395 protein-coding genes, 9 tRNA genes and 2 pseudogenes (2 of these 406 cut by a window edge) are annotated in these 461,373 nt (G+C 53.3%); 139 read left to right on the top strand and 267 right to left on the bottom strand.

Annotated features, from left to right (window positions below; genetic code table 11):
• Together clpA and clpS are read right to left on the bottom strand one after the other, a co-directional pair.
• Positions 1 to 369, bottom strand: partial view of an ATP-dependent Clp protease ATP-binding subunit ClpA gene (gene clpA, locus DS878_RS05790; protein WP_113815029.1) — the beginning only. It extends 1,902 nt beyond the left edge of the window; only the first 369 of its 2,271 coding nucleotides appear in the window; its start codon is at positions 367 to 369; its stop codon lies beyond the left edge, outside the window.
• 18 nt (positions 370 to 387) lie between these two features.
• Positions 388 to 747: an ATP-dependent Clp protease adapter ClpS gene (gene clpS / locus DS878_RS05795; protein WP_113815030.1), complete on the bottom strand. Its 360-nt coding sequence runs from the start codon at positions 745 to 747 to the stop codon at positions 388 to 390.
• 313 nt (positions 748 to 1,060) lie between these two features.
• On the opposite strand from clpS, the gene DS878_RS15685 reads away from it, so the two are divergent.
• From DS878_RS15685 to DS878_RS05835, 8 genes are all read left to right on the top strand, one after another.
• A complete protein-coding gene (locus tag DS878_RS15685; protein ID WP_113815031.1) occupies positions 1,061 to 1,372 on the top strand; it encodes a cold shock domain-containing protein in 312 nt (103 codons plus the stop codon).
• Positions 1,373 to 1,542: 170 nt separating this feature from the next.
• The gene (locus tag DS878_RS05805; RefSeq protein WP_113815032.1) at positions 1,543 to 2,184 is read left to right on the top strand and encodes a pseudouridine synthase; all 642 of its coding nucleotides are present in this window, start codon (positions 1,543 to 1,545) and stop codon (positions 2,182 to 2,184) included.
• Positions 2,181 to 2,630: an NUDIX hydrolase gene (locus tag DS878_RS05810; RefSeq protein ID WP_113815033.1), complete on the top strand. Its 450-nt coding sequence runs from the start codon at positions 2,181 to 2,183 to the stop codon at positions 2,628 to 2,630. Before DS878_RS05805 ends, DS878_RS05810 begins: the two co-directional genes overlap by 4 nt.
• Before the next feature lie 51 nt (positions 2,631 to 2,681).
• A complete protein-coding gene (gene mnmA, locus DS878_RS05815; protein ID WP_113815034.1) occupies positions 2,682 to 3,875 on the top strand; it encodes a tRNA 2-thiouridine(34) synthase MnmA in 1,194 nt (397 codons plus the stop codon).
• Positions 3,872 to 4,516: a high frequency lysogenization protein HflD gene (gene hflD / locus DS878_RS05820; protein WP_113815035.1), complete on the top strand. Its 645-nt coding sequence runs from the start codon at positions 3,872 to 3,874 to the stop codon at positions 4,514 to 4,516. Before mnmA ends, hflD begins: the two co-directional genes overlap by 4 nt.
• A 91-nt stretch (positions 4,517 to 4,607) precedes the next feature.
• Positions 4,608 to 5,975, top strand: coding sequence for an adenylosuccinate lyase (purB, locus tag DS878_RS05825; protein WP_113815036.1), 1,368 nt, complete (start codon positions 4,608 to 4,610; stop codon positions 5,973 to 5,975).
• A 16-nt stretch (positions 5,976 to 5,991) separates the two neighbouring features.
• Complete coding sequence (locus tag DS878_RS05830) at positions 5,992 to 7,143, top strand: cupin domain-containing protein (protein ID WP_113815037.1); 1,152 nt, start codon at positions 5,992 to 5,994, stop codon at positions 7,141 to 7,143.
• Between the two features lie 4 nt (positions 7,144 to 7,147).
• Positions 7,148 to 8,122 carry a GNAT family N-acetyltransferase gene (locus DS878_RS05835; RefSeq protein WP_113815038.1) on the top strand — a complete coding sequence of 325 codons (975 nt, stop codon included), beginning with the start codon at positions 7,148 to 7,150 and terminating at the stop codon, positions 8,120 to 8,122.
• Here DS878_RS05835 and DS878_RS05840 read toward each other — a convergent pair.
• Positions 8,111 to 9,121, bottom strand: coding sequence for a LysR family transcriptional regulator (locus DS878_RS05840; RefSeq protein ID WP_113815039.1), 1,011 nt, complete (start codon positions 9,119 to 9,121; stop codon positions 8,111 to 8,113). The genes DS878_RS05835 and DS878_RS05840 overlap by 12 nt on opposite strands.
• Positions 9,122 to 9,366: 245 nt before the next feature.
• On the opposite strand from DS878_RS05840, the gene DS878_RS05845 reads away from it, so the two are divergent.
• Together DS878_RS05845 and DS878_RS05850 are read left to right on the top strand one after the other, a co-directional pair.
• Complete coding sequence (locus DS878_RS05845) at positions 9,367 to 10,140, top strand: hypothetical protein (RefSeq protein ID WP_113815040.1); 774 nt, start codon at positions 9,367 to 9,369, stop codon at positions 10,138 to 10,140.
• 50 nt (positions 10,141 to 10,190) lie between these two features.
• Positions 10,191 to 12,266, top strand: coding sequence for an ATP-binding protein (locus tag DS878_RS05850; protein WP_113815041.1), 2,076 nt, complete (start codon positions 10,191 to 10,193; stop codon positions 12,264 to 12,266).
• On the opposite strand, the gene DS878_RS05855 is transcribed toward DS878_RS05850, so the two are convergent.
• Together DS878_RS05855 and DS878_RS05860 are read right to left on the bottom strand one after the other, a co-directional pair.
• A complete protein-coding gene (locus DS878_RS05855; RefSeq protein WP_113815042.1) occupies positions 12,232 to 12,693 on the bottom strand; it encodes a MarR family winged helix-turn-helix transcriptional regulator in 462 nt (153 codons plus the stop codon). The genes DS878_RS05850 and DS878_RS05855 overlap by 35 nt on opposite strands.
• A 3-nt stretch (positions 12,694 to 12,696) precedes the next feature.
• A complete protein-coding gene (locus DS878_RS05860; protein ID WP_113815043.1) occupies positions 12,697 to 13,188 on the bottom strand; it encodes a glutathione peroxidase in 492 nt (163 codons plus the stop codon).
• Between the two features lie 274 nt (positions 13,189 to 13,462).
• Between DS878_RS05860 and DS878_RS05865 the strand changes: the two genes are divergently transcribed.
• The 3 genes from DS878_RS05865 to htpX all read left to right on the top strand — a co-directional run bounded on the left by DS878_RS05865 (position 13,463) and on the right by htpX (position 16,158).
• Positions 13,463 to 14,677: a pyridoxal phosphate-dependent aminotransferase gene (locus DS878_RS05865; RefSeq protein ID WP_113815044.1), complete on the top strand. Its 1,215-nt coding sequence runs from the start codon at positions 13,463 to 13,465 to the stop codon at positions 14,675 to 14,677.
• A gap of 30 nt (positions 14,678 to 14,707) precedes the next feature.
• Positions 14,708 to 15,178: a hypothetical protein gene (locus DS878_RS05870; RefSeq protein WP_113815045.1), complete on the top strand. Its 471-nt coding sequence runs from the start codon at positions 14,708 to 14,710 to the stop codon at positions 15,176 to 15,178.
• An 89-nt stretch (positions 15,179 to 15,267) separates the two neighbouring features.
• Positions 15,268 to 16,158, top strand: a complete 891-nt coding sequence (gene htpX / locus DS878_RS05875) for a protease HtpX (protein WP_113815046.1) — start codon at positions 15,268 to 15,270, stop codon at positions 16,156 to 16,158.
• Positions 16,159 to 16,176: 18 nt separating this feature from the next.
• On the opposite strand, the gene pdxB is transcribed toward htpX, so the two are convergent.
• From pdxB to DS878_RS05890, 3 genes are read right to left on the bottom strand one after another with little or no spacing between them, the layout of a single operon-like run.
• Positions 16,177 to 17,331 (bottom strand): 4-phosphoerythronate dehydrogenase PdxB, encoded by a 1,155-nt coding sequence (gene pdxB / locus DS878_RS05880; RefSeq protein WP_113815047.1) that lies wholly within the window; start codon positions 17,329 to 17,331, stop codon positions 16,177 to 16,179.
• 17 nt (positions 17,332 to 17,348) lie between these two features.
• Complete coding sequence (locus tag DS878_RS05885) at positions 17,349 to 18,635, bottom strand: DEAD/DEAH box helicase (protein WP_113815048.1); 1,287 nt, start codon at positions 18,633 to 18,635, stop codon at positions 17,349 to 17,351.
• Between the two features lie 16 nt (positions 18,636 to 18,651).
• Positions 18,652 to 19,197 (bottom strand): elongation factor P hydroxylase, encoded by a 546-nt coding sequence (locus tag DS878_RS05890; RefSeq protein ID WP_261977622.1) that lies wholly within the window; start codon positions 19,195 to 19,197, stop codon positions 18,652 to 18,654.
• A gap of 187 nt (positions 19,198 to 19,384) precedes the next feature.
• Here DS878_RS05890 and dsbD point away from each other — a divergent pair, with 187 nt between their 5' ends.
• Positions 19,385 to 21,268: a protein-disulfide reductase DsbD gene (gene dsbD, locus DS878_RS05895; protein WP_113815050.1), complete on the top strand. Its 1,884-nt coding sequence runs from the start codon at positions 19,385 to 19,387 to the stop codon at positions 21,266 to 21,268.
• Positions 21,269 to 21,303: 35 nt separating this feature from the next.
• Here dsbD and tusA read toward each other — a convergent pair whose 3' ends face one another.
• Positions 21,304 to 21,543, bottom strand: a complete 240-nt coding sequence (gene tusA / locus DS878_RS05900; RefSeq protein ID WP_113815051.1) for a sulfurtransferase TusA — start codon at positions 21,541 to 21,543, stop codon at positions 21,304 to 21,306.
• A gap of 84 nt (positions 21,544 to 21,627) precedes the next feature.
• Here tusA and DS878_RS05905 point away from each other — a divergent pair, with 84 nt between their 5' ends.
• From DS878_RS05905 to ccoP, 5 genes are all read left to right on the top strand, one after another.
• A complete protein-coding gene (locus DS878_RS05905; protein ID WP_113815052.1) occupies positions 21,628 to 21,918 on the top strand; it encodes an antibiotic biosynthesis monooxygenase family protein in 291 nt (96 codons plus the stop codon).
• A gap of 343 nt (positions 21,919 to 22,261) precedes the next feature.
• The gene (ccoN, locus tag DS878_RS05910) at positions 22,262 to 23,692 is read left to right on the top strand and encodes a cytochrome-c oxidase, cbb3-type subunit I (protein ID WP_113815053.1); all 1,431 of its coding nucleotides are present in this window, start codon (positions 22,262 to 22,264) and stop codon (positions 23,690 to 23,692) included.
• A 14-nt stretch (positions 23,693 to 23,706) separates the two neighbouring features.
• On the top strand, positions 23,707 to 24,315 hold the full coding sequence (ccoO, locus tag DS878_RS05915) for a cytochrome-c oxidase, cbb3-type subunit II (protein ID WP_113815054.1): 609 nt from the start codon (positions 23,707 to 23,709) through the stop codon (positions 24,313 to 24,315).
• A 4-nt stretch (positions 24,316 to 24,319) separates the two neighbouring features.
• On the top strand, positions 24,320 to 24,505 hold the full coding sequence (locus DS878_RS05920) for a cbb3-type cytochrome oxidase subunit 3 (protein WP_113815055.1): 186 nt from the start codon (positions 24,320 to 24,322) through the stop codon (positions 24,503 to 24,505).
• Positions 24,502 to 25,392: a cytochrome-c oxidase, cbb3-type subunit III gene (gene ccoP, locus DS878_RS05925; RefSeq protein WP_113815056.1), complete on the top strand. Its 891-nt coding sequence runs from the start codon at positions 24,502 to 24,504 to the stop codon at positions 25,390 to 25,392. Before DS878_RS05920 ends, ccoP begins: the two co-directional genes overlap by 4 nt.
• Here the strand turns inward: ccoP and DS878_RS15460 are convergent.
• A complete protein-coding gene (locus DS878_RS15460; RefSeq protein WP_187298745.1) occupies positions 25,374 to 25,529 on the bottom strand; it encodes a hypothetical protein in 156 nt (51 codons plus the stop codon). The two genes, ccoP and DS878_RS15460, sit on opposite strands and share 19 nt — an antisense overlap.
• Between DS878_RS15460 and ccoG the strand changes: the two genes are divergently transcribed.
• Genes ccoG through DS878_RS05950 form a run of 5 tightly spaced genes read left to right on the top strand, consistent with a single transcriptional unit; the run spans position 25,528 to position 30,903 of the window.
• On the top strand, positions 25,528 to 26,958 hold the full coding sequence (gene ccoG / locus DS878_RS05930; protein ID WP_113815057.1) for a cytochrome c oxidase accessory protein CcoG: 1,431 nt from the start codon (positions 25,528 to 25,530) through the stop codon (positions 26,956 to 26,958). The genes DS878_RS15460 and ccoG overlap by 2 nt on opposite strands.
• Positions 26,959 to 27,007: 49 nt before the next feature.
• Positions 27,008 to 27,523, top strand: a complete 516-nt coding sequence (locus DS878_RS05935; RefSeq protein WP_113815058.1) for a FixH family protein — start codon at positions 27,008 to 27,010, stop codon at positions 27,521 to 27,523.
• Entirely contained in the window at positions 27,520 to 29,940 is a 2,421-nt protein-coding gene (locus tag DS878_RS05940; protein ID WP_113815059.1) for a heavy metal translocating P-type ATPase, read from the top strand. The genes DS878_RS05935 and DS878_RS05940 overlap by 4 nt, the downstream gene beginning before the upstream one ends.
• A gap of 28 nt (positions 29,941 to 29,968) precedes the next feature.
• A complete protein-coding gene (gene ccoS / locus DS878_RS05945; protein ID WP_410003457.1) occupies positions 29,969 to 30,211 on the top strand; it encodes a cbb3-type cytochrome oxidase assembly protein CcoS in 243 nt (80 codons plus the stop codon).
• A complete protein-coding gene (locus DS878_RS05950) occupies positions 30,208 to 30,903 on the top strand; it encodes a sulfite exporter TauE/SafE family protein (RefSeq protein ID WP_113815061.1) in 696 nt (231 codons plus the stop codon). Before ccoS ends, DS878_RS05950 begins: the two co-directional genes overlap by 4 nt.
• 48 nt (positions 30,904 to 30,951) lie before the next feature.
• On the opposite strand, the gene ttcA is transcribed toward DS878_RS05950, so the two are convergent.
• A complete protein-coding gene (ttcA, locus tag DS878_RS05955) occupies positions 30,952 to 31,872 on the bottom strand; it encodes a tRNA 2-thiocytidine(32) synthetase TtcA (RefSeq protein WP_113815062.1) in 921 nt (306 codons plus the stop codon).
• A gap of 78 nt (positions 31,873 to 31,950) precedes the next feature.
• Here ttcA and DS878_RS05960 point away from each other — a divergent pair, with 78 nt between their 5' ends.
• From DS878_RS05960 to DS878_RS05970, 3 genes are all read left to right on the top strand, one after another.
• Positions 31,951 to 32,595 carry a TetR/AcrR family transcriptional regulator gene (locus DS878_RS05960; RefSeq protein ID WP_187298746.1) on the top strand — a complete coding sequence of 215 codons (645 nt, stop codon included), beginning with the start codon at positions 31,951 to 31,953 and terminating at the stop codon, positions 32,593 to 32,595.
• 79 nt (positions 32,596 to 32,674) lie between these two features.
• Complete coding sequence (locus tag DS878_RS05965) at positions 32,675 to 33,331, top strand: DNA-J related domain-containing protein (protein ID WP_261977626.1); 657 nt, start codon at positions 32,675 to 32,677, stop codon at positions 33,329 to 33,331.
• Positions 33,328 to 34,359, top strand: a complete 1,032-nt coding sequence (locus DS878_RS05970; protein ID WP_113815065.1) for a polysaccharide deacetylase family protein — start codon at positions 33,328 to 33,330, stop codon at positions 34,357 to 34,359. Before DS878_RS05965 ends, DS878_RS05970 begins: the two co-directional genes overlap by 4 nt.
• Before the next feature lie 65 nt (positions 34,360 to 34,424).
• On the opposite strand, the gene DS878_RS05975 is transcribed toward DS878_RS05970, so the two are convergent.
• Both DS878_RS05975 and DS878_RS05980 read right to left on the bottom strand, forming a co-directional pair.
• Entirely contained in the window at positions 34,425 to 35,888 is a 1,464-nt protein-coding gene (locus tag DS878_RS05975) for an SLC13 family permease (protein ID WP_113815066.1), read from the bottom strand.
• Between the two features lie 47 nt (positions 35,889 to 35,935).
• A complete protein-coding gene (locus tag DS878_RS05980; protein ID WP_113815067.1) occupies positions 35,936 to 36,256 on the bottom strand; it encodes a TraR/DksA family transcriptional regulator in 321 nt (106 codons plus the stop codon).
• A 152-nt stretch (positions 36,257 to 36,408) separates the two neighbouring features.
• Between DS878_RS05980 and DS878_RS05985 the strand changes: the two genes are divergently transcribed.
• The gene (locus tag DS878_RS05985; RefSeq protein WP_113815068.1) at positions 36,409 to 38,208 is read left to right on the top strand and encodes a PHA/PHB synthase family protein; all 1,800 of its coding nucleotides are present in this window, start codon (positions 36,409 to 36,411) and stop codon (positions 38,206 to 38,208) included.
• A gap of 54 nt (positions 38,209 to 38,262) precedes the next feature.
• Here the strand turns inward: DS878_RS05985 and DS878_RS05990 are convergent, their stop codons facing one another.
• The 15 genes from DS878_RS05990 to DS878_RS06060 all read right to left on the bottom strand — a co-directional run bounded on the left by DS878_RS05990 (position 38,263) and on the right by DS878_RS06060 (position 53,604).
• Entirely contained in the window at positions 38,263 to 39,252 is a 990-nt protein-coding gene (locus DS878_RS05990; RefSeq protein WP_113815069.1) for an AgmX/PglI C-terminal domain-containing protein, read from the bottom strand.
• Positions 39,249 to 39,755: an ExbD/TolR family protein gene (locus DS878_RS05995; protein ID WP_113815070.1), complete on the bottom strand. Its 507-nt coding sequence runs from the start codon at positions 39,753 to 39,755 to the stop codon at positions 39,249 to 39,251. The genes DS878_RS05990 and DS878_RS05995 overlap by 4 nt, the downstream gene beginning before the upstream one ends.
• The gene (locus DS878_RS06000; protein WP_113815071.1) at positions 39,752 to 40,273 is read right to left on the bottom strand and encodes an ExbD/TolR family protein; all 522 of its coding nucleotides are present in this window, start codon (positions 40,271 to 40,273) and stop codon (positions 39,752 to 39,754) included. Before DS878_RS06000 ends, DS878_RS05995 begins: the two co-directional genes overlap by 4 nt.
• A gap of 24 nt (positions 40,274 to 40,297) precedes the next feature.
• Positions 40,298 to 41,023: a MotA/TolQ/ExbB proton channel family protein gene (locus DS878_RS06005; RefSeq protein WP_113815072.1), complete on the bottom strand. Its 726-nt coding sequence runs from the start codon at positions 41,021 to 41,023 to the stop codon at positions 40,298 to 40,300.
• 138 nt (positions 41,024 to 41,161) lie between these two features.
• Complete coding sequence (locus tag DS878_RS06010; protein ID WP_113815073.1) at positions 41,162 to 41,479, bottom strand: hypothetical protein; 318 nt, start codon at positions 41,477 to 41,479, stop codon at positions 41,162 to 41,164.
• 15 nt (positions 41,480 to 41,494) lie between these two features.
• Positions 41,495 to 42,100: a tetratricopeptide repeat protein gene (locus tag DS878_RS06015; RefSeq protein ID WP_113815074.1), complete on the bottom strand. Its 606-nt coding sequence runs from the start codon at positions 42,098 to 42,100 to the stop codon at positions 41,495 to 41,497.
• Positions 42,087 to 44,957, bottom strand: coding sequence for a tetratricopeptide repeat protein (locus tag DS878_RS06020; protein WP_261977628.1), 2,871 nt, complete (start codon positions 44,955 to 44,957; stop codon positions 42,087 to 42,089). The genes DS878_RS06015 and DS878_RS06020 overlap by 14 nt, the downstream gene beginning before the upstream one ends.
• 103 nt (positions 44,958 to 45,060) lie before the next feature.
• Complete coding sequence (locus tag DS878_RS06025) at positions 45,061 to 47,061, bottom strand: tetratricopeptide repeat protein (RefSeq protein ID WP_261977630.1); 2,001 nt, start codon at positions 47,059 to 47,061, stop codon at positions 45,061 to 45,063.
• A gap of 8 nt (positions 47,062 to 47,069) precedes the next feature.
• Complete coding sequence (locus DS878_RS06030; protein WP_222837443.1) at positions 47,070 to 47,615, bottom strand: AraC family transcriptional regulator; 546 nt, start codon at positions 47,613 to 47,615, stop codon at positions 47,070 to 47,072.
• 19 nt (positions 47,616 to 47,634) lie between these two features.
• Complete coding sequence (locus tag DS878_RS06035) at positions 47,635 to 48,795, bottom strand: DUF3570 domain-containing protein (protein ID WP_261977631.1); 1,161 nt, start codon at positions 48,793 to 48,795, stop codon at positions 47,635 to 47,637.
• Entirely contained in the window at positions 48,782 to 49,018 is a 237-nt protein-coding gene (locus DS878_RS06040; protein ID WP_113815075.1) for a DUF4266 domain-containing protein, read from the bottom strand. Before DS878_RS06040 ends, DS878_RS06035 begins: the two co-directional genes overlap by 14 nt.
• Positions 49,019 to 49,038: 20 nt before the next feature.
• Positions 49,039 to 49,536, bottom strand: a complete 498-nt coding sequence (locus tag DS878_RS06045) for a TlpA family protein disulfide reductase (protein WP_113815076.1) — start codon at positions 49,534 to 49,536, stop codon at positions 49,039 to 49,041.
• A 17-nt stretch (positions 49,537 to 49,553) separates the two neighbouring features.
• Positions 49,554 to 50,213, bottom strand: a complete 660-nt coding sequence (locus tag DS878_RS06050; protein ID WP_113815077.1) for an outer membrane beta-barrel domain-containing protein — start codon at positions 50,211 to 50,213, stop codon at positions 49,554 to 49,556.
• Positions 50,183 to 50,932, bottom strand: a complete 750-nt coding sequence (locus DS878_RS06055; protein ID WP_113815078.1) for an SH3 domain-containing protein — start codon at positions 50,930 to 50,932, stop codon at positions 50,183 to 50,185. The genes DS878_RS06050 and DS878_RS06055 overlap by 31 nt, the downstream gene beginning before the upstream one ends.
• A 20-nt stretch (positions 50,933 to 50,952) precedes the next feature.
• Positions 50,953 to 53,604, bottom strand: a complete 2,652-nt coding sequence (locus DS878_RS06060; RefSeq protein WP_315971918.1) for a hypothetical protein — start codon at positions 53,602 to 53,604, stop codon at positions 50,953 to 50,955.
• Between the two features lie 225 nt (positions 53,605 to 53,829).
• Here DS878_RS06060 and DS878_RS06065 point away from each other — a divergent pair, with 225 nt between their 5' ends.
• Genes DS878_RS06065 through DS878_RS06075 form a run of 3 tightly spaced genes read left to right on the top strand, consistent with a single transcriptional unit; the run spans position 53,830 to position 59,152 of the window.
• The gene (locus tag DS878_RS06065) at positions 53,830 to 55,065 is read left to right on the top strand and encodes a hypothetical protein (RefSeq protein ID WP_261977632.1); all 1,236 of its coding nucleotides are present in this window, start codon (positions 53,830 to 53,832) and stop codon (positions 55,063 to 55,065) included.
• 7 nt (positions 55,066 to 55,072) lie between these two features.
• Complete coding sequence (locus tag DS878_RS06070; protein WP_113815080.1) at positions 55,073 to 57,574, top strand: LamG domain-containing protein; 2,502 nt, start codon at positions 55,073 to 55,075, stop codon at positions 57,572 to 57,574.
• A 12-nt stretch (positions 57,575 to 57,586) separates the two neighbouring features.
• Positions 57,587 to 59,152 (top strand): general secretion pathway protein GspF, encoded by a 1,566-nt coding sequence (locus DS878_RS06075; protein ID WP_113815081.1) that lies wholly within the window; start codon positions 57,587 to 57,589, stop codon positions 59,150 to 59,152.
• Between the two features lie 11 nt (positions 59,153 to 59,163).
• Here the strand turns inward: DS878_RS06075 and DS878_RS06080 are convergent, their stop codons facing one another.
• Positions 59,164 to 60,054, bottom strand: coding sequence for an FAD:protein FMN transferase (locus tag DS878_RS06080; protein WP_113815440.1), 891 nt, complete (start codon positions 60,052 to 60,054; stop codon positions 59,164 to 59,166).
• A 133-nt stretch (positions 60,055 to 60,187) separates the two neighbouring features.
• Positions 60,188 to 60,718, bottom strand: a complete 531-nt coding sequence (locus tag DS878_RS06085) for a methylated-DNA--[protein]-cysteine S-methyltransferase (protein ID WP_113815082.1) — start codon at positions 60,716 to 60,718, stop codon at positions 60,188 to 60,190.
• 250 nt (positions 60,719 to 60,968) lie between these two features.
• Between DS878_RS06085 and DS878_RS06090 the strand changes: the two genes are divergently transcribed.
• Together DS878_RS06090 and glpD are read left to right on the top strand one after the other, a co-directional pair.
• Positions 60,969 to 62,219 carry a substrate-binding protein gene (locus tag DS878_RS06090; protein WP_113815083.1) on the top strand — a complete coding sequence of 417 codons (1,251 nt, stop codon included), beginning with the start codon at positions 60,969 to 60,971 and terminating at the stop codon, positions 62,217 to 62,219.
• 62 nt (positions 62,220 to 62,281) lie between these two features.
• Positions 62,282 to 63,787, top strand: coding sequence for a glycerol-3-phosphate dehydrogenase (gene glpD, locus DS878_RS06095; protein ID WP_113815084.1), 1,506 nt, complete (start codon positions 62,282 to 62,284; stop codon positions 63,785 to 63,787).
• Here the strand turns inward: glpD and DS878_RS06100 are convergent.
• The 3 genes from DS878_RS06100 to edd are packed head-to-tail and all read right to left on the bottom strand — an operon-like array spanning position 63,742 to position 67,183.
• A complete protein-coding gene (locus tag DS878_RS06100) occupies positions 63,742 to 64,353 on the bottom strand; it encodes a uracil-DNA glycosylase family protein (protein WP_113815085.1) in 612 nt (203 codons plus the stop codon). The genes glpD and DS878_RS06100 overlap by 46 nt on opposite strands.
• Before the next feature lie 47 nt (positions 64,354 to 64,400).
• Positions 64,401 to 65,366, bottom strand: coding sequence for a glucokinase (gene glk, locus DS878_RS06105; RefSeq protein ID WP_113815086.1), 966 nt, complete (start codon positions 65,364 to 65,366; stop codon positions 64,401 to 64,403).
• Complete coding sequence (gene edd / locus DS878_RS06110) at positions 65,363 to 67,183, bottom strand: phosphogluconate dehydratase (protein WP_113815087.1); 1,821 nt, start codon at positions 67,181 to 67,183, stop codon at positions 65,363 to 65,365. The genes glk and edd overlap by 4 nt, the downstream gene beginning before the upstream one ends.
• 144 nt (positions 67,184 to 67,327) lie before the next feature.
• On the opposite strand from edd, the gene pyk reads away from it, so the two are divergent.
• Positions 67,328 to 68,776 (top strand): pyruvate kinase, encoded by a 1,449-nt coding sequence (gene pyk, locus DS878_RS06115; protein ID WP_113815088.1) that lies wholly within the window; start codon positions 67,328 to 67,330, stop codon positions 68,774 to 68,776.
• On the opposite strand, the gene DS878_RS06120 is transcribed toward pyk, so the two are convergent.
• From DS878_RS06120 to zwf, 3 genes are read right to left on the bottom strand one after another with little or no spacing between them, the layout of a single operon-like run.
• Entirely contained in the window at positions 68,769 to 69,419 is a 651-nt protein-coding gene (locus DS878_RS06120; RefSeq protein WP_113815089.1) for a bifunctional 4-hydroxy-2-oxoglutarate aldolase/2-dehydro-3-deoxy-phosphogluconate aldolase, read from the bottom strand. The genes pyk and DS878_RS06120 overlap by 8 nt on opposite strands.
• A 28-nt stretch (positions 69,420 to 69,447) precedes the next feature.
• Complete coding sequence (pgl, locus tag DS878_RS06125) at positions 69,448 to 70,167, bottom strand: 6-phosphogluconolactonase (RefSeq protein ID WP_113815090.1); 720 nt, start codon at positions 70,165 to 70,167, stop codon at positions 69,448 to 69,450.
• Positions 70,154 to 71,641, bottom strand: a complete 1,488-nt coding sequence (gene zwf / locus DS878_RS06130) for a glucose-6-phosphate dehydrogenase (protein WP_113815091.1) — start codon at positions 71,639 to 71,641, stop codon at positions 70,154 to 70,156. The genes pgl and zwf overlap by 14 nt, the downstream gene beginning before the upstream one ends.
• 215 nt (positions 71,642 to 71,856) lie before the next feature.
• On the opposite strand from zwf, the gene hexR reads away from it, so the two are divergent.
• Positions 71,857 to 72,735, top strand: coding sequence for a transcriptional regulator HexR (hexR, locus tag DS878_RS06135; RefSeq protein WP_113815092.1), 879 nt, complete (start codon positions 71,857 to 71,859; stop codon positions 72,733 to 72,735).
• 79 nt (positions 72,736 to 72,814) lie between these two features.
• On the opposite strand, the gene DS878_RS06140 is transcribed toward hexR, so the two are convergent.
• From DS878_RS06140 to DS878_RS06185, 10 genes are all read right to left on the bottom strand, one after another.
• A complete protein-coding gene (locus DS878_RS06140; RefSeq protein WP_113815093.1) occupies positions 72,815 to 74,668 on the bottom strand; it encodes a SurA N-terminal domain-containing protein in 1,854 nt (617 codons plus the stop codon).
• Between the two features lie 116 nt (positions 74,669 to 74,784).
• Positions 74,785 to 75,057 (bottom strand): HU family DNA-binding protein, encoded by a 273-nt coding sequence (locus DS878_RS06145; protein ID WP_044386154.1) that lies wholly within the window; start codon positions 75,055 to 75,057, stop codon positions 74,785 to 74,787.
• Positions 75,058 to 75,295: 238 nt separating this feature from the next.
• Complete coding sequence (gene lon / locus DS878_RS06150; protein ID WP_113815094.1) at positions 75,296 to 77,713, bottom strand: endopeptidase La; 2,418 nt, start codon at positions 77,711 to 77,713, stop codon at positions 75,296 to 75,298.
• A 170-nt stretch (positions 77,714 to 77,883) separates the two neighbouring features.
• Positions 77,884 to 79,167, bottom strand: a complete 1,284-nt coding sequence (gene clpX / locus DS878_RS06155; protein ID WP_113815095.1) for an ATP-dependent Clp protease ATP-binding subunit ClpX — start codon at positions 79,165 to 79,167, stop codon at positions 77,884 to 77,886.
• Between the two features lie 78 nt (positions 79,168 to 79,245).
• Complete coding sequence (clpP, locus tag DS878_RS06160; protein ID WP_113815096.1) at positions 79,246 to 79,881, bottom strand: ATP-dependent Clp endopeptidase proteolytic subunit ClpP; 636 nt, start codon at positions 79,879 to 79,881, stop codon at positions 79,246 to 79,248.
• A 186-nt stretch (positions 79,882 to 80,067) separates the two neighbouring features.
• A complete protein-coding gene (gene tig, locus DS878_RS06165) occupies positions 80,068 to 81,372 on the bottom strand; it encodes a trigger factor (protein ID WP_113815097.1) in 1,305 nt (434 codons plus the stop codon).
• 278 nt (positions 81,373 to 81,650) lie between these two features.
• Positions 81,651 to 81,735, bottom strand: a tRNA-Leu gene (locus tag DS878_RS06170).
• A 75-nt stretch (positions 81,736 to 81,810) separates the two neighbouring features.
• Positions 81,811 to 81,886: transfer RNA gene (locus DS878_RS06175), tRNA-His, on the bottom strand.
• 94 nt (positions 81,887 to 81,980) lie between these two features.
• Positions 81,981 to 82,057: transfer RNA gene (locus DS878_RS06180), tRNA-Arg, on the bottom strand.
• Positions 82,058 to 82,089: 32 nt separating this feature from the next.
• Positions 82,090 to 82,166, bottom strand: a tRNA-Pro gene (locus tag DS878_RS06185).
• Positions 82,167 to 82,392: 226 nt separating this feature from the next.
• On the opposite strand from DS878_RS06185, the gene folD reads away from it, so the two are divergent.
• Entirely contained in the window at positions 82,393 to 83,250 is an 858-nt protein-coding gene (gene folD, locus DS878_RS06190; protein WP_113815098.1) for a bifunctional methylenetetrahydrofolate dehydrogenase/methenyltetrahydrofolate cyclohydrolase FolD, read from the top strand.
• Between the two features lie 80 nt (positions 83,251 to 83,330).
• Here the strand turns inward: folD and DS878_RS06195 are convergent, their stop codons facing one another.
• From DS878_RS06195 to DS878_RS06205, 3 genes are all read right to left on the bottom strand, one after another.
• Positions 83,331 to 85,511, bottom strand: coding sequence for a malate synthase G (locus DS878_RS06195; RefSeq protein WP_113815099.1), 2,181 nt, complete (start codon positions 85,509 to 85,511; stop codon positions 83,331 to 83,333).
• Between the two features lie 136 nt (positions 85,512 to 85,647).
• Positions 85,648 to 87,036 (bottom strand): cysteine--tRNA ligase, encoded by a 1,389-nt coding sequence (cysS, locus tag DS878_RS06200; protein ID WP_113815100.1) that lies wholly within the window; start codon positions 87,034 to 87,036, stop codon positions 85,648 to 85,650.
• 16 nt (positions 87,037 to 87,052) lie between these two features.
• The gene (locus DS878_RS06205) at positions 87,053 to 88,723 is read right to left on the bottom strand and encodes a glutamine--tRNA ligase/YqeY domain fusion protein (RefSeq protein WP_113815101.1); all 1,671 of its coding nucleotides are present in this window, start codon (positions 88,721 to 88,723) and stop codon (positions 87,053 to 87,055) included.
• 135 nt (positions 88,724 to 88,858) lie between these two features.
• Between DS878_RS06205 and DS878_RS06210 the strand changes: the two genes are divergently transcribed.
• Both DS878_RS06210 and DS878_RS06215 read left to right on the top strand, forming a co-directional pair.
• On the top strand, positions 88,859 to 89,368 hold the full coding sequence (locus DS878_RS06210; RefSeq protein WP_113815102.1) for a peptidylprolyl isomerase: 510 nt from the start codon (positions 88,859 to 88,861) through the stop codon (positions 89,366 to 89,368).
• The gene (locus tag DS878_RS06215) at positions 89,365 to 90,090 is read left to right on the top strand and encodes a UDP-2,3-diacylglucosamine diphosphatase (RefSeq protein WP_113815103.1); all 726 of its coding nucleotides are present in this window, start codon (positions 89,365 to 89,367) and stop codon (positions 90,088 to 90,090) included. The genes DS878_RS06210 and DS878_RS06215 overlap by 4 nt, the downstream gene beginning before the upstream one ends.
• A 56-nt stretch (positions 90,091 to 90,146) precedes the next feature.
• Here DS878_RS06215 and DS878_RS06220 read toward each other — a convergent pair whose 3' ends face one another.
• From DS878_RS06220 to DS878_RS06265, 10 genes are all read right to left on the bottom strand, one after another.
• Positions 90,147 to 90,926 carry an amino acid ABC transporter ATP-binding protein gene (locus DS878_RS06220; RefSeq protein WP_187298748.1) on the bottom strand — a complete coding sequence of 260 codons (780 nt, stop codon included), beginning with the start codon at positions 90,924 to 90,926 and terminating at the stop codon, positions 90,147 to 90,149.
• Positions 90,927 to 90,936: 10 nt separating this feature from the next.
• The gene (locus DS878_RS06225; RefSeq protein WP_410003458.1) at positions 90,937 to 92,025 is read right to left on the bottom strand and encodes an amino acid ABC transporter permease; all 1,089 of its coding nucleotides are present in this window, start codon (positions 92,023 to 92,025) and stop codon (positions 90,937 to 90,939) included.
• A complete protein-coding gene (locus DS878_RS06230; RefSeq protein ID WP_113815442.1) occupies positions 92,022 to 93,209 on the bottom strand; it encodes an amino acid ABC transporter permease in 1,188 nt (395 codons plus the stop codon). The genes DS878_RS06225 and DS878_RS06230 overlap by 4 nt, the downstream gene beginning before the upstream one ends.
• Before the next feature lie 90 nt (positions 93,210 to 93,299).
• The gene (locus tag DS878_RS06235) at positions 93,300 to 94,325 is read right to left on the bottom strand and encodes an amino acid ABC transporter substrate-binding protein (RefSeq protein WP_113815105.1); all 1,026 of its coding nucleotides are present in this window, start codon (positions 94,323 to 94,325) and stop codon (positions 93,300 to 93,302) included.
• Positions 94,326 to 94,594: 269 nt separating this feature from the next.
• Entirely contained in the window at positions 94,595 to 95,500 is a 906-nt protein-coding gene (locus DS878_RS06240; RefSeq protein WP_113815106.1) for a hypothetical protein, read from the bottom strand.
• A gap of 31 nt (positions 95,501 to 95,531) precedes the next feature.
• Positions 95,532 to 96,740, bottom strand: coding sequence for an ABC transporter permease (locus DS878_RS06245; RefSeq protein ID WP_113815107.1), 1,209 nt, complete (start codon positions 96,738 to 96,740; stop codon positions 95,532 to 95,534).
• Positions 96,737 to 97,489: an ABC transporter ATP-binding protein gene (locus DS878_RS06250; protein ID WP_261977636.1), complete on the bottom strand. Its 753-nt coding sequence runs from the start codon at positions 97,487 to 97,489 to the stop codon at positions 96,737 to 96,739. Before DS878_RS06250 ends, DS878_RS06245 begins: the two co-directional genes overlap by 4 nt.
• On the bottom strand, positions 97,482 to 98,732 hold the full coding sequence (locus tag DS878_RS06255) for an efflux RND transporter periplasmic adaptor subunit (RefSeq protein WP_113815108.1): 1,251 nt from the start codon (positions 98,730 to 98,732) through the stop codon (positions 97,482 to 97,484). Before DS878_RS06255 ends, DS878_RS06250 begins: the two co-directional genes overlap by 8 nt.
• Before the next feature lie 3 nt (positions 98,733 to 98,735).
• On the bottom strand, positions 98,736 to 99,128 hold the full coding sequence (locus tag DS878_RS06260; RefSeq protein WP_113815109.1) for an acyl-CoA thioesterase: 393 nt from the start codon (positions 99,126 to 99,128) through the stop codon (positions 98,736 to 98,738).
• A gap of 113 nt (positions 99,129 to 99,241) precedes the next feature.
• A complete protein-coding gene (locus DS878_RS06265; RefSeq protein WP_113815110.1) occupies positions 99,242 to 100,012 on the bottom strand; it encodes a ferredoxin--NADP reductase in 771 nt (256 codons plus the stop codon).
• Positions 100,013 to 100,156: 144 nt separating this feature from the next.
• On the opposite strand from DS878_RS06265, the gene DS878_RS06270 reads away from it, so the two are divergent.
• A complete protein-coding gene (locus DS878_RS06270) occupies positions 100,157 to 101,041 on the top strand; it encodes a LysR substrate-binding domain-containing protein (RefSeq protein ID WP_113815444.1) in 885 nt (294 codons plus the stop codon).
• Between the two features lie 3 nt (positions 101,042 to 101,044).
• Here DS878_RS06270 and DS878_RS06275 read toward each other — a convergent pair whose 3' ends face one another.
• Entirely contained in the window at positions 101,045 to 101,671 is a 627-nt protein-coding gene (locus DS878_RS06275; protein ID WP_187298749.1) for a tRNA-(ms[2]io[6]A)-hydroxylase, read from the bottom strand.
• Positions 101,672 to 101,864: 193 nt separating this feature from the next.
• On the opposite strand from DS878_RS06275, the gene DS878_RS06280 reads away from it, so the two are divergent.
• A complete protein-coding gene (locus DS878_RS06280) occupies positions 101,865 to 104,459 on the top strand; it encodes a bifunctional aconitate hydratase 2/2-methylisocitrate dehydratase (RefSeq protein WP_113815446.1) in 2,595 nt (864 codons plus the stop codon).
• A gap of 95 nt (positions 104,460 to 104,554) precedes the next feature.
• On the opposite strand, the gene DS878_RS06285 is transcribed toward DS878_RS06280, so the two are convergent.
• The 15 genes from DS878_RS06285 to DS878_RS06355 form a co-directional block, all read right to left on the bottom strand.
• The gene (locus tag DS878_RS06285; RefSeq protein WP_113815111.1) at positions 104,555 to 105,301 is read right to left on the bottom strand and encodes a sulfite exporter TauE/SafE family protein; all 747 of its coding nucleotides are present in this window, start codon (positions 105,299 to 105,301) and stop codon (positions 104,555 to 104,557) included.
• On the bottom strand, positions 105,298 to 107,475 hold the full coding sequence (locus DS878_RS06290; protein ID WP_113815112.1) for a TRAP transporter permease: 2,178 nt from the start codon (positions 107,473 to 107,475) through the stop codon (positions 105,298 to 105,300). The genes DS878_RS06285 and DS878_RS06290 overlap by 4 nt, the downstream gene beginning before the upstream one ends.
• Positions 107,475 to 108,482 carry a TAXI family TRAP transporter solute-binding subunit gene (locus tag DS878_RS06295; protein WP_113815113.1) on the bottom strand — a complete coding sequence of 336 codons (1,008 nt, stop codon included), beginning with the start codon at positions 108,480 to 108,482 and terminating at the stop codon, positions 107,475 to 107,477. Before DS878_RS06295 ends, DS878_RS06290 begins: the two co-directional genes overlap by 1 nt.
• A 164-nt stretch (positions 108,483 to 108,646) precedes the next feature.
• Positions 108,647 to 110,140, bottom strand: a complete 1,494-nt coding sequence (gene putP, locus DS878_RS06300) for a sodium/proline symporter PutP (protein ID WP_113815114.1) — start codon at positions 110,138 to 110,140, stop codon at positions 108,647 to 108,649.
• Positions 110,141 to 110,443: 303 nt separating this feature from the next.
• Positions 110,444 to 111,223, bottom strand: coding sequence for an AraC family transcriptional regulator (locus DS878_RS06305; RefSeq protein WP_113815115.1), 780 nt, complete (start codon positions 111,221 to 111,223; stop codon positions 110,444 to 110,446).
• A 38-nt stretch (positions 111,224 to 111,261) separates the two neighbouring features.
• On the bottom strand, positions 111,262 to 111,897 hold the full coding sequence (tmk, locus tag DS878_RS06310; RefSeq protein WP_113815116.1) for a dTMP kinase: 636 nt from the start codon (positions 111,895 to 111,897) through the stop codon (positions 111,262 to 111,264).
• Positions 111,894 to 112,943 (bottom strand): endolytic transglycosylase MltG, encoded by a 1,050-nt coding sequence (mltG, locus tag DS878_RS06315; RefSeq protein ID WP_187298750.1) that lies wholly within the window; start codon positions 112,941 to 112,943, stop codon positions 111,894 to 111,896. Before mltG ends, tmk begins: the two co-directional genes overlap by 4 nt.
• 5 nt (positions 112,944 to 112,948) lie before the next feature.
• Entirely contained in the window at positions 112,949 to 113,779 is an 831-nt protein-coding gene (locus DS878_RS06320; RefSeq protein ID WP_113815118.1) for an aminotransferase class IV, read from the bottom strand.
• 6 nt (positions 113,780 to 113,785) lie between these two features.
• Positions 113,786 to 115,033, bottom strand: a complete 1,248-nt coding sequence (gene fabF / locus DS878_RS06325) for a beta-ketoacyl-ACP synthase II (RefSeq protein ID WP_113815119.1) — start codon at positions 115,031 to 115,033, stop codon at positions 113,786 to 113,788.
• Between the two features lie 138 nt (positions 115,034 to 115,171).
• Positions 115,172 to 115,405, bottom strand: coding sequence for an acyl carrier protein (acpP, locus tag DS878_RS06330; protein ID WP_012136033.1), 234 nt, complete (start codon positions 115,403 to 115,405; stop codon positions 115,172 to 115,174).
• Positions 115,406 to 115,539: 134 nt separating this feature from the next.
• The gene (gene fabG / locus DS878_RS06335; protein ID WP_113815120.1) at positions 115,540 to 116,283 is read right to left on the bottom strand and encodes a 3-oxoacyl-ACP reductase FabG; all 744 of its coding nucleotides are present in this window, start codon (positions 116,281 to 116,283) and stop codon (positions 115,540 to 115,542) included.
• A 16-nt stretch (positions 116,284 to 116,299) separates the two neighbouring features.
• Positions 116,300 to 117,238: an ACP S-malonyltransferase gene (gene fabD, locus DS878_RS06340; protein WP_113815121.1), complete on the bottom strand. Its 939-nt coding sequence runs from the start codon at positions 117,236 to 117,238 to the stop codon at positions 116,300 to 116,302.
• A 114-nt stretch (positions 117,239 to 117,352) separates the two neighbouring features.
• Complete coding sequence (gene plsX, locus DS878_RS06345) at positions 117,353 to 118,354, bottom strand: phosphate acyltransferase PlsX (RefSeq protein ID WP_113815122.1); 1,002 nt, start codon at positions 118,352 to 118,354, stop codon at positions 117,353 to 117,355.
• Positions 118,355 to 118,397: 43 nt separating this feature from the next.
• Positions 118,398 to 118,577, bottom strand: a complete 180-nt coding sequence (gene rpmF / locus DS878_RS06350) for a 50S ribosomal protein L32 (RefSeq protein WP_113815123.1) — start codon at positions 118,575 to 118,577, stop codon at positions 118,398 to 118,400.
• Positions 118,578 to 118,684: 107 nt separating this feature from the next.
• Entirely contained in the window at positions 118,685 to 119,239 is a 555-nt protein-coding gene (locus DS878_RS06355; RefSeq protein WP_113815124.1) for a YceD family protein, read from the bottom strand.
• Between the two features lie 139 nt (positions 119,240 to 119,378).
• Here DS878_RS06355 and DS878_RS06360 point away from each other — a divergent pair, with 139 nt between their 5' ends.
• Complete coding sequence (locus DS878_RS06360; RefSeq protein ID WP_113815125.1) at positions 119,379 to 119,975, top strand: Maf family protein; 597 nt, start codon at positions 119,379 to 119,381, stop codon at positions 119,973 to 119,975.
• 19 nt (positions 119,976 to 119,994) lie between these two features.
• On the opposite strand, the gene DS878_RS06365 is transcribed toward DS878_RS06360, so the two are convergent.
• The 3 genes from DS878_RS06365 to rluC are packed head-to-tail and all read right to left on the bottom strand — an operon-like array spanning position 119,995 to position 122,782.
• A complete protein-coding gene (locus DS878_RS06365) occupies positions 119,995 to 121,020 on the bottom strand; it encodes a S49 family peptidase (protein WP_113815126.1) in 1,026 nt (341 codons plus the stop codon).
• 38 nt (positions 121,021 to 121,058) lie between these two features.
• Complete coding sequence (locus tag DS878_RS06370; RefSeq protein ID WP_113815127.1) at positions 121,059 to 121,706, bottom strand: HAD family hydrolase; 648 nt, start codon at positions 121,704 to 121,706, stop codon at positions 121,059 to 121,061.
• Positions 121,706 to 122,782 carry a 23S rRNA pseudouridine(955/2504/2580) synthase RluC gene (gene rluC / locus DS878_RS06375; RefSeq protein ID WP_187298751.1) on the bottom strand — a complete coding sequence of 359 codons (1,077 nt, stop codon included), beginning with the start codon at positions 122,780 to 122,782 and terminating at the stop codon, positions 121,706 to 121,708. The genes DS878_RS06370 and rluC overlap by 1 nt, the downstream gene beginning before the upstream one ends.
• A 608-nt stretch (positions 122,783 to 123,390) precedes the next feature.
• On the opposite strand from rluC, the gene rne reads away from it, so the two are divergent.
• Together rne and DS878_RS06385 are read left to right on the top strand one after the other, a co-directional pair.
• Entirely contained in the window at positions 123,391 to 126,621 is a 3,231-nt protein-coding gene (rne, locus tag DS878_RS06380) for a ribonuclease E (protein WP_113815128.1), read from the top strand.
• Between the two features lie 3 nt (positions 126,622 to 126,624).
• Positions 126,625 to 127,167, top strand: coding sequence for a YecA family protein (locus DS878_RS06385; RefSeq protein ID WP_113815129.1), 543 nt, complete (start codon positions 126,625 to 126,627; stop codon positions 127,165 to 127,167).
• Here the strand turns inward: DS878_RS06385 and DS878_RS06390 are convergent.
• Positions 127,164 to 128,042 (bottom strand): PHP domain-containing protein, encoded by an 879-nt coding sequence (locus DS878_RS06390; RefSeq protein WP_113815448.1) that lies wholly within the window; start codon positions 128,040 to 128,042, stop codon positions 127,164 to 127,166. The two genes, DS878_RS06385 and DS878_RS06390, sit on opposite strands and share 4 nt — an antisense overlap.
• Positions 128,043 to 128,166: 124 nt before the next feature.
• On the opposite strand from DS878_RS06390, the gene DS878_RS06395 reads away from it, so the two are divergent.
• From DS878_RS06395 to DS878_RS06405, 3 genes are all read left to right on the top strand, one after another.
• Positions 128,167 to 128,466 carry a YciI family protein gene (locus tag DS878_RS06395; RefSeq protein WP_113815130.1) on the top strand — a complete coding sequence of 100 codons (300 nt, stop codon included), beginning with the start codon at positions 128,167 to 128,169 and terminating at the stop codon, positions 128,464 to 128,466.
• A 127-nt stretch (positions 128,467 to 128,593) separates the two neighbouring features.
• Positions 128,594 to 129,265 carry a TIGR04211 family SH3 domain-containing protein gene (locus tag DS878_RS06400; protein WP_113815449.1) on the top strand — a complete coding sequence of 224 codons (672 nt, stop codon included), beginning with the start codon at positions 128,594 to 128,596 and terminating at the stop codon, positions 129,263 to 129,265.
• Positions 129,266 to 129,270: 5 nt separating this feature from the next.
• Positions 129,271 to 129,561, top strand: a complete 291-nt coding sequence (locus tag DS878_RS06405) for a PilZ domain-containing protein (protein WP_113815131.1) — start codon at positions 129,271 to 129,273, stop codon at positions 129,559 to 129,561.
• Between the two features lie 16 nt (positions 129,562 to 129,577).
• On the opposite strand, the gene rraA is transcribed toward DS878_RS06405, so the two are convergent.
• Entirely contained in the window at positions 129,578 to 130,057 is a 480-nt protein-coding gene (gene rraA, locus DS878_RS06410) for a ribonuclease E activity regulator RraA (protein WP_113815132.1), read from the bottom strand.
• A gap of 31 nt (positions 130,058 to 130,088) precedes the next feature.
• Positions 130,089 to 132,461 carry a phosphoenolpyruvate synthase gene (gene ppsA / locus DS878_RS06415; protein WP_113815133.1) on the bottom strand — a complete coding sequence of 791 codons (2,373 nt, stop codon included), beginning with the start codon at positions 132,459 to 132,461 and terminating at the stop codon, positions 130,089 to 130,091.
• Between the two features lie 152 nt (positions 132,462 to 132,613).
• Between ppsA and DS878_RS06420 the strand changes: the two genes are divergently transcribed.
• Positions 132,614 to 133,429 (top strand): pyruvate, water dikinase regulatory protein, encoded by an 816-nt coding sequence (locus DS878_RS06420; protein WP_113815134.1) that lies wholly within the window; start codon positions 132,614 to 132,616, stop codon positions 133,427 to 133,429.
• 65 nt (positions 133,430 to 133,494) lie between these two features.
• On the opposite strand, the gene DS878_RS06425 is transcribed toward DS878_RS06420, so the two are convergent.
• Entirely contained in the window at positions 133,495 to 136,419 is a 2,925-nt protein-coding gene (locus tag DS878_RS06425; RefSeq protein WP_113815135.1) for an insulinase family protein, read from the bottom strand.
• A 99-nt stretch (positions 136,420 to 136,518) separates the two neighbouring features.
• Here DS878_RS06425 and DS878_RS06430 point away from each other — a divergent pair, with 99 nt between their 5' ends.
• Together DS878_RS06430 and DS878_RS06435 are read left to right on the top strand one after the other, a co-directional pair.
• Positions 136,519 to 136,995, top strand: a complete 477-nt coding sequence (locus tag DS878_RS06430; protein ID WP_113815136.1) for a hypothetical protein — start codon at positions 136,519 to 136,521, stop codon at positions 136,993 to 136,995.
• A 165-nt stretch (positions 136,996 to 137,160) separates the two neighbouring features.
• Entirely contained in the window at positions 137,161 to 138,255 is a 1,095-nt protein-coding gene (locus tag DS878_RS06435) for a response regulator (protein ID WP_113815137.1), read from the top strand.
• Here DS878_RS06435 and DS878_RS06440 read toward each other — a convergent pair.
• Positions 138,218 to 138,823 carry an NTP transferase domain-containing protein gene (locus DS878_RS06440; RefSeq protein WP_261977642.1) on the bottom strand — a complete coding sequence of 202 codons (606 nt, stop codon included), beginning with the start codon at positions 138,821 to 138,823 and terminating at the stop codon, positions 138,218 to 138,220. The two genes, DS878_RS06435 and DS878_RS06440, sit on opposite strands and share 38 nt — an antisense overlap.
• Positions 138,824 to 139,003: 180 nt before the next feature.
• Between DS878_RS06440 and DS878_RS06445 the strand changes: the two genes are divergently transcribed.
• Complete coding sequence (locus DS878_RS06445) at positions 139,004 to 139,855, top strand: 6-carboxytetrahydropterin synthase (protein WP_113815139.1); 852 nt, start codon at positions 139,004 to 139,006, stop codon at positions 139,853 to 139,855.
• Between the two features lie 151 nt (positions 139,856 to 140,006).
• Here the strand turns inward: DS878_RS06445 and DS878_RS06450 are convergent.
• The 3 genes from DS878_RS06450 to gltX all read right to left on the bottom strand — a co-directional run bounded on the left by DS878_RS06450 (position 140,007) and on the right by gltX (position 141,763).
• Positions 140,007 to 140,082 (bottom strand) — tRNA-Glu (locus tag DS878_RS06450).
• A 7-nt stretch (positions 140,083 to 140,089) separates the two neighbouring features.
• A tRNA-Ala gene (locus DS878_RS06455) sits at positions 140,090 to 140,165 on the bottom strand.
• A gap of 116 nt (positions 140,166 to 140,281) precedes the next feature.
• Positions 140,282 to 141,763 carry a glutamate--tRNA ligase gene (gene gltX, locus DS878_RS06460; RefSeq protein ID WP_113815140.1) on the bottom strand — a complete coding sequence of 494 codons (1,482 nt, stop codon included), beginning with the start codon at positions 141,761 to 141,763 and terminating at the stop codon, positions 140,282 to 140,284.
• A 184-nt stretch (positions 141,764 to 141,947) separates the two neighbouring features.
• Between gltX and DS878_RS06465 the strand changes: the two genes are divergently transcribed.
• Entirely contained in the window at positions 141,948 to 142,892 is a 945-nt protein-coding gene (locus DS878_RS06465) for a zinc ABC transporter substrate-binding protein (RefSeq protein ID WP_113815141.1), read from the top strand.
• Here DS878_RS06465 and DS878_RS06470 read toward each other — a convergent pair.
• Positions 142,869 to 143,783 (bottom strand): AEC family transporter, encoded by a 915-nt coding sequence (locus DS878_RS06470; RefSeq protein WP_113815142.1) that lies wholly within the window; start codon positions 143,781 to 143,783, stop codon positions 142,869 to 142,871. The genes DS878_RS06465 and DS878_RS06470 overlap by 24 nt on opposite strands.
• Before the next feature lie 239 nt (positions 143,784 to 144,022).
• Here DS878_RS06470 and DS878_RS06475 point away from each other — a divergent pair, with 239 nt between their 5' ends.
• Positions 144,023 to 145,213: a trans-sulfuration enzyme family protein gene (locus tag DS878_RS06475; RefSeq protein ID WP_113815143.1), complete on the top strand. Its 1,191-nt coding sequence runs from the start codon at positions 144,023 to 144,025 to the stop codon at positions 145,211 to 145,213.
• Between the two features lie 71 nt (positions 145,214 to 145,284).
• Here DS878_RS06475 and DS878_RS06480 read toward each other — a convergent pair whose 3' ends face one another.
• The 4 genes from DS878_RS06480 to DS878_RS06495 form a co-directional block, all read right to left on the bottom strand.
• Positions 145,285 to 146,427, bottom strand: a complete 1,143-nt coding sequence (locus tag DS878_RS06480) for an L-lactate dehydrogenase (RefSeq protein WP_113815144.1) — start codon at positions 146,425 to 146,427, stop codon at positions 145,285 to 145,287.
• 137 nt (positions 146,428 to 146,564) lie between these two features.
• A complete protein-coding gene (locus tag DS878_RS06485; RefSeq protein WP_113815145.1) occupies positions 146,565 to 146,909 on the bottom strand; it encodes a YdbL family protein in 345 nt (114 codons plus the stop codon).
• Positions 146,910 to 146,953: 44 nt separating this feature from the next.
• Positions 146,954 to 147,112, bottom strand: coding sequence for a YnbE family lipoprotein (locus tag DS878_RS06490; RefSeq protein ID WP_410003466.1), 159 nt, complete (start codon positions 147,110 to 147,112; stop codon positions 146,954 to 146,956).
• A 99-nt stretch (positions 147,113 to 147,211) separates the two neighbouring features.
• On the bottom strand, positions 147,212 to 149,509 hold the full coding sequence (locus DS878_RS06495) for a YdbH domain-containing protein (RefSeq protein ID WP_113815147.1): 2,298 nt from the start codon (positions 149,507 to 149,509) through the stop codon (positions 147,212 to 147,214).
• A 382-nt stretch (positions 149,510 to 149,891) separates the two neighbouring features.
• Between DS878_RS06495 and DS878_RS06505 the strand changes: the two genes are divergently transcribed.
• From DS878_RS06505 to DS878_RS06530, 6 genes are read left to right on the top strand one after another with little or no spacing between them, the layout of a single operon-like run.
• A complete protein-coding gene (locus tag DS878_RS06505) occupies positions 149,892 to 150,929 on the top strand; it encodes an isopenicillin N synthase family dioxygenase (protein ID WP_113815149.1) in 1,038 nt (345 codons plus the stop codon).
• An 18-nt stretch (positions 150,930 to 150,947) separates the two neighbouring features.
• Positions 150,948 to 152,048: a BMP family ABC transporter substrate-binding protein gene (locus DS878_RS06510; RefSeq protein ID WP_113815150.1), complete on the top strand. Its 1,101-nt coding sequence runs from the start codon at positions 150,948 to 150,950 to the stop codon at positions 152,046 to 152,048.
• A complete protein-coding gene (locus tag DS878_RS06515; protein WP_113815151.1) occupies positions 152,048 to 153,562 on the top strand; it encodes an ABC transporter ATP-binding protein in 1,515 nt (504 codons plus the stop codon). The genes DS878_RS06510 and DS878_RS06515 overlap by 1 nt, the downstream gene beginning before the upstream one ends.
• The gene (locus DS878_RS06520) at positions 153,563 to 154,630 is read left to right on the top strand and encodes an ABC transporter permease (protein ID WP_113815152.1); all 1,068 of its coding nucleotides are present in this window, start codon (positions 153,563 to 153,565) and stop codon (positions 154,628 to 154,630) included.
• On the top strand, positions 154,627 to 155,544 hold the full coding sequence (locus DS878_RS06525; protein WP_113815153.1) for an ABC transporter permease: 918 nt from the start codon (positions 154,627 to 154,629) through the stop codon (positions 155,542 to 155,544). The genes DS878_RS06520 and DS878_RS06525 overlap by 4 nt, the downstream gene beginning before the upstream one ends.
• Positions 155,545 to 155,555: 11 nt before the next feature.
• Positions 155,556 to 156,794: a PucR family transcriptional regulator gene (locus DS878_RS06530; RefSeq protein ID WP_113815154.1), complete on the top strand. Its 1,239-nt coding sequence runs from the start codon at positions 155,556 to 155,558 to the stop codon at positions 156,792 to 156,794.
• A 78-nt stretch (positions 156,795 to 156,872) separates the two neighbouring features.
• On the opposite strand, the gene DS878_RS06535 is transcribed toward DS878_RS06530, so the two are convergent.
• Positions 156,873 to 160,412 (bottom strand): indolepyruvate ferredoxin oxidoreductase family protein, encoded by a 3,540-nt coding sequence (locus tag DS878_RS06535; RefSeq protein WP_113815155.1) that lies wholly within the window; start codon positions 160,410 to 160,412, stop codon positions 156,873 to 156,875.
• 160 nt (positions 160,413 to 160,572) lie between these two features.
• Between DS878_RS06535 and DS878_RS06540 the strand changes: the two genes are divergently transcribed.
• Positions 160,573 to 161,052 (top strand): Lrp/AsnC family transcriptional regulator, encoded by a 480-nt coding sequence (locus tag DS878_RS06540; protein WP_113815156.1) that lies wholly within the window; start codon positions 160,573 to 160,575, stop codon positions 161,050 to 161,052.
• Between the two features lie 8 nt (positions 161,053 to 161,060).
• Here the strand turns inward: DS878_RS06540 and DS878_RS06545 are convergent, their stop codons facing one another.
• Positions 161,061 to 162,230, bottom strand: a complete 1,170-nt coding sequence (locus DS878_RS06545; protein ID WP_113815157.1) for an MFS transporter — start codon at positions 162,228 to 162,230, stop codon at positions 161,061 to 161,063.
• 268 nt (positions 162,231 to 162,498) lie between these two features.
• Between DS878_RS06545 and DS878_RS06550 the strand changes: the two genes are divergently transcribed.
• Together DS878_RS06550 and DS878_RS06555 are read left to right on the top strand one after the other, a co-directional pair.
• Positions 162,499 to 163,869, top strand: coding sequence for a hypothetical protein (locus DS878_RS06550; protein ID WP_113815158.1), 1,371 nt, complete (start codon positions 162,499 to 162,501; stop codon positions 163,867 to 163,869).
• A gap of 26 nt (positions 163,870 to 163,895) precedes the next feature.
• Positions 163,896 to 164,282, top strand: coding sequence for a hypothetical protein (locus DS878_RS06555; protein WP_113815159.1), 387 nt, complete (start codon positions 163,896 to 163,898; stop codon positions 164,280 to 164,282).
• Between the two features lie 41 nt (positions 164,283 to 164,323).
• Here the strand turns inward: DS878_RS06555 and DS878_RS06560 are convergent, their stop codons facing one another.
• The 3 genes from DS878_RS06560 to DS878_RS06565 form a co-directional block, all read right to left on the bottom strand.
• Positions 164,324 to 164,875: a hemerythrin domain-containing protein gene (locus DS878_RS06560; RefSeq protein ID WP_113815160.1), complete on the bottom strand. Its 552-nt coding sequence runs from the start codon at positions 164,873 to 164,875 to the stop codon at positions 164,324 to 164,326.
• A gap of 128 nt (positions 164,876 to 165,003) precedes the next feature.
• A complete protein-coding gene (locus DS878_RS15465) occupies positions 165,004 to 165,147 on the bottom strand; it encodes a hypothetical protein (RefSeq protein ID WP_187298764.1) in 144 nt (47 codons plus the stop codon).
• On the bottom strand, positions 165,144 to 168,275 hold the full coding sequence (locus DS878_RS06565) for a DEAD/DEAH box helicase (protein ID WP_113815161.1): 3,132 nt from the start codon (positions 168,273 to 168,275) through the stop codon (positions 165,144 to 165,146). Before DS878_RS06565 ends, DS878_RS15465 begins: the two co-directional genes overlap by 4 nt.
• Before the next feature lie 280 nt (positions 168,276 to 168,555).
• On the opposite strand from DS878_RS06565, the gene DS878_RS06570 reads away from it, so the two are divergent.
• The 7 genes from DS878_RS06570 (at position 168,556) to DS878_RS06595 (ending at position 174,790) form a co-directional block, all read left to right on the top strand.
• Complete coding sequence (locus DS878_RS06570) at positions 168,556 to 169,479, top strand: 5'-nucleotidase (RefSeq protein ID WP_113815162.1); 924 nt, start codon at positions 168,556 to 168,558, stop codon at positions 169,477 to 169,479.
• 146 nt (positions 169,480 to 169,625) lie between these two features.
• On the top strand, positions 169,626 to 169,784 hold the full coding sequence (locus DS878_RS15470; RefSeq protein WP_179397152.1) for a hypothetical protein: 159 nt from the start codon (positions 169,626 to 169,628) through the stop codon (positions 169,782 to 169,784).
• A gap of 365 nt (positions 169,785 to 170,149) precedes the next feature.
• The gene (gene dusA / locus DS878_RS06575) at positions 170,150 to 171,223 is read left to right on the top strand and encodes a tRNA dihydrouridine(20/20a) synthase DusA (protein WP_113815163.1); all 1,074 of its coding nucleotides are present in this window, start codon (positions 170,150 to 170,152) and stop codon (positions 171,221 to 171,223) included.
• Between the two features lie 139 nt (positions 171,224 to 171,362).
• Positions 171,363 to 172,331 (top strand): transaldolase, encoded by a 969-nt coding sequence (gene tal, locus DS878_RS06580; protein WP_113815164.1) that lies wholly within the window; start codon positions 171,363 to 171,365, stop codon positions 172,329 to 172,331.
• 65 nt (positions 172,332 to 172,396) lie between these two features.
• Complete coding sequence (locus DS878_RS06585; RefSeq protein ID WP_113815165.1) at positions 172,397 to 172,858, top strand: TerB family tellurite resistance protein; 462 nt, start codon at positions 172,397 to 172,399, stop codon at positions 172,856 to 172,858.
• Positions 172,859 to 172,871: 13 nt separating this feature from the next.
• Positions 172,872 to 173,999, top strand: coding sequence for a 3-deoxy-7-phosphoheptulonate synthase (locus DS878_RS06590; RefSeq protein ID WP_113815166.1), 1,128 nt, complete (start codon positions 172,872 to 172,874; stop codon positions 173,997 to 173,999).
• Entirely contained in the window at positions 173,996 to 174,790 is a 795-nt protein-coding gene (locus DS878_RS06595; RefSeq protein WP_113815167.1) for a glycerophosphodiester phosphodiesterase, read from the top strand. Before DS878_RS06590 ends, DS878_RS06595 begins: the two co-directional genes overlap by 4 nt.
• Before the next feature lie 11 nt (positions 174,791 to 174,801).
• Here the strand turns inward: DS878_RS06595 and sthA are convergent, their stop codons facing one another.
• The 10 genes from sthA to DS878_RS06645 all read right to left on the bottom strand — a co-directional run bounded on the left by sthA (position 174,802) and on the right by DS878_RS06645 (position 185,200).
• A complete protein-coding gene (gene sthA / locus DS878_RS06600) occupies positions 174,802 to 176,193 on the bottom strand; it encodes a Si-specific NAD(P)(+) transhydrogenase (protein WP_113815168.1) in 1,392 nt (463 codons plus the stop codon).
• A gap of 65 nt (positions 176,194 to 176,258) precedes the next feature.
• Positions 176,259 to 176,510, bottom strand: a complete 252-nt coding sequence (gene nqrM, locus DS878_RS06605) for a (Na+)-NQR maturation NqrM (protein WP_113815169.1) — start codon at positions 176,508 to 176,510, stop codon at positions 176,259 to 176,261.
• A 12-nt stretch (positions 176,511 to 176,522) separates the two neighbouring features.
• Entirely contained in the window at positions 176,523 to 177,563 is a 1,041-nt protein-coding gene (locus DS878_RS06610) for an FAD:protein FMN transferase (RefSeq protein WP_410003459.1), read from the bottom strand.
• A 21-nt stretch (positions 177,564 to 177,584) separates the two neighbouring features.
• Entirely contained in the window at positions 177,585 to 178,811 is a 1,227-nt protein-coding gene (nqrF, locus tag DS878_RS06615; RefSeq protein WP_113815171.1) for an NADH:ubiquinone reductase (Na(+)-transporting) subunit F, read from the bottom strand.
• 37 nt (positions 178,812 to 178,848) lie between these two features.
• Positions 178,849 to 179,457 carry an NADH:ubiquinone reductase (Na(+)-transporting) subunit E gene (gene nqrE, locus DS878_RS06620; RefSeq protein ID WP_113815172.1) on the bottom strand — a complete coding sequence of 203 codons (609 nt, stop codon included), beginning with the start codon at positions 179,455 to 179,457 and terminating at the stop codon, positions 178,849 to 178,851.
• Positions 179,457 to 180,122 (bottom strand): NADH:ubiquinone reductase (Na(+)-transporting) subunit D, encoded by a 666-nt coding sequence (locus DS878_RS06625; protein ID WP_113815173.1) that lies wholly within the window; start codon positions 180,120 to 180,122, stop codon positions 179,457 to 179,459. Before DS878_RS06625 ends, nqrE begins: the two co-directional genes overlap by 1 nt.
• A 2-nt stretch (positions 180,123 to 180,124) precedes the next feature.
• Entirely contained in the window at positions 180,125 to 180,928 is an 804-nt protein-coding gene (locus DS878_RS06630; RefSeq protein ID WP_113815174.1) for a Na(+)-translocating NADH-quinone reductase subunit C, read from the bottom strand.
• Positions 180,921 to 182,129, bottom strand: coding sequence for an NADH:ubiquinone reductase (Na(+)-transporting) subunit B (locus tag DS878_RS06635; protein WP_113815175.1), 1,209 nt, complete (start codon positions 182,127 to 182,129; stop codon positions 180,921 to 180,923). The genes DS878_RS06630 and DS878_RS06635 overlap by 8 nt, the downstream gene beginning before the upstream one ends.
• A gap of 4 nt (positions 182,130 to 182,133) precedes the next feature.
• Positions 182,134 to 183,480, bottom strand: a complete 1,347-nt coding sequence (locus DS878_RS06640; protein ID WP_113815176.1) for a Na(+)-translocating NADH-quinone reductase subunit A — start codon at positions 183,478 to 183,480, stop codon at positions 182,134 to 182,136.
• Positions 183,481 to 183,745: 265 nt separating this feature from the next.
• Positions 183,746 to 185,200, bottom strand: coding sequence for a glyceraldehyde-3-phosphate dehydrogenase (locus DS878_RS06645; RefSeq protein WP_261977685.1), 1,455 nt, complete (start codon positions 185,198 to 185,200; stop codon positions 183,746 to 183,748).
• 205 nt (positions 185,201 to 185,405) lie between these two features.
• Here DS878_RS06645 and mfd point away from each other — a divergent pair, with 205 nt between their 5' ends.
• Positions 185,406 to 188,936 carry a transcription-repair coupling factor gene (gene mfd, locus DS878_RS06650; RefSeq protein ID WP_113815178.1) on the top strand — a complete coding sequence of 1,177 codons (3,531 nt, stop codon included), beginning with the start codon at positions 185,406 to 185,408 and terminating at the stop codon, positions 188,934 to 188,936.
• Between the two features lie 29 nt (positions 188,937 to 188,965).
• Positions 188,966 to 189,682, top strand: coding sequence for a peptidoglycan binding protein CsiV (locus DS878_RS06655; RefSeq protein ID WP_261977647.1), 717 nt, complete (start codon positions 188,966 to 188,968; stop codon positions 189,680 to 189,682).
• Here DS878_RS06655 and DS878_RS06660 read toward each other — a convergent pair.
• Genes DS878_RS06660 through DS878_RS06680 form a run of 5 tightly spaced genes read right to left on the bottom strand, consistent with a single transcriptional unit; the run spans position 189,660 to position 193,862 of the window.
• A complete protein-coding gene (locus tag DS878_RS06660) occupies positions 189,660 to 190,442 on the bottom strand; it encodes an S-methyl-5'-thioinosine phosphorylase (protein ID WP_113815179.1) in 783 nt (260 codons plus the stop codon). The genes DS878_RS06655 and DS878_RS06660 overlap by 23 nt on opposite strands.
• Positions 190,442 to 191,689 (bottom strand): mechanosensitive ion channel family protein, encoded by a 1,248-nt coding sequence (locus DS878_RS06665; RefSeq protein ID WP_113815180.1) that lies wholly within the window; start codon positions 191,687 to 191,689, stop codon positions 190,442 to 190,444. The genes DS878_RS06660 and DS878_RS06665 overlap by 1 nt, the downstream gene beginning before the upstream one ends.
• A 33-nt stretch (positions 191,690 to 191,722) precedes the next feature.
• On the bottom strand, positions 191,723 to 192,223 hold the full coding sequence (locus DS878_RS06670) for a L,D-transpeptidase (protein WP_113815181.1): 501 nt from the start codon (positions 192,221 to 192,223) through the stop codon (positions 191,723 to 191,725).
• A gap of 55 nt (positions 192,224 to 192,278) precedes the next feature.
• Complete coding sequence (locus DS878_RS06675; protein ID WP_113815182.1) at positions 192,279 to 192,956, bottom strand: TetR/AcrR family transcriptional regulator; 678 nt, start codon at positions 192,954 to 192,956, stop codon at positions 192,279 to 192,281.
• A gap of 60 nt (positions 192,957 to 193,016) precedes the next feature.
• Positions 193,017 to 193,862, bottom strand: coding sequence for a hypothetical protein (locus DS878_RS06680; protein WP_113815183.1), 846 nt, complete (start codon positions 193,860 to 193,862; stop codon positions 193,017 to 193,019).
• A gap of 211 nt (positions 193,863 to 194,073) precedes the next feature.
• Between DS878_RS06680 and DS878_RS06685 the strand changes: the two genes are divergently transcribed.
• Positions 194,074 to 194,694, top strand: a complete 621-nt coding sequence (locus tag DS878_RS06685; RefSeq protein WP_113815184.1) for a riboflavin synthase subunit alpha — start codon at positions 194,074 to 194,076, stop codon at positions 194,692 to 194,694.
• 20 nt (positions 194,695 to 194,714) lie between these two features.
• Here DS878_RS06685 and DS878_RS06690 read toward each other — a convergent pair whose 3' ends face one another.
• The 4 genes from DS878_RS06690 to DS878_RS06705 form a co-directional block, all read right to left on the bottom strand.
• The gene (locus DS878_RS06690) at positions 194,715 to 195,908 is read right to left on the bottom strand and encodes a class I SAM-dependent methyltransferase (protein WP_187298752.1); all 1,194 of its coding nucleotides are present in this window, start codon (positions 195,906 to 195,908) and stop codon (positions 194,715 to 194,717) included.
• Between the two features lie 4 nt (positions 195,909 to 195,912).
• Complete coding sequence (locus DS878_RS06695; RefSeq protein ID WP_113815185.1) at positions 195,913 to 196,989, bottom strand: class I SAM-dependent methyltransferase; 1,077 nt, start codon at positions 196,987 to 196,989, stop codon at positions 195,913 to 195,915.
• 30 nt (positions 196,990 to 197,019) lie between these two features.
• Positions 197,020 to 197,700 carry a carbonate dehydratase gene (gene can, locus DS878_RS06700; protein WP_113815186.1) on the bottom strand — a complete coding sequence of 227 codons (681 nt, stop codon included), beginning with the start codon at positions 197,698 to 197,700 and terminating at the stop codon, positions 197,020 to 197,022.
• Positions 197,701 to 197,764: 64 nt separating this feature from the next.
• A complete protein-coding gene (locus tag DS878_RS06705; RefSeq protein WP_113815187.1) occupies positions 197,765 to 202,672 on the bottom strand; it encodes an NAD-glutamate dehydrogenase in 4,908 nt (1,635 codons plus the stop codon).
• Between the two features lie 141 nt (positions 202,673 to 202,813).
• Between DS878_RS06705 and DS878_RS06710 the strand changes: the two genes are divergently transcribed.
• The 6 genes from DS878_RS06710 to DS878_RS06735 are packed head-to-tail and all read left to right on the top strand — an operon-like array spanning position 202,814 to position 209,803.
• A complete protein-coding gene (locus DS878_RS06710; RefSeq protein ID WP_113815188.1) occupies positions 202,814 to 203,776 on the top strand; it encodes an AAA family ATPase in 963 nt (320 codons plus the stop codon).
• Between the two features lie 8 nt (positions 203,777 to 203,784).
• Positions 203,785 to 204,717 carry a DUF58 domain-containing protein gene (locus DS878_RS06715; protein ID WP_113815189.1) on the top strand — a complete coding sequence of 311 codons (933 nt, stop codon included), beginning with the start codon at positions 203,785 to 203,787 and terminating at the stop codon, positions 204,715 to 204,717.
• On the top strand, positions 204,714 to 205,184 hold the full coding sequence (locus DS878_RS06720; RefSeq protein WP_113815190.1) for a DUF4381 domain-containing protein: 471 nt from the start codon (positions 204,714 to 204,716) through the stop codon (positions 205,182 to 205,184). The genes DS878_RS06715 and DS878_RS06720 overlap by 4 nt, the downstream gene beginning before the upstream one ends.
• Positions 205,178 to 206,206 (top strand): vWA domain-containing protein, encoded by a 1,029-nt coding sequence (locus tag DS878_RS06725; protein ID WP_113815191.1) that lies wholly within the window; start codon positions 205,178 to 205,180, stop codon positions 206,204 to 206,206. The genes DS878_RS06720 and DS878_RS06725 overlap by 7 nt, the downstream gene beginning before the upstream one ends.
• Positions 206,199 to 208,025 (top strand): VWA domain-containing protein, encoded by a 1,827-nt coding sequence (locus DS878_RS06730; protein WP_113815192.1) that lies wholly within the window; start codon positions 206,199 to 206,201, stop codon positions 208,023 to 208,025. The genes DS878_RS06725 and DS878_RS06730 overlap by 8 nt, the downstream gene beginning before the upstream one ends.
• On the top strand, positions 208,019 to 209,803 hold the full coding sequence (locus tag DS878_RS06735; RefSeq protein WP_113815193.1) for a BatD family protein: 1,785 nt from the start codon (positions 208,019 to 208,021) through the stop codon (positions 209,801 to 209,803). The genes DS878_RS06730 and DS878_RS06735 overlap by 7 nt, the downstream gene beginning before the upstream one ends.
• A gap of 3 nt (positions 209,804 to 209,806) precedes the next feature.
• Here DS878_RS06735 and ccmI read toward each other — a convergent pair whose 3' ends face one another.
• The 9 genes from ccmI to ccmA are packed head-to-tail and all read right to left on the bottom strand — an operon-like array spanning position 209,807 to position 217,026.
• Positions 209,807 to 211,081: a c-type cytochrome biogenesis protein CcmI gene (gene ccmI / locus DS878_RS06740; RefSeq protein ID WP_113815194.1), complete on the bottom strand. Its 1,275-nt coding sequence runs from the start codon at positions 211,079 to 211,081 to the stop codon at positions 209,807 to 209,809.
• A gap of 40 nt (positions 211,082 to 211,121) precedes the next feature.
• Entirely contained in the window at positions 211,122 to 211,586 is a 465-nt protein-coding gene (locus DS878_RS06745; protein WP_113815195.1) for a cytochrome c-type biogenesis protein CcmH, read from the bottom strand.
• A complete protein-coding gene (locus DS878_RS06750) occupies positions 211,586 to 212,122 on the bottom strand; it encodes a DsbE family thiol:disulfide interchange protein (RefSeq protein WP_113815196.1) in 537 nt (178 codons plus the stop codon). The genes DS878_RS06745 and DS878_RS06750 overlap by 1 nt, the downstream gene beginning before the upstream one ends.
• Positions 212,119 to 214,122 carry a heme lyase CcmF/NrfE family subunit gene (locus DS878_RS06755; RefSeq protein ID WP_113815197.1) on the bottom strand — a complete coding sequence of 668 codons (2,004 nt, stop codon included), beginning with the start codon at positions 214,120 to 214,122 and terminating at the stop codon, positions 212,119 to 212,121. Before DS878_RS06755 ends, DS878_RS06750 begins: the two co-directional genes overlap by 4 nt.
• 39 nt (positions 214,123 to 214,161) lie before the next feature.
• The gene (ccmE, locus tag DS878_RS06760) at positions 214,162 to 214,635 is read right to left on the bottom strand and encodes a cytochrome c maturation protein CcmE (RefSeq protein ID WP_113815198.1); all 474 of its coding nucleotides are present in this window, start codon (positions 214,633 to 214,635) and stop codon (positions 214,162 to 214,164) included.
• A gap of 15 nt (positions 214,636 to 214,650) precedes the next feature.
• A complete protein-coding gene (ccmD, locus tag DS878_RS06765) occupies positions 214,651 to 214,890 on the bottom strand; it encodes a heme exporter protein CcmD (protein ID WP_113815199.1) in 240 nt (79 codons plus the stop codon).
• 3 nt (positions 214,891 to 214,893) lie between these two features.
• Entirely contained in the window at positions 214,894 to 215,637 is a 744-nt protein-coding gene (gene ccmC / locus DS878_RS06770) for a heme ABC transporter permease CcmC (RefSeq protein ID WP_113815200.1), read from the bottom strand.
• Positions 215,638 to 215,669: 32 nt separating this feature from the next.
• Positions 215,670 to 216,395, bottom strand: coding sequence for a heme exporter protein CcmB (gene ccmB / locus DS878_RS06775; RefSeq protein WP_113815201.1), 726 nt, complete (start codon positions 216,393 to 216,395; stop codon positions 215,670 to 215,672).
• On the bottom strand, positions 216,385 to 217,026 hold the full coding sequence (ccmA, locus tag DS878_RS06780; RefSeq protein WP_113815202.1) for a cytochrome c biogenesis heme-transporting ATPase CcmA: 642 nt from the start codon (positions 217,024 to 217,026) through the stop codon (positions 216,385 to 216,387). The genes ccmB and ccmA overlap by 11 nt, the downstream gene beginning before the upstream one ends.
• 125 nt (positions 217,027 to 217,151) lie before the next feature.
• Here ccmA and DS878_RS06785 point away from each other — a divergent pair, with 125 nt between their 5' ends.
• Positions 217,152 to 218,504, top strand: a complete 1,353-nt coding sequence (locus DS878_RS06785) for a flagellar hook-length control protein FliK (RefSeq protein ID WP_113815203.1) — start codon at positions 217,152 to 217,154, stop codon at positions 218,502 to 218,504.
• A complete protein-coding gene (locus DS878_RS06790; RefSeq protein ID WP_113815204.1) occupies positions 218,501 to 218,854 on the top strand; it encodes an EscU/YscU/HrcU family type III secretion system export apparatus switch protein in 354 nt (117 codons plus the stop codon). The genes DS878_RS06785 and DS878_RS06790 overlap by 4 nt, the downstream gene beginning before the upstream one ends.
• On the opposite strand, the gene DS878_RS06795 is transcribed toward DS878_RS06790, so the two are convergent.
• The 16 genes from DS878_RS06795 to flhA all read right to left on the bottom strand — a co-directional run bounded on the left by DS878_RS06795 (position 218,840) and on the right by flhA (position 236,409).
• On the bottom strand, positions 218,840 to 219,943 hold the full coding sequence (locus DS878_RS06795) for an ATP-binding protein (protein WP_113815205.1): 1,104 nt from the start codon (positions 219,941 to 219,943) through the stop codon (positions 218,840 to 218,842). The two genes, DS878_RS06790 and DS878_RS06795, sit on opposite strands and share 15 nt — an antisense overlap.
• On the bottom strand, positions 219,940 to 222,222 hold the full coding sequence (locus tag DS878_RS06800) for an ATPase, T2SS/T4P/T4SS family (RefSeq protein ID WP_113815206.1): 2,283 nt from the start codon (positions 222,220 to 222,222) through the stop codon (positions 219,940 to 219,942). Before DS878_RS06800 ends, DS878_RS06795 begins: the two co-directional genes overlap by 4 nt.
• A gap of 25 nt (positions 222,223 to 222,247) precedes the next feature.
• Positions 222,248 to 222,640: a DUF2802 domain-containing protein gene (locus tag DS878_RS06805; RefSeq protein WP_113815207.1), complete on the bottom strand. Its 393-nt coding sequence runs from the start codon at positions 222,638 to 222,640 to the stop codon at positions 222,248 to 222,250.
• 68 nt (positions 222,641 to 222,708) lie between these two features.
• Positions 222,709 to 223,197, bottom strand: coding sequence for a chemotaxis protein CheW (locus DS878_RS06810; RefSeq protein WP_113815208.1), 489 nt, complete (start codon positions 223,195 to 223,197; stop codon positions 222,709 to 222,711).
• Between the two features lie 133 nt (positions 223,198 to 223,330).
• Positions 223,331 to 224,059, bottom strand: coding sequence for a chemotaxis protein CheW (locus DS878_RS06815; RefSeq protein WP_113815209.1), 729 nt, complete (start codon positions 224,057 to 224,059; stop codon positions 223,331 to 223,333).
• Positions 224,052 to 224,849 (bottom strand): ParA family protein, encoded by a 798-nt coding sequence (locus DS878_RS06820; protein ID WP_113815210.1) that lies wholly within the window; start codon positions 224,847 to 224,849, stop codon positions 224,052 to 224,054. The genes DS878_RS06815 and DS878_RS06820 overlap by 8 nt, the downstream gene beginning before the upstream one ends.
• A gap of 97 nt (positions 224,850 to 224,946) precedes the next feature.
• Positions 224,947 to 225,729, bottom strand: a complete 783-nt coding sequence (gene motD, locus DS878_RS06825; RefSeq protein ID WP_113815211.1) for a flagellar motor protein MotD — start codon at positions 225,727 to 225,729, stop codon at positions 224,947 to 224,949.
• Between the two features lie 18 nt (positions 225,730 to 225,747).
• On the bottom strand, positions 225,748 to 226,488 hold the full coding sequence (locus tag DS878_RS06830) for a flagellar motor protein (protein ID WP_113815212.1): 741 nt from the start codon (positions 226,486 to 226,488) through the stop codon (positions 225,748 to 225,750).
• Positions 226,488 to 227,657 (bottom strand): chemotaxis response regulator protein-glutamate methylesterase, encoded by a 1,170-nt coding sequence (locus DS878_RS06835; RefSeq protein WP_113815213.1) that lies wholly within the window; start codon positions 227,655 to 227,657, stop codon positions 226,488 to 226,490. The genes DS878_RS06830 and DS878_RS06835 overlap by 1 nt, the downstream gene beginning before the upstream one ends.
• 38 nt (positions 227,658 to 227,695) lie before the next feature.
• Positions 227,696 to 229,825: a chemotaxis protein CheA gene (locus tag DS878_RS06840; RefSeq protein WP_113815214.1), complete on the bottom strand. Its 2,130-nt coding sequence runs from the start codon at positions 229,823 to 229,825 to the stop codon at positions 227,696 to 227,698.
• A 17-nt stretch (positions 229,826 to 229,842) separates the two neighbouring features.
• On the bottom strand, positions 229,843 to 230,628 hold the full coding sequence (locus DS878_RS06845; protein ID WP_113815452.1) for a protein phosphatase CheZ: 786 nt from the start codon (positions 230,626 to 230,628) through the stop codon (positions 229,843 to 229,845).
• A 20-nt stretch (positions 230,629 to 230,648) separates the two neighbouring features.
• Positions 230,649 to 231,032 (bottom strand): chemotaxis response regulator CheY, encoded by a 384-nt coding sequence (gene cheY / locus DS878_RS06850; protein ID WP_072796801.1) that lies wholly within the window; start codon positions 231,030 to 231,032, stop codon positions 230,649 to 230,651.
• A 161-nt stretch (positions 231,033 to 231,193) separates the two neighbouring features.
• The gene (locus tag DS878_RS06855) at positions 231,194 to 231,937 is read right to left on the bottom strand and encodes an RNA polymerase sigma factor FliA (RefSeq protein ID WP_113815215.1); all 744 of its coding nucleotides are present in this window, start codon (positions 231,935 to 231,937) and stop codon (positions 231,194 to 231,196) included.
• 29 nt (positions 231,938 to 231,966) lie between these two features.
• On the bottom strand, positions 231,967 to 232,779 hold the full coding sequence (locus DS878_RS06860; RefSeq protein ID WP_113815216.1) for a MinD/ParA family protein: 813 nt from the start codon (positions 232,777 to 232,779) through the stop codon (positions 231,967 to 231,969).
• A 72-nt stretch (positions 232,780 to 232,851) separates the two neighbouring features.
• Positions 232,852 to 234,171 (bottom strand): flagellar biosynthesis protein FlhF, encoded by a 1,320-nt coding sequence (flhF, locus tag DS878_RS06865; protein WP_113815217.1) that lies wholly within the window; start codon positions 234,169 to 234,171, stop codon positions 232,852 to 232,854.
• A gap of 60 nt (positions 234,172 to 234,231) precedes the next feature.
• Positions 234,232 to 236,409: a flagellar biosynthesis protein FlhA gene (flhA, locus tag DS878_RS06870; RefSeq protein ID WP_113815218.1), complete on the bottom strand. Its 2,178-nt coding sequence runs from the start codon at positions 236,407 to 236,409 to the stop codon at positions 234,232 to 234,234.
• A gap of 234 nt (positions 236,410 to 236,643) precedes the next feature.
• Between flhA and upp the strand changes: the two genes are divergently transcribed.
• Positions 236,644 to 237,282, top strand: a complete 639-nt coding sequence (gene upp / locus DS878_RS06875) for a uracil phosphoribosyltransferase (RefSeq protein WP_113815219.1) — start codon at positions 236,644 to 236,646, stop codon at positions 237,280 to 237,282.
• A gap of 2 nt (positions 237,283 to 237,284) precedes the next feature.
• Entirely contained in the window at positions 237,285 to 238,541 is a 1,257-nt protein-coding gene (locus tag DS878_RS06880; RefSeq protein ID WP_113815220.1) for a uracil-xanthine permease family protein, read from the top strand.
• A 394-nt stretch (positions 238,542 to 238,935) separates the two neighbouring features.
• Here DS878_RS06880 and flhB read toward each other — a convergent pair whose 3' ends face one another.
• The 23 genes from flhB to DS878_RS06995 all read right to left on the bottom strand — a co-directional run bounded on the left by flhB (position 238,936) and on the right by DS878_RS06995 (position 261,071).
• Entirely contained in the window at positions 238,936 to 240,072 is a 1,137-nt protein-coding gene (gene flhB / locus DS878_RS06885) for a flagellar biosynthesis protein FlhB (protein ID WP_113815221.1), read from the bottom strand.
• A 32-nt stretch (positions 240,073 to 240,104) separates the two neighbouring features.
• Positions 240,105 to 240,890, bottom strand: coding sequence for a flagellar biosynthetic protein FliR (gene fliR / locus DS878_RS06890; RefSeq protein WP_113815222.1), 786 nt, complete (start codon positions 240,888 to 240,890; stop codon positions 240,105 to 240,107).
• Between the two features lie 3 nt (positions 240,891 to 240,893).
• Positions 240,894 to 241,163, bottom strand: coding sequence for a flagellar biosynthesis protein FliQ (fliQ, locus tag DS878_RS06895; protein WP_096781298.1), 270 nt, complete (start codon positions 241,161 to 241,163; stop codon positions 240,894 to 240,896).
• 9 nt (positions 241,164 to 241,172) lie between these two features.
• Positions 241,173 to 241,937, bottom strand: coding sequence for a flagellar type III secretion system pore protein FliP (gene fliP / locus DS878_RS06900; RefSeq protein ID WP_113815453.1), 765 nt, complete (start codon positions 241,935 to 241,937; stop codon positions 241,173 to 241,175).
• Positions 241,938 to 241,945: 8 nt separating this feature from the next.
• Positions 241,946 to 242,389 carry a flagellar biosynthetic protein FliO gene (gene fliO, locus DS878_RS06905; protein ID WP_113815223.1) on the bottom strand — a complete coding sequence of 148 codons (444 nt, stop codon included), beginning with the start codon at positions 242,387 to 242,389 and terminating at the stop codon, positions 241,946 to 241,948.
• 1 nt (position 242,390) lies between these two features.
• The gene (gene fliN / locus DS878_RS06910; protein ID WP_113815224.1) at positions 242,391 to 242,894 is read right to left on the bottom strand and encodes a flagellar motor switch protein FliN; all 504 of its coding nucleotides are present in this window, start codon (positions 242,892 to 242,894) and stop codon (positions 242,391 to 242,393) included.
• Complete coding sequence (fliM, locus tag DS878_RS06915) at positions 242,887 to 243,885, bottom strand: flagellar motor switch protein FliM (RefSeq protein WP_113815225.1); 999 nt, start codon at positions 243,883 to 243,885, stop codon at positions 242,887 to 242,889. The genes fliN and fliM overlap by 8 nt, the downstream gene beginning before the upstream one ends.
• Positions 243,886 to 243,956: 71 nt before the next feature.
• Positions 243,957 to 244,466 carry a flagellar basal body-associated protein FliL gene (fliL, locus tag DS878_RS06920; protein WP_113815226.1) on the bottom strand — a complete coding sequence of 170 codons (510 nt, stop codon included), beginning with the start codon at positions 244,464 to 244,466 and terminating at the stop codon, positions 243,957 to 243,959.
• Between the two features lie 175 nt (positions 244,467 to 244,641).
• Entirely contained in the window at positions 244,642 to 245,766 is a 1,125-nt protein-coding gene (locus DS878_RS06925) for a flagellar hook-length control protein FliK (RefSeq protein WP_113815227.1), read from the bottom strand.
• A 141-nt stretch (positions 245,767 to 245,907) separates the two neighbouring features.
• On the bottom strand, positions 245,908 to 246,264 hold the full coding sequence (locus tag DS878_RS06930; RefSeq protein ID WP_113815228.1) for an Hpt domain-containing protein: 357 nt from the start codon (positions 246,262 to 246,264) through the stop codon (positions 245,908 to 245,910).
• Positions 246,265 to 246,296: 32 nt separating this feature from the next.
• Positions 246,297 to 248,048, bottom strand: a complete 1,752-nt coding sequence (locus DS878_RS06935) for a fused response regulator/phosphatase (RefSeq protein WP_113815229.1) — start codon at positions 248,046 to 248,048, stop codon at positions 246,297 to 246,299.
• A 24-nt stretch (positions 248,049 to 248,072) separates the two neighbouring features.
• Positions 248,073 to 248,378 (bottom strand): STAS domain-containing protein, encoded by a 306-nt coding sequence (locus DS878_RS06940; protein ID WP_113815230.1) that lies wholly within the window; start codon positions 248,376 to 248,378, stop codon positions 248,073 to 248,075.
• 122 nt (positions 248,379 to 248,500) lie between these two features.
• On the bottom strand, positions 248,501 to 248,944 hold the full coding sequence (gene fliJ / locus DS878_RS06945) for a flagellar export protein FliJ (RefSeq protein WP_113815231.1): 444 nt from the start codon (positions 248,942 to 248,944) through the stop codon (positions 248,501 to 248,503).
• Positions 248,944 to 250,344 carry a flagellar protein export ATPase FliI gene (gene fliI / locus DS878_RS06950; protein WP_113815232.1) on the bottom strand — a complete coding sequence of 467 codons (1,401 nt, stop codon included), beginning with the start codon at positions 250,342 to 250,344 and terminating at the stop codon, positions 248,944 to 248,946. The genes fliJ and fliI overlap by 1 nt, the downstream gene beginning before the upstream one ends.
• On the bottom strand, positions 250,325 to 251,287 hold the full coding sequence (locus DS878_RS06955) for a flagellar assembly protein FliH (protein ID WP_113815233.1): 963 nt from the start codon (positions 251,285 to 251,287) through the stop codon (positions 250,325 to 250,327). Before DS878_RS06955 ends, fliI begins: the two co-directional genes overlap by 20 nt.
• Positions 251,287 to 252,330 carry a flagellar motor switch protein FliG gene (gene fliG, locus DS878_RS06960; RefSeq protein ID WP_113815454.1) on the bottom strand — a complete coding sequence of 348 codons (1,044 nt, stop codon included), beginning with the start codon at positions 252,328 to 252,330 and terminating at the stop codon, positions 251,287 to 251,289. Before fliG ends, DS878_RS06955 begins: the two co-directional genes overlap by 1 nt.
• Positions 252,323 to 254,029 (bottom strand): flagellar basal-body MS-ring/collar protein FliF, encoded by a 1,707-nt coding sequence (gene fliF, locus DS878_RS06965; RefSeq protein WP_113815234.1) that lies wholly within the window; start codon positions 254,027 to 254,029, stop codon positions 252,323 to 252,325. The genes fliG and fliF overlap by 8 nt, the downstream gene beginning before the upstream one ends.
• Positions 254,030 to 254,044: 15 nt before the next feature.
• A complete protein-coding gene (gene fliE, locus DS878_RS06970; RefSeq protein WP_113815235.1) occupies positions 254,045 to 254,413 on the bottom strand; it encodes a flagellar hook-basal body complex protein FliE in 369 nt (122 codons plus the stop codon).
• 283 nt (positions 254,414 to 254,696) lie between these two features.
• On the bottom strand, positions 254,697 to 256,181 hold the full coding sequence (locus DS878_RS06975) for a sigma-54-dependent transcriptional regulator (protein WP_113815236.1): 1,485 nt from the start codon (positions 256,179 to 256,181) through the stop codon (positions 254,697 to 254,699).
• A 12-nt stretch (positions 256,182 to 256,193) separates the two neighbouring features.
• Positions 256,194 to 257,432, bottom strand: coding sequence for a sensor histidine kinase (locus DS878_RS06980; protein WP_113815237.1), 1,239 nt, complete (start codon positions 257,430 to 257,432; stop codon positions 256,194 to 256,196).
• 317 nt (positions 257,433 to 257,749) lie between these two features.
• Positions 257,750 to 259,201: a sigma-54 dependent transcriptional regulator gene (locus DS878_RS06985; protein ID WP_113815238.1), complete on the bottom strand. Its 1,452-nt coding sequence runs from the start codon at positions 259,199 to 259,201 to the stop codon at positions 257,750 to 257,752.
• 70 nt (positions 259,202 to 259,271) lie between these two features.
• The gene (locus tag DS878_RS06990) at positions 259,272 to 259,625 is read right to left on the bottom strand and encodes an SOS cell division inhibitor (RefSeq protein WP_113815239.1); all 354 of its coding nucleotides are present in this window, start codon (positions 259,623 to 259,625) and stop codon (positions 259,272 to 259,274) included.
• An 87-nt stretch (positions 259,626 to 259,712) separates the two neighbouring features.
• Positions 259,713 to 261,071: a DUF1329 domain-containing protein gene (locus DS878_RS06995; RefSeq protein ID WP_113815240.1), complete on the bottom strand. Its 1,359-nt coding sequence runs from the start codon at positions 261,069 to 261,071 to the stop codon at positions 259,713 to 259,715.
• A gap of 262 nt (positions 261,072 to 261,333) precedes the next feature.
• Here DS878_RS06995 and DS878_RS07000 point away from each other — a divergent pair, with 262 nt between their 5' ends.
• A complete protein-coding gene (locus tag DS878_RS07000) occupies positions 261,334 to 261,840 on the top strand; it encodes a DUF6586 family protein (RefSeq protein WP_113815241.1) in 507 nt (168 codons plus the stop codon).
• 49 nt (positions 261,841 to 261,889) lie between these two features.
• Positions 261,890 to 262,150 carry a hypothetical protein gene (locus DS878_RS07005; protein ID WP_113815242.1) on the top strand — a complete coding sequence of 87 codons (261 nt, stop codon included), beginning with the start codon at positions 261,890 to 261,892 and terminating at the stop codon, positions 262,148 to 262,150.
• Between the two features lie 9 nt (positions 262,151 to 262,159).
• Here DS878_RS07005 and DS878_RS07010 read toward each other — a convergent pair whose 3' ends face one another.
• Entirely contained in the window at positions 262,160 to 262,669 is a 510-nt protein-coding gene (locus tag DS878_RS07010; RefSeq protein ID WP_113815243.1) for a cell division inhibitor SulA, read from the bottom strand.
• 43 nt (positions 262,670 to 262,712) lie between these two features.
• Entirely contained in the window at positions 262,713 to 263,324 is a 612-nt protein-coding gene (lexA, locus tag DS878_RS07015) for a transcriptional repressor LexA (RefSeq protein WP_187298763.1), read from the bottom strand.
• Between the two features lie 242 nt (positions 263,325 to 263,566).
• On the opposite strand from lexA, the gene DS878_RS07020 reads away from it, so the two are divergent.
• Together DS878_RS07020 and DS878_RS07025 are read left to right on the top strand one after the other, a co-directional pair.
• Positions 263,567 to 264,568, top strand: a complete 1,002-nt coding sequence (locus DS878_RS07020; RefSeq protein ID WP_113815245.1) for an amidoligase family protein — start codon at positions 263,567 to 263,569, stop codon at positions 264,566 to 264,568.
• Positions 264,561 to 265,292 carry a gamma-glutamyl-gamma-aminobutyrate hydrolase family protein gene (locus tag DS878_RS07025; RefSeq protein ID WP_113815246.1) on the top strand — a complete coding sequence of 244 codons (732 nt, stop codon included), beginning with the start codon at positions 264,561 to 264,563 and terminating at the stop codon, positions 265,290 to 265,292. Before DS878_RS07020 ends, DS878_RS07025 begins: the two co-directional genes overlap by 8 nt.
• A gap of 82 nt (positions 265,293 to 265,374) precedes the next feature.
• Here DS878_RS07025 and DS878_RS07030 read toward each other — a convergent pair whose 3' ends face one another.
• Positions 265,375 to 269,160: a translocation/assembly module TamB domain-containing protein gene (locus DS878_RS07030; RefSeq protein ID WP_261977656.1), complete on the bottom strand. Its 3,786-nt coding sequence runs from the start codon at positions 269,158 to 269,160 to the stop codon at positions 265,375 to 265,377.
• A complete protein-coding gene (locus DS878_RS07035; RefSeq protein WP_113815247.1) occupies positions 269,157 to 270,893 on the bottom strand; it encodes an autotransporter assembly complex protein TamA in 1,737 nt (578 codons plus the stop codon). Before DS878_RS07035 ends, DS878_RS07030 begins: the two co-directional genes overlap by 4 nt.
• A gap of 200 nt (positions 270,894 to 271,093) precedes the next feature.
• Here DS878_RS07035 and DS878_RS07040 point away from each other — a divergent pair, with 200 nt between their 5' ends.
• The 3 genes from DS878_RS07040 to DS878_RS07055 all read left to right on the top strand — a co-directional run bounded on the left by DS878_RS07040 (position 271,094) and on the right by DS878_RS07055 (position 274,316).
• Positions 271,094 to 272,101, top strand: coding sequence for a hypothetical protein (locus DS878_RS07040; RefSeq protein ID WP_113815248.1), 1,008 nt, complete (start codon positions 271,094 to 271,096; stop codon positions 272,099 to 272,101).
• 593 nt (positions 272,102 to 272,694) lie between these two features.
• Positions 272,695 to 273,042: a helix-turn-helix domain-containing protein gene (locus DS878_RS07050; protein WP_113815250.1), complete on the top strand. Its 348-nt coding sequence runs from the start codon at positions 272,695 to 272,697 to the stop codon at positions 273,040 to 273,042.
• Positions 273,039 to 274,316: a type II toxin-antitoxin system HipA family toxin gene (locus tag DS878_RS07055; RefSeq protein ID WP_113815251.1), complete on the top strand. Its 1,278-nt coding sequence runs from the start codon at positions 273,039 to 273,041 to the stop codon at positions 274,314 to 274,316. The genes DS878_RS07050 and DS878_RS07055 overlap by 4 nt, the downstream gene beginning before the upstream one ends.
• A gap of 183 nt (positions 274,317 to 274,499) precedes the next feature.
• On the opposite strand, the gene DS878_RS07060 is transcribed toward DS878_RS07055, so the two are convergent.
• The 16 genes from DS878_RS07060 to rpsB form a co-directional block, all read right to left on the bottom strand.
• Positions 274,500 to 274,576, bottom strand: a tRNA-Met gene (locus DS878_RS07060).
• 67 nt (positions 274,577 to 274,643) lie between these two features.
• Positions 274,644 to 275,333, bottom strand: a complete 690-nt coding sequence (rnhB, locus tag DS878_RS07065) for a ribonuclease HII (protein WP_113815252.1) — start codon at positions 275,331 to 275,333, stop codon at positions 274,644 to 274,646.
• Entirely contained in the window at positions 275,334 to 276,515 is a 1,182-nt protein-coding gene (lpxB, locus tag DS878_RS07070) for a lipid-A-disaccharide synthase (RefSeq protein WP_113815253.1), read from the bottom strand. It lies immediately after the preceding gene.
• A gap of 20 nt (positions 276,516 to 276,535) precedes the next feature.
• Entirely contained in the window at positions 276,536 to 277,327 is a 792-nt protein-coding gene (gene lpxA / locus DS878_RS07075; protein ID WP_113815254.1) for an acyl-ACP--UDP-N-acetylglucosamine O-acyltransferase, read from the bottom strand.
• Entirely contained in the window at positions 277,327 to 277,764 is a 438-nt protein-coding gene (gene fabZ, locus DS878_RS07080) for a 3-hydroxyacyl-ACP dehydratase FabZ (protein ID WP_113815456.1), read from the bottom strand. Before fabZ ends, lpxA begins: the two co-directional genes overlap by 1 nt.
• 13 nt (positions 277,765 to 277,777) lie before the next feature.
• Positions 277,778 to 278,803, bottom strand: coding sequence for a UDP-3-O-(3-hydroxymyristoyl)glucosamine N-acyltransferase (lpxD, locus tag DS878_RS07085; RefSeq protein WP_113815255.1), 1,026 nt, complete (start codon positions 278,801 to 278,803; stop codon positions 277,778 to 277,780).
• 49 nt (positions 278,804 to 278,852) lie between these two features.
• Positions 278,853 to 279,347, bottom strand: coding sequence for an OmpH family outer membrane protein (locus DS878_RS07090; protein ID WP_113815256.1), 495 nt, complete (start codon positions 279,345 to 279,347; stop codon positions 278,853 to 278,855).
• 47 nt (positions 279,348 to 279,394) lie between these two features.
• Complete coding sequence (bamA, locus tag DS878_RS07095; protein ID WP_113815257.1) at positions 279,395 to 281,713, bottom strand: outer membrane protein assembly factor BamA; 2,319 nt, start codon at positions 281,711 to 281,713, stop codon at positions 279,395 to 279,397.
• A 44-nt stretch (positions 281,714 to 281,757) separates the two neighbouring features.
• A complete protein-coding gene (gene rseP, locus DS878_RS07100; protein ID WP_113815258.1) occupies positions 281,758 to 283,107 on the bottom strand; it encodes an RIP metalloprotease RseP in 1,350 nt (449 codons plus the stop codon).
• Between the two features lie 47 nt (positions 283,108 to 283,154).
• The gene (gene ispC, locus DS878_RS07105; protein ID WP_113815259.1) at positions 283,155 to 284,339 is read right to left on the bottom strand and encodes a 1-deoxy-D-xylulose-5-phosphate reductoisomerase; all 1,185 of its coding nucleotides are present in this window, start codon (positions 284,337 to 284,339) and stop codon (positions 283,155 to 283,157) included.
• Positions 284,340 to 284,341: 2 nt separating this feature from the next.
• Positions 284,342 to 285,184 carry a phosphatidate cytidylyltransferase gene (locus DS878_RS07110; RefSeq protein WP_113815260.1) on the bottom strand — a complete coding sequence of 281 codons (843 nt, stop codon included), beginning with the start codon at positions 285,182 to 285,184 and terminating at the stop codon, positions 284,342 to 284,344.
• A gap of 30 nt (positions 285,185 to 285,214) precedes the next feature.
• Positions 285,215 to 285,976 (bottom strand): polyprenyl diphosphate synthase, encoded by a 762-nt coding sequence (uppS, locus tag DS878_RS07115; protein WP_113815261.1) that lies wholly within the window; start codon positions 285,974 to 285,976, stop codon positions 285,215 to 285,217.
• A gap of 70 nt (positions 285,977 to 286,046) precedes the next feature.
• On the bottom strand, positions 286,047 to 286,604 hold the full coding sequence (frr, locus tag DS878_RS07120) for a ribosome recycling factor (protein ID WP_113815262.1): 558 nt from the start codon (positions 286,602 to 286,604) through the stop codon (positions 286,047 to 286,049).
• Between the two features lie 42 nt (positions 286,605 to 286,646).
• Positions 286,647 to 287,375: a UMP kinase gene (gene pyrH, locus DS878_RS07125; protein WP_113815263.1), complete on the bottom strand. Its 729-nt coding sequence runs from the start codon at positions 287,373 to 287,375 to the stop codon at positions 286,647 to 286,649.
• 181 nt (positions 287,376 to 287,556) lie between these two features.
• A complete protein-coding gene (gene tsf, locus DS878_RS07130) occupies positions 287,557 to 288,426 on the bottom strand; it encodes a translation elongation factor Ts (protein ID WP_113815264.1) in 870 nt (289 codons plus the stop codon).
• A 91-nt stretch (positions 288,427 to 288,517) separates the two neighbouring features.
• Positions 288,518 to 289,270 carry a 30S ribosomal protein S2 gene (gene rpsB / locus DS878_RS07135; RefSeq protein WP_113815265.1) on the bottom strand — a complete coding sequence of 251 codons (753 nt, stop codon included), beginning with the start codon at positions 289,268 to 289,270 and terminating at the stop codon, positions 288,518 to 288,520.
• 257 nt (positions 289,271 to 289,527) lie between these two features.
• Here rpsB and map point away from each other — a divergent pair, with 257 nt between their 5' ends.
• Genes map through dapE form a run of 6 tightly spaced genes read left to right on the top strand, consistent with a single transcriptional unit; the run spans position 289,528 to position 296,655 of the window.
• On the top strand, positions 289,528 to 290,298 hold the full coding sequence (gene map / locus DS878_RS07140; protein ID WP_113815266.1) for a type I methionyl aminopeptidase: 771 nt from the start codon (positions 289,528 to 289,530) through the stop codon (positions 290,296 to 290,298).
• 1 nt (position 290,299) lies between these two features.
• Positions 290,300 to 292,945: a [protein-PII] uridylyltransferase gene (locus DS878_RS07145; RefSeq protein WP_113815267.1), complete on the top strand. Its 2,646-nt coding sequence runs from the start codon at positions 290,300 to 290,302 to the stop codon at positions 292,943 to 292,945.
• The gene (dapC, locus tag DS878_RS07150; protein WP_113815268.1) at positions 292,942 to 294,138 is read left to right on the top strand and encodes a succinyldiaminopimelate transaminase; all 1,197 of its coding nucleotides are present in this window, start codon (positions 292,942 to 292,944) and stop codon (positions 294,136 to 294,138) included. The genes DS878_RS07145 and dapC overlap by 4 nt, the downstream gene beginning before the upstream one ends.
• Before the next feature lie 3 nt (positions 294,139 to 294,141).
• Positions 294,142 to 294,483 carry an ArsC family reductase gene (locus DS878_RS07155; protein ID WP_113815269.1) on the top strand — a complete coding sequence of 114 codons (342 nt, stop codon included), beginning with the start codon at positions 294,142 to 294,144 and terminating at the stop codon, positions 294,481 to 294,483.
• A gap of 20 nt (positions 294,484 to 294,503) precedes the next feature.
• Positions 294,504 to 295,532, top strand: coding sequence for a 2,3,4,5-tetrahydropyridine-2,6-dicarboxylate N-succinyltransferase (gene dapD, locus DS878_RS07160; protein WP_113815270.1), 1,029 nt, complete (start codon positions 294,504 to 294,506; stop codon positions 295,530 to 295,532).
• Positions 295,519 to 296,655, top strand: a complete 1,137-nt coding sequence (gene dapE / locus DS878_RS07165; protein WP_113815271.1) for a succinyl-diaminopimelate desuccinylase — start codon at positions 295,519 to 295,521, stop codon at positions 296,653 to 296,655. The genes dapD and dapE overlap by 14 nt, the downstream gene beginning before the upstream one ends.
• A 72-nt stretch (positions 296,656 to 296,727) precedes the next feature.
• Here the strand turns inward: dapE and DS878_RS07170 are convergent, their stop codons facing one another.
• Positions 296,728 to 296,946, bottom strand: a complete 219-nt coding sequence (locus DS878_RS07170) for a SlyX family protein (RefSeq protein WP_113815272.1) — start codon at positions 296,944 to 296,946, stop codon at positions 296,728 to 296,730.
• 256 nt (positions 296,947 to 297,202) lie between these two features.
• Here DS878_RS07170 and DS878_RS15690 point away from each other — a divergent pair, with 256 nt between their 5' ends.
• On the top strand, positions 297,203 to 297,745 hold the full coding sequence (locus DS878_RS15690) for a cold-shock protein (protein WP_113815273.1): 543 nt from the start codon (positions 297,203 to 297,205) through the stop codon (positions 297,743 to 297,745).
• Between the two features lie 66 nt (positions 297,746 to 297,811).
• Here DS878_RS15690 and DS878_RS07180 read toward each other — a convergent pair whose 3' ends face one another.
• From DS878_RS07180 to DS878_RS07190, 3 genes are all read right to left on the bottom strand, one after another.
• Entirely contained in the window at positions 297,812 to 298,186 is a 375-nt protein-coding gene (locus DS878_RS07180; protein WP_113815274.1) for a hypothetical protein, read from the bottom strand.
• Positions 298,158 to 299,579: a hypothetical protein gene (locus DS878_RS07185; RefSeq protein ID WP_113815275.1), complete on the bottom strand. Its 1,422-nt coding sequence runs from the start codon at positions 299,577 to 299,579 to the stop codon at positions 298,158 to 298,160. The genes DS878_RS07180 and DS878_RS07185 overlap by 29 nt, the downstream gene beginning before the upstream one ends.
• Positions 299,580 to 299,709: 130 nt before the next feature.
• Complete coding sequence (locus DS878_RS07190) at positions 299,710 to 300,150, bottom strand: VOC family protein (RefSeq protein WP_113815276.1); 441 nt, start codon at positions 300,148 to 300,150, stop codon at positions 299,710 to 299,712.
• A gap of 112 nt (positions 300,151 to 300,262) precedes the next feature.
• On the opposite strand from DS878_RS07190, the gene DS878_RS07195 reads away from it, so the two are divergent.
• Together DS878_RS07195 and DS878_RS07200 are read left to right on the top strand one after the other, a co-directional pair.
• Positions 300,263 to 301,180 carry a DUF1853 family protein gene (locus DS878_RS07195; protein ID WP_113815277.1) on the top strand — a complete coding sequence of 306 codons (918 nt, stop codon included), beginning with the start codon at positions 300,263 to 300,265 and terminating at the stop codon, positions 301,178 to 301,180.
• Between the two features lie 149 nt (positions 301,181 to 301,329).
• Positions 301,330 to 303,207, top strand: a complete 1,878-nt coding sequence (locus tag DS878_RS07200; RefSeq protein ID WP_113815278.1) for an MFS transporter — start codon at positions 301,330 to 301,332, stop codon at positions 303,205 to 303,207.
• Positions 303,208 to 303,574: 367 nt separating this feature from the next.
• Here the strand turns inward: DS878_RS07200 and DS878_RS07205 are convergent, their stop codons facing one another.
• From DS878_RS07205 to DS878_RS07230, 5 genes and pseudogenes are all read right to left on the bottom strand, one after another.
• Positions 303,575 to 303,784 (bottom strand): hypothetical protein, encoded by a 210-nt coding sequence (locus DS878_RS07205; protein ID WP_113815279.1) that lies wholly within the window; start codon positions 303,782 to 303,784, stop codon positions 303,575 to 303,577.
• A gap of 273 nt (positions 303,785 to 304,057) precedes the next feature.
• Positions 304,058 to 304,384: pseudogene (locus tag DS878_RS07215) on the bottom strand (RHS domain-containing protein); the annotation flags it as partial.
• Between the two features lie 382 nt (positions 304,385 to 304,766).
• Positions 304,767 to 309,659: an RHS repeat-associated core domain-containing protein gene (locus DS878_RS07220; RefSeq protein ID WP_261977662.1), complete on the bottom strand. Its 4,893-nt coding sequence runs from the start codon at positions 309,657 to 309,659 to the stop codon at positions 304,767 to 304,769.
• 15 nt (positions 309,660 to 309,674) lie between these two features.
• On the bottom strand, positions 309,675 to 310,460 hold the full coding sequence (locus DS878_RS07225) for a DUF4123 domain-containing protein (protein WP_113815281.1): 786 nt from the start codon (positions 310,458 to 310,460) through the stop codon (positions 309,675 to 309,677).
• Positions 310,453 to 312,531, bottom strand: a complete 2,079-nt coding sequence (locus DS878_RS07230; RefSeq protein WP_113815282.1) for a type VI secretion system Vgr family protein — start codon at positions 312,529 to 312,531, stop codon at positions 310,453 to 310,455. Before DS878_RS07230 ends, DS878_RS07225 begins: the two co-directional genes overlap by 8 nt.
• Positions 312,532 to 312,752: 221 nt before the next feature.
• Between DS878_RS07230 and DS878_RS07235 the strand changes: the two genes are divergently transcribed.
• Positions 312,753 to 313,778 carry an NADP-dependent oxidoreductase gene (locus tag DS878_RS07235; protein ID WP_113815283.1) on the top strand — a complete coding sequence of 342 codons (1,026 nt, stop codon included), beginning with the start codon at positions 312,753 to 312,755 and terminating at the stop codon, positions 313,776 to 313,778.
• 31 nt (positions 313,779 to 313,809) lie between these two features.
• Here the strand turns inward: DS878_RS07235 and DS878_RS07240 are convergent, their stop codons facing one another.
• From DS878_RS07240 to DS878_RS07265, 6 genes are all read right to left on the bottom strand, one after another.
• Complete coding sequence (locus tag DS878_RS07240; RefSeq protein ID WP_410003467.1) at positions 313,810 to 314,775, bottom strand: NAD(P)H-quinone oxidoreductase; 966 nt, start codon at positions 314,773 to 314,775, stop codon at positions 313,810 to 313,812.
• Positions 314,776 to 314,841: 66 nt separating this feature from the next.
• Positions 314,842 to 316,026: a DUF3524 domain-containing protein gene (locus DS878_RS07245; protein ID WP_113815285.1), complete on the bottom strand. Its 1,185-nt coding sequence runs from the start codon at positions 316,024 to 316,026 to the stop codon at positions 314,842 to 314,844.
• Between the two features lie 14 nt (positions 316,027 to 316,040).
• Positions 316,041 to 317,771, bottom strand: a complete 1,731-nt coding sequence (locus DS878_RS07250; RefSeq protein WP_113815286.1) for a sugar phosphorylase — start codon at positions 317,769 to 317,771, stop codon at positions 316,041 to 316,043.
• Positions 317,768 to 318,991, bottom strand: a complete 1,224-nt coding sequence (locus DS878_RS07255; RefSeq protein ID WP_113815287.1) for a glycosyl transferase — start codon at positions 318,989 to 318,991, stop codon at positions 317,768 to 317,770. Before DS878_RS07255 ends, DS878_RS07250 begins: the two co-directional genes overlap by 4 nt.
• A gap of 20 nt (positions 318,992 to 319,011) precedes the next feature.
• The gene (locus DS878_RS07260) at positions 319,012 to 319,827 is read right to left on the bottom strand and encodes an HAD-IIB family hydrolase (protein ID WP_113815288.1); all 816 of its coding nucleotides are present in this window, start codon (positions 319,825 to 319,827) and stop codon (positions 319,012 to 319,014) included.
• A gap of 11 nt (positions 319,828 to 319,838) precedes the next feature.
• Complete coding sequence (locus tag DS878_RS07265) at positions 319,839 to 320,780, bottom strand: hypothetical protein (RefSeq protein WP_113815457.1); 942 nt, start codon at positions 320,778 to 320,780, stop codon at positions 319,839 to 319,841.
• Positions 320,781 to 320,857: 77 nt separating this feature from the next.
• Here DS878_RS07265 and DS878_RS07270 point away from each other — a divergent pair, with 77 nt between their 5' ends.
• Positions 320,858 to 322,312, top strand: coding sequence for a protein adenylyltransferase SelO (locus tag DS878_RS07270; protein WP_113815289.1), 1,455 nt, complete (start codon positions 320,858 to 320,860; stop codon positions 322,310 to 322,312).
• A gap of 75 nt (positions 322,313 to 322,387) precedes the next feature.
• On the opposite strand, the gene DS878_RS07275 is transcribed toward DS878_RS07270, so the two are convergent.
• Complete coding sequence (locus DS878_RS07275) at positions 322,388 to 323,902, bottom strand: fumarate hydratase (RefSeq protein ID WP_113815290.1); 1,515 nt, start codon at positions 323,900 to 323,902, stop codon at positions 322,388 to 322,390.
• Between the two features lie 481 nt (positions 323,903 to 324,383).
• On the opposite strand from DS878_RS07275, the gene DS878_RS07280 reads away from it, so the two are divergent.
• Positions 324,384 to 327,200, top strand: coding sequence for a hypothetical protein (locus DS878_RS07280; RefSeq protein ID WP_113815291.1), 2,817 nt, complete (start codon positions 324,384 to 324,386; stop codon positions 327,198 to 327,200).
• Positions 327,201 to 327,424: 224 nt separating this feature from the next.
• On the opposite strand, the gene DS878_RS07285 is transcribed toward DS878_RS07280, so the two are convergent.
• Together DS878_RS07285 and DS878_RS07290 are read right to left on the bottom strand one after the other, a co-directional pair.
• The gene (locus DS878_RS07285) at positions 327,425 to 330,091 is read right to left on the bottom strand and encodes a penicillin acylase family protein (protein ID WP_113815292.1); all 2,667 of its coding nucleotides are present in this window, start codon (positions 330,089 to 330,091) and stop codon (positions 327,425 to 327,427) included.
• A gap of 120 nt (positions 330,092 to 330,211) precedes the next feature.
• The gene (locus DS878_RS07290; protein WP_113815293.1) at positions 330,212 to 331,321 is read right to left on the bottom strand and encodes a CaiB/BaiF CoA transferase family protein; all 1,110 of its coding nucleotides are present in this window, start codon (positions 331,319 to 331,321) and stop codon (positions 330,212 to 330,214) included.
• Between the two features lie 187 nt (positions 331,322 to 331,508).
• Here DS878_RS07290 and DS878_RS07295 point away from each other — a divergent pair, with 187 nt between their 5' ends.
• Positions 331,509 to 332,534, top strand: coding sequence for an AraC family transcriptional regulator (locus DS878_RS07295; protein WP_113815294.1), 1,026 nt, complete (start codon positions 331,509 to 331,511; stop codon positions 332,532 to 332,534).
• Here the strand turns inward: DS878_RS07295 and DS878_RS07300 are convergent.
• Together DS878_RS07300 and DS878_RS07305 are read right to left on the bottom strand one after the other, a co-directional pair.
• Positions 332,531 to 333,409: a hypothetical protein gene (locus DS878_RS07300; RefSeq protein ID WP_261977664.1), complete on the bottom strand. Its 879-nt coding sequence runs from the start codon at positions 333,407 to 333,409 to the stop codon at positions 332,531 to 332,533. The genes DS878_RS07295 and DS878_RS07300 overlap by 4 nt on opposite strands.
• Positions 333,410 to 333,414: 5 nt before the next feature.
• Positions 333,415 to 334,800, bottom strand: a complete 1,386-nt coding sequence (locus DS878_RS07305; RefSeq protein ID WP_410003460.1) for a DNA recombination protein RmuC — start codon at positions 334,798 to 334,800, stop codon at positions 333,415 to 333,417.
• A 546-nt stretch (positions 334,801 to 335,346) separates the two neighbouring features.
• Between DS878_RS07305 and DS878_RS07310 the strand changes: the two genes are divergently transcribed.
• Genes DS878_RS07310 through DS878_RS07320 form a run of 3 tightly spaced genes read left to right on the top strand, consistent with a single transcriptional unit; the run spans position 335,347 to position 338,514 of the window.
• A complete protein-coding gene (locus DS878_RS07310; RefSeq protein ID WP_261977665.1) occupies positions 335,347 to 336,048 on the top strand; it encodes an ATP-dependent zinc protease in 702 nt (233 codons plus the stop codon).
• Complete coding sequence (locus DS878_RS07315; protein WP_113815296.1) at positions 336,048 to 337,565, top strand: inactive transglutaminase family protein; 1,518 nt, start codon at positions 336,048 to 336,050, stop codon at positions 337,563 to 337,565. Before DS878_RS07310 ends, DS878_RS07315 begins: the two co-directional genes overlap by 1 nt.
• A 1-nt stretch (position 337,566) precedes the next feature.
• Entirely contained in the window at positions 337,567 to 338,514 is a 948-nt protein-coding gene (locus DS878_RS07320; protein WP_113815297.1) for an alpha-L-glutamate ligase-like protein, read from the top strand.
• 107 nt (positions 338,515 to 338,621) lie between these two features.
• Here DS878_RS07320 and DS878_RS07325 read toward each other — a convergent pair whose 3' ends face one another.
• Positions 338,622 to 340,211, bottom strand: coding sequence for a BCCT family transporter (locus DS878_RS07325; protein ID WP_113815298.1), 1,590 nt, complete (start codon positions 340,209 to 340,211; stop codon positions 338,622 to 338,624).
• A 154-nt stretch (positions 340,212 to 340,365) separates the two neighbouring features.
• Between DS878_RS07325 and DS878_RS07330 the strand changes: the two genes are divergently transcribed.
• Positions 340,366 to 342,009, top strand: coding sequence for an FMN-binding glutamate synthase family protein (locus DS878_RS07330; protein WP_113815299.1), 1,644 nt, complete (start codon positions 340,366 to 340,368; stop codon positions 342,007 to 342,009).
• 148 nt (positions 342,010 to 342,157) lie between these two features.
• Positions 342,158 to 342,234 (top strand) — tRNA-Pro (locus DS878_RS07335).
• 185 nt (positions 342,235 to 342,419) lie between these two features.
• On the opposite strand, the gene DS878_RS07340 is transcribed toward DS878_RS07335, so the two are convergent.
• From DS878_RS07340 to DS878_RS07355, 5 genes and pseudogenes are all read right to left on the bottom strand, one after another.
• The gene (locus tag DS878_RS07340; RefSeq protein WP_148707069.1) at positions 342,420 to 343,892 is read right to left on the bottom strand and encodes a diguanylate cyclase; all 1,473 of its coding nucleotides are present in this window, start codon (positions 343,890 to 343,892) and stop codon (positions 342,420 to 342,422) included.
• A 53-nt stretch (positions 343,893 to 343,945) separates the two neighbouring features.
• Positions 343,946 to 344,151: pseudogene (locus tag DS878_RS15730) on the bottom strand (hypothetical protein); the annotation flags it as partial.
• Positions 344,085 to 344,321, bottom strand: a complete 237-nt coding sequence (locus DS878_RS15735; protein ID WP_410003461.1) for a transposase — start codon at positions 344,319 to 344,321, stop codon at positions 344,085 to 344,087. The gene DS878_RS15735 and the pseudogene DS878_RS15730, both read right to left, overlap by 67 nt.
• A gap of 93 nt (positions 344,322 to 344,414) precedes the next feature.
• A complete protein-coding gene (locus DS878_RS07350) occupies positions 344,415 to 344,771 on the bottom strand; it encodes a hypothetical protein (RefSeq protein WP_113815301.1) in 357 nt (118 codons plus the stop codon).
• Between the two features lie 73 nt (positions 344,772 to 344,844).
• The gene (locus DS878_RS07355; protein WP_148707070.1) at positions 344,845 to 345,681 is read right to left on the bottom strand and encodes a hypothetical protein; all 837 of its coding nucleotides are present in this window, start codon (positions 345,679 to 345,681) and stop codon (positions 344,845 to 344,847) included.
• 1,446 nt (positions 345,682 to 347,127) lie between these two features.
• On the opposite strand from DS878_RS07355, the gene DS878_RS07375 reads away from it, so the two are divergent.
• Positions 347,128 to 348,213: an alpha/beta hydrolase gene (locus DS878_RS07375; protein ID WP_113815305.1), complete on the top strand. Its 1,086-nt coding sequence runs from the start codon at positions 347,128 to 347,130 to the stop codon at positions 348,211 to 348,213.
• Here DS878_RS07375 and DS878_RS07380 read toward each other — a convergent pair.
• From DS878_RS07380 to DS878_RS07390, 3 genes are read right to left on the bottom strand one after another with little or no spacing between them, the layout of a single operon-like run.
• The gene (locus tag DS878_RS07380) at positions 348,210 to 348,938 is read right to left on the bottom strand and encodes a molecular chaperone DnaJ (protein ID WP_113815306.1); all 729 of its coding nucleotides are present in this window, start codon (positions 348,936 to 348,938) and stop codon (positions 348,210 to 348,212) included. The genes DS878_RS07375 and DS878_RS07380 overlap by 4 nt on opposite strands.
• Positions 348,939 to 348,984: 46 nt before the next feature.
• On the bottom strand, positions 348,985 to 349,680 hold the full coding sequence (locus tag DS878_RS07385) for a VWA domain-containing protein (RefSeq protein WP_113815307.1): 696 nt from the start codon (positions 349,678 to 349,680) through the stop codon (positions 348,985 to 348,987).
• A gap of 31 nt (positions 349,681 to 349,711) precedes the next feature.
• Positions 349,712 to 350,350, bottom strand: coding sequence for an SDR family oxidoreductase (locus DS878_RS07390; RefSeq protein WP_113815308.1), 639 nt, complete (start codon positions 350,348 to 350,350; stop codon positions 349,712 to 349,714).
• Positions 350,351 to 350,547: 197 nt separating this feature from the next.
• Here DS878_RS07390 and cysP point away from each other — a divergent pair, with 197 nt between their 5' ends.
• Genes cysP through DS878_RS07415 form a run of 5 tightly spaced genes read left to right on the top strand, consistent with a single transcriptional unit; the run spans position 350,548 to position 355,953 of the window.
• Positions 350,548 to 351,561, top strand: a complete 1,014-nt coding sequence (cysP, locus tag DS878_RS07395; RefSeq protein ID WP_113815309.1) for a thiosulfate ABC transporter substrate-binding protein CysP — start codon at positions 350,548 to 350,550, stop codon at positions 351,559 to 351,561.
• Between the two features lie 3 nt (positions 351,562 to 351,564).
• The gene (gene cysT / locus DS878_RS07400; protein ID WP_113815310.1) at positions 351,565 to 352,446 is read left to right on the top strand and encodes a sulfate/thiosulfate ABC transporter permease CysT; all 882 of its coding nucleotides are present in this window, start codon (positions 351,565 to 351,567) and stop codon (positions 352,444 to 352,446) included.
• Positions 352,447 to 352,450: 4 nt separating this feature from the next.
• Positions 352,451 to 353,320 (top strand): sulfate ABC transporter permease subunit CysW, encoded by an 870-nt coding sequence (gene cysW / locus DS878_RS07405; protein WP_113815311.1) that lies wholly within the window; start codon positions 352,451 to 352,453, stop codon positions 353,318 to 353,320.
• The gene (locus tag DS878_RS07410) at positions 353,320 to 354,459 is read left to right on the top strand and encodes a sulfate/molybdate ABC transporter ATP-binding protein (RefSeq protein WP_113815312.1); all 1,140 of its coding nucleotides are present in this window, start codon (positions 353,320 to 353,322) and stop codon (positions 354,457 to 354,459) included. Before cysW ends, DS878_RS07410 begins: the two co-directional genes overlap by 1 nt.
• Positions 354,460 to 354,519: 60 nt before the next feature.
• Positions 354,520 to 355,953, top strand: a complete 1,434-nt coding sequence (locus DS878_RS07415; protein ID WP_113815313.1) for an aldehyde dehydrogenase family protein — start codon at positions 354,520 to 354,522, stop codon at positions 355,951 to 355,953.
• 55 nt (positions 355,954 to 356,008) lie between these two features.
• Here DS878_RS07415 and DS878_RS07420 read toward each other — a convergent pair whose 3' ends face one another.
• Positions 356,009 to 356,614: a Crp/Fnr family transcriptional regulator gene (locus DS878_RS07420; RefSeq protein WP_113815314.1), complete on the bottom strand. Its 606-nt coding sequence runs from the start codon at positions 356,612 to 356,614 to the stop codon at positions 356,009 to 356,011.
• 113 nt (positions 356,615 to 356,727) lie between these two features.
• On the opposite strand from DS878_RS07420, the gene DS878_RS07425 reads away from it, so the two are divergent.
• On the top strand, positions 356,728 to 356,916 hold the full coding sequence (locus DS878_RS07425) for a DUF2892 domain-containing protein (RefSeq protein WP_113815315.1): 189 nt from the start codon (positions 356,728 to 356,730) through the stop codon (positions 356,914 to 356,916).
• A gap of 67 nt (positions 356,917 to 356,983) precedes the next feature.
• On the opposite strand, the gene DS878_RS07430 is transcribed toward DS878_RS07425, so the two are convergent.
• From DS878_RS07430 to DS878_RS07530, 21 genes are all read right to left on the bottom strand, one after another.
• Positions 356,984 to 357,349, bottom strand: a complete 366-nt coding sequence (locus DS878_RS07430; protein WP_113815316.1) for a MerR family transcriptional regulator — start codon at positions 357,347 to 357,349, stop codon at positions 356,984 to 356,986.
• A complete protein-coding gene (gene ihfA / locus DS878_RS07435; RefSeq protein WP_071264800.1) occupies positions 357,330 to 357,632 on the bottom strand; it encodes an integration host factor subunit alpha in 303 nt (100 codons plus the stop codon). Before ihfA ends, DS878_RS07430 begins: the two co-directional genes overlap by 20 nt.
• A 3-nt stretch (positions 357,633 to 357,635) precedes the next feature.
• Positions 357,636 to 360,008 (bottom strand): phenylalanine--tRNA ligase subunit beta, encoded by a 2,373-nt coding sequence (pheT, locus tag DS878_RS07440; RefSeq protein WP_113815317.1) that lies wholly within the window; start codon positions 360,006 to 360,008, stop codon positions 357,636 to 357,638.
• Between the two features lie 60 nt (positions 360,009 to 360,068).
• Positions 360,069 to 361,067 carry a phenylalanine--tRNA ligase subunit alpha gene (pheS, locus tag DS878_RS07445; RefSeq protein WP_113815318.1) on the bottom strand — a complete coding sequence of 333 codons (999 nt, stop codon included), beginning with the start codon at positions 361,065 to 361,067 and terminating at the stop codon, positions 360,069 to 360,071.
• 158 nt (positions 361,068 to 361,225) lie between these two features.
• Complete coding sequence (rplT, locus tag DS878_RS07450; RefSeq protein ID WP_113815319.1) at positions 361,226 to 361,579, bottom strand: 50S ribosomal protein L20; 354 nt, start codon at positions 361,577 to 361,579, stop codon at positions 361,226 to 361,228.
• Between the two features lie 50 nt (positions 361,580 to 361,629).
• Positions 361,630 to 361,818: a 50S ribosomal protein L35 gene (rpmI, locus tag DS878_RS07455; RefSeq protein ID WP_113815320.1), complete on the bottom strand. Its 189-nt coding sequence runs from the start codon at positions 361,816 to 361,818 to the stop codon at positions 361,630 to 361,632.
• A gap of 97 nt (positions 361,819 to 361,915) precedes the next feature.
• The gene (infC, locus tag DS878_RS07460) at positions 361,916 to 362,461 is read right to left on the bottom strand and encodes a translation initiation factor IF-3 (protein WP_261977670.1); all 546 of its coding nucleotides are present in this window, start codon (positions 362,459 to 362,461) and stop codon (positions 361,916 to 361,918) included.
• Positions 362,458 to 364,383 (bottom strand): threonine--tRNA ligase, encoded by a 1,926-nt coding sequence (gene thrS, locus DS878_RS07465; protein WP_113815321.1) that lies wholly within the window; start codon positions 364,381 to 364,383, stop codon positions 362,458 to 362,460. Before thrS ends, infC begins: the two co-directional genes overlap by 4 nt.
• A gap of 172 nt (positions 364,384 to 364,555) precedes the next feature.
• The gene (locus DS878_RS07470; RefSeq protein ID WP_113815461.1) at positions 364,556 to 367,165 is read right to left on the bottom strand and encodes a TRAP transporter permease; all 2,610 of its coding nucleotides are present in this window, start codon (positions 367,163 to 367,165) and stop codon (positions 364,556 to 364,558) included.
• Between the two features lie 85 nt (positions 367,166 to 367,250).
• Positions 367,251 to 368,234 (bottom strand): TAXI family TRAP transporter solute-binding subunit, encoded by a 984-nt coding sequence (locus DS878_RS07475; protein WP_113815322.1) that lies wholly within the window; start codon positions 368,232 to 368,234, stop codon positions 367,251 to 367,253.
• 188 nt (positions 368,235 to 368,422) lie between these two features.
• Positions 368,423 to 370,807, bottom strand: a complete 2,385-nt coding sequence (locus DS878_RS07480; RefSeq protein ID WP_113815323.1) for an efflux RND transporter permease subunit — start codon at positions 370,805 to 370,807, stop codon at positions 368,423 to 368,425.
• A gap of 46 nt (positions 370,808 to 370,853) precedes the next feature.
• A complete protein-coding gene (locus DS878_RS07485; protein WP_113815324.1) occupies positions 370,854 to 372,002 on the bottom strand; it encodes a WD40/YVTN/BNR-like repeat-containing protein in 1,149 nt (382 codons plus the stop codon).
• 99 nt (positions 372,003 to 372,101) lie between these two features.
• Positions 372,102 to 373,490 (bottom strand): DUF1329 domain-containing protein, encoded by a 1,389-nt coding sequence (locus tag DS878_RS07490; protein ID WP_113815325.1) that lies wholly within the window; start codon positions 373,488 to 373,490, stop codon positions 372,102 to 372,104.
• Between the two features lie 176 nt (positions 373,491 to 373,666).
• Positions 373,667 to 376,315, bottom strand: a complete 2,649-nt coding sequence (pepN, locus tag DS878_RS07495; RefSeq protein WP_113815326.1) for an aminopeptidase N — start codon at positions 376,313 to 376,315, stop codon at positions 373,667 to 373,669.
• Positions 376,316 to 376,397: 82 nt separating this feature from the next.
• Positions 376,398 to 377,198: a DUF2797 domain-containing protein gene (locus tag DS878_RS07500; protein WP_410003462.1), complete on the bottom strand. Its 801-nt coding sequence runs from the start codon at positions 377,196 to 377,198 to the stop codon at positions 376,398 to 376,400.
• A 35-nt stretch (positions 377,199 to 377,233) separates the two neighbouring features.
• The gene (locus DS878_RS07505) at positions 377,234 to 377,530 is read right to left on the bottom strand and encodes a YeaC family protein (protein WP_113815328.1); all 297 of its coding nucleotides are present in this window, start codon (positions 377,528 to 377,530) and stop codon (positions 377,234 to 377,236) included.
• 166 nt (positions 377,531 to 377,696) lie between these two features.
• On the bottom strand, positions 377,697 to 378,560 hold the full coding sequence (locus tag DS878_RS07510; protein ID WP_261977673.1) for a rhomboid family intramembrane serine protease: 864 nt from the start codon (positions 378,558 to 378,560) through the stop codon (positions 377,697 to 377,699).
• A gap of 49 nt (positions 378,561 to 378,609) precedes the next feature.
• The gene (locus DS878_RS07515) at positions 378,610 to 379,629 is read right to left on the bottom strand and encodes a metallophosphoesterase (protein WP_113815329.1); all 1,020 of its coding nucleotides are present in this window, start codon (positions 379,627 to 379,629) and stop codon (positions 378,610 to 378,612) included.
• 2 nt (positions 379,630 to 379,631) lie between these two features.
• Entirely contained in the window at positions 379,632 to 380,516 is an 885-nt protein-coding gene (locus tag DS878_RS07520; protein WP_113815330.1) for an NAD(+) kinase, read from the bottom strand.
• A gap of 138 nt (positions 380,517 to 380,654) precedes the next feature.
• On the bottom strand, positions 380,655 to 381,893 hold the full coding sequence (locus DS878_RS07525) for a DNA repair protein (protein ID WP_113815331.1): 1,239 nt from the start codon (positions 381,891 to 381,893) through the stop codon (positions 380,655 to 380,657).
• A 98-nt stretch (positions 381,894 to 381,991) separates the two neighbouring features.
• On the bottom strand, positions 381,992 to 384,061 hold the full coding sequence (locus tag DS878_RS07530) for an NADPH-dependent 2,4-dienoyl-CoA reductase (RefSeq protein ID WP_113815332.1): 2,070 nt from the start codon (positions 384,059 to 384,061) through the stop codon (positions 381,992 to 381,994).
• A gap of 146 nt (positions 384,062 to 384,207) precedes the next feature.
• Here DS878_RS07530 and DS878_RS07535 point away from each other — a divergent pair, with 146 nt between their 5' ends.
• Entirely contained in the window at positions 384,208 to 385,290 is a 1,083-nt protein-coding gene (locus DS878_RS07535) for an AraC family transcriptional regulator (RefSeq protein WP_113815333.1), read from the top strand.
• A gap of 30 nt (positions 385,291 to 385,320) precedes the next feature.
• Here the strand turns inward: DS878_RS07535 and fghA are convergent, their stop codons facing one another.
• Together fghA and DS878_RS07545 are read right to left on the bottom strand one after the other, a co-directional pair.
• Entirely contained in the window at positions 385,321 to 386,160 is an 840-nt protein-coding gene (fghA, locus tag DS878_RS07540; RefSeq protein WP_113815334.1) for an S-formylglutathione hydrolase, read from the bottom strand.
• 53 nt (positions 386,161 to 386,213) lie between these two features.
• Positions 386,214 to 387,332 carry an S-(hydroxymethyl)glutathione dehydrogenase/class III alcohol dehydrogenase gene (locus DS878_RS07545; RefSeq protein WP_261977689.1) on the bottom strand — a complete coding sequence of 373 codons (1,119 nt, stop codon included), beginning with the start codon at positions 387,330 to 387,332 and terminating at the stop codon, positions 386,214 to 386,216.
• 204 nt (positions 387,333 to 387,536) lie between these two features.
• Between DS878_RS07545 and DS878_RS07550 the strand changes: the two genes are divergently transcribed.
• Positions 387,537 to 388,427 (top strand): LysR substrate-binding domain-containing protein, encoded by an 891-nt coding sequence (locus DS878_RS07550; protein WP_113815336.1) that lies wholly within the window; start codon positions 387,537 to 387,539, stop codon positions 388,425 to 388,427.
• 77 nt (positions 388,428 to 388,504) lie between these two features.
• Here the strand turns inward: DS878_RS07550 and DS878_RS07555 are convergent.
• The 7 genes from DS878_RS07555 to DS878_RS07585 all read right to left on the bottom strand — a co-directional run bounded on the left by DS878_RS07555 (position 388,505) and on the right by DS878_RS07585 (position 395,780).
• Positions 388,505 to 388,581: transfer RNA gene (locus DS878_RS07555), tRNA-Asp, on the bottom strand.
• 190 nt (positions 388,582 to 388,771) lie between these two features.
• A complete protein-coding gene (locus DS878_RS07560; RefSeq protein WP_113815337.1) occupies positions 388,772 to 390,364 on the bottom strand; it encodes a response regulator in 1,593 nt (530 codons plus the stop codon).
• 46 nt (positions 390,365 to 390,410) lie between these two features.
• The gene (gene fixJ, locus DS878_RS07565) at positions 390,411 to 391,037 is read right to left on the bottom strand and encodes a response regulator FixJ (protein WP_113815338.1); all 627 of its coding nucleotides are present in this window, start codon (positions 391,035 to 391,037) and stop codon (positions 390,411 to 390,413) included.
• A gap of 39 nt (positions 391,038 to 391,076) precedes the next feature.
• Positions 391,077 to 393,485, bottom strand: coding sequence for a Lon protease family protein (locus DS878_RS07570; protein ID WP_113815339.1), 2,409 nt, complete (start codon positions 393,483 to 393,485; stop codon positions 391,077 to 391,079).
• Between the two features lie 92 nt (positions 393,486 to 393,577).
• Positions 393,578 to 393,808, bottom strand: coding sequence for a thioredoxin family protein (locus tag DS878_RS07575; protein ID WP_113815340.1), 231 nt, complete (start codon positions 393,806 to 393,808; stop codon positions 393,578 to 393,580).
• Between the two features lie 39 nt (positions 393,809 to 393,847).
• The gene (locus DS878_RS07580; protein ID WP_113815341.1) at positions 393,848 to 395,167 is read right to left on the bottom strand and encodes a permease; all 1,320 of its coding nucleotides are present in this window, start codon (positions 395,165 to 395,167) and stop codon (positions 393,848 to 393,850) included.
• A gap of 85 nt (positions 395,168 to 395,252) precedes the next feature.
• Positions 395,253 to 395,780, bottom strand: a complete 528-nt coding sequence (locus DS878_RS07585) for a sigma-70 family RNA polymerase sigma factor (protein ID WP_113815342.1) — start codon at positions 395,778 to 395,780, stop codon at positions 395,253 to 395,255.
• A gap of 238 nt (positions 395,781 to 396,018) precedes the next feature.
• Here DS878_RS07585 and DS878_RS07590 point away from each other — a divergent pair, with 238 nt between their 5' ends.
• From DS878_RS07590 to DS878_RS07615, 6 genes are all read left to right on the top strand, one after another.
• Positions 396,019 to 397,308: an ABC transporter substrate-binding protein gene (locus DS878_RS07590; protein ID WP_222837444.1), complete on the top strand. Its 1,290-nt coding sequence runs from the start codon at positions 396,019 to 396,021 to the stop codon at positions 397,306 to 397,308.
• The gene (locus tag DS878_RS07595; RefSeq protein WP_187298753.1) at positions 397,292 to 399,679 is read left to right on the top strand and encodes an ATP-binding protein; all 2,388 of its coding nucleotides are present in this window, start codon (positions 397,292 to 397,294) and stop codon (positions 399,677 to 399,679) included. Before DS878_RS07590 ends, DS878_RS07595 begins: the two co-directional genes overlap by 17 nt.
• Positions 399,680 to 399,706: 27 nt before the next feature.
• The gene (locus DS878_RS07600) at positions 399,707 to 400,648 is read left to right on the top strand and encodes a diguanylate cyclase (RefSeq protein WP_113815344.1); all 942 of its coding nucleotides are present in this window, start codon (positions 399,707 to 399,709) and stop codon (positions 400,646 to 400,648) included.
• A 343-nt stretch (positions 400,649 to 400,991) separates the two neighbouring features.
• Complete coding sequence (locus DS878_RS07605) at positions 400,992 to 402,047, top strand: hypothetical protein (RefSeq protein ID WP_148707071.1); 1,056 nt, start codon at positions 400,992 to 400,994, stop codon at positions 402,045 to 402,047.
• Between the two features lie 140 nt (positions 402,048 to 402,187).
• Positions 402,188 to 402,595: a hypothetical protein gene (locus DS878_RS07610; RefSeq protein ID WP_113815346.1), complete on the top strand. Its 408-nt coding sequence runs from the start codon at positions 402,188 to 402,190 to the stop codon at positions 402,593 to 402,595.
• Positions 402,596 to 402,637: 42 nt separating this feature from the next.
• A complete protein-coding gene (locus tag DS878_RS07615; RefSeq protein ID WP_113815347.1) occupies positions 402,638 to 404,383 on the top strand; it encodes a hypothetical protein in 1,746 nt (581 codons plus the stop codon).
• Between the two features lie 330 nt (positions 404,384 to 404,713).
• Here the strand turns inward: DS878_RS07615 and DS878_RS07620 are convergent, their stop codons facing one another.
• The 3 genes from DS878_RS07620 to DS878_RS07630 all read right to left on the bottom strand — a co-directional run bounded on the left by DS878_RS07620 (position 404,714) and on the right by DS878_RS07630 (position 406,932).
• Positions 404,714 to 405,184 carry a flavodoxin family protein gene (locus DS878_RS07620; protein WP_113815348.1) on the bottom strand — a complete coding sequence of 157 codons (471 nt, stop codon included), beginning with the start codon at positions 405,182 to 405,184 and terminating at the stop codon, positions 404,714 to 404,716.
• 20 nt (positions 405,185 to 405,204) lie between these two features.
• The gene (gene recA, locus DS878_RS07625; RefSeq protein ID WP_113815464.1) at positions 405,205 to 406,254 is read right to left on the bottom strand and encodes a recombinase RecA; all 1,050 of its coding nucleotides are present in this window, start codon (positions 406,252 to 406,254) and stop codon (positions 405,205 to 405,207) included.
• Between the two features lie 177 nt (positions 406,255 to 406,431).
• Entirely contained in the window at positions 406,432 to 406,932 is a 501-nt protein-coding gene (locus DS878_RS07630) for a nicotinamide-nucleotide amidohydrolase family protein (protein WP_113815349.1), read from the bottom strand.
• Between the two features lie 82 nt (positions 406,933 to 407,014).
• Here DS878_RS07630 and mutS point away from each other — a divergent pair, with 82 nt between their 5' ends.
• Positions 407,015 to 409,639 (top strand): DNA mismatch repair protein MutS, encoded by a 2,625-nt coding sequence (mutS, locus tag DS878_RS07635; RefSeq protein WP_113815350.1) that lies wholly within the window; start codon positions 407,015 to 407,017, stop codon positions 409,637 to 409,639.
• Between the two features lie 147 nt (positions 409,640 to 409,786).
• Entirely contained in the window at positions 409,787 to 410,110 is a 324-nt protein-coding gene (gene fdxA, locus DS878_RS07640; RefSeq protein ID WP_012138502.1) for a ferredoxin FdxA, read from the top strand.
• A gap of 91 nt (positions 410,111 to 410,201) precedes the next feature.
• Here fdxA and DS878_RS07645 read toward each other — a convergent pair whose 3' ends face one another.
• The 4 genes from DS878_RS07645 to DS878_RS07655 all read right to left on the bottom strand — a co-directional run bounded on the left by DS878_RS07645 (position 410,202) and on the right by DS878_RS07655 (position 414,143).
• Positions 410,202 to 410,834 carry a LysE family translocator gene (locus DS878_RS07645; RefSeq protein WP_261977676.1) on the bottom strand — a complete coding sequence of 211 codons (633 nt, stop codon included), beginning with the start codon at positions 410,832 to 410,834 and terminating at the stop codon, positions 410,202 to 410,204.
• Positions 410,835 to 410,851: 17 nt separating this feature from the next.
• A complete protein-coding gene (locus DS878_RS15630) occupies positions 410,852 to 410,980 on the bottom strand; it encodes a hypothetical protein (RefSeq protein ID WP_261977677.1) in 129 nt (42 codons plus the stop codon).
• A 62-nt stretch (positions 410,981 to 411,042) separates the two neighbouring features.
• Complete coding sequence (locus DS878_RS07650; RefSeq protein WP_113815351.1) at positions 411,043 to 412,419, bottom strand: solute carrier family 23 protein; 1,377 nt, start codon at positions 412,417 to 412,419, stop codon at positions 411,043 to 411,045.
• Positions 412,420 to 412,514: 95 nt separating this feature from the next.
• A complete protein-coding gene (locus DS878_RS07655) occupies positions 412,515 to 414,143 on the bottom strand; it encodes an acyl-CoA synthetase (RefSeq protein ID WP_113815352.1) in 1,629 nt (542 codons plus the stop codon).
• 178 nt (positions 414,144 to 414,321) lie between these two features.
• Here DS878_RS07655 and DS878_RS07660 point away from each other — a divergent pair, with 178 nt between their 5' ends.
• Entirely contained in the window at positions 414,322 to 415,800 is a 1,479-nt protein-coding gene (locus DS878_RS07660) for an ATP-binding protein (protein WP_113815353.1), read from the top strand.
• The gene (locus tag DS878_RS07665) at positions 415,793 to 416,446 is read left to right on the top strand and encodes a response regulator transcription factor (RefSeq protein WP_113815354.1); all 654 of its coding nucleotides are present in this window, start codon (positions 415,793 to 415,795) and stop codon (positions 416,444 to 416,446) included. Before DS878_RS07660 ends, DS878_RS07665 begins: the two co-directional genes overlap by 8 nt.
• A gap of 20 nt (positions 416,447 to 416,466) precedes the next feature.
• Here DS878_RS07665 and DS878_RS07670 read toward each other — a convergent pair whose 3' ends face one another.
• Positions 416,467 to 417,882 carry a PLP-dependent aminotransferase family protein gene (locus DS878_RS07670; protein WP_113815355.1) on the bottom strand — a complete coding sequence of 472 codons (1,416 nt, stop codon included), beginning with the start codon at positions 417,880 to 417,882 and terminating at the stop codon, positions 416,467 to 416,469.
• Positions 417,883 to 418,120: 238 nt separating this feature from the next.
• On the opposite strand from DS878_RS07670, the gene DS878_RS07675 reads away from it, so the two are divergent.
• Positions 418,121 to 418,927 carry a PhzF family phenazine biosynthesis protein gene (locus DS878_RS07675; protein ID WP_113815356.1) on the top strand — a complete coding sequence of 269 codons (807 nt, stop codon included), beginning with the start codon at positions 418,121 to 418,123 and terminating at the stop codon, positions 418,925 to 418,927.
• A 43-nt stretch (positions 418,928 to 418,970) separates the two neighbouring features.
• Positions 418,971 to 420,164: an NAD(P)/FAD-dependent oxidoreductase gene (locus tag DS878_RS07680; RefSeq protein WP_113815357.1), complete on the top strand. Its 1,194-nt coding sequence runs from the start codon at positions 418,971 to 418,973 to the stop codon at positions 420,162 to 420,164.
• A gap of 67 nt (positions 420,165 to 420,231) precedes the next feature.
• Here DS878_RS07680 and DS878_RS07685 read toward each other — a convergent pair whose 3' ends face one another.
• From DS878_RS07685 to DS878_RS07700, 4 genes are all read right to left on the bottom strand, one after another.
• Positions 420,232 to 421,995, bottom strand: a complete 1,764-nt coding sequence (locus DS878_RS07685; protein WP_113815358.1) for an EAL domain-containing response regulator — start codon at positions 421,993 to 421,995, stop codon at positions 420,232 to 420,234.
• Positions 421,996 to 422,002: 7 nt separating this feature from the next.
• A complete protein-coding gene (locus DS878_RS07690) occupies positions 422,003 to 424,867 on the bottom strand; it encodes a response regulator (protein ID WP_113815359.1) in 2,865 nt (954 codons plus the stop codon).
• 38 nt (positions 424,868 to 424,905) lie between these two features.
• Positions 424,906 to 430,077: a VCBS domain-containing protein gene (locus DS878_RS07695; RefSeq protein WP_113815360.1), complete on the bottom strand. Its 5,172-nt coding sequence runs from the start codon at positions 430,075 to 430,077 to the stop codon at positions 424,906 to 424,908.
• Between the two features lie 111 nt (positions 430,078 to 430,188).
• Positions 430,189 to 431,205 carry an efflux RND transporter periplasmic adaptor subunit gene (locus DS878_RS07700; RefSeq protein ID WP_187298754.1) on the bottom strand — a complete coding sequence of 339 codons (1,017 nt, stop codon included), beginning with the start codon at positions 431,203 to 431,205 and terminating at the stop codon, positions 430,189 to 430,191.
• Positions 431,206 to 431,278: 73 nt separating this feature from the next.
• On the opposite strand from DS878_RS07700, the gene DS878_RS15525 reads away from it, so the two are divergent.
• Positions 431,279 to 431,431: a hypothetical protein gene (locus DS878_RS15525; RefSeq protein WP_222837445.1), complete on the top strand. Its 153-nt coding sequence runs from the start codon at positions 431,279 to 431,281 to the stop codon at positions 431,429 to 431,431.
• Here the strand turns inward: DS878_RS15525 and DS878_RS07705 are convergent.
• Both DS878_RS07705 and DS878_RS07710 read right to left on the bottom strand, forming a co-directional pair.
• On the bottom strand, positions 431,428 to 433,581 hold the full coding sequence (locus DS878_RS07705) for a hypothetical protein (protein ID WP_148707072.1): 2,154 nt from the start codon (positions 433,579 to 433,581) through the stop codon (positions 431,428 to 431,430). The genes DS878_RS15525 and DS878_RS07705 overlap by 4 nt on opposite strands.
• Complete coding sequence (locus tag DS878_RS07710) at positions 433,569 to 434,819, bottom strand: efflux RND transporter periplasmic adaptor subunit (RefSeq protein ID WP_113815363.1); 1,251 nt, start codon at positions 434,817 to 434,819, stop codon at positions 433,569 to 433,571. Before DS878_RS07710 ends, DS878_RS07705 begins: the two co-directional genes overlap by 13 nt.
• A gap of 393 nt (positions 434,820 to 435,212) precedes the next feature.
• Between DS878_RS07710 and trpB the strand changes: the two genes are divergently transcribed.
• Positions 435,213 to 436,418, top strand: a complete 1,206-nt coding sequence (gene trpB, locus DS878_RS07715) for a tryptophan synthase subunit beta (protein ID WP_113815364.1) — start codon at positions 435,213 to 435,215, stop codon at positions 436,416 to 436,418.
• 77 nt (positions 436,419 to 436,495) lie between these two features.
• Here trpB and DS878_RS07720 read toward each other — a convergent pair whose 3' ends face one another.
• Entirely contained in the window at positions 436,496 to 437,392 is an 897-nt protein-coding gene (locus DS878_RS07720; protein ID WP_113815365.1) for a universal stress protein, read from the bottom strand.
• A gap of 1 nt (position 437,393) precedes the next feature.
• A complete protein-coding gene (locus DS878_RS07725) occupies positions 437,394 to 438,881 on the bottom strand; it encodes a SulP family inorganic anion transporter (protein ID WP_113815466.1) in 1,488 nt (495 codons plus the stop codon).
• Positions 438,882 to 439,078: 197 nt separating this feature from the next.
• Between DS878_RS07725 and DS878_RS07730 the strand changes: the two genes are divergently transcribed.
• Complete coding sequence (locus tag DS878_RS07730) at positions 439,079 to 440,359, top strand: MgtC/SapB family protein (RefSeq protein ID WP_113815366.1); 1,281 nt, start codon at positions 439,079 to 439,081, stop codon at positions 440,357 to 440,359.
• An 11-nt stretch (positions 440,360 to 440,370) separates the two neighbouring features.
• Here DS878_RS07730 and alkB read toward each other — a convergent pair whose 3' ends face one another.
• Positions 440,371 to 441,021 carry a DNA oxidative demethylase AlkB gene (gene alkB, locus DS878_RS07735; protein ID WP_113815367.1) on the bottom strand — a complete coding sequence of 217 codons (651 nt, stop codon included), beginning with the start codon at positions 441,019 to 441,021 and terminating at the stop codon, positions 440,371 to 440,373.
• 167 nt (positions 441,022 to 441,188) lie between these two features.
• On the opposite strand from alkB, the gene djlA reads away from it, so the two are divergent.
• Entirely contained in the window at positions 441,189 to 441,965 is a 777-nt protein-coding gene (gene djlA, locus DS878_RS07740) for a co-chaperone DjlA (protein ID WP_113815368.1), read from the top strand.
• Between the two features lie 61 nt (positions 441,966 to 442,026).
• On the opposite strand, the gene DS878_RS07745 is transcribed toward djlA, so the two are convergent.
• Positions 442,027 to 445,110: an efflux RND transporter permease subunit gene (locus DS878_RS07745; RefSeq protein ID WP_113815369.1), complete on the bottom strand. Its 3,084-nt coding sequence runs from the start codon at positions 445,108 to 445,110 to the stop codon at positions 442,027 to 442,029.
• A gap of 6 nt (positions 445,111 to 445,116) precedes the next feature.
• Positions 445,117 to 446,199: an efflux RND transporter periplasmic adaptor subunit gene (locus DS878_RS07750; protein ID WP_113815467.1), complete on the bottom strand. Its 1,083-nt coding sequence runs from the start codon at positions 446,197 to 446,199 to the stop codon at positions 445,117 to 445,119.
• A 332-nt stretch (positions 446,200 to 446,531) separates the two neighbouring features.
• Between DS878_RS07750 and ilvG the strand changes: the two genes are divergently transcribed.
• The 7 genes from ilvG to DS878_RS07785 all read left to right on the top strand — a co-directional run bounded on the left by ilvG (position 446,532) and on the right by DS878_RS07785 (position 455,230).
• Entirely contained in the window at positions 446,532 to 448,232 is a 1,701-nt protein-coding gene (gene ilvG / locus DS878_RS07755; RefSeq protein WP_113815370.1) for an acetolactate synthase 2 catalytic subunit, read from the top strand.
• Positions 448,229 to 448,513 carry an ACT domain-containing protein gene (locus tag DS878_RS07760; protein ID WP_113815371.1) on the top strand — a complete coding sequence of 95 codons (285 nt, stop codon included), beginning with the start codon at positions 448,229 to 448,231 and terminating at the stop codon, positions 448,511 to 448,513. The genes ilvG and DS878_RS07760 overlap by 4 nt, the downstream gene beginning before the upstream one ends.
• Before the next feature lie 30 nt (positions 448,514 to 448,543).
• Positions 448,544 to 449,743, top strand: a complete 1,200-nt coding sequence (locus DS878_RS07765) for an MFS transporter (protein ID WP_261977678.1) — start codon at positions 448,544 to 448,546, stop codon at positions 449,741 to 449,743.
• Positions 449,744 to 449,990: 247 nt separating this feature from the next.
• Positions 449,991 to 451,610: an ABC transporter substrate-binding protein gene (locus tag DS878_RS07770; RefSeq protein ID WP_113815372.1), complete on the top strand. Its 1,620-nt coding sequence runs from the start codon at positions 449,991 to 449,993 to the stop codon at positions 451,608 to 451,610.
• 22 nt (positions 451,611 to 451,632) lie between these two features.
• On the top strand, positions 451,633 to 452,661 hold the full coding sequence (locus DS878_RS07775; RefSeq protein ID WP_113815373.1) for an ABC transporter permease: 1,029 nt from the start codon (positions 451,633 to 451,635) through the stop codon (positions 452,659 to 452,661).
• Position 452,662: 1 nt separating this feature from the next.
• Positions 452,663 to 453,556, top strand: coding sequence for an ABC transporter permease (locus DS878_RS07780; RefSeq protein ID WP_113815374.1), 894 nt, complete (start codon positions 452,663 to 452,665; stop codon positions 453,554 to 453,556).
• Between the two features lie 9 nt (positions 453,557 to 453,565).
• On the top strand, positions 453,566 to 455,230 hold the full coding sequence (locus DS878_RS07785) for a dipeptide ABC transporter ATP-binding protein (RefSeq protein ID WP_113815375.1): 1,665 nt from the start codon (positions 453,566 to 453,568) through the stop codon (positions 455,228 to 455,230).
• Positions 455,231 to 455,333: 103 nt separating this feature from the next.
• Here DS878_RS07785 and cynS read toward each other — a convergent pair whose 3' ends face one another.
• From cynS to DS878_RS07805, 4 genes are read right to left on the bottom strand one after another with little or no spacing between them, the layout of a single operon-like run.
• Positions 455,334 to 455,777 (bottom strand): cyanase, encoded by a 444-nt coding sequence (cynS, locus tag DS878_RS07790; RefSeq protein WP_113815376.1) that lies wholly within the window; start codon positions 455,775 to 455,777, stop codon positions 455,334 to 455,336.
• A 27-nt stretch (positions 455,778 to 455,804) separates the two neighbouring features.
• Positions 455,805 to 456,707 (bottom strand): ABC transporter ATP-binding protein, encoded by a 903-nt coding sequence (locus tag DS878_RS07795; protein ID WP_113815377.1) that lies wholly within the window; start codon positions 456,705 to 456,707, stop codon positions 455,805 to 455,807.
• 42 nt (positions 456,708 to 456,749) lie between these two features.
• Complete coding sequence (ntrB, locus tag DS878_RS07800; RefSeq protein WP_113815378.1) at positions 456,750 to 457,577, bottom strand: nitrate ABC transporter permease; 828 nt, start codon at positions 457,575 to 457,577, stop codon at positions 456,750 to 456,752.
• A gap of 2 nt (positions 457,578 to 457,579) precedes the next feature.
• Positions 457,580 to 459,004, bottom strand: a complete 1,425-nt coding sequence (locus DS878_RS07805; protein ID WP_113815379.1) for an ABC transporter substrate-binding protein — start codon at positions 459,002 to 459,004, stop codon at positions 457,580 to 457,582.
• Positions 459,005 to 459,308: 304 nt separating this feature from the next.
• Here DS878_RS07805 and DS878_RS07810 point away from each other — a divergent pair, with 304 nt between their 5' ends.
• Positions 459,309 to 461,234 (top strand): sigma 54-interacting transcriptional regulator, encoded by a 1,926-nt coding sequence (locus DS878_RS07810; RefSeq protein ID WP_113815380.1) that lies wholly within the window; start codon positions 459,309 to 459,311, stop codon positions 461,232 to 461,234.
• A 34-nt stretch (positions 461,235 to 461,268) separates the two neighbouring features.
• Here DS878_RS07810 and DS878_RS07815 read toward each other — a convergent pair whose 3' ends face one another.
• Positions 461,269 to 461,373 carry the final stretch of an acetyl-CoA C-acyltransferase gene (locus DS878_RS07815; protein WP_113815381.1) on the bottom strand. The gene runs 1,077 nt beyond the window's last position, so the window shows 105 of its 1,182 coding nt (coding positions 1,078-1,182); the start codon falls outside the window, past its right edge; it ends in the stop codon at positions 461,269 to 461,271.

A 461,373-nucleotide genomic window follows, 5' to 3' on the forward strand; every position in this document is an offset into this window, starting at 1 on the left:
CACGTACACCGCCTGACTTTCCTGCTCGCTGAAGATGGCGACCAGTACATTGGCTCCGGTAACTTCTTTTTTGCCTGAGGATTGCACATGAAATACAGCGCGCTGCAGCACTCGCTGGAAACCGAGCGTTGGCTGGGTCTCACGTTCATCATCAGTGCTTGGAATTAAAGGTGTTGTGGAGTCTACAAACTCCATCAGCTCATCATGGAGTTGCTTGAGATCTGCACCACAGGCTTTGAGAACGCCCACCGCCGATTCGTTGTCCAGCAAGGCCAGCAATAAATGCTCCACTGTCATGAATTCATGACGCTTGTCGCGGGCACTTTTGAAGGCCGTATTCAGCGTAATTTCAAGATCTTTGCTCAGCATGGGCCACCCCGCCGTCTGTCAGTCCGCACATTCAATCTCGCAAAGGAGCGGATGCTCGCATTCCGAGGAATACTGGTTCACTTGTGCCGCCTTTGTTTCCGCGATGTCCCGGGTATATACCCCGCATACGGCTTTTCCCTGCGTATGGACGAGCAGCATCACCTGCGTCGCCTTTTCCTCATTCATTCCGAAGAATGTCATCAACACATCCACAACAAAGTCCATGGGTGTGTAATCATCGTTAAGAAGCATCACCTTGTACTGCGATGGACGCTTCAGCGCAGGTTTTTCGGGAGCAACGCTGAGGTCATCATGACGCCCAGGCTGTTCATCTCCCCCCTGGTTTAATACTAGTAGAGAATTTTCGATAGTCCGCATCATTCTTTACCGGTTATCGGTGCCTTTCATAAATGTGGTTGCCAGGCCCCGGAATTTCAAGTGAGTTGCCAGCCCGGGGGTGAGTTATTTACCTGTACAGCCATGATACCGCTTCCGGACTGCCTTCAACTACACATTAACGTAATAGAAGCTATTGACTCGACACCGGGTTTCGCCGACAGTTAGCTCACAGTGTTAAATAATGTAAAAATGTAAGTAGTTCATGTAACGGGAATGGGCAGAAGTACGATTTCAAGCCCGATCAACCCACGGAACAACAACAAGTGACAGCAAAAGTACAGGGGAGTTCATTATGCCAAGGGGCAAAGTTAAGTGGTTCAACAATGCCAAAGGGTATGGTTTCATCATAGAAGATGGCTGCAGTGACGACCTGTTTGCCCACTTTTCATCAGTCCAGATTGACGGTTACAAGACGCTGAAGGCGGGTCAGACTGTCAGCTTTGACAAAAAGCCCAGCGACAAGGGAGTGCACGCGGTTAACATCGTGCCCGAGGAGTCAGCCAGTGAGCAGCCCCGGGAGGGCGCTGCAGACAGTCAGGTACAGGCACCTGAATCTGGTGACACCGCCCACGGAGACGTGCCCCCACGCGCAGCGAACGCCTGACGCATTCATCAGGCAGGCCGTATCCACGCCAAACCAACCTGTCGGGCCAGCCCGGCAGGGGTAGTCTTGCCTGAATTTAATACAGAACCGGGCCAGCTCCCGGCTTTCAAACACTGCCTTTTCTAAGTACCCTCTACCCTGATTCCAATTCCAGGCCCCGGGGAGCCGCCATGGCCGATCTCATCCTTTTTAACAAGCCCTTTCAGGTGCTCTGCCAGTTTACAGATGAGCAACCCGCCGGACAGAAACCCCGGGCCACACTGGCTGACTGGATTCGTATTCCCGGCATTTACCCGGCCGGGCGACTGGATTACGATTCAGAAGGTCTTCTGCTGTTAACCAGTGACGGCGCCCTGCAGCACCGCATTGCATCACCATCCCTGAAAATGCCGAAAACTTACTGGGTTCAGGTTGAAGGTGATATTTCCGCAAGCGCTATAAGAGAGCTTTCTGCGGGCGTTACGCTTAAAGACGGCCGCACCCGACCGGCACAGGCACGGAAAATAGCAGAGCCAGAGCTTTGGCCCAGAGTGCCGCCTGTGCGTCGGCGCGATACGGTGCCTACCAGCTGGCTTGAACTGGTCATAACCGAAGGGCGCAACAGACAGGTAAGACGAATGACCGCTGCCGTCGGCTTTCCGACATTACGGTTGGTTCGCTATCGCATCGGCGACTGGAGTCTGGAGGGCCTTGGGCCGGGAAAACACCGGAAAATTTCGATTAACCTGCCAGCAACCATGCAAACTGACAAGCGCCCTTCACGCGCCAGACATGCCAAGGCAAAAGTACCACGGAGAACCCGAAGATCATGACCTGGACACCCCATGCCACGGTAGCTGTGGTCGTAGAAGATGAACTTGGTCGTTTTCTGATCGTTGAAGAGCGCAGCAACGGGCGAATTGTATTCAACCAGCCTGCCGGGCACATTGAAGAAGACGAGGCAATTCTGGACGCAGTACGCCGGGAAGCTCTGGAGGAAACCGGCTGGGAAATCGAGCCTGAACACTTTCTGGGCCTATATACATACAAAGCACCTGCAAACGGTGTGACCTACTATCGGTTCTGCTTTTCGGGAAAAGCCCGCAAACGGATAACCGAAGAACTGGACACCGGCATAATCGCAGCCCACTGGCTATCGCTGGAAGATATCCGTGAACTTGGCGACAGGCTTCGCAGCCCATTGATTGTCAAATGTATCGAAGATTACCGACAGGGGCGCTGCTATCCGCTGGATGTGATCGCACACTCGCAGACGTGACCGGCACAAGATGGTAAACTCCCGCGTTTTGAACTGGTGCCCTGAATTACCATGACGAATCCATCACCCGAAGCCTCTCTCCCGGAAAATACTCGTGTAATCGTCGGCATGTCCGGCGGTGTCGATTCCTCGGTTGCGGCCTGGTTACTCAAAGATCAGGGATACCAGGTCGAAGGCCTGTTCATGAAGAACTGGGATGAGGATGATGGTACCGAATACTGTACTGCGATGACTGATCTCGCAGATGCCCAGGCAGTTGCGGATGCGATAGGCATCAAGCTCCATACTGCAAGCTTTGCTGCGGAATACTGGGATCGCGTTTTCGAGCACTTCCTTTCGGAATATAAGGCCGGGCGCACGCCCAATCCGGACATACTGTGCAACAAAGAGGTCAAGTTCCGGGCTTTCCTGGACTACGCTCTCACACTTGGCGCGGACTATATCGCCACAGGGCACTACACCCGGCAACGCCCGCTTGGAGATGGCTCAGGCAGAGCGCTCTTGCTGAAGGGCCTGGATGGCAACAAGGACCAGAGTTATTTCCTTCATGCCGTTTCCGGTGAACGCATCGCCCGTACCCTGTTCCCGGTGGGCGAACTGGAGAAGCCGGAAGTGCGCCGCATCGCTGAAAAGCAGGGTTTCGTCACCCACGACAAAAAAGATTCCACTGGAATCTGCTTTATCGGTGAGCGCAAGTTCAGTGATTTTCTGAAACAGTACCTGCCGGCACAACCTGGCGATATCGAAACTCCTGAAGGACACAGAATCGGTCAGCATCAGGGGTTGATGTACCACACTATTGGCCAACGCCAGGGCCTTGGCATTGGCGGGCTCAGCAACTTTGGAGATGACCCCTGGTACGTCGCCGGAAAAGACCTTGATCGCAACGTTCTGACCGCTGTCCAGGGCAAGAACCACCCGTTGCTGTTCTCCCGGGGACTCTTATCCGATCCTGTTGACTGGGTTTCCGGAGCGCCGCCAGCGCCCGCTTTCCGTTGCAAGGCGAAAACCCGTTATCGCCAGCCTGACCAGGACTGCGAAGTTACGGTTATCGAGGGCGGAGTTAAAGTTGTGTTTGATGAAGCTCAACGGGCCGTTACACCAGGACAATCTGTGGTTTTCTATGATGGCGAGATATGCCTCGGAGGTGCTGTGATTACCGAGACCTGGCGTGATAACGAAGCTCTTCCGGAGCGGCTCGCCTTCTCTTCACTGACCCCTTCTGATCAGGAATCAAGCCAATGAGCCGATCGTTACACGATCAGACACTGGCATTAGCGGGCGTATTCCAGGCCGCCAATCTGGTTCAGCAAATTGCCAATAACGGACACTGTAATGAAACCAGCCTGGAAACCTGCCTGCGATCGCTGTTTGCAACAAATCCGGCTACCACGCTGGACGTCTACGGGGGTGAGCTGGCCGATGTGCGCGAGGGACTGGTTACGCTCTCAACAGTCATGAGTGAACAGAGTAAACAACAGGATATTGAAGTACTGCGGTACGTACTGAACCTGATTCACCTCGAATCAAAGCTCAACCGGAACAACGACATGATGGAAGTGATCGGCAACCGTATCGAGCAGGCCCGGCATACCGCCAGCCACTTCGGCTACGTTCATACGAACCTGATCAGCAACCTGGCATCTGTATACACAGATACTATCAGCACCTTCCGCCAGCGCATTCAGGTAAGCGGCAATCCATCTTTCCTGCAAAGAGACGAAAATGCCGCCAAAGTCCGGGCGCTGTTGCTTGCGGGTATCCGCTCGGCCGTACTCTGGAGGCAAACAGGAGGGCGGCGCTGGCAACTGATTTTATCACGCCGCAAGATAATCCAGCATGCACGGGAACTTGCAGAACAAGCGAACCGCTCATTTGATAAGTAGCCCTTAACCACTGATTCACCGGCGGTGCTGGTGTATCATATCCAATCCCTTTTTTTCTGAACCGATTCTTTGATTATTTGAGAGGTTTTCGATGGAACTCAACGCCCTGACCGCCATTTCCCCGGTCGATGGACGCTACGGCAGCAAAGTCAGCGTTTTCCGTGACATTTTCAGTGAGTATGGCCTGATCAGGAACCGCGTGACCGTCGAAATCCGATGGTTGCAGCAATTGGCTGCGCACCCCGAAATTATTGAAGTTCCGGAATTCACAACGGATGCCAACGCGTTTCTCGATAATATTGTAAGTAAGTTCTGCCTCGAGGATGCGGAGCGCATCAAAGACATTGAGCGCACGACAAACCACGACGTAAAAGCGGTCGAGTACTTCATCAAGGAAAAAATCGCCAGCGTTCCCGAGTTGCATGCGGTGACCGAGTTTGTTCACTTTGCCTGCACGTCTGAGGACATTAACAATCTATCTCATGCCCTTATGCTTCGCGAAGGTCTGGACAAAGGCCTGCTGCCCGCAATGAACCGGGTTGTCGAGCAGTTGAGCGAGCTGGCCCGGGAGCACGCTGAACAACCAATGCTTTCCCGCACACACGGCCAGACAGCCTCTCCAACCACGGTTGGAAAAGAGCTTGCCAACGTTGTTTACCGGCTTCGGCGGCAGATCAGACAGATCGGTGATATCGAAATACTTGGCAAAATTAACGGCGCAGTGGGCAACTACAATGCCCATATCTCTGCCTATCCGGCAGTAGACTGGGCCGCCAACGCCAAAACATTCATCGAACGCCTGGGGCTCAACTTCAACCCATACACAACCCAGATCGAGCCTCACGACTACATAGCTGAACTCTTCGACGCAGTCGCCCGCTTCAATACAATCGTGATTGATCTTGACCGGGACGTCTGGGGCTATATTTCACTGGGCTATTTCAAGCAGAAAACCGTTGAAGGCGAAGTGGGTTCTTCCACAATGCCCCATAAAGTCAATCCGATTGATTTTGAAAACTCGGAAGGCAACCTGGGTATCGCCAACGCACTGCTTGGCCATCTGTCTGCCAAGCTGCCTGTCTCACGCTGGCAGCGAGACCTGACAGATTCTACCGTGCTGCGCAATCTGGGTGTTGGCTTTGCCCACAGCCTTATTGCCTATGAAGCTACGCTCAAAGGCCTGGGCAAACTGGAGCTGAACCCTGCTCGCCTCAATGAAGACCTTAACAAGGCCTGGGAGGTTCTTGCAGAGCCGATCCAGACAGTGATGCGCAGGTACAACATCGAGAAGCCCTACGAAAAACTCAAAGCACTGACCCGCGGCAAGGCCATGACGCCGGAAGTAATCAGAAGCTTCGTTGAAACCCTTGAAATTCCCGATAGTGCCAAGGCCGAACTGATGGCTCTGACACCGGGCAATTATATTGGCAACGCCGTCGATCAAACACGCAACATCTGAATCGGAGAAGCTGACAATGGATATGCTTGGCGGGCTTTCGCCCTCTGAATTCCTTAGGGACTACTGGCAAAAAAAACCGCTGGTTATCCGCCAGGCATTCCCCGGTTTCCAGTGCCCTGTCAATGCAGACGAGCTTGCCGGCCTTGCATGTGAAGAAGCTGTAGAATCACGCATCGTAATAGAAAACGACGAGGGCAAACCCTGGCAACTGCACAATGGCCCCTTCACCGAAGAACGCTTCCGCAAACTCCCTGAGCACGACTGGACCTTGCTCGTACAGGGCCTTGATCACTGGGTTCCGGAGGTGGCAGACCTGCTCGAACACTTCCGCTTTGTCCCCAACTGGCGCCTTGACGACATCATGGCCAGCTATGCGCCCAAAGGTGGCAGCGTTGGCCCCCATTACGATCAATATGACGTATTTCTGCTGCAGGCCCAGGGACACAGACGCTGGACGTTTGGTGGCCGTTGCGATCACACGTCGCCTCGGGTAGAAGGTACACCACTGCGCATACTCAGTAGCTGGGAAGGCGAAGAAACTGTCACTCTTGAGCCTGGCGACATGCTGTACCTGCCGCCCGGACTTGGCCACCACGGCGTAGCTGAAGACGACTGCATTACGCTTTCGGTAGGCTTCAGGGCCCCGACTGTCGAAGATCTGCTCACCGGATTTACCGACTTCCTGTGCAACCAGCCTGGTGCTGACGACCACATGAATGATCCCGACCTTCAGGTTCAGGACAATCCGGGCACCATCGCACCGGCCGTCATAGACCGGCTGCAGAGCCTTCTGGCAGAAAAACTCAATGACAAACGCAAGCTGGCCTTATGGTTTGGCCAGTACGCAACCGCACCAAAGAGCATGGATGTTGTTGTACCAGCAGAAGAACCAGCCTCTGATGAAGACTTTGCCGAGGCCATCCGGGCTGGCGAGCAGTTGCGCTGGAACGAAGGCTCCCGCTTTGCTTATCATGAAGTGAATGGCGAGACTGCCCTGTTTGCAGACGGCGAACAGTTCCTGCTCAAGGGTGACGCCCGACCTCTGGCCCCCTTATTGTGTGCCGGAGCGCATATTGATATGGGCGCCCTTACGCCATTTGCCGAAGACCCCGCTCTGCTTGGACTGCTGACCAACCTATATAATCAGGGCTCGTTGTATTTCGAGTAATGCCATGACCGTCAGAATCCGAAAATACAGCTGGCAACTTGCTCCGGCGCATATCCGGAACATCCGCCAGAAAGTATTTGTTGAAGAGCAAAAGGTTCCACCAGAGCTGGAATGGGACGATACAGATGAAATAGCCGATCACTTTCTCGCCGTCTCGCGGGACAACAGGCCAGCCGGTGTAGCACGCCTGTTCTCAACGCTTGGAGAAACAGGACACATCGGGCGCATGGCCGTCCTGCCCGAATTCAGGGGCCAGGGTATTGGTGAAGCCCTGCTCCGGCATCTGATCAGCGAATCTGCAGGCCAGTATCAGGAGCTAAGACTCTCCGCCCAGCAACATGCCATACCCTTCTACCAGCGCGCCGGGTTCCATGTTTGCTCAGAGCCCTACGATGACGCAGGCATACCTCATCTGGATATGCGATGCCTTGCTCCGACTCTTCTTGTTAACCATGCCGACAGTAACAGTAAACGATCCTGCCCCATGCTGCTCGGCACGGATACACAACCCTGGCTCTTCGACACTGAAAGCAGCATGACCGACCTGATGGACTCTATAGCTGGCCAGGCAGGCCAACGGTTGTGGCTGTATGACCGGTTGCTGGACCACGACCGCTACGATCGCCTCAGGTTCAGAGAACTGGTATCAAGCCTTGCCCGCCGCCACCGGCTCAGCGAGGTTCGCCTTCTTATTCATGATGACCAGCCCCTGGTCAAACGCCGGCACCAACTGGTGGAATTAATGCGGCGATTACCTAGCCGTATTGAACTGAGACTGGTCAACCCTGATTATCCCCATGAAGACCAGCCATTCATTATCGCCGACAGGGAAGGTGTGTTGTACAGGCATGATTTTACCGGGCCATCAGGGTTTGCCGCCTTCGCCGATAGTGGCCGTGTCAGGTTACTGGCAGAAAACTTCCAGCGCATGTGGGATTCCGGGCGCCAGTCGCTTGAGTTGCGTGAGCTACCGCTCTGAGGATTGTCGCAACGGGGCGTCCGCTGGTTCAAAGCGAGCACCAAAAGGTGCGAATTCTTCATCCACCTCCTCGGCGACTTCAGTAATCAGTCTGCGAAGCCACTGATGGTCAGCGTTATGCTGCAACAGTGGACTCCATGCCATTTTGAGCTCAAAAGGCGGGATATCGAAGGGCGGAATCTTTACTACAAGATTCGCATTGTCTTTTTGCAGCCAGGCGGCACGGGATGGAAGCGTGGCAATAAGATCGTGCTGCTCCGCCAGCAGCATGGCCGACTGATAATGACGGGTAAACACCGAAATCTGGCGTTTGCTTCCCAGCCTCGACAATGCCTCATCGACCCAGCCAAGGCGTTGCACGTCTTTCGGGTTTACACCCACACCCACACCAAACCCTGTTTTGCTGACCCAGATATGGCTGGCAGCCAGATAGGACTCTAATGTGAAAGACTCATTCAGTATCGGGTTGCGGGCATTCATCAGGCAGGCAAAATATTCAGTCCAGAGAGTCTTCTGGTGAAATGACTGGGGGATTTTGTCGAAACGGTTTATCGCCATATCCAGGCGACCCTGCTCCACATCGAGAAAACTCACATCGCTGGGAGTCAGTACATCCAGAGTTACATGTGGCGCTTCTTGCCTGATACGCCGCAAAACCCGGGGCATCAAACACGACTCGGCATAATCACTGGCCATGATGCGAAATACCCGCTGACTCTCCAGTGCCGCAAAGGGGGTTTTCTCCTGCACCGCCTGTTCAATGTCCGAGAGTATACCTCTGACCAGGGGCTGCAGCTCCCGCGCCCTCTCCGTCGCGGTCATACCCTCGCTGGTCCGTACCAGCAAAGGATCACAAAACAGGTCACGCAAACGGCGTAAGCTGTTACTCATGGCCGGCTGAGTAATGCCAAGATGGTTTGCAGCTTTGGTAACATTCCGCTCCCTGAGCAGTACATCGAGGTAAACAAGAAGATTGAGGTCAATGCGGGAAATATCCATGATCAGCTCCGGGACGGGGTAAGACTATTTGCCGGGCGCAACCCAAACGCCTGTTCACCATGGCAATATACAGAATACCGACAATTCATAAAATCAATAAGAAACCCCGCCATTGGTATTTGATTCCGGATTCAAGGCTGCATTTCTGCTAATCTTTCTAACAGGGTTGCCAGAGGAATCGGCATAAGAGCTCATAATTCTGAATCGGGCATGACTTACCCAAACGCCGGAGTGATTACTCAAACATGAATACAATAAACATTGTCCTTGCTTTGGCAGCTATCGTTGTAATTTCGATTATTGTTATAGTCGTCAGCCAGATGCGCGAAAAGGCCCGGATTGAGCGTGTTCGCAAGATTACGGCACTGGAGGACAGCTACAAAAGATGCAATCGCCTGCTATCTGAACTTCCCGGGCAATATCTGACACCGGACCTGAAGCTTTTAATGCTCAAGCGCATAGAAGATGTTTGTAATGAGCTTGCCGGACTCAAGTCAGAACTGCCGGTTGAAGAATGGCGCAAGTCTGCATTACAGCAAAAAACCCGGATTCAGGAAAACCGTGATGACGTAAAGGTCACGAAGATCGACTCGCCCGAAAAATCCAACTATGTAAAAGAGCTTCTGCAAAACCTGTTTAAAATGATTGAAGCCATGCACAAAAGTGGCCGAGTAGATGGCGCAACAGCCAAGAAAAACCTCAAGCATGTTCTGTTTCTGGTCCATAAAACCCATGCAGACCTTCACGTTTTCCAGGCCCGTGAACATATCCGCCAGAGACAGATACGGAAAGCAATCCACTCCTATCACCTGGCCAGCACAGAAATGGGCAAGTCCCGGGACAATCCCCTTGCCATGAAAGCAGTCAAGAGTTTCCGCACCCGGATAAAAGAACTGGAAGCTCAGAGTGCAGGTGGCGACAGCGGCAAATCCATAGAGTCCCAGTCCTGCATGGATAAACAGTGGGACAACTTTCTTCACGAAGATGAATGGAAGAAAAAATCCGACTACGACGACTGAACACGTAAACCGGGCAGGCCGACTGCCAGCATACAGGGACTGTGACTTCCGTGACCCGTGGCCTTAAACACCGCCTGTCCTTCAGGCTCACCCGCGATACCGTTCTGATCGCGATGGTGCTCGGTCTGGCGCTCAACGCTGTACAGATCACTCTGGACTATTTCAGTGCCCAGGAATTCATGGACGCGGATGTGAGGGCGCTTTTAGAAATAAGTGTCAACCCTGCCTCTCAAATCGCCTATAACATTGATGTGCGCCTGGCTGAGGAGCTTCTTGATGGCCTGCTCAGGCACCCGGCTACCGTAGACGCGAGAATTATAGATAACAGAAACAACACAATGGCAGCTGCCAGCACAAGCAGCCCGGTTTCACCCTATCGCTGGATCAGTGATGAACTGTTTGGCTCCAGCCGGGTGTTCAGTCAGGAGCTGCACGTATCACAGTTTGAAAACCTTTCTCTCGGCCAACTCGTTGTTACCATTGATACTTATCACTACGGCCTGAAATTTCTTGAACGTGCCAGTTACACACTGATCAGCGGGCTTTTAAAAAGCCTGATCCTCTCTGCATCGCTGCTGGGCATTTTTTACCTGATTCTCACACGGCCGATGCTCAGCGTTATCGGTGCACTTAGCGAGGTCAAAGCAAGTTCACCGGAAAAAATCCGTTTACCTGTCCCGCCCGGCCATCAACACGATGAAATTGGCACAATGGTAGGCATCATCAACCAGCATCTGGAAACCATAGACTCCAGCCTGGCAGAGCTCCGTACGGCGAAAAGCGCCATGAAGAACTATTCCAGTGAACTGGAACATGACGTCGAAAGCCGGACCCGGGAAATATCGGATAAAAACGAGGCATTGCAAAGGGGCAACAGGGCACTGGTAAAGGCCAAGGAAGATGCCATGCGCAGAGCAAGAGCCAGAGCCAACTTTCTCGCCAGCATGAGCCATGAAATACGCACGCCATTGAACGGAGTGCTGGGCATGCTGGGCCTGGTCCTTGAAAGCGAACAGGACGCCGCAAAGCGTCACCGGCTTCAGATCGCATTATCGGCTGGCGAAAGCCTGCTCGGAATACTAAATGACATACTGGATATTTCCAAAGTTGAAGCCGGAAAGCTTAATCTGGAAAATATCCCTGTCGATATTCAGGCCCTTATAGAAGAGTGCGCGACACTGCATACTCAGCAGGCCCGGAAGAAAGGCATCGACCTGATTGCAGAAACAGACCCGGATTTCCCTGGCCGGTTTCTGGGTGACCCTACCCGCCTTCGCCAGATTGTTAATAACCTGCTGAGTAACGCCATCAAATTCACGAACTCAGGAAGCGTACGGATCAGCGCTCGTTATTCGGCAGACACCCTCATCATCAATGTGAGCGATACCGGCATTGGAATGAGCAAAGAGGGCCTGCGCCGGATATTCTCACCCTTTTCTCAGGCCGATACCCAAACCACACGCCTGTACGGTGGTACAGGGCTGGGATTGACGCTATGCCGCCAACTTGTTGAGCGGATGCATGGTGAAATAACCGTTGAATCAAAAGAGCAGCAGGGCACCCGGTTCAACGTATCCCTCCCCTTACCCGTTTATGACAGCCAGAGTAACGAGGGGTCCCGACAGGCCCCGGAACACTTATCTGAACTGCCTGCTGCCAGCATTTCCCTGCCCCCCCCGGAAATTGATACAGGTGCGGAAAGTAGCGAGACTTCTGCCAACGATGAGGCTGATTCGCCAGGGCAACGCAGGCTTCGCATTCTTCTGGTTGAGGACAATGAAGTGAACCTGATGGTGGCGAGCACGCTACTGAAAAAGATGGGGCACCACGCGGATGTGGCGAAAAATGGTGAACTGGCCATAGAAGCACTCCAGTCACAAGATTACGATCTTGTGCTAATGGACTGCCAGATGCCGGTGATGGACGGCTTTGAAACCACCCGAAGGATCCGCAGCAACCCCATGTGGAGCAATCTGCCGATAATAGCCGTTACTGCCAATGTGATGCAGGGCGACCGGGACGATTGTCTGGCCTGTGGTATGAACGATTACATCACAAAACCATACAGCAGCAGCCAGTTGAGCGCTGCAATTATGCGCTGGGCTCCTCCGCTTGCGCCTCAATAGCCTTTAACACTTCATTAAGCTCATCCCTCAATGCCAGCAACCGTTCAGGCGCTAGCTCAAGACCGCACAACAGCTTCTGCGGTATCTGGGCAGCCTGAGCCCGCAGATCAGTTCCCTTTTCGGTCAGCGACAAGGTCACAACACGCTCATCATCAGTGCAGCGTTCCCTGCGGATGAGCTCCCTTGATGCCAGACGCTTCAGCAGAGGGGTTAGCGTACCTGAATCCAGTCGCAGGCGTGCCCCGAGGTCAGAAACCCGGGTTGTCTGGCCCGTTTTGGCGCGCTCCCAAAGTACAAGCATCACCAGATACTGAGGGTATGTCAGATCCAGCTCTGTCAGCAGTGGGCGGTACCGGGCTGTAATCGCCCGGTTGGCCGCATAAAGACTGAAACAAATCTGGTTATCCAGGGCAAGTATGTCGTTCATCAGTCAACTCTGGAGAAGCTTTTCAATATCTGCCCTGATATCTTCCGGTTTGGTCGTGGGAGGATAACGACGTACTACCTTCCCATCCCGGCCTATCAGGAATTTGGTGAAGTTCCATTTTATCTTTTCCGAACCCAGAAGCCCCTTTGCCTCGGATTTGAGGAACTGAAACAACGGGTGGGCACCCTCTCCGTTTACATCAATCTTTGAGAACACAGGAAACTCCACTCCATAATTCAGGCTGCAGAACTGACTGATGGAAGCGTCATCGCCAGGATCCTGATTCATGAACTGGTTGCAGGGAAACCCCAGAACCACCAGCCCTTGCTCCCTGAGTTCCTCATACAACGACTGCAACCCCTCAAACTGGGGTGTAAAGCCGCACTTGCTGGCAGTGTTCACAATCAGCAATACCTTCCCCCGATAGTCCGACATGCTCTTTTCATTGCCTTCAATATCCCGAACAGTGAAGTCATAAATCGAATGACCGGCCATCGGTTTCTCCCCCCAAAAATGGCGAATACCTGAAAACTACAGGCAATTATTGTATTTTGCACCGTTCAATTGTGCACAATTTATTAACAAACTATACTGGTACGTCTGTTCAAGCAATTGTTTTGCGGGGATTGAAAAAGCGGGATATCAGGCCAGACCGCCATAATTGATCACAATTCCCCTGTTGCCGTTGGGGCCGCCTCCGCTAGAATAGCGGTTTATCCGAACGGCAAGTGCCTGTTTTACGTTTACCGACTGAGGAAGCCCGGGTCTTATGCAGAACTACTACAAATCCGCCAAGCTGGATAATGTGTGTTATGAAATCCGTGGCGTAGTGATGCGGGAGGCACGTCGTCTGGAGGAGGAAGGTCATCGTGTACTGAAACTCAACATCGGCAACCCCGCCGCTTTTGAGCTGGATGTTCCTGAAGAAATCCAGCAGGACGTGATCTACAACATGCACCAGGCTCAGGGCTATGTAGAATCAAAGGGCCTGTTTTCTGCCCGCAAGGCGGTAATGCATTACTGCCAGCAAAGAGGCATCGACAAAGTCGATATTGATGATATTTTTCTTGGTAATGGCGTCAGCGAACTGATCGTCATGTCCATGCAAGCCATGCTCAACACTGGCGACGAAGTACTTATTCCTGCACCTGACTACCCGCTCTGGACTGCCGCAGTAACCCTATCCAGCGGAAAACCGGTGCACTACCACTGCGATGAGGAACAGAACTGGTTCCCGGACATTGACGACATTCGTAAGAAGATAACCCGCCGTACCCGGGCCATTGTTCTGATCAACCCCAACAATCCCACCGGAGCGGTTTACAGCCAGGAACTGCTTGAGCAGGTAATCGAGTTGGCCCGGAAGCACAACCTGATCGTACTTTCCGACGAAATTTACGACAAGATCCTTTACGACGGTACCCAGCACGTATCCACGGCATCTCTGGCCGATGACGTTCTCTTCTTTACATACAACGGGCTTTCCAAGAATTACCGGGCTGCCGGCTACCGTTCGGGCTGGATGATCATCAGCGGCGCCAAGCATCGTGCCAAGGATCTCATCGAAGGCATAGACATGCTTTCCAACATGCGCCTGTGTGCCAATGTCCCGGCCCAGCTTGCGATACAGACAGCGCTGGGCGGTTATCAGTCAATCGACGATCTGGTGGCTCCCGGTGGCAGGCTATACGAACAATGCAACACTGCCTGGAGAATGCTGAACGATATCCCCGGCGTAAGCTGTGTGAAACCTCAGGGTGCCCTATATCTTTTCCCGCGACTGGATCCAAAAAAATTCCCTGTCGCTGATGATGAGAAGCTGGTTCTTGATCTGTTGCTTCAGGAAAAAATTCTTCTGGTCCAGGGCTCAGCTTTCAATGTTGATGACAAACAGCACCTGCGCGTTGTATTCCTTCCACGCAAAGACACACTGGAAGACGCCATAGGCCGCCTGGGCAACTTCCTGTCCACTTACGGCCAATAATAAAAGCATCAGCAGCAAAGGAAGCAACACATGGCTGATATCCACGTTGAAGAATTCTATAAAGATGCAGCCGTAGCCCTTGTTCAGCTATATAACGCCTTCCCCAGACGCGTGAACCTGTTTGTAGAAGATATCGCAGGCCCAGATGAACCGGATGAATTCGGCCTGCACAGCAAACGACACATGGCCTGCTTTGGCGCATTGCTCTGGCTGGCTGAGGAAGGATTTCTACGTTATGTCGATACCATCCGGCAAGAAGCTCTAGACCAGGCCGTACTCACGCAGGAAGCCTTTATTCGTTTAAGCTCACCGGCACCGGACATGCTTGTGGAAGAGCTCAAGGGACCAGAAGATGCCTTGGATACGCACCTCCCTCCGTCATTAAAAGAGGACATGTCCACCCATATCCACCTGGTACGCACCGCTCTGAAAAGCCGTCATTCTGTGCGCATTTGCCACGCCGTCCGTTCCACACTCTTCACACACAAAGCCGGTCATTAAATCCCGGTAATATTATTGAAGCATCGAACTCAGTCCCTATTTACCTGTCTGAAGCCCGGTTTTTATATTGAACAGATCAGGAAGTCACCATGCGTATTTTGCTATTTCTGGCTACTAACCTCGCGGTTATTTTTGTCGCCAGTATCACACTGAAACTCCTGGGAGTTGACAGCTACCTTGCCCAGAACGGTATTGCGTACGGCTCTCTACTGGCTTTTGCCACTGTGTTTGGTTTTGCAGGCGCAATTATTTCCCTGCTCATATCCAAACCCCTTGCCAAGTGGAGCACTAAAGCCCGTGTGATTGATTCCCCACGTACACCTGCTGAACGCTGGCTTGTGCAGACCGTGGCTGAACTGGCCCAGAACGCGGGTATCGGAATGCCGGAAGTGGCGATATTCCCGGCGAGCCAGTCCAATGCGTTTGCCACAGGCTGGAACAAAAACAAGGCCCTGGTCGCCGTCAGTGAAGGCCTCCTGCACCGGTTTAGCAAAGAGGAGATACGGGCAGTTCTAGGTCACGAAATCGGCCACGTTGCCAACGGTGACATGGTGACACTTGCGCTGATCCAGGGCGTTGTGAATACCTTTGTGATCTTCGCGTCACGAGTGATAGGCTCTGTGGTGGACCGCGTGGTATTCAAGAATGAAAACGGCCACGGTATCGCATTTTTTGTGGTGAGCATTGCCGCAGAGTTGGTTCTGGGAATTCTCGCCAGCACCATCGTATTCTGGTTCTCCCGCAGACGTGAATTCAGAGCAGATATTGCCGGCGCCCAGCTGGCTGGCCGGGCTGCAATGATTGGCGCTCTTGAGCGCTTGAAACAGGAGAGTGGCGTGCCCGATCAGATGCCCGACAATCTCCAGGCCTTCGGCATCAACCGTGGCGCACGAGCTGGTCTGAGCGCATTGTTCATGACCCACCCTCCCCTTGATGACAGGATCGCAGCACTACAGCATGCGAATTTACAGCAGGGTTGAGGCAACAAAAAGCAGGCTTCAGATTTTCAGCTTAAAGCCGATAGCACGAAAACTGTCCTGCAAGGATTTACTGGTACCTTTGAGCTGCACTTTAAGGCTGGAACACTCCCTCCGTATGGGGTAATCCCGTCGCAGCTGGTCAAAAGCACTTCCACGTTCGTCCGCCGGAACTTTCATGGCTTTGCGCAGACGCGCATCATCCTGTCGCGGATCGTAGCATGCCCGCAACGCTATACGGATAGCGGCATGCTCATCCGCTGCACTGGTAAACAAGACCTTGCTAAGAGCAGGCTCCGGCAAAAACTGACCCGCCTGCTTACGGACAGGAAACCCAAGATACTTGCTTATTGCCTGATAAATCATCTCTGTGCCCTGGACCTTACCCTCAAGGCTATAGCCTGCGATATGGGGCGTTGCCAGCCAGACCTTATCAACCAGTTCCGGGTCGATTCGGGGCTCATGCTCCCAGACATCCAGAGCGACCAGCGGCGCGTTCTCCTGGTCCAGTCTCTTACTCAATGCAGTGCCGTCGATTACCTCGCCTCGCCCGGCATTGATCAAAAGCTGTTCTGACGTTAATGCAGCGAGTTCACGCTCACCGATCATGTGAAATGTAGGATGCTCAGTGTCACGGGTCAGAGGTGTATGCAGTGAGACTATATCGCAGGTTAAAACCTCATCCAGACCCACAAAGGTATCGCCACCATCCGGCTCACGCTCGGCCCTGGGCGGATCACAAAGTTTAACGCTGAAGCCGAGGCGAAGAAGCTTTTCTGCCAGCTCTGAACCTACATTCCCGACACCAACAATACCGACAGTAAAGCGCGACCAGTCACTAACGACACACCGCTCGGCATAAAGGGAGAGAACAGCCAGAACATACTCGACAACACTATTGGCATTACAACCCGGCGCAGCAGAAAAACCGATACCGCTTTTCTCAAGCCAGTCCAGATCAATATGATCCGTACCGATCGTAGTGGTTCCGACGAAACGCACCTTGCTACCTTCAAGCAAGGCACGGTTTACCCGGGTAACCGACCGAACCAGCAACACATCAGCATCCCGGACATCTTCAGGGCACATAGTGCGGCCGGAAACACGCCGGATCTCACCCATGTCACCGAAAAAAGCGTCCAGCAGCGGGATATTCTCATCTGCGACGATCAACATATCAAGTTCCCGGTAGGTCAGTTCCTGCGAGGGCGCGGGCTACGACCACCGGACCCCCGTCCGCCCTGCCCCTGCGGCGGGCGGCGGCCACGCTTGCGGGTGATAGGCGGATTATCCATTTCGGCCATCAACTCTTCTTCCGGAACGGTAGTTTTGAGCTTCTGGCCAATGTACTTCTCAATAGCCGGAAGGCCAAATGAATCGTCCTCCCCCGCAAAACTTACAGACACGCCGGTTTTTCCTGCCCGACCCGTACGCCCTATGCGATGCACATAGTCTTCCGCGCTATCTGGCAGATTGTAATTGAAAACATGGGTAACACCATCCACATGGATACCACGCCCGGCAACATCAGTGGCCACAAGAACCTGAATGCTGCCAGCCTTGAACTGATCCAGAGTCTTCAGGCGTTTGGCCTGGGCAATCTCGCCGGACATAAGAGCCACTTTCACACCCTGGTTGCGCAGGTCCTCTTCAAGGTCCCGACACTGATCCCGTCGATTGGCAAATACAATCGCCTTCTCCACTTCCGGTCGTTTCAGGTAATTGACCAGTACTCTAAGCTTCTCGTCATCGCCTACCATATAAACCGTTTGCTCAACCCGTTCAGCGGTTTTCTGCTCAGGCTCGATTTCCACAAACTCAGCGTTACTCGTCCACATTGAGGCAAGATTGAGAACGTCCTGGTTGAACGTCGCGCTGAAAAGCAGGGTCTGGCGCTCATCTTTAGGCGTACATTTACGGATGATGCGTTTCACATCAGGAATAAAGCCCATATCGAGCATTCGATCCGCTTCGTCCAGGATGAGAATATCGACCTGATCAAGGAACACATCCTGCGACCCAAGAAAATCGATCAGACGCCCCGGGGTAGCCACCAGGATGTCAACAATGCCATTGTGTAGCTGCTCACGCTGCTTGTCATAGTGCATGCCACCAACGACGGTCACCACCTTGTGGCCCGTATGCTTGCAAAGTGCCTCCGCATCCTTGGCGATCTGCATGGCCAGCTCACGGGTTGGCGCAAGAGCAAGAACGCGAGGCTCAGAAGCAAAGCGGTCACTATCCGGTATGGGCGTCTCCAGCAGAGTCTGGATTGCGGTAATAAGAAAAGCCGCGGTTTTCCCGGTTCCTGTCTGGGCCTGACCAATCAGGTCTTCACAGGCCAGTGTCCAGGGCAGAGTTTCTGCCTGTATCGGGGTGCAGTATTCAAAACCAATGGCAGCAATGGCGTCCAGCAGGCGCTTGTCCAGATTCAGGTCACTGAATCTCAGATCGCCGGTGTGCGTTGGGTCAGATGTCATGGAGTCTCAGTTTGCCTCATAAGTGTTCTTTTGCAGAATATAACGGAACCACACGCCCGACATCATCCTGCCAGGCAGCTCTGAAGGTATCACCGGTTCCGTAAAACAATTTTAGCGTATCAAAAAAGGTCTGCGCTCGCTCAGGAAGGCCACTCGCCAGATAATTCTCTGCCTGATCCAGCACCCTGGACCGGAAGCGACGCTCATCAGACGCACCGCCTCCTGACAGGTTATCCACGCTGATATGAAAACGCGAGCCGGCAGCTACTGAAAACAGCCATTCAATAGCCTGCGGCTTGACCTCAACCACCTCAAAATCTCTCTGTTGCGCGGGTGTCCGACCGTCCGGACAATACCAGTAGCCATAGTCACGAAGTGTGCGCCGGTACTCACCTGCAATACACCAATGCGCAATTTCATGCAGAGCACTGGCATAATAGCCGTGGGCGAACAGGATCCGGGCCAGATCTCCGGCCTCGCCTGCTGGTATGTATTCTGGTTCTTCGCCGCCGCTGACCAATATCGTCCGGTAAGCTTCCCGGAACTGGTCATTAAACAGCATAACAAGATCGTTTGGACTGTGATTCATTAGGGGGCTATTGTGCGACTTTAACGCTTCCAATGCCAGAGGGAACTTTAGCTGGACCGGCGTGTCCACCAACTCCCCTGAACGTTATCAGATTGGTGGCCAGTTCGACATTGCCACCTGACTTATTTGACATGAAACAAACCGGGAAATTGCTCATTCCATGATAGCTCTAATCAACAAATCCGGCAGCATCCGCCCGCACAATCTTTTCCTCGTATTTTTACTGCTACTCACGGCAGCGAGTTCGTCCTGGGCACTGGGCAGCAACAATTCCCTTTTTGGAAATCAGGGCAATCAGTTTCTTCCAGTTGATGAAGCACTCCCATTCAGCCATACCACCGATGGCGATGCCGTTGTTCTGTTCTGGAACATAACACCCGGGCACTACCTGTACCTCGATCGTATCAGCGTGAAAGCTCTGGATGCCGGGACCAGCGCAGGCTCTCCTGAATTCTCTTACACCGGAACCGAAATAGAGGACGAGTATTTTGGCAAAACCACCGTCTTCTTCGATCCGGTGGAAGCCCGGATTCCGGTAGCGCTGCCAGACAACACCCGGGAAGCCCGGCTTGAAGTCACCTACCAGGGTTGCGCGAAAGCCGGTCTTTGCTACCCGCCCCAGACCCGCGAAGTACTCTTTTACCAGAGCCAGGACCCCGGATCCGGCGTAGAGCAAAAAAGCAGCCAGAGCGCCCCAACTTCCCAGGTCGACACCAGGTCCGCAACCGGGCTTGCCGGCTTTCTTTCAGAGCAGTCAACCCTTGTGATTGCAGGGGTTTTTCTCCTGCTCGGCCTTGGACTGACCTTTACACCTTGCGTGCTCCCGATGATCCCGATCATTTCATCACTGGTTTCCGGACAGAATACGCGCACAACATGGCACGCACTGTTACTTTCCGGGAGCTATGTGCTAGGCATGGCACTTACCTATGCGGGGGCGGGCGTGCTCACCGGGCTACTGGGCGCGAGCTTTAACCTGCAGGCTCAACTCCAGTCGCCCTGGGTTCTCAGCATTTTCGCACTTATGTTTACCCTGTTTGCGCTGTCCATGTTTGATCTGTTCGAGATTCAGCTCCCCCGTTTTATCAGCGACCCACTGAACAATGCCAGCCAACGACTCACAGGCGGGCGGGTAATCAGCATTTTCGGTATCGGCGCCCTTTCCGCGCTGATTGTCTCGCCCTGCGTATCTGCTCCGCTTGCGGGCAGCTTGTTATACATTTCCACAACCCAGGATGCCGTGATCGGCGGAATTGCACTTTTCGCCCTTGGTCTGGGGATGGGCATTCCTCTTATTCTCGTAGCCGTGGGTGGGCGTACGCTTCTGCCTTCAACCGGGCACTGGATGACCACTGTCAAACATTTTTATGGCGTTATGCTGATAGCTGTCGCTATCTGGCTGGTGGAGCGCCTGGTTCCGGTCTGGCTTGGCCTGACGCTCTGGGGGGCACTGGTTGCCATAACCGGCGTACAACTGGGTGCATTTGACGCAGCCAAGGCAGGCTGGGAACGTACCCGAAAAGGCCTGGGACTGATCTTTTTTGCCTACGGGCTAGCCCTGCTTGCCGGTGCAGTTGCCGGCGCCGACGACCCACTTGCGCCACTGGACCCATTCATTGCCAAAGCCGCCTCCACCGGGGCGCCTGGCACTACTGCAGTTACTGACACAGGCCATGCGGATTTTGCGCGTGTGCAGGCTCCGTCCGAAATTGAAGCCCTTTTATCGAAAGCAAGCCAGCAGGGCCGCCCCGTGGTACTGGACTTCTATGCAGACTGGTGCATCTCCTGCAAAGTCATGGAGCGCAACGTATTCAGTGACACTCAGGTGGTTAATGCCCTCAGCCCTTTCACACTGCTGCAGATTGATTTAACAGACAATACGCCAGATCAGCAGGCAATGCTGGACAACCTCGGGCTGTTTGGCCCACCAGCCATCCTGTTCTACGACACAAATGGTGAAGAGATGAAACAACAGAGAGTTCTGGGTGAAATGAACAAGGAAGAGTTCATGAACCACATAAGTAATATAACGAGCGCGATTTAAAAGCCTGTAAACAAAATATTCCGCGGAAGGCCGGTTCAGGCCCCGCGGCGTATAAGATAGATATAGCGGCCACCCTGCTCTGCATGAGTGACAAGTTCATGTCCCAGGAACTGGCAGAACCTGGGAATATCGCGTGTTGTTGACGGATCTGTAGCAATAACCCTGAGAATTTTTCCAGGTGCCACATCCTTGATGCGATTATGCAACATCATCACAGGCTCCGGGCAAAACAGTCCGCACGCATCCAACTCCGCATCAAACTCAACTGCAGTCACAAGACTTCTCCTTCCATTCAAACTGTTTTTTCAAAAATACGTGCTAAATTACTGTTTATACCACTAAAACATCTGGAGGTTTCCATGATCCGGGTTCTGATCGAACGCCACATAGCTGAATCACTTGAAACTGCGTATGAAGAACGTTCCCGCAGGGTACTTCAACGGGCAGTGGCAGCTCCTGGGTTTATTTCCGGAGAGACACTGGTTGACAGTCATGACACCAATCACCGGATAACACTTGCCAACTGGCGCTCAGAAGCAGACTGGGAGCGCTGGTACCGATCCCAGGATCGCCGCAACCTGATGGCCGAACTGATACCGATGATGGACAAGGATGAAACCATAACAGTACTTGAACAGAGCGGCATTTAACCAATACGGGCTCGATCCGGGCCCTGGGTACAATTTCATTCTGCTTTTACCAGTGATCGTGATCCTGCTGCAGAATCAGGCGTTTATTGACAATTGATAAAGCGATTACATTCATTTCGACGCTCCATTTATTGCCCTTAATCAATTTTGCCAAGTTCAACTTATGCGGCTCCAAGGCTATCATAGAGCTTCAGCTTGCAAAAACGTCGCAAAAGGACGCCATGCGGTTGATTCGGGCACATTTGACGGATATCAGGAGTTGATCCGCGTCATTGCAAACAGCTAATGGTTTCTCCATACTTGCGCCCGCATATTTCCCCACTTTGAACCCATTGGTAAGGCTATGAGCACACAAAATCCGAACCTGACATATAACTATAAGGTGGTGAGACAGTTCGCCATCATGACAGTGGTATGGGGTATTGTTGGCATGGCGCTAGGGGTGTTGATCGCAGCACAACTGGTTTGGCCATCCCTCAACCTCGACCTGCCGTTTACTCATTTCGGTCGCCTGCGACCGCTGCATACCAACGCAGTTATTTTTGGCTTTGGTGGTAGTGCCCTGTTCGCGACCTCATATTATGTGGTTCAGCGCACCTGTCAGACACGCCTGATTTCTGACAAGCTTGCGGCCTTCACCTTCTGGGGATGGACCGCAATTATCATTTCTGCAGCAATTACGCTGCCAATGGGTCTCACCAGCACCAAAGAATATGCAGAGCTGGAATGGCCGATTGATATTGCCATTGCCGTGGTCTGGGTTGTTTACGCGCTGGTATTTTTCGGAACCATCACGAAACGAAGCACATCCCATATCTACGTGGCCAACTGGTTCTATGGCGCGTTCATTATTACCATTGCAGTACTGCACATTGGTAATAACCTGGCCCTGCCGGTCAGCGCTTTCAAATCCTACTCGGCCTACGCCGGTGTAACAGACGCGATGATGCAGTGGTGGTACGGCCACAACGCCGTAGGCTTCTTCCTGACTGCTGGCTTCCTGGGCATGATGTACTACTTCGTTCCGAAGCAAGCCGGCCGGCCGGTATACTCCTACCGTCTGTCCATAGTGCATTTCTGGGCATTGATTGCGACCTACGTATGGGCCGGTGGCCACCACCTGCACTACTCTGCACTGCCAGACTGGGCCCAGACTGCCAGTATGGTTATGTCCCTGATCCTGCTTGCTCCATCCTGGGGCGGTATGATCAACGGCATGATGACTCTGTCCGGCGCATGGCACAAACTCCGCACCGACCCCATCCTGCGCTTCCTGGTGGTTTCCCTGTCGTTCTACGGCATGTCCACTTTTGAAGGCCCGATGATGTCCATCAAAACTGTAAACGCACTGTCTCACAACACTGACTGGACCGTCGGCCACGTACACTCCGGTGCTCTGGGCTGGGTTGCCATGATCAGTATCGGTGCGATCTATCACCTGATTCCCAAGGTCTGGGGACTCAAAGAAATGTACAGCGTAAGCCTGATCAACGTGCACTTCTGGCTCGCGACTGTCGGAACCGTGCTGTACATCGTTGCTATGTGGGTTAACGGCATCATGCAGGGTTTGATGTGGCGTGCGGTTAATGAAGACGGCACCCTGACCTACAGCTTTGTGGAAGCTCTTGAAGCATCCTATCCGGGTTATTTCGTTCGCTTCCTCGGCGGCGTTATCTTCCTGTCCGGCATGCTGTTCATGGCCTACAACGTTTACATGACCGTACGCCAGAAAGAAGCGGTTGCGCAGGACAACGCAGCAATTCAGGCGGCGTAACGGAGAGAGACCAGATGAAACACGAAATTGTAGAAAAAAATATTGGCTTGATGATTGTCTTGATCATCCTGACCATCAGTGGTGGTTTCCTCGCAGAAGTAGTGCCGCTGTTCTTCCTGAAACAAGTCAACGAGCCAATTGAAGGTCTTGAACCTCTGTCTGCTCTGGAACTGGAAGGCCGCGACATCTACATACGTGAAGGTTGTCACGTCTGCCATACCCAGCAGATCCGCCCCTTCCGTGCTGAAACCGAGCGTTACGGCCACTACTCCGTTGCGGGTGAGTTTGTTTACGAACGCCCGTTCCTGTGGGGTTCCAAGCGCACAGGGCCTGACCTGGCCCGTGTTGGCGGCCGTTATTCAGATGCATGGCAACGTCAGCATCTGTATAACCCGCGCAGCGTGGTTCCTGAATCCAATATGCCTGCTTTCCCGTGGCTGTTCGAAGATGTAGTAAACCACAAAGCCACTGCAGCCAAGATGACTGGCTTGCAGACGCTGGGTGTGCCGTACACAGACGAACAGATTGCTGCTGCAGCCGGCGAAGTGGAAGGCAAGTTTGAAATCGAGGCTCTGGTTGCATATCTGCAGCAGCTGGGCACGGTTATTTCAGACAAACGGTGATTTGATGGATATTAACGAGTTACGCGGCATTCATACCCTTCTGGTGATGGCTGTTTTTATAGGCATCATCTGGTGGGCGTTCAGTGCCCACCGTAAAAAGGCAAACGAAGAAGCAGCCCACCTCCCCTTCGATGATGACGAGGTGGCAAAGCGTACTCTTGAACAGGAAAAAACGGAGAAAAAACAATGAGTACCTTCTGGAGCATCTGGGTCACTGTGATCGTGCTCGGTACCGTTTTCGGTTGTGCCTGGCTACTCTTCGCAACACGTAAGAGCCAGACAACTGAAGTGGAAACTGACCGCACCATGGGCCATTCCTTCGATGGCATCGAAGAGTACGACAACCCGCTGCCAAAATGGTGGTTCTACTTGTTTGTCGCTACTTGTATTTTCGCTCTGGGTTATCTCGCGCTGTATCCCGGCCTTGGTAACTACAAAGGGCTTCTTGGCTGGACTTCCGCCAATCAGTGGGAGAAAGAAGTCGCCGCAGCTGACGAGCAGTACGGTCCAATCTATGCGCAGTATGGTCAGACCCCTGTACCAGAACTGGCAAAAGATGAAGACGCCCTGAAGATTGGTCAGCGCCTTTTCGCCAACAACTGTTCTGTGTGTCACGGTTCTGCAGCTCGCGGCCAGGTAGGCTTCCCCAACCTCACAGACGGTGATTGGCTGTGGGGTGGAACACCTGAGGCGATACTGCAAACCCTGCACAACGGTCGTATGGGCAACATGCCTGCAAAAGGTGTAATGCCTAATATGACCAATGAACAGGTTGACCAGGTGGTGAATTACGTTCTGAGCTTCAGTGGTCGTGAAATCGATGCTGCTGCAGCCACTGCTGGCCAGGCCGTATTTGCTCAGGCCTGCGTAGCCTGCCACGGCCCTGAAGGCAAAGGCATGACCGCTCTCGGCGCTCCCAACCTTACAGACAACGTATGGTTGTATGGTTCCAACTACGAGTGGATCAGGGAGACTGTACTGCACGGTCGCCAGAACGAGATGCCAGCTCAAGGTGGTCGTCTCTCAGACGATCAGATCCAGATCCTGGCAGCATACGTTTACAGCCTGTCCAACTGACTTTCCAGCCGGGTTTCTACGAAGCCCGGCATGGTCTGTTCAACCCTGTGTCTGCGTGCGGGCACAGGCTTGAGAAGATCAGCTCCAGCCTGAAAAGGCACAGCATCAGCTTTACTACTCCATCTGGAGATATCCATGAGTAATGAAATTCCAGTCCAACAGATTGACCCCTCCTCGGAACCCTCAGATAAAAACAAGAAAAGCGAAACCGTCGAGTTATACGCAAGCCGTAAGAAGATATACGTCAAAGAAGTAAAAGGTCTTTTCCAGCGCATCCGAACGATCAGCTTGCTGGTACTTATGAGCATGTATTTTCTGTTCGTATGGCTCACGCTGGATGGAAGCCCGCTAATCCACTTTGACCTGCCAGCACGGGAATTCCATCTCTACGGTGTCACCTTTTATCCGAAGGACTTTTTCCTGCTTTCAGGCATGCTGATCATCTGTGCCTTCGGCCTCTTTTTCATCACTACATTATTTGGTCGGGTCTGGTGTGGTTATACCTGCCCTCAGACCGTCTGGACCTTCATCTTCATGTGGGTTGAGGAGCGGATTGAAGGGAGCCGTAACAAGCGGATGAAGCTGGACAAAGCTCCCAACTCTAAGGAAAAAATAGTCAAGAAATCGCTGAAACATGCAATCTGGCTATTTATTGCCCTGATGACCGGACTTACGTTTGTCGGCTATTTCTATCCGATTCGTGAATTGATTGTCGATATTTTCACCTTCCAGGCCAATGGCTGGGCTTACTTCTGGGTTGCATTTTTTACCATAGCCACCTATCTCAACGCGGGCTGGATGCGGGAACAAGTGTGCTTGTATATGTGCCCGTACGCCCGCTTTCAGTCGGTCATGTTTGACCCGAATACCCGGGTTGTTTCCTACGATCCTAATCGCGGCGAGCCTCGCGGCGGTCGTAAGAAAGGTGTAAAACCTGAAGAAGTCGGCCTTGGCGACTGCATTGATTGTGGGCAGTGTGTGCATGTATGCCCTACAGGAATTGATATTCGTGATGGCCTTCAATATGAGTGCATCGGCTGCGCATTGTGCATCGACGCCTGCGATGAAATCATGGATAAAATGGAGTATCCCCGCGGGCTGATCCGTTACACCACAGAAAATGAGCTGGAAGGCAAACCGTCGAAATTGCTGCGGCCTCGTACATTCGGCTATGGCGCAGTTCTGACGGCGATGATGGCTACGATTGTTTTCGTGATTGCAACACGGGTCCCCGCCCAGATGGATGCCCTGAGAGATCGCGGCACCCTGTTCAGCTTTAATGGCGAGGGACGCATTGAGAACTCTTACACCCTGAAAATAGCCAACATGTCGGAAGTTCCGCAAACCTTTACGCTATCCGTAACAGGACTGGAAGGCTTACGCATTCTGACTCAGACCCAGGTAACTGTAGACAGCGGCGAAAACCGTTCCCTGCCTACTGTTGTGGATGTTCCACCTGAATCCATACCACAATCAAACAACGAAATAATATTCCATGCACAGTCTGAAACGGACGCTTCACTGAAGCTGGAAACCGAAAGCCGATTTGTCGGTCCAACACAGTGAGGCCTTCGTGGCCACTGTGAGCAACCTGTATTAGACGAGACTGAGCAATATGAATAACGAAGTACCCGTAGCACCCTGGTACCGGCAGCCCTGGTTCTGGTTTCTGACCATCGCCCCACTGTCCGCAATTACCTTCAGTATGTGCATGCTGGTCGTAGCTTCCAACATGAAAGATACGATGGTTACTGATGACTATTCAAAAGAAGGCCGAGGTATCAATCTTGAGATAGCTCGCGATCAGGCGGCTAAAGAGATGGGGCTGACTGCCGACATGGCATTCGAGGACCGGAGCCTTATATTGAAAGTTAACGCCGAACAGGGTCCATTGGATGCGCCCTACCTGATACTCACCCTCTTTCACCCGACGCTGGCCCAGAACGACCGCACCATTCAGTTCCGGAATGACGGCAACGGCCTTTATTCAGGAACCATGCTGCAGGACATCGACGGCCGCTGGTATTATGAGCTCCGCGGCCCTGAGAACCATTGGCGCCTCAAAGGCGAAGCCTGGCTACCCGCTGAAGGCAATATCCACATGACCTCAAAAGGCGCCGCAAAAGGGTGACCCCCCTGGATTGCTACCATTGTGGCGAACCGGCTGATGGTGAGCCGCCTATTACGCTTGAGCTCGATGGGCAAACCCGTTTTTTCTGTTGTCAGGGCTGCAAGGCTGTTTGTGAGACCATTCATAATGAAGGTCTGACCGGTTTTTATCAGCTTCGTACAGAAACCGCTGTCACCCCCCGCCAGCTAACCGATTCCGAGTTTGAGCGGCTCAGGGAGCTGGATCACCCGCTCGTCCAGCAGGCCTTCGTTTCACCGGTTAAAGGTGGGCAGGAGGCTCAGCTTTTGATTGGTGGTATCACCTGCGCCGCCTGTATCTGGTTGCTGGAAAACCACATGAAAAAGCAACCGGGCGTACTATCCTTCTCTGTAAACCATACAACCCAACGAGCCCGACTCGTCTGGGCTCAGGATAAGGCGTCACTGAGCGATTTGCTGATCGCTATTCATGAACTTGGCTACACTGCCCGCCCCTATCAGTCAGATGCTGTCGAGGAGCAGCTGAAAGCCGAACACCGCTCCATGTTGATCCGTCTGGCCGTAGCTGGCATCGGTACGTTCCAGAGCATGATGCTGGCGTTTCCGCTCTATTTCGAGCTGGTCAGCAACCTGTCACAAGAGTTTGTGACCTTTTTCCGCTGGTTCAGCTTACTGGTTGCAACGCCCGTTGTGCTTTACAGCGCAGCGCCTTTTTTCCGCAATGCACTCCGCGATGTAAGAACCCGGCACCTTACAATGGATGTGCCAGTTGCCATCGCCATTGGCCTTGCGTACCTGGCCAGCGCCTGGGTAACCGTTATGGGCGGCGAAGAGGTGTATTTCGAATCCGTCTGCATGTTCACATTCTTTCTGTTACTGGGGCGCTACATTGAAGTGCAGGCCAGATACCGAGCAGGACTTACAGGCAACGCACTGGCGGGGTTCCACCCCACGGTAGCAACCCGGGTGGATGGAGAAAACACAGAAATTGTTCCAGCCCACCAGGTTAAACCCAGCGATGTGGTTCGGGTCAGGCCTGGAGAGACTCTGCCCGTTGATGGCGTAATCCTCCGTGGCCAGTCCACTCTCAACGAATCTGCACTTACCGGCGAGTACCTGCCGGAAACCCGCGTACCCGGAGATACTGTCCATGCCGGCAGCATCAATGGCGAGAATCCGCTGGACATACAGGTGGAGAAATCCGGTGCTCAGACCCGGCTTTCCGGGATTCTTCGGATACTGGATCGGGTACAGTCAGAAAAACCACCCGTTGCCCGTATGGCAGACCGCATTGCCGGCAAGTTTGTCGGGCGCGTACTCATTCTCGCACCTGTAGTCTGGATCGGCTGGTGGCTGGCAGGTGCAGACAATGCATTCGATATCACACTCTCGGTTCTTGTCGTAACCTGCCCCTGTGCCCTGTCACTTGCCACACCTACAGCTATCACTTCAGCCACTGTCAAATTAAGACGTCTCGGCTTTCTCCCGACCCGTGGCCATGCGCTGGAGTCGATGAATTCCATTGATACAGTGGTCTTCGATAAAACCGGCACCCTGACACGAGGGGAACTGAGTCTGATCGGTACCCGAATTGTCGGCAGCAAAGACAAGGATACCTGCTTGCGCCTGGCTGCCGGTCTGGAGCGACATTCGGAGCATCCTATCGCCCGCGTATTCCATAATCGCCCAGCGGCCGCTATTGACCATGTAACCAACCATATGGGCGGAGGGCTTTCCGGAAAATTTGGCGACCAGACACTTTTTATTGGCCACAAAGACTTTGTTGCCGGGCACAATAATGCGCCTCAACCTGAATCGGAATCCCATTCAGGTATGGAAATCTGGCTGGCATCTGAAAACGAATGGCTGGCCTGCTTCCAGCTTGATGACCAGCCCAGGGAAGATGCCGCAGAAGCGGTAAAAGCCTTGCAGGCCGCAGGTATTCGTACACTACTGTTAAGCGGCGACCGGTCCGGCCACGTCCGTCAGATTGCAGACGTTCTGGGCATTGATGAGGCCATTGGACAAGCCTCGCCAGAGGATAAACTGGACGTACTGAACAGGCTCAGAGCGGAGGGACACCAGGTAATGATGGTCGGTGACGGCCTGAACGACCTGCCGTCTATGGCCGGAGCCGGTATTTCTGTGGCTATGGGCTCAGCAGCTGATCTTACTCAGCTCAAAGCAGATGCTGTTCTGCTCAATGGTCAGCTGATGCAATTAGTTGAAGCTCTCAACACCAGTCGCCGAACCCGGAAAATCATTCGCCAGAATATGGCATGGGCCCTTGTCTACAACCTGTGTGCCCTGCCCCTGGCAGCTGCCGGCCTGGTTCCACCCTGGCTCGCGGCAATCGGCATGTCGCTCAGTTCGTTGATCGTTGTGCTTAACGCCTTGCGTCTTGGAACAGAAACCCGCACCGTAAATACCAAGCTCTGACTATGAGGTTTAATCCGTGGAAATCGTAATGATCCTGGTGCCAGTGATGCTGATCCTGGTGGTGATGGGTATTTTTCTGTTCTCCTGGGCCGTTAAAAATGGCCAGTACGATGACCTTGAAGGCCCTGCACACCGTATTTTGTATGACGATGACAAAGACATGATCCCGGAGGAGGCTCGCATGGACACACCTCAAGATGCAAAAAAGCAGGTCCCTGAGCCTGAAGCCAGTCCGGATCCCAGCCAGGAAGACCAGCCCGGCCGCCCATGAATCCGGAACTTTATCTGAGTTACCCCAGTGCATTCCTTATAGGCCTGCTTGGCAGCACCCACTGCCTTGGCATGTGCGGTGGTATAAGTGCGTCGCTCTCCATGGCATTGCGTGTCGGTAAGGGTTTTCGCCTGCGCCAGTCACTGCTTCTGATTGCCTTCAATTCAGGACGAATCGCAAGTTATGCATTGATAGCGACCCTGGTTGCGATACTGAGCACATCCGCTGCCAATCAATGGGCCGGGCTCGGCATTGTGCTGCGCTCTATAGCAGGCTTGTTACTTATTTTCATGGGGTTATCCATGGGGCAGTGGTGGCAGGGTATCCGCTACATTGAGCGCATCGGTGCCCCGCTCTGGAAAAGACTGGCTCCGGTCACCAAACGCTTCCTGCCCGTTAATCACCCCGGCCAGGCTCTTGCTCTCGGGGCTTTGTGGGGCTGGCTACCCTGTGGACTTGTATACAGCACCCTTGGTTGGGCAGCACTGCAGCCAACGGTTGGCTCAGCCGCGCTTACCATGGTGTTTTTCGGGCTTGGTACCCTGCCATCCATGCTTGCGACCGGTTTCGCAGCAAGCTGGATCAGCGGTTTAAAGAGTAATCAGATATTCCGAAAGTTCACGGGAATCCTGTTGATTCTTTTCGGGCTATGGACCCTGCCGGTCGCAACCTTCATCAGCAGCAGCCATTGAGGCGCAGGCGCCTTCGCACCTGCATCTCAATAAACCTCAAGCAAACCGTCAGATGTTAAGAACATCCAGACGACCAAAACTCGGCTCTGGTTCCAGCCCTGGTGCGACCGTCTGAACTGCCCCTTGCTTTTCGTCCAGGCGCTTGCCCTCGCGAAAATCATACAGGCTGGTGTCAGCAAGATGGGAGGGCTCAACGTTGCACAGGGCCTTGAACATGGTTTCAAGCCGGCCAGGGTGCTGTTTATCCCACTGCTGGAACATGTCCTTGATAACCTGTCGCTGCAGGTTCTCCTGAGAGCCGCAAAGATTGCAGGGGATGATAGGAAACTGTCTGAGAGCTGCGTACCGTGCAATATCCTTCTCACGGCTGTATGCCAAAGGCCGGATAACCGTATTCCGCCCATCATCACTGTGGAGTACCGGTGGCATTGTTTTAAGTTTGCCGCCATAAAACATATTCAGAAACAGGGTTTCCAGAAGGTCATCTCGATGGTGCCCCAGTGCAATCTTGGTTACGCCATGCTCTTCGGCAAAATTATAGAGAATCCCGCGACGCAGTCTCGAACATAGCCCACAGGTAGTTTTACCCTCCGGAACCTTGTCCTTGACGATGCTGTACGTATCCTTCTCGATAATGTGATACTCGATGCCCAGACCGGAAAGATAGCCCGGAAGAATCTCTTCCGGGAAACCTGGTTGTTTCTGATCCAGATTAACCGCAATCAACTCAAACGAAACGGGTGCGTTTTTCTGCAGATTAAGCAAAATATCCAGCATGGCGTATGAATCTTTGCCACCGGACAAACAACACATAACCTTGTCACCGGCTTCGATCATCGAGAAATCTGCAATGGCCCGACCGGCTTCCCGGCGCAGGCGTTTCTGCAATTTATTCTGCTCTACCTTGCAGGAACGTTCGTACTCGTTACTCGAGAGTTGTTTTGGGCTGTCGGTTATCGCTTTGGGCATATAAACTATATTCGTTTGGAAAATGGTAGAAAGATTATACGCATCACATCATTTCAGTGACAGGACGCCGACATAGAGATGTTGAGCTCAAGCAAAGCCCCACTTGGTAAACGGAAGCAGAATGCCATACGAAACCGGCACTCTATTCTTGTAGCAGCAAGGGCGTGCTTCCAGAAAAACGGGTATGAAAACACCACCATCCGGGACATCATCAACGAAACAGACCTGGCTTCCGGTACGTTTTACAATTACTTCCGTAACAAACAGGATATCTTTGCTGCACTACTGACGGACTTTCTCAGTGGCCTGAATGAGAACCTCACCCAGCATCGCCGGTCTGCCAGTACCGCAGAAGAGTTCATTTACCGCTCCTACCAGGCTCTGTATCAGGTAACCGCAAGAGATCCGCTGGTTTTTGAACTGGCTCACCGCAACGAGCGTGCACTGAAAGAGCTGTTTGGCTCAGGAATACTCAGGCTGATCATGATGTCTCTGGAAGACGATGTGCGGGATGCCATTGACAGGAAAATCCTGCCGGACGTCGACCAGGACTACCTTTGCGCAGCTTTCTTTGGTGTTGGTTATGAAACCAGTCTCGTGCTTGCAGAGCGGATGCACAAGCACCCGGAACTTGACGCCGGTGAAATTGAAACAACAACCCGTTTTTCGACGGATTTGTTTATCGGTGGGCTATCCAGGCTGACACCTCTTCCTTGTCCATGAGCACTGGCCTAACATTACAGCTATGATCAACACTAGCGCAGTGACCAATATTGGTGCTACCAGGAGCACACAGACCTCAGTGGACCAGCCCCGGTCCACAATGCCCATTGAGTCTGCAGAAATTCTTGAACAGCAAATCCAGCATTTGTTGGTGGCCGTAGAGCATGAACTTCGCAGCTTGCCGGACGGCATAGACGAACTAACCCTGATCAGAAAACTGCAAAGCCCCCCCTGGCAACTGATCGGGGACCTGGAGTTTCACGACCCGGGCAAGCTCTACCCTGTGCACTTCCTGCTATTTCACACGTTGTATCGTTTGAGAGACAGCCTGGCTGAGGCGGGTGAAAACCTGATTATTTCGCCCCTGAGAATCCACATCGAAAATCAGAATACTGTCGGAGGCAACGGCATGCCCGGCACTCTGGACAACCTCCGGAATTTCTATCTGGACCTTTCCCAGTACGAACTTCCGGAGGATGCCATTGAGCAGATGATGGAGAGATTCTGGGCAGGCCACCAGGGTGCCGGGCCTACCGCCCCCGAAACATTGGCAGCTGCAAACATACTTGGCTTTGAAGAAGTTCCATACAGTTTCTCAAAGGCAAAGCAGGCGTTTCGACGTGCTGTAATGCAAGCACACCCGGACCGGGGCGGGGACAAAGAGACGATCCAGAGTCTGAATGAAGCATTCGCTGTTCTGAAGGCCCATTTCAACTGTTTGCCGGAGCAGACATGAGGGTACACAAACTCTGTTTATCCGCCGTGCTCTTCTCTCTTTCACTGGCAAGTTTCTGGGCAAGAGCCGACCTTGTGGTTCTCCAGTATCACCACATCAGCGATGCCACACCGCCTTCAACCAGTACGTCTGTGTCTCTCTTTCAGGCGCAGCTGGATATGATCAGGGAGCTGGACATTAATGTGGTTGATCTCACAACGGCCACAGAAAGAATTTTTTCGGGCAAACAACCCACTGGCCAGTATGTTGCTATCACTTTCGATGACGCCTACGAGTCTGTCTATAAGCAGGCCGCCAACATTCTCCGCGAACGCTCCCTGCCCTATACCATTTTTGTGGATACGGCTGCTGTCGGCAGCCCGGGCTACATGACCTGGGAACAACTACGGGAACTGGAAGAACGCGACGGTGCCGGTATAGCCAACCACTCTGCCGGGCATGGACATCTTGTTAAAAAACCAGATGAAACAGAAACTGACTGGAAACATCGTATAACCCAAAGCCTGGATACAGCGCAGGCAACACTCGAAAAACAAATTGAGACCAGCCTGCCTTTGTTTGCTTACCCTTACGGTGAGTTTGATGAGGCTCTGGAAGCAGAGATAAGCAAACGCGGCTGGTTAGGATTTGGACAGCAGTCAGGAGCGATAGGACCACTCTCAGGCAAGACCCGCCTGCCCAGATTCCCCATGTCCAACGCCTACGGGCAACTCAACGGGCTCAAGGACAAGCTATACAGCAAGGCGTATCCCATTGATGCCAGCAAGCTGCCGGATGGCATTATCTCAACAAATCCTCCGACACTGACATTGCCAGCCTCGGACGCCATTCAACCGGCAAGGCTGACCTGTTTCGCATCCGGCATGGGGCGGATAGACTTCAAGGTCAGCGATGAGGAAATCATCGTCAAAGCACCAAAACCCTTCAACAGCCGCAGGTTCCGCTACAACTGCACTCACCCGGCTCTAGACGGTAGCTATTACTGGCTCTCTCAGCAATGGCTGGACCTTAGCCAGCCAGAGGACTGAACCAAAGCACTCCGGCAGGAATATGCGGGCGCCAGGACTCACAACAGGCCCCGCCCGCACAGGTATCATTCACTAAATACCGCGTCCATAAGCAAATAGCTCAGCATAGTAACCACCAGGATACCAACGATATTCAAGGTAAACCCTGCCCGGATCATCTCGCCTATTTTCATGTGTCCACTGGAGAAAACAATCGCATTTGGTGGCGTAGCCACCGGCATCATAAACGCACAACTGGCGGCAATAGCGGCGGGAACCGTCAGCAGCAGTGGCGACGCGCCCTGGGAAACTGCCAATGCTCCCAGCAACGGTAAAAAAGCAGCGGCAGTTGCTGTGTTACTGCTAACTTCCGTCAGGAAAATAATCACTGCGACAACCAGCATGATCATGACAATGACAGGCAAGGCACCTGCAACATGCATGCTTGTGGCTATCCAGTCCGCCAGCCCGGAGCTGCTTATAACTCCTGCCATCGCAAGACCACCGCCAAACAGCAGCAGAACCCCCCAGGGAATACCTTTGGCTGTTTCCCAATCAAGTACAAAACTCTGCTCGCGGGTATTAACCGGGATAATAAACATGGCTATAGCTGCTGATATGGCGATCCCTGTGTCCGTCAGCCACGGTGCAATATTCGCCGCCAGGAAAGGCCGGAAAATCCAGGCGCTGGCTGTCAGGATAAAAACCACGGCTACAATTTTCTCTCCAGGGTTCATGGAACCCAGAGCCTCAAGCTCGTCGTGTATGACCTGAGCCGCATTGTCCTGTGTCACCAGGCCGAAATCCCTGCGGGTGAGCCACCACCAGGCCATCACGAGCATAACCGCTGCCACAGGGACACCAAGGGCCATCCATTGGGAAAACCCGACAGATATCCCCTGAGTCTCACTCAGGTAAGCAGCCAGTAAAGCGTTGGGGGGCGTTCCTATCAAAGTCGCAATACCACCAATACTGGCTGAATATGCTATAGCCAGTAAAAGCGCAGTGGCATAACGCTGAACATTTTCTGACTGGCCATCGCCGGCCATTCCGATGACTGACAAACCTATTGGCAGCATCATGATAGCGGTTGCAGTATTGCTCACCCACATGCTCAAAAAGGCTGTTGCCAGCATAAAACCGGCAATCTGCCATTTAGGCTCAGGGCCAACCGCCCTGAGCGTCATCAGAGCAATACGCCGGTGGAGATTCCAGCGCTGCATAGCCAGGCCCAATGTAAATCCACCAAGAAAGAGAAAGATGATCGGATTTGCATAAGGCGATGTGGCCTCGGAGATGCTGCCCAGACCAAGTCCGGGCACAAGGATGATGGGCAATAGTGCAGTAGCGGGAATAGGGATGGCTTCTGTTGACCACCAGGTTGCCATGAGCAGCATAAGCCCCATTGCCGACCATGCCTCAGTCGTCATGGACTCCGGCGGGGGTAAAACAACTGTCAGTAAAAGAAACCCGGCACCAAGAAACAGGCCAATCAACCGGCTCCTGGGGTATCCTTCCGGACTGCCCGAAATTTGCCGCTGTTCAGGCATTCACCAACTCCTCTTCACGTCTGAACACACGGGTTGTCCGAAACGATTCAGTCCTCAGCGCAATTAACGCAGACGGTAGTATAAGGCAATACCTGAAGTCTCCGGGGATCAATGGGCTTGCCACAAACCTCACACTCTTCACCTATGCCCTGATCAATACGTTCAAGTGCCACTTTTATCTGCGCCAACTCAGCCCGGGTCTCTTCTTCAAGCGAATCCACGACCTCATCGTTCTGAATCTGCGATGCCTGCTCTTCAGAGTCTTTGTCCAGAGCCCCACCTTTACGCTGCTGGTGTGCTTCATAACGTTCCAGTCGTGCAATAAGGTCAGCTTTTAATGTCTCAAGTTCGGCTTTGCGATTGCTCATATGACACCTCTTGTTTCTTTCAGACAGATTACGGTCCCTCTGTAGACTAGACTAACGCTATAGCCCTAAACAGGATTGATGTCAGTCACAATTGTGTCAATGTGCTTGAGAGAGAATATCACTCTACCCACCATCCTGATTGAGGACAGCACATGCTGGGTCTGGATAAGCTTGGAAAAACCGCAAATCGGCTAGCCAATACATTTGAAACGAAAGTACGTGACGGCCAGCAATATCTGGAAAAGTTGCTGGGAGATACTGGCGTAATGGACTACGCCAAAAGTTCAACGCTGTCTGAAATGTCGGACGCCTACCGAACCATGGCAAAAGATCTGCTGCTGCACCCCTGGCGCCTTGCGGAAGCAGAACTGGAGCTGGCCCGGAAACATACAGACCTCGGCACTTATACAGTTGCCCGGCTATACGGGGTCGACAAGAAGCCGGTTGCGCCTGCAGATACTGATGACCGGCGGTTCAACGCTGAAGAGTGGCATAAGTACCTGCCCTTTGATGTATTGCACCAGGCCTATCTCATCAACTCCAGGGCCTTTCTGGATTGGGTAGAAAACATGGAAGGCATCCCTCCGGCAGGCCGTGAGCAGATGCTGTTTTATGCTCGCCAACTCACCAGCGCGCTAGCCCCCTCCAATTTTCTTGTGACGAACCCGGAGGCACTGAAAATCACCTGGGAACGCAAGGGCATGAACCTGGTCGACGGAGGGAAGCAGTTTATTGATGATTTCCGCCAGAACCCGAAGCTGTTCAACGTCGGTATGACCGACCGCTCTGCGTTCGAGGTCGGACGCAACCTGGCCACAACACCAGGAAAAGTAGTATTTCAGAATGACTTGATACAACTCATTCAGTACACGCCGACTACGGATACTGTCTGCAAGCGACCACTACTGATTGTGCCTCCCTGGATCAATAAATATTACATTCTCGACCTCAGTCCAAAAAATTCATTTACCAAATGGTTGGTTGATCAGGGTCAGACTGTATTCATCATATCCTGGCGGAATCCGGGGCCCGACCTGAGGGACAAAAGCTGGGACGACTACATGCTGGAAGGCCCTTTGGCGGCCATGGAGGCAGTAACAGCAGCCACAGGTGAAGAGCAGATGAATCTCATCGGCTACTGTATCGGGGGAACACTGCTGGGCTCAACTCTGGCCTGGCTGAAGAAAAAAGGCAAAGAACCCGTTGTCAGCGCTACCTACCTTGCCAGTCTGCTGGATTTCTCTGATCCCGGCGGCATTGGCGTATTTATCAATGAGCATTCAATCCGTGGCATTGAGCGCACGATGAACAAAAAGGGTTACCTGGATGGCCGCGCCATGGCATTCACTTTCAACCTTTTACGGGAGAATGAGCTGTTCTGGTCGTTCTGGACCAACAGTTACCTCAAGGGAGAGAAGCCAACGGCATTTGATCTGTTGTACTGGAATACTGACGGGACCAACCTGCCCGCGAAAATGCACAGCTTCTACCTGCGAGAGATGTATCTCAATAACCGCCTGGTAGAGCCTGACGCGCTGACCCTGGCCGGAGAAACGATTAATCTGAGAGAAATCGAGGTGCCGTCATTCTTTCTATCAGCCCGGCAGGACCACATCGCCAAATGGAAAACCACCTATAAAGGTGCTTTGGTCCATGGCGGCAATGTTCATTTTGTACTATCCGGGTCCGGCCATATTGCAGGAGTCATTAACCCTCCCTACAAGGAAAAGTACAGTTACTGGACCAATGACCCCATGAAACCGGATGCAGATAAGTGGTTTGCGGGTGCAGAGGAGCATCCCGGTTCCTGGTGGCCACACTGGCTTGACTGGATCCAGCAATTTGCTGGTGAGCAGGTTAGCGCACGAATACCCGGTGACGGCAAGCTTGCCGTACTTGAAGACGCACCGGGCAGTTACGTGCGGGTGAAGGCCAAAGACGCTGCGGGTTAACACGCCTGATGCAAACTGCTGTCCGAAACCGCAGGCTCCGTGCGGAGCCTCTTGTCAGCCGGACAGCAGTTCAATCGGATAGCGAATCGTCGTCTGGTCTACTCCCGGCTGAGGACCAAAGTCCACAAGCAACAGCCGATTACAGATCTTGTTCTCCAGGCTTGGTTCACCAAGCGTGGACTCGACCACAGAGCATCGGGATACTGCACCGCTGGGCTCAATCACCAACTCTGGTGTAATGCTACCCTGCAGAGACGGCTTCCGACGAAGTTCGCGATTATAGATACTGTAAATCGCCGACTTATTCGCATCCATAGTACGCCGTAACTCTTCTTTGCTGCGGGTTCTGGAAGCGGTTTCCTGCTTTTCACGCCGGACAGTTTCTCTTACCTCAGCAACACGCTCGGCTTCTGCCACTTCTGCCCTTTCACGACCAGCCAGAGCAACTTCCCGGCTTTCACGCTCAAGTGACGCATCATTCACACCGGAACTGCGCACAGTAGCCGTGGCGCGGGCAGCTAGTGTGTCTTCTGCCTTACGGGCTATAGGCTTGGCTGTGCGGGTAACAGGCGCATCAAGCTTTACGGAACTGGCCAGTGCACTGAGCTTCGACAGTTCGTTCCCCATGGCCAGAATTCCCGTGTTCTTCGCTTTCTCACGAGCCTTGGCCACAGCCTCAGGCTTGGGAGGATCTTTTACCACGGGCTTGGGTTTTGGAGGTTCCGGCTTGGGTGGTTCAGGTTTTGGCTCAGGCTGAGGTTCAGGCTTGGCCTGTTCAACCGGTTTTTCTTCCGGTTCAGGCTCTGGCTCGGGCTGAGGTTCAGGCATAACCGGTTTCGGCAACTCCTTCTTCTCAATAACCAGTTTGGCCAGTTGTGGCGGCAAGGCCTCACGTTCCTGCCGGTCCCGTTCAGGCAACTCGACCCAGCTGACATAACCGGCAAAGATCACAAACAATGGCACTACAACCAGCGCCGTGAACAACAAACGCCTGCGCTCGCCCCGCTCCTCATTCCAGGGCAGCCCATACCGGTAATCCATCATGCTCCCGCTCCCTCTTTCGCACGCTGGTTAACCGCCAGAGATATGCTGGCGTATCCCGCATCCACGCAGGTAGACATGATTTTCTTGAGCAAATCGTAAGGTAACTCACGGTCTGCCAGAATAGTAATCGCCCGCCCGGCTTCCGGAGCCGGTTGCGAGGACCGGCTGGCCTGATAGTCCAGCTCCTGCTTCAGGCCTGGCTCAATTTGTCCGTCCAGGGCCTGTAAAACCTCACGTTTGATTACAACCTGCCCGTTTACCAGAATATCCTGGTCGGTAACCGTCAATGCGAGCACATCTCCGGGCGTCTGTTCTGCTGAAGAGTCCGGCAGTTTGATGGTGCTGTTCTGGTTGAGAACCTGCACATCAGACGAAGAGTTGACCATCAGGAAGAACACAAGAATCGTGAAGATATCCATCAACGACACCAGGTTCATCTTGCTTTGGCCTTTATTACGCCTGTGGTGACGCTTCAGACGACGGGCTTTGGCAGATTCTTTCATGATTGCCCCCCTTCTTTCCGGGTTTCTGACGCATCCGCCTGAGGCGCATCACCCAACGAAATCTCGGGAAAAAGTTCCGCCTCCACAAGATTCCCCGCAACAACTGCATCATAGGACCGGACCGTGTCCATGACTGTTACGAGCGTCTGATAAGAGGTCTCCCGCGAGGGCATGATAATCACATCTTTCTTATCAGGAACGCGGCTTTTGATCTCTTTCATGACCTCCTTGAGTACAGCGAAATCGTACTCGCCTTCACTCTGGGCAATGGCCTTGATAACCCCACCCTGGTTATCCGAGACCACCAGGCGATCCGTATGAATAACCACCTGAACCTGCAACTCCTCAACCTGTTCCGGGGTAATACTTTCACCGGTCGGGAAGTTGAGTTCCAGAACGCTGGTGTGAGCAAACACCATATTCAAAAGCAACACCGGCACCAGCACGATCATGAGATTCATGAAAGGTGTGATATCGAGATCCGGTTCGCTTTGTAATCGACGATGTTTCCGCCTCATAGCCTGAAATCCTTTAGCTGATTATCAGGCCGGGGTACGGGCGGTTGCACCTGCAAGAGCACCGGCCGGAGCTGCCGACGGGGCAGACGACGACACAGCCTGGGCCTGAGCACCCGTACGGGAGCCAGAACCGTCGCTGAGCAGGTTGAGCACTTTGATACCAGCCATTTCGAAGCTATCGACGATCTCATTGGTTTTGGTTTGCAGAACAGAATGAATCAACAGGATGGGGATAGCCGACATGAGACCAAATGCCGTCGTGTTCATCGCCACAGAAATGCTCTGGGAAAGCAGACTGGCTTTTTGCGCCGGATCCGCAGCCGCAACAGCGGTAAAGGCAGCAATCAGGCCGATAATGGTACCCAGAAGGCCCAGAAGTGTTGCAATATTCGCCAGTGTTGCGAGGTACTGGGTGCGTTTTTCAATACGCGGCATAACATCCAGCAGCCCTTCTTCCATAGCGTACTCAATATCTTCACGGCCCTGGCGGCGTGCAAGCCGCTGCAGACCAAAACCAATCATTGTAGACATTGCACTACCAGAGTCCTGGGCATAATTGAGCGCACCTTTAAAATCACGCTTTGCAATCATCTGATGCAAACGGTTGAAGTCTCTGCGATTGATGATTTTCTGAGCAGACAGGTAAACATAACGCTCAATGGCCACAATGAGTCCGATAATCAGCACAACGGCGATCGGAAACATAAAAAAGCCACCTTCCTGAAAGAAGCGAACGGCGGTATCGATCATTTTCTGGGCACTCCATGGTCCGGGTTTTGAGCCAGTCTAAGCGTTGCTCTATCCCAAAGGGGTTAAATTAGCGGGAGTCTTTGTTGCGGTTTGTTGCACTTTGCACTCGGGCACATAGACTCTGTGATGCACTTCTCATTAATCGCTCGATTCTACTGGCGCAGATTCGTCGCGAAATGCGTCATGGTAGCGGACAAGTCGTTGAAATTCGTAGCGCTCCAGAGGAGCAAATGCCTGCTCAACCATCAACTGCTCATCCAGCGCCTGAAGTTCGTCTACTTCTGGTGGCTGCCAGGGCACGAGGTACATAACCGTAGGCACCTCCTGATCTCCCTGAATGCGAGTACCCTCAATTGTGAGCACTTCCGAATTCAGCCCCGGATCCTGGGCGTGGACAGCTTGAAAGCCGAGCAACAACATGGCAATCAGCAAAAGCTGTTTCTCCGGTCGCCTCATAGCCTGCCCCTCAAATCAGATTCTGTTTTTCGCATCGTATATCCAGTCTTCCAGCTTTGGATCGGGCTCAACGGCTAGTGTTTTATACCGTTCATATAGCGGCAATGCCTGTGCAGGCTCTCCCAGATAGATATCCAGCAAAAATGCCAGATTAAGCAATGCAGGCAAGTATTCCGGGTCGGCAGAAAGGGCAGCCCGGTAGTGTTGCTCAGCAGCCTTAAAATCGCCGGCATTACGCGCAATTACGCCAAGATGGTTATGCGCGACCCGGTGCTCCGGATTCAGAACAAGCACTTCGTTGAACCGCGCCTGGGCTAGTTCACTATCGCCGGCCTGAAACGCAATGACACCCAGGTTTACCAGGGGGCCGGTACGTTCCGGATGCTGCGCGGCCATCTGTTCAAAGCGGCGAGCCGCCTCTTCAACATCACCGTTTTCCATTAACACTACGGCTTCAGCAAAAGCTTCCTGCAAAGCCGTTTCCGATTTGTCTGTTGCAGCAGACTGACCTGACGCACTGCCGCCAGGGGACCCTTCCGGGCGATCAGGTCCCAGCGCGCAACCAGACAACAGCAAAAGGCCAAGAACCATGCCCGCACTCAGTTTTTTATCCCAGATCATGGACTGCTCCGGCTGTGACTTCGGGTTTGTTGTAGCGTCCCGGTAGCAGACTTCGCAACGACTCATAACTACGTTGTACCCACTCATCGAAGATGCCTTCACGGGCACGACGAATATTCTGTTCATGGATATCAATGGCGTTGTCTTCGAATGGATAAGCCTGCTCTTCGAGCAGCAATTCATATTGAGAAAGCTCCAGATCACTGAGCCCTTCAGGCCGCTCTGAATCCATCAGGTCTGCACCGAGGCGGTTGTAGATCTGAGCAATCTGATAACCTGCTTCTGTGGAGAACGACGATATACCGTAACCCGCAGTTGTCTGATAGGCCTGAACTGCCTGTTCAAGCGCGCGTGTTTTTTCTGCCATGCTTTCATTCAGAGGCAATGTCAGGCGGATACTGTCGTAATATGCCAGAGCGTCCCGGGCCAGTGTGGCAGAGGCCGAGGCGGCCAGATAACGCATACGGTCATCCGCTGCTTCAGGGTTCTGGTCCACTTTCTGCATCTGCCTGGTCAGCCAGACATCACGGCCTTCAAGATCGCCACGGGATTCGTAAAGCTCTGCCAGCCGGTTAGCAGCCTCCATATATACTGCTGCAGGTTCCGGGTGGCTGTTGGCGTATTGGCTCCAGGTATCTATCGCCTTGTCCTCATTTCCTGCCTGGTCGTATAGCTCAGCTGCAATCTGGAGATTCTCCCGACGCTCCTCTGGCGTGTCGGCCATAGCAACCATGCGGCTAAGTTCATCCCCGGCTTTCTCCCACTGGCCGGTTTCCCGATAGGCAAAAGCCAGCTTTGCAGGCACGGTATCAGCCAGTTCATGGTCCGGGAAACGCGTACGGAAGCCATTAAGTACATCAATGGCCTCGCCCCATCGCGCCGAGCTTACCAGCAGGGATGCCGCATCATATTGCGCATTGGCATTCAGGGAAGATGCTGATGCTACAGAGCCCACGCGCAGATACTCACTAACGGCTGCATCTACATTGCCCGCGTCTGCCAACTGCTCTGCCTGGCGGAATACAGACGCCGCCATATTTTCCTGAATACCCGCTCGCCTTTCGTCTTCAACAGGCATCATAGCCAGGGCATCCCGGTAGGATTGTTCAGCTTCCCCATAGCGTGCGAGCTCAAACAGGCTATGCCCTGCCATCAGCAGAGCCTCTGTAACCAGAGCAGGCTCCGCTGCCGGTTGCCAGGCAGCCAGTCGGGCTGCCATGGGAATCACCTCGTCAAGGTTTTGCTGATCGAACTCTCGCTGCAGAGCGATGTAATAAACACCGGGAGCTCGTGAATCCTGCGGAAAGGCATTCACAAATCTCAGGCGGTTGAGTTGTTGCATTTCCTGCAAGGCAAACAGATCATCATTCGTTTCATTCGACCAGGTTCGCGAGTACTCGCGAAATGCCAGAACAGAGGCATAGCCTGCTTCGGCGGCACGCTCATTCTGTTCCCCATCCACAGAGAAATCGTAAGCTACCCGTTCAAATGCCTGAATGGCGTCTGGCCACTCCTGTAGCTCAATATAGGTTTCCGCCAGCAGGAACAGCCGCTCAGGTGTGCGGGGGTGGTCCGGGAAGGTAGCAGCAAATTCAGCGTAATAGGCGGCAGCCTGACGAAAGTTATCCTCTGCTTCGGAACTCAGGTTACTGCGGTTTTCAGACTGAGGTTCCGGAGTCCCCTCAGGGAGCTGTGCCTGTTTCCGGGCTTCGCCGGCAAGCAGATAATGACGGTCAGCCAGCTCTGGCAGCAGAATCTCCAGCTGGTTTTCAATATAGGCCAAGGCTTCGGGATCAGCCTCAGGCCAGTAGTCACTGTAGATGCCGTAACGTTTGATGAACTCGGCTTTGCGATCCGGTATGGCTTTGTCGAAACCGGCCAGTTCCAGAGTATCGATTATCCGCATGTGATAACGCGGAGCCCAGGGACTGTCCGGATGCTCGTGAATATATACCTCAAACACATCAACAGCATCACTGTAGCGCTCACGTTCAACCAGCAGTTTACTGTACCGGTCGTACACGAGAACTTCATAGGGCCGGCTCCCGGTCTGCCGAAACAGGGCCTGCAAGGTTTCAGCACCATCGAGGTAGGAAAGCGAAAGGCCGACAACCCGGAACAGATCTTCAGTGAGCGTCTGATATCGCTGATCCGACGCTTCTGCAGCCTCCTCTCCAGGCATGATCAGATCCAGCACCTCAACGTAACTGAGCAGAGCCTGCTCATAATCACCTTGTTTGAACTGGCTCCAGCCCTTCATATAGTGGGCATTCATCAGGAAGGAGGGATCGGCGTTTTGTTCTCCGCTGGCACGGGTAACTTCATCAAATGCCACTTCCGCTTCGGAGTAGCGCCCATTGACGAACAGGATATCCGCACGCCGGAACTGTGCCTCTACCCAGTAATCTGAATCCGGATAGGATGTCACCAGCGTATCGAGGGACTGCAGCTGCTCTTCGGTTCTGCCACGCAACTCCCAGGCTCGGGCCAGCTGATAGTAAATCTGATCATTACCTTTACGATCCGGATATTCCGCCAGCAGATTTGTATACGCCGCAATAGCGCCAGACAGATCATCTTCCGCGGTATCCGTCATAATCCGTTCAGCCCGGGCAAACTCAAGATCCGCAAGCCTGTGCCGGATGGTGACCTGCTTGGCGGGGTCATCCACGAGCGGCAGCAAATCCCTGTAACTGCGCATCACCGATTCAAGTGATACAGCAACCTCTGCACTTTCATCTGGTTTGCCCTCTACAACAGCGAGATCTGGCGTGTTTGACGAATTTGCAGAGCTTAACGATGCCAGGGTTCCGGGTCGTGCTTCTGACGCTCCCCCATCACCCGATCCCCACCACATAGACTGGCACCCGGTCGCCAGCATTGCATAAAAAACCGGTATCAATACCCGCATACAAAGCGAAAAAGAACCGCGGCCTGATAGTCGCGTGCAAAACGGCGCTTTAATCATTGGCAGCCTCCGCATTGCTGTCTTCCCGGAACAGTTGATCTGCCAGCCGCGCCTGGGCATGGCGAGATGCAACCAGATAACGCCGAAGTTCATTGTTCTGCTGTTCAAGGGCCTCATCCAGACGCCCCATAAGCATGCTCCTTGCCATCGTTAATGCATCCTGCACCTGGGCTTTCAGCGACTGAATCTCCTCGGCGTTGCGGGCCAGACGTCCAGCCAGCTCGCTATGCTCACTGTCTACGGCCATCAGGGCTTCGATAGCAGCTCTCTGGTTGAGGAACTGCTCCATTTCCCGGTCCAGTTCACGCAGCTGTTTCTGGGCAGCCCAACGATTTACACCGTAATCGTCAGCGATACTCCAGTCGAAGTAAGCTTTCATTCGCCGGTAGGTTTCCCGTTGTCTGGCCGTGCTCTGATCATCGGGGAGTTGTGCGAGAGTGGCCGCAACCTTATCCAGTCTCTTCTTCAGGGCTTTCTGTTCCGTTGTCATAAAAAATACGACATCTTCTGCGGCAACGGCTGCCTGAATATCTTCACGAAAAAATCTGTGTGCTTCTGCCCAGTCGTCTGCATGCTGTTGCTCAAGTTCAGAACGGGCCTCACTGCTCCGACGTTCGCGCTGGATCCGTCGTGTTTCAAGCATGGTTTCGAACGTGCTCAGCTGCTCTTGCCGCTGCGTAAGCAACGCCCGCATCCGGTAGAGCTCATGCAGTTCCCCAAGCGCCTGCTGGAAAGGTTCTGTTGCCAGTACTTCTGACAGCCCGAAATCATCAGGCATCACCCGTAAGCGGCCATATGCGTCGGTAACAATCTCATTGTTGTCGTAGAGAAAGTTCAACCGTGCCATCAGATTTTCTTCGGTTAGTGCAAGCCGGGCGGCAATCAGCTCCTCACCCCGTGTTTCGTAATGCTCAGCTGCCTGCATAAACGCGGTTAATGCCTTGCGGGGCTGGTTCATTTGCTCAAGCACGTAACCCCGCGCATAGGGGACCTGCTCTCTCCAGGCCAGAAACAATGACCGCTGCGACAAAGCATCAAGTGCATCAAGTGCCCGCTGCATCTCGCCCTGGCCCGCTGCGGCCACCGCATAATCAAATAAAGCTCTGTCGGAAAACACACCATCCAGCGGCATGGCACCCAGAAGCGTTAATGCGTCATCAAACCGGGAGTCTCTCAGGTACAAACGGGCAAGGGACAATCTGCTTTTATCCAGGAGTGCACGATGCTCGGAGATCAGATCTTTCTCCGGCATTTCGTCTTCCATATCGGCAATAAGTTTACGCAGACTTTCCTGGGCTTTCGTATACTCTTCGGCGGCTATCTGTGCCATGGCTATGTTGTAGCTGAGATAGTATGCCCATGGCTCAGTCCGCTCCATTTGGTCAAGCAGGCTTTCAACCAGCGCTGCACTACCCGATTCGCCAGCAAACTCCTCGGATATCATGGCCAGCCGGGCTCTCAGATAAAGCCATTCTTCAAAAAGCCCTGGCTCACTATCTTCCAGGATCTCTGGGTCAACCCGCAGGAGATTCTCATAGGCCGGTCCATAGTCACCTTCGAGATAGAACACCTTCCCCAGATAAAACCATGCCTGGGTACGCACCTCTGGCTCCAGAGTTATATGCGAAGCTGCATCTTCTGAGTCATCACCTGCACCGTCGCTCGTCTCTACAAGCAATCGGGTGAATAATTCACGGGCTTCGCGGGTCATGCCATACGAAAGCATAAGCCCGCCCTCAACAAGTTCCGGGTAGGCTCCATGCCCACTGATGCCGCCACGCTCACGGGCCACATCCAGCAGCGTCAGGGCATCAAAGGAAGCACCCTGATGGTAGTTGTACAGTACCCAGCCATACATGGGGTCCTGAGCACGCTCAGGTGCATCGTCGGCAACCAACACCGGCGCACCAAGTGCGAACGGCAATAAACTGACGGCTGTAGCCACCCAACGTGCCGTCGTGCCGGAATATAATGCCCTTGTATTGAATGCCACCGTCCGTGTCACTCCCACTCCACAATGGAGACCATGGGCTGATAATCCGAGGAACGATCCTGAATGCGGATTTCCAGCGCAGCTGTCTCAGTACCCTTGTCAAAAGCCAGGGTTGCTGCCTGTTTGTATGCACGATTGTCCGGACCAATACCCTCTACGAAAGCCGTTATCTCGTGAGTGCCGGTTTTCAGGTTGCCAATAAACAAGCGCTGCATGCCTCCGCGCTCAAGAGCAGTGACCTGGCGGTCTGTATAAAGGTGCGAAGCCACAATATCGTCATCCACCTTCAGCTTCACCGTATCCACTTTAAGGAATTCGCCCGTATCAATGCTGAGGAAAACCGCAAACTGCGTGCTGGCAGGAAACAGCAGGTCTTCTTCCAGAATGAAGAGATCCCGGTTCAGGCCGATGACCTTCTTCTTCAGCTCTTCAACGCGCTCTGCTACAGCCTTGCTGTCTGGCGAGGCCTCCGTTTCCGCGTGCACCGCTGTAGTTATAAACAAGACCATTGTCACAAGTACGCCGGCCAACAGGGTTTTGAATGAATCCTTCATAATCAGGTTTCCTGCAAACTCAGTATTCGAGAATCACGGATGCTCTGGTAACCAGCGCATCGAAAGAATAAAGCGGCTCTTCGCCCGGCAGATAGGTGCCCGAAGCGGTAACATCCCGAAAGTTGTCATAATCAAAATTTAACCAGTCCAGCAGCAGACTGAACTGAACCCGCTTGATGCCTGGCAAGGATGTCTGTTTCCACTCATAGACGGCCCCCGTTCCGACGGTGGTACCTGAAAGCGAACTCATTTCCTTGTCTCTGGCCAGATGCGTCTGCGAGTTTTCATAGGGGAAAAGATCGCTGTAGAAATCGGCTTCACCCTGGCTGTAATAGCGAACCGAGCCTTCGAGCGTCCAGCGCTCATTCAATGCATGCACATAACCCAATTCCACGGTGTGCGCATCAATACCCCAGGTGTCACTGAAATACCGGTATTCCCCTCTGATGGAGGCCCGATAAGGCAAATGATAGATGGCCCGCGCCGCTACCGACGTACTGGTCCGGGTTTCGGGATAACGCTCAGGCTGATAAAGAAAAGAGGTTGCATCATCAGGATCCAGGTAGCGGTTCTGACGGTAAGGGTTCTGCAAATAACCCTCATCCGTGACCACCTCGAGATCAAGCCCGACCAGCGTATTACGGGTAAGAACCTGACTGATACCAATCTGGTAATTACGACGATCAGCATCTTCGCTGAAGCTGTCATTACCTATCCTGCCTACATCATCCCAGCCTTCTGCATAACCCAGCGTGATCGTAGACATTCCACCAAAGAACTCCTGGCTTACGGTGAAGTAAACCGTATTGGCTTCAAAGTCGTTTTCGGAACTGTTCGTATACCCGAGGCTCATAATTGAACGATCATAGAGATAATCGACACCAACCGTATATTCGGTGCGTTCTTCAGTGTAAGCACTTGCAGTTGCCAGCACGTCTACAGAGGCTGCCGATACCGCATCCACGTAATATTGCCCGGTCACAGATACTTGAGATCCGACACTCTTACGTGCAAGTACCACTGGACCGTCGATTACCATGCCGCCGCCGTCGTAACGGTGATAAAGCACATCCACACTATCCACAGGCAGCGTTGCGGCCTGAACGAACGAGTGCGGCACCATCCCAACAACAAAAAGCAGCAACAGCCGTGCGAAGCGACTGCGATCAGTTACACCCACAACCACCTCCCGAGCCGCCTTCAGCCCCACGGGCAGATTCCCGGGCCTGGTAAACGTGGTGCATGTATGAATCTGCCTTGCCATGCCGGCTCAGGCTCATGACCGGATCAGCCAGACGATCCCTTTCATAGGGCTTCACCCATGGCTTGACAGAACTGCAACCGGCCGTTGCCGAAAGCAACAGCACCAACAACAGCGGCATGATCATGGTTAATCTGCGCATAACGCTTACCCACCCCGGAATCACTCTCGAACCAGCTCTCTGATCTGGGCTTCGTAGTCATCTTCGTAGCCAGGTTTGTAGCCATAATGGATGTACCGGGCCTTGCCATCGCGATCAATCATCACCGTGGTCGGCATAGCCGGTACTTCATACAACTCACTCACAGAACTTTCCGGGTCATACAGAACCGGATAGCTAACCGGCACCTTGTCCAGAAAACGCAGTGCCTCGTCACGATTTTCGTCAACATTCACTGCGAGGATCGTAAAGCCCAGGTCCTGATAACGGCTGTAGATATCGTCCATCAAGGGCATTTCCTGGCGGCAGGGGCCACACCAGGATGCCCAGAAGTTCAGCATGACCACTTCGCCGCGATGATCTTCAAGGCGGACGTTATCTCCGGAGCGGCTTTCCAGCGTAAAATCCGGCGCTGGAACATTGATAGCGTCTGCCTGAACCGTTGATACTGCTCCCGTCAGAGCAAGTGCCAGAACAATACTTGTAACCGGGGTATTCATATAAAAGGCTCCTGTATTCAGAAAAAGACCGACAGTCCGGAACTGATTTCGGTATTCATGGACGTCTTCTCCGCACCCACTACATCAATGCGATAGTAGTGCTGGCGCACACCCAGATGGATCGAAAGGCTGTCTGTAAGAAGAATCTGATAGCCTGCACCGGCGTTAAGGGTAAAGCGCGTATCACCGCCAAAATCCGTAGCACCTGCGCCGGCAATTAAATAAAAGTTGGTATTGAAGGCGTAGTTCTCAGTGAGAAAAGCCTCACCGGGCAGGATGTTGTAACCCAGATTGATGTTGTAATACTGGTAATCACGCTCGCCGTCTGCCAGCACCTGTACGTTACCCGCCAGGTTCTCAAAACTGGTTTCGCCACCTTCAGCAAAACCGATACCTGCCTCGAAAAAGAAGGATTCGCTCAGGTGATAGGTGAGCTTGCCGCCGTACACCATCGACGACTCAAAGTCTTCAATATTGAGCACGCCTACAAAGGCTCCGATCTCGAAGTTCTCGGTATCGATCAGCGCTTCGTCAACCGGCACGGGTTTTACATCCGGTTCAATTAAAGGCCGGTCGTCGCGATCAGACTCTTCCGCCGCAAACACATTGGGCGTAAACGCCATGACTTGTGCCAGGCAGAACCCGGTCAGAAAAAGATACTTAGTCCGATTTTCCATTCTGTCGCTTCTTCGTTGGTTGATCGGCTGGTAAAGACTTTATAGTCCTTGAACTCGGCCCGGATAAAATAGCGGTCAGTTATATAAACACGCAGCCCTAAGCCCGCGTGGGCAATGGGATTGTCACGTTCCTCAGGCACCGCAAGTGTTGCTTTCGGGTCCACCCAGATATGGCCTGCACCAAGTGTAAAATAGGGGGAAACCCGCCAGTGCGGAAATGGCTGATGCACAATATTGGCATTCACCATGAGTATTTCCGAAGCACTGCCCAGCACCTGGGATCCCCAGAGTTCTGCAGCCAGATTGGGAGTAAACCACCAACCGCCATAACCCGAGATTACGGACGCGCCTTCAAACTCTCCCATCATGAGCCCGGATTCCAGGGTCCTGTTACTGAACGCTTCCAGATCCGGAACACTGAGATTGACCATTTCGCCCGTTGCGTCCCGGGTTTGAGCAATTGCCGCCACCGCTACCCAGCCTTCGCGGCCTTTATCATCCCGGACTTTCATCCAGCCGGTCTTGCGTTGCAAAAGGCTCAGCCATTCTCCCTTTTCACTGCTGTGAAAAACCGGATACCCAACAGCTGGCCCTGTTCGCCAGACCACGAAAGGCTCTACAACCTGAGCTCTGGGTGCCGGCTCATCATCCCCCCACAGCCAACCCGCCCAGGCAGTAACAGGTAAGCAGAGCATCAGTATCAAAATAGCAATGGGCATGGTTCTGGTGTTGGTCCTGATCAGTCTTCCGGAGCGGCGAAGGGGTTGTTGTAATACTGGGCACCTATATCCAGCCATTCTGATATGAGGCGCAATTCAGCAGGGGACAGAAAATCTTCATGGGTTCCGCCCGGATTGAACACACTCAGGAACCGTGAACTTGCCGAGGCGCCATTGACAGACATACTTGGATTTACCACTACTGGTTCAAGTATGGGTGTTGGCAGGCCTGTTACTTCATCCAGTATCGGATTGCCCTCTTCGTCCCTCAGCACCTCGCCTGTATCAACCATCCTGTCCACCACAACTCCAGCGGCGTTGACCTCCCGCTCATTGTCGGGAAACAACAGCTCGCGATAGGATTTGAAGTGCAATGGCTCGGCGTCTGACGGGCCGTCTGTGAGATCCAGCTGACCCGCAGCAACAGTGTCGACTCCATCAGCATCACTTTCGGTGTGACAACCTGTGCAGGTGTAATCGTCAATCACCAGATCATTCTCGTCCAGAACTTCACGATTCAAGCCCCACAACGGGTGGATATGGGTTTCGTAGTTGATGACCACCCGGCAATTGGCTGCCCATTCGTTCTCACACACCCCAGAAATCGGCTTGGGCGTTTCAAGGTTTTCATAGGCCATGGACAGATCTGCAACACTGCCGTCAAAATCGACCCACTCATCAGCCTGGTACACCGGATCAGGCGAAGGCTCCCGAATGCCCTTCACCCGGGCATAGACCTCAGCCATGGTTTCGCCCATATCTGCAAACAGCGTTGAATCCGTGTTTGGAAAAGGTGCTCCGTTTGTACTCGCACCAGCCCAGACGGATTCCGGGCTGGCATCCGGCCGGCCATGGGATACGGGTGAGCCGGGGTTGTGGCACCCCTTGCACTCAAGGGTTTCGCCGGGTTTGACCGACAGCCAGTTCTGGTGACGAGAGCTTGTTCTGCGCCCCTGGGCGTCCACGACGCTCACCGCAAAGGCCACGTTCGCTGGTACGGCTACCTTCACTGATCCATCGGGCTCAATAGGAGCATATCCCAAAATTTCCCGCATTAGCTGCCCACGGCTACGGCCAAAGGCACTGTTGTCAAAATCACGCACATTCTCATCAGGCATGGACACCGGTTTTTCCAGGCGCAGAAATCTCGCCGGGCGCTCAGCTGCAGATGTCAACAGGGGGTCAGCGGTAGCTGCTATACCATTTGGCGCGGTATCGACGCCGTCCACATCATACACACTACGAATATGCAGAACACCGAAACCTCTGTCAGCTAATTCGGCCTCCTTTCCAGTAACCTGAGCATCAGAGATATATCCCTCAAGCGAGCGCTCACGCATCAGCATGGCTCCGTCAAACTGCTCGCCCTCAGAAGGCTCAACCACTGGCCTTTGAGTACCGTTTGCCACGTCCAGCAGCCAAAGGCCGTAAACGGGCGGCGCGGGAACATAGTCGGCAGATTCCAGACGCTCATCGGTACAATTCACGATCGTGCTGGACGCGACTTCCGTCAGCCGGCAGGGTGTCCAGCTCACAAGGTACCTTCCGCTACCATCCATCAAAGGTGAGATCGAGCCATAGCGCCCTTGCAGCGTCAGTTCTCCATCAAGGGTAATACCGGAGATCAGCGGAACCTGCCCCGTTCCTGCACTGCCATCAATCTTCAGGTCTGCTTCTACATATCCATTTATATCAACCTCGGCGGGAGCAGAGGAGTAATCGTCACTCTCAAAAGGCCGCAACTGGACCAAAAGACCATCGGAATCTGTCTTTCGCGGTTTCAGATACTGCACATTGTTCGCCCCATCGACAGAATCGTGGGAATGACGACCATAAAGATAGGTCAGCCCGGTTCCATCAGGGTTTACACGATATAGGTTGACGCCATTATTGCTGGTCTGGCCGGCGTTATCCCAACGACTGAATACAATGAACCCGTCGTCGGTAACCAGAGGGTCAAGATCATGGCTCTGGTTAAATGTAATCTGCTGAATGTTATCGCCATCGTCATCCATCGTATGCAGCACAAACGCATGAACGTCGAGATTTTCATCAAGGCCGGAAAACTGTCCTTTACCTTCATCCAGCAACACGGCTTTGGACGCGCGCTGCCGGGTTGAGGAAAATACAATCCGACCGTCCGGAAGGTAAGCCGGGGCAATGTCCTGACCGGCTTTAGCGGTTACATCCGAAGTAATTATCCTGCGTAACACATCTGTTGTGCGATCGTACTCCCAGATATTCCACGTAGGCTGATCCTCCTCATCCGCATCTTCTATTTCAGGTGCCCGCATGGCAAACAGAACACGGTTGCCATCATGGGATACGTGAAGGTCTTTGACGTCGTAGCGAAGAAGGCCGTCTTCATCCAGAAACCCAGGGTCAGAAAACGCACGGGAGGACACATCAACCGCGCTTGCATCAATTGATGCACTGGACTTTATAAACAGGCGGGCACCTGGCCGGAATCCGGAAGGATCGGCCAGGTTGTCTTCAATCAGGGCTCCGGTATCTTCATCGAACAGCAATGGCCGTTTCACATAGACAACCGGGTTCTCGACAACAACAGGATCCGCTTGCTGACTGTCCGAACTGGACAAACAGCCGGAAAGCATAACGCTCAGGGCAATCCCTAACCCCGCCGTAATAATGTCATTTGGCTTTTGAGACACGCGTCCTGGCTCCAATTTAAAAAACCTGCATAAATGCCCAGCGGCATCGAAATTCATGACATAAATTAAGTGTGAGCCTTTTAAAGCACTACGGATTTTACGTAAGTAAATGTAATTACGTGCCGCAAGCCACAATTTCGATGCTAATTGCAAGTATAAACTTTTAACAATTGTCAAACTAACCTATTGTGCCCTAGCCAAAATAAAGCCATCGAGGACAGCGACATGAAAGCCCCAGAAAGAATGCGGCCTAACGCATTCAAGGCATGCAGTATGTCACTCCTGATTCTGTTGACCGTCACCTACGCCTGCGCCGCCGGTGCCGGACCAAGAGAACAGGCCAAACGGATTCACGACAGGATTGCAGGCGTACCACCCTCCGAGTCGGTTCTTGATTTAATGGAAGGCTATATTACTGACGGGAACGCGCTCGAAGCAGCAGACCTCGCAATGGACGACCCGGCCTTCTATGACGCGACTCTCAAGAATTTTGCTGCTCCCTGGACAAACGAGGCCATGACCCCCTTCGTCCCGCTTAACGATTACACCGCAACCGTAATCGGCCTGGTCCGGGATGAAGCAGATTTTCGTGAAGTGTTGTATGGCGACGTACTTTATGTAGGGGACTCAGACCTCGGCCTGACCTCATACTCGCCCTCTAACAACACCCATTACGAAGAACTCGAGGAAAGCGGTGAACCCCTGAAAGACGCCCTCCAACGGGTAAACCAGTCGACCTTCAGCGGACTTCCGGCCAGTGCCACCGCCGGCGTTATCACCTCTCGCGCGGCAGCCAGGGCATTCTTCAGCGCCGGCACCAACCGGGCCATGTTCCGGTTCACCCTGATCAACCATATGTGCAGAGATCTGGAACAGGTTGCCGACGTGTCACTGCCTCCGGACAGGATTCGTCAGGATGTGTCCAGAAGCCCTGGCGGTGACAGCAGAGTATTTCTGAACAACTGCGTGGGTTGTCACACAGGCATGGATCCGATGACACAAGCCTTTGCATACTACGACTATGACTATGACCCTGACAGCGATCCCGATGGGGAACTCGGCAGACTTGTTTATAACACCGTTAACGACATTGACCCCGACACCCAGTCGCGGGTGGTGGGTAAATATCACATTAACTCCGCCACGTTTGAACAAGGCTATGTGACGCCTGATGACCAATGGGACAACTACTGGCGACAAGGCACCAACCGCCGTCTGGGCTGGGATCCTGATCTGCCCGGCTCGGGTAATGGTGCAAAAAGTCTGGGCCAGGAGTGGGCTAACTCAGAAGCCTTTGCCGAGTGCCAGGTGGAAAAAGTCTTCAACAACGTGTGTCTTCGACCACCTTCGGACAGTGATGATCGCAACCAGGTCGATGCAATGGTAGCCAGCTTCAAGACTACAGGTTACAACCTGAAGCAAGTATTCGCTGAGTCTGCCGTCTACTGTGCCGGGGAGTAAGAGAGCCATGATAAAAAAAATCCGTCGTCAAAAGAATTCTCTGCGCTCAGCGGCCTCTATCGCAACACTGGTCCTGAGCACGTTACTCCTCAGCGCCTGTGGAGGAGAGTCTACCGAGGCCTTGCCAAATACAGCCGCTAGTTCCGGGTCTACAAGCTACAACGGGCCCAGTCCGGCCAGCGATGATGTACAGAACTTCAAACTCAGCGTCTGGGACAATCTTGTACAAGACAACCGATGCGGCTCCTGTCACGGTACTGGCGGGCAGTCCCCCACATTCGTTGACAGCCAGAACATCAACACGGCTTACGCCCAGGCCAATACAATTGTAGATCTGTCATCCCCTTCCCAGTCGCTGATGGTGACCAAGGTAGCCGGTGGCCACAATTGCTGGGCAACCAGCGACTCCGTCTGCGCCGACATTTTGACTACCTATATTACAAATTGGGCCGGAGGCTCATCAAACTCGGCCAAGACCATAGAACTCAGTGCACCGGCCATAAAAGATCCGGGAAATACGGTGAGCCTGCCCGATGACCCTACCGATTTCAGCAACACTGTCTACCCGGTTCTGGAAGACTTCTGCAGCGAATGCCACGGAGACAACGGTCAGACTCCTTACATTGCCAGTAGCAATATAGAAACCGCCTATGAGCAGTCCAAGAGCCGGATTGACCTGAACACACCAGCCAATTCACGCCTGGTAGTAAGGTTGGCGTTTGATGCTCACAACTGCTGGACGGAAGACTGCGAGAGTGATGCAGCCATCATGGAATCGAAAATTCTGGAACTGTCCGGACTGCAGGAACTTCAGCCGGTGGATCCTGAACTGCTCACCAGTAAAGCTCTGGTTCTTGACAGTGACGGCCTTCTGGCCAACGCAGGCGGGCGCTTTGAAGATAACATCATTGCCCTTTATGAGTTCAAGGCCGGCGAAGGCCAGACAGCCTTCGATACCAGCGGTGTATCTCCTGCCCTCAACCTGACCCTCATCGGAAATGTGGACTGGGTTGGAGGATGGGGCATAGACATAGGCCCGGAAGTGCAAACTGAACAAGGCGGCACTGTGCCGGCAGGTAAAGCCCAGGGCTCTACCGCAGACAGCAGCAAGCTGCACACATTGCTGACCGGAACCGGTGAATACGCTATCGAGGCCTGGGTAGCCCCTGGCAACATTACTCAGGAAGATGCCAGGATTGTCACCTATTCCGGATCTGCCACTACGCGCAACATGACACTGAGCCAGTCGCTGCAACGGTATGAAGTATTGCACCGCAGTACGACCAGCGATGAAAACACTCCGTTTGCTACACAAGATGGCGATAAGCTTCTGCAGGCCACCCTGCAACATGTTGTCGTAAACTATTCCCCTGGAACAGGCCGGCAGATCTTCGTAAACGGCCAACCTTCCGGGGACATTGACCCTGACGATGCCGGACTGCTCTCCGAGTGGGACGATAGCTTTGCACTGGTACTGGGCAACGAAACCGATGGGAATTCGCCCTGGCAGGGTGCCATTCGTATGGTAGCCATCCATGAGCGCGCCCTTACTCCGGAACAGGTTCTCGCCAACTTCGAAGTAGGTGTTGGCCAGAAGTTCTTCCTGCTGTTTAACGTATCTGATCTTGTTGATCTGGCTGAAAGCTATATTGTTTTCGAGGTAAGTCAGTTCGACAGCTTCAGCTATAGGTTCACCAGTCCCTTCTTTATAAGCCTTGATGAAACGGTCGAGCCTTCCAACATCCCGCTTCAGGGCATGCGCCTTGGCATAAACGGTAAAGAAGCCGCTGTAGGCCAGGCCTGGGCAAATCTGGACCTGGTTCTGGATAGCGAATTCTACGAGCCCGGGACAGGTCAGCCACTATCTCGTCTGGGTACGATCATAGCCCTGGAAAACGGGCCCGAAACCGATGAGTTCTTCCTGACGTTTGACCGACTGGGCAGTAACACCTATGCGCGCACGGAGTCTGCTCTGCCCAGCGAAGCAGAACCAGCAGATCTGGAACCCTCATCAGACATTGGTTTGAAGACCTTTGACGAGATCAACGAGTCTATGGCCCGCATGACCGGCGTTTCAAAAACTCAACCGGCCGTCCTGAACACCTTCACTACCGTCAAGCAACAACTGCCGACCATCGAAAATATCGACGGCTTTTTGTCGTCTCATCAGATGGCTGTTACCCAGATGGCGATTCAGTATTGCGATGCCCTCATCTCCGATGGGGTGGCAAGGGCAGACTTTTTCCCTGGGTTTGACTTCTCTGCACCTGCAGAAACGGCATTTGATCACGGCGGGAAAAGCCTGGTTACCGGCCCGCTGTTAGCCCGATTCGTTGGAGAAAACCTGTCGACGCAGCCTACAGTACTGGAAGTTGAAACAGAACTGGGCTCCCTGATTGACAGGCTGTCTGATTGTGGTACCGGCGGCTGCTCGGATGACCGTACCGAAACAATTGTTAAAGCAAGTTGTGCTGCTGTTCTTGGCAGCGCCACTACACTGGTTCAGTAGAGGATAACGCTCATGTTTATACGCAAATCCCGTAAACGGCCACTGGCCAATGGCGAGCCCCTCTTTCACAGCGACCACGCGCGGCCACGTACCCGCAGGGAATTCATTGCCCAAGGCATGATGGCAGGTACAGCAACAGTGTTTGGTGCCTCGATATTCAGCCTGTTCGGAAACCCTCGAATGGCGTCGGCTGCGCTTTCCTCAGACCTGGAAAGCCTGAAAAGTGGCTGTGGCATTGCCGTTCAGGGGGCCGGCAAAATTCCGTTTATCTGTTTCGACCTGGCTGGCGGCGCAAATATAGCCGGCTCCAATGTACTGATGGGCAAATCCGGCGGTCAGATGGATTTTCTGAGTACAGCGGGCTACAGCAAACTCGGACTGCCAGGTGATATGCTGCCGAACGATCCAGCGTTTGTGAATGAAGAACTGGGGCTGGCGTTTCACTCCGACAGTGCCTTCCTGCGCGGTATACAGCAAAGCACCAGTGCTGGCACCCGCGCCGCCACCAATGGCGCAATCATCGCTGCCCGCTCGGAAAATGATACTGGTAACAACCCCCACAACCCGATGTACGGCATCAACAAGGCCGGTGCGGACGGCTCCCTGCTATCACTGGTTGGCTCGCAAAGCACTGATTCAGGCGGTAACTCATTGTCACCGATGGACCTGATCAATCCCCAAGTGAGACCTACCAAGATTGACAGACCGTCCGATGTAACCGGACTGGTAGATGTGGGTGACCTGATCGGTATTCTTGACCAGGGCGACGCCGTGGCCGTTATGGAATCCATTCAGCGCATCAGCGATAAAAAAATGGACAAGGTAAACACCGGCATCTCAACAGATGAAGTTGTTAAGGACCTGGTTCGCTGTGGCTATATCAAGAGTGCAGACCTGGCAGACCGCTTTGGTAACCCGGCAGACCTTGATCCGATGGCGGATCCGGACATCGTCGGCCCCGGCGGAATATTCTCAAGTACTGAGTTCAACAGTAGTCGTGATTTCCAGAAAACAGCCTCAGTCATGAAACTGGTTCTGAGCGGCTACGCTGGAGCAGGCACCATTACCATGGGTGGCTACGACTATCATACTGGTGAACGCGGAACCGGAGAGCGCAGAGATGAACTCGCGGGACGCTGTATGGGAGCCTGCCTGGAATACGCAGCAAGAGTGGGGATGCCCCTGATGCTGTATGTATTCAGTGATGGTTCCGTTTCCAGCAACGGGCGTATTGATGACTCTGAAGATGCCCGCGGCAAAGGCGAGTGGACAGGCGACAACCAACAGACAGCCGCCTCATTCTTCCTTGTTTACAATCCTAACGGGCGCCCTACCCCTATCCGCAATCAGATCGGGTTTATGCGCGCAGATGGGTCCGTAGAAACCGCCTCCAGTCCTGCTGCAAACAATGTAAACCAGCTGGTTCAGACCGTTTTGCTGAACTATATGGCGCTTCATGGTGAACAGGCAGACTTCGCTTCGACGTTCATGGGGCATGGACTTGGCAACACAGCCAGTCAGGAAAGGCTGATTGCATTTGATAGTGTGGTCAACGGTACAATCCCATCTCAACCCTGAGGGCAGCCACTTCATTTTTCCGGGGGCGCCAGGCCCTCGGAAAAATGCATCACCCGCTTGTCGTCAATTATAATCGCATCGATGCCAGGTAACCTTTCGATCATCTCCAGCCCCTTCTCCGGCCCAAGCACGAATACCGCTGTAGACAACCCATCCGTTGTCAGCGCATTGTCACCAATAATTGTAACGCTCTGCACACCGCGCACAGATTTACCGGTGCCCGGCGACAGTATGTGATGAACACGCTCTCCCTGATCATTGATAAAAAAGCGCTCATAATCACCTGACGTGGATATGGCAACATTTTCCAGTGGTAACACAACAGCACTGCGATCCTCCGAGCGTGGATCCCGGACACCCACAATCCATGGGTTTCCACGTTTATCCCCTAAAAGACGCAGATCGCCACCCGCACTGAGCCGCGCGTGGCGGACGCCTGCGCGCACAAGGCGCTCAATGCCCAGATCTACTGCGTAGCCTTTCGCAATACCCCCCAGGTCAATCAACAGACCTTTCTGACGATAAAAAACAGTATGCTCCGCCTTATCCAGAATCACGTCCTGATAATGTATGTGGCCAAGCCTTGAGCGGATATCATCCTCAGATGGCTGTTGGTGCGCCCTGTAGTCATACAGGTAACCTACAGATCCGAAGCTGACATCAAAGGCTCCACCGCTGAGTTCTGACACTTCTTCTGCCTTTTCCAGCACCTGGAAAAGACCGGGGCTTACCTTTACCGGCTTATCTGCAGCATGGAGATTGAGGATCGAGAGCTCGGAATCCTCGCGATAACGGCTCATATTCCTGTCTACCTGATGAAACACCGCCATAACTTCTTCAGCAATGGCATCAGCCGCATCCTGATCACTGAACCAGAACTCCAGTTCCACCGGGGTCGTCATTGCCGTATCTGTGTATTTATACCACTGCGCACGAGCCTCAAACGAAGACCCAATAAGCAACATAAGCCATAGGAGTGATCGCAAGCCGGCGCCGCGCCTGTTCGTCAGAAGCATCATAAATTTGTTTTTCCCATTAGCGATCAGACAACCCCTGTTCGTGACTTAATAACGCCTGCTTACGCCTCACGCCCCATCGATACCCGGAAAGGCTGCCATCTCCGCGAAGTATACGGTGACATGGAATAACGACAGCCAGCGGATTGGCGGCACAGGCACCAGCTACCGCCCTTGAAGCAGAAGGCACGCCCATACGCCGGGCGATTTCACCATAGCTGGCCGAACTGCCAGAGGGGATTTCCTGAAGTGCACGCCAGACTCTGCGCTGGAAGTCTGTACCACGAAGGTCAAGTTGCACTGAAAGCGGTCTGCGACTGTCAATGAGGTAATTCATAACACCTGCAAACCACTCCGCCCGGGAATTATTGGCATGCTCGAGTATGGCATTCGGAAATCGGCGGGCCAGTTCGGCCACCAATTCCTCTGGAGACTCACCCGGCAACACCGCACAAACGCCAGCCACCGTGCGTGCGACCAGAACTTCACCGAGGTAACAGTGCCCCGTCTGCCAGGCGATGAGTTCTCCTAACACACTTTTGCCCGACATTTGTGGCCCCTCCCGGGTTTCTCAGTTCTACAATTCACGCTTTCGTGACAAATAAAAGCATGGGTCATGTCTGTATGCGTACAAGCGTACAATTTTTTACGCGAATTTCCACTTTATGTCTGTCTGCTGGACTTATAATCGCATGCGAGATTATCCTTCATCCGGAATGTCAGACAGTCGCCTTTACACACAACAACTCTCAGGGCGTCTGCTTTTCGTATTACATCTAATAAAAGTAAATGGAGTTTTTATGAATCCCGCAAAAGCACTTCTGGCAGCTTGTCTGCTCATTCTTGCTGCAAGTACAGTAGCCGCAGAAACTCTCAAGATCGGCCTCAACTATCCCCAAACGGGACGCTACAAAGATCAGGGCCTGCAACAGCGGCTGGGCGCTTTTCTCGCTGTGGACGAAATCAATAAAGCAGGCGGTGTAAGGGGACAGCAACTTGAACTGATTATCCGCAACAGCCGGAGCGAACCAGATAAGGGAGCGAGAAATACCGCTGACCTGATTGACAACGAAGGTGTCCAGATGGTGTTCGGTGGTGTATCCAGTGGCGTCGCCATTGCCTCCGGCAAAGCAGCCCGTGACCGCAACCGGGTCTATTTTGGCACCCTCACCTACTCCAACGCGACAACCGGGAGCGAAGCACACACTCACATGTTCCGGGAACCGTACAACGCCTGGATGACGGCCAAGGTTCTCAGCCAATACCTGAACCGAAACCACGCGGATGAAGACTATTTCTACATTACTGCAGACTACACCTGGGGCTGGTCTGTAGAGGAATCGGTGCGCAAATTTACCGGCACCGAAGACACCAAACGCCATTTTGGTGTAAAAACCCCTTTCCCCCGAGCCTATGTTAACGATTTTCAAAGCGCCCTGAATCAGGCCGAGGCAAGCGGAGCCAAAGTGTTGATGCTGGTGCTGTTTGGAGAAGACATGGTTCGCGCACTTAACGTGGCCTACGAAATGGGTCTGACCAAGAAAATGCAAGTGGTTGTGCCCAACCTGACTCTGGGCATGGCCCGCCAGGTCGGCCCGACCATTATGGAAGGTGTTGTCGGCGGCAGCCCCTGGGTATGGAACGTGCCCTACGAGCTGGACTACCCGCGCGGCAAGGAGTTTGTGGAAACCTTCTCAAAACGCTATGAAATGCGCCCGTCCACGGCTGCGGCGTCGGCCTACAGCATTGTTTATCAATACAAGGATGCCGTGGAGCGTGCAGGAACCACCAACACCCAGTCAGTTATTCGCGCTCTCGAGGGACACAGGTACACCTTCCTGAAGGATGAACAATACTGGCGTGAGTTCGACCACCAGAATGTACAGTCTGTTTATGTGGTCAAAGTCAAACCCCGGGAAACGATCATGGCCGACCCATTCGGCTCGGATTACTTCAGCATTGTTGAATCCATGCCCGGGGAAAACGCGGTTCAAACCAGGCAAGAATGGGAAGCTCGCCGCAGAGCGGCAGGCAAGCCTCTGAGCCTGTAACAACCCGGCCTGTATTTCAGGCACAATAGCTGCTGTGAAAACTTTCTGATGGAGGTTCTACTTTGCAGCAGCAATCATTCGACCTTGTCGTTATAGGCGGTGGCGTCAATGGCACCGGAATTGCCATGGACGCCGCAGGGCGGGGCCTGAAAGTCCTGCTTTGCGAAATGAATGACCTGGCCTCCGCTACCTCTTCCAGCAGCAGCAAGCTCATTCATGGTGGTTTGCGCTACCTGGAGCACTATGAGTTCAGGTTAGTTCGGGAGGCTCTTGCAGAGCGCGAAGCCCTTTTGCGCAATTCGCCTCATATTATGTGGCCAATGCGCTTTCGCCTCCCACACCAGCCACACCTGCGTCCGGGCTGGATGATCCGCACAGGCCTTTTCCTTTATGATCACCTTGCGAGACGTGAGTTGCTGCCGGGATCCCGATCCATCACCTTTGGCAGTGACAGCCCCCTTAAGCCAGAAATCACCAAGGGGTTCGAATACTCAGACGGCTGGGTGGATGACGCTCGCCTTGTTGTGCTCATGGCCCGCAAAGCCGCACAACTTGGAGCCTCTATTCGCCCCAGAACCCGCTGCACCAAAGCTTCTCGTGGAAAAGGCAGCTGGACGATAAGCCTGCAAGACAGTATCTCAGGTGCAGAAACAGAAATTTCTTCAAAAGCCTTAGTAAACGCATCTGGCCCCTGGGCCAGCAAACTCTTTTCGGGAATCATCACGGCCCCGGCACCAAAACAGATTCGCCTGGTAAAAGGCAGTCATATAGTTGTGCCTCGCCTGAACACCAGCGATGAGGCCTATATTCTGCAAAACGAAGATGAACGCATAGTCTTTGTAATCCCTTATGAAGAGAAGTTTTCCCTCATAGGTACTACCGATGTGGACTACGAAGGGGATCCATCTCTTGCCCGCATATCACAGGATGAAATCAGCTACCTGCTGAAAATCGTTAATACTTATTTCCGGAACCAGACAACCTCTAAAGACATCGTCTGGTCCTATTCCGGAGTAAGACCTCTCATTGATGATGAAGAAGATGCGCAAAAAGCCTCGCGGGACTATTCCTATGAACTGGACCACAAAGACGGCCAGGCACCACTTGTCTCAATTTTCGGCGGCAAAATAACCACATACCGTAAGCTTGCAGAAGTTGCCACAGACAAACTTTGCGAGTTCTTCCCCACAGCTGGCGCTCCCTGGACCCACAATGCGGTGCTTCCGGGAGGAAACTTCAACAGCAAGGCATCGCTTCAGGCTGCGCTGGAAAAAGAGTTTCCATGGCTGCCTCCGGAACTTGGGCAGCGTTATGTAAGAACCTATGGCACGGCATGCAGAAACATTCTTGACGGCACTGGGTCTGTTGCGGATCTGGGCACTCTCTTCACTGGCAACCTTTACCAGAGAGAGGTGGACTATCTTGTGTCACGGGAATGGGCAATGACAGCAGAGGACATCCTCTGGCGTCGTACCAAGCAGGGGCTTTACGCATCAGAAACACAGACTCTGGCACTGGAGAGTTATCTGTTGTCCGATACTGATAAAAGCCCGGAAACCCGCGCCTGAAGCTCTGGAATCACCTCTGCCTCAAACCAGGGATTCCGGCGCAACCACAGGTTATTCCGCGGGCTGGGATGGGGCATGGGCAACACTTCTGGCCAGTAATGACGCCAGTTCCTGACATTTTCAGTTACAGACTTCTTACCGTCCGGAAGGTGCCAGGCGTGGGCATATTGGCCTATCACCAAAGTCAGTCCGATATTGGACAAGCGGTCCAGTAAGGCATTGCGCCAGGCGGGTGCGCATTCCGGCCGTGGCGGCAAATCACCGGACTTCCCGGTACCGGGATAACAGAACCCCATAGGAAGGATGGCCAGTTCCCGTTCATCGTAAAATGTTTCCCGCGTAATGCCCATCCACTGCCGGAGTCGATCACCGCTGGGATCATTGAATGGCAGACCGGTTTCGTGCACCCGCTTTCCCGGTGCCTGCCCCACCACCAGAATTCGCGATGTCTGTGACAGCTGTACGATAGGCCGGGGCCCATAAGGCAAGACATCCGCACAGATCGTACAGGCGCGTACCCGGCGAACCAGTTCATCAAACGGCAATTGAGCAAGGGTATTGTTCATTGTTTCACCTTATCCCGGCAACGGCATAAATCCCATTGTCCGTCACTCTACACTTCCGGGTTACCCAAAGCTTCAGCCACTCCCAAAAGGCCTGTATAAGGGTCGTTTACAACGTAAACCGGTGTACTTTCCAGCATGGAGCGCATGCGCCCCTTATCCTCGAAACCCCGCTGAAACGGGCTTGCGAGAAAAAAATCCAGCATTCTGGGTACTATGCCCCCACACAAATACACGCCACCTGTACTTCCAAGGGTCAGAACCGCATTGCCCGCCACCCTGCCGAGAAGTTCGCAGAAATGATTCAATGTATGTCGCGCCAGGGGGTCACCTGCCTCTATTGCGGCCATAGTGATGGCTTCAGGCGTGCAAAGCGGTGCGCCTACACCCTGAATCTCAGCATGTGTCCGGTAGAGGTTCAGCAGTCCTTCCCCGCACAGAACCCTCTCCACAGACACCCGCCCGAACTTAGCTTTGAGAATTTTCAGGATGGACATCTCTGTATCGTCTGTAGGGGCGAAATCTACATGCCCACCTTCTGTGGCCAGAGGAACCCAGCCATTGCTGACTGGAACCAGACCGGATACACCCAGACCAGTGCCTGGCCCGATGACGAGTCGGGGACGACTGCCATCGCCAGGGCCGCCGCAAACATGAACCAGCTGCTTATCTGAAACATGAGGGACTCCCAAAGCCATCGCAGTGAAATCATTAATCACCCTGAAGCCCGTCCAGCCAAATCGTCTGCGCACGGAATCAATATCAAACTGCCAGCTGTTATTAGTCATTTTCACGGCAGTACCCTGCACCGGCGAGGCAACTGCAAGACAGGCATCGTGCAACGAACCAACACCAGCCTTTTCCAGGTAGTGCTCTATTGCATCATCCAGAGTCCCATAATCCCGACACCGCAGAACCTCAATCATCCGGGGCCGGACCTTCCCCCTCTCTGTCAACGCAAAACGGGCATTAGTGCCACCTATATCACCCACCAGGGAATAATCGGCAGTAATCATGCCTCGTGGTTCCAGAAAACACAGGCTCCTTCTTCAGCAGTCCCCACAGAGCGTCTCATCCAGCCAAACAACTCTCTTCCATAATCCTGGTGATAACCAGACAAATCCTGTGTTGCCGGTTCACGTTGTGCAAATTCAACCTCGTCGACAGCAACCGACAAGATCCCCTTATCAGCATCCAGAGATATCAGGTCACCATCACGAACCCTTGCCAGAGGCCCTCCTTCGAGAGCTTCCGGATAAACATGGATTGCCGCCGGAACCTTGCCCGATGCGCCGGACATGCGGCCATCGGTAACCAGGCCAACCCTGAAACCCCGATCCTGCAATACCCCAAGGTAGGGCGTCAGTTTGTGTAGCTCAGGCATGCCATTGGATTTAGGCCCTTGAAACCGAACGATGACAATACAGTCCTTGTCCAGATCGCCCGCATCAAAGGCGGCTTTCAGTTCGTTCTGGTCGTTGAAAACCACCGCTTCCGCTTCAATTTTGCGATGCTCCCGGGCAACGGCCGATACCTTGATAATGCCGCGACCCAGATTACCATCCAGCACCTTTAACCCGCCGTCAGGAGCAAATGGCGCGGCAACCGAACTCAATACGCCCGGATTCAGGCTTTTCTCCGGAGCGGCTTGCCAGACCAGCCTGTCACCTTCCAGAACAGGTGTACGTGTGTATTGTTCAAGACCATGCCCGACAACTGTCTCCACATCGTTGTGCAGGTAGCCTCCTTCAAGGAGCTCACGGATCAGGAAAGGTGTACCTCCGGCCTCGTGAAAAGCATTTACATCTTCCTCACCATTGGGGTAAACACGAGTCATGGATGGAACCACGGAAGACAACTCCGCATAGTCGTTCCAGTCAATCAGGACGCCGGCAGCGCGGGCTATCGCCACCCAGTGCAGCGTGTGATTGGTGGACCCACCTGTCGCCAGAAGCGCAACCAGCGCATTGACGATGGTTTTTTCGCAAATCATATCTCCCAGGCCGAGATTACCGCCCTGGGGCCTGGACAAGCGGATAACCTGCTCTGTTGCCGCGCGCGTCAGCTGGTCCCTTAATGGCGTGCCTGGATTTACAAACGCCGCTCCCGGCAGATGCAGCCCCATGACTTCAACCAGTAACTGATTACTGTTGGCCGTTCCGTAAAAAGTGCAGGTGCCCGGGCTGTGATAGGATTTGCTTTCAGCCTCCAAAAGCTCGTCTTTTCCCAGTTTCCCCTCTGCATATAGTTGACGGATACGCTGTTTTTCCTTGTTGGGCAGGCCCGAAGGCATGGGGCCTGCAGGCACAAGGATACCGGGCAGATAACCGAAGCTCAGGGCTCCAATCAACAACCCCGGAACAATCTTGTCGCAGATACCCAGCAACAGTGTGGCATCAAACATATTGTGGCTCAGAGCGACTGCGGTGCTCATGGCGATGGTATCCCGGGAAAACAGGCTGAGTTCCATACCCGGCTGCCCCTGGGTCACCCCGTCACACATGGCGGGCGTGCCACCGGCGAACTGGGCTACGGACCCCATTCCATGAGCAGCCTCGCGGATAACGTCCGGGAATGCGGCATAGGGCTGATGTGCAGAAAGCATGTCATTATATGCAGACACTATGGCCACGTTGGCTTTGTTCATCAGCTTCAGAGTGTCTTTATCTTCCTGGTGACAAGCCGCGAAACCGTGGGCAAGATTACCGCAGGAAAGAGAATTGCGATGTGGTGAGTGGGATTTCAGCTCGCTCATTCGAGCCAGATAATTCTGCCGGGATGGTCGACTGCGTTCGATGATTCGCCGGGTGACTCTGTCTACGACAGCATGCATATCAGGCTCCTTTGCTCAAAGCAGATTTAATGACATATGGACGTAATTTTACGTTCTTTTTTTGGTATCATCACCCTTATGTCATAATTTAGTCATGATTTTTTGACACATTTACTACCTATCAAACCTTGAAGGGATAACAACATGCTCAGGCGTACCAAGATTGTCGCTACCTTAGGCCCCGCCACAGACTCTACCGAATCGCTGGCTGCCATTATAGCCGCAGGTATTGATGTCGCCCGCCTCAACTTTTCCCACGGCAGCGCAGAAGAACACATCAAGCGAGCACAACGGGTTCGACAGGCAGCTGCTGCCCAGGGCCGTTTCGTAGCCCTGCTTGCAGACCTTCAGGGTCCCAAGCTTCGCATTGCCCGCTTTACTGACAATAAAGTTATCCTTAAAGCAGGGCAAACTTTTGTACTGGATGCTGCAATGGACAAGGAAGCCGGTACGGACGAACGTGTCGGCATTGATTATGAGCAGCTCATTGATGATGTGGCGCCTGGAGACATCCTTGTTCTGGACGATGGTCGTATCGAAATGGAAGTGCAGTCAGTCGATGACCACAGCATTACGTCCTCGGTTCTGATCGGCGGACCGCTCTCCAACAACAAGGGCCTTAACAAACGTGGCGGCGGGCTTTCTGCCGACGCTCTGACGGATAAAGACAAGGAAGACATAGTCACAGCTGCACGTCTTGGGGCCGACTACGTTGCAGTATCGTTTGTCCGCACCGCCGAAGATATGCACACCGCTCGCCAGCTTCTGAAAGAAGCCGGTTCCGAAGCGGGTCTGGTTGCAAAAATCGAGCGCGCAGAACTGGCCCACGACGAAGCCGCTCTGGATGCGGTTATCGAGGCTTCAGATGTAGTAATGGTGGCGCGCGGCGACCTCGCCGTCGAAATCGGTGACGCAGAGCTCGTAGGCGTACAGAAACACATCATTGCCCGCGCCCGGGTTCTGGACCGTGCGGTTATTACCGCAACCCAGATGATGGAATCCATGATCACCAGCCCTATGCCAACACGCGCAGAGGTGTCTGATGTGGCGAACGCTGTAATGGACTACACAGATGCCGTTATGTTGTCTGCCGAGACGGCAGTGGGTGATTATCCGGTAGAAGCTGTAGAGGCAATGGTGCGCATATGTATCGGTGCGGAAAAGCACCCGACAATGCACCAGTCCAACCACCGGATTCATGAAAGCATGGAGCTTGTCGATGAGGCCATTGCCTTGTCCGCCATGTATGCGGCAAATCACCTTAAAGGTGTAACGGCGATCATTTGCATGACGGAAACGGGCGCCACGCCCAGACTGATGTCCCGCATCAAATCCAGTCTTCCGATCTTTGCGTATTCACGGCACCACAGCACCCAGCACAGGGTTGTTATGTATCGTGGCGTTCAGACAATTCCATTCGATTCTGCGAAGATTCTGAATGAGCAAACCAACGCGCTTGCTGTAGCGGAGCTGGTGAACCGGAAAGTGGTAAGCAAGGGCGACCTGGTGGTTATCACCAAGGGTGACTACGTGAATGCCCAGGGTGGAACCAACACCATGAAGATTGTACGCGTTGGCTCCGATATCAGCTGATATCGGATAAGCTACCCCGGGCTATCTCTGCGATCTTCGCCCAGTCTTTCTTCGCAACAGCATCGGCTGGCGTCAGCCAGCTACCGCCAACAGTCTGCACATTGCCCAGGGACAGATAGTCCCGGGCAGTGTCGCGGCGAACGCCACCCGTCGGACAGAAGGTTGCATCCGGGAATGGGCCGCTGAATGCTTTCAGTGCGGGGGTTCCCCCCGCCACTTCCGCAGGGAAAAACTTGAATTCCCGATACCCCTTACCGTAACCGAGCATCAGTTCAGAGGCGGTTGAAATACCGGGTAAAAGTGGCGACTCTGAGGTTAATGCAAATTCGAGAAGCTCTTCTGTGACCCCGGGAGTAACTATAAACTGGGCGCCAGCGGCTTCTGCCTGGCGATACTGGGCAAGGCAGGTCACTGTTCCAGCACCAACCCAGGCTTCCGGGATAGCTTCCCGCACACGCTCAATTGCCTTAAGCCCATGCTCTGTGCGCAGGGTTATTTCCATCACGCAAATTCCACCATCAAACAGGGCCTGACAAAGCGGCACAGCTTCATCCAGATGTTTTATGGTGATAACAGGCATCAATGGCGAAGCCTTCAAAACAGTCCTGATCCGATCGCGATGAAAACCCGATATCTGGCTCATGCTTCTCTCCATATGTGATTTAGAAGGACTAGGGGCTCCAGAAAACCTGCAAGCCGGGTTTCAGGAAGCCACGTACAGGCATATCAAGAAGGTCATCCTGCTGACCAAAAGCCCGCTTCAATGTTTCCAGCTTTTCACCACCCTTGAGGTGCAGCGCCGTATAGCGGGCCTCACGCATCAAGGCATAGGTTAGCGTGATGCGCTTTTGGGCCTGCGATGGCGGTGTCATAGCAGCAACCACTTCCCGGCTTTCCGTGTCCATAGCATGAACCAGCTCAGGAGCATCCGGAAACAGGGACGCTGTGTGGCCGTCATTCCCCATTCCCAAAATCAATACATCCAGTGGGCGCGTCAGGTTTGCAAGCTCCTTTCTGGCAGCCTCCAGACCGTCTTCGGGAGTATCCCCTTTCTGCTTCAATGAAAAATACGTCGCAGCCGCTGCGTTATTTTGTAGCAGATTTTCTTTTACCAGCCTGGTGTTGCTGGCTGCATCGGTTTCATCTACCCAGCGTTCATCCGCCAGGACAACATCCACCCTGTTCCAGTCCAGGTCTTTCAGAGACAATGCACGGAAAAACGGCAGAGGCGTAGACCCACCTGAAACCGCAAGGCTTACGCGCCTGGCCACCAAAAGCCGACCGTTGAGAAACTCTGCAACTGCACTGGCAAGTTCCAGTGCCACCTGTTGCGCCGAGTCACCCAAATGAGCCTCCACACCGGCCGGCCAAACCATATCAGGCGTCTTCATACCAGCTCCTTCCATCACGAGTAATCATCGCAATGGAGGCTACCGGACCCCAGGTTCCTGCGGCATATCGCTTGGGAGGATCACCGCCGTCACTCCAGTTCCTGATAATCTGGTCCACCCAGCGCCAGGCATACTCCACCTCATCGCGCCGCACGAACAGGTACTGGTTACCTTTCATGATCTCCCATAGCAAACGTTCATAGGCATCAGGAATCCGTTCGGCTTCAAATGTCTCCGAAAACGTCAGTTCAAGCGGACCCTGTCGTAGCCGCATCCCCTTATGCAAGCCCTGATCTTTCGTAAGTATTTTGAGAGACATACCTTCATCCGGCTGCAACCGGATGATCAGCTTGTTGTTTGCCAGATGCTTCTGGTCAGGATCAAAAATATAGTGAGGAGCAGGCTTGAAATGAATAATAATCTGAGACAACTTTTCCGGTAGACGCTTACCCGTACGTATATAAAACGGAACTCCCGACCAGCGCCAGTTATCGATTTCAACTTTCAGCGCTACAAATGTCTCTGTTTCACTTCTTTTGTTGGCCCCCTCTTCTTCCAGATATCCGGGAACCGGCTTTCCGATACTGGTACCAGCCGTGTACTGGCCACGCACCACATAACTTTCCATCATATCCGGTGTGATTGTCCGAAGAGCCTTGAGCACTTTCACCTTTTCATCACGGATACTGTCGGCGGATAAATCAGAGGGCGGATCCATGGCTATCAGGCATAACAGCTGCAGCATGTGATTCTGAATCATGTCCCGGATCTGCCCGGCCTTGTCAAAATAACCCCAGCGACCCTCAATACCTACGCTCTCGGCAACTGTGATTTCCACATGAGAAATATGATTCTGGTCCCACTGGGAGGCGAAAAGATTATTGGCAAAGCGGAGCGCAATAAGGTTTTGAACAGTTTCTTTACCGAGGTAGTGGTCGATCCGGAAGAGCTGGCTTTCTTTATAAACCTCGCCAAGTTCGTCATTTATGACCCGGGAAGATTCAAGGTCGTGACCGATAGGCTTCTCAACAACAACCCGCGTCTTTTCTGTACAGCAACTGGCTGAGCGGAGATTGCGGGCAATAACACCGTACATGGCTGGTGGGGTGGCCATATAAACGATCAGCTCATTACTTCTCTCACAGTTCCCGCCTTCGCGCCAATCGTTGAGAACCCCGAACGCCTTCTCATCCTGGAAATCCAGGACCTGGTATTCCACCCTCTGCAAAAAAGCCTCAGCTACCGAACGATCAAACTCTTCGGGCTTTACGCTCTGTTCCAGCCTTTCCAATAGCTGCTTGCGAACTGCTGCGGTATCGAGTTCCCGCCGGGCAAGTGCCAGTATTCTGCTGTCATTCGCCAGAAGGCCGGCTCGCTCAAGCTGATAAAAAGCAGGGAACAGTTTACGCTGGGCAAGGTCGCCCAGAGCCCCGAACAGCATGATGTCACAACGATTTGTGATCCTGTTGACCATCGGGTATACCTCTCAGGTGAATCAGGCCACAGAATTACGCGCCTGCTCTAACACTTCAATGTAGTAATTCTATCCAAATAATGACACTAGTCCCGGATTAATCCAAGGGCGTTATCAGGCTATTGATACGTTTACTACCCAAAATACGTTAAAATCCCGGTATACTCAGTCCGCTTTGAATAACCATCCTGCAAAGGATTCAGGGAGTAGCTTTGATGGCTGTAAATCAGGCACATCGTGACGAGAATCTACTGGAAGACATCCAGTCCCGACTGGACACTCTGAACAAGTCAGAGCGCAAGGTAGCAGAGGCTATCCTGCGAGATCCAAGCGCCGCCACCCGTTACAGTATTGCCGCCCTGGCCCGAGCATCAAACGTCAGTGAGCCAACGGTCAACCGGTTTTGCAGGGGATTTTCGGCCACAGGTTTTCCGGATTTCAAAATCCGGCTCGCGCAGAGTATTGCCACGGGAATACCCTATATCGGCCAGAACATAGAGCCCGACGATACGGTTGCTGAGTTTGCCGACAAGATCATGATGAGTACCATTGCCAACCTCGATAAAGCCCGCCAGGCACTGAATCCGCGAGCACTGGCAACGGCCATTGACTATCTGATCCAGGCCCGGCAAATCAATTTTTTTGGTATGGGCGGCTCGGCATCGGTCGCTCTGGATGCTCAACACAAGTTTTTCCGCTTTAACCTGCCGGTCATGTCCTATGACGACGCGCTTATGCAGCGAATGGTAGCCGCTGGCGCCAGTGTCGGGGATGTTATCGTCATGATTTCCTATACCGGGCGTACCAGAGAAACCGTCGATATAGCACGGATTGCCAGGGACAATGGCGCGACCGTCATTGGTATCACAACACCAGACTCCCCATTGGCAGAAGTCTGCACTGTTGCCCTGGAAGTTACCGCACCAGAAGACATCGAGGTTTACATGCCTATGTCTTCCAGAATAATACATCTGACCGTTATAGATATCCTGGCTACGGGCGTTACCCTCAAACGCGGCACCGACTTTCTGGGACATCTGAAAAAAATCAAAGACAGCCTTAAACCCACCCGTCTTCCTTCAAATCCTGACTGAGAGCTCACCGGACGACAGACAGCAAAAAAAAACCGGACAACTCAGGTTGTCCGGTTTTTTTATGGGTACCGCCGCTTCTTTATGGCCGGGATACTTCCGCGCTGTTTCTCAAAAACTGCTGATAAGCTGCGTATTCACGCTGACCTTCAAGAGATGCCAGGAACTTGCGCAACTGATCCAGATCTGCGCTGCCCTCTTCTGCATCACCCTCATTCACAGCGTCCAGAGCAACAACCGCAACGCCTGTTCGCGTCATGGCAATGCCATAACTCGCGGCTTCCTCACTGGGGCGTGGAAGAGCGAACACTGTCTGCAGAATCTGCGGCTCAACACTCGCCGAGTTCCTTGCCTGCGCCTCAAACAGTTCCCAGTCACCCGCATTCTGGGTATCCAGAGACTCACCTGCCTCAAGACTGGCAACAATGGCCTCAGCACGCGCCTCAAGCAGTTCCCAGGACTTACGCGCTTCCAGATTGGCACGGATGTCATCCTGCAAATCCTCAAGAGCCATTTGTTGGGCCTCACGGTGCTCACGAACCCGGGCAACAACAGAAACATTATCTCCAACGTCAATCAGCTCTGTGTTGTACCCACTTTCAAGAACGTCTTCAGAGAAAAGTTGACGAACCAGCCCGGCGTGATCAAATGGTGCCTGTCCGCCATCTCTCGTAATGCCCTGGGCCTCACGAATCTCCAGACCAAGTTCTTCCGCCGGCCCTATGAGATCATCTGCGGCATAGGCCGAGTCAGCCAGCTCCGAACGCACTTCTGCATACTTTTCCTGAGCACGTTCGAGGGCCAGCTCACCACGTAGCTGCTGTTCAAGCTCTTCCAATGGGGGAACCTCTGATCGACGAACATCATCGAGGCGGATCAGGTGCACACCAAAGCTGGTTTTAACCGGGCTGGAAACCTGGCCCTCTTCCAGGGCAAACAAAGCTTCTTCAAAACCTTCGTCATAAACGCCCCGACCGGCATAACCCAAATCACCACCCTGTTTGGCAGACACCGTATCAACAGAGAACTCTTTGGCCAGTTCCTCAAAGCTCTCACCAGCCTCCAGGCGCTCCTGAATGGCTGCCATTGTTTGTTCTGCGTCTGCCCCGTCCTCAATCAGAATATGGGACGCACGGCGCTCTTCACGAGCCAGATCGCCGGCGCGCTGCTGGTAGTATGCTTCAAGCTCTTCCTGATCAATCTCGATCTTCTCTGCCAACGCACCCAGTGACAAGGTTATGTAGGCAGCATCCACCTGTTCCGGCTGCCTGAATGCATCCTTGTTGTCCTCATAGAAGGCCTCAACGTCTGCGTCTGTAACCTCAACGTCATCAGCCACTACACTTGCAGGAAGCTGAACAACACGAAAGTTCCGGGTCTGATTCTGGATACTCAGCAACCCGGATGCATTCGCCTCAGCAACAAGACCGCTCTGCATGATGCCGCTGCGAATCTGATTCACCACATACTGCTTGCGCATGGCTTCGCGGAATTCACCTACCCCCATGCCCAGGTTACGCACCGAAGCAACAAAGCGGTCACGGTTAAATTGCCCGTCAACCTGAAACTGTGGCATTTGAGTAATCAGAGCATCGATGTCCGCATCACTGAGCGCAAGGCCCTGAGCACTGGCATCCTGAATAAGCACCTGTTCCTGAATCAGGGCATCAAGCACATCCGCACGGATCTGGTCCTCATTCAGCATTGTCGGATCAGGCCGTTCCATGCTGGAAAGGCGACGCTGACTCTCCATCTGAACAACCCGCAGAAATTCCCGCTCGGTAATATCTTCACCATTGACAGTAGCTACTTCCGGCTCACCGGAGAAACCACCAACAATGGCATCCATTCCCCAAATGGAGAGAGACACGATCAATAGACCGATAATGATCTTGGCAATAGTGCCTTGGGAATTTTCCCGCATATCTTGAAGCATGTTTCTCCCGAACCCCTCTGCCGGTGCACTTAACGTAAAAAGGCGCACCCTGTCGGAATGCGCCTTGAATTCTTCTTGGCAACTCCCTTTGACAGGAGTCGCCGGAGAAAGAACCGTTACTTAACGGCGTCTTTCAGAGCCTTACCTGCTTTAAAGCCAGGCACTTTAGAGGCTGCAATCTTGATCTCAGCACCCGTTTGCGGGTTGCGGCCTGTACGCGCAGCACGATCTTTCACTGAGAAAGTACCAAAACCGATCAGAGTAACCTGATCGCCTTTTTTGAGGGCACCGGTGATAGAGTTGGTCATTGCGTCCAGAGCACGGCCAGCGGCGGCTTTGGAAATATCTGCAGATTCTGCAATTGCATCGATTAGTTCGGACTTGTTCACACTAAACCCCTTCGCTATCAGGTTGAAGATGTCATAGGTCGGATTGTTTTTTCTAGGACGTTCCCGACTATCGCATAAGCGGTCAGAGAATTCCATTCTTCGGTTTTCTTATTCCTTTCGGCATTAAACCGGTGTTCGGAATAGGCACATGCTGCGCGGGAGCCCTTGGTATTGGCTGCTTCACGGCGAAACAGTTATACCAACGGGCTCTCAGGCATGTCAACAACTCATCTCGGGTTTAATGTGTATTTATGCGCTCTGCACTATCTTTTTCATCGTCATGGGGCTTCCCTGAACCTGCTTCAGCAGGCTTGTCAGACGTGTGAGGCCCGGGGGCATAAGCCAAAGCAATATCCAGAACTTCGTCAATCCATTTGACCGGACGTATCTCCAGTGACGCCTTGATATTTTCCGGTATCTCTTTGAGATCCCTGACATTTTCATCAGGGATAATAATCGTCTTGATACCACCACGATGAGCCGCCAGGAGCTTTTCCTTCAACCCGCCAATAGCAAGAACCCGACCCCGAAGTGTGATTTCTCCGGTCATCGCAACGTCTGCACGCACCGGTATTTTGGTTAATGCAGAAACCAGTGCTGTGCACATCCCGATACCCGCACTTGGACCATCTTTAGGCGTTGCTCCCTCAGGTACATGCACGTGCAAGTCATGCTTTTCGTGAAAATCGTCGGCTATACCCAGACCCGGTGCACGGCTTCTGACAACCGTAAGAGCCGTCTGAATGGATTCCTGCATCACGTCACCGAGGGAGCCGGTTTTAACAACCCTGCCCTTGCCCGGCGTCAGAGCACACTCAATTGTAAGTAACTCGCCACCTACCTGAGTCCAGGCAAGACCGGTTACCTGACCGACCTGATTGGTCTCTTCTGCCAACCCAAAGCTGACCTTGCGTACACCTGAATAATGCTCCAGCATTTCCGGCTCAATGGTCACAGTCGCCTTATCGCTGGCTTCCACATGCTCCCGAACGACTTTCCTGCATATCTTGGCGATTTCACGCTCCAGGCCACGAACACCGGCCTCCCGAGTGTAGTAACGTATCAGATCACGCAGGGTTGCTTCCGGAAGCGTCAGCTCATCCTTACGCAACCCGTTCGCCTTGATCTGCTTGGGTAGCAGGTAGCGCAAGGCAATATTCACTTTCTCATCTTCGGTGTAACCCGGAATCCGGATAATTTCCATTCGGTCCAGCAACGCTGGCGGGATATTCATGGAATTCGACGTACACACGAACATAACATCCGAAAGATCGTAATCAACTTCCAGATAATGATCATTGAATGTGTGGTTCTGTTCAGGGTCCAGAACTTCCAGCAAAGCTGACGCAGGGTCTCCTCGGTGGTCCATCCCCATCTTGTCGATTTCATCGAACAGAAACAGTGGGTTCTTGACACCTACTTTCGCCAATTTCTGCAGCAGTTTGCCTGGCAGCGCGCCAATATAGGTCTTACGATGGCCGCGAATTTCGGCCTCATCGCGCACCCCGCCCAGCGCCATTCTCGTATACTTACGATTTGTGGCACGGGCAATAGACTGACCAAGGGATGTTTTGCCAACACCTGGAGGCCCTACAAGGCACAGCACGGGGCCTTTCACCTTTTTTACACGGCTTTGTACAGCAAGGTATTCGAGAATGCGCTGTTTGACCTCATCAAGGCCATAATGGTCCTGATCAAGAATCTCCCGTGCTTTTTCAATGTCATGGCGTACACGACTGCGCTTTTTCCAGGGCACAGCCAGCATCCAGTCAATGTAACCACGAACCACCGTGGCTTCGGCCGACATGGGCGACATCATCTTCAGCTTGTTCAGCTCTGATTCCGTCTTTTTGCGAGCCTCTTCAGGCAGGCCGGCTTCTTCGATCTTCTGCTCCAGCTCTTCGAAATCATTACTACCTTCGCCGAGGTTACCCATTTCTTTCTGGATAGCCTTCATCTGCTCGTTCAGGTAGTACTCTCGCTGGCTGCGTTCCATCTGCTTCTTGACGCGACCCCGGATTCTCTTCTCAACTTCAATCAGGTCGATTTCCCCGTCAAGCTTGCCCAGCAGCAGCTCCACACGGCGATTAATATCCAGCGCTTCGAGCAGCTCCTGCTTTTCCGGAATACGCATTTCAAGGTGGGCAGCCATAGTGTCTGTCAGACGCTCCAGTTCGTCGATTCCAGACAAAGCATTGGAGACCTCCGCAGGCACCTTCTTGGAGAGTTTCACGTATTTCTCAAACTCGTCTATCAAGGTTTTCACGAGCACTTCTTCTTCGTGCGCGGGCAGGCCTTCCTCATCCATCAGCGTCGCGGCGCCGGTAAGGTATTCCGTTTCGGTAATATTACTCAATACAGCCCGGGCATTACCCTCTACCAGCACCTTTACGGTACCGTCGGGAAGCCGCAGCATCTGCAGCACTGTCGCCAACGTGCCCATTTCAAACACATCATCCGGGCCAGGCTCATCCGTAGAGGCATCCCGCTGGGCTACCAAAAGGATTTCCTTGCTTCCATCCATCGCGGCTTCCAGAGCCTGGATGGATTTTTCGCGGCCCACAAACAGGGGGACCACCATGTGCGGGAATACCACCACGTCACGGAGTGGGAGCATCGGGTATTCTTGCACGATATCTTCGGGTATCCGGGTCATAAGGAATCCTCTGACGGTGTTTCTTTCAGCATACCACTCTTAATTGGGGCAACTGCCGTAATTGCAATATCTTTACCAAACAACACAACACTGAGTCTTACTGGTACAAACCAACAAAAAAGGGGCGTTCCCGCCCCTTTTTTGTTTATCGCTCAGCAGTGACAACCTGGTCAGTCATCAGGCACAGCTTTGGCGTGATCTGAGTTCGCGTATATCTTGAAAGGCTCTGAATCCCCCCGGATAACACTCTCGTCAATCACAACTTTTGAAATATCATGCTCTGACGGAATCTGGTACATGGTATCAAGCAAGGTCGCCTCCATGATGGAGCGAAGGCCACGAGCCCCAGTCTTACGTTCCAGAGCCTTGCCGGCAACAGCACGCAACGCCTCGTCACGGAAATCAAGCTCCACGCCTTCCATGTCGAACAGCTTCTGGTACTGCTTGGTCAGAGAGTTTTTCGGCTCTGTTAAAATCTGGACCAGAGCATCTTCATCAAGCTCGTTGAGCGTTGCAACCACTGGCAAGCGGCCAACAAACTCGGGGATCAGGCCATATTTGACGAGGTCCTCTGTTTCAACGTTCTTGATAACGTCTCCCGTATTCTTGGAATCATCACGGGTGGCAACCGCAGCCGAGAAGCCAATACTGCTCTTTTCAGTACGGTCCCGGATTACCTTGTCCAGCCCGGCAAAGGCTCCGCCACAGATAAACAGCATATTGCCCGTATCAACCTGCAAGAATTCCTGCTGCGGGTGTTTACGGCCTCCCTGGGGAGGTACTGAAGCAACCGTGCCTTCAATCAGCTTCAGCAGAGCCTGCTGAACGCCCTCACCCGAAACATCACGGGTAATTGAAGGGTTGTCGGACTTGCGCGAGATCTTGTCGATCTCATCGATATAGACAATGCCCCGCTGGGCTTTTTCTACATCGTAGTCACACTTCTGCAGCAACTTCTGGATGATGTTCTCTACATCTTCACCCACGTAGCCTGCTTCTGTAAGCGTGGTGGCATCCGCGATGGTAAAGGGAACATTAAGCATTCGGGCCAGAGTTTCGGCCAACAGTGTCTTACCACTACCTGTGGGGCCGATCAGCAGAATATTGCTCTTGCCAAGCTCAACATCAGCTTTGCCTTCACCGTAACGGAGGCGCTTGTAATGGTTATAGACTGCGACCGAGAGAACCACCTTGGCGCGGTCCTGGCCGATAACATACTCATCCAGCGTATTGCGGATTTCAGCCGGTGTAGGAAGGCGATCACTCGGCTCCTCCTGTGCATTTTCCTGAATTTCTTCACGGATAATATCGTTGCACAGGTCGACACACTCGTCGCAGATGAACACCGAAGGCCCTGCAATGAGCTTACGGACTTCATGCTGGCTCTTTCCACAAAACGAGCAGTAGAGCAACTTGCCGTTATCGTCGCCTCTGCCGTTTTTTTCATCTGCCATTGAAATACCTCTGATCTCGTTTTGCCGGCACTTCAGATATAAATGCGCCGGCCAGGGGTGATGCAATTACTACCAGTATTATTTATTCGACACTCGCTTATCAAGTATCGTGTCAATCAGCCCATACTCTTTTGCCTGTGTCGGATCCATGAAATTGTCACGATCCGTATCCCGGGAGATAGTTTCAAGGTCCTGACCAGTATGATGGGCCAGAATTGAATTCAGGGTATGACGAATCTTGAGAATTTCGCGAGTATGGATTTCGATATCCGTTGCCTGCCCCTGATAACCACCCAGAGGCTGATGAATCATGACCCGCGAATTGGGCAGACATGCCCGCTTCCCGGCGGCACCGCCAGCCAGCAGGAAGGCACCCATACTAGCGGCCTGCCCTACACACAGTGTTGAAACATCCGGCTTGATGAACTGCATGGTGTCGTATATAGACATACCTGCTGTCACTGAGCCGCCAGGGCTATTGATGTATAGGTGAATATCTTTGTCCGGGTTTTCGGACTCAAGGAACAGAAGCTGCGCCACAATCAGGTTGGCCATGTGATCTTCCACCTGCCCAACCATGAAGATCACCCGCTCCTTAAGCAGTCGGGAATAAATATCAAACGAACGCTCCCCGCGGGCAGTCTGCTCGATAACCATCGGCACGAGACCGGAACTGGTAACCATTGCCGGACCATCAATTGGTTTCTGCATCATGATGCGCCTGAACTCCTTATGGAAAAATGGGGCGTGGCGTTAACCCACGGCATCTTCAGTATTCTTGCATCTTGTACTTTGCCAGCCGGAAATCAAGATGAAAACAGCCGGACGTGCCGGCTGTTACCTCAATTCGGCCAGCGGTGCCTGAGGTGAATTCACCCCGGCACCATCACACAGCCTGTATCAGCGCTGGGGTTGCCCTGCCTGAATGGCCTCTTCGTACTTAACTTTCTTTTCTGTAACCGTAGCTTGAGAAAGCACAAAATCAACAACCTGATCTTCCAGCACAGAAGACTCGATCTGACTTTTCTGCTCCGGGTTGCTGTTGAAGTGTGCAACAACCTCTTCAGGCTGCTCATAGGTTGAAGCAATCTCCTGGATTTTTTCGTCAACCTTGGCAGGATCTACTTTCAGATCATTGGCTTTCACCACTTCCTGGAACAAGAGGCCGGTTTTTACACGACGCTCAGCCTGCTCCTGGAAAATTTCTTTCGGCAACTGTTTGAAGTCCACCTGACCACCAAAGCGCTGAACAGCCTCCTGGCGCAGACGGTCGATTTCCTGATCAGAGAGAGCAGCAGGAATGTCGACTTCAGTCGTTTCCAGCAGACCATCAACAACGTCATTTTTAACCTTGTTAGACAGAGCCTGCTTGAGCTCGCGCTCCATGTTTTTCTTCACTTCTTCACGGAATGCAGCTTCGTCTTCAGCTTCAATACCGAATTTGGTGAAAAATTCTGCGTCCAGTTCCGGCAACTGAGGCTCTTCAACTTCATGAATCTTGATTTCAAATTTTGCCGGTTTACCCTTGAGTTCTTCGTTGTGATAGTCCTCAGGGAAAGTCACTTCGATCTCAAGCTCTTCGCCTGCTTTACCGCCGACGATAGCTTTTTCGAAGCCCGGGATCATCTGATTGGAGCCCAGAGTAAGCTTGTGACCTTCAGCAGCCCCGCCTTCAAATTCTTCTCCGTCGATAAAGCCCTTGAAGTCAATGGTCAGTACGTCCTTGTTTTTGGACTTACGCTTGACGCTCTTCATGGTGGCCTGCTGACGACGCAGGTTATCGATCATGGTGTCGATATCCTTGTCAGTGATTTCAGCTGCCAGCTTCTCGATAGAGACCTTGCTCAGGTCACCCAGTTCAATTTCTGGAAGAACTTCGAAAATGGCAACAAATTCGAGATCCTTGCCGGCTTCCATGGTTTTCGGCTCAAGCTTGGGCCAGCCAGCAGGATTGATATCCTGCTCCTGCAGCGCCTTGATGTAGTTGTCGCGCATGATTTCGCCGACAATTTCCTGGCGCACGCTGTCACCGAAACGACGCTTGACCACGCTCATGGGCACCTTCCCAGGGCGGAAACCGTTCAGGCGCACGGTACGCGCAGTTTCCTGCAGGCGTTTCTGAACTGCCTGTTCAATTTCCTGGGCGGGCACACCAATCGTCATGCGACGCTCGATGTTGGACGTCGTTTCTACAGACACTTGCATGGAAGATCCTCAAATTTCGGGTTCGGTATGTGAATTAAATTAAAACCAAAGTCCATTCCTGAATGACTTCCACGGAAAGGACCCAAAATTAAAAGCCGGTAGTTTATCACGGTTTACCCTGACGAGAGAATCACCTGGCCCGGGTAGTTTCAGGGTTTGTGATCACAGCGACGATTCAAGAACGGAATTGGGGGCAAAAACAGATAAACAAAGGGGTCAGCCCCACAAATGCCCAAAATAAAAAAAAGCGCCTGGAATAAATCCAGGCGCTTTTGAAATGGTACTCCGGGAGGGACTTGAACCCCCACGCCTTGCGGCAACAGGACCTAAACCTATCGTGTCTACCAATTCCACCACCGGAGCTGAAAACTTTTAAAAGCAGAGCGTTGACCGCGAAGATCATAAATCTGAAAACTGCGGAAAACACCTTCAAGAAAGTGGGGTGGACGAAGGGGATCGAACCCTCGACCGCAGGAGTCACAATCCTGAGCTCTACCAACTGAGCTACGTCCACCATATCGGGATATGCTTTCGGCACATCAAAAACAACTACCGACCTTCAACTTTGCTGACGGAAATCCAGGTTTTGATCAAGCCGGCGGCTTTAATGGCGCGCCCGGCAGGACTCGAACCTGCGACCCTCGGCTTAGAAGGCCGATGCTCTATCCAGCTGAGCTACGGGCGCTTGACCGTCGGCCTAGCTGAACATTCAGAAAATGGTCGGGGTAGAGAGATTCGAACTCCCGACATCCTGCTCCCAAAGCAGGCGCGCTACCAGACTGCGCTATACCCCGTTTAAACTGAACTACATGTGCTTCAGCAAAGTTGGCGCGCATATTACCGTCGCCAAATGGTTCCGTCAACAAAGAAAATGAAATTCTCTCCCGAATCAGCAGTTTCATGACCATTCTTTTCTGCAGCAATGCCGGCACCCACCCTTTCCCCAATTGGAGTTAAGCTGCAAGCGTGAGACAATCCCTCTCCTCTTATTTAACCAATGCCCAACCGACAAGACGAATCATGAGCGCCAAACTGATTAATGGAAAAGAAATTGCTGCGGCCGTCAGAGAACAAGTTGCATCCGGCGTAGAAGCCCGTATCAGCAAGGGCCTGAGAGCCCCTGGCCTGGCTGTAGTACTGGTGGGAAACGACCCCGCCTCTGAAATATATGTAGGCAGCAAGCGCAAAGCCTGCGATGCCGCAGGCATCCTCTCACTATCTTACGATCTCCCGTCAGATACTTCTCAGCAGGCTCTTGAAGCTCTGATTGATGAACTGAACGAAAACCCTGCCGTAGATGGCATATTGGTACAGCTTCCGCTGCCAGATCACCTGGATGCCGACCCCATTCTGTTAAAAATTCGTCCTGACAAGGATGTTGATGGTTTTCACCCCTACAACATCGGTCGCCTGGTGCAGCGCAAGCCTGCCCTGAGACCCTGCACGCCGGCAGGCGTGATAACTCTGCTCGATAGCGTCAATACCCCGTACAAAGGCCAGCACGCCGTCATTGTGGGCGCATCCAATATCGTAGGTCGCCCGATGACCATGGAACTGCTGCTCAAAGGCGCAACCATAACGGTTTGTCATCGTTTTACTCCGGACCTGGAGAAATATGTACGTGATGCTGACATACTGATCGCAGCCGTGGGTAAGCCAGGCCTGATCAAGGGGGACTGGGTAAAGCCCGGAGCAACAGTAATTGATGTGGGCATTAACCGCATGGAAAACGGAAAACTGCAAGGGGACGTCGACTTTGAAGCTGCCTCAGCCCGTGCCGCCTACATCACGCCCGTACCGGGAGGTGTCGGCCCGATGACCATTGCCACACTTCTGCAAAATACCCTGTATGCAGCAAATGAACTGCACAAGGAATGATCCCGCAGCGCCCTGAGCACTGAATGAGGTAAGCACCACAAAAAAACCCGCCGAAGCGGGTTTTTTTGTTTCGGCAGCTATTACTGACCAAACTTCTCTTTCGCTTTCAGGCGATAAGCATGCAACAACGGCTCTGTGTAGCCATTCGGCTGCTCACGACCTTTAAGAACCAGATCCATGGCAGCCTGGAAGGCTATGCTGTCTGCATAGTCCGGGGCCATGTTCCGGTATCCAGGATCGCCTGCATTTTGCGTGTCGACGACCTTGGCCATGCGCTTCATGGTTTCTTCAATCTGCTCTTTCGTACAGATACCGTGGTACAGCCAGTTGGTCAGAAGCTGTGAGGAGATCCGCAGAGTGGCGCGATCTTCCATCAGGCCGACATCATTGATGTCCGGCACCTTGGAACAGCCAACACCACTATCAATCCAGCGCACAACGTAGCCGAGAATACCCTGGGCATTGTTATCCAGCTCCTGCTGGATATCGGCCGCTGACAAACTGGATGGATCGTCCATTACAGGTACAGTGAGGATGTCATCCAGGTTGGCACGCGTCCGGCTCTCAAGCTCCTTCTGGATGTCGGCTACAGAGACCTGATGATAGTGAGTCGCGTGCAAGGTCGCCGCTGTAGGCGATGGAACCCATGCAGTGCTGGCACCAGCCTTGGGATGACCAATTTTCTGCACAAGCATGTCTGCCATCAGATCCGGCATGGCCCACATGCCTTTACCAATCTGGGCAACACCACGGAATCCGGTTTCCAGACCAATATCCACGTTCCACTGCTCATAAGCACCGATCCATGCCGCCTGTTTCATCTCACCCTTGCGAATGAATGGTCCAAGCTCCATAGATGTGTGGATTTCATCACCAGTGCGATCGAGGAAGCCCGTGTTAATGAACACCGCACGATCCCTGGCCTCATGAATACAGGCTTTGAGGTTAACCGTAGTACGGCGCTCTTCGTCCATAATGCCAATCTTCAGAGTGAAGCGCGGCAGACCCAGAGCATCTTCAACACGACCAAAGAATTCATTGGTGAATGCTACCTCTTCAGGGCCGTGCATCTTCGGTTTTACGATGTAGACAGAGCCCGTAGTGCTGTTCTGAAAACGACCGTTGCCTTTGAGGTCGTGAATGGAAATCAGACCAGTCAGGAGTCCGTCCATCAAACCTTCAGGAACCTCAGAGCCATCTTTCAGAAGTACGGCAGGGTTGGTCATCAGATGCCCAACATTACGGATAAACATCAGGCTACGGCCTTTCAGTTTCAGCTCGCTGCCATCAGCTGCAGTGTATACACGATCCGGGTTCATTTTGCGTGTCAGGCGCTGGCCACCTTTTTCAAAGCTTTCTTCCAGATCACCTTTCAGCAGACCAAGCCAGTTACTGTAAGCCAGCGTTTTGTCGGCAGCATCTACTGCAGCGACGGAATCTTCACAGTCCATAATGGTTGTCAGCGCAGATTCCATCAGCACGTCTTTTACATGCGCCCCGTCATCTTTTCCAATCGGATGGCTGGCATCAATCTGGATTTCGAAATGCATGCCATTCTTGACCAGAAGAATTCCGGTAGGAGCATCTGCAGCACCTGTGTAACCAACAAAACCGGATTCATCTTTCAGACCGGTAACATCACCGTTCTGCATTTTGACAACCAGTTTGCCTCCGGCAACCTGGTACAGGGCCGCATCTTTGTGGCTACCGGCGGCCAGGGGAGCAGAGTTGTCCAGCAAATTGCGGGCAAACTCAATAACCCTGGCGCCACGCACCGGGTTGTAGCCGCGACCTTTTTCTGCTCCATCTTCTTCAGAAATAGCGTCGGTGCCATACAGGGCATCGTAAAGACTACCCCAGCGCGCATTCGCCGCATTCAGAGCAAAGCGAGCATTCATAATCGGAACCACGAGCTGAGGGCCAGCCATGGTCGCAACTTCAGGATCAACATTAGCTGTAGAAATCCGGAAATCTGCGGGTTCATCCACCAGATAACCGATATCCTTCAGGAAGGACTTGTAAGCAGCCATGTCCAGCTTCTGGCCTTTGTGATCCCGGTTCCAGCTGTCCATTTTTTCCTGAATTGCATCGCGCTTGGCGAGAAGCTCGCGGTTACGCGGTGCCAGATCGTTGACGATCTTGTCGAATTCCGCCCAGAATTTTTCGGCATCCACGCCGGTGCCCGGAATTGCTTCGTTATTCACGAAGTCATACAAATTCTTTGCGACCTGAATGCCGCCGAGTTGTACGCGCTCTGTCATCGTTCTTAGCCTCAGTGGGTTAGCCCTGCCCCGAAAGCCGCTCAGCGGTCGGGGCCGGTAAAATTGGTGGCCGCATTGTACGGGAAATTCCGTATAACGTCATATTCCGGAATACAACACGACCATGGTAATAGCGTCAGCTGCGCCGCCAGCTTGTTCCTTCGCGGGAATCATCCAGAATAATGCCCTGCTCCAACAGCTCATCCCGAATACGATCAGCGCCGGCAAAGTCTCTGGCCTTACGGGCATCCGCTCGGGCCTGAATTTTCGCTTCGATATCTTCTGCGGTCAGTTCGCCTCCGGCATCTGCCTGAAAAAATGCATCCGGATCCTGCTGTAACAGGCCGAGCACATCACCAAGCCTGATCATGACAGCTGCAGCCTTCTGCGCCTCTTCAGTCCGACCTTCACGGCGGTGCTGATTGATATCATTGGCCAGTGCGTGCAGAACCGAAATAGCGCCAGCGCAGTTGAAGTCATCATCCATCAACTCCACAAAACGTCTGTCGTGATCCGTTTCCGGCACATCATCGGGGTTCGCTGGTTCAATCCCGCGTAAAGCATGATAAAGCCTGGCCAGTGATCGCCCTGCTTCAACAAGGTTATCTTCAGAATAGTCGACCTGGCTGCGATAGTGGCTGGAAACCAGGAAGAAGCGCACCACCTCCGGCGGATAGGTTTCCAGAATCTCCCGTATGGTGAAAAAGTTACCCAAGGACTTGGACATCTTTTCCTTGTTCACACGAATCGCGCCAGCATGCATCCAGACATTTACATACGTGTGGCCTGACGCACATTCAGACTGGGCAATTTCATTTTCGTGATGGGGGAACCGCAGATCCGGCCCGCCACCATGAATATCGAAGGTTTCGCCCAGGCAACGCTTCGACATGGCGGAACACTCTATGTGCCAACCCGGGCGACCATTACCCCATGGAGAAGGCCAGCTTACTTCGCCTTCACCAGCCGCCTTCCACAATGCAAAATCAGCAGGGCTGCGCTTGGCTTCCTGTACGTCAATGCGCGCTCCCGCAAGAAGATCTTCCAGCTTTTTCTTGCTGAGTTTTCCGTAGCCTTTAAACGACTCAACAGAAAAATACACGTCTCCGTTATCGGCAACGTAGGCGTGCTCAGACGCAATAAGCGTGCTGATCATGGCGATAATGTCGGAGATGTGGTCCGTTGCCCGGGGCTCTGCACTGGGAGGAAGAACCCCAAGACGGGCCTCATCTTCATGCATGGCAGCGATCATACGCTCGGTGAGCTCCGTATAGGGCTCACCGTTTTCCTCAGCCCGCCGGAGTATCTTGTCGTCGATGTCAGTGATATTTCGCACGTAAGTTACATCGTAGCCACGATTGCGCAGGTAACGGGTGATCACATCAAATGCCACCAGCACCCGGGCGTGGCCCAGGTGACAGTAGTCATAAACCGTCATCCCGCACACGTACATGCGAACCTTTCCCGGCTCAATAGGCGTAAAGACTTCTTTTTCCTGAGTAAGCGTATTGTAAATTCTGATCAAAGCTCTGGCCTCACGATTACTTACCCCAGGAATCCCTCAAGGTAACGGTGCGATTGAATACCGGCTTGCCGGCGGCGGCGGTCAGCTCCTGATCACAGAAAAAATACCCTTCCCGCTCAAACTGATAAGGCAGATCGGTTTGAGGCTTTGCCAGGCTTCGCTCTACCCTTGCATCCTTGAGAACAACAAGCGACTGAGGATTGATGTGATCGGTCAAATCTCCGTCCTTGTCACTATCCGGTGACTCGTGGTTGAACAGACGGTCATAGAGATTGATATCACAGCACACGCTGTCGTTCGCTGAAACCCAGTGAATAACACCCTTGGGCTTGTAACCCTCCGGGTTGACACCCAGAGTAGCCGGATCGTATTCACAGAGTAGCTCTACAATCTCGCCGCTGGCATCCCGGACAACTTCCTTGCAAGTGACAACATAACCACCACGCAGACGAACCGCCTGATCAGGTGCCAGACGCTTCCATTTACGCGGCACCTCTTCAATGAAATCTTCCCGATCGATATACAGGGTCTGACTCCAGGTCACTTCACGCTGGCCCATATCAGGATTCTGCGGATGGACCGGCAATACCAGGGTTTCGGTTTTATCGGCCGGATAGTTGGTAAGTGTCACTTTCAGCGGATGCATGACACACATGGCGCGGGGCGCACGGGTGTTAAGATCCTCCCGGATGGCGAACTCCAGCATACCCATATCGACGGTACCACCGGCTTTGTTCACTCCGATCATGTCACAGAAGGCGCGCACGGATTCAGGTGTATATCCTCGGCGACGCATGCCTGAAATGGTTGGCATACGCGGATCATCCCAGCCATCGACCAAACGCTCATCTACCAGCTGCTTGAGCTTGCGCTTGCTGGTAATTGTGTAATTCAGGTTAAGACGGGCGAACTCAATCTGCCGCGGGTGACAGGGAACAGTGATGTTATCCAGAACCCAGTCGTACAGAGGGCGATGATCTTCAAACTCCAGAGTACACAGGGAGTGGGTAACACCTTCCATTGCATCCGATATGGGATGAGTGAAGTCGTACATCGGGTAGATGCACCATTTATTACCAGTCTGGTGATGCTCGGCGTAACGAATACGATACAGAATAGGGTCCCGCAGATTCATATTGGGGGATGCCATATCGATTTTGGCCCGTAACACCAGTTCCCCACTCTCAAACTTACCGTCACGCATATCACGGAAAAGCTTCAGATTTTCCGCAACAGGACGATCACGGTAGGGGCTGTCTTTTCCTGGCTCTTTCAGACTGCCACGGTATTCCGCCATCTGGTCAGCCGACAAGGCACACACATATGCCTTGCCTTTCTCGATCAGTTCTTCTGCAAAGTAATATATGGCGTCAAAGTAATCGGAGGCATAACGCACATCGCCTGCCCAGGTATAACCCAGCCATTCGACATCCTTTTTGATGGCATCGATGTATTCCTGGCTCTCCTTCTCCGGATTGGTATCGTCAAACCGGAGATTACACTCGCCGGAAAATGTCTCCGCTATACCGAAGTTAAGGCAGATGGATTTGGCATGACCGACATGCAAGTAACCATTGGGCTCAGGCGGGAAACGTGTCACCACCTTGCCTGTCTGCTCACCTTTGCTAATGGCGTCTTCAATCAGGCTCTGAATAAAGTTATGGGCTTTCTTCGACTCGGCGCTCATACAGTCTCTGTTAAAAGAAGTGGGTCGTAAACCGGCTATTATACTCATAAATCGGGTCCAGACTCATGCATCACGGGAAACTCTTGCGTACAATAACGGCTTAACCGATTACACCTCAACGAACAGGACCCCCTGATGATTCTGCTGACAACCAATCACGGTGATATCAAGCTCGAACTGGATTACGAAAAAGCCCCTGAAACCGCAAAGAACTTCGAACAGTACGTTCGCGACGGCTTTTACGATGGCCTGATTTTTCACAGGGTAATCAGCAATTTCATGGTTCAGGGCGGCGGTTTTGAACCAGGCATGACCGCACGAAAAACCCGCGAGCCCATCAAAAACGAGGCAGATAACGGCCTGAGCAACATGCAGGGCACGGTTGCCATGGCACGTACCATGGACCCTCATTCGGCAACGGCACAGTTCTTCATCAACGTAGAAAACAATGGTTTTCTGGATCACACTGCAAAAAATGCAGAAGGCTGGGGCTACTGTGTGTTCGGCAAGGTTGTTGAAGGCATGGATACGGTCAACGCCATTCGCGCTGTGCGCACAACCATGAACGCAGGCCATCAGGATGTACCCTTCGAAGACGTGGTAATTCTGAAAGCCAGCGTTATAGAGGACGGAGACGCAGCGTGACCACGCTGTTTATCTCCGATCTTCACCTGGAAGAGTCACGCCCCGATATTACAGGGGCGTTTCTCGGCTTTCTGGAAAAAGAAGCGCCCGGTGCGGAACAGCTGTACATCCTTGGTGACTTTTTCGAGGCATGGATCGGTGATGATGAACGCACACCTCTGCAAGAACAGGTCGCTGCAGCTCTACGCACTCTGAGTAAAAACGGCACCCGGATCTTCCTGATGCATGGAAACCGGGACTTTCTGCTGGGTGAAGATTTTTGCGAACGGGCCGGCGCAGCATTGCTCGACGACCCTACAGTGATAGACCTGTACGGCACACCTACCCTGCTGATGCACGGTGACAGCCTTTGCACCGCTGATGTTCAATATCAGAAATTTCGCGCCAACATGCGCAACCCGCAGACACAAAAGCTTATTCTGGCCCGCCCTCTCAAAGATCGTCAGCAAATGGCGCGACAGCTCCGGGAAATGAGCATGGCCACGAATAGCAATAAAGCGGAGGACATCATGGATGTCACGCCGGAGGAAGTGGTGCGGGTCATGGAGACCAATAATGTGTCACAACTTATCCATGGTCACACCCACAGGCCCGCAGAGCACAGCCTGGAAGTAAACGGTAAAACCGCACAACGGATTGTTCTGGGTGACTGGGATAAAAACCTGTGGTGGCTGGAGGCGCAACCAGGGCAAAAACCCGAGTTAAAAAAAGCGCCCCTCTGAGTGCACCTTCTTCCTGGAGAGCCCGGCAACGAGCCCCCGGGAAGAGTTTTGGCTCATTAGTGCTGCAGAATCTGTTGCAGAAACTGCTGGGTCCGCGCTTCTCTGGGATTGCTGAAAAACTCGCTGGGCGGGGCTTCTTCCACTATCTCACCTCCGTCCATGAAGATCACTCTGTCGGCGACAGTCTTGGCAAATCCCATTTCATGGGTAACGCAGATCATCGTCATGCCGCTGCCCGCGAGTTCAATCATAACGTCCAGAACTTCCTTAATCATTTCCGGATCAAGTGCTGACGTAGGCTCATCAAACAACATGATTTTGGGTTTCATGCAAAGAGCCCTGGCAATGGCCACCCGTTGTTGCTGGCCTCCGGATAGCTGACCCGGATATTTGTTGGCCTGATCTGGAATCTTTACCCGCTCAAGGTACTCCATGGCACACGCTTCAGCCTCCCGCCGGGGGGTCTTGCGAACCCATATGGGCGATAGACAGCAGTTCTCAAGCACAGTGAGGTGCGGGAACAGATTAAAGTGCTGAAACACCATCCCTACTTCACGACGTACGCTGTCTATATGGCGAACATCATCTGTGAGCTCAACGTCGTCAACAATAATCCTGCCCTGCTGATGTTCTTCAAGACGGTTGATACAGCGGATAAACGTAGATTTCCCTGAACCTGAAGGGCCACAGATTACTATGCGCTCACCCTGATCAATCGTCAGGTTCAGATCCTTGAGAACGTGGAAGTTGCCATACCATTTATGCATGCCTTCCACACGAATAATGCCCGGCTTATTAACGGCCTGCACATCTTTGGATTCAGTGTGTTGTGTCATAGTCTCACCATCAGGTTTTGTGACCAGTATCAAGCTTTCGTTCAAGGTTCTGGCTGTAACGGGAAATACCAAAACAGAACACCCAGAAACAGAAAGCCACGAAGACATACCCCTCTATCGCAACGTTCTGCCAGGCCGGATCTGCGATTGTTGACTGAACAGCTCCCAGAATGTCAAAAAGGCCGATAATCAACACCAGCGTGGTGTCCTTGAACAGTGATATAAACGTATTCACTATCCCGGGAATAACCAGCTTCAGTGCCTGAGGCAGAATAACCAGCCCCATCTTGCGCCAATATCCCAGACCCAGAGCATTAGCCGCTTCATACTGCCCCCGCGGAATAGCCTGAAGTCCGCCTCTTATCACTTCTGCCATATAGGCGGACTGCCACAAGGTGATGCCAATCAGAGCCCGCGCCAGTTTCTCGAAGCTCACACCGTCCGGAAGAAACAAGGGCAACATCACAGACGCCATGAACAGTACTGTAATCAGCGGTACTGCCCGCCAGACCTCGATAAACACTACGCAAAGCCCCCGGATAACAGGCATATCCGACCGGCGCCCGAGGGCTAGCAGGACTCCGATAGGCAAAGACGCCAGGATGCCGATGTAGGCCAGGATAAGCGTGAGCATCAAGCCACCCCATTTCGAGCTACCTACCTCTTCCAACCCCAGAATTCCACCCGGGATCAGTACGCAGCCAATAATGGGGAGGCCGGTCATACCGAAGATTCCGAGCCATTTCCGGCCCGGGAACCGCTCGATAAACTGGGGAACAAACGCAGCCGCCAACAGGGCAAACATGATATCTACCCGCCACTGAAACTCGTCGGGGTAGAATCCGTAGATGAAAAAATTCAGGCGCTGCTTAACGAACAGCCAGCAGGCACCCGCCTCCACACAGTCGTCCGGCCCACTGCCCTGGAACGTGGCGTCGAATATCAGCCAGTTCAGCAAGGGCCCGACACTGGTGATCAGCAGATAGCCAACAGCCAGCGTAAGGAGAGAGTTGAACCAGTTGGAAAACAGATGCGTCCGCATCCATTTGACCGGTGCCAGTTTCTTTATGGGAGGCCTGATCATAGATTCAGTCATCATCGCTCCTTGATCGCCACGGCACGGTTATACAGATTCATGAACAGCGAAATCAGCAAACTGATGGTGAGGTAGACCGCCATCGTAATAGCAACAACCTCCACTGCCTGACCTGTCTGGTTCAAGGTGGTACCCATAAACACGGCAACCAGGTCCGGATAGCCTATGGCAGTTGCAAGCGAGGAATTTTTCACCAGGTTCAGGTACTGGCTGGTCAGAGGCGGAATGATCACCCGCATAGCCTGGGGAATAACCACCAGCCTCAGTGTCAAACCATTTGGCAGACCCAGGGCTTTCGACGCTTCGGTCTGCCCCTGACTCACAGACAGGATGCCCGAGCGCACGATTTCCGCGATAAAGCTGGCAGTGTAGAGTGAAAGCGCAATCCACAAAGCCACCAGTTCCGGAATGAGAGTAATACCACCGCCAAAATTAAACCCTTTGAGCGCGGGCAAATCCCATTCCAGCGGTCGTCCCGCAATGAAATATGCAACAAGAGGCAAGAGGATCAGAAGCGCGATGCTGACCTTGAACGTCGGGAAAATATCTCCGGTAGCCAGCTGACGTTTTTTTGCCCATACCCTGACGCCCACAACCGCCACAAGGGCCAGGACAACCGCGCCCCAAACCAGGCCAAAGCCATCCTGGAGCACCGGCCCGGGCAAATACAGACCACGGTTATTCAGAAACAGCGCACCACCAACCTCGACGCTTTGTCTTGGCGACGGGAGATTACTCAGAACTGCGAAGTACCAGAAAAAGATTTGTAGCAGAAGAGGTATATTTCGAATGATTTCTATGTAGACGAGTGCAACTTTGGCTACGAGCCAGTTGCTGGACAAACGTGCGACACCAATCACGAAACCCAGTATGGTTGCCGTAACGATGCCCATGGCCGACACCAGCAGTGTATTGGTCAGGCCTACCCAGAAGGTTCGACCGTATGACATGGTGGCGTCGTACGGAACCAGGTGCATGATAATGCCGAACCCGGCAGACTCACCAAGGAACCCGAATCCGGTACTGATTCCCCGACTCTGCATATTAGAGAGTGTATTGTCGATCAGCACCCAACCGACCCAGAATACTGCGGCCAGCGATATAACCTGGAAAAAAAGAGCTCGAACCCGCGGGTCGTACAAAGGCTTAGGCCCGGTGGGTCTGGAATCAATGGTTTGTTTTTTCATACCTCGCCCCGAAAAGCTTCCCTGCAAAAACAGCATCACAGTTAACCCCGGAGGTATCACGCGGACACCTCCGGAGCAGCATTTCAGGTATTAGCGTACTGGCGGTGCGTATAGAATGCCGCCGTCTGTCCAGAGAGCGTTGATACCGCGCTCAAGGCCAAGAGGTGTATCAGGGCCCACATTGCGGTTGTACATTTCGGCATAGTTGCCAACCTGCTTCACAATGGCATAACCAAAGTCATCCGGAAGCCCCAGCTTGGCGCCCATATCACCATCCGTTCCCAGCAGGCGCTGCACGCTCGGATTATCTGATTTCAGCATGTCATCAACGTTAGCCATCGTCAGACCCAGCTCCTCGGCATTAATCTGGACGTTCAGCACCCATTTGACAATATTGAACCACTGATCATCCCCCTGGCGCACAACTGGACCAAGAGGCTCTTTAGAAATGGTGTTCGGCAGAATTTTTGCACTACCCGGATCCGAGAGTTTGGATCGCAAAGCAGCGAGCTGAGAGCGGTCAGATGTCAGCACATCACATCGTCCTGCCGCAAAACCCTGAACGGTCTGTTCGGACGTATCGAAGACGATAGGCTTGAACTCCATTCCCTTGGTCCGGAAATAGTCAGACAGATTCAGTTCGGTGGTTGTACCCGCCTGGATACACACAGTGGCGCCATCAAGCTGCGTCGCATCGTCCACACCAATGTCCTTGTTCACAAGGAAGCCTTGCCCGTCGTAATAGTTCACACCAGCAAAGTTAAGCCCCAGCGACACGTCCCGGGTAAGAGTCCAGGTAGTATTTCTGGACAGCATGTCAATTTCACCGGACTGCAATGCTGTGAAACGCTCCTTGGCGGTCAGAGGAGTAAATTCCACGGCCTTGGCATCGCCGAATATCGCCGCAGCTACCGCACGGCATGTATCAACGTCAATTCCCGTCCAGGCACCTTTCTCATCCGGCTGCGAAAACCCGGGAAGACCACTGGTCACACCACACTGAAGGTGGCCTTTTTCCTTTACGCTTTCCAGAGTAGTTGCAGCGAAAACGCTTGTCGTCGTAAGTGCACTTGCACAAAAAGCTATACCAAGGGCTACTGATGTCATGCTTTTCATTGTCGTTTCTCCGAACGTTTGCGGGTTACTTCGTAATAGCTGACGGGTAACTACCCCAGCAAATTACGAGCCACGCAGGGCAAGTTATTGATTGTTATTCATTATTTTCACTTTCCCAGCTCCGACCGCCACTCTGGAGCAGTTAAGCCAACAATCCAGCCCCAAAATGGCACACGTCGCCAAAAGCGCCGCGCCATTTTGAGACAAGAGGAAGGAGCCTTGTTATCAAGGTAGATCAAAGTTCGGAAATGTAACTAACTTTTAGCAGATTATTCCGCTGAACTGACGTCATCATCTGGTTCTGTATAGGTTTCCAGACGCTTCAGCCAGCCTTTCAGCCAACGGTTTTTTTCAATCGGATCATCCGCGTTGTCAGCCCTTCTGGTGAGAACCTTTGCTGCAGCTTTGCGAAACCGCTCCAACGTTGTGGATTCCGGGTCGGGCTCCATGGCAAGCAGCACCTGCCTAAGCCCCCAGCCCTCGCCGTTATAGCGTTCGGCATCTGAAAGACCTTCGCCTTTGAAGTTCACATAATCCATCAAGGCATAGGTTCCGCCAGGGGTACGGCTGAGAGCTTCCAGATCAGCTTGCACCTGTTCCTGCCGGTTTTCAGGCACAGACTCGACAATCTGAGCGAGTGAGGACTTTGCCCGCCGGAAAATAAACTCCGCCTGAATACCCTGCGTGCCAGCCAGGAACTCCCGCAACTCCGCAATCCTGACCGAATTATTGACAGCCTCAAAAGATTGCTTGTCTGGCCAGGGCGCATCAAATGGCTCAAGCTCTCTCAACCATAGGGGAATGTTGAGCTGGCGCTGTTTCATGTACTCAATGAGCGCAGGAAAACTTTCCACGAAACGTTCATTAACCCCTTCTGGGTACCAGATAAAGTGACCAACTCCGAGCGACGGGAAGGCCTCGCCATCATTCCAGTGAACAAGACACTGAAACTGCCCTGCACATTCATTCTGAAATATTTTCTGGCCCACCCAATCCAGCTGAGCAGGCTTCAGGACAAGAGAGATATCACTGACAGTTTCTTTGGGTGCGCGGGGCGGCGCACCCGGACCGTCAGGTTCCGCTTGATGACTACTGCTGGAATCGCTTGCCGAATCACACCCTGAAAACAGCAATGTACCCGCCAGCAAAAACGACCAGAATATTTTGTCAGTCACTAAACCACCTCATCTATAGCCGGGCTAGTCATTACTCATGGCGAAGAGCATCAATAGGATTGAGCCGTGCGGCTTTGCGCGCGGGGAAGTATCCGAAAACAACGCCTATCACCACAGAAAAAGAGAACCCGAGCAGCATAACTCCAGGAGCAAGTACAAAGGGCATATCAAGCCGGGACGTCACTAACCAGGTTCCGCCAATACCCAGTATCAATCCGATTATGCCGCCCAGAGTCGACAATGCTATGGATTCAACCAGAAACTGTGTCAGCACATCCCGGGTTCTGGCGCCTATGGCAAGACGGATTCCGATTTCCCGGGTGCGTTCTGTGACTGACACCAGCATGATGTTCATGATCCCTATGCCGCCTACCAGCAAACTGACCGCAGCAATGGCACCGAGCAGAATGGTCATGGTGTTTGTGGTACTGGCCAGGGCGTTTGCAATATCCTGAGTATCACGAACATAGAAGTCATCGTCCTTCGGAGAATCAATATGTCTGCGCTGACGCAGCAATGATTCAATCTCTTTTTGCACTCTACTGGTGCTGCCGTCAATAAGTGCCGACACGTAAATAGTGTGCACATCAAGGCTTCCCAGCAATCGGCGCTGCACAGCTTTTACAGGCATGAGAATGGTTTTGTCACGATCCTGCCCCATTGACTGCCCTTTCTCTTCAAGAACGCCGATCACCCTGCATGCCGTACGCCCGACACGAAGAGTTGTACCAAGGGGTTCCTGACCAAGATACATCTCATCAATCAGCGTTGTTCCGATGATGCATACTGCAGATCCCGCATTCAGTTCGTCCTGATCAAACATCCGCCCATATGCAATACCGTGATTACGCACAGCAAAATAGTTGTTGTCTGTTCCAGTCACCGAAATCGTCTCGTTAGCATTACCGATGACGACAGTCGGACTGACAGTAACTGCCGGGGCAACAAGGATGTCCGGCACTTCCTGCGCCACAGCCTGTACGTCCTCAAGATCAAAAGGTTCCGCCGTTGTCCGTATGCCGCCGGGTCCACGTTGCGCGGTACCGGGCATAACAAATAGAAGGTTAGAGCCGATACTGGCTATTTCATCTGTAACACTGCGGGTGGCGGACTGGCCAAGGTGAACCATGGCCACCACACTTCCGACACCAATAATGATGCCCAGAGTGGTCAGAAACGAACGCAGCTTGTTCCTGACAATGGCCTGAAAAGCCATAACAAGGATGTCGAGCCATCTCATGACAAGACCTCTTCCGGGGTACCATCCTTCACCAGTTTCCCATCGGTAAAGTACAGGACTCTTTCAGCGTAACGGGCGATATCCGGCTCATGGGTCACCATAATGATAGTAATACCGCGTTCAGCGCGTATCTGGGCCAGCTGAGTCATGATGTCGTCAGCCATGGCCGTATCCAGATTTCCGGTAGGCTCATCTGCCAGCAACACCGGGGGCTCTGTCACCAGTGCCCGGGCTATGGCAACCCGCTGCTGCTGTCCACCAGAAAGCTGGCTGGGCGTAGCAGCTTCACGACCGGACAGGCCGACAGTTCTCAATGCTTCGCTGGCCCGGGACCTGCGCACAGCGCGCCTGACTCCCCCATATATCAATGGCAATTCCACATTGGCGAGAGCGCTGACCCGGGGTAGAAGATTGAAACTCTGAAAAACAAATCCCATGAAATGACGGCGCAGGAGAGCCAGTTCATCACGGTCCAGGCTGCCCACATTCACTCCCCGGAAAAGGAATTCACCGGTCGAGGGAACATCAAGGCAACCGATCATATTCATGCAGGTGGATTTACCGGACCCGCTGGGCCCCATGATAGCGACAAACTCACCATCCCTGATTGTAAGATCTATCCCATCCAGTGCCCTGACTTCAGTGGATCCACTGCCATAGATCCTGGAAATGTTACGCATCCGGATAACAGCCGGCGCTGAATCCGTCAGCGTCGGGTCATCAGTTTCCCGCTGAGCGTCACTAGTCAACAGAGCCTCGCACTATGCCAGTCAGTATCTCGTCGCCTTCCGAGAGCTCGTCGCTCAGAACTTCAGTGTACTGGCCATCGGTATAGCCACTACGGACGAGCACCCGCCGTGGTTGATCCTCTTCGAGCACCCAAAGGGTATTTGAAGATCCCGACGCCCCCTCACTGGTTCGCCCTGCAGGATGGCTGAACAAACCACTGTTCTGTGATTCAGACGCAGGGGGTGTAAAACGAAACGCAAGGTTAGGCACTCTTAAAACCTGCTCACGCTGGCCGGTAGTAATGGTTGCTGTTGCGGTCATGCCCGGCTGCAGAAGATGTTCGGAATTATCGACAGCCAGGACAGTGGTATAGGTAACCACATTATTTTCAACGGTGGGGTACAGATAGACCTTCACCACCTCAGCCTCAAACTCTCTGCCCGACCAGGCGTCCACGGTAAACGTCGCGAACTGGCCGGCTTTCACCAACCCCACGTCCGCTTCATCCATTGATACGTGGAGTTCCATCTGTCCCAGATCCTCTGCAAGCAGAAAAAGCACAGGCGTCTGAAAGTTTGCAGCTACCGTTGCTCCGGGCTCGATACTGCGCTGCAACACCACGCCGTCAATAGGCGAAGTGATAACAGCCTTTTCAAGCCGGGTGCGGGCCTGAGATACAGCAGCCTCAGCCTGGCGAACAGTTGCACGCGCATAGGCTGACCTGGCTTCAGCACGCTTGCGCGTAGCAACAGCTTTATCCAGCGTAGCCTGAGGCGACATTTCCCGCTGAACCAGAGACTCGGTTCTGCGTTCGTCTATCAAAGCCTCATCGAGAGTAGCCGCAGCCTCGGCCAGGGATGCACGAGCCAACTCAAGGCCCGCCGTCGCCTGCAACAATGCCACTTCAAGTTCTTCGGTATCAAAACGAGCCAGAACCTGGCCCTTGTGAATTTCATCGTTTTCGGAAACCAGTACTTCACTGACAAGGCCAGATATCTCAGCGCCCACTGAAACTTCGCTTTTGGGCTGCAGATTCCCCGTCGCCATGGCAGTGAGCACCATATCGGCCCGGTCCAGCTTGTAGGTCTGCCACTGTATCCGGGTATCTTCAGGCCAGAACCACCATACCAGTCCCGCAATGAAAACAGCTCCGACAACAATCCAGATCAGGGTGCTGAACTGCCCCCGCTTTTTTTCCGCACGGATGACAGAGTTAACTTCCTCAGCCATGCTTTTCAGAGAAGGATCATTGTCAGGCGTCATCAATTACTCGATCTGATGTTCTGCAAGTTGAATACGGATTTCTTCTGGTATAGGCACTGACTTATTCGTCTTGTAATCAAAGTGAATCATCACTGCCTGACCACGTGCGATCTGTTTGCCATCCTGCCAGGCTTCCTGAATTACCTGAAAAGAACTGTTTCCTATCTTGCCGGTGCCGGTACGAATTTCAACTGGCAAGTGCCAGTAACTCTGAGCGACGAAATCAACTTCCACGCGGGCAATAATCAGCGGCCAGCTTTTCACATCCAGCGTCGGATGAAATATCCTGAACAATGGCATTCTCGCCTGTTCAAACCATACAGGTAATGTCGTGTTGCTAATATGACCCAGGGCATCTGTATCACTGAATCGAGGCTGAAGCTCAAAATAAAACATGCCGTTCTTCCTGCTGGTTAAATCCGGATACTATACACTCAGTTCCAGAGTTCATAAAAAAACCCGAAGCTCTCGCTCCGGGTTCCGGTTTTCTCATGGAGAACACAGATTATTTACTGCTCCACGAAAGCCCTTTCAATCACATAATGCCCCACGTCACTACCACGAGCTTCCTTGAAACCCATTTTATTCAGTATGGCGCAGGTATCCTTGAGCATGCTCGGGCTACCACAAATCATGAATCTGTCATTTTCAGGATCAAAGTCCGGCAGGCCCAGATCCCGGGTTATCTTGCCGCTTTCCATAGCCGTGGTCAGCCTACCCTCATTACGGAACGCCTCCCGGGTAACTGTGGGATAGTACTCAAGCTTGCCCTTGACCATTTCACCGAAGAACTCATTCTCCGGCAGCCCTTCAATCTCCTGCTGATAAGCCAGCTCTGAGACGTAACGTACTCCGTGAGTCAGGATGACTTTATCAAAGGCATCGTATACTTCCGGATCTTTGATAATGCTCATAAACGGAGCAAGACCGGTGCCCGTGCTGATCAACCAGAGATTTTTGCCCGGCAGAAGGTTATCCAGAATCAGCGTACCTGTTGGCTTGCGGCTAACCAGAATTTCATCCCCTACCTGAATCTTCTGCAAACGGGACGTAAGCGGTCCGTCCTGCACCTTGATAGAGAAGAACTCAAGTTCCTCTTCGTAATTCGCACTGGCTATACTGTATGCACGCATCAATGGCTTGCCATCAGTTTCCAGGCCTATCATCACGAAGTGGCCATTCTTGAAACGGAATCCCGGATCGCGACTGGTTTTGAAGCTGAACAGGGTATCGTTCCAGTGGTGTACACTGGTTACAGTTTCTTTTATCAGGTTGCTCATTTGAGTCTCAGGCCCATCCCGTATGTTTTCGGCGGCAAATGTTGCAAATATGGATTGCCTGAAGCTTACCCCATCACTAACCTATCGAAGAAACAGGTTATTCCCATAACCTTATTCGACCGTATCGATATAGAGCGTTTTGTTATGAAATACAGCTTCAGACAACTCGAAGTCTTCCTGGCGGCGGCACGTTTCCAGAACATCACCCGTGCTGCGGAATCCCTGTCCATGTCCCAGTCTGCCGCCAGCAGCGCTCTCAAGGAACTGGAAAGTCAGTTCGATATCCAGTTATTCGACCGTGTTGGCAAACGCTTGCAACTGAACGAACTCGGGCGGCTATACCGGCCCAAGGTGGAAGCAGTTCTGGCCCAGGCAACCGAGCTTGAGCAGGCATTCAGCAAACATTCCGAAGTAGGTGCCCTGAAAGTAGGCGCCACCTTAACCATAGGTAACTATCTGGCCGTAGGCGTCATGGCCCAATACATGAATACCCCTACCCGCCCGCGGGTATCGCTTGAAGTAGCCAATACCAGCACTATCGCACGCAGGGTCAAGGATTATGAGCTGGATATCGGGCTGATTGAAGGCGAACTGCAGTCCCCGGAACTTGAGGTGCTGCCCTGGAGGGGGGATCAACTGGTGGTGTTCTGTTCCCCCACTCATCCGCTGGCAGCAAAAAAGAAAGTATCAGACGAGGATCTTCGAAACGCCACATGGATAATGAGAGAACAAGGCTCCGGAACCCGCCAAAGCTTTGACCGAGGCATGCACGGTCTGCTTCCGGACCTGAACGTACTATTGGAACTGGAACATACCGAAGCGATAAAACGCGCGGTGGAAGCCGACCTCGGCATAGGCTGTCTGTCCGAGGTCGTTCTCGCTGATGCTTTCAGACGTGGGAGTCTGATTCCTCTGGAAACGCCCGAAAACCGGAATTTTGAGCGGCAGTTTTATTTCATTCTGCATAAACAGAAGTACCGGAGTGCCGGGATTGACGCATGGATCAGCCTGTGTCGGGAACTCGCCTGATATTCAGCCAACAGGTCCGCTATGGAACCGGAACTCACTGTCCGGATCCAGAATCAGCTGCTTTTCAATCGCCAGAAATTCTGCAACTCTCTCATCGACAGAACCACCATTAGCCTGTTCTGCCAGAGCCAGGTAGTCCCTGTAATGACGCGCCTCGGATTTGAGCAGGCTATTGTAAAAATCCGCCAGTTCATCATCCAGAAACGGAACCAGAGCAGCAAACCTTTCGCATGAGCGTGCCTCGATGATAGCGCCGACCACCATAACATCCACCAAACGGCCAGGATCTTCCGTGCGCACATCTTTGCGCAACCCGGCAGCGTAGCGCGCAGGAGTCAGGTGGCAATACACAATCTCCCGCTTGTTGATAATGGCCAGTACCTGCTCGAAATGACGCAATTCCTCCCGGGCCAGGCGGGACATTTTATTGAGCAGATTGGTATTTTCTACATATCGATACATCAGGCTAAGCGCAGTCGATGCCGCCTTTTTTTCGCAATGGGCGTGATCTATCAGCATCAGATCCGGATTCGCCAGGGCGTTATCGATCCACTGCTGTGGCGTCGCGCACGGCAGAAAATCGTGAATCTCTTGCAGGGCCTGAGCCACACTGCCTGTTTTATTGTTCATGAATAGCCGCTATATCGATAAATTGGGTGCAGGATTATAACTTAGCTAACAGACTTCTCCGACCTCTGTCCAACTTAACTTTATAAGGGGTTTCCTATAGAATACAGCGCCAACTAAAGGTCTTTCCGCTAATAAACTCCCGCCAGGCGCATTGTCAGAGCGCGGGACATACCAACTGATGAGGGTCCAGATCGTGTTAGAAGCCTACCGTGAACACGTTGCAGAACGTGCGGCTCTGAATATTCCCCCCAAGCCGCTGAATGCTGAACAAACTGCTGCTCTGGTTGAGCTGCTGAAAAATCCGCCGGCAGGCGAAGAAGAAACACTGGTTGACCTGCTGGAAAACCGCATTCCGCCAGGTGTAGACGAAGCCGCCTATGTTAAAGCTGCATTCCTGACCGCTATTGTCAAAGGCGAAGCCTCTTCCCCACTGATCGACAATAAAAAAGCAGTTCAGCTGCTGGGCATGATGCAGGGCGGCTACAACATCGCCACTCTGGTTGATCTGCTGGACAACCCTGAACTGGCCGAACTGGCCGGCGAAGAACTCAAACACACGCTGCTGATGTTTGACGCCTTCAATGACGTCAAAGAAAAAATGGACGCTGGCAACGCAGTTGCTAAATCTATCGTTGAATCCTGGGCCAACGCCGAGTGGTTCACCAGTAAAAACAAGGTACCCGAAAGCACCAAAATGGTGGTATTCAAGGTTACCGGCGAAACCAACACTGACGACCTGTCTCCGGCTCCGGATGCATGGTCCCGTCCGGACATCCCGCTCCACGCCCGTGCAGCCTATAAAATGGAACGTGACGGCCTGAAGCCGGAAGAGCCTGGCGTTACTGGCCCGATGAGTCAGATCGATGAGATCAAATCCAAAGGTCTGCCCGTTGCTTTCGTCGGTGACGTTGTAGGTACCGGTTCCTCCCGTAAATCTGCCACCAACTCTGTTCTGTGGTTCTTTGGTGACGATATTCCCGGAGTACCAAACAAGCGTGCCGGCGGTGTATGCATCGGTAACAAGGTTGCCCCGATCTTCTTCAACACCATGGAAGATGCCGGCGCACTGGTATTCGAAGCACCCGTAGACAACATGAACATGGGCGATGTCATTGAAATCCGCCCTTACGAAGGCAAAATCCTGAACGAAGCCGGAGAAACCATCTCCGAATTCACCTTCAAGTCTGACGTTATTCTGGACGAAGTTCAGGCCGGTGGCCGTATTCCTCTCATCATTGGCCGTGGTCTGACCGCCAAGGCGCGTACCGCTCTGGGCCTGGGCGCCACGGACATGTTCCGTCTGCCTCATGATCCGGAAGCCGGCACCAAAGGCTTTACTCTCGCCCAAAAAATGGTCGGCAAGGCCTGTGGACTGGAAGAAGGCAAAGGTGTTCGCCCGGGCACATACTGCGAACCCCATATGACCACCGTGGGTTCCCAGGACACCACCGGCCCAATGACCCGTGACGAACTGAAAGATCTGGCCTGCCTTGGCTTCCAGGCTGACCTGGTCATGCAGTCTTTCTGTCACACAGCGGCTTATCCGAAGCCCATCGATGTGGAAATGCAACACACCATGCCGGACTTCATGCGCGACCGCGGCGGTGTTGCCCTGCGCCCTGGCGACGGCATCATCCACTCCTGGCTGAACCGTATGCTGCTGCCTGACACTGTCGGTACCGGCGGTGACTCCCATACCCGTTTCCCCATGGGTATCTCCTTCCCAGCAGGTTCAGGTCTGGTTGCATTCGCTGCGGCCACAGGCGTTATGCCACTGGATATGCCAGAGTCTGTACTGGTTCGCTTCAAAGGCGAAATGCAGCCCGGCATCACACTGCGTGACCTGGTACACGCCATTCCTCTTTACGGTATCAAGCAAGGCATGCTCACCGTTGAGAAGAAAGGCAAAATCAACGAATTCTCCGGTCGTATCCTGGAAATCGAAGGTCTTGAGCAACTGACCGTTGAGCAGGCATTCGAACTTTCTGACGCATCTGCAGAACGTTCCGCTGCGGGTTGTACCATCAACCTGTCTGAAGAGTCTGTTGCCGAATACCTGCGCTCAAACATCACCATGCTGCGCTGGATGATTGCCGAAGGTTATGGCGACCCACGCACCCTGGAACGTCGTGCCAAGCAGATGGAAGAATGGATTGCCAATCCGAAGCTGATGCGCGCTGACAAAGATGCAGAGTACTCGCACGTTATTGAGATTGATCTGGCAGATATCAAAGAGCCCATCGTTTGCTGCCCGAACGATCCGGACGATGCCCGCTTCCTGTCCGAAGTGGCTGGCGACAAGGTAGACGAAGTATTCATCGGCTCCTGCATGACCAACATTGGTCACTTCCGTGCTGCAGGTAAACTGCTTGAGCAGAACAAAGCGCCACTGAAAACCCGTCTGTGGATGTCTCCGCCTACCAAGATGGATCAGGCTCAGTTGATGGAAGAAGGCTACTTCAACATCTACGGTACAGCTGGTGTGCGCACCGAAATGCCGGGCTGCTCACTGTGCATGGGTAACCAGGCACGTGTAGCTGCCAAGAGTACCGTGCTGTCCACCTCTACCCGTAACTTCCCGAACCGCCTGGGTGATGGTGCCAACGTGTACCTGACATCTGCGGAACTGGCTGCTGTGGGTGCGATACTTGGTAAACTCCCGACTCCACAGGAGTATATGGAGTACGCCAAAGACCTGAACAGCATGTCGAAAGAGATCTACAAGTATCTGAATTTCGACAAGATGGATAACTACACCAAGAAGGCAGCTGAAGCGAACGTTGCTTAAGCACTGACCTTTTCAGGTGCAGTTCTGTAAAAACGCCAACCTTCGGGTTGGCGTTTTTTTGTGTGAGGGCCTTAAAGCCAACGCCGAACGTTTGATCAATAAGCAATCAGGCGGATCAGTATTGCTCCAGCCATAACGAGGGTGATCCATTTCACCCATTGCCCACCCTTCTCACTCAGGTTCACCCTGACGGCAACAAATGCTCCGGCGATATTCCCGACGGCAAGAATCAGACCCATACCCCAGCGAACCTGCCCGTTAATCGCAAAGACCGCCAATGCAGGTATGGTGTAAAGCAGAATGATCGACACTTTGAAGACATTGACCTGGCGCAGGTCAATACGCAGCATGCGATACAGCACCACGATAAACAAGGCTCCAACACCTACCTGAATGAAGCCTCCGTATGCGCCGATGAGAAACATGGCTACATAAATCACCGGGCCAAGCCGCTCGGGAGTCAGAGGATTGGTATCCAGCCTGGGCTGAGGCAGCAGCATGAATACCGAAGCACCAATCATGGCCGTGATCAGCACCAGCTCGAATATCGCATCCGCCACCCAGGTCGCTATCCAGGCGCCCAACAGGGATCCCAGAACTGCCGGTATAGCAAGATGCAGACTTACCCGAAGGTTTCCATGCCCAAGGCGCCTGAAGCCAGCCACTGCGGTTGTGCTCTGCAGAATAATCGCAACCCGATTGGTGCCGTTTGCAACCTGCGGGGGCAGCCCGAGAAACATCAGTAGAGGCAGAGTCAACATCGACCCGCCTGCAGAAAGCACATTAATGAATCCGGCTACGCCGCCCAACGCGAGCAGCGCTGCTATTTCAGATACAGTCATTCAGCGCCCTGCATTCCTGCCTTGCTATCCGCAGAACCGGCATCCAAACGCTTTCCACAACGGCTACTCCAGACCAGAACTATCAGAAAAATGACCAAACCGGCTCCATCCAACAACAGATGCCCGTGAGGCCAGAGCATCAGAGCACCAATCGGGAACATAAGTATCCGGACAAGAAGATTAAGCCTGTGCTCCAGATAACCCTCAAGACCTGCAATGATCGCGTAAATACCAAACAAAGCGAAACAGAATACCCGGATCATTTCGGTAAAATCACCAGTAATGAGGGGCGAGTATGCAAACAGAAGCGGCACTATATACAAACCCTTGGCCAGCTTCCAGGCGGTAAAGCCTGTACGCATCTGAGGAGTTCCGGCAATCGCCGCAGCAGCGAACGCAGTCAGACAAACAGGCGGTGTGACGTTTGAATCCTGTGACAGCCAGAAAATAACCATATGGGCAGCCACCAGCAGCATGGACAGCGCTGCTGGTGATAACGCCTGCTCCAAAAGCTGGCTACTGAAGGTATCCGGCACCAGCGAGAGCAGTTGCTGTGCAGTTGCTGCGTCCATGGGCGCATCCAGCAAAGAGAACCTGTCAGGTGCGGCCAGCATGAAAATAGCTTTCGCCTGCTCTGGCAGATTCCCGTTAACCATCAGCTCAACCAGCTGGCTTTGCGCTATCAAGTTGTATATCGCCGGTGCTGAGAGCGTGGCCAGCACGATATAAGCTGCAGTTACCGGTAGACCCATTCCCAGAATCAAGGATGCAAGAGCAACCAGAAAGATCGTTAACAGCAGGCTTCCCCCCGCCCAGTCAGTAATCATAATTGAGAAGGTATTTCCGATACCTGTTGTAGATACAACCATTACGATCAACCCGACTGTAATCAGCAGGATCGCTGTGGTCGTTATATTCCGCGTGCCCATCACAAGTGCATCGAGAATGTCGCGAAGCCCCATTGGGTGCTTTGAAAGCCAGGAGGCAATTACCACAGACAGAATGGCAATACCTGCCGCATAGGTCGGCGTAAAGCCATAAACAAGCGCAGCGACCAGAACCACCAGAGGCAACAGGAAATGCCAGCCGCCTTTAAGAACCTCCTTGAGTGAAGGGGCAGCATCATCTTCAAGTTTGACTGCATGGCTGCGTTTGGCCTCAATACGCACGAACATGGCCACCGAAATGAAATAGAGCAGCGCAGGCAAAGCGGCAACACTGATAATTGTGAGGTAGGAAACCTGAGTGTAGGAGGCCATGATAAAGGCCCCCGCCCCCATCACCGGCGGCATCAGTTGTCCCCCCGTGGAGGCCGCCGCTTCTACACCCGCAGCAAAACGGGCAGGAAAGCCGGCTTTGCGCATCAAGGGTATGGTAATCACACCTGTAGAAACCGTGTTTGCCACACTGGAACCCGAGACTGAACCCATAAGGCCCGAGGCAAATACAGCCACAAACCCGGGACCACCAACAAACCGCCCTGCAGCACAGCGAGCCAGTTCGATAATAAAATCCCCTGCCCCGGACTTTACCAGGAAGGCACCGAACAGAATAAACATGAACACATAGGTCCAGGAAATCCGTGCGATGGATCCCAGCATCCCCTGACCTCCAATATAGGAACGATAGAGAACCGTTTCCCATGACAGCCCGGGGAAATTGAAAATACCGTCAACATATTGCCCCCACCAGGCCACATAGGTCAGCGCAACCACACAAAGAACGGGAATAAACCAGCCAACAGTTCGCCGGGCAAACTCCAGTATCAACGCCACGGAAACGATCGAGACCATCCAGTCAGCTGTATCGAAATTAAATCCGCGCTGGTACAAATCATCTTCAAAGATAATCAGATAAAAAGCACAGCCCAGCGCGGTTAACCCCAATACGACATCTACACCCAGCACGAACCGCTGCCCTCCTACAGAGCGGGCCCTGAGCATTGGGGTAGTGAGGGTGCAGATGAGGCCAAAAAGGCCAAAATGCAAAGCCGAGCTCCATAGCTCCGACCATGTAGAGACAGTATTAAAATAGAGGTGAACCAGCGCTGTACCTATAGTAAGCCAGAAGACCACCGGCCCGATCAGCCGGTGCTCCAGACGTTCACTCGCTTCGCTGGCACTCTCATCCCGAACCTCGATAACGGGTTCGCCCTTAGTAATACCAGCGACCATTACTGTGCAATCAACCGCTCGGGAATCTCGACCCCCTGCTCCTTATAGAAGCGTGCCGCACCAGGATGAAGAGGCATTGGAAGGCCGGCAATGGCTTTTTCTAATGCCATGGCCCTGGTTGCAGGGTGGATGTTGTTCAGAAACGGAAGGTTCTCGTAGATGGTTCTGGTGATTTCATATACATCATCTTCCGGGACATCATCACGAACTGCCAGAATATTGGGTTGGGCAATAGTATTGATATCCTTAACCTGCTTCGGGTAGGTGCCGGCAGGAATGGTATAAGGAGTCCAGAGTTCGAAATCGCTGTTCACCCGGGCAACCTGATCCGGGGTGAAGTTCAGTGTAGTAATTTCATCCCCCATATTGGCGTAGGCTCTTGTAACTGCTGCAGCGGGCACGCCGGCCGGTATGTTCATGCCGTTGATATTGCCGTTTTGCAAGGCGTCGGCACTCGGGCCATAGCCCTGGTAGGCGAGATTTATCTTTTCGAGATCAATGCCCACTTTTCCAAGAATGAAACGACCTGATCCTTCGGTGCCAGAGTTCCTTGCTCCGATAGAAAAACTCTCTCCATACAGGTTAGCCATATCTTCGATAGTCCCGGTTTTTGCAACTTCCCGGGTAACAACAAAGTGCTCCACATTCTGCCAGAGCATAGAAACTGATCGCAGGTTTTTGTATGCCTTGGATACAGGCCCGGAGCCATTCCACGCGTAGGCGCCATAAAGCCCCTGAAGAATGCCGAACTGAATCTGGCCTTCATCCATTAGCTTAAGGTTCTCGCCAGACCCGGCGGAACTGATCGCAGAAACCGATATATTTGTAGAAGGTTCAAGCTTGACTTTGATAAGCGTTGAAATGGCGACACCAACGGGATAATAGGTTCCACCAGTCGTGGCTGTACCCATTACATAATTACCTTCCGCCTGAACACCGGCAGAAAGGGAAACCACAGCTGCTGCCAGCAGCCCCGAGGCGCACTTCAAGACTTTGTTTTTACTCATGAAACGAATCCTTTTTATCATTATTCTGACTCACACGTGAATAGGTAACCTTCTAAAGATAGTCGTACGCAACCGGATCTACCAGTTGAGAATCAAAGTTCGCCTGATCAAAAAAAGGCTCCCTCAGGAGCCTTTTTCTGCCATCAGGTATCTCACGCTCTTTTTCAGCTGTGATCCACCGCCTGATATTCATTTGCATCAGAAGTTGCAAGGCTTACAACCACAATTGCAATGAAGGAGGCAATGAAGCCTGGAATGATTTCATAGACACCAGGGCCGCCCATAAATTCGCCATTCCAACCCAGAGATACCCAGATCATTGCAGTACTGGCCCCGACGATCAGGCCTGCCAGCGCGCCAGCACCATTCGTACGGGACCACATAAGCCCGAGAATAATCAAGGGGCCAAAGGCAGAGCCAAAGCCAGCCCATGCGTTACCAACCAGAGCCAGAACCTGAGAGTTGGGGTCTGAAGCAATAACTGCAGCGACAAGGCCAACAAGCACTACGCATACACGGCCAACGTTGACGCACTCACGGTCACCGGCTTCCTTACGAAGGAAAAGGCGGTAAAAGTCTTCTGTAAGAGAAGATGAAGACACCAGCAGCTGGCTGGAGATGGTACTCATCACCGCTGCCAGCAGGGCTGCATACAGGAAACCAGTAATCAGTGGGTGGAACAGCAAATCAGCGAGAATGATAAAGATAGTCTCAGGATCGGCAATATCCATTCCATTACGTACCGCATAAGCCCGGCCGAAAATACCCAGACCAATCGCACCAATCAATGAAATAGCCATCCAGGACATACCGATATTCCGGGCAACCGGAACCTCTTTTACCGAGCGGATCGCCATGAAGCGAACAATGATATGTGGCTGACCGAAATAACCCAGCCCCCAGGTTACAGCTGACAGCCATCCAATGAACGTTAACCCCTGTGTCCAGGAGAGCAGCTTCGGATCCACGTCATTCAGCGTCTGAGTAGCCTGAGCGAAGCCACCGCCTCCCTCTCCGAAAAGAACAACTGCCGGCATAAGAACCAGCGCAACCATCATGATGCAACCTTGCACAAAGTCAGTCATGCTCACCGCAAGGAACCCACCAACAACCGTGTAGGCCAGTACGACACCTAAGGTTATTACGATGCCTACACTGTAATCGCTCAGGCCACCGAAGCTGAAAATTCCAGCGAACGCACTTTCAAACAGTTTGCCTCCGGCCACCAGGCCCGAAGCAGTATAAACAGCAAAGAACACGACGATAACAATCGCAGACACAGTCCGCAGCGGTAATGCCTGAGTGGGAAAGCGATTCGCAAGAAAGGCAGGAATAGTCAGCGCGTTGCCATAATGAACAGTTTGAGCGCGCAAGCGCGGAGCAACGATAACCCAGTTGATAAAAGCCCCTACAAACAGGCCGACCCCTATCCAGGCCGAAGCAAGGCCAGACACATACATCGCTCCCGGGAGGCCCAGAAGCAACCATCCGCTCATATCGGAAGCGCCCGCAGACAAAGCCGCCACCTTTGGACTGAGCCCCCTGCCGCCAAGCATGTAATCTTCGGATGACGAAGTAGATGTGCGCATCGCATAAATGCCAATGGCAATCATGAGCGCAAAATAAGCAAATAGACTGATCCAAACACCAATAGCCATGGAATTCCTCCGGTTTAATGAGTCGGATTGTATCCGCTCTTAAAACACAGGCCTGGCAACGGATACCAGCCTACTGTGTCTTTCTTTTTGTATACTGAAATTCCTTCCGAATCCAAGCGCGATCACCAATCGTACGTTCGATCTTAACTATAGCTAAGTATCGTCAATCCGCGACTGCAACGTCACCAGGTCATCAAGATGGAAATTAACAAGACAAGCCTAGTATTACTACGTATTACCGGCTTACAAAATCCTACGATTATTTTGCAGAATTCTACGGGAGTGCGGCTGGTTCAAGACGAATCAGGCAACCTTTTCATTGACCTGCAGTCTCGAAGGGGTCGTTCCTTTATGCTTACGCAACGCGTTGGTTAGCGCACTCTGGGATGAGAAACCAACGCGGTAACTGATTTCCGACACCGAAAGCGACGTTGACGCCAGGAGAAAAACAGCCTGATTGAGGCGAGCCTGCAAAAGAAACTGATGCGGGGTTGTGCCCACCACTTCCCGGAAAACCTCATGAAAACGGCTCACACTCAGGCAGGACTCGCGGGCCAGGTCCTGAACTGTGATTTTCCTGTGAAGGTTCGCCCCGATATAGCGCTGGATTGCGTCCGGACTGAGGCTGTGCCGGTTCGGTATCCCTGCATTCCGGTCGACAATTCTGTCGGCCATACAATAAAGGATGCTGGCAGCAAGGTGGCCATGCATAGCTACATTGCCAGGGGCACGGTCAAATTCGCTGGCGGCAAACTGAACCAACCCTTGTAAACGACTATCCATATGAATCGTGCGTGGTCTTTCGAACACTCGAACCATGCGCTCATAGTCGTTGTGATTGGGAGTGGAGACGGCAGAACTCGAGGGATCAAGATTGATAACCATCACATGATTCTGATGATCACCACAGTAGTCGTGCAAGGCCTCTGCCGGTACGAGGCATGCTTTCCACGTATCCAGATGGGAGCCGGTTCCGTCGATGCTCAAATCTGCCTCGCCCTGAACACCCACTACTATCTGGTGATGTCCATGGCGATGCTGATGGGAGGATGTTGGAAGCTTGAGCAGTCGGGCATCCAGCATAGACGCAACAGAAACCTTTAAGTGAGAATATGACTCAATTAAAGCAGATCCGATTGGAACTTGCACATAAGTTCGCTGACTCGCGCGCTCACTACGTCCAATGGAGCCGACGCATCCACGATGTTATACCGACCGGGCTCCTTTGCAGCCCGAGCCAGATAAGTGTCACGAATGCGCTGGAAAAAAGACACAGCTTCCTGTTCGAAACGATCCAGTTCTCCCCGGTTTCTTGCCCGTGTCATACCGGTTTCCACCGGAGCGTCCAACAACACCACATGATCGGGGCGCAGGTCACCCTGTACCAGATTTTCCAGCAACGCGATCCGCTCACCAGGAACCCCGCGCCCTCCTCCCTGATAGGCGAAAGTGGCATCAGTAAAACGATCACAGAGTACCCACTGGCCCTTCTTAAGGGCAGGAAGAATCAGAGCATGCAGGTGTTGCGCACGGGCGGCAAACATCAAGAGCAATTCAGTCAGATCGTTAACCGGCTCGTCACGCGGGGCAAGGAGAAGCTCCCGGATCGACTCAGCCATGGGGGTTCCACCAGGCTCGCGGGTGACAATACAATCTACGCCAAGTTCTCTCAGAGTTTCAGCAGCGTTGGCAATCTGAGTGGACTTACCTACGCCTTCGGTTCCTTCAAACGTAATAAACCGACCACGAACAGTCATTCTTTATCATCCTTGCCTGCTGGAGAGGACCGGTAGTCCGACCGGCGATTAAGTTGAAACTCCCGGACTGCCTTCTGGTGTTCCGCCAGGGTACTGGAAAACTTGTGGGTGCCGTCACCACGGGCAACAAAATAAAGAGATTTACCGGGTTCCGGGTGCAGCGCAGCGTGAATGGCCTCCCTGCCAGGTAAGGCAATAGGCGTGGGCGGCAACCCGTTAATGCGATATGTGTTGTAGGGTGTGTGAGTACGCAGATCACGACTGCCAATACGGCCTTTGTATTTGTCTCCCATACCGTAAATCACCGTAGGATCCGTCTGCAATCTCATGCCTTTTTCCAGGCGCCGTACAAATACCCCTGCAACCTGTCCACGCTCATGGGGAGCACCGGTTTCCCGCTCAACAATGGATGCCATAATCAATGCTTCATAAGCACTATCGTATGGCAGCTTTTCTTCCCGGTTTTCCCATTCTTCCGAAAGAACAGTCTCCATGCGCTGGAATGAGCGCCTGAGCAGATCAAGGTCCGACTCGCTGCTGGTAAACAAATAGGTGTCCGGGAAGAAACGCCCCTCAGGATGTTCCCCTTCGGCACCAACGGCTTCCATGATTTGCTCATCCGACCACTCAGATGTAACCCTCTCAAGGCGCTCTGTCGATGCCAGAGCAGCTCGCAAGTCACTGAACGTCCAGCCTTCGATAAACTGAACAGACCAGTGTTTGGTGTCACCTTTAACCATTTTGTCCAGCATGGCCTCGGCGGTCATTCCGCCAGTGAACTCATATTCTCCGGCTTTGATTCTTGTCTGATCAGGAAACAAGCGGCCATAAACGCGCACCCACAGGCTCTTTTCAACCAGGCCACGCGCCTCCAGTTGCCTGGCAACCTCGCTGAAAGCAGTACCTGCGGGCACATTGAACAACACAGGTTCAGCCATACCGACAGGCTTTGACAGCGAGCCCAGCCCCTGCCATACCCATAAACCCGTACCTGCACATACCAGAACGGCAGCACAAATTCCTGCAATCAAAAGTTTTTTGAACAAACGAATTATTCCAGCAGCTCGAGAGGATTGAAGATTGTCGCAAGTCCGCCATCCCCAGGCAAATCCTGTCCTGCAAGACTGCGCACTGGAACAACTCCAATGACACTATTCAACAGATAAAGCCCCTGACAATGAGACCCCAGTACATCCCCGATACCCATTGCGCGTTCTTCAACATACTCTCCACGCGCCCTGAGTCTTTCCAGTACCCACTGGCGCAGCACGCCGGCAACAGCAAGGCTCTTGACTGGAGGTGTTACCCAGCCACCAGGCACTTTAAGCAGCAGGTTCGTACGAGTACCCTCAACCAGATTTCCCGCAGTGTCTGACATGATAACTTCAAACAGTTCACCCTCAATTTCTCTGGCGGCCATCACCTGCTCAAGCCGGTTGAGAGATTTGATTCCCACCAGCAGGGGATTCACCATCAGCGGAACCCGGGAAAAATCAGCGGCAACACCGGAAGGAAGTGGCGCTTCTGGCATGGAGCCAGCAGATACCATAAGAGTTGGTCTGATTCCGGAGCCTGGCCTGTACCCTCGCCCCCCCTCTCCCCGGGTGAGCGTCAGCTTGAGCACCCAGTCACAACTTGCGCCACCGGTCATGAAACGACCGGCGTAACGACTGGTCGCCGCTGCGCAAGCTTTCCGAAGTGCTGTCAGTGAAACAGGGATACCTAAGCGACCTGCATCCCGAACCATTCGGTCAAGGTGGCGGGACAACAGCACCCCCTGGTCACCATGCATCCTTATGGTCTCAAACAGGCCATCTCCGTATGCCGCACCCCGATCACCGGCCGGGAAACCGCCTTCATCAGCCCAGCACAGGTTGAACATAGATACTCAGCCTTCGTAGCGTCGAACAATCAATGTGCCATTGGTGCCGCCGAAGCCAAATGAGTTGGACAGGGCTACGCGAACGTCAGCTTTGCGGCAGGCATTGGGGACAAGATCCAGATCACAACCTTCATCCGGATTATCCAGATTGATCGTTGGCGGCAATACGCTGTCGTTTATGGCAAGCAGGGAAAATATGGCCTCCACCGCGCCAGCAGCGCCCAGCAGATGTCCGGTCATGGATTTGGTGCTACTCATGGCAAGCCGGCTCGCATGACCACCGAATACGCGTTTGGCAGCCGCAATTTCAGCTATATCGCCCACCTGTGTTGAGGTGCCGTGGGCATTAATGTAGTCAACCTCTTCAGGTTTCAGTCCGGCGTCCCGCAACGCATTAATCATCGAACGTGCAGCACCTTCACCGTCTGCAGGCGGCGCAGTTATATGATGGGCATCATCACTCATGCCAAAACCAACCAGTTCACCGTAAACAGTCGCACCACGCCGTCTTGCATGTTCCAACTCTTCCAGCACCAGCACCCCGGCACCGTCACTCAGCACAAACCCGTCTCTGTCTCTGTCCCATGGGCGACTGGCTTTCTCAGGCTCGTCATTACGGGTCGACAAAGCCCGGGCAGATGAAAATGCAGCAATACCCGTGCGAGTTGTCGCCATTTCAGAACCACCAGCAAGCATCACATCCGCATCGCCATATGCAATGGTACGGGCAGCGTACCCTATATTATGGGTGCCGGTAGTGCAGGCAGTAACAATGGCAATATTTGGCCCCCGGTATCCGAAGCGAATCGCAGCATTACCGGAAATCATGTTAATCACCGAGGCAGGTACGAAGAACGGCGACACTTTGCGAGGGCCTGACTTTTCCATAGTCAGTACGCTCTTCTCAATATATTCCAGCCCGCCAATACCAGATCCGATAGCTATGCCCGCACGGTCACAGTCCAGCTCATCGTATTCCGCGAGCCCACTATCATCTACTGCCTGCTGAGCTGCAATCAGCCCATAGTGGATGAACGCATCGAGCTTTCTGGCCTCTTTGGAAGAAAGATAAGGTTCCAGGTCAAGGTTTCTGATTGCACCACCAATGCGAGTGTTGTATTCAGAAGCATCAAAACGATCGATCTTGCCAATTCCGCTACGACCCGCCCGAATACCCTCCCAGGAAGATGCCACATCATTCCCCAGGGGTGACAACATTCCCATGCCAGTGATCACAACCCGCCGTTTACTCATAACCCCGCTCACCTGATCTTTGATCTGTCGCTGTTACTACTCATGAACCCGAAGCCCGGGAATTCTCAGGCAAAAAAAAGCCGTCCTTCACTGAATGACAAGGACGGCTTTTTGCCTGGCTAACTTAACTGCTGAGTATCAGGTATGCGCGACGATGTAGTCGATCGCGTCCTGAACACTAGCCAGCTTCTCGGCTTCTTCATCAGGAATTTCAGTTTCGAATTCCTCTTCCAGCGCCATGACCAGCTCAACGGTGTCCAGTGAGTCAGCGCCAAGATCTTCTACAAAAGAAGAAGAGTTCTGAACTTCGGACTCTTTAACGCCCAACTGTTCACAAACAATCTTCTTCACGCGCTCTTCAACTGTACTCATAATGTCCTCACTTTGTGTATCAACCAAGCAACTATGTGCTGCCAGTTTAGTGTAAACCCTACCTGCAAACAAGCAGGGATCCGGTTAAACATGTTGTGCGACAAAGGGTTGCGCACGAGCTCCGGAACCGGAGCTTATCCCATGTACATTCCGCCGTTTACATGAATGGTTTCCCCAGTCACATAACCAGCAACATCGGACGCCAGGAAAGCAACCAGGGCCGCCACTTCTTCCGGCTGCCCCAAACGACCTGCAGGAATAATTTCCAGCATAGCCTCACGCTGACTGTCGTCCAGTTTTTTTGTCATATCTGTGTCGATAAAGCCGGGAGCAACACAATTCGATGTGATGCCACGATTCGACATTTCCTTCGCCAGACTGCGGGTGAAACCTTCCACCCCGGCCTTGGCTGCACAATAATTCGCCTGCCCCGGGTTACCCATACTGGCGACCACGGAACTGACGTTAATAATACGCCCCCAGCGCGCTTTCGCCATACCCCGCAATACTGCCTTACTGGTACGGTACACACTTGAGAGATTGGTTTCGAGCACAGAGGCCCAGTCGTCATCCTTCAGTCGCATCAGCAGGTTATCACGGGTTATGCCCGCGTTATTAACCAGAATCAGAGGCGCTCCGGATTTATCAGCAATTTCTTTCAGGCCGGCCTCAATACTGTCAGGATCGGCAACGTTCATCACAATACCATAGCCGCTTGCACCCACAGCCTGGAGATTAGCCGTAATGGTTGCAGCTCCCTCAGCGCTGGTGGCGGTGCCAACAACTTCTGCGCCCTGCTTTGCCAGTGCCAGAGCAATGGCTTTACCAATTCCACGGGTAGCACCGGTTACCAGTGCAACTTTGCCTTCCAGAGACATGTACAACTCCCTTTCTTCAAGACGGTTCAAATGCCGCTAACGCAGCTGCCAGTGCCTGAGGGTCCTCAATACCATGAACAGCAAGTCCACGGTCAATTCGCTTGCACAAGCCTGCAAGCACTTTGCCGGTACCACACTCAATGGCGACGGTAACATCGCTGTTAACCAGAGTGCGAACCGAATCTACCCATAGCACAGGCGAATAAAGCTGTTTGAGAAGGTTGGCCTTAAGTGTAGCCGAATCTGTCTCCGCTGCAGCGTTAACATTCTGTATAACCGGTGTCAGTGCATCATTGAAACGAACCTCTTCCAATGCCTGAGCCAGCTCTTCTGCGGCACCTTTCATCAACGCACAGTGCGAAGGAACGCTGACCGGGAGGGGCATCGCTTTTCGCGCGCCTTTTGCTTTGCACGCTTCAACAGCCCGTTCAACAGCCGCTGCGGAACCGGCAATTACAACCTGGCCGGGAGCATTGAAATTTACCGCTGCAACAACATCACCATTGGCAGCCTCTTCACAGGCAGCCACAACGTCGGCATCTTCAAGACCGAGAATAGCCGCCATTTTCCCCTCGCCGGAAGGCACAGCTTCCTGCATCAACTCACCGCGCAGCCGCACCAGTTTTACAGCTTCTACAAAATCAAGGCTTTCTGCAGCTACAAGTGCACTGTACTCACCCAGACTGTGCCCAGCCAGAAAATCCGGCTTGGGTCCACCTGCCACTAACCATTGCCGCCAGAGCGCGATACTGGCCGTCAACATAGCTGGCTGGGTAATCATTGTCTGATTAAGCTCTTCTGCCGGGCCTTTCTGACACAAATGCCAGAGATCATAGCCAAGTACATTAGATGCTTCGGCGAAGGTTTTGTTGATCATGGGCCAGGATTCAGCGGCCGCGGAAAGCATGCCAACTGCCTGTGAACCCTGTCCGGGAAATATAAAGGCTGATTTCATAAGCGGGATCTTATCGTCATTGAAGGTTTCAGGAGATTAGCCAATAGTACAAGCTGCGCAGGTTTGGTGCGAGTATAGCGCACAAACCAGAAGCACGGTTTCAGACTGGGGCCATCAGAGCATCAGGTCGTCAAGGCGCTCATTGATACGCCTGGGCACTTCCAGCTCAACTTCACGTACAGCCTGACGAATGGCAGCCAACATAGCGCGTTCATTGGCATTTCCATGGCTTTTGATAACCACACCCTGCAACCCAAGAAGGCTGGCACCGTTATGCCGGGATGGGTCCATTAGCCGAAGGAGTCGACCTATGATAGGGCGTGAAATCAGCCCCACAAAGCGACCATACAGCGTGCGGGTAAATGCCTGTTCCATGAGTTCAATAAGCAGTCCGGCGACCCCTTCCCCGGTTTTCAGGGCGATATTACCCACAAAACCGTCGCAAACCACCACATCGGCGACATCCCGGAACAGATCACTGCCCTCAACGTATCCGATGTAGTTAAGTGATTCACACTGGGCGAGCATGTGGGATGCCAGGCGAACCTGCTCATTACCCTTTATCTCTTCTTCACCAACATTCAGCAGTGCAACTCGCGGCTCACCCTGACGGCAGATTGCAGACGCCATGAGCGACCCCATCAGGGCATACTGATAAAGGTTTTCCGCACTTGAATCAACATTGGCGCCAAGATCCAGCACATGACACTTCCCTCTGAGGGAGGGGATCAGTTTCGCAATTGCCGGACGCTCAATGCCTGGATACATGCGAATAATTGAACGGCCAAAGGCCATCAGGGCCCCGGTGTTTCCTGCACTGACACATCCCTGAGCTTCGCCATCACGCACCAGAGTCAAAGCAATGGCCATGGATGAGTTTTTCTTGTGCCGCAGCGCATGGGAAGGACGTTCGTTCATATGAACAACATCAGCAGCCTCCACAATGCGAATCCGGGGATGCTCTTCACGCAAAAAAGCCTCAAGCTCACTCTGGATTCCCACCAGAATAACGCTCAAGGCTTTATTTTCACGCACCGCCTGAAGAACCGCAGCGACTACAACTGCAGATCCCCGATCGCCACTCATGGCATCAATCGCGATGGTGACCGGCTTCACCGTTCTTCCATTCAATTGAGGTAGACGCGGCTATACAACGATATTACTCGTCGCTGGTTTCAATTACCTGCTTGCCACGATAGAAACCGTCAGGAGACACGTGGTGGCGGCGATGAACTTCACCAGTTGTTGAATCAGTGCTCAGAGCAGCAGTGCTCAGAGCATCGTGGGCACGGCGCATGCCACGCTTGGAACGGGTCTTACGATTCTTCTGTACAGCCATGGTTCTACTCCTGACCTGTTAACGTAAACTTTGCTTGAATATCGTTACAAGTAACGTATGTTCGTTTAATTGCGCCGGTTTCCGCTAAAAGGAAACCCACGCCCGTCTTAATGCTTTGTTTTCCCAAGGCCCGCCAGCACACTGAACGGGTTCTCACCTGACTTCTTTTCCGGCTCTGCCAGAGAGTGACCTGGCTCGTATGCTTCCAGATCTTCTTTTGCCGGACATTCATTCCGGTCATGAAGCGGATATGGAGGCAGAACAAGCAACAACTCATCCTCAACCATGGACCAGAGATCTGCACTGAAGTCGACCGTCAGAAACGGCTCAAGGTCCTTAGGCAAACGCTGGGCCTGCTCATCACTGGTAACCAGGCCCAGTACGAATCGGGAAATCAACACCGAATCCATGGGTCCGATACAACGCTGACACTCCAGCCTGACCGGAGCTTCAAGCTCACCAGAGACAATACGTCGCCGCTCACTGTCCATATAGAAGGACAGCTTGACCCGGCATACAGCGCCTTCCTCGAACCCCAGAACAGTTTCACGAAAACGAGACAATGCACTGAGAGGAATCTCTCCCTCCAGCACGTTGTCGTGCTCCGCCAACCGGAATGGGTCAACTATTTTTGGTAATTCGGCACTGGACGCATTTGACATAGGCGCGCAATTCTAGGTGCCAAGCTCGCTGCTGTCAAAGACTTCGTAGGGTTTTGGCCAGGGGTTCCGGTTTCCGTAAGTGTATTCTACGATATGTCCGCTGAAAAACAGCGCACAAATCCAGAAAGGAATTCGCCCTATGTCTCACCCTCCCCTGCTGCTCGCATCCTCATCCAGGTATCGTCGTGAACTGCTGACCAGGTTTGGACTGCCATTCTCCAGCGCCAGTCCGGATATTGATGAATCGCCGTTTGCCGGCGAAACTCCGGAAACTCTCGCAGTCCGTCTGGCGACATCAAAAGCCAGGGCTCTGGCTCCGAGCCACCCGAAACACTGGATCATTGGCTCTGATCAGGTCGCCGCACTACCGGATGGCACCCTGCTGAGCAAACCAGAAAACCACCCGAACGCCGTGAGACAACTAACCCGGAGCAGCGGACAGAACATCAGCTTCTACACCGGGCTGGCTCTGCTGGATGCCGATTCAGGGAGCCTGCAAACATCCTGCGAGCTATTTGCCGTGCACTTCAGGGACCTGAGCTCAGATGAAATCGAAGCATACCTCCACAAAGAGCAGCCCTACGACTGCGCCGGAAGCTTCAAGATGGAAGGACTCGGCATCACCCTGTTCAGGGAACTACAGGGCCGGGACCCCAACAGCCTGATCGGCCTGCCATTAATAGCCCTGAACGAAATGCTCATGGCCTGGGGCAGAAACCCGCTGCTGGAGCCATAAGAGGCCCTGATCAGCCCTCTTATCGCAATTCCATACGAGACTCAACCAGATGACCGACAACACCCTGGCCAAATGAGACTCCCAGCTGGTCAACCAGATCACGCAAAGCCCCCTTGCGATGACTGTAGTCCACCAGATCTTCCTGGCCAACCACATCCCTGGCGACAGAAGAGGTACTACCAAGTCCGTCAACAAGCCCCAACTCCAGCGCCTGCTCCCCACTCCATACAAGACCGCTGAACAGGCGTTCGTCATCCGCCAGACGATCGCCACGACCATCCTTGACCGCTTTGATAAACTGATGATGAGTGTTCTCAAGCACATCCTGCCAGAAAGCAACTTCCTGCTCCTGCTCAGGTGAAAACGGATCCAGAAACGCTTTATTTTCGCCAGCAGTGTAAAGCCTGCGCTCCACACCAACCTTATCCATGACACCGGTAAACCCGAAGCCTCCGGCGACCACACCAATGGACCCGACCAGGCTGGCACGGTTGGCATAAATCTCATCAGCCGCAGCAGCGATGTAGTAGGCTCCGGATGCCCCGATATCAGAGATCACCGCATAGACTTTCTTCTCCGGGTATTCTCCCCGCAAACGCCTGATCTCATCATAGACATAGCCAGACTGAACAGGGCTGCCGCCAGGGCTGTTTATACGCAGGATAACCGCAACAGCATCCGATTCCTCAAATGCCGAGCGCAGAGCACCAACAATATTGTCAGCACTCGCCAGCTCATCTGCGGCAATCGGACCATTTATTTCAACCACCGCGGTATGCTTGCCGACTGTTGCATCCAGACTGCCTCCAAACGGCGACCAGACAATGACCAGCAAAGCGAACAGATATACAAATGTAAGAAGCTTGAAAAAAATACCCCACCGGCGACTCCGGCGCTGTTCTGACTGCAAGGACATCACAAGCTTTTCAATCAATCGCCAGTCGCGCCCCGACTCAGGCGGCAAACGCGGCTGATTTCGCCCGGAACGTGGCTCTGCCGGTCTGTCATCCCACCCTGGTGTCCTATCGGAATCCCAATCACTCATGCATCCATCCTGTCAGAAAGAAAACCACAAAAATTAATTTACAAGCCGAGCACAGTGCGCAGATCGGGTACCGAATCAACGATGGCATGGGGAGCGTAACCCCCAAGTACATCACGCTTGTGCACTCCCCACTCAACACCTATAGAAGGCATACCAATACGCTGAGCCATTTCAAGATCATAACGGGTATCGCCAATCATAACGGCCTCAGAAGCCTCAATCCCGTAAAAAAGCAGGATTTCCTCGAGCATTAGAGGATCCGGTTTGGACCGGGTTTCGTCGGCACAACGAGTAATATCAAAATGCGCCCCAAGCCCACTGGAAACCAGCGCCGACTCAAGCCCCCTGCGGCTCTTCCCTGTCGCAACGGAACACCCGCGGCCAACTTCCCGAAGATCAGCGACCACATCCGCCATACCTTCAAATATGTTTTGAGGCGTAGTCACCTTACGGAAAAAATAATTACCATACCCCTCCCTGAGAGCAGCAATTTCCTCTCTGCTTACTCCTGGATAAAGCTTTTCCAGAGCCTCGACCAGACCCAGACCGATAATGTCACGATAGGCCTCCCTCTCAAGGGCCGGGTAACCCAGCTCCGTGGCGGCCTGATGCAGACTGTCCGCAATATGATCTACGGAATCCACAAGAGTCCCGTCCCAATCGAAAATAACAACTTTCACTTCCATTATCTCGCTCCCGTTGCGCGCACTTCGAGCCGGCTCAACACCTGACTGAATGCATCATCATAAGGGGCCTCGAACCGGACCGCCTCCCCCGAAACGGGCAGCGTAAACTCAAGCGCCCGGGCATGCAGCATCAGGCGCTGACCACCGACAGACCGGAATGCCTTAAGGCTTACATCATCCATATACTTGTCATCCCCCGCTATCGGATGACCAGTGCAGGCACTGTGAACACGAATCTGATGAGTGCGGCCGGTCACCGGTGATGCCTCCACCAGGGTGTACCCGCTGTAGCGGGCAAGACAGCGAAACAGTGTAACCGAGGCTTTGCCAGCCTTATCCACCCTCACCCTTCTTTCGCCATTAGGCATTTCATAACGCAGTAACGGCTCCTCAACCCGTCCAACCCTTTCAGGCCAACTGCCCGCAACCAGAGCATGGTACTGCTTCCGGACCCGTCTCTGACGGAGTTCGTCCTGCAGATAACGCAACGCTGACCGCTTCTTGGCGATCATCACAAGCCCGGACGTATCTCTGTCCAACCGGTGCACCAGTTCCAGAAAGCGCGCCTCTGGCCGCGCCGCCCGCAAAACCTCGATCAAACCAAAACTGAGACCGCTACCACCATGCACCGCAATACCTGACGGTTTGTTAACCACCAGCATCTGGTCATTTTCAAAGACGACTGCGGCTTCCACCACGCTCTGAACCCGACTACCCGGGGCCGCCTGAGGAGCCTTCTCTTTCCGAACAACCGGGGGAATACGCACCTGATCACCCGTGGCAATGCGAGTATCCGGCCTGACCCTGCCTTTATTAACCCTCACCTCACCCTTTCGGACAATCCGATAAATAATGCTTCGAGGCACACCCCGGAGCTGAGCCAACAAAAAATTATCCAGACGTTGCCCATGGTTATCCTCATCGACAGTCACCCACACAACCCCCTGCTGAACCTTGTCCGGCCCGACAGCCTGGCTCCTGGAAGCCGCTCCGGTACCAGCCCCGTTATCTTGGCGTGAAGCCGGCTTTCTGGCCCTGACTTTGGCGGATTTTCCGGTCATGGGTTTACGGGACATAGGATTCCTTTGACTGGTGGTGTAGCAGCTGATACGGGCGGGATTGAACGACCCCCTGAATACTGTTATATTCCTGCGTGATCTGTCGTTTGTCTACGGCCTGGCCAATTCGAGTCAGAAGCCGGAGCGGCAGAAGTATACCGACACTATCCAAGAGTTTGAACGCCGAACGCCCAATCACTATCGGGCACGGCGCAAGAAATGCTTCCGCAGTGCCAGGGAAGACCCGCTAAGAAGCGGCGAGCTGTCACCGGAAAAACTGAAACCGTGCGGAAAACCGCCGGGCGATATCGCGAAGAATCACTGCCACGCAAGGCCGGGCCGTCCAGCTTACGAATACGACGTGAGACCCAGGCACTTGTGTGAACCTGAAAACGGATTATATGCGCCAACAGACACGAACCCTACACGATACGCCCCTGCCGGATGGCAGATGGGACGTCGACGGTGGTCTCAGATCAACAGGATCATACCCCCACAGGGTGTGATTCGTCTGTCTGCTGCTCAGCCCCTGATTTAGCGGGGTTCGCGGCACGCACATCCCGCTTCGCAGATGCGACGCCCTTCGGTTTTCTGTCAAAATTAAACGACAGGAAAATCCTCTTTCCATGAAAAGAATGCTTATCAATGCAACTCACCCAGAAGAGTTGCGCGTCGCCCTGGTTGACGGCCAGCGCCTGTTTGACCTAGATATCGAATCCAGCTCCCGTGAGCAGAAAAAAGCCAACATTTACAAAGGGCGCATTACCCGCGTAGAGCCGAGTCTGGAGGCCGCCTTTGTTGATTTTGGTGCCGACCGCCACGGTTTTCTTCCTCTTAAGGAAATTTCCAGAGACTATTTCAAAAAATCCCCGGGCCAGATTGAAGGCAAGATCAATATCAAGGAAGTGGTTTCCGAAGGCCAGGAAGTTATCGTCCAGGTCGACAAGGAAGAGCGCGGCAATAAAGGCGCCGCTCTCACCACATTCATCTCCCTTGCTGGACGATACCTGGTTCTGATGCCCAACAACCCTCGTGCGGGCGGCATTTCCCGTCGTATTGAAGGTGAAGAACGGGCCCAGCTGAAAGAAGCTATGAACAACGTGCAGGTACCCAAATCCATGGGTATTATCGTGCGCACGGCAGGCATTGGCCGCACTACCGAAGAACTTCAGTGGGATCTCGACTATCTGGTCCAGTTCTGGGAAGCAATTACCCAGGCTGCAGGTGAACGCAAAGCCCCTTTCCTCATCCATCAGGAAAGCAACGTTATCATCCGCGCTGTTCGTGACTATCTGCGTCAGGATATCGGAGAGGTGCTGATTGATTCGGAAAGCGTTTACGAGGACGTTCTGAATTTCGTCCGCGCTGTAATGCCCACGTTTGAAAATAAAATCAAGCTGTACAAGGACGAGATTCCCCTGTTCAGCCGCTACCAGATCGAAGGCCAGATCGAAACCGCGTTCCAGCGGGAAGTAAGACTCCCCTCTGGCGGCTCTATCGTTATCGATCCTACTGAGGCCTTGGTGTCCATCGACATCAACTCATCCCGCGCCACCAAAGGCCAGGATATCGAAGAAACTGCATTCCAGACCAACCTGGAAGCGGCAGAAGAAATCGCTCGCCAACTACGCCTGCGTGATATGGGCGGCCTGATTGTCATCGACTTTATCGACATGACTCCGGCCAGACACCAGCGCGAAGTCGAACAGAAAGTCCGTGAAGCACTGGAAATCGACCGCGCGCGAGTTCAGGTTGGCAAGATCTCACGTTTTGGGCTGCTCGAAATGTCCCGTCAGCGACTCAGACCGTCTCTGGGCGAAACCCGCAGCGAAGTCTGCCCTCGCTGTGAAGGTCAGGGCACCATCCGTGGAATTGAATCGCTCGCACTGAGTATCATGCGCCTGATTTACGAAGAGTCATCCAAGGAAAAGACCGGCGAAGTACGGGCCATAGTGCCGGTATCCGTAGCTACTTTCCTGCTCAACGAGAAGCGCAAGCAGCTTGCCGATATTGAAGCACTGCAGGAAGTCAGCGTTGTTGTTGTGCCAGTCCCCCACATGGAGACTCCGCACTTCGAAATTCTGCGCATGCGTGATGACGAAACCACACCTGAACACATCTCAAGCCATCAGGTAGCTCAGGAATACAGTGAACGCGAAGAAGAGGTGTTTGAAGCACCGACTGCAGAAAAGCCGGTTCGTGAACAGGCCGCGGTCAAGGCTATTCGGCCAAGCGCCTCAGCTCCCACGGCAAAAGTAACAGAGACAAGCACACCTGCAGAGCAGGACGATGGCCTGTTCCGCCGGATTGGTCGCAAGATTGCGTGCTTCTTCAACGGAGAGGAAGAGCAGCAAGATAAAACCCAGGATAAACCCAAGGCAGACACAAGCCGCGGCAACCAGCGCAACCAGGCACGCCAGGATCGTCGCAAGACCCGCGTTGCCCGCGATGGACAAAGCTCCGGCAATAATGGCCGTACCGGCAACGAGCGCCGCCAGGGGAACAACCAGCCAAACCGCGGCGAAGATAGTCGCGCACGAGGCCGCAACCGTACCGATGACCAGAGCCGCTCTAATCCGAACCGCCAGACTGCTGACAAAGGCGCCGAGAATAAAGGCTCCGGGAACAAAAGCAGTGACAGCCGTACTGATGACAGCCGCCGGGACAACCGCAAAGACGGCCAGAGCCGTGGCCAGAATCGTAACAGGCCCCAGCGCGACTCCAGGAACACCGGCGACCAGAAAGAGACGAATCAGCGGGAAACCTCATCGAAGGCACCTGCTGCTGAAAAAACCGGTACGGATGACACCCGCCGCAAGCCGCGCCGCCCGCGCAACCGGGACGGCTCGCCTTCTGATGCCCCTGCGTCCAGCCCAGCAGCCCGCAAGAGCACCCGTAGCGAGAAGCACCAGAAGGATACTCAACCGGAAGAAAAGCGTGCCAGCGATAATGCTGAAGTAAAAGCAACTGCGGTAACTGAGAAGAGCGCAGATCAAGGCACAACCAAAGCTCCGGAGGCTGTACAAAACGAACAGAAGCAGCCGGAACAGAAGGCAACGGCCAAGGCCAGACCCACTCAGAAGACAGAAACCGTCACTGACACGGCACCTGACAACGGCGCTGCTGCAAAACCGAAAGAGACTCCGGCTTCCAAACCGGAAGTACCGGCAGCCGCCCCTCAAACTGAAAAGGCTGCTGACGCTGCTCCTGCAGTTGTAACCGCACAGGAACCAACTCCAGAAGCAAAACCCAAAACCGTCGCGGCCAGATCCAGGGCATCAACACCAGCGGAAGTACAGCCTGCCAGCGAAGCAGCGGCAGAGCCCAGCCCCGGGCAGCCAGTTCAGACTGCCACGGACAGCAAAGAACCCGCTGAGGCGAGCAAGCCAGAACCTGCACCGGCCGCAAAAGACAAAGAGCCGTCTAAAGAGAAGGCTGAAACCCAGGCGGATAATACAGCTGAAGCGGCTACAGCCAGCGAAGCTACTGCGCCGGAGGCAACCAGGAAAGGTAAAGAGCTCACTGCTGACAAACCCTTGGCCAAAGGCGATGAAAAAGCCGAGGCCAAAGACAACGAAAAACCGGCTGCAGATGAAAAGACTGCCTCTGCCGAAGAGCAGGATAAACCTGCTCCTGCTAAAAAACCGAAATCAGCGCCAGCCAGAAGCAGAAGCAAAGCTGCCGCGACGGACAAGCCTGCAGAGAGCGCACCTGTTGAGACCCCACCTGCAGAAGATACACCAGCAGCTCAGACAAGCGTTCCGGTCACACCCGGGCGCGCATATAATGACCCTCGCGAGGTTCGTAAGCGCCAGCGGGCAGCGGCCGAAGAAGCCAAAAAATCCGGGAGCAACTAGAAGATGCTGTCCAATTCCGACATTGAAGCGCTGGAAGACATTCTGTTTGCCGAACCCTGGGGCGACGAGGCTCTGGACTTTTTCGGCTTTCACGGCGCAGTTTGTGCCAGCGTGGTCGGGCCAGCCACACTAAGTGTGGAAACACTCTTTCGCCTGATCACCGGCTCGGATGAGACGCCTGGAGGGGGGATTCCGGAGACCTTCCAGCGGTGCGTCAGCCAGCTCGCAGGGGATATGGTCAAGGCCCTGGATATGGGTCAGGCTCTGGAGCTGCCCGAGCCGGAAGATGGCGACCCGATGAATGCGCTTGAAAACTGGTGCGCGGGCTTCGTGGATACATTCATGGAGCATGAGAGTGAGTGGCTGGATGCGTCAAGCGAAGAGGATACCGCCGATTTGCTGGTTCCCATGCTCACATTGTCGGGCCTGTTCGACGACGAAGACTTCCAGAATGTCCGGAACAGCGAAAAGCTGTCACGCCAGATGGCAGACGCTATACCGGACTCACTGACCGACTTGTACCTGCTGTTCCACGCGCCGGATTAAACCGGCGCGTCAACACCGGGAACCTGCCTGAAATGATGCCAGACCGGCTCCAGCCCGTCTGGCATTTTCATAATTCGGCCTACCTCACACCAGGGCGCACCGGGAAAGTGAAAATCACTGCCCTGAGACGCAAGTAACTTCTCCCGCCTACACAATTCAGCCAGAAACCCAAGGTCGCCACTGGACTGACCGGATGTGGAAACCTCGATGGCCTGCCCCCCGGCACGACGAAAATCTGCAGTCAACTCCCGCAATTTCGTTGCCGTCAGTTTGTATTTTCGAGGGTGTGCCAATACAGCAAGCCCACCCGCTGCAGAGACCCACTGAACGACCTCCTGCAGCTCCGGCCAATAAGCCTTAACATCACCAGCCTTTCCGGCGCCAAGGTATCTCTTGAAAGCCTGAGCTGCGTTCTTCACGATACCTGCCTCAACCATCACCCGCGCAAAGTGCGGGCGCCCCGGAACATCCCCTCCGGCCTCTTTGGTCGCACGTTCCAGCAGGTCTGTAATAGCAAGCTTGGACAGGCGCTCGGCAATCATAGCGGCCCTGTCCCAACGGTTACGCTTTTGTCGTTCGAGTGCTTCGCGGAATTCAGCGTCATCCGGATCAAAATCCAGCCCGACAACATGTATTGTATGGCTGCGCCATAAACAGGAAAGCTCGACACCGGAAATCAGGACAATATCGTTCACTGTCGCGGCACTCACTGCTTCCGCCAAACCACTGATGGTATCGTGATCAGTCAGCGCCAGGTGCGTAACCTCCCGCTCCGCCGCACGCTTCACAAGTTCAGTGGGGGTAAGCGCTCCATCTGAAGCGGTGCTGTGGCAATGCAGGTCAATGCACAAAACCGGGTCTTGCGGTATAGTCACAAAAATTCCTGAGTGAAGAGAGTGGAAACCGAAGCCTGAACTGAGCCAGCCAGGACCCTCAGTGTAACAGCCATTCATCTTCATGCATTGTTTAACGAAATACATCCCATAACCGGAGCCCCGCATGTACTACGCCATTATCTGTGAAGATGTCGATAACAGCCTGCCCCTGCGCCAAAAAGCAAGGCCAGCCCACATCGAGCGATTGCAGCAACTGAAAGCGGCGGGCCGCTTACTGGTGGCCGGGCCCAATCCTGCGGTAGATACCTCTGATCCGGGAAGCGCCGGTTTTACAGGCAGCCTTATTGTAGCCGAGTTCGATTCTCTGAGCGCAGCCCAGGCCTGGGCCGACAGTGACCCTTACATAGATGCAGGCGTTTACCAGAAAGTAACCGTTAAGCCGTTTAAAGTCGTGCTGCCCTGAAATCACGGGCCCCGTTCCATGAGCTTATTGTAATGACCGCTCGCTTGAACGGCTTGAAATCTGTGACAGAATTGCGACTTTGGTTACAACCAGCTTTTTTAATCCGAATATTGTGGGAATCTTGCCAGTGACGCTTTTTCGCCTTGCCATCAGTGCGCTTTTTATACTGTCTTCCATTGCCGCTGCTCAGGCGAGAACCGTGTGGGTTGATGATCAGCTCTATCTTCCTGTGCGTTCTGGCGCTGGAACCCAGTTTCGGATCATAGAGAACGCTGTCCCCAGCGGCACCCCACTGGAAGTCATTGAAGTATCGGATTCCGGCTATACTCGCGTGCGCACCCCGAAAGGCAACGACGGCTGGGTTTCAAGCCAGTACCTCAGTGACACCCCGATTGCAGCACAAAGACTGAAGACCGTGACCCGTCAGCTAGAGCAGGCTCAGGCTGAATTGGCCACACTGAAAGGACAGCTCTCCGAAGTTTCCAACGAAAGAGACTCGCTGAGCAGTGCCGAATCCTCATTGTCCGCCCGGTCAGCGGAGCTGGAACAAGAACTCCGGCGCATCAAGAATATTGCTTCAGATTCAATTAACCTGCAGCGGCGGAATGGTGAGCTGCTGGAGGAAAACCAGAAACTGCGGAACGACCTGGAAGTGTTAACTGCAGAAAATGAGCGATTGGAAGCCAGCAAGGAATCAGATTTCATGCTAGTTGGCGCAGGCCTGGTTCTCGGGGGCGTGCTCCTGGCCCTGGTAATTCCGATGCTTAAACCCACAAGAAAAGCAGATAACTGGGCTTGAACGATATGAAGGATTATTCGGAGAAACGCGATTTTCATCGCATGCAGGTTGAATCGGCAATTGAAATAACCGATAGCAAGGGGCAAACCTTTAATGGCACCTGCAGGGATCTCAGCGCAACGGGAATGCAGCTGTTCGTGAGTAACCCCGTGGCGATTGGGGAAGAGCTGACCACCGTGCTGCACCCGAGCAGTGATCAGTTCCCCCCACTGGAGACAATCTGCGAAGTAATCCGGTGCGAGCCAGAGGGTGACGGCTTCCTGTTGGGAACCAACATCAGCGAAGTCACCCGCTAGTCTCCAGTCCCTCGAACTAGATCAGGGGCTTTTCTGACACAATGATGCCGTTGTTGTCAGCATACACATAGTGGCCCGGGCGGAAGGTAACCCCATGGAAGGTTACCGGGACATCCAGATCGCCAAGGCCACGCTTTTCACTTTTCCGGGGATAGGTTGCCAGAGCCTGAACACCCAGGTCTGTTTTACCAATCTCATCAACATCCCGCACGCAGCCGTAGATAATCAGACCGGCCCAACCGTTGACCGCCGCTTTTTCTGCAAGCATGTCACCCAGTAACGCATGGCGCATGGAGCCACCGCCATCAACCACCATCACACGGCCTTTACCGGGCAAACCTACCTGCTCTTTAACCACGGAATTATCTTCAAAGCATTTCACAGTGACTATCTCGCCACCGAATGCCTTTATTCCACCATAGTTATTAAACCCTGGTGCAGCCACTTCAACTTCCGGAAACTCATCACACAGGTCCGGGGTAATAATCGTTGCCACCTTATCAATCTCCTTACGTGCAGAAATGAATTCAGTCTACTTTTTCATCAGCCAGAAAGAACCAGGTATCCAGCACTGAATCCGGATTAAGAGACACGGATTCAATGCCCTGATCCATCAGCCATTTTGCAAGGTCAGGATGGTCAGAAGGGCCCTGACCGCAAATACCAATATACTTGCCTGCCTTGTTACATGCCTGAATAGCGTTGGACAGAAGGATCTTGACAGCATCGTTCCGCTCGTCGAACAGGTGCGCGATGATGCCTGAATCGCGGTCCAGACCAAGAGTCAGCTGAGTCAGATCGTTTGAGCCAATGGAGAAACCATCGAAGTGCTCCAGGAACTGATCAGCAAGCAGCGCATTTGCAGGCAGCTCACACATCATAATTAAGCGGAGACCATTTTCACCGCGCTTAAGACCGTTCTCTGCCAGCAGTTTTACCACCTGCTCAGCTTCACCTACAGTTCGAACGAATGGCACCATAACTTCAACATTGGTGAGGCCCATTACATCACGCACTTTCTTGAGCGCCCGACATTCCAGCTCGAAACAGTCTCGGAAATTTTCAGAGATATAACGCGATGCGCCCCGGAAACCCAGCATCGGGTTTTCTTCATCAGGCTCGTACAAAGTACCGCCGATCAGGTTAGCGTACTCATTCGATTTGAAATCCGACAAGCGCACAATAACCTTCTTGGGTGCGAACGCAGCTGCCAGCGTAGAAATACCTTCAACCAGCTTGTCCACATAGAAATCAATCGGTGAGCTGTAACCTGAAATACGCTTCTCTACCGTTTGCTGGATATCGCCGGGAAGACTGTCAAAATTCAGCAGAGCTTTCGGATGCACGCCAATCATACGGTTGATGATGAACTCAAGACGCGCCAGGCCAACGCCTTCGTTAGGCAGTGACTGAAAATCAAAAGCCCGGTCCGGGTTACCCACGTTCATCATGATTTTGAATGGAATATTGGGCATGGAGTCTACGGTGTTTTCACGCAGTTCGAAATCCAGCGCACCTTCATAAATCATCCCGGTATCGCCTTCCGCGCAGGATACAGTCACCTCCTGCCCATTTTTCAGAAGTTCAGTTGCATCGCCGCAACCAACCACTGCCGGAATACCCAGTTCACGGGCAATAATAGCTGCATGACAGGTGCGCCCACCGCGATCAGTAATAATCGCCGCAGCCCGTTTCATAACCGGCTCCCAGTCAGGATCGGTCATGTCAGTAACCAGCACATCACCGGCCTGAACACGATCCATCTCTTTAATACTGGTAATGATCTTGACCGGACCTGCCCCGATCTTGTGGCCAATACTGCGACCTTCTACCAACACAGTCCCTGTTTCTTTAAGCAGGTAACGCTCCATGACGTTGGCGGAAGCCCTGCTTTTGACTGTTTCAGGGCGGGCCTGAACGATATAGATACGGCCATCATCGCCGTCTTTCGCCCATTCAATGTCCATGGGACGCTTATAGTGTTTCTCGATGATCATGGCCTGCTTGGCCAACTCTTCCACTTCTGCGTCGGTGATACAGAAACGATTCCGCTCTTCCTGGTCCACCTTCACGGTTTCCACAAACTGGCCTTCAGCGGGCGCGGAGTGGTAAACCATCTTGATGGCCTTGCTTCCCAGGTTACGGCGCAATACAGCGGGACGAGCCGCTTCGAGGGTCGGTTTGTGAACGTAGAATTCATCGGGGTTTACAGCGCCCTGAACAACTGTTTCACCAAGACCATAAGAAGCTGTGATGAACACCACATCCCGGAAGCCAGATTCAGTATCCAGCGTAAACATAACGCCACTGGAAGCAGTTTCACTACGCACCATTTTCTGGATGCCGGCAGACAAAGCCACGAGTTTGTGGTCAAAGCCGTGGTGAACACGGTAGGAAATCGCCCTGTCATTGAACAGTGAAGCAAATACTTCTTTTACGGATGTCCGTACCTGCTCAAGCCCCACTACGTTCAGAAAGGTTTCCTGCTGGCCGGCGAAAGAAGCATCCGGTAAATCCTCGGCAGTAGCTGACGAACGCACCGCCACGGCCATTTTTTCATTGCCGTTGATAATGGCGTTGTACGCTTCCTTGAGCGCAGTTTCCAGGGCATCAGGAAAGGGCGTATCAATAATCCACTGGCGTATTTTTGCCCCTACGCGGGCGAGTTCGTTCACATCATTAATATCAAGACTATCCAGGGCGTTATCGATCCTGTCCTTCAGGCCGTCTTCAGCCAGAAACTCACGATAGGCGTGCGCAGTCGTGGCAAAACCACCAGGCACAGTAACACCTGCATTGGCGAGATTACTGATCATTTCACCGAGGGAGGCATTTTTGCCGCCTACCCGGTCAACATCGGACATTCCCAGGTGATCAAACCAGATAATGTAATCTTCCAAAGCATGTCTCCCTTGAATCTGTAAGACAAAAAATTTAAACGGGGCCCGCAAAACCAGGTAAAAAAAGCGGACAACTACCACTGCAGAGTCTCAAACTTGCCGTGTATGATACTGTAACCTTCGGATTTTACCTAGGGAGCCGGACCAACACCATGAAACGTACAGCCTTCTTTATCTCCGATGGCACCGGCCTGACAGCCGAGGCTCTTGGACACAGCCTGCTGGCGCAATTTGAAAAAATTGAATTCGAGCGCGTCACCGTACCCTATATCGACGATGTTGAAAAAGCCTGGGACATGGTCAAACGCATTAACAGTGCGGCGGAAACTGATGGCACCCGGCCTCTGGTATTCGACACGATTGTGGACAGCGCTATCCGTGAAATCATCTCGGGCGCCCAAGGCTTTATGGTGGATATTTTCGGCACGTTCCTGAGCCCCCTGGAGCAGGAACTGCAGTCATCTTCATCCTATTCCGTGGGCAAATCCCACGCTATCAGTAACGAAGGCGTTTATGAACGCCGCATCCATGCAGTGAACTTTGCGCTGGACAACGATGACGGAGCACGTACACGGCATTACGACGAGGCCGACCTGATTCTTGTAGGCGCTTCACGCAGCGGTAAAACCCCCACTTGTCTGTATCTGGCTCTCCAGTATGGAGTCAAAGCCGCCAACTATCCGATTACGGAAGAAGACCTTCTGGATCAGCAGATTCCAAAAGCTCTCCGGCCCCACAAAGAAAAGATCTTCGGACTGACGATAGAGCCAGAGCGGCTGGCGACAATTCGCAATGAGCGCCGCCCAAACTCCCGTTATTCGTCCATACAACAATGCCGGCACGAAATCGAAGAGATTGAACTTATGTACCGAAGAGAGCGTATTTCTTACCTGAATACGACAGCCTATTCAGTGGAAGAAATCGCGACGCGCATCATGGTGTCCACCGGACTCAAGCGAAATCGCTGACACCGCACGAGCAAGGGCCAGACGACAAGAAAAAGGCAGGCCAGCTACGGCCTGCCTTTTTTAATCTACAACTCCTGAATATTCAGACCGAGCTCTTCAACAAGCGCACGGTTTTCCGGGCCAGTGACAACCGCTGTACTCGCCTTTTCAGGGATCAGCCAGGTCGCCGCAACCCGCTTCAGGTCATCAAGCGTTACGGACAACACCCGCTCACGGAAACGCGCTCTCTGCTCCGGGCTGCGCCCGAACAGCTTGTTATGGAAAGCGTGACGCGCTGCACCTGCTGGCGAACGCGGACGATCCAACTGGCCGATCACCCCAAGAATGGACTCTTCCAGTTCCTGGTATTCATGGTCTGTTTCCTGAAGCCATACCAACGCTTTGTCAAAATCTTCAAGAGTTTCCGCCAGTCGCGGATCCCGGTAAGAGAAAAAGCGGAAGTTGCCGTTCACACTATCCTGAGCAGCTCCACCGCCGTATGCTCCGCCTTTCTCCCGGATAGCCCTGTGCAGATAGCCGTTGCGCAGAAAACCACCAAGTACAGTAAGAGCCGCAGCATCCGGGTGATCAACAGGCACGGTACTGTAGGCGCGGGCACAGAAGTTAACCTGAGTGGATGTCAGCCATGCTTCGCGCGTCGTGAAACTCACAGGGTCTATCTTCCAGCGGGATGACCCTGTGCCCTTGTCATCCTGCCAGCAGGACTTGAGATCATCAATTAAAGCCGGGAGCTGCTCCTGCTCACCGATGACCAGGAACTCTCGCGCCTGCTCACGGATCCTGTCATGCAGGTTTGCCAGCTTCTGACAGAATGCATCAAGCGCTGCCGGATCTTTCAGTGACTGATCCAGCTCTTTGGTACTCCGAATTCCGGCCAGTCCACCAAGGCGGAACGTCAGCCAGGCTCCGGGGCTCATACCCTGTGCCGCGGCTCCCATGGCAAGAGCGTGGCCACTGCCGGTTACCGCCTGCTCACGACGGGCGCGAATCTGGGCAACAATTTCGCGGATACGGTCCTTTTCATCAAACCGGGCACCCGTGTATACGTCCCGGAGCAGCTTTGTCAGCGCCGTCCGATTACGGGCAAGTGCCTTGCCACTGAAAACCATATAACCCGAAAGATCCTGAACATCATCTATGCGGGCTTTAGCCGAGAATGAGGCTCCAATTCCACCGGATTCCGCTGAGATTCGATCCTGCATCTGCAGGTAATCCAGATCTCCGCAACCGACTTCTGAAATCAGAGCGCTGTAATACGGCAACAGCAACAGCTCTTCTTCTTTCAGATCAGGCAGAGGGAGTACAACCTGCTCGTATACCAGGCCGTTGGTACCCTGGGCAAAAATGGTCGCTGAAATATCACCATCAAAGCTGGCGTGAGGTTCCGGCATCTGCAGCGGCACATCAGTCAGATCCACTTTCGGCAGGATAGAGTCATCATCCTTCCGCATCTGGCGCTCTTCCAGTGCTTTGGCGCGATCAACAATCTGTGCAACTTCGTCACTGGAGAGTTCAGCCTTGCGTTTGGCCAGAGCTTCGCGGATTGCCTGCTGGCGCCGCGCATCCAGCTTGTCATCAGGACGCAAAGTAAGGGTTACCCGGTGCGGGTTATCTAACAATTTACGGCGTATGAGGTCGGGAATGTACTGAGGGTCCTGGATTTTCTCACGAAGGGATGCCAGTACCGGCTCCAGATCAAGCAGTTCAACAGGGTCTCCGCCATGAACCATAGGGGCAATCGCACTCATGATGAGATGAAGACCGTATGGGAAGCTGTCTCCGGAAATCTCGCGCTGATGCAACTCAAGCTGGTGGAGGATCGCTTCCAGGCGTTCCTTACTGACACCCTCTTCAGCTACTTTGAGAAGCGTGCTTTCGACCAGCGCCTCCAGATCCTTCTGTTTCTCAGGTTCACTGCCCTCAACACCACAGACAAATGTCATTTCCCGGTTGGAGTCTTCCAACCCACACATAGGTGACGGCGCCTGACCAATATCACTGGTTTCCAGTACCCGCATTAGCGGTGAGGCGCTGTTTTCCAGCAATACGGAGGACAACAGCTGCCCTTCCAGGTTTTCCTGCAGGTCAAAACTGTGGCCCAGCAACCAACCCATCACAATATGGGTTTTGCCGACCATATCTTCACCTTCATTCACCCCATAGCCCTGCTCGACACGCACGGGCGCGTACATGCGCTTTTCATCGCGCACCGGCAACTCAATATCCAGCTTGTCGAAGCGCTTGAGTGCCAGCTCTTCAAACCGTGCCTGGTGCTCGTGAGCCGGGATGTTGCCATAGGTGGCGAAGATCGCATTACTGGGGTGATAGTGGTGGCGATAAAAACGAATAAGATCGTCATAGGTCAGATCAACGATCTGGTCCGGCTCACCACCGCTGTTGTAATGGTATGTCGTGGTCGGGAACAGGTAACTGCTCAGGTTCTGCCATAGCTGTGAGGTAGGCGCACTCATGGCACCTTTCATTTCGTTGTAAACAACACCCCGGTATACCAGCTCGGTACTCGGATCGTCTGGCTTCTCAAATTCGAGTCTGTGACCTTCCTGTGCAAAATCAAGCGGATCGAGCTTGGAAAAAAACACCGAGTCCAGATAAACAGACAACAGGTTATCAAAATCTTTGCGATTCATACTCGCGAAAGGATAGGCTGTCCAGTCGCTGCTGGTGAACGCATTCATGAAGGTATTCAGAGACCGGCGAATCATCATGAAAAACGGATCGCGAACAGGATAGCGTTCGCTGCCGCAAAGTGCCGTATGTTCAAGAATATGCGCCACGCCGGTAGAATCCATCGGGAAGGTTCTGAGGGCCACAAAAAATACGTTTTCCTCATTATCCGCTGCGAGATGGAGATGGCGGGCACCGGTTTTTATGTGACGATACTCTTCGACATGGAGATTAAGCGTATCGATCCGGTGACTGCGAAGCTTCTCAAAAGCCGGATGGGTTGCGTTATCGATCACTGCAGCCATTCAAACTATCCTGTCGTTATACAATTGGAGAATTACAGAGTAACACGTAGTATCAATTATCATGTATCAGTCCCAATGCAATAAGGTAACCCAAGATCCATGAGCACATCTTCAGGCCCAGCAAGTCCAGGCCCGGCGAAGGCCACGCAGGCACCCGAAGTCGCAGCCTATTGGGCAGAGCGTCGCAGGTATCTGGAAAGCATTCGGAAATCCCCGGAGGTGAGACAGCGTTTCTGGCGCGAAGTTGCCTTTTATCTGGCTCGCCGTCTGCTCTGGTCATTTGGCTTCTTTCCCATATTCATGGCCTTCTGGATACCACTGGTGCTGTCCAGCTTCAATCCGGTGGTTCTTGCCTCTGACCTGATCCCATTACTCCAGGATTTTGTAAACTCCAATCCTGAAGTGCAGGCCACAACCCTCAGCACATTCGCCATCGCCTGGGCATCGGTTGGTTTTTTCTTTCTGATCTTTGATTTTGTGCTCACACCTTTCAAATCGCCTTACGAATACGAGGCCGACGTCTACATGAAAGCATGGGAACAGCTCAACCATGACCAGCTACCGGCCAAAATGTGATTTGGACAGCATTCTCACCAAGATCAAACACTTTTCCATTATATAATTCGGCCCCCGCTGGGTAAGATCAAACCACTGACCGAATATACAGATGACGATCACGGGAAGGCTGACAATACCAACTCGACAATCAACGTGATTGAAGTAATAGCTTGAGGTAGTTAGATGGCGATCAAGAATGCTCTTCTGGTAGACGACTCCAAGGTAGCCCGGTTTGCCCTGAGCAAGCTACTGGAAGGCCGTGACATGCACGTGACCATGGTCGGTTCTGCCGAAGAAGCTCTGGAGCTCCTCAACACCCGTGAACATCCTGACGTCATCTTTATGGATCACCTGATGCCCGGAATGAACGGAGTAGAAGCCACCAAAGCCATCAAAGGCAACCCCGCTACCTCCCACATACCGGTGGTCATGTGCACATCTCAGAAGTCTTCATCCTTCACGAAAGAAGCGAAGAACTTCGGGGTCTACAACATTCTGACCAAGCCCACACAGCCTGACAGCCTTGCCCTGGTGCTGGACCAGTTGGCGAGCGATGCCCTGGAAGGCTCGCTGCCAGAGCCCCCGCTGATTGACCAGAAACTTGATACAGCTGAACTTCCAGCCGATACGCCAGGCAACCCGGCGCCAGAAACAACACCAGAGCCGTCTGAACCCGAAACTACCAACAGCATCAGCATTCCACCCGGCGCAGTTCCACTGACCAGTGAGCTGTTTGAACAGATCTCACACTCCGCTGTAAAAGCCCACGTCAACAATCGCCTTCACGAACTGCTCAGTTCGCTGTTCGACGAACAGTTTGACCATCTCAGGCGCGCACTGGACGAGTCGCGCAGCAAACAGGAGAGCGCGATTGAAGAGCGTCTGAATGCGATGCACAGTCTGATTGAAGAGCGCACGCAAAACCTGCGTGGTGAAGTAGCAGCCGAAGTGAACCTCAATCTGGTCCGTGAACTCGAAGAGCTTAAAAAGGAACTGTCACGCAACTCGGGCTTTACCAGCAACCACATGGCGGAACTGAAGGACCACATAACCAGCGTACAGACTATCGACACAGAGTTCTGGCAAACGCTTCAGTCTGAAGCAATACAACAGGCCCATGAGATTTCCCGTGAAACAGCCGAAGATATTGCCCAGCGGACTATTGATCTGTTTGTTGCCCAGCAACGCTCTGCGTCATCCAGAATCTACACTATAGGGCTTGCCCTGAGTCTTGGGATACTTAGTCTTGGAGCTGCCTGGTTCGCGGGCTGGTTCTGATAATCTCATTGCGAATCCGGCGCCAGTCTTCCGGAGTGTCCACATCGTCATGGACACCCGGAATATGCAGCCGGATCGCATTAGCTTCAGCCAGCACACCAGCAGCCCCACAATCACCATGCAATGAGAGCACCCCGGGCCATAGCTTGCGAGGCAAATAGGCCGGGACGCCGGGACGACGGCCGTAGTCAGCAGCAACAGCCTCGCCGGGGAACCTGCGCGCCCTCTCAGCAAAAGCTTCAAGAGCCTGTCTGTCCAACAGCGGCTGATCCGCAAGCAACACAAATACTCCTTTTGCACGCGGCCCCAGGCTGCGAATGCCTGCCGCCAGCGAGGCTGCCATCCCCATCTGCCAGTCAGCAATGTGCACCCACCGACAGGGCTGAGCACGGCACCGAAAACGCACCAGCGGATACCACGCGCCGCACACAACCCGCACATCCCTCCCAAGCAGTCGGGCCTGACCAATGGCACAATCCAGCAGAGAACGGCGCTCCCCACCCTGATGACTCACGGTCAGCAGCGCTTTGGGGCTTCCGAAGCGTGTGGAAGCACCTGCCGCAAGCACAAGTACCGGAAAATCCTGATCGAGATCACTAACAGAGGCAGCTATGATTTGACTCCTGACAGAAAGGTGAAAACCGGAACAATGACATGAATCGACCCATGCCGCACAACTGGCACGTCACTTGTTCAGGATTTTTGCTAGAATCCTCACATCATTCAACCATACCCGTCCGGACTCTTGATGAACCACCTGTTTGTAGACAACCTCACCGTTATTGATTTTGCCTACCTTGATCCCAGCCGTGGACTGGTCGGGGAAAGCTGGATTGCGGACGTTGTGCTGGGAGGCGAGCTTGACGACCAGGGTATGGTATTCGATTTCAGCAATGTAAAACGCACAATCAAGCGCATTATCGATGAGCGTGTGGATCACCGACTGGTCATACCCCGGAACTACGAAGGCCTCTCCTGGAATCAGGACACGCCGGATACCTTCACCTGGACACTTACCGATGACAGCCATATTGTGCACCGGTCACCGGGTGAAGCCGTCGTATGGCTTTCCTGTGAGCGGGTAGTGCCATCGGCAGTTGCGACCCTGCTTGAACGTGAACTGATGGCAGTTCTGCCCGCAAACGTAACCACTGTCGAGATCAATCTCCGGGAAGACGTCATTGAGGGCGCCTACTACCACTATGTGCACGGCCTGAAAAAACACCTGGGAAACTGCCAGCGCATAGCCCACGGCCACAGATCCCCTATTCGTATTGATCGCAACGGCCACCGGGATTATGACCTGGAGCATGCATGGGCGAAGCTTTGGCAGGATATTTATGTGGGCAGTGAAGAAGATGTCGTTCGCAGGCATGCAGAAGCGGATGGCACGCGCTACATAACGTTCGAATATGAAGCCAATCAGGGGGAGTTTGCCCTGACGCTGCCGGAAAAGCGTGTTTATATGATGGGTACTGACACCACGGTTGAATTGATTGCCGCGCACATTGCCGACCAGCTTAAAACAGAGTTCCCTTCCGACACGATTCTTGTGAAAGCCTATGAGGGCGTTGGCAAAGGAGCTATAGCCTCGCGTTAATGCTTTGAACTCTGAGCCACTGGTGCACAGGGAGAGACTGCACACCACCGTATCTTCGGTATTAATCTTCACTTTCCATACAGGCACAAAAAAACCGCCCGAAGGCGGTTTTTTTGATGGCTATCCGGTGGACTAAACCGTCAAGCCGTATTGGCGTCCCCTAGGGGGTTCGAACCCCTGTTGCCGCCGTGAAAGGGCGGAGTCCTAGGCCACTAGACGAAGGGGACTAGAAATTGGTGGAGCCAGGCGGGATCGAACCGCCGACCTCAACACTGCCAGTGTTGCGCTCTCCCAGCTGAGCTATGGCCCCTCAACGGATGCGTATATTAAGGATCCACCCCATGGGCGTCAACCTTTAGCCCTACCTTTTTTCCAGTTTTCTGAACTTCCCTGTCCAGACCGGTCATTTCTTCACCAAACTGACTGTCACGCACTCAGTGCGGAGTATTCTTTTTCTACTTTTTTGGTCTCTTTTTTGGAGAAACCACCAAGTACTTCAAGAGCCTGGCGCAAGCGGGCACGGGTCATGTCAGGACCCAGCATTTCCATGGAGTCCATAACAGACCAGGAATTCGGGGAGCCTGCAATCGCCACGAAAACAGAGAACATAAAGTCACCCATTTTCAGATCCATGGCATTGGCCAGAAACTTGATATCAGCAAAGATCCTGTCTTTACTCCAATGACGCTGAGCCTCAAGCTTCCACAAGGTAAACTGGAGCACCCGCTTGATCTGGCCTTCTTCCAGCTTGTTGTGAGCAAAGTCCTCTGGCTTCAGGTTCAGCAAACCAGAAAACATGAACTGGGCCATAGGAGCCACATCGGAGAATACTTCCGCCCTGCCCTTGATATGTGGAACCAGAGCTCTGAGTGCGTCTTCGTTGAACCACCACTGGCGCATACGCTCGATAAACTGATCTTCCGTAAGTTCATCGCGCAGCCACTGGCCGTTGAGCCAACGCAGTTTCTCAACATCGAAAACCGGGCCGCCAAGTGAAACTCGCTGGATATCAAAATTGGCGATCATCTCATCCAGACTGAACTTTTCGCGCTCATCCGGCATGGACCAGCCCATACGACCAAGGTAGTTGGTAACAGCTTCCGGTAAGAAGCCCATGCGCTCGTAGAAATTGATGCTGGTAGGATTTTTGCGCTTGGACAGCTTGCTTTTGTCAGGGTTACGCAGAAGCGGCAAGTGGCAGAGCACCGGCATTTCCCAGCCGAAATACTCGTACAACAGCTTGTGCTTGGGCGCAGAATTGATCCATTCTTCACCACGCAGCACGTGGGTGATTTCCATCAGGTGGTCGTCAACTACGTTGGCGAGGTGGTAAGTGGGCATGCCGTCTGATTTAAGCAGAATCTGGCAATCCACCTGTGCCCAGTCTATCTCTATAGTGCCACGGAGCATGTCTTCGATTTCGCAGATACCCTCATCAGGTACCTTCATGCGGATCACATAAGACTCTCCCGCATCCAGGCGGCGCTTTACCTCTTCCTGAGACAATTCCAGGTTCCCTTTGATACCGGGATTCAGGCCACTGGCCTTACGCTCTTCACGAATGGCATCCAGTTCTTCCGGTGTACGGAAACAATAAAAAGCATGGCCCGCAGTAACCAGGTCTTCAGCGTACTGTTTGTATGAATGTTTGCGTTCAGACTGGCGATAGGGCCCATGGGGGCCACCTACGTCAGGACCTTCATCCCAGTTAAGTCCCAGCCAGCGCAACGCCTTGAGAATATCCTGCTCGGATTCCGCAGTACTGCGCACCTGATCAGTATCTTCAATGCGCAGAATAAACTGTCCCCCGTGTTGCCGGGCAAAACACAGGTTGAACAGTGCCACATAGGCGGTACCAACATGTGGATCACCGGTGGGTGATGGGGCAATTCGGGTACGTACAGTCATGAAACCTTCCTGAAAATCGGTGGCCGTTTAATAATTCCGGCATTATACCGGCCCGGGCGGTATTTCACATGACCACTAAGGGTAACATTACGCACCCCTCCTCTCTTACACATCAAATTTTGCGATCTGCCAAGAGATAGTGTTATATTATAACATTCCAGCAGCTCATCAGGACCCGATCACCATGCGCACAATCAAGACCGCCACAGCTATTGCCCTGAGCGCCAGCGCGCTCCTGTACGGAAGCAATACGCTTGCAGATACGCAAGTACTGGCATCCATCAAGCCCCTGGAACTTCTGGTGCGCGCTGTTGCAACAGAAGACATACAAACAAGCACCCTTGTCCCCCCCGGCGCCAGCCCTCACAACTATTCGATGACTCCATCAAAACGCAGGGAACTGGAAAATGCTGATATCATTTTCTGGATTGGCCCTGACATGGAGACGTTTCTGACCCGCCTGTTAACCGGTAGTGAATTTGGCGAACGCTCAGTGGCGCTTATGAGCACCGATGGCGATACTCATGAAGAAGAGCATGATGACCATGACGATCACGAAGATCACGCCAGCCATGATGACCACGGCCATGACCATGGCGACGGCGCGGATCCGCACATCTGGGTAGATCCTCAGATGGCGGTCACCATGGCAGAGAGCATCCGGGATGCTCTGGTACAGCTGGACGGTACAGATCGGGAAGCTCTGGACCGGAATCTGGAAAGATTCCGGGAGTCCATTGCCCGGAAAGAAGCTCAGATCCGCAAGCAGCTTGAACCCCTGAAAGGTATCAGCCTGTTTGCCTATCACAGCGCCTTCAACCAGTTCGGTGAACACTACAACCTGAATGTTGAGGGTGTACTGACACTTAATCCGGACCTGTCACCGGGGGCACAACACATTGCCGAGGTTCAGAACCAGCTACGCAATGCAAACCACCCATGCCTTCTGACGGAACCTCAGTTCAATCGTCAATGGTGGCATTCGATTACCGAAGGACTGGATGTAACATTCAGCACCTGGGATCCGCTAGCCACAGACATTGATGCAAGTGCACAGGGTTACGAGGCATTTCAGCAAAGCATCGCCGACGCGGTTCTCCAGTGCCTACCAGAGAATGCTGAGCATTAAAGGAATAGAAACCATGGCCAGGAGCGTCTGACCACTGATTATGCCTGCCATCAACGGCGCATCACCGCCTAGCTGCCTCGCCAGTATATAGGCCGATGTCGCCGTTGGAAGGGTGGCCATAAGTACCGCCACCTGTACCAGCGTTCCGTCGAGCCCCAACATCAGTGCAAGACCTGCTGCCATCAACGGAAACAGCAACAACTTCAGTACAGACGAAACAACGAACGGCCCGGAGCCTCCCCGCAAAGCTTTAAGCTGAAGCCCTGCACCAACCGTCATCAACCCCATCGGCAACGCCAGGTTACTCAAAGGCTCTAATGTGCCGGCAAGAAGTGGATGAAAATCAATTTCAAAAATACTCCAGATAACCCCTAGCACCGACCCGATGATCAGAGGGTTCGATATTATGGCTCGCAACACTGGCTTAAGCTTCACCGGGCCCTGAGTGACCACCAGAGAAAACATAAGAATACACATCAGGTTCAGCGTCGGCACCATAACGGCAACCGCGATCGCGGTAAGCGACAGGCCTTCATCACCGAGCAGCATTCCGCCTGCGGCCAGACCCACGTAGGAGTTAAACCGGATAGCACCCTGATAGACAGACGAAAACACAGCCCCGTCCCACCGCCAGTACAATTGTGCGAGCACCAATACCAGTGTCATTGCCAGCAGCATGGACCAAATAAGCATGGCCGTATCACCATAAGCCGAAGCAGGTAACCGGGCCTGACCAAGTTTGTAAACGAGCATGGCGGGAAACAGTACGTAGTAGGTGAAACGCTCCGCCTGAGGCCAGAACTCGACAGATGGAAATGCCCAGCGCCGAAACAAATGTCCTAATACAATAAGCGCAAACACAGGCACCAGTGCCTGGACCATAACCGGCATACCGAAAACTCCAACATCAGTGATTATTCATGAGGAACTACCCCGGCCATGAAGTCGGGTAGCTGCATCCAAGCATATCAGATGACCAATAAATCGTCTCCGGACAATGGCAGATACAACGCCACTTGGCGTTGGTCATCTTGCCCTGTGGCCAGGCAGGTACAAGCCTGCCAGAATAATTCCGGTCAAGCCTTTATATCCTCTTTAAGGCCTTATAGTCAGCATCAGGGAGGTGCCTTATGCAGCCCGAGTCCGAGCCTAAACCAGAACATGGCAGAGCCACCCGCATCATTCATAATCGCCGTCACAAGGACAGCCTTGGCAGTCCCTATTCGCCGGTTTACAACACCACGACCTACCGTTTTGCAGACACTGCCTCCTTACAGAATGTGATTGAAGGCAAAACTCCCGGCAACCTTTATACCCGCTGGGGCAGCAACCCCACTATCCGGGAACTCGAGCAGGGGCTGGCAGGCCTCGAAGACGCGGAGGACGCTCTGGCATTTAGCTCTGGCATGGCTGCCATTTCTTCAACTCTATTCGCGCACGGACGCGAGGGTATTGTCTGTATTGGCGACCTTTACGGCGGTACTCAGGAGCTGCTCACCCGGCACCTGCAACCTCTGGGCATTCCCGTTGCCTTTTTACTGCAGAGTGAACTTGACCAACTGACGGAAGCTCTGAACAGCCCGGGCATGCTGGTATACTGTGAAACCCCGGCCAACCCGACGCTGGAAATAATGGATATCAGGGATCTGGCTCAACAGGCTCATGCCAGGGGCGCCCTTCTTGCAGTTGATAACACCTTTGCCTCACCGATAAACCAACAACCTCTGTCATTGGGTGCGGATTTTAGTATTCACAGCGCAACCAAGTTTCTTGGAGGCCACAGTGACATCACTGCCGGCGCGGTAATGGCTTCTGCAGAGCGAATCAAACCCATCGCCCTGTGGCGAAAAAATCTGGGGCAGATTCTGGCACCGGAAACCGCTGCCCTGCTCTCCCGAAGCCTCAGAACCCTGCCTGTGCGAATACGACAACACAATGACAATGCAATGGCCGTTGCCCGCGCAATGGAGAGCCATCCGGCGATCAAACGGGTGCTGTATCCGGGGTTACCGGATTTCCCCGGCCATCACCTGGCCTCACAACAAATGGAGGGGTTTGGCGGTGTAATAACGCTGGAGCTCAGGGGTAACCGGGAGCAAACGGCCAGAGTTGCCGACAGCCTGCGGGTTTTCCTGCTGGCCACCAGTCTGGGTGGCGTAGAGAGCCTTGTTTCACAACCCTGTGTTACGAGTCATCACGGCATCAGCCGTCAGGAGCGGGAACGTCATGGCATAACAGACAGCATGCTGCGGCTATCTGTCGGACTGGAAGATTCGAAAGACCTGGTAGCAGACCTGCAACAGGCGCTGGATCAGTTGTAAATCACTGTTACCCAGAAATCTGCGAACAGCTCTCAAGGCCCCTGTTTGTGGCCCGGAATTACAAACAGGGATCAGACAAGATCATCGGTGCTTAGCTGCGCTATGGAATTTTTACCCAGTAGTGCAAGCGTCAACTCCACCTCATAACGAAAGTTTTCCAGCATCCGGACAACGGCCGCCTCGCCACCAGCGGCAAGCGCATAGGCCCATGCACGCCCGGCCAGGCAGGCGTTTGCACCAAGGCAGAGCGCCCGTACAACATCCTGCCCCGACTGCACGCCACCATCAAACAGAACTTCGGCTTTGCCTGAAACCGCGTCCACAATGGCCGGCAACGCAGAGATAGTTGAAGGTGCGCCATCCAGTTGTCGCCCGCCATGATTGGAGACAACAATGCCATCAGCCCCGACATCAATAGCCGAACGGGCATCATCGGGATGCATGATACCCTTGATCACAAGCTTGCCGGGCCAATGCTGTCTTACCCAGTCCAGATCTTTCCAGGTAACAGACGCATCAAACTGCTGATCAACCCAGGCTTTGAAATCCTCGGGGTTTCGCCCCGAAGGCACTGCATCAGAAAGATTCCCAAACGTCAGGGGTTTGCCCTTGATGGCGACATCCCAAAGCCAGAATGGATGGGTAAGCAGGTCGGAGAGCTTCTGGATTTTTCCCCAGGGCGAGAGGCCTCCATTCATGCCATTACGTATATCCCGGTAGCGCACACCAAGTTTTGGCAGGTCCACGGTGAAGACAAGCGTCGAATACCCTGCCTTGTGCGCCCGGTTAAGCAGTGCTTCTGAATAACCCCTGTCTTTCAATACGTAGAGCTGAAACCAGTTGGCCGAACCGGTTGCACCGGCAACCTCCTCGATAGAGCAGATAGAGACTGTACTCATACAAAAGGGCACACCGCTTTTCTGTGCTGCCCGAGCGGCCTGGACCTCGCCCCGCCTTGCAAGCATACCTGCAAGGCCAACCGGTGCGAGAGCCAGAGGCAGTGAAACATCCTGCCCCAGTATTCTTCCAGCAGCGGAAACGCTGGAAACATCGCGCATAATCCGCTGGCGAAAATGCAGCTTCTGAATATCCTCGGTATTTTCCCTGAGAGTCTGTTCAGAAAAGGCACCACCATCAAAGTAATCGAACATTATCCGGGGTAGCCGGGATCGGGCGAGTTTACGGTTATCCGATGTATTGGCAGGCGTTATCATGTCGTTGCGTATTCTCCGTGCCCCGGGGCCACACTTTCGTTGATTTAGCCAGCTTCAGTCGGACTATCCGCTTCCGGATCTGTACCGGAAAAGAGCTTATCGAGATCGACCCCTTACACCCGCAGCTCTGTTCACGCCTACTTTTTCACCCAACGATCGTTCACCCGGATGTATTGCCCCTTCGGAGTTTTTTCGACCGCCTTCTGGCCTGCGACTGTCTCAACCTTGGTTACCGCAATATCGTGTTTCTCTGCAATTTTTTTGTAAGCTTCTCGCCGGGCATCATTAATTGCACTCACGATCTCTTTGGATTTCTGATCAGAGCTTACAGCCGCCAGATAGCCTTCCGGTGTCTCACCAACCAGGCCCTGGTTTTTTGCAGATTCGAGGGCATTCTTCGCTTCATCCAGACTCATGGCCATAGCAGGCAAAGCCAGGCAAATCGCCAGAACGAGGGCACTGAACCGCGCAAATAGTGTCATGGTTAACTCCTTAATAATTCGCTGCAGACAAAACATGGAAGCAATCAGAAAAGACCTTTTTCACTGAACAGTTCGTCCACATCTTTATCGACCTTCACGTATATCTCATGCTGGATTTTTACATTCAGGTTCACAGTAATCGGCTCTTTCGGCGCGGCAACCTGAACAGTCGGTGTGCAAGCTATCAGCAGGCCGCCCATCATCAGGCCCGTCAACAGGGCTGGCACACGTCGGGGAAGCCTCGAACCATATTGCATCATATCGGTGTACTCCTTGGTTGCCGTCTACTCTAGCAGGTCGTTTTAGTTGTGTTCGCGTTCCTGCATTAATTTTCTGACTCTTTCTGCAACAGCATCACTCACTCTGCCGCTCAATTGTAAGCTGGTAAGCAGCGCAGGAATGTTCTCCTCAAGATTGATATTCAAAACCACTGGCTGCCCCTCACCAACCTCGAGGCTGCTGCCTTTAAGATGAAGATCCAGCATCAGAGTCCCACTCTCATCATAATCGATCCCGCTCTCCAGAACCGAGTAGCGAAAATCCTCCAGTGCCTGCGCGACCAGTTTCATGGTGTCATTCTGGCTGGCAAGAGCCTGCAGCCGTTCAGCCGGTAGCTGTAATCGCCCTCCCGGCGTGAGTGCATCAATACGGCCCTGCTCAACCCGAACACCTTTAGCAGGATCAAATAACACGGGCACGGTTCCACTCAGAATACCTGTGCCAGAGAGGCCTTCAGTGGGGTATAGCTGCAGGAGCTGTGCAAGGCTGAGCTGATCGAGTTCAACGGGAATGGTCACCGGCGCATTCGCCAGGTCCCAGCTGCCAGGCTGGATACGCACCACTCCGCCCAAAGCATCTGTATTAAGCTGCTCCAATGTTAACTGACCGGCAGAAAGCTCCGCCCGCGGTGCGCCGTAATGCCCGGCAAGGAGTACTGGCCCGACCGGCAAACCGGAGTTCACCTCTTCTATTGTCAGCTCAGGCATTGATACTCTGATGCGATCATTATCAAAACTGAATTCAGCTTCCCCATTCATCCGGCTCCAGGCAGTGCGGTCATAGGTACCGCTCCAGTCGGCAAACATAAGTTTCCCCACTAACTGCATTGCCGCTTTTTGCGGTTGCTCGTACACCGCATTGGCACTGACTGTACCGCCCGATACCGTAAGCAGTGGTGGCCAGGCGGTGAAAATCTGTGACAAGGCTTCGGCCTCCTGCTCACCGCTCACCCGCATGTTGCCAGCCAGATGCAGAGAGCCGGCATATGGAGCCTTAACATCAAGATTCACAGTGGTTCCGGTTCCGGCCCTAAGCAAACCGGCAATATCCGTTCGGATGAGATTACTGTTAACTTTGCCATTGAACTGCCAGGACTGCGGTTGCAATTGAGGGTGATCGATCTGCTTTGCGGCCAGGCCAAGAGCGCCGGAAAGACTGAATATTTCCAGTTCTCCCTGCTCCAACCGGTAGCCGGCTTCCAGTGTCGCTCCTGCAAGATCAGCGCTAAAGTTCATGAGCGATATTTCGTCTGCTGCTGCGGCTGCTCCAGGCAGAGGCTCCGCCTTGTCGACTTCAAGTATGGTAGCTTCGCCAAACTTCAATGCTGCTGCGGAAGAATCCAGCCACCCGGTGAACGCCATTTGCACCTGGGGTTTTGTCAGCAGCCAACCGGCAGACTCAAGTTCCGGCAAAGCTGCAGTAAGTTGCGTTTGTCCAAGCTGTGCTATCCAGGGCGCGCTTGTGGACACTGCAAGGTGCGAGCTGAGCGTAATGTTCGCACCACCACGACTGGTGACCTCCAGGTTCAGCGGCAGCAGAACCTGCTCTGCGCCGGTTTGAGCAAAAGCTGATTCCAGAAAGTCAGGTTCTATGGCATCACCAGGCCGGACAGACAGAGTCAACGAGTCCGGCCGCATCAACTCTGGCACTTTATTGAGCCATGCAGCGGGATAACTCATTTCCAGTCTTACAGAAACCGCCGAGCTTCTATTCAAAGAGCCCTCAAGGGTTGCCAGCACGTCAACCTGATCGCCTTCATGCTCAAGCTCAAGATTGGCTTTGAGGGGCAGCTGTGCACCTGTCGGCCGATCAGAGGAAAAATCAGTTTCGGAACTGCTCAGCGACAGGTTTCCGGCCAGAGAACAACGGTCTGTTGCACATGGCAGCGTCACTGAAAACTGCTGAATGTCAATTACTGAAGGCAGCCAGTCCGGTAATTCAGGCGGCCACTGAGCCTGTTGTTCCGGCTCAGGGTCTGATGGCTCCAGCTGTTTCGTATACAGATCAAGCCCCAGATAGCCGGCTTCCAGCCTGGTCAACTGCGGCAGCCAACCCTCCCCTGACCCGGGCGGGCGCCATCCAAGTATCAGATCCCTGCCGTACAATTCAGCATCTCTCGACGGAACGGACTGAGTGAGTGTCAGTTCGCTCACAGATACCCCGGTAAACGAGAGTTCGAGCCCCTGCCAGTCCAGCGTTTCAATGCCGTTGTGCTGCAGCGTTTCGTTCCAGAATTGACTAAGCAATAACGCACCGGCCACTGCGGCCACCGCTACAAAAACAAAGACACTCCATCCCAAGGGTTTCCAGGCAATGCGCATGACTGCTTTCTCCAGGCCGCTCCAGACTGCTGCCGCCCAATATATCGGTCAGGCCATCCAGGGGATACCCCAAAAGATAGCAATACCCGCTGCCGGCCCGGGGCAGAGTCTTATCACTCAGGCCTGCCGCAGCAATGATTTGCCTTACTCAAGAATGTTACTCAGTTTCCGCCCCCACATAGGGCGCCAGACGCTCTATGTGGGGGCGTCCACAACTACCCAACGCCTCGACCTATGCATCATGCACATTTTTTGCCTCGCAATCAGACCTGTTTTTTCAAAGAAACCACCGCTTAACACCATGGCACAGCTCTTGCGTTAACAACTATGAGAGGAAGTTGGTGTGTGCCCAGTGCACAGTTTTTCAACGGGAGATTCTTGCATGGATACGGTTATCACTGGCCTGGGGCCTCGCGCATTAACAGCGTCAGGTTTGGAAGCCAGAAATCTCGATTTTTCAGAAATTCCACAGATTGATATTTCAGCCCTGTATAGCTTCGACCCTGAAGCTCGCAGGCGGGTAGGCGAAGCCGTTCGAATAGCTTGTACCCAAGTTGGTTTTTTTTATATCACTGGTCACCAGGTTCCGCCATCTGTTATCGATGAGACCTTCTCAGCCGCCAAACAGTTTTTTGCCCAGCCGCTGAACAAGAAGATCTCATTAGACATTAACCGTTCATTAAACATGCGCGGCTATACCCCGTTATTACATGAAAACACCAATATCGAAGGCAAAGGCGATCTTCACGAAGGATTTGATATCGCCCTGGATATATCACCGGATGATGAAGATGTGCGTGCAGGTGTTTTTGGCTATGGACCAAATCAATGGCCGGAAGACCTGCCGGGTTTCCGTGAAGCGCTACAGGCATACCATCAAGCCATGTTGGAGTTAGGGGGCATGATCTTCCGGGCGTTTGCTTTGGCGCTGGAATTGGACGAGGAGTATTTCCAACCTTTTATTACCAAGCCAATGGCGCATATGCGTGTACTTTCTTATCCGTTCCAGGAGGGAAAAGTAGATGAACAACAGATAGGCATCGGTCCCCATTCTGACTATGAATGCTTCACTATTTTACGTACGGATGAAGTACCTGCATTGCAGGTTCTGAATAGTCAGGGCAACTGGATACAGGCACCGCCAATTCCCGGTGCTTTTATCGTTAATGTTGGCGATCTGATGGCACGCTGGACGAACAATTATTTTGCATCAACCCTGCATCGCGTAATCAATGCGTCAGGTCGTGAAAGATTCTCTATTCCATTCTTTTTCGGCCCAAATTCACAAAGCCTTATAAAAGTTCTACCAACATGCCAGAACCCGGACTGGCCTGCTCAATACCCGCCGGTTACAGCGGGTGACTATATCAGATCCCGTTTTGATCAAACGTACCAGCTTCGTCAACCCACAACACTTTAAATTACATGAGGTGAACCTATGCACCGCTTATCAGTTTCCTCCGTACCACGTATTGTTGCCGCACTATTACTATTTTCCGTCGCATGCTTCACACAGGCGGAGCCATTTAGCCTGGATGGAGACCCTGTTGTTGCATTTATCTATGCTTCTCCCGCTAAAGACGGAGGATGGAATGAAGCTATAGATAATGCACGTCAAAAAGTTGCAGACGAACTTGATGTGAAAGTGATGGTTGCTGAGAGCATTCCTGAAGAAGCTTCCGCACTAGTCAACGCCGTAGACCTTTTCGTTCGCCGCGGCGCCAATATCATCGTTGCCACCACCTACGGATACTCTGAAGGGGTCAAACAAGCGGCTGAAAAGTACCCACATGTCGCTTTCCTTTCAGCAACAGGTATTTATAACTCCGATAATCTGGAGAGCTTCTACGCGCGAACATACGAGGCCTGGTATCTGGCAGGCATGGCCGCCGCGTCAGTTAGTAATACCAATAAACTGGGAATGCTCGGAGGGTTTCCGGTTTCGGTCGTGAATTGGGATATCAATGGATTTGCACTGGGTGTTCAGTCCAGTCATCCGGAAACAACGGTTAATGCTATCTATACCAACTCATGGTGGGATCCGGTCCGGGAAGGGCAATCTGCGCAGTCACTGATTGAAATGGGCGCGGATGTCATTGCAAACAACCTTTCGTCTTCAGCGCCATTTTCTGCGGCAGAGCGCAATGGGAACTACAGCATTGGGTTTCAGCTGGACATGAGTGATGCAGCCCCAAATGGCCACCTTACATCAGTTGTATTCAACTGGGACCAATATCTGGTACCTACCATCCGGAAAATCGTTGAGGGAAGCTGGACGCCAGACCCCTATGGTGCTTTTCCCGGGTTTGCTGAGGGTGTCGTTGACATAACCCCACTCCATGCCGACGTCCCCGCCGATACACGTGCAAAAATTGAAGAGGTGAAGGCACGGATGATAAATGACCATTTCTCTCCCTTCACCGGCCCTCTTCTGAAACAGGATGGCAGCGAAATTCTGGCTGAAGGCGCTGAACTTGATGCCGGACAGATATGGGATATGGATTACCTCGTTAAGGGTGTTACCGGGTCAACACGCTGATGAGCAAAGCCAATTTCAAGACGTTGCATCTACGGGGTTTGTGCAAACGCTTTGGTGAATGCACTGTGCTGGAGAATGCTGGCTTTGAACTCCACTCAGGTGAAGTTCATGCACTGCTGGGAGAAAACGGCGCGGGTAAATCGACACTGATGAACCTGCTCACTGGCGTGTATGTTCCAGATCAAGGCGAAATTGTTCTGGATGGCCAGCCTTGCTCGATTCGCAAGCCAGCGGATGCTATGGCACATGGAATTGGCATGGTGCATCAGCACTATCGTTTAGTGGAACGCTTCAGCGTTGCCGAGAACCTGGTGCTCGCCGCCGACCGTGCACCTGAATTGCAGCGCTTATCGGTAGCAGCAAAAGCCTTGCAGGAGACTGCGGAGCAGTTAGGTTTAGCACTTGATCCCTACGCACGGGTTGCAGACCTTTCTGTTGCGGAACGTCAGCGTGCAGAAATCTGTAAAGTGCTTGCTCTGGGTGCACATATTCTGATCCTGGATGAGCCTACTGCCGTACTGACCGACACTGAATCTGAAAGCCTGCTGGCGGCTATCCAGCGGATGGCCAACGCAGGCAAAGGAGTAATTTTAATTACTCATAAGCTCAGGGAAGTGGTTGCTCACAGCGATCGGGTGACTATCTTGCGGCAAGGTCGCGCAGTTGCATCCAACCTGGCAACTGAATCTCTCACACAGGCAGATATTGCACAGCTGATGATGGGCGATGTCGCGGTATCTCAGCGACAACCATCCAACCTGCAGACCAATGGCCCTGATTTGTTGGTTGCCACTGGCTTGAGCGCATCACGTAATGATGGATCAACCGCTATTTCCAATATCGGTATCAGACTACGCCGTGGAGAGATCGTCGGTGTAGCCGGCGTTGGAGGACATGGCCAGCCACAACTTTGTGAAGCACTGATGGGGCTTTTGCCAATAGATAGCGGGTCAATACAGCTGGATGGCTTTCAGATTTCCCAGTGTTCTGTATCACAGAGGCGCTCCTATGGCTTACGTTATATACCCGCTGATCGCGCCACGAATGCTCTGGCTCTGGATCTGCCTGTCAGCGATAACCTGGCTTTGACGAAGGTAGCGTCAGGGAGCAAAGGGCGTTTTTGGATTTCACGCAAAGGCCTGTTCCAGGATGCTCAAAACACAATTACCGAACACCGGATTGCCGGCGCCAGCCCTCAGGGCCTGACCAGGCTTCTCTCCGGCGGGAATGCGCAAAAACTGGTTCTGGCCAGAGAGCTGGACAACGATTGTGTTGTTGCCATTACACACTCACCAACCCGTGGGCTTGATGTGAAATCTTGTGGGACCGTACATACCGCACTGCGTGAATTAACTTCCCGAGGGGGTGCGGTATTGCTTATCAGTGAAGACCTGGAGGAAATCATGACCTTGTCTGACCGTATTCTGGTGATGAACACCGGTTGCATCACTGGAGAACTGCCAGGCACAGCCAGTGCAAGTGAAATCGGTGCACTGATGATAGGAGGTCACTGAATGGCCTTCCAGTTCGCTCTCCAGCGCAGGGCAAACACATCTTTCCTCAGAAGTTCTCTGACTTTTTCCGGCGGCCTGCTGTTGGGTTTATTGCTCTGTGTAGCGTTACTCATTCAAGCGGGAGTACCCGCAGACATGCTGTTTGATGACCTGGTTTGGCAGGTATTCTTTCAAGCCGACGGGCTGGCTCAGACCTTGACCTTGTCGATACCGCTTATCCTGGCAGGATTGTCTGCAGCATTGGCGCTCAGAGTGAAGTTCTGGAACATAGGCATCGAAGGACAGCTCTGGTTGGGCGCGATTGCTGCAATGGCCGTGTCGATTTATGGCGTTGGCAGCGATAGCTACCGCTGGGCACTCATGCTAGTGGCCGCAATGGCGGGGGGCACATTATGGATTGCAGTCCCCTTGTGGCTGAAAGAGCGTTTTCATGCCAGTGAACTGGTTGTTACCTTGCTGTTGAGCAACGTCGCCTTTCAGCTAATGCTGCATTTGCTGTTCGGTGCATGGCGAGATCCAACACAGAGCTTTCCCATATCACCCGCTATCTCCGAACCAGAGCGCTTGCTTAAGCTGGGTTTCGGCAATTTGCATACAGGACTGTTTGCCTCCATTGGAATGGTGTTTCTGGTCATGTGGATCATGGAACGCAGTCGTTTGGGATTCCAGTCTCGCATCCTCGGGTCAAACAGACAGGTTGCCGAGGCTAGCGGCATTGCGGTTGGAACGACACTGGTAGTGATGGTCTTGCTTTCAGGCGCTATGGCTGGATTAGCCGGAGGTCTCTTGGTTGCAGGCACAGAATATCGTCTGACTCAACATCTGGGTTGGAACATGACTTTTTCTGGAATCGTGATTGCCTTTATCGCCCGGTTTAGACCTTTCTGGGTTCTGCCGGTCGCTGTGGTATTGGCAGGTGTATATAACGCAGGAGCTACCCTCAAGGTGTTTTATGGCTTAACGGAAGCCACTGTGCTGCTTATGCAAGGTATTGTTTTGCTCTCCCTGTTGTGGTGTCAGTTTATTGCTGCATTCAGTATCGACCGGCGCCAGGAGGTAAGTGTATGAGCTTTATTTCGTTTTGGTTCGCCAGCATTCCTGTTTCAGCACTGCCTCTTCTACTGGCGTGTCTGGGGCTGATTTTATCTGAACGTTCGGGAGTCGTTAACCTGGGCGCCGAGGGGTATATGGCTGTTGGAGCAATGTCCGGGGCTAGCGTAACGCTCTTGACCGGATCGCCCTGGCTGGGAGTAGGAGCCGGAGTCCTTGCCGGTTGTTGCCTTGGACTGCTCTTCGCATTTTCTGTTGCAGTTCTTAAAGCCGACCAGATACTCAGTGGCTTGGCGGTGATGGCAATTGGTCTAGGGCTTTCAGGTTTTATCGGGCGTCATTGGGTGCATCAGCCTTTTAATGGCATGACCGCTCCTGACCTTCCTGGATTACAGCAACTCCCGCTATTAGGAGGGCTACTCTTCAAGCAGCCGTTGCTTGCCTGGGTGTCTATACTGCTCGTAATTGTGATTGCATGGACACTCCATCGTACCCGGATTGGGCTGCGCTTTACGGCTGTAGGGGAAGATCCTGCTGCCGCAGATAATGCGGGCATTTCTGTCCCTGGCGTGCAGATGTTAGCGGGCATGCTTTGTGGTGCCCTATGTGGGTTGGGCGGAGCTTATCTATCAGTTGCCAGTGCCCATATCTGGGTTGACAACATGGTGGCAGGAAGAGGATGGATAGCCTTGGCTCTGGTCGTTTTCGCTCGTTGGCGGCCTGGCCGTGCATTGATTGGTGCATTGCTGTTTGGCGCCGTAGACATGCTTCTGCCCAGGCTCCAGGCGCAAGGACTTCAGGTGCCTGTTTATCTGATGGGAATGCTCCCCTACCTTCTGACCATACTGGTGCTGGTTCTGGCAACGCGCTCACGCTATCGCGATGAGCCTGCAGCATTAGGCGTCACCTACTTGCGCCAGGACCGTCACTAGGAACTGACTTCATGGCTTTGACCATTGCTGATGTATTTGATTTACCCAAACTGGATTCCCTGGTGCTCAGGGCCGGGCTTGCAGGCGTTCACTCTGAGGTGCGCTGGCCCTATGTAGCAGAGAATGAATCAATTGCTGAATGGGTGATGGGAGGTGAGCTGGTCTTTGTTACCGGGATAAATCATGTACGTGATGAGCCTAATTTACTCAAACTGGTGGAACAGGGGCATCAACGTCATATCGCTGGCTTAGTGGTTCTGACAGGGCAGGAATACATCAAGGCTATCCCGCAAAGCGTCATTCAGCGTGCCGACCAGCTAGGTTTACCTCTCATTGAACAACCTTACCAACTGAAAATGGTGGTCGTAACACAGGCGGTTGGTGTCGCTCTTGTAGAAGCCCAAATGCGCGGGCGCTCTCGTTTGCAGGTGCTTGAACAGTTGCTTGAAGGTGACCCTGTAACAATGGATACCTTGTGTCTGAGAGCACAGCGACTGGGAATACCTATAGAGTCCCCACGTCAGATATTAGTGGCTCGCCTGGATGGTAGCGATGCTCTTATTGACCGCTACGGAAGCGCAGCCGCTGAACGACAGTTACAGTCAAGCCAGGCTCAGGTAACGAGGGCACTGGCTGCCTGGCAGGCAAGGCTGGACCCGGTATTACCGGTGTTACAACAAGGTGACCAATGGATTGTCCTGTTGCCGGAAATCCATGAAAACCCGGAGTTACGCAGAGAATACCTCGCTCAGTGGCTGGCAAAACACAATCAGACATTGTCCCCGCTACGTTTATGTCTGGGGCTGGGGAGCCCTGGCAAGGATGTTTCTGACTGGTCTCTTGGGTTGTATCAGGCACGTCAGGCATTGGTGGCCGCGCAAGCCTTTCCCGACCGGCTAGGGTTGTGCAGCTTTGATGAAATGGGGGCATTGGCACTACTGGCAGGTATTCGTGACCGAAGTATTCTGGATCGCTTCGTGATGGAAAATCTGGGGGCTGTCCTGAAAGCTGACAAAGGACCTGAACCGGTATTGATTCCAACACTGGAAGCCTGGTTTCAGGTTAACGGGAACCTGGTATTAGCCGCCGCACAGTTAGGAGTACACCGAAACACCATGACATCTCGTCTCCAACGGATAGAGGCTTTGCTGGGCTCCGGTCTTGACGACCCCAATCACCGCCTGAGCCTTGCAATGGCGCTGCAAATCTGGCGTATTTCACCAACACGACGAATTCGCTCAACAGCCTGAATATGTAACCAGCTACCTGAGTCTGGCATCATCTGCACCAGCCGCAGGTGCAGGATGCCGAAGCCATGTTTGATCACCTCAAACATGGCCTGCTTCTTTGTTATCTGCCTGGCCTGTGCGAATCAGCGTGGGGCGACCTGTATCCAGAGCTTTGATCAGCTGGATGCGCTTGTCCTGAACGGCTTCTGCGGCCTGTTCACGTACCGGGCCATAGCCCCGCACTTCGCTGGCCAGTTCCGCCAACTGAAGGAAGGTGTCGTAGTTGCTGGCATTCAGCTCTCTGACGATTCGCTCAACCAACTGCTCATAGTTTTTCAGCAGCGCCCGGTCCATCTTCCTGTCGGCGGAGTAGCTGAAGGGATCAATGGGGGTTCCACGCAACATGCGGAACTTTGCCAGCAGCCTGAACGCCCGGAACATCCAGGGGGCAAACTGACGCTTGCGCGGACGGCCCCGGGCATCCAGGCCCCGGTTCATGATGGGTGGTGCCAGATGGAAGTGGACCTTGAAGTCCCCCTCAAAGGTGTTGTTTACCTCCTTCATGAAGTCGGTTTCTGCGAACAGCCGGGCCACTTCATATTCATCCTTGAATGCCATAAACCGGTATAACTGCCGGGCCACGGCAAGGGTCAGTAATTGACTGGTATCACCCAGTGCTTCCTCAGCCTCCCGTACCCGGGATACCAGCGAGGTATAGCGGTCCGCCCAGCGCCGGTTCTGATAGTTCACCAGGTGCTTGTGGCGAACGGCAATCAATTCGTCCAGGCCTGGCTCCTCCTGTTTCACGTCTTCTACTCTGCCCTCTCCTGCGTACAGCAGACCGGTGACAACCTTTACATCGACAGCAGCGACACGGCCCCAGCCAAAGGCTTCCTTATTCCGTTCAACTGCTACGCCATTCAGTTCGATGGCTTTCATCAGAGCTGCGTGTGACAGTGGCAACAGCCCCCGCTGCCAGGCAAAGCCCAGCATCATCACATTAGAAAACACAGTGTCGCCCAGCAGTTTCTCGGCGATGCCATTGGCATCCAGCCGCGCGAAATTGTCATCACCAACCGCGTTACAGATCAGGCCCAGGCGCTTGTCTGCCTGCATGTCCGCATCCCGGAACAGCACATAATCTGCGGTGGGCAGTTCGGCTTCGTTGGCCACTACACGGGTGTGCCGGGGGCGCAGAACGCTCAGCGCTTTCTGGGAGGAAGCGACCACCAGATCACAGGCGATCACAGCATCGGCCTGACCGTTACTGATGCGAACCTGATGCAGCCTGTCCGGGGACGGCGCCATGCGAACGTAACTGAGCACTGTACCGCCCTTCTGGGCAAAACCGGTGAAATCCAGTACAGAGGTACCTTTGGACTCAAGGTGCGCGGCCATGGTAATGAGCTGACCTACAGTTACTACGCCTGTGCCGCCAACGCCACCCACCAGCACATCGTATGAGCCGGTGAGGTCTGGCAGAACTGGCTCAGGAATATCCGCAAGTTTGCCCGTAAGTACAGAACCGGTATCCATACCCCGGGATTTTCGCAACTGACCACCCTCGATGGTCACAAAACTCGGGCAAAAACCGTTAACACAGGAGAAGTCCTTGTTGCAGGAAGACTGGTCAATCCTGCGTTTGCGGCCAAGCTCTGTCTGGCGAGGTACCACAGAAAGGCAGTTCGACTGAACCGAACAGTCACCACAACCTTCACATACGTGATGATTGATGAACGCTCGTCTGGCGGGGTCCGGGTACAAATTACGTTTGCGCCTGCGACGCTTCTCGGCGGCGCAGGTCTGGTCGTAAATCAGCACAGTACAACCGGGAATATCGCGGAGCTCTCTTTGTACCTTATCCAGCTCCGTGCGGTCGTGGAAACTTACCTCATCCGGGAACAATTCCTTGTGGCCGTCGTATTTTTCCGGCTCATCACTGAGCACCACAACCCGGCGCACGCCCTCAGCTGCAACCTGCTGCGCAATCATCGGCACGGTAATCTGGCCATCCACGGGCTGGCCGCCAGTCATGGCCACGGCATCATTAAACAGGATCTTGTAAGTAATGTTGATGCCCGCAGCAACCGCCTGACGAATGGCCATGGAGCCAGAATGGAACCAGGTACCCTCCCCCAGGTTCTGGAATACATGGGGGTTGCCGGTGTAACGGCTCCTACCAATCCAGTTGACCCCTTCACCGCCCATCTGGATCAGGGATTCCGTATTACGGCCCATCCAGGACGCCATAAAGTGGCAACCGATACCCGCAAGCGCCTTGCTGCCTTCCGGCACTTTGGTGGAAGTATTGTGGGGACAACCCGAACAGAAATACGGCAAACGTCTGACACCGCCAGGGTCCTGCGCATCACTCATGCAGTTGATGGCGGACAGGTGCCGGCTGAAATCCTCGCCGAAGAAACGATCAAGGCGACCAGCCAGAAAGCCGGCAACCAGCTTCGGGCCAAGCTCACCAACATAGGGAATCAGGGGCCGGCCCAGCTCATCCTGTTTACCGGTAATCAGAACCTCGCCGGGGTGATCCGGTTCTGACATGGCCTCTTTGATCTGGCTCTCGATAATGCCCCGCTTTTCTTCGATAACCAGCACTTCTTCCTTGTTGTGCACAAAATCCAGAATGCCCCGTCGCTCAATCGGCCACACAAGGCCCACTTTGTAGATATCCAGCCCCATCGCACTGGCCCGATCTTCATCAATGCCCAGCAGGTCAAGCGCTTCGAGCAGGTCCAGGTGGCCCTTACCGGTAGTGACAATGCCGAACCGCGCCTTGGCATTATTGAACAGGCAGCGATCAATAGGGTTTGCGCGGGCAAATGCCTGTACAGCCGCCAGCTTGTGCTCAATGCGGGTTTCCAGCTGAGGGCCTGGCAGGTCTGGCCAACGATAATGGAGTCCGGTTTCCGGTGGCGTGAAATCATCCGGTGTTACAAACTCCGGCAAAGGCGGAAGCTCAACTGACGCAGCACTTTCTACGGTTTCCGACACTGCCTTGAAGCCCACCCAGCAGCCGCTGTAGCGGGACAAGGCAATACCCCAAAGCCCGAACTCCAGATATTCCGCAATATTTGCCGGATTGATTGTGGGCATGAAAAAACTCATGAATGCCACATCAGACTGATGCGGCATGGAGGACGACACACAACCGTGGTCATCACCGGCGACCACCAGCACGCCGCCGTGGGGAGAACTGCCGTAGGTGGTGCCGTGCTTCAGCGCATCCCCGGCCCTGTCGACACCCGGCCCCTTGCCATACCAGATCCCGAATACGCCATCTACCTGGCGATCATCATCGGTCTCCACCTGTTGGGTTCCCAGCATGATCGTCGCTGCAAGATCCTCATTAATTGCTGGCACAAAATCGATACGATTTTCATCAAGAAGCTTTTTGGCCTGCCACAGTGCCTGATCATAAGCACCCAGAGGTGACCCTCTGTAGCCACTCACCATACCGGCGGTATTGAACCCCTGCTTGCGGTCCAGTGCAGCCTGCATCAAAGGTATGCGAACCAATGCCTGGGTTCCGGTGAGGAATACCCGCCCTGAGTTCCGCAGGTAGCGGTCTTCCAGTTTGTAGTCATCAAGTTGAGAGCTATCGGGTTGAGAAATGCCGGTGGACATGGCGCCCTCCCTTGTATTGTCAGTTTTATAACCAGAATTCTAGAGGGAAGCGCGCAAAAGGTGCTTGCGTATTGGGCCTCGGCTGCCCCACTATTCAAAAGATCCTTTTATATTTGTAGCTATTTTCGAAGACTATTTGATAAAAAACAGGTGTTACTAAATGAAACAGGTGGAACTGGACAAACTTGATCAGCGTATTCTTGCGGTTTTGCAAAAGGATGGAAGGATCAGCAATCAGCAACTGGCAGAACAGATCGGGTTATCCCCTGCAGCCTGCTGGCGCCGAGTAAGAACCCTTGAGGATGCCGGCGTAATAACGGGTTACAGCGCGCAACTTGCCCCTGAGCGCGTCGGCCAGGGCCTGTGTGTATTGGTCAACCTGTCTCTGTTGCGGCATGGCATAGACAGCACTGCGGAAATCGAGCAGCAGGTGAGTAGCTACCCGGAGGTGCTTCAGTGTTTCGCGGTAACCGGCAATGCAGATTTTGTATTGAGGGTAATCGTGCCAGATATGAAAAGCTATGACCGTTTCCTGAACGAAAAAATATTTACGCTACAGGGCATAGCGCATGTTAACTCCAACTTTGCGCTGAGAGAGATCAAGAATACTCAGGCCATCCCTCTAGGAACTGCCGAATAACTATCCGGTTACCCCGGGGCGCCAGGTCCGGAAACCCGGTATCTGCCCTGTAGACGGAACAGTACAGCAGCAATCAGTGCTACAAACATGCCCGAAAGCCCGAACGACAGTCCGAAACCACTCAGACCAAGAATCAGGCCAAACAGCAGCGGGGCCAGAAAGTGAACGGCGCGGTTAGCCATCAGGCGCATACCCAGAGCGCCAGACCTTTGCTCCCGCCCTACACTCTCCGCCAGAACCACCATCGACAGGGGTTGAGTAAGGCCTCCCCCAAGCCCAACAAGAATGGATAAAAATGCAATCACCGGCACATTACCCGCGAACCCCAGACAACCCACGCCCACAGAGACTGCGCAAAGAGCCAGAATTGTTGCCCGCTCGCGCCCGCCCGCAGCGCTAATAATTCGCGGAATGAAAGGGCGTATCACCGTAGAAACACCGGATCTCAGGCTTACCAGCACACCAATCATCACCGCGCTCATTTCCAGGCTATCGAGATAAACAGGCAGATAGCTGCCGTATACGCCCAGAGCAAACATACCCGCCACTGTAATGGCGATAGACACCTGAACACCCGTATTCCGGCGCATCAGAGAAGCCTGTGCACGGAAACCGGTCTGTTTGCCAGAAACACGCATGCCCAGGGTTGCATCTCCGGTCAACACCAGGCCTGATAGCCCGCCGAGCAAAGCAATACCCGCCATAACGAGAAACAGATTACCAACACCCCCAGCCCAATGAATCCAGCCTCCAGCTAACAGCGGCCCGATCACCTGCCCACCGGACAGCCAGGTTGAATACCAGCCAAAGTAGCTTTCCAGCCTGGGGCCGGTAGCCAACGAAGAAATAATCGTCTGTGCCGACAACACCATCTGAAGGTGCGCAAGTCCGATTAACAGCTGCCCGCCAATAAGCCCATAGTAGCCAGGTAGCACCTGCATCAGCAGGAGGCCTGCCGTCATCAGAATCGAGCCCGACAGCAAGGTGAAGCGGCCACCATAACGTGCCACCACTCCGCCAAGGGGAATCGCCAGCAAAAAAGGCAGCAGGTACTGCGAACTCAGAACAACACCCAGCATCAGGGGCGAAGCTCCAAGTTCAAGGCCGTAAACAGGGACGACTACCAGCAGCATCGAGTACACAACGAAACAGAATGTAAGTGCGACACAGACAGCCATGAAGTTTCGGCCAGCCTCATCCGCCGGCCATCTAAGGAGGTTTTGCAAGGTAGATTTTCTAATAGGTCACCGGGTTAATACGATAGATCCGTAAACCCGCAGTCTATTACTTTTGCATCAACATTTCAGACGATCATCACTTCGCCTGGTAGCACTGCTACCCGGATTCGTTAACAAAACCCAATTCAACTACACGCGGGAATAGGCTATATGTATGCTCCCGGGCACTCCGGTCTGAATATCAGGTTATCGTCATCAAAGGCTCTAAATGAACAGTAAAACCACGATACGAATTGCCACGCTGTCCCCGGTACGCTCTCCGATCAGTGCCAACAGCGAGCAGCGCGCAGCCACAGCTCTGGACAGCACACTTAGTGGTGCCAGTGAAAGCAACATACCCTTGCTCCCCGCTACGGATGCTCTGTGCAGTTTCGAGTGGCCCTGGACCAATGGTTACGGGACCCTGGCCCACGATAGCTTGCCCAAGTTTTTTCAGCCTTTCGATTGTTACGACATCAACACTTCGGATTTGCCTGATCAGTCGGAAAACCTCGGGCGGATAACGAAAGACTGGTCCGGAGAAATCGAGGCCTGCCAGCTGTTTCTATACGATGACACAATAGCGCTGCTCCGATTGGACGTATTGATTCGTGTAGACGACCCCACTCTGGACGATCTGATAGCGTCAGGCAGTCTCGACAGAACCCTGTCTGACGGCACCGGCGACATCTACCGAACGCTGATCTACCCGTCCTTTCAGGTGTACTGCAAAGAATTCCCTCGCAGGTTCGGGAAAAACAAATCAACACCCGAACAGGAGCTGCGGGATCCCAACCAGCTGACGGTGTTCAAGGACGTCCGGTTCGACAGTAATACCGCACCGGACAACCACGTACTCTGGACCGGTCGCTGCATTGTGATCAGCCCCGATGAACTGAGCCACCCAATCGGTGAAAAACTACGGCACTGGGTGTCTTATTCCGGCTCAATCGAAGATCTCAGTCATCAACGACACTACGTTGGCTCAGGGAATATTCTGGTTGTAGATGAAGAGCCTGAAGCCAACCGCCAGGACTGGTTTCGTGGCCTTTCCATATGCCAGTACTACAATGCAATCCTGTTCATCTATGGCTCTATACTGAAATCCAGCTACTCACAACTGACGGACATGCTTGGCGCTCGCCGGACCCGGAACAGTGAACTGAATCGCCTGATGGGCGACATCACCCTGAGCCTCGACCATCTGGAATTTACCAGACTGGAATTCAATGAAGCCCGAGTGGGGGTTCAGGGTGACCGAACCGACATAGTTGAAGATACCTGCGCGGCCTGGAAGCTGGACAAGCTGATTACGGGCACGCTGGAGCGAACGGACTTGATCCGGTCGCGAATTGCCCGGCTTCTGGATGCCCGAAAATCCCGCGTAGATAAAACCGTAGAACTGATCCTTGCCGGGATTGGTGGTGTTGCACTCGTAGAGCTTTTCATTTCCCTGACAACCACCGCTCGAAGCCTTCCTATAGATGACTTCCCTGGCATTCTGGATATATTTTTGTGGTTACCGCCAAATGGAGCAATTGCTTTATCGTCATTACTTCTATTGATGATCTTCATCTATATTTACCTGGCCAAACGATGACGCTGCTACAGATAGGTAACCAATAGATGACTGACAACACCCGCACACGTTTTATGGTTCTGTTCTCGGCAAGCCCCGAAAACATGGACACTGTCGGTGACTTTATCGCGCGCCGGCTTTCACGCCGATTCGGTGGCGCAACGCTGCTGCATTCCGCTGAAAGCACAGCACTCACAGGGTATTGGGCCGAAGACGGCGACCAGTTCAAAGCACTGTATGAAGGCCAGGTACACAAAGAGCCGGTCATCAGTCTGACTCTCTCAGTGTTGCCAGAAGATGAAGATGAAGCCTACTCACTGATTAAGGAAACACTCTCTACCGCAGCAAAGAAGTTCCGGATGAATATCCGGCACGTTCATGTCGAAACTGTGATCACCACTGCGCGCCACTTTGACGTCGGGGCAATGAGTTAGAGACATTACCCCTTCGTGCCTGGCGCGCGGTAAACAGCCGCTCAGGCAAAAGGCGACGGTGCTTCCTTGAACTCAGCATAAAGCTCAGGATAATCCTCACGAAGCCTCGACAGGTTGGACTGCGCACTATCCGGCAGCATTTTCAACAACTCCTGCTGCTCTGCATCGGTCAGGTATAAACGAAGGAACGGGAACAGCTTCTCACGCTCTGCCTTCAGGTACGCTTGGTGAGCATCCAGATAGGCTTTGAAATCGTCAATAAAACGTTCCATAGGCACCAGAGCATCCATCAGGATCATATCGAGCGTCTCGGAAAGCAGTTTCAAGCGCTTATGCAAGGCCTGATAATCTTCGGTCATTCGACGGCTCAACGCCTCACCATCTGGTTTCCCGGACAGCAAATTCTCACTGTACAGACGCTCCAGAGGCTTCAAGAAGCCATCCATATAATCAAGAATATAATCCACGATCTCGCGTATCTGACGAAAGTCCGGGCGCTCGCCCTCCTCCAACGCCGTGTGCCTGAGCGAGAGCACGTACAGCAACCGAGCCATATTGCCGTGATCGCGGCGCAGTTTGTTCAGTGTAGACATGTCAAAACCTCCTGAGCTAATGGGCTGAGTCTTGCCTATCCCTGGCCCCATATTGAATCGTTCGTTATTGGAATACCAGAGTGTACCGATACACTGCCGTTTCCCACCAGACATCCAGGCGTTTAAGCTTATCTGCCCGCGCCCACATCCAGTGCAAGTCCGCCTGTTTTGTCCAACCAGGGGAGCCAATCGCTGTGAACCTGTTCGAACGTCAGGGATTGGTATTGGTTGAAGAACTGTTTGGCGTTTTTGTTGTAGGAAGCGTGAGTCATGCTACCGCCAGCTTTGCCGCCTGTTGCCACATGAAATTTGGCATCGGTGTACGCAGTTTCCATGTAATACTCATAGGTTGCGATCCGGTGTGAGATACGTAATCAAGCTCCCCGTAATTTACAAAGCCCATCGTGCGACCATATTCATCTTTCGCCTGCTCCCTTACAAACAGAAAGAGCCGTTTTTTGATGTTGCTGTGTTGAATATAGTCCTTCCCTCGCCCCCGGTCAGGCCGCGCGCTGTTTTGTGACTGCCAATGAAACAACTTCTCGTTTATGGCGTAATCGTGATACATGGTGGTCGGGGAAAATTGTTTTTCGCTTTTATCCAAGGTAACAAAAAGAAGCTCGATATTCTGGTCTTGAATAACGAAAATGCCCTCTCTGGACGACGGCTGTTTCTCAAATGTCGTTGCACCAAACCCAACCAGAATTTGCTCCCGGGAATAACGCGCGTGTAATCGCAGAGGCACTTTCTGCAGTTCAGGCATGACAGGCTGCTTATGCTTAGTTTGCGCCAGTTTCCAATCGAGTACGTCAATCAGTTCCTGGTCTAGCCCCAACTTGCCGAGTTCGACGAGACTCACTTCCAATGACTCAAACTCAAGCTCCGGCCCAGCTTTTTGCCAGAAATCGTAATGGCACATGAGCGCTCGCCGATTGTCCACGCCGTCCCAGCTGAAACCAGCCTGGCACAATGTTTTTAGGAACAGCAGGTACTGATGATCGTCACAAATCAAAATCCGGTTGTAGATCCCTTTCTTCGCCAGTTTGAACAGAGAGCCATCAGCAACTTCCTCATCTTTGGCTTGGCAGACCAGCTCGGACCAACTGCCGCGCTTATACAGCTCGTTCAGATCAATGTGAGGATGATGCGTTATGAAATTTTTCAGGGTTAGTGGCTGGGTTGAATGCTGGGGAAACTGGCGTATCAGAGACACCAAGCGTTTCATGGTTAAAGTGGCTTGGCGTATGTTGCTCAGCACCATCTCTTGCGTTTTCTTGGTCAGCTCAATCCGACAACCTAATGGCGCATGAGGGAAACCTTGTTTCAGTTCCTCAGTAATCGAACGATCAGACTTGCCCACCAGCGCCCTGAACTTATTTGCAAAGTCATACTCTGGCCGAGAGTTACCCACGAAGTCCAAGACCGTGCAGCACTCTTTGCCCTCAGAAAGGCGAAGACCACGGCCAAGCTGCTGCAAGAAAATGGTCAAACTCTCTGTTGGGCGCAGAAACAACAGAGTGTCTACTTCCGGAATGTCGACACCTTCGTTGAAGATATCGACCACACACAACACGTTAATCTGTCCTGAACGAATGGCTTGCTGCTTTTGCTGCCGTTCATCGCTGTTGTCACTGGTCAATACATCGGCCTTAATGCCGTGCAGCAGGAACTGCTGAAGCATAAAGTTTGCATGGTCGCGGCTCACGCAGAAGGCCAGGGCTTTCATACCGCCTATATCGGTGACGATTTCCCGCAAGCTACGCAGTATTTTATTCACGCGACTGTGATTATGAGTGTACAGGTTGGTGAGCTGTGCCACATCGTAACGACCACGACTCCAGGGAATCTTGCGAAGATCGGTGTCGTCATCAACGCCAAAGTACTGAAAAGGGCACAGATACCGACGATTGATTGCCTCGGGTAATCGTAGCTCTGCCGCAATAACGCCACCAAAATCGCCAAGAATATCTCCGCCGTCATGCCGCTCTGGTGTCGCCGTCAGTCCTAGCAGTATTGAAGGCGTGAAGTGTTCCAATACCGCTCGATAACTGGATGCAGCGATGTGGTGCACCTCGTCAATCACGATGTAGTCGTAGTAATCCTCAGTCAGTTTCAGCTGATCCAACTGGTTGTTCATGGTTTGAATGGAGACGAACAACTGGCGATAATGATCGGGCAACTGCCCGCCCACCCAGAGTTCTCCAAAGGCGCTGTTTCTCAATACGCCACGGTATGCTTCACGGGCCTGCCGCAGAATTTCTTCCCGGTGGGCAACAAACAGAAAAGACGCATTCGGGTTTTCTCTCACAAACCGCTGAAAATCAAAGGCCGAAATCAGCGTCTTTCCGGTACCGGTAGCAGCCACCACAAGGTTCCGAAAACGCAGGTGTACCTCTCTCTCAACGGATAGCTGCTCTAAAATATCCTTCTGATGGGGAAACGGCGTGATTTCAAAAAAATGGGAGACGCTGGACTCACCCAATCCTTTTTGCTGTTTCAGCGCGCGCTTGAGCTTTTCGGCGCTCTCAGCCTGACCATCAAACCGCTCAAACTCGTCCGACGCCCAGTAAGTTTCGAAAGTGCTAAGTGATTTGTTGATGATGTGCGGAATTTCCTGAGAGGTGATCTTCAGGTTCCACTCAAGGCCATTGGTCAGCGCCGATCGGGACAGGTTTGATGAACCGATGTAGCCGGTATGAAAACCTGTACTCCGGAGAAACAAGTAGCTTTTGGCGTGTAGCCTTTCACGCTCGGTGTTGTAGCTCAGCTTCACTTCGGCATTTGGCAGGCTAGCCAAATACTCAACGGCCTTGGCATCCGTTGCCCCCATATAGGAGGTGGTGATAATTTTCAGCCCGCGGCCACTGGCGGCAAACGCCTCCAGCTCTTTCCGGAAAATACGAATCCCGGCCCACTTGATAAATGACACCAGCCAGTAAATCTTGTCTGCCGACAGAATCTCACGCTTAAGCTCGGACTCCAGCGATAAGCCGGCATTGCTACCCGAGAACAGTTCGCTCTGAGTGAGACCGGTGAGCGGGAAAATATCTTCGACGTATTGCTTCAGGTTTGCAGCAACCGGGTTTTCCAATTCGTATAGGGCGGTCAGGATCTTTCCCTGGCTATCAAGGAGGTTTTCTTCCAGAAATCCGTTGTCCTGAATCTGCCCTTTCAGCCACATCAGCAACTGGTTGGAAAGCTCGATTTGTTCCTGCAGCCTATCATCGCCTGACGGTACCGATTCAATGGCAAACTCAAGGGCATTGGACAGGAATCGTGACAGCCACACAGAGGCTTCCGCGCTGTTTAGCTGCCGCTCCCCGACGTAGAACTTATCCCGATCCAAACGGCTTTGAATGAGCTTTGTAATTAGCTGCTCGTAGATTCCGGTTTGCTGCATCAATTACATTCCATGTTGATGAGGCCAATAGCGCAGTTCTGTGATATCCGGTCGTCGTCATTGCTTGTTTGCTCATGAGCTATGGCAAGAACCGTAGCACTCAACGTACCGGTTTCTAGGGAATTCCGAAACGGTACCTCAAAGATACATCCGTTTCGACATTATCAATCATAAGCCCTCTATCATTTGATAAGATCAAAACACATCGAAGCTGCAGTTCTATAGTTCAGGCTCAAAAACTTCGAGTACCAATACCCGCTTAAACAGGAACACCCTGCCGATGCCCTATCCAATCGAAGACAAGCTCGTTATCGCGGTTGCATCCAGCGCTCTGTTTGACCTGTCTGGATCTGACCGCGTATTCCGGGAGCAGGGTGAAAGGGCCTACCGGAAGTATCAGGAAACTCACCTGCACGAACCCTTGCATAAAGGTGTCGCTTTCCCGTTCGTAAAACGCTTCCTGAGTGTGAACCAGAAGTTCCCTGAGCAATGCCCGGTGGAAGTGGTCCTGCTGTCTCGGAACTCGGTAATAACCGGCAAGCGGGTTTTCCACTCTATTCACCACCATGGCCTGGATATTACCCGCGCGGCCTTTCTGGAAGGCAAATCACCCTATGCCTACATTCCAGCATTCAATGCATCGCTATTCCTCTCGGCAAATGCCTCTGATGTATCCCAGGCCATCGACTACGGCCACCCGGCGGGTACGGTTCTGCCAAGCAAGGTAGTGGATGACGAAGGTGATCCTGAGTTGCGCATTGCTTTCGACTTTGATGGGGTGATTGCGGATGATGCCTCTGAGCGAGTGTACAAAGCCGGCTCGCTGGAGGAGTTTCAGGAGCATGAGACTTCCCGTGCGCAAATTCCCCACAGCCCCGGACCACTTGCAGATTTGTTCCGCAAGCTTTCACACCTGCAAAAACTGGAAGACGAGGCCGTAACACAAAACCCCGATTATCGACGGGTATTACGCATCGCCATTGTAACCGCCCGCAATGCCCCATCCCATGAGCGTGTAATCACAACACTGGAGCATTGGGGTGTGGATGCCAATGAGGTTTTCTTTTTGGGCGGAATGAAAAAAGACCGGATTCTGAACGTGCTTAAACCCCATATGTTTTTCGACGATCAACGATCGCACCTGGAGTCAGAAGCCGGAGATATTCCCATGGTGCATATTCCGTTCGGGGTGGCGAATTCGTGATTCCAGTTGCCCGGACACTATAAGAAGACCGAACTGGATCTGAAAATCCTTTGTAACAAATCCACCACTGCCTGTGTCTACATGGTACCGGCAGCAGCAAACCTATAACTGCGGCCAATCACCAAAACTGCAAAAGGAATATATCCATGAACAAGTTCACCCTGATTCTGGCCGTTGTTGTACTGGCGTTCTCCACAACCACAGCATTTGCCATGGACGGACAGGCAGACCGTACAAACGAAGCAGGGAGTTACCCGGCAAAAACTGCTGACACCCCAGCGGATGTAAGGGGCTCTGCGCAGTAATCCGGCCCGCAACTGCAACACCAATACATGCCCCGCTGGCATCACCACCCGGAATCCTGCAGGCTACCAGCAGCCGGGGGGGTGACCGGCAAGGGCAACGTTCCTGATCTCGAATTCTGGCCATGGCGAATCACCAATATTGAATCACTCGCTGAAAACATATGAGGGACGATACGAACCCAAAGGTCCGGCTAAACCGTTTTCCTGATAGAATTGGCTGCTCAAACGATCCGTTCGAACAAAGCGTTGTTCAGGCCACAGGCGTTCCTGTGTGATGAAACCAGGTACGGATCCAGATTTGGGTGCTGCAACCTGTAGCACTGTTTTAGTACCGGGATCCGAAAACAGGCACGGCTGAGCAACAAATGATCAACGACACATCTTCCGAATACAGGGGCAATCTCTCCACAACACACGGAAACCCCGGCTCTGAACCATCCCGGCGCTTCTGCGTTGCGCCGATGATGGATTGGACCACACCTCAATACCGTTACTTCGCCCGCCTGCTTAGCCGGCATACGCTGCTCTATACAGAAATGGTCACTACGGGTGCACTGATCCATGGGGATACCGATCGTTTTTTACACCACCACCCTGCCGAGTACCCGCTGGCACTCCAGCTCGGCGGCAGTGATGCCGGAGAACTAGCCCATTGCGCCAGGCTCGCTGAGCAGTTCGGGTTCAGTGAGGTAAACCTGAACGTTGGCTGCCCCAGTGACCGGGTTCAGAACAATATGATTGGTGCTTGCCTTATGGGGCATCCGGACATAGTGGCTGAAGGTGTTCGCTCGATGATCGAAGCCACTAGCCTGCCGGTTACCGTTAAGCACCGCATTGGTATCAACGGCCGGGAGTCCTGGGAAGACCTTTGCGAGTTCATTGAAAAAGTCAGTGCTGCAGGATGTCGTACATTTATTGTGCACGCACGTATCGCCATTCTTGAGGGTCTGAGCCCGAAGGAAAACCGGGATGTGCCACCGCTGAAATACGATTGGGTGTACCGGCTGAAACAGCAATACCCACACCTTGAGATTATTATAAATGGCGGCATCAGAACCTTTACAGAGTGCCATGAGCACCTGAAGCACACAGATGGCGTAATGCTGGGCCGCGAGGCCTACCACAATCCGTGGCTGCTGGCAGGGGTTGATCAGGAGTTCTTTGGTGCCAGGGAAGCTCCGGTTACCTCCCGCCACGAAGCTATCAGGGCTATGTACCCGTTTATACAGAGCGAGCTGGAACGTGGCGTGTTCCTCAACCACATATCACGGCATTTACTGGGGCTTTTCCACGGCGTCCCCGGCGGTCGCCAGTTCCGTCGCTATATCAGTGAAAACGCTCACAAGTCTGGTGCCGGCCTGGAGGTGATCCAGGCGGCACTGGAGAAGGTTCATGAGCCTGATCGATCTGTGCCAACGGAAGCAACTGCCAACGCCTGACCAGGATCTTAACGCGCTATTGCCAGAACCTTACTTATTGCTGTCTTGTTCCTGTCTTTACAGCCCGTTATTGTAGAAGCACAACCCGCATCCGGGATCTGGATGTGCTGACAAAATATCAACCGGGACGACATTACGAATGGCCAACAAGCTCGACCAATTGAAGACCATGACCACGGTAGTGGCAGACACTGGCGATATTGACGCTATTGCTCAGTGGCGCCCGCAGGATGCAACAACAAACCCATCACTTTTGCTGAAAGCTGCAGCTTCCGACGCCTACAGCCCTATGCTGGAAAAAGCCGTTGCTATGGCACGCAAACAGGGCGGTTCTGATGCCGAGCAGTTAACCGTAGCAACCGATATGCTGGCGGTTCTGGCGGGCAAAGAAATACTCGGCCTGATACCCGGTGTGGTTTCGACAGAAGTCGATGCACGGCTGTCATTTGATACAGAAGCCACACTCAAGCGGGCCCGCCGCCTTGTGGAACTCTATGACCAGCAGGGTGTGGATACCCACCGGGTTCTGATAAAAATTGCTTCCACCTGGGAAGGCATCCGTGCCGCTGAGATACTTGAGCAGGAAGGTATCCGGTGCAACCTCACGCTTCTGTTTTCATTTGTGCAGGCTGCTGCCTGCGCCCAGGCCGGCGCCTTCCTTATTTCACCTTTCGTGGGGCGCATTCTGGACTGGCACCTTGCCAGTAGCGGCCGAGACAGTTTTCCTGCCACTGAAGACCCCGGCGTACTTTCGGTTGCCCGGATATACAATTATTACAAGGCTAATGGTTTCAATACAGTTGTAATGGGTGCCAGCTTCCGTAATACAGGGGAAATCGAAATGCTGGCCGGCTGCGACCGGCTGACCATCAGCCCCGCATTATTGCAGGAACTGAAAGATGACAATGGCACTCTGGAGCGCAAGCTCTCTCCAGACGGCGCCACTTCATCCGATGGATTCGGAGTTCTGGACGAGAAGCGTTTTCGCTGGGAGTCCAACGAAGATGCCATGGCTACAGAAAAGCTTGCAGACGGCATTCGCCGCTTTGCAGCAGACCAGATTGAGCTGGAGAATCAGGTCCGGCAACTGGCTGATAAAGCAACCTGAATGTCTATGCGCTTTCAACGCACTCTCGATGCACATTCGATGTACCTAAATGACTGTGACTGACTATGATTGAAAGTCTGAAAAAACTGTTTAGCACACCCGAAGCGACGCATCCCAAGCCCGATGCTCATCAACTTGCGATCGCGGCAACGGCTTTGATGGTCCTGCTTTCCCGAGTTGATCACGACGAAGACGAGCGGGAGCTGCAGGCTATCGTTGATTGTGCGATAAAAGCGCATCAGGTAACACGGGCAGAAGCTGAAGCTATTCTCGCTGATGCTCTGGCGCAAGCGGAGCATGCCACCTCTCTGTACGAGTTTACCGGGCAGATCAACGAGCATCTGGATCAGGAAGGCAAGCAGTCGCTGTTGGAAAGTATCTGGCAGGTTGCTCTGGCGGATGACCGCATCGACAAATACGAAGAACACCTTATTCGCCGTATGGCAGACCTGCTGCATCTTAACCATAGGGAGTTCATACAGGCACGACACAAGGCAGAGAGCACACGCTCCCGGGCCCGCACATGACAAAGGAATTCACATGCTAGCTATCCTCCACCCCAACACCCCCATGGACAGTGAAGCCTACCGCCAGACGATGCACTTTCTGGAGAACCTGCCAGGTGTGTCAGTAAGGGTTCATGAAATTCAGGGCGTCAGCCAGCGGCTGACGGAGATATATCTGCTCGGCGACACCAAATCGCTCGATAAAGAGGAGATCGAAGCTCTGCCAGCGGTGGAACGCGCCATCCGTATATCCGATGACTACCGGATTCTGGGACGTCACAAAGATGACAAACGCCAGACCGGCTTCCACTACAACGGCGTAGACTTCAATCAGTCCAACCTCAACATTTTTGCCGGGCTCTGTGCCGTAGATGTTCCCGAGCATGTCGAGATAATGCTGAAAGCTCTTGAGGATAACGGTCAGGTCTGCACCCGCATGGGCGCCTATAAACCCCGCACCAACCCATATTCCTTTCAGGGACACGGTAAAGGCTGTCTGCCATGGGTATTTGAAAAAGCAGGTAAACATGGCATCAAAGTGGTTGCCATGGAAATCACCCATGAAAGCCATATTGAAGAAATCGATACCTGCCTCGAAAAGCTTGGGCGGCCAACCGGCGTCATGCTTCAGGTAGGAACCCGGAATACCCAGAATTTTGAACTACTTAAAGCAATAGGCCGCCAAAGTACCTATCCGGTTCTTCTCAAAAGAGGCTTCGGCATTACCCTGAACGAATCCCTGAATGCGGCTGAATACCTGGCGAGCGAAGGCAATGCAAACGTGGTTTTCTGCCTGCGTGGTATGAAAACCGAAGCTGGTCAGCCGCACCGTAACATGGTCGACTTCGCTCACGTACCTGCCGTTAAGAGACTGACGCGCATGCCAGTCTGCGTCGATCCTTCTCATTCTGTAGGTACCCGAGAAAAGTCACCGGACGGTATTCTGGATGTTATGCACGCCACAGCTCAGGGCGTGATCGCGGGTGCAAACATGGTTCTGGTGGACTTCCACCCCAAACCGGAAAAAGCACTTGTAGACGGGCCTCAGGCGCTACTTATGAACGAACTTCCGGCTTACCTTGAAGATATCAGGCTTTGCCATGACACATGGATAAAGCGACAGGCCATTTACCAGCGACTGAAAAGTGAAACACCGGAATGATCGTCTACGGACACCGGGGAGCCAAAGGTGAGGCTCCAGAGAACACGCTACCGGGATTCAAGCACGCCCACCGCCAGGGTGTCAGACATTTTGAGCTGGATCTGGTGTTGTCAAAAGATGGTAAGCCTGTACTGGTACACGATCTCACGACTGACCGCACTACCGGCGAGAAAGGCAATGTGAGCCAGTATACGGCGGCAGAACTTGCCGCCATGGATGCTCGTCGCAACACTGCTCCCTGGCCGGAAAAAACCGGCATACCCACACTGGAAGATTTACTGGATCAGTACGATGATATTGAACACTTCCAACTGGAAGTAAAGAAAGATAGTCGTGCCAGGCTGAACATTCTTTGTAACCGCCTAACGGAAATCATCCAGAGCCGTAATCTCTACCAGACGGCCGCAATCACTTCGTCTGATACCTGGTTTCTGAAAGAGATGAGGAGAAGAAATAAACGTATTCGCACTGGGCTGGTAGCTGAGCGACGGTTTCCACGGCCACTCGGAGTCGCGGTGCGACTGGGCTGTGACTATTTGTGCATCAACTGGAAACTTTGTTCACCAAGCCTGGTGGAAAATGCCCGCAGGAGAGGAATCCATGTCTCCTGCTGGACCGTTAACCGCATCCAGGACATGCTCCAGCTTGAAACCATGGGCGTCGACAGCATCATCACAGATTACCCGACAAGCACACGCATGTTCTTTGACAACCGTGCACGCTCTTGCCTGGCACTGACAGACTGCCAGAACAGCGCATCGGCGGATAAGGAGACCCTACCCGCCAACTGACCCTGAACCGGTCAGAAGATCCGGTTCAGGCCATTCAACGCAGCTACCCGATAAGCTTCCGCCATGGTCGGGTAGTTAAAAGTTGTGTTGATGAAATAATCCAGAGAGTTGGCTTCACCCTCCTGATTCATAATCGCCTGACCGATGTGCACAATCTCGGCAGCCTGGTCTCCGAAACAGTGTATGCCGAGAATCTGCTTGGTTTCACGATGGAACAGGATCTTCAGCATACCAACGGCCTCGCCGGTGATCTGTGCCCGGGCAAGATGTTTGAAAAACGCCTGCCCGACTTCATAGGGTACCTTGGCTTCTGTCAGTTCCCGCTCGGTTTTACCCACCGAGCTGATTTCGGGAATCGTATAGATGCCCGTGGGTACATCAGAAACAAACCGGAAGTACTCATCGTGCACTATATCTGAGGACGCAGAGCGGCCCTGATCGTAAGCAGCACTGGCAAGGCTTGGCCAGCCAATAACATCACCCGCAGCGTAGATGTTTTCGACCTCGGTACGGTAATGTTCATCAACGGCAAGCTGGCCGCGACTGTTAGGTGTCAGACCAACGTTCTCAAGCCCAAGATTATCGGTATTACCGCTCCGGCCATTGCACCAGAGAAACGCGTCAGCACGGATTTTCTTGCCCGACTGCAGCGAGAGAACCACACCATGATCGTCACCATCTACCGATTCATACTGCTCATTGTGACGCACCAGCACGCCGTTATTGCGCAAATGGTAACTCAGAGCATCTGATATCTCGTCGTCAAGGAATGACAAGAGACGACTACCCGGGTTGATCAGATCAACCTTCACACCAAGGCCAGCAAAGATTGAGGCATATTCTGAGCCTATGACCCCGGCACCATATATAATCAGAGTGCGCGGTGTATGGGAAAGGTTCAGGATAGTGTCGGAGTTGTAGATTCTGTGATGACGGAAATCCAGATCGGGTGGCAGATAGGGGCGTGAACCGGTTGCAATCACTACCTGTTTGAAATGCAGCGTCTCGACAGATTTGTTACCACGTACTTCGAGCCGGTTCCTATCGAGAAAAGACGCCCGCCCGTTGATCAAATCTACGCGATTACGGGAATAGAACTGGGTTCTCAGCTTTACCTGTTTACCGATGACCTTTTGTGCGTTTTGCAGCACCCGGGGGAAGGAAAACCATCGGGGTTCTCCGATATCCCGGAACATCTGATTGGTATTGAAGGTTATGATCTGTTTGACCGAGTGACGTAAAGCCTTGGAAGGAATCGTACCCCAATGGGTGCAGTTGCCTCCCACTGTGGACTTGTCCTCAACGATAGCAACACGCTTCCCATGCTTCGTCGCATTCATTGCCGCACCTTCACCTGAAGGACCAGCACCAATAACGACGATATCATAATGATGTTCTGCCATGCGCGCGGTGACTCCTTATTTACGTCTTGAAAAAGTAATTGTGATTATTTGCTCTCGGCAAGCGTTTACTGCTTTCGCCCGGTTCTGGTCGCATCGTAGGCCAGTTCCTCAGGTACGACAGATTCAGAGACCTGGCGCTGATTCTCCTCTTCACACTTCTGGGTGTCACCACCACAAATATCACACGAAGAGCTGATCCCAAGCGCACCGATACCGCCACAGGTGCCACTGATCGGCTTGCGGCCGAAAATCACGCCAACAGACATGCCGGCTACGAGTATAACCACGATCAGGAATACCAGAAGAAAAGTACCCATATTGCTCTCCCCTTACTGAGTAACGTAGGACGAAAATGCCGGGGTCTGATGAACCTCAAACCCGTTTTCCGTCCGGATAATAAAATAAGCCGGAATATTTTCCCGTGTAGCAAGCATACTTGCCCGCTCATAGCCCATCACGGTGAAACCGGTGGCCAGAGCATCTGCCGTCATACAGTCATCTGCAATAACAGTCACAGACGCCAGGTGATGCTCTATCGGCTGCCCGGTCTCAGGGTCTATTGTATGAGAGAAGCGCCGACCTTCTGATTCGTAATAGTTACGATAGTCCCCCGATGTCGCCATCGCCCGGGACGGCAGGGAAACAATACGGCTGATTGTATGCTCTGCACCTTCAACCGGCTGTTCAATGGCAAGCCTCCATACGCCACCATCGGGTTTCTGTCCGTGGGTACGTATTTCCCCGCCTATTTCTACAAGATAAGCTTCAACACCCATGCTGTCGAGATAACGGGTCACAACATCAACACCGTAACCTTTAGCAATGGCAGAAAGATCGATGTACTGAGGTGTTGCAGCCTTTACTGCCGGAGGGTCTGCCCGAAACGCCAACTGCTCGTACCCCGTAGCAGCCAAAACGCGCGCCAGTTCTTCCTGAGGGGGAACCTTTTCAGGCCTTGCCTTCGGCCCGAATCCCCAGAGATTGACCACCGGTCCTATGGTTACGTCAAATGAACCCTCAGTAAACCGTGAAATCTCATCGGCTTTGGTCAACACTTCAAAAAGACTTTCCGAAACCGGAATCCAGTCCGACTGATCTTCACGGCGATTCAGCTTTGACAGCTCTGAATCCTCCCTCCAGGTCGACATGGCGGCATCAACCCTTTCAAGGGCTTCATCAATGCCTTTTGAAAGTGCCTGAAGCTTCTCGTGATCTTCCGGCAAGACGACACTGATATGATAGGTCGTGCCGAACACAGGCCCTGAAATTTCCCAGACCTTTTCTTCCGGCTGAAACGAGCAACCCGCCAGGGCCACCAGAACCAGCATCATAAAGATGCTGGAAAAGGCCGCCCTGGCGGGTTGAAACATGCGGAATGTCATCTGAAAGGTTTAACCCCCGAAGTCATCCAGCATGATGTTTTCATCCTCAACACCCAAATCCTTCAGCATCTTGATAACAGATGCGTTCATGATTGGGGGCCCACACATGTAGAACTCGCAGTCTTCAGGAGCAGGATGATCCTTCAGATAGTTCTCATAGAGCACATTATGGATAAAGCCGGTGGGGCCTTCCCAGTTGTCCTCAGGCTGTGCATCAGACAGCGCAACATGCCATTCGAAATTTTCGTTCTCCCTGGCAAGCATGTCGAAGTCTTCCACGTAGAACATCTCGCGGACACTTCGGGCGCCATACCAGAAGCTGATCTTACGCTTGGAATTCAGGCGCTTGAGCTGATCAAAGATATGGGAGCGCATGGGTGCCATGCCGGCACCACCACCGATGAACACCATTTCTGCCTCTGTTTTCTTGGCAAAAAACTCACCGAATGGTCCCATAACCGTAACCTTGTCACCCGGCTTCAGGTTGAACACGTAGCTGGACATAATGCCCGGCGGGTGATCAGTACCCGGAGGTGGTGTAGCGATACGGATATTGAACTTGAGAAGACCCCTCTCTTCCGGATAGTTCGCCATTGAGTAGGCGCGGATGGTGTCTTCTTTGTTGATCGCCTTATAGCGCCAGATATCAAGCTTGTCCCAATCGCCCTGAAACTCCTTCTCGATATCAAAATCCTTGAAGTCGATTTCGTAAGGAGGACACTCCAGCTGAACATAACCGCCAGCCCGGAAATCTACTTCCTCACCTTCCGGAAGCTTCAGCACAAGTTCTTTGATAAAGGTGGCTACGTTGTGGTTGGAGATAACCTCACATTCCCACTTCTTGACACCGAAGAACTCTTCAGGCACTTCGATCTTCATATCCTGCTTGACCGGAACCTGACACGACAAGCGCCAGCCTTCCTTCTCTTCACGGTTCGTGAAGTGAGTCTTTTCTGTGGCCAGCATCGCACCGCCGCCTTCAAGCACCTTACACTTGCACTGTGCGCAGGTACCGCCACCGCCACAGGCCGACGACAGGAAAATACCATTGCCTGCCAGCGTACCCAGAAGCTTGCCACCGGCTTCCGTTTTCACGGTATGTTCCGGGTCGTCATTGATTTCGATAGTCACATCACCGGTGCTTACCAGTTTGGATCTCGCCGCGAGGATGATCGCCACAAGCGCCAGAACGATAACGGTGAACATGACCACGCCGAGTATGATTTCTGTATACATGGTCTCGCCTTTTCGTTAAACCGAATCACCGGATGGGTTACAGGGAAATCCCCGAGAAGGACATAAAGCCAAGGGACATCAGACCGACAGTAATGAAGGTGATACCCAGGCCACGAAGCCCTTCAGGAACATCGCTATATTTCAGCTTTTCACGGATACCGGCCAGGGCAACAATAGCCAAAGCCCAGCCCACACCAGCACCAAAGCCATAAACCACACTTTCACCGAAGGTGTAGTCACGTTCCACCATGAACAGTGCAGCACCCATGATGGCGCAGTTCACCGTAATCAACGGCAGGAACACGCCCAGTGCGGAATAAAGTGCCGGGATATATTTATCCAGAATCATTTCCATGATCTGGACAATGGCCGCGATAACACCAATATAGGTAATCAATCCGAGGAAACTCAGATCAACATCGGGCAAACCCGCCCATGCCAGCGCACCTTCGCGCAGGATGTTGTTGTAGATCAGGTTGTTGACTGGCACGGTAAGTGTCAGAACAACAACAACGGCAATACCCAGACCCGTAGCTGCTTCTATCTTCTTGGAAATAGCAAGGAATGTGCACATACCCAGGAAGAACGCAAGCGCCATGTTCTCAATGAAGATAGCTTTGAGAAGCAGGCTGATATAGTGCTCCATCAGAAGGCCTCCTTATGGGTGTGGCGGGACATTTTGTAGTCCGGTTCCTCAACCTGCTCCGGCATCCAGGTGCGAAGCCCCCAGATCGCCAGACCAATGATAAAGAACGCACTTGGTGGCAGCAGTAGCAGGCCGTTGGTGATGTACCAGCCGCCTTCGTTGACTGGTGACAGCAGAGTGACACCAAACAACGAACCAGCACCCAGCAGCTCGCGGAAGAAGGCGACAAACAGCAGCATGACTGAGTAACCCATACCGTTACCGATGCCATCCAGGAAGCTCAGCCAGGGACCGTTTTTCATGGCGAAGCCTTCTGCGCGACCCATAACAATACAGTTGGTAATGATCAGACCAACAAATACAGAAAGCTGTTTGCTGATCTCATAGGCATAGGCCTTGAGTATCTGATCAACCACGATTACCAGTGAGGCGATAATGGTCATCTGTACAATGATCCGGATACTTCCCGGAATCTGGGTACGAACCAGTGATACAGCCAGGTTGGAGAACGCGGTAACAGCAATAACCGACAGACACATAACGATGGTGACGTTCATGCTGGTGGTTACCGCAAGTGCGGAACAGATACCCAGGATCTGCAGCCCGATCGGGTTGTTACTGAAAATCGGTTCAAAAAGAACCTGTTTGGCAGTTACTTCGGCCATGATCAGACCTCCCCTTCACGAAGTTTCTTGAGGAACGGCGCGTAACCCCGGTCACCCATCCAGTAGTTAACCAGCTGCTGAACACCTCGACTGGTCAGGGTTGCACCAGAAAGCGCATCAACCTTGTGCTCTTTATCTGCAGCATTGGCTCCGACACCACCTTTAATCAGGCGGATCTGAGGTTCGGTTTTGTCCTCACCGTAAAGTTCCTTGCCAACCCACTGGGATTTCCAGCGCGGGTTATCAACTTCACCACCAAGACCCGGAGTTTCCGCATGCGCATAGAAACCCAGACCTTCAATAGTGTTGAGATCACCCTCAAGTGACATAAAACCGTAGAGCGTGGACCAAAGCCCGTAACCGTGAATCGGCAGCACCACCCGCTTCAGATTCCCGTTTTCGCTCAGGGTGTATACCTTGGCAACATTGGGACGACGCTTGATACCGGCCATGTCTTCTGAGGCAGGTATGCTGGTGGACATTCCCGGATCCGACGCGGCTTTGTACATATCGTACTTCATGGGATCTTGTACGTTTACCGACGAAGGCTCAACAAAGTCACCGGTTTCGAGATCCACAAGGCGCACTTCAAACTGCGCAAAAACCTGCTCAATTTCGTCAGCACCCGCGCCCTGAGGCAGCATTCCTGCTGCAGACAGGATGTTGGTCTTGATATCCAGGTTCTGGTTCTTGATCTGTGCAGGACGGAGCACTACCGCTGCGGTAGACACCACAACGGAAAATACAATACTCAGTACCAAAGCAACGATCAGCGTTCTGGAGACTGTTTCTTTACTGTTAGACACGAGCGAGCCTCCTTTTAACATTTGCCTGAACCACATAATGATCCATCAACGGAGCAAAGAGGTTAGCAAACAGAATTGCCAGCATAATACCTTCCGGGAAAGCCGGGTTGATGACCCGGATCAGGATAGTCATTACGCCAACCAGAATACCGAAGCACCAGCGGCCGGTATTGGTCATGGCCGCAGAGACAGGGTCTGTTGCCATGAACATCATACCGAAAGCAAAACCACCCATAACCAGATGCCAGTGAGCAGGAACCGCGAACATGGGATTGGTTTCGGAACCGACAACATTGAGCAGAACAGACATGCCGATCATGCCGATCATGACACCGCCCACAATCCGGTAGCTGGCGATGCGCATAGCAATCAGCACGAGACCACCAATCAGCACTGCCAGCGTTGAGGTTTCGCCCATGGAGCCCTGAATGGAGCCCATGAATGCATTCATCCAGCCAATATTGCTTTCAAGCGCATCCATGCCACCGCTTGCTGCCCAGCTCAGGGCCGTTGCGCCACTGAAGCCGTCAACAGCAGTCCACACCGTATCGCCGGAGATCTGAGCCGGGTAGGCAAAGTACAGAAACGCGCGACCGGTCAGTGCCGGGTTCAGGAAGTTTTTACCGGTACCACCGAAAACTTCCTTGCCAATCACGACGCCGAAGGTAATGCCCAGAGCCACCTGCCACAGAGGGATAGTGGGAGGACAGATCAACGCAAACAGGATTGAGGTTACAAAGAAGCCCTCATTCACCTCGTGGCGACGCACGGTGGCAAAGAGTACTTCCCAGAAACCACCAACCACGAAGGTGACGGCATATACGGGAATAAAATAGGCCATCCCGTAGACAAAATTGTCCCAGACACCAGCGCCAGCCCCGGTAACAGCAAGAGCCTGTATAAAGGCAGCGCGTAGTCCACCATCAGCAATCAAAGCATCCGGGTTTGATGCCAGAAAACTGTTGGCCTGGAAACCGATGTTCCACATACCAAAGAACATAGCCGGAAAAGTACACAACCAGACCGTGATCATGATGCGTTTGAGATCAACACCATCACGTACGTGCGAAGTTGTGGAAGTTACCGAGCTGGGTGTGTAGAAAATTGTGTCAGCAGCTTCGTACAGCGCATACCAGCGCTCATACTTACCGCCTTTTTCAAAATGATGCTCGATTCCATCGAGAAACTGCCTGATAGCCATCGTATTAGCCCTCGATCTCGATTCGGGTCAGATTCTCGCGGAGAATCGGACCGTATTCATATTTACCCGGGCACACGAAGGTGCACAGCGCCAGATCTTCTTCATCCAGTTCCAGAGCGCCGAGCTTCTGAGCCATTTCGGTATCACCGACAATAAGCGCGCGCAACAGCTGGGTAGGTAAAATATCGAGGGGCATGACCTTCTCATAGGAACCCACAGGTACCATCGCTCTTTCACTACCGTTGGTGGTGGTGGTGAAGTCGAACAATTTACCGCCAGAAAGCTTCGACAGGTAAATATTCAGAACGGAGAACTTGTTGATGCCTGGCGAGAGCCATCCCATGAAGTGACGCTTGTTACCCTCTTCGAGCAAGGACACCTGGTTGGCAAAACGGCCAAGGTATGCACAGGGACCATCACCACGACGACCGCCAAATACGGAACCGGAAATCGCACGCACATCGCAGTCTGTGGCCACTTCGCCATCAAGCAGCTCAGCCAGGCTCGCGCCCAGGCGGGTGCGTACCAGCCGCGGCTTCAAAGCCTTGGGGCCGCCAAGCGCAACAATCCGGCTGACGTTCAGCTCGCCGGTTGTAAACAGGAGCCCGACATCAATCACGTCCTGGTAATTGATTGTCCAGACAGTCTTCGAGATTGAGACCGGATCAAGGTAATGAATATGCGTCCCTACGTTTCCGGCAGGATGCAGTCCATCAAATTGCTGGACTTCAATATTATCCGCCTTCGGAACAGACACATTGGCACCAGGCCGCCCGGTTACGAATACTTTGCCGGAGGTGAGCCTGCCAAGAACGGTCAGCCCGTTCTCAAACGCCGCAGCATTCTCAGCAATCACCACAGCGGGATCAGCTGCCAGCGGATTGGTGTCCATAACGGATACAAAAATGGAATGCGGAGCGGTATCGATTGCAGGGACTTTGCTGTAGGGGCGGGTCTTCAGGGCCGTCCACAAGCCGGACTCCACCAGGTTATCAACCACCTGCTGACGTTCCAGACCAGCCAGATCCGAGTCATTGAAACGGGCGAAGGTTTCAGCTTCATCACCATCCACTTCGATGACAACTGACTGGAAAACCCGACGCTCACCGCGATTAATTTCTTTCACCACACCAGCGGCAGGTGATGTATAACGAACGCCTTCGGTCTTCTTGTCCGTGAACAGCAGCGTACCGCGCTTGACACGGTCCCCTTCTTTAACAGCCATCGTCGGCTTCATGCCGACATAGTCGAAACCAATTAACGCCACGTGGCGAACTGGTTTTCCGTCTGTAATGGTCTGTTCGGGAGCGCCGCTGATGGGAAGATCCAGGCCTTTTTTGATTTTGATCATTAGCCTCATCCAATCATCAGAAACTATTCTGTGCATTTGTATGGCCCGACCCCTGCGGCCCGGAAGTAACGTCGGGAAACGGAGAGCCAGACATACCCAAAATCGCGCCAATTATAGAGTTTAAGGCAAGCTATTTCCACCTGAAACAAGCACTGGTTTGTCCAGTAACTTAAATCCCGGACAAGCTTTCGCGGAAACAAAAAAAACCGACGCCTTACGGCGCCGGTTTTTTGGTGCTATCAGCGCCAGTTCCGGCGCCCCCTTCTCAGTCGCGCGAACGCTTCGGGAAAATAGGGTAACTGATACCAGCCATCTGATTGACCACCCGCACCACCTGTGCGCTGTAGCCAAATTCATTGTCGTACCAGACATAGAGAATCAGACGTTTTCCAGCAGTAATTGTTGCCTGAGCATCAACGATACCTGCATGGCGTGAGCCAACGAAGTCTGTAGACACCACTTCCGGAGAATTCACAAAATCGATTTGTTTCTGCAATTCCGAGTGCAATGCCATTTCACGCAGAAATTCGTTAACCCCTTCCACATCAACCTCTTTTTTCAGGTTGAGGTTCAGGATTGCCATGGAAACGTTCGGGGTCGGAACCCGGATAGCGTTTCCGGTCAGCTTGCCGGTCAGTTCTGGCAAAGCTTTGGAAACGGCCTTTGCCGCGCCGGTTTCGGTGATAACCATATTCAATGCGGCACTCCGGCCACGGCGGCTGCCTTTATGGTAGTTATCAATCAGGTTCTGGTCATTAGTGTACGAGTGCACTGTTTCAACGTGGCCATCTTCAATGCCATACTCGTCATAGATCGCCTTAAGCACCGGGGTAATCGCGTTGGTAGTACAGGAGGCCGCAGACAGGATCTTGTCCTCGTCTGTAATCCAGTCGCTGTTTATACCGTAAACGATATTTTTGATATCACCCTTGCCCGGAGCCGTCAGCAGTACCCGGCTGACACCCTTGGATTTCAGGTGCAGCCCAAGGCCTTCCTCGTCACGCCAGATACCTGTGTTATCCACAACTATGGCGTTGTTGATCCCGTACTGGGTGTAATCAACCTGATCAGGACCTGCCGAGTAAATCACCTTGATGTAATTGCCGTTGACAATCAGCGCCGATTCTTCTTCATCCACGGTGATGGTGCCGTCAAAGGGACCGTGAACGGAATCGCGGCGCAGCAGGCTGGCACGTTTTTCAAGATCGCTTTTCGCGCCGCCGTGGCGCACAACAATAGCCCGCAGGCGGAGATTATTACCGCCACCGGCTTTCTCGATCAGAATACGTGCAAGCAGACGCCCGATACGACCGAAGCCATACAGCACAACATCTTTGGTGTCGTTGCTTGCATCTTCTTCCGACTGGGAGGGGTACAGACCAACGACAGGACCAATTTCTTTCTTGAGGAATTCGGTCAGATCACCGCCTTCTTCCTTGAACTTTACCGCCAGCTTACCAATGTCGACGTGTGCACGCCCAAGCTCCATCTGGTCCATCGCCTGCAGAATTGGCAGAGTGTCGTGGACAGACAGCTCGCTTTGCTCCACCTGACGAACAAATCTGTGAGCGCGAATAATATCAATAACCGACTGGTTGATAATTGCGCGACCGTATACGGAGGTGACAACGTTGTTTTTCCGGTAAAGACGGCCAATCAGCGGAATCATCGCCTCCGCGGTGGATTCTCTGTCCATCCAGTTGGACAGGCACTGGTTCATCTGCTCGTGACTCACGATAGGGACCCCTGTGTTTTTTCGCACGTGGAATAATTAAGGTCGGGCATTATCCAACTTAAACAGCCTAACGGCAAATACCAACTGGCACGAACATCCAGACATGCCGCCATGACACCGTCATCCGGGGGCGCTAGAATAGCCGGCTCACAGGCCCCTCACCACCCACAGCAGGAGAAAACGACTGCCCATGAATCAAGGTGCCCCGACTTCCACCTCACTGCAAACACTGATCGCGCCGCAATTTCCCTCTAAACAGGCCGATCACCGCACCTGGGGGCAATTGCATGGCAGCAGCGACGCTCTGGCCATCTGTGAAAGCGCCAGAGCCCACAAGGGGCTGACTCTGGTTATCACCCGCAGCACCGCCGACGCAATCCGGCTGGAGCAGTCCATGCGGTTTTTCCTGGGGCTGCCAGCAGAGGAAGATGGCGCCACGGTTACTGAAGAAGGCCTGGAACTGCTGTCGTTGCCGGACTGGGAAACCCTGCCCTACGATCTGTTTTCACCACATCAGGATATTACCTCCAGGCGGATTCGCACCTTGCACAGACTGCCTGGCATTCAGCATGGCGTAATTGTGGTGCCCGCCAGAACCCTGATGCACCGACTGCCTCCGGTAAACTATCTTCAAGGCAATACCCTGCTACTGGAAACCGGCCAGTCCCTGGACATCGATAACTGGCGCCTGCAACTGGCCACGGCTGGCTACCGGCACTCTGAAAACGTCTATGAGCACGGAGAGTATGCCGTTCGCGGCTCCATAATCGACATATTCCCCATGGGCTCCAGTCTGCCCTACCGAATCGACCTCTTCGATAACGAAGTGGAAACACTGCGCACTTTCGATCCGGAAACCCAACGCACCATCGAACGGATAGAACGCATCGAACTTCTGCCTGCCTATGAGTTCCCCTGGCACAAGGAGGCCCGTTCCGGTTTTCGCGGCCGCTGGTTCGAGCATTTCCCGAATGCGGACAAAAACTCGCCGATTTATCAGGACGTCACCCACGGCATTACGCCACCGGGCATCGAATATTACCTGCCGTTATTTTTTGACCAGACAGCTACTCTTTTCGACTACCTGCCCGGCACCACCCATGTTTTTACAGCTGATGGCCTGAACGAAGCGGTCAACCACTTTGATACAGATACCCGGAATCGTTACGAAGATCGCCGCCATGACCGGTTGCGTCCGATACTCCCCCCCTCCGTTCTGTTTTTGCAGCAGGACGAACTGTTTGGTTATCTCAAAGCCTTTCCCCGGGTAACCACTACATCTGAACGGGCAGAAGGCAGTGGCACGACCAATTGTGCCAGCGAAGCACTTCCGGACATCGCGATGGACGCGCGGGCAGCCGAACCTGCAGGACGCCTCAAGCGTTTTATACAGACATTTTCCGGGCGGGTACTGATATGTGCCGAGTCCTCAGGGCGGCGGGAGGCCCTGATTGAAAACCTTGGAGAGCACAAGCTTCAGCTGAAGGTGTTTGAAAACTGGCGTGAGTTTCTGTCAGACAAAAGCAGCGCACTGGGCATCACCATTGCTCCCATGGAGCAGGGACTGGTATTACCAGATCACCATATTGCCCTCTTTACTGAAACCGGCCTGTTCGGTGAGCGGGTTTTACAGCGCCGGAGACGTGATAAGCCGACGGAAATAAATGACGATGGCTATCGCGACCTGTCCGAGCTGCGGGTAGGCTCACCAGTTGTGCATATCGACCATGGTGTCGGCCGTTACCTTGGCCTGGAAAACATTACCGTAGAAGGCGAGTCCAGCGAGTTTCTGATGCTCGAATATGCCGGCGGCGCAAAACTGTATGTCCCTGTATCCAGCCTGCACCTGATTTCCCGTTACGCCGGATCAGACACAGAACACGCGCCGTTACACAAGCTGGGCACCGAACGCTGGAGCGCAGCCAAACAGAAGGCTCTTGAAAAAATTCGCGATACTGCAGCCGAGCTTCTGGATGTATATGCGCGTCGCGAAGCCCGCAAGGGGTTTGCCTTCGAAGATCCGAAAGAAGCCTATCGTGCCTTTGCAGCAGGGTTCCCTTTTGAAGAGACTCCGGATCAGCAGATAGCTATCCAGGCCGTGTTCGAGGACATGACCAGTGAAAAGCCCATGGATCGACTGGTGTGCGGTGATGTCGGTTTCGGCAAAACTGAAGTTGCCATGCGAGCCGCCTTTCTGGCGACCTGGTCCGGAAAGCAGGTGGCGGTGCTTGTACCGACGACACTACTGGCCCAGCAACACTATGAATCCTTCCGCGATCGTTTCTCGGATACGCCTGTCAATATCGAACTGTTAAGCCGCTTCCGCAGCGCCAGCCAGACCAGCAAGGCTCAGGAATCCATCGAAAGTGGCAAAGCCGATATTGTTATTGGCACCCACAAACTACTCCAGGGCGACATCCACTTCAAAAATCTGGGACTGGTAATCATTGATGAAGAACACAGATTCGGCGTTGGACAGAAAGAAAAACTGAAATCCCTGCGCGCGGAAGTGGACATGCTGAACCTTACCGCCACGCCCATCCCAAGAACGCTCAATATGGCCATGGGACACCTGAGAGATCTCTCCATTATTGCCACACCACCTGCCCGGCGACTCTCGGTGAAAACATTTGTACGCCAGCGTGACGAGGCAACGGTCAAAGAAGCCATCCTGCGTGAGATTCTCCGCGGCGGCCAGGTCTATGTCCTGCACAATGATGTTGCGAGCATTGAGAAAACCGCAGAAGATCTGCGGCGTCTGGTTCCCGAGGCCCGGGTGGGCGTTGCTCATGGCCAGATGGGGGAGAGACAGCTTGAGCAGATCATGTCTGACTTCTATCACAAGCGCTTCAATGTACTGGTGTGCACTACCATTATTGAGACAGGTATCGATATCCCCAGCGCCAACACCATCATTATCGAGCGCGCCGACAAGTTCGGCCTTGCCCAGCTGCATCAGCTTCGGGGCCGCGTTGGCCGCTCACACCATCAGGCATACGCATACCTGCTGACACCACCACCGAAAGCAATAACACCAGACGCAAAAAAACGACTGGAAGCCATTTCCGAAGCCCAGGATCTCGGTGCCGGCTTCATGCTTGCAACACACGATCTGGAGATCCGCGGTGCCGGCGAATTGCTGGGTGACGAGCAAAGCGGACAGATTGAAAGCATCGGCTTCACTCTGTACATGCAACTTCTGGACGAAGCGGTAAAAGCCATTCGTGAAGGTCGCACACCCAACGCTGAGCTTCCCCTTAGCCACGGCACAGAAATGAACCTTCGCATACCGGCACTGATCCCGGAGGATTACCTCCCGGATGTCCATAACCGGCTGATGCTCTATAAACGAATAGCCAGCGTCAGTAATCGCGAAGCATTAAAAGAACTTCAGGTTGAAATGATTGACCGCTTTGGATTATTACCCGAACCCGTAAAAAACCTGGTTCTGCAAACGGAGCTCAGACTCAAGGCGGAAGCTCTGGGCATTGTTAAAGTGGACGCAGGCAAGGAATGGGCACGTCTTGAATTCGGCAGTTCTACTCCCGTGGATCCATTGATGCTGGTTAAAAAAATGCAATCCGCTCCGGACACATATCGCCTTGAAGGTGCCAACAGCTTCCGTTTTCGGCTGAAGGACGCCTCAACCAATGGTAAACTCGACGGCATTTCCCGGATGCTGGGCGAACTTGCACCTGCACCAAGTACCGCTACCACATGAAGCGGCCCGAACAAAACTGGAGCAAACTCTTGCAGACTGACGGTAATCCCATGTATCAGCTACTGGCACGCACACTTCTGACGGCATTGTTACTATCGACTGCGATGGTGAGCCATGCACAGCAAACCCCCAACAATTTTTACCGGGCAGAGTTCGTCATCCTGGAACGCATCGTCGATCCGGGTGCAGTGAATGAGCGCATGGCTAATCGTAAAGCAGAGCCTCCGGTGGACACCAGCAAAGACCTATATCGCGTAACCGGTGACGGCAATGTGATCTCATCGTTCAAACTCGCATCACGCAACCAGCTTCATCTCGGGAGCGCAGCTAACCGGCTGGAGCGGAGTGGTCGTTACCGGGTGCTTATGTCTACAGGATGGTACGAATCATTCCCGCCCAACTATAAAGGCCAGCCGTTGCGCATCGAAATCGGAGACTGGCTGACTCAGGCAGGCCAGAGAGAGGTTGAAGGGCATATTACCATCGATCGTCAGCGCTACCTGCACGTCACCGTCCACCTTAACCACTGGCAGGATGGAAAGACTGCTGTGACGGGAATTACCGAGAGCAACCCGGGCGAAACCACCGGCACCGATACAGCAGCGCTGACCATCAACCCTGAGGTACCGCCGGAGTTACTGACATGGATCCGAGAAACCCGCAGGATGCGAAGTGAGGAAATCCACTTCCTGGACTCTCCCACTATCGGCGTCCTCGTATTCTTCAGGAAGATTGAGGCAAACTAGCAAGCGCACCGAGATCGGCCATCGAGACTTCAAGAATCCGTCTGACACCAGACATCCCCTGCTCGATGGCCGCTTCAATTTCCGTCATGGTAATAATGTGATCTGACTTCCCGGCCGCCCGGTTCACCACCAGACCCAGGCATACATAACGCATACCCAACTCCGCAGCCAGAGCCGCTTCCGGCATACCGGTCATCCCTACCAGATCACACCCGTCCCGCTCCATGCGACGTATTTCTGCAGCAGTTTCCAGCCGGGGGCCCTGAGTTGCACCATAAACACCAAACCCGGCAAACGGCACTCCATGGGCCGTTGCAGCACCTATCAGAATGTCTCTCGCAGACTGGTCATATGGCCAGGTAAAATCAATATGAGTTACTGATTCCAGATCACCCTCAAAAAAGGTACTTGCCCTGCCCCATGTGTAATCAATAATCTGCTCAGGGATAACCACGCATGCGGGACCCATATCTGAATGAATCCCCCCCACCGCATTCACGCCGACCAGGGTTCGGACTCCAGCATCATAAAGTGCTTTTATATTGGCTCTATAGTTCACTTCGTGGGGTGGTATCCGATGAGGGTTACCATGCCGGGAAAGGAATACCACAGGCTGGCCATCCAGATGACCCTCGATCAGTTCTGAAGATGGCGCACCCCAAGGTGTGTCTACCTCCCTGCTCCCTTTCACCTCAAGACCTGAAAGAGTTGTCAGGCCGGTGCCACCAATAATGCCTACCACGCTGCTGGTATCAGTCATCAATATCCATCTCCTGCATCCAGGGACTGCTCTCCAACATCGCCCGCAGGGGTGTCATTACGGCGACTGCGGTTTTGCGTGCGGGTATCTTGAATACCGCGTGTTTCCGGCTTTTCACCGGCTGCCCCGTCATTTTCCATATCAGGAGTCCGGGTCTCATCATTTATATACAGAGTCTGCGTCGGGAAGGCTATCTCACCGCCGTGGCTGGCAATCACATCACTGATTTTCAGCAGCACATCCTGCTTGACTTCATGGTAACGGACCCACTGGACTGTTTTGGTGAACGCGTAGACCATGATATCCAGTGATGACTGATTGAAAGCCAGGAAATTCACAATCAAGGTTTGTGTATTATCAATATCGTCATGATTCTCAAGCATTGACCGGATGTCCGAAACAATAGACTCCATATCCCCAACATCGGCATACCGGATACCGACAGTCTCATAGATACGCCGATTGGTCATTCTTGAGGGATTTTCTACGGCAATGGTTGTAAACGTGGCATTGGGAACATAGAGAGGGCGCTTGTCAAACGTCCGGATAGTGGTCAGCCGCCACCCGATATGTTCTACGGTTCCTTCAATGTTACGATCCGGCGACCGCACCCAGTCACCGACCTTGAATGGACGGTCCAGATGGATAATAAACCCACCGAAAAAGTTGGCCAGCAAATCCTTGGCTGCAAAACCCACCGCAATGCCGCCAACGCCACCAAAGGCAAGCACACCCGAAAGACTATAGCCCAATGACTGCAGGCTGATCAGCACAGCCGTAATGATCACCACCGCTCTCGTCAGCTTGCTGATCGCATTGATGGTGGTGTAATCCATCGGCTTTTTCATTTTTACCGGAGAGACAAGAATGCTCTCTCCTTCTTTTACTGCCCGGAGCAAGGCCCAGACAAAGATACAAATGAAACCGACTTCGAGTACTGTTTCATTGGCCTTGAAGATTTCGGCCGATGAATAGTGATGAGCAACCTCCGCTGCCCAGTAAACACCCTGAAGCCAGACAAACGCCACCAGCGGCTTGCGCGCAGCGTGCAGTACGGCGTCATCCCAGAGATTATTGGTCTTCGAGAATTTTCTCTCCAGGGCAGAAACAATATGACTGACAACATAGGCAACCGCTGCAGTTCCGAACACCAGCGAAAACACTACAATACCCACGCGCCATGGCTCATATAGCACGCCGAAATTCTCGATCCAGCCATCAACGATGGTCATCATGTCTCCGATCATCGGATTCCTCAGTTCAGTGTTATCAGTCTGATTTCAGCGGATATTAACCGGCATCCCTGGCCTGGCACAGTCGAAAAGCTGTATGACATCGGCATTCCGCATACGAATACAGCCATGGGAAAGCGCCAGCCCCATTGGCTCAGTATCCGGAGTACCATGTATGTATATAAAACGACGGAAGGTATCAACGCCTGCCCCACGATTTCTGCCCCGCTCTAACCCGCAGAGCCAGAGGATGCGGCTCAGTATCCAGTCGCGCCCGGGGTAACTGGCTGCAAGCTCCGGGCTGTATATCTCACCGGTAGGGCGACGGGCACAGAAAACCGTATTGGCAGGCAGTCCTGCACCAATCATCGCACGTATGTAATGTCGACCTGACGGAGTGCAACCACTGCCATTCTGTTCACCGACACCGTTGAGTGCAGTGGATACCGGGTAGCAGGCAATGGCACGCCCGCTTGCATCAAGCAGGGTGAGACTCTGATCAGCCAGGCTGATATCAATTGAACAGGCACCAGGGTTGTGATGGTTCACAACGAATCGGACTCCCTCCAGGATTCTGCAGAAAGCCTACCCGAGAGGGTGCGGTTCAGGCAACCGGGACCTTCTGGTTGGTGGAGGGAATCAGCAGTGCATCCTGCGCCTGCATGCCTGCGGCAAGGAAAGGAACAAGGCGTGCAGCAATCTCCTGGACAGTGGTTTCAACGCCCAGTTTGTTACGCAGAATATCCTGCAGGGCCTCATTGCTGGACATTGTGAAGGCAGTAGCCCCAAGCATGAACTGGATACGCCAGTATCGATCCACCGCTGAAAGCTGTGGCGTTGCCTCTTTCAACAGGTGCATGAAGCGGCTGAAGGGCTGACTGTATTCCTGCTCCAGAAACTTGCGCAAATGCCCTTGCGATTGTGTATACGCCAGCCCAAGCAGTCGCATGAAAATCGATATACCCATCTCATTGCGCTGAGGCATACGAACAGCGCTCTCGGTGAGAGCCCAAAGCGTCTGATTTAACGTTGGGGGTTTACCTTCACAACGGGCCTCGAGTTCGTCAAACGCATCCTCAAGTGTTGCTGAAAAGGGGGTCAGAAAACGACCAAAGACTGCATGGATCAGCGCATTTTTGGAGCCGAAGTGGTAGTTTACCGCAGCAAGGTTTACCTTGGCCTTGCTGGTAATCATGCGTAGTGAAGTCTCTGCAAAACCGCGTTCAGCAAACAACTCCTCTGCAGCATCAAGAATTCGATCAACAGTATCCGACTGGGCCATTTTATTTTAAGCGCCTCTAGCAAACGTCTGTTTGAAACATACGTTTGACTCACATTTATGTCAAGCCCTGTCCTCTGGCACCGCAGCTGCCTCTTGCCAGCCACGATCAATAGCATTCTGATTACCTTCAAAAAAAGCCGCCTGAACACGGCTATATGCCTTCTCCGCTTCAAGAAGATATATCAGATAAAGCCTCACATGCTCTCGCCGGGACAGTGCCCGGGGCAGAGCTTTTTGCTCCGACAAACGCAGCAGACTGCTGAACCGCGTATTTTTGAGAGCAGGATTAAAATCATTCATGCGGGCACACTGCCAGATCAACCCCTCTTTACCCTCCAGATGCTCTGCGTGCTTCCTTGCATCACGCATCATGCGCTGACGTCTGATCAGTAAGTCTAGATAAGAAGGCTTCGGGGTGTATATCCGACGAACGGCTGGAATACCCAATAGCAGAATAATGATGAAAGCTCCAAATCCACCGCCAGCAATCCATGCGGGTACGAACCCCGTAAGCCCGCTCAGGAATATTGCCGCCGCCACCAAGGCACTGAACAACCATAAATCCCGGCTTCGGCGTGCCGCCGCAACACTGAAATTGTCGGGCCAGTCGTTCATTGCCAGCAAGTCAAAGTCCAGCAGCAACACACGATCGCACTGGCGCAACATCAGCCTGAGCGTTCGCTGACGCGATTCAGCCTGAACCGGGTCAGCATCACCAATGCTTTCCACTGGCACCGCATCGGTCTGGATACTATCCGCCTCAACAGTCGCAACTTCCTGATCTGCTGCCTGATCTGCCTCTGGCAGCTCAGTGGCAGGAGCAGGATCAGCGGACCGCCCCGGGCGCAACACTGCACCCTGAGCAGCACCTGTTAAAGCTTCTGCAGCACTCTGGTTCTGAGCCATGGCGGTTTATCCAATTCGTTATGGAACCTCTCATTCAAGAGCATGATCTAACCGGGTATCGACAAGCAGCGCCATACCTTTAATCACAAGATGTTCCTGATAGTATTTTTCACATCCAAACTTGGCAACAACAACCCTGCTCGTTATTCTTTCCAACCAGTACCTGGCTTGCTAATACTCGCCACTCCCCCATAGCCAAAGAGGTCTGCTTATGTTCACCGGTATTGTTCAGGGTATTGCTGTTGTTGAAAGTGTTACTGCTGCTACCGGGTTAAGTACCTTTGCAATCCGCCTGCCGGACAACAGTGCCGATGACGTAAGCATTGGTGCGTCAGTCGCTATCAATGGCACCTGCCTGACGGTTACCCGCCAGTCCGGCAACACACTGTTTTTCGATGCCATGCAGGAAACCCTGAGACTGACAACACTGGGCAAACTGGAACCAGGGCATAAGGTCAACTTCGAGCGGGCTGCGCGCATAGGGGATGAGATCGGTGGTCATCTGTTATCGGGGCACATCCACACAACCGCAGATGTGGTTGAAATTCTGCGCCCGGAAAACAACGTGACAATCTGGTTTCAGGTTCCAGACCAGTGGGCTCGCTACATCTTTCCCAAAGGCTATATCGCGATCAATGGTGCCAGTCTTACAATTGGTGAGGTAAACGGAAACCGCTTCAACGTTCACCTGATTCCGGAAACCCTGCGCGCTACAACCTTTGGCACGATAGAAGAAGGCATGATGGTCAACATCGAAATCGACAGCCAGACACAAACCATCGTGGATACACTGGCTCGACTGGGCTACGACCGCCCTGCCGCAACACCATAGACTAAAAGCAGGCGTAGCAATCATCCACGCCAGGCTTCAAAGACAACAAATTTCGGATCGGCATCCACCTGACGGACCTGGGAAAAAAAACGTCGCAAGCTCCGGTGGTATCCAAGATGCCGGTTCCCCACCATGAGCAGACGCCCTGTTCGGGTCAGGTTTCGGGACGCCTGTTCAAAAAGCCTCAGGGCAATATGATCTCCTACCACCCCACCTTCATGAAAAGGAGGATTTAGCAGGATCCGTTCAAATGGTTCGCTGTTACTGGCGATCCCATCCGAATGGGCAAAAAAAGCCCTTGCCCCGGGAAATGCTGCCTCCTGGTTTCTGCTCGCACTGAGAACCGCTTGACTGGAAACATCGCTAAAGGTGATTTCAATGTCCGGTTTCACCGCCAACGCAGCCAGCCCCAGAACGCCGTTACCACATGCAAGATCCAGAACACGCGCACCTGAGCGACAAGGCTCGATAGCCGCTGCCAGGTGTGGCAGCATCAACCGTGTGCCTATATCCAGCTTCTCCCGTGCAAACACCGCAGGCATGGCCGCGACTCGGATGCCAAGGTTTTCAGGTCTGCGCCCCGGCCCGGCAGTCAGCCCACAGCCTTTTCCCAGTTCATAGCCCTTCCAGGTGCCGGGCCAGTTATCCAGTGTTGCCTGCCCCCGGCTACAACTGATCACCCGGGCCTTTTTCACCGCCCGCCCTACCTGCCGAACCTTTACCGCATCAGCAAACACGTCGACGCTGCGATCTGGCAGGTGCTTGATCATTCCGGCCGCAAGCATAATCCCGTCAGGCCTGAGCGCGCCATTAACCCAGCGTAGCAACCAGGCCAGATAGTCAGCTTCGCGGGGTATTCTCAGGACAATCAGATCATAGGAAGCCGTGGGGGGCTGCAACCAGCTGTATATGCACGCAGGCACCGGATTACCAGGGTTCTGATTCGCATTAGTTACCAGAGCGGCGCTTAGTTGTGCATTATCAGCAACCACATCCGGTGCAAACCGGGACAACCCCAGTGTCAGGGCCCCATATTGGTCGTCGATCACCAGTACCCGGGCATCAGTCACCGTTTCGAGGTGGTCAAATGCTGCCTGCAAAAGCAGTTCATCGGCAGCACTCCAGGCACGGAGTGCCGGATCATCTGTGCCAGGGCGGCTCAAAGTCAGGCTGCCACCGGGGAAGTCCAGTACTGCGGTTGTCAGATCTGGCATCAAACTACCCCATAAAAGCACGGTAAACGGTAAAGCGTCCGTCTTCACGCAGTCGCTCTGCGCGCCCGATGTAACGTTTGATAAGGGGTTCGTATGGCAAAAAGCTGTTCGCTACCAGACGCAGTTCGCCACCCGGCTGCAGATGCCGTTGCACATCCTGGAGGAACTGCTCTGTCATGGATGTATCCGTTTTTACACCGGAGTGAAAGGGTGGATTGCTGATAATCCCGGACCAACGACCGTCAACGCCCGAGAGGCCATCTGAGGCGTATATTGTCCCGGCAGCATGGTTCCGCTGATAGGTCTCCCTTGCGCAGATAACCGCCTGTGACTGGACGTCCACACCATCAACACTGGACATGGATGCGCCGTGCGCAACCTGCCAGGCCTGAACCCAGGCTCCGATAACGCCAGCACCGCAGGCAAAGTCCAGCAACCGGTCACCAGTAACTGGCTGCTCGGCAAGCGTTTCAAGCAGCAGCCGCGTACCTTTATCCAGCCCATCATGGCTGAAGATACCCGGCATCCCGGCAACCTCAACGGATACTCCCGCACATTCTGCACTGCCCCAGGTTACCCAGTCCTGAACCCGGAATCCCGGCGCGGGTTTGATGCCTTCCGCACTCCAGACCTGACAATGGCGCGCACTGTCTACCTTGGACGCCTGCGGAGCAACCAGCTTAAGCTGCTTTATGGCTCCGGCAATACCTTCCTTCTTTTCGCCCACAAGCACCAACCGTGCATTTTCTGCCGCAAGCGAACGCGCCAACGCCAGTCGCATTTCCAGTTCGGCCCTGGCTTTAGGCAGAAACACCACTACAGTGTCAAAGGAGCCACCGGAGGCCAGAGCCTGGTCGTTATAGCCAAAGCAGGCCTGCCACCCCTCCTGGCGCTCAAGCCGGTGAAAAACACCTGCGTGTTCGCTCATGGCAAGCCCCTTGCCCGGGAGCTCTTGCAGCAGATGTGCTGACGCTACACCCAACAAAGCCAGCCGGCCGGATAACAGAGATCGGTTTTTAAGCAATGCCTGATGAGAATTGGGTAAAGAACCGGGCAAACAGGAGCCAGATAAACTCTGCATGGATTAAATAACGCCGTTGTGGGATTGAAACTAGACTTGTGTCTGCCGACCGGAGCGCACCGGGCGCAATACCAGCTCATCCAGACTATTCTGTTTGATCTGCTCCCAGTCTTCAGGGCCAGAAACCGATATGCCCATGTCCCGGAGTATGCCATCTGCCACATCGTACACAAAACCATGCACGTTAAGCTGCTGGCCGCGCTTCCAGGCTTCCAGAACAATGCTGTTCTGGCACACATGCCCTACCTGTTCAACCACGTTAAGTTCACACAACCGGTCAATCCGGTCATGTTCATTGGAACTGGCATCCAGCACTGCCTGGTGGCGGTCCCTTACATCCTGCACATGCCGCAGCCAATGGCTGATCAGTCCGAAACCTTCATTGCGCAAGGCCGCCCGGACACCACCACAGCCGTAATGACCGACTACCAGAATATGTTTTACTTTCAATACTTCTATCGCAAACTGAAGTACCGAAAGGCAATTAAAGTCAGTATGTACAACAACGTTGGCAACATTCCTGTGCACAAACAGTTCACCAGGAAGCATGTCGACAATCTGGTTGGCCGGTACGCGGCTGTCAGCGCAGCCAATCCACAGATACTCAGGCGCCTGCTGGTTCGAGAGACGATGAAAAAACTGCGGATCCTCGGCCTTGATGCCTTCGGCCCATGCCCGGTTTTTTTCAAGAATACGGTCAAGCTGACCCATTAACAGACTCCATTTCATGATTCCCGGTCACGATTGAACGGGAATCATGGCTTCAAAGCAATACTCAGTTTGTCTGACTCATCTCAGGAAGCTGCTCAGCCGCACTCTCGCCGTGGGACTGGTGCTGTGTACTTTGTGCAAGATCCAGCAACTCGCGCAGGGCAACCGAGAACATTGCATACTCTGGTTCTCTCACACTTTTGAGTTCAAGAAGCATGGACTTCCAACGCATGATCATGGCTTCGTGTCGCTGTAACCACCCTTCTACACAGGCCGGCACATCCTCAGCTTTTTCAGCCAGGTTAAGTACGCCTGTGGTCAACGCTCGTTGCTGCCAGTCTAAATCCTCGCGAAAACTCTCCCGCGCCAGTGCCTGCCAATGGGATGCTGGCGTGAGGCTTGCTATTGCGCTGGCAAACCAGTTCAGGTCGAGCCTGTCACCCAACTCATAGTAAAGATTCGCGACAGTTTTCAGTGGCATGCCGGTGGCTTCCTGAGCTTCAATAATACCCAGCGATGCGTATAGATAGCCGGTTCCGGATACCACGGAGGCAAGCTCTGCCGGCAGGCCAGCGCTGACCAGCGCTTCATTACGTTTTTCCCATTCAGTACGGGCCTGCTCGCCCAGATACTCCGGCAGGCCAGCGGTAATAGCCCATACGCTATCAGCAAATCGCTCCATATGATTCTGAATACTCAGCTCCGCCCGGCGATTACGTAACAGCCAGCGTACAGAGCGACGCATCAGCTGCATAAGGTCGCGCATCAGCTCCATCTGCAGCTGCGCAGGGATATGGAAATCGAGATCTTCGATCTTGTCCCACCAGTTATCAATGCGGAATACATCCCGTGCAATCAGCCACGCCAGGGCAATGGATGCTGCATCTGCTCCGGTTGATTGATTCAGTCGCTCCACAAAGGTAATACCCATGTGGTTGATCATGTCATTGGCAATCTGTGTGGCAATAATCTCCCGCCGCAACTGGTGTTCACCAAGCTCTTTCGAGAATTTCTGGGTGAGATCACGGGGGAACACTTTGTACATTTCACGCGCCAGGATCGGGTCATCTGGCAGACTGCTGTCTATCAGGGTCTGCTTCAGATCACCTTTGACATAGGAAATCAGAACAGACAGTTCTGGTCGCGTCAGCCCCTTCTTGTTCAGCTTGCGCTCAGACAGAGTTTCATCGTCTGGCAGGAACTCAAGAGCCCGGTTGAGCTTGCCTTCACTCTCAAGGGTATTCATCAGCCTGCGATATTCTTCGAGGCGGGATGTTGTATCCTCGTTGGCTATACTGATCGCCTGAGTCTGCCGGTAGTTGTTCCTGAGAACCAAAGCTGCAACATCATCAGTCATTTCCTCCAGCATGACGTTGCGCTGCTTGGCTGTCAGGTCGCCCATAGCAACAGCACGGTTGAGCAAAATCTTCATATTGACTTCGTGATCCGAACAGTCAACACCTCCGGAATTATCAATGAAGTCCGTATTCAGACGTCCCCCGTTCAGAGCGTACTCAATCCGACCCAGCTGGGTCATACCCAGGTTCCCGCCCTCACCTACAATCTTGCAACCCAGTTCTTCGCCGTTGATACGCAAACCATCATTGGCTTTATCTCCCACATCGCTATGGGATTCGCTGCTGCCTTTTACGTAGGTTCCAATGCCGCCGATCCAGAGCAGATCGACCTGCGCTTTCAGGATATGGGAAATCAGCATATTCGGGGGCACCCGATCAGAATTGATCCCCAGAAGCTTCTTGATTTCCGGGCTAACCGGGATGGATTTGGCGTTACGACTGAAAACGCCACCGCCTTTGGAAATCAGCTTGGCGTCGTAATCGGTCCATGCCGAGCGGGGTTTCTCGAACAACCGTTTGCGCTCTTTGTAACTCTTTGCTGCATCCGGTGATGGGTCGACAAAAATGTGGATATGGTTAAACGCCGCTACCAGGCGGGTTTTCTCGGAGCTCAGGAGGCCGTTGCCAAACACATCCCCCGCCATGTCGCCGATACCAATTGCCGTGAACTCGTCCTCGGCAGGATTAATACCGATTTCCCGGAAATGCCGTTCCACAGACACCCACGCACCCCGGGCGGTAATACCCATTTTCTTGTGGTCGTAGCCATTACTGCCACCGGAGGCGAAAGCATCACCCATCCAGAAGTTGTATTCCGCAGCCAGACCATTAGCAATATCCGAGAATGTAGCGGTACCCTTATCCGCTGCAACAACGAGGTAGTGATCATCCCCGTCATGGCGAACTACTCGCGCCGGGGGCTCGATGCCTGAGTCCAGCAGGTTGTCGGTAATATCGAGCAGCCCGCGGATAAATGTCTTGTACGCTTCAATGCCTTCCGCCTGGAAAGCTTCCCGGTCAGACGAATCCGGCAGTTGTTTGGCAACAAACCCGCCCTTTGCTCCAACGGGTACGATCACCGCGTTTTTTACCTGCTGGGCCTTTACCAGCCCCAGTACCTCAGTCCGGTAATCCTCAAAGCGATCAGACCAGCGCAACCCACCCCTGGCAACCTTACCGCCTCGCAGATGCACACCCTCAACCCGGGGCGAGTACACAAAAATTTCGTACACAGGTAAAGGCAAAGGCATGTCCGGAATACCGGTAGGGTCAAACTTCACACTGATGTATGACTTGGGGCCGCCAGCCTTGTCAAGCTGGTAGTAGTTTGTGCGCAACGTGGCCTGCATAAGCTCCAGATAGAGGCGAAGCACACGGTCTTCGCTGAGATTCTCCACCTCTTCCAGGCCCGCATTGAACTCGATCTCAAGTTTCTGTTGGGCAGCCTGGCACTTGCCTTCACTCTGAAAACGATCCGGGTTAAAGCGTACGTCAAAGTACTCCAGCAGAATCCGGGCGAGCCCAACATGGTTAACCAGCGTGTTGGAAATAAACGTCTGACTGTTGGAAAAGCGGATCTGGCGCATGTAGCGGGCATAAGTTCGCAACAAAGCAATTTCCCGCCAGCTCATGTAGGAGGAGATAAGCATCCGGTTGAACGCATCATTCTCTGCATCGCCGTACCACACTCTATGGAACAGTTCCTCGAAAATAGGCCGTATACGGTGAATATCCACTACCTTGCCGTTGTGGGCATAGAGTGTGAAGTCATGAATCCAGACGGTTTTGTTATTGCGATCAGTTACTTCAAACGGATGCTCCCCCAGAACCCGGAAACCCAGGTTATCGAAAATGGGCATAACATCCGACAGAGGCAGGGGCTGGTCGGGGAAAAACAGCTTGAAGTGCAGCGTGCTTTCATCTTCTTCCAGGGCCCGATAGAAACTCATCGTCAGGTCATTGCGAGTTGAAGCAGCCGAAATATGCTCAAGATCAATAGCTGCCCGGCGCGGTGAAAACATTTCGGTGTAACTGGCAGGAAAGCCAGCAGCCCATAGCCTGTAAAGCTCATTACCCTGTTCTTCGCCATAGGCTTCGCTCAGGGAATCAGAGAGACCGTCGCGCCACGACTGGGCCATCTCGATGACTTTTTCCCGTATCTCGGCAATTGGCAGTTTACGGTTTTCAACCTGAGGAACACGGATGGTGAACTGCACTCTTGCCAGTACAGATTCCGAGAAATGCGTAACAAACTCGATATCTTCCGCTTCCAACCGATCCAGAAGCACCTGCTCCACTTTCAGGCGAAGTTCCGTGTTGTATATATCCCTGGGAAAGAACGCAAGACAGGTAACAAACTGGCCATAAACGTCTTCGCGCATGAACAGTTCAATGTGCCGCCGCTCCTGGATATAAAGGATGTTTTTTGCGACATCCAGTAACTCATCCTCTCCGATCTGGAACAGCTCATCCCGGGGATAGAGCGTGAGAATCTGCTCCAGCTCCTTGCCGGCATAGTCTGCACGCAGGAAGCCTGAGCGCTCCATCACACTCTGGAACTTGCGCTTCAGCAGCGGGATCTCATCGGGGCGCTCATTGTAGGCACGTGCTGTGTACAAACCGAGAAAACGGCGCTCACCAACCACCTCGCCTTTTTTATTAAACTTCTTGACGGCTATATAATCCGGGTAGGCGGGACGGTGAACCCGGGAACGCTGGGCAGACTTGGCGAAAATAAAGATATCATCGGCCCGGGTCATCTCATGGCGCGTGCGCTGGGGCAGTTCATTGAGAAGAACACGGTCTGGCCTCTCGTTATTCACTCGGAGTATTCCCAACTCGGAATTCTCAACCCGGCGAACCACCATGCCGGACTTGTCACTGACAAAGTCGTACTCATCGTAGCCAAGAAAGGTAAAGTGATCGTGGGCCAGCCAGTCCAGGAACGCACGGGCCTCATCTTTCTGCTCACTGCTGATCCCGGCGGTAGTGTTATCCAGTTCATCTATAATCTGGCTGACCTTGTCGGTAACCACTGGAAAATCAGCGACTGCTATACGCACCTCATGCAATACTGTCTGCAGAGCCTGCTCAAGATTTTCCAGATCTTCCGGATCGCTGTGTCTGTCGATTTCCAGAACGATAAACGCTTCATAGGCAGAGGCTGCGTCACTTTTTTTACCAGCAAGCAGCTTTTTGAGCTTCCCTGTTTTGTCGCGCTCCAGCTGGAGTATGGAATGCTGAATTGAGTGGGTTCCAATTTCACGCTGGTTGACCGCTATACGCAGGGAATCAATCAAAAATGGAATGTTCGGGTGAAGAATAAACACCACAGTATGGGTGGATTGCCAGCCATCGCTCTCCAGATCCGGATTAAATACCGCCACGGGCGTTTCTTCAGCACTGCGTTTCTGCAAAAACTGCCAGGCTGCCAATGCCGCACCGTAGGTATCGGAGAGGCGCCGGCTGACAAGCTCATCCAATGGAGTATGTGCATAATGCTGCTTTACAAATTCGCTGATTTTTCTGGCTTCGGCCTTGGCAATTTTTCTGGAAAACTCTTCAGCCAAAAGCTCAAAAAACTGATCTTTGCTGGCCACTGTCAGCGCATTCATGGGCGACCTCAGTTAGTGTGAAATAAACGTAATCAGGATATCGTGAGATAAGCATAGTCAAACCCTTGATTTTTGCTGGTCTGACACCAAAACTGCGACAACTACTTACTTATTACCTTCCCATGAGAGCAGTTACGTCCAATGTCGTTACAGCATACGTTTGGAGAGTTACGGGCACAGCTAGCCAAAAGGATTATCGGACAGGAAACGCTGGTAGATCGCCTTCTTATTGCACTGCTTGCTGATGGTCACCTTCTGGTAGAGGGTGCACCAGGGCTGGCCAAAACCACAGCCATCAAGGCCCTTGCAGACCACCTTACGGGCGATTTTCATCGCATCCAGTTCACCCCGGATCTGTTACCGTCAGACGTTACCGGCAGCGAGATTTACCGGGCAGAAACCGGTCTGTTCGAGTTCCAGCGCGGGCCAATTTTCCATAACCTTGTACTGGCAGATGAAATCAACCGGGCACCGGCGAAAGTACAGTCTGCCCTGTTGGAAGCAATGGGGGAACGCCAGGTCAGCGTAGGCATGCGCACCTTCCCTCTTGACCGACTGTTCATGGTCATGGCAACCCAGAACCCCATAGAGCAGGAAGGCACTTATCCATTGCCCGAAGCCCAGCTTGACCGCTTCCTGCTGCACGTGGTGATCGGGTACCCTTCGGCCCAGGCCGAGCAAGCCATCCTTCATCTGGCCAGAAGTGACTACCGTCAGGGTCAGCCCATCGCCAATACCCGCGTGACCGCTGATCAGGTTTTTGACGCCCGGGCTGAGGTTGCTGACATCTACATGGCCGAACCAGTTGAGCAGTATCTGCTGGCACTGGTGCTGGCAACAAGGGATCCTGGTGCACTGGATCCGGAACTGTCCCGATGGACGGCGTTTGGCGCAAGCCCACGGGGTACCATAGCCCTGGACCGCTGCGCCCGCGCCATTGCCTGGCTGGACGGCAGAGATTACGTAACGCCCGATGATGTTCGTGAAGTAGCCTTCGATGTACTCCGGCACCGCATCCTTCTCACGTTTGAAGCGGAGGCCGAAGGTGTGACAGCCGACACTGTCATACAACGCCTGATTGAGCGCGTGCCTGTGAGCGCCTGAGACAGACCATGGATGTATCCGACAGTGATGCAATTACCCGCATCAGCTTGCAGGCGCTTATTCGCCTGCAAGCTGATGCCAGGGCACTGAAACTACCATCGGCGCGCCCGGCGCGGGCACGTCAGACAGGACTCAAGAACTCGTCACAACGCGGACGCGGGATGGCCTTTGCCGAAGTACGGCTTTATCAGCCAGGAGACGATATCCGCAGCATTGACTGGCGCGTAACAGCAAGACGCCAGGCACCCCACACCAAATTGTATGAAGAAGAACGGGAACGCCCGGTATTGCTACTGTGCGATCTGGGCCCTACTCTTTTCTTTGCCAGCACCGGAGCCTTTAAACAGGTGCGCTGTGCCCAGCTTGCTTCTATTCTTGCCTGGCTATCGCTTTCAGCAGGGGATCAGGTAGGCGGCATTGTCTTTAATGGCAATACCCTGACCGTTCAGCGCCCTGCCCGGCGGAAAAAATCTGTGTTACGGATACTGGACACGCTCGCCAGCCAGCAGCGCACATCTCCGGATGCTTCCGCGCCAAAAATCACCCTGGATACCGCGCTTGCAGAAGCCCGCCAGGTGGCCCATACCGGCAGCCGGATTTTCGTAATCAGCGATTTTTTGAATATCTCGGAGAAGACGAGCTCTTTACTCGGCGCCCTGGCCCGAAATAACAGCGTGAGCGCCCTGCGAGTGGTCGATCCACTGGAGCAGGAGTTGCCGCAAAGCGGCCGCTTTGCCATAGCCGGAGCTGATGGCCCCGTCTGGTTTGACGCTTCCAACCGCAGTTTTCAACAGGCGTGGCATCAGAAGATCACCCACCACGAAGCGGAACTTGCCGAGTGTTTCCGTTTATCTGGCGTCCTTGCAACAGATGTATCTACCCGTGAAGGGCCGGCTACAAGTCTTAAGGCAATCCTCGGACCCGGAGGGCGAATCAGATGATGGCAGACGATCCGTTAAGCCAACTCAGGGACATTCACCTGCCTCAGGCTGGTGGTTTCTGGCCGCCAGCTCCGGGTTGGTGGGCCCTGGCTTTTGTGCTCCTTGCCGCCATCGTTGCCCTGGTATGGCTGGCCCTGCGTTACCACCGCAAAAACCGCTGGCTGGCAGTCGCAAAAGCTGAACTGGCCTACCTTGAACGCACCGCCTCAAAGGAGCCCCAGTGGTTTTCTCAACTCAACACACTGCTCAAGCGGGTTGCAAGGGCGCGCTATCCGGCGGAGCACCCTGAAGCCCTGTCTGGCGAGCAATGGGAAGCCTGCCTGCTTCAGCACCTCCCGGATAACGGCATCGCACAACAGGCTGTAGTTAAAGCGCTGGTAAACAGCACCTGGCAGCCGGAGCCTGCCGCAGACCCGACACAGGCGCTGAACTTCGCGCGCCTCTGGCTGGAGGCACAAAAATGCTGAGCCTCGCCTACCCCTGGGTTCTGCTGCTGATTCTGATACCCGTTCTTGTGCAATGGAAAAAGCCGGCGGCACACACCGTAGATGCCCCCGTATTTCCGGTCGGCCACTGGCTCTCTGACCTTCCTGGCGTCACCCGACAGGGCAATGGCGTGCCTCGCTGGCAAACTCTGGTGCTGTTTCTGGCCTGGGCCCTGTTGGTCATGGCCATGGCACGACCACAACATGTGGGCGATCAGGTTCAGATGCCTGTAACCGGGCGGGACCTTATGCTGCTCGTAGATATTTCGCCCAGCATGGAAGAACAGGACATGGTTATCCAGGGGCGCAGTATTAACCGCCTGCAGGCGGTTAAGAAAGTGCTGAATGAGTTCATTTCCCGCCGTAAAGGTGACCGGCTCGGCCTCATACTTTTCGGCACAGAGCCTTATGTTCAGGCGCCTCTTACTTTTGATCTCCAGACCCTTGAGACACTGTTACAGGAATCCGGTATTGGTATGGCGGGGCGCGCAACCGCAATTGGCGATGCCGTGGGCCTGGCCACAAAACGCCTGCGGGACAGGCCCCAGCAGCAACGGGTGGCCATTTTGCTAACGGATGGCGCCAACACTGCGGGCGAGATCACACCCGATAAAGCCACAGAGATCGCAGCGGCAGCAGGTATCCGGCTATACACCATCGGTATTGGTGCAGAATCCATGATACAGAGAGGGCTTCTGGGTTCTCGCCGGATAAACCCCTCAAGGGATCTGGATGAAAATCTGCTGACTCGTATGGCCCAACAAACCGGTGGAGAGTATTTTCGTGCCCGTAACCTGTCCGAACTGGAGCAGATTTACGAGACCATCAATCAGCTCGAACCCATTGAACTGGATGGAAAATACTACCGCCCGGTTACCGATCTTTTTTTCTGGCCAGCCGGCATAGCCGGGGTTCTCTGGCTCGGACTTTTTCTCTTCCGACGTAATGCGGGCAGGTTTTCCCGGTCCCGTCAGAAAACTGAAGGGAGCATAAGCCATGGCTGACTTCCATTTTCTCCGCCCGTTCTGGCTCCTGCTACTGCTGGCCGTGCCCCTGCTTTATATGGCACTCAAAAACAAGAGTTCGGGTAACAGTGGTTGGGCAGGACTGATTCCCGAGCAGCTTTTATCCCCGGTAATCCGGCGTTACGGCAGCGCCGAAGACAAGCACAAATCACGGGTTCTGCCAGCGATCAGTGCGGTAGTCATCCTGGCGATAGCCCTTGCCGGACCTGCATGGCGTGAAGCACCAACGCCCCTGAAAAAGCCCGGCGACAGTCTGGTGATCGTACTGGACTTATCCCTGTCCATGCTGGCAACAGATCTGGAACCCGATCGCCTGACCCGGGCAAAGCGCAAGATTCGCGACATTCTGGCCATGCGCGAAGGCAGCCTGAATGCTCTGGTGGTATATTCCGGTGATGCTCACGTGGTTACCCCCCTGACCGACGACAGCAACACACTCACGGGTATGCTCAACGTACTCGACCCCGTAATCATGCCGGTCCAGGGCAACCGGGCCGATCTGGCTGTTACCAGGGCGCGCGCGCTTCTGGAAAACGGCTCTCCCGGGCGTGGCCGCATTCTGCTGATTACCGATGGCGTTTCCGATCGTTACCTGGAGGACATCCGCAATACTCTTGCTGACACCAGCTTTACCCTCAGCACTCTGGCGGCAGGCACTCGTAATGGGGGACCTATTCCCCTTGCCCGTCGCGGGTTCATCCGTGACAACGGCAACATCGTCATCGCCCGCACCGACCCGGACATCCTTGCAGAACTTGCCCGCAGCAACGGCGGCACAAGCCATGAACTCACTCTGGATAACAGCGATATAAATGCTTTGAATCTCAGCCCGGAAAACTCTGACGAATGGCAGGATACAGATACAGGCCTCACTATAAACCGCTGGAAAGACGATGGTTACTGGCTGTTATGGCTGGCCCTGCCCCTGCTGTTACTGGGTTGGCGCCGCGGGGCTTTTACCGCAATGGCGTTGATTCTGCTACCGGCAATACCACAACCGGCTGCGGCTATGGACTGGGGCAGTCTCTGGCAACGGGAAGATCAGCGGGCAGCAGAACTGATCAGCAAAGATCCCGGCGCAGCGGCAGACATACTTGAGTCGCCAGAGTGGCGAGGCTCTGCGCTATACAGAGCTGAACGTTATGATGAAGCAGCCAAAGCCTTCGCCGAAGCTGATACAGCTCAGGCAGATTACAACCGCGGCAACGCCCTTGCACGGGGCGGAAAGCTGCAGGAAGCCATTGAAGCCTATGACAGCGCTCTGGATCGCGATCCTGACATGGAAGATGCCCGTGTAAACCGGCAACTGGCGGAGGAGCTGCTTAAACAACAGAAAGACAACTCCAGCCAGCAGGAGGGCAATGGCGATGAGGACGCTTCGGATTCCCCCGGGGATGACAGCCAGCGCGAGGAAAGCAAGCCTGGATCTTCCGGCGGAAACGAAAACCCCCAGAATTCTCAGAATAGCGATGGAGAAGAAGAATCGTCTCCGGACAGCGCTGGGGAACAGGCGAACCCACAGGAACAAGGGCAAACAGGCAAGCAAGATGAACCCGGCGATCCACAGCCTGAAGATTCACCTCAAGGCAGCGATGTAGATGCACAGACTCCGGAAACCGAGCCTGGAGAAAATGAGGCCCAGACCCCTGCTCCCGTATCTGAAACACCCCTGACGCAAAGTCAGGAGCAATCATTACGCCGGGTCCCCGACCATCCCGGCGGACTTTTACAGCGAAAATTCCTGCAACAGTATCAGGAGCGCCAGACACCATCTGATGAGGGCGATACACCATGGTAAAACGGCTGATCATTCCGGCAATCCAGCTGGCGGTTTTGACGGCTCTGATAGCGCTATGGCTACCGGCCTACGCCGGCGAACTATCCGTAGAGACAGACAAAAACCGCTTGTATGAGGGCGAAGTTCTGACTCTGACGGTCAAGGGCACTACAAATATCGACATCAACCTGAACAATCTTTTCGAATTTGATATGTCCAGCCTGCCTTCGCCCGATATTGAAAAGGTGACCCCGGAATTTGAGATTCTGGCCCGCAATCAGCGTTACAACATTCGCACCGGGAACGGTGACATGGTGGGAGAGATAACCTGGACCTATCAGCTCGCACCGACGACAGTCGGAGAGCTCACCATCCCGCCGCTTACCTTCAAAGACTCTGTATCCCGGCCGCTTACCATTGAGGTGGTCGATGGTAATCCCCCGGATCAGGCAGGCGCCAACCGGGAGGCTTTTATAGAACTGACAGCAGACAAGGCGGAAGTCTATGTTCAGGAGCAACTGATACTGACAGTACGATTATTCTTCCGGGGCAATCTCATCCGGGGCGAACTATCCGACCCGGAACACCCCAACGCTATCATCGAACCTCTGGGCAAACAGCGGGAATTTTTCCGTGACCGTGATGGCGTGCGTTACCGGGTAGTGGAACGGCGCTACGCCATGTTCCCCCAAACACCGGGGCCATTGAACCTGCCAGCCATTCGCTTTGAAGGCCAGGCCAGAGATACTGACGGCTCACTCAAGTTTCTGCGAGACAGTGCTTCTCTGTTCGAGGTACCCGTGAAAGATGTGCCGACTGAATTCAGTGGCACGACCTGGCTTCCGGCTACCAGCCTTACCCTGACAGAATCAGGCATGCCTGCAACGCTGAACCTGAAGACCGGAGACAACCTCACACGCACACTGAGCTTGCAGGCAAGCGGGCTGCCGTCAGAGGCACTGCCGCCTTTACCATCATCCGTGCCGGACGGGCTTCGTAGTTATCCCGAAGAGCCAGCACGGAACACCAGCGTTGGCCCCGACGGAGTTACTTCAACCCTTACGCAAACCAGCGCACTGGTCCCAGTGGCAGCAGGCGAACTCTTGCTTCCTGCGGTCCGGATACCCTGGTGGGACACTGAATCTGACAGCGAAAAGGTAGCTGTTATACCGGCACAAACACTGAACGTCACACTCGCAGATAACGCAGGGATACCTGCCTCACCCACAACAGACCAGGATAATTCTTTCCCGGAATCCCGGGGCGAAGCAGACACCGATAACAGGAACCATCCAGCTCACGACGACAGGTTCTGGCAGTGGGTAAGTCTTGTGCTGGCAGGAATCTGGATTCTTACCATGCTTGCCTGGTGGAAAACCCGGAAAATATCACCCCGGGCACCTGCTGGTATTGAAACCGCTGGCAACGAAAATGAGAGAGCGGTTTTTGAACAACTACTCCATGCGGCAAAGGAAGGCAGCGCCTCAACGCCCGGACTGTTCGTAACCTGGGCTAATCTGCACTCGCCCGGGCAAGGCTTCCGTTCTGCAGCAGATGTTTTCAGCGTGTATCCTGAAACCGAACTGGAAGCACAACTCAGGCAACTGCAGGCAAGCCTGTTCAGCCGGGAACAAAACAGTGAAGAAAAATACCGTACAACATGGAATGGCAGCGCGCTGGTCGAGGCAATCAGACAAGCCCGGAGAAAAATGGAAGGTTCAACTTCAAAAGCAGACTTGCCACCACTCTACCCCAACAATCTATCCGTGTCGGGGCAGGCAGCTTCAGGCAAGAAATGAGGTTCAGTTGATCAACTGCTGATCAATCACCAGCGCAACCGGCGCCCCCTGATCTTCAGAAACAGCAACCGGAGAATCCGTAGTGCCCTGCCAGTCACCGGGCTGGGCATTGATGTTACCTGAGCGTGTCAGGCGGGCTGTCACAACCACCTCATCCACGCCTGATATTACCGCTTGTGGCGCCATGGCATGACTGTCATCCAAACGAATTTCCAGGGGCAGCGCATCAGCTGTCAGCCTGACAACAGCCAGGGGAGGTCCGCTCTGGGTGTTGGCTGCACGGGCAAAGAGGAACAGGGTGGTATCTGCTGGAATATCCTCTTTGAACGCATCATCGAGCGTTACCCGAACACTGACTCCCGCGCCTCCGGCTTGTGACATGGGGCCGGCATCCGTTGCGGGCGGCTGTTCACCAAGGCGCGCGTATGCTTCCTTGATTCCTCCCTGAATCGAAGCCAGCTGAGGGTGACCTGGTGCCACCGTCTGGATCCGCTCCCAGTAATCGATAGCCTCGCGATAATTGCCCTGGCTGAACGAGTGGATTCCCAACAGACCAAGCGAATTAACCTCATCGGGGTTCAGTGCCCGGGCTTCGTTAATTGCAGATGTTACCTCCTCGGTCATAGCACCCTGGCTACGGAAAAACTGCGCCTGTGCCGACATGCCAAGAGCCACAGCCCGAGATCCGTCATCGAAACTGACGCTGTCAGCCAGTTTCCGGAATGCCCAGGCAGCATCGTCATATCGTTCGATTCGCATATAGGTCTGGCCAAGCATCGCCCAGCCATCAGGATTATCGGGGCTGGCCTCAAGCCGCTCGCGTAACTGGTCCGCAAGCTCGCTCATTTGCGCTTCACGGGCACCATCCGAGGTCCCCAGCTCCTGCATCGCAACAAAAGATTCAACGCGATCCATCGCGCCCCACTCGTCATAGAGTAAAAATGTGGCCGCGGGAATCAGAAGTATTGACAACAGAGCAACCGCCACAGCGGCCTTCCTGCCGGGTACTGTTTTGACCTGGGCTTCGTTTTCCGGAACATCGTCCAGCATGGCGCCGGCGAGTTCGTCCCTTAATTGCTGATAGGTCTCTTCGTCAATAATACCCGACTGGTGTTCGCTTTCGAGTTCAGCCATACGGCTGCGATAGGCCATCAGGTTCTGGTTTCGTAGATCCGTCTGCTGCCGGGTGTCCCGGCGATGGAAAATGACGGGGTAGAGCACAAACGCCAGGGCAATAATGATCAGTACCGTTGCGGCAATCCAGAAAGTTTCAGTCATGGAGATATCGTCACAGGTTCGAAATGAATAATTTGTGGTTCTAATTCCGTTTCGCAAGCATCTTATCGATGCGGGCTTGCTCTTCAGGACTCAGTGCCGGCGCTGCTGTACCTGCGCGACGGGAGCGAACAACAACTCCAGCGACCACAAAAATACCGCCCAGAACCGCAATTGCAGGTGTGGCCCAGAGCATGAATGTACGGCTGTCCAGATCAGGTTTGTATTTCACGAACTCGCCAAAGCGCTCCACCAGTGAATCAACAATTTCGTCATCGCTGGCGCCATCCAGCATCATCTGATAGACCGCGTTTCTCATATCCTTGGATATAGGTGAGTTTGAATCCGCAATGTTCTGATTCTGACATTTGGGACACCGAAGCTCTGCAATCAGGTTCTGATAACGCTCCTCTTCGCTGCGGCTATCAAAATCATAAACTGCGGCCACATCCCCATAAGACAGACCCGATACAAGAACCGCCATGAGAAAACAGATTATACGGAGCATCAACCCTTCTCCCTTGCATCGTTAATGACAGGCAACAGAATCTGTTCCCATACCTCGCCGTTAACCACACCCACATGGCGGTATCGCACCACACCCGAAGCATCAATCACAAAGGTTTCCGGCGCGCCATAAACACCCATATCGAACCCCAGGGTGCCTTTGGGGTCATATATAACCTTGCGGTAAGGGTCTCCCAGCCTGTCGAGCCAGACCAGGGCATCATCACGGCTGTCTTTGTAGTTCAGCCCTATGATCGCAACCTTCTTTTCCCTGGCAAGCCACATCAGGTCGGCATGTTCATCGCGGCAGGATGGGCACCAGGTGCCCCAGACATTAAGCAGCGTGACCTCGCCCTGAAACAGACTCTCATTCAGACTGTTTTCCGGATTATTCAGATCTTTAAGGTTAAATGCAGGAACCGGCTTTCCAACCAGTGCTGAATCCAGCTTTGTCGGATCCTTACCAATGCCCGCAAACAACACAGCACCGAGTACAACAGCTACAACCAAAGGCATGAACAACCAGAAACGCTTCATGACACCACTCCCGCAGCACCCTGAGTACCGGTTTGCGAAGACGCAGAATTCCCTGAGCGTTCAGCAGACCGTTCACGAATCCGGTAGCGACGATCCGATATGGCAAGGAAACCACCGGCAGCCATAAACAGAGCTCCAAGCCAGAGCCAGCGGATCAGTGGTTTGTACTGGAGCCGTATAGCCCAGGCATCATCAGAAATCCGTTCACCCACAGCGACAAAAATATCGCGGAACAGGCCTGCATCAATATCAGCCTCGGTCATAACGCTCATTCCCACCGCGTACTGACGTTTTTCCGGGTGCAGTTCAGCAATGCGCTTACCGTCCCGCATCACATCGAAGCTGCCGTACTGCGCAGTAAAGTTCTGCCCCCGCCGCTCGCCGATATCAACAAAAACAAACTGATAGTCACCCACCTCGGCAACATCTCCGGGCACCATGCGCACATCCCGTTCAATGCCATAGTTTGATACAACGGTTGCACCAGCCATGGTTATGGCAATACCAAGATGGCCCAGCACCATACCGTAGTAGCTGCGTGACTGACGCTTGAGACCGTGCACCCGGCCCTTTCGGGAAGAGGATTTGTCCCACAAATCCCAGAACGTCGCTGTAGCTATCCAGACCGCAGAGAATATGCCAAGGAATGCCCAGGGAGTGAAGCCGCCATAGCCAACCATGACGGCCGAGCTAATCAGCACGCTGAGTGCCAGCGGCCACAAGAGCTTACGTGCAAGCCAGCCTGCATCGGTTTTCTTCCAGCGGGAAAACGTGCCGACGCCAAGCAAAAGGCCAGTAGCCACTGCCAGAGGGCTGAAGGTCAGATTGAAGAACGGTTCACCGATAGAGATTTTTCCCAGATCCAGGAAATCAAGAACCAACGGATACAGAGTGCCTACAGCAACGAGCAGCGTTGCTGAAACCAGCAACACATTGTTCAACAGGAGGAAAACTTCACGCGACAGCGAGCCATAGCGAGAGCGTACGTGAACCACTGGTGCCCGGAATGCATAAAGTACAAGGCTGGCAATAATGGTAAAAGCAAGCAGGGCCAACAGAAAGGTTCCGCGTTCGGGGTCGGACGCAAAGGCATGAACCGAGGTAAGCACACCGGAACGAACCAGGAATGTACCCAACAGGCTCAGAGCAAAGGTGACGATTGCCAGTAATACTGTCCAGCTTTTGAAAACACCACGTTTCTCGGTGACTGCCAGTGAATGCATCAGTGCGGTCCCGGACAACCAGGGCAACAGGGAGGCATTTTCAACCGGATCCCAGAACCACCAGCCACCCCAGCCAAGCTCGTAGTAGGCCCACCAGCTGCCCAGGGCGATACCAACAGAGAGGAATGCCCAGGCAACGGTTGTCCATGGCCGTGACCACCTGGCCCAGGCAGCATCCAGGCGACCATTTATCAACGCTGCGATAGCAAACGCAAATGCCACAGCAAAGCCCACATAGCCCATGTAGAGCATAGGCGGATGGACGATCAGCCCGAAATCCTGCAGCAGCGGATTCAGATCCGCGCCGTCAGCCGGCACGTTAGGCAGCAAACGATCGAAAGGATTGGACGTAACAATAATAAAGAGCATGAATCCGACGCTGACCATGCCAAGAACCGACAGAACCTGGGAAATCATCACCGACGGCAAACGGCGGCTGAAAACAGCAACTGCCAGGGTCCACCCCGTGAGCATCAGTATCCAGAGCAGAAGTGAACCCTCATGCCCCCCCCACACAGCGCTGAACTTGTAGTACCAGGGCAACATGCTGTTGCTGTTGTTGGCAACATAGGCGACCGAAAAATCGTCGGTTAAAAAAGCATGGGTAAGTACAGCAAAAGCCAGACCGACAAACACAAACATACCCGCTGCCAGGGGCCTTGCAAACGCCTGAAGGTTGTCCCGGCCAGTAAGTGAGCCGACAAGGGGTACAACCGAAAGAAGCGCTGCCAGCAATAGCGAAAGTATCAGTGCGAGCTGTCCAAGTTCGGGATACATCAAGGCTCTCCAGGAATCAGGCAGTTGAATGTGAGGTATTCAGTTGGTTGCAGGCTGGGCGCTGCCAGGCATCGATTGCTCACCCGTTAGTGAAGCCTTTTCCAGGGCATCAGCAACTTCCGGGGGCATATAGTTTTCATCGTGTTTGGCAAGAATCTGGTCTGCGACAAATCGACCTTCGCTGTTAAGTTTGCCCATTGCAACGATGCCCTGCCCTTCGGCAAACAGATCCGGCAATATACCAACGTATTCAACAGGAACCGAGGCATTGAAGTCCGTTACCAGGAACTCTACCTTCAAACTCTCTGAATCCCGCTTGACCGAGCCCTCCTCCACCATACCGCCTGCACGAATCCGCACATCCAAAGGAGCCTCTCCGGCAGTAATCTGGCTCGGATCGTAAAACAGGTTAATGTTCTGGCGTAGCGCATAGGTTGTCAGTGCCACGGCAATAGAGAGCCCCGCCAGAAGAAACAGAACAATGGTCAGCCGCTTTTTACGGATCGGATGCATTTACATACCTGTCAGTCAGTCTTGTGAAACATTTACGCGTTCAAAGGACGCGGAAGGCGCTGAAGTTGCCGCCACTTTACTCTTGTCAGTCTGAAACTCATAACCGCGACGGCAGGATTCAATAATCGCCGTCCGGCTCCGCACCGACCCGATCATCATCACCAGCATCAGCACGAAAAAAACCGCGTAACATGCCCACACATAAGGGCCGTGACCATCCATAGTGATAAAAGCAGAAAAGGAATCAAATGCCATGGGTCAACTCCTTCCTCTCATTACAAATTCTTTTACCCAGCGGGTACGCTGTTCCCGGGACAGAATCTCCGTCTGCATGCGGATACAGGCAAGCCAGCCAAAAATCAGATACAAACCCAACACCGAAAGCAGCAGCGGCACCCACATTTCCGGAGGCATGGTTGGCTTCTCTGTGAGTTTGAACGACGCGGGCTGATGCAGTGTATTCCACCATTCCACTGAATATTTGATAATGGGAATGTTCACTACCCCGACCAACACCAATACAGCCACCGCGCGGGCGGCGGACTTCTCGTCATTAATCGCCCGGTCCAGGGCAATGACACCTCCATAGAGAAACAGCAGAATCAGCATGGAGGTCAGCCGGGCATCCCAGATCCACCAGGTACCCCAGGTCGGCTTACCCCATACAGCCCCGGTAAAAAGTGCCAGAAACGTAAGTACAAGCCCGACCGGGGCAACCGCCTTGACGAACACATCGGCCAGCTTCATTCGCCAGACCAGTGTCACAACAGCTGCAGACGCCATCATGATGTATATCGACTGCGCCATAAACGCCGTTGGAACATGAATAAAGATAATCCGGTAGCTGTTACCCTGGAGATAATCCTTGGGCGCAAATGCCAAGCCCCAGACTACACCGGCCATAAGCAACAGTACTCCCCCGGCAAGCAGCCAGGGCATGAACCGGGCGGATATCCCGAAGAACCATTTAGGGGAACCCAGTTTGTGAAAAAATTGCCACATCAGTTGGTCACCGTCCTACCGTTTATCTTGTTTTACCCGTTCGACAAGCTGATTTTCAATGCTGCGGCCGCTGCAAACGGCGCCAGTGTAAGTGCCAGCATCAGGAACGCACCCAGCAGGGCCAGATAGGCTCCTACAGCCGCGCCTTCCGCTGCCGCTGCAACTGTACCCGTGCCGAAAATCAGCACGGGAATGTACAGTGGAATGATAAGCAGGGACAAGAGCACCCCCGCCGAACGCAATCCAAGGGTCAAGGCGGCACCAATGGCCCCGATCAGACTCAGTACCGGCGTACCAATCAGCAACGTTAGACACAAAACAGCAATAGAGTTCCCGTCGAGATGCACCATTACACCAAGAACCGGTGTCAGCACCACCAGAGGCAGCCCCGTGAGCATCCAGTGCGCTATGGTTTTTGCCAGAATCAACAGAAACAGAGGCTGAGGCTGGAGCACGAGCTGCTCGAGGGTGCCATCGTCAAAATCGTGGCGGAACAAGTGGTCCAGAGACAGCAATACCGAGAGCAGCGCGGCTACCCAGAGAATACCTGCTCCCGCTTCACGCAAAAATGATACTTCCGGGCTGACTCCCAGCGGAAACAGCGTAACCACCATAATAAAAAACAGAAGTGGATTGAGCAGATCCTGGCGCTGCCGGAATGCCACCTTCATATCCCGCGCAAAAACACCTTTCATCGCAGCCAGCGCACCAACGCTGCTGCTGGCAAGCCGAACTTCCGGGCGGGCTTCAGCATTCATCAGACAAGCCTCCCGCTCCAAGAGTCAGTTTATGCATACCTGGCAAGTCCAGGTCATGATGAGTCGTAACCAGCACTGCACCACCTTCTGCGGCCCGCTGCAGCAACAAAGCTTCAAGGGCCTGAACTCCATCGGCATCGATAGCGGTAAACACTTCATCAAGCAGCCAAAGCGGCTCATCCGCAATCAACAAACGAGCCAGGGCAACCCTCCGTTGCTGGCCTGCTGACAAGTTACGGCAGGGTACATTTTCAAAGCCCGCCAGCCCCGTACCTTGCAATGCCTGACGCAGCGCCGCATCGGATACCTGTCGGCGACCGGCCATCAAGGCCCGGAGGTTTTCCAGTGGGGTAAGCAGAGGTTTGATACCCGGACGGTGTCCGAGATAAAGCATGTTCCTTAAAAACTCTTCCCGCTGGCTGTCTACCGGGGAGCCACGCCACTTCAGCTCGCCTGTCCACGCATCGTTCAGACCTGCCAGTATTCGCAGTAGCGTTGTCTTGCCTGAGCCGTTTGGCCCCTCGACACGGGTTACCGTACCGGGCAGTATGGAGAAGGATAACTCACGGAAAAGTATCCGCTTGTCCCGCTCACACTGCAGATTGACAGCCTGTAGTAACGGCTCGGACATCAGGGCCCCGTAATCAGGACGATGCGTAAATCGCATCGGGTGTATTCACGACAATAGTTGCCAGCGCGGCGTATTATAACCAAAGCGTTTACAGAATACTCTTGTCTGGTATCAAGTCAGCAGCGATGAAACTATCCAGCGATCAACAGCTTCCCACATCTCCGGCACCGGTAACGTCGAAGCCGGCACAAACGAACGATGCTGGTCAGTCCGGGCGTGAAACCACAGCCTTGTCAGCCCGGCAGCAACTGGACCAGCTTCAGCTTGCAAACCGGGAGTCCGTAATGGCGCGGGTGTCGGAAATCATCAACCGCCAGGGCAATGCCGAAATTCTGCTGGATGTAAGGGGCAAGCCGCTCCAGGTAAGCACAGCTATTGGCGCAACAGAACTTGCACCTGGCGACTGGGTAAAAGTGATGCGCGCGGGCAACGATCTGCAACTGTTGGGAAAACTGGCCTCGACGCCAGAAGCCGCCATGACCAGAGCCCTGGCCCAGCGTATGCCCTGGCAGCAGAGCCTGGACAGCGGCCTGGCAAAACTGATGACGGCGCTGAACCAGGGCGTAATTCCCGAACTGTCACCTGGCCAGTTACCTGCAGCCCGCAGCCCGCAGCCCTTGCCTGAGGCTGCGAAGCAGGCTCTTGAAACACTGCTTGGCCGACTGCCTGCAAGCAACACGCTGACGCCCGGATCAGGCTCGCAGAGCAATACGGTACAGCAAATCCGGCAATGGATAGCGGAAAGCGGGCTGTTTGCAGAATCCCGTCTGGCCCAGACGCCATCCGCGGCGCTCCCTGATCTCAAACTGGCGATCGGTCGCATGATCACAGGCCTGCTGGCCGAGCAAAGCGGCGATGCAGTCAGCGCGTTTAATCGCCTTACTCCACTGGCTACCCCTGAACTGGTTAAAGCGCCCCTGCAATTTCCTCAGTCAGTGGCATTATCACCGCCAGCTACCGGTTCTGAGCCCACGTCGGTGGGTCAGACGCTGCGGATGTTAGCGGGCATGCTCAACCGGATTACGGTGAATCAGCTGCATAGCCAGATACTGAGTGCCCGGGGTGGAGGTGAAGCTGCTGCCGCCACATCAACCATGCTTCTTGATCTGCCTTGGGTAACGCCCCAGAACGAACCGAGAATGGCCCAGTTACGACTGGAACAACACAAGAATGAGAGTTCATCGAAAGGCGATAGCGGCAAACGGACGGCCATCAGTGAATGGCGGCTGAACCTTTCAGTTGACCTGGAACAGGCCGGCGTAGTGAATTTTGAGGTTTCCCTGCGCCAGCAGGAAGTAAGTGCCCGGGTGTGGGCAGAAAAACAGGACACCTTGAAACAGGTCAACCAAGAGCTTCCGCTTCTCAGGCGCAGCCTGACCGAGCTGGGACTGGATGTTACCGACCTTGAATGTCGCAGGGGCAGCCCCTCATATCCGACAACAAAGCTGGAGCACAGATTGGTGGATACCCGGGCATGAACAAACAAAATGAACGTTTTTCTCAAGACTCCAACCCGGGTTCCAGCGCCGCTGTCGCCCTGAAATACGATGGTGAGAAAGCCCCCACCATAACGGCCACGGGTACTTACGAACTGGCAGATGAGATCATAAGGATAGCAAGAGAGCACAATGTGCCCCTGTATGAGAATGCAGAACTGGCAGGCATTCTTGCGCGGTTGTCCCTGAACGACGAAATTCCCGAAAACCTCTATCGGGTTATTGCAGAAATTCTTGCGTTTGCCTTCCATATCCAGGGCCGCACGCCAGAAGACGCCGGCCAGGATACTTCTGCTTCCTTTTCCTCTCAGCCACCGTCAGTGGATGAGTGAGCGCAGCGCCCACGCCTGGGCCCAGGCACTCCCCGTCCGGGGAGCGATGGCGGTTTCAAAGTAGTGTTTGAGTCGCCGGCGATCGTCCGGATGATCCTTGAGCGCCGAACCAACGATGTGGTGCATCAACTGTTCCATGGTCATGCTGCCGCCACCGTAATACCAGGCGTTAAGGCTCGCAGCATGGGCAACCGATACAGCTTCCGCAGTAGAAAGTGCAGCGCCAGCCAGACGGTCGGTACTTCGGCCATCCACTGTCTGGCCATTTCGCAGCTCGTGAAACATGGTTACCAGAACCTCGATGACTGCCTCATCCAGATCCACACGGATGCCTGCGCGCGTGTTGGCCTTGTTCACCTCGCGCAAAACCACACCAATTTCATCCGGTAGATTCCTGATCGGACGAATTTCCTCAAAGTCCATGCGGCGCTTCAGAGCCGCACTCATCTCGTGAACACCTGCATCCACGCTGTTCGACGTAGCTATGAGGTTAAAACCTTCCCGGGCCAGAATAACGCCGTCATCGCCGGGGATTTCCGGGACCACAACCACCCTGTCGGAGAGTACTGACAGGACCGCATCCTGTAATGCCTGTGGACAACGGGCAATTTCTTCAAACCGCACCAGACGCCCTTCCATCATGCCTCGCATAAGCGGGCTGGGCACCAGCGCTTCGATACAGGGGCCTTTGGCAGCAAGAATCGCCTCATTCCAGCCGTAGAGCAACTGGTTCGCCTGGGTAATAGCCCCACCCTGCAAGGCAAGTGTAGAGTTCCCGGATATGGCCGCGGTAAGCAATTCAGAAAGCCAGGACTTGGCAGTACCTGGCTCACCAACGAGCAAACAGCCCCGGTTCGTACACAAAGAAATAATAATGCGGATGACCATGGCCCGATCTGCAACAAATTTGCGTTCAATCCCCAGTTTGTCATCCCCCATGACAAACTTTTCAACCGCTCGAGGTGACATGCGCCAGCCCGGAGGCACAGGCCCGAGATCCATTGCAGCAAGTTTGTCCAGCTCACCACTGAAGACGACCTCGGCCGGCTCTCTTTGTGCAGCCTTTTCGTACCGGTTCCCTGTACTCATAATGAACTCCTGCGGCCACCGCGAATTTCCGGAGCCATACGTTCCCGAGGCAGGATACGCGGCAATTCCGACATGGGAATAACACCCTCAATAACGTGGTCCAGCGCGCTATCGCGCATGGTGATGAGGCCCGAATCCAGCGCCCGCCAACGTAGCTCGCCAACAGGCGGCTGGCTCGAAATCGCATTGCGGATGTCGGAGTCAACCTCCATGTATTCCACAATGGCTACCCGGCCCTGAGTCCCGCGACCGTTGCACTTATCGCACCCTGCACCTTCAAAACAACGAAAATCATCCGGAGCCCCGTTGGGGAATATTTCCTCAAGAATGACGGGGTCCGGTGTTGCGGGTTGGCGGCAATGTTTGCAGATTCTCTTGGCAAGCCGCTGGGCAATCACTGCAAGAAGTTCACCGGCGATAGAGTTCGGATGAACACCCAGATCGTACAATCTCTGTAAGGAATCCACCGCATCGTTACAGTGCAGTGTCGACAGTACAACGTGCCCTGTCTGGGATGCACGGACAGCTTCCTGGGCGGTTTCATGGTCGCGGATTTCACCCACCAGAATCACATCCGGGTCCTCACGCACGAAAGCGCGCATGGCATCCGCGAAGTTAAAACCTATATCGCTCCGGACACGGGTTTGCTGAATATTATCGATGGAGTACTCGATAGGATCCTCCACCGTAATTACCTTCCTGCGACCATCATCTGCGAGGGTTTGCAGGCCTGCGTAGAGTGTTGTTGACTTGCCGGAACCGGTTGGTCCCACAACCAGAACCAGGCCCGCCGGGTTATCAAGCAGTCGCTCGTAATGGGAGCCAATCATGGGTGACATACCCAGTTCAGCAATAGTCATGGCCCGACCCGTCTGCGGTAAAAGCCGGATAACCGCATGTTCACCGTGAAGTGATGGCTGAGTCTGTATTCTCAAGTCGTAGGACATATCCCCCAGTTGCAGACGAGAGCGTCCGCCCTGAGGCAGACGACGCTCGGCAATATTAAGCTCCGCCCGCAACTTGATAATGTTGATAACGCCCTTGATTTCCCGGGGCGTAAGTTGATACTGCCCCAGATCATGGAGATCTCCATCTACCCGCAAACGGATTCTTACCCGCTCACCATACTGTTCAATGTGTATATCGCTGGCTTTCTCACTGACGGCATCCAGCAGTATCGCTTCATACACTGATACCAGATAAGGACTTACATGATTGCTGCCTGTTTCGGCGCCAAGAGGTTTGTCGCGCTGAATACCAGCCCTTGCACCGGCGGGCGATTGCACAACATGGTCTGCAGCAAACCGGTTACCCTTGGCGGATAGGTCCAGTGACGACCAGATTCTCCGGAAGTCTGTCGGTGTAACTAACCAGCATTCCGCAACATGATCAGGGCTCATCCGCTCCAGTTGATCCGTGCGGACGTCCGGGTCATCAGTAACAAACGTGATTTTTTCGGCTCCCTGGGCCACCGGGATAATGCGGGACAAGTCCAGAAACGTGCGCGAAAACCGCCGGAAAAGATCCACCTTCAACGATGGCAAAAGCTCGTCAGCTTCCGCAAAAACCATTCCCCGCTGCTGGGCCAGGGAGCGGTAAAGACCAATTTCCTCAATATTCAGATTACGGCGCAGGACCTCCAGAACACGGCAATTGTCCGTTGCGGCCTGAGCTTTCGCCTTAGCCAGTTCTCCTTCGTCGACCATCCCCAGGTCGATCAGAATCTGTTCTGAGTTCCGGTTGAAATCCACCCACCCCAGGGTACGCACACGCTCAAGCCTATCAGCGCGCTTTACGAACATCGCCATACCCGGCACTGGCCCGGCCTTACCTTCAAGGCAAATCAGGTTACCCCCTTCCCTGAGGCAGCTGGATAAAACATCATGATCTGCCATAAATGTTGTACACAACACCAGATCACAGGGTTGATCGAGTTCAAAACCGCTTTCAGCCGATTGCGCCAGAACATCTACATTGTGCATACCAAGACTGAAAAACCGGGACTTTGCGGCTTCCGCAACCTCCCGGTTCTTTTCTACATAAACAACGCGATGAGCCAGATTGGATAACACAGCAGCAAGATAGCCTGAGCCACCTCCCACATGCATCACAACATCAGCCGGAGTAATTTCCGGCATGATAGACAGTATATGGCCTACAGTTTCCTCGCGGGGAATGGAGTGCCCGGTGATGGAAGGAATCAGATCTGAACCGGTGACAAAATCATGACGGGATACAGCAAGAAGGGCCTCGCGGGCCCTCTGGTAAATCTTATTCATCAATAACGTCCGTATCAGCGTAATTTCAGGCTGCCTGACGCTTCCTCAGCGCTGACACCAGTTCAGCCTCCGGACGGGATATCCCGCACGTGTTCATAAGATCATCTATATCCGCCCCGAGATCAACCAGCCGCGAGGCTTCATCATAGGAAATACGCAAAGGATCGTTTTGGCGCATCTCATCGATGGTTGAGCGCAACTCATGCAATTCACGCTCACAGACTACCAGGCGCTGGCCCACCCCCATACTGCCACTCGCCGTAGCGTGTAACTCGCGGCCGAGAGTATCGCAGCGCTCCTTGAGTGCGGCCTTCATTTGCCGGCTCTGGCGCCCAAGCATGACACCCTGCGCAAAGACCAGAGAGAGCGCCACGGCAGTCAGCGCCCAGGGGATATAGGAAGGAATTTCAGCAAACATGATGGACGTCTCCGGTTTATTGACTACGAAAGGCGCCCATCATCAGATCTGACCGGTACAACTCCGGTTCACAGTCCCGAGATTTCAGCCCATTCGTGGTCTGACAACATTTTGTCGAACTCAACCAATATGATCAGTTCGCCATCTTTGTTACACACACCCTGGATAAATCTGGCACTTTCCTCATTACCCACATTCGGTGCAGTCTCTATTTCACTGGCTTTCAGGTACACAACCTCAGCCACAGAATCCACCAGAATACCCATCACCTGATCGGCAGATTCCATCACTACTACCCGGGTCGCGTCTGTCACATCAGCATCTGCCAACCCGAAACGGCGGCGGGTGTCGATAACCGTCACCACGTTGCCCCGCAGGTTGATGATACCCAGCACATAATCCGGAGCACCTGGCACCGGTGCGATTTCTGTGTATCTCAATACTTCCTGAATCTGCATAACGTTCAGACCGTATGTCTCGTTATCCAGCCGGAAAGTCACATACTGCAGTACCTGATCGTCCTGGACCTGATTTTGCTGTCCGCTCGGGGATGCCATAACCTGTCTCTCCTGTTCGGCCACCCTGCGGGCAACCTGATCGTCAAAAAAACATCATCAGTGCCCAATACTATAATCAAGGGCACAAATCGTGCCAGCACGGCACGGTTTCATTCGGTAACCAGCCTGCTGGTCAACTCAGATCGAGATGCTGCTCTCGCTCTGCACGCACCAGCAAGTTGGCCATGGTGCGTACATCCACAAGAGCACACATCTGTTCAATAACGGTTCCAGCCAGCCAGGGCCGCTTACTACGAGCCGTACGCCAGCGTACGTTGTCCGGGCTGAGGGTGAACGACTGGGCTACATCATCACAGGCCAGCCCCCACTCGCTGTCATCCAACCGTATTACAAACCGATAGTTGTCCCGGGCGTTGGCCGGCACCCGTCCAGCCATAATCCACTCTGCCGTATCCACTACTCGCAAATTCTGATGAAGGCCCGGCTGAATCCCCATGTACCAGCGGGGACTGCCAGGAATGGCCCGGATCTCGTCTTCAATCTGATGAATAGCGCCCAACAAAACAAGCGGAACCGCCAACTGCAGACCGGCCACGGTAAAAATCAGACATTCAAACGGACGCTCTGACCACTCCGGGCGTAATACGGGCGCATCAGAGGCTGGCCCGGGTATGGGCTCCTGCGTTGAAGCAGCAGTAGTAGTAACAACCTCTTTTACGCGCTCAGCGCACCTGGGCTTTATCTCTCTCGGCCTCGGCTCTGGCTCTGGCTCTGGCTCTGGCTCTGGCTCGCAAATTTCCTCAAGTCGAGCTGTATCCGTTGCTGTATGCAATAACTCATCAAGATAACTGGCAATCGCGCTGGCCGGACCTTCCAGCCTTGTCAATTTTTCGTCAGCCATGCTGACTTTCCTTCAGCGTGCCCGTTCGTGCCAGTAACTCGTCCAGCAAATGCCTGTATGCACGGACACCATGAGTTTGCGCATCCAGTTTCGATGGTACAACGCCCGACTGACTGGCATCGCGGAACTTTGTATCAACGGGTACCGCAAATTTCCACAAACTGTCCTGATAGGTCTTTCGCAAAAGATTCAGGCTCTTTACCGAAGCCTGAGTGCGACGATCAAACATTGTGGGCACGATGGTATAGGGCAACTGGTTTTTCTGGGAGCGCATGATCATCTGCAAAGTGTGCAGCATTCGCTCCAGGCCTTTAATAGCCAGAAACTCTGTTTGTACGGGGATAACGAGGTGTTGTGCAGCCGCCAATGCATTGACCATCAGCACGCCCAGTGACGGTGTATTATCAAGAATAACGTAGTCGAAATCGTCCCATAGCTGAGCAAGAGCCCGGGAAACGATAAGCCCCATGCCCTCAACACCAACCATACGACGTTCCAGCGTGGCCAGTGCGGTACTCGCTGGCAGCAGGGCCAGCCCGGGACAATTGGTTTCCGTAATAAGCTGTGCGGGAAGACCTTCCGGCACCTTGCCCTGATGTTGAAACAGGTCAAAAACACTGTGGGCAAGCGTGTCTGGATCGTATCCGAACCAGCTGGTCAGCGAACCATGGGGATCAAGATCAACCACCAGAACACGCTTGCCGCGCTCTGCCAGCAAACCACCCAAAGCGACCACTGAGGTAGTTTTACCCACACCACCTTTCTGATTGGCTACTGCCCAGATTCGCACGTTGTCTCCCCGGAAAATACGTTATTGCAAGCAACTGAAACCCGCTGTAATCCATTATATCGGCCGGCGGTCCGACAACTTGAACGGAAACGGAGCTCTAGCGCATGACACCCCGGATACTGGCATCTCGGGAAATAAGAAGCACCACACGGCGGTTACGCCGGCGCCCCTCCTCCGTATCGTTGCGGGCTAAAGGCTGGTGTTGTCCGTACCCGACCGCTGCCAGCCGTTCAGGCTCGATACCCTCCATATCTAACATGCGCACAACTGCAGCAGCCCGTGCTGCTGACAACTCCCAGTTCGAAGGAAAGCGAGACGTGCGAATAGGCTGGTTGTCGGTGAAACCTTCAACCTTGATAGCGTTATCCCGGTTACGGAGAACACCCGAGATTTTTTCAATCACACCAAAGGCATCGTAATGCGGCTCAGCATCACCACTACCAAATAACAAACTGTCTGGTAAGTTAAGGGCCAGCCAGCGTTCGTTGGTTTCCAGAGTAACGACTCCGCGACTGATCAGGTCACCAAACTCTATCTCGAGCTGGTTTGCCATGTTCTGCAGGTCTTCAGTGCGTTCTCGGGCATCCTGCTCCGGGTTCCTCGGCGCTTCCGTTACCACAGGGGGAATAACATTTTCCGAGATACCCACCGCAGGGGGGCGGGGCTGATCGCCCAGTTCAATGGGCTGAAAGGATCGCTGAGGGGCGTTGAAGACCCCGGTGAGTGTTTCTGAGAGCACCTTGTATTTGCCCTCATTTACTGACGACACCGAGTACATCACCACAAAAAAAGCAAATAACAGCGTTATGAAATCCGCGTAGGAAATCAGCCAACGTTCTTTATTGTGCAAATCATCCTGTGGTTGCCTGCGACGGCGCATAATAGAAACCGGGTACGCTTACTGCAGGAAGCCCCGCAGACGCAATTCAATGGATTTCGGGTTCTCACCCTCCGCGATGGCGATAATGCCATCGATCATCATTTCTTCGTATCTTGAGCGTTCCTTGACCAGGCCCCGCAACTTGTTGGCAACCGGGAAGAACAGCAGGTTCGCCAGTGCTACGCCGTAGATGGTTGCCACAAAGGCCGTGGCAATACCGCTGCCGAGGGATTGGGGATCCTCAAGGTTGGTCATCACCTGGATCAGTCCCATTACTGCACCAATGATTCCAATCGTCGGTGAGTATCCGCCCATGGCTTCAAAAACTTTGGAAGCTTCCATGTCACGTTGTTCCCGACAGTCCAGGTCAATTTCCATGATGCTTCGGATAGTTTCTGTTTCAGCCCCGTCCACCAGGAGTTGCAACCCCTTGCGGGCAAAATCTTCCGGCTCTTTCTCGGCCAGCCCCTCAAGGCCCAGAAGTCCCTGCTTGCGTGCTTTGACGCTCCAGTCAATCACTTTGCCAATACCATCTTCGATACTGATAAAGGGTGGAACAAACACCCACCGGGCCTGGGCCACAGCTCGTTTCAGGGTCGGCCAGGAGGTCTGGAGAATGGTAGCGGCCAGAGTTCCACCAATAACAATAACGGCCGCAGGGCCATTGAAGAGCGAACTGAGAGCACCCCCTTCCAGCAAGTTGCCACCCAGGATGGCAACAAATGCCAGAACGACACCAAGCAGGCTGAGAATATCCATCAGCAGACGCCCTCGATCAACCGTGGAGCTACGTCGTCAAGAGCCAGAACTTCATCACTCAGGCCGGCTTTGGCTACAGCCATGGGCATGCCATAAATAACCGATGATTTTTCATCCTGAGACCAGATCTGCGAGCCGCTCTGTTTCATCATGCGGCAACCTTCTCTGCCGTCCGCCCCCATTCCTGTAAGAATAACGCCAAGGGTTTTTCCCGGGAACGCACGGGCCAGAGAACCAAAGGTGACATCTACACAGGGCCGGTAATTCAATCGCTCGTCTCCCGGCAGAATACGTGCCCGGGGCTGCCCTCCCCGGTTTTCAATCATCATCTGCTTGCCACCCGGAGCAAGCAACGCCAATCCGGGGCGAAGAATATCGCCGTCCTCAGCCTGACGGACTTCAATCCTGCAGAGTTTATTGAGCCGCTCGGCAAACGCCGGAGTGAAGCTCGCCGGCATATGTTGAACCAGCACAATTGGCGAAGGGAAGGCCGCCGGCAATGCCGCCAGCACCCGCTGAAGTGCAACCGGCCCACCGGTAGAGGTTCCTATACCAATGACAGAATAATGATGTGCCTGGCCTTTTCTGGAGGGACGAACTGGCGGAGCGGACTGGAAACCCTGATGCCCTGAAACAAGCGGCGGGAGTTCCCGACGCACCGGAGCCGCAGGTTTAGATGCCTCGCCGGGAGCCTGTGTAGCCGGTCTCGCTGCCGGCCTTGGAGATTCCGGTTGTGAACGCACTGAAGCAGGCAAAACACGATTGGCTGGCCGGCTACGGGCTACATCCAGCACACGATCGATCAGTATTTTTTGTAACTGACCGCCATCCCGGGCAATTTCTTCAAAGTTTTTGGGTAGAAAGTCTACCGCGCCGGCTTCAAGTGCATCCAGCGTAACTCTGGCGCCTTCGTATGTCAGGGAAGAAAACATCAACACTGGCACGGGACGCCTCTTCATAATCTCGCGCACAGCTGAAATACCGTCCATAACCGGCATTTCGTAATCCATTGTGATGACATCCGGGCGCAGCGATTCGGCCAGCTCTACGCCCTCACGGCCATTAGACGCGACACCCACCACCCGTATTTGCCCGGATGCCGTCAGTATCTCAGTCAGCCGTTTTCGGAAGAACCCTGAATCATCAACGACCAGGACAGAAACTGGCATCGGTTTCTCCTACAAAACCTTTTGTTCCGAACAGGTACTCAGCTGTAATGCTGCAGCAAACTGGGAACATCAATAATGAGTGCAATACGGCCATCGCCAGTGATAGTCGCTCCAGCCATACCCGGGGTGCCCTGAAGCCCACGACCAAGAGGCTTGATAACCACTTCTTCCTGGCCCACCAGCTGATCAACAACAAAACCAACCTGCCGGGTACCCATGGCTACAATCACAACGTGCCCGTTTTCGGGGTCAGCAGCGCCTGCAGAGCCTTTGACCAACCAGCGTTTTATATGAAACAGAGGGAATACCTTATCGCGCACAACAATGCATTCCCGGCCATCGACTACGTTGGTGCGGTTCAGGTCCAGGTGGAAAATTTCCACCACGTTTACCAAAGGCAGGGCAAATGACTGATCACCAAGCATGATCATCAGCGTTGGCATGATCGCCAGCGTCAGAGGCACCTTGATAATGATGCGTGACCCTTTACCCAGCTCCGAAACAATGCTGAGCTGTCCGTTGAGCTGACCTATCTTGGTCTTGACCACATCCATACCAACGCCCCGGCCAGAAACGTCCGAAATCTGCTCTTTGGTGGAGAAGCCAGCTGCAAAAATCAGGTTAAAGCATTCTGTGTCTGTCAGGCGATCAGCGGCGTCCTGGTCGTACATTCCCTTTTCAACAGCTTTGCGTCGCAGTACTTCAGGGTCCATTCCGGCGCCATCGTCAGCAATGGACAGAAGGATGTGGTCGCCTTCCTGTTCGGCGGACAGGGTGACAGTGCCTTGCCGTGGCTTGCCGACTTTTTCGCGCACATCCGGCGCCTCGATACCGTGATCCACCGAGTTCCGGACCAGGTGAACAAGTGGGTCTGAAAGGGCTTCCACAAGGTTTTTATCGAGGTCTGTATCCTCGCCGTGCATGACCAGGTTCACTTCTTTCTTCATGTTCCGCGCAAGGTCACGAACAACACGAGGGAAACGGCCAAACACTTTCTTGATCGGCTGCATGCGGGTTTGCATAACGGCCGCCTGAAGATCAGTAGTCACGACATCAAGGCTGGAGACTGCCTTGTGCATGTGCTCGTCTTCACTCTCGGAACCCAGTCGCTGCAAGCGGTTACGTACCAGTACCAGCTCACCTACCATATTCATGATATCGTCCAGGCGTTTGGTATCCACTCGAACGGTGGTTTCAGCTACCGGTGCCTGCTCCCTTGCGGGAGGTGTTGGTGCGTCTTTTTTTACCGGAGCTTTCTTGGGCGGCACATGGGTATCTGGCCGGGCATCAGGTTTGTCTTTTCCCGGGCCGGCTTTGTTTGGCTCGGTTTTTTCCTGCGCAGCTCCGGCGGGCTTTTTGTCAGAACTGGTGGCCGTCGGACTGCCACCCTTGCCGTGAAGTTCGTCCAGAAGCTTTTCAAACTCGTCGTCACTGATCAGGCCTTCATTGCCATCCGCTTCCGGACTATTCGTGGCCGGGGAACCTGCATCGGGGATCGCGTTGGCAACAAATTTACCCTTACCGTGAAGTTCATCCAGTAAAGCTTCAAATTCATCATCTGTTATGTCATCGCCACCCTGATTATTCGTGGCAGCCGGCGACCCGGAATCCGGGCCGCTGGCAGCCACGGGAGCAGGCGAATCCGCATGCAAAGCGTCGAGCAGTTGCTCAAACTCATCGTCGGTGATGTCACCGCCGTCAGGAGCTGCGGCTGAGGGCTCCGCTGCGTGCTCCTGTTGGGCGTCCGCCTCCTGATCAGAGCTCTGTGCGCCGACATCCTGAGGCAAAGCCAGAGCATCCAGTGCCGCAATCAGTTCAACAGGTGCGGATGTCAGCTCTTCACGATTGCGCACCTGCTCAAACATGGCGTTAACGTGGTCCAGAGCTTCCAGGACAACGTCCATAAGCTCCGAATCCACCTTGCGCTTGTGGTTGCGCAGAATATCGAAAACGTTCTCTGCGGAGTGGCAGCAGCTAACCAGAGCATCGAGTTGCAGAAAGCCTGCGCCACCCTTGACGGTATGGAACCCGCGGAAGATGGCGTTAAGAAGATCGCTGTCATCAGGGTGTTGCTCAAGATCGACAAGTTGCTCAGACAACTTTTCGAGAATCTCTCCGGCCTCTACAAGAAAATCCTGCAGGATCTCATCATCGGCATCAAACGCCATGGGTTACCCTCATATATTCAGAAACCGAGACTGGACAACAGGTCATCTACGTCGTTTTGTCCCGAAACTACATCTTCACGCTCTTCAGCCTTCATCTGAGGCCCCACTCCCTGCTCAGCAGACACTTCTTCGCTGTCTATCTGATGCACGGTGCCGGTGAGCTGATCAACATGGCTGGCCATGACCACCAGGCTAAGCATTTGCTCTTCCACATCTTTGACCAGCGTCGTTACGCGCTGGATGACCTGTCCGGTCAGATCCTGAAAGTCCTGCGCCAAAAGAATTTCAGAAAGGCTGCTATAGATGGTATCGGCGTCCTTGGTCAGGCTCACAAAAAAGTCATCAATCCGGCTGTACAGTTCGCGAAACTCCGCAGGTTGCATCTCGCGACGGCGCAAGCGTTGCCATTCCTCCCGCAAAGCGGACGCTTCGTCACGCACTGCGGTTGCAACAGGCATACTTTCTTCAACCAGATCCATGGTGCGGTTGGCTGCCTGACCAGTCATCTGAACCACGTAAGCGAGCCGATCCGAGGCGTCTGTCATCATCGACAGAACTTCCTTCTGTTCAGCACTGCGTGGATCTATCTGAAAATTTCGAATTGATTCATGAAGCGTACGGGTCAGTCGGCCAACTTCCCGATACAAACTCTGATCCCGGACCTCGCCTAATTCATTAATCAGAACCATGGCGCGGGCATAATCTCCGCCTTCAATGCTCTGATTGAGTTCCGCCGCTTGGTGCCGGAGCTTTTCAGTTACCTCCGGCTCGAGACCACGGTGGATCTTTTTGTTATCGCTCATACGATCCATCCAATCTCTGCTTACTGGATTCGTTCAAAAATTTTCTCAATTTTTTCCTTGAGAACAGCTGCGGTGAAAGGCTTTACCACATACCCGTTAACACCTGCCTGGGCGGCCGCCACAATCTGGTCACGCTTGGCTTCAGCCGTCACCATCAAAACAGGGAGCGTCTTCAGGTTGTCATCCGCACGCACAGCCTTAAGCAGATCGAAGCCAGACATTCCTGGCATATTCCAGTCTGTGACCAGAAAATCGTACTTACCGCTTTTCAGCATGGGCAAGGCAGTATTGCCATCGTCTGCTTCATCCGTGTTTGTAAAACCCAGATCACGGAGCAGGTTTTTTATAATCCGTCGCATTGTGGAGAAATCATCCACAATGAGAATCTTCATGTTCTTGTCCAAAGGGACCTCCAGTTAATAAGACCCGGAATTCGTTTTGACCTTTTCGCTCAAAGTGTTGCAGGCCGCTGATTTAACCACCTATTGTCTGATCTTTATCACGGTTGTAAAGCACCGGTTACCAAATACTACACTCAAGTACGATCCGGAAACCTTAGACGGGCCTAACTGCCATCTTCGTGACGCCATTCCGAGAGCCTGCCCCGCAACCTTAACGCCGCCTGGCTGTGAATCTGGCTGACTCTGCTTTCACTGACACCCAACACCGCACCGATTTCCTTGAGGTTCAACTCCTCCTGGTAATACAGGCTCAGAACCAGCTTTTCACGCTCGGGCAGCTCCTCAATAGCCGCTGCCAGACTGCTCCGAAACGAATCTGAAGCCAGTCCATCCAGAGGATTATCTGTGGTCTCTGTTTCTTCTATCGGCAGCTCTCCGGATTCATTGAGCTCATCGAGGCTAAAAAGTCTCCCACTGTTCGCATCAGACAGGGTAGCGTGGTATTCAGAAAGCTCCATACCGAGTTCTTCTGCAACTTCAATGTCCTGAGCCTCTCTGCCTGTCCGGTTTTCTACTGCCTTGATCGCCTGGGCAACCCGGCGGGCATTCCGGTGGACCGAACGGGGCACCCAGTCACCTTTGCGGATCTCATCCACCATGGCACCGCGTATGCGTATGCCGGCATAGGTTTCGAAGGTAGCGCCTTTGGTTGAGGTATAGCGTTGGGCAGCTTCCAGCAATCCAATCATGCCGGCCTGCATAAGGTCGTCCAGCTGCACAGAGGCCGGCAGCCGGGCCAGAAGATGAAGAGCAATTTTCTTGACCAGGGGCGCATGCGCCTCAATCAGTTCTGAGGAGGTTTTTACGCCACTCTGGTGATAGATTCCCAGATTTTTCGTCAATGTCATGTATCCGGTATTGTTTGACTGGATCCGTTTCAGACTTCGACGAGCCGCTCCACAAAAAACTCCAGGTGTCCACGGGGAGATGAAGGTAGAGGCCAGCTCTCGACTTTGTCAGCCAGCGCCTTGATCGCGAGCGAAGCTTTAGCCCGGGGATAAGCGTCCAGCACGGCTTTCTGGCGCTGAACCGCTTTCTTCACGGCTTCGTCGTAAGGCACCATACCAACATATTGTAATGCCACATCCAGAAAGCGTTCAGTAACCCGGGTCAGTTTTTCGAACAAATGACGGCCTTCCTGCTCACTGCTTACCTGATTGGCAAGAATCCGAAACCGGTTCGTCGCATAGTCACGATTCATCAGCTTGATAAGGGCATATGCATCGGTGATGGACGTAGGTTCATCGCAAACCACTAACAACAGCTCCTGGGAAGCCCGAAGAAAACTCACAACCGACTCGGAAATTCCAGCTGCCGTGTCCACAATAAGCACGTCGATCTGATCACCCAGTTCGCTGAAGGCATTGATCAGCCCCGCATGTTCCAAACGACTGAGCTGAGTCATACTCTGGGTACCGGAAGATGCCGGAACGATTTTGATACCGCCTGGCCCATCAACCAGCACGTCTTTAAGATCGCACTCACCCGACATCACATCCTGCAGATTACGGTTGGCCGTAATACCAAGCAGCACATCGATGTTGCCCAGACCGAGATCTGCATCAAGCAGAACGACGCGTCTGCCCTTCTGGGCCAAGGCAATCCCCAGATTAACCGACACATTACTCTTACCAACGCCGCCCTTGCCGCCGGAAACTGCGATCACCTGTACCGGATGTGGTTTGCTCATACTATTTGTTATCTCTCGCAACGTTTAGCCGGATAAGTATCACAGCTTTACAAAACTCAGATATTCAGTACTTCATGCCGTTTCACGCGGGCGCTCTGTATCAGATAAAAGCTCTGTCGCGGATTGTTGCTGAAGAGCCTTGAGGCGATCGACAGCCAAACGTACAAGCGGCACAGCTTCTGCGTGATGCAGATCTCCGGGAATCTTTTGCCCGTTTGTGTAGTAAGCCACAGGCAACCCGGTTTCCATTACAAAGCCCAGAGATTCTCCCAGAGTCAAGGCTTCGTCAATTTTCGTCATCACGCAGCCCGTGAGATTTGCCATCTTATAGCAATGCCATACGGATTTCATAATGCGCGGCTGACTGGTTGCGGAAACAACCAGGTGGGTACGCACCTTGTGATGACTGCGAGCCAGCTCTGTCAACTGCTCCTGATAGCCTTTGTCGGAACTGGTCAGCCCTGCGGTATCAATCAGTACCAGATGACGGTCCGAAAGTTCGTCAAGGATATCATCCAGAGTATGGCTTTCATCCACAACCCGAACCGGCACGTTCAGAATGCGACCGAATACAAAGAGCTGTTCATGGGCAGCAACCCGATAACGGTCTGTGGTGACGAGTGCCAAAGAATCAGCCCCATGCCTGAGCACATACCGGGCAGCAAGCTTACCAATTGTTGTGGTCTTTCCTGAGCCTGTAGGGCCGACCAGGGCATAAACACCACCCTCATCCAGCCACTCTTGCGCCGGTGTACGCACGCCCGCCACGAGCATTTTCAAGGCCTGCTTCCAGCCGTCATCCAGCTTACCGCCTTTATGTCGGCGTGAGAGGGAGACTGCCAGGTCCGGGCCCAGCCCGAACTCCTGCAAACGTTCTGCAAGCCGCTGCTGAACTGCGTTCACACCAGACTTTTCCGGCTCACTGCGAGACCCGCTCATCAGATCCCGCAGAGAACTGATCTCGGCACGCATACGGGCCAGCTCATCAGAGTAGTCTGGATTGCTGTTTACGCTTGCGGCAACGGGCTCGTCAAAACCTTTATTCGTTGCTTCATATGACTCAGCAAACGGTGCTTCTGCATAGCCCTGACTGCGCACAGCCCGCTTTTCCCGGACGTCGCGGATACGTGACCGGGAACGGCTCAGCTCATCTTCCAGCTTGCGGTGCTGCTCTGCCTGCATTTCAGCAAGTCGCGCACCGTTTGTAGCCTCACTGGCTTTTTCGCCAAGGCTCTGGCGCGCCATATTTTCGTCATAATCCAGCGCGCAGACAATTTCAACGCCCCCATCCACACGACGGTTAGAAAGGATGACAGCATCTGGCCCCATCTGTTCACCGATCTGCTTCAGCGCTTCAGCCATGCTCTTGGCAAAAAAACGTTTCACTTTCATATTAGTGCATCCTCCACCGGCAACGCTGGTTTGGCGTTATCCGTTCTTTCATCCGCAGGTTTACTGGCCCACGGACGCCACGATCGTAATTTGTTTGTTATCCGGTATTTCCTGGTATGAAAGCACATGCAGACGCTCCACACCGTAACTCGCAAACCTGGCAAGTACTGGCCTCAGCGGGCCGGACACCAGAAGGATGGCGGGCTTACCTAACATCTCCTGTCGCTGCACGCTGTCTTTCAGAGAACGCTGCAGTTTTTCCACCATATTCGGTTCCAGAACCATGCCTATATCTTCCTGAGCGCCAGATTGTTGACTCTGCTGAACAGACTTCAGCAATAACTGTTCCAGGTCCGGATCCAGCGTAATCACAGGTATCTCCTGATCGTTGCCACAGATGCTCTGAACGATCATCCGGCGCAGGGCCTGACGGGCCACCGTAGTCAACAACCTCGGGTCCTGACTCTTCGGATGCACGTTCACAATGGACTCGGCAATGGAGCGCATATCACGGATGGGTACTTCTTCTTTCAGCAGGCTCTGAAGCACTTTCAGTAAAAGACTGATGGAAACCGTTGTCGGCACCAGCTCTTCCGCCAGCTTGGGCGAGACTTTTTCCAGCTGATCCAGCCATTTCTGGACTTCTTCATGGCCCAGCAGTTCGTGGGCATGTTTCTGCAGAACCTGATTCAGGTGCGTCGCAACGACCGTGCTGGCATCAACCACCGTATAACCAAGTGTCTGTGCCTGATCTTTCTTCTCCGGCTCAATCCAGCTCGCATCCAGACCAAAGGCCGGGTCTTTACCTTCAATACCTTCAATCTTGCCAAACACCTGACCGGGATCGATGGCCAGTTCCCGATCGGGATGTATTTCCGCTTCGGCTATGGTTACCCCCATCAGAGTAATGCGATACACATTAGGCATAAGGTCCAGGTTGTCGCGAATGTGTACCGAGGGCATGAGAAAGCCCAGATCCTGTGACAGTTTTTTACGGACCCCTTTGATACGGCTAAGCAGCTGACCACCCTGGGACTTATCCACCAGAGGTATTAACCGGTAACCGACTTCCAGTCCGACAATGTCCACGGTTGCCACGTCATCCCAGCCCAACTCCCGGCTCTCTCCCGGTGCTGGTAGTTGCCGACCCTGATCGCCGCCAGCATCACCAAGGGGCATATCACGTCCCCCCGGGCCAGGTATAACGCCAGCCCCACCACGCCCGGGGAATGCTCCCCCCTCCTCTACAACCTGCCGGTCCTTTTTCCAGATAAACCAGGCTCCAGCAGCAGAGAGCCCTCCAAGCCCAAGAAACGCCACATGGGGCATGCCCGGTATGAGACCCAACAGAAGAAGAATACCCGCCGCTATCGCCAGAGCTTTGGGCGCATTGAACATCTGCTGAAGAATCTGTCCTCCCATGTCCTGGCTGGACGTCACCCGGGTAACCATGATTGCTGCAGAGGTTGAAAGCAGAAGTGACGGGATCTGGGCAACAAGACCATCACCGATGGTGAGCAGCGCATAGCGCTCCATGGCGAGGCCGAAACCCAGACCATGCTGGACCATACCAATAGCCACACCACCAATAATATTGATCGCCAGAATCAGCAGACCTGCAACCGCATCACCCTTGACGAACTTGGATGCACCGTCCATGGATCCATAGAAGTCGGCCTCCTGCGCAATCTCGGCACGCCGGTGTTTGGCCTCATCCTGATTGACAAGGCCGGCGTTCAGATCAGCGTCAATAGCCATCTGCTTGCCAGGCATTGCATCCAGAGTAAAGCGGGCGCTTACCTCAGAAACCCGACCAGCCCCCTTGGTGACAACCAGGAAGTTTATGATCATCAGAATGGCGAAGACGACGAGACCAACAGCATAGTTACCACCGATCAGCACCGCACCGAAGGACTCAATAACCTTACCCGCAGCATCGCCACCCTCGTGTCCCTCAAGTAACACAATCCGGGTGGACGCCACGTTCAATGCCAGACGCAGCAAAGTAGCTACCAGCAATACCGTCGGGAAAGACGCAAACTCCATGGGCCGAAGCGCGTAAACGCAAACCAGCAGAATGACGATCGAAAGCGTAATGTTGAACGTAAAAAATACATCCAGCAAAAAGGCAGGCATAGGCAGTATCATCATGCCCAGCAAACCCATCAGCATGACAGGCACGCCGAGGTTACCCCGCGTCAGGGATTTGACATTATTCAGGACTAAAGCTCTGTCCATGCCGGGAGCATCTCCGATTCACTGTTCCAGAAGGCGTTTTCAGGGTCGAAATTCTGACGCCGGTGCATCTTTTACAGGGATACCGCAAGATCCATACCACTGTGGGATATTTTTCGACCGGGCGCTGGCTTTCCCGGCCTGACTCACCTTCCAAGATGCGGTATCCTTGCGCCACTTATTCGCGAATTTGCGTCCTGAACCCAACATCTCCAAAACCCACATACAGGTGAGCCCATGCCGATCCACGAGGTAAAACACCCCCTGATCAGACACAAACTAGGCCTGATGCGCCGTGCCGACATCAGTACCAAGAATTTCCGTGAACTGGCTCAGGAAGTCGGTTCACTGCTCACTTACGAGGCCACAAAGGACTTCAATCTTCAGGAGAAAACCATCGAAGGATGGGCCGGCCCGGTAACCGTGGAGCAGATCCACGGCAAGAAAATTACAATCGTCCCTATCCTGCGGGCCGGACTGGGGATGCTGGATGGCGTTCTGAGCCTGATTCCTGTGGCTCGGGTGAGCGTGGTTGGACAGATCCGCGATGAGGAAACCCTGGAAGCCAATACTTATCTGGAAAAACTTGTAGGTGAACTGGACCAGCGTATGGCGCTGATTGTAGATCCGATGGTTGCTACCGGCGGTTCAATGATTTCCACCATCGACTTGCTAAAGAAAGCCGGAAGTACGGAAATCCGCGCATTAGTGCTGGTCGCTGCGCCCGAAGGCATAAAAAATGTTCTGGACAAGCATCCGGATGTATCTATTTATACAGCCTCTGTAGATGAATGCCTGAACGACAAAGGCTACATCCTTCCAGGACTTGGAGATGCTGGCGACAAGATCTTTGGCACCAAGCAGAAGGACGCCTGACCATGGAAGACCATTCCAGGGATCCTGTCTGGAAGCAGGCAATTGCCGGCTCCCAGATGCTTCTGGTCGCTTTCGGCGCTCTGGTGCTGATGCCGCTTATCACAGGCCTCGACCCGAACGTTGCCCTCTTTACGGCGGGTTTGGGCACCCTGATTTTCCACATTGTGACCGGCGGCCAGATCCCGATTTTCCTGGCCTCGTCTTTTGCATTCATCGCGCCGGTTATTGCCTCCAAGGGCAAGTTCGGTCTTGAGGAAACCCTGGGCGGCCTGATGGCTGCGGGTATTCTTTATGTTGTCCTCAGCGGTGCAATACGCATGCGCGGTACCGGGTTTGTAACGCGCCTCCTGCCCCCGGTAGTTATCGGGCCGGTTATCATGGTGATTGGCCTGGGACTGGCTCCTGTTGCGGTTCATATGGCTTCGGGCCGGGCAGGCGACGGCAGCATTCAACTGGTTCCCGAGACTACAGCCTTATTGATTGCGATGATTTCGCTGACTGTCACCGTTATCGCTTCGGTCTGGTCCAGAGGTATCTTTCGTCTTATCCCTATCATGTTTGGTGTAATTGTCGGTTATATCCTGTCTGCGATTGCCGGCATTATTGATACCACCCCGGTTCAGCAGGCCGCCTGGCTTGCGGTTCCGAATTTTGTGGCACCGGCGTTCAGCTGGGGAGCAATAATGTTCATGATTCCGGTTGCGATTGCCCCGGCCATTGAGCACATCGGCGATATTCTGGCGATTGGTAATGTTACCCGCAAAAACTATCTGGAAAAGCCAGGCCTGCACCGTACTCTGCTGGGCGATGGTTTAGCTACCAGCGCAGCTGCTTTGCTGGGTGGACCACCCAATACGACATACTCCGAGGTTACCGGAGCGGTCATGCTGACCCGCAACTTTAATCCAAAGGTGATGTGGTGGGCCGCGTGCACTGCAATCGTTCTGGCTTTTGTAGGTAAGTTCGGCGCGGTACTTCAGACGATTCCGGTACCGGTTATGGGCGGCATTCTATGCCTGCTGTTCGGCTCCATTGCCGTAGTTGGTCTGAATACGCTCATTCGCCACCAGGTTGATTTATCCCAGGCACGGAATCTGGTTATCGTGGGAGTGACACTGGTATTCGGTATCGGCGGCATGGTTCTGGGCCACCTTGAAGGTATCGCCCTGTGTGCGGTAGCTGCGATCGTTCTGAACCTGGTACTCCCGGGCAGCCGCGAAGCCTGGGGGAAGGCTATTTACGAGCACAAAGAAGACTGACTAAAACGTTAATGCCAGCCACTGGTGTCTTCGGGCACTGGTGGCGATGTTCCCCTCTCAACACTTACCCTCTGCTTGTAGCCTGAAAATTCGATAGTTGCAGGCGCGCAGAACCCCTGCTGTTCAACTTTCGAGATACCGCAACTACAAAATCCCTGTGTTGAAAGCAGTGGATTCAGCCTCAGATATCCAACAAAACTACAACCACTCAACAATTATGCGCTTAGGCTTTAGCGACATCGTGAGGTCTACCGAGTGGTGGTGGGTGGCCTTTTCAGGACTGTCGGTGGCCAAGGACGGCCACCGTCAAGCCCCCATGGATGGGCTCGTAACGTGTCCTGCAAAGGCCACCCACCATCACTCCTCCCCCAAAACCAGAAAGCTAGGGACCAAACTAAATATCCCGCCGTAGGTCAGAAGGAATCGGTAAATCAGGCATCCCGGGCTTGGGCCCACGCCCTTTGCGGAACTGCCGGAGCTGGAACACGTAGGCGAGCACCTGAGCAATGGCCATATACAAGCCATCCGGGATTTCGTCGCCTATATCACTGTTGTGATAAACCGCACGGGTAAGAGGTGGCGTGCGAAGAATTTCAACCTTGTGCTCCCGGGCGATTTCCATGATTTTGAAAGCTGTCTCATCGTGCCCCTTAGCGACAACGACAGGCGCTGCCATGGAATCAGAATCATACTTCAGTGCAACGGCGTAATGGGTCGGGTTGGTGATAACAACGTCGGCAGTGGGCACGTCCTGCATCATACGACGCTGGGCCATTTCCCTCTGGAGCTGGCGAATTTTGCCTTTAACCTCTGGTTTGCCCTCTGTGTCCTTGTATTCGTCTTTGACTTCCTGCTTGGTCATTCGCAGCTTTTTCTGATGATCATAAATCTGGAATGGCACATCGATCGCAGCAATGATGATCGTGGCACAGGAAAGCAGAAAAAAACTCCAGGCCAGTGTCCAGAGCACGTGTTCCATAGCAGGCACTACAGGTTCTTCGGCGATGGAGAGGAGGTCTTCAGTACGGATATCCAATATGAGAATCGCCAGCGCCATAACCAGGCCAACTTTAGCGATGGCTTTGACCAGTTCGATCAGGGAGCGCGCAGAAAACATCCTGCCAAGGCCTTTTATGGGATCCATACGATTGAGCTTGGGTGCTATGGCCTTGCCACTGAACAGTAACCCTCCAATACCGATAGAACCGGCAATGGCAGCGATGAGCAGGAGTGCAAGGATTGGTGAAAGCGCCCATGCGGCTTCTTTGGCAGAAGCCATCAACTGAATGCTCATGTGCCGGGTATCGAATATGGCAGAGCGTTCCAGCGTAAAAGCATCACGCATGATGGCTTCCAGAGCAGCGCCCAGCTGAACTCCGAAAACCAGAAGACCACCAGCTCCGGCGATCAATACAGCCATGGTGGCCAGCTCTTTTGATCGGGCTGTCTGGCCATCCTCCCTGGATTTCTCAAGCCTTCGGGGGGTGGCCTCTTCGGTTTTTTCCTGACTGTTGTCGTTTTCGTCTGCCATGCTCTGACTCTTGGGGTCTCATCAGGACCAGCCTACGGCTGCCCCTGAAGATTTCGCATAAACTCAAATGTTTGCCGGGTGTACTCTTCAAAGTGCGGCAAAAAATTGGCGTGCAGCACCCATATAGCAAACAATCCAAAAATCAGGCCAATCGGGAAACCCAGAGCGAAGATGTTCATCTGGGGTGCCGCCCGGGTCATAACGCCGAAGGATATGCTCACGATAAGTACAGCTGTAACCGCCGGCAACGCAAGCAACATAGCCGAAGCAAACATCCAGCTTATGCGATGTGCCAGCGCCCAGACACCTGACTGCCCCAACCCCTCCATGCCGATGGGCAGTGAGCGGAAACTTTCGATGAATACTTCAAACGCTACCAGATGACCATTCATGGCAAGGAACAACAAGGTGACCGTAATGGTGTATATCTGGGACAGCACGGGTACATTGACGCCATTGGCGGGGTCAACCATTGACGCAAAGCCCAGCCCCATTTGCATGGCAATCATCTGGCCTGCGATAACAAACAGTTGCCAGAGGGCAGTCAGAGCAAAACCCATTCCTACGCCGATCAGGATCTGTTGCAAGGTTATAATCACAGCGTCGGCACTGAGGGCCTCAACCTGCGGCACTTCGGGGATCATTGGCACAATCAGTATGGTCATTAACAACGCCAGACCCAGACGTACCCGGGCAGGCACCAGCTGGGTACCAAAAATCGGGATAACCATCAGAAAGCTTGCCAGACGGAACAGTGGCCAGAGGTGCTGCCCGACCCACTGGCCGAGCACGTCTGCACTGAGTTCGGCTGGAATCATGGGTCAGCCGATCAGGAAAGGAATGCTGGATATCAGCCGGTGTGCATGATCCAGAAGTTTAGTCAGCATCCATGGGCCCATCACAATAATAACAATGAGCGTGACCAGCAGACGCGGCAGAAAACTGAGGGTTTGTTCGTTGATCTGGGTGGCTGCCTGAAAGGTGCTGACCACAAGGCCAATCACCAACCCTGGCCCGATAATCACCGAGGCCAGGAGAACGATCATCCACAGGGCTTCCCGCACGATATCGATAACGGTTTCCGGAGTCATGGATTCCTCCTATATCCCGTAACTGGCAGCAAGGGTGCCCATGATCAGGGCCCATCCGTCCACCAGTACAAACAGCATAATCTTGAATGGCAAGGAGATAATGATGGGCGACAGCATCATCATACCCATGGCCATCAGCACACTGGCGACAACCATGTCCAGGATCAGAAACGGAATAAACAGGATAAACCCTATCTGGAACGCAGTTTTGAGCTCGCTGGTCACAAACGCAGGCATCAGTATCCAAAAGGAGACATCCTGTGCCGTGTCGTACTGAACATCGGCAATACGCATAAACAACGCCAGGTCATCTTCCCGGGTCTGTTCCAGCATGAATTTCTTGAAGGGTTCACTGGCCAGCGCCACCGCTTCCAGTGAGGTGACCTCTTCCTGAAGGTACGGCTGCAACCCAACCCGGTTCGCCTCTTCCAGTACCGGCTTCATGATAAAAATACTGAGAAACAGAGCGAGGCCGAGCAGTATCTGATTTGAGGGCGTAGACTGCAGTCCCAGTGCCTGACGCAGAATCGCAAACACAACGATGATGCGGGTAAAAGATGTCATCATCATCAGCATGGCTGGCAGAAACGTCAGCGCAGTCATCAGCGCCAGAATCTGCAAAGTTACCGTGTATTCCTGTGTACCTTCCCCTTCCCCGGGCTGAACCGTCAAGGCGGGAATACCTGGCAGATCCGCAAACGACAAAGGCGCCCAGAGCATGCCTCCAAACATAACCGCCAGCGGAAGAAATCGTTTCAGCATTGCCACCATCATGGGCCTGTTCATTCCTTGTCCGGGGCTGTCCAGGATTTTCCGATCATACTTTGCAGTCGACGGGCAAAATCGCCTGTGTTCGGGTTACCCGCATCCACAACAGGCTCTTCAAAGACCTGCAGCGTGCGAATGGCCGACGGGGTAATGCCCAGAAGAATCTGTTGCCCCCCCACTTCTATAAGAGCAATACGCTCACGAGCGCCTATAGCCATCACGGAAACAACCTTGATGGCATTGTTGTTCATGCCTGTCATCCCGTTCATCCGGCGGATAATCCAGGCACAGCCGTATATGACTGCAATCACGGCGACCAGCCCAAGCCCCAGGCTGAGCAGGGTTCCAAGGGTATCAGGTGCCCCGCCTGGTTTGCCCGTTATTGTTTCCGAGGCTTCTTCAGCAAGAGCGGGCATCGCCGGGAACAGCAGTGACAACCCTGCGGCTTTGATCCACATTCTATTTCTGCAGCCGTTTGATGCGTTCACCCGGGCTGATCACATCGGTCAGGCGAATACCGAACTTCTCGTTGACCATAACCACCTCGCCGTGAGCAATGAGCGTACCGTTGACCAGCACATCCAATGGCTCACCTGCCAGCCTGTCCAGCTCGATAACCGAACCCTGGTTGAGCTGCAGAAGGTTACGGATGGGAATCTGGGTATTACCCACCTCCATCGAAATACTGACGGGAATATCCAGAATCACATCAAGATCTGGCGGTGGCCCGCTACCCTCTGTAGCCAGGGATTCCTGCCCGAAATCTTCCATAGGCGCAGAACGCACATCACTATCAGCGGTTTCACCCGTATCTTCACCGGCTTCTTCCATCGCCTGGGCCCACTCATCATCCCGGGTCTCTTTAGCGCCCTCTTCGCCGGTTTCTTCCATGGCAGCTTCCCACTCAGCCGCCAGTTTTTCGTCCTCGCTCAGCTCCTGACCGTCTTTGTTGTCGTCAGCCATTGCGTTCTACCTTCAGTTGTTTTTTTAACTTGGGCCGTGTCGCCCGCTCATGGATTCTAAGCGCCAGTTTCCCGTCCCGGGTCCCCATGGTTGCCTTGTATACCGGCACTCCATTGGCCGTGACAGTCAGATATTCGGGCACCTCTACAGGAATAACATCGCCAGCTTTCAGTTTGGCGATGTCCCGCAAAGAAATTCTGCGCCTGCAAACGGTCGTATTAACAGGAACCTCAACCTCTTTGATATCTTCCTGCAGCGCATTGACCCAACGCTCATCTACATCATCAACGTCACTTTGAACCCCGGCATCAAGTACATCGCGGATAGGTTCAATCATTGAATACGGTAAAGCAAAGTGTAGCTCACCACCGCCACCATCCAGCTCAATATGGAAGGTGCTGACCACCACCACCTCACTGGGACTGACAATGTTGGCCATGGCCGGGTTTACCTCGGAACTGAGGTAGTCAAAATCTACTTTGATAACCGCATGCCAGGCCTCCTGCATGTCTTTAAAGACCTGGTTAAGCACCATCTGCACTATGCGGTTCTCCGTGGGCGTAAACTCCCGCCCCTCGATCTTTGCGTGCCGGCCCTCACCGCCAAAAAAGTTATCAACCAGTTTGAACACGAGCTTTGCATCCAGAACAAACAGCGACGTACCCCGCAACGGACGAACCTTGCAAAGATTCAGACTGGTAGGTACATACAGCGTGTGGACGTATTCGCCGAACTTCATGATCTGCACGCCGCCGGTAGATACATCCGCATTGCGACGCAGGAGATTGAATAAACTGATACGGGTGTAGCGGGCAAATCGCTCGTTGATCATCTCCAGTGTAGGCATCCGACCACGGACGATACGATCCTGACTCGCGAGATCGTATGATTTTACGCCGGTTTCGTCAGCGTCTTCATAAGTATCAATGTCACCGTCATCCACGCCGTGGAGAAGCGCATCAATTTCATCCTGTGACAGTAAATCCTGCATACCTTGTCCTGCCGCTGAAAAACCTTGCCCGGGCTTGGGCTCTATTGAATTCTCTACTGTAACTGCACGCTCTATTGCACTACAAAATTTCTCAAGAGCACCTGATCGACAGCGGGCTCGCCTTCCTGCTCCAGCACCTGGTTCACCGTTATCAGCATACTATCCACCAGGCCCTGACGGCCTTCAGGTGTCTGCAACTCCATAAAGCCGCTATTGCCGAGCACCATAACCAGCTGGCTTCGAATCAGCGGCATATGCAGTTGCGCCGCCGAGAGCGCCTGGGGATCCCTTGCGCCGAGCGCCACGTACGCCTGGGCATAACGCTGACGCCCCTCACCCTGCACTGTAGTAACCAGGGCCTTTTCAATTTCCAGATAAGTGCTTGGCGTAAAGGTTTCGGTCGCAACGCCCTCGTCGCCCTGGGTATCCTCACTCATCCCGGGCAGCCCGCCTCCGAGAAACCACAAAGTGCCCGCAACCGATAAGGCGATCGCCAATATGACCACCAGCACTACCAGAATGATCAGTTTCAGTTTGCCTTTCTTGGCCGGTGCCGATGTAGGTGCGTTATTTTCTGCCATAGTATTTTTCGCCAGAAATCCGTCAATGGAAGCTCTTTTCCATGACTTTTACAGATTGACTGCAAAGGGCGGGCCAAAAGGCCCAACCCTCCCGCTCAGAACCGCAGTTTAGCGTTGCATGGAAGGATGGGCAAAGCAGATTGGCGAGGAATACCCTAAGAAGCAGCACGGCCCCTCAGGCAAAAATATCAACGGCGCCGTTCCAGCTAAGGTCAAGACTTCCCGCCTGGGCCTCCAGGTCACCACTTTCTGCTCCAGCGAGCTCGGTGCCTGCATCAGAAGAGGAGCCGTCACTTTCACCTGTACCCTGCTCTCCGCGCTGGTTCTGGGCGTTATCAGAAACATCAAACTGAGCCAGGGAAAGCCCCTGCTCGCCCAGCATGTCTCGCAGCCGGTGCGAATGCAGTTCAAGCTGATCCCGCACTACCGGATTAGCGGCATGAACAGTGATATTAGCCTGATCATTATGAACGCGAACCCGCACTTCCATAGGCCCCATGTCAGGTGGAGTGAGATGAATCTCGGCCACTGAGAGGTTTTTGGCAGTCAGCCAGCTAAGTTTCCCCATCAGCTTGTCCCCCCACTCAGCGTGGTTTACCGGAACATCGACCGAAGTTGCGTAGCTTCTCAGAGGAACCTGAGCATCTGCCGCAAGCTTACCTGCGGAATTGCTGGTGTTTTGTGCTGAAACCAATTCCATGGCTCCGTCAAGGCGAGTGCCGGTCAGCAAACCTGAAGAGCCCAGAGCGCTGTTTTTTTCTCCAGCAGTCGGTAACAGGCTCTCGGTTAACTGCAGCCCGCCCATAGTTCCATCTATGCCGACCTTAGCTCCTGAGATTCCGGCGAAAAGCTCAGCACTCTGGATGATAGACGGATTATTGGCATTACTGCCTGCCAGGACACCTTCCCCGGTTGCAGGTAAGAGCAGGGCCTGCAACTCTGCAAAGGTCAACGGAGTCGCTGTAGCTTCCATTTCGGGGCTGAGTTCTGCGGTCGGCTCCTTTTCTGCCACGCCCTTAGCAGCCGCTTCATCTTTAACCGCAGAGGTGTTTTTATTTGCCTTATCCGGTCCGCCGCTTTGCCTGGCCGACGCAGGCTGACTTGCTGGCTGTGCAGAATCTTCTTTTTCAGCATTCCGCGATTCTGCCTGCCGGCGATCAAGCCGTTTTTGTTCCGCTCGGGATACAGATTCATACCGGCTTTCACCGATATCATTATCTCGACCGGAATCGGATTTTAATGCGCCGGAATCACTCTGGATTCCGGGCACAGAAGTCTGGGGAAAAACCATCTGGGCCATGGCAACCTCTTGCCGCTTTTGATCGGTAGAGCACTGTTCAGTCCGTTTCAGAGCTGAATTTCAGGCTGTTTCCCAAACAACTGCAAAAGCGATGCCATTCGCACATTCAACCTGGCGGCACCCGGTTGCTACCCTGCACGCTTATCCAACATCACGCACCATCAACGTATCAAACGCTTCGATAACCCTTTGAAACTCAGTGGAAATCTCATCAACAACAGGAGAACCCTGGTTCAGATCCCCATTCCGACCGGCCGTTTCTGCTTTCTGGCAAAGCTCTCCAAGGCGCGTAGCCCCTATATTAATGCAGCTGCCCTTGAAGCTATGCGCGGCTTTTGTAAAGGCATCTGAATCACCCTTCATCATAGCTTCCTTCAGGCGTTCAATTCGCTCTTTCGAATCCGTAAGATAGGTTTCGATCAATAACGAAAATTCATCTTCCATGACGTCTCGAAGCTCTGCCAAAGCTTCTTCATCAAGGTGTGGTATATCAACCATGACCAACTCCCTTGCTCCTGTATAAATCCCGATTAAAAATACCAGTCATAACTAATTTCCACCCGGCTCCCCTGATTATGGAACCGGATGGAATCTGCCAGCCGCTTTAGCAATATCAACCCGCGCCCCGCATAGCGGGGTCCACTCTGCTCCATCTCCATGGATTGCAGAGCCGGATGATTCTGAAAATCAAAGCCCTGACCGCTGTCTTCGCAAATAATTCGCAAGCGCCCACCCCAATGCATAGGTTCATGATGAAAGCTGAACCTGATGTAATGGTCGCTCACTCCGCTCAGACGTTTGGCTCGCTCGGAATAATACTGACAAAACCCCTCTGACGTGTATTTCCACTCCGAAGGCAGTTCAAGTACTCCGTGCTCCAATGCATTATTGTACAACTCTGAGAGCAGGGTATATATCTCTCCGCTCTTACGGCGCAAACCAGGCACTTCCATACAGATGTGCAGCAACAGCGGCAAGGGGTTAAACTTCTCCAGAGTACACTCCCTGATTTCATACACGCAATTCCACTCAGCAGGCCCCGCTAGAGAGGAAGGCACCGTACCTTCAGGCAAGGCGGCAAGCCCTTCCTGATAAAACATTTCCAGACAGCAAAGCGTAAGGTCATCACGAAATTTCTGACGTCCGGTAAACCTTCGTATTTCACTCATCAGAGCATCAAACGGGTGCAGGCCGGAAGACAGGCCCTCAATAGCATGTCGTACACCTCGCTCGGCAAAAAGTTCGCCGGCTTCATTACTGCACTCAAGTACGCCATCTGTCATCAGCAACAACTTGTCGCCAGGGAGGGTCCTGATAGTTTCCATTTCAACGCTGAATTGGTCCGTGCTCAGAATACCCAGAGGCAGGTGCCGGGACGACAGGCGAAACAGCACTACTGAGGAGCGCACCAGCCAGGCGTCAGGTAAGCCACCATTCCATACATTCAACTGACCCAGCTCAAAGTCTGCCTCAACCATCATCCCGCAACAGAACATGTCTTTCGGCAGTATGTGTACAAGTTTCTGGTTAATTTCCCGAAGAATATCGGCCCCGTCAAACCCCTTGCCGGCCATGCCGTAGAAGGTTTCCGCGACAGGCATGGCGCCCATTGCCGCAGGTAGCCCGTGGCCGGTAAAGTCACCTGCAAAAACAAGCATCCCACCCGCCGGACGCGGTGACGCAAACAGAACATCACCACTGAAGATCGACAAAGGAGACGCGTGATAACGGATATTAGGCGCATCCAGGCATCCTGTATGCGCAACATTGTCAAAAACCCGCCGCGCCACATGCTGTTCTTCGAGTAGTTTACGGTTGCGCTCATGCATCAGATCTCTCTGGTCTGACAGAGTCTGATGCATCAGACGCATTCGGTTAAAAGCATTGATCTTGGCTTCAATCATTACCCGGTTATAGGGTTTACTGAGAAACCCATCGCCGCCCGCCTCAAGGCAGCGGGCCAGATCCTCAGCTGCGGAGAGAGAGGTAATAAAAATCAACGGCACCATGCGTTCACCTGCACAGCGTTTAATCTCCCGGGCCGCTTCCATGCCATCCATTGCGGGCATCAATGCATCCAAAAGGACGATATCCGGCTGCCCCGAATGAAAAAGCGCTACAGCTTCATGGCCATTAGCAGCATCCAGCACATGGTGTCCAAGGCGAGTTAACAGGGTTTTCAGTATCAGCCGATCACTGTCACTATCATCGGCAATGAGGACTCTGAGGGGACCGCTTCCTGCGGCGATTCCTGCATCGGGTTCCGTAGCGGGTGCATCCATGAAGGGTTCCGGCTGCCAGAGCAATCACCGAATGATGAATAATTGCTCGAAATTGGAAATGGTCAGAATCTTGCGGACATCGCTATTGCAGTTTTCAATGGCAATACTGGCGTCGTCTCCACCGGCATAATCTCTCAGCAGCAGTAGCATGCCCAGCGCTGAACTGTCGAGATAGGTTGCCTGGGACAAATCCACAATGTAGCTCTGGATATCCGTGCCTCCGTGCTCGTACGCATCACGGAAGGCCTGATGGGTGCTGAAGTCAAAACGACCATCAATTTTGATAATCAGAGTTTTACCGTCGTGACCACGGCGGGTATGGATCGACATCCGCAAAACCTCCGGAGGTATTCAACGAAACATCAAGCTGCCATGTGCAGGCGACCAACGCATTATAAGAATAGACCAGCACCGCGAGATTGCATGAAATTGCGATAAATTCAAATCTGTCATCAACGGCGGCGGCGCGCAAAAGCACGGCCTGCGGCCTCATCAGACAGTTTCTGTTCCTGCATATCCAGTGCATTCTGCTCTTGCTTGCGGCAGGATTCGATATACTTTTCCATGCCTCGCCGACGCTCCCAGGCCTGCTGCCACTCACGGCGGCGAGCCTCAAACACAGCTTCTGCCTGATCCAACTGTTTTTGTTGCTGCAGGATAACCTGATCCAGCTGAGCAATAAACGCCTGCCATGCCTGCAAACGACTTACCTGTACCACCCCCTGCTGGCTATTGCGAATCTGATCCCGGTATTCCTGCTGGTAGCGATTAAGGTTTTCGACCTGGCCTTTCTGTTGCTCCATGAGTTCCCGGGCTTCCCCCATCAGCTCCAGCGCTTCCTGCTCCTTGCGCTCTTCCAGAGAAAGCACTACCGCCAGTCGTTGGGATCGCAGCATCAGCCAGCACCTCTGTTGGTGCTGGCCGCAGCGGGATCAGGAACGGCAGATTTTCTGCGCTCCGGTGAACGTCGCTCGGGCACTACGGACAACAATCCCTCGATACTTTCGGCCAAAGAAGCACGCTCATTCAGGCCCTGCTGCAGGAACTGACGCATATTCCCTATATGGGTTATGGCAAAGTCGGTTTCAGGGTCAGAGCCCTTCACATAGGCGCCCACGCTTATCAGATCCCGGGCCTGCTGATAGCGCGAATAGACCTGCTTGAAACGCTGGGACCGGGAAAAATGCTCCGTTTCGGTTACCTGAGGCATAACCCGGCTGATAGAAGCCTCAACGTCGATGGCGGGATAGTGTCCTTCTTCTGCAAGCCGGCGCGAGAGTACAATGTGACCATCCAGAATCGCCCTGGCTGCATCCGCAATCGGATCCTGCTGGTCATCACCTTCTGTCAGCACTGTATAAAAAGCAGTGATGGAGCCACCCCCCGGCAAACCATTGCCGGTGCGCTCCACCAGCTGTGGCAGCTTGGCGAAGACAGAAGGCGGATAACCTTTTGTAGCAGGGGGCTCACCAACCGCCAGCGCGATTTCCCGCTGCGCCTGGGCGTACCGGGTAAGCGAATCCATCAACAGCAGTACCCGCTTGCCCTTATCCCGATAGTATTCTGCAATCCGGGTGGTAAGCATGGCCGCTCGCAGGCGCATCAATGGCGAATCATCAGCTGGAGCTGCAACGACAACCGATCTGGCAAGACCTTCCTCGCCCAGAATATCTTCTATAAATTCTTTTACTTCCCGGCCCCTCTCTCCTATCAGGCCAACCACGGTGACATCGGCATCGGTAAACCGGGTCATCATTCCCAGCAACATACTTTTACCAACGCCACTACCGGCAAACAGACCAAGACGCTGGCCCTGGCCGACGGTCAGCAAGGAGTTGATGGCCCGGATACCCACATCCATGGACTGCCTTACCGGAGCCCGGTTGAGCGGGTTTATTATTTCGCCGGTGAGCGGAACCCGGGCCTCCGCCTGGAGCGGGCCCTTGCCATCAAGTGGTTCACCGCTGCCATTTACCACACGGCCCAGCATAAGCGGGCCAACGGGAACACGGCTTGCAGCAGACAGAGGAACTACTCTGGCTCCCGGCTTCAGGCCCTCGATGGCGGTCAGCGGCATAAGATAGACCTTGTCATCCTCGAACCCGACCACTTCTGCTTCGACGGTGCCCGCTCCCTCACCGTTGATAACACAACGATCGCCCACCACCATGGGGCAACCAACGCACTCCAGAGTCAGTCCTACCATTCTGGTCAGGCGCCCAGACAGCTCCGGCTCGGGATCGGTTCGCAGATATGCTTTATATCGATCAAGGCGATCAGCCAGGGAGGATGTCATCACGCTTGCCTTCGGCAGGTTTATCTTCGATGGGCTCACCGTCACTGGCGCTGTGTTCAACAGGGTTTTCCTGATCAGCCTGTACATCAGGAGTTACATCCGGTGAGCTCAGAACATCCCGCTGGAAGTCAGTCAGGTCATCCATCAAGGCCCCCAGCTCCTCGGGTTCACCGCTTGCCAGCTCGTCAGTCTGCTGTTCCAACATGCTCTGAACTGCCCGCTGAAAACGCTTTTCAACGGTAAAATCGACAAGACTGTTGCGGGTTTCAACCCGGCAACCTCCTGGCAAAATACTGTCATCCTCCACAACAGAAGCCGCGGCCTCAAAACGTTCCGCTACTTCATGAACGGAGCTGTAGTCGTCCGGATGGACATGAATCCGGACATTCTCTGTGGTCGATGGCAAGGCCTCAACCGCCCGGCGGACTACCTGCCTGATCTGTGAGGAATCTATACTCAGCTCCCGGTAGACAACCGCCCGGGCAAGCACCATGGTGAGATTAAGAAGCGAGGTTTCAAGTTCATCCTGATGCTGACGGATGGGCAATAAAAGTTCTTTCAACAAGAGTTCAAGGCGGTCAAGATTTGCGGTTACTTCTGCCCGTGTCTCATCATAGCCTTCGCTGCGCCCCTGCTCCCTGCCCTCGGCCAGGCCTGTTTCCAGTCCTTCCTTGTGACCCAGCTCATAACCTTCCGCGCGACCTTCCTGCAACCCCTGTTCCCGGCCTTCATTCAGGCCGTCTTCCCGTGCAGCCTGACGAATATCGGCAAGGTCACCTGCCGTCAGAGGTTTGACATCACGCTCTTCCTCACGGGCAACCTCATTGCCACTGGCGTCCAGCAACGGAAGTTCCCAGCGCTCGTAGGCGGTCAGCTGCTCCTTGGGAAGCCCCCTGGGGTCTCTGGCTGTGTCTCGGGGAAGATCTTTTGAGGAATCTTTCATCACATCATTTCTTCACCGGCACCACCAAGCGTGATTTCTCCCGCTTCAGCCATGCGACGGGCGATGGTAATAATGTCTTTCTGGGCAGACTCAACGTCACTGACTTTCACAGGCCCCTTAGCCTCCAGATCATCCTGCAGCAGCTCGGCAGCACGCTTGGACATGTTTTTGAAGATTTTTTCCTGAACCGCATCATCAGCGCCTTTCAGCGCAACAACCAGAACTTCGGAGGACACTTCACGCAGCAAAGCCTGGATGCCGCGATCATCAATATCCTTCAGGTTATCAAATACAAACATGAGATCTTCGATGGTTGTAGCAAGATCAGGATCCATATCCTTGATCGAATCCAGCAAAGTGCCTTCAATGCTGCGATCCATAAAGTTCATAATATCCGCAGCACGCTTTACACCACCGATGCGGCTGGTCTGGGCTGCAGAACCACCAGAAAACTGCTTCTCCAGAATGTCATTCAACTCCTGCAAGGCCTGAGGCTGAATGCTTTCCAGCGAGGCAACCCGCATCATGACATCGAGTCGCACTTTCTCATCCAGGGTTGCCAGTATCTCAGCCGCCTGATCCGGATCCAGATAAGAGATAACTATAGCCTGAATTTGCGGGTGCTCGTAACGGATAATATCGCCGACAGCCCGTGGCTCCATCCATTTGAGCGTATCCAGCCCGGTGGTATTGCCACCAATGAGAATACGATCTATCAGGCTGGCCGCCTTGTCGTCGCCAAGCGCCTGGGTAAGCATGGCCCGGATATAATCATCGTTGCCCACACCCAGACCGGTTTGTCCGCCCACGGCTTCCACAAACTGATTCAATACATAGGTTACTTCGTCCTTGCTGATGTCTTTCATCTGAGCCATGGCGACACCCACACGCTGAACCTCTTTAGGCCCCATGTGCTTAAGTATTTCAGCGGCATCCGCCTCGCCCAGAGACATCAACAGAATTGCAGCCTGCTCAACCCGCGGAATTTTCCGCTGAGGCTTCTGAGGCGAGTCTCCACCCGCTGCTCTGGATTGTTCAGTCATCAACATTCACCCACTGGCGCATTACCTGTGAAACCCTCGCCGGGTCTTCGGCAATCAAGCCTTTAAGAGCATTCAACTGCCGTTCATAGCTGTCTGCCGCGCCCGGCAACAGCAAATCGTCCTGCGGCGCCATGGCCTGGCGCAAAGCATCGTTGTCACCGGCATCATCAAAGCCATCATAACTGCCCGAACCGGAATCATCTTCCCGCTCACGACGTCCGCCACCGGAAAGACTCTTGAGTGTAGGGCGCAACAAACCAAGTACCAGAACAAGTATAACCAGACCAGCCAATACCTGCTTCATAAGATCCCAGAACCAGGGCTGCTCCCAGAATCCCGGCGTTTCAAACTCCATGACCTCTTCTGCAGCAAAAGCTGTATTCATTACGGTCACGCTATCGCCCCGGGATGCAGAATAGCCTACTGCATCGCGTACCAGCATGCTCAGGCGCTGCAATTCCTGCTCAGGCCAGGGTTCATAACTTACGGCGCCGGTTTCCGGGTCGACCACTTTCATATCATCAACTGCAAGCGCAACCGTCACCCGTCTCACGCGCCCAAGCTCCTGACGGGTGTAACTCACCGTACGATCCATCTCATAGTTGCGGGTAGATTCTTTACGGACATTGACAGGCTGTGCTGCCGCTTCCTCATCCCCATCGCCAGCTTGCCCGTTCACCTGTTCCGGCACAGTAGCATTAGCTGGCGGCTGATTGGACAATGCGCCAGGAATACCTCCGTTAAAACCAGCAACGCGCTGTTCTGTCAGGTCACGCTCGCTGCGAACCGCCTGCTGCTCAGGATTGAAAAGCTCCTCTGCCTGTTCCACAGAAGAAAAATCCAGATCGGCGGACACTTCTGCCCTGTACCTGCCTTCACCCACAATAGGAGCAATCAGAGATGCGACGCGGCGTGTCAGGCGCTCTTCCAGTCGGGAAGTATACTCATACTGATCCTGCATGCGTTCGCCATCACCACGGCTTTCTTTCCCTGTCAGCAAGTTGCCGTTCTGATCAACAACTGTGACCTGGTCCTTGTTCATCATAGGAATACTGCCGGCGACCAGATTAACGATGGCGGCGATTTGTTCCTGCTCAGGGCGGCGGCCAGCAAAGACTTCGAGAAACACCGAAGCAGAGGGCGCGCGGGCATCCCTCACGAATACGGAACGCTCAGGAATGGCCAAATGAACTCTGGCAGCACGAACGCCACGCATACTGCTGATGGTGCGCGCAAGTTCCCCTTCAAGGCCACGACGATAACTGACGGTTTCCATAAACTGGGATGTGCCCAGCCCACGATCCTGATCCAGCAGCTCATAGCCCATGGTTTTCTGGTCGGTTACGCCTTCAGCAGCCAGCTTGAGTCGAGCATTGTAGATCTGATCAGAAGGTACCAGCAGAGCACCGGTACGCGTATCCATTTTGTACTCGATCCCGTTGCTATCCAGGATAGACGTCACGTCCTGTGGGTTGTATGCCGACAAATCCCCTACTACTGGCTGGTAGTTCGGTTCCTGAGCCCAAAGTACAACAGCAACTCCCAACGCAACACTGGCAGCAAGGCCAACCATAAGGCCAACCTGGCGCAAAAGGTTGAGTCGGTTAAACCCCATAAACAGGTCGCTGTTACCCTCGGAGCCATCGCCGCCCTGAGAGATAGGCATGTTCGGGTTAGTTTCTGCGGGAACGCTGGCCATGTCTGTGCTCCGTTATCAGATCGGCATATTCATAATGTCTTCATAAGCACTGACCACGCGATTACGCACCTGGGTCAAAGCTTCGAAAGACACGGTAGACTTCTGGGCAGCAATCATCACCTGTGTGATATCCACACCAGGATCGCCCATATCATATGCCGTCCGTAGTTCATTGGCATGTTGCTGAACCTCGTTCACGCTGTTAACCGCCTTACCAAGCATATCGCTGAAATTCGAGGTTTCCGGGGTCTGGTCTACCTGTCGCGGGCCATCAATGCGGCCACGCACCGATTGATCCTGCTCAACACGCTGGTTCTGCTGCATTTGTGAACGCAGTGAACGTATATCGGACAGAACGCTGTTGATGTCGGCACGCTGAACCATAACTTTCTCCTGACAAAACCCCCGTAGGGGCGGGCTTGCTGATCTGGCTTTATGACACAAGCGAAGCAATGCTCAGGCCATAATTTATTTTTGATTTATTAACAGATAGTTAGAAGAGATACATCTATAAAAAAAACCGCTGACGACAGAGTTTTGACGGGAGGAACCTCTATTTCCAGAGGCGGAAATCAAATGCTAAAAAAAAAGCACCCATGAAGGGTGCCATAATGAAGGAGTACTACAGTCTTCGGAAACTACAACAAAAGGTACTACAGAAAACGCCTTACGCTGTGGCCAGCTCAACATCCAGATCAATCCCCGCCTCACGCATCTGGGCCAGCTTGTATCGCAAAGTTCTTGGGCTGATTCCCAACTGCTCTGCTGCCCGGTTCCGCCGCCCGCGCTCTTTTTTGAGTGTCTGGATAATTATACGGAACTCTTGCTGACGCAGATCATCACCGAGCGATCCGGCTTCGGCCAGTACCGGAGTTGCGCAATCCTCCCCGGAAGCTCCGGTTTCAGAAGTGTGCGTTGCCGCTCTCTCTGCGGGCTGTGAACAGCCCTCATCCAAGGATCCGGAAAGGTCAGGCGTGGTGACGGATACGGCAGAAACACCCTGGCCATCGAAACGCCCCGTGGTACCAATTTCAAGACACAGGTCGTCAGCGTGGATTACATTACCCTGGTGCAGAACCAGAGATCGCTGGATAGCATTATCCAGCTCCCGCACATTGCCAGGCCAACTATGTTGCATTAATGCATTGCGGGCATCGGCAGCAAAGCTGATACCAGTGAGCTTCATCTTGCGGCAGTGCTTCTTCAATAAAGACGTCGCCATCGGCAGTATGTCCAGAGGGCGTTCTCGCAACGGTTGCCAACGGATGGGGAATACACTCAAACGGTAATATAAATCTTCGCGGAACCGCCCTTCCCGCACGAAATCTGCCAGATCCCGGTTGGTTGTCGCTATCACACGGACATCCAGAGAAATGGTTTTCCGTCCACCTACCCGTTCAACTTCCCTTTCCTGCAGAACCCGCAGCAATTTGGACTGCAGCCCCGGATCCATTTCTGAAACCTCGTCCAGCAAAATTGTCCCGCCATTGGCCTGTTCGAACTTGCCCGGCGCTGAAGCAACAGCACCGGTAAAGGCGCCTTTTTCATGGCCGAACAGAATAGCTTCAAGCATGTTCTCAGGGATAGCCGCGCAGTTAATCGCAACAAAAGGCTGATCTGCCCGTGGCGACTGCTGATGAATATAGCGCGCCAGCACCTCTTTACCAGTGCCACTTTCCCCGGAAATCATCACCGTCGAATCACTGCCAGCCACCTTGGCGGCCAACTGGAATATACGCTTGCTGGCCGGATCCTCAGCCACCGGCTCATCACCGGCTTTTTGACGGCTTCCACCAACGACCTTGGTAACCGCATCAACAAGAACCTTTGGTTCAAACGGTTTAACCAGATAATCTACAGCCCCGGATTGCATGGCAGAAACAGCGTGGCTGATCTGCCCGTATGCGGTTATCAGCATCATCGGCAAACCCGGGTACAACCGTTGCACCTCCCCCAGCAACTCATGGCCGGAAAGTCCGGGCATGTTTACATCGCTGACCACCATGTCGACCGGGGCCTCAGCCAGGCGGGCCAACGCATCATGAGCGTTTGCAGCTTCGCGCACACGAAACTTCGCCAGTTCCAGAGTGGTTACCAGCGCCTCGCGCAGGTCACAGTCATCTTCAACGATAAGAATCCGGGCCTTGGCCATGTTTGCCTCCGATCAGCCTTTGTTACGCAATAACGGCAGACGCAAAGTAGCGACAGCACCACCCTGCTCCGGCGATTCAATGGAAAAGTGCCCTTGGTGAGCCTTCAAGACAGCCTGCACAACAGCCAGGCCAAGCCCGGTGCCATGGGATTTCGTAGTGTAGAAAGCCTCTGTCAGACGGGCTGATTCCGCTGCACCAAACCCCGGGCCGTTATCCTTAACCCGGATAACCAGCTCACCAGCTTCCGCTGCCGGTTGAACGGTAACGGCAGTAGCGCCGGCCTCCAGACTGTTATTCACAAGATTAGTACAGGCCCCAACCAGAGCGTCCCGATTGCACAACAGCCTGCAATTTTCAGGGAGATCGCTCGCCAGTACCACACTCGAACCGGGTGCAGGCTTGATCCCATCCAGAGCAGACTCCAGAGCTGAAACCAGTGTTGTCGCGGACAACTCTTCCGCCAGACGGGTTTCACCCCGTGCAAAAATCAGCATGTCCCGCACCTGCTGTTCCAGATGCGTAAGCCGTGACATCAACCGGGAGGCGCACCGCTGGCGCATTTCCTCATCGAGATCGTCCTGGGTCAGATGCCCGCCATAAAGAATAGCGGCGGATAAAGGTGTACGAATCTGATGCGCAAGTGAAGCCACCATCTTACCCATGGCCGAAAGCCGCTGAGCATGGGCAAGTTGTGATTGCAGGTGACGGGTTTCTGTCAGATCTGTAAGCAGAATCAACTGGCCAGGCTGGTTATCCATGGTGCGGATCTCAATACTCACCCGGCGCCCGTCCTTCAGGGACACCTCATGACCATCATCCCTGCGCGGAGAGAAACAACGGCGAATCACATCCACCCAGCGCTCACCCTCCAACGGCTCCCCCAACAACGCTTTGGCTGCCGGGTTGCTCTGAGACACCACACCCTGGCTGTCCAGAACCACAACCCCTGCAGGCAGAGCTTTCAGCAACGTGGAAAGTCGGTCAGCCAACTGCTCCTTTTCTTCAAGCTCTTGCTGACGCTGCAAAGACTCCTGGCTCAGCTCGCCGGATAACTGGTTAACCCGCGACTCAAGCGTGCGATAAGAATCGGTAATCTGCCGCGACATCTGGTTGAACATCTCCAGCGCAGAATCCACCGCCTGATCATCCTGCTGCGGAAATAGCGCTCTTACCTTATCGTTCGCATCGGCAGCCGCATTAGCCTGCGCATCCTGCTCTAACGATGAAATGACAAACTGTGCCTGACTCATAACCTGACTCCCGATCAGTCCATTACACCGGACTAAACCCTTCGGATGATTCGTTTTGCAAGTTACTAAGCGAGCTTCGTGCCAACTAGAGTTTTTACTTATAAATCAAAAAGTAGAGAAACTTAAAGAAAGGTGCGTGACGGTTTTACGTCGTCTGAAAACAAGAAAACGCCAAAGGCTACGAACCTTTGACGTCTTGTTGTCACCGCTTAAAGTGGGAGAGAAATCTATCACCGCAAACGTAATAAAAGTGCATTAATGGGCTGAAAGATCTTTTTGAAAAAGACTGCACTGCCAGCGTGTACAGGCGGCCCAGGTCAGGATTCCTCAGACTCTTCATCCCGCAACCCATACTTGCGAACCTTCTCCACCAGAGTCGTCCGCCGTATACGAAGCTTCTCGGCCGCCCGGGCAACCACCCCTCCGGCCTCATCCAGAGCCTGCTGAATCAATTGCTTTTCCAGATTCGACAGATAATCCTTCAGATCAATACCGTTCACAGGCAGCAACGCCGGAGCATCCAGCCCCACCAAGCCAGGAATACCGGACGGCATTCCTGAATCCTCAATTGGTCGATTCTCATCAAAGTCATCCACATACCGAAACTTCTTCGGCAACTCCTGCACACCGATGACTGCATAAGGGTGCATGATCGCCAGACGCTCAACGAGGTTCGCCAACTCGCGAACATTACCTGGCCAGTCGTGCCGGCACAGACTCATGATCGCCGCCGAATTCATTCGCAAGGAGCCCCGCTTTTCCTTTTCCATTCGCGAGATCAGCTCATTGATCAGCAGCGGAATATCCTCTACGCGATCCCGCAGTGACGGTACTTCAATGGGAAACACATTCAGCCGGTAATAGAGATCTTCCCGGAATTCACCCGATTCGATCATATCCTCAAGGTTCTTGTGGGTCGCTGCGATAACACGGACATCCGCAGATATCGTCCGGTTACTGCCGACCCGCTCAAAGGTGCGCTCCTGCAACACACGAAGTATTTTCACCTGCATATTGAGCGGCATATCGCCGATTTCATCCAGGAACAGAGTGCCTCCCTCTGCCATCTCGAAGCGTCCGACCCGGGCGGTAATCGCTCCGGTGAACGCGCCTTTTTCATGGCCGAAAAGCTCACTCTCAAGTAGCTCCGCAGGTATGGCGCCACAGTTAACGGGCACAAACGGCTTTTCCCGGCGAGAAGAATGATAATGGAGATTGCGGGCGACGACTTCTTTGCCCGTACCTGAAGGCCCGGTGATAAGAACACTCACATCTTTGTCGGCCACCTGCTCCATCAGCTGGCGTACTTGCTGAATCTTGCGGCTGGTACCCACAAGACTACGAAACAACTGGAGGCCACGTTGCTGTCCACGCTCCTTTGAGCGCCGGAACTGGTCAGCAAAAATCTGGGCGCGATAGAGCGAATCTACGAACTTGGTGTAATTCAGGGGCCATTCCATGCGGGCAATAACCCGGGCGCTATGCTCCTCAGCCAGACCTTTGAGCTCGGGATCGCCCACCAACAGCACAGGAACACCATGAACCGCCCCGCACACGACTTCAATCATCTTTACGGCGCCCGAGTCCGCGCCATTTACAATGGCGACAGAAACATCCGCCAAACCTTCGTCATCTCCGGATTCAAGGAGTGCCAGGGCATCAGCACCTGTAATGACTTGCTCTTCGCCAATGAATTCGAGAATCGTCGACATGTCTCGGAGTCTCGATTCGTCCTCACTCAGCAACAGTACCTTGTTGTTTTTGGACATTCACAAGAATCTCTTTGGGGATTTGAGCGGTATTTAAGACGGTATTACGGAAAGAGTCAATTTTATGACGCTATTTAAGCCGGGAGCCTGAGATATTCTGATACGCCTTGGCGGCATTACGATTACGGTTCACTCCTTTCAGGGCGTGCTCCGCTTCAGCCTTGGCCCGGGCAGCCCCTTCGCCGGCAGCGTCCAGAAACTGACGCAACTCTTCGAGCCGGACCCGAACCGGTTCAGGCTCAACCAGGCCGGCCTCCAGTGCGGCGATCATAGGTTCTGTGGCCGGCTTTACGCCTGCATTAAGGCTGATCAAGGATTCCCAGTTCTCATCGGCCAGGGCACGACCAAGGTCTGCCATAAGCCGGTCAAAGTTAACGAGACAAACCTCGCTTTCAGAATGGAAAGCATCGTGAGAGTCGGCCATGACGTTTTCTCCTTGCACAAAGAGGTAGAACGAACGACCCGGAGAAGATACCGGCGGGCGCCGGCACCTTACACTGCAGTACAGCAATCAGCGTCGTGCAGCCCGTCTCGCAGAAGAAGCAGTAAACTCGTTGCTGCGGAATCCGGGGTCGAAATCGTAGGCCGGAAAATTATTATCCAGGCCGTCAATGTAATAACGCTTCGCCTTGAGGTCGTATGTCATCTCCATGGTAGTCCAGAACACCGGCACTTGGTAATAGCTTATGTTGTGAGCCTCGGAAACCCGCCAAAGATTACCGTCTTCGTCGTATTCTTCCGATATCAGGACCTGCCAGCTGTCTTCATCAATGTAGAATACACGACGGTCATAGATATGCTTGATACCGGTGCGGCGTTTTGCCTCAACCACCCATACTCTGTGTAACTCATAGCGTGCCAGTTGCTGATTAATGTGACCTGCACGGATCACGTCATCTGGCCGGACCGACTTATCGTGCAACTTGTAGGCATTGTAAGGAACAAAAAGCTCACGCTTGCCCTTCAGCTCCCAGTCATACTGATTCGGAGCTCCGTTATACATATCTTTCTGGTCAACTGAGCGCAAAGACGAAGAATTCGGTAAGTCCGTCTCGTAAGCCAGGTTTGGTGACCGCCTCAGACGTCGGGAGCCCGAATCGTAACGCCATGCCAGACGTGGTGAACGAACCTGATCAAGTGTTTCGTGCACAAGCGTGATGGTGCCTGCCAGTGTAGAAGGCGAAATCGTATCGGTCTTCAGATAAAAGATTTTATTATCGATATCAGCAAGTTCAGTATTTTCCCGGCTGTATGCGAAGTAATAATCATATTGATTAACTACCGGGTTGTAGGAGCCATCCACCTGTGGCGTGGCTGAAGCGCTGCGAAACGACACCTCCTCTCCCCGGTAACGCAGAATGTGATTCCATATGGCTTCAAGCCCGTTTGTAGGAATCGGAAAGGGACTTGTCATGATGGTGTTACGCACCCCGTTGCCGTTATCCAGCAATTCAGCGCTCAGTGCATTCTCATAGAACTTTTCGTACACATGCTCTGGAAACGCCGCTGTGCGGCGGGTCTGGTAAACCGGCATGAAATAATCAGGACCATACTGACTGAGCATCCGGAGCGACCCCTCCGAGAGCCTATCCTTATACTGATGCGCGTTGTCTGCGGTGATTACGAATAAGGATTCATCCTGTGGAAACGGATTCTCCTCAACCTCGCCTTCGCGCCAGTTGGCAGGCCCCTGCGTCAGGCCACCAGTCCACTCGGGGATAGTACCGGATTCATTGCCTGCGCGCTCAGCACCCACCGGCGTCAGATCCTGCTTAAGGCGGTTGGCCTCAATCACCGACACTCCTGACAATACGTGCCCGGAAAACCCAAACGAAAGCACGGCAATACATACAACAAACTGGCTTCGCATTTCCAACCCCTCCGGGCAATAAAAAAACCATAATCAGAAAGTGATTCTGGCCAGTTTCAAACACCTGTTTCAAGCAATTGTTTGTATCTTATTGTCACCTTGAATTAACAGAGCCAGATAGAAGAGGTAAAGAAATCTGCATGCCGAAATGCTATAATCGTGGATTGTCCTATCGGATTGACTTCGTACAGAGACCCTCGGCGAAAGTTTCCACAGCCGGGAGCTTATCAGAGGCTCCCCTGACTCACGGCAGACACTATCAATGGCATCTCAATGGTATTCACTGGTTTCACAAAAGCTTTTTCTTGCAAGAACGCTTCTTGAAACGCCTGAGCTGGCAGCCGACACGGGAACTCTGGCGAATACTTCCGAACAACGATTGCAGTATGAAGCGGCTACTCAGGGCTCTATCGAGCTTCTGCTCAGAGCAAGAAAGATCTTGCTCGTGATGATTGCGCGGTTCTACCAGAAACGCTCGGAAGAGCCTTCATCGCTGGCAGAACTCGCGTCCCTGATTGGAGAACAGGCTACTGAAGTCAGCCAGTTAAGAGCACTGGAGCAGGAAGCGGGAAGTTGGTGGAACTATCTGGACCAGATAGAAATCACTCAGAGCAGGCCACCCGCCGCACGGAAAACAGTCAATGCTGAAAACATCATTGCCGTTTCTGCCGAAGCCGGGCCAGACCGCTCCACCCAATCTTTGATGAAGGCGCTGAATGCCATTAAAAGGTTTGCAGATAACCTGGAAGAGCAACACGGCGAGTGGTAAAAGCCCTGCATCGTCGCTTCCAGCTTTCAACACAAAAAAGGTTAATGAAATGTCACCATCGTTTTTCGAGATAGTACAATTAAGCAACGGCGACTACGCCTTGCGACGCATTGACGACGACAGTGCGCCACTGGTCAGGATTTCGTTTTCAGATGAAGCCAGAGAAATGATGGCAGACCGGGATATGTCTGTGGCTAAAGCAATGATTGCTGCGGGGATAGAAGCCGCAGGAAATGTTACCCACGATATTGACTGGGAAGATGACGAGCCGGACGTTTCAGACGCTCAGCCCGCTTATACTCTGCACTAATGGCGACCATCAGCGTTGTCTGAGAACAACGCCGTGGCTATTACCCTCCGCCGCAGCCTTCTGTAAAGAGTCGAAGGCTGTTTTCCCCAGCTTACGAGTCCACATAACCACCGCATGACACGTACCCGCACTCAGCGCTCTTTCTGCCAATTGGCGCGCGGGATATTCTGCGGTAGAGCGCAAAACCAGAAGCTCTCCTGCAACAATACCATGCATTTTCTGCCACTTGCTCACCAGTGCCTGAGGCGGATCAATCCACGCCAGCCAGCGCTTTTCCTGGTTGAGCTGAGTCAGCATTGGCAACAGCAGCTGAAAGTTCTCTACCTGCCCTTCCGGCAAAATAATTTCTGTAACATTGCCAGCCGGAGTGGTGTCCTCAACATCCGGTTTATGCCGGGCTCGAATAACTGCACGTTGTTTCCGGACCCTGTACTCCGGCGCCGGATCAGGCAAACAAGGGGAGCCAGGTAATACACCCTGCTGCCACGCCATGTTCTGATTAAAACTTAGCTGTTCCATAATTCACCCGTTTTTCAATGCGTCTGTGGTTATACCGGTCTGATCAATGCAGATCAGAGCGCCGGATTACACCTACACCCAACCCTTCAATGAACAGTTCCTGCTCCCGGAGATCGACTTCTATCGGAGCAAATTCTTCATTTTCTGCGATCAGGTAGACCTTGGAACCTTCTTTGCGGAAGCGTTTGACAGTCACTTCATCGCCCACTCTGGCCACAACAACCTGACCGTTATGAACATCCTGAGTGCTATGTACTGCCAGAAGGTCACCATCAAGAATACCTATGTCCTTCATGCTCATACCCCTGACCCGGAGCAGATAATCTGCTGAAGGCGAGAAGAACTCGGGCTTGAGCGTGCAATGATCCTCAACATGCTCCTGGGCCAGAATCGGACTACCCGCAGCAACCTGACCAATCACCGGTAACCCCGGATCTTCAGCAACATCAGGCAGACGAATGCCCCGGCTGGCTCCGGGCACCATTTCAATCGCACCTTTGCGTGCCAGTGCCCGAAGATGCTCTTCCGCAGCGTTCGCAGAGCGGAATCCAAGCTCCGCTGCTATTTCCGCCCGAGTTGGCGGATAGCCGGTCTCATCCACGGATCGACGGATAATTTCCAGTACCTGAGTCTGTCTTGCTGTCAGCTTCATTATTGCGCTGCTCCGCTTTCTGCATGCAGGGCTAATACATGCGGGGCCTGATATTTGGCGGCTTATACAGTTCGCCATCCATCCTGTTTTTTTATACAGTGATTTGACTATATACAGTGTTTTATCCAGTGTAAAGTCAGGTGGTGGATTTTCTTTCAACCCATTAACCAATGGCACTACAGGAGTGTGTTATGGTGAAAAGTCAGAAAATTCATCTCCAGTGAGCCCACTACGCAGTGAAACCTATGAGTAAAGCTACCTCCTGCAAAATGCCGGACATTCTGAACACCACGGACGGACAGGAACGGCGCGTGGGTGTTGAAATTGAATTATCCGGGCTTGGATACGAGCAACTGGTAAGTCTTACAGCGAAGCTTCTTGGCGGGACTTCATCTCTGGAATCCCGCTATGTGAGCAAGCTTGAGACCCCTCTGGGGCCCTTTGTTATCGAACTGGACTCAGACCCTGTGAAAGACCTGGATCTGACAGATGACAGCATGCCTGAAGCTCTCCGTGAACTCGGGGGGCACGCGATGGATGTCATAGATGCTGCGGCTGAGCGTATTGTTCCGCTGGAGATTGTCAGCCCTCCCATGCCGTTTTCGCAATTGCCGAAAATTGAAACTCTGGTCAGGGAGCTACGCGAGGCCGGAGCGCTTGGCAGCCGCGAAGCTATCTATTTTGCATTCGGGTTACAGCTTAACCCCGAACTTCCCGATCTCGGACCAGGCACGCTGGTTCGCTACATACAGGCCTTTGCCGCCCTCTACGAGTGGCTCAAGGCTCGCCACCAACTGGATATCAGCAGAAAGTTCACGCCTTATATCGAACCCTGGAGCGGTCGTTATACAGACCTGCTGATGAGGGAAGGCTACGCCCCGGACCAGCACCGGATGATGGTGGACTACCTGGAGACCAACCCCACACGTAACCGGGCCATGGATCTTCTCCCTCTCTTTGCCTATCTGGACAAACCCCTTCTCGACCAGTATGTGACCGACCCCCGCATCAAGGCCCGGCCCACACTTCATTACCGGTTACCGGACTGTGACATCGACAACCCGGAATGGAACTTCTCCGATGTGTGGAATGACTGGGTTGTAGTGGAGCAGGTTGCCAACAATGCGAACGATCTGGCAGAGCTTCGCTCTCTGTTCCGGGAAAGCCGCGGGATCAGCCTGCACAACCTGACACACAGCTGGCTTGAAACTTCCGAAAACTGGCTGCACAGCAAAGGCTATGTCTAAGCGGGATTTTACGGAACACAACCTGCCCGGCCTAACCATTGGCATCAGCGGTCCTTCCCGCAAGCGTTTTGCCCAGAGACTGATCAGTTTTGGTCTGAGGCTGCAGGGTGCGAAACCCTATTACATCCGGCCCGGCTCCCGGGTGGACGTTTCAATGCTGGATGGGCTGGTGCTGTCAGGCGGCACACATGTTCACCCCAGTCGCTATGGCCAGGAACCTCAGGTAAGCGCGCATTACGACCAGGCACGGGATATGACCGATTACAGCCTTCTGGAACAGGCAGAGTCCGTCGGAATTCCGGTACTGGGCATCTGCCGGGGATCTCAGTTTATCAACATATTCCATGGTGGCTCCCTGTGCCAGAATGTAACACCCCTCCGAGTGAATACCCGACACAGACCCTTGCTGCTGCCCATGCAAACTGTACAGGTAGTGAGCACCAGCCGTCTGGGAAAACTTATGCGGGCATCGGTAATTGGCGCCAACCGGATACACAGCCAAGCCATAAAGCGTCTGGGTAAAAACCTGCAGGTAACAGCTGTAGACAACGACCTGTTTGTCCAGGCAATAGAAAGCACGCGGGGACAATGGCTGATGGGACTGCAGTGGCATCCCGAGTATCTGCTTTATCACAGTGGGCACCGGCGGATTTTCAGCGAATTCGTGCAGGCAGCCCTTGCATTCAAACTGGACCGGCTGGAGCCTGAATCCAACCGAATCTGACGTTACACCCGATTTTGGCCAAGCACATATTATGGCCGGAAATCAGCGCATCAGTGAATGCGACATTTGAACTGGACTGAACTCAGAAGTCCCGGGTATAGAAAATATCCAGAGAAGCTGCCAGCCCGCTGGCAGCTTCAAGATAGAAGTACTTACCCAGGTCATAGCGTAACGCCACTGTGCTGATCGGCTCAAAAATCCCCACCCCGTAGCGAATACTCAGTTCGTCGGTCAGGTAACCACTCGCCACAACGGACGTCTGGTCCCCACTACCCTCAGCTTCCAGCGTCAACTCACGAATTCCAAAACCTTCCCCGATCTCACCGGTTACTTTGTTCACCTGGGTCAGCCCCAGAGATATAGCCGCCCGGCTCATCTGGCCATCATCCGTCTGGCCTCCCGGTGCCCGGCCAAGAACCACATAAGACAAGGCATCTGACTGCGGCATATCAGGGCTGGAGAACACCTCTGTGGTCGGCGATGTAACCGAGCCACTCAGGCGAATCCCGGCCACAACCGTGTCGACCTGCCTCACGGCTTCAATATCGAGATAGGGCTCAACCAGACTGCCAAGAAACAGCAATCGTGCGCGCCGTAACTCTAGCTCCTGCCCATAGGCTTCGTACTGACCATCCACTAGCTGCAGTGTACCCCGGGTGTCCATATCATTTCCGATCCGCAGAGTACCCTCCAGATCGCCTGTCACACCGAACGCAACAAAGCTCACCTGGTCTTCACCCACGACAACCGTGACATCCATATTCATTGATCGGACAAGGGGTTCCTCCACCTCAACTCCGATAATAACTTCATCTTCGGAAACAGAGACAGCCTGTGCCGGCAAACCTTTTATTTCGATGTCTCCCCGAGGCACATCGATACGGCCTTCCACGCGCAAAGTACCCTCGCGGAATTCAATGGCCAGATCCGGCGCCACCTCCAGATGGGCGTACGGCTCCAGGCTGAACGGCAACCTGTCACCGCTGATACGAATCTCACCACCTGGTGCGTCCTGCCAATCAATCCCTCCCCGGATAAGTAGCTCGCTACGATCGCTGCTGCCAACCCTACCATTAACCTTGGCGGAATAGCCCTCAAGCTCGAGGCTCGCAACTACCTCTTCCATAGGCAACGGAAGGCGCGGATCCACTACCCGTCCTTTAGTTAGAGCGATCTCCCCACGTACAGACGGCTTCATGAGCGGCCCGGAAATGCTGCCTTCACCATTCACTTCTCCGACCACCTCTTCAAGCCCGGCAAAAAGCCCGGCCAGTGCAATATCAAGACCTTCCAGTCTGAACTGGCCTTCAACAGAACGGTCTTCCGCCATTGGATCCAACGTCATACTCACAGTAAGCCTACCCAGCTCAGGGCCTGACAGTCGCAATGCAAGATCCGCCTCATCGGGCTTGAGCTTCAGCTCCGTCGCCAGAGCGTCATAACTCAGGCTCTCCCACTCACCATCCACAAGCAGCTCAAACCTGCCTTCACCAGCATCAAGCGTTATGCTGCCGTCCGGGCCATTTGCACCAGAAGTAAAGCCAACCTGACCGCTGATACCCGAGTGCCAGCGGAGCGTCTCAGGCAGAACCGGAGCCAAAGCCGAGGCTGGAAAACTATCGATACGGTAAGCAATAAAAGGTACCGGTAGCAGGACCTGGTCATCCGCACAAACAGAACTCAGCTGCCAGCGCCAGCAATGGGCCGAAAACCTGAGCTCTCCACTGTCCGTGTACGTCAGCCCGGCCGGAGATTCCAGCAACCAGCTCTGTTCCGGCCCTGGCAAATCAATTACTCCACGAGTCAGCTGGCCCTGCCAGCTTTTCCACGCCTGACCGGCAGCCCCCTGAAAATCCAGCTGCACCCGAGCTTCTTCATGGAGAGCATCAATAGCAACCTCATGGCTGCTCCGGGTACCCCCGGCCCTGACCGTAAGAGACTCAATATTTTGCCCCGAGACAGCTAAACCCTTGCCTTGCAATTGAGTGTCGAGACGAAATCCGGATTCCAGATTCGCATCAAGGCTTAGGGCATCAACGACCAAAAGGTCTTGCCAGCGAAGTTTGACCGCACTTGCAGTTAACACCGCCAGGGGGTCATCGGAAGTACCCGCAAGCTTGAGTTGCAGGTCGGCCTCCCCACCAAGGCCCGGCAGTATTTTCTCCGGATCCGGTAGTTTGAGAGCCAGGTCAGCCTGCAACTCCCTGCCCCATTTACCACTGCCTTCAAGGCGATTCTCACCAACAGCCAGCTTCAGCTCCGGCACAATCCAGTCTCCGCCAGAGGTGTCAAGCCGGCCAGCCGCGACCGTCGGGCTGGAGCGCCACTGCCCGTTAAGATCCCAGCTGGCTTTCATTGCCGGAACCGGCTCGCCTGTAAGCTGCCCCTCTGTAGTGACCTGACCACTGAGACTTGCCTCAAGAACCGGCACCCAGTACCCGGGATTGAAATTTGTAAGATCCAGGGCCGCCTGCCAGCTCAGCGGGCCAGAAAAATTAACAGAGCCAGCGCCCGAGAGTGAACCTGCTCCTGTTAGCGCAGAAAGTTCTGTCAACCGCACATGGCTCGCATCGCCATCAATTGCTGTCGCCAACTCAGCCGGACCCAGCGGGCCGTCAACTTCAGCTGTGAGGGTGGCCTGATAACGGCCATCGCGCCAAACGGCATCACCATCCAGCCTATTTAGCGCTACAGGAGGTTTGTCCATTCCGGCAATCAGCGAATACCATGGAAACTGTCGGAGTTGTACATTCGCTTCCGCACTGAGACCGCCCTGCCATTGCGCACTGCCGGTTACCACAAGTGTTTGTGGTGCCATATCGGTATCACCTTGGGCGGGCCTGTCTGTCGAGGCAAGCTCCAGCCGGATAGATCGAGCCTCAGCAGTCGTCACCAGGCCTGAAAGTGCCAGATCTACCGGACCTTCTGTGCCCGGAAGCCTCGCCTGTCCGCTCGCTGTAAATCCATGCCTGAGGCTACCGCTAGCCTCAAGGGACCAGTCTTTCAGGATCAGGGTTTCTGGCAGGGCTTCAGCCACCCTGAACTCTTTCGAAGTTATTCGTACCCGTGCAGGCAGGTCTGACGCCAATGGTTGAATCTTGCCCTCCAGAGCGGCATTCAGATAGCCTCGGCTCTGGCCTGAAAGCGCCAGGTCCCTTACACTGCCGGAAAGCACCAGATCAACCGCCCAGGATTCACCGTAGGGCGGCGGCAGACTGGCGTTTACCTCCAGATTTACCGGCCAGTCCCGCCTTGATTCCAGGCGGCCAGAGGCCTCCACAATATAATCGTCAAGCTGGTAATAAACCTGGTCTAGTTGCCAGTCGGTCCCGGAACCACCACCACTGAGCTCAAACCTGTCCCACACCTTGCTGCCATTAAAGGTGAACACTCCCAAAGTCACATCATTAACCCGAAGCCCCAGGGGTAATTCCAGTTCAGGCAGGCTGATTCCCCCGGCAGGGTCAGATTTTTGTCCGGTTGGCTGCACACTGACGTCCAGCTGCTTTACGTGAAGCTTTTCAAGGCAGATCTGCAGATCAAAAAGGCAGAACGGCGCCCAGTCTATGACCGGCGACTCAACCGCCACATCAACACCGTACCCTCTCCACTCAAGGTGATCCGCCTGCCAGCTTCCGAGCAAGGAGCCATGGTCATTAACAGCTTCGAGCCCTGGTATCTGGTCGATAACCCAGGCTGTGCCCGTCTCTGAGCGCAATGCCAGCAAGGTTAGCGAAACCAGTACCACAGGTAAGAGCACAAACAACCCAGCGAACAGCAGCAACCAGAACCGAAAACGCCCTCTCCGCCGGGACTGAGGCTGACCTGAATGATCCGTTTGCCCGCTGTCTTTATGCCTGTCTGTCACAGCTCCGGCCCCATTGAGAAATGAATGCGCCACCCGCCACCCAGTTCCGGATCAAGGCCTTTGGCAATATCCAGGCGCAAGGGCCCCAGGGGGCTGATCCAGCGAATACCGGCACCGGCACCAGTCGCAAGGGGATCAAGCAGATCATTGACAGCATTGCCGTGGTCAACAAACAGGGCAGCGCGCCATTTTTCTGCAAACTGGTACTGGTATTCCGCACTACCCACCATAATGTAGCGGCCACCTACCTTGACGCCATTTTCATTTTCCGGAGACAAGCTTTCATAGGCATAACCGCGAACGCTCTGATCGCCGCCGGCAAAGAAACGCAGAGAAGGCGGCACATCCTCGAATTCATTAGTTGCTATGCCTCCAACCTGAAAGCGGGACAAAAAGCGATGCTTATCCGCAAGTGTAAACAGGCCCTTGGCAATCGCATTTACATGCAGGATATCCACGCTGGAGAGAACCGCTCTGTGAGCACCACTCACATCAAGCTGTAAACGATAACCCCGGGACGGATCCAGGGGCGAATCAATGTGCAGTTTGGAATAGCCCGCGCCGGGTAGCAGCAGCGAACTCGTCCCTTTTTCATCATCACCAATATTGAAGCGCTCGCCTTCCCAACGCACAGAGAGCACCTGTAACCAGCCCTCATCCAGCTGATGTTGCCATTGCTGCCCGAGTGTCAGCAGCTCGGACTCAACACTCTCAATATCTTCACGCTGATAACCCGCCGTAAGCCGGATCAGATCCGTCATGGGAGGATCCAGCGGCAATTCATACCAGGTACTCAGATTCTGTCTGGGTTCTGACAACTCAGTGTCAGCGCCCCGCCGGTGCCCCATCGGGTTGATCCAGTGCTCTCGCCAGGTGCCCCGAAAGCGAGGCCCGACATCCGTGGAAAAACCCAGCCCGGCAGATATGGAACGAGGGGGCCGACGGGTCAGTCCAACCTGCACAGGAATCACACCATTTTCTGCGCTGTCGGGTGAGGCATCAATGTCGACACCAGAGAAATAGCCACTGCTCAGGAGATCACTATTTAGCTTTGCTATTTCATCCGCATGATAGGCAATACCCGGTTCAAAAGTTACAAATTCATCAAGAAGCCGAGGCTCGAACCAGTGCCCTTCTTCATAGGTGACGGATCCAAGCCGATACCGGTCGCCGCTGTCGAACACAATAGTAATATCGGCAGTACCGGCTTCCGGATCTACTTCGAGAGTACGGGTAACAAAACGGCCATCGAAGTAACCACGGCGCCGGGCCCTGGACTGAAGGGCGTTTCGGAGATTAGTGTATTCACCATGATTCAGAACATCGCCTTCTGCGGGGTGCTCTGGCAGATTGTCTGTGAAAAGCTCATCAGAAGCAGCCGCACCACGAATCTCAACGTTTCGGGACTTAACCCGTACCGGATCCCCGGGGGCAATATTCAAAAGCAACCGGGGAGGATCATCCGAGCCGCCCTCATCAACCTGCCAAGTCATTGTGGGATTGTAATAACCCAGTGCACGCAATGCCTTGCTGGCCTGCTTGACCGCGGTCGATGCATATCGGCGCAGATTGCCCGCACTTCGACCTTCTACCTCGCCAATGAACGCTTCAGCATTTTCCCGGAGCCCGGGATAGTCTCCGTCGACACGCACTTCAACTTGCTGAGCCAGACTCAGGGTCGACCACAGCAAAAGCACCAGGCCCGGCAGCCGGATCAGACCAGATTTCAACATATGATCAAGTAGTAGCATCCGGCAGTTTCAGTGTTGGTCGTAACAGGAATGATGATAGTGATTATCGCTCAAGCGTGAGAGTTTAATGTCGGCCGGTCAAGTTAATCCGCGCGTGGGCAATTCGTCGGCCGGCCTCAAATACGCTAACCTGTGGGACAATCTGCGAGCGCTATTACACCACAGAGGGCGGATACCAGCGAATGCTGAAAATAAACCGAGAGAACCTGAAATCCAGTCACCAGCTCACCTGGTTCATTATCGACTTCCTGATGCTGGGTCTCCTCATCATCAACCTCACGTTCATAATCTGGGATTCAATCTATAACTTTGCCGCCATTCAAAGCGTTCTGAAAGAGCAGATCCCTGCGTTCTACACCCTGTACCAGCCTGTACACGAAAATTTTATCTTCTATGATTTCATGTTCGTAACTGTCTTTCTGACCGAATTTTTTGTTCGCTGGGGCTATGCCATCCGCGCCAAAGTGTACGACCGCTGGTACTTTTACCCTTTTATTCACTGGTACGACCTTGTTGGCTGCATCCCGGTAGGAAGCTTGAGGTTCCTGCGGATTCTGCGGGTTATTTCCATTGTATATCGCCTGCACCAGTACAAAATCATCGATGTGACCAGTACCGGCATATACCGCTTCGTGAACTTCTACTACGAAGCCTTTATGGAGGAATTATCGGATCGCATTGTGGTTAAAGTACTGAGCGGCGTTCAGCATGAGATAAAACTCGGCTCACCGCTGTTTGAGAAAATCCAGAATGATATCCTGTACCCGCGCCGAGAGATGCTCTCCAGCTGGATATCTCAACGAGTCGCAGAAGCTGCGAAAGAAGGCTATGTCCCCAACCGAGGGGCCTTGAGAAGCTATCTGGAAGACAGGGTTAATCATGCCCTGAAACAGAATACGGAACTGTCTAGATTGAAATACCTGCCCGTTGTGGGGTCAACCATTCAGGAAACGCTCGAGGACGCTGTCGGCGATATTGTCGCGAACGTTATCCAGCAGATTCTCGAAGACCTTGCCTCTTCATCAAACCACGCGTTTATTGAAGACATCGTAAACACCTTCATCCGGGGCCCGGGTATGCCGGATAGCACAGAGACAAGAAACGAGGCGCTGATCGCACTGATCATTGAAATCATTGACGCTATCAAAGGCCAGGTCAGGGTCAAGCGCTGGCGGGAGCAGCTTCCATAAGGGCATGACAAAAGCACTGATTTTCACCCCGGCTGGCTCACTCAAAGGTCGCAATGAAATCAATGCACTTGTCTGGGAAACGCCTATGCCCAGAGCAGCCAGGCCAATCGGTATTCCTACCCACAAATCACTTTCGCCTGCTCTTATCACCAGACAAAGCGCAACAATAAACAGAACACTGCCGATAGCCATTACAAGCGGGATGGTGAATCATCATTGAGGCAGTCGGATGATCAATGGCATTGCCATCAGGTCATATAGGGTGGGCTTGGCGGCCAGTCAGTTTCCCCCTCACTATTAAGAGCAAGGCCTTGCGCTACTTGCTTTGAAACTAGGAAAACTGGCTGGGGGCTTTTAGGGCTTTGAGATTTGGCTCGCCCGCTCTTTCCTCAAAAACAAGCACAATAAGCGAATTTTGGCACAATACAATAAGCGAACAACGGCACGTAGAAGCACTTCGATAAAAGCAACATATATGCCTCTTTTTACAACTGAAATGCTTTAACCTCGAAAAAGAAACTTATATGTTGCTAACGCAAAAAAAAGAAACTAATATGTTTCTTAATTGTAAATAGCAACATATACGTTTCATTATGAATTCACTACTCGAACAGATCAAAAAACGCCGAATCGCATTGAAGCTCAAGCAGCACGATATGATGCTACGCGTTGGTATATCGCGCCAGCAATATCAGCGTTTGGAATCCAGGGGCAACCCTCGGCTTGATACTCTTGAGCTAGTCGCTAAGGGGCTTAAAAGTGAGTTGCTGCTAATACCACAAGAAAAATTAAATGCTGTTCTGGCGGTACTGGCCGACGATGCTCTTTCAACCACTGGGCCATCAACTGGGCCAGCACCCAAGCCAAGCCAGACGGGAAAAGAACAAAGCAACCCACTGGCCGATGATCCATGGCAGGGTTTGCTGGGAGAGAATGAATGAGCGCTGACAGCAATGATGAAGTAAATGTTCTACAGCTCTCAATTCATGGCGTGCTGATCGGTTATCTCGCAGGGTTTAAAAATGGCCGCAATGTATTGAGCATTGCAGAATCATTTAAAAACGATCCTGGTCGCCCGACATTTAGCCTGATTACTCATCCCGCGTTTCCGAATGCGCCCAAGCTCATGGCTGCGCCATGGGCGCGGAATCAACGGCTGCATCCAGTACTTTCAAACTTGTTACCAGAGGGGTCATTGCGTGAGCTGATAGCACAAGGCTTGAAGGTACACGTAGATAATGAATTTCATATTCTCTCGTATCTTGGCGAAGATTTGCCGGGGGCAATCGAAGCTACGCCAATGGAGCCTGAAGATGTTCCTGATTACGTCCTGAGCACGCATAGAAGAGCTAAGGCGGTTAAGTTTGATAAAGTCACCCAGGAAAACAAGTTTTCCTTGGCTGGCGTCCAAATGAAGTTTTCCATGAAAGAAAAGGATGGGCGCTATAACTTATCCAAGGACAACGTACTGGGTGACTGGATCATCAAAACGCCCTCAACCAAGCACAAGTTTGTGCCACTGAACGAATATACCGCCATGTCACTGGCGGGGCTCGTTGGCGTTAACATCCCTGAGATCAAACTTGTTGAACTAGATAAACTCGACAATTTGCCACAAATTAACTTACCCGATGAAAAGCAAGCCTTTGCCATCAAGCGATTTGATCGTGACGATGACATGCGCATTCACATGGAAGATTTCGCGCAAATTCTGGTGAAGTACCCGCACGAAAAATACACATCAGCCAATTATGAGAATATCGGCAAGGTCATTTATGACTTTTCTGGCGACGGGTTGGCCGACGCGCAACAGTTCGCAAGGCGTTTGCTCGTGAATATTCTATTGGCAAATGGGGATGCGCACCTCAAGAACTGGAGTTTTCTGTATCCAGATAAGATCACGCCACGGCTGTCTCCTGCATACGATATCGTTACAACCAATGTCTATATCGAAAATGAAACCCAATACGCGCTCAACCTCGGTAAAACCAAAGAATGGTATACCATCACCATGGCGCATTTTCAGTTGTGGGCAGATAAATCTGGTATTCCGTGGCGAGCGATCAAACCTCATTTAGATGACACAATGACAAAAGCGAGAGGATTATGGCCTGAGGCGCTGAAAGCGTTACCGATGGACGAAGCACATAAAGAAGGCCTTAGATCGCATTGGGCCAGGCTTCAGGACGATTTTAAGATCGAGGCCACAAAGTAAGTTAACGAATATGACCCTGACCCCATATTAGGTCCACCCAGAATTGGAAGAATCCGGCTCCAATTGCTTCTGTTTTCTTCGTGAAGCCGCATGCTTTCTGGCGTAGTCAGAGGGCACGGAGAATCTTCAGGGCCCAGAAAACAAAAAAGGCAAACCAGTAAGTTACTGATTTGCCTTTCTATATGGTAGCGGGGGCAGGATTCGAACCTACGACCTTCGGGTTATGAGCCCGACGAGCTACCAGACTGCTCCACCCCGCATCAAACTGGTTGTTGCCGGGTTGCCCCGATCAACGTGCGCGTATATTAAGGACTGCTGCTGATTTTGTCAATCGTTGTTTTCAAACAGATCAGTTGCGTAGTGTAGGGGTTCTTCAATTAATGGACCCGGGGATTTGAAAAATCCCACCTGCTCTATCGCCTCTTGTACCGGCCGGAAGGATTTCCGGTGTTCCGGAGTCGCGCCCAACCGGAACAATGCTTCGAGGTGCACGGGTGTGGGATAACCCTTGTGCTTAGCCAGGCCGAAACCCGGGTATTTCAGCTCCATCTCTTCCATCTCACGATCCCGGGTTACTTTCGCAAGTATAGATGCCGCACTGATAGCTGCTACCCGGCTATCGCCTTTAACCACAGGTTCGGAAGGCCAATGCCATTTCGGGCATTTGTTGCCATCCACAAGCACGTATTCAGGTGCCACCCCTAACCCGGCAACGGCGCGCTCCATGGCAATCATTGTGGCCTGGTAGATGTTGATCTGGTCAATTTCATGAGCTTCACAACGGCCCAAAGACCACACGGTTGCGTGTTCTATAATCTGGTCGTAAAGCGCGTTACGTTTTTTCTCTGTGAGCTTTTTTGAATCCGCCAATCCGGGAATGGGCCGATCCGGATCCAGGATCACAGCAGCCGTAACAACCGCGCCAATGAGTGGTCCACGCCCTACTTCGTCCACTCCAGCCAGGAGGCGCCCCTGATAGGCACATTCAAACGGGGGTAGCACTGGAGCGCGGGCCATTCAGCAAACTCTCTCTTCAACGAGCCGGGAGATTGCTTCGGCAGCTTTCTCGTCGGCGTTCTGTTTCAAGGTGAGGTGAAGCTCTGAAAATGCCTCAACCAGTCGCTCTCGCTCCTGCTGGTTTTCCATTCGCTCCAGCACAGCTGCGCCAAGTGACTCGGGGGTCGCATTATCCTGCAGGAGTTCAGGAACCAGGGGCTGCCTTGCCAACAGATTTGGCAGTGAAACGTGTGGTACTTTCACCAGGCGGGAAACCAATGCGTAGCTGAGGTTGCTCAACCGATATCCCACTACCATTGGTTTCTTCAGCAACATCGCTTCAAGGGTCGCGGTTCCGGAAGCCAGCAATACAACATCTGAGGCAGCCATCACCTCGCGGGAACGCCCTCTCACGATGGTGACCTGCAATTTCACTGCAAGCGCTTCAATAAGATCGCGAACCTGCTTTTCCCGTTCACGGTTCACGCAGGGTATAACCAGTTGTACATCGGGGCGCTTTGCCTGTATCCAGCGCGCAGCTTCCAGAAACAGGGTGCCAAGGCGCTCAACCTCCCCGGCCCTGCTTCCGGGTAACAGGGCCAGCAAAGGTACATTCTCATCAAGCCCCAGGTCCTGGCGGGCTTTACCTGTCTCCGGTATAACAGGAATCCGATCAGCAAGAGGGTGACCCACAAAGGCTACGGGTACCTGGTGCTCTTCATAAAACCTTGCTTCAAACGGCAGCAAGGTGAGCATCAGGTCAACCGATTTTGCGATTTTGAAGATCCGCTTCTGGCGCCAGGCCCAGACTGACGGGCTCACATAGTGAACAGAGGGAATACCTGCCTCATGGCAGCGCCGTTCTATGGCAAGGGTAAAATCCGGAGAGTCGATACCAATAACTACATCGGGCGGAGTGGTAAAAAAATAGTGCAGTAACCGGGATCTGATCCGGAAAAGCTCCCGAATACGGCCAAGCACTTCTACCAGCCCCATAACGGACAGTCGCTCCATAGGGACCAGGGAGTGGAAATCTTCGGCAATCATTTCATCGCCACCGATGCCGACGAACCTGGCGTTAGGATACCGGTGACGAAGCGAGCGAATCAGGCCGGCACCAAGGATATCTCCCGACGCCTCTCCTGCAATTATTCCGAAGGTTATTTTGCGATCGCTGACAACTGCGGCAACGGAATCATCCATTAAACGTGGCTCCTGCGAGCTCAGCGGATAATTCCGCGATGAGCTCCACGCAGGGAGTCGATCAACACGCGTACTTCTGGCGTATTGGCGTAAGTCTCTTCCAGCAGTTCAACAGCCTGCTCAGTGGTCAGACCCTGCCGGTAAATGACCTTATAAGCTCGCCGCAAGGTCATCAGTACCTCTTTACTGAAACCACGTCGCTTCAGACCTTCAACGTTCATGCCGTGGGGCTCCGCCGACTGGCCGGCTGCCATCACATAAGCAGGAATATCCTTGAGCACGATGCTGCCACCGGCGGCCATGCTGTGAGGCCCGATATGGCAGAACTGGTGAACCATGGTTCCGCCGCCCAGAATGGCGTAATCACCCACTGTCACGTGCCCAGCCAGGGTTGCACAGTTTGCAAGGATGGTGTTGTCACCGATATTGCAGTCGTGAGCCACGTGCACGTATGCCATTAACAGATTATCGCTGCCAATGCGGGTTTCGCCCTTGTCCTGCACTGTGCCCCGGTGGATAGTGCAATTTTCGCGGATAACATTGTTATCACCGATAACCAACGTGGTTGGCTCTCCGGCATACTTTTTATCCTGACACTCTTCACCCACACTACAGAACTGGAAAATCCGATTATTTCGGCCAATCACTGTAGGGCCTTTCACAACAACATGAGAAAGGATTTCTGTACCTTCGCCAACCTCAACGTCCGGGCCAATATAACTCCACGGGCCAACCGTCACGTTTTCCCCAAGTTTGGCTGACGGGTCTACAATCGCCTGAGGATGAACACCCGACCAGTCATTTGTCGCCATTAAACTTCTCTCTCAGCGGTCAATATCTCTGCCACGCATACGACCTCACCATCGACCAGTGCGCGACAATCAAATTTATAAACACCACGTTTTCCCGAGATCAACTCCGACTCCATACACAGACGATCTCCCGGTATAACAGGGCGTTTGAATCTCGCTTTGCTGGAACCAGCCAGATACTGGACCACTCCGTCCGCAGGCTTCCGCCCTACTGTCACAAATCCAAGAATGCCAGAAAGCTGTGCCATGGCCTCAATAATCAGCACGCCAGGCATGATCGGGTTTTCCGGAAAATGGCCTGTGAAGAATGGCTCATTAAAAGAGATATTCTTATAGCCTTTGATCGACTTGGACTTTTCTACCTCGGTTACCCGATCCACCAGCAAAAACGGGTAGCGATGTGGCAGATATTCCAGTATTTCATCGATGTACATCATCATGTTGGTGGCCTCAGCCCTTTGATTTCTTTTCAAGCTCATTAACGCGACGGGCCAGAGTATCCAACTGCCGGAAGCGTACGGCATTCTTACGCCATTGCCTGTTCTTATCTGCGCTGGTACCAGAAGAATAGACGCCCGGCTCCCGAATGTCCCCGGTTACCAGTGTCATACCTGTCAGATGCACCTGGTCAGCAATTTCCAGATGCCCAGCCACTCCGGAGGCTCCCCCGAATACACAGTGATTGCCAATCTTCGTACTACCGGCAATACCGACCATAGCGGCCATCGCACTGTGATCTCCAATGCGGACGTTGTGAGCGATCTGTATAAGGTTATCGAGTTTAACCCCATTGCCGATGACTGTGTCATCCAGAGCACCACGATCAATCGTTGTATTGGCACCTACCTCAACATCATCGCCAAGAATGACGCGACCAAGCTGGGCAATTCTGTGCCACTGCCCTTTTTCATTTGCGAAGCCAAACCCATCAGAGCCGATCACAGCTCCGCTAAGGATGTGACACCGCTGCCCTATGACGACATCATGGGCCAGGGTCACTCTCGGGCGAATAACAGAGCCGGCACCGATGCTGGCCCGGGCTCCGATCACACTACCGGCTCCGATTACAACCTGATCCCCGATAACCGCATCTGCTTCGATAACAGCATTAGGGCCGATGCTCGCGGTGGCTGCTATTGTTGCACTGGCATCAACCACTGCAGCAGGATGAATTCCGGGCGACGCGACTGGAGCCGGATCAAACCAGTGGCTGAGACGAGCGTAGCCCAGATATGGATTCTCAAGTAACAGGACATTGGTCGGACTATCGACAGCCGCCGCAGGAGACAGAATAACAGCGCCAGCACGGGTATCTGCTACATACTTTGCATAGGAGGGGTTTGCAAGAAAGCTAAGCTGGTCCGGGCCCGCTGCCTGGAGAGTCGCAAGGCCAGAGATCCGGACTTCAGGATCTCCGCGAAGCTCTGCCCCCAACGCCTGTGCGATTTCCCCAAGCCGGTAAGACTTATCTGTCATCACGCGCTCCAATACACAACCGCAGGCCCGGTTGGCCCTGCGGCAAGGATTAACGGTTGAGCTTATCAAGAAGCTGTGAGGTCAGATTCATCTCTGGCTTAACATATACAACAGCTTCGCTTGGCAAAATCAGGTCAAGGTCATTCTCTTCAAGCAACTCTTTGACTGCAGCGTCCACTTCTGGCCGGGCTTCTTCCAGAAATGCCTGTTTACGCTGATTGACAGTCGCATCGAGGCGCTGTTTGAGCGCGTTGAACTCGTTGACCTGGGCCCGGAATTCGCCAGTAAGCTTGTTGCGTTCGCTCTCGTTCATCATGGCGCCGTCTTTTTCCAGACGTTCCTGAAGCTTACGTGCAGCCGCCTGGGCCTCACGGATTTTTGCTTCATCGCCAGCGAAATCTTTCTGCATGGTTTCACTGAATGCCTTGGCATCGTCAGATGAAAACAAGGCCTGACGCAGATCGACAACGCCGATCCTGCTTTCCGCCATGGCGGGTACTGCCAGCGCCATCGCTGCAGCGAATATCAATACTGTTCTGAACATAATGGCTCTCCTGAGTTGCACTCGTTATTGTGTCAAATATTTCTGATTCAGAATGTCTGGCCAAGTGAAAACTGGAATATCTGAGTATCGTCGCCAGATTTCTCATTCAGCGGTTTGGCAAGGCTGAATGCCAGAGGCCCTACTGCGGTAATCCACTGGAATCCGATACCGGCCGAAAAGCGCAGCTCTCCGAATTCCGGATCAAATCCCCGGTCCGTATCAAAAACCTGGCCCCCATCTATAAAGAATGCCGTACGCATAGACCGGGTATCACCAGCAAACGGAGTCGGGAAAATCAGCTCCAGAGAACCTTCGGTCAGGAGATTACCACCGAAAGGATCCGGGTCTGAAGTATCAGCGGCAGCATTGGTAGCACGCAGGCCGAGTGAGTTAGCCTGATAACCGCGTACCGAACCATAACCACCGGCGTAGAAATGCTCATAGAATGGCATGATCGAGCGATCGCCATAGCCGTCGCCGTAGCCTATGTCTGTTCTTGTCCGGAACACCCAACGATCGTCATCAGTGATCGGGAAGTAGAAATCGGTTTTATGACTGGCCTTGTAGAATGTGAGATCACTACCCGGCACAGCGACATCCAGTGATAACGAGTGGCTGTAACCTCTTGTTGGCAACACGCCTCTGTTTAAAGTACTGCGACGCCAGCTACCAAACAGAAAGTAGTTGTTAAAGGCGTCCCCTTCGTCAGCTATAAAGTCGGTGACTTCCTGGGAGGTGTATATCCCGCCTTTAATCTTCGACAGGGTGTACCCGACCCCGAAGTTCAGTCGCGTAATGTTGTCGGTCGGATAGCCGAATGTAAGACGCCCACCGTATTCATCCAGAAGATACGAAGAAATATCTTCTTCTTCATAGTCGGTTTCACGGGCAAAAACGCTGAACCCACGACTGACACCATCTACTGTGTAGTATGGATCAGAGTATGAGATGTTGGCGCTCTTGACCGAGTCGCTGGTATTCACGCCAAAGGAAACCCGCTTGCCAGTACCAAAAAAGTTATTTTCAGATACGTTGGCACCAAGAATTACACCGGAATCCTGGGAGAAACCTACAGACGCTGAAAGACTGCCTGTTGGCTGCTCTTCGACAGAGTAGTTCACATCAACCAGGTCGTCGGAACCGGGTACCGGGACAGTTTCTACATTGACTGTCTGGAAAAAGCCCAACCGTTCCAGGCGGGTTTTGGAAAACTCGATACGGTCCGAGGACGCAATTCCGCCTTCCATCTGGGTCATTTCCTGGCGCAGAACATCATCACGGGTGGAAACGTTACCGTCGAAGTTAATCCGGCGAACGTAGGCGCGCTTGCCAGGCTCAACATAAAAGGTAACAGCCGTCGTGTTATCTTCACCCGGCTCGGGCACCGCATTCACGTTGGCGAATGCATAACCTTCTCTGCCCAACCGGAATGCCAGCGTTTCCGAGATTGCCGTCATGCGGGCGCGAGAGAAGACATCCCCTTCATCTACAGGAATCAGTTCCCGCAATTCTGCTTCATCAATAATGAGGTCGCCACGAAGCCGGATGTCGGAAATCGTGTACTGTGGTCCTTCGTTCAATGCTATTGCAATGAAGACCTGACGCTTATCCGGCGAGATGGAAACCTGACTGGATTCCACGTTGAAATCCAGGTATCCACGGTCCAGATAGAATGAGCGCAAGGTTTCAAGATCACCGCTCAGACGCTCCCGGGCGTATTTATCTGCGTTTGTAAGGGAGTTCCACCAACTGCTGGTTCTCAGTTCGAAGAGATCACGCAATTGCTCGTCACTGAAATCACGGTTACCCACCAGATTGATGTGTCGGATTGCAGCAACCGTACCTTCGTTAATATCCAGGCGAATGGCAACCCGGTTGCGGGGCAGTACCTCTGCGGTGGCTTTAACCCGAGCATTGTATCGCCCCTGGCCAATATAGGATCGGAGAATCTCCAGCTCCAGCCGCTCTAGCGTTGCCCGACGAAACACCTGACCTTCCTGAAGGCCGGCACCCGCCAATGCATCCATGAGCATGTCGGTTTCGATATTCTTGTTACCTTCAATTTCGATTGAAGTAATCGAAGGGCGCTCACGCACGGTGAGAACAAGAATACCTCCGTCACGGCTGGCCTCTATATCTGTGAACAGCCCGGTCCGGAAGAGGGATTTAATGGTTTCTGCCAGCTCGGCCTCATCCATCTTTTCGCCGATATTGACAGGTAAAGCAGAAAATACCGTACCTGCAGAAACACGCTGCAAGCCTTCCACCTCGATATCTGCAACCGTAAACTCATCTGCAAATGCTGGCTTCATACCGGTTGCGGCAACCGCGAGGCCAACGGCTAAACCTAGAAGAGAACGTCTCATTCAATTATTTCGCCTGGTTAATGCGCGTAAGGAGATCGCAATTCTCACAACCGCATCAGGTCGTTGTAAAGAGCAAACACCATTAAAGTGAGGATCATTGCCATACCAATTCGTAATCCTAGCGCCTGGACAGCATCCGAAACCGGTTTTTTCCGGATTGCCTCGATCGTGTAATACACAATATGACCACCATCCAGGACTGGCACCGGCAACAGGTTCAGAATCCCCAGGCTCACACTAAGGTAAGCCAGAAAACGAACAAAATCTTCAAATCCGGAGCTGACACTGGCCTCAGCTATACGAGCAATCGTAATTGGACCGCTGAGATTACTGGGGGACAGCAGCCCCGTAACCATCTTTTTGACAGCAACAAGGGTGAGGCGGGTATCTGCCCAGGTTTCATTCAGCGCAATGGGAATTGCCGCTAAAGGACCATAGCGAGCCTCTCTCAGAACATCGTCAGGCCAGGATACAGCTTCAACACCCGCACCCACGAACCCGACTATCTCGCCATTATCCAGTTTTTTCGCAGCCGGAGTAATCTTTATGGCTTGCCGGGCACCTGCGCGCTCAACGGTCAGATACAACGCCTGCTCAGGTGCATTCCGTATAAAGTCCACCAGCTCAAACCAATCGCCTACAGGCTCATCATTAACAGCAAGAATACGATCACCCGTCTGAAGCCCTGCAGCCTGCGCACGCCCGCCTTCTGAGATCAGGCCCAGCACCGCAGGCACATCAGGCCGCCATGGCGTAATACCGAACTCTGCCAGCGGATCAGGCGTTTCATCACTCAGATTCCAGCCTCCGAGTTCACCGCTCAGGGTTCCCTGGGCCTCCCCATCGGAGACACCTAAAGTTATCAGGCCCTGCTCACCCGCTCTCTCAAGAATTCGCATGTTCACGTCACGCCAGGAATTCACCTGGTGGCCGTCAACCGCATTAATTTCCATCCCCGGCTGCAAGCCAATCTGCATGGCAATGCTTTTGCTGGCGACTTCGCCAACAATGGGTGCAACATGGGTGACACCAACAACACTCAGAAGCCAGTAGGCAAATACGGCAAAAATAAAATTTGCAATCGGGCCTGCCGCAGCAATGGCGATCCGCCGGGAAGGAGGTTTGGAAGTAAAAGCCTGGTCTCTGAGCTCATCAGGAACGGGGCCTTCACGCTCATCGAGCATTTTGACATAACCACCCAACGGGATTGCAGCTACAGCAAACTCGGTACCATGGCGGTCATACCATGAAAATAGCGGCTTACCAAAGCCCACGGAAAAACGAAGTACTTTTACACCACACCTGCGTGCCACCCAGAAATGGCCATACTCATGCAGGGTGACGAGTATGCCCAGGGTAAGCACAAGGGCAAGAACGGTTTGAATAATCTGCATAGCTTTCCTGGTATTAGCGCCGGCCTGGCGGAAACCTTTGTATTGAATCAGACAGTTAACAGGGCAATCTGTTCCCGGGCCTGTTGCCGCGCTTCGGAGTTTTTCGCGAAGATAATATCAAAGCTGTCTGCCGGGACCACAGGCGTTGCCGCAAGCGTTTTCTCAATAACAATCGGTATATCTGTAAAAGCCAGATTCCCTTTCAGGAATTCAGCCACAGCAATCTCGTTTGCTGCGTTCAATACCGCAGGCGCTGTTCCGCCTGCTTCGAAGGCCTCAGCTGCCAGCCGCAGGCAGGGGAAGCGTAACAGGTCCGGTCGCTCAAAACGAAACCGCCCTATCGAGAACAGGTCCAGCGGCGCAACTCCGGCATCAATACGTTCAGGCCATGCCAGCCCATTCGCAATGGGTGTGCGCATATCCGGACTGCCCAGCTGAGCCAGTACGGAACCGTCGGCGTACTCTACCATGGAGTGAATGATACTTTCCGGATGCACATGAACCTCAATCCGGTCTGGCGTCATATTAAACAACCAGCAGGCTTCAATCAGCTCAAGCCCTTTATTCATCAGGGTTGCCGAATCAACAGAGATCTTCTGCCCCATGGACCAGTTCGGATGAGCACAAGCCTCAGCAGGCGTAACCGAACGCAGGGATTCCCCGCTGTGCTCGCGAAAAGGCCCACCGGAAGCCGTCAATAGAATGCGGGTGATCCCTGCCCCGTCGGGGTCGCGAACTTTATCTGCCGGCAAACACTGGAAGATTGCATTGTGTTCGGAGTCTATGGGCAACAGTTCAGCACCCGAAGCAGATACAGCGTCCATGAAAAGCTTGCCGGACATAACCAGTGCTTCTTTGTTAGCAAGTAGCACACGCTTGCCTGCACGCACTGCCGCCAGAGTGGGAGCCAGCCCTGCCGCCCCGACGATAGCTGCCATAATGGTACAGGCCTGAGGGGCTGCCGCTACTTCACACAAGCCTGACTCTCCGCTTCGGACAGAAATATCAGGGAGATCAGAAAGCAGCTCTGCCAGCTTCTGGGCAGCCTGCCCATCAGCCATTACTGCGACTTTTGGCCGGAACTCGCGGCACAACACCGCAAGTTCTTCAGCCCGGGTCCCGGCCGTCAACGCATACACAGAAAATCGCCCGGGGTGGCGGCGAATAACATCCAGAGTGGATAGCCCGATTGACCCCGTAGCACCAAGTATCGTTATAGAGCGGCCGGCCATGCTCAAAAGCGCCCAACTGTCGTCAGCCAACCAAGCTGGGTGATAATAAGTGCAAAGACCGGAATTGCTGCAGTAAGACTGTCAATACGATCCATAATCCCGCCGTGCCCGGGCAACAACCGACTGCTGTCCTTGATACCCCTGAAACGTTTGAGCATGCTCTCCAGTAAATCACCAAGTACCGAGACCATTCCGGTGGCCAGACTTGCTGCGACCAGCATGAGGGTTTCAGCATAGCTCGCAGAAGCAAGGAAACTGGCTATCAATGCAAACAAACCAACCGCTGCCAGACCGCCCCAGACTCCAGCCCAGGACTTGCCAGGGCTGACCCTGGGTGCAAGCTTGGCCTTACCAAAAGCCCGGCCTGCAAAGTAAGCGCCGATATCCGCCACCCAGACAACACAAAACACGTACAGAATAACCAGAAGATTGTTATTCGTCTCACCGAACTGAAAACCGCCCTCACGAAGATGCTTCAGCCCAATCCACGCCGGTACGAGAACCAGTACGCCCATCAGCGCTCTAACAGGCACACTGCCCCACCGCGCCGAACCTGCAGGATAGCTACGAACCAACACAAGGCAGACTCCCCACCAAAGCAGAGCAAGCCAGAGTACCGCAATGGCTGATACATCAGCGAGACCATAGAGAATGGCAGCAATCGCAGCAGCATAGCCAATCCTGGCCGGTTGCTTCTCGAACCCGGACATATTGGCCCACTCCCAGGCCCCCAGGGTGAAGATTGCAGCTGTAAACAGCGCAAAGCCATGGGGCGGTAAGAAAAAGATGCCACCAACGACAATAGGAGCAAGAACAAGCGCGGTGATGATTCGGATTTTTAACAAAATAGAAGTCGCTTTGGTTCGTTATTGTGGTTACGACGTGGCCGCAATCTGGTCATCCGTCTGACCAAAACGGCGCTGGCGTCCAGCATAAGCCTGTAACGCCTTGTGCATCTCATCTTCTTTGAAGTCTGGCCAGAATACTGGCGAGAAATACAACTCGGTATAGGCCAGATGCCAAAGCATAAAGTTGCTTATCCGCTGCTCGCCTGCCGTACGAATCATGAGATCCGGCATAGGGAGATCCCCAATACTAAGATGCTGCTGAATAAGGCCATCGGTAATATCTGATGGCTGAAGCACCCCTTCCTTCACCTTTTCAGCAACCTGTCTCGTGGCCTGGGCGATATCCCAATGGCCACCGTAGTTGGCGGCAATGACGAGCGTCATCCTGGTGTTATTGCTGGTGAGCTGCTCAGCCTTGGCCATGAGCTCTTGCAGAGTCGGGTTGAACGCGGAGCGGTCCCCGATAATACGCAGCCTTATCTGGTTTCGGTGCAGCTTTCTGACTTCCCGCTCCAGAGCAAAAACAAACAGTTTCATCAGAGCCGAAACCTCGTCCTTGGGGCGGCGCCAGTTTTCGCTTGAAAAAGCGAACAGCGTGAGCACTTCCACCCCTTCCCGGGCGCAGGTTTCAACAACAGATCTTACCGCATCCACACCGGCTTTATGCCCTGCCACCCCTTTCAGCCGACGGGCTTTCGCCCACCGGTTATTACCATCCATGATAATGGCTACATGCCGGGGCCGGCTATCAGCCGACACCGGAATCTCTGCGGATACTGTTCCCGTCATGAAATCCCCTGTACGGCCTGCAGAAATTTCCCGCCAGCCGCGCGTTTCGCTTGAAAGTGAGTCAAGGCAGTCAAACCGCCATCAGATCCTCTTCTTTGGCTTTGAGCATCTTCTCAACTTCGGCGATATAGCGGTCGGTCAACTTCTGGATTTCTTCCTCAGCCCGGCGCTCGTCGTCTTCACTGATTTCCTTTTCCTTAAGCAATTCCTTGATCATTCCGTTTGCATCGCGGCGGGCATTCCGGATAGAGACACGACCGTTCTCTGCATCCGCTTTCGACTGCTTAACCATAAGCTTACGGGTCTCTTCCGTCAGCATCGGCATCGGAATACGGATCACGTCCCCACTGGTTGCAGGATTCAGACCCAGGTCGGCAGTCATGATCGCTTTTTCGATAACCGTCACCAGGTTCTTCTCCCAGGGGGACACAGCCAATGTACGATTATCTTCCACATTAACGCTCGCGACCTGCTTCAGCGGCGTTTCCTCACCGTAGTAGTTAACCATCACGCCGTCGAGAATAGACGGGTGGGCACGGCCTGTACGAATCTTGTTGAACGCCGAGTTCAGAGCCTCAAGGCTTTTTTTCATCTTTGCTTCGGCTTCAGCTTTTATATCGTTAATCACGCAATAATCCTCAATTCGTTCGTCAGGGCATTGTAGAGCCCGTTATTCGATCAGTGTACCTTCTTTCTCACCTGTCACGATGCGCGTCAGGGCGCCCGCGCGATTCATATCAAAAACACGCAATGGCATACCATGATCCCGCGCCAGGCAAATAGCTGTCAGATCCATCACACCGAGTTTTTTATCCAGCACCTGATCATAGGTCAGTTTGTCGTATTTTTCTGCAGTCGGATCCAGGTATGGATCTGCAGAGTAAACGCCATCAACCTTGGTCGCTTTCAATACTGCATCGGCTTCAATTTCAATACCTCGCAAGCAGGCTGCAGAATCTGTCGTGAAGAAGGGGTTGCCAGTTCCGGCACAAAATATAACAACGTCACCGTCTTTGAGATCACGGACTGCACGGCGACGGTCATAGTGCTCGACGATACCACTCATGGGGATGGCGGACATAACGCGGGTACGGATGTTCGAGCGCTCCAGAGCATCACGCATGGCCAGACCGTTCATTACGGTTGCCAACATGCCCATATGATCACCCGTGACCCTGTCCATGCCGGCCGCGCTGAGTGCCGCGCCCCGGAACAGATTACCACCGCCAATAACCAGACCAACCTGAATACCGATGCCAATCAGTGCACCGATTTCGAGGGCCATGCGATCAAGTACTTTGGGATCAATACCAAAATCGTGCTCACCCATCAGGGCCTCGCCACTGAGCTTGAGCAAAACACGATTATATCTTGGCTGGTTTTTCGGTGTTGTCGACATACTGATCCCCTTTTCGTCTGTTAACTGCTATCCGGAGTGATACGCATTGCAGGCTTGCATCTGACATACCCCTTGGAAAAGGGGGATCTCAGATACAAGCCCGCCACGAGAGCCGGACAAATCCAGCTAACGTGGCAGACTCAAGTGGTTCTGTAACTGGTCGTTACAGCACCAGGAAAAATCAGGCCTTGCCTGTACCGGCTGCAGCAGCAACCTCAGCAGCAAAGTCTACTTCTTCCTTTTCAATGCCTTCACCCACTTCCAGGCGAATGAAGCCAACAAGTTCGCCACCAGCGGACTTGATCAGCTCACCCACGGTCTGGTCGGGGTTTTTGACGAAAGGCTGCTCAACAAGACTGTGTTCCTTCAGGAACTTCTTGATCCTGCCGCCCATCATCTTCTCAACAATCTCAGGGGGCTTGCCTGCCATATCCGGCTGCGCCTTGATGACTTCTTTCTCTTTTTCGAGTTCGTCAGCAGGCATATCTTCCGGACGCGCAACACGCGGGTTAACAGCGGCTGCGTGCATAGCGACATCCCGTGCCAGCTCAACGTCACCGCCGGTCAGAGCAACAACTGCTGCGATTTTATTGGTGCTGTGAACATAGCCACCAACAACCGGGCCTTTGATTTCAACAATGCGACGTACAGTGATGTTCTCGCCGATTTTTTGAACCAGCGCTTCACGCTTGGCTTCAAGATCGCCTTCCATCAGCTTGGCAACGTCTGTTTCACCTTTCTCAAAGGCGACATCCAGAACGTCATTGGCAAAATTGATGAAGTTGTCATCACGGGCAACAAAATCCGTCTCTGAGTTCACTTCAACAATGTAAGCAGCGGTGTTGTCATCAGAAATCTTGACCAGAGACACACCTTCAGCGGCTGTGCGGCCAGCTTTTTTGGCGGCTTTAAGGCCAGAAGACTTACGCAGCTCTTCAATTGCAGCATCTACGCTACCTTCAGATTCAACCAGCGCTTTTTTGCACTCCATCATGCCAAGGCCAGTGCGCTCACGCAGTTCTTTGACCATTGCAGCGGTAATTGCAGCCATGTTCAATCCTCTTAACTTTTTCAAATTCGGTGGGGAGGCGTACCCGGGAACTCGCCCGGGCACTCCTATTTCTCAATCACTACGCGAGATATCACTCAGCAGCTGGAGCGGTTCCGGCAGCTTCTTCACTGACTTCTACAAATTCATCAGCACCTGCACCACCAGCCTGTGCAGATTCAAGGCAGGTATCAGCTACAGCTTTCACATAGATCTGGATCGCACGAATGGCATCGTCGTTGCCCGGAATTACAAAATCTACGCCGTCCGGGTTGCTATTGGTATCAACTACACCGATAACAGGAATACCGAGCTTGTTTGCTTCTTTGATAGCAATACGCTCGTGATCAACGTCGATAACAAACAAGGCGTCAGGCAAACCGCCCATATCCTTGATACCGCCAATAGAACGCTCAAGCTTGTCCATTTCACGGGTACGCTCAAGGGCTTCTTTCTTGGTCAGCTTGTCGAAAGTGCCGTCTTTGCTCTGAGCTTCCAGATCACGGTAACGACGAATGGACTGGCGGATAGTTTTATAGTTGGTCAGCATGCCACCGAGCCAGCGGTGGTTAACAAAAGGCTGGCCAGAACGCTCTGCTTCTTCCTTGATGACCTTGGCTGCGGCGCGCTTGGTGCCGACAAACAGGATCTTGTTCTTGTTCTCTGTCAGTTTCTGAACGAAGTCGAGCGCTTCATTCATGGCAGGAACAGTCTGTTCAAGGTTGATGATATGAATCTTGTTACGGGCGCCGAAGATGAACTTCGACATTTTCGGGTTCCAGTAGCGAGTCTGGTGACCAAAGTGAGCACCTGCCTTGAGCAGGTCACGCATATTTACCTGAGCCATGATAATTACCTTAGTTTAGCTTCGGGTTAGTCCTCCACGCGTCCGATTGCCCCAACCAGGCTCCTTATACAGAACAGGAGCAGGCACCCTGGGACAACGTGCTGACACGTGTGCGAATTTGCCGGAATCGTTTCCAGCGGGCGCGTTTATACCACAAAACACAGGCCCCATGCCATTAATTTTGACCCCGGCATTCCTTGTGCACTGGCCCCGTGCCCCTTAAAATGGTCGTTTGATACAAATCAATGGGAAGCCTAATGCAAGTATCGATCAAGACTCCGGAAGAAATTGAAAAGATGCGCGTAGCCGGTCGCCTGGCGGCCGATGTTCTAGAAATGATCGACGAGCATGTCAAGCCCGGCGTCTCAACTGAAGAACTAAACCAGATCTGCCATAACTATATAGTTAACGAACGGGATGCGATTCCGGCCCCTCTGAACTACAAAGGTTTTCCAAAGTCCGTATGCATTTCGGTTAACCACGTAATTTGCCACGGCATACCTTCAGAGAAGAAAATTCTGAAAGACGGGGACATCGTGAATATTGATGTAACCGTTATAAAAAACGAATACCACGGCGATACCAGCAAGATGTGGATTGTCGGCAAGCCCAAACCGGGCACAGAGCGTCTGATCAGAGTCACACAGGAATGCCTTTATAAGGGTATTGAGCTGGTCAAACCTGGCGCACGCCTGGGCGACATCGGCCACGTAATTCAGCAACATGCAGAAAAACATCATTATTCTGTAGTCAGGGATTATTGCGGCCACGGTATCGGCAAGGTATTCCATGAGGAGCCGCAGGTTATGCATTACGGCAAGCCAGGTACCGGGCTTGAGCTGAAAGAAGGCATGATTTTCACAATCGAGCCAATGATCAACCAGGGCAAATACCACACCAAGCTACTGCCTGACCAATGGACTGTCGTCACCAAAGACCACAAGCTTTCCGCTCAGTGGGAACACACGATCCTTGTAACTGCCGATGGCTATGAAGTACTGACCAAGCGTTCGGAGGAGTCCTTCTAACGTGGACCGTCAGGAGCTGGAGACCAGGATCAGCAACGACATATCCCCTGTCATGGCGACCAGGGAATTTCTGAAAGAACATTATGACGCAGATGCAGAAGCCTTCCGGCAGGGCGCTGACGTAAGGGAGCTGGTTCACTCCCGGGCTGATACGGTTGACACGGTACTGAAGCTTATATGGAACAGGTACCCTTTCTCCAGCTCACCCGATATCGCCCTGATCGCTGTCGGAGGATACGGTCGTGGTGAGCTCCATCCCCACTCGGACATCGACCTGCTGATCCTGACCCGAAATGGCATTGAGCCGGGCTGGGAAGAGGATGTCGGCGCCTTCATTACCCTGCTATGGGATCTGAAGCTCGATATCGGCCACAGTGTACGCAGCATTGAGGAGAGCAAAGATGCTGCGCGGGATGATATAACCACCCTGACCAACCTTCTTGAAACCCGTACCATTGCCGGCCCGGATGAACTTCGGGAAGAACTCAGCGAACAAGCCTACTCCGATAACATCATTACTGACCGCGACTATTTTATTGCCAAGCGCGAGGAACAGCTCCAGCGCCACAAGAAATACAGCGACACAGAGTACAATCTGGAGCCTAACGTAAAAAGCTCTCCCGGTGCTCTGAGGGATATACAAACCATTGGCTGGATTACCAAACGACACTTTGGCCTGCAAAGCATTGCGGATCTGACTCATTTCAGCATTCTCACTGACGAGGAGCATCAGGTACTGGTTAAGGGTGAAACCCTCCTGTGGCGTTTGCGCTACGGCCTTCAGCTGATTGCAGACCGCAACGAAAACCGGCTGCTGTTCGATCATCAGCGCACCCTGGCGCAGATGCTGGGATACAAGGATGAAGGCAAGCGACTGGATGTCGAACTCATGATGCAGGCCTATTACCGAACAGTGCTGGCACTTGCAGAGCTCACCGACGTGATTCTTCAGTTTTACGATGAAGCAATACTCGGCACAGGCACCGAAGATAATATCCAGCCCATCAACAAACGCTTCCAGATCCGCAACAGCTACATAGAGGCAGTAAACAACCAGGTATTTGCCTACTCCCCCTATGCGATCATGGAAATCTTTGTGCTGATGGCCCAGCATCCGGAAATCAAAGGCATCCGGGCCACAACCATCCGTTCCCTGAGGGCACACAGACACCTGATTGACGATGCCTTCCGCTCGGACCTTGCAGTAACCTCCCTGTTCATGGAACTTCTGCGAACACCCCATGCGCTGGATGAAACACTCTCAGCCATGAAAAAGTACAACGTGCTGGGCCGCTACCTGCCGGAGTTCGGCCAGATTATCGGCCAGATGCAGCATGACCTTTTTCATATCTATACGGTTGATGCTCATACCATGCGGGTCGTGAGAAACATGGTACGGCTGAACCGCCCGGATGCGCGCGAGAACTACCCGTTAGCCGGGCGACTGATTCACGGGCTTCCGAAGCGGGAAATTCTCTATATTGCAGGCTTGTACCATGACGTAGCCAAGGGCCGGGGGGGAGATCACTCGGAGCTTGGAGCCGAGGATGCGGCATCTTTCTGCAAGCGCCATCACCTCAGTGAACGTGATACCCAACTTGCATCCTGGCTGGTGGAAAATCATCTGCTGATGTCCATGACAGCTCAACGCAAAGACATTTCCGACCCGGACATTATTCAGTCATTTGCCCGGGCTCTGCCCAGCCAGGCGCACCTGGATTATCTGTACATCCTCACAGTCTGTGACATCAGCGCCACCAATCCCAAACTCTGGAATACATGGCGGGCATCTCTGTTGCGCCAACTGTACCTGGAAGCAAAACGCGCCCTGCGTCGTGGTGCCGAGATTCCTGTTGACCGGCAGGCATGGGTTCAGGCAACAAAGTCCGAGGCCCGCGAAATCCTCCATGCCCAGAAAATTACAGACGAACAGATCGACGCTATCTGGGACACGGTTGATGAAGACTATTTCCTGCAGGACTCCACGGTTGATATCGCCTGGCAAACTGCAGCAATCATTGATCATGGCAACACCCCCGGACCACTGGTTCTTATCCGTGACACCCACGGGGGGCCGTCTGATGGCTTTTCACAAATCATCATTTACATGAATGACAGGGCAACCCTGTTTGCTGCAACAACGGCAGTTCTGGAGCAACTCAACCTGAACATTGTTGATGCCCGTATCAGCTCAAACGATGGCCCTTATACAATCAGTTCCTATGTGGTGCTGGACGAAAAAGGCCAGCCTCTGGGAGTAGATCCGGCCCGCAAAGAGCGAGTTCGCAAGCGCTTGATCGAAGAGCTCGATGACCCGGAAGACTACCCCGACATTATTCATCGCCGCACACCACGGCAGCTCAGGCACTTCGCGTTCCCTACCGAAGTGGTATTTTCCAACGATACGATCAACGAGCGTACGGTAATTGAAGTGGTTACACCTGACCGCCCCGGCCTTCTGGCACGGGTCGGTCAGGTACTGCTGGATCATCGTATACGCCTGAGCAACGCCAAAATTGCGACATTGGGCGAACGGGTCGAAGACGTGTTCTTTGTTACCGACGAACACGGCGGGCCTATCAGTGACCCTTCCGTGTGCAGCGCCCTGCAGCAGGACCTATGTAAAATGCTGGATGACATTCAATGAATCCAAATCTGGACAAGCTTCACCCCTACCCTTTCGAAAAACTGGCGAAACTCAAAGCAGGTGTATCCGCACCAGACAATCTGCGCCCGATCTCACTGGGGATTGGTGAACCCAAGCATCCCTCTCCTGAGTTTGTGAAACAGGTGATTGCCGATAACCTCGACCGACTGGCTAACTATCCTACAACCAAAGGAATGGACGAACTCAGGGAGGCCATTGGAGAATGGGCTACCCGTCGATTCCAGCTGCAGCCTGGCTCCCTGAGCCCGGATCACAACATCGTTCCGGTGAACGGCACCCGGGAAGCGATATTTTCTCTGGTCCAGGCGGTAGTTGATTCAGGCAAGCAGGCAAAGGTTGTAAGCCCGAACCCCTTTTATCAGGTTTATGAAGGTGCTGCGCTTCTCGCAGGCGCCACACCGGTCTACCTGCCATGCGACGCCTCAAATGGTTTTGTTCCGGATTTTGATGCAGTGCCAGAATCCGTATGGCGGGACTGCCAGGTACTCTTCCTGTGCTCGCCCGGCAACCCCAGTGGTGCCGTCATGCCCCGGAAGTCTCTGACAAAGGTCATTGAACTGGCAGACAGATACGACTTCATTGTGGCCTCGGACGAATGTTATTCCGAACTATATCCAGATGAAAACAACCCGCCCGAAGGGCTGCTGCAAACTTGTGCAGCCATAGGCCGGCACGACTTTGCACGCTGCGTAGTTTTTCACAGCCTCTCAAAACGCAGCAACCTGCCGGGACTGAGATCAGGTTTTGTTGCGGGTGATGCAAATATTCTGAAAGGTTACCTGAGCTACCGGACATATCATGGTTGTGCAATGCCCGTTCACAACCAGCTGGCGAGCATCGCAGCCTGGCAGGACGAAACCCATGTCCGCGAAAACCGGGCGGCTTACCGCGCCAAGTTTGAAGCAGTGGTGCCCATTCTGCGGGAAGTCATGGATGTTGATTTCCCGGATGCCGGATTCTATCTCTGGCCGGTCACCCCCATGGATGACGAAACCTTTGCGCGGGAACTCTCGGCACAGCAAAACGTGCATGTACTGCCAGGCCGCTATTTATCCCGTACCGTCGATGGTCATAATCCGGGGGAAAACCGGGTACGCATGGCATTGGTTGCTCCACTGGAAGAATGCGTTGAAGCGGCCAGACGTATTGTTGAATTTGTAAAGGTAAACTGATTTATGAAGCTCTATGGCATCCGGAATTGCGATACCGTCAAAAAGGCCCGCAAATGGCTTGATGAGCATAACATCGCCTATGAGTTCCACGATTTCAAAAAAGAAGGGCTCGACGAGGCCCGGCTGACCCAATGGGAAGAAGCCGTGGGATGGGAAGTTTTGCTGAACCGCCGCGGCACCACATGGCGCAAACTCAGCGAAGAGGTTCGTGATACCATTAGCGCCCAATCGGCCCATGGCATCATGCTCGAGAACACATCTATCATCAAACGGCCTGTGGTCGAGCATGAAGGGTCTGTTTATGTCGGCTTCAATGCCAACGACTGGGCAACACTGATCAACTAATAAACAGGAGCAATCCGCACATGAGCTTTGCATTCGGTATCGGTATCGGCACCCAAAACAATCAGGGCGAGTGGCTAGAGGTTTTTTACCAGCAGCCGATCATGAAACCCGAAAAAGAGCTGATCGACGTAGTAGAAACTGCTCTCAACTACAAAGGCGGCAATCACGCAATTCAGGTAACCGCTGAACAACTGACCCAGTTTGCAAATGCATTGCGTCAGACTGGCGCGACCGATCAGGCATCTCTCGCTGAAAAAGCAGCTGGCAGCAAGCGCCCTGTTGTCGTGACCGTTCTTGAAACAGACGATGTCGCTTCCAGCACTCCGGAGGTTTACCTCAAACTGCACCTGATTTCCCATCGTTTGGCCAGGCCTCATGGCGTCAAACTTGACGGTATCTTCGGCCTGCTGCCAAACCTGGCCTGGACCAACGAGGGCGCAGTTGACCTGAATGAACTACCTGAACGCCAGCTGAAAGCACGTCTGGAAGGGCGCACACTGGAAGTCAAATCTGTAGACAAGTTCCCGCAGATGACAGATTACGTGGTGCCCAAAGGTGTCCGTATTGCAGACACGGCTCGCGTACGCCTCGGCGCCTATGTGGGTGAAGGCACAACGGTGATGCACGAAGGCTTCATTAACTTCAACGCCGGTACTGAAGGCACCAGCATGATTGAAGGCCGCATTTCCGCTGGCGTTATAGTCGGCAAAGGATCCGACCTTGGTGGCGGCTGTTCCACCATGGGTACCCTGTCTGGTGGCGGCAACATTGTTATTGCCGTTGGTGAAAACTGCCTGATCGGCGCCAATGCCGGCGTTGGTATTCCCCTGGGTGACCGCTGCAAGGTTGAGGCCGGCCTCTATGTTACTTCCGGTACAAAAGTGGCTTTACTGGATGACAACAACAAACTGGTAGAAGTTATCAAGGCCCGGGATCTGGCCAACAAGCCCGACCTGCTATTCCGCCGCAACAGCCAGACTGGTGCAGTTGAATGTAAAACCAACAAATCTGCCATTGAGCTGAACGAAGAACTGCATGCAAACAACTGATTCTAAAACACTCGAACTGGCCATCGACCTGATCAGCCGGCCGTCAGTAACACCCGACGACGCAGGCTGCCAGGAACTGATGATGTCCCGATTGGCCCCTCTGGGCTTTATCGGCGAGCACATGCGTTTTGGCGACACAGATAACCTCTGGGCCCGCAAGGGTTCAGAGGGACCCGTCCTGGCTTTTGCAGGTCACACAGATGTCGTTCCCACAGGGCCGGAAAAAAACTGGGCACACCCTCCGTTTGATCCGGTAATCAAAGACGGCTACCTGTATGGTCGTGGCGCTGCTGATATGAAAGGCAGCCTTGCGGCGTTCATCACCGCGTGTGAGCGTTTTGTAAGCGCCCACCCGGACCACCATGGTTCCATTGCCCTGTTGATCACAAGCGATGAAGAAGGCCCGGCCCATGACGGAACCGTAAAGGTGATTGAAACCCTGGAAAACCGCTCGGAGAAAATGGACTGGTGCCTGATAGGCGAACCCTCCAGTACCCGGGAAGTCGGAGATGTCATCAAAAATGGCCGGCGCGGTTCATTACATGGCTACCTGACAGTACAAGGGACTCAGGGCCATGTCGCCTACCCCCACCTTGCGGAGAATGCCGTTCATGCCGTTGCTCCGGCTCTGCACTCTCTGGCAAACGAGTTCTGGGATAACGGCAATGACTATTTCCCACCGACAACATTTCAGATCACGAAAGTGGAAGCCGGTACGGGCAGCAATATCATTCCCGGAGAATGCCTGGTGCATTTCAACTTTCGTTACTGCACTGAAAATACGGCTGAAAGCCTTGAAGAAAGGGTTGTGGCCATCCTTGACCGACACAACCTTGAATACGATCTGCAGTGGCACCTCAGCGGCCGCCCTTTCCTGACCGACAAAGGAGCTTTAGTCGCTGCTAGCCAGAATGCCATCCGCAATGTAACCGGGCTGGAAACCGAACTTTCCACCTCAGGAGGCACGTCTGATGGTCGCTTTATCGCACCTACAGGGGCTCAGGTTGTGGAGCTTGGCCCGATCAACGCGACTATTCACAAGATTGATGAGTGTGTGAAAGCCGATGATCTCGACAAGCTGTCCCTGATCTATGAGCAAATACTTGTAGAACTGCTGGCCTGACCTGCCGTTTCACAGGCAGACAGGTGCTCCCGGAATGCCGAAGCGATTGCTTCGGCATTTTCGTTCACGGTATCAATAGTGAGGAGGAGGCGCTTCCTCCTCTTCCCGCTTTATATTGGAAGATGACACATCCTTCAACTGGTTGTGCAATAACCGCTTTGCGTTCCAAAGCTCACGAATATCCATTTCCTGTTTCGCTAACTGTTCGCTCAGGGTGTTGATAATGTCGTCCTGAAAGGCAAGCCGGGTTTCAAGCTCATCCAGTCTGGCTTGCAGATCCTTGTCGCTCATCGCGTACCGAAACTCCTTAGCATGAATGGTTCACGTGGATAGGGTGAGGAATGTGATCAAATGCACTCTCTTAAGATCCGGTTCGGCATGACGACTTGGTCAGTAGTCGGGATAATCTGTTATCATGCCGCTTTTACCCGCCAGAGCTTCCGTTTTCCCGGAAATCAGGCGGCATTCACCAGGCCGGATGAGCGATTTTACCCGATGTCCGGCTTTTTATCGTCAAGCATTAGTAAAAATGGAGAATTCTTAGTCAATGCGAAATCCAGCCAAAGCGATCCTTGTTGCTCTCCTGATCGCTATTCCAGCACCTTTGGTACTTGCTCTGCTGCTCTCGTTTACCCCTGAACCTCTTCGCCTGATTGCCATTGGCGAGTTTGTAGAGGCACTGGGCAGCTCCCGTGGCATTGCTGCTTATATCATCACTTTTATTATTTTCGGTATTGCGGGTTTCCTGGCCGTAGCAGTTTCAGCCAAACAGCAGACTGCCCGCAGCACATCCCAGCGGGGCAGCTCAGCTTCAAGGAATCAGAGTTCCGAGCAGAACTATGTCGATGAAGATGAGGACTACGACGACAACAGCCCTGAAGGCGACGAAGAAGGCACTGTTAAGTGGTTTAACGTTAAGAAAGGTTTCGGGTTTATCGTTCGTGAAAGTGGGGACGAAGTCTTTGTTCACTTCCGCGCTATTCGCGGCAGTGGCCGCCGGGTACTGCGCCAGGGCCAACTGGTTCGTTTCAGCGTAGTTGATGCAGACAAAGGCCTGCAGGCAGATAACGTTTCCATTCTGAGCGAGTAAAATATCCGTTGATGTAAAAAAGGCAGCCCTGTTTTCATGCGGGCTGCCTTTTTCATTTCTGCTAATTCAGTTCCAGACAACCAGTTGCTCACCCCGGTTATCCAGACGCCACCACTTCTCATCCTCTGCCGGTTCACCCTCTTTCCATTCACCCGGGCTGCAACGGATTTCTGTATCCAATGCGCGCCATGCACTCCGCGCGCACTCCAGATCACTGTTCCAGGGTAGCCGTTCACCCTCAATAATCAGAGAGGTGTACCGCTTGCCAAAGGCTTGCGGATACAGCGTTATTTTCAATTGGTCTTCACCGAAACAGGCCGAGCCTTTGATGATGGACGATACATCGCTGTCATCCAGTATCAACTGCGAAATATGGTTTTCCAGCCAATGACTAACCTTTCCGGCTTCCAGGTCACGGATGTAAATTTCCAGATCCTGCACTCGCAGATTCTCCATGCTGATGGTCACAATGGAGCACATAGTGAACCGGCCCGGGCCGCGCTGCAACCCAGCGTTCCAGTTCCTGACGCAAGTCTTCCACCAAAAGCCTGCGCAACGCTCCTGCAGCCTTGCGCTCGTGCCATGCAACTTCCATAGCAGCGCGCAACAAACAGACTTCCTCAAGCGACTTTTCGATTTCATTCAGAGGTTCTTGCCGCGCGATAGCAACCAGGCTTTGGCGCCTGAGAGTATCTGCCTGCCCGGAGAGTGCCACAGAGCGGGCAGGGCCACGTCGGGCAAAAAGGTCAAGCCTTGCCGCTGCGCGCTCTACCCATTGCAGCATGCCGCCCGGCGTGGCAACGCAACGGCTCCGCCTTGAAGCTGCAAACTGAACAGCAGATTCCGGCAGCTGAATGTTCCAACGGCGCTCAATAGCCGCCTGATGAGCAACCAGAATTGCTTTACGTTGCGTAGTACTCGACGGGCACATATCGAACGCTTGCAGCCCCCGCCCAAGGCGCTGTTCCAGAATATTGCACGCATCTTCGCTACCTGACGAATCGGGCCCCAGAAGCATTACAGGCCCCTCCCAGTGCAGAACCAACTCGGATACAAAGCCGGAAGGCTGGTCTATCAGCATCAGCAGATCAGCGGGGGTTACATTATCAAGAACGAGGGCCGGCCAGGGTTTTTCGGTAGACGCAGGAATCACAGCGAGATCACTAGCCATCAGTTCAACTTCGCGCCGCAGATCCATTTCGACATAGGGTTGCGCAAGTGACTCCAGCATTGAACTCAGCCATGAGGACTTTCCTACCCCGCGCTCTCCCCGAACCCAAACCAGAGCGCCAGGCATTGCGGCGAGAGTGACAGCAACGTCTTCGGCCAGCTCAACCCATTCAGGATCGGTAATTACAATCGGAGCAGCCTCATGCTCTTCAATACCGGACGGCTCCATCTTCTCAGTGGTGTATGCCGAACTGCCCGGGTCGGGCCAGTGTAAAACCAGCTCAAGAACTGCAACATAGGCTTTGCCCTGCAAACGCTCTGCGTGCCGTGCAAGCACCTCCAGAAGCTGAGGCCAGTCCAGCCACACTGGTGTACCAAAGGCTTCCCGCGCTGTGGCCAACCAATAAATTAATTGGGAGGAAAGCAGACCTTCACCACCTACCTCTGTCACCATTGGCTGCTCACCCTGGATAGTTCGGATCAACTCATCCATATCCACACCGGAGCTTCGCAGAAAGTTACTTGCAGAGGGGCTGGAATCCAGCAGCGCAAGCAGGAAGTCTTCAACGGTGATCACGTTCCCGCCTCGGCGGTCAACATCATCACGGGCATTCAGCAATGCAGCCTGACATTGAGGGGTAAGGCATCCCTGCCAGTCGTCCATAAAACGTCTCCCTGTTTTATCGCATCGTCCTGATACAGTAGAAGTTATACAAATGGTTTATGTTCTGAGGCCTTGGTGATACCAGGCCATTCTCATGGGCCTTCATTTCTCACGAATTAGCCGGCCCGGCTTACCAGATACCCGTATTCTCCATACTGACCCACGGTTCTTTGGGTGCCAGAGGTTCACCTTTTTGCAGCAACTCGATCGATATATCGTCGGGAGTCCGGATAAACGCCATGTGACCATCCCGGGGCGGACGGTTAATGGTTACACCATTTGCCTGCAGATTCTCACAAAGGGCATAGATATCATCCACTCTATAAGCCAGATGTCCAAAGTTACGACCGCCGGAGTACTCTTCCGGATCCCAGTTATAGGTCAGTTCCAGCATCGGGGCCCTGTCTTCACGAGCCCGGGATTCATCCCCGCTTGCCGCCAGAAACACAAGTGTAAAGCGGCCCTTCTCACTACTTTTTCGATCGATTTCGATCATACCCAGAAGATCACAGAAAAAGTGCAGGGATTGCTCCAGATTGCTTACGCGGATCATCGTATGTAGGTATTGCATACTTTCTCCTGTTACCTGCGATTGCGTCGTACCACGAATCATTGTGCTCCAGATAATGCCCCTTTGAACACTCCCGCCTTTATTACGTAGCAGTTTACGGTATTCTGGGCAAATGACTGCAAACCTCTCCTCAAAGCTGATCAATTCGTACCGGACACCTGCGATACGCCACCTTGCATGGTTGTGTCAGGCGCCTCAGCTGATGCATTCGCCGATCACATTTGAACCTGGGCAATACCTGCCCTCAAACTATCCCGACACTCTGAAAGCCTGGGACAAAAACACTGAAACTGCACCACCGCTGCTAATCGAACCACCACAACGCAGGCTGGGTTTCTATTTTGAACGTCTGTATCAGGTTTTACTTGAAGACTTGCTTGGCTGGCCCGTTCTGCTAAAAAATCAGCAGATCCAGTCAAACGGTCGCACCATCGGCGAACTGGACTTCGTGGTGTTCAACAAGAACAATGATCGCATCGAACACCACGAGATCGCCATAAAGTTCTATCTTGGCGTTTCGGAGGAGCAAGGCAAAACACTCTGGTACGGCCCTAATGCCCATGACCGGCTGGACATGAAAACAACCAGTCTGCTGGAACAGCAAAGCCGCCGTACACAACTCCCGGAAACCCTCGCATTACTCTCTGAATTTGATATCACCGGCCCGCTGACACCGCGGGTTTTCATGCCGGGATATCTTTTCTATCCTGATGATCAGCAGGTTGAAACCCCGGACTATGTTCCAGAAAACCACCTGCGCGGCCGCTGGATGTACGCCCACGACGCAAGAAAACTGAACACATCACACTGGGTTGTACTCAACAAACCGCACTGGATTGGCAACTGGTGTCAGAGCAGCCTGCCGGATAAACAACATGCTCTGGAAGCACTGGAGCGTGTGGAGAATAAATCGGTCCCGCAACTGTTCGCAATCATGCATGAAGATCGTCAAACGGGGGATTGGTTCGAGACAGACCGCCTGTTTGTTGTACCTGAAGCCTGGCCCGGAACCTCACGACCGCGATCCTGAGCTCCGGTGATAAAACCTCATCCCCATACTCCCGCAATAAAGGTTGTTATCATCTTGCAGATTCGATAGTTTTCACTGCGGTGGCAAATCAGCGCAACAAAAGAACGAGCCAGTGAGTACACCCAAACAATGGACAAAGGATAGATCTCATGGATGATCACGGTCAGTTTCGTCTGCTTTCAAAGCGCCGCTTCCTGCCATTTTTTTTGACGCAATTTTCCGGTGCTTTCAACGACAATCTGTTCCGCAATATCCTGCTGCTGTTGATTACCTATACCGCAGGTGGATTAATGGGCCTGCCGATTGATGTGGCTGTGAACATCGCAGCTTTTCTGTTCATTCTGCCGTTTTTTCTGTTCTCCGGAATTGCAGGCCAATTGGCTGACAAGTATGAAAAATCCCAGGTTATCCGCTGGGTAAAACTGGCAGAAATCGCCATCATGGTACTGGCCGCCATTGGCCTCTGGCACGAGTGGTACGAGGCTTTGCTGCTGCTGTTATTCCTCATGGGCGTACAATCCACCTTCTTTGGACCGGTCAAATACGCCCTTCTGCCCCAGGTGCTTACCAATGATGAACTGGTGGGTGGCAATGCTCTGGTGGAAATGGGCACCTTCGTTGCGATCCTGGTGGGTACACTGGCCGCCGGCTTGTTAATGGGCAGTGAACAGCCTGAAAAGCTGGCTGCGGTCGGCGTAGTAGCTATCGCCGCTATTGGCTATCTGGCCGCACGAAAGGTTCCCGTGACTGGCGCTACTAACCCACAAATGACCATTGGCTTTCGGCCTCTGAAAGAAACCTGGAACCTGATGCGGCTGGCAGCTGAAAACTACTCCGTGCTGCTGTGCATCATCGCCATTTCCTGGTTCTGGTTTCTGGGCGCCGCCTACCTCACCCAGTTCCCCAGCTTCGCCCAAACGGACCTGATGGGAGACGAAACCGTTGTCACCCTGCTGCTAGCCGTGTTCACCATAGGAATTGCACTGGGCTCAGTGGCCTGTGAACGGCTGTCCGGGCACCGGATCGAACTGGGCATTGTACCCATTGGTTCTCTCGGCATCAGCCTGTTCGGGCTAGACTTATACTTCAGTATGCCCGCCAACCCGGTGCCGACCGACTGGTGGATGATCATCACCGACAGCCAGCACCGGCAGGTGGCAATTGATCTGCTGGGTATCGGCTTCTTTGGCGGCCTTTTTATCGTACCGCTTTACGCATTCGTACAAAGGGAAACCCCGGAACCCCGGCGTGCCCGCGTAATCGCAGCGCTAAACGTATTCAACGCCCTGTTCATGGTGGTCAGTGCCGGCATGGGGATCTTGATGCTGGGCGTGATCAACATCAGCATTCCCGAATTCTTTCTGGTGCTGTCCATCATGAACCTGATCGTGGCAGGCTTTGTTTACCAACAAGTGCCGGAATTTGCCTTGCGGTTTATTGTCTGGGTGCTGTCACACACTATCTACAGGGTTCGTCATGAAGGGCTTCACAAGATTCCCGAAGAAGGTCCGGTACTGCTGGTTTGTAACCACATAACCTACATGGATGCGCTGGTGATCGCCGGTGCCGTGCGCCGTCCCATCCGTTTCGTGATGGACTACCAGATCTTCAAAATGCCCGTTCTTGGCGCCCTGTTCAAACTCGCAAAGACCATCCCGATAGGCCCAAGAAATAGAGTGCCGGAGATCTACGATAACGCCTTCGAGCGTATCGACGAAGAACTGGACGCTGGCAACGTAGTCTGTATTTTCCCGGAAGGACGGCTCACATGTGACGGCGAAGTGGGGCCCTTCAAAAAAGGCGTTGAGATCATCCTGGAGCGCAGGCCCGTACCTGTAGTACCCATGGCGCTTCGAGGACTTTGGGGCAGCTTTTTCAGCCACTGCGGCGGGCCAGCACTAAGCCACCTTCCAAAGCGGTTCTGGTCGCGGATTGAATTGGTGGCTGGCGAGCCGGTTTCGGCAGAAAAGGCGAATGCTGAAGTTTTGGAGGAGCAAGTAAAAAGCTTGAGGGGGAGTGGTCGATGAGCATTAAATCGGCCAGGGTTGTATAACATGCATGTATGCATTGAAGCATACCCCATAGCGCGAGCGCTTCTTCCTGCTACCTGTGCAGGAGGTCGCATCCGAGATATTGCACTACCGGCACAGACCTTTAGCCTGCAAGCCCGCCGTGTTTTCCTTCAAAACGGGAATTTCGGAGAATCGCTTATTCATGTTCATCGTGCTCTCTGTAGGTGAACATTGCTGAAATCTCGATGGGTTAGAAAGCTGGGGGAAGGTCAGCAGGTCACCGAAACATAATCTGATTCGCTTTTCTTTGGATAGGTATTGGCTTGGCGCGTCTAATAAGCGCCCACGCTAAAACATTGGAGTAAAGACTGTCTTGGTTGGACTAAATAAAGTAGAACGCGATATCCTTTATGATCTGAGCATCACCAGTCTCAACTGGGCTCGCATGCTGATTGAAGTCATGCATCAGCCCTTTGGCTGCATCCGCACCAAGTGCATTGGCCTCGCGAATAAGTCCCTCAGCCACTTTTTCGTCCTCAATATACTTCTTTACAAGATATTCAAACTGTCTAAGAAATTCATCGTCAGTCATTTCGAGACTCCGGCAACAGTTGTATCTGATCAAAGCGCACCCTGATCCTTTCACTCGGCTTTAACTGCCGCTCCCCGCCTTGACCATACTCAGGATATGAGGTGGCAAAAGGCTCCAACTCAGGTCCTTTTCCACCTCTCTCTTTTGGTACTTCAACACGAGGAACGCCATTTCTATCGAATAATTGCAAAGTATTAAACTGCCCCATCAACCGAGCATCGCTCCACGAATTTGGATCACCGGCTTTGTAGTAAATCTGATAAGCGTCTCTAACTGACCCTGGAAGCGGAGCGGATTGTCGATTTCTGCGACTTGTTGCTGAACGACATTACCATAGGCGCGATAAGTAACTGACCACACCAGATCACCCCTGGCGTTAGTCAGTTCCTGAGGCGTGCCCAGGTGATCCAGATGGTAGTAGTAAATACTCGACTGTTCCGGACCATAACCATCGACTAGAGCCAGCGGCTTGAAGGTGTCTGGTTCGTACACGTAAGTGCGGTACTGATCTCCGGTTTCTTCGGCAATGAAGCGGTCGCCCTGCCAGAGAAATTCGGTTCGCGTCAGGTCATTGGTTTGGGCGACTCGGCGGCCGAACGCACCTTATCTTACTGCCGGCTCAGGAGCCTTGGGCGAGTATGGAGAATGAGGGGCGTTGGTGAGTAGCTGCCCGTCGAGGCTCAAATAGTTGCGGCAGTGTTTTACTGCCGCAACTTAAATGCTTAAGTTCATTTTGGCCATATAGCTGGACGAATCTCCCGAGCCACAAAATTTCCTGGATCAGCACTAATTCGTCTCACGAGAGCATCAATAGCATTACTATCATTCTTTAGATCCTCAATCTCTGATACTGATAGCTCTATGGTCATATCATTCTCTGCTGCACCATAGCTAACCAGAACCGTTAAGAGCCAACGAGGACCATCTTCAAATAGAACGTACGACCATGGTTTTTCCGCAATAATTCGCAACTTTAAGCGCCTCAATTTATTGGTGTCTCAGTGTATTTACCGCGAGGTATTGGATCTACAACAGCCTCTGATTGCCCGTTGGGTAGTTTACCGCCGGGAATCCAGAGCGGGTTTGCACCAGATTCATTTCCAGATGGCATTCTCAATCCAATTGATTGAGGACTTGATACATCAATACGAACTATCTCCTCATTGCTCCAACTCCCCTCAGGAATACCCAACTGACGCTCAATTACAGCGATATCGCCGCTGGCATTCTCAAGAATACGATCCATTTCACTTTTGGTGGACATAAATTGGCCATCGGGCCGACCAACTGGATCCCGCCCAAACCGATCAAGAGCTGATCGAGGAACGAGGTAGGATCCACCCTGCTCCGCAAACCTCTGCAAATGTGAATCAATATATGCAGATGGCAGATAGCTCTCAGGAGGCGGTCTCTGCCCCTGTGGAGTAGCCCTTATTTCAGCAATCTGTTCTTCACTTATCGGTAAGGTATTGCGACTTTCTGGACAACTCCCTTTTTCCACCGCCAACCCCAACGGATCCACCCACCCCGTCGGATTTGGCACATACTGATAATTATTTAACCCTCCCGCAAGACCAATCGGATCCGGCGTGATAAATCGACCTGTAGTGGGATTGTAATATCGGTGACGATTGTAGTGCAGCCCGGTTTCCGGATCGTGGTACTGGCCCTGGAAGCGGAGCGGGTTGTCGATTTCTGCGACTTGTTGCTGAACGACATTACCATAGGCGCGATAAGTAACTGACCACACCAGATCACCCCTAGCGTTCGTCAGTTCCTGAGGCGTGCCCAGGTGATCCAGATGGTAGTAGTAAATGCTCGACTGTTCGGGACCATAACCATCGACTAGAGCCAGCGGCTTGAAGGTGTCTGGTTCGTACACGTAAGTGCGGTACTGACCTCCGGTTTCTTCGGCAATGAAGCGGTCGCCCTGCCACAGGAATTCGGTTCGTGTCAGGCCGTTGGTTTTGGCGATACGGCGGCCGAAGGCGTCGTATTCGTAGTGCCAGGTGCTGCCATCCGGTGTGGTGACGCTCGTGAGTCGGTGCTCGCAGTCGTAGGTATACCGGGTGACCAGTTTCTGGCCTTTACCTCGACGTTCTTCGATCAGGTTGCCGAATTCGTCGTATTGGTAATGGCTGTCACCGTGCATAGTAAGCCGGTTACCGCGCACATTGGCAGATTGACCGCTTGAAGCCCCCTGGTTTTGCTCCAGGAGGTTGCCGGCCGGGTCGTGTATGAGTTGTTCGTAGAGGTCCCCTCGTACGCCAACCAAGCGATCCATGGGATCGTAGACGTACTGCCTAAGCCCTTTGCGGCTGTCCTGGATACTTTTTAGGTTGCCGTTAGGGGCGTACTGGTAGTCCCGCTGGGCGGCAATGTCTTTGATACGGTTTTGATGCACCCGGTGCTGAGTCAAGCGGCCTTCGTCGTCGTAGACGTAGGCACTAATCAGGTCACCTTGCTGCCGTTCGATTTCCTCGCCGGTGGACGCCATTCGGTGGCGGGTCAGGGGTTGGCCATTCAGGTCAATGCCTGACAACAACCCGGCTGCGTCCCGATGGTAAGCCAGAGCCTGGCCGTCCGGCAGTACCATTTCGTTCAGGCGATCAAATTCATCATAACGATAACGGAGGCTGGCCCAGCCCTGGTGTTCAGTTTTCAACAAACCGAATTCGTCGTACTCGAAAGCCAATGGCCAGTGACCGTCATCAACGCCGATCAGTTTGCCGTCCGCGTTATAGCCGTACTGAATCTCGCGGCCATCGGGTAGCGTCTTCTTCAGCAACTGGCCGAGTTCATCCCGCTCATAGGTGGTGGTTTGCAGGACCTCACTGGACGTGCCGTACTCAGCCTTCTCGATCAGATGGCCATTCAGGTCATACTGGTAGGCGGTGCGATGGCCATCAAAAGCAGTCTCCTGTTTGACCAAACCGTTCGGGTAATAGTCGATGAGGTAGGCTTCACCCCGCTCATTTTCTATGTGAGTCAGCAGGAACCGGTGGTGATCGTAACGGTAACGAAGTTCGCTGCTGTCCGGGTTGATACGACGAGTGAGCAGGTGAAGGTTGTTGTCATACTCGTAACGGGTTTCCCGCCCTTGTTCGTCAACGAAACGGGTGACCTTGTTGTACGCGTTATACTGATAATGACGAGACCGGTTGCCTGAGAGGATTTCCTCTGTGACTCGTCCAAGGCCATCGTACCGGTATCGGGTAATGGCACCCCGGGCGTCTTTTTTGGCCAGAAGCTGGCCAAACTCATCGTAACGATATTGATAGAACGCCCCGGTGGGAGTTGTTTCCTCAATGAGCTGACCCTGGCTGTTCCAGCCCCACTTGTGAGCGCGACCGTCCGGCAGGTCAACCTGCGTGAGCTGGCCCTGAGGGCTGTAGGTGTACCGGGTAATTCGTCCTTTTGGATCGGCTTCGCGGGCCAGATCACCGTGCCGGGTGTAATCAAATTTCCAGGTCTGGCCATTGCGATGAATTTCAGCAATGCGCCCCTTTCGATAGGTAAACAAAATGGGCTGACCATCCGGGCCGGTTTTGCTCTGAAGCCGGCCACTCTTGTCGTACTGGTATTCTGTACGAGTCCCCATGGGGTCGATGGAGACTTTTAACCGCCCCTGTTCGTCGTATTCACTCTGGTGTTTGGCGCCGTCCGGGTCTACTTTCTCCTGCAATTGTGCGGTGCCATCGTAACGCCAGATTTCCCGGCTACCGTCGACGTAGCTAACGGTACAGGTGTGGTTCTCATCATCCCACTCAAAGCGGGTATCGACCTGGGCACTATCTCCCCACTGGTGAACACAGCGGCCGGTTGGCGAGTTTTCATCCCACGCGAGAAAGAAACTGTAACCGCCAGCAAGCTGCCGATGGGTGAGCATATGGCTTTCATACCCATAACGCTCAATGCCGCCCTCTGCATCTTTGGCACCGATCAGGTCATCGTTGTCGTCGTATGTGTAGCTGCGCTCAGTCCGCAGAGATTGCCACTGGTAGCCGGTATCAGTCAGTTTCCTCCGCAACAAGCGAACAGATTTGAGACGGCCACCCTCAAAATCAAATGCCAGCGCATTGCCCGAATCGTTACTCAGGCGTTCAAGCTGACCGTGTAAGTTGTAGCCTACCTTGAGCGTGTTGCCATAACGGTCGGATATTCGGGCAAGATGGCCCGAATTTCCCGACCGGAGAAAGTGATAGCGGAGCGATTTTTCACCTGCGCAGACAACAATCTCGTCACCGTCTCGCCAGGCCGCCATGCCTGCTCGGGAATTAATACCGACAGGCGCACTCTCCAATTCCGGTAGGCGGGTGTTTTTACCCTCATGGTCATGCCAGGTAAGGCCACCATCGTTGAAAGTGAGGGTGTGATTCAGGCTATGGCGCCAGCCATGGCCCATATCCAGGCGTCGGTCGCTGCTGCCGGAGCGGTAAACTCGCTTGAATTCGAATGGCAGAGGCCCATCCAGACGAGCGTCTGTCAGTTCCAGCACTTCTTCGCCGGTGACAGTGCTGATTGGATCGGCAACGTTTTCGGTGGATTCATTATCCTGAGTGGCACGCCCCTGGTCGGTTTGGGAGGGCGAGGATTCATCGCGTACGGTTTGGGGTTTCCGCTCACTGGTTACCCCATGGTCGCGCCCCGACGACTGCAAATTGGCGACATCGTCAGTATCCGCCATTTCCTGATAGGCCTTATGGCGATGGCGGACATCCAATCCGGACTGGGTATTGGATGAATCAATTCGGCTCACACCCGCTAACTGAATATTCCGGTGTCTAGTTCCAATGCTCTCCATGAAGTCCTGAAACTCCCTGGCGAATTGCCCCAGAAACCGCCCCAGAATATTGTTGCTGGCACGGGCACTGTCAGCGACATTCATGGCTCCGGCCACGGCTTTGCTGCCAATTCGTGTGCCGTATTTGGCTGCAAGCCCTCCACCGCCGGTAATGATCAGCCCGACCACCACGTCAAACAGAACCTGTCCGACCAGCTCCCCGGAAACCTCTGCCACCTGAGTTGGAGACAGCAAACGGAAGTACTGTCTGACTGTATACATCACCAGAAAAAGGAAAATCTCGTCATTGGCAACAAGGCACGCCTTGAGATAGGCATCATCGACCTTTTTGAGTTTTTCCATCTGCTCACGCAGATCGTCCGGAAGGTTGCTGAAATCATGATCCAGCAACCCACAAATCACATCGTAGATTCGACGGATGTCATCCAGAACACCAGTAAATCCGTCAGCAATACCTTCCTGAAACTGAGCATAAACGGCCTGGGTCTGAGCGGATGACCCCATGGACAGGTAGCCCTCCCACTCCTGACGAGCACCGTTATTCCAGGTGTTTTCGAGCAACGAACAGCATCGCTCAATGAAGCTTTCGTAGGTTTGGTAAAGCGCATCCATGTCGGCGCGGGAAACGTCTGGCGCCAGAACCACCCGATACTCTTTGCCCGGTGCAACAGGAACTTCAGCAACACCATTCGCATTGGTGGTACCGCTGTGAACCGTCTCCCAGTCATCGAAGATCCAGCCCGTGTTCTCCTGAACCTGAAACCGTGTGGAGGGTATCGGCGTCTTGCTTACGTTCTCATGGAAGTGGGCAATCTTGATTGTCCGCCGTTCCTCGCACGGGGCTACGGTTGCCGAAACAACTTCATCGTCACTCACACTCTCCCGGCTCACTTCACCGTTAACCTCCAGGATCTGTTCATGCCCCATGAAGATCGATGAAAACCAGCCTTCGCGCCAATCTTCATAAGTCTTGGCCAGCGATTCCCTAAGCTCACGAGTGATCGCATTGATGTCAGGCAATCCGTCAGACGCCTGTTGGGACTCCCGAAGAGCCGTCCTTGACTCGACCATTGATTCATCCATCCTTTAACTACGAGACCCCATGGACGCTTCTTGCATCAGGGCCTGGTGTATCGATTGAAGTTGTGATGGCTCCAGTTCGGCAGGCACATTACTTTGGCACAGCCGCCTCACATGGCGTTCAACTTTGCGGCGGGCAACCGGCTCCGGGTAACGGCTCAACGGGGATGGCTTTGTTTTACTCAAGACGGCCATCGTATTGCCGACCAATTGATCCCAGCAAAGTGCCGCTACCTTTTTCTGGGCGTCTGATGGAAGCGAAAACCAGGGAAACGACGGCACCGGGCTGGCTGCTTCGGGAACACCGGGATGATGAATGGTTTCCCCCGAGGGCAGAACAATAACCTCAATGGGCCCCATCAGGTTCGCGCGCCCTGCTTCATCAAGACTGTGCATAATCTGGCCGAAGTACCGGGCAGCCCAGTAGCGAAAGAACACATCGTGCCCATCGGCCAGTGTTATCTTGGTGAGACTCCGGATATGTCCGAACACATCATCAAATGAGGCGAAACTTATGAATCCCCAACCCCAATCCGTACTGTCGGACTCTTCAAGCCAATCAATAAACGCACTGGACGTGGTGAGCTGCGCAAGAAACGGCATCACGTCATGCCACCCGGCATAAGGTGTTCCCATGAACAGCGGCAACGCTGTAAGCCCATCGGTGCGAAAGAAATTCTGAACCGGCTTCGCCTCACTGGTGCCACTGAGAACGACGTAAGCGATCCCCTTTTCACCAACCTGTTGCACAAGAGAATCCAGTGCAACCCGGAAACCAGAAGCGTCAGACATTGCAAACTCCATCCTGGCACGCAACGCACTCTTCACAGAATGGAGCATCGGCCATCATGTTCTGATATTGGGCTCTGGTAAGCGGCACTTCCGCCAGTGCAACAGGGTCAATAACCTGGGAAGGCTCTGAATCCAACATCCGGGGAATATTTGGCATCACCGCACCCTGCCCCGAACCACTCCCCGGCGTCCCCCCGGAATTAATCTTGATCCCCGGCCCGCTCAGAGTTACACCACTGGGATCCAGCTTGATAAAGCTGCCACCACCGGCAATGGTGAGTTCAACGCCGGCATCCAGCACAACTTTTGCTCCCGCTTTGTGGTGAACCTCGGTACCTGCTTCGCACAGAGTGGCGCTACCGGACTTCTGGTGCAGGGCACCACCAATGTTCTGGCTGCAATCAGCTCCAATGCTTTGGCGTTTTTCGCCGTCGATGGTGATGTGATCGTTGCTTTGTACATGGCTGAAACGATCATTCTCAACGGTCAGATGACTGTCGTTCCTGATGACTTCCGTGCGGTTGTTTTCCGTTAGCAGGTCCAGGTCTTTCTGGGCATGGAGGTAGACCTGTTCTTTATCCGCTTCGTCTTCAAAACGCAGTTCGTTGCTGCCTTCGCCCTTGTGGGTTTTGGTTTTCAGGGTGGTGCGGGTTTTGTGTTCCGGCAGCGCGTACGGTGGCGTGTTGGTGGCGTGGTAGGTACGGCCTGTAATAATGGGCTGGTCCGGATCCCCGTCCAGGAAGGAGACGACAACTTCGTTTCCGATTCTGGGTAAGGCTGTAAAGCCGTACTGGCCGCCCGCCCAGCCCTGGCTGACTCTTAACCAGGCACTGCTGTGTTCGTTGTTTTCGCTGTATCTGTCCCAGGGGAAGCGGATTTTTACACGGCCGTATTCATCGCAGTGGATCTCTTCACCTTCGGGGCCGGTAACAATGGCGATCTGTGGGCCGTCCATCCGTGGGCGATGGGTGAGTTGTGGCCGCCAGGTTTTGTCCGCAGGGATGGCGTTGAAGGTGTTGTGGTAGGAGGTGGGTTCTGAACCACCCTCTTCTTCCATGGCCTGGGGTTGTTTGCCGGTATGGGTAACGGCGGTGAGTAACCAGTCCCGGTTCAGGGTTTCGTTATCGTGGCCGCTCAGTTCGGTTCTGGCGCCGCAGGTAAAGTCCGGGCGGTTGCTTTCGCCATGGGCTGTGCTGGCGTCGTTTCGCAGGGCGTCCAGGCGTGCTTCGGTAAACGGCTGGCCGCTGGCGTCGGCTTTGAAGCGGCCCGGGTAGTCAAAGTGCTGGTAGTCCTGGCGCTGGTAGTCCTGGCGCTGGTGGGTGCTGGCTGCGCTGTGTTCGTGCATCAGGGCGTAAGCGGGGTTTTTGAAGGTGTAGTCTTTCATGGCCACGGAGGCGGCGCGGACCCGTTCTTCGTAACGGAAGCGGAACACTGCCGGTTTCCGGGTGCTGCCACCGGCTTTACCGTTGTATTCCGCGGGCTCCAGCCGGGGTGCATCCCCGTGATGGTCCGCTATGATCAGGCCCGGCTGCTCGCTCGCATCCTCGCTCCCGTGCTGGTAACGGTAATGCCAGCCTTCCTCGGCCGCCATGCGTTCAATGAAGGCCAGGTCGCTTTCCCGGTGCTGTACGCAGTATTCCCGTTCCTGCGGGGCACGTTTGAGGTCAAAGAGCGCATCGACAATGCCCCGCTCTTCCAGCAGGGTCCGGGCGATGGTGTCGGTGGTTTGAGTCTGGAAAATGCGGCTGTTGTGCATCAACCCTAAACGCCACAGGGGTGGCTGGATGATTAACTCGTAACGGATACGGCGGTGGCCTGTATCTCCCCGGGCAAACTCGTTAACCACGCCGGTGAAGCGCCTGAGGGGCATGCCATCCTGCCAGACCACCAGATCCACGGACTGCTCCAGAACCTCACCCGCATCCACATCCGGGTCGGTACTGGCCAGCTCAAGGCAGCCGTGGAACACTTCGGAGAGCCGTTCTGTCAGCGTAAAGCCGATCACGGAAAAAAGATCAGAGGGGAGTTCGCCAACACGGGCGGTAAACTGCAGTCCGTTTGCCTTGGGCATATCTTCGTTCCCTGAAGACTAGTACATCATTCATGCTCATCCTGAGCCGGTGCCCGATTATAACCCCCGGGTTCGGGAATGTAACCCTGCTGCAATGCAGTGATAACAAACATGAGAAGTTGACCACAACACCAATCTGCTTCACCCTAATCCGGTTTCATTATGCAACTCAAGGAGCAAAACCGCTCCGAATTACCTCACTGGAGATAGGTAGGAAGATTATGAGCAACTATAAAAATCACGCCATCGTCCTGAAACAGCGCCCCAATGGAGAAATCCAGGAAGGAGATCTGGTGATGGAAGAGCGCCCTGTGCGCGATCCCGGAGAGGGCGAAGTCGTTGCACAGATACTGTGGCTGTCTCTGGACCCCTACATGCGTCCACGCATGAATGATGTAAAAAGCTATATGGATCCTATCGCCATCAATGATCCCGTTACCGGCGAAAGCGTTGCCCGGATTGTAGAGTCCCGGTCAGACAAACTGAAAGTTGGTGATCTGGTCACCTGTTACTCAGGCTGGCAGGAATATGTCACCTTCCCGGCCGATGCGCCCAGGGTTTATAAAATCCATCAGAAAGACGACGTTCCACTACAGGCTTATCTCGGAGTTGCAGGCATGCCCGGCCGAACCGGCTACTGTGGCCTGACCTATGTGGGCAAGCCCAAAGCAGGCGAAACCGTGGTAGTTTCTGCCGCATCCGGCCCGGTAGGGACAGTTGTTGGCCAGACAGCTAAAACAGATGGTTGCCGGGTAGTTGGTATCGCCGGTGGTCCGGAAAAGTGCAGCTATGTGGTTAATGAACTGGGTTTTGATGCCTGCGTGGATTACAAGGCGGGAAACCTGAATGCCGATCTTGAAGCCGCCTGCCCCGACGGCATCGACATTTACTACGAGAATGTAGGAGGCGATGTGACACGAGCCGTTGCGCCACTGCTCAACCCTGGTGCCCGGGTACCCATTTGTGGCTATGTCTCAGCTTACAATGCAAAAAGCACAGACAAAGTAGAAACGCCATTCGATATTCTCAAACGCCTCGACCCGGTTCCGGAGCATCGTTTTTTCCTGGTAACCGAGTGGCAGGATAAACATCAGGAAATTACCGATATTCTTGCCAGCCGCATTGCATCAGGCCAGCTCAAATACCGTGAAACGGTTGCTGAAGGCCTCGAAAACGCAGTAGAGGCCTTCAAGGGAATGCTGAAGGGCAAAAACTTCGGCAAGCAACTGGTTCATATTGCAGATTAAGGCAAGGCCAGTCCAGCACCGGGAAGGCAGGTTACTCCGAAATTCTGAGCAGAACCTTCCCGGTATTTCTGTTGGCTGCGACGTGCGCCATGGCTTCCTCAATTTCTTCGATAGACCAGGTACTGTCTATCAGAGGCTCAATCTGGCCGGCTACCAGAAGAGGCCAGACGTTTTGGTACAACGCCTGCATCACACGACCTTTGTCTTCTACGGAGCGGGACCGCAATGTAGAGCCAATCAACCTGTGGCGCTTCATCAGCATAAGACCCAGATCAACCTCAGCTGACCGCCCTCCCATAAGGCCGATGAGGACAATTCTGCCATCGGCATTCAGAACTTTCTGATCCTCCCTGATATAACTGCCTCCGACCGGGTCCAGCACCATATCCACGCAACCCCAGTTCTTCACTGCTTCCACAAATGAGCCGTCTTTCCGGTTCCACGCGCCTGTTGCGCCAAGCTTTCGGCAGACTTCCAGCTTTTCTGCATCACCGGCAGTCGCGAATACCGGATTACCAAATGCCGTGGCAATCTGTATGACAGCGGTACCCAGTCCACTGGCGGCTGCATGCAGGAGCACCCTCTCGCCAGGCTTGAGATCGGCTTCCTGATAAAGGTTTAACCAGGCAGTCGCAAATACCTCAGGTATCGCTGCCGCTTTTTTCAACGAGAACCCCTTGGGTATCGGCAACACCTGCACTGCGGGAACAACAACCTTGGTAGCATACCCACCGCCAGTGAGCAGAGCACACACTTCGTCCCCCCGCGCCAGGCCTGTAACGGCACAACCAACCGCCGCTATACGACCGCTGACTTCCAGCCCCAAAATATCAGACGCCCCCGGGGGCGGGGGATAAACCCCGGCCCGCTGCGACAGATCGGCACGGTTTACAGCTGTCCAGACAACGTCGATTTCTACGTGGTCTGCCGGCAGTTCATCAAAGCCGGCGCAGTCTTCCCATGAAAGGGAATTACCGGTTATCTTGATTGCTTTCATCATGTATAAATCTCGGTACTTACGGGTGCCCGGCCGGGAATCCAGAGTCCGGTCAGGAATATGCGGTCAGGATAACTCATGTGGCTGAATGGTTGTAATGAGGATGTTTTCATAACCCGACTTCAGCGCATTACAACTGAAACTTCGTACGTCCGGCACGCTCAACTGGCCTCCAGAGCCTTTGCCAGCCTGATTTTCAATCAGCGTCGCTGCATGCGCAGCCTCGGTCTGAATATCCTCACCACAATCCGGATACACATATTCCGGGGCAAACAATTCAGGGTAGACTTCACGTCCTGGCACGATGGGCACACATCCAGCAGCAACAGCCTCAAGTACCGCCAGCCCCTGAAATTCATGCAACGCGGTTGAAAGGACCACGTCTGCACTCTTCAGCCACTGGTAATACTCGGTGCGACTTGAGGCATACCCAAACTGAACAAGCCGGTGGGAGAATTGCTGTCGAATACTCATCAGAGCTTCCGGTATTTTTCGGAAACTCTCTCCAAGGATACACACCTGGAAATTCACCGCCCTGCGATCAAGCTCCTGCAAAATCGCGAGCAACCGATCGGGACCCTTGTCATATTCCCAACGCGCAGCCCAGACAATTCTTAACGGCGACGAGCAGGTGCCGGATTCAGGGTTGCCACCCCATAACTGCTCCCGCTCCCCGGATCTATGGCCTTCAGATATGTGATGAAATACATCATCATCTATGGGAACGGGCATGACCCTGGATTTCTCAGCAATTTGTTCGGGCAGGCCCTCTGGTATGCCATCTGGCAACCGGCGGAACAGCTTTTCAACACCCTCAAGGAAACTTCGCCGGTTCCATTCACTGTTGAACAGAACCACTTCGGCGGCGACAGCGCTGTACAGATTAACCATTTGAGGATCAATGCTGCTGTGCTGATCATCGGATGTGGGATAGGCAAACTGGTTCTCATGCATATAGAGAAGCGCTGGCGTATGGGCGAGGTTCGGATGAAAACCCCGGATTGACGCCAGGTCAACCATGGACGTCACCAGCAGGAGATCCCAGCTCTCCTTCAACAGAGGCTCGTTCAGCCAGGTAAGTGCGTTACCTCTGATCCGCCAGCGAAAGAACCTCGGCGACAAAGAAAGTACATGCCACTCAAATCCGGGCTGGCTGTGCACCAGCTGCTCTCGCCAACGACGATGGCTACCAGCATCATAGGCGGAGAGCAGAAGTATTCTGGGTTTTCGGAGCGTGGACGTTCTGGGCATGAAGGCATTCTGCCCTACTCCCGGTTGGACAACCAGACACTCTGATAAGGCTTGAGGGTGATAGAGCCCGAAAGATCGTCAATGGTTGTACCGGCAATAAGATCAACCCAGTGATCCGTACCTATCAGATTGATGTCACTCAATGCCACCTGCTGCACCTCATCACTGATATTGTGAATACAGAAAATGGATTGGTCCCGCCGCATACTCTGACGCCAGAAGCCGAACAGTTTTAGCCCCAAATGCAAGGTGAACTGTGTCGCATTGGGATGGAAAGCTGGCTGTTTGCGCCGAATCCCAATCAGGCGTTTCAGTTCCTGGTAGGCTTTGCTGTGGTGACTCAGCGGGTTTTTCAGCTCGCTTTCCAGATCCTCAAGCTGCCACTGGCTGCGATTGATTGAGCGCAGACGACCGGTATGTTCCACTCGCTCGACATCGTTTTCCGTCGCCAGCAGGCTGTGTATGTAAAAAGCGGGTATACCTTCCAGTGCTAGCATTACGGTGTGCGCACAGATGAACCGCTGCAACTGCCAATGGTCTGCTCCGTTCCCGGCAGTACCCTTCAGGGCATCATAAAGCGCAATATTGATCTCGTAAGGCTGATCCCTGCCATCGGATGTGCGCCTGAAAGAAACTTTACCGCCGAACGACTCCATGGTGTTGACCAGTCGCTGCTTTTCTTCTTCAGTCAGCAACCCGTCTGTGGGCCGCATACCAATGCCGTCGTGAGACGCAATAAAGTTCAGATAGGTGGTCCCCATCTGTGCAGGTGGCATGCTCATCAGCCAGGTTTTCAAGTGCTTGCAGTCACCCGTGACCAGCGTATTGATCAGCAGCGGCGGCAACGAGAAGTTATAGATCACATGGGCTTCATTAGCGTTGCCGAAATACGTGAGATTCTCACGGTTGGGTACATTGGTTTCGGTAATGATTACAGAGTCCGGGCTGTGGTGTTCTATCAGCAAACGCAGAATCTTGATCAGTTCATGAGTCTGTTGCAGGTGAATACAAGGCGTTCCAGGTTCCTTCCACAGGAACGCCACTGCATCAAACCGGAAAATCACCACACCCCGTTCGAGGTAATAACGGACTATGGCTGCGAACTCAATCAACACCTGAGGGTTGGCAAAGTTAAGGTCAACCTGGTCTTCGCTGAAGGTACACCAGACATAACGCTCGCCGTCGTCAGTCTGAACCGGCGTAAGCAATGGTGATGTGCGCGGCCTGACTACTGCACTCAAATCGTCCTTGGGATTGCCCTCAAAAAAATAGTCCTTGCCAGGATCAACCCGCTTCTTGAAATTCTCAAACCAGCGGCTGCGAGCTGACATATGATTGATCACCAGATCGGCCATCAACTTGAAATCCTGCGCAATGGCTTCAATGTCTCCCCAGGTTCCGTGTGACTCATTGACTGCGAGGTAGTCCATCACAGAAAACCCGTCGTCGGAACTGTACGGAAAGAAAGGCAGTATATGGACCGCAGAAATGCTGTCGGAAAGACAGTGATTCAGAAACTGATGCAATGTTGCTAAAGGCTTTTCACCCGCTTGCTGAACCGTATCTGCATAAGTGATCAGAAGAACGTCTGATTCAGACCAGCGGTTCTGATGCGCCGGTGGAGGAGACTGATCCGGTTGAAGCCCCATGGTTGTCAGTAGTTGGTCAGCGAGGAAGTCGCAATCCAGTGCCGGATAGACAGTTTCAAGCATGCTGACCAGTTTGGCCTTCAGTACCTGACTCATGGCCGATACTCCTTATTGTCCAGGTCCACAGCCTCCAGCAGTTGCTCCTTGATATCCGGAATCGCACTGGTTACCCGGTTCCAGCTTGGAATAAAGGGCGTATCCATCGGATTTTCAAGAAAGTACGCTCCTGCACTCATCACGTTCTGGGCAAACAGTTCAACTGCCTTCTCTTCCTTATGTCGATCAAACACAAGACCGTTGATGATTGCATCATTCTGATAGGTCTCTACAAAATCCAGGGCAATGCGGAAATAGGTAGCCTTGATGGTCCGGAATTTCTCGCTTGAGAATATCTCGCCATTCGTTGCCAGTTTCCTGAACAGCGCCTTGGCAATATCCACACTCATCTTGGACAGACCCTGGCTGGCATCTTCCGGTGAGAGTTCCTGATGTTTGTGATCGTATACATCGGCAATGTCTACCTGACATAACCTGTTGGTGGCATAGTTCCGCTTCATTTCCGAGAGCACGCCAATTTCCAGACCCCAGTCACTGGGGATACGGAGATCGTTAATTACATCGGTGCGGAAGGAAAACTCTCCGGCAAGGGGGTAGCGGTAACTGTCCAGATAATCCAGGAAATCGCTGGGGCCACATACTTTTTTCAGGGCGCGAATCAGGGGAGTCACCAGCAGGCGACTGACACGCCCGTTCATCTTCCCGTCTGCCACCCGGGCGTAGTAGCCCTTGCAGAACATGTAATTGAATCCAGGGTTGGCCACCGGGTAGATCAGGCGCGCCACAAGGTCCCGTGAATAGGTAAGAATGTCACAATCATGCAGTGCAACAGACTCGCTCACTCCGGAGGCCAATACATAGCCAAAGCAATACCATACATTGCGCCCCTTACCCATTTCTGTAGGCGCCAGATTCTTCTCACGAAGTTTCTGATCAATGGCTCGAAGGCGCGGCCCATCATTCCAGAGAACCTTGAAGTTTTGGGGAAGTTCAGAGAAATATTCCAGTGCATGGCGATATTGCTCTTCGTTGGCCCGATCCAGACCGATAATGATTTCGTCCAGATAAGGCACTTTCGTGAGTTCATGCACGATATTCTTTAACGCCGGCCCTTCCAGTTCGGAATACAACGACGGCAACACAAGAGACATCGGCCGCGACTTGCGAAACGTCATCAACTCGGCCTCCAGATCCTCTACAGGCCGGCGAACAAGATTATGCAGTGTGGTAACAATGCCATTCTGGTAAAAGTCGCCCATGGCGATTCTCCTTTGTTGTACTAATACCCATACTCAAACAGGAGATTGAGTACACACTCATTCCAGCCTTCCGGGCCAGGTTTGAGAGAGCGCATAGCGTGCTTCTCTGAGGGTAACTGCACCTCACTACTGTTAACTCCACGAATAACGACGGGGATATCTGCCTCCTCCAGCATTTGCTGATCATTGGGACTGTCTCCCAAGGCAATGGCCGTCACTCTTTCGTCACCATAGAGCTCCTGATACTGCTCTCTGTATTTGTTTTGCAAAAACCGGGCCCCATCGGCCTTATCAAAAATACCCATGGCGTGATAGAAGCGACCACCTTTAACAAGCCGCAGGTTTTCAGCGCCCAGTGCCGCCTCAAAGCTTACCCTCTCCTCCTCGCTGCCCTCCCACAAAAGCGGCTCAGTCCCCAGACGCTGCCGGGCTCGTGCCGCCGATTCAAGGTCCAGCCCTGTGAACTGAGCCAATTCTTCATCAGACATATCCGCAAAGCCCCGAAAACGTGCGCCACTTGCTCTTTGCGCCTCCAGCACCTTCAGCACTTCAGTCCGGGACGCCCCAAAATGCACAATCTGCTCACTTTCATTCCCGAAAGTACCCGCCGGAACAACCACAGCGGCGCTGTTTTCTACTATGAAAGGGTCGGTGTTTCCCAACTGCTGACGTACTACCCGAATTTCCGAAGCCGTTTTACTGGAGTTAAGGATCAGCGGAATACCTGCCTCCTCAACGCGCTTCAACGCCGGCATAGCCTGCTGCCAACCGTAGTTTTCATGATTCAGCAGGGTTCCATCCAGATCCGAAAATATGATCAGCCGTGTTCTGGCCATGAAAGCATCCTTTATGTCGTTGTGCGGAAATGAGGGCTGCTAAGCGAGTGGTCCCCCGAGACCTGAATCAGTGCATCAGCGCGGTCCGGAAGCTTCTGAAGACAGGATCGGGTCACACGTTCGTAATGCATAACAAAACGGATGACCTCCTGATCACTCATAATGCGCAAATCCCGTGCAGCCAGATCCGCATCGCCCTCATCTGGTGCATTGCCTGTTTTTTTCGCCAGCTTGTGCTCCTGCAGCGTGCGCCATTCCAGAACCCTCTCCAGTGACGGCGCCTGCAGCATAATAAGACAGTCAAGTGCACTGAAAAAATCCTGGTATGTGCTTTTCAGGCACTGGTTTACATACCTTCGCCACACTCCCGATGGGTCCTCCTCCGCTTCCAGCTTATTCAATGGGGCGACAAGAGCGCTATCGTCTTCGGGTAAAGCACCAAGACACCAGCCTTCAACAAGAATAACCTCTGCCCGACCCTCAAAAACAGGCCATTCATTCATGGGAAGACGATCGTCATGAGACTTGTCGAATGCAGGGATAGGGGTCTTATCTCCAGGCCCCGCATGCCGGAGTTGGTCAATGACACCTTCCCCTAGCTTTACATCGTGTGTTCCTGGAACGCCCCGGGTAATAAACAGCGGGTGTACCTGTTCAGCAAGTACCTGTCTTTCAGCTCTGGTAAGGTAGATGTCATCCAGCGAAAAACTCGCGGTCGGGCAGTTCCAGTGGTCACATAGCAGCTTCGTAAGGAACAGTACCAGGGTAGATTTACCGGTGCCCTGAGCGCCATGAACGCCTACAACAATGGTTCTGCCTTTCGCCTTCCTCAACGAAACAATATGCTCTACCAGAGGGAGGATGGTCTGTTCTACGGTAGCAGCGTAGTTGTGAGGGAGTCCTTCTTGCTCAATCAAGGCATCAATCGTTGGTTTAAGCTCATGGTCAGACACGTTAAAGTTCCCGTCTTTGATGAATGTGTTAATCAAGTATTCAGCAGAATCCGTACCACACTGGAGTATAGGTGCATATGAGCAACAAGGGTTTTCGCATAGAGCATCGCTACCTGGAACTCCCGGACAGTTTCTACACTCGTGTACAACCCACTCCGCTCAAAGATGCCAGAATAGCCTGTTTTAACCACAAGCTGGCTGAAAAAATGGGCTTCCATGTCAGCAATGAAGCCGACTGGGCCGGAATTGGCGGGGGCACGGAGCTACTTGAGGGCATGGACCCGGTTGCCATGAAATACACTGGTCATCAGTTCGGAATGTACAACCCGGAACTGGGTGATGGCCGGGGCCTTCTTTTGTGGGAAACCATCGGCCCCGATGGCCGCCGCTGGGACTGGCACCTGAAAGGCGCTGGCATGACCCCCTATTCCCGCTTTGGGGATGGACGTGCAGTTTTACGCTCAACCATTCGCGAATACCTGTGTAGCGAGGCCATGAACGGGCTGGGCATTCCAACCACCCGGGCCCTGTTTATGGTCAGTGCCCGGGACCCGGTACGCAGGGAATCCATTGAAACCGCAGCGGCTCTGGTGCGCGTTGCCCAGAGCCATATCCGCTTTGGTCACTTTGAGTTTGCAGCACACCACGAAGGCCCGGAAGCAGTCAAAACGTTACTGGAGCATGTTATCGCGCTCTACTTTCCGCATCTTATCAAGCTTGCCGGGGAAGAACGTTACGCCCGCTGGTTTGAAGAAGTCGTAGAGCGTACGGCCCGGCTTATCGCCGACTGGCAGGCGGTAGGGTTCTGCCATGGCGTTATGAACAGCGACAACATGTCCATCGTCGGGGATACGTTCGACTACGGGCCTTTCGCATTTCTCGACGACTTTGATGCCGGGTACATCTGCAATCACACCGACCAGGGCGGCCGGTACGCCTATAACCGCCAGCCGCAGGTAGGCTTTGCAAACTGCCAGTATCTTGCCAATGCTCTGCTGCCGGTGATGGATGAAAACACCATTCGCAACAGTCTGCAGCGCTACGAATCCGCCTATAACGAGCGTTTTTTACAGAACATGCGAGACAAGCTGGGGCTGGCACAGGAAGACGAAGGCGATCTGGGCCTGATTATGGACACCTTCAGCATGCTCAACGAACAACATACCGACTACACGGCTTTTTTCCGGGCACTATCGAACCTGTATGCCCAGGGTCATGCGCCCGTGCGGGATCTGTTTGTGAATCGTGAAATTGCTGACGAGTGGCTGGCACGCTATGAAGGGCGTCTGAAAAAAGAGACCCGCGCCCACGATGAGCGTGAGTACGAAATGCGACGGGTAAATCCAAAATACATTTTGCGGAACTATCTGGCACACAAAGTGATTCTGGAAGCACAGAATGGCGATTTCGAACCCATGAAGGAGCTGATTAAAGTTCTGGAGCGGCCATATGACGAACAATCAGAGCATGAACACTACGCTGCACTGCCACCCGACTGGGGAAAACATATGAATATCAGCTGTTCAAGCTAGAGAAACAACAGTCAGAAAGGTGAAGCGAGGGCCAGACATTACATTCCGGCCCTCGCTTTTAATGCTCAGCTAACCTCAGACTGCCTTGGCCGCAATGATTTTCTCATGCCACTCGGCGGGGCCGGTCTGATGCACGGAAGATCCACGGGAATCCACCGCAACTGTCACCGGCATATCTTCCACCTCAAACTCGTAAATAGCTTCCATTCCCAGTTCCGGGAATGCAACCACTTCCGCATGTTTGATAGCTTTGGAGACGAGATAGGCAGAGCCTCCTACCGCCATCAGGTACACAGCGCCAAACTCCTTGATAGCGTCGATAGCAACCTGACCACGCTCCGCTTTACCAATCATTCCGGTGAGGCCGGTTTTTTCCAGCATGGTATGGGTGAATTTGTCCATACGCGTTGCCGTAGTGGGGCCAGCGGGGCCAACCACTTCTTCACGGACCGGATCAACCGGGCCAACGTAGTATATGAAGCGGCCTTTGAGATCTACCGGAAGCTCTTCGCCGTTGTTGATCATATCAACCATCTTCTTGTGCGCGGCATCACGTCCGGTCAGCATCTTCCCGGATAACAGAACTGTCTCACCCGGCTGCCATGCTTTTACGTCTTCCGGTGTAACCGTATCCAGGTTTACACGGCGCACACCCTCACCCACTTCCCAGGTGATTTCCGGCCAGTCTTCCAGGCTTGGCGGCGTTTGCAGCGACGGTCCGGTGCCGTCCAGCGTAAAGTGCGCATGGCGGGTAGCCGCACAGTTGGGAATAATCGCAACCGGCTTGTTTGCGGCGTGGGTAGGATAATCTTTTACTTTCACATCCAGAACAGTTGTCAGGCCACCCAGGCCCTGAGCACCGATACCCAGATCATTCACCTTGTCGAAAAGCTCAAGGCGCAGTTCTTCGGCACGGTTGGACGCGCCTCGTTCTTTAAGGTCGTGAATATCGATCGGCTCCAGCAGAGCTTCCTTGGCCAGTTCCATGGCTTTTTCAGCAGTACCGCCGATACCAATACCCAGCATGCCGGGCGGACACCAGCCGGCGCCCATCTGGGGAACCATTTTCAGTACCCACTCCACCACAGAATCGGAAGGGTTGAGCATGGCAAACTTGGACTTGGCTTCGGAACCGCCGCCTTTTGCAGCAACGTGAACTTCTACCTTGTCACCGGGAACCATCTTGTAATGAATAATGGCCGGAGTGTTGTCCTTGGTATTCTGACGCTTACCATCCGGGTCCGCCAGCACCGAGGCCCGCAGGATGTTGTCCGGATGGGTGTAGGCGCGACGCACGCCTTCATTGATCACATCATCCAGAGGCATGTCGCACTCGAACTTCACATCCATACCGATATTCACGAACACGGTCACAATGCCTGTGTCCTGACAGATGGGTCGGTGGCCCTGAGCACACATGCGTGAGTTAATCAGAATCTGCGCCATGGCATCCTTGGCTGCCTGCGACTCTTCCCTCTGGTAGGCCTCATAAACAGCCTGGATAAAATCTTTGGGATGATAATAGGAAATGAACTGCAGCGCGTCCGCTACGCTTTCTATCAGGTCATCCTGGCGAATTACGGTGGTCATAGGCGCCTCATCAGGTTGGTCTAGTTATGATCGTATCGTCAAAAAAACAGGTGGCACAGTTTACCAGAAAATCGAAAGAGCGAGGGACTCACCTGAAATCGCCGAAACCAGCCGGAGTCTAGAGTAAATTTCAGCAGAACACGCTCCCTGGCGGGCCATTGATACGAATTGTAAAATCCGCGTCATATCGCCATCCACCACTCGACAAACAAATACCAGCCAACTATTTTTCATGCAGGCCAGACTCCCTTCTGAGCGAACTGTGCGAGGAGGTTCCAAATAGCAAGAATCACACTTTTGGCTGATCAACACTGGCAATAGTGACGCTATAGTCACAGATACGGAAATTGGCTTGAAGCGCTGGCTATAATTTCAGATAACTGTTTATGCAGAACAGGCCTCTGACATCGGGCTTACCGGATCAGACCGGCCCCGTTAGTTGCCGAACATAACGATACAACAACAGGAAAAGGTTCCACCCATGTTCAAGAAAACTCTAATAAGTCTTGCCGTGGCGTCTTCCCTTGGGCTAACAGGCTGCCTCAGTAGCGGCGACGAAGGGGCGAATGCTAATCCGGACTACCAGATTACCAACCCTGATATCGATGGTAAAACCTGGCCCGTGTTTAATCCGGTTACCAGTGAACTACCTATTCCAAACGATCTCATTTTTGATTCAGTCGCCGGAGATGGAACATTTCTTGTCGGGGATACCTCACCACCAGTAACAACAGCTCTGAACTCCCTTAGTGGAGCATCGACCATTGCACCAACTGTCATTCAGTTTAATGGTCAGATTGATCCAGCAACAGCGCTCGCCAACCAGACAGTTTTCCTGATTGAAGTTGCGTATGCGAGTGGCGACCCGGTACAGGGTTTGAGTAATAGCGAGCCCCCCACACTTGAGTTGGCCGTGACCGGGCCAACAGCTTTACCGCAGTTCACAGCAGATGTTGTGACGCTTGATGGCACTTCGGCAATACGCATCGTGCCGACAAAACCTCTTAATCCTCGCAAGCGTTACATTGCAGTGGTTACCAAGGGCGTTCTTGACGTTAATGGGGAAGCAATCACTCAGTCTCCCACCTATGCAAACCTGACCGACGAAGATCAACCTCTGGGCACTTCTTCGCTGGCCGCAGTTCGCTCACTGATTAATCTAGTGTGGGAGCCGCTGGCAGAAGGTTATTTTGGTGCAGTCGGTGCCCCGCTTACGGCCGACGATATTGCCATTTCATATAGCTTTACCACGTCAAACGATGAAAAAGTCTTACCTTACATTGCGGAGCCTGCAGCCTGGTTTTCTGACCAGGTTGAGACCTTTGTAAAAGTAGCAGCAGCCAAAGCTGCCGTTACAGGTGGCGCAAGCACATATGCAGCTGTGAAGACAGCTATAGACACTGCGTTCGGCGCATTCCCGAACATCCCGGCTTCTACTGGCGGTACGATCGCCGAAAAACTGCCCACACTCTTCAGTTCAGGGGCCCCTTGTTATGGCCTTACCGGCCAGAGTGCAGTCGACTGTATTGGCGTATCGCTGGCAACCGCACCAGCAAGCAGTGGTGGTTTTGCAGACTTCTTGCCAACACCCGAGGCCAGAACGGTAACACTTGATCTGGCCGGTACAAACGACGTGGCGCTTTCTTCAGTTCCAGCATCCGCTGCAGCTGGTGGTGCCGGCAACGTCAATCTGGTACAGGGTACGATCGAACTTCCCTATTATCTCGGCACCCCGAGCGGCACCAACGGCTCACCGCTGGTAACCCAGTCATGGAAGGCTGACAGCGGTCTGGCTTCACAGATGAACCTTGCGTTTTCCGGCCTTGGCCTCGAACTGCCGCAAGCAGATCCATCCGTCTCGGAAGTTGTCAACTACATATTCCCGTTCCCAGAGGGAAGTATTGAGGAAGCACCGGTTCTGGTTCTTTACCCAAGCTCAGGTGACGTCAGTGACGGCACAGTCATTTACCAGCACGGTATCACCACAGATCGAAGCGCTGCACTTACCTTTGGTAGTGCATTGGTGAGCACCCTTGCTGACCTGGGAACCAACGTAGCGGTTGTGGCCATCGACCAACCGCTGCATGGTGTAACACCGGCATCGGAAGCATCACGCGAAGAGCTTGCAACGGCTCTGCTGGCTGCCGGTCAGGCGAATAGTCTCCCGGCAAGCCTTGCACCATCAGAATCGACCGTCGCAGCGTTGCTTGCAGGCCAGCTCAACCTCAACTTTGTAATGACGGCCCTGAGCCAGGATGCCACAACCGCCCAATCTACTATCAATAGCGTCTTGTCCGGGGGCAGTACCGGAGACGCAGGAGTAGATGCTGTTATCGGATTCCTCGGAGCCGCAGAAAACACTGTTGCAGCGCCTGGCAGTACCATTCCGGGCATAGCAGCAACGGATGTTGAACGTCACTTCAACTTCTACGCCGATTCCGCAAATCAGCCGGTTCCCATGGACTTTGACCCTGCAGTTGCAGCAGGTGAGGACGAATCAGGAAGCCTGTTCATCAACCTGACAAACTTCCTGGCAAGCCGTGACAATAATCGCCAGGGCGCTGTTGACCTGATGAACCTTCGGGCAAGCCTCGAGTCTATTGACATCAACGGTTCTGCTGCAGGAGGTTCACTGAATGGGAGCAATGTATATTTCGTCGGCCATTCGCTAGGGGCCATTACCGGCTCGACATTTGTAGCTGCGTCTAACCAGAACCAGGTTAACCTCGGCATACCAGGTGTCGCTCCCAAAACGTCCGATGACATTATAGCCGCAAGCCTCCTGACCCCTGGTGCCGGAATTGTCCGTCTGCTCGAAAACTCTCCAACCTTCGCACCAGCTATTCTTGGTGGCCTGAACGTTGCAGCTGGCCTTGAGCAAGGCGATGCAAACCTGGAAACCTACTTCAACGTACTCCAGGCTGCTCTGGACACAGTTGACCCGATTAACTTCTCGGATAACCACCTCGCTGCAGAAACAGGCATATTGTTGTCTGAAGTGCTTGGAGACACAGTTATCCCGAACAGTGCAGATCAAGGCGAAACACTGGGTGAAGCCTTTATCGCTCCGCTGGCGGGTACAGAGCCGCTTGCAACCACACTGGAAGCGGACGTGGTCACGAGCGCTGGCAGCTATGCTTTACCAGCGATTACACGGTATACAGCAGGCAGCCATGGCACACCGGTTTCAGCTGATAACGTTGATGTATTTTCAGAAATGGTTGGCCAGACAGTAGGCATGATCCTGTCATCAGGCACTGGTACAACAGCGACTGACAGTAGCGTCATCCAACAGTAAAACGTTCCCGGGAAAGAAGCCGCCCCGATGAAGGGCGGCCAGGATCACCAACAAACCCTCGCTATCTCAGCGGGGGTTTGTTGTTAACAGGCTATAGAAAGTTCTGAAGTATTCATTACCGGATAAACTCTCAAGCCTCCAAAGACAAATAACCCCGGGGTTAGCCGAGGTTATTTGGTAATTCGCGCCGGGCCCTACAGGCCCGGCTTTTAATCGAGACGCCCTTAATCACCTGTGATCGTCAGCTCTCCTTGAGCCAGCAAGTTTGCTTCAATATCCTCCTCGCTGAACCAGATCTGCCGAAAGTTTTTCTCTGAATAACGCAGGCTCTGATCATTGAAAAAAGGTGACCTTGAGTCGGATGACTGTGAGTAGCTTACCAGCCCGTATGCTTCCGGCCCGTTATCCGTATACTCAAGACCAAAGTGCCAACTGGTGCCCCGGGCCATCTTCCAGCCCTCACCCGGTACTTCAGATAGGCCAGCTGTATTGTCGATAGTGTCAGGAGCAACCCGAGGAAAGCGGGTGTCCTCGGCAAAAGTATCTGTTACTACCCCAATCGCGTTAAAGGCACCATCCACCGAGCCATCACCTCCATGCCATGGAAATGAAGGCCCAAGATCCGTTGGCATACCACCACTGAGAGTTCCACCGGCAAGACCAGGAAGAGCGCCACCGGAAGGCTGGTAGTGCTGAACGGAACCTAATGTTGCATTGTAGGCAATCCCAACCTGATCCAAAGACTCCAGACCAATGGCAAGCGCCTGCAGCATCACGTCATTCGCTGTACCTGCATTGCCAGCCGATGGCGTTGACGGTGTACCAACAGGATCACCGGGATCGAATGCAACAGTCAGGTCAGAGTCAAAACTGTTCCGGTAATTCGCAATAAACACCCGGAATACGTGAGCCCCAACACTGTCAACGTTGTAGAGTCCGTCCCACGACTGCAGTACATCACAAGCCGAATCCACGCTCCGTGAACCGCCTCCGGGGAGGTTAACGGGAGTTGAACCAATCAGCGTACAACGACTGCGAAGCTCACCAAGAAACTCATCAGCGAACCACGCTCTGTTGTTATAGATGACGTTGATCAGGTCTACAGCATCAAACTTACCATCCTGGCCCGCTGGCTCAGGTGCAGTTGGTGATACTGGCCCGGTTGAAAGTGAGTTCTGCAACATTGCAATGCCCAGTCTTGTCCGGGGTCCCAATGGAGACTCCTCCGGTCCGAACAACGGCGAAAACCCGGTCAGAAACTCATCAGGATTCGTCGACCAGTAACTGTCATTGGAGTTCTGAACCCAGTCCGTCCGCAATAACTTTGGCTTGTCTTCATAGGGAACAAGGCCATCACAGTCACCTTCGACCCAGTCATCTCGGGAAGAGTTACCGTCCAAAAGGGTCAAGCCACTATTGAACAGCTGGTCATACGATGGACTGGCACGGCGCTTATAGGCAATAACTGCCAGCGCCTGTTTGGAAAGATTAGGCACGGAGCTGCTATCAATATAGAAGGCATTCCCCTGGTCGTCAGCGTATGTCGAATTCGTCCAGAACGTAGTGCCACAGTCACGGAATACCTGCTGAAACTCATCAAGGCTCTTTGCCCGGCTCATCTGCAACCATGTGTCCAGAAGCCTCGTTGTGCTGGCATTAGCATCCCGGTATGTATAGGCAGTTCCGTTTTCTCCCCATTTGGGCAAACCGCCACCCGTAACTGCATTCGCGGACAACATGGGACCATACTCGGAATAGTAGAAAGTTCGTTCGAGCTTCGTTGGTGTGGGAGTTCCATTAGCTACCTCAACCTCAAACGTTTCCGAAGTGATCGGTTTTTCCTCTCCGTCTTTTATATAAACCAGGCTATCGCCAGGCTTCAGAGTTAACTCATAAAGAGTAAACCGACGGCTGGTAGTGACTGTGTGGGACCAGCCAAGGTGCTCATTGAAATTAATCAGTGGAATTGCGGTCCCAAGCAGACCCGCCCCCATTGCATTGATATACCCGGGAACAGTCATCTGAACCTGATAAAGCCGTCGATGACCGGTGTACGGAAAGTGCGGATTAGCAAGCAAAGCTCCCTTTCCGCTCGCAGACATGTCTTTACCAATACCCCATGCATTACTGGCTAGCCCCATGTCCTGAAAATCACCCTGCTGCCCTGCATTAACCTCAGCACTGGCTACTACCCGACGTGGAAGTTGTGCATCAAGCCCTGTTGAATTGGATGCTACTATTGTCGGGGCCGGTGATTCCTCCGGCGGAACAGCCAGAAACACAGCACCAGTTGCAAACAAGGCACCGCTGGCGTACTGACCCACAATACGATAATGGGCGAACAAATCCACCGGAGTAATAGGCGTTACCCATGGCTGATCGCGACATTCAGAAGGCAAGTCACCTGCATCGGTCTCAGCAACGAATTTATTGTAGCCTGCAGTAAACCCTTCAATCAGTGCCCTGGACTCAGCGCTCAATGTCGAAAACTCAGCCTCAGCCCCGCTCAATATTTTCTGAGCCTTAAAGCTGAAATCATTGATGATATTGATGTCATCTGGCCCCGGCCCGAAATACTTGGCACGCTCACTCCGCGCCTTGACAATTGCCTCAGCCAAAAGGCAGACGTTGTCCTGCGCTTGCGCATAGCCGTGCCCGAAAGCCGCCGATTTCAGGTTATCGGCTTTGATATGGGGCACCCCTCCTTCGGTTCTCCTGATGGTTGCTTCCAGCTTGCCATCCGCAGGAAACAGGTTGGTATCAAGCTCAGGTTGAGACGCCCCAGATGAGGAACTGCCGCCATCAAAGCAGCCTGCAAGCATAGTACTACCCAATAGCACCAGCGCTGCGCCGCGCACTGTGCGCGCTGCCCGGTTATTCCAGCTTTTCATAGTGTTACCCTTATAATTATTGACTACAGGATTCGCCGTCACCGGCGACACTATTAAAGCTAGCAGAAGCTCACGAAAACTGAATTCATATTCAGATGATTTCGCAGAAAATCATATTTTTTAGTTACTTCCCTCCAGCGGCTGCCCAATTCTTGTGGCTACAGCTGGCGTTTTCTCAAATTTGATCGGAAACCCGATCTGCCTCTGTAATGTGCCATCCCCCCTGTCAACGCCAATCACCATATCCCGGGCTTTTAACTGTGGGTGCTCCGCAGCTTCATCAATGGTCAGTACCGGTTCCACACAGGCATCAGCGTCGGCAAAGATCGTCTTCCACTGATCCAGTGTTTTCTGTTGTATCTTTTCACTGAGCGCGGTTTTAAATACTTTCTGATCCTCCGGCTTCTGGCTGAGCACAAGGCTTTTCATGTCGGCTAACCCCAGGATGTCGCACAACCTTGCAGAGAACTGGGGTTCCAGACTACCTACAGAAAGCCACCGGCTATCCCGGGTCTGGTAGTAGTCGTAAAAGGATCCACCGTTGAGCAAACTGGTCTCGGGTTTCTGTTCCTGGCCGCCCGCAAGGCAAGCAGCGCCGGCCATACCATTAAGTGCGAACGCGGCATCAGTCATGCTGATGTCAACAAACTGTCCTTCCCCTGTCTGTTGCCGATGAATAACTGCCGCAAGTATCCCCATCACCGCATGATGGGACCCGCCTGCTACGTCGGCGATCTGGATACCCATAGGTGGCGGGCCGCTTTGTTCCCGACCGCAGTGACTGCTTACACCAGCAACAGATAGATAGTTAATGTCATGCCCGGCTCTGTCTTTATAGGGGCCAGTCTGTCCGTAACCCGTAATGGCACAATAAATGAGCCCTGGATTAATCGCTTTCAGAGTTTCGTAACCAATACCAAGGCGATCCATCACACCGGGACGAAACTGCTCGATCACAATGTCATAATCTTTAACCAGCTCCAGAATCCTGTCCTTGCTGCCTTCCTTTTTGAGATCAAGAGCCAGAGATTGCTTACCCCGGTTGAGAAAGCCGTGCGCTGTACTCACTCCCGCGTCATACGGTGGCATTACACGAACAAGATCTACCCGGTCCGGGGCCTCAACTCGCAATACTTCTGCCCCCATATCTGCCAGTAACATGGTGGCGTATGGCCCTGGCAACAGCGTGCTGAAGTCCAGAATTTTCATCGAGGTTAAAGGACCCGACATAGCGCTCTCCTTTTCTGTAATGTGTTGTTCTGATTATCTTTGCACATCACACCATGCTGCACGGTTTTGCGTTTGAGGCCAACTGCCTGTTACGCCAATTCAGTTAACCGATTCTTCCAGCCACGTTGGTTGCATTGTGGCTTGGGGGTTTTATGATGGGGTTCGTTTTCATGAAATGGCGGGTTAGATGTCCGATCTGACAGTTTCACGACACTTTGTGCTCGCGGCCCTTGCCGGCGCGGAGCATCTGGGGTTTGATACAGAAAAAATGCTCCGTGAAGCCGGTATATCTCCCGATCTTCTGCACATTGAAATGGCAAGGGTTAATAGCGACCAGTTCAGCTCCTTGTTACAGATCGCCTGGAGCTGCATGGACGATGAATTCCTGGGCATGGGGCCACGGCGAGCCCGGGCCGGCACATTTGCCACCATGTGTGCGCTGGTTATTGATTGCCCTACATTGGAGGCGGTTTACAAACAGGCCTACCGGTTTTCCCGGCTGTTTGACCCTATGGCAGCCATGAAGCTGGAAACTGACAATCAAACGGTGCGACTGGTTACTCAGATTGAAGGCAAGATCCTCGATCCGCATTACTTTCTGCGCGAGAGCATTCCCGTGATCTGGCACCGGCTTGGCTGCTGGCTCATCGGCCAGCCGGTAGAGCTTGAAAAAGCCGCATTCGACTACCCCCGGCCAGCCCACGGCGATGAGTACCGGCACATTTTCCATTGCCCACTGGAATTTGAAGCCGACTGTACCGCTCTTACCTTCGATAAACGTTTTCTGTCGGCTCCGGTTATCCGGGACAAGCCGGAAATGCTTCAGTTTCTCAAAACATCGCCAGCAGATTTACTATCCCGACCGGACGAGAGCAATACCTTTACCGGCCAGATCCGGGGACTCATAGGGCGGGATTTTTCAAAGCCGCTGCCCGACTTCGAATGGATTGCAAATCAACTGCATACCAGCCCACAGACACTACGCAGGCGACTAAAACAGGAAAATACGTCGTTCCAGGAGATCAAGGATTTACTTCGCAGAGATATGGCAATCTACTACCTGAGCCGACAGGAGCTTTCTATCAACGACATCGCAGCGAAAGTCGGGTTCACAGAACCCTCGACCTTCCACCGGGCCTTCAAGAAGTGGACAGGGGTTACCCCGGGGGCCTACCGTGAAGGCGAACGGGGTAACCTGAAAATTAAACGCTAGGAACCAGAAGGGGTTTGCAGGTTACGGATCAGCTTACCCAGAGTCTGGGCGATCTCTTCCACCTGGTTTCGGTTTGGCGCAAGCTGGAGCAAGCGGGAGCCATCTCTTGGATCGTATACCCAGCAAGTCGCCACCGCTGATTCACAGCCCCACTCAACTTGAGGGTTTACGCCAAAAACCGGAACCTGTACGGTTTTCCGTGTAACGCTGCCTGAGCTGTTACGCCGGATTTCCTGAATGGCTACGGCGTTATCGCTGCTGCTCAGGCGATATTCCACATCCGCTGGCCGGTCAAGGCGTACGACAGCCTGGTCCTGTCGCCACCCGGCTCCTCCCAGCAAACTGTTGAGATGCATCACAAGCGCTTCATTGTCTGAATCGGCAAGATACAGTTTGCGCAAGGAGGCCGTTCGTTCATCACCTGCCGGCTCAATCACGGCAATTTTAGTGTCATCACCAGCCTGCGTCACCAGAGCCTTTTCTTTCCGTGCCCGTTCAATCCCCGTAATCAGCTTAAGGGCATTCTGGTAATGACTGCCTTCTGCCCCAGCCTCAGCCACGTAGGCTTCAAGTGCCGCCTGGGCTTCATTCAGGTGATTGGACTGCAACATCACCCTGCCACGGTAATAGTTGTAATCCTCTGGCTTTTCCGCGTCCAGAAGTTGCAGGCGGTTAAGGTATTCACTGGCCTCGCCCCAACTTTCGGCAGCTACCGATTCTTCGATCGCAAGCATCAGCCTGCGGGCTTCATGCTCGGGTGCCAGTGCAGCGGCCTGCCCTGCCAACAGAGCCGAAGCGATCACCACCACTCTGGCCAACTGTCGGCCTTTTACCCTCAAGGCCGGTAAACCGTTATTCCCAAACGCTACTGCCATGGTACTTACTCCTGCTTGTTATCTGCACCAGTTGCCCGTTCTTCCGTATCCACCTCAGCCTGATCCAAAACGGCTTTCGGCAGCTCCTTTTTTACCCTTACGCCAAGCTCAACAAATCGATTGGCCTGGGAAATCAGATTACCCCGCCCTCTGGTCAGCGTGCTCATAGCTGAGTCGTACGTGACCTGCGCAGTATGGAGTTGTCCGCCAAGGCGCTCCATGGACTCTACAAACACCCTGAGTTTGTCATAAACTGCGCCGGCACGCTCAGCTATCAAACGCGCGTTCTGACTCTGGCGCTCATACCGCCAGATATTCTCAATCGTGCGCAGGGTCGCCAGCAATGTGGTTGGTGTTACTACAATAATCTTTCGCTCAAAGGCTTCTGCGAAAAGGTTCTCGTCCTGCTGAAAAGCCGCCACGAATGCCGGCTCTATTGGCATAAAAAGAAACACAAAGTCGGGCGAATGCAGGCCTTCGAGCTGGCTGTAATCTTTCTCACTGAGCGTACGGATATGGTTGCGAACCGCTTCCACATGTTTTTTCAGCGCATCCTCACGGGCTTCGTCATCTTCTTCAACCACCCATTTCTGATAATCCAGCAAGGATACTTTGGAGTCGATAACCAGATTTCGGTTGTCGGGAAGATGAACCACCACATCCGGCCTCAACAGCTGGTTTTGACCGTCCCGGTAACTGCCCTGGGTTTCATATTCAACACCCTTGCGTAATCCGGATTTTTCCAGAACCCGCTCGAGTATCAGTTCACCCCAGTTACCCTGAATCTTTTTATCGCCTTTCAGAGCCCGGGTCAGATTGGAGGCTTCTTCAGTGATCTGTCGGTTAAGATCCTGGAGTGATTTTATCTCACTACGAAGAGCCTGCCGGTCCCGGGTTTCCGAGGTGTAGACATCGTCTACACGTTTTCTGAAATCCTGCAACTGATCCCGAAAGGGACTCAGCAAAGTATCAAGACTGGAGCGAGTCTGCTGGGTGAAATGCTGGCTCTTTTGCTCGAAAATCCGATTGGCAAGATTCTCAAACTCCTGCTTCAGCGCATCCCGGTTGCGTTCCAGCAGCGCAAGCTTTTCGGAAGCGAAACGCCGCTCCTCTTTCAGCATAACCTGCTGTTCTCTCATCAATGCCCGTGCTTCAGTCAGTTCAGTCGAAAGCTCATCTATCTTGAGCTGCTGGCTTTCGCGTTCTTTTATAAGCTCTTCGATCTGACGGCTCTGAAAGGCAAGATCAGCGTGCAGGCCTGCAACCCGGCTTTCGGCCCTGGCCTTAGCCAGAAACACGACGAAAATAATCGTCATGACAAACAACAGAGTCACGAATATCGCCATCAACCCCGGCTGGGATACTATAAAGTCGCTGACAGCCTCAGGCACAGAGAGGGCTCCTATGAATCTGCATATTTATCCGGATTAACGTGAGCTTACACGCATATTGCATTCTATCGGAACCTCACTGTCTTTTCTCCGACACGCGTCGTGCCAGAGCACTATCTCATCGTTTGAATCACGACTGCTTGGCAATTTTGTAATGTAGCTGAATCCATCTATGGACGCGCAAGGCAATATCCATTACAAGGATCATCGCCATCCGCGATAGTCGGCATTACATTTTCTTAACCGCTTTTGGGCGAACGCAAGTGCATGTGCGTTCAGACAAGGTGCCGGGGGACAAATCACGCGCCATCCCCTTAACCAACTGTAAAGCATATGCACAGGTCGACTGTTGTATACTTTGGCTCCGGATATTCTCCGCAATACACTTTCAAGCCGTCATGCTCTGTATTTCCCGGGCGTGACCGGTAACCGGCTCAGGGGTTTTTCATGTGTTCTAAACGATTGCGAGCTGGTCTGCCGACGCTCCCCGTTTTGGTTCTGGCAGGCACTGTTCTGCTGACGGGGTGCTCAGCAGACAGATACTTCATGGTTCCAAAATCTGACCTCAGCGACCTGAATGCCTCGGTTCAGAGCCAGCGTGCAACTCTGGTTACCATGGAAAAAAACGCAACGGTTCGCCATGACAAAATCCTGGAAAGTAACGAAGCCGCAACTCAGCGGGTGCTGGACGCCATTGCAACTCAGGTTGCAAAGCCTTCCTGCCCACCTGTCCCCACCCAGAAAGCCTGCCCTGCGTCTGACAGATCAAATGGCAGGGCCGACCGCCTGAAAGGAAAAGTGATTGTCGGAGAGGTTGAAAACTTTTATCTCGCAGGGCCTGGCCTGATCTACAAGGCCCGGATTGATAGCGGTGCGGAAACCTCCTCTATTGACGCGCGCAACATTACCCGCTTTGAACGAGACGGAGGCAACTGGGTAAGGTTTGACGTGCCCGTTCCCGGGACGGATGATCTGATCACCCTCGAGAAGGAGATCTCCCGTCGGGTCAAGGTGATTCAGGCCAGCGCTGACGAAGCTGAGCGCCGGGTGGTCGTAGAACTCCAATTCACTATTGGAGACCATCAGCAGGTAGCGGAATTTACGCTTGCGGACCGGAGCAATCTTACCTACCAGGCCCTCATTGGTCGCAACGTACTCCGTGATGTCATGCTTATTGATGTCGGCAAGGAGTATGCTACCGAACTGCCTGAATCAATCCTTACCGAAAATAACAATGGGGAAAAATAGTGACCAGCCCCTCCCGATTACCGTTTTATATCGCTGTTTTATTGTTGATTTCTGCTGGAATTTCACTTGCCGTATGGCGACATATAGAACTGGGCATCCCCTGGCTCACAGGTGAGCAGCGCCCGGTATGGATGATAGAGGCACGAGTTGATTTTGACGGAGCAGGCGAACCCGTCGTAGCAAGCCTGAACATTCCGGAACAACCGCCCGGATTCCGCATTCTGACTGAACAGGCAGCCTCACCAGGCTATGGTTTCTCGATCATAGATAAATCCGGCAGTCGGCGCGCTGAATGGACAAAGCGCGACGTATCAGGCCCGCAAACCCTGTACTTCAAAGCGCAATTCATACCCGACCCGGGAGCTCAGCCGGCACAACCATCCCAACAACCAAAAACCCAAAAACTATTCTGGGAAGAGCCCCAGGCAACAGCTGTCCGAGAAATTTTATCTCAGGCTGAGGCGCGCTCAAGTACACCTGAGAGTATGACACGGGAACTGATTCGTCTGATGCAGCCAGACACCCGGGTTCAGAATACTACCCTGCTCGTTTCCGAAGAGAACTATCTTCCATTGCTGGTCAACATGCTCAACCACTCCGGCATCCCCGCCAGAACAGCGGATGGTCTGAAGCTTGAAGATGCGCGCCGTCGACAGCAACTGATTCCGTTTCTGCAGATATACAATGGAGAGCGCTGGCTTACATTAAATCCAAAAACAGCCGCTCAAGGCGTTCCGGAAGACATTCTGCTCTGGAGGCAGGGCTCCGAATCACTGCTGGACGTTGTAGGCGGGGGTAACTCCGAGATCAGCTTCTCCATGCTCCGGCAAACCATTCCCGCCCTTCAGCTGGCGGCCATGCAATCTGATGGCAAGGGCCTGGGCTTTCTGAGCTTCTACGAGCTTCCGATTGAAGAACAGAGCATGTTCCGCATGCTTCTTCTTTTGCCACTCGGGGCTCTGGTGGTTGCATTCATGCGTATTGTTATTGGTATCCGCACCTCAGGTACCTTCATGCCAGTGCTGATTGCTGTTGCTTTCGTACAGACCACGCTGGTGCCCGGCCTTATCGCTTTTCTTTCAGTCGTTTCTATCGGGCTGGCAATGCGGGGATATCTCTCCAGCCTGAACCTCCTGCTGGTCTCCCGGATATCAGCTCTGATCATTCTCGTCATTTTCATTACGGCAGGGTTGAGTGTCTTCGGTTATCAGATGGGCTTCAATACAGGTATGACGGTAACCTTTTTCCCCATGGTCATCATTGCCTGGACCATCGAACGTATGTCCATACTCTGGGAAGAAGAAGGCGGCCAGGAGGTTCTGGTTCAGGGCTCGGGCAGCCTGTTTGTGGCAATCTGCGCCTACTTGCTGATGAGCGCCCCCCTGGCTGGCCATCTCACGTTCAACTTCCCCGAGCTGCATTTTGCAATTCTGGGTCTGATTCTTCTGATGGGGCAGTATACTGGCTACAAACTTACCGAGCTGAAACGATTCACGCCGATGAAGGCCTACGATTGATATGGACTGGATCTCGCCGCGCACACTGAAAAGGCTGGGCATGCTGAACATGAACCAGCGCAACGTGAACTATATTGCGCGTTACAACGAGCGCTCATCCTATCCGCTGGTAGACAACAAGCTCAAAACAAAACTGGTTGTTGCCGAGTATGGCGTAAAAACGCCAAAGCTCCTTCAGGTTGTCAAACAACAACACGAGATATCCCATTTCAGGGAAATGGCTGAGGGGCTTGCGGGCTTTGCGATCAAGCCCGCAAAGGGTTCTGGCGGAAAGGGCATTACCGTCATCACTGGCCGGGATGGAGATTTCTTTGTAAAAGCATCCGGAGCACGTGTGGGTGCGCCTGTGCTGGAGCGGCACCTGACCAACATACTGGCAGGGCTCTACTCCCTTGCAGGTACACCCGATGTTGCCATTGTGGAAAACCTGGTGGAGTCAGATCCTTCATTGGCCAAGTACTCCCATCAGGGTGTGCCAGACATACGTATCGTGGTATTCCAGGGCTACCCGGTTATGGCCATGCTGCGGCTTGCTACCACTGCATCTGACGGCAAGGCAAACCTGCACCAGGGAGCCGTGGGTGTGGGACTGGATATAGGGTCCGGCAAGAGCCTGAATGCAGTCCAGTTTAACCGCCCTATTACGCTACATCCCGACACCGGGCTCGCACTGGAAAACATAGACATTAACGACTGGGAAGAAATGCTGGAGATGGCTTCTCGCTGCTATGAGGCCACCGGCCTGGGCTATATGGGTGTTGATCTGGTGGTAGATGCCAACGAAGGCCCTCTGCTGCTTGAGCTTAACGCCCGGCCCGGCCTGGCAATCCAGATGGCGAACGGCCGCGGCCTGCTACCGAGATTACACGCGGTTGAAAGCCTCAAACGCCCTCACTTTACGCCCAGAGAACGGGCAAACTACGCGATGGAAACCTTCGCCAGCCTTTGAGCTGAAAGCACAGAACTCAGTATGAGATTGCCTGATCCAGAATGACAAGCATAAAAAAACCGGAGCCAAAGCCCCGGTTTTTTTATGTCTGGTTATTTCCGTAACAACTACATCTCGCCTCTGGCGATCAGTAACTTGCGCTCATGGGTCAAGCCTTTCAGCAAGCCCCAGGTCATAACCAGAAGAATTACCGTAAACGGCAAGCCCGCACTGACAGCCGTTGCCTGGATAGCCCCCAAAGCATCAGCACCGCCACCAAAAATCAATGCCGCAGCAATAGCACCTTCCATAACCACCCAGAACACACGTTGTGCTGTTGGCGCATCGGTTTTACCGCCAGCGGTAATACTGTCTATAACCAGTGATCCTGAGTCCGAAGACGTTATAAAGAACACAAGCACCAGTATGATACCTATAAACGAGAGGATGCCTGTAAACGGCAGGTTTGCAAACATCTGGAACGTGGCCAGAGAAACCTCGGTAATGCCATTTTCGGCAAGCGCGCCAATGCCCTGGTTAAGCTGCTCAAGCGCGGCACCACCGAACGAACTCATCCACACAGAAGTAATGAGCGTCGGAATAATCAGTACTGCAGTTACAAACTCGCGAACAGTCCGGCCCTTGGAAACCCGCGCGATAAACATACCTACAAATGGCGACCAGGAAATCCACCAGGCCCAATAGAATACAGTCCAGCCACGCATCCAGGCCTCATCTTCCCGGCCAAACGGGTTGCTGAAAGACACAATGTTGGCTACATAACTGGAAGTCGTCACCCACAAGGTTTCCAGTATACTCATGGTCGGGCCGGCAAATATTATGAAAAACAGCAAAATGGCGGCCAGAGACATGTTGATATTACTCAGTATCTTGACCCCGCCATCAAGGCCCCGAAGTACAGACATAAGTGCAACGGCTGTAACACCAACGATAATAGCCATCTGCACGTTAATTCCGGAGCCTGTATCAAACAGGTAGTTAAAACCAGAAGCCGCTTGTTGCGCACCAAACCCAAGAGAGGTCGCCAGGCCAAAAATCGTGGCTACAACGGCGAGAATATCAATAATGTGGCCAGGCCAGCCCCAGACCTTGTCTTTCAGAAGCGGGAAAAAAGCAGAACGGATGGTTAGCGGCATGCCTTTGTTGAAGGAAAAGAACGCCAATGAAAGTGCTACGATTGAGTACACTGCCCATGGGTGAAGCCCCCAGTGATACATGGTGGCTCCCATGGCAAGGTCACGGGCCTCGGGCGTATTTGCTGCCACATTAAAAGGCGTTCCGTACCAGCCGGTGTAATAGGCTACAGGTTCTGCAACTGCCCAGAACATCAGGCCGATACCCATGCCGGCAGCAAAAAGCATGGCAAACCAGGACATAGTGGAGAACTCAGGTTTGGCATCCATTCCACCGAGGCGAATCTTACCAACCGGCATCACAATCAACGCAAGACAAACAATCACAAAAATATTGGCACTTAACAGGAAAAACCAGTCAAAGGTTGCAATAATGTCCAGCTTGGCGCCGTCCAGCAAAGCCTTCGCGGCCTCAGGGAACATCAGCGTGCCTATAACAAAAACGACCACCATGATCGCGGTGATCGGAAATACCGGAGCATGCAGATCCAGGCCGAACGGACTGATATTATCCTGGCCGGCTACGTAATCCGTTTGATATTCGTCTTTTACTACGTCGCCCACGTTTGGCGCCTCCTGATTCAGAATTTAGTAACGGATACTGTTCATACATCTGGATTCAAACGTTACAGGCGCGTCATAATAATACTTTGAACTCAAAACATCAAAGCTGACCATACCAACATCCACAATATTCCAGGAGTCGAACGAGATATTCATGGAGAAAAAAACCTCTTTCCCACTGCGCTACTCAGCCTACGTAATCAGCATTGCAGGCTTCCTGGTTTCACTGGTGCTAAGCCTTCATTTCGGGGCCGGGTATTTATTTCCATGCATATTCGGCGCTCTGACAGCGCTTGGCACCTATGACGTGCTCCAGAAGAAGCATACTGTCAGCAGAAACTACCCGGTCATGGTGCACTTCCGCTACCTGTTTGAATCCGTGGGGCCGGAAATCCGACAGTATTTCATTCAGTCTGATACAGAAGAGCGCCCTTTCTCGAGAGAACAGAGAACAATCATTTATCAGCGCGCCAAAAACATACTGGACAAGCGCCCTTTCGGCTCTCAGCTGGGGATGTACGAAGAAGGGTTTGAGTGGATCAATCACTCCCTCAAACCCTCTACCATCACTGACAGCAACTTTCGCGTAGAGATTGGATCACGCTGTGCAAAACCCTACAGCGCAAGCGTCTTCAACATCTCCGCCATGAGCTTCGGGTCACTTTCCGCTAACGCTATTCTGAGCCTCAATACCGGTGCGAAAATGGGGGGGTTTTATCACGATACGGGCGAAGGCTCTATCTCCCGCTACCACAAAAAGCCAGGGGGAGACCTGGTTTGGGAGATCGGCTCCGGCTATTTTGGCTGCAGAAACAAAGACGGATCATTCAGCCCCGAACAGTTTGCGAAGAATGCCACACTTGACCAGGTAAAAATGATAGAGGTCAAACTATCTCAAGGCGCAAAACCCGGCCATGGAGGCATTCTCCCGGGAGCTAAAGTAACACCGGAAATCGCAGAAGCCCGCGGCGTATCCATCGGCGAAGACTGTATTTCTCCGGCCCAGCACTCCGCCTTTTCAACGCCCGTTGAAATGCTTGAGTTTCTGGATCAGCTCCGCGAATTATCGGGAGGCAAGCCCGTCGGTTTCAAACTGGCTATTGGCCACCCCTGGGAGTGGTTCGCTATCGTTAAAGCAATACTTAAAACCGGCAGCAAGCCCGACTTTATCGTTGTGGATGGCGGTGAAGGTGGCACAGGGGCAGCGCCACTGGAGTTCATCAACCGCATTGGTACACCGATGACGGAAGCACTGCTGCTGGTGCACAACACTCTGGTAGGTACCAACCTGAGAGAAGAAATCTCCATTGGCGCTGCCGGCAAAATCACATCAGCCTTTAACATAGCCCGTACGCTGGCCCTGGGGGCTGACTGGTGCAACGCAGCCCGTGGCTACATGTTCTCCCTTGGCTGCATTCAGGCACTTAACTGCCATACAGGCCTCTGCCCCAGCGGCGTCGCCACTCAGGACCCCAGTAGAAGCAGCAAGCTGGATGTGGAAGACAAAAGCCGGAGAGTTTACAACTTCCACAAAAATACCCTGGATGCCCTGCAAAACATGCTGGAAGCCTCCGGCCTGCAACACCCGGGGGAACTGGGCCCTGAGCACATAGTTCGCCGGGTCTCGAAAACAGAGGTGCATTCATATATTGATCTGTTCCCTTTCCTGACTCCCGGTGCACTGCTTGAAGGAAAAACCGGCCTGGCAATCTTTGATAAGTACTGGGCAGAATCACAACCAGACAGCTTTGATCCCCCTGAATTCGTGCAACAGCTCAGAGAAACCAAGCTTCGCTAGAAATTCGGGACCTAACCCCTAAAAGCCTGTTTATTTTTGGCCCGGCCTAGTGTAGACTTCGCTCCCGCTAAGCCACTGAGATTCCTCTTTAAGTCTCTTTGGCACTTGCCACCAAAGCCCGGCTTTGGGAAGGTACCAATTAGCGAATCGGGGCGTAGCGCAGCTTGGTAGCGCACTTGCATGGGGTGCAAGGGGTCGTAGGTTCAAATCCTACCGTCCCGACCAATTTAAGCAATTAAGCCAGACACTTACGAGTGATCTGGCTTTTTTGTTTTTGGGCAACTCAAAACTAACTCAATAAAAACTCAAAACCTTTTGTAATCACCCGATATTGCGACGCGCTTTTTGAAGTTCTATTAAGATTAAGATGAACCGTTAAAGCAGGTACCCATTTAATTCACGGTACCTACTTAACTGGCTGTGCCTGAAACCACCTGGTTCCGGCCATTCTTCTTGGCCTGGTAGAGGCGCTCATCTGCCAGTTTTACGATGGCTTCGCAATTAGCCGGATCATCAAAAATCAGCGTGGCCACACCTAAACTGGCGGTTACGTATGTCTCAATTGCAGAGCCTGTGTGGGGGATGCCCAACGCCGCTACTTCGTCCTTAATGCTCATGGCAATGGTGGTCGCACCTGCGTGGTCAGTTTCTGGCAGAATACAGCAAAATTCTTCACCGCCGTAACGGGTTGCCAGGTCTTGAGGTCGTTTGAGTTTACTCTGGATAACGTCAGCCACCTGTTTCAGACATTCATCCCCGGCCAGGTGGCCATAGGTGTCGTTGAAGTCTTTAAAGAAATCCACATCTATCATGATCACGGAAATGGGGGCTTTTGTGCGGCGCATACGATGGCATTCGGCCTTTAAAACACTGTCGAAGCAACGGCGATTGGCTAATCCGGTCAGAGCGTCGGTAAGGCTGAGATTTTCAAGTTTGTCGCGAACTTTGTTAAGTTCAGCGAGATTCTTCAATCGTTCCCAGTAGGTGTGAAGCGTATAGTATGCCAGCGACCACAAAATAATAAGCGCACCTACAGACAGCCAGACTCGGTGCCGCCAAGCTGCCTGCCAGTCACGATCTGCTTCTCCTACTATTACAACAAACGGTAAGCCTTCAACCTGACGAACACCGTACAGGCGAGACTCGTTATCTAACGGAGAGACATCCCGAAAGGTTTTGTAGGGTTCACCGGAAGCAATAAACTCTTTAACTAATGGATCGTTCACCTTTTTGCCCAGTAATTCCGGGTTGGCGGGCTTTCTCGCCAGCATCTGGAGATTCTGATCAGAGATGGCGATCACGCCGTGTGTGTTGATCGATACCTTTTCAAGCCATGTTGAAAAGAAATCCAAATTCACGCCAATGCCAGCTAAACCAGCAAACCCATCTCCGGGGAATTTTCGAGTCTGAATCACCATGAGCTCGCCCACATTGCTGGTAAACATGTTTGAAACGTAGGTTTGAAGTCCTGGATTATTCATAGGCACGCTGCACCATTCACGATTGCTGGCATCGAAGCCCACAATTGCAGGGGTATGCGTCATTATGCAGTTTTCATCGTTCAGGCCTACGCCGCTTGAATGCGGGAGCGTTTTACGTTTGTCATCAATGTATTTCGTTATGCGTTCATGCTCCTCGGAATTGGCTGCGGGGAACTGAAGCTCAGAAACGGGCACCGTAAGGACGATATCACGCAGAATATAATCGGAAGCAGCAAAGGAGCCCTTTATCCATTCCCCAATCAAAAGACTGGTACTTGCAACGCGTTCTGACGCCTTTTCTTCTTCCCGCGACAAGGAGTATTGCAACTCATACAAAGCCATACCGCCAATCAGCAGGCAAAACAATAGGCAGTAGGTAAGGCTCTTTTTACGCTTGATCATAGGTTTGTGTACGAGATCTACCCCGTTTCCACGGACGGTTTTAAAACGGCTGATCACTTCTGATCCTGAACGGCAACTCTACGTCGCATCCTGGGATTATGGAACCGTTCGATGTAATCGAATACATCAGCTCGCGCTTGAGCATCCCGAAGAATCCCTCGCCTTCCTGCGTGGATATCTCCGTAATATCCGTCACCCATTTGGTGTCCGGCTCCAGAGCGGAGAAGTTCCGCTCCAGATGGTTTCGGATACCTGGTGGCCGACACCTTCAGGCATCGGCACATAAGACGTATCGGGAACTGACTGCGACAACAGATTGGGAATGATGCCTATCTCCAAGGCTACCTGTCGACAGCTCACACCGGGTTGGCGAGTCAAAGTGATGGCTTCGCGTTTGAACTCTGAGCTATATTTTCTGCGTCTGGACATGAATACTCCTTTGGCACATTGCGCCTCTTTTTAGGAATGTCCGCAGTAACGGGGTATAGAACCCGAACGAACTTGAATGACTGGTTATGAGCTTTACTCAAGACCGTAATCATCAGTGAACAGGTCCAGTTTGCTGGTCACGTATTCCATGAGTTCGTCGTATTTGATCTCTTCTATTTTCCCAGCAACCACATAGCATGAGAGGTATGAGGCAACATAATGGAATCTATACTGATCCTTTGACCTTTCATCGCATGCCCAGTCCCTCTGCACCTGCTCCTCATTCCCATCCACCATTTGCTGGAGTAGCGCATCATTGTTCATATGGTTGCGTTTGGAATAGATCAGCGGAGCAATCATATAGAGATTTTCAGGCGGGATTTCTCCAACCCTTGCAGCCTCGATAGCCTCTTTCAGCGAGGCTTCCATTTCCTTAAGCCATTTTTCCATATCTATCTGAAACCCTCATGGCTCATAACGCTCTCATCACGCGCCGCAGGATGCGGTCGCTTGAATGATCTTGTTATAAAAAAATTTCCGGCTTCTTTATATAAGACTGCGTTAACGAAATTATTTTTCTATGGATATCTTCCCACATATAAAGATATTTCGAGCTGAACTCATATGTTACCTCTACCCCCCTAGTTCCTCCAAATTTAATAATTTCTTCCTTTGGCCATCTATCACGAGGGATAACAAAACTAACCCTGCATCCTGTAACGTCTAGGTGCGAGCCTCCCCAATAAGTACCGCAATTTACAAAAATAGGGTTTCCAGCTGGTGTCAGCATGTAGCCCTTTTCAACCATAAATAGTCTCGGCGGTCGCTTTGATATATCTATATCCGTCTGATCGCCATATTTCTTATAATTTTTAAAAGCAATCAGGTTTTCGAATTCTGAGTCTTTTTCTTTTAAGTATTTATCTCCTGAAGCTTCTCCAATAAAACTACTGTCTCTTGACAAAAAACCGATTCTATAAGTGAGAACTTCGGTGCTGTACTTTTCTGAGAATTTTGATTTGTTATGTTCGTCTCTATGCTCAAAATCAGGTAGAAGGACTTCTAAAGTAGCTTTATCCCAAATTTTTTTAGCCCATGGCATATACGGGTGGGAAACAAGAACAAGGTGTTGTTTTGGGACTTCCAAATACAAACCTATTGGCCTGAGATACAGTGAGTGAAGTTTATTACCCTCTGTCCCAATGACACTGTAGTGATCAATATGTGGAGCCTCATACTTGATGCCATATCTTGACTCAGGGTTTATGAACCAATCTGTTGGCTCACCTAAGGATGATTCAGATTCGCTGCATGATGCGAGTAGTGTACATAATATTATTGTAGTAAATTTTTTTAGCATAGATGATGATGTAATTTATAACGCTAACGTTTAGCGGCGCCCATGTAGCGCAGCGAAGTGGGCGTCCGGTGTAGGGCCGGAGGCCCGGAACGAACTACAACAGATTGTTAAAACTTTTAGATCAGCACAACCGCAAGTAGACCAACATTCCGACGGGAACCGTAAAGATAAAGTACAGGGTAAGACGAAGCCAATCCCTCGTACTAGTCCAGATAAACATGGGCAAAAAAAGGTAAATGCCCACACCAAAATAAAAAAACCACCCGAGAACTACTATGTCTACGACCCTTGCGACCAAATCGTTTCTAGTGGCAGCGTAGGAAAAAATCGCAACCGCACAAATTGCGGTAACTATGTAAATACCTCTCGCCCAGAGGCAGAAAACTCTATCTGCTGTATCGCTCATCTAAACTTTTAACGCCGCTCAGCACGCGCGGCTAAGGAATGGAGGCGTAGCGCAATGCAGTAGCCGTCGCCGTGGCTGGAATGGTTAGGTGTCATTTTCTTGCGCTCGATAACAGAGGATTCTATGTATGAAGCCCCCCCTTCGGAGACAATAATATGCGAGCAGTATGAATAACAGAAACTCAGCCGAAGCATAGCTAATTTCGATCCAGCTCCTTAGGATCTGAGACTCTATCTCGGTGGTACGGGGTGTTTCCATGGCAGCCATCTCATAAAGCTGGGCAATTCTCACTGTGGAAGCACCTAGCCAATACAGTTGTAGAAAGGCCTGCGCAGAAAAATATACCCCAAATGCCCTTACGATAACCCAAGCAAAATCATCCCTATTCAACTGAAAACCTCCTGTGGAGCAAATAGTGGCATTGCCACCTAACAGCTAATTCAACGACAAATGACATCTATCCAAACGCGTATATTTCCCAGCGTTGCACATGCCATCCATCAAATTTTTCTTTGTTATCAAAAAACTACCTACCCTGAAAGATAGTCTGGCTGGAAATAAGCGTCAATTGTCGGATTTCCCCAAAAATATCTGTTCGCTTATCCCCAATCATTCATCAGTAACTATTTCATATTTTTCATAAGGTTGTAAGCAGTTCACTCTCAAAACCATGACATTTTGCGACAATTGTCGTATATCTCCGTTTTCACCGTTCGATTCCGCGTGGATCAGAAAACAGGTAGGTGGCGTAACCTGCAATCATGGCCATGGAAAAATTACTGCTAAAAGCGCCGCTAAGAGCTTTAGCGTGAACAAAGCGCGCAACAGAATGTGTTCGCTCAGGCTAGCTTAGGCACGAATGTACAACGGCACGCCTATAACGGCGGCGATCGGAATACCGATGAACAAATAAGGCAGTACATCAACGAAGTCCAACCAGGCCGCCTGATCCACATCGATTACCCCAAAGCCATGCTACAGTGAGCAGTACTACACGGCCCTCCGTGTGAACCATGATTAATCCACGCTAGGGGTTACACATGATTTTCGGAATCGCCTGGTTCGCAATGATGTGGTTTGGCCTGATGATGGTCGTGCTGGCGGCTGTGGTGGTGTTTTTTCTGCGCCGGAAGCACGATGCCGGGGACGACAATGAAAACACCACTCACCAGCAGCACAACGCATCCCGCCAGCAAGTGCTTGCAAAGGTTGGGGGTATGCATACCGTCGCTGAAGGCCTTCACGGTCGCGCGCGGATAAAAGCCCTTCGCAGCTACATGGATAGCATGAGCGATGGTCTGGAATTTATTTCGAAAACCAGCCCCTCAGCAAACGGCTCGCCAAAGGGGGAGTGGGTAATAGCACCTGGATCAGAGCCCAACCGCCGGATCCTTTACATTCACGGCGGATCCTGGATCGCAGGCAGTCCCAAAAGCCATCGCACCATCACTGACCGACTGTCCAGGCAGGCCAACGCCTGTGTATTCTCCCTTGATTACCGGCTGATGCCGGAAAACCGCTATCTTGACGGTATTATCGACTGTCGGCAGGCGTACCTCTGGATACTCGGGAACGGCCCTGACGGCAAGGCCGCGGCCGATTTTCTGGTGGTCGCCGGGGACTCCGCAGGCGGCAGTCACACACTAGGGCTACTTGCCTGGATAAGAGACCAGGGGCTGCAAGCACCGGATGCCGCTATTGCCCTGTCACCCTCTACCGAGCTCATGCTCACCTCGCTGGGCAAACGAGCTAATCTGAAAACCGATGCCATGCTGGGGCCAACCGTCGAGAAGCTGGCACGAATTCCCCTGCCACTATTGTGGTGGGGAACCGTATTGGGCTTTCGAGTACTGCCCACAAGCCCGATAGCCTCTCCCCTGCGCGGAGACCTCCACAACCTCCCGCCCACACTGATTCACGTCAGCGAATCAGAGCTGCTACTGGAAAACGCACAAAGATATGCAGCAAAAGCACAGGCCGCCGGCTCACCGGTGGAAATAGAAACCTGGCCCGACATGGTTCATGTATGGCATCTGTTTACGCCACTACTGCCAGAGGCAGAAGAAGCATTCGAGCATATAGCGGAATTTCTGGCGCGGGTAGAAGCGGTTTCTGAAGCCACTTAGCTCAGGAGTCGCTCTTTGGCCTCGTTGACTCGGGCGGCGAGATAGTTACTCCCTCCACGGTCCGGGTGTATTTTTTGCATCACCCGGCGGTGAGCCTGAATGATCTCATCCCGGCTCGCCCCAGCCTCCAGCCCCAGAATATCCAGGGCTTCGCTTTCAGTCAGAGCACCGCTACCACCCGAACTATCGCGCTCACTTCCATTCTTGCTGTCGTCGTCAGCCGGATCGTCAGCGCGCCAGGAGTCACCGAAACGGCGGTCCAGATAGGTTTCCAGAAGCCGTGCAGAATCTTCATCCTGGTCCCGGCAATATCTCAGCAACTCTATAAATTCACTTTCACCAAGATCCGCCAGCGCCCGCCCGGCCATGGGTCCTGTCAACACTTCCCCGCTCATATTTCCGGAGTCGTGATCCAGAGTCATGTCAAGGATTTCACTGGAGACATGGGATTGATTCCCGGGTTTAGCCTTTGCTCCACCCTCCCCCAACCCCGACATCCGACCCATTAGCAGAGACGGCAACACGCGACGCAGCAGGGGGAACAAGAAAACCAACAGGGCAAACAAGATATTCAAGCGACCGGTAACGGCCAGAAGACCCAATATCAGAACGCTGGCAATCAGCGCCAACTTGAGAATGGCGGGTTTTCGTTGGCTGGTCGGCTGATTACGTAGCCAGACCCACGCAACAACCACTACTATAATAACCAGAAACGTAAGGGGCACTCGAATACTCCGGGCCAATTGGCCCACCGGTTGATTGAATCAAGCGCTATCTGATCTGTTGGGTCAAACGTTTCACCTCCGGGGAGCTGCGGCTGGAATAGTCCTGCAAGGCCTTGGCTCCCCCGGAAGCATAGACCGCAACAGCGGCCATAAGATCCTTAAGTACTTGCGGGCTGTTACGGTCAAAGGGCGCATAGGCGCCTCCGGACAATTTACTCACCTGCTGAAACACCGCCCTGGCATGGGCATCAGCACCCTCGTGAAACATAAATACCGGGGTTCGCAGCATGCCCAACTCTCCGGCAATATGGCAAAGCTCATCCACAGGTTCTTCACAGGAATCACCGATAAACACAACGGCCTTGACGGCTTTTGCGCGTGTCTCTTCCCTTGCATGCGCCAACACTCTGCAGATCTGGGTTTGGCCGCCCAGGCAGGAAACACCGTTCATCAGGTTGAGCAGTTGACCAGTCTCGTTAACAAACCCTGTGGCTTTGAACTCCCTGAAACCGCGGTAGTAGCAAAGCTGAATGGCCAGACCGCCCAAGTCCTTAGTCGCCAGGAACAACTCACTCTGCAAGTGACAAGCCTGATCCCAGGTAGCACCGCGACTGGCTGTGGCATCCAGTGCGAAAATCAGCCGGCCCTGCCCTCCAACTTGCGGAGGCAGCTTACGGACCTGCTGAATGAACTGGTCGATCGACTTTTTATCGGATCTGGTACGGAGCTCTTTGTCAGACATATGCTTTTGTAAACCTCTTGCCCAGCGGGTGTTACAGCTTTTCAAGCGCCTCAGCTATGGGCACATCGCCAGACACCACATCAAAAACCCGGTTTGTGGTCGTACTCGTATCCAGAGTCGCCAGCAGAACGCGAGCAACGTCCTGCCGTGAAATTCTCCCGACGCTCTCATGCTCCGCACTGACTGCAACCTTGCCAGTACCCTCGTCATTAGTCAGCTGGCCAGGTCGTACAACAGTGTAATTCAGGCCACTGTTTATCAGATGCTCGTCAGCGTTGTGTTTGGCCTGCAGGTAATGGCGAAGTTTTTCAGGCCCGTTCTGCGGCTCTCCGGCACCCATACTGCTCACGATGATAAAGCGCTTTATGCCCATGGCGCTGGCACTATCAATGAGCCGGATGGCACCATCCTGATCCACATCTATGGTTTTATCCGGCCCGGTATGGGGCCCCGAGCCTGCGGCAAAAATAACCGCATCACAGCCCCTCATGGCTTCGCTACAATCCTTTTCCAGGTCACCGAGCACGGTTTCGGTGGCGCCCAGTTGCTGCAATTCAGGCCCCTGATCCGGATGCCGGATCAGGGCCCGGGCTTCGTGATCGCTATCTGCCATTTCACGCAACAGATGTTGCCCTATCTGTCCGTTGGACCCTGCAATAAACACATGCATGGCAAACCTCCTGACTGGCTGTTTCTGATGGTTGCAGGCTATAGATCAGTGCGACACCTGCTCAATTCAACCCGTGGACTCTCTTTAACCGACCTTTATTCCATAAAGACTGAAATACATGATTTTATATTCTTTCCAGTTTTATTCTGGCTTTGATAGATTCCCCTCCAATACATCATTTGTTTCAGGGGAATGTCATGCCAAGTATATTCAAAGGCCTGGTTACCGGTCTTGCGCTCAGCGCGTCACTCTTCGCTCAACCGGCGGCGTCGGCCGATCGTGAACTGCTTAATACATCCTATGACATTGCCCGGGAACTGTTCGCTGCCTACAACGTGCAGTTCAACAAATACTGGGAAGAAAAAACCGGTGAGACGGTTGAGATCAGCCAGTCTCATGCCGGCTCCTCAAAGCAGGCGCAAGCCATCATTCAGGGTCTTAAAGCCGATGTAGTCACCTTTAATCAGGTTACCGACATCGATATTCTGCACACGCGCGGACGCCTGATCCCGGAAAACTGGGCCGAACGCCTGCCCAATAACAGCTCACCTTACTACTCCACGATGGCTTTTCTGGTCCGCAAGGGCAATCCAAAAAACATTGAAAACTGGGATGATCTGATCAAAGAAGATGTCGCCCTGGTTATGCCTAACCCGAAAACCTCAGGCAACGGCCGCTATACCTACCTTGCTGCGCTGGGCTATGCCCAGGACAAATTTGGTGATGATCAGCAGAAAATCGACGGTTTTTTGCAGGACTTTCTGGGCCATGTGAAAGTGTTTGATAGCGGCGGGCGCGGTGCGACCACCACCTTCATCGAACGCGGCATAGGTGATGTACTACTGACTTTTGAATCGGAAGTGCTGAATCTGGCCGATCGTTACGACAACGGAGAGTATGAGGTGGTAACGCCCAAAGTAAGCTTTCTGGCAGAGTTTCCGGTCACCTGGATTGATGAATACGTGAAGCAGAACAAAACCGAAGATCTGGCAAAAGCCTACCTTGAGCATCTGTACAGCGAAGACGCCCAGCGCCTGCTGGCCGGATTCAACTACCGGGTTCACAACGATACAGTTAAGCAGGAAACCGCAGATCGCTTCCCGGACGTAAAACTGCTCCCCATCGACGCTATCGCAGGCAGCTGGGAAAACGCCACCAAAGAACACTTTTCCAGTGGCGGAAAACTCGACCAACTGCAACGCCGGAAGTGATCCGTGTCCGCGGCTAACCAGGCCAGTGCTGTAAGTACACAGCACTGGCCACGAAGCGGAAACCGCAGCAAGCGGGTACTACCGGGGTTCGGTTTGAGCCTCGGTATTTCGCTGTTTTTCATCAGCCTGATACTGATGTTACCGCTGACCGGGCTGGTGATTGAAGTATCAGCCATGAGTTTTAACGAGTTCTGGTTTGTCATCACCGACCCACGGGTAGTTGCTTCCTATAAGGTTACGGCGTTATCTGCTCTGGCCGCCTCAGTGTTTAATGGTGCTTTCGGGTTGCTGCTCGCCTGGGTACTGGTGCGTTATGAGTTTCCCGGTAAACGCCTGATTGATGCTGTAGTGGATTTGCCATTTGCTCTTCCCACGGCGGTTGCCGGCATCACCCTGGCCACCTTGTTCGCCGCCAACGGCTGGTACGGACAATGGCTGGCCAAGCTTGGGATTGAAGTCGCCTTCACCCCGGTGGGAATTGTGGTAGCCATGGCCTTTACCAGCCTGCCCTTTGTAGTACGAACAGTTCAGCCAGTGCTGGAAGAGTTGGCCCCCGAAGACGAAGAAGCGGCTGTCAGCCTGGGTGCCAGTGACGGCCATGTATTCCGCAGGGTTATATTCCCGGCTCTGTGGCCGGCCCTGATGACCGGCGTAGCGCTTTCTTTCACCCGAAGCCTTGGTGAGTTTGGTGCCGTTATTTTTATTGCCGGCAACATGCCTTACGTCAGTGAAGTAACCAGCCTGATGATTTTTGTCCGCCTGCAAGAGTATGACTACGCAGCCGCCAGCGCCATTGCCTCGGTAGTTCTGCTGGTGTCACTGGTGATGCTTTTCGCTATTACCCTGTGGCAGTCCCGCTATCTCAAACGCATAGAAGGACGCTAACCCAATGCACAGCCCCCATTCCTCCAGGCACCGCCGAGTTGGCGATGGTCCGGTTATAAAATGGCTGCTGACAGGCATTGCCCTGGCCGTCACTGCCGGCTTGCTGATAATGCCATTGCTGGTGATTTTTATTGAGGCCCTGGGAGCCGGCTGGAGCAGCCTGGCAGACAACCTGCTGGACCAGTACACCCTGCATGCCATCGGCCTGACACTGTTTGTAGCCGCGCTCACGGTTCCCCTCAACCTGATATTTGGCACTGCACTGGCGTGGCTGGTAACACGATTTCGTTTCCCCGGCCGAAAACTGCTGATTACACTGATCGATATCCCGTTTGCAGTATCTCCGGTTGTTGCAGGCCTGCTGTACCTGCTGCTATACGGCCGCAATGGCTGGATCGGCAGCTGGCTTGCAGACTATGACGTACAGCTGATGTTTTCCTGGCCCGGAATTGTAATGGTCACCATTTTCGTCACCTGCCCGTTTGTAGCCCGTGAACTCATACCACTTATGCAGCAACAGGGGAGCGAGGAAGAAGAGGCCGGCGTGGTGCTCGGTGCCTCCGGCTGGCGCATCTTCCGTACGATCACCTTGCCCAACATTAAGTGGGCACTGATATACGGCGTGGTGCTCACCAATGCCCGGGCCGTGGGCGAGTTTGGTGCGGTATCGGTAGTATCAGGAAACATCCGCGGGCAAACCAACACACTCCCCCTGCACGTGGAGCTGCTGTACCAGGATTACAATATTGTTGGCGCCTTTGCCAGCGCTTCGCTACTGGCCGGCATTGCCGTGTTTACGCTCGCGGCCAAAGGTTTTGTTGAATGGCGACAGGCCCGGATTCTGACCCGCCAGCAATCAGAGGAGACCCTGTAATGAGCATCACCGTTGATGGCATCAACAAGCGCTTTGGCAACTATCAGGCGCTGAATAACGTCTCTCTCGACATCCCGGAAGGCAAACTGACCGCTTTGCTAGGGCCCTCCGGTTCAGGAAAAACCACCCTGTTGCGCATTATCGCCGGGCTGGAATCCTCCGATAGCGGGCGCATAAGCTTCTCAGGTAAGGACGTGACGGGACTTCACGTGCGCGATCGCAACATAGGCTTTGTATTCCAGCATTACGCCCTCTTCCGTCACATGACCGTAGCGCAGAACATTGCGTTTGGACTGGATTCGCTGCCGCGCACCAGGCGCCCCTCCAAAGCAGAGATTCAGGCTCGCGTCAGTGAGCTGCTGGATATGATACAACTACCGCATCTGGCACAGCGTTATCCGGCGCAACTCTCCGGCGGCCAGAAACAACGTGTGGCACTCGCCCGCGCCATTGCAACACGCCCTAAAATCCTGCTGCTGGACGAGCCGTTCGGCGCGCTGGACGCCAAGGTGCGTAAAGACCTGCGCCGCTGGCTACGCAATCTGCACGATGAATTCCACTTCACCAGTATATTTGTGACCCACGATCAGGAAGAAGCTCTGGAGCTGTCCGATCAGGTAGTCGTTATGAGCCAGGGCAATGTGGAGCAAGTGGACGAACCTATTGAACTCTATGCCCGACCTGACAGCCGTTTCGTATTCGACTTCCTCGGACAAGTAAATGCACTGTCCGGTGCGATTCAGCACGGCCGGCTGAGCCAGGGTAAAGCCTGGGTGACCCTTCCCGGAGTCAGAGATCAAGGCGATGCACAGCTTTATATGCGCCCTCATGAAGTACGTCTTGCGAGCGCTCCCGACGCCCGCGCCAATTTGCCGCTGCGCATTGAGGCCGTCAGTCTGATCGGGGCTGAAGTTCGCATTGAACTCAGCCCGGTAGGCTGGCACAGCGAAAGTTCAGATGACATCTGGGAAGTGAGCATCAGCCATGCAGAATTTAATCGGCAACGCCCCACTCGCGGCGATCTGCGCTACGCAGTACCAGAAATCGGGCACCTGTTCACAGGCAAAAATACCCGGCCATCACCTGTTACCTGGGCCGAAGAAGAACACTGTCGGGCGCAGGCACTTTGTCCATCTTGAATACAATCAGCTCTGGCGAATCTGTTACCATAATTCAAATTTCCAACAAAGAGCTGAACAATAATGGACGCAAGCAAGTTTTATATTAACGGGCAGTGGGTTACACCCGAGGGAACCCAACGTCTGGAAGTTATTAACCCTTCTGATGAGCAAGGGTATTCCACGATTACTCTGGGCTCACAAGCCGATACAGACAAGGCGGTCAATGCTGCAAAACAAGCGTTTTCTGCCTGGTCAGCGTCTACCATCGAGCAGCGGGCGGAACTTCTGGAGCGCCTCTTCGAAACCTACAAGGCCCGGGCAGAAGAAATGGCCCAGACCATCAGCCAGGAAATGGGCGCACCGATTGACCTTGCAAGAAGTGCACAGGTTGGCGCTGGTGCCGCTCACCTGAAAAATACAATACGCGCCCTGAAGTCCTTTAATTTTGAGCATCCCCTTGGTGACCATGCTCCGGACAATATCATCCTGCATGAAGCCGTCGGTGTCTGTGCACTGATTACACCCTGGAACTGGCCGATGAACCAGGTGATGCTCAAGGTGGCTCCGGCGCTGGCCGCTGGCTGCACCGTGGTTCTCAAACCGTCTGAAATTTCGCCCCTTTCAGCCATGCTTCTCGCAGAGATGATTGATAGTGCCGGTTTTCCGGAAGGCGTTTTCAACCTGGTAAACGGCGATGGTGCGGGCGTCGGCTCGCAACTCTCCAGCCATCCGGACATTGATCTGGTCAGCTTCACCGGCTCAACCCGTGCAGGCAAGGCCATTACAGTTTCAGCAGCCGATACCGTCAAGCGGGTAGGCCTGGAGCTGGGAGGTAAAGGCGCAAACATCATCTTTGCGGATGCAGATGAAAAAGCTGTTACCCGTGGTGTACGCCACTGCTTTGCCAACTCGGGGCAGTCCTGTAACGCCCCTACACGAATGCTGGTGGAAAAATCTGTCTACAAGCAGGCCGTTGAAACTGCAGCCATGATTGCCAGTAAAACCGACGTAGGTCCGGCAGACAAAGAGGGGCGGCATATCGGGCCCGTGGTCTCCGAACAGCAGTTTCTGAAGGTTCAGGCGCTGATCAAGAAGGGCATAGAGGAAGGCGCCACACTGGTTGCCGGTGGCGAAGGGCGTCCAGAGGGGCTTGAGAAGGGGTATTTCGTGAGGCCGACGGTTTTCGCAGATGTCACCCCGGACATGACCATCTGGAAGGAAGAAATCTTTGGGCCTGTACTGGCTATCACGCCGTTTGAAACAGAAGAAGAAGCCGTAGAACTGGCTAACGATACCGTCTACGGCCTTACCAATTACATCCAGACTTCTGATAAGGAAAAAGCCCGCAGAATCGCCAGAAAGGTCAGATCAGGCATGGTGGAAATCAACGGAAAATCCGGATCAGCAGGCTTTCCATTCGGCGGCATGAAGCAGTCTGGTAACGGCAGCCGCGAAGGCGGCGTCTGGGGCCTGGAAGAGTTCCTGGAAGTTAAATCCGTCACTGACTGGTAGCATTCACAGGAATAGCCGACCTGGCGCCTCCACACTAACCTGCGAGGCGCCTGGTTTACTCAATCAGATCAATTCGTCCACGTGACAACCGCACTCTGCCCTTACGCTCAAGTTCTTTGAGCAACCGGCTGACAACTTCTCTGGCAGTCCCCAGCTCAACAGCCAGCTCTTGATGAGTGATGTGAATAGGGCTCCGGCGCAGGTTCAACCACTCCTCAAGACGCTCATCCATGCGGCGAAACGCAACTTCTTCCACAAGTAACATGAGATCATCGAGCCGGCGCCCATATGACTCCATAATACCCAGGCGAAAAGCAGCAGACTGATCCATTAGCCGGTCGAACAATCCCCGGGGAATCATGGCCGCCTCTGATTCATCCTCTACAATCGCTTCTGCACGATAGCCATAACCTGTCATGAGACAGCCAATAGACAGGGTACAAATATCATCAGCGCCCATGCGATATAACACAATGCTGTTGCCAGAAATGCCTGTCATCTGAACCTTTACCCCACCACTGAGCATCAACGGCAGTCCATGGCAATGCTCTCCCGCCCGGAACAGAATTTTGCCTGGGGGTAGTCGCATAACCTGAATACTTTCAAGAGCGTCCTTCTGGAGCTCCCTGGGCAATGTTTCAAGAATACTATGATGCAGCATGAATCCTTCCTGGGCTCTTAATGCGGGTGCCAGTGTGACTTTATCACTGAACTGAGGCCCGGTGAGCGCTAAATTAATAACCGTAGCCTCATACCAACACAGGAGAATGTATTATGAGCGTTAATATGGGTTCTGCAGACAGGATCATTCGCGCCATCGTTGGCATTGTGCTTCTGGCATTGGTATTTGTCGGCCCACAAACACCTTGGGGCTGGATCGGAATTGTGCCACTGGCAACTGCACTTATGGGCAACTGCCCTGCGTATTCACTGCTGGGTATTAAAACCTGTAAAAAGAAATAGACCAATACAAATAGCACAAAGCCGAAGAGACTTTCATCGCTTCGGCTTTGTAATTCAAGAAATCAGACTACTTTACAGGGGCGTTAAGTACGTCCAGAACCTCTTCCAGCTCAATAATCATTTGCCGGATAAGTTGTTTATACTGAGTCGTGTCGTCCTTTACCTCATGGCTACTAAGCTTCTGCTTGGCACCACCAATGGTATAACCCTGTTCGTATAATAAACTACGTATCTGACGGATAGTGATCACATCAGCACGCTGATAATAGCGCCGGTTACCCCGACGCTTGACTGGCGACAACTGCGGAAACTCCTGCTCCCAATAGCGCAGCACATGAGCTTTCACTGCGCACAAGTCTGCTACTTCACCAATTGTAAAGTATCGTTTCCCGGGAATCGCAGGGAGTTCGTTGTTATGACTGGGTTCCAACATACGCTTCTACTTTCTGTTTCAGTTTCTGACCCGGGCGAAACGTAACAACACGTCGTGCGCTTATCGGAATCTCTTCACCAGTTTTCGGGTTTCGCCCAGGACGCTGCTTTTTATCCCGCAGGTCGAAGTTACCGAAACCCGACAATTTAACCTGTTCATTGTGGCTGAGCGCGCCTCTGATCTCATCGAAGAAAGCTTCCACCATTTCCTTGGCTTCGCGTTTGTTCAGGCCCAACTCCTCATACAAGCGCTCCGCCATTTCCGCTTTCGTCAAAGCCGCCATGTCTCAACTCCTCAGTGTTGCCCCCAACTCTTCCTTCAGTGCATTGATGACACCGTTGAAGAGCGAATGCACTTCATCTTCATTCAACGTGCGCTCAGGATGCTGCCAGAACAGACTCAGGGCCAGGCTTCGGTTACCTTCACCCAGACTCTCTCCTTCATATACATCAAACGCACGCAACGCCGTCAGGCGCTCACCAGCATGTTTTCGGGCTACCCGCTCAACATCGGCAAACGCGACCTTACCACCGATAATAATAGCCAAATCCCGACGAACTTCCGGGAATTTCGAAATTTCTTTGAAATTAGGCACATATCCGGTAATGACTGAGTTCAAGGATAGCTCAAACATCAGAATCGTGCCATTAAGTTCAAGATTTTTCTGAACTTGCGGATGCAATGTACCCAGCCATCCAACACGCTCACCATCTCGCAGGAGTTCAGCCGTCTGGCCCGGGTGCAAAGCCGGATGCCGGCCAGCAACAAACCCGATCTCAACGCCCAGCAAACTGAACAAGCCTTCCAACTCCCCTTTTACATCAAAGAAGTCTGCTGTTCTGCGACCGTTTACCCAGTTTTCAGGATATTGGGAGCCAACAACAACACCCGCAAGCATAGGCTGCTGATCAATACGCTGGCCATCCTGCAGAAAACGCAAACCCGTCTCAAACATACGGATACGCGGCTGCTGACGATTCTGGTTATGGGCAACGGTTTTAAGAAGGCCACTCCACAGACTTGTCCGCATAACCGACATGTCAGCGGAAATGGGGTTGGCCAAGGCTATTCCTTCACGCTCGGGATCAACCTGCGTCTGAACTTTCGGATCCACGAAGCTGTAGGTGATCGCCTCCTGGTATCCATGGGAAACAAAGTAATCCCTGATAGCCGATACAGGGCGGGTCGCTTCCTCGTTCATTCGCAGACCAAGCGAGCCAGTCGGTTCAGTTACGGGTAAGTTGTTATAGCCGTATATACGCCCGACTTCTTCAATCAGGTCTTCTTCAATCGAAATATCGGGACGGAAACTGGGCACATTGATACGCCAACCGTTCTTCAACAGCTTACCGACACTCAGACCTAGCCGGATCAGAATTTCCTCAACCTTGGTACGGTCGATTTCGAGGCCCAGGACATCCGCCAGACGCTGTGAACGAAGATCAACAGTGCGCTCTTGCGGCAAATGTTCCTTGCTGGCCACTTCAACAATTTCACCAGGCTCACCGCCTGCAATATCCATGAGCAGACTGGTTGCACGTTCCATGGCCTCACGGGCAAGTTCGTAGTCCACACCACGCTCAAAGCGGTGTGAGGCATCTGTATGCAAGCCATAGTGGCGAGCTTTGCCTGCGAGGGTAATTGGATCAAAATAAGCCGATTCGAGTATCAGATCACGGGTTTTAGCGCTGACACCGGAGTGCTCGCCACCCATAATTCCAGCGATGGCAATGGGCTTCTCGTGATCAGCAATGACCAGAGTCTCATCCGTCAGCTCAACTTCCTGACCATCCAGCAATACCAGCTTTTCTGCCGGAAGTGCCATGCGCACAACAATGCCGCCACGGATCTCATCGCGATCGAACGCATGCAAGGGCTGCCCCTGCTCCAGCATCACGTAGTTGGTCACATCAACGGCAGCATCAATTGAACGAATGCCTGAACGGCGAAGCTTTTCCCGCATCCACAGGGGTGTTTCTACCTGCAGATTCACGTTGCGAAGAATACGGCCAAGGTATCGTGGACAGCCCTTGGGCGCATCAACACGAATGTCCGGCACCTCTGAATGCACAGCTTCAACCGGATCGATCCGGGGACACTCGGGAACCAGGCTGTTCAGTACGCCAACTTCACGGGCAATGCCTTTAATCGAGAGACAATCACTACGATTCGGCGTCAGATCAACATCAATGGCTACATCATTCAGTTTCAGGTAATCATTCAGTGCAGTACCGACCGGCGCATCAGAAGGCAACTCCATGAGGCCCGCGTGGTTTTCAGACAAGCCCAGCTCTGATTCGGAACACAGCATGCCTTCAGAAGGCTCACCCCGGAGTTTGGCTTTACGGATTTTGAAGTCACCAGGCAAAACAGCACCCAGGACAGCAAAAGGCACCTTCAGGCCGGGACGTACGTTTGGCGCGCCACACACAACCTGAACGCTCTTGCTACCGTCATTCACTTGGCATACGCGAAGCTTGTCGGCATTGGGGTGAGGTTCAACAGACTGAACTTCTCCAACCACAACCCCCTCAAACGTACCGGCTACGGATTCGAAGCCATCGACTTCCAGACCTGCCATCGTAATCTGATCCATCAGTTCCTGAGAACTGATTTCCGGGTTAACCCACTCGCGCAGCCACTGCTCACTGAATTTCATGGTTATTGCCTTATCCTGATACGGTTTCGACTGTTGATTTGGATGCCGTAAAGTTCCGGATTAACGGAACTGACGCAGAAAGCGCAGATCGTTCTCGAAGAACATACGCAAGTCGTTTACGCCATAACGGAGCATGGCCAAACGCTCCACACCCATACCGAATGCAAAGCCACGGTACTCTTCGGCATCAATACCGCAGTATCCGAACACTTTCGGATGCACCATGCCGCAACCCATGATCTCCAGCCACTTTATGCTGCCATCAGCTTCACGGCCCCACTCAATATCAACCTCGGCTGAGGGTTCAGTGAACGGGAAGTAGGACGGGCGGAAACGTACCTGAAGGTCACGTTCAAAAAACACCCGGAGGAATTCTTCAACCGTACTTTTCAAGTCGGCAAAACTGACATTTTTCTCGACCAGCAACCCTTCAATCTGATGAAACATCGGGGTATGAGTCACATCTGAATCACAACGATAAACACGTCCCGGACAAATCATTCGAAACGGGGGCTTTCCAGCCTCCATGGTGCGGATCTGAACCGGCGATGTATGGGTTCGCAGCAGGGTACCGGGATTAAAATAAAAGGTATCGTGCATTGCGCGGGCAGGATGGTGACCCGGAATATTGAGGGCTTCAAAATTATGGTAATCATCTTCGATCTCCGGCCCCTGCTCGACTGTATAGCCCGCACGGGAAAAGAAATCTTCGATGCGCTGAAGTGTCCGGGTAACCGGATGCAGTCCGCCAAGATCCTGACCACGACCAGGCAGGCTCACATCTATGGATTCACTGGCAAGCTTCTGCTCAATGGCGATTCGTTCAAGATCATTGCGCCGGGCATTAATTGCCTGCTCAACCTGTCCTTTTGCCTCATTAATCTTCTGGCCGGCAGCCGGACGCTCTTCTGCAGAGAGTTTGCCCAGAGTTTTCGCCTGCTGGGTAATAATGCCTTTCTTGCCAAGGTATTCAACGCGAATTTGATCAAGCGCCTGCAAGCTGTCGGCTTTTTCAACTGCATCCAAACCACCCTGAACCAGTTGCTCCAGGTTTTCCATTGACCCTGCTCCAAACCAGAAGTGAGGATTTCAAAATTTGAAATCTTGAAACAAAAATAGGGGAAGAGCGTGCCCTTCCCCTATTAAACGGTACCTTTTGCGCCAAAGAATCAGCGACGGCACCGGCTCGATTCGTAATCGATGAAAGAGCTAAGCGATCAGAGAGATGCCTTTGCCTTCTCAACCACAGCGGTAAAAGCCTGCTGCTCATTCATGGCCAGATCAGCCAGAACCTTACGATCGATTTCAACGTTTGCCTTTTTCAGGCCAGCAATCAAACGGCTGTATGACAGGCCATTAGCCCGGGCACCAGCGTTGATACGAGCAATCCACAGTGCACGGAATGCACGCTTACGGTTGCGACGGTCGCGATATGCATACTGACCGGCTTTGATAACCGCTTGCTTGGCAACGCGGAATACACGACTACGAGCGCCGTAGTAACCCTTGGCCTGCTTTAGAATCTTCTTGTGACGACGACGTGCAACCACGCCACGCTTAACACGAGCCATACCTTAATCCTTCTACCTTAAAACCGTTGTGTGTGTGTAGTCTGCGCTGTTTACGCGAGCATACGCTTTACGGAAGCCACATCAGATTTGGCAACCAATGAAGTACCACGCAGCTGACGCTTACGCTTAGGGGTCTTCTTGGTCAGGATGTGACTGGTGAAGGCTGACTTGTGCTTGAAGCCGGTAGCAGTTTTCTTAAACCGCTTGGCCGCTCCACTTTTGGTTTTCATCTTGGACATTTTTTAAAACTCCGCATTCTGTTTTTTTAAATACATAAATATGAACCTGAACGACAAATCCCCCGCCTTCGGCAGGGGATGCATCATTGAATCAGGCTCACTTCTTTTTGCGGGGGGCCACAATCATGGTCATCTGACGGCCTTCCATTTTCGGCCGCATTTCAACCTGAGCCAGCGCCTCAACATCTGCTTCAATGCGTTCCATGAGCTTCATACCAATTTCCTGGTGTGCCATCTCACGGCCACGGAAGCGGATAGTGATTTTGCCGCGGTCCCCGCCTTCAAGGAAACGTATCAGGTTGCGTAGTTTTACCTGATAATCCCCTTCTTCAGTTCCTGGTCGGAACTTAAGCTCTTTGACTTGCGTCTGTTTCTGTTTCTTCTTGGCAGCGGCCTTCGCTTTTTTCTCGTCGAAGACCTTTTTGCCATAGTCCATTATTTTACAGACAATCGGATCGGAATCTGTAACCTGTACCAGATCCAGGGTCGCCTCCTCTGCCATCCTGAGGGCGTCTTCGATCGGAACTACACCTACCTGATTGCCTTCGGCATCGATCAGGCGGACTTCAGTTGCATCAATATTCTCATTGATCGGCGCCTTTGGAGTACGCCCACCCCGATTCGTTCGCTGTTTAATAGTCAAATCTCCGTCTTGATTCTGCTCTTACGCTCAACATCTTCCTGTAGAAGCTGCTCAAACGCTTCGAGCGATAGAGTTCCTAAGTCTTCACCTTTACGGGTTCTCACCGCAACGGCGTTGTTCTCGACTTCTTTATCGCCGACAACGACAAGATAAGGAACTTTGTTAATAGTATGCTCGCGGATTTTAAAGCCGATCTTCTCGTTTCTCAAGTCAGCATTAACCCTAAAACCCAAAGAATCGAACTTTTTCGCCAGATTCTCACAATATTCACGCTGATTATCGGTAATATTGAGAATTGCGACCTGAGTTGGAGCCAGCCAGGTCGGGAAAGCCCCCTCATATTCCTCAATCAGGATACCAATAAACCGCTCGAACGAGCCAAGTACGGCACGATGCAACATTACTGGCGTTTTACGTTCGGAGTTATCGGCAACGTATTGAGCACCGAGGCGCCCAGGCATGGAAAAATCTACCTGAATAGTGCCACATTGCCATACCCGACCGATACAATCCTTGAGAGAAAACTCGATTTTAGGGCCATAAAAAGCACCTTCGCCCGGTAAAAGCTCCCAATCAACGCCTTCACGGTTCAGCGCCTCTTCCAGTGCAGCCTCGGATTTGTCCCAGACTTCATCTGAACCCACCCGCTTCTCAGGGCGCGTGGAGAGCTTGTACAAAATTTCCGTAAAACCAAAGTCCTTGTACACTTCGTGCAGCAGGTCAATGAACCTGGACACCTCACTCTGGATATCGTCTTCTTCACAGAAGATATGGGCATCATCTTGCGTGAATCCGCGCACCCGCATCAGACCGTGCAATGCACCGGAGGCTTCGTTGCGGTGGCATGAACCAAATTCAGCCAGGCGTAAAGGCAAATCCTTGTAGCTTTTCAGACCCTGATTGAACACCTGGACGTGGCAGGGGCAGTTCATGGGCTTGATGGCGTAGTCGTGTTTTTCCGACTCCGTGGTAAACATCCCCTCTTTGAACTTGTCCCAGTGACCGGACTTTTCCCATAGCACGCGGGACACCACCTGGGGCGTCTTGATCTCCTGGTAACCATGGCGGCGCAGGATATCACGCATGTACTGTTCCATTTCCTGATATATAGTCCAGCCAGCCGGATGCCAGAACACCATACCCGGTGCTTCTTCCTGCATATGGAACAAGCCCAGCTTTTTACCGACTTTGCGGTGATCGCGCTTTTCGGCTTCTTCAATGCGGTGCAGGTAGGCTTTCAGATCTTTTTTGTTGGCCCAGGCAGTACCGTAAACCCGCTGCAACTGTTCGTTGCTGGTATCCCCACGCCAGTATGCACCAGCCACTTTGGTAAGCTTGAAGGCTTTCATCTTGCCGGTACTGGGCACGTGTGGGCCCCGGCAAAGGTCAACAAAATCCCCCTGGCGATAGAACGACAGGTCTTCATCGCCGGGAATGTCTTTGATGATACGGACTTTGTACTCTTCACCCATATCAGTAAACAGCTGAATTGCCTCGCTGCGGGACAGCACAGAACGGGTTACCGGAATGTCCTGCCTTGCCAGTTCTGTCATACGCTTTTCGATACGCGCCAGATCTTCATTGGTGAACGGGCGGTCATATTTGAAATCGTAGTAAAAGCCGTCTTCCACTACCGGGCCGATCGTAACCTGGGCTTCAGGGAAAAGCTCTTTTACCGCCATAGCCAACAAGTGAGCGGTGGAATGACGAATCACTTCAAGACCATCGGCGTCGCGCTCGGTAATAATCGCAAGCTCAACATCGTGTTCAATCAGGTAACTGGTATCGACAAGGTTGCCATCGACTTTACCGGCAAGAGCGGCCTTGGCCAGTCCTGCGCCAATATCGGCAGCCACATCGTGCACACTGACGGGCTGGGCAAAACTGCGATGACTGCCATCTGGCAGGGTTATGACGGGCATAAAAGACTCCAGGGAGGTGCTCAGCGGTGGTCTATACCAAAGACCACTTGGGTGAATGGCATCCACGATACAAACCGCAGTGCCAGATAGAATGGTGCGGAGTTTAACAGAAAAAAACCCGGCAGGTTAATGCCGGGTTTTGCTTAGACGCCTGGGTACTGTACCCGCAGGACTATCGCGAGGGTACGAAAGCCGGTCGCTCGCCCTCTCCCGCTCTGCGTCTCAGTTGCAGGAAGGCCAGCAACCCGAGCAAGAGCAGCGCCGGAATAAACATCAGCTCTTTTGGCGGACGCGGGTTTTCCACCTGTACAGTTTCTATAACCCACCCGAAACCAAGCCCGGCCTTTTCCGCATCGCTGCCAAAGTTGACGAAATCGATGTTCATCACATCTCCGGCTGCTGACACCTCCAGCCCGGCTGCCGCCAACCGCTCTTCCGGTGTATCACCTGCAGGCAGCGGCAGCTCCATGTACTTGGATACATCATCGCCTGACAGCGACATCCCTGAAGCCTGAAGAACTATAGGCTGCCCTGGCGCTACCTTATCTACGTGCTGCAGCAGCTCCACACCAGGATGATCGTTTGTGGGAGGATAAATTTCATCCCACCAGAAACCGGGGCGGAACAGGGTAAATGTTATCAGCAGCAAACCAATGGTTTCCCACCAGCGGGTTTTGGTAAACCAGAAACCCTGAGTAGCCGCAGAGAACACCAGCATGGCGGTCACAGCGCTGAAAACAGTAACCAGCAGGTCAAACCAGCCAGTCAGCCCTATCAGCAATAGCTGAGTGTTGAAAATAAACATGAACGGCAAAATGGCAGTTCGTATGTCGTAGGTGAAACCCTGAATACCCGTTCGTATCGGGTCGGCACCCGATATAGCCGCTGCGGCATAGGCTGCAAGGCCCACCGGCGGCGTGTCATCTGCCAGAATGCCGAAGTAGAATACGAAGAGGTGAACCGCAATCAACGGCACCAGCAAGCCGTTTTCTGCCCCCAGGGTAACAATGACCGGCGCCATCAGAGTAGATACCACAATGTAGTTCGCTGTGGTTGGCAGGCCCATGCCCAATATCAGGCTGATAACGGCAGTGAACGCAAGCATCAATAACAGATTGCCACCAGAGATAAACTCCACAAACTGAGTCATCACCAGGCCGATACCTGTCAGCGTTACCGTGCCCACAACAATACCCGCAGTAGCTGTTGCCACACCGATACCAACCATGTTGCGCGCGCCGGTAACCAGCGAGTGCATCAGGTCCTCACCACCCTGTTTCAAACCATCCAGATAATGACCGCTGTTTTTAAAGAATGCTTTCAGAGGCCTCTGTGTAATGATGATAAACACCATAAATACTGTAGCCCAGAAGGCCGACAGCTGTGGCGAGAAGCGCTCGACAGTCAGACACCACACCAGCACAACGACCGGCAACAGGAAATACAATCCGGTTTTTACCGTTGCCCCTACCGGCGGCAGCTTGTCCATCAGAGAATCCGGGTCATCCTCTTCCAGATCCGGGAAACGCGAACCATAACCCACCAGGGCAACATAGATCGCCAGAAGCAATGGGGCGAGCACCCACATAGCAGCACTGCCAAACACGTCTTTCGTCCAGCCCACCCCATAATAGACCGCCAGGGTGAGAATGCTCAGACCGAGCAGAAGCACGACCCAAACAAGCATTCGCTGAGCCAGAGTCGGCTTGTCCAGCCGCTCGATGCCCTTCATGTTCATTTTGCAGGCTTCCAGATGCACTATATAGATAAGGGCCACGTAGGAAATCATTGCAGGCAGAATGGCGTGCTTGATCACTTCGAGGTAAGAAATACCCACGTATTCAACCATCAGAAACGCTGCAGCGCCCATGATCGGCGGAGTCAGCTGGCCATTAGTCGAGGCTGCCACTTCCACGGCACCAGCCTTAGTAGCCGGGAAACCTACCTTCTTCATCAGCGGAATGGTAAAGGTGCCGGTAGTCACAACATTGGCAATGGAAGAACCGGAAATAATACCGCTGAGCCCACTGGCTACTACAGCGGCCTTGGCCGGGCCACCGCGCATATGGCCAAGCATCGCGTACGCTACTTTTATAAAGTAATTCCCTGCGCCAGCGCGCTCAAGCAAGGCTCCAAACAGCACGAACAGGAAAACAAAACTGGTAGATACACCCAGAGCTACGCCAAATACCCCTTCGGTTCCCAACCATTGGTGCGATGCCAGCTTACTCAGGCTTGCGCCCTTGTGGGCAATAACGTCGGGCATGAAGGGCCCGCCCAGAGCGTAAATAATGAATACCGTGGCAACCACCGCCAGCGGCAATCCCAAAGCCCGACGGGTCGCCTCCAGCAAGAACACAAGACCAGAGAGTGCAACAACCAGATCCTGGGTTTGAGGCGCACCCGGACGGGTAGCGAGCTGATCGTAAAAAACATACAGGTAGGAGGTGGTGAATGCCGCTCCCAAAGCAAGAATCCAGTCGTAAAACGGTACGTGGCCGGTGTGCCTGCCCTTGAACATGGGGAAAGCAGCAAACGCAAGAAACGAGGCAAATGCCAAGTGGATAGAACGAGCTTCTGTGGAGTTAAATACTCCGATTTCCAGAATAAATGGCAGTGGTGAAGCTATCCACAACTGAAAAAGAGACCACAGCAAAGGCACCGTGAACAGAATAATGGCGGCGGTCCCAGTGGCCGCCCTTCCCCCGGTTTCGGTTTGAAGGAATTGTTCCACACTCTGTTTGTCGACGGCACCTCCGGCTTTCGGCTCGCTATCGGTCATAGCAATATCCTGTTGAAGGTTAATCGAGAAAACGAAATGGCCGCCGGGCATCCAAACGATGCTCCGGCGGCAGGGGTATGGCTGCTTACTTGATCAGGCCGGCTTCTTTATAGTATTTGACCGCGCCTGGGTGCAGAGGCGCACTCAGCGCGTCTGATACCATTTCTTCTTTTTTCAGGTTTGCAAAAGCAGGGTGCAAGCGTTTGAAACTGTCGAAGTTTTCAAACACAGCACGCACTACCTGATAAACAACGTCATCTGGAACGTCGGTAGAGGATACAAAGGTCGCAGCAACACCGAAGGTTGCAACGTCATTATCGCTGCCGCGGTACATACCACCTGGAATAATTGCTTTACGGTAGTATGGGTTTTCATCAATCAGAGCTTTAGTGGCACTGTTATCAACGCTTACGACAACACTGTCACAAGACGTGGTAGCTTCTTTGATAGCACCAGAAGGATGGCCTACGGTATAGAAGAATGCATCAATATTGCCATCGCAAAGCGCCTGGGACTGTTCGGCAGCTTTCAGCTCGGCTGCCAGGGAGAACTTGTCCATGGTCCAGCCCATTTCATTCATCAGTACTTCTGCAGTAGCACGCTGACCAGAACCCGGGTTTCCGACGGAAACGCGCTTGCCTTCAAGATCTTCAAAGGTTGTGATACCAGATCCCTTGCTTGCAATCACGGTGAACGGTTCGGGGTGCATGGAGAAAACTGCACGCAGTTTTTTGTTGGGGCCATCATCTTTGAACTGACTGCTGCCATTGTATGCATGGAACTGCCAGTCTGACTGGGCAACTGCCAGATCCAGTTCGCCCTGAGCAATGGCGTTCAGGTTGTATACAGAGCCACCGGTACTTTCAACAGAGCAGCGAATGCCATGCTCTTTGCGGTCCATGTTGACCAGACGGCAAATAGCACCTCCGGCAGGATAGTAAACCCCGGTTACACCGCCAGTACCGATGGTAACGAAACGTTGTTCCTGCGCTGAAACTGCAGTCGAGGCAGCTCCGAGGCTAACGGCCGCAGCAACTGCAAATGCGGAGGCTTTTAGTTTCAATGTCATGTGAATTATCCCTTATTTTCATCGTTGTCTTTGACTACCCGCCTATGTGAACAGGCAAGCATTGCGCTCAACATAGAACATAGACCACTTCACACGATAAATAAAGTATGGAGTAGGTCGCTAACCAATTGAGTAAACAACAAAAAAGCCCACACTGCGGGCTTTTTTGCAATTAACCACAACTCTGTTTATTTTGCTGCGCGAGCTTTCGCGATCATTCTTTCCGGCTTCAGCAGGAACCTCGCCAGTGCCGGCAGCAGCCAGATAGCCCCCACCATGTTCCATAGAAACATGAAGAACAGCAGGAAGCCCATATCCGCCTGAAACTTGATAGGCGAAAAAATCCAGGTCACAACACCGAGCCCAAGCGTTACACCGGTAAACATAACAGCCTTACCCGTTGACCGCAGAGTCTCGAAATAGGCGTCCTGAAGAGGTTTCCCTTCCAACAGGTATTTTTCAAGTTTGCTGTAGATATAAATACCGTAGTCCACGCCAATACCCACGCCGAGGGCTATGACCGGAAGAGTTGCCACTTTGATGCCAATACCTGAAACCGCCATGATGGCTTCACAGAGAACCGAAGTCAGCCCCAGGGGAACCACGATACACAACACTGCGCGAATGGACCGGAAAGTCGCGAAGCATAACAAGCTCACCACACCGTAAACCATGATAAGCATCATATCTTTGGCATTGGCGATAACTTCATTGGTCGCAGCTTCAACGCCCGCATTACCTGCGGCCAACAGGAAGGTGTGATTCTCATCATTGTTTGCGCCGGCGAACACCTCAACCCTCTTGACCACGGTTTCAAGGGTTTCCGCTTTGTGATCCTCGAGGAACACCAGAACCGGAGTCAGACTACAGTTGGTGTTGATCAGGCCGGATGGTGCCTCACGGATAGACGCATTAATAATGGTCTGGTTACGGGATATCTCGTACCACTTCCAGCTGCCCTCATTCAGGGCCTTGGTTACAATCTTGGACACGTCCGCAAGCGAAGCAGAAGACTGAACGCCCGGAGTGTTCTGTAGTTCCCACTGTAGCGAGTCCATAGCCCTGAGCACACTATACTGAGTACACTGCTCCACCGGAGTCTCGACCATCACAACCAGTACATCGGCACTCGTGGAATAGTTATCGATGATATAAGCGTTATCCAGGTTGTAACGCGAGTCGGCACGAAGCTCTGGCGCCCCCTGATCGAGATCTCCTACTTTAAGACCCTGTTTGTAATATAACCCCAGCCCCAGGCCAACCACCGCAATGAGCAATGAAACCGGTGCAATCCCGGGATGGGCAAAGTAAGACATAAGGCGCCATTTGCGATCCTGCTTTTCGCCGTGATTCTGCACGTGGCGGATACCACCTTTGGAAATACCAAGGTAGGACATAATCAGAACATGCAGTATCAGGTTGGTGATGATAACAAACGCCACACCCAGACCGGCCGCAACAGCCAGATCACGGATAACGTCGATCTCGATGAAGAACAGGGTAAGGAAGCCGAAAGCATCGGAAATCAATGCCAGCATGCCCGGAATATATAGTGCACGAAACGCAAGGCGCGCAGAGGTTTCAGCATCAAACCCTTTGGCAGCTTCCACCGCCATGGCATTTACAATCTGGACGCCATGACTGATACCTATAGCAAACACCAGGAACGGCACCAGTACCGAGTATGGATCCAGACCGTAACCCAGAAGCCTTAGTGCGCCGAGTTGCATGAATACGGCAACAATAGAGGTGAAAACAGGTACAAGCGTGCCGGTGACGCTCCTCGAATACCAGAAGAGCAGCAGAGTCGTCAGCAGGATTGTGATACCTGCAAACCAGGCAATGGAGCCTATACCTTCGATCAGGTCACCGACTTTTTTTGCAAAACCCACGATATGAATATCGATGTCGGGATTCTGTTCTTTGTACTTATCCCGTATTTTTTCTTCGAGTTGACGGGAAAACGTTGCGTAATCCAGCGGTTCGCCTGTCTCCGGGTTCTTTTCATACAGGGGTGCGTACACGATGGTGGACTTGAAGTTGTCAGAAACCAGCCGCCCTACTTCGTTAGAACGAAGAATATTCTGGCGTAACTGTTCCAGGCTTGCTGGTGAACCATCATATCCGTCCGGAATGACAGTCCCGCCCTGAAAGCCCTGTTCGGTTACTTCCACCCAACGGACGTTTGATGTCCAGAGAGTTTTCAGACCGGAACGATCAACACCATCCAGATAGAAAACCTCATCGGTAATCTGCTTCAGAGTCTCCATATACTCTGCGGAAAAAATATCACCCGTCTTGGTTTCCACGGCAATACGCACGAAGTTACCAAGGTTTTCCAGGTCGTTCCGATGATCCAGCATATTTATAACGTATGGATGCTCAAGCGGGATCATTCGCTCGAAACTGGCATCCGGCTGGATTTTTATGGCGTTGTAACCCAGAAATACCGTCAGCAGCAGAAAGCCGATCAGGATAACTACCCGATTGTTAAAAATCAGACGCTCCAGAAACGGCTCTGCTTTGGGCGTTGTCAGGTAGTGTTCACCCCTGTCATGGTTCGGGTTGGACATTCAAAAGCCCCTCTATTATTTTTTCAGTTGTTGCCACATCAGGGCATTATTGAAGGTTCTTTCCGCGGGCATCAGTAATTTTTACGCCGCTTTCACCTACGAGAAGAAGATTGGTTCCGGATACCGGAACAACGCTCATGATTCCCGCCCTGTCGCCACGGAAATGCTCACGAAATGATTCGGCACCATCGCCACTCATCAGCACCGTGCCACCGTTACCGACCAGCGTTATGCGGCCGTCATCAGAAACGGCTCCATCATTAAGTGTTGCACCTGCACTATTCGGAACCATACGCCAGGACTTTCCCAAGTCTGGAGAGAACAGCATATTCCCACGCAAACCGAACGCCAGGATCTCGTTGTCCTGTCCCGTCCCGATTACGCCGAAAAGAGAACCCGGGTAGGGGCTTTCCTGCCGTTCCCACGTGTCCCCGCCGTCCACAGAGACGTGGATCTGTCCGGCCTCGCCAACAATTACAAGCCCGCCACCAGCTATGCGCGCGATACTGTTAAGGTGGAAGTTCTCGGCATTTTCAATTCTGGGGGCCCAGTCATTCCATGACTCTCCGCCATCTTCCGTGCGCAGGATCATGCCGTAAGCACCTACCACGAATCCGTGCTGATCATCCTCAAACCAAACACCAAGCAGAGGGTTTACAGGACCAATATCCAGATCCGCCTGCATATTTTCCAGAACAAAAAACAGATCATCCAGCGCCCATTCCAGATCATCTCTTTCCGATTCAGGCGCCGCTTCAATGCGTCCTTCCATCGCCGCAATCTGATCTTCCTTACTGGCAATGGCCAGTTCAGCAGCCTCAACACCGGTTAACTGCAGGGTCCAGCTCTCACCAGCGTCTTCGGTATGCAGCACAACACCACTGTGACCTACTGCCCAGCCCTGGGTTTCAGATCCGAAATCCACTGCGGTTAAGGTTACAGAAACAGGAACATTTCCCTGTGTCCAGGTTTGCCCGTCATCATCCGAGTAGATGATATGCCCTCTTTCCCCAACAGCCACAATGCGGTCACCCGCACGCACAGCGTCGTTCAGGAGGTTGGTCGGAGCCAGGTCGGTTTGCCGGGCAGGCGTTTCGATAATATCCGCAAGCGCATACGCCGCAGGAACGAACCAGGCCATGGAAAGCCCGAGGCAGACTGCCCCCAGAGTATTACACGTCAGCCTTTTAACCATTCAGATTGCCTACTATGTTGTTTTTAACTGTATATCTCAGGCCGGCAATAACGAAAATCATGCCGGCGCCAGCCTGTTACTGAAGAAAGCCTGTCCGTCTTAGCGAACACTCCTGCGACGTAAAGATGACGGAGAAAAATAGCGTTTATTCGGAACCGCTTCAGTAAAGACCCGGGTGTTGGGTTCTTCCGTATCCAGACCGAGTACATGATAACGACGGGCCTGTAAATCATGATAGACGTCCAGAACCGTCCACACACCCGGAAGCTCATAATAATTTTTCGCAATACCCATGGTCACACGCCACAGTTCACCACGACCGTCATACTGGTCCAATAACACTGTATTCCAGCTGTCGGCATCCACATAAAAACGACGTTTGTGGTAGATATGGCGCGCACCGTCCTTGAGCGTGGCTTCAACCACGTGCACGCGTTGAAGTTCCCAGCGGGTGTAATCCGGATTCAGATGAGATGTACCGAGTATCTCCGAATAAGGAAGGCCTTTTTGGCCGATCCGGTAGTTGTTATAAGGAATATAGATTTCTTTCAAACCTTCATAGGACCAGTTGTATCGATCCAGAGCACCATTGAAAATATCCGTATCGTCCGCGGTCCGGAGATTCTCTGCAGCCGCGATCGGCGAATCATAGCCCAGATTCGGAGCACGACGCACGCGACGCTGCCCGGCGTTATACCCCCAGCCATTTCTCGGGTTGATAATCTGGTTCAGGGTTTCATGGACGAGAATCGCGCCGCCGGCAAGGCGAGGCGGCGACTGGGTAAACGAGAGATAGTAGAAAATGATATTGTCCAGCTCACTCTCACTACCCTCGGGGTTGTAAAAATTAAAAAATGCTTCCTGTTGTGAAGTCACCAGGGAATAGTCGCCATTAACCTGCACAGCGACTTCACTTGACCGACGAGTCGCCGAGACACCACGCCAGCGAGTCAGGTGATTCCAGATTACCTGCCAGGCCTTTTCTTCACTGTTGCCGTGAAGAATCGGAAAAGGATACCCGCCGAACGCCCCCTTCAGACCTTCTCCCTCGCCCACGATCTCTGCGTTCAGCGCATTTTTCCGGGTGTTTTCCGCGACCCACTCGGGTATCGCATGGGTACGACGGGATTGATATACCGGCACACGGAAACTGGTGGGGTAAGCCTTGAACATGGCTTGAACACCTTCAGTGAGGTGTTCCGCGTATCGATCCATATTGGAGGCATCGATTGTAAACAGCACCTTATCCATCGGAAACGGATCAACATGGTGCTGACCAGAGCCCTTATACCCCTTGGGAGGCTTGGTAAGACCGCCGGTCCAGGCAGGAATGGTTCCGGCGTCGTTTCCAGCCCTGACCGAGCCAAACGGTGTGAGATCCTTACCCAGACGGGAAGCTTCTTCTGGAGAAACCGATGCCCAGGAAGAAGTGGATGCCATCGAGAGGGCGAGTAAGCTGCCGAGTATCACACTCTTTTTATTGATCATTAGATAACCCCGAATCCGACTGAAGGCCTTTGAAAAGGCTTTTTATTGTTACCTGGGGAAAAGACAGGCTTTCCGACAGGTTAGCGAATTCGTCAAGGTTGTCTATCGACCGAAAGTGCGATTTTGTATCCGGCTGCAACCAGTATTTTTCATTGCAGCCGCTCCCTTGCCAACCCTCAGGCTTCGAGACTCTTATGAACTACCTCATAAAGATCCGCTGACAGTCCCGCCTTGTCCCGGATTCGTTCAAGAGCTGAACGCATCAAAGCGCTGTATGCTGGGGCAAACTTTTTCCAGCGTGTCAGCGGCGTCACCAGTCGTGCGGCTATCTGAGGGTTGCTGTCATCGAGGCGGCACACCTGATCAGCCAGAAATGAATAGCCCGACCCATCCGGGTTGTGGAAGGCCGCCAGATTCTGCCCGGCAAAGACACCAATGACAGAACGGACTTTATTGGGGTTTTTCCAGTCAAAGGCAGCATGTTCCAGCAAATCCTGAATCTGTGGCAGCTGACCGGCGCGATCGCTGGACGACTGCACAGAGAACCACTGCTCAACGACCTGGGGATCGTCCTGGAACTGTTCATAGAAATCGGCCAATGCCTGGTTTCGTTCCTCCGCATAGTCAGAGTTTACCAACGCACGAAGTGCACCCATGCGATCAGTCATGTTGTCAGCTTCGCGAAGCTGCTGAATTGCCAGGTCACGACCTGTGTCGTCACCAATCATAAGCAACCAGGCTAACGCGGTGTTCCTCAGGCTTCGGCGGGCAATGGATTCCGGCGTAACTTCATAGGTACCCGCCCTGGTATTCCGGTGATAGCAAGTGATCAGCTCATCCCGTAGTTCGGTTGCAAGCCGGTTCAGAACCAGTTCCCGCGCACGGTGAATAGCCGCAACATCCGGGCTGCCAGCCAGCTCAATCAGATAGGCTTCAGAAGGCAGTTGCAGCATTTTTGCTACCAGGGCCTGATCAAGCTCCGAGTTATCAAGCAAGGTCCGATAAGCTTCTATCAGGCGCGGTTCAACCTCAGCGGCATCGGGTGAGTCAACCAGCGACTGGATAACATCAACCGCAAGTCGCTGACCTGCATCCCAACGGTTGAAACCATCCGGATCATGGCTCATCAGAAATACCAGCTGTTCACGGGTCCACGGATACACCACCCGCACCGGCGCAGAGAAATCACGCAGCAACGAGGGTACCGGTTTCTGAGTCAGCCCGTGGAACTCAAAGGTATGATTCGCCCTGGTCAGTTCCAGAACGCGCTCTGTGGGCGAGGTTGCAATATCTTCCGAGCTTTCAAGACTGAGCGGCAATGCTTCGCCATCAGGACCCAGAAGTCCCAGGGCAAATGGAATATGCTGAGGTTTCTTGTTGGTCTGGCCCGGTGTATCCGGCACAGACTGCTGAATGGTAAGCCGGTAGACTCCCCTCTGTGCATCATAATCGTCCGACACTGTCAGCACTGGCGTACCCGCCTGCTCATACCACAAACGGAACTGTGTCAGGTCCCGACCAGACGCATCTTCCATCGCCTTTACAAAATCGTCTGTGGTTACCGCCTGCCCATCATGGCGTTCGAAATACAGGTCACTGCCCTTGCGGAAGAGGTCCGGCCCGAGCAGCGTATGAATCATGCGTACAACCTCCGCCCCCTTCTCGTAGATGGTCAGGGTGTAGAAGTTGGATATTTCCATGTAAGACGCCGGCCGCACCGGGTGAGCCATGGGGCCCGCATCTTCAGCAAACTGGGCAGTGCGCAACAGCGTTACATCTTCAATTCGCTTAACCGTTGGCGAGCCCATGTCAGCAGAAAAGGTAGAGTCCCGGAATACAGTGAAGCCTTCTTTCAGGCTCAGCTGGAACCAGTCACGGCATGTAACCCGGTTACCAGACCAGTTATGGAAGTACTCATGGGCAACAATTGCTTCGATGCGCTGAAACGTGAGGTCAGTCGCCGTTTCCTGGCTGGCCAGCACACAGGAGGAGTTGAAAATATTCAGACCTTTGTTTTCCATGGCCCCCATGTTGAAGTCATCAACAGCAACGATCATGAAGATATCGAGATCGTATTCACGGCCATAGACTTCTTCATCCCAGCGCATAGAGCGTTTGAGAGAATCCATGGCATGTTCGCACTTGGACGCGTTACGAGGCTCTACATAAATACGTAAAGCAATGTCGCGGCCGGAACAGGTTGTAAAGGTATCCTGTTTTTCAACCAGATCACCTGCCACCAGAGCAAAGAGATAACAGGGCTTGGGGAACGGGTCCTCCCAGGTAACAAAGTGGCGGCCATTCTCCAGGTCACCCCTGTCTACATCGTTGCCGTTGGAGAGCAATACCGGACAGCTGTTTTTATCTGCTTCGATACGTGTGCGGTAACGAGCCATTACATCAGGGCGATCCGGGAAATAGGTAATACAGCGGAAACCTTCAGCCTCACACTGGGTACAGAACATGCCGGACGATTTATACAAGCCTTCAAGACGCGTGTTGTTCTGAGGTTCAATCCAGGTTACGACCGTTAACTGGAAACTGTCGGGCACCTTTGCAATCACTAACTGATCACCTGTGTCCTGGTAAGCGTCGGCCTGGAGTTCTTTGCCATCGAGTGCAACACGCTCAAGCCTGAGGCTGTCCCCGTCCAGAACCAGAGGGGCGGACACTTCAGTGGATTCCGGGTTGCGACGCATGGACAGAGTGCTGTGTACCCTTGCACCGTCGTCAAAGAGTTCGAAGCGTAGATCCACCGTATCCACCAGATGTGCGGGTACTTTATAGTCACTCAGATAGATGGTTTTTGGCTGCTCGGTGCGCATTAAATGTCTCCAGATTTCTCAGCTTGCAGCCAGACTCAGGCAGGCTACACAGGCATTTTCAGACAGGGCGGGAACAGATGAGCTAATCACCCATTACCCGGAAACGGACTTCATAACCGGTAAATTTGCGAATATTGATCACACCGGTATCCAGAATAAGGTACTGGCCTTTGATCCCTTCAAGAATCCCCTCAACTTCCGGTGTTTTATCCAGATTATGGGTTTTGATCTTCTCCGGCCAGGTTTGCACGGGGTAACTAAGACCAAGCCCCTGCTCATCAACCTCCCGGATAGCATCCTGGCCATGCTCTTCCCGCAAAGCAGCAAGATCACCGGCAATCAATGCGAGTATTCTCTGGCGTTCATGCACAAGATCCACCTCGGGAACATCGCCCTTGAGCATGGCGCGCCAGTTGGTACGGTCAGCAACATGAGCCTTACAAGCCACTTCAACCAGGCCTGAGAGATAACGGGTAGCCACTCTCAGCATGGGAATCGCATCGACTGCACCCTGATCTATCCATCGCGTCGGAACCTGTGAACCTCGAGTGATACCCACCTTCAGACCGGATGAGTTGGCCAGATAGACCACATGCTCAACCATGCAGTGGGTTTCCCCCCACTCAGGCTCCCGGCAGGTGCCGAGGTGGTAATGGCATTTCTCCGGACTCATGATGCAGCTGTCACAGGCAGCCAGCTTCCGGAAACAAGGATAGCAAAACCCCTGGTTAAAACTCTTTTTCGTAGTCCTGTCACAATGAATGCAACGGATTACGCCATCAAAGTCAAAACGCAGAGGCTTGCCAATAAGCTCATTCATTGGCACGCGGGCATCACCCACAGCCAGGTCGTAGGACACGGGATTGCCTGCGTCTACGGGCATTTTCCTGAGTCTTCCGGTTACATCGATATGGTTAATCAAGACTTGACCTCAACAAACTGGTCGGGATCAACGTCATTACCGCCAGACTGCTGGCTGAGACGCACAGACGGATCACATGCCGTGCCCGCCTTGCTGCCTCTGTCAAGATAACCAACTCTTTCCTGCTCTGGAATATCGTGCAGATTTTCATAGTAAATAACGGCTTCAAGACTGATCTCACGCTGCTGCGGCGTAATCTTGCGACCATCCGGCCATTTGCCGAGTTCAATGGACTGACGCAGGCTCTTATAAACGCCAGGGTCGAGCCGTTGAATAAGTTCTTCGTAGGTCATCCGGTTCTCCTGAACAAACCTTCATGAATAAAGTAGAGGAATCGTTTGACAGACATAAACGATAATGATTATCATTACTTCACCAAATGACGACGGTCGTATCATTTGGTCTCTCTCATCAGGAGCTTAACGCTTCTTTTATACCCCACCTCTGGTGGGGTTTTTTTTATGCACGCGGTATTTTACGTGCAGGCAATATGGCCGCCAACGCCAGGCCAGCAACGAACCCACCCAGATGGGCTTCGTTTGCCATACTCCCCAGACCCAGCATTGCAGGCAAAGGGGTAAACCCGATTACCATCCACACCACTGCAAAGGTTACCAGCGCCGGAGGAAACTGAAACCGGGGAAGGGTTCGCTGGCTTAACCAACAATACCCAAGAATCCCATAAACAACCCCGGAAAGACCACCGAACAGAGGCCCGGAGATCATGTACTGCAGCCCGTTGGAGAAAAGGCTCGTTATGATGAAAAGCACAATCAGACGGCCACGACCGTCAAACCATTCAACCTGGCTACCCAGAAACCACAACATCACAGCATTAAATATAATGTGGGTCCAGCTGAAGTGCAGGAAATCCGGCGTGAACAGTCGCCAGACCTGACCACTGGCAAGCGTTGCGGAGAGGGCATCAATACGCGCGGCCATATTGCCCCAGTCGTGAGCCCGAGGATCAATGATCATCAGGCTGGCCGTAAACTGGTTGCTGCCAAGACCGGTAAACCAGGCCATTAACACGCCCAGCACAATCATCCCGACCACCAGGGGGGCATGACGGGGAGATGGTTGCCAACGCCCTGCTACAAATACAGGTGAGCGGTTGTGATCCTCCACTGCCCTCCGGATTCCCGGCTCTGCAAGGAACCGGTCCAGGGCTTCCAGAACCGGCTCTGCGTGATCCGGGTTTTCCAGCCAGAGCACCTGGAAACCACCCTCCTCGCTAATCCGGTGGGGAACACCCTGGCCTCTCAACCACTGACTGAACCCACCAAGATCTATACTTGTATCCAGCTGCTTTACTCGGTACACAATCTACCTTGCCTCATGGAGTATTCCGACAAACGCTCACCTGGTTGCATCAGCGCGCGACACTGTCTTCGCTGGTGGGATAATCGGGGGAATCGTGGTGGTCCCGCGCCACATTCACCCAGACGAACTTGTCCCGGGAAAGTACCCGTTCACCATCCATCCGGTACGCCACCAGACGACCATATTTCACTGCACTGAAATCAATACAGGCAACGTTGGATTTCAGCGGTGCTGGTTCGCTTTCCATCCAGTAATGACCAACGAACACCGGAGGGGCGTCCAAGGGGTAGCTTATGAGCTGTTTGCGTTCATCTTCTGTCAGGACCCGGCTGGCGACCTCTGCTGGCAAAGGGTCAGGCTGAAACACAACATCTGCGTAGGTTTTCGGATTATCCGCCCAGAATTTGGTACGGAAAAACTCCCGGACATAACCATCACGTCCGGTAATTTTCATACCCTGAGGAAGACGAAGATCCGTACCCCGGAGCAGCGTATCCATGACCTGCCCGGCAAAGGAGTCTATAGCGGCAGAAGCGTGAAGAAAGTCTTCATCAATGCAGGCTCCACCCTGTGCCTGCTTGAATTTCTCGATGAGATCACCATCCCAACACGCGTGCACTGCACGGAAATCCTCTTCTTCAATAAATAGCGGAATAGTAAAAAACCACTCAAGAAAGTCATTCCATTCGTGAGGATAGGCTTCAAACTGATCAAGAGTTTCACGGATCAGCCGGTCATGACGGGCATTGTGCTCACGCAACCATGTTTTGCCGCTGCCGGCCCTCGCCCGTGTGCAGTAACCCAGAGCGTTATACTCATGATTTCCCATTACGATCCGCGCCGAGCCCCGCTCCACCATGTCCCTTACGAGATGGAGAGCTTCCCGGATTCTCGGGCCGCGATCGATAATATCCCCGATAAAGACAGCCTGACGACGGCGGTGCTGATACACCCCGTTAACTTTGCTGTACCCCAACTGCTCAAGCAGCCGCACGAGAGTGTTCGCGCAACCGTGAACATCTCCGATGATGTCGTAACCACGACTTGCAGTATGATTGCTTCCGGCCATAATCAACTCGCTGATATTTCGCTGGCCCAACCAAGCTTGTCACGGCAGGTGGCGTAGAAATTATGGTCTGTTGGATGAATCAGGCGGATTTTGAAAGGCTTCTTGGCTATACGGATAATATCGCCCGGTGCACAGGCGATATTCATCTGGCCATCAAAACTGATCTGCGGATAGGTCTCATTGGTATCCCCGATAACCAGCTTTATTTCACTCTTGCCATCCACAACAATCGGGCGGCTACTGAGCGTGTGAGGAAACATCGGAACCAGTACGATGGCGTCCAGTTTTGGATGCATAATCGGCCCTCCTGCGGAGAGCGAGTATGCGGTTGAGCCGGTAGGAGTGGAGACAATCAGGCCATCCGAACGCTGGCTGTATACAAAGTGACCGTCGATATACAGATCGAACCCAATCATGCGGGTGGATTTCCCCGGGTGCAGTACCACATCGTTCAGCGCGGTCCCAAAGCCCAGCGGCTGACCATTGCGCTCGACGTTACCATCCAGCAGAAACCGCGTTTCCTCAATATATTCACCGGCAAGGACTTTACCCAGCCGCTCTTCGAGATCCGAAGGCGAAATATCCGTAAGGAAACCCAGCCGGCCGCGATTTACACCGAGCAGAGGAATCTTGGACTTTGCCAGTTCCCGGGCCGCGCCCAACAGGCTTCCATCGCCACCCACTACAATAACCAGGTCGCAGATTTCGCCAAGGAGTTTTTTGCTGGCAACCTGAAAACCGTGGCCGGGCAACATGCTGGCCGTGTCTTCCTCAAGGATAACGTGATAATGATTGGCTACCAGATACTGTTTGAGCTGGCGCAGGGATTCAACCACTTTAACGCTGCCCATCCGGCCGATAACGCCTATGTTTCTGAAATGATCCATGAAGCTTCCTGTGGTGTCGGAATACGACGAGAGCGGACAAGCCCGCCGGCGCCTATCTCAATCTGACCTACAGTTTAACGAAAGTCATCCCGATACTGAAAAAAGTTCGCCGGAATCCCAGAAAAGTCTGCCAGTTCTTCAGGGCTGATGCTTCTCGCAATGGTCATCGAGACCAGGCCGGAAATCTCCTGGCTGACTTACGCGTAACAGAGGCTCACCACAAACGCCTCCTTTTCCGTCCGCATGCTGACACACCGGATTCTCATAGTGCTCAAGCCACTGGAGGTACGAAGGCTCATTCATACCACAGCGTTCCGATGCATAGGCAGTGGGGTTATCGAAGTAGGTTTCTATTTCTCGGTAAGGAAGGGTCAGGTGTCCGACTCCCGGATGGTAGGCCACAAGGAAAACAGATTGTTTCTTGAGGTGATCCATAATGGAATTCTCAAGCGGTTCCCGGTACTTGAGCTCGTCAACCTCCTGCTCGAGGGCAACAATCTTGTCATCCCTGTATTCCAGCTCGCGCCGCTTGCTGTCGAGTTGCTCCCTGAGCAATACCAGCTCAGCATCAACATTGGCGTCATCACGTTCCTTGCCGGCGCCAGAGGACGCCAACTGCTCCTGCAGGGTGAGATACTGCTGGTTGCGCTCGGCCAGTCGTTGCTTTAACTGCTCATTGCTGAGGCGCTGACGCTCATATCTCTGACTGAGATCTTCAATCTCGTTACGCTGCGCCTTCATCTCAAGCCGGTGTTCACGCTGTACTTCCGACAGCATATCCCGGTGAACGCTCTGCAAGGTCTTTATCCGCAGGCGCTGTTCCCGAATCAGCTGAGCCAGGCGTGCACGATCTGCACCGATACGGGATTCTTCATCCGAAGCATCTTGCCCGGCACGCAGTACAGGGATATTTTCCTCTTCCGGCTCAACACGGCGAAACTTGAGTTTGTTCGCCTTAACGGCTTTACGAATGACCTGGAAATGGTTATTGCCCGGCGTCATGTCCGGATCCCATAACTCAGAGGCGTACTTGGGCTCCGGGCACTGGCTGCGACACACGAGGCGAATAGCTCCACCTCCCATATTCGGACCTTTCGCACCACGGGCAGCAAGATCTTCTACAGGCATGTTCCAGCTGCTATCGGCTCTGCCTTCCTCATCAAACCAGATACGGAAAAACACCAGAGCACGGACCAGAAGATCGCTGCTCAGATCAACCAGCACTGCCTTTACATCGGTTTCAGCAAGGTCCGACAATCCGACATAACCATCAAGAAAGGCGCCAAACTCGCTGGCACGCATCTGCCGGGCCACCTCGTTGCCTTCGATAAAAAATACCGCCGAATAATCGTCCGTCGCCGGGCCGGCAGAAACCATTGCAAACTCCCTAAAATCAAAAACTCTCTGACTGCATCAAGTTTACAGTCTAGCCAGAGAGTTTCCGGTGCACAGAGAAAAACTGCAACGTTTTGTGATCAGATATTAGCGGCCAGTCGACAACCCTGATCAATAGCACGCTTCGCATCCAGTTCTGCAGCCACATCCGAGCCGCCAATAAGGTGTACATTCAGCCCCGCAGCTTCAAGGCCACCCTGCAGTTCACGCAAAGGCTCCTGGCCTGCACAAAGAATAATTGTGTCGACTGGTAAAACCCGGTCTTCACCCTGCTCCGCGCCCTTGGGCGTGACCGTAATGTGCAGCCCTTCATCGTCAATTTTGCGATAGGTAACACCTGGAATCATCTGAACGTTGCGGTTCTTGAGCGAGGTCCGGTGAATCCAACCGGTGGTCTTGCCCAGATTTTTGCCAACTTTCGAAGTTTTCCTTTGCAGCAGATAAACTTCGCGTGCAGGTTCCGGAACCTCAGGCTTTACACCCTGAATACCACCGCGGTGCTCCACCGTCAGATCCACACCCCACTCACGCATGAAGTGACCGGTATCCAGCGCGGCGGAAGTACCCTTGTGCACGATAAACTCGGAAACATCAAAGCCGATACCGCCAGCACCTACAACCGCAACTCTCTGCCCCACAGGCTTACGCTCCAGCAATGCATCGAGATAGCCAATCACTTTCGGGTGGTCAACACCTTCGATATCCGGTATACGCGGCTCGACACCCGTTGCCAGCACAACTTCATCGAAGTTACCCGTTTTCAGATCGTCAACACTTACACGGGTTTCAAGCCGCACATCAACACCACGCTTATCAAGCATCACCCGGTAATAACGCAGAGTTTCATAGAACTCCTCTTTACCAGGAATCAGCTTGGCCACATTGAACTGGCCTCCGATCTCTTTACCGGCATCAAACAGGGTCACCTTATGGCCCCGTTCGGCCGCAACTAACGAAAAAGCCATCCCTGCGGGACCTGCACCCACGACAGCAATTGACTTGGGCGTTGCAGTTTTGACATAAGTTAACTCAGTTTCATGGCAAGCGCGCGGATTCACAAGACATGAGGTCAACTTGCCTCCAAAAGTGTGATCCAGGCATGCCTGATTACACCCAATACACGTATTAATCTCGGCGGCACGGTCTTCTGCCGCTTTCAGGACCAGGTCCGCATCAGCCAGGAATGGTCGGGCCATGGACACCATGTCCGCATCGCCTTCGGCCAGAATCTTCTCTGCAACATCCGGCATGTTAATGCGGTTTGTGGTGACCAGCGGAATACTGACTTCACCCTTGAGGCGCGCAGTTACTTTGGTAAAGGCACCGCGTGGAACAGAGGTGGCAATGGTGGGCACCCGGGCTTCATGCCAGCCGATGCCGGTGTTGATGATAGTCGCACCGGCTTTTTCAATCTCTTTGGCCAGGAGAACGACTTCTTCCCAGGTGCTGCCATCTTCAATAAGGTCCAGCATGGAAAGACGGTAAATCAGTATGAAATTCTCGCCGACCCGCTCGCGAACACGACGTACAATTTCGATGGGCAGGCGGATACGATTCTCATAGCTGCCGCCCCACTGATCTGTGCGGTGATTTGTATGAGACACAATGAACTGGTTAATGAAGTAGCCTTCAGAGCCCATGATCTCAACGCCGTCATAACCCGCCTTCTGCGCCAGCTGTGCACATACAGCGTAGTCTTCAATCTGCTTTTCAATGCCGGCTTCATCCAGCTCTTTGGGTTTAAACGGGTTGATAGGAGCCTGAATCGCAGAGGGCGCAACCAACGCAGGAGAATAGGCATAACGCCCTGCATGAAGAATCTGCATACAGATTTTACCGTCGGCCTCGTGCACGGCACGGGTGATAACCTTGTGTTTCTCCACTTCCTCATCATTGGTCATTTTGGCCGCACCCTGAAAAACACCACCTTCAGGGTTGGGGCCAATACCACCTGTAACGATCAGACCTGCACCACCACGGGCACGCTCAGCGTAGAACTCAGCCAGGCGCTCAAAACCGTTTTTCGCTTCTTCCAGCCCTGTATGCATGGACCCCATCAGCGTGCGGTTACGGAGCTTGGTAAAGCCCAGATCAAGGGGTTCGAGTAAATGCGGGTACTTGGCGTGGCCTGGCGTTGCTTTGGTGGTCATGGGGGTCTCCTCATCGTGATTTCTGGCCAGACTTTTAGCGTCCAGCTCTTGTATATGAGGACTAAATTACCGATGTGGGCGAACTTCAACAATATCCCTGAATAACATTATACTATCCTTAGATAACAACTGTTCCCGGAAAGGCCATGAACTCACCCGATCTTCGCCCACCACGCTCGCCCCTCAACTCCAAGCGCAATCCCCTCGGAGATATCAGCGTTCTCCATGTGAATGTAATGCTCCGGGCCGCGGAAGCAGAGGGCGTAAATGTGCAGGATCTGACGCGACGCTTTCAACTCAGCGAACAGACACTCACCTCACCCGCCGCCCGAATCAGCATTCCGCGATTCATGAGGCTGGGCCACGCGGCTATCGAGGCTTGCGGCAATGCCGGATTAGGACTGAGGATCGGTGCTTTGTCGCGACCTGTGGACGCTGGAATTGCAGGCCTTGCCGGCGAGTCCGCCAGCACTGCCGGGGCCGGCTTGCTGACACTTATTCGCTACTCTTTGCTGACCAGCCGTAATGCCAGGGGGACACCCACGGCAGAGCCGGAAAAACGGAGGCTGGAATTCTATTCCATACGCCCCTACAACGCCTTCAATTACTTTGTTGTGGACTCGGTACTGGCCGGCTGGACACAGTTTTTGCGCACGACCACCGGACAATGGGATGTGCTGGAACGAGTCACTATAGAATACCCGTCCACTGGCATGGACGAGCTGTTTGAGGCCTGGTTTCGCTGCCCGGTTCAGTTTGGTGCCCCCAGGAACAGCCTGACGGTCAGGCAAGACATATGGGGCCGGGAAACAATGCAGGCACAACCAGCCATGCATGAAAAACTGACACAGATTTGCGACAAGGAGTTGCAGGAACTTCAGAGGGGCTGGACAACCGGAGACCAGGTAAGAAGCCTGCTGACACCCCTGTTCAGGGGCGAAACCCCCAGCCTTGAGACAATCGCTTCAAAGCTGGGAGTCACTCCGTGGACACTTCAGAGGCAGCTGGCCGCAGAGAAAACCGGCTTCCGGGAGCTGATGGATGACACCCGGAAACAACTGGCGAGGGACTACATCAGGGAAACAGAAACATCGTTATCCGAAATAGCCTGGCTTCTCGGCTTTTCCAACCCCGCCGCTCTGCACAAAGCCTATCGTCGCTGGTTTGACGTAAGCCCCGGAGAGCACCGGAAGCAGTTCCGTGAATCAAGCCGTCAAGTACCGGTTTGATTCACGGAACGCCGCCAGGGAACCTGAGCCTTACCGAAACAGAAATCCTGCATGGAAGCGCAGATGTTGCTCAATGAAGCTGGCAATAAAGTAATAGCTGTGGTCGTAGCCATCGTGCCGGTTCAGTTTCAACGGATAACTACTATGGATAGCGGCATCTTCCAGCGCTTCTGGCTTGAGCTGCTCGGCCAGAAAGTCGTCAGCCTCGCCCTGGTCTACCAAAGCCGGCACAAACTCGCGGGCGTTACGCATAAGCAGGCTGGCATCATAATCTGCCCAGCTGGAGGTATCCTTACCCAGGTAAGCGCCAAAAGCCTTCTTGCCCCACGGGCAGTTCACCGGATTACAGATAGGGCTAAAGGCCGATACAGACCTATAGCGATCAGGGTTGCGCAGCGCCAGGACCAAAGCACCGTGCCCTCCCATGGAATGGCCGGCGATTGAACGCTGCCCGGTAACCGGGAACATGGATTCGATAAGTGCCGGCAGTTCGGTCAGCACGTAATCGTACATGCGGTAATGCCGGCTCCAGGGCGCCTGTGTTGCATTCACATAGAAACCCGCACCCTTGCCCAGGTCGTAGCCGTCATCGTCTGGCACTTCATCACCGCGAGGACTGGTGTCCGGCGCAATAATAGCCATACCCAGTTCGGCTGCAATGCGGTGGGCACCGGCTTTTTGCATGAAGTTCTCATCAGTGCAGGTCAGGCCAGACAACCAGTACAGAGCCGGCACCTTGTCACCACTTGATGCCTGCGGAGGCAGGTAAACAGCAAAACGCATGGTGCAATTCAGTGTTTCCGAATAATGACTGTACTGCTTGTGCCACCCCTCGAAGCTTTTATTGCAGCTCAGATTTTCAATATTCATTGGAACCTCTCAGAAAAACGGTCGCCGGCAAAATCTGCAAACGACCATCTTGATTACTTATCGAAGTGAATAACTGATCGAATGCTCTTGCCTTCATGCATCAGATCAAAGGCTTCGTTAATCCCTTCCAGGCCCATAGTGTGAGTAATGAAATCATCAAGCTTGAACTCGCCCTGCATATAACGATCAACGATACCCGGCAGCTCCGAACGTCCCTTTACACCACCAAAGGCAGAGCCTCTCCAGACCCGCCCCGTTACCAACTGGAATGGACGGGTAGAGATTTCCTGGCCGGCACCAGCCACACCAATAATCACCGACTCGCCCCAGCCTTTGTGGCAGCATTCCAGAGCTGAGCGCATCACATTTACGTTACCAATACATTCGAACGAATAATCAACACCACCGTCAGTCAGTTCGACAATCACTTCCTGGATTGGTTTGTCATAATCGTTTGGATTGATACAGTCGGTAGCCCCCAGCTTGCGGGCCAGCTCAAACTTGCTCTCGTTAATATCAATGGCAATAATGCGGCTGGCCTTGGCCATAGTGGCACCTATAATTGCCGACAGGCCAATACCACCAATCCCGAAGATGGCCACAGTAGCGCCCTCTTCTACCTTGGCGGTATTCATGACCGCACCCATGCCGGTGGTGACGCCACAACCAAGCAAGCACACCTCTTCCAGCGGAGCTTCCTTATTGACCTTCGCCAAGGCGATTTCTGGCAAGACGGTATACTCGGAGAAGGTTGAGCAACCCATATAATGGAAAATAGGCTGGCCATCTTTCGAGAAACGGCTGGTGCCATCCGGCATCAGGCCCTTGCCCTGAGTCTCACGAATTTTCTGGCACAGATTCGTTTTGCCCGATGTGCAGAATTTGCACTCCCCGCACTCCGGGGTATACAGAGGGATAACATGATCGCCCACCTGAACGCTGGTAACACCTTCACCAATGGACTCCACAATGCCACCGCCTTCATGGCCCAGTATCGCCGGAAAGATGCCTTCCGGATCTTCACCAGACAAGGTAAAGGCGTCCGTATGACACACTCCGCTGGCTACAACACGGATGCGCACTTCACCGGCCTGCGGCGGCATGACATCCACTTCTTCAATAGATAGAGGCTGTTTCGGGCCCCAGGCAATGGCGGCTTTGGATTTGATAATCTCAGTCATAAAACACTCCCATCGTTTGTATAGCTCTGGCGGAGGGCTCCGCTTGTGTAATGGAACATTGTATTCCTATCCTCATGCGTGATAATCCCATAATATGTCAATTCACTTTTACCGGTGAGTAACAGTAACAGAAGTATTTTCCTGCGCAGTGCGTTATATCCCGACGCATTTAGCCTGCAACGCGAGGGTCAGTGGATGTACATTTGGGAAGGAGTCAGTGAGTTTGTAGCTGTTGCAGAAGCAGAAAGCTTTACCGCAGCCGGTAAAAGACTGGGGATCTCAACTGCTCAGGTCAGCCGGCAGGTCAGCGCACTGGAATCCAGGCTATCAACGAGGCTGTTTTACCGGACTACCCGCAAGGTTTCTGTAACCGAAGCCGGACAGACCTACTACCAGCACTGCAGACAGGTGCTGGACGGGCTGGAAGAAGCAGAGCGCGCCATGACCAACCTTCAACTGGTTCCCAGGGGGCAGCTGCGACTGACCGCGCCGGTTACCTTCGGAGAGAAAACCATTGCCCCCCTCGTGAACGATTTTGTTCTGCGTTACCCGGAGCTTGAGGTTCAACTTAACCTGACCAATCAGAAACTGGACCTGATAGCCGGAGGTTATGATCTCGCCGTGCGCCTGGGCAAGCTCGAGGACTCGAGCATGATAGCCAGGCGATTGTCATCAAGAACCCTGTACGTGTGCGCCTCACCGGAATACCTGTCCACTTACGGGGTCCCTCACTCCCTGTCCGAGCTGGAACAACACAACTGCCTGCAGGGCAACCTGGATTACTGGCGGTTTCAGGAGCGAGGCAAGCTCCACAACATCCAGATAAAAGGCAATATCAAGTGTGACAGTGGCTGGGCGCTGTTGGATGCAGCCCTTAAAGGCATCGGAATTGTCCAGTTACCAGACTACTACGTGAAGCCTTCTATCGAATCAGGGAAGCTGATCAGCCTGCTGGAGCGTTGGCAGGAAGCCGATGATGGCATCTGGGCTATCTATCCCCAGAACCGCCACTTATCACCCAAGGTGCGCATGTTACTGGACTATCTGAGCGAATCGCTTGAGGCGAACAAATCGTTCCAGGCGTAAAAAAAGGGGTAACAACTTACCGGAAGCAGAAACAAAAAAAGCCGTTAGCTATAGAATAGCTAACGGCTTTTCGAATATGGCGGAGCGGACGGGACTCGAACCCGCGACCCCCGGCGTGACAGGCCGGTATTCTAACCAACTGAACTACCGCTCCGAGTCGTAACCGATTGCTTTAAAAGGCTTTGCAATCATGGCTCTGATTGCTCGGTGACAACGAGAGCGCATTATAAAGAGGTGCCTGACTATGTCAACGTCTTTCTGATAAAAATTCAGAGGGCCAACGTATTGCACTACCCTCTGCAGAGGCCGTCAGCGCTGGAATTTATCGACCGCATCATACCCTTCTATGCGAGGTCCGATGAATCCTCACCCTCTGACTGACAGGGTGCGCAGTTCTGCGCACCAACGGCAGGAAGCGTGAAGAAGAACCGGGCACCGCCACCTTCGGGGCGCTCAAATCCTATATCTCCCCCCTGCGCCTGAATCAGGGAACGACACGTAGGCAGACCAATGCCCATACCCTCATCTTTCGTGGTGTAAAAAGGCAAAAACAGCTTTTCTTCTGCGTCTTCAGCAAGCCCGACCCCATAGTCGCGAACTTCTACCCGGACACAGCCTTCGTCTGAAACACTGGCGCTGACTTCAACTGGCAACGCTGATTCTGCACTACGAGTGGCCTCAAGCGCGTTACGTATAAGGTTCAGAGCAACCTGCTGCACCTGAATCGGGTCAGCCAGAACGTCAGGCAAGTCATCTGGTAAGCTAAGCTGGATAGCCCCATCATTATTCCGCATGTCTACTTCAGCAAACTGGCGCGTATCCTCCAGCAATGCAGATACGGAGAGCACTTCTTTGCCAGTTGCCGGCTTTTTCACGAAGCGCCTGATCCTGCGGATAATCTCGCTGGCGCGGTGGGATTGCGCCTCAATCTTGTCGAGAGTTTCCTGCAGAAGACTCAGGTTCGGAGTCTCTTTAGCCATAACCCGCTTGGCGACCCTGGCATAATTCGCAATCGCTGTCAGTGGCTGGTTAACCTCATGTGCAACCCCTGCAGCCATCTCCCCCATAGTCGTCAGGCGAGAAGTATGGGCAAGCTGGTCACGCTGCTCCTGCACAAGGGCCCGGGCCTCATCAAGCGCCCGCTCGCTCTCCAGCTCTGAAGTAATGTCGCGGAACACAACCACAGCCCCCTGAGATTCCTCGCCATCGTGCTTGGGTGTAGAGCGATATTCTGCAGAAAACCCTGTTTCATCCGCACGAAGCATCCGGATATCACGCTGATTCTCCGCGATACCCTGGCTACAGGTGGCATAAACCGGGAGGCTGGCTCTGCATTCGCCTGCCGTCGAGAAGTGAATTTCGAAAAAATTACGGCCAATCAGCTCCTCTACAGGACACCTCATGATGGCTCCCGCAGCCGGGTTGGCAAACTCAATTGTGCCGTGCTCATCAAGGCCGTATATGCCTTCACTGATGGAGTTCAGGATCCGGGCCTGGTCACTCTGAAGTTCCCGGTTGCGCGCCTGCAGCTCACGCTCAAGCCGGGTCATGCGGGCATGGGTTTTGACTCTGGCAATAACCTCCTGAGACTGAAACGGCTTGGAGATATAGTCCGCCCCACCAAGAGAGAAGCCTTTTACCTTTGCTTGCAGGTCATCCAGAGCTGAGAGAAATACCACGGCACAGTCAGCTGTTTCAGGATCAGCCTTGAGGCGCTGGCACACCTCATAACCGTCCATTTCAGGCATCATGATATCGAGTAAAACGACTTCCGGCTGGTGCCGATGTGCAAGATCGAGCGCTTTTTCGCCCTCGTTGGCAATCAGTAACCGATAGCCTTTATCTTTCAACGTCTCATAGAGAACTTTCAGGTTATGTGGATTGTCATCCACAAGCAGAACCGTAACCTCTGCATTTTCACTGACAACTTCAGTCATATCATAAAAAGCCGGTTAGAAAGATAACCGTATAATGCCGGTGGGATTACCGCGCGTCGATAAGGTCCTTTACGGACAGCACCATACGAACAAGGTGTGCCAGCGAATGGGTACCCATCTTGTGCATTACCCGCGAGCGGTGAATCTCAACAGTACGCTGGCTTATCTCCAGCTCGATAGCGATTACTTTGTTGGCCTGGCCCTCTATCATCCGGTCCATGATTTCGTGTTCCCGAGGGGTCAGGCTCTTGATCCGGCGAATAATTTCCTGCTTTTCTCCAAGCGTCCGCCGTTGTTCCAGATCCTGCTCCAGAGCAGCTTCGATCTTCTCCAGCAGCGCCTCTTCACGGTAAGGCTTCTGGATAAAATCCACTGCTCCCTCTTTCATGGCATCCACGGCCATTGGCACATCACCATGCCCGGTTACAAAAATAATTGGCAGGATAGAGTGCTTATCGTTCAGTTTCTTCTGCAACTCCATTCCGTCCATTCCGGGCATGCGGATATCCAGAACAATGCATCCGGCCATTTTTTCAGAGTAATCCTTGAGAAACTCAGCCGCGTTCTCATAGGTTTTGACAGGCTTGTCATCGGATTTCAGTAACAGCTCCAGTGAGTCACGAACTGCCTCGTCATCTTCTACCACGTAAACAGTTTGCTGAATGTCAGTCATGTGAGTGCCCTTTCCTGTCTGTTTTATTGTGACAACCGCTCAGTGAATGGACGGATCTTTCTGATCGTCCCGAGCGTGCTCCTGGCGTTCGTGTTCGCGCATTTTTTCAAGCCGTTGCTGGATAATGCCAAAAACACTCTGTTTCGGATAGTTGCCTTTGCTATCAGGCTTGCCTGCGGGCCTACCCAGCAACATAGCAATGGCGTCTTCAACATGTAATGCCGCGTACACAGCGAAACGACCTTCACGAACTGCCTGAACCACTTCACTGTCCAGCATAAGGTTCTGCACGTTGTTGGCCGGTATGATGACGCCCTGAGTACCCGTTAACCCGCCCTTAAGCTGACAGGTAGCAAAGAACCCTTCAACTTTTTCATTAACGCCACCGATAGGCTGAACCTCACCAAACTGGTTTACAGAGCCAGTAATCGCCAAGTCCTGCCGCACCGGAATGCCAGACAGTGAAGAAATGAGCGCACACAACTCCGCGAGTGACGCACTGTCTCCATCCACTTCGCCGTAATTCTGTTCAAACGTAATACTTGCAGAAAGGTGCATCGGATCAGTCACGGCAAAACGGGATGAAATCAGGGAACTGAGAATCATGACACCCTTAGAGTGAATATTGCCACCCAGCTTTACATCCCGTTCAATATCCATGATTTCACCGCTTCCATAATAACAGGTAGCAGTGACACGGTTAGACAGGCCGAACTCAAACCCACCGGAAGAGAGCACAGAAAGTGCATTCACCTGCCCCACAACCATGCCTTGAGTGGATACCAGCGTAGAACCGTCCCGAATGGAATCGTAGAACTGATCCCGAATCCGGCTACTACGATATTTGGCGCTCTCCAGAGCCCGCTCTACATGAATGTCCTGAATCAGCTTTGCATTCGCCTGCCTTGCCCAGAAATCCGATTCCCGAAGCAAGTTGGCAATGTTTGCCGCATGCAGCGAAAGCCTGTCCTGATGCTCAGCCATGCGGGCGCTGTATTCTATAATTCTTGCTACTGCCTTATTGGTGCAGTGCAGGAGATTTTTTTCTTTAACAACACTGGCGATAAACTTCGCATACATCACCTGGCTGTCTTCCGAACGGTACATTTCATTTTCAAAGTCTGCGGTTACCCGGAACAGCTCCGAAAATTCGGGATCATAGTCCTGTAACAACATCCAGGTTTCACGGTCGCCGAAAAGCACGAGTTTTACATCCAGAGGCACACCCTGAGGCTCAATCGAGATAGTGCCCGACAGGGTGAGTTCACGCTCAAGAGAGTTGATCTGAAGAGACCGCGCTCGCAAGGCTCTTTTCAGGCCGTCCCAGACAAAGGGCTGCTCAAGCATCTTGATGGCATCCATCAACAGATAACCGCCGTTGGCCCGGTGCAGACTGCCTGCACGAATCAGCGAAAAATCCGTGAATACAGTGCCTTTATAGGTCACATTTTCAACATATCCAAACAGGTTGTGATAGGTAGGATTGTCCTCCACCACCATCGGAACTTCGTTGTTCTTCTGACTTACCAGCACGTTAACGAGATAACGACGCGGCATCTTTTTATCCAGAGACGCGTAGGCGATAGCAGCCTGTTCTTCGTTATCGTCCAGAAAAATTTCCAGGTTCTCAACCAGATCCGCCCGAACGGCCTCAAAGTAGGCAACCACATCCGGAAGGTCCTTATAGCTGTCGATCAGCTCATCAATCTGGTGGCCAGAGATACCCTCCAGAGTTTCCTTGTTCAGCGCCTGTTGTTTATCGGCGTACTCCTGCTCCCAGTCAGCCAGCTTACGCAATGCCTGGCGGAGCTTTTTCTCAAGCCGGTTTACAGAATCCTCGAACTTTTCTCTCTGTGCATCTGTCAGCGCCTTGAAGGTTTCTGCCGTATGGGGCTGATCGCCGTTCATTGCCACCAGACGGTATCCGCCGGGCGTGGTAATCGTGAGATTGACTTTTTTACGGCGCGCCTGCGCCGCTACTTTTTCAAGCTCGTCTTCCTGCTTCTTCCCGTACTCTTCCTTGAGCTGTTCCGAACGTTCCAGAAAGCTGTCGCTGTCGAAAGTCTGCGGAATCACCTTTACCAGCCGGCCCATGAGTTTTTCCATGTCCCGTTTCAGCCGGGCACCCTCGCCTGCCGGCAACTTGAGCAGTTTGGGAACTCTGGGTTCCTCAAAATCTGCCACATAGCACCAGTCGTGAGTTTGATGATCCGTATCCAGGTGGTGTTCAAGATAACGCAGCATCATTGTCCGTTTACCCAGACCGTCGCGTCCCACAGCATATACGTTGTAGCCGCTATGGGGCATGGCCAGAGCAAAGCGAACGGCCTCCTGAGCCCGGTTCTGGCCTACGATTTCAGCCAGAGGCTCCAGTTGTCTTGTGGACTTGAACGGCAGATCTTTTAAAACACAGGCTTTGTATAGCTGATGCAGAGGCAGTGACTTCAAGGTTGGGTCCCTGTAACGGTTAACTCATTGGCCGGTCATTGTAGGTTCTGCGAGCCTGTCTGTCGCGCCCGCAGAACAGATTTGTAAAAACTCTAGCCCAGCAACTGCTGAATCTGGCCTGCGTTAGCTACCTTACCCTCAATAACGATCTCGCCATCAATGGCCAGCGCCGGAGTGCGCATAATGCCTGCATCAATGATGGCATTGGTGTCTGTAATCTTTTCCACTTCGTATTCAATTCCTTTCGCACTGGCCGCTTCTTCTGCATTGGCTGTCAGCTGTTTACATTTGGCACAGCCGCTTCCATAGATAGTGAATTTCATGGTTTTTCCTCGTTTTTTATGTGATACCGAAAGGTGGAATTACCACCAGTTACCATAGACAAAACCCGTCAGGGTGGCCATTACTACCACCAGGGCGCAATAGACCAGAGTTTTTTGCGTACCCAGTATGGTACGGATAACAAGCATGTTGGGTAACGAGAGTGCAGGCCCGGCCAATAGCAGCGCCAGTGCCGGCCCCTTACCCATACCTGCCCCCATCAGCGCTTCTACAATCGGGACCTCGGTCAGGGTAGAAAAGTACATTAATGCACCCAGCACAGAGGCGATGATGGTGGAAGCCAGAGTGTTATCACCTACAGCCATGGCAACCCATTCCGAAGGAATTATGCCCTCATGGCCCGGGCGGCCCAGCGCGAAGCCTGCAATGAATACCCCACCAAGGAGCAGGGGCAGTATCTGTTTTGCAAAGTCCCAGCTTTGTATCGACCACTCCCGGTCCTGCTCACGTAAAGCCGCGATAATCATCAACCCGGCTATACCGATAGCAAAAGGCAGCTCGGGGGCCGTCGGAACAATAACAGCCGCAACAACAACCACTGCCGTCAGGATCAATAACCGGGTAGCAGGCCACTGCCAGCGCCAAACCAGCAGGCCTGCCAGTGCAGCAGACAGCAATGCTGTAATTTCCCACTTCCATGCATAAATCTGCATCCAGACCGGGCTATCCGCCGCAGCCCAGTTTGCGAAAACCAGCACCCCGACCATCAGCGCGAAAAAAGGCACAATCGCACTCATGGGTTTGTCCAGGTCTTCGCCACCAAATCCGCGGGCGTTCTTGACCGTCCGCTGTGCTTCCTCCCTGCGATAGATCAGGTGCATGATGGTGCCAATCACCAAGGCGAACAGAATAGCCCCTACAGCCCGGGCAATACCGATCTCAGGCCCCAGTACCTTTGCTGTAACAACAACCGCCATAATATTGATAGCCGGCCCTGAATACAGAAACGCAATCGCCGCACCGAGGCCGGCACCGCGTTTGTAGATACCACCGAACAAAGGCAACACAGTACAGGAACAGACAGCCAACAGAGTTCCCGAGACAGACGCAACGCTAAACGCCACGGGTTTGGACGCATCCGGCCCCAGATAACGCATTACCGCATCCTGGCTGATATACGCCGACATGGCACCAGCAATCAGGAATGCGGGCAACAAGCACAGAATAACGTGCTCCTGAGCGTACCAGTGGGTCAGCCGGACAGCCTCCAGCACGGCGTTATCAAAGCGCGCGGTTCCGGCGGGAATAAAGTAGATCAGCAAAAAGGTGGCCAGCATAAAGAACAGCAGGTTGGCTTCACGAGAGTTGCTGGCGTACAGCTCGCGTAATCGTAAGTTCATCTATAAGCTCCTTGAAGTGGGCGTAATTGAAACATTCCTGTTATGAAGACGAACACACTCTCAAAAGGATGCAGAAAAAATACTTTCACCGGGGCTCATGGCAACAGACTTGTCCATTTTCATCGAACCTCACCTGGCAATTTCTGACAATTTCTTTCCTCAGGCGCTGCCTGGCCCTTAACAGCCGGGATTTGACCGCACTCAGTGTCAATCCACTCTGCTCTGCGTAGCGCTCCTGCAACTGGCCTTGCAGATCACACTGCTCAATGACATTCCGGTCCTCTTCAGAAAGATGGGGCAGATTCCGTATCAGGCACCCCTCCAGCTGAACAACCGGAGGTTTCTCCGCCTGCTCAAGCGGCATGTCCGGATCCAGATCAATGAACGTTTTAGCGGTGCGAAAACGGTCAGCCAGATAATTACGTGCGACCCTGAACAACCAGGCCCTGGGATTTTGCACTTCGCAGAAAGCATCGCCTTGCAAAACGAGTTTGAGAAACAGCTCCTGAAGCACATCATCCGCTTCGTGAGGATCCGTTATTCGCGTCAGCAGGAAAGCACGCAACTCTTTTTCGTACTGATCCCAGGCACTCAGAATACAAACAGGCGTCATATCAGATTCATTCCGGACAGAGAAAAGCCAGACTGGATTTCAAGCATGCATCAAAACTCGACAGAAACTCCGGCCATGCATTAGTGCTAATCAGTAATTGTATGTTGTGCAGACTGCTCTGTCGCCTTCTGGCAAAGAATCCCCAACAAATCTCACAAGCAGGAATATGGTTTGTTCAGTCACTTCAAATAGTTCAAAATTGACGACGTTTTCAGATGTTTAACTACCAGGCCCCGCCATGCTTCCGCACCACACTCTCGTTCTTATCGGCCTATTGCTCGCTTCACCTGTTGTGGTCGCACAAAGCCCGTCCGAAAATACAGTGGATGTGCTGCACTGGTGGGTATCTGATGGAGAGAAACGCAGCATCGATACGATTCGGCACCATATTGAAAACCAGGGGATGAACTGGCACGACGAGGCTTTCGCTGGCAGTGGCACAAACCGCTTCAGCGACATACTTCGTCAGCGGGTCGAGGCGGGCAATCCGCCGATGGCATCACAGGTTATTGGCTATGATATTCACGAGTGGGCAAAAAAAGACAAGCTGGTTATTCTTGATGACATTGCCAGCGAGCAACAATGGGATGAAGTTATTCCTTTCGGCATTCAGCACCTGTCCAAATACCGGGACCACTGGGTTGCCGCGCCAATCAATGCTCACAGCACCAATTGGATGTGGGTTAACCACGCCCAGTTAACCCGCCTCGGGCTGACAAAACCAGATACCTGGAACGATTTGCTACGAATGCTTGATGCCGCAAAATCTGCTCAAATTATTCCAATCGCGATTGGACATGAAGCATGGGAGCATACGCTGCTTTTTGAATCCGTAGCTGCAGGTTCAGAAGGCGCAGAATTCTATCGCCGGGTATTCATGGACCTGACTCTCAAGCCCTCGGACACTGAAGCATTTGAAAGAATATTCCAGCGCATGAGCACACTGCGAAGCTACCTGGACTCAGGCTCAGGCATGCGCTCCTGGAACCAGGCTACAGACCTGGTGCGTTCCGGGCATGCCCTGTTACAAGTACAAGGAAGCTGGGTCAACGGTGAGTTTAGCGCCCACGGACTTATTCCGGGACAGGACTACGACTGTTTTCACTTCCCTGACACCCAGGGAGTGGTCTTGTTTAACAGTGACCAGTACATTCTGTTCAAAGATCACCCCGCTACCCCCGAAACTCAAAGCCGTTTTGTCAGCACCTTAATGAGTGTTTCACTGCAACGGGATCTGAACATTGCTACCGGTGCAGCTCCTGCTCGGGTAGACGTACCAAAGAGCGGCTTCAACCAATGCGGCAGACAGGCCATCAACGACATGCGTGCCGCGAACATGCGCAGGACGGTCATGGGGTCCATCGCCATGGGAAATGCCAACCCAAGCGCAGTGAAAAATGCCCTTTACCAAGTCATCAGTGACCATTTAATGGCGCGTATAGACAATGCTCAGGCAGTCAACAGGCTTGAGCACGTCATCAAACGTGCAATGCACTCCCGGGAAACAAACCATGCCTCTGTTCAGTAACCTCAAGCTGACAAGCAAAACCGTTTTCCTGGTCATGCTTCTGGGGGCACTGGCAGTAATCATCACTCTCTATTCGATGACCAACCTGTACAGGGTCGATCGGGACTATCGTGCATTGCTGGATAGAGATGCAAAAGCCTCTCTGCTTATCAGCTCGGCATTACTTGATCTCAGCGATGCCAGCAAGCTTGTGCTTTCTGTTCTCACAGAGCAGGAAGTGGCTGAGATGCGAAAAACCCAGGCATTGCTAAAGGCACAGCAAACCAGATTCAATGGAAAAATCAGGGGTCTGGCGCCACTGATTGATAACGTCGACTCAAAGCTGGAAGTCATACAGGACAAAGAGCAAAAAGTCTTTGCTCTGGCGGATGCCATTATAAACTCAGCCGCCCGTTGGCGCGGCGACAAAGCCCTCGACATCATCCATAAAGAGTTTGACCCTCAGCTCAACTCTATGCGCAGTGATATGGATAAATTGATGGGTGACACCATTGCGCATTTTGAGAACGACTCACGCGAACTCAGCATTACAACCCAGAGCACATTGTTCAATACCACCTTGCTATTCGGCCTGGCGCTGGTAGCTATCATCGGACTATCTGCCTATCTGTCCTTTACTCAGATATCGAGACCGATAAAACAGCTGACAAAAGCAATGGAACGATTGAGCAGACGCGACTTTCAACAGCGTATTTACCATACGGAACGCCGGGACGAAGTGGGAAAAATGGCACAGGCACTTGAGGTGTTTCGTGACAATATGCTGCGTGTTGACCACCTGGAAGTTGAAGCAGAAGCCAGCGCCCGGGCACGGGAGATGGCTGAACAGGTGGCTCAGGCAAAAGCGAATTTTCTGGCAACGATGAGCCACGAAATCCGCACCCCCATGAACGCTATTCTGGGGCTCGCCCAACTTAGCCTCAGGCACCCGCTTGAACCGCAACAAAAGGATCGCATCGAAAAAATAATGCGCACAGGCAAGCATTTGCTTGGCATCATCAACGATATTCTCGATTACTCGAAACTGGACAGTGGCCACGTCATAGCCGAAGCCATTCCGTTTTCTCCCATGCAATTGCTGGCTGATACCCGGGAAATGCTCGATGAAGTCGCAAAAAGCAAGGGGATCAGGCTGCAGGAAGAAGCAACTGGCTGTCCCGCCCTGCTCGTCGGAGACCCGATGCGTATTCGCCAGATCCTGCTCAACTATGCCAACAACGCCCTGAAATTCAGCGATCATGGACAAATCTGCCTTCGTCTGAGCCTGCAACAACAGCCCGGTGATTCGCTGTATCTGTACGGCGAAGTTGAAGATCAGGGTATTGGTCTGGACGAAACCCAAATTCAACAACTGTTCCAGCCATTTCATCAGGCTGACAGCTCAATTACACGACGATTTGGTGGCACAGGTCTCGGCCTGGCGATCTGCCGCAACCTCGCAGAACTCATGGGAGGCAGTACCGGGGCCCACAGCGTACGCGGCCAGGGCAGCACCTTTTGGTTTCGGGTCAAAGTTCGCCTTCCTGAGACAAGTGACACCTTACAGACGAAAGAGCAAAATCCGGAAAAGCCGTTTGTCTGCACCTCATCGTTACAAGGACTGCATGTACTTTTGGTCGACGACAACGACCTGAACAGACTTGTCGCCAGCGAATTGCTGATGGGTGCAGGTATCGACGTTGATGAGGCATGTGATGGCAGGTCAGCGATAGAGATCCTTGAGTCCTCACCTGACGACACCTACACTGCTATTCTGATGGACATGATGATGCCGGGTCTTGATGGTGTCAGCGCAACTCGACAGCTGCGCATGAATCCGCGCTTCAAAAACATTCCGATCATCGCCATGACAGCCAACGTCAGCGAGCGAGACGTGGCAACCTGCCTTGCAGCCGGCATGAACGCTCATATCTCCAAGCCCATCGACGAACAAGACCTTTTAAGAAGTCTGGCCGAACATTGCCTCTCAGCTCAAGTTTCGACCAAAGCTGACGTTACCTCTTTGGCCGAAACAAAAAAATATCAGGGTTTCGTCCTGGATCCAGGACCACTGGAACACCTTAAAAGCCTTGTTAGCCGGGAGCGATTCGACGATATGATTGATATGCTTATCGAAGACTGCAAACAGCGCGGTCAATCATTTCGATCACTAACCAGGCAGACTGAACCGCATCACATCATCCAGCAAGGTCACGACCTTATCGGCACGGCGGGCCATGTCGGTCTCAACCAATTGAGAGACTTGGGCAAAGCGATAACAGAGGCCGCCAGAGATGCGGATACACAAGCTGTTCAGCAGCTGGCGCTTGAAATCAACCGGGCAACCCTGGAAGCGATTCAGGAACTGCAAAGACATTTCAAAAGCCAGTGATACAAATCTATTAGGAATATCGTTTTCATGCCTGACAACATCAACCAACAACGCTTAGCTAAAGCTGTGCGTAATGGCAGGCAAAAAGTTCTTCTTGTGGACGATCAGCCAGTGAGTCTCGCTTTTGCTGCGGCGGAAATAGAAGACATCTGCCATCCGTTACAAACACGAGACGGAAACGAAGCTTTTGAGCTTGCACTCATCGAACAACCTGATTTGATACTGCTCGACGTAAACATGCCGGGAATTAGCGGTTTTGAAATATGCCGTCGCCTCAAGCAGGATCCCAGAACGGCTGACATCGCTGTGATCTTCCTGACAGTCATGGATGAAGAAATAAATGAAGAACAGGGGCTCAGCCTCGGAGCCATAGACTATATTGCAAAGCCCTTCAGCCCCGCCATTCTGAGAGCCAGAGTCCGCAATCATTTGCTGATCCAGCGGCAGCGCATGCAGCTGGAAAGGCTAGCGCAATTTGACGGACTTACACGCCTGGCCAACCGCAGAAGCTTTGATCAGGTTCTGAAGATTGAGTGGCAGAGGCTTGCCAAGCTACAGGACCCCCTCGGCCTGCTCATGATTGATGTGGATGCCTTCAAACTCTTCAATGACCACTATGGCCACCAGGCAGGCGATGATGCTCTTGAGCAGGTTGCAGCTGCAATTAACCGGCAAATGCAACGTAAACACGACCTTGCCAGCCGCTATGGAGGTGAGGAATTCGCTTGTATACTGCCGCACGCAGATGATCACGGAATCCTTCTGATCGCTGAAAGTATCTGCGACGCTGTTCTGGACTTGCGGATTCCACACGAAGCTTCGCCCATTAATCCCTGGGTTACCGTGAGCGTAGGCGCTAGCAGTATTATCCCGAGCGCCAATAGCACCCCGATGGAGCTCGTTTCCATGGCTGACCAAAATCTATACCAGGCAAAAAACAAAGGCAGAAACCAGGTTAATGCAGGGTAGTAGCTGCGATCAAAGAAAATTTATACGAATCTGAAATATGCCATTTACGTTGCAGAGTGAGTTGAGATGCGCGGCCTTACAATTGTGTATCAGCGATGGACACTGAAGCCGGCCACCAGTGGCAATGACATCATAAGTTGGCCGCAGTTTGGCTGCCATAAATTGGCTGCTCCGGTCGCAAAGCGAACATTGCGTTCAAAGTTCGAATGTCTCCTCGTGATTCCGGAGTTTCGCTCGGCCTACCTGGATAATCGCAGGCTTTCATCTGATAAGATGGCGGTTCTCTTGTGTGCAGGGCCATCGGCAAATCTCAAAAATACGCGATACTCAACTAGCCCTAACTATGCCTAAAAAAAAGCAAAAGAAACAAAAAAATAGGCCTCAAAGCGGGCCACCCTTCCTCCCAGATGAAGTGCTCTCAAAATTCGTAGATTGCCCAAAATGCGGAGCTTCGCTTCAACCGGATTTTTGGAGGGAATTCGACGAACCTTTTGGTCCGATCGAACTCAAGCCGCGCGATGGTCAGCGGATGTTTGCTGTACAACAAACATTTACTCTCACTTGCCAATGTGAAACTAAAGTTGAGTATCCGCTCGACCCAAGAACGCTTGAGCACCCCGTATATTTCTTTGGAGACGAAGCCGACAGACACCTAAAGGGCTATTACCTTCATTCCTATACATTAATTGGTGGTACGAGTGGGCCTGTGCAAGATATGTGCGATGATATTGAGGCGCTAAAGCGAAAGTACATCCCTGACATAGACCCACGAACTTGGAGAATCCATGTCAAAGATATGGTGAGTGGGAAGCGTCGTGTTCAGAACGCAATTTATAAACGTTTTTCCCGAGAATCAATCGTGGAATTCTTCGAGGAATGTGCCCACATTCTCTCGCAGCGCGACAAGTACACATGGAACATGCACATCACAGCGCCTGCAAAGGAAGGGGCAAAGAAAGAGCGAGGTAAAATTGAAAAAGTTGTAAGGGCGACTGCTCACAAAGCGCTTCTCTCCCAGTGCATCTATCAGGCAACGAAACAAAGCCTTAATCCTCAGTTCACCCTAGATGCGGGCAAAGACATTAAGACTTTTCCCCACATCGAGAGCTGGTCTTTTGACACCCATAACGAGTCTCAGTTTTACCTTGGGTTTGAGCTTCTGTCACACGGTAACTCAATTGCCGCTCCTGAGCTGGTGAAGCCAGGGAGTCACCCTTGTCTCGAACTCGCAGATGTGCACGCATTCTTTGCCGCCAACTGGATGTTCAAGACATCAAAAGGCGAGAGAGGGCTGATGGATATTAATAAATTTGGCGAATTCAAATACCTGATGATTAGAGACGGTAATCGTTGCGACTACCACCGTGGAACGGAAATCCCTAGGCACTATTTTCCTTGATTTAAAACTCATCTGTTTAGTGGCACCGCCCTTTTGGGTTTCACCTTCTTCCTGTAAGGATCGGGTACTCATTTAGAAAACGAAGCCAACATCCTGAAAGATATATACTCCTGTATTTAGAGCAACTTAAGGAAAGATGTATGAGCATACGAAGGAAAATCAAAACCAAGCTAGGATTTCGATCAGGAAAACTCAGCGTAGTTCGCATTGAAGAAGTAAACGAGAAAGAAATTATTCTGGGTAACGGATCAGTCATCAAAATTCTAGATTCTTGGCGGAACAACTTAGATTCTTGGAAAAATCCACTTACTGATCAGATTGATTACACAAAAACTCGCTTCTCTGGGATGGAGGTTTACACGATTCTGAATCAAGGGCGTTTTACAGGGATTTTGGTAGAAGTCCACACCGATGGTGATAAATTGGCTCGCCACGTCCTAGGAGTCAAACCGCCTATTGGCTGGTCAGGCGGATGTCACATTGAATATTGCCAGGAAATTATGGCAGATGACTTCGGCGCCTGGTCAGAACTTGCGATGTCGCTATAGTTCAAAGCGTTAAACTTTGAGAGAAACCTTAGGAGAATGTTCATGGCCTCAGGGAAAGTCTTTATTCATCAGTCAGTTGTGCCAAGATTTCTGCGTCTAAAAGAAAAATTAGATGGGCATATTCCGATCATGAACATTTGGAGTAATGACAAGCCTTCCGGAATAGCTTCTCTACATAAACCCTCGTTGTATCCAGAGCTTAACGTTCCTGCTGACCGATCTGAAAACGGCGATTGGGGCTCCGTTGCCAGAGGTATCGAGCATCTTTTATCGTCCTTGAACGGGGTCCCCGAAGTCCGGACAAGCGGGCACACAGAAGAAGATCAAGGAATTGCTCAAGATATTAATTCTGAGCTCCAACACATTTCTTGGGCGAAGGCTGAATTGAAGCCTAAGCCTCGCTGGACTGAAGAAGCTGCCAGTCGACTCCTAGCAGGGATTCTTAATCCTCCCGATGGAAGCCTTTCGAGTCTGCGTACCTTCCGTCTGATTCAGCTCCAGCGCCTCGCACTTGATGAACACCCTGGCGCGGGGGCGGCCCTTGCGGAGTCAATGCGCGTTCTGCCCGATGAGACTAAAGTGGCAAAGGATATCTTTGACCGGGTTTTAAACGAGGAGTTGCAGACGGCAGCGGGTAAAGCAAGGGCAGCTTCAATGCTAATAAGGGCTCTTGGCTTTGACAGGAATTACTTCTACCTCAGGCAAAGCAAACATATTAAGGGCATCTGGGACGACAGAAGTCTTACATACTTTTCAGAACTTGAGGAACTGCGCAAAAAATTTGAGTCACTGCGACCACTGCCAGGCAGTTGGTTAAAATTTCAACTTCCCTTTGCCTTGCCAGTTCTTGAGGGAATCTATCAATGTGAAGGATCAATTGCATTAGTTACACACGAGCGAGTCATCAATCCGAGGGCGGGCTGGGAGCCATCGGAGGGAATGCGGATCGAGACTATGATGAATCCCTCAGGCCTGTATGCACAGAGTTCTGTGGAGTTATGGCTCCCAGGTGAACTACAGATCAAATCAGAGATGCCTCCAAGCGACACCAGTTATAAGAATATTTACTCATATCCGGAAGCCATTAGAAAAGCTGCTTTGGGCTTAAATCGAATTATCCTCGGATTGAGGCTTGATACGGGACGAAGCGATATTCCAGAGGTAATACCTGGTGATTTGAATCAAGTAGCTTTTAAGCAATTCAACGTGTCAGGAAAGGTCACGACCAGTGTCCCTAGCGCAAATTTTGAACAAGTACGTGTCAACACCGGTTCGCCTCGTATTGAAAATGAATTAAGCACGACATCAAATGTTCTGAAGCCTCTGAGCTTCCCTCAGGAGCTTTTAGAAAGTGCCAAATTTCATATATCCGCATACAACATCCGACGCGCAGTGCTCGACTTCAGCGGTGCTTTTGAAGCCTTTATATCCCAAAATGTTACTCCTCAACTACTCGAAATTGGGGAGAATACTCGCACTCAATTTCTTAATCGATACGGTGACAAATTATCTAAAGCTGCTTTGGAGGAGATTTCTGCGATTCAAATGTCTGACGACGACGACCCAAAAAGATTCCCCTCAATATTCAAGCAGCTTCGGAAATATGAAAAATCAAAGCTGGAGCCGTCAATTGCAAAGAGATATCTCCGCCTGATCTATCCCGTGATGGAATATAGAAATGATGCCGCACACGGTCGCCCAATCGAAACGAACGTTTTAGATGATCTGGTTGTTGCTACCGAAGCTCTAGACTGTTTGATGATGGAGTGGAGAGATCACGGTGCTTAAACCTCTAGGAGGTTAATCCGGTTATATCAATTTTCCACAGAGGGCTTTAGAGCGGCTTTTGACTTACATCGGTGCACTGGAGGTTCCTGGCCCAGGCATTAAATCAGCGCTATCGAGGCCATCCTTAATAACGCATCTCGACGCGCTGAAAGGTCCAATTTCCAATGAGCGGGCACCTTTACGGATGCCTTGCCAATGTTCGCTTATGTTTAAAAGAAAACATTCTGGGCAGCCAAAACCACCAATATCAAGAGCCTGCTCAGGGTAGCCATTGTCATATGAGAAGCCGGGCATTTTAGCTTGGGCTTAGTTTTTCCTCGACGGATCATCTCAGATAACGCCCACGTCCAGGCTGGCCGCCATCGATAATCCAAGCTTCTCACATTGGTCAACAAACTCCTCCTGGAATTCCCCGCGATAGATTAGAGGCTCTTGAACCAGGCGCCATTTTAAACCGGTAGTAATGCTCTCTATTGCTCTGCGAGTACCCGTGCCATCGTGACCAGCCCGGATGTAATAGGCAAACGGCAGGCCCTGGGTTTTCTCCAGGCAGGGATAGTAGCTGCGATCAAAGAAGTCTTTGAGAGCGCCGCTCATATAACCGAGGTTTTCAGTGGTGCCAAGGATAATGGCGTCACAGGCAAGAACATCATCCGGGCCAGCATCCAATGGTGCCAACACGGTTACTTCAACGTTTTCAATATCTTCGTGGCCTGCACCCTGCGCAACGGCATTGCGCAGGGTGAGAGTGTTCGGGGAAGGCGCATGGGCGACGATAAGCAGTTTCTTTTTTGGCTCCACAACGCACCTCCCGGACTCACTTAGAGCAGTTCACCATCCGCGTCTGCCAGCACTTCAGCTTCGGCGTCTTTCTTGGAAACCGGCTTGGGCATCAGCCTGTCACGTACCTTGGCTTCGATTTCCCTGGCGATATCCAGATTCTCTTCCAGAAACTTACAGGCATTCGCTTTACCCTGGCCAATTTTATCGCCGTTGTAGGCGTACCAGGCACCGGATTTATCCACAAAGCCTTCTTTAACGCCCATATCGAGCACTTCTGCCATGTGATAAATGCCCTTGCCGTAAAGAATCTGGAACTCTGCCTGACGGAAAGGCGGAGCTACTTTGTTCTTGACGACTTTAACGCGGGTTTCATTACCAACAACCTCATCACCCTCTTTAACCGCACCGATGCGGCGGATATCAAGGCGTACCGACGAATAGAATTTCAGGGCGTTACCACCTGTGGTTGTTTCAGGCGAACCAAACATCACGCCAATTTTCATACGGATCTGGTTGATAAACACCATCAGGCAGTTGGCGTGTTTCACATTGCCCGTAAGCTTACGCAAAGCCTGCGACATAAGGCGAGCCTGCAAACCAACGTGGCTATCACCCATTTCACCTTCAATTTCCGCTTTCGGCGTCAGCGCCGCAACGGAGTCAACAATAATGACGTCTACCGCATTGGAGCGCACGAGCATATCTGCAATCTCCAGTGCCTGCTCCCCTGTGTCCGGCTGGGAAACCAGCAGGTCGTCCACATTAACACCCAGCTTTTCAGCATAGATGGGGTCCAGAGCATGTTCCGCATCTATAAAGGCACAGGTCTTGCCCGCTTTTTGCGCTTCAGCAATAACCTGAAGAGTCAGGGTTGTTTTACCGGAACTTTCTGGCCCGTAGATTTCGACAATACGGCCGTAAGGCAGACCGCCTATACCCAAAGCAACATCCAGCCCCAGAGAGCCAGTGGAGACCGCAGGTATTGCTTCGCGGGGCTGGTCGCCCATTTTCATTACTGCGCCCTTACCAAACTGGCGCTCAATCTGACCCAGTGCAGCGCTCAATGCTTTTTTGCGGTTGTCTTCCATCAGTGCAAACCCTCTGTTGCCTTGGCCGCCAGCGATATGGAACAAGCCGGCGGAGAGATAATGAAGCGGAACCTGCACAGTGGTTACAGCAGAATTCCTGTATATTTGAACAGTATTAAAACACACCCGGAGGAAGAGACCAACCCCTGTTATTATGAAAGGCTACCGGGAAAACAATCAGGCTTTTTCCAGATACCCGATAACTCCTTTCAGGGCAAAGAGAACCGCCTGGCGACGCACCTGATCACGATCACCACTGAAATGCTGCACGACCGCTTCCGTGCTCTCTACACTGGAGCCCCAGGCAAGCCAGACGGTACCGACCGGCTTTTCTTCGCTGCCACCACCTGGCCCTGCCACACCACTGATAGCCACGGCGACACTGGCCCCGGTTGTCGCCAGTGCACCTGCAACCATCTCCCGCACAACCGGTTCGCTGACAGCTCCGTGGGCATCCAGAGTGCTTCCGGCCACACCCAGCAGCTTCTGTTTTGCCTCATTGCTGTAGGTCACCAGACCGCCCACAACGTAGGCAGACGATCCCGCCTTGTCGGTCATTACCTTGGCAACCCAGCCTCCGGTGCAACTTTCAGCTGTAATCAGGGTAAGATTCCCGGCTAGGAGCTTTTCACCCAACAGGCTTCCAGCTTGTTCGAGTTCGTGATCACTGGCTGGCATAATGCTCTCCTTCATTTCATCAAGGGCGTTATTTTCTTACAATCCTTGGCTTCACCCAAAGCAAGATTATCCGGATTTGTCCATGTCAGCAGCTCAGAACGATTTTTCCAAGCACACTCCCATGATGCAGCAATACCTCAGGATCAAGGGTCAGCACCCGGATGAACTGGTTTTCTACCGCATGGGTGACTTTTACGAACTGTTCTATGATGACGCAAAAAAAGCTGCTGAACTGATGGACATAACCCTCACCGCAAGAGGTCAGTCCGGAGGTAACCCGATTCCCATGGCGGGTATCCCTTTTCATGCATCAGAAGGGTACATTGCACGGCTGGTCAGAGCGGGTCAATCCATCGCCATCTGCGAACAGATCGGTGACCCCGCAACCAGTAAGGGGCCAGTTGAGCGTCAGGTGGTGCGAATAGTCACCCCCGGCACACTCAGCGATGACGCTTACCTGGAAGACCGCCGCGACAATCTGCTCGCCGCTATTTTCCACCACCGCCAGCAGTTCGGCTTTGCATCCCTCGATATTTCCAGCGGGCGTTTTGCGGTTTCCGAACTGGAAGACCTTGAGGCCTTGCAGGGAGAGCTGCAGCGTTTACGCCCGGCAGAGATCCTGATCAGTGAAGATTTTCCGTTTGAGGAAATCCTGGATGGCTTTACCGGTGTTCGGCGCCAGGGGCCCTGGCTGTTTGAATCCGACACTGCCCGCCGGGTCATTACCCAGCAATTGCAGGTTCGCGATCTGACAGGTTTTGGCTGCGAAGACCTCACCCTGGCCATTTGTGCCGCCGGCTGCCTGTTGCAGTATGCCAAAGAAACCCAACGCACTGCCCTGCCCCATATCCGTAAACTGACCCGTGAACGCCGGGATGAAGCGGTGATTCTTGATGCCACCAGCCGCCGGAACCTGGAAATCGACATAAATCTTATGGGCGGACACCAGCACACGCTGGCCTGGGTAATGGACAAAACCGCAACTTCCATGGGCGGGCGGGAGTTAAGACGCTGGCTGAATCGACCACTGCGGGACGTGGCCGTAGTGCAGCAGCGCCAGCAAGCGGTATCTGCTCTGCTTGATGGCTTCCACTACGAACCGGTACACGACCTTCTGAAGACAGTGGGCGATATTGAGCGGGTGCTGGCCCGTGTGGCATTGCGTTCAGCCCGCCCAAGAGACCTGGCCCGCCTGCGTGACGCGTTTCTGGCCCTGCCAGATCTTCAGGAAGCTCTGAAGCCGGTCAATTCCGATCACATCAAGGTTCTGGCCAGGGTGATTGGCGAGTACCCCGGGCTGGCAGATACACTGGAGCGCGCAATTATCGACAACCCCCCTGTGGTAATTCGGGAAGGCGGAGTTATCCGTGAGGGTTTTGATGAAGAGCTGGACGAACTGCGCAACATCAGTGAAAACGCCGGCCAGTATTTGCTGGACGTGGAAACCCGGGAGCGCGAGCGTACCGGAATCAGCACCCTGAAAGTAGGCTATAACCGGGTGCACGGCTACTACATTGAGATCAGCCGGGCCCAGTCTGCCCAGGCACCAGCGGATTACATTCGTCGCCAGACGCTGAAAAACGCAGAGCGCTTCATAACGCCAGAACTGAAAGTTTTTGAAGACAAAGCCCTGAGTGCCAAAAGCCGGGCTCTGGCCAGAGAAAAAGCACTGTACGACGAAGTGCTTGAAACCGTCGCAGAGCAACTTGCGCCATTGCAGGATGCCGCTCAGGCGTTAGCAGAGCTGGACGTGATCAGCAACTTTGCAGAACGGGCAACCACCCTGCGCTTCGTAGCCCCTGAATTCCGTGATGCTCCAGGGTTTGAGATTGAAGATGGCCGGCACCCTGTTGTCGAGCAGCTTCTTGACGAACCTTTCGTACCCAATAACCTGCTTATGGATACCCAACGCCGGATGCTGGTTATTACCGGCCCCAACATGGGCGGTAAATCCACCTATATGCGGCAGGCAGCCCTGATTGCATTGCTCGCATACACCGGGAGCTTCGTGCCGGCTAACCGCGCCGTGCTGGGTCCGGTAGACCGTATCTTTACTCGCATGGGGTCCTCCGATGACATTGCCGGTGGGCGATCTACTTTCATGGTAGAAATGACAGAGACCGCAAACATTCTGCACAACGCCACAGAGCTGAGCCTGGTTCTTATGGACGAAGTTGGCCGTGGCACCAGTACATTTGACGGCCTGTCCCTCGCCTGGGCTACTGCAGAGCACCTGGCAAAAGAAATTCGCTGCTATACCCTGTTTGCCACCCACTATTTTGAACTCACGCAACTGGCAGACGACATGGAGCACGCGGTTAACGTGCACCTGACCGCAACCGAGCATGACGACAGCATTGTTTTCCTGCATAACGTACACGAAGGCCCGGCCAGCCAGAGCTACGGCCTGCAGGTAGCCAAGCTGGCCGGCGTGCCCCAAAGCGTTATAGGCAATGCCAAAGCACAGCTGAAACTACTTGAAGGCAGTGCAGCACCAGCACCAGCAACAGCCAGGCCTGCGCCAGTGGCGGAACCTGAGCAAAAAACATCCAGAATACCCAGCCAGGCTACCTATCAGGGCGATATGTTTGCCTGTCCTGACCCCAGCGTTGTGGAGGAAGCACTGAAAAGTGTCGACCTGGACGCCCTGTCTCCCAGAGCGGCAATGAACATGCTTTATGAATTGAAGGAATTGCTGAAAAACTGACAGAAAGTTGATCTGGGTAATAAGGTTATAGCAGCCAAACGCTTGCGGCTGCGCGGGCCGCTCCCTACAATATCGCCCATCAAAACAGAACGATGGAGCTGACAGCAAGCTCCGGATGAGATTGACCACTGGACCAGGGATCTGATTATGGCGTTTATCGTTACCGATAACTGCATCAAGTGCAAATACACAGACTGCGTGGAAGTGTGCCCGGTAGACTGCTTCTACGAAGGCCCGAATTTTCTTGTAATCGACCCGGACGAGTGTATCGACTGTGCGTTGTGCGAGCCTGAATGCCCGGCTGAAGCGATTTTCTCAGAAGATGAACTGCCTGCCGATCAGGTTCAGTTTGTGGAAATCAACGCCGATCTGGCGGGGAAATGGCCCAACATTACCGAGAAGAAAGATCCTCTCCCGGAAGCCGAAGAGTGGGATGGCAAACCCAACAAGCTTCAGTATCTGGAGAAGTAATTCTGGTGCACGGTAATACGAACGCCTGAAGATGAAAAAAAGGGAAGCCATTACCGGCTTCCCTTTTTTATCAGTTTTTTGAAGCTCGCAGTCAATTACCCGCCAGCCTGGCTCCCATGGCAATAAAGAAACCTCCGGTCAGCCCATTGAGCAGTCGCCTGGCGCGGACGCCGATGCCCACCTCCCGAAAACGCACAACCATCCACGCCAATCCGCACTGCCAGCACATAGCCAGCAGAAAATGTACGCCAGCCAGCATCAGAGACTGCTGGAAAGCATTTCCCGCCGGGTCCACGAACTGCGGTAATAGCGCCATATAGAACAGAGCAGTTTTCGGATTAAGAACATTGGATAGCAGGCCTTCACGAAAAGACATCGCCATAGGGACGGCCTGGCGCGCAACCAACGGAGCTTCCGCGCCGGAAGCAGACTTGTGTTTTACAGCCTGCCTCAGCGAACCCAGGCCAAGCCAGATCAGATAACAGGCCCCTGCCCACTTCAAAGCAGAGAATGCCCAGGCAGTTTCAAGCAATAAAAGAGAGATACCCAGTGCAGAAAGAGTCGCGTGAAAAAAAAGTCCGCTGCAAATGCCAGCGCTGGTCACGCAGCCATCCCGGAAACCCCCTCGACCCGCATTGCGCATAACCAGCAGCGTATCGACACCCGGGGTGACAGTCAGCAAACTTATGGCAATCAGATAAGCCCAGAACAACTCAGAAAACAAACAGACCTCCACACCCCTTAATACAGGCGACGCACTAAAGCCTCAACATAACCGTCTTCCCGGGACACGTCTATAACCGGAGCGACCCGGACAGCCAGCTTCTTGTCCACGACAACACATTGAGCAGGCAAAAAAAGGGGAGGCATTCCGCCTCCCAAAGACACACAGAGTGTGGACTGCCTCCGGAGCAAGCCCGGAGGCAACCAATTTACTGTTTGCCGGTCTCATCTGCCCCTGGAGCTTCAGGGTCCGCAGTAAAACCAAGCAACTTCGTGCGCTCAATCAACAAATAGAGAACCGCACCAGTGGCCAGCCCCCAGCCAGCGCCATAGACGGCCAGCACAACGCCCATGGTGCCGGCTATTCCACGCTCGGTGTTATTTTCCAGCTGTTCCAGGCCGACCATCAGACAAATGTATCCGGTAAGCAAAAGAGTCAGAGAAAGCGCGATGGGCAGCACCGGCTGGAAAAAGCTCACCAGAGGCAGAACAAACAGAGCGATAAAGCCCGTAATCCAGAATGTACCGCCGCCGCTGTAAATAGAGTCCATAGCGTTGCGACCGTATTTGTAACGCTCGGCCATAGTAGCTGTTACTGCGGTCCAGATCGGGCCTGCCAGGCCAGGATACGGAGCAAAGAAGGCATGCCCACCGTTCCGGATTGCAGTAACCAGGTGCACGCGGTCGATGCTGTTATCAATGTCTTCGTCTTTACGAAGATGATCAACACGGTTCATCAGGGACTGGCCCACCACGATATCCCCGAAAGCAATAACGTAGGCAATTACCGCTGTAGGAATGGCATAAAGAAATACTTCAGCGTCCGGGAAGCCAACAGAAAACGGAAGATAGTTCCACAGCTCGTCGAAAGCAGGCTTGGTAATACCCCACTGGATATCTGGTACGTCATATTCACCGGTAGCAAAGCCCACCAGAATCGCCACAATCATGCCTGGCACCATGCCGTAGTTCGCGACCTTGCGGGCTATGGAGTTGCTCTCGACAAACCCTTTGAAGGACACAGAGAACATCAGGTACAGGCAAACCAGACCACCAACAATCAAGGAGATCGGCGTGTTGGCCAAGCGACCGCCGGCCTCAATCTCGCCCATGAGCGCTGCAATACCAGCACCGATAATAATACCGCCTTTCATGGAACGGGGTATCACGTCTACCAGCTTGCTTCCGAGGCGCGTAATTCCGAGCACCAGGAAAATCACAAACACCAGAAACTGCAGTGCAAACAACGCCTGTATTGCTTCGGGACCCGGCTCATAATCACTCAGGAACAACAACACAACAGGAATACCCGGTGTTATCCAGCCCGGAACCAGAGGCACGCCCAACAGCGCAGGCAGCATAAAGCCAATACCGCAGATCACAACGTAGGCCAGTGCCACGTCGTAGGGCACACCAAGGTAAGTTTCCAGCAGAGGGATCATGGCGAGGCTCACCACGAACATGATCAGGGCCTGCACCATTTCCGCAAATTCCCAACGGTAATGGACAAAAGGAAGTCGAAGCTTGAACGGCCCTGCAGGCCAGAATGGCTGCTCTTCCCCATTCTTACGATGAAACATTTGCATAATAGTATCTCCTGCCCTCGCCCGACGGCGAATGCTAACTGTGTTGTTTTTGTGAGAATTACGGCAGCACCGGGGACGGTGCTGCCGTCAGTCGATCAATCCAGTGCTTTGGCCTGATCTCTTAGTACGAACTTCTGGATTTTACCCGTGGAGGTTTTGGGTAATTCCGAGAAAATAATGGTCTTGGGGACTTTGAAGCGAGCCAGATGTTCACGGCAGAAGGCTATAATTTCTTCTTCGCTGACGTCGCCGGCTTCAGGCTTCAGTGTTACAAAGGCACAGGGTGTTTCGCCCCACTTTTCGTCCGGACGAGCCACTACAGCTGCTTCAAGAATGGAAGGGTGGCTGTAAAGGGTATCCTCAACTTCGATGGTGGAAATGTTCTCGCCACCGGAGATGATAATGTCCTTAAGGCGATCCTTGATTTCCATGTAACCGTCCTCGTGCCACACAGCCAGGTCGCCTGTGTGGAACCAGCCACCACGAAATGCCTCTTCGGTGGCTTTCGGGTTTTTCAGGTACCCCTTCATAACGGTATTACCGCGCAGGAAGATTTCTCCGATGGTTTTACCATCTTTGGGAACCGGCGCCATAGTATTCGGATCACCAACCATTGTTCCGGCAAGGGTATGGTAACGCACACCCTGACGAGCCTTGATTCGTGCGCGCCCATCCAGAGGTAGTTCGTCCCACTTGGATTTCCAGGCGCATACCGTTACCGGGCCATAAACTTCCGTCAGGCCGTATACGTGAGTCACCTTGATGCCCATCTCTTCAACAGCACCAATCACCTGGGCAGGAGGTGCGGCACCAGCAATCATGGAGCGGACTTCGTGATCAATGCCAGCCTTGGATTCCGGCGGTACATTCAGCAATGCGTTCAGAACAATAGGCGCGCCGCACATGTGGGTCACCTGGTGCTCCTTGATCAACCGGAGAATTTTTTCCGGATCGACACGACGCAGGCAAACATGGGTACCCGCCATGGCTGTAATCGTCCAGGGGAAGCACCAACCGTTGCAATGGAACATGGGTAATGTCCACAGATACACCGGGTGCATGCCCATAGACCATACCGCCTGGTTACCCAGCGAGTTGATATAGGCACCACGGTGGTGATACACCACACCCTTGGGGTTGCCGGTGGTTCCGGAAGTGTAGTTCAGTGAAATGGCATCCCATTCATTCTCAGGGAAGCTCCACTCAAACTGCGGGTCCCCCTCCTTCAGGAAGGCTTCATAGTCCAGATCACTTACCTGAACGCCCTCACCATATTCGGGATCGTCAACATCGACAACCAGTGGTTTGTCTTCCAAGCGGCTGACAGCATCACGGATCACCTCGCCAAATTCCCGGTCGGCGATCACGACTTTGGCTTCGCCGTGCTCAAGCATGAACGCAATGGCTTCCGCATCCAGGCGCACATTCAGCGTATTCAGCACGGCGCCAATCATGGGCACACCAAAATGGCATTCGACCATTGCCGGAATATTGGGCAACATGGCAGCGACTGTATCGCCCCGGCCAATACCACGCCCTTTCAGGGCAGAAGCCAGCCGCCGGGAGCGGTCATAGGTCTCTGACCAGTTGTAACGGATAGCACCATGAATAATGGATGGGTAATCCGGATATACGCTGGCAGTACGTTCAATAAAATCAATGGGGGAATTGACAGCGTAATTGGCATCAACGGGCGAAAGGCCCTGATCAAAAATCGAGGTCATTGAGTGGTACCCTCTCTGTGAGCCTGTTGTTTTTGTAGCGTATTCAGAAAAATCGCTTGAGCCGCTATACTTTTATCTGGCGGAAATGCTACTGAACAGAAACAATTATAGGAATTACACTAACGTATTATAGTGTATTTACCATATCCAATTTCATTCTAATGGTCCTGTCCCTCCTATGGGTTTTAGCTTGTCAGACTTAGATCCGCAACCTGGCCTGGTACTGGATGGCAACGCAGGTTTTTTACGGGGCAACCAGGCCGCCGAAAAGTTGCGGCGGGAAAACAGCCTGCCCGATCCGCTGGATCTTCTCCCGCCAAATGCACCGGCCCTTGCCAAGGCTGCACTGGAGCAGTCCCGGGCAATCGAGAACGTGGAAGCACGGATCAACAGCACCATACTCATGTGGACGTTTGTTCCCTGCCCTGACACCGGCGAAGTACTGGCCCGCGGCAGAGATGCTACTGAAGATGTCAGGACTCACGAGCAAGCCATTCGATCGAACCGCCTTTATCGATTAATCACAGAGAACACCACTGACCTTATTTCACGTCACGCTCCTGACGGGCGCTTTATCGATGCAACCGCAGCGTCCTGGCGTCTGCTCGGCTATTGGCCCGAGGAGCTCCGGGGCAAACCGCTCGAAGACATTTTTCACAGCGACAGCACGACCCGGCAACTGCGAGAAAGCCATATCCCCCTCAGAGACAACGGCTACGCCACTATGACTCTGGGCATAACTCACCGTGATGGCAGCAAACGCTGGTTTGAGATAGCAAGTCGCGCCATAAGGGAAACCTATACAGGTGCGGTTGTTGAAGTAGTCAGCGTATCGAGGGACATCACCGCGAGGGTGGAGTCGGAAGAAAACAGCCGCAAGCTGGCCGATGAACTTGCCCGTACAGCCCGGTTAGCTGCTCTTGGTGAACTGGCCTCAAGCATCGCCCACGAAATGAACCAGCCACTGGCGACTATCGTAAACTTCGCCAGTGCCAGTCAGCGCTACCTGCAAAGCGCCGCCACAAATCCTGAACATCTTGAGCGGGTCAGCGATGGTCTGAAAAAAACCATCCATCACGCCAATCGCGCGTCCGAAGTCATCAAACGATTACGCGGCTTTCTCCGCAAAGGCCGGCAGCGCACAGAAACAGTCTCACTGAACCAGACCCTCACCAATGTCGCCCGCCTGTGCCACTGGGAAGCAGATAAAAACGATGTGGACATTATCTGCACACCCTCAGCGTATGACCTGACCATAACCGCAGACCCGGTGTTACTGGAGCAGGTGCTGATCAACCTGATCCGTAATGGTATTGAAGCAAACGTGGAGGCCCGTGACACGCAGACAAGCAGTGCACGCTCCCGCCTGACAATTTCGACCTCCACATCTCATGAGGCCGAAACGCTGATCGAAGTTACGGATGAAGGCCCCGGCCTTGACGAGCAAGGCATCCGGCAAATGTTTCAGCCATTTTATACCAGCAAGCCTCATGGCCTTGGACTCGGCCTCTCCATGAGCCGCTCCATCATTGAAGGCTTCGGCGGTTTTCTGGATGCGCAGCCTGCCCCTGCAGGAGGCCTGAAACTGATATGCAGATTCCCGAAAACACCGGCAAATAAACGCACAACAAGCACGGAGATTTCACCCCATGAGTGACCAACCCGGCCCGGATACGACCACTGTTTATGTTGTTGACGACGACGCAGGCATGCTGGAATCAACCCAATGGCTGCTGGAATCGGTCGGTTTAAACGTGCTGGCATACAGCGACGGCCGCAAGTTTCTTGATGCTCTGGAGGATAAACGCGGTGGTTGCGTGATTCTGGATATCCGGATGCCGGGCGTCGGCGGGCTTAACGTGCAGGAAGAACTTCAGAAACGGGGAATTGAACTGCCGATTATTTTCGTGTCAGGCCATGCGGATGTTCCCATAGTGGTGCGGGCATTCAAATCCGGCGCCTTTGATTTCATCGAGAAACCGTTCAACGAGCAACTGCTTCTGGACAGTGTCCAGCAGGCACTGGAGGCACATCAGCAGTCCAGCAATCTGCAACTGGGAGACGAACGGACAGGCGCACTTATTATGACGCTGACACGCCGGGAACGGGATGTTTTTCTGCCCATGGCTCAAGGTTATACCAGCCGGGAAATTGCTGACCAGCTGGGAGTCAGTGTCAAGACCGTAGACCTGTACAGAGCCCGGGTAATGAAGCGTCTGGGCGCGGAGCGGTTGCCCGACCTTACAGGCATTGCGATTACCGCCGGGCTGATTGATCCACTCTATCTTCGCCCTGAATCCTGATCAGCCACCGCTCTGCGTCTTTAAACGCTCTGAGCCTGTTCTTCATGCGCCAGAGCGCCAAGCCTGGCAATTGCCTGCTCGATTCGCTCGCTCCAGGGGTTGGCACCATTCAGCCGAAGGCAGGACTCAAACTTGTCTGAAATCGAAAACATCAGGCCCGGCGCCACGTTGATATGTTCCGCCCGGGCGCGATGATAAACCCGGGTACCGGAACACCCCTCGGGCAATTGCACCCAGAGAACAAAGCCGCCCTGGGGGCGGCTCACGGCCGTACCCAAAGGAAATGAACGCGCCACAGCAGCCCTCATACGCTCTGTAGCATCCCGGTAATGCTGTCGCGCAGACCGCAAATACCGATCATAACCGCCCTGCTCAAGAAAATGCGCAACCGCCAGCTGGGGAATGGAGGCTGTAGCCAGATTGGAAAAATACTTTTGCTGTCTGGCACTGCTCATATACCTCCCGGGCAGCATCCAGCCGAGCCTCAGCCCCGGGGAGATGGTTTTTGAAAAAGAATTGCAGTAGATAACATTGTCCGTACGATCAAAGGCCTTCGCCGGCCGTGGTCTTTCACCGGCGTAATAAAGATCACCGTAAATATCATCTTCAATCAGCGGAACCCCGGCAGCTGCAAGCATCGACACCAGCTGTTTCTTACGCTCATCAGACATTCGTGCACCCATGGGATTACTGTGGTTCGTTACCACAACACAGGCTTTCAGAGGCCACTGCTCCAGGGCGAGCTCCAGGCCTTCAAGACTAAGTCCGTCAGCGGGGTGAGTCGGGATTTCCAGTGCCCGCAATCCAACTACTTCCAGAGCCTGAAGAATGCCCGGGAATGACGGTGACTCAACCGCCACTATATCCCCAGGCTGAGTAACCGCACGCAAGCCCAGAATAATGGCCTCCTGGGCGCCGTTGGTAGCGAGTACATCGTCCAGAGTAACCGGAACGCCCACAGAGGCCATGCGCTGGGCAATCTGCCTGCGAAACGATTCCTTTCCGGGAAAAGCATAGTCCAGGGTCTCGAGGCCACGCCTCGCAGCCCAAAGCGTGCTTTGCTGAATCTGTCGCAACGGGAGGTAATCCGCATGGGGAATAGCGGTCGCCAGCGGCACCATACGTTTTTGCTCATCGGCGCACAGATCCAGCGCCATCTCACGGGCCGTAACCGGAACCGGACGGTTCCTGTGCCTTTGCATAACCGGCTCAGGGGCATCAACAGCGGGCAAACGCACGAAATAGCCGCTACGCTCCCGGGGCTGGAGATAACCACGGGCTTCAAGTGTCTGATGTGCCTGCAATATGGTTGAAATGCTGACACCAAACTGTTTACTCAAAACCCTGACACCCGGCAGACGATCTCCATCCCGGTAGACCTCATCCTTGATAAGTGCCTGAAGCCTGTCTGCTATCTGGTTGTATAAAACTCCCATTCCGCCTGCCTCGCCGAATCAAAAGACATTGCCCCTCTCCTTCTGGGCTTCCATCCCATCTATTGCACCAGACCGGTGTCAGGAGAATGCAGTACAGTTACTGGAAATAAATACCAGCACAGCTGAAAAAACCAAACTTCTGTACCGGTTCAAAAACAGATTATCTGAATCTGTTATGGGTGTCTGCACTGGGCCAGAATAACCAAACCCTAATAAGACGCAGCCAGGAGAACAGAGCATGAGCTACCCCATCTATCAGGTAGACGCCTTCACAAGCGAGATATTCAAAGGTAACCCGGCGGCCGTTATGCCGCTGGAGACATGGCTCCCGGACGCGACATTGCAAGCGCTGGCGGCTGAGAACAACGTGTCAGAAACCGCGTTTTTTGTGCGCGAAGCTGACGCCGGCAACCCGGACTTTCATATTCGCTGGTTCACTCCCGAGGTTGAAGTCCCACTGTGCGGGCATGCAACTCTGGCCAGCGCCTGGGTGATTTTCCACAAACTGCACTGGCCAGCGGAGCACATTCGTTTTCATTCACAAAGCGGCCCTCTCGGGGTTGGCAGAACCTCTGACGACTGGCTGGTTCTGGATTTCCCCAACCTTCGGTTTGAAGAGCAGAAGACACCGGAAATCATCAGTGAAGCTCTTGATGGCGCACCCAGAACGGCCTTCTACGTACCGGCTGACACCAATTACATGATTGTTCTGGAAAACGAGGCGGCCGTACTCGCTGCGCAGCCCGATATGCGAAAACTCATGCAACTGGGGAATCAGGGGCTGATTGTTACCGCCCCCGGAGAAACCGCGGACTTCGTGAGCCGTTACTTTGCCCCCGGCGCGGGAATTGATGAAGACCCGGTTACAGGCTCAATCCACAGTGTTCTGGTGCCCTATTGGGCAGAAAAACTCGGCAAAACCAGGCTCGATGCGCGGCAAGTCTCCACCCGGGGCGGCCTGCTGCGCTGCGAGTTGAAGGGCAATCGTGTCGCCATCGCGGGGCAGGCAGCTTTCTATATGGAGGGCGCCGTACATATGTCCTGAGACTGGTATACTGCCCGCCATATAAACCAACCGGCGGGCAGCAATGACGGCAAGTTCCAGCAACCAATACGATGTCATCATTATCGGTGCCGGTGCCGCAGGCCTTATGTGCGCAGCCACTGCCGGCTATCGCGGCCGCAAGGTGCTGGTGCTGGACCATGCCAACAAGCCTGGGAAAAAGATTCTCATGTCCGGCGGCGGGCGCTGCAACTTCACCAACCTGAACAGCTCGCCAGCCAATTTCCTATCGGACAACCCTCGCTTCTGCATCTCGGCCCTGAAACGCTATACCCCACAGCATTTTCTGGATCTTGTTGAACGCCACGGTATAGAACACGAAGAAAAAGCCCCCGGCCAGCTGTTCTGCAAAGACAGCGCAAAAGACATTCTCACTATGTTGCTGACCGAGTGCGACTGGGCAGGTGCTGAAATTCGCATGAAAACCAGCATAAAGGGCATTACCCGGAAAGCCGGGCACTACCGTGTGGACACTGGCTCAGGTTCCCTGACCAGTGAATCTCTGATCATTGCCTGCGGTGGGTTATCCATCCCGACCATGGGTGCCACAGGGCTTGGTTACGAGATTGCCCGCCAGTTCGGCCTTACAGTTCTGCCTACCCGGGCCGGGTTGGTGCCCTTCACGCTGCACCCTGAGCTGAAACAGCAACTGGCACCTCTAGCAGGCGTGAGTTGCCCGGTGGATGCCGCCTGCAACAATCAGCATTTTCGTGAACCCATGCTGGTTACACACCGAGGCCTGAGTGGGCCCTCGATGTTGCAGATCTCCAGCTTCTGGCAGCCTGGTGACCCGCTTACCATAAACCTGCTTCCGGAACGCAATGTCCGTGAAGACCTGACCGCCTTGCGCAAACAGAAGCCGCAATCAACCCTTGCCCAGTACCTCGCTCAGCATCTGCCCAAACGCTTTGCTCAGGCATTCAATGAGCTTTACGGCTGGCAAAGCCCCCTGCAAAGCTACCGGAACACTGATCTTGACCAGATTGCGGGCATGCTGAGCCAGTGGACGGTCAAACCGGCGGGAACAGAAGGCTATCGTACCGCCGAGGTCACGCTGGGTGGCGTAGATACCCGCCAGCTCTCATCGAAAACCATGGCAGCGCTGGATCAGCCGAACCTGTACTTCATCGGAGAGGTGGTGGATGTAACCGGGCATCTGGGCGGCCACAACTTTCAGTGGGCATGGGCCTCAGGTGTGGCGGCAGGAATGGAGGTTTGACGCTGGCGAGTCATGCGTATCCGGGTATGTTGTGGCACGCGCGCCAACCGAACACGTCTGTTGTTGATCAACCCAGATAATCAATCAGTCCCCTTGTCTCTAACGGCTTACTGAAATAGTAGCCCTGGATAACATCGCATCCATTTTGTTGCAGAAATTCCAGCTGAGTTTTGTCTTCCACACCTTCAGCAACCACCTGCTGATTAAGACTGTGGGCAAGAGTAATGATCGCCTGCACGATAGAGCGATCGTCATCTCCAGTCGAAATGCCTAACAAAAATGATCGATCAATTTTGAGTTCACTGATTGGAAAACGTTTCAGGTAGCCAAGAGAGGAATAACCCGTACCGAAGTCATCGACTGAAAAAGAGACCCCTAATTCAATAACCTCATCCATCAGATCTACGATCCGGTCAATATCCCCCATCAATGTGCTCTCGGTAATTTCCAGAACCAGGTTTTTGGGGTTCAATCCGCTTTGGTCGAGCGCCGATATGATCGAAGCTTTGAATCCGTCGTCTTCAAATTGCATCGCCGCCACATTGACCGACACCGTCAGGTCGTCATGGCCAAGTCCATGCAGTTGGCTCATTTGGGAACAGGCCTCCTTCAAAACCCAGTTCCCAATCGGAACGATCAGACCCGTGCTTTCAGCTACTGATATAAATTCGAATGGAGGCACCCTGCCTCTTTGCGGGTGGTTCCAACGAATCAGGCTCTCTACTCCAACGGTTCTTCCCGTCAAAGCATCGACTTTGGGTTGATATACGAGTTCGAATTCATTGTTCCTGAGCGCATTCTTGAGTTCAGCCTCCATATTGATGACCGTCAGTGCCTGGGCATTCATTTCTCCGGAATAGAAGAGGTATTTCCCGGACCCCTGCACTTTCGCATGCTCTCTCGCTGCACTGGCGTACTTAACCAGGGACTCCACGTCCTCGCCGTCATCCGGGTAGACTGACATGCCAATCCCTGCACTCAAGTAATATTCTCGACCGTTGAATTCGAGCGGTTTCTCAACTTCTTCAATAATCCGCTTACAAATCATCGAAGTCCTGTCCAGCTGCGACACACCAGACAGAACAACGGAGAATTCCTCGCCCGAAATCCTTGCCACATTTTCCTGGATCCCTCGCCCCAGACCATGACCATGACTTACGAGGTCACTGGTACGGACTACCTTTTGCAGCCTCAGGGCCACATCTTGCAACATAGAGTCGCCGGCAGACATGCCCAGTGTCCCGTAGATCTTCCTGAAGCGGTCTAAACCTATATCCAGCAAAACCAATTGGGTGCCCGTTCGTTTGGCGTTTTCCATGGACCAGAACAGACGATCCAGAAACAGGTTACGGTTTGGCAAGCCTGTAAGACTGTCATAATAAGCAAGCTGATCCCGATAGGCTTTTGCAGATAAGGTATTGCGCACCCGAAGCCCCAGTTCACTGGGGTCAACCGGCTTGGAAAGAAAGTCAGTTGCGCCGAGTTCAAGAGCCTTGAGCTTGCTTGCTGCGTCGTCAGCACTGGTAAGAATAATGACCGGCAGGTGAGAGAACTTTTTGTGGTCTCGTACCTGTTCAAGAACCTGAAACCCATCTAATTCCGGCATATCGAGATCCAGCAACATGATATCGGGATTCGATGCCTCCATTTTCGACATCGCCTCGCTGGAATGCTCAACCACCACGAAATGTTGGTAGCCGGATTCTTCCAGCAGCGCCTGCACGATATCTAGCATGACGGGTTCGTCGTCTACCAACATGATCGTAGATTCCATTACCTCACCCAATCTCTGTTTTGCAAAGTTAAACGTCTCATCTGCCATGAAGCTCATGGCCGAATTATTCTTCGTCGATGTCAATGCGGGAACTCAAGGTTTTGATGGCCCCGATCGTATGCGCAATATCTTCTAATTCCACTTCTCGGCAATGATTGGCCAGATCTCTCGCCGGTTCGGTGAATGCATCGAACCCTACTGACCCACCCGAGGCTTTCAGCCATTGCGCGAACTTATGGATGTGCTCATAATCTTCTCTTTCCAACGCTGCATCGATCTGACCCAGCCAGTCGTTAAGTTGCTCAAGAAATCGATCAATGATCGGTCGGAGCCGCGGACTGGTCACCGGCAGTCGACACGATACCTTATCCGGAATGGCATAGTCTTTCTGTGTGTTCTGTGCTTTCGCTGATTGCGTTTGTCTGGTTTCGGTCCCGGGTGCCACCTCCATCTGCCCTACAAACGTACCAATCTGTTCAATGGTTGCCTCAAGCTTTTTATCATTGCGATCAACCGCGTACCGCTCCAAATCGCTTCCGGCCCGCATCAGTTGTTGAAACCCTACCGAGCCCGATGAGCCTTTCAACCAATGCCCGAGCTTCTTCAGGTGATCGTAATCCCTGTCCCGCCATGCGCTGCCAATCACTTCAACCTGTCCATGCATGCGCTCAATGAACTTTTCAACAATGCGACGGAACTGCTCTTTATGAACCGGCAGTGAAGAGTGAATCTTTTCTTCTTGTGCAGCATCTGCTACCCAGCTCACATTGTCCTGCAGCTTGTCGTCAATCATTTGCCCAGCATCTACCCGGCTACCAGTCAGGTAGTTGCCAAGCCGCTCCATTAACAGATCTATATCGACAGGCTTACTCAGATAGTCACTGTATCCAGCGGACAGGCACTGCTGCTGGACCCCACTCATGGCATCAGCCGTCAATGCAATCACAGGAAGGTGAGGATAACGTTCTCTCATAATCCCGGCCGCCGTTAAACCATCCATGACAGGCATCTGCACATCCATCAAGACCACGTCGACGGTTTGCTGCGCCAGAAAGTCCAGGGCCTGCTGACCATTCTCCGCGGTAAAGACTTGAACGCCCGCATCCGACATAACGACCTTGAGAAGATCACGGTTCTCTTCGCCATCATCAACGACCAGCGCTGTCGCTTCTGTAAACTTCCAACGCACAGCCGTGTCAGTTTGTTCGGCCCAATCCATCGACATGATCTCTTCCACCGACAGCAGGCCAACACTGCCGATGTTCCCGGCAGGAACCGTGACCTGGAATTCCGAGCCTTCTCCCTCTTTACTGACGATCCGTATATCCCCCCCCATTGCTTCAGCGAAACTCTTACTGATGGTTAGCCCCAGGCCTGTTCCGCCAAACCTGCGCGTGATAGAGCTGTCTGCCTGAGTGAAAGGATTGAACACCGCGAGGGCCTGCTGTTCGGTCATGCCGATCCCTGAATCACGAACCGAAATGTGCACCATGGAACCAGTTGCTGAAGACTCAAATCGCGAAGTAACAACAATACCGCCGCGATCTGTGAATTTAATAGCGTTGCCGACCAGGTTGGTGATGATCTGACGAAGTTTGGCGGCATCGGTTTCGATAGTTGCCGGTAAAGGGCCATCTGCCTGGTATTCAAGAGAAATCTGTTTCTCGTCCGCCTTAACCCGCATAATCTGGATCACTTCCTGAATGATCGTGTGTACAGGCGTCTGAACTTTTTCGATTTCAATGCGACCGGCTTCGACCTTGGAAAGGTCCAGGATATCGTTGATCAGTCCCAACAGGTGGTTTCCACTGGAGGATATGGTGTTCAGGTAACGAATACTGTCCTTGCTGTTACGATCGTACCCTCGTTTCAGAACCTCAGCGAAGCCAAGTATGGCGTTCATGGGCGTGCGGATCTCATGGCTCATGTTCGCCAAAAACTCACTCTTGAACCGATTCGCCTGTTCGGCCTCATCCCGGGAGAGCCTAAGCTCGATTTCCTTTTTCTCAAGCTCGGTAATATCATCAAAACTGATCAGCGCACCTGCCGGTTTGCCGCTACCGGTCAGCACGGGTGAGCAATTCAACATGAATGTTCGTGTCTCGTTTTCTCCGATGGCCAGCCGGACGACCTCTGCCGTCCGAACGACGGCATCGTCCAGTGTCCTGGTCCAGGGCGCTTGCTCTTTATCAAGCTTTTCATTTTCCTGATTCAGCCAACCGAACCGCGAAATCTGTAAGCCGATGAGTTTATCCGGGTTGACCGATGGAATGTTGGAGAACGCCTGGTTGGCGAGCACAATATTCTGCTTGGCATCAATCACCAGCAAGCCTTCCGCCATAGTGTCCAGTGCAGATCGCACCCGGTCTGGGATGGCCTGTGACGGGTCCAGTTGCTTGAGCATTTTGCCCATGTAGAGATAGTACAGAATAAACCCTGCAATAGAGAGAAACGCCATCAGCATCACGACCGGATGATAGATCCATCCGTACCACTGGTTTGGTAACAGTGGTTCAAATGAAAGCTCGACCTGCCCCCACTGTTGCTGCCCTTCATATATGGGCACGACAATCTGTCCGTCCCGCGAGGTATTTTCGCCGCTGTCTTGCCACAGACGTTGATGCTCGCCAATCACAGTCATAAGGCGTCCATCGGCATGCCGAACGGCTGCTGAAAGCAGATCCTCGTTCCGGTCAACGAGCACCTGAAGTATCGTGTCCATGCGCCGGATATCCGAGGTGGTTATAAAAATAGAACTATTAACCGCGACAGATTCCGCAAACAGAGCGCGGCCATCCCGGATAGCGGCATTCCGGTCAGGAACTAACCCCAACAATGCTGCGAATAAAACAAGGCTCACCAGCATGCTGGAAAGCCCCAGTGAGATCCGGAAGCGGGTGCTGACTTTTTTAAATATGTTTAGAGCCATAATACGTGGTTTAACCAACTTTAGGGTCGCAGCGCGAGCTAACCGGGTTCATTCTGGTCCGAACCCGAGCTTTTGCTCTGGTTGGCTTCCGTTACCATAGACTCAAGGGACTCTCGATCTTCTTCAGCCGCCGGTGCACTGAGGGTTGCCAATACAGGCAAGGGATCGACAAAACGCCAGGCGGGCAAAGACGACAGAACACTGCTCATAATAATGCCGCTGCGAGCCAGCCATATCACATATCCCACGGATAGCCCGGCAGACACCGAAACGCTCGCGCCAATAAGTTTTTCGACTTGGCTTTGTTCTTCCACCAGATCTTGACGCATGTCGTCCAGTTGCCGGATAAAATTATGCCGATCGAGCAACTCGAACGGCTCATTCAACTGGGAGATCTGACCTCGGAGAAACTGAACCGCTTTTTCACTTTCACTAATAGCTGCTGCCGATTGCTCGTTGCTCAGCGCGACGTCGACCACCGGTGCCTCGAATAAAACCGGCGATTGGTCTAACCCATCAAATGGCGAGACGAATTCGTTGGTTTCGTCTTGATAGACTTCTCGCTGTTCAGACGAGCCTCCCTCAGCTACAACCGTGTCTTCACTTGACTCCGCAGGCTGCTCTTCTGGTGACTCCTCTGGTGTCTCTTCCTGAATCTCCTCCTGTGATTCAGAAACTGGATCACCGGCATCTTCTCCAGGAGAATCATTTATGTCCCCAATAAGGTCATCAGATACCTCAGGTGGCACATCGACAAATACCTTCAGTGCCCCTAACAGCGGACCACTGCCATCTTCATTCCCGTCGTCGATGTTAATAGCAACTGTCAAATCCAGGTCATTATCAGGCCGGGGAATGAAGGTGAGGTTAGCCAGTGCAGTATTCACATCTGCGACGGTGCCAGTGATCGACCAGACACCGGTGGTTTGGTCATAGACAGCACCGTTATTGTCACTCAGCTGACCCACATCAGGGTTCAGAAGCGTCAAAGTGGCTGTAACCATCTCCGCCCCGTCAACATCCGCAATAACAATGTCGTTGAGAGGCACCACGTCTGAACCAAAGTCATAAGAAGTGCTCTCCGTGAGGCCAGATATCGTTGGCGCATCGTTAGTGCCGGCGATGGTGATGGTGACCGTCTCATCGGCCGTTGCGTCCTGGCCGTCCTCAGCACGCACGGTGTACGTCAGTTCCAAAGTCTCGCCGGCGGCCAGATAGTCAAAGGCCTCCGACGCCGAATCGAAGCTCCAGCTCAGCGTCGCGCTGTTGCTGGCACCGCCCACTGTTGCGGTCGGACTCACCGTCAGCATCGCTTCCAGGTCCGCGTCACTTGGGGCTGCCGGATCCGTCCGGTCAGAGGTGCCACCCACAACCAGACCGTTGACGCTGGCCGTTACTGAGTCGCTGGTATCTAGGTCAGAAACCGTGAAATCACCATTGCTAGCCAGGCCCGAATCGGTTTCATTCAGGGCCACACTGTCCGGACCGCCAATGATCACAGGTGCGTCATTGCTGCCAGTGATGGTGATCGTCAGCGAAGCTGTATCGGTATTACCGTCCTGATCGCTCATCGTGTAGCTGAAAGTGTCCGTCAGTGTCTCACCAGCGGCCAGCGCCTGAACGGCCACCGAGGTGTTATCCAGGTTATAGGTGTAGCCACCATCCGGATCAATCGTCACCGAGCCGTAGCTACCCGCTACCGTCGTGCCCACATCGCCGACGTTGCCGCCAACTTCGGAAACCACCAGCTGGCTGACCGGACCGTCTGGATCGCTGTCAACACCATCGCCATCGTCATCCGTAATAACATTGCCACTGGCGCTTGCGGGCCCATCTTCGGTCACCGAACCGGCGTTGTCCGTTGCAGTCAGGACCGGGGTCGTCACCTTCCACAGGAAGGTATCTGTCCGCGTGGCATTGCCCGCACCACTGCCATCGTCCGCGGTGATCGTTACATTAAAAGGGCCGCTCTGCGACGCCGAACCGTCGATCGTGCCACTGATCACACCCGTATTGATATCGATCGACAGGCCCGTCGGCAGGTTGCTGGCGCTGAAGGTCAGCACGTCGCTGGTATCAACATCGGAGAAATTAACCGACACATCCAGTGGCGTGATTGTCTCGCCATCTTCACTCGTTTGATCCGGCTGCGCGGTGCCCAGCACCGGCTGGTCGTTGGTGCCACTGATGGTGATGGTTAGCGTGGCCGTGTCGGTGCCACCCTGACCGTCACTCACTGTGTAGCTGAAAGTGTCCGTCAGCGCCTCGCCAGCGGCCAGCGCCTGAACGGCCGCAGCGGTGTTATCCAGGTTGTAGGTATAGTTGCCGTCCGAGCCAATCGTCACCGTGCCATAGCTACCCGCTACCGCGGTGCCCACATCGCCGGCGATACCGTCCACTTCGGAAACCACCAGCTGGCTGACCGGGTCGTCAGGATCGCTGTCAACACCGGCGCCATCGTCATCCGTAATAACATTGCCACTGGCGCTTGAGGGGCCGTCCTCAATCACCGAACCGGTGTTATCCGTCGCCGTCGGGACTGGGTTGGTCACGGTCCACAGGAAGGTGTCCGTCCGCGTGGCGCTGCCATCGTCCGCGGTGATCGTCACATTAAAAGGGCCGCTCTGCGACGCCGAACCGTCGATCGTGCCACTGATCACACCGGTATTGGTATCGATCGACAGGCCCGTCGGCAGGTTGCTGGCGCTGAAGGTCAGCACGTCGCTGGTATCAACATCGGAGAAATTAACCGACACATCCAGTGGCGTGATTGTCTCGCCATCCGTACTCGTTTGATCCGGCTGTGCAGTGCCAAGGACCGGCTGGTCATTGCTGCCATTGATGGTAATTGTCAGTGTGGCGGTATCAGTCCCACCCTGGCCGTCGCTGACGGTGTAAGTGTAGACCTCGGTCAGGCTCTGGCCCACACCGAGTGCCTGCACGGCCGGATTGCTGTTGTCGATAGCGTAGGTGTAGGAGCCATCTGCATCATTCAGGGTCAGGGTGCCGTATTGATCCCCACCGGTGGCGTCGATGGCGCTGACGCTCAGGGTGTCGTCATCGATATCAGTGTCTACACCTGCGCCGTCATCGTCAGCCAGCATGTTACCGCTGACACTGGCCTCACCCTCGGCAATCGCGTTGCTGTTCGCGGTCGCGACCGGCACACTATTGGTCCCTCGGATGGTGATCGTCAGCGTGGCCGTGTCGCTCCCGCCCTGACCGTCACTGACGGTGTATTCGTAGGTCTCCGTCAAGGTTTGACCAAAGCCCAGTGCCTGCAAAAGAAAGAGTACCGTGGCGTTGCCGGTATCGAGAGCATAGGTGTAGGAGCCATCTGCGTCATTCAGGATCAGGGTGCCGTATTGATCCCCGCCGGCGGCGTCGATAGCGCTGACACTCAGGGTGTCACCATCGATATCGCTGTCCACACCCGCACCATTATCGTCAGTCAGCATGTTACCGCTGACACTGGTCGCACCCCCAGCAAGCAGATTGCTGTTCGCGGTCGCGACCGGGGCATCGTTGGTGCCATTGATTGTGATTGTCAGCACGGCTGTACTGGTATCACTGCCCTGGTCGCTCAGCGTATAGCTGAAAATCTCCGTCAGCGTCTCGCCGACGGCCAGAGCCTGGACGTCCTCGGAGGTATTATCCAGGGTGTAGGTATAGCTGCCGTCCGAGCCAATCGTCACCGAGCCGTAGCTGCCCGCCACCACCGAGGCCACGTTACCGGCGCTACCGTTCACTTCGGAAACCACCAGTTGGCTGACGGGGCCGTCAGAATCGCTGTCAACGCCGGCGCCATCGTCATCCGCAATGACGTTGCCACTGGCGCTGGCCGGCCCGTCCTCAGTCACCTCTCCCGCATTATCTGTGGCTGTCAGCGAATTATCGTAGATGACCTCCAGGCGCGGCGAATTACCAGACTCGCTGCTGTAATACTGGACTTGTTCACTCCCGCTTTCAGAACTACCCAGCATTACGCCATAATTGCCTGCTGTCCCATCAACCCAGTCTTGTACAAACGATGTAATGTCCCACTCGTGGTCACCGGTTTGTCCGGCCCAAGCGTTAACACTCGGCGGCGTCGAATCACTTTCGTAGTCTGGCCGGGTGTCGTAAGTAACCGTATTTCCCTCCCACGCCTCGGTTACCTGAAATGCTTTGACCGTCAATGAGCCCGTAACATCGACCACAGTATAGTAAAGCGTCGCTGAAGTGATCGTGGATCCCGCAGGAATGGTGCTGAGATCAAACTGGACAAAAATTGTCTGATCACCAGGTTCGTCACCGGATTTATCGACGACCAGATACTGCGAAGCGCCATAGTTTGTCGTATCGGAACCTTTATTGACGTAGGTATCCTGCGAGGGATTCAGAGTCTCCGTTGCCAGAGCACCCGCCCACAGGTCCTGCAGATCGGCATCAGCAATAATGCTGGTGTCTATGTCACCACTGGCGAACTCCAGGTCCCAGTCCCCGCCCAGTGACGCATGCCCGGTCAAGTCGTCACTGGCCGCAATATCGGCGCCGGTCAACCGGGCCAGGTCATTCAGCAGCCGCTCACCGGCCGGGTCGGAGGCCAGGTTGCAGCCATAGATCAGAATATCGGCATTCTGGCTCAACGACTGATCCCAATTTGAGAAATCATTACTGAACTTATCCAACGAAGAAATACCAACCCAGTCGCGTCCCAACTGGAAGCCGGTGTCATCACCATGACTCAGGAGATGGATGGCATCAACATCCTGGTATTCCGCCAGAATGCTGCTGATTTGAGCGGTTCCACCTGTATCCGCCTCGAGCACAAAGACCTTGGTTTCAACGCCAGGCCTGTCGCCTATACCCTGCAGTAGTTGCTGGTAGTCCGGGGCATTTGCATCGATGAATACCAGTTCCAGCCGGTCAGAAAGTTCTCCCGGGGACAACAGCGAAGCGCCAAGTTCATCGAGCGAGGGGGCGTCATCTGGGGAGGCAGCAAGCGCCAGTTCGTCGCTTGCCAGGTCTTCAAACAGCTCGACACTGTCTTGCAGGGTTAAAGGAGCGCTGTCTTCATCTGAAGAGGGGGACGCCGGCAACAGGCCCGACAAGGCATCCGCCGAGAGCAGTATTTTGGGCTCCATGGGTTCAAAAAACAGCTTTGAACAACCGGAACCCGCCGCTGGACGATCGTCGCTACCTGCCCACTGCACGAATCTGCGAATCATGACATCCCTGCGCTATCACGGTAAAACCAGTATGGCCGAGCATTCTTTGCAATACTGAAATGCTCAATTAAGTTCAAAATGTCGCCTGATCGCTCGGCGCCCTTGCTCCGGTCAGACGCCTTTCATTATGGAAACCTTGAACCCCTGATCTTCAAGGGTTTTTCTCTGCACTTCCGCCTTCTCACGTGAGTTGAAAAGGCCCAGCAAAATCATTCCGCTGTGTGGCCCCTGATCTATAGTGAGCGGATCAGTGACACCTGCAGCCCTAAGGCGGCTGTTCAATTCGCTGGTTTTCTGGTGCGACTCAGCCTGATCCGTGGTCACGAGGTAATAAACTTTTTGCGGACCGCCTTGCTCAACGTCCTGCCGTTGCTCTGACTCCTGCCCGGATTCTGTGTCTGATGCAATGTTCTGTAAAAACTTGACCGTGCATTTCAACCCGGCAGGAATCCTGTAATGCGGGTTTTGCAGCTCTAACCGAACGCCAAATGTATTACTGGCCGTGTCGCCGATTCGATCTATGATGGACACCCTTGCATTCAGCTGCTCATTGACCAGTGTTTCGGGCACGACCTTCGCCAGCATATTCAGCTCGATGTCACGGAAGTACTCCATGGGTACAATGGCCTCCACCACAAGAGGATTCAGCTGCGCCATGCGAAGAATTGCATCTTCCTCCACGTGCTCACCAGGCTGTTTCAACGTATCAATGACGAAACCGTCGAAAGGCGCCCTGATGGTTTTCTGCTCCAACTGTTCCCTGGCGCGCTGCAACTCCAACTGACGTACCCGCGCCAGTTCCCGCGCCTGCACCAGCCGCTGCTGGGAGAGACTATACTCCCGCTCGTCCTCATCAACATCCTCAACCGCAATCACCTGCTTCTGAGAAAGCGATCTGGACCGTTTTATCCGGCTTGCATCAAAGGCCACATTGATTTTGCCCAGTTCGATCTCGGAGCGAATGTCTGCCCGATATTGCGCCAGCTCAACATTGGCACGCTCTACATCCGCATTCAGTTGCGCAACGACTTGCCCTTTTCGGACCTGCTCACTGCGTTGAACCAGCACTTGCTCAACTACCCCGGATACGGGACTTGAGACATCGGCAACACGGTTCGGGTTGATCACACAATCAACTGCGGGGACTGGGCTGTGGAGGTCATTATCCGCATATACCGGGCTGAGTTGTAGGAAGCAGACAATGACAAAGATGGCTGAATTAGTGTTCCAAGAATGGGGCTTTAAACTACTTACCATGCTGGAAGTTCCGGTTTCGCAAGGGGTCGAACAGATGAGTCTAATAGATGATGCGGCTTATCTCAGCCATAAATGTGCTACAAAACGCTACATTTAGACTAGTCCATGTAACCAAAGGTGTTGCAGGTAACGGACCAACTGACGCCCCAACGATTCTTCGCTATGAACAAACCGCGCATGCACTCGCTGCCCTGGAAATATACCCTGTTGTCGTTGGGGTAGTTCCAGTTCAACCTGATAAACACTGGTTAACGCCTGCAGGCCTGATTCATCCCTCGCGTCGACTGCCGTCGCGCCGCCGGCGCTGCTGCCGAGGTACTTGCTGGGAAGGCGATCGCTCAGCAAGGGTATCTCCCGGGACATGCGGGCGGGCAATATATCTTGCGGCTGCCCCACCAGGCGAATACTGATGTCCTTACTATCCAGCCTGACCTGCTCTATTTTCGTTTGGGGAATCACAAGTCGGGCAGTCAGCTGATCACGGTCAAGGCTGTATCCCACCAGATCTCCGCGGTTGATAAAGCGTCCCGGCAAATCCTGTGATTTTGGCAGCACCAACAGCCCTGCCTGATGACTGACAATGGAGAGGCCTGAAATCTGTTCGTCGATATCTCGCAGTTCTTCTTCCAGGCTGACGATCCGCTTTTTCAGAATCTCCGACTGTGAACGATCCCGGGAAAAAGCCCCGTTGAGCTTGCCATGCAATTCGTCTATCTGCGACTGCACAACCACGCGCCGGGACTCCAACTCTATATTGGACAACGTCACAATTTCATCGCCGGCCTGGACGGCACTTCCATCTTCCCTGTGCACCTCTTTCACGATGCCCGCGCTCCCAGCCCGGATCGCCGCATCTTCCGGGATATTAACGAGCCCTTGAGCATAGGTGGAATCGGGCACAGGTACGGACATCACTATGCCAACGATCGCTACCAGAACCATACTGACCAGAGCAAAGCGGAATTGACGGCCTGCTCGCTGCGCCGTTTTATACAACCCAATCGTATTTTTGATTGCCGGGTACACGATTTGCGAGAGGACCGCCCAGAGCGCCAGGGCCAGCCCCAGTATAAAAAACTTGCCGGATACCCAGAGCGCGATAAATAGTGAAATAAAAACCCGGTAGACCGCAGACGCGATTCCGTAAGCGAATAGCCACTTTGCCTCACCGACTGCTGTGACCGGCGACCTGAGATCAGGGATACCGACCACAAAACGCTTAAACAGGTAACCCACATACTGCTGACTGCGGCTCGCAAGGTTCGGTATCTGAATCCACTCACTGAAGACGTAATAACCATCAAAGCGCAACAGTGGATTGGCGTTGAATAACAGGGTCGAAACGCCACCGATGATCATGATGCCGAAGGCAATATCACGGCTAATGCCGGCAGCACCATGCAACCACCAGATAAGCGCAACCGAGGCAAGAAAGGTCTCAACCAAAATGCCCGCAGCACTGACAAGTATTCGCTTTCGCCGGCTGGCGAAGCGGTTTGAGGCGGAGCTATCTACATAGGGGACAGGAAAAAACACCAGCAACATAATGCCCATGTCATGGACGACGCCCCCCCAGCGCTTGGTGGCCAGTGCATGCGCCATTTCGTGCAACGCTTTCACAACTGGATAGAGCAGCCAGAAATAGAGGAGATAAACCGGATCATTGAAACGCGCTGCGCCATAGTCGACCAGCTCCCCCCAATGCATCCAGCTTGTCACCAGGGCGTACAGCACAACAAACAGCCATAGCCATATGAACACGCGACTCCGAATCCAGCCCAGGTAAGGCATCACTCTGGTCAGAAAGCGATCAGGGTCAATCAGGCGAACACGAATGGCAAAAGGCCGGGAGAGCCCCTTTACAAACTTTCCGACTTTTCCGGTGGCGTTCTTTTGTGCCAAACCGGCAGTCCTGTCGTCATCCTGTAACAAATGAGAGGACTTGAGATTGGCTATCAGCAGAATGATATCGCTTTGGCTCAATACCGGTGACTGTGATTTTTGCAGGTTGTTATAGATCTCTTCTACGGTAGATTGGCCGTCGAGTCTGCGAATAAAAGCGTCTGCGTCAGAGCTGCTTCGAAAGTATCGCTCCGAGTTCTGATCAGCCAGTATGAGCCAGGGTTGCCCCCGATATTCATGGCAATAGCTGACGACGCCATCATGCAGTTGCAGGCGCAGGCCTGCCACCTTGTCCCAGGTTTCACCGATAGAGTAGCTGACCCGGTTTTGCTCTAAGGAAGCCATTTCCACAGCCAAAGCACCACAGCGTTGTACAGTTCGTGAAAGTAGATCCAGGCAAGCGAGCGCTCGCCAACTTCAATTTTGGCCACTCCCTGCATGCCCGGGCGCAACGCCTGATACTGCTGGTCCAGAATGGCCTCCACCCGGTAGACAATCGAGTTCGCTCTGTCCTCGAATACGGGCGATACCTTGCTGACCGCAAAGCCGAGTTCCTTCCCAGGTAACGCCTGAAGACTGACCTGGCCAACCGCTCCCGGCTCTATATCGGCAATGTTCTGCTCTTGCACATAGATGACCAATCGATAGGAGTCCAAAGGCGCCACTTCGAACAACACATCGCCGAGCTCTACTGGCGCGCCCAGTGATCGGCTCAAATCACCCGCAATAATATACCCGTCCATGGAGGCTCGGATTTCAGACCTTTCGAGTTTGCGCTCAACCAGGTTCAATTCGGCGTCGACCTGGCTGATCTGAGATTTGTATATATAGGCCTGGGCCATATCGCGCTGCCCCAAAGCCTGCCGGTATTGTCGATTGTACTCGTCTTTTTTCGATTCAAACTGCAGACGGGATAACTGCAGTTCATGGTCATCCATTTTCGCCAGCACTTCGCCGGCGGCCACCGTTTCTCCGGCTCTTTTGGGTGCCGAGTTCACGTACCCATCAAACGGGGCCACCACCGCGCGCTGCACGCTCCCCTCAAGGGTTGCCTCTGCGCTGATCCGATAATCCCCCGAAAAAAAGGACAGCGCCAATATTGCGACCAGAACACCCATCGAAGCGATTTTTGCTGGTGAGGCCAGACGTCGCTTCCATTTGCCCCACCCGGTATCTGCCGGCAGCGGCTGATCGGAAGTGCTTGCGACTTCGGGTTCATATCGGAGTAGAAGCTCCAGCCACTTTTCTCCCCACTTTAATAGTTGGAGAACTACCCGTTGCTGCTCGGGCTTTATTCTGACCTGGACAGCAACAGCAACACTTCTCTCTGCCGATACTCTCAGGGGCGTCGCGAGAATGTGATCGAGCCCGTTAGAATCCAGCTTTTTTACGATCAAACGATTTTGCAAACTGGCCTCGCGGGCTAACCTCACGAGCTCTTCCGGCGCTGCATCCTCACTCGGCCACTGCACTGACAGGGGAATTTCCTGCTCGGCATCAACCAGCAGCACCGCCCGCTTCGCGCCCCGCATCATTTTGCAGGTCAGATCGAGCCAGGCAGACAGGATTTCCTTTTCAAGCATGCTTTACCGCAACTCTTGATGTATCGAGGCAATTCATTCTCAGGCTCTTTTCCAACTCTCGACGGTACGCAGCGCCTGACCCAGAACAGCAACTCTACGTTGCATCGTGAGATTATGAAACCAATCACTTACGTGGCACATTTTCGCAGTGTACTGCGGTTACCGCCACAGAAACTCACTTTCACTCCGGACGCAGCATGCTGTTCAAAGGTTATTTATACAGACTTCAGGAAACCTGGCAGCTCAGGAATACGTTCAAAAAACAGCTGAAGTCACGCTGGGCGGAGACAACTTTATCCGGGCATGAGCTTCTTCACCCCAATTTCTATGCTGTTGAGCAGCCCGGAACGGAGCGCTATCATTGCTGAATAATTTTAAACGAGACACCGCTTTATGAGCACACCCTCCCCCTATGACAACCTGCCTGACGAAAAAGGTTTTTTTGGTAAATTCGGAGGGCAGTTTGTACCGCCCGAACTGAAGCAGGTAATGGATGAAATCAGCGCCGCCTATCAGGAGATCCGTCAACGCAAGGATTTTCAGGACGAACTGGCTTACCTGCTGGCGGATTATGTAGGTCGTCCCAGCCCGATTTTTTACGCCCGCAGGCTGTCTGAAAAACTCGGTGGCGCGCGCATCTACCTGAAGCGGGAAGATCTCAATCACACAGGCGCTCACAAGATCAATCACTGCCTGGGTGAGGCTTTGCTGGCGAAGTTCATGGGCAAAACCAAAGTGATTGCTGAGACTGGTGCAGGACAGCACGGTGTTGCTCTGGCAACAGCCTGCGCTCTGGTCGGTATCCCCTGCGAGATTCACATGGGAGCTGTGGATATCGCCAAAGAGCACCCGAATGTGACCAAGATGAAGATCCTGGGAGCCACACTAATCCCGGTTACACGCGGGACAGCGACTCTCAAGGACGCCGTTGACAGTGCCTTTGATGAGTACCTGAAAGATCCGCAGAATTTTATTTACGCCATTGGTTCAGTTGTGGGGCCGCACCCATTCCCGGGTATGGTTCGTGATTTCCAGTCGGTTGTTGGTCGTGAAGCTCGCGCGCAATTCATGGAACGCTACAAAAAGCTGCCCGATTACATTGCCGCATGCGTAGGCGGCGGCTCCAACGCCATGGGCATTTTTACAGCCTTTCTGAACGATGAAAGTGTCAAACTGGTGGGTGTGGAGCCTGCCGGCGAAGGCCTGGACACCGATCGCCACGCTGCGACCATGACATTGGGCAAGCCCGGCCAGTTACACGGTATGGCCTGCTATGTGCTTGAAGACAGCGAAGGTAACCCGCTACCGGTTCACTCCATTGCATCCGGGCTGGATTACCCTGGCAGTGGCCCTCAGCACGGTTATCTTAAAGACCTGGGACGGGTGGAGTACGCCTGTGCCAATGACACAGAGTGCCTGGATGCGTTTATGATGCTGTCACGCGTGGAAGGAATCATCCCTGCACTGGAAAGCGCTCACGCCGTGGCCTGGGCGATACGTGAGGCACCAGAAATGTCCTCAGACCAGTCGATCCTGGTCAACCTCTCCGGTCGCGGAGACAAAGACGCCGACTACGTAGCGGAAAAACTGGACCTGTAACTGTTTGCCCAGGTAATAAAAAAGGCGAAGCCCTTATACGGCTTCGCCTTTTTTATACTTCTGCAATGCATTGCTATCTAACGCAGAATCACCAAGGGCTTTTTCGCCGTTGTCAGCATACTGGTGGTCGTGCTGCCCAGCAAAAAGCGACGGATTTTCGAATGCCCGTAGGCGCCCATCACCAGAATATCGATATCAAATTCTTCCTGGTAGCTGTGCAATTCCGGCTCTACCTCACCGCTACGAATGCTCAGGGTGATTTCCGATTGTAGAGGTGCCAGCATCTCCCTGGCCTTATGCAGTTGCTTCATGGCTTCCGGCGTTTCCGTTCCGACCATCACCAGGTGCATTGGCATACCCTTGAGAACCGGACTTGCCGCCAGGTGCTCAACTCCGCGAAACGCTGTTGCGCTGCCATCAAATGCCAGCATGGCGCTTTTGGGTGTGGAGAATTCATCCGGCACCAGCAGAATCGGACGGCTCATGCTGCGAATAACTGTTTCCAGCTGGCTGCCAATGTGGTGCTCACCATCGGAACTGTTCTCGCCGTGCAGCCCCATCACCAGCAGTCGAATTTGCTTCTGCATTCCCAGCAGAGACTCCGTGAGGTCACCGTGACGCTGGCGCTTTGTAATCTCGCCAACACCAGCCTCCTGCAACCTGAGGGCCGCCTCCTCCAGCATGTGGTTACCGTGCTCGAGAGCCAGCTTGGCCCGCTTGCGATCCAGTTGTGCAAGCTCATCCAGCAGTTGTTCCCGGCTGCCCAGGCCGATGTTCCCTGCCAGGTCCGGCTCTGAGGGATAACGCTCTTTATCCAGCACATGCAGCAGAGTCAGCGGTGCGTCCATATACTTGCTGGCCCAGGCCGCGTAATCACACACCGCCGGAGCAGCTCGTGAACCATCAATACAGGCTACAACCTGCAGTGTATCCTGAGTAGTAGCGGCTTGGTGATTGCTAGTCGAATCCTGCATATTAATGGCCCATCAGCTGATCAATGCCTTCCGGCTTGTCGTGCACACCAAAACGGTCAACGATGGTGGCGCTGGCTTCGTTCATGCCAATCACCTCTACTTCCGCTCCGTCACGACGGAATTTGATAACCACCTTGTCCAGTGCGCCCACTGAGGTAATGTCCCAGAAATGGGCACGACTGACATCTATGACCACTTTATCGACCACTTCGCGAAAATCAAATGCAGCAATAAACTTTTCCGACGAACTGAAGAATACCTGCCCGGTTACCCTGTATGTGCGTGTGCCGGTTGATTCATCCAGCGTTGACTGCACTTCCATAAAGTGTCCGATCTTGTTGGCAAAGAAAAGAGATGCAAGCAGCACTCCGGCAAAAACGCCCAACGCCAGATTATGAGTTGCAACAACCACACACACTGTAACCAGCATGACAATGTTGGTCGAAAGCGGATGGGTTTTGAGGTTGCGAATGGATTCCCATGAGAAGGTACCAATAGACACCATGATCATCACAGCTACCAGGGCGGCCATAGGGATCTGAACCAGAATGTCGTCCAGGATCACGATCATCACCATCAGGAAAATACCTGCGGTAAGTGTGGAAAGCCGGGTCCGCCCACCTGATTTGATATTGATAACAGACTGGCCGATCATCGCACAACCTGCCATACCGCCAAACAGGCCAGACCCTATGTTGGCAATGCCCTGCCCGCGACATTCACGGTTGCGGTCACTTTCTGTATCAGTCAGCTCATCCACAATAGTGGCCGTCATCATGGACTCCAGCAAACCGACCACCGCCAGCGGAATGGAATAGGGCAGAATAATCATAAGAGTTTCGAGATTCAGAGGGACATCCGGCCAGAGAAAGACCGGCAGAGTATCTGGCAATTCACCCATATCGCCCACGGTGCGTACGTCAATATTGAACACCACGGCGACAATTGTCAGGGCCACGATACAAATCAGCGGCGACGGCAGCACTTTTCCCAGCACCGGCACATAAGGGAATAAATAAATAATCCCCAAACCCGCGGCAGTCATGGCGTATACGTGCCAGGTTACGTCGGTAAGCTCCGGTAACTGCGCCATAAAGATCAGAATTGCAAGGGCATTAACAAAGCCGGTAACAACTGAGCGCGACACAAATCGCATGAGACTACCCAGCTTCAGCCAGCCAGCCAGAACCTGGATCACACCGGTCAGCAGGGTCGCGGCCATGAGGTATTCGAGCCCGTGTTCCTTCACCAGCGTAACCATAAGCACCGCCATAGCGGCGGTTGCAGCAGAGATCATACCAGGGCGGCCGCCCACAAATGCGATGATCACCGCGATACAAAATGAGGCGTAAAGGCCTACTTTGGGATCTACACCCGCGATTATCGAGAAAGCAATTGCTTCCGGAATCAGGGCTAGCGCAACCACAATTCCGGCAAGCAAGTCGCCCTTAACGTTGGAAAACCAGTTGGCTTTCAAAGTGTTTACCATAGTTTCGGATATCCAGGTGTCTGCGCGATTTAACAAATATAGCTTTGCCGATGCATGAATGACGAAAATATCGGCAGAAGAAAGGGCGCGAATTCTATCAAACTGCGGGTACATGCGTAAGAGCGCCTGTCCTCTCGGCGTTGCAGGCTGGTATTATTAAAACATCGCCTGAGGTCAAATGGAGATTTGCCTGTCTTATGGATGATGTTGCATCCCAGTTCCTGGCCGCAAACCAGACCCTGTTGAACCTGTTCGTAGCACTCCTCCTTGGCGCAATCATTGGGCTTGAGCGAGGCTGGGATGCCCGCGAGCAGAAATCCGGGGAACGTATAGCCGGTATCCGTACGTTTTCCCTTACCGGTCTCCTTGGAGGCATCTCGGCGGTACTGGCCCAGGAGATCACCCCCTGGGCCTTCCCTGTTCTTCTGTTGAGCGTCGTTGCCATGGCAATTGTGGCTTACAGTGAACGACTCGATCATATCCGCAACTTCAGCATTACCGGCATGGTTGGGATGACACTGACTTTTTGCTTCGGTGCCATTGCTGTGGCGGTGGATCCTGTGATGGCAACGGCAGCCGCTGTGATTACCGCCCTTATTCTCGACAACAAAGAAGAGATTCACGGCTGGGTCAATAAGCTCAAGGCCCATGAACTGGACGCAGCACTCAAACTGCTACTTATTTCTGTGGTGATGTTGCCGTTGCTGCCCAATGAAGCAATGGGCCCCGGAGGAGTATTAAACCCCCGTGAAATCTGGTGGATGGTGGTGATGATCGCATCACTGTCTTTCATCGGCTATTTCGCAATGCGCGTAGCCGGCACGAACAAGGGCATTCTCTTTACCGGCCTGTTCGGAGGCCTGAGCTCCTCAACCGCACTGACCTTGCATTTTGCCCGCCAGGCCCGCCGGCAATCGGCTCTGGACCCGCTGTTTGCCACCGGCATTCTCATTGCCTGTGGCACCATGTTCCCCCGTATACTGGTGTACTGTTTCGTAATCAACCGCGACCTGCTTCCAAGCCTGGTATGGCCAGTAGTAGTGATGACTATCCTGCTATATGTGCCAGCCTTTGTCATTTGGCAACGAAACTCAGGCACAGACCAGGTCGATCAGCCTACGCCCGGTCAGAACCCTCTTGATCTGAAATCCGCCCTGGTTTTCGGCGCACTTCTGACCGCCGTCCTGCTTCTTGGTGACTTTCTTGAGAACTGGCTGGGCGACACTGGCATATATGTGCTTGCAGCCACCTCAGGTATTGCTGATGTGGACGCAATTACCCTTTCCCTCAGCCGCATGTCCAACACCGGACTTGCAATGGACACAGCAGTTATGGGCATTGTAATTGCTGCCACGGCCAACAATCTGGTCAAGTCAGGCATGGCCTGGGTCATTGGAAACCAGAAAACGGGGCTCTACGTAGCAGGGCCCATGCTGCTTTCACTGGGTGCGGGACTTCTTGTGGCGTGGCTTCAGTGATCTCTGAATAGCTAACGGGCACAACGGAATGTCAGGTTATAACGGCAGGCACCGGTCAGCAGGTGGGCTCCGGCTTTAAGAGTAAGCACTCCGTGATAACGCAACCTTGAGGGGCCGCCCCAGACCACCACATCGCCATGACCAAGCGGAATGTTTGAGGTTCGTTCACTGCGGCTCAGTCCGCCAAACTGAAACACCTGAGGCAGGCCAAGCGAGACAGACACTATCGGCTGCGAAAGGTCGCGTTCATTTTTATCCTGATGCAAACCCATTTTTGTACCAGGTTCATAACAGTTAATAAGACAGGCATCCGGAGTAAACCCCACATATCCTGCCGCATTTGCAGCCCGCCGGGCCAGATCAATGAAAGCGGGCGGCATCTCTGGCCAGGGTGCGCCGGAGTCGGGATCTTCTGCCTGATAGCGATACCCCCTCGCATCGGTTACCCACCCCAGGCTTCCGCAACAGGTCATGGCAACCGACATGCTGTGCCCGCCGGGAGTTTTCATGTGCCTCAAGGGTGCAACCGCCGTTATCTGGTCTATCTCCCGCAGCAGATCCTCCCCAATAGCAGATGCGAACTGCCGGAACACAAAAGCGCCCTCGGCAAGGGCCACTTTAGCTGCCTCATCCGGCTGATCGGCAAACAGATCGGGTGTCATCAATTACCTTTTAATGAACGTTATGAAGCGTATTTTTAACATGAAAAACAAACCCTTTCACAGGCGAGAAATAAAACAAGTGGCATGAATGAAAGCCTGTTCATGAAGATCTGCCGAAAAACACGTATATTCTGTGGTCTTATCCATTATCCATTAAGGACGTTTTGATGCTGTTTGCAATGATCATTGGTGGTCTGATTGGTTACACCTTTGGCAAGTTCCCCGGTTTACTGGTGGGGGCAGCTCTCGGTGCATTTCTGCTTAACCGCGCTAAAAGCCGATTGATTGGCAAACTTCAGAATATTCAATCCGGCTTTGTAGAATCTGTATTTGCGGTTATGGGCGCCCTTTGTAAAGCAGATGGCGTTGTCTCAAAAGATGAAATACAAATGGCTGAAACCATGTTTGCGCGTTTCCGCCTGAATGAAGCACAAATTGCAACCGCAAAGGCGGCATTCAGCCGGGGTAAAGCCCAGGATTTCGATCTGGATGCAGAGCTGGAACACTTCATGCGCATCAGTGGAGGCCAGCCGGCTTTCCTGCAAATGTTCCTGCAAGTGCAGGTTTCAGCCGTTGCCGCAGATGGCGTTGTACACCCGGCAGAGCACGAGATGCTGGTTCGCATTGCCCGTGGTCTTGGCCTGCCCGAAAGCCAGGTTGACCAACTGGAAGCTATGTTGCGCGGCGCACATACCGGCCAGGCCGGTGGACAGCGTTCTACAGCCCAACAAAACGAAGACGCCTACAAAGTTCTGGGAGTTTCGCCGTCAATCAGCGACGCTGAACTTAAAAAGGTATACCGCAAGCTGATGAGCGAGAACCACCCCGACAAACTTGCAGGGCGCGGTCTTCCGGAAAGCATGCGCGAAATGGCAGAAGAACGGACTCAGGAAATAACCCACGCCTACGACATCATCAAAGAATCCCGCAAAAACAGCGCCTGATTCCCGCCTGTTGCATCTTCACTAGCCCGGTTCAGTCAACGGGCCAGTGAACCCGCAAAAGTCAGCCGGCCCTGACACTCCTGGCATAGCCTCTCAGCCTCCTGCCTACTTTGTCACCTAGCACCAACATAGCTGGCGTTAGCAACAAGGTAAGAATAGTGGCGAAAGCAAGCCCCCCGGCAATAGCGCTGGAAAGCTGCGCCCACCATTGCGTGGATGGGGCCCCTAACCCCAGCGATGGTGCCAGAAGATTCACATTGATACTCAGGACCATGGGCATCAGCCCCAGCACCGTAGTCACAGCGGTCAGGATCACAGGACGCAAGCGCAGGCAACTGGTTTCCAGCGCTGCATCGTACGCGGCCATTCCCTCTTTTTTCATCTGGTTATAGGTATCAATAAGAATAATGTTGTTGTTCACCACAATTCCTGCCAGCGCAATAATACCCATGCCGACCATAACGACGCCGAAAGACTGGCCATTCAGGAGCAACCCCAGAAGAACACCTGCAGTGGAAAGCACAATCGCTGAAAGTATCAGAAAGCTCTGGTACAACGAGTTGAACTGGGTTACCAGAATAAGCAGCATCATGGCGATCGCCACCAGAAATGCAGTTATCAGGAAACTGGAAGCCTGCTGCTGATCTTCGTTTTCACCTGCAAACTTCACCGACACGCCATCAGGGGGCTCAGGGAGATTTGCCTGTAGCGCTTTCAGTAAACTGTCTACCTGCTCCCCAGGCTGGATATCCGATTTGATGGTAACCGTTCGCTGGCCATCTACCCGCGCAATACTGCCGGTCTTGTTTCCCGGTTGCAGATCAAGAAACTGCGATAGGGGCACCTGTCCCCGGGGGGTATTAATCGTCTGGCGCTGCAGGTGATCCAGTTCGCGCCAGTTGTTCGGAACCCGTACCGCAATATCTACCTCGTCCCGCACATCTTCGGGCCGGTAGGTTGCCAGCACCAGACCGTTGGTAACCAGACGAACCGCACTGCCAATGCTGAGCACATCGGTTCCGAACCGGGCAGCGGCTTCGCGGTCAACCTCCAGACGCCATTCAATACCGGGTAAGCTGCGGTCATCTTCAATGTCCAGGAAGCCGCCCTGAGCACGCATCTGGCTTTCAATCTGGTCTACATACCCGTTGAGCCTGCTGCTTTCGCGGCTGCTGATCTGCAGTTCTATTGGTTTGCCGCCAGCCGGGCCGTTCTCCTGTTTTCTGAACTCCAGCTCTATACCCGGAATGTCTTCAGTTCGGGCCATGAAATCCTCAAGAATCGCGCTGGCACGGCGGCGGGAAAACCAGTCAGTAAACTGAAACTGAAGCACTCCGATCACGTCCGGAGCCATCTGTGTACTGGCGCTCAACATTGACCGGGCATAAACGGCTTTCACTTCAGGCATACCCTGCAAACGACCCTCTACCTGCCGCACAATGGCATCCCGCTCATACACAGAAAGATCTCCCCGTGCGCGAATCTGCACCTGAGCTGAATCCGGCTCCACACTGGGAAAGAACTCTATGCCATAGTTGAACTTTCCATAGGCGACATAGACCACCACAACGACCGCCAACACACCTGCTAACGTGAAACCGGGATAAGACAGAAGTGCGGAGAGCAACCGGCGGTACCCCTGCATCATGCGGCCGCTTTCACTGACTGCACGGGCGCGACGACCGCCGCTGACACCGCCCAGCACCGGCAGAAACACAAGAGCCATCGCCAAAGACGCGACCAGGCATATGATTACGGTGATGGGCAGGAATTTCATGAACTCACCCACAACACCAGGCCAGAACAAAAGTGGCACAAACACAGCTAAAGTAGTCGCTGTAGACGCGATAATCGGCCAGGCCATGCGGCTTGCTGCTTCCGCCCATGCACCTTTCACTGCCTGCCCTTCAGAGAGGTTTCGGTCGGCCAGCTCTGATACCACAATGGCGCCATCTACCAGCATTCCTGCGACCAGAATAAGACTGAAAAGCACAACAATATTCAGGGTCAGGCCCATCATCCAGATCACCAGAATGCCGGTGAGAAAGGCCCCCGGAATGGTCAGCCCTACCAGCATGGCAGATCGCGGCCCCATGGCAGCGATGATCACAATAATGACCAGCACAATGGCAGTGAGTACGTTATTGAGCAAGTCGCTCAGCATATCGCGGACTTCGTCGGACTGGTCCATGATGTAGCGAATATCCAGAGCCTCTGGCAGATGAGGCTGCGCCCGGGCGATCAGCTCACGCACCTGGCTCACAGTTTCGATTATGTTTGCGCCAGTACGCTTAGACACTTCCAGCACCAACGCCGGTTCACCATTAATGCGGGCAAATCCTGTCGGGTCTTTGAAGGTGCGCTGGAGCATGGCCACGTCGCCGAAGGTCACTACGGTATCGCCGTCAACTTTGATCGGCATGGACATGACATCTTCAATGTTTTCAATAACGCCAGGAACTTTGAGCGTCATGCGCCCGTTTCCTGTGTCCAGCGACCCGGCTGCTACTAACTGGTTGTTGCGGGTAACCAGAGAACTCAGGTTATCGAAGTCTATGCCGTAGCTTTCCAGCACCTGGGGATCTACAACAATTTCCAGAAGATCTTCCCGATCACCGCCTATCTCGACTTCCAGCACCTCGGGAATTGCCTCGATAGCATCCTGAAACTCGCGGGCGATGGATATCAACTCCCGTTCAGACAAGGGGCCGGAAAGACCAATGGAAAGCACAGGAAAGAGAGAAACATTGATCTCATTCACTCGTGGCTCATCGGCCTCTTGCGGGAGATTACTGCGGGCAGTATCCACCTTTTCCCGGACATCCTGCAGTGCTGTATCCGGATCAAAACCGGCATCAAACTCCAGCATTACCGAGGCATGCCCCTCTGAAGCTGTGCCTCGCATTTCCTTGATACCCTCAAGCGAGCGCAACTCCTGTTCCATAGGCCGCACCAGCAGTCGCTCCGCGTCTTCCGGGCTTATGCCTTCCAGCGTCATGGAGATATAGATCATGGGAATGGTAACGTCAGGATTCGCTTCCCGGGGGATTGTCTGAAAAGCAGCCACACCACCCAGAATCAAAAACAGCAGAGTTAACAGTGTAGTACGGCTACGATCTATTGCGGCGAAAATGAGTGCGCGCATAACTGCTCAACCCCGTTTTTCAGCGACATCAACAGGCTCAACGTACTCGCCCTCGCTGACAAATCCACCTCCACGGGTAATCAGGCGAATTTCATCAGGCAAACCTGTTACCCAGGCGCCTTCGGTCGAAACACTGAGCAGGGTTACCGCACGAAAAACGACCTGATTCTGCTCATCAACATATTTCACTCCGGGCCGGCCGTCTTCACCCAGAGACAAGAATGCCGGGGAGATAAAGGTAGCCTGAACATCCTTCAACGCAATACGGAGGTTAGCACTGCCGCCGGCAATACGTTTCTGCTCCGGATTTTCAACGGCGACCTCTATGGCAAAACTACGGGTTTCGGGGTTAGCAGCACTGGCTACGAAAGTGATCACGCCCTCAAGTGCATCTCCGTCCAGAGGACGCACCAGCACTTTCTGTCCCGGCGCGACTTGCGCAACGGATTGCTGTGGCACCTGCCCTTTGGCTTTAAGCCGGTCTATCCGAACCAGCTCGTACAGAGGTGAGCCCACCTGAACCAGGCTTCCAGCCTCCACACTTTTACCGTTAATCACACCATCAAACGGTGCCGAAGGCCTGAGATGGGAAACAGCAAGCTCCGCTGCCTTCAATTCAGACCGGGCGGCTGCCAGCTCACTTTCGAGACCGAGAATTTCCGACTGGGAGGCCAGGTTGCTGGCACGCAGTCTGCGGGCTGCAGCCAGATCGGCTTCAAGTTTTCTGACCTGTGCCTGCCAGCGTTCAACCTCGGCACTGCGGCCGTCTTCAGAAATCGTTAACAACACATCACCGGCTTTTACCGAGTCGCCGAGCTCCGCTTCAATGGTTTCAACTGTGCCTGCAATCCGGGCGCTCACTGTTACGGCATTCCACGGCTCAATCTGGCCCTGGAGCAAAAGACCCGGCTCATATAATTGAGCATGGAGACTTGTCACCTGGACCCGGGTCCGTTCCTGCTGCGCACTTTCTTGCTGTGCCGGCGCTTCGGTGCTGGCAACCCTGATATCGCCCGTCGCCATCCAGATCACCAGAGCAATGACCACCACTATGGACAATCCCAACGAACTCCATTTTACTCTGCTCATGAAATACCTACGCAGCATGAAAGCGATGAATTGCAACCAAAACAAACGCAGCATCCGAAAAAACTGAATTAAACGGTTGCAACCTGTTTAAAACGTGAGGTAGATTCTACACAGAATCTTTTTACGAATTCAGAGCAGATTGTCCGTTTTATGAATCTTAACTCCGTAATCATCCTTGCAATGTCAGTCCTGGTGGTAGTGGTACCTTCCGGGGGTTTTTGCGTGGATAAGCGGGTGAGATAGAGACAAACCTGACAAAACACCAGAAACCCCCGGCACCGAAAGGTCCCGGGGGTTTCTTTTTTGCGGAAGAAAAAACAGGAAATATGACAATGAACGGCGCACAGCACATTCTTGAGGCGTTCCACCGCCACAACATCCAAACCGTTTTTGGCTACCCCGGCGGCTGCATCATGCCGCTATACGATGCCCTGGTGGATGATGTCAGTGTGGAACATGTGCTTTGCCGCCACGAACAAGGCTGCGCCCTGGCTGCCGACGGTTACGCCCGGGCCAGCGGCAGGCTGGGTGTTTGTATCGCCACTTCCGGCCCTGGCGCCACCAATCTGATCACTGGTGTAGCCAACGCGCACCGGGACTCAACTCCCATGCTGGTCATTACTGGCCAGGTTCCATCCTCCCTCATTGGCACAGATGCCTTTCAGGAAACCGACGTTCTGGGGATGACTCTTGGAATCGTAAAGCATAGTTATCTGGCAGAGAGCGCGGACGAACTGCCTTCCATTCTGGAAGAAGCCATCGAACTGGCTCAAAGCGGGCGTCCCGGACCGGTGTGGATTGACATCCCGAAGGATGTATTACTGGCAGAAGCAGCAGTTGCCCCAACCTGTCGCCCGACACCGAAAGAAGCTGCATGCCCCGATCTGACAAGCGCGACAGCCTTGTTACGGGCGGCCCGAAAGCCGTTGCTTTACAGCGGTGGAGGCATAAGTCTGGCCCATGCAGAAAAAAGCTTTCGTGATTTCGCTGAAAGCTCCGGGCTGCCGGCTGTAGTGTCTCTCAAGGGCATAGGAAATCCCGGAAAACACAGTGCTCACAATCTGGGCATGCTGGGCATGCACGGTTCCCGTGCTGCAAACCGTGCCGTAGATGAATGCGACCTTCTGCTGGTAATCGGTGCCCGTCTGGACGACCGTGCCACCGGCAAGCTGGAGGGATTCGCCCCGAATGCGCGCCTGATTCACATTGACGCAGACGCGGCTGAAATGAACAAACTCCTGAGTACCGAGCTCACGATCCGGGGTGACCTGAACACTGTTCTCAGGGAGCTGACACAAGTACTCAGAGAAACGCCTCTGGAGATCAGCGAATGGCGCAAGCAATGCCAGACCTGGCGCACGACAGGCGGTTTTCAGGCGGCAGATAACGAAGAACCTCTGACACCAATTACTGGCCCGGCCTTCATTCGCCAGCTGTCCCGGATTGCTCCGGATGACACAACTATCGCGTGCGATGTAGGTCAGCATCAGATGTGGATAGCCCAGTATTACCAGTTTGATCACCCACGCCATCACCTTACCAGCGGTGGCCTCGGCACTATGGGCTTTGGTCTTCCTGCGGCAATCGGTGCCCAGTTTGCAAGGCCTGACAGTACCGTTCTGAATGTGACTGGCGATGGCTCATTCATGATGAATGCTCAGGAGCTGGCTACCATTCGCAGGTATAACCTGCCGGTGAAGCTGATCATTATGGACAACCAGTGCCTGGGCATGGTGCGCCAGCAACAGGAGTTGTTCTACAACAACCGTGAATGCCAGATTAACCTCGACGACAACCCGGATTTCGTCGCTATGGCCCGGGCGTTCGACATCCCCGCCTTGAAAATTGAGCGTACCGATCAGGTGCGGCGTGGAATTGAAACCATACTCGCCTACCACGGTCCTATGCTTCTGCATGTGGCCATTGCCCGGGAAGAAAACGTCTGGCCAATTGTAAAGCCGGGTGGAAGTAACAGAGAGATGATTGATGAAACCCGCCGCAACAGCGCGGATAAAAAGGAGAAGGTTGCATGACCACTGAGAGCTGTAACAGCACACCTGACTATACAATCGCCTGTCGCATGAATCACGAAGCCGCGGCGCTTGAACGCCTGTGCCAGGTTGTTCGTATCCGCGGCTTCCGGATTGCAAAGATGGCGGTGGAAACCCAGGACGGTGTTCTGGATATCGCGCTGACCGTCCAGGGCACCCGACCGGTAACTATGCTTCAATCCCAGCTGGAAAAACTGCACACTGTGGAGGAGGTTATACTAACCACACCAGTCCTGGCACCTGCAACAAGCCGAACGGCCTGACAGCCAGGGACAATAACAACAGGGAAACCCGTGATTTTTCGCAACGCTGCACAGCGCCATCCGTTATTTGTCATCGTCCTGGCGCAGCTTTGCGGCACCTCCCTGTGGTTCAGCATAAACGGAGTCTGGTTATCTCTTTCCCGGGAGCTGGGGCTGACTGAGTCAGATCTCGGAAGCTTAACGCTCTCCGTACAGGCCGGCTTCATCATTGGCACGCTCACCATTGCAGTTACCGGGCTGGCTGACCGTTATCGGGCCAGCTATATTTTTGCATGCTCCAGCCTGCTTGGTGCCCTGATGAACGCCGGCTTTGTACTGACAGCATCGTCCCCTCCGTTTGACCTTATCATGCGCTTTCTAACCGGCCTTTGCCTTGCCGGTATTTACCCGCTTGGAATGAAACTGGTTATAGGCTGGACACCCAAACACACGGGAACGGCACTGGCCTGGCTGGTTGGCATGCTGACTCTGGGCACTGCCATGCCGCATTTGTTGCGCGGCTTGACGCCTGGCCTGCCCTGGCATTGGCCGCTATTAGGCTCTTCGGCCCTGGCCCTTCTTGGGGGCATGATGATCCTGTTTTTGGGTGATGGCCCTCACCTGCCCATCAGCACGGCAAAAACCCGGCTGCGCACCGGGCTCGCCGGACTCAGATCACCCCGTTTCCGGGCAGTCGCCGGGGGCTACTTTGGACATTGCTGGGAGCTTTACGCCTTCTGGACCCTGACTCCGCTACTTATCACCCGGGAAGTACTGCGCATACAGGCAGCTCCGACAGTAATACCGCTGCTTTCGTTTCTGGTAATCGGGCTGGGGTTTGTCGGGTGTATATGGGGCGGGAAACTCAGCCGGCAATTTGGAAGTGAATGGGTCGCAAACGGTTCCCTGGCAATCTCGGGAATAATCTGCCTGGCCTACCCTTTTCTCCCCTGGATTCCACCTGGAATACTCTTGTTCCTGCTGGCTCTGTGGGGTATCACCGTCATTGCCGACTCGCCGCAGTTTTCTGCACTGGCTGCCGCCGCAGCCCCCAGAGAGTTCGTTGGCGCATCGCTGGCCGTAATGAATGCAATAGGTTTTGCGTTAACTCTGCCGGCTATCTGGATCACCAGTAATCTCTGGGCATCCCAGGGAGCCTGGGTAACTCTCTGGCTACTGCCTGGTCCGGTATTAGGGTTGTGGTCAATGCGCCAGCTCAGCAAGCAGAGAACAGATAATCCAAGCTTTTAACTACCCGATATACAAGACTTCGCAACAGGGATCGGTAAAACCGGGCCAGGCCCCGCAATGGTGCCTCAATTCACTCACATGCCCCAAGCACGCGCATACAGCCCTGGCTCATTCGCTGTTTTTTATTGCGTTCAGACCAGCCCTTTCAAACTTAAGTAGCTGTTATCAGGAATAAAACATCACAAGCGATAGTTGGCTCACAAAGTGCATGCACTATTTTCATAATCTGCCACTTGGAGCATGCACAATGAATCGTCGAAACTTTCTTAAAGGTGCCACCACGCTGTCTGTAGGAGCCAGCCTTATTCCTTTGAGCCAACTGCTCCCGAGTTCTGCTCTGGCCGCCTCAAACGAAACAGCAGTTGTTGTTATCGGGGGCACCATCAACAGCCTGGACATCCATCGCAGCGGTACCAACCGGACCAGCTATCAAGTTGCCATCAACTGCTACGACCGACTGGTCAGCTTTGGCACCAAGCAGATGCCCGACGGATCTTTGAGCTACGACTACGATAACGTCCAACCGGAAATGGCCGAGTCCTGGGAAGTCAATGAGGACGGGACGGTGATGACGTTCAAAATTCGGGAAGGTGCTACCTTCTGGGATGGCAAACCGGTCACAGCGCACGACGTAAAATGGTCCCTGGATCGTGCAGTATCTCTCGGAGGCTTCCCGACAGTTCAGATGAAAGCAGGACGCCTTGAATCAACAGAGCAATTCAAGGCCCTGGATGATCGTACCTTCCAGATCACCCTGCCATTTGCCTCCAAGCTGGCTTTGCCCGACCTGGCGACCCCCATTCCCATCATAATCAACTCACAGGTTGCCAAAGCCAATGCAACCACGGAAGACCCTTGGGCAACAGAATACCTGCACCGTAACCCTGCGGGGTCTGGCGCGTTCAAAGTGTCCCGCTGGAATGCCGGTGAACAGCTGGTTTATGAGCGCAATGACAATTGGGCATGCGGCCCGCTGCCCAGCTATCAGCGAGTGATCCTGCGGGAGGTTCCGGCACAGTCAACCCGGCGCGCTCTGATCGAACGTGGAAGCGTGACCGCATCACAGGACATCCCCAATAAAGATGCCAAAGAACTGGCCAAGAAAGACGGTATAAAAGTAGTCAGTACTCCTATAGAAAACTGCATTTACTCACTTTGTACCAATGTGGATTTTGAACCGTTTAAAGACAAGCGGGTTCGCCAGGCCATTGCCTGGTCTATCCCCTATGAAAAGATTTTTGAACAAGCCGCCTATAGCCAGGGCATGCCCATGTGGGGAGGCACTGATGAGGTGACCAGTATCGACTGGCCGCAAAAGTCGCCCTATGAACTGAACCTGGAGAAAGCACGAGAGTTACTGGCACAGACAGACTACAAAGATGGCTTCGAAGTCCCGCTCTCATTCAACCTGTCAGTGGCTGACTGGGCTGAGCCAACCGCCCTGCTGATTCAGCAGGGCCTTGCCCAGATTGGTATCACTGCCACGATCGAAAAGATTCCGGGTGCCAACTGGCGCACCATTGCCCTGGTTGAGAAAAAGCTCCCACTGCATCTGGAGAATTTTGGTGGCTGGCTGAATACCCCGGATTACTACTTTTTCTGGGCCTATATCAAAGGCAACCTTTTTAATTCCTACAACTATGACAATCCGGAAATGACAAAACTGATCGAAGAAACCCTCGATATGGCTGTCACGGACCCGGCTTACACGCCCAATGTGAAACGGATGATCGAGATTGCCTTCGAAGATATCCCCCGCATTCCTTTGTGGCAGCCGACGCTGAACGTGGCCTTCAAGGAAGGGGTTGAAGGTTATGAGTACTGGTTCCACCGCCAGATGGATATCCGTCCGCTGAAACCGGCCTGATTTCGTCATTGAGGAGTAACACGTGGCTCTCGGAGTAAAATCCAGGCGGGTACTGGCCCGCCTGTTGCAGGCCGTCCCAACAATCTTCGGCATTCTGGTTGTGTGCTTTCTGTTGACCCGGGCATTGCCCGGGGATCCTGCTGCCTATTTTGCCGGAGATATGGCCGATGAAGCGTCCATTGAACAGGTGCGTAAAAATCTGGGCCTGGACCAGCCTATGCCAATGCAGTTCGTGACCTATGTCGGCGATCTGCTACAGGGTGATCTGGGGGTTGCGATCTCAACCGGGCAAACCGTGGCCCAGGAACTCGCAAAACGCTTGCCTGCTTCCCTGGAGCTGACGCTGGCAGCTCTTCTGCTATCACTGGTGATTGCCATTCCACTCGGGGTCCTGGCGGCAACCCGCCCCAACTCCTGGGTTGATCACCTGTGTCGTTTCCTCGTGACGGCAGGGGTCTCATTGCCAACCTTCTTCACCGGACTGGCACTGCTGTACGTATTCTACTATCTGCTTGGCTGGGCACCGCCGCCCATGGGCCGGCTGGACATGATGTTTCTGGCACCGGAAACAGTCACCGGCTTTTATACCATCGACTCACTGATCGCCGGTGACTGGGCCCTGTTCAAGGCTTCCCTTGCTCAAATGGCGCTCCCGGTTATTACCCTTGCGTTGTTTACCCTTGCACCCATAGCCCGGATGACCCGGGCCGCGATGCTGCAGACCCTGGCCAGCGACTATGTCCGTACTGCGCGCGCAGCCGGGCTGAGCAGTCGCCGGGTCCTGATTGACTACGCATTCAGAAACGCCCTGTTGCCGGTTGTGACAACGCTCGGCATGGTGTTCTCGTTTGTGCTTGGCGCCAACGTGCTGGTCGAGAAGGTATTCGCATGGCCAGGAATAGGCTCCTTCGCGGTTGAAGCGCTGGTGGTATCCGACTACGCCGCTGTTCAGGGGTTTGTCCTGTCCATGGCGCTTCTGTTCGTATCCCTGAACCTGCTGATTGATCTCATCTACACTCTGATCGATCCCCGTGTAAGCGAGGAGGAATAACATGGCGTCATCCCTGGCTACACCTGAAGCCTCCACTGCTGCACCAGCCCGCGAAGGCTACTGGCAGCACCTCAGATACATCATGGCGGAAAACCCCCTCACCGGTATCTCGTTCGCCATGTTCATTGGCCTGATCATCATGGCGCTTTTCGGCCCGTATCTGGTGCCTTTCGATCCGGTTGCTACAGGAGCTGGTCCGGCCCTGATGCCGCCCAGTCCGGCACACTGGTTTGGTACCGATCATCTCGGACGGGATGTTTTCTCACGGGTTGTCGTTGCCACACGGCTGGATCTTATGATCTCTGTGTCTGCGGTTGCGCTGTCGTTTGTCTTCGGTTCTGTCATCGGCTCACTGTCCGGTTATTTCGGCGGCTGGACCGACCGGATTGCGGGACGCCTGATGGATACGATCATGGCCTTCCCTTTGTTCGTTCTGGCCATGGGCATAGTCGCCGCAGCAGGCAACTCCGTTGAAAATATTGTCTACGCCACGGCCATTATCAACTTGCCGTTCTATGCCCGTATGGCCCGCGCAGAGGTCAGTATTCGGCGCAACGCGGGGTTTGTTCAGGCAGCACGCCTGTCGGGCAACTCGGAGCTCAGAGTACTTTTCGGCCACATTTTCCCGAATACCCTGCCCCCGATAATGGTTCAGATCTCGCTCAACATGGGGTGGGCCATCCTTAATGCTGCGGGCCTCTCTTTTATTGGCCTGGGCGTACAACCACCAACACCTGAGTGGGGAATCATGGTTGCTGAAGGCGCCAATTTCATTATTTCGGGAGAGTGGTGGCTTGTGGTCTTCCCCGGCATGGCCCTGATGCTGGCGGTGTTTACCTTTAACCTGATTGGCGACGGATTACGTGATCTTGTCGACCCCCAGCGACGGACATAAGGAATTCCCATGAATGTACCCTTACTTGATGTTCAGCGGCTGAGCGTTGATTTCAATACCCGCAAGGGGGTTATCCGTGCCATTGATTCCGTTTCCCTTTCAGTCGCCAAGGGCGAAACTCTGGGCATCGTTGGCGAATCCGGCTCGGGTAAGTCCGTCACCTCATATGCGGTAATGAAAATACTGGACCGGGCGGGAAAAATAACCAGCGGCAAGATTATCTACGGTGGTATGGCCCTGCAGAAAATCCCGGAATCCGATATGCGCGATATCCGTGGCCGGGAAATCTCCATGATTTTCCAGAACCCGCGAGCTGCTCTGAACCCCATACGAAAGATTGGTCAGCAGGTGGCCGATGTCCTGATCCAGCACAATCAGGCAACCCGTGCAGAAGCTCGTGGTAAAGCCATTGAAATGCTCCAGGCAGTGAAAATCGCAGACGCCGAAAAGCGCTTCGATGCATACCCGTTTGAGCTCTCGGGTGGTATGTGCCAACGGGTTGTTATAGCCATCGCGCTCGCTTGCAAGCCCCAATTGCTGATCGCCGACGAGCCCACAACAGGTCTGGACGTTACTACCCAGAAAGCGGTGATGGACCTGATTGTGGAACTCACCGCACGCTTCAACATGTCAACCATACTCATTACCCACGATCTCGGCCTGGCAGCCGCCTACTGTGACCGGTTGATGGTGATGGAAAAAGGCCGTGTTGTTGAGCAGAACCCGTCCACAGTGCTATTCCAGTCGCCCCAGAAGGAATACACCAGGCAATTGCTGCAGGCCACGCCGCGGCGCGATTCGAACGTGCGGGATCTGCTGCCGAAAGAACTGCTCGACAAGACTGATCCGCTGCCGGAGTCCAGCCCTCCGGGGCCACCTCTGCTAACGGTCAGTCATCTCAAAAAGAGTTTTGGCAAACCGGGATCAGAAAATCATCACCTTGCGGTTCGGGATCTGTCATTCAGTATTCGCCAGGGCGAAAGCCTGGGACTGGTGGGAGAGAGCGGATGCGGCAAATCCACCACGTCTGCCATGGTGATGCGATTGCTCGACACAACTGAGGGACAGATCGAGTTTCTGGGCGAAGACATTGCCCGTATTCCCGCCAGCCAGTTTTCGTCCCATCCGCTACGCGGCAAACTACAAATGGTGTTTCAGGACCCGACAGACAGCCTTAACCCCCGCTGGAGTGCCGAGCGCTCTATCGAAGACCCACTGATACACCTTGCCAAAGACCTGGGGAAAGCTGAACGGAAAGCTCGGGTGCTGGAACTTGCGAGCCTTGTAGGCCTTCCACACAATCTGCTGGGCCGCTATCCCCACCAGTTATCCGGTGGCCAGAAGGCACGAGTCGGAATTGCCCGGGCCGTTGCACTCAACCCGCAGCTTCTGATCCTGGATGAACCCACGGCGGCGCTGGATGTCTCGGTACAAGCAGTAGTACTGAATCTGCTCGAAGATCTTAAGCATCAGCTTGGCATGAGCTATCTCTTCATCAGCCACGACCTGAACGTGGTTCGCTTATTGTGTGACCGGATCATCGTGATGCAGAAGGGACAGATTGTTGAGGAAGGTAATGCCCGGCTCATCATGGACCAGCCGAAAACCGATTACACCCAAAGCCTGCTGGCGGCGATTCCGCACCCTCCGACGGGCGAGATCTCAACCGCCTGAAGAGGACGCAGCCTCTGACTGACAAAACCCTCCACATCAACTGAAGTGAAGGGTTTTGTCTGTTCACTCTAAAATAGTGAATCTATTGGAGCCCTTGCCATGGTCACCATGCCTTATAGGGCAAAAACTTCCCGCTCATCGTCACCACCACACGGTCACCCTTGGGGTTATCTTCTTTTTCAAGCTCCATGGTGAAATCAATTGCACTCATGATGCCGTCACCGAATTTTTCATGGATAAGCTCTTTAATGGTATCGCCATAAACCCCCACCACTTCATACAGACGGTAGATCAGCGGATCCTGCGGAATCGCGCCGTCCCAGGCTTTCTTCGGGCAAACCTGAAGCGCTTCCGCTACCTCCTTGTCCAACCCCAGAGCTTCACACAGGCCAAAGGCTTTGTCTTCATCCAGGCTGTTCATACCAAGTACCGCAGAAGTAGTGAACACAGGCGACATACCAATGGCTTCGGCAATGGCCTCCCATGTCATATCCTTTGCCACTTTCGCTTCCAGAATTTTTGCAGTCATCAGTTCTTTATTCATCATCTCTATTTCCTCTTTTAAATTATCAAGTCAGGCACGTGCCGCATGGGCGGCTGCTTCGGATTCGGGATCGGCATCAGCCGGTATGGAATGTCCGGCATCACTGGCAGGCTCTACTATTCTGGGCGTGCCATCTTTCTCCGGCGAGGCAGAGCCACTCCGGTTGACCAGGAAATCCACCAGATAATCCCGGGTTTTGTGGTAAGCCGGATTCTGAAAGATAGTGGCCCGGGCCCGCGGGTGTGGGATATCCACTTTCACACTCTCGGCAATTCGGGCATTGGGGCCATTGGACATGAGGAAGATACGGTCAGAGAGCAGGATAGCTTCATCCACATCGTGGGTGATCATGAACACAGTCTGACGGGTCTCCTGCCAGATACTCACGAGTTCGTCCTGAATTACACCTCTGGTTAGCGCATCCAGTGCGCCAAACGGCTCATCAAGCAACAGCAACTCAGGCTGAGTAGCGAAAGCACGGGCGATACTGACCCGCTGGCGCATACCTCCGGAAAGCTGGGATGGTTTACGGTTCAGAGCATGATCCAGCCCCACCATCTTCAGATAGTGTTCGCTGTGCTCTTTAACCTTTTCCCTGGACCACTCAGGCCAGCGTGCGCGCACCGCAAACACAATGTTGTTCAGCGCGGTTTTCCAGGGCAGCAGGCTGTAGTTCTGGAACACGACACCACGCTCAAGCCCCGGACCTTTGATTTCCTTACCATTCATGACTACGTTGCCGGCGCTGGCCTCATCCAGGCCGGCCAGTACATTGAGGATGGTTGATTTGCCACAGCCTGAATGGCCGATAATGCAGACAAACTCTCCCTTATCCAGAGCAAAACGTATGTCTCCGAAGACGGTCAGGTCACCACCCTGGCCATCCGGATACGTTTTGGACAAGCCATCTACTTCCAGAAACGACTTACTCATAACAGGTTCCTATTCGGAGGCTTGGGTCAGGCTCCTGACCACTCATTCTTTGTACTCGACCAGTTTCTGGGCCTTGCCCAGAACCAGGTCCAGCAACATGCCAACGACCCCGATCATCAGTATTGAGAAGATCACACTCGCCAGATCCAGGTTGTTCCACTCATTCCACACGTAGTAACCAATCCCGGTGCCACCGACGAGCATTTCTGCCGCAACGATAACCAGCCAGGCAATACCGATGGAAATCCGCATGCCCGTCAGGATGGTCGGCGCAGCCGCTGGAAGGATGACCGTAATGGCCGTACGCAGCGGCCCTAGTTCGTGGGTGCGAGCTACATTCACCCAATCCTGCCTGACATTGGCGACGCCAAACGCAGTGTTAAGCAGCATGGGCCAGATGGAGCAGATAAAGATCACGAAAATGGCGGATGCATCGGAATCCTGAATAATGAACAGTGCCAGCGGCATCCAGGCCAAAGGCGATATCGGCCGCAACACCTGGATGTAAGGATTCATGGCTTTGTACATCAGCGGCGACATACCAATCAGAAAGCCCAGCGGCAAAGCAATAACCATGGCGGCGAGATAACCCGCGAGAACCCGGTATACCGAATAGGCCAACTGAATGCCGATACCTTTATCATTGGCACCCGCGTCATAGAAGGGATCAGACAGCTCGGCCCATGCCAGTTTGATCACGGCCGAAGGTGGCGGCACCCGCGATTCCTGCTCGGCACCCCCCATGAGCATTTCGTATTCAGTCAGTCCGGTCTGGGCGTCCGGGGGCTGAGTTGCCATTTCCCAGAGCCCCAGAGCCAGAATCAGGAACGACACCGACAGCAGCGCTGCCCGAACGTTCAGAGACGCCATGCTTACGCCCTCCCGATGTCAAAGCTGCGCGCATACTCGTCGGCATGATCTGAATCGAAGGTTTTTCCCATAATGATGTGAGTTTTATAGGTCTTGTCCGGCACGGTGTAACCCAGCTCTTTCATAATTTTGCCGGTCTCGCCTGCCAGGTAGACCTGTTCTGCAATACCCTTGTAGTCCACGTCACCCTCGATATAGCCCCAGCGTTTCATCTGGGTCAGAATCCAGACACCCATGGAGTGCCAGGGGAATGGATCGAAGTCGATGCGGTCTGGCACATTTTTAATCTCACCAAGTCCGTCAGCGTAATAGCCTGTCAGCACCTGCTGAATAACCGGTACTGGCTGGTTCAGGTAGTTCTTGGGCGCAATGGCTTCGGAGATTTCCTTACGGTTTTCAGGATTATTGGAGTACTGGGTTGCATCAATAATCGCCCTTAGCAGGGCTCCGTAAGTATTGGGGTTCTGGGTAGCAAACTGCTGACTGCAGGCAAAGGCACAACACGGATGGCCGTCCCAGATATCTTTGGTGAGCATGTGAATGAACCCGACTTTTTCCCAGACTGCACGCTGGTTGAACGGATCTGGAGACAAGTAGCCATCCAGGTTACCGGCGCGCAGATTGGCGACCATCTCGGGTGGCGAAACCACACGGATCTGCACGTCTTTGTCTGGATCAACGCCATTTTCAGCGAGGTAGTAGCGCAGCAGAAAATTGTGCATGGAGTATTCGAACGGCACACCGAACTTGAAGCCTTTCCACTGTTTCGGGTCACGCTTGTCCTTGTGATCAACGTGCAGAACTATAGCTTGGCCATTGATATTCTCGACAGCCGGCATAATGTAGGGTTCCGGCGTGGAGCCTGCGCCTACTGTCATGGCCAGAGGCATGGGCGTAAGCATGTGAGAGGCGTCGTACTCGCCGGCCAGGGACTTGTCCCGTGCCACCGCCCAGCCGGCGGTTTTGGTTACGGTCACATCAAGCCCGTAACGCTCATAGAAACCCATGGGATGCGCCATGATGATCGGCGTAGCACAGGTTATCGGCACAAAGCCTACGTTCAGTTTGGTTTTCTCCAGCTTTCCAAGAGATTCCTTTACAGCTGCCTTGGCTTTCTCAAAGGGAAACACACTGCCAAGCAAAGCAGCTGCAGTGCCGGCTCCCATCATTTTCATGAAACTCCGGCGACTGTGGTCGTTGTGGGCAAACACCGACCGCACCACAGCACTTTCAATAGCCCGGTCCATCATGGCTTCTGCGTCCATCTCACTTTGAGATACGGAGATTTCCTGACCGGGAGGTTTCGGCAAATCCAGTGAAATCGACGGCATTTCCTGCCCATGCTTGCATTCCGGGCAACCGCAGTTTTTTGCGTGAATCAGAGACTGATCACCGTCAAACGGATTGCCAAGGCTTTTCGTGGTCATGTGGCACTCTCCCTACTCTCAGATTGTGTTTGCACTCATGCAGTGCAGATAAAGAAGCGATTCCGGCCTGGAAACTGAAAAATGTTCAGGCCACTTGCCTGTTCTGGAAAGAGGTAGTGCAGAGGCTGTGCCAACTCCAAAAATAAATACATCCATTTGTTTTTATTGATTTTTTAAGTTACAAGCAGGACTATCAGAAACTACGATATTTCGTGATTTACGATTTTTCGTAATGCTGACCACGATTTTTCGTAGTTGGCACAGGGTTTGTTTGATCGTTCCCGGGATAACACAGGACAAGCCCATGAACACTGAGACCGCTACTCCAGCCATTGAGTGGATTGACCATCTTCCCGAAGCCGCCTTACTGGTCGATGCCGGACAGGACCTGATTCTTGCCGCCAACAGTGCCATGGCCAGAATGACCGGAATGGACAGGCAATCCCTGACCGGCACCCCATGCACCAACCTGTTCACAGATCAGCGTCCCCAACTGATTGCCTTCACAGAAGAAACTTTGTTCAGAGGTCAGGGGTGGAGCAGAGACTTCATGCTCAAGCCCGGAGGCGGCCAGACGGTGGAGCTGGAAATATCCTCATCCCGAGCCGGCGAGGCGGGCTCCCAGAGCGTGCTGTTGCTACTCAGAGACAGGCGACAACTGCGCACGCTGAGGGAACGACACGAGGCCAACCACTACCACCGGGGCGGATTACTGGAATGGCGACGCGTGGAAGAGCTGTTCAAGGATATGGAGCGGGAAAACCAACTGATACTCCACGCTGTCGGAGAGGGCATATACGGTGTTGACGTAGAAGGACGAACTACTTTCGCTAACCCGGCGGCAGAGCGCATGCTCGGATGGCGTATTGATGAACTGATGGGCAGGGTAATTCACCGGGTGATGCACCATTCACACGAGGATGGCTCTCTCTACCCCCTGAAAGAGTGCCCTATTTACGCAGCATTCCGGGACGTAAGCGTTAAACGGGTGGGCGAAGACTGGTTCTGGCGTAAAGACGGCACAGGCTTTCCCGTGGAGTACACAAGCACACCCATTCTGGACAATGGCCATCCGGTAGGTGCTGTGGTGGTCTTCCGGGATATAACACCTCGCCTGCAGGCACAAAAGGAATTGCAGAAGGCTCTGGAAGAGGTTGAAAACCTCAAGCACAGACTGGAAATGGAAAACGCGTATCTGCAGGAAGAAATCAGCGCTGAGTATCACTTCCATGAAATCTTCGGCCAGAGTGAAGCTATCAAGAGCATCGTCCGTAGAATAGGTATGGTTGCACCTACCGATGCCAACGTACTGATCACCGGAGAATCCGGCACCGGCAAGGAACTGATCGCCCGAGCTATCCACCAGTCCAGCACACGCAGGGACAGACCTTTAATACGGGTAAATTGCGCAGCTATTCCGAAAGATCTGTTCGAGAGTGAATTTTTCGGTCATATCAAAGGCGCTTTCACCGGCGCAATCAGTGATCGTGTCGGCCGGTTTGAACTGGCCGACGGCGGCACACTTTTTCTGGATGAAGTAGGCGAAATTCCTCTGGAACTCCAGGGCAAGCTTCTGCGGGTACTGCAAGATCAGCAATTCGAGCGCGTTGGAGAGAACCGTACCAGAGCGGTAGACGTCCGGGTTATAGCAGCCACCAACCGGGAGCTGAAAGCTGAAGTGCAGGCAAAAACCTTCCGGGAGGACCTCTACTTCCGCCTTAATGTCTTCCCTATCGAATCTGTGCCACTCCGGCGGCGCACGGAAGACATTCCCATTCTCGCCCAGGAATTCCTGAACCGCGCTTGCAGGAAATTCAACCGGCCACCTCTTGTTTTAAGAGAACGTGAGGCTGAAACCCTGAAGGCCTACCAATGGCCGGGTAACGTTCGGGAGCTGGAGAATGTTATCGAACGCCAGGTCATTACTTTCGACGGCAGCTTCGACCTGGATATACTAGGGACAGATTCACGAACGAGGCCTTCCGGCCAACAACACCCACCGGCGCGCCACGATAGCGGCGAACTGATGACAGAGACCGAATTCCGGGCACTGGAGAAACGGAACCTGATCAAGGCACTCAGAATAAGTGAAGGGCGGATTTTCGGAGACGATGGCGCGGCAATGCTTCTTCAGATCAAGCCAACCACTCTGACTTCACGACTGAAGAAGCTCGGGGTTGATGCCAGGCAATACCGCACCCACCCCGACCAGGATTCAGCATCCGTTTAAACAACACGGATAACCTTGTCTGGCACGCAGAAAATCAGACCAGCTCAATAGCTACGGCCGTTGCCTCTCCGCCACCAATACAAAGGGAAGCCACGCCTCGCTTCAGGCCTTTCTGCTTCAACGCATTAATGAGTGTGAC

Source organism: Marinobacter sp. F3R11 (assembly GCF_003318275.1).
Classification (GTDB): domain Bacteria; phylum Pseudomonadota; class Gammaproteobacteria; order Pseudomonadales; family Oleiphilaceae; genus Marinobacter.

Coding starts and splice junctions, on each gene's coding strand:
- DS878_RS06785 (WP_113815203.1), top strand. CDS start 217,152: ATGAAACTATCCAGCGATCAACAGCTTCCCACATCTCCGGCACCGGTA.
- DS878_RS07525 (WP_113815331.1), bottom strand. CDS start 381,893: ATGGTTTCTGCCGGCCCGGCGACGGACGATTATTCGGCGGTATTTTTT.
- DS878_RS06940 (WP_113815230.1), bottom strand. CDS start 248,378: ATGTCGATCCATACCCGCCGTGGTCACGACGGTAAAACTCTGATTATC.
- DS878_RS07185 (WP_113815275.1), bottom strand. CDS start 299,579: ATGGACGACTGGCAGGGATGCCTTACCCCTCAATGTCAGGCTGCATTG.
- DS878_RS06635 (WP_113815175.1), bottom strand. CDS start 182,129: ATGGCTATCAGGCAGTTTCTCGATGGAATCGAGCATCATTTTGAAAAA.
- DS878_RS07240 (WP_410003467.1), bottom strand. CDS start 314,775: ATGAAAGCAATCAAGATAACCGGTAATTCCCTTTCATGGGAAGACTGC.
- DS878_RS07410 (WP_113815312.1), top strand. CDS start 353,320: ATGAGCATCACCGTTGATGGCATCAACAAGCGCTTTGGCAACTATCAG.
- DS878_RS07010 (WP_113815243.1), bottom strand. CDS start 262,669: ATGGAACAGCTAAGTTTTAATCAGAACATGGCGTGGCAGCAGGGTGTA.
- DS878_RS06470 (WP_113815142.1), bottom strand. CDS start 143,783: ATGCCGGTTATGGTCCAGGCACTGGTGCCTGTGTTTGCGCTTATTGTA.
- DS878_RS07535 (WP_113815333.1), top strand. CDS start 384,208: ATGAACTCACCCGATCTTCGCCCACCACGCTCGCCCCTCAACTCCAAG.
- DS878_RS06985 (WP_113815238.1), bottom strand. CDS start 259,201: ATGTCCAAAAACAACAAGGTACTGTTGCTGAGTGAGGACGAATCGAGA.
- DS878_RS06255 (WP_113815108.1), bottom strand. CDS start 98,732: ATGACGCCTGACAATGATCCTTCTCTGAAAAGCATGGCTGAGGAAGTT.
- DS878_RS07595 (WP_187298753.1), top strand. CDS start 397,292: ATGCCTCTGTTCAGTAACCTCAAGCTGACAAGCAAAACCGTTTTCCTG.
- pheT (WP_113815317.1), bottom strand. CDS start 360,008: ATGAAATTCAGTGAGCAGTGGCTGCGCGAGTGGGTTAACCCGGAAATC.
- DS878_RS06660 (WP_113815179.1), bottom strand. CDS start 190,442: ATGACTGATACCAGCAGCGTGGTAGGCATTATTGGTGGCACCGGCCTG.
- DS878_RS06930 (WP_113815228.1), bottom strand. CDS start 246,264: ATGGTTGATATACCACACCTTGATGAAGAAGCTTTGGCAGAGCTTCGA.
- DS878_RS07155 (WP_113815269.1), top strand. CDS start 294,142: ATGAAGCTCTATGGCATCCGGAATTGCGATACCGTCAAAAAGGCCCGC.
- DS878_RS07200 (WP_113815278.1), top strand. CDS start 301,330: ATGGATGATCACGGTCAGTTTCGTCTGCTTTCAAAGCGCCGCTTCCTG.
- DS878_RS07475 (WP_113815322.1), bottom strand. CDS start 368,234: ATGACATTGAAACTAAAAGCCTCCGCATTTGCAGTTGCTGCGGCCGTT.
- DS878_RS07330 (WP_113815299.1), top strand. CDS start 340,366: ATGGAGAAAAAAACCTCTTTCCCACTGCGCTACTCAGCCTACGTAATC.
- cynS (WP_113815376.1), bottom strand. CDS start 455,777: ATGATGAATAAAGAACTGATGACTGCAAAAATTCTGGAAGCGAAAGTG.
- DS878_RS07505 (WP_113815328.1), bottom strand. CDS start 377,530: ATGACCTACGAAGAACTTATTCAACGGCTCGACCCTGGCGTTTATAAG.
- DS878_RS07005 (WP_113815242.1), top strand. CDS start 261,890: ATGTCACCATCGTTTTTCGAGATAGTACAATTAAGCAACGGCGACTAC.
- DS878_RS07260 (WP_113815288.1), bottom strand. CDS start 319,827: ATGGCCAGAACACGGCTGATCATATTTTCGGATCTGGATGGAACCCTG.
- DS878_RS06080 (WP_113815440.1), bottom strand. CDS start 60,054: ATGACGACCCCGGTGGAACTGGAGTTCTGGTTCAGTGATCAGGATGCG.
- trpB (WP_113815364.1), top strand. CDS start 435,213: ATGAGCACACCCTCCCCCTATGACAACCTGCCTGACGAAAAAGGTTTT.
- DS878_RS06790 (WP_113815204.1), top strand. CDS start 218,501: ATGAACAAACAAAATGAACGTTTTTCTCAAGACTCCAACCCGGGTTCC.
- DS878_RS06360 (WP_113815125.1), top strand. CDS start 119,379: ATGTCTCACCCTCCCCTGCTGCTCGCATCCTCATCCAGGTATCGTCGT.
- DS878_RS06100 (WP_113815085.1), bottom strand. CDS start 64,353: ATGAACAATACCCTTGCTCAATTGCCGTTTGATGAACTGGTTCGCCGG.
- DS878_RS06085 (WP_113815082.1), bottom strand. CDS start 60,718: ATGTCGGGCAAAAGTGTGTTAGGAGAACTCATCGCCTGGCAGACGGGG.
- rpsB (WP_113815265.1), bottom strand. CDS start 289,270: ATGGCTCAGGTAAATATGCGTGACCTGCTCAAGGCAGGTGCTCACTTT.
- rpmI (WP_113815320.1), bottom strand. CDS start 361,818: ATGTCCAAGATGAAAACCAAAAGTGGAGCGGCCAAGCGGTTTAAGAAA.
- DS878_RS06320 (WP_113815118.1), bottom strand. CDS start 113,779: ATGTTCAACCTGTGCTGGGCTGATGAAGGCGGTTTCCCGGCCGGTGAT.
- DS878_RS05885 (WP_113815048.1), bottom strand. CDS start 18,635: ATGACATCTGACCCAACGCACACCGGCGATCTGAGATTCAGTGACCTG.
- DS878_RS07035 (WP_113815247.1), bottom strand. CDS start 270,893: ATGTTGAAATCTGGTCTGATCCGGCTGCCGGGCCTGGTGCTTTTGCTG.
- DS878_RS07695 (WP_113815360.1), bottom strand. CDS start 430,077: ATGATTCGCAGATTCGTGCAGTGGGCAGGTAGCGACGATCGTCCAGCG.
- fabZ (WP_113815456.1), bottom strand. CDS start 277,764: ATGATGTACATCGATGAAATACTGGAATATCTGCCACATCGCTACCCG.
- DS878_RS05830 (WP_113815037.1), top strand. CDS start 5,992: ATGGATATGCTTGGCGGGCTTTCGCCCTCTGAATTCCTTAGGGACTAC.
- DS878_RS06955 (WP_113815233.1), bottom strand. CDS start 251,287: ATGAAAGATTCCTCAAAAGATCTTCCCCGAGACACAGCCAGAGACCCC.
- cysW (WP_113815311.1), top strand. CDS start 352,451: ATGCACAGCCCCCATTCCTCCAGGCACCGCCGAGTTGGCGATGGTCCG.
- ihfA (WP_071264800.1), bottom strand. CDS start 357,632: ATGGCGGCTTTGACGAAAGCGGAAATGGCGGAGCGCTTGTATGAGGAG.
- DS878_RS07340 (WP_148707069.1), bottom strand. CDS start 343,892: ATGATCAAGCGTAAAAAGAGCCTTACCTACTGCCTATTGTTTTGCCTG.
- DS878_RS05950 (WP_113815061.1), top strand. CDS start 30,208: ATGAATCCGGAACTTTATCTGAGTTACCCCAGTGCATTCCTTATAGGC.
- uppS (WP_113815261.1), bottom strand. CDS start 285,976: ATGACGGGAACAGTATCCGCAGAGATTCCGGTGTCGGCTGATAGCCGG.
- DS878_RS06265 (WP_113815110.1), bottom strand. CDS start 100,012: ATGAGCAACCTGATAAAAGAAACTGTAACCAGTGTACACCACTGGAAC.
- flhB (WP_113815221.1), bottom strand. CDS start 240,072: ATGGCAGACGAAAACGACAACAGTCAGGAAAAAACCGAAGAGGCCACC.
- DS878_RS07810 (WP_113815380.1), top strand. CDS start 459,309: ATGAACACTGAGACCGCTACTCCAGCCATTGAGTGGATTGACCATCTT.
- fliP (WP_113815453.1), bottom strand. CDS start 241,937: ATGATGGTGGCAATGCTGAAACGATTTCTTCCGCTGGCGGTTATGTTT.
- DS878_RS07025 (WP_113815246.1), top strand. CDS start 264,561: ATGTCTAAGCGGGATTTTACGGAACACAACCTGCCCGGCCTAACCATT.
- DS878_RS06480 (WP_113815144.1), bottom strand. CDS start 146,427: ATGATAACGCCTGCCAATACATCGGATAACCGTAAACTCGCCCGATCC.
- DS878_RS15630 (WP_261977677.1), bottom strand. CDS start 410,980: ATGCCTCCCCTTTTTTTGCCTGCTCAATGTGTTGTCGTGGACAAGAAG.
- ccmC (WP_113815200.1), bottom strand. CDS start 215,637: ATGTGGCAATTTTTTCACAAACTGGGTTCCCCTAAATGGTTCTTCGGG.
- DS878_RS06860 (WP_113815216.1), bottom strand. CDS start 232,779: ATGAGCAAACCACATCCGGTACAGGTGATCGCAGTTTCCGGCGGCAAG.
- DS878_RS07220 (WP_261977662.1), bottom strand. CDS start 309,659: ATGGTCGAGTCAAGGACGGCTCTTCGGGAGTCCCAACAGGCGTCTGAC.
- DS878_RS07725 (WP_113815466.1), bottom strand. CDS start 438,881: ATGGTAAACACTTTGAAAGCCAACTGGTTTTCCAACGTTAAGGGCGAC.
- dapE (WP_113815271.1), top strand. CDS start 295,519: ATGCAAACAACTGATTCTAAAACACTCGAACTGGCCATCGACCTGATC.
- DS878_RS06925 (WP_113815227.1), bottom strand. CDS start 245,766: ATGGCCCAGATGGTTTTTCCCCAGACTTCTGTGCCCGGAATCCAGAGT.
- fliE (WP_113815235.1), bottom strand. CDS start 254,413: ATGGTTCAGCGTGCCGACATCAACAGCGTTCTGTCCGATATACGTTCA.
- DS878_RS07675 (WP_113815356.1), top strand. CDS start 418,121: ATGAGCTACCCCATCTATCAGGTAGACGCCTTCACAAGCGAGATATTC.
- DS878_RS06515 (WP_113815151.1), top strand. CDS start 152,048: ATGAGCAAAGCCAATTTCAAGACGTTGCATCTACGGGGTTTGTGCAAA.
- DS878_RS06810 (WP_113815208.1), bottom strand. CDS start 223,197: ATGGCATCCCCGAGCGGACAGCAAAATCAGGTCCAGGACGATCAGGTA.
- DS878_RS07285 (WP_113815292.1), bottom strand. CDS start 330,091: ATGAAAAGCTGGAATAACCGGGCAGCGCGCACAGTGCGCGGCGCAGCG.
- DS878_RS06610 (WP_410003459.1), bottom strand. CDS start 177,563: ATGTTTCAACCCGCCAGGGCGGCCTTTTCCAGCATCTTTATGATGCTG.
- nqrM (WP_113815169.1), bottom strand. CDS start 176,510: ATGGGTACTTTTCTTCTGGTATTCCTGATCGTGGTTATACTCGTAGCC.
- DS878_RS06490 (WP_410003466.1), bottom strand. CDS start 147,112: ATGATGGGCGGCCTGCTGATAGCTTGCACACCGACTGTTCAGGTTGCC.
- DS878_RS05995 (WP_113815070.1), bottom strand. CDS start 39,755: ATGAAAGAATCTGCCAAAGCCCGTCGTCTGAAGCGTCACCACAGGCGT.
- DS878_RS06720 (WP_113815190.1), top strand. CDS start 204,714: ATGATGGCAGACGATCCGTTAAGCCAACTCAGGGACATTCACCTGCCT.
- DS878_RS06845 (WP_113815452.1), bottom strand. CDS start 230,628: ATGAGCGATAACAAAAAGATCCACCGTGGTCTCGAGCCGGAGGTAACT.
- DS878_RS06705 (WP_113815187.1), bottom strand. CDS start 202,672: ATGAATGCGCTGACAGTGGCCAGCAAAGATCAGTTTTTTGAGCTTTTG.
- DS878_RS06225 (WP_410003458.1), bottom strand. CDS start 92,025: ATGATGACTGAATCTATGATCAGGCCTCCCATAAAGAAACTGGCACCG.
- DS878_RS07250 (WP_113815286.1), bottom strand. CDS start 317,771: ATGAGTCAGGTACTGAAGGCCAAACTGGTCAGCATGCTTGAAACTGTC.
- can (WP_113815186.1), bottom strand. CDS start 197,700: ATGGGTCAGCTTGACCGTATTCTTGAAAAAAACCGGGCATGGGCCGAA.
- DS878_RS06010 (WP_113815073.1), bottom strand. CDS start 41,479: ATGAGGCGACCGGAGAAACAGCTTTTGCTGATTGCCATGTTGTTGCTC.
- sthA (WP_113815168.1), bottom strand. CDS start 176,193: ATGGCAGAACATCATTATGATATCGTCGTTATTGGTGCTGGTCCTTCA.
- DS878_RS06050 (WP_113815077.1), bottom strand. CDS start 50,213: ATGGAAAATCGGACTAAGTATCTTTTTCTGACCGGGTTCTGCCTGGCA.
- ispC (WP_113815259.1), bottom strand. CDS start 284,339: ATGGCCGGCCGCTCTATAACGATACTTGGTGCTACGGGGTCAATCGGG.
- DS878_RS05890 (WP_261977622.1), bottom strand. CDS start 19,197: ATGCTGTTTAATGACCAGTTCCGGGAAGCTTACCGGACGATATTGGTC.
- DS878_RS06710 (WP_113815188.1), top strand. CDS start 202,814: ATGTCGTTACAGCATACGTTTGGAGAGTTACGGGCACAGCTAGCCAAA.
- motD (WP_113815211.1), bottom strand. CDS start 225,729: ATGCGCCGTCGCAGGCAACCACAGGATGATTTGCACAATAAAGAACGT.
- DS878_RS07470 (WP_113815461.1), bottom strand. CDS start 367,165: ATGACCGATAGCGAGCCGAAAGCCGGAGGTGCCGTCGACAAACAGAGT.
- DS878_RS05960 (WP_187298746.1), top strand. CDS start 31,951: ATGTTGAGCTCAAGCAAAGCCCCACTTGGTAAACGGAAGCAGAATGCC.
- ttcA (WP_113815062.1), bottom strand. CDS start 31,872: ATGCCCAAAGCGATAACCGACAGCCCAAAACAACTCTCGAGTAACGAG.
- DS878_RS06075 (WP_113815081.1), top strand. CDS start 57,587: ATGTTTATACGCAAATCCCGTAAACGGCCACTGGCCAATGGCGAGCCC.
- dusA (WP_113815163.1), top strand. CDS start 170,150: ATGATCAACGACACATCTTCCGAATACAGGGGCAATCTCTCCACAACA.
- ccmB (WP_113815201.1), bottom strand. CDS start 216,395: ATGAATGCTGAAGCCCGCCCGGAAGTTCGGCTTGCCAGCAGCAGCGTT.
- pdxB (WP_113815047.1), bottom strand. CDS start 17,331: ATGTTGATCGTCGCAGATGAGAATATCCCGCTGCTGGACGCTTTTTTC.
- DS878_RS06275 (WP_187298749.1), bottom strand. CDS start 101,671: ATGAACAATAAAACAGGCAGTGTGGCTCAGGCCCTGCAAGAGATTCAC.
- DS878_RS07785 (WP_113815375.1), top strand. CDS start 453,566: ATGAATGTACCCTTACTTGATGTTCAGCGGCTGAGCGTTGATTTCAAT.
- bamA (WP_113815257.1), bottom strand. CDS start 281,713: ATGAGACGTTCTCTTCTAGGTTTAGCCGTTGGCCTCGCGGTTGCCGCA.
- DS878_RS06235 (WP_113815105.1), bottom strand. CDS start 94,325: ATGAAAAGCATGACATCAGTAGCCCTTGGTATAGCTTTTTGTGCAAGT.
- gltX (WP_113815140.1), bottom strand. CDS start 141,763: ATGACTGTACGTACCCGAATTGCCCCATCACCCACCGGTGATCCACAT.
- DS878_RS06805 (WP_113815207.1), bottom strand. CDS start 222,640: ATGTTTGCTGAAATTCCTTCCTATATCCCCTGGGCGCTGACTGCCGTG.
- djlA (WP_113815368.1), top strand. CDS start 441,189: ATGCTGTTTGCAATGATCATTGGTGGTCTGATTGGTTACACCTTTGGC.
- DS878_RS06140 (WP_113815093.1), bottom strand. CDS start 74,668: ATGCTTCAAGATATGCGGGAAAATTCCCAAGGCACTATTGCCAAGATC.
- DS878_RS06435 (WP_113815137.1), top strand. CDS start 137,161: ATGGCGATCAAGAATGCTCTTCTGGTAGACGACTCCAAGGTAGCCCGG.
- lpxA (WP_113815254.1), bottom strand. CDS start 277,327: ATGGCGACAAATGACTGGTCGGGTGTTCATCCTCAGGCGATTGTAGAC.
- DS878_RS07090 (WP_113815256.1), bottom strand. CDS start 279,347: ATGTTCAGAACAGTATTGATATTCGCTGCAGCGATGGCGCTGGCAGTA.
- ccmI (WP_113815194.1), bottom strand. CDS start 211,081: ATGACTGAAACTTTCTGGATTGCCGCAACGGTACTGATCATTATTGCC.
- DS878_RS06525 (WP_113815153.1), top strand. CDS start 154,627: ATGAGCTTTATTTCGTTTTGGTTCGCCAGCATTCCTGTTTCAGCACTG.
- flhF (WP_113815217.1), bottom strand. CDS start 234,171: ATGAAAGTGAAACGTTTTTTTGCCAAGAGCATGGCTGAAGCGCTGAAG.
- acpP (WP_012136033.1), bottom strand. CDS start 115,405: ATGAGTACAGTTGAAGAGCGCGTGAAGAAGATTGTTTGTGAACAGTTG.
- DS878_RS07720 (WP_113815365.1), bottom strand. CDS start 437,392: ATGCAGGATTCGACTAGCAATCACCAAGCCGCTACTACTCAGGATACA.
- fabF (WP_113815119.1), bottom strand. CDS start 115,033: ATGAGTAAACGGCGGGTTGTGATCACTGGCATGGGAATGTTGTCACCC.
- DS878_RS06205 (WP_113815101.1), bottom strand. CDS start 88,723: ATGAGCGCCGAGTCGAAGAAAGCCCATAACTTTATTCAGAGCCTGATT.
- DS878_RS06510 (WP_113815150.1), top strand. CDS start 150,948: ATGCACCGCTTATCAGTTTCCTCCGTACCACGTATTGTTGCCGCACTA.
- DS878_RS07355 (WP_148707070.1), bottom strand. CDS start 345,681: ATGCTAAAAAAATTTACTACAATAATATTATGTACACTACTCGCATCA.
- DS878_RS06555 (WP_113815159.1), top strand. CDS start 163,896: ATGACTGACAACACCCGCACACGTTTTATGGTTCTGTTCTCGGCAAGC.
- rseP (WP_113815258.1), bottom strand. CDS start 283,107: ATGCAGATTATTCAAACCGTTCTTGCCCTTGTGCTTACCCTGGGCATA.
- fliG (WP_113815454.1), bottom strand. CDS start 252,330: ATGACTGAACAATCCAGAGCAGCGGGTGGAGACTCGCCTCAGAAGCCT.
- dsbD (WP_113815050.1), top strand. CDS start 19,385: ATGATAGCTCTAATCAACAAATCCGGCAGCATCCGCCCGCACAATCTT.
- fabG (WP_113815120.1), bottom strand. CDS start 116,283: ATGTCTCTGGAAGGCAAAGTTGCACTGGTAACCGGTGCTACCCGTGGA.
- rne (WP_113815128.1), top strand. CDS start 123,391: ATGAAAAGAATGCTTATCAATGCAACTCACCCAGAAGAGTTGCGCGTC.
- DS878_RS06745 (WP_113815195.1), bottom strand. CDS start 211,586: ATGCTCCGTATAATCTGTTTTCTCATGGCGGTTCTTGTATCGGGTCTG.
- DS878_RS07780 (WP_113815374.1), top strand. CDS start 452,663: ATGGCGTCATCCCTGGCTACACCTGAAGCCTCCACTGCTGCACCAGCC.
- DS878_RS07480 (WP_113815323.1), bottom strand. CDS start 370,807: ATGTCCAACCCGAACCATGACAGGGGTGAACACTACCTGACAACGCCC.
- rnhB (WP_113815252.1), bottom strand. CDS start 275,333: ATGGCCCGCGCTCCAGTGCTACCCCCGTTTGAATGTGCCTATCAGGGG.
- DS878_RS06695 (WP_113815185.1), bottom strand. CDS start 196,989: ATGCAGAGTTTATCTGGCTCCTGTTTGCCCGGTTCTTTACCCAATTCT.
- DS878_RS06430 (WP_113815136.1), top strand. CDS start 136,519: ATGAGCACATCTTCAGGCCCAGCAAGTCCAGGCCCGGCGAAGGCCACG.
- DS878_RS07420 (WP_113815314.1), bottom strand. CDS start 356,614: ATGCTGCATCATAGTATTCTTGAAACATTGCCCAGGGAGCTCCAGAAG.
- flhA (WP_113815218.1), bottom strand. CDS start 236,409: ATGGACAGAGCTTTAGTCCTGAATAATGTCAAATCCCTGACGCGGGGT.
- DS878_RS07295 (WP_113815294.1), top strand. CDS start 331,509: ATGTCCGATCTGACAGTTTCACGACACTTTGTGCTCGCGGCCCTTGCC.
- DS878_RS15460 (WP_187298745.1), bottom strand. CDS start 25,529: ATGGATATCTCCAGATGGAGTAGTAAAGCTGATGCTGTGCCTTTTCAG.
- tal (WP_113815164.1), top strand. CDS start 171,363: ATGGCCAACAAGCTCGACCAATTGAAGACCATGACCACGGTAGTGGCA.
- recA (WP_113815464.1), bottom strand. CDS start 406,254: ATGGAAGACAACCGCAAAAAAGCATTGAGCGCTGCACTGGGTCAGATT.
- DS878_RS06290 (WP_113815112.1), bottom strand. CDS start 107,475: ATGGTCGCTGGTATTACTAAGGGCGAACCCGTTATCGAGGTTCGGGAT.
- DS878_RS07630 (WP_113815349.1), bottom strand. CDS start 406,932: ATGCCAGCCAGTGATCACGAACTCGAACAAGCTGGAAGCCTGTTGGGT.
- ccmD (WP_113815199.1), bottom strand. CDS start 214,890: ATGGCATTTGATTCCTTTTCTGCTTTTATCACTATGGATGGTCACGGC.
- tig (WP_113815097.1), bottom strand. CDS start 81,372: ATGCAAGTGTCTGTAGAAACGACGTCCAACATCGAGCGTCGCATGACG.
- DS878_RS07665 (WP_113815354.1), top strand. CDS start 415,793: ATGAGTGACCAACCCGGCCCGGATACGACCACTGTTTATGTTGTTGAC.
- DS878_RS07050 (WP_113815250.1), top strand. CDS start 272,695: ATGAATTCACTACTCGAACAGATCAAAAAACGCCGAATCGCATTGAAG.
- DS878_RS06395 (WP_113815130.1), top strand. CDS start 128,167: ATGTACTACGCCATTATCTGTGAAGATGTCGATAACAGCCTGCCCCTG.
- clpS (WP_113815030.1), bottom strand. CDS start 747: ATGCGGACTATCGAAAATTCTCTACTAGTATTAAACCAGGGGGGAGAT.
- DS878_RS05870 (WP_113815045.1), top strand. CDS start 14,708: ATGGCTGATATCCACGTTGAAGAATTCTATAAAGATGCAGCCGTAGCC.
- DS878_RS06565 (WP_113815161.1), bottom strand. CDS start 168,275: ATGCAGCAAACCGGAATCTACGAGCAGCTAATTACAAAGCTCATTCAA.
- DS878_RS06230 (WP_113815442.1), bottom strand. CDS start 93,209: ATGAAAAAACAAACCATTGATTCCAGACCCACCGGGCCTAAGCCTTTG.
- DS878_RS05865 (WP_113815044.1), top strand. CDS start 13,463: ATGCAGAACTACTACAAATCCGCCAAGCTGGATAATGTGTGTTATGAA.
- pyk (WP_113815088.1), top strand. CDS start 67,328: ATGCTCAGGCGTACCAAGATTGTCGCTACCTTAGGCCCCGCCACAGAC.
- DS878_RS07805 (WP_113815379.1), bottom strand. CDS start 459,004: ATGACCACGAAAAGCCTTGGCAATCCGTTTGACGGTGATCAGTCTCTG.
- DS878_RS05840 (WP_113815039.1), bottom strand. CDS start 9,121: ATGGATATTTCCCGCATTGACCTCAATCTTCTTGTTTACCTCGATGTA.
- ccoO (WP_113815054.1), top strand. CDS start 23,707: ATGAAACACGAAATTGTAGAAAAAAATATTGGCTTGATGATTGTCTTG.
- DS878_RS06855 (WP_113815215.1), bottom strand. CDS start 231,937: ATGACATTGACGAAAAATCTGGGAATCTATCACCAGAGTGGCGTAAAA.
- DS878_RS06685 (WP_113815184.1), top strand. CDS start 194,074: ATGTTCACCGGTATTGTTCAGGGTATTGCTGTTGTTGAAAGTGTTACT.
- DS878_RS06530 (WP_113815154.1), top strand. CDS start 155,556: ATGGCTTTGACCATTGCTGATGTATTTGATTTACCCAAACTGGATTCC.
- DS878_RS07660 (WP_113815353.1), top strand. CDS start 414,322: ATGGGTTTTAGCTTGTCAGACTTAGATCCGCAACCTGGCCTGGTACTG.
- ccoG (WP_113815057.1), top strand. CDS start 25,528: ATGAGTAATGAAATTCCAGTCCAACAGATTGACCCCTCCTCGGAACCC.
- DS878_RS07795 (WP_113815377.1), bottom strand. CDS start 456,707: ATGAGTAAGTCGTTTCTGGAAGTAGATGGCTTGTCCAAAACGTATCCG.
- DS878_RS07515 (WP_113815329.1), bottom strand. CDS start 379,629: ATGGCCGGAAGCAATCATACTGCAAGTCGTGGTTACGACATCATCGGA.
- DS878_RS07385 (WP_113815307.1), bottom strand. CDS start 349,680: ATGTCTGACAAAGAGCTCCGTACCAGATCCGATAAAAAGTCGATCGAC.
- DS878_RS07615 (WP_113815347.1), top strand. CDS start 402,638: ATGGCCTCAGGGAAAGTCTTTATTCATCAGTCAGTTGTGCCAAGATTT.
- DS878_RS05920 (WP_113815055.1), top strand. CDS start 24,320: ATGGATATTAACGAGTTACGCGGCATTCATACCCTTCTGGTGATGGCT.
- DS878_RS06245 (WP_113815107.1), bottom strand. CDS start 96,740: ATGAGATGGCTCGACATCCTTGTTATGGCTTTTCAGGCCATTGTCAGG.
- htpX (WP_113815046.1), top strand. CDS start 15,268: ATGCGTATTTTGCTATTTCTGGCTACTAACCTCGCGGTTATTTTTGTC.
- folD (WP_113815098.1), top strand. CDS start 82,393: ATGAGCGCCAAACTGATTAATGGAAAAGAAATTGCTGCGGCCGTCAGA.
- DS878_RS05835 (WP_113815038.1), top strand. CDS start 7,148: ATGACCGTCAGAATCCGAAAATACAGCTGGCAACTTGCTCCGGCGCAT.
- DS878_RS06880 (WP_113815220.1), top strand. CDS start 237,285: ATGGAAGACCATTCCAGGGATCCTGTCTGGAAGCAGGCAATTGCCGGC.
- DS878_RS15525 (WP_222837445.1), top strand. CDS start 431,279: ATGACAAAGATGGCTGAATTAGTGTTCCAAGAATGGGGCTTTAAACTA.
- DS878_RS06675 (WP_113815182.1), bottom strand. CDS start 192,956: ATGGCCCAGTCGGATACTGTTGATCGAATTCTTGATGCTGCAGAGGAG.
- DS878_RS07320 (WP_113815297.1), top strand. CDS start 337,567: ATGGACTGGATCTCGCCGCGCACACTGAAAAGGCTGGGCATGCTGAAC.
- DS878_RS06055 (WP_113815078.1), bottom strand. CDS start 50,932: ATGCCCATTGCTATTTTGATACTGATGCTCTGCTTACCTGTTACTGCC.
- DS878_RS05980 (WP_113815067.1), bottom strand. CDS start 36,256: ATGAGCAATCGCAAAGCCGAACTTGAGACATTAAAAGCTGACCTTATT.
- DS878_RS07490 (WP_113815325.1), bottom strand. CDS start 373,490: ATGATCAATAAAAAGAGTGTGATACTCGGCAGCTTACTCGCCCTCTCG.
- DS878_RS06980 (WP_113815237.1), bottom strand. CDS start 257,432: ATGAGTCAGGCACAGTTTGTCATTTCATCGTTAGAGCAGGATGCGCAG.
- DS878_RS06475 (WP_113815143.1), top strand. CDS start 144,023: ATGCAGCCCGAGTCCGAGCCTAAACCAGAACATGGCAGAGCCACCCGC.
- fdxA (WP_012138502.1), top strand. CDS start 409,787: ATGGCGTTTATCGTTACCGATAACTGCATCAAGTGCAAATACACAGAC.
- fliO (WP_113815223.1), bottom strand. CDS start 242,389: ATGTGGATCAAAGCCGCAGGGTTGTCACTGCTGTTCCCGGCGATGCCC.
- DS878_RS06545 (WP_113815157.1), bottom strand. CDS start 162,230: ATGGCTGTCTGTGTCGCACTTACATTCTGTTTCGTTGTGTACTCGATG.
- DS878_RS07670 (WP_113815355.1), bottom strand. CDS start 417,882: ATGGGAGTTTTATACAACCAGATAGCAGACAGGCTTCAGGCACTTATC.
- dapD (WP_113815270.1), top strand. CDS start 294,504: ATGAGCTTTGCATTCGGTATCGGTATCGGCACCCAAAACAATCAGGGC.
- lon (WP_113815094.1), bottom strand. CDS start 77,713: ATGACCCGGATACCCGAAGATATCGTGCAAGAATACCCGATGCTCCCA.
- DS878_RS06120 (WP_113815089.1), bottom strand. CDS start 69,419: ATGAGCCAGATATCGGGTTTTCATCGCGATCGGATCAGGACTGTTTTG.
- DS878_RS15735 (WP_410003461.1), bottom strand. CDS start 344,321: ATGTCCAGACGCAGAAAATATAGCTCAGAGTTCAAACGCGAAGCCATC.
- DS878_RS07750 (WP_113815467.1), bottom strand. CDS start 446,199: ATGAGCAGAGTAAAATGGAGTTCGTTGGGATTGTCCATAGTGGTGGTC.
- DS878_RS05860 (WP_113815043.1), bottom strand. CDS start 13,188: ATGGCCGGTCATTCGATTTATGACTTCACTGTTCGGGATATTGAAGGC.
- ccmA (WP_113815202.1), bottom strand. CDS start 217,026: ATGTCCGAGCCGTTACTACAGGCTGTCAATCTGCAGTGTGAGCGGGAC.
- mfd (WP_113815178.1), top strand. CDS start 185,406: ATGAATCAAGGTGCCCCGACTTCCACCTCACTGCAAACACTGATCGCG.
- clpX (WP_113815095.1), bottom strand. CDS start 79,167: ATGGCAGATGAAAAAAACGGCAGAGGCGACGATAACGGCAAGTTGCTC.
- DS878_RS06020 (WP_261977628.1), bottom strand. CDS start 44,957: ATGTGGTGGGGATCGGGTGATGGGGGAGCGTCAGAAGCACGACCCGGA.
- DS878_RS06210 (WP_113815102.1), top strand. CDS start 88,859: ATGATTCTGCTGACAACCAATCACGGTGATATCAAGCTCGAACTGGAT.
- DS878_RS06030 (WP_222837443.1), bottom strand. CDS start 47,615: ATGAAGGATTCATTCAAAACCCTGTTGGCCGGCGTACTTGTGACAATG.
- DS878_RS06645 (WP_261977685.1), bottom strand. CDS start 185,200: ATGAACCAGTGCCTGTCCAACTGGATGGACAGAGAATCCACCGCGGAG.
- DS878_RS07585 (WP_113815342.1), bottom strand. CDS start 395,780: ATGACGCCTGTTTGTATTCTGAGTGCCTGGGATCAGTACGAAAAAGAG.
- DS878_RS05855 (WP_113815042.1), bottom strand. CDS start 12,693: ATGAACGACATACTTGCCCTGGATAACCAGATTTGTTTCAGTCTTTAT.
- DS878_RS07600 (WP_113815344.1), top strand. CDS start 399,707: ATGCCTGACAACATCAACCAACAACGCTTAGCTAAAGCTGTGCGTAAT.
- DS878_RS07430 (WP_113815316.1), bottom strand. CDS start 357,349: ATGTTGGAACCCAGTCATAACAACGAACTCCCTGCGATTCCCGGGAAA.
- nqrF (WP_113815171.1), bottom strand. CDS start 178,811: ATGTATACAGAAATCATACTCGGCGTGGTCATGTTCACCGTTATCGTT.
- DS878_RS07290 (WP_113815293.1), bottom strand. CDS start 331,321: ATGTCGGGTCCTTTAACCTCGATGAAAATTCTGGACTTCAGCACGCTG.
- DS878_RS07275 (WP_113815290.1), bottom strand. CDS start 323,902: ATGACCACCGTAATTCGCCAGGATGACCTGATAGAAAGCGTAGCGGAC.
- DS878_RS15470 (WP_179397152.1), top strand. CDS start 169,626: ATGAACAAGTTCACCCTGATTCTGGCCGTTGTTGTACTGGCGTTCTCC.
- DS878_RS05810 (WP_113815033.1), top strand. CDS start 2,181: ATGACCTGGACACCCCATGCCACGGTAGCTGTGGTCGTAGAAGATGAA.
- DS878_RS06990 (WP_113815239.1), bottom strand. CDS start 259,625: ATGGCCGACTCTCACGATGCTTTCCATTCTGAAAGCGAGGTTTGTCTC.
- rpmF (WP_113815123.1), bottom strand. CDS start 118,577: ATGGCTGTACAGAAGAATCGTAAGACCCGTTCCAAGCGTGGCATGCGC.
- DS878_RS06755 (WP_113815197.1), bottom strand. CDS start 214,122: ATGTATCCCGAACTTGGACAGCTCGCACTGATACTTTCGCTATTGCTG.
- map (WP_113815266.1), top strand. CDS start 289,528: ATGCAAGTATCGATCAAGACTCCGGAAGAAATTGAAAAGATGCGCGTA.
- fliQ (WP_096781298.1), bottom strand. CDS start 241,163: ATGACTCCGGAAACCGTTATCGATATCGTGCGGGAAGCCCTGTGGATG.
- DS878_RS06590 (WP_113815166.1), top strand. CDS start 172,872: ATGCTAGCTATCCTCCACCCCAACACCCCCATGGACAGTGAAGCCTAC.
- DS878_RS07590 (WP_222837444.1), top strand. CDS start 396,019: ATGCTTCCGCACCACACTCTCGTTCTTATCGGCCTATTGCTCGCTTCA.
- rplT (WP_113815319.1), bottom strand. CDS start 361,579: ATGGCTCGTGTTAAGCGTGGCGTGGTTGCACGTCGTCGTCACAAGAAG.
- DS878_RS06385 (WP_113815129.1), top strand. CDS start 126,625: ATGCTGTCCAATTCCGACATTGAAGCGCTGGAAGACATTCTGTTTGCC.
- DS878_RS07705 (WP_148707072.1), bottom strand. CDS start 433,581: ATGGCTTCCTTAGAGCAAAACCGGGTCAGCTACTCTATCGGTGAAACC.
- DS878_RS07205 (WP_113815279.1), bottom strand. CDS start 303,784: ATGACTGACGATGAATTTCTTAGACAGTTTGAATATCTTGTAAAGAAG.
- ccoP (WP_113815056.1), top strand. CDS start 24,502: ATGAGTACCTTCTGGAGCATCTGGGTCACTGTGATCGTGCTCGGTACC.
- DS878_RS06070 (WP_113815080.1), top strand. CDS start 55,073: ATGATAAAAAAAATCCGTCGTCAAAAGAATTCTCTGCGCTCAGCGGCC.
- DS878_RS07195 (WP_113815277.1), top strand. CDS start 300,263: ATGACTGCAAACCTCTCCTCAAAGCTGATCAATTCGTACCGGACACCT.
- DS878_RS06535 (WP_113815155.1), bottom strand. CDS start 160,412: ATGTCCACCGGCATTTCTCAACCCGATAGCTCTCAACTTGATGACTAC.
- DS878_RS06305 (WP_113815115.1), bottom strand. CDS start 111,223: ATGCTGGATGCCCGACTGCTCAAGCTTCCAACATCCTCCCATCAGCAT.
- DS878_RS06725 (WP_113815191.1), top strand. CDS start 205,178: ATGCTGAGCCTCGCCTACCCCTGGGTTCTGCTGCTGATTCTGATACCC.
- DS878_RS07235 (WP_113815283.1), top strand. CDS start 312,753: ATGAGCAACTATAAAAATCACGCCATCGTCCTGAAACAGCGCCCCAAT.
- DS878_RS07550 (WP_113815336.1), top strand. CDS start 387,537: ATGTACATTTGGGAAGGAGTCAGTGAGTTTGTAGCTGTTGCAGAAGCA.
- DS878_RS05985 (WP_113815068.1), top strand. CDS start 36,409: ATGCTGGGTCTGGATAAGCTTGGAAAAACCGCAAATCGGCTAGCCAAT.
- fliJ (WP_113815231.1), bottom strand. CDS start 248,944: ATGCTGCGATCCCAACGACTGGCGGTAGTGCTTTCTCTGGAAGAGCGC.
- DS878_RS05905 (WP_113815052.1), top strand. CDS start 21,628: ATGATCCGGGTTCTGATCGAACGCCACATAGCTGAATCACTTGAAACT.
- ilvG (WP_113815370.1), top strand. CDS start 446,532: ATGAACGGCGCACAGCACATTCTTGAGGCGTTCCACCGCCACAACATC.
- DS878_RS06975 (WP_113815236.1), bottom strand. CDS start 256,181: ATGGCCAAGGCCCGGATTCTTATCGTTGAAGATGACTGTGACCTGCGC.
- DS878_RS06000 (WP_113815071.1), bottom strand. CDS start 40,273: ATGAGGCGGAAACATCGTCGATTACAAAGCGAACCGGATCTCGATATC.
- DS878_RS15465 (WP_187298764.1), bottom strand. CDS start 165,147: ATGACTCACGCTTCCTACAACAAAAACGCCAAACAGTTCTTCAACCAA.
- DS878_RS06420 (WP_113815134.1), top strand. CDS start 132,614: ATGAAACGTACAGCCTTCTTTATCTCCGATGGCACCGGCCTGACAGCC.
- DS878_RS07605 (WP_148707071.1), top strand. CDS start 400,992: ATGCCTAAAAAAAAGCAAAAGAAACAAAAAAATAGGCCTCAAAGCGGG.
- DS878_RS06090 (WP_113815083.1), top strand. CDS start 60,969: ATGAATCCCGCAAAAGCACTTCTGGCAGCTTGTCTGCTCATTCTTGCT.
- fixJ (WP_113815338.1), bottom strand. CDS start 391,037: ATGACTGACATTCAGCAAACTGTTTACGTGGTAGAAGATGACGAGGCA.
- DS878_RS07000 (WP_113815241.1), top strand. CDS start 261,334: ATGGCATCTCAATGGTATTCACTGGTTTCACAAAAGCTTTTTCTTGCA.
- fliF (WP_113815234.1), bottom strand. CDS start 254,029: ATGGCCAGCGTTCCCGCAGAAACTAACCCGAACATGCCTATCTCTCAG.
- DS878_RS05845 (WP_113815040.1), top strand. CDS start 9,367: ATGAATACAATAAACATTGTCCTTGCTTTGGCAGCTATCGTTGTAATT.
- pepN (WP_113815326.1), bottom strand. CDS start 376,315: ATGCGCACCGAGCAGCCAAAAACCATCTATCTGAGTGACTATAAAGTA.
- DS878_RS06370 (WP_113815127.1), bottom strand. CDS start 121,706: ATGGAAGTGAAAGTTGTTATTTTCGATTGGGACGGGACTCTTGTGGAT.
- DS878_RS06220 (WP_187298748.1), bottom strand. CDS start 90,926: ATGACACAACACACTGAATCCAAAGATGTGCAGGCCGTTAATAAGCCG.
- pheS (WP_113815318.1), bottom strand. CDS start 361,067: ATGGAAAACCTGGAGCAACTGGTTCAGGGTGGTTTGGATGCAGTTGAA.
- DS878_RS07685 (WP_113815358.1), bottom strand. CDS start 421,995: ATGAGCTTCATGGCAGATGAGACGTTTAACTTTGCAAAACAGAGATTG.
- DS878_RS05935 (WP_113815058.1), top strand. CDS start 27,008: ATGAATAACGAAGTACCCGTAGCACCCTGGTACCGGCAGCCCTGGTTC.
- upp (WP_113815219.1), top strand. CDS start 236,644: ATGCCGATCCACGAGGTAAAACACCCCCTGATCAGACACAAACTAGGC.
- DS878_RS06625 (WP_113815173.1), bottom strand. CDS start 180,122: ATGGCCGAAGTAACTGCCAAACAGGTTCTTTTTGAACCGATTTTCAGT.
- DS878_RS07560 (WP_113815337.1), bottom strand. CDS start 390,364: ATGACTGAAGTTGTCAGTGAAAATGCAGAGGTTACGGTTCTGCTTGTG.
- DS878_RS05975 (WP_113815066.1), bottom strand. CDS start 35,888: ATGCCTGAACAGCGGCAAATTTCGGGCAGTCCGGAAGGATACCCCAGG.
- mnmA (WP_113815034.1), top strand. CDS start 2,682: ATGACGAATCCATCACCCGAAGCCTCTCTCCCGGAAAATACTCGTGTA.
- DS878_RS06505 (WP_113815149.1), top strand. CDS start 149,892: ATGGATACGGTTATCACTGGCCTGGGGCCTCGCGCATTAACAGCGTCA.
- DS878_RS06595 (WP_113815167.1), top strand. CDS start 173,996: ATGATCGTCTACGGACACCGGGGAGCCAAAGGTGAGGCTCCAGAGAAC.
- DS878_RS06015 (WP_113815074.1), bottom strand. CDS start 42,100: ATGATCTGGGATAAAAAACTGAGTGCGGGCATGGTTCTTGGCCTTTTG.
- DS878_RS07375 (WP_113815305.1), top strand. CDS start 347,128: ATGATTTTCGGAATCGCCTGGTTCGCAATGATGTGGTTTGGCCTGATG.
- DS878_RS06065 (WP_261977632.1), top strand. CDS start 53,830: ATGAAAGCCCCAGAAAGAATGCGGCCTAACGCATTCAAGGCATGCAGT.
- DS878_RS15685 (WP_113815031.1), top strand. CDS start 1,061: ATGCCAAGGGGCAAAGTTAAGTGGTTCAACAATGCCAAAGGGTATGGT.
- DS878_RS06425 (WP_113815135.1), bottom strand. CDS start 136,419: ATGGCTGCAGTGATCGATAACGCAACCCATCCGGCTTTTGAGAAGCTT.
- DS878_RS07710 (WP_113815363.1), bottom strand. CDS start 434,819: ATGCTTGAAAAGGAAATCCTGTCTGCCTGGCTCGATCTGACCTGCAAA.
- DS878_RS06715 (WP_113815189.1), top strand. CDS start 203,785: ATGGATGTATCCGACAGTGATGCAATTACCCGCATCAGCTTGCAGGCG.
- DS878_RS06285 (WP_113815111.1), bottom strand. CDS start 105,301: ATGACTGTATCTGAAATAGCAGCGCTGCTCGCGTTGGGCGGCGTAGCC.
- cysP (WP_113815309.1), top strand. CDS start 350,548: ATGCCAAGTATATTCAAAGGCCTGGTTACCGGTCTTGCGCTCAGCGCG.
- DS878_RS06445 (WP_113815139.1), top strand. CDS start 139,004: ATGAACCACCTGTTTGTAGACAACCTCACCGTTATTGATTTTGCCTAC.
- DS878_RS07690 (WP_113815359.1), bottom strand. CDS start 424,867: ATGGCTCTAAACATATTTAAAAAAGTCAGCACCCGCTTCCGGATCTCA.
- DS878_RS06550 (WP_113815158.1), top strand. CDS start 162,499: ATGAACAGTAAAACCACGATACGAATTGCCACGCTGTCCCCGGTACGC.
- DS878_RS06690 (WP_187298752.1), bottom strand. CDS start 195,908: ATGCCAGATCTGACAACCGCAGTACTGGACTTCCCCGGTGGCAGCCTG.
- DS878_RS07655 (WP_113815352.1), bottom strand. CDS start 414,143: ATGACCTCGATTTTTGATCAGGGCCTTTCGCCCGTTGATGCCAATTAC.
- DS878_RS06465 (WP_113815141.1), top strand. CDS start 141,948: ATGCGCACAATCAAGACCGCCACAGCTATTGCCCTGAGCGCCAGCGCG.
- lpxD (WP_113815255.1), bottom strand. CDS start 278,803: ATGACAGATAAGTCTTACCGGCTTGGGGAAATCGCACAGGCGTTGGGG.
- tmk (WP_113815116.1), bottom strand. CDS start 111,897: ATGACTGTTCGTGGTCGGTTTATTACGTTTGAAGGAACCGAAGGCGTA.
- DS878_RS07225 (WP_113815281.1), bottom strand. CDS start 310,460: ATGTCTGACGCTTCTGGTTTCCGGGTTGCACTGGATTCTCTTGTGCAA.
- ccmE (WP_113815198.1), bottom strand. CDS start 214,635: ATGCATCCGATCCGTAAAAAGCGGCTGACCATTGTTCTGTTTCTTCTG.
- DS878_RS07170 (WP_113815272.1), bottom strand. CDS start 296,946: ATGAGCGACAAGGATCTGCAAGCCAGACTGGATGAGCTTGAAACCCGG.
- DS878_RS06665 (WP_113815180.1), bottom strand. CDS start 191,689: ATGATCGGAGACATGATGACCATCGTTGATGGCTGGATCGAGAATTTC.
- DS878_RS07530 (WP_113815332.1), bottom strand. CDS start 384,061: ATGACCACCAAAGCAACGCCAGGCCACGCCAAGTACCCGCATTTACTC.
- ccoS (WP_410003457.1), top strand. CDS start 29,969: ATGATCCTGGTGCCAGTGATGCTGATCCTGGTGGTGATGGGTATTTTT.
- fliM (WP_113815225.1), bottom strand. CDS start 243,885: ATGCAGGATTTACTGTCACAGGATGAAATTGATGCGCTTCTCCACGGC.
- DS878_RS07020 (WP_113815245.1), top strand. CDS start 263,567: ATGAGTAAAGCTACCTCCTGCAAAATGCCGGACATTCTGAACACCACG.
- DS878_RS05970 (WP_113815065.1), top strand. CDS start 33,328: ATGAGGGTACACAAACTCTGTTTATCCGCCGTGCTCTTCTCTCTTTCA.
- DS878_RS06560 (WP_113815160.1), bottom strand. CDS start 164,875: ATGTCTACACTGAACAAACTGCGCCGCGATCACGGCAATATGGCTCGG.
- DS878_RS07680 (WP_113815357.1), top strand. CDS start 418,971: ATGACGGCAAGTTCCAGCAACCAATACGATGTCATCATTATCGGTGCC.
- DS878_RS05805 (WP_113815032.1), top strand. CDS start 1,543: ATGGCCGATCTCATCCTTTTTAACAAGCCCTTTCAGGTGCTCTGCCAG.
- DS878_RS06830 (WP_113815212.1), bottom strand. CDS start 226,488: ATGGATATTCTCAGCCTGCTTGGTGTCGTTCTGGCATTTGTTGCCATC.
- DS878_RS06045 (WP_113815076.1), bottom strand. CDS start 49,536: ATGAATACCCCGGTTACAAGTATTGTTCTGGCACTTGCTCTGACGGGA.
- DS878_RS07575 (WP_113815340.1), bottom strand. CDS start 393,808: ATGAAATTCACTATCTATGGAAGCGGCTGTGCCAAATGTAAACAGCTG.
- zwf (WP_113815091.1), bottom strand. CDS start 71,641: ATGGTCAACAGGATCACAAATCGTTGTGACATCATGCTGTTCGGGGCT.
- ccoN (WP_113815053.1), top strand. CDS start 22,262: ATGAGCACACAAAATCCGAACCTGACATATAACTATAAGGTGGTGAGA.
- DS878_RS05990 (WP_113815069.1), bottom strand. CDS start 39,252: ATGATGGATTACCGGTATGGGCTGCCCTGGAATGAGGAGCGGGGCGAG.
- DS878_RS07390 (WP_113815308.1), bottom strand. CDS start 350,350: ATGCATGTGTTTATTGCAGGGTCCAACGGACAGATAGGGCAACATCTG.
- DS878_RS06405 (WP_113815131.1), top strand. CDS start 129,271: ATGAAGGATTATTCGGAGAAACGCGATTTTCATCGCATGCAGGTTGAA.
- DS878_RS06355 (WP_113815124.1), bottom strand. CDS start 119,239: ATGTCAAATGCGTCCAGTGCCGAATTACCAAAAATAGTTGACCCATTC.
- DS878_RS06540 (WP_113815156.1), top strand. CDS start 160,573: ATGAAACAGGTGGAACTGGACAAACTTGATCAGCGTATTCTTGCGGTT.
- DS878_RS07270 (WP_113815289.1), top strand. CDS start 320,858: ATGAGCAACAAGGGTTTTCGCATAGAGCATCGCTACCTGGAACTCCCG.
- DS878_RS07745 (WP_113815369.1), bottom strand. CDS start 445,110: ATGCGCGCACTCATTTTCGCCGCAATAGATCGTAGCCGTACTACACTG.
- DS878_RS07485 (WP_113815324.1), bottom strand. CDS start 372,002: ATGGTTAAAAGGCTGACGTGTAATACTCTGGGGGCAGTCTGCCTCGGG.
- DS878_RS07310 (WP_261977665.1), top strand. CDS start 335,347: ATGGTTCCAAAATCTGACCTCAGCGACCTGAATGCCTCGGTTCAGAGC.
- DS878_RS06195 (WP_113815099.1), bottom strand. CDS start 85,511: ATGACAGAGCGCGTACAACTCGGCGGCATTCAGGTCGCAAAGAATTTG.
- fliN (WP_113815224.1), bottom strand. CDS start 242,894: ATGGCTGACGACAACAAAGACGGTCAGGAGCTGAGCGAGGACGAAAAA.
- DS878_RS06840 (WP_113815214.1), bottom strand. CDS start 229,825: ATGGCGTTTGATGCCGATGATGAGATCCTGCAGGATTTTCTTGTAGAG.
- thrS (WP_113815321.1), bottom strand. CDS start 364,383: ATGCCCGTCATAACCCTGCCAGATGGCAGTCATCGCAGTTTTGCCCAG.
- DS878_RS06795 (WP_113815205.1), bottom strand. CDS start 219,943: ATGAGTACAGGGAACCGGTACGAAAAGGCTGCACAAAGAGAGCCGGCC.
- DS878_RS06040 (WP_113815075.1), bottom strand. CDS start 49,018: ATGCGCAGATTAACCATGATCATGCCGCTGTTGTTGGTGCTGTTGCTT.
- DS878_RS07245 (WP_113815285.1), bottom strand. CDS start 316,026: ATGCCCAGAACGTCCACGCTCCGAAAACCCAGAATACTTCTGCTCTCC.
- hflD (WP_113815035.1), top strand. CDS start 3,872: ATGAGCCGATCGTTACACGATCAGACACTGGCATTAGCGGGCGTATTC.
- DS878_RS07650 (WP_113815351.1), bottom strand. CDS start 412,419: ATGCAAATGTTTCATCGTAAGAATGGGGAAGAGCAGCCATTCTGGCCT.
- pyrH (WP_113815263.1), bottom strand. CDS start 287,375: ATGTCGACAACACCGAAAAACCAGCCAAGATATAATCGTGTTTTGCTC.
- nqrE (WP_113815172.1), bottom strand. CDS start 179,457: ATGGAGCACTATATCAGCCTGCTTCTCAAAGCTATCTTCATTGAGAAC.
- DS878_RS06835 (WP_113815213.1), bottom strand. CDS start 227,657: ATGCCAGTTTCTGTCCTGGTCGTTGATGATTCAGGGTTCTTCCGAAAA.
- DS878_RS06935 (WP_113815229.1), bottom strand. CDS start 248,048: ATGGATGCACCCGCTACGGAACCCGATGCAGGAATCGCCGCAGGAAGC.
- DS878_RS06585 (WP_113815165.1), top strand. CDS start 172,397: ATGATTGAAAGTCTGAAAAAACTGTTTAGCACACCCGAAGCGACGCAT.
- fghA (WP_113815334.1), bottom strand. CDS start 386,160: ATGAATATTGAAAATCTGAGCTGCAATAAAAGCTTCGAGGGGTGGCAC.
- DS878_RS07425 (WP_113815315.1), top strand. CDS start 356,728: ATGAGCGTTAATATGGGTTCTGCAGACAGGATCATTCGCGCCATCGTT.
- hexR (WP_113815092.1), top strand. CDS start 71,857: ATGGCTGTAAATCAGGCACATCGTGACGAGAATCTACTGGAAGACATC.
- DS878_RS06270 (WP_113815444.1), top strand. CDS start 100,157: ATGAAATACAGCTTCAGACAACTCGAAGTCTTCCTGGCGGCGGCACGT.
- lpxB (WP_113815253.1), bottom strand. CDS start 276,515: ATGGATGATTCCGTTGCCGCAGTTGTCAGCGATCGCAAAATAACCTTC.
- purB (WP_113815036.1), top strand. CDS start 4,608: ATGGAACTCAACGCCCTGACCGCCATTTCCCCGGTCGATGGACGCTAC.
- DS878_RS06730 (WP_113815192.1), top strand. CDS start 206,199: ATGGCTGACTTCCATTTTCTCCGCCCGTTCTGGCTCCTGCTACTGCTG.
- fliL (WP_113815226.1), bottom strand. CDS start 244,466: ATGGCAGAAAATAACGCACCTACATCGGCACCGGCCAAGAAAGGCAAA.
- DS878_RS07055 (WP_113815251.1), top strand. CDS start 273,039: ATGAGCGCTGACAGCAATGATGAAGTAAATGTTCTACAGCTCTCAATT.
- alkB (WP_113815367.1), bottom strand. CDS start 441,021: ATGACACCCGATCTGTTTGCCGATCAGCCGGATGAGGCAGCTAAAGTG.
- clpP (WP_113815096.1), bottom strand. CDS start 79,881: ATGATGCAGAAACCAATTGATGGTCCGGCAATGGTTACCAGTTCCGGT.
- DS878_RS07520 (WP_113815330.1), bottom strand. CDS start 380,516: ATGGATCATTTCAGAAACATAGGCGTTATCGGCCGGATGGGCAGCGTT.
- DS878_RS06640 (WP_113815176.1), bottom strand. CDS start 183,480: ATGATCAAAATCAAAAAAGGCCTGGATCTTCCCATCAGCGGCGCTCCC.
- DS878_RS07300 (WP_261977664.1), bottom strand. CDS start 333,409: ATGGCAGTAGCGTTTGGGAATAACGGTTTACCGGCCTTGAGGGTAAAA.
- DS878_RS07500 (WP_410003462.1), bottom strand. CDS start 377,198: ATGCCCGTAGACGCAGGCAATCCCGTGTCCTACGACCTGGCTGTGGGT.
- DS878_RS15690 (WP_113815273.1), top strand. CDS start 297,203: ATGCGAAATCCAGCCAAAGCGATCCTTGTTGCTCTCCTGATCGCTATT.
- DS878_RS07255 (WP_113815287.1), bottom strand. CDS start 318,991: ATGGGCGACTTTTACCAGAATGGCATTGTTACCACACTGCATAATCTT.
- DS878_RS07730 (WP_113815366.1), top strand. CDS start 439,079: ATGGATGATGTTGCATCCCAGTTCCTGGCCGCAAACCAGACCCTGTTG.
- DS878_RS06570 (WP_113815162.1), top strand. CDS start 168,556: ATGCCCTATCCAATCGAAGACAAGCTCGTTATCGCGGTTGCATCCAGC.
- ntrB (WP_113815378.1), bottom strand. CDS start 457,577: ATGGCGTCTCTGAACGTTCGGGCAGCGCTGCTGTCGGTGTCGTTCCTG.
- DS878_RS06735 (WP_113815193.1), top strand. CDS start 208,019: ATGGTAAAACGGCTGATCATTCCGGCAATCCAGCTGGCGGTTTTGACG.
- mutS (WP_113815350.1), top strand. CDS start 407,015: ATGTCAGCAGCTCAGAACGATTTTTCCAAGCACACTCCCATGATGCAG.
- DS878_RS07580 (WP_113815341.1), bottom strand. CDS start 395,167: ATGAACTTACGATTACGCGAGCTGTACGCCAGCAACTCTCGTGAAGCC.
- DS878_RS07040 (WP_113815248.1), top strand. CDS start 271,094: ATGCTGAAAATAAACCGAGAGAACCTGAAATCCAGTCACCAGCTCACC.
- DS878_RS06365 (WP_113815126.1), bottom strand. CDS start 121,020: ATGAGTGATTGGGATTCCGATAGGACACCAGGGTGGGATGACAGACCG.
- putP (WP_113815114.1), bottom strand. CDS start 110,140: ATGGCTATTGGTGTTTGGATCAGTCTATTTGCTTATTTTGCGCTCATG.
- DS878_RS06485 (WP_113815145.1), bottom strand. CDS start 146,909: ATGACACTATTTGCGCGGTTCAGTGCCCTCGTTCTGGCGATTTGCCTG.
- DS878_RS07280 (WP_113815291.1), top strand. CDS start 324,384: ATGTTCAAGAAAACTCTAATAAGTCTTGCCGTGGCGTCTTCCCTTGGG.
- glk (WP_113815086.1), bottom strand. CDS start 65,366: ATGATTACTGCCGATTATTCCCTGGTGGGTGATATAGGTGGCACTAAT.
- DS878_RS06295 (WP_113815113.1), bottom strand. CDS start 108,482: ATGAGTAAAAACAAAGTCTTGAAGTGCGCCTCGGGGCTGCTGGCAGCA.
- DS878_RS07770 (WP_113815372.1), top strand. CDS start 449,991: ATGAATCGTCGAAACTTTCTTAAAGGTGCCACCACGCTGTCTGTAGGA.
- DS878_RS06005 (WP_113815072.1), bottom strand. CDS start 41,023: ATGATCGATACCGCCGTTCGCTTCTTTCAGGAAGGTGGCTTTTTTATG.
- DS878_RS07610 (WP_113815346.1), top strand. CDS start 402,188: ATGAGCATACGAAGGAAAATCAAAACCAAGCTAGGATTTCGATCAGGA.
- DS878_RS06800 (WP_113815206.1), bottom strand. CDS start 222,222: ATGAATAAGATTTACCAGAGGGCCCGCGAGGCCCTTCTTGCTGTATCC.
- dapC (WP_113815268.1), top strand. CDS start 292,942: ATGAATCCAAATCTGGACAAGCTTCACCCCTACCCTTTCGAAAAACTG.
- DS878_RS07350 (WP_113815301.1), bottom strand. CDS start 344,771: ATGGAAAAATGGCTTAAGGAAATGGAAGCCTCGCTGAAAGAGGCTATC.
- fabD (WP_113815121.1), bottom strand. CDS start 117,238: ATGAAATCAGCCTTTATATTTCCCGGACAGGGTTCACAGGCAGTTGGC.
- DS878_RS07760 (WP_113815371.1), top strand. CDS start 448,229: ATGACCACTGAGAGCTGTAACAGCACACCTGACTATACAATCGCCTGT.
- DS878_RS06520 (WP_113815152.1), top strand. CDS start 153,563: ATGGCCTTCCAGTTCGCTCTCCAGCGCAGGGCAAACACATCTTTCCTC.
- DS878_RS06750 (WP_113815196.1), bottom strand. CDS start 212,122: ATGAAGCGTTTCTGGTTGTTCATGCCTTTGGTTGTAGCTGTTGTACTC.
- rluC (WP_187298751.1), bottom strand. CDS start 122,782: ATGTCCCGTAAACCCATGACCGGAAAATCCGCCAAAGTCAGGGCCAGA.
- DS878_RS06260 (WP_113815109.1), bottom strand. CDS start 99,128: ATGTTTTATTTTGAGCTTCAGCCTCGATTCAGTGATACAGATGCCCTG.
- pgl (WP_113815090.1), bottom strand. CDS start 70,167: ATGAAGACGCCTGATATGGTTTGGCCGGCCGGTGTGGAGGCTCATTTG.
- DS878_RS06815 (WP_113815209.1), bottom strand. CDS start 224,059: ATGGCTGACGAAAAATTGACAAGGCTGGAAGGTCCGGCCAGCGCGATT.
- DS878_RS07230 (WP_113815282.1), bottom strand. CDS start 312,531: ATGCCCAAGGCAAACGGACTGCAGTTTACCGCCCGTGTTGGCGAACTC.
- DS878_RS06995 (WP_113815240.1), bottom strand. CDS start 261,071: ATGCGAAGCCAGTTTGTTGTATGTATTGCCGTGCTTTCGTTTGGGTTT.
- tsf (WP_113815264.1), bottom strand. CDS start 288,426: ATGGCTGCAATTACCGCTGCAATGGTCAAAGAACTGCGTGAGCGCACT.
- fliI (WP_113815232.1), bottom strand. CDS start 250,344: ATGACATCCTCCCTGGCTGATCGCCTTGATCGATATAAAGCATATCTG.
- DS878_RS07190 (WP_113815276.1), bottom strand. CDS start 300,150: ATGCAATACCTACATACGATGATCCGCGTAAGCAATCTGGAGCAATCC.
- DS878_RS06495 (WP_113815147.1), bottom strand. CDS start 149,509: ATGCGCATTGCCTGGAAACCCTTGGGATGGAGTGTCTTTGTTTTTGTA.
- fliR (WP_113815222.1), bottom strand. CDS start 240,890: ATGATTCCAGCCGAACTCAGTGCAGACGTGCTCGGCCAGTGGGTCGGG.
- DS878_RS06680 (WP_113815183.1), bottom strand. CDS start 193,862: ATGGCTCAGAACCAGAGTGCTGCAGAAGCTTTAACAGGTGCTGCTCAG.
- edd (WP_113815087.1), bottom strand. CDS start 67,183: ATGCATGCTGTCGTAGACAGAGTCACCCGGCGAATCATCGAACGCAGT.